This is a genomic window from Candidatus Nitrosocosmicus sp. R, assembly GCF_054408505.1.
Genome location: NZ_CP167090.1, coordinates 1,854,730 through 2,316,102 on the forward strand (window position 1 = coordinate 1,854,730; position 461,373 = coordinate 2,316,102).

General features: G+C 33.7%; 446 protein-coding genes, 7 tRNA genes and 6 pseudogenes (2 of these 459 cut by a window edge). 215 read left to right on the plus strand and 244 right to left on the minus strand.

Going from position 1 to position 461,373, the window contains the following annotated elements; all coding sequences use genetic code 11:
• Positions 1 to 805: the 3' end of a vWA domain-containing protein gene (locus AAGU22_RS09565; protein ID WP_458718887.1), read on the plus strand. It extends 950 nt beyond the left edge of the window; only the last 805 of its 1,755 coding nucleotides appear in the window; its start codon lies off the left edge, out of view; the stop codon is at positions 803 to 805.
• A 40-nt stretch (positions 806 to 845) separates the two neighbouring features.
• Here the strand turns inward: AAGU22_RS09565 and fsa are convergent, their stop codons facing one another.
• From fsa to AAGU22_RS09595, 6 genes and pseudogenes are all read right to left on the minus strand, one after another.
• On the minus strand, positions 846 to 1,511 hold the full coding sequence (gene fsa, locus AAGU22_RS09570; RefSeq protein ID WP_458718888.1) for a fructose-6-phosphate aldolase: 666 nt from the start codon (positions 1,509 to 1,511) through the stop codon (positions 846 to 848).
• A pseudogene (locus AAGU22_RS09575) lies at positions 1,508 to 2,501 on the minus strand (transketolase family protein). The gene fsa and the pseudogene AAGU22_RS09575 overlap by 4 nt, the downstream one beginning before the upstream one ends.
• A 61-nt stretch (positions 2,502 to 2,562) precedes the next feature.
• Complete coding sequence (locus AAGU22_RS09580) at positions 2,563 to 4,134, minus strand: ribulose-phosphate 3-epimerase (RefSeq protein WP_458721771.1); 1,572 nt, start codon at positions 4,132 to 4,134, stop codon at positions 2,563 to 2,565.
• A 161-nt stretch (positions 4,135 to 4,295) separates the two neighbouring features.
• On the minus strand, positions 4,296 to 4,631 hold the full coding sequence (locus tag AAGU22_RS09585; RefSeq protein ID WP_458718889.1) for a thioredoxin family protein: 336 nt from the start codon (positions 4,629 to 4,631) through the stop codon (positions 4,296 to 4,298).
• A 309-nt stretch (positions 4,632 to 4,940) separates the two neighbouring features.
• On the minus strand, positions 4,941 to 5,180 hold the full coding sequence (locus AAGU22_RS09590) for a hypothetical protein (protein ID WP_458718890.1): 240 nt from the start codon (positions 5,178 to 5,180) through the stop codon (positions 4,941 to 4,943).
• Between the two features lie 6 nt (positions 5,181 to 5,186).
• Positions 5,187 to 5,522: a hypothetical protein gene (locus AAGU22_RS09595; protein ID WP_458718891.1), complete on the minus strand. Its 336-nt coding sequence runs from the start codon at positions 5,520 to 5,522 to the stop codon at positions 5,187 to 5,189.
• Positions 5,523 to 6,157: 635 nt separating this feature from the next.
• Here AAGU22_RS09595 and AAGU22_RS09600 point away from each other — a divergent pair.
• The 3 genes from AAGU22_RS09600 (at position 6,158) to AAGU22_RS09610 (ending at position 9,433) form a co-directional block, all read left to right on the plus strand.
• Positions 6,158 to 7,411 (plus strand): S1C family serine protease, encoded by a 1,254-nt coding sequence (locus AAGU22_RS09600; RefSeq protein ID WP_458718892.1) that lies wholly within the window; start codon positions 6,158 to 6,160, stop codon positions 7,409 to 7,411.
• Between the two features lie 188 nt (positions 7,412 to 7,599).
• Positions 7,600 to 8,358 (plus strand): metal ABC transporter ATP-binding protein, encoded by a 759-nt coding sequence (locus tag AAGU22_RS09605; protein ID WP_458718893.1) that lies wholly within the window; start codon positions 7,600 to 7,602, stop codon positions 8,356 to 8,358.
• Between the two features lie 475 nt (positions 8,359 to 8,833).
• Entirely contained in the window at positions 8,834 to 9,433 is a 600-nt protein-coding gene (locus AAGU22_RS09610; RefSeq protein ID WP_458718894.1) for a hypothetical protein, read from the plus strand.
• A gap of 299 nt (positions 9,434 to 9,732) precedes the next feature.
• Here the strand turns inward: AAGU22_RS09610 and AAGU22_RS09615 are convergent, their stop codons facing one another.
• Positions 9,733 to 10,029 (minus strand): hypothetical protein, encoded by a 297-nt coding sequence (locus AAGU22_RS09615; protein WP_458718895.1) that lies wholly within the window; start codon positions 10,027 to 10,029, stop codon positions 9,733 to 9,735.
• A gap of 19 nt (positions 10,030 to 10,048) precedes the next feature.
• Positions 10,049 to 10,354 carry a hypothetical protein gene (locus AAGU22_RS09620; RefSeq protein ID WP_458718896.1) on the minus strand — a complete coding sequence of 102 codons (306 nt, stop codon included), beginning with the start codon at positions 10,352 to 10,354 and terminating at the stop codon, positions 10,049 to 10,051.
• Between the two features lie 102 nt (positions 10,355 to 10,456).
• Between AAGU22_RS09620 and AAGU22_RS09625 the strand changes: the two genes are divergently transcribed.
• The 3 genes from AAGU22_RS09625 (at position 10,457) to AAGU22_RS09635 (ending at position 14,467) form a co-directional block, all read left to right on the plus strand.
• Positions 10,457 to 10,903 carry a hypothetical protein gene (locus AAGU22_RS09625; protein ID WP_458718897.1) on the plus strand — a complete coding sequence of 149 codons (447 nt, stop codon included), beginning with the start codon at positions 10,457 to 10,459 and terminating at the stop codon, positions 10,901 to 10,903.
• A 73-nt stretch (positions 10,904 to 10,976) separates the two neighbouring features.
• Entirely contained in the window at positions 10,977 to 12,716 is a 1,740-nt protein-coding gene (locus tag AAGU22_RS09630; protein ID WP_458718898.1) for an AAA family ATPase, read from the plus strand.
• A gap of 5 nt (positions 12,717 to 12,721) precedes the next feature.
• Positions 12,722 to 14,467, plus strand: coding sequence for a vWA domain-containing protein (locus AAGU22_RS09635; RefSeq protein WP_458718899.1), 1,746 nt, complete (start codon positions 12,722 to 12,724; stop codon positions 14,465 to 14,467).
• Between the two features lie 91 nt (positions 14,468 to 14,558).
• Here the strand turns inward: AAGU22_RS09635 and AAGU22_RS09640 are convergent, their stop codons facing one another.
• The gene (locus tag AAGU22_RS09640) at positions 14,559 to 16,094 is read right to left on the minus strand and encodes a hypothetical protein (RefSeq protein WP_458718900.1); all 1,536 of its coding nucleotides are present in this window, start codon (positions 16,092 to 16,094) and stop codon (positions 14,559 to 14,561) included.
• 133 nt (positions 16,095 to 16,227) lie between these two features.
• Between AAGU22_RS09640 and AAGU22_RS09645 the strand changes: the two genes are divergently transcribed.
• The 4 genes from AAGU22_RS09645 (at position 16,228) to AAGU22_RS09660 (ending at position 18,720) form a co-directional block, all read left to right on the plus strand.
• Positions 16,228 to 16,866 carry a PH domain-containing protein gene (locus tag AAGU22_RS09645; RefSeq protein WP_458718901.1) on the plus strand — a complete coding sequence of 213 codons (639 nt, stop codon included), beginning with the start codon at positions 16,228 to 16,230 and terminating at the stop codon, positions 16,864 to 16,866.
• A gap of 279 nt (positions 16,867 to 17,145) precedes the next feature.
• Complete coding sequence (locus tag AAGU22_RS09650; protein WP_458718902.1) at positions 17,146 to 17,568, plus strand: hypothetical protein; 423 nt, start codon at positions 17,146 to 17,148, stop codon at positions 17,566 to 17,568.
• Positions 17,565 to 18,113, plus strand: coding sequence for a winged helix-turn-helix transcriptional regulator (locus AAGU22_RS09655; RefSeq protein ID WP_458718903.1), 549 nt, complete (start codon positions 17,565 to 17,567; stop codon positions 18,111 to 18,113). Before AAGU22_RS09650 ends, AAGU22_RS09655 begins: the two co-directional genes overlap by 4 nt.
• A 163-nt stretch (positions 18,114 to 18,276) precedes the next feature.
• Complete coding sequence (locus AAGU22_RS09660; protein WP_458718904.1) at positions 18,277 to 18,720, plus strand: dUTPase; 444 nt, start codon at positions 18,277 to 18,279, stop codon at positions 18,718 to 18,720.
• A 57-nt stretch (positions 18,721 to 18,777) separates the two neighbouring features.
• Here AAGU22_RS09660 and AAGU22_RS09665 read toward each other — a convergent pair whose 3' ends face one another.
• Complete coding sequence (locus AAGU22_RS09665) at positions 18,778 to 19,176, minus strand: hypothetical protein (RefSeq protein ID WP_458718905.1); 399 nt, start codon at positions 19,174 to 19,176, stop codon at positions 18,778 to 18,780.
• A gap of 215 nt (positions 19,177 to 19,391) precedes the next feature.
• Here AAGU22_RS09665 and AAGU22_RS09670 point away from each other — a divergent pair, with 215 nt between their 5' ends.
• The gene (locus tag AAGU22_RS09670) at positions 19,392 to 20,042 is read left to right on the plus strand and encodes a GNAT family N-acetyltransferase (protein ID WP_458718906.1); all 651 of its coding nucleotides are present in this window, start codon (positions 19,392 to 19,394) and stop codon (positions 20,040 to 20,042) included.
• On the plus strand, positions 20,039 to 20,842 hold the full coding sequence (locus AAGU22_RS09675) for an amidohydrolase family protein (protein WP_458718907.1): 804 nt from the start codon (positions 20,039 to 20,041) through the stop codon (positions 20,840 to 20,842). Before AAGU22_RS09670 ends, AAGU22_RS09675 begins: the two co-directional genes overlap by 4 nt.
• A gap of 375 nt (positions 20,843 to 21,217) precedes the next feature.
• On the opposite strand, the gene AAGU22_RS09680 is transcribed toward AAGU22_RS09675, so the two are convergent.
• Positions 21,218 to 21,544 (minus strand): hypothetical protein, encoded by a 327-nt coding sequence (locus tag AAGU22_RS09680; protein ID WP_458718908.1) that lies wholly within the window; start codon positions 21,542 to 21,544, stop codon positions 21,218 to 21,220.
• Positions 21,545 to 21,871: 327 nt separating this feature from the next.
• The gene (locus AAGU22_RS09685) at positions 21,872 to 22,303 is read right to left on the minus strand and encodes a hypothetical protein (RefSeq protein WP_458718909.1); all 432 of its coding nucleotides are present in this window, start codon (positions 22,301 to 22,303) and stop codon (positions 21,872 to 21,874) included.
• A 296-nt stretch (positions 22,304 to 22,599) separates the two neighbouring features.
• On the opposite strand from AAGU22_RS09685, the gene AAGU22_RS09690 reads away from it, so the two are divergent.
• The 5 genes from AAGU22_RS09690 to AAGU22_RS09710 all read left to right on the plus strand — a co-directional run bounded on the left by AAGU22_RS09690 (position 22,600) and on the right by AAGU22_RS09710 (position 25,686).
• The gene (locus tag AAGU22_RS09690) at positions 22,600 to 23,496 is read left to right on the plus strand and encodes an ion transporter (protein ID WP_458718910.1); all 897 of its coding nucleotides are present in this window, start codon (positions 22,600 to 22,602) and stop codon (positions 23,494 to 23,496) included.
• Positions 23,497 to 23,507: 11 nt separating this feature from the next.
• Positions 23,508 to 23,582: transfer RNA gene (locus AAGU22_RS09695), tRNA-Ala, on the plus strand.
• A 408-nt stretch (positions 23,583 to 23,990) separates the two neighbouring features.
• Positions 23,991 to 25,046, plus strand: coding sequence for a patatin-like phospholipase family protein (locus AAGU22_RS09700; protein ID WP_458718911.1), 1,056 nt, complete (start codon positions 23,991 to 23,993; stop codon positions 25,044 to 25,046).
• Positions 25,025 to 25,378, plus strand: coding sequence for a hypothetical protein (locus AAGU22_RS09705; RefSeq protein ID WP_458718912.1), 354 nt, complete (start codon positions 25,025 to 25,027; stop codon positions 25,376 to 25,378). The genes AAGU22_RS09700 and AAGU22_RS09705 overlap by 22 nt, the downstream gene beginning before the upstream one ends.
• Positions 25,379 to 25,482: 104 nt before the next feature.
• Positions 25,483 to 25,686: a hypothetical protein gene (locus tag AAGU22_RS09710; protein WP_458718913.1), complete on the plus strand. Its 204-nt coding sequence runs from the start codon at positions 25,483 to 25,485 to the stop codon at positions 25,684 to 25,686.
• Positions 25,687 to 26,113: 427 nt separating this feature from the next.
• Here the strand turns inward: AAGU22_RS09710 and AAGU22_RS09715 are convergent, their stop codons facing one another.
• The 4 genes from AAGU22_RS09715 to AAGU22_RS09730 form a co-directional block, all read right to left on the minus strand.
• Entirely contained in the window at positions 26,114 to 26,551 is a 438-nt protein-coding gene (locus AAGU22_RS09715; RefSeq protein WP_458718914.1) for a hypothetical protein, read from the minus strand.
• Between the two features lie 48 nt (positions 26,552 to 26,599).
• Entirely contained in the window at positions 26,600 to 26,938 is a 339-nt protein-coding gene (locus AAGU22_RS09720; protein WP_458718915.1) for a hypothetical protein, read from the minus strand.
• 153 nt (positions 26,939 to 27,091) lie between these two features.
• Positions 27,092 to 27,439 (minus strand): ArsR family transcriptional regulator, encoded by a 348-nt coding sequence (locus tag AAGU22_RS09725; protein WP_458718916.1) that lies wholly within the window; start codon positions 27,437 to 27,439, stop codon positions 27,092 to 27,094.
• Positions 27,436 to 27,684, minus strand: a complete 249-nt coding sequence (locus AAGU22_RS09730) for a DUF7521 family protein (protein WP_458718917.1) — start codon at positions 27,682 to 27,684, stop codon at positions 27,436 to 27,438. The genes AAGU22_RS09725 and AAGU22_RS09730 overlap by 4 nt, the downstream gene beginning before the upstream one ends.
• A 646-nt stretch (positions 27,685 to 28,330) precedes the next feature.
• Between AAGU22_RS09730 and AAGU22_RS09735 the strand changes: the two genes are divergently transcribed.
• The 4 genes from AAGU22_RS09735 (at position 28,331) to AAGU22_RS09750 (ending at position 32,933) form a co-directional block, all read left to right on the plus strand.
• Positions 28,331 to 28,798: a hypothetical protein gene (locus tag AAGU22_RS09735; protein ID WP_458718918.1), complete on the plus strand. Its 468-nt coding sequence runs from the start codon at positions 28,331 to 28,333 to the stop codon at positions 28,796 to 28,798.
• A gap of 2 nt (positions 28,799 to 28,800) precedes the next feature.
• The gene (locus AAGU22_RS09740) at positions 28,801 to 29,118 is read left to right on the plus strand and encodes a hypothetical protein (protein ID WP_458718919.1); all 318 of its coding nucleotides are present in this window, start codon (positions 28,801 to 28,803) and stop codon (positions 29,116 to 29,118) included.
• A 206-nt stretch (positions 29,119 to 29,324) separates the two neighbouring features.
• Complete coding sequence (locus tag AAGU22_RS09745) at positions 29,325 to 29,744, plus strand: cupredoxin domain-containing protein (RefSeq protein ID WP_458718920.1); 420 nt, start codon at positions 29,325 to 29,327, stop codon at positions 29,742 to 29,744.
• Between the two features lie 1,503 nt (positions 29,745 to 31,247).
• On the plus strand, positions 31,248 to 32,933 hold the full coding sequence (locus AAGU22_RS09750; protein ID WP_458718921.1) for an acyl CoA:acetate/3-ketoacid CoA transferase: 1,686 nt from the start codon (positions 31,248 to 31,250) through the stop codon (positions 32,931 to 32,933).
• 43 nt (positions 32,934 to 32,976) lie between these two features.
• Here AAGU22_RS09750 and AAGU22_RS09755 read toward each other — a convergent pair whose 3' ends face one another.
• Positions 32,977 to 33,495 (minus strand): universal stress protein, encoded by a 519-nt coding sequence (locus AAGU22_RS09755; RefSeq protein WP_458718922.1) that lies wholly within the window; start codon positions 33,493 to 33,495, stop codon positions 32,977 to 32,979.
• A 251-nt stretch (positions 33,496 to 33,746) separates the two neighbouring features.
• On the opposite strand from AAGU22_RS09755, the gene AAGU22_RS09760 reads away from it, so the two are divergent.
• On the plus strand, positions 33,747 to 34,439 hold the full coding sequence (locus AAGU22_RS09760; protein ID WP_458718923.1) for a VIT1/CCC1 transporter family protein: 693 nt from the start codon (positions 33,747 to 33,749) through the stop codon (positions 34,437 to 34,439).
• Between the two features lie 210 nt (positions 34,440 to 34,649).
• Here AAGU22_RS09760 and AAGU22_RS09765 read toward each other — a convergent pair whose 3' ends face one another.
• A complete protein-coding gene (locus AAGU22_RS09765) occupies positions 34,650 to 35,168 on the minus strand; it encodes a universal stress protein (RefSeq protein ID WP_458718924.1) in 519 nt (172 codons plus the stop codon).
• Between the two features lie 124 nt (positions 35,169 to 35,292).
• A complete protein-coding gene (locus AAGU22_RS09770; RefSeq protein ID WP_458718925.1) occupies positions 35,293 to 36,357 on the minus strand; it encodes an NAD(P)-dependent alcohol dehydrogenase in 1,065 nt (354 codons plus the stop codon).
• 162 nt (positions 36,358 to 36,519) lie between these two features.
• Here AAGU22_RS09770 and AAGU22_RS09775 point away from each other — a divergent pair, with 162 nt between their 5' ends.
• Together AAGU22_RS09775 and AAGU22_RS09780 are read left to right on the plus strand one after the other, a co-directional pair.
• Positions 36,520 to 37,020 (plus strand): CBS domain-containing protein, encoded by a 501-nt coding sequence (locus AAGU22_RS09775; RefSeq protein ID WP_458718926.1) that lies wholly within the window; start codon positions 36,520 to 36,522, stop codon positions 37,018 to 37,020.
• Positions 37,021 to 37,135: 115 nt separating this feature from the next.
• Positions 37,136 to 38,665, plus strand: a complete 1,530-nt coding sequence (locus AAGU22_RS09780; protein ID WP_458718927.1) for an alpha/beta fold hydrolase — start codon at positions 37,136 to 37,138, stop codon at positions 38,663 to 38,665.
• Here the strand turns inward: AAGU22_RS09780 and AAGU22_RS09785 are convergent.
• Both AAGU22_RS09785 and AAGU22_RS09790 read right to left on the minus strand, forming a co-directional pair.
• On the minus strand, positions 38,623 to 38,877 hold the full coding sequence (locus tag AAGU22_RS09785; protein ID WP_458718928.1) for a pyridoxamine 5'-phosphate oxidase family protein: 255 nt from the start codon (positions 38,875 to 38,877) through the stop codon (positions 38,623 to 38,625). The genes AAGU22_RS09780 and AAGU22_RS09785 overlap by 43 nt on opposite strands.
• A gap of 1,150 nt (positions 38,878 to 40,027) precedes the next feature.
• Positions 40,028 to 40,261 (minus strand): hypothetical protein, encoded by a 234-nt coding sequence (locus AAGU22_RS09790; RefSeq protein ID WP_458718929.1) that lies wholly within the window; start codon positions 40,259 to 40,261, stop codon positions 40,028 to 40,030.
• 1,098 nt (positions 40,262 to 41,359) lie between these two features.
• Between AAGU22_RS09790 and AAGU22_RS09795 the strand changes: the two genes are divergently transcribed.
• The 3 genes from AAGU22_RS09795 to AAGU22_RS09805 all read left to right on the plus strand — a co-directional run bounded on the left by AAGU22_RS09795 (position 41,360) and on the right by AAGU22_RS09805 (position 43,855).
• Entirely contained in the window at positions 41,360 to 41,515 is a 156-nt protein-coding gene (locus AAGU22_RS09795; protein WP_458718930.1) for a hypothetical protein, read from the plus strand.
• A 111-nt stretch (positions 41,516 to 41,626) separates the two neighbouring features.
• Positions 41,627 to 42,556, plus strand: coding sequence for an NmrA family NAD(P)-binding protein (locus AAGU22_RS09800; RefSeq protein WP_458718931.1), 930 nt, complete (start codon positions 41,627 to 41,629; stop codon positions 42,554 to 42,556).
• A gap of 777 nt (positions 42,557 to 43,333) precedes the next feature.
• Positions 43,334 to 43,855 (plus strand): pyridoxamine 5'-phosphate oxidase family protein, encoded by a 522-nt coding sequence (locus tag AAGU22_RS09805; protein WP_458718932.1) that lies wholly within the window; start codon positions 43,334 to 43,336, stop codon positions 43,853 to 43,855.
• A 13-nt stretch (positions 43,856 to 43,868) separates the two neighbouring features.
• Here AAGU22_RS09805 and AAGU22_RS09810 read toward each other — a convergent pair whose 3' ends face one another.
• The 5 genes from AAGU22_RS09810 to AAGU22_RS09830 form a co-directional block, all read right to left on the minus strand.
• Positions 43,869 to 44,618, minus strand: a complete 750-nt coding sequence (locus tag AAGU22_RS09810) for a hypothetical protein (RefSeq protein ID WP_458718933.1) — start codon at positions 44,616 to 44,618, stop codon at positions 43,869 to 43,871.
• 373 nt (positions 44,619 to 44,991) lie between these two features.
• Positions 44,992 to 45,237 carry a hypothetical protein gene (locus tag AAGU22_RS09815; protein ID WP_458718934.1) on the minus strand — a complete coding sequence of 82 codons (246 nt, stop codon included), beginning with the start codon at positions 45,235 to 45,237 and terminating at the stop codon, positions 44,992 to 44,994.
• A 431-nt stretch (positions 45,238 to 45,668) separates the two neighbouring features.
• Positions 45,669 to 46,124, minus strand: coding sequence for an acyl-CoA carboxylase biotin carboxyl carrier protein subunit (locus AAGU22_RS09820; RefSeq protein WP_458718935.1), 456 nt, complete (start codon positions 46,122 to 46,124; stop codon positions 45,669 to 45,671).
• Entirely contained in the window at positions 46,121 to 47,644 is a 1,524-nt protein-coding gene (locus AAGU22_RS09825; protein ID WP_458718936.1) for an acetyl-CoA carboxylase biotin carboxylase subunit, read from the minus strand. Before AAGU22_RS09825 ends, AAGU22_RS09820 begins: the two co-directional genes overlap by 4 nt.
• Positions 47,645 to 47,781: 137 nt before the next feature.
• On the minus strand, positions 47,782 to 49,317 hold the full coding sequence (locus tag AAGU22_RS09830; protein ID WP_458718937.1) for an acyl-CoA carboxylase subunit beta: 1,536 nt from the start codon (positions 49,315 to 49,317) through the stop codon (positions 47,782 to 47,784).
• 843 nt (positions 49,318 to 50,160) lie between these two features.
• Between AAGU22_RS09830 and AAGU22_RS09835 the strand changes: the two genes are divergently transcribed.
• The 3 genes from AAGU22_RS09835 to AAGU22_RS09845 all read left to right on the plus strand — a co-directional run bounded on the left by AAGU22_RS09835 (position 50,161) and on the right by AAGU22_RS09845 (position 52,268).
• Entirely contained in the window at positions 50,161 to 50,310 is a 150-nt protein-coding gene (locus tag AAGU22_RS09835; protein ID WP_458718938.1) for a hypothetical protein, read from the plus strand.
• 12 nt (positions 50,311 to 50,322) lie between these two features.
• Positions 50,323 to 50,484 carry a hypothetical protein gene (locus AAGU22_RS09840; protein WP_458718939.1) on the plus strand — a complete coding sequence of 54 codons (162 nt, stop codon included), beginning with the start codon at positions 50,323 to 50,325 and terminating at the stop codon, positions 50,482 to 50,484.
• 1,325 nt (positions 50,485 to 51,809) lie between these two features.
• Positions 51,810 to 52,268 carry a hypothetical protein gene (locus AAGU22_RS09845; RefSeq protein WP_458718940.1) on the plus strand — a complete coding sequence of 153 codons (459 nt, stop codon included), beginning with the start codon at positions 51,810 to 51,812 and terminating at the stop codon, positions 52,266 to 52,268.
• A gap of 160 nt (positions 52,269 to 52,428) precedes the next feature.
• Here the strand turns inward: AAGU22_RS09845 and AAGU22_RS09850 are convergent, their stop codons facing one another.
• Together AAGU22_RS09850 and AAGU22_RS09855 are read right to left on the minus strand one after the other, a co-directional pair.
• Entirely contained in the window at positions 52,429 to 53,298 is an 870-nt protein-coding gene (locus tag AAGU22_RS09850; protein WP_458718941.1) for a cupredoxin domain-containing protein, read from the minus strand.
• A 250-nt stretch (positions 53,299 to 53,548) separates the two neighbouring features.
• On the minus strand, positions 53,549 to 55,132 hold the full coding sequence (locus AAGU22_RS09855; protein ID WP_458718942.1) for a multicopper oxidase domain-containing protein: 1,584 nt from the start codon (positions 55,130 to 55,132) through the stop codon (positions 53,549 to 53,551).
• A gap of 335 nt (positions 55,133 to 55,467) precedes the next feature.
• Here AAGU22_RS09855 and AAGU22_RS09860 point away from each other — a divergent pair, with 335 nt between their 5' ends.
• The gene (locus AAGU22_RS09860) at positions 55,468 to 55,734 is read left to right on the plus strand and encodes a hypothetical protein (protein WP_458718943.1); all 267 of its coding nucleotides are present in this window, start codon (positions 55,468 to 55,470) and stop codon (positions 55,732 to 55,734) included.
• 365 nt (positions 55,735 to 56,099) lie between these two features.
• On the opposite strand, the gene AAGU22_RS09865 is transcribed toward AAGU22_RS09860, so the two are convergent.
• On the minus strand, positions 56,100 to 56,666 hold the full coding sequence (locus AAGU22_RS09865; protein ID WP_458718944.1) for a hypothetical protein: 567 nt from the start codon (positions 56,664 to 56,666) through the stop codon (positions 56,100 to 56,102).
• Positions 56,667 to 58,294: 1,628 nt separating this feature from the next.
• On the opposite strand from AAGU22_RS09865, the gene AAGU22_RS09870 reads away from it, so the two are divergent.
• A complete protein-coding gene (locus tag AAGU22_RS09870; RefSeq protein WP_458718945.1) occupies positions 58,295 to 58,450 on the plus strand; it encodes a hypothetical protein in 156 nt (51 codons plus the stop codon).
• Positions 58,451 to 59,247: 797 nt separating this feature from the next.
• On the opposite strand, the gene AAGU22_RS09875 is transcribed toward AAGU22_RS09870, so the two are convergent.
• Complete coding sequence (locus AAGU22_RS09875; RefSeq protein ID WP_458718946.1) at positions 59,248 to 60,162, minus strand: C1 family peptidase; 915 nt, start codon at positions 60,160 to 60,162, stop codon at positions 59,248 to 59,250.
• 562 nt (positions 60,163 to 60,724) lie between these two features.
• Between AAGU22_RS09875 and AAGU22_RS09880 the strand changes: the two genes are divergently transcribed.
• Entirely contained in the window at positions 60,725 to 60,889 is a 165-nt protein-coding gene (locus AAGU22_RS09880) for a hypothetical protein (RefSeq protein WP_458718947.1), read from the plus strand.
• A gap of 900 nt (positions 60,890 to 61,789) precedes the next feature.
• On the opposite strand, the gene AAGU22_RS09885 is transcribed toward AAGU22_RS09880, so the two are convergent.
• The 4 genes from AAGU22_RS09885 to AAGU22_RS09900 all read right to left on the minus strand — a co-directional run bounded on the left by AAGU22_RS09885 (position 61,790) and on the right by AAGU22_RS09900 (position 66,811).
• Positions 61,790 to 63,454: a S8 family serine peptidase gene (locus AAGU22_RS09885; RefSeq protein WP_458718948.1), complete on the minus strand. Its 1,665-nt coding sequence runs from the start codon at positions 63,452 to 63,454 to the stop codon at positions 61,790 to 61,792.
• A gap of 534 nt (positions 63,455 to 63,988) precedes the next feature.
• Entirely contained in the window at positions 63,989 to 64,825 is an 837-nt protein-coding gene (locus AAGU22_RS09890; protein WP_458718949.1) for a caspase family protein, read from the minus strand.
• A 24-nt stretch (positions 64,826 to 64,849) separates the two neighbouring features.
• The gene (locus tag AAGU22_RS09895; protein WP_458718950.1) at positions 64,850 to 65,209 is read right to left on the minus strand and encodes a hypothetical protein; all 360 of its coding nucleotides are present in this window, start codon (positions 65,207 to 65,209) and stop codon (positions 64,850 to 64,852) included.
• Between the two features lie 933 nt (positions 65,210 to 66,142).
• Positions 66,143 to 66,811 carry a hypothetical protein gene (locus AAGU22_RS09900; protein WP_458718951.1) on the minus strand — a complete coding sequence of 223 codons (669 nt, stop codon included), beginning with the start codon at positions 66,809 to 66,811 and terminating at the stop codon, positions 66,143 to 66,145.
• 569 nt (positions 66,812 to 67,380) lie between these two features.
• On the opposite strand from AAGU22_RS09900, the gene AAGU22_RS09905 reads away from it, so the two are divergent.
• Both AAGU22_RS09905 and AAGU22_RS09910 read left to right on the plus strand, forming a co-directional pair.
• On the plus strand, positions 67,381 to 67,563 hold the full coding sequence (locus tag AAGU22_RS09905; protein WP_458718952.1) for a hypothetical protein: 183 nt from the start codon (positions 67,381 to 67,383) through the stop codon (positions 67,561 to 67,563).
• Between the two features lie 434 nt (positions 67,564 to 67,997).
• Complete coding sequence (locus tag AAGU22_RS09910; protein WP_458718953.1) at positions 67,998 to 69,140, plus strand: peptidoglycan-binding protein; 1,143 nt, start codon at positions 67,998 to 68,000, stop codon at positions 69,138 to 69,140.
• A gap of 602 nt (positions 69,141 to 69,742) precedes the next feature.
• Here the strand turns inward: AAGU22_RS09910 and AAGU22_RS09915 are convergent.
• From AAGU22_RS09915 to pncB, 4 genes are all read right to left on the minus strand, one after another.
• Positions 69,743 to 70,312 carry a sensor histidine kinase gene (locus AAGU22_RS09915; protein WP_458721772.1) on the minus strand — a complete coding sequence of 190 codons (570 nt, stop codon included), beginning with the start codon at positions 70,310 to 70,312 and terminating at the stop codon, positions 69,743 to 69,745.
• Positions 70,293 to 70,535 carry a histidine kinase dimerization/phospho-acceptor domain-containing protein gene (locus AAGU22_RS09920; protein ID WP_458718954.1) on the minus strand — a complete coding sequence of 81 codons (243 nt, stop codon included), beginning with the start codon at positions 70,533 to 70,535 and terminating at the stop codon, positions 70,293 to 70,295. Before AAGU22_RS09920 ends, AAGU22_RS09915 begins: the two co-directional genes overlap by 20 nt.
• A gap of 530 nt (positions 70,536 to 71,065) precedes the next feature.
• Positions 71,066 to 71,635, minus strand: coding sequence for an isochorismatase family protein (locus AAGU22_RS09925; RefSeq protein ID WP_458721773.1), 570 nt, complete (start codon positions 71,633 to 71,635; stop codon positions 71,066 to 71,068).
• Positions 71,636 to 72,038: 403 nt separating this feature from the next.
• Positions 72,039 to 73,496, minus strand: a complete 1,458-nt coding sequence (pncB, locus tag AAGU22_RS09930; protein ID WP_458718955.1) for a nicotinate phosphoribosyltransferase — start codon at positions 73,494 to 73,496, stop codon at positions 72,039 to 72,041.
• 195 nt (positions 73,497 to 73,691) lie between these two features.
• Between pncB and AAGU22_RS09935 the strand changes: the two genes are divergently transcribed.
• The 3 genes from AAGU22_RS09935 to AAGU22_RS09945 all read left to right on the plus strand — a co-directional run bounded on the left by AAGU22_RS09935 (position 73,692) and on the right by AAGU22_RS09945 (position 78,540).
• Entirely contained in the window at positions 73,692 to 74,984 is a 1,293-nt protein-coding gene (locus AAGU22_RS09935) for a hypothetical protein (RefSeq protein ID WP_458718956.1), read from the plus strand.
• Positions 74,985 to 76,177: 1,193 nt separating this feature from the next.
• Positions 76,178 to 76,825, plus strand: coding sequence for a hypothetical protein (locus tag AAGU22_RS09940; protein WP_458718957.1), 648 nt, complete (start codon positions 76,178 to 76,180; stop codon positions 76,823 to 76,825).
• Positions 76,826 to 76,893: 68 nt separating this feature from the next.
• Positions 76,894 to 78,540 carry a hypothetical protein gene (locus AAGU22_RS09945; RefSeq protein ID WP_458718958.1) on the plus strand — a complete coding sequence of 549 codons (1,647 nt, stop codon included), beginning with the start codon at positions 76,894 to 76,896 and terminating at the stop codon, positions 78,538 to 78,540.
• Positions 78,541 to 78,847: 307 nt separating this feature from the next.
• On the opposite strand, the gene AAGU22_RS09950 is transcribed toward AAGU22_RS09945, so the two are convergent.
• From AAGU22_RS09950 to AAGU22_RS09960, 3 genes are all read right to left on the minus strand, one after another.
• Positions 78,848 to 79,696, minus strand: a complete 849-nt coding sequence (locus tag AAGU22_RS09950; protein ID WP_458718959.1) for a hypothetical protein — start codon at positions 79,694 to 79,696, stop codon at positions 78,848 to 78,850.
• A 752-nt stretch (positions 79,697 to 80,448) separates the two neighbouring features.
• Complete coding sequence (locus AAGU22_RS09955) at positions 80,449 to 81,222, minus strand: class I SAM-dependent methyltransferase (RefSeq protein ID WP_458718960.1); 774 nt, start codon at positions 81,220 to 81,222, stop codon at positions 80,449 to 80,451.
• Between the two features lie 397 nt (positions 81,223 to 81,619).
• Positions 81,620 to 82,750 (minus strand): polysaccharide deacetylase family protein, encoded by a 1,131-nt coding sequence (locus AAGU22_RS09960; protein ID WP_458718961.1) that lies wholly within the window; start codon positions 82,748 to 82,750, stop codon positions 81,620 to 81,622.
• Between the two features lie 459 nt (positions 82,751 to 83,209).
• Between AAGU22_RS09960 and AAGU22_RS09965 the strand changes: the two genes are divergently transcribed.
• Positions 83,210 to 83,647, plus strand: coding sequence for an Lrp/AsnC family transcriptional regulator (locus AAGU22_RS09965; protein WP_458718962.1), 438 nt, complete (start codon positions 83,210 to 83,212; stop codon positions 83,645 to 83,647).
• Here the strand turns inward: AAGU22_RS09965 and AAGU22_RS09970 are convergent.
• The 10 genes and pseudogenes from AAGU22_RS09970 to AAGU22_RS10015 form a co-directional block, all read right to left on the minus strand.
• The gene (locus AAGU22_RS09970) at positions 83,639 to 84,553 is read right to left on the minus strand and encodes a GltB/FmdC/FwdC-like GXGXG domain-containing protein (protein WP_458718963.1); all 915 of its coding nucleotides are present in this window, start codon (positions 84,551 to 84,553) and stop codon (positions 83,639 to 83,641) included. The genes AAGU22_RS09965 and AAGU22_RS09970 overlap by 9 nt on opposite strands.
• A 46-nt stretch (positions 84,554 to 84,599) precedes the next feature.
• Positions 84,600 to 85,478: a class II glutamine amidotransferase gene (locus AAGU22_RS09975; RefSeq protein WP_458718964.1), complete on the minus strand. Its 879-nt coding sequence runs from the start codon at positions 85,476 to 85,478 to the stop codon at positions 84,600 to 84,602.
• Between the two features lie 18 nt (positions 85,479 to 85,496).
• Positions 85,497 to 86,666, minus strand: a complete 1,170-nt coding sequence (locus AAGU22_RS09980) for a hypothetical protein (RefSeq protein WP_458718965.1) — start codon at positions 86,664 to 86,666, stop codon at positions 85,497 to 85,499.
• A 5-nt stretch (positions 86,667 to 86,671) separates the two neighbouring features.
• Complete coding sequence (locus AAGU22_RS09985) at positions 86,672 to 88,138, minus strand: FMN-binding glutamate synthase family protein (RefSeq protein WP_458718966.1); 1,467 nt, start codon at positions 88,136 to 88,138, stop codon at positions 86,672 to 86,674.
• Positions 88,139 to 88,145: 7 nt separating this feature from the next.
• Positions 88,146 to 89,655, minus strand: a pseudogene (gene glnA / locus AAGU22_RS09990) (type I glutamate--ammonia ligase).
• Positions 89,656 to 90,049: 394 nt separating this feature from the next.
• The gene (locus AAGU22_RS09995) at positions 90,050 to 91,930 is read right to left on the minus strand and encodes an FAD-dependent oxidoreductase (protein WP_458718967.1); all 1,881 of its coding nucleotides are present in this window, start codon (positions 91,928 to 91,930) and stop codon (positions 90,050 to 90,052) included.
• Positions 91,917 to 93,236, minus strand: coding sequence for an electron transfer flavoprotein subunit alpha/FixB family protein (locus tag AAGU22_RS10000; RefSeq protein WP_458718968.1), 1,320 nt, complete (start codon positions 93,234 to 93,236; stop codon positions 91,917 to 91,919). The genes AAGU22_RS09995 and AAGU22_RS10000 overlap by 14 nt, the downstream gene beginning before the upstream one ends.
• Before the next feature lie 40 nt (positions 93,237 to 93,276).
• Positions 93,277 to 94,140 (minus strand): electron transfer flavoprotein subunit beta/FixA family protein, encoded by an 864-nt coding sequence (locus AAGU22_RS10005; RefSeq protein ID WP_458718969.1) that lies wholly within the window; start codon positions 94,138 to 94,140, stop codon positions 93,277 to 93,279.
• Between the two features lie 625 nt (positions 94,141 to 94,765).
• Positions 94,766 to 95,020, minus strand: coding sequence for a hypothetical protein (locus tag AAGU22_RS10010; RefSeq protein WP_458718970.1), 255 nt, complete (start codon positions 95,018 to 95,020; stop codon positions 94,766 to 94,768).
• A 502-nt stretch (positions 95,021 to 95,522) separates the two neighbouring features.
• Positions 95,523 to 96,029, minus strand: coding sequence for a ferritin (locus tag AAGU22_RS10015; RefSeq protein ID WP_458718971.1), 507 nt, complete (start codon positions 96,027 to 96,029; stop codon positions 95,523 to 95,525).
• A 459-nt stretch (positions 96,030 to 96,488) separates the two neighbouring features.
• Between AAGU22_RS10015 and AAGU22_RS10020 the strand changes: the two genes are divergently transcribed.
• Together AAGU22_RS10020 and AAGU22_RS10025 are read left to right on the plus strand one after the other, a co-directional pair.
• Positions 96,489 to 97,307: a PPK2 family polyphosphate kinase gene (locus tag AAGU22_RS10020; protein WP_458718972.1), complete on the plus strand. Its 819-nt coding sequence runs from the start codon at positions 96,489 to 96,491 to the stop codon at positions 97,305 to 97,307.
• Between the two features lie 295 nt (positions 97,308 to 97,602).
• Positions 97,603 to 98,826, plus strand: a complete 1,224-nt coding sequence (locus AAGU22_RS10025) for a patatin-like phospholipase family protein (RefSeq protein WP_458718973.1) — start codon at positions 97,603 to 97,605, stop codon at positions 98,824 to 98,826.
• Between the two features lie 267 nt (positions 98,827 to 99,093).
• On the opposite strand, the gene AAGU22_RS10030 is transcribed toward AAGU22_RS10025, so the two are convergent.
• Positions 99,094 to 101,508, minus strand: a complete 2,415-nt coding sequence (locus tag AAGU22_RS10030) for a hypothetical protein (protein ID WP_458718974.1) — start codon at positions 101,506 to 101,508, stop codon at positions 99,094 to 99,096.
• A 138-nt stretch (positions 101,509 to 101,646) separates the two neighbouring features.
• A complete protein-coding gene (locus AAGU22_RS10035; RefSeq protein ID WP_458718975.1) occupies positions 101,647 to 102,327 on the minus strand; it encodes a phosphoribosyltransferase in 681 nt (226 codons plus the stop codon).
• A gap of 298 nt (positions 102,328 to 102,625) precedes the next feature.
• On the opposite strand from AAGU22_RS10035, the gene AAGU22_RS10040 reads away from it, so the two are divergent.
• Positions 102,626 to 102,952 carry a cupin domain-containing protein gene (locus tag AAGU22_RS10040; protein WP_458718976.1) on the plus strand — a complete coding sequence of 109 codons (327 nt, stop codon included), beginning with the start codon at positions 102,626 to 102,628 and terminating at the stop codon, positions 102,950 to 102,952.
• A gap of 217 nt (positions 102,953 to 103,169) precedes the next feature.
• On the opposite strand, the gene AAGU22_RS10045 is transcribed toward AAGU22_RS10040, so the two are convergent.
• The 3 genes from AAGU22_RS10045 to AAGU22_RS10055 all read right to left on the minus strand — a co-directional run bounded on the left by AAGU22_RS10045 (position 103,170) and on the right by AAGU22_RS10055 (position 106,002).
• The gene (locus AAGU22_RS10045; protein ID WP_458718977.1) at positions 103,170 to 104,048 is read right to left on the minus strand and encodes a metallophosphoesterase family protein; all 879 of its coding nucleotides are present in this window, start codon (positions 104,046 to 104,048) and stop codon (positions 103,170 to 103,172) included.
• A 147-nt stretch (positions 104,049 to 104,195) separates the two neighbouring features.
• Positions 104,196 to 105,239: an ATP-binding protein gene (locus AAGU22_RS10050; RefSeq protein WP_458718978.1), complete on the minus strand. Its 1,044-nt coding sequence runs from the start codon at positions 105,237 to 105,239 to the stop codon at positions 104,196 to 104,198.
• Positions 105,240 to 105,294: 55 nt separating this feature from the next.
• Positions 105,295 to 106,002, minus strand: coding sequence for a hypothetical protein (locus tag AAGU22_RS10055; RefSeq protein WP_458718979.1), 708 nt, complete (start codon positions 106,000 to 106,002; stop codon positions 105,295 to 105,297).
• A gap of 434 nt (positions 106,003 to 106,436) precedes the next feature.
• Here AAGU22_RS10055 and AAGU22_RS10060 point away from each other — a divergent pair, with 434 nt between their 5' ends.
• From AAGU22_RS10060 to AAGU22_RS10070, 3 genes are all read left to right on the plus strand, one after another.
• Complete coding sequence (locus AAGU22_RS10060) at positions 106,437 to 107,279, plus strand: DUF421 domain-containing protein (protein ID WP_458718980.1); 843 nt, start codon at positions 106,437 to 106,439, stop codon at positions 107,277 to 107,279.
• A 390-nt stretch (positions 107,280 to 107,669) separates the two neighbouring features.
• Positions 107,670 to 108,026, plus strand: coding sequence for an aminoacyl-tRNA hydrolase (gene pth2 / locus AAGU22_RS10065; protein ID WP_458718981.1), 357 nt, complete (start codon positions 107,670 to 107,672; stop codon positions 108,024 to 108,026).
• 270 nt (positions 108,027 to 108,296) lie between these two features.
• Positions 108,297 to 109,229 carry a bile acid:sodium symporter family protein gene (locus AAGU22_RS10070; protein ID WP_458718982.1) on the plus strand — a complete coding sequence of 311 codons (933 nt, stop codon included), beginning with the start codon at positions 108,297 to 108,299 and terminating at the stop codon, positions 109,227 to 109,229.
• Between the two features lie 219 nt (positions 109,230 to 109,448).
• Here the strand turns inward: AAGU22_RS10070 and AAGU22_RS10075 are convergent, their stop codons facing one another.
• Both AAGU22_RS10075 and AAGU22_RS10080 read right to left on the minus strand, forming a co-directional pair.
• A complete protein-coding gene (locus tag AAGU22_RS10075) occupies positions 109,449 to 110,039 on the minus strand; it encodes an NADPH-dependent FMN reductase (RefSeq protein WP_458718983.1) in 591 nt (196 codons plus the stop codon).
• 146 nt (positions 110,040 to 110,185) lie between these two features.
• Positions 110,186 to 110,836, minus strand: a complete 651-nt coding sequence (locus AAGU22_RS10080) for a helix-turn-helix transcriptional regulator (RefSeq protein ID WP_458718984.1) — start codon at positions 110,834 to 110,836, stop codon at positions 110,186 to 110,188.
• A 269-nt stretch (positions 110,837 to 111,105) separates the two neighbouring features.
• Here AAGU22_RS10080 and AAGU22_RS10085 point away from each other — a divergent pair, with 269 nt between their 5' ends.
• The 4 genes and pseudogenes from AAGU22_RS10085 to AAGU22_RS10100 all read left to right on the plus strand — a co-directional run bounded on the left by AAGU22_RS10085 (position 111,106) and on the right by AAGU22_RS10100 (position 115,930).
• Positions 111,106 to 112,029 (plus strand): hypothetical protein, encoded by a 924-nt coding sequence (locus tag AAGU22_RS10085; RefSeq protein WP_458718985.1) that lies wholly within the window; start codon positions 111,106 to 111,108, stop codon positions 112,027 to 112,029.
• 415 nt (positions 112,030 to 112,444) lie between these two features.
• Positions 112,445 to 113,446: pseudogene (locus AAGU22_RS10090) on the plus strand (multicopper oxidase domain-containing protein); the annotation flags it as partial.
• Positions 113,447 to 114,344: 898 nt separating this feature from the next.
• Complete coding sequence (locus AAGU22_RS10095) at positions 114,345 to 115,409, plus strand: ZIP family metal transporter (RefSeq protein ID WP_458721774.1); 1,065 nt, start codon at positions 114,345 to 114,347, stop codon at positions 115,407 to 115,409.
• Between the two features lie 65 nt (positions 115,410 to 115,474).
• Complete coding sequence (locus tag AAGU22_RS10100; RefSeq protein ID WP_458718986.1) at positions 115,475 to 115,930, plus strand: metal-dependent transcriptional regulator; 456 nt, start codon at positions 115,475 to 115,477, stop codon at positions 115,928 to 115,930.
• A gap of 508 nt (positions 115,931 to 116,438) precedes the next feature.
• Here the strand turns inward: AAGU22_RS10100 and AAGU22_RS10105 are convergent.
• Positions 116,439 to 117,197: a transglutaminase domain-containing protein gene (locus AAGU22_RS10105; RefSeq protein WP_458718987.1), complete on the minus strand. Its 759-nt coding sequence runs from the start codon at positions 117,195 to 117,197 to the stop codon at positions 116,439 to 116,441.
• 264 nt (positions 117,198 to 117,461) lie between these two features.
• On the opposite strand from AAGU22_RS10105, the gene AAGU22_RS10110 reads away from it, so the two are divergent.
• The 3 genes from AAGU22_RS10110 to topA all read left to right on the plus strand — a co-directional run bounded on the left by AAGU22_RS10110 (position 117,462) and on the right by topA (position 123,613).
• Positions 117,462 to 120,230: a M1 family aminopeptidase gene (locus AAGU22_RS10110; RefSeq protein WP_458718988.1), complete on the plus strand. Its 2,769-nt coding sequence runs from the start codon at positions 117,462 to 117,464 to the stop codon at positions 120,228 to 120,230.
• A 148-nt stretch (positions 120,231 to 120,378) separates the two neighbouring features.
• Positions 120,379 to 121,029 (plus strand): hypothetical protein, encoded by a 651-nt coding sequence (locus AAGU22_RS10115; RefSeq protein ID WP_458718989.1) that lies wholly within the window; start codon positions 120,379 to 120,381, stop codon positions 121,027 to 121,029.
• Positions 121,030 to 121,192: 163 nt separating this feature from the next.
• Positions 121,193 to 123,613 (plus strand): DNA topoisomerase I, encoded by a 2,421-nt coding sequence (gene topA, locus AAGU22_RS10120; protein WP_458721775.1) that lies wholly within the window; start codon positions 121,193 to 121,195, stop codon positions 123,611 to 123,613.
• 156 nt (positions 123,614 to 123,769) lie between these two features.
• On the opposite strand, the gene AAGU22_RS10125 is transcribed toward topA, so the two are convergent.
• The gene (locus AAGU22_RS10125; protein WP_458718990.1) at positions 123,770 to 124,321 is read right to left on the minus strand and encodes a universal stress protein; all 552 of its coding nucleotides are present in this window, start codon (positions 124,319 to 124,321) and stop codon (positions 123,770 to 123,772) included.
• A gap of 290 nt (positions 124,322 to 124,611) precedes the next feature.
• On the opposite strand from AAGU22_RS10125, the gene AAGU22_RS10130 reads away from it, so the two are divergent.
• Positions 124,612 to 126,939: an aconitate hydratase gene (locus AAGU22_RS10130; protein ID WP_458718991.1), complete on the plus strand. Its 2,328-nt coding sequence runs from the start codon at positions 124,612 to 124,614 to the stop codon at positions 126,937 to 126,939.
• 284 nt (positions 126,940 to 127,223) lie between these two features.
• On the opposite strand, the gene AAGU22_RS10135 is transcribed toward AAGU22_RS10130, so the two are convergent.
• The 3 genes from AAGU22_RS10135 to msrA all read right to left on the minus strand — a co-directional run bounded on the left by AAGU22_RS10135 (position 127,224) and on the right by msrA (position 129,510).
• Positions 127,224 to 127,625, minus strand: a complete 402-nt coding sequence (locus AAGU22_RS10135; RefSeq protein ID WP_458718992.1) for an ASCH domain-containing protein — start codon at positions 127,623 to 127,625, stop codon at positions 127,224 to 127,226.
• A gap of 219 nt (positions 127,626 to 127,844) precedes the next feature.
• A complete protein-coding gene (locus tag AAGU22_RS10140; protein ID WP_458718993.1) occupies positions 127,845 to 128,615 on the minus strand; it encodes an SIR2 family NAD-dependent protein deacylase in 771 nt (256 codons plus the stop codon).
• A gap of 316 nt (positions 128,616 to 128,931) precedes the next feature.
• Positions 128,932 to 129,510 carry a peptide-methionine (S)-S-oxide reductase MsrA gene (gene msrA / locus AAGU22_RS10145; protein ID WP_458718994.1) on the minus strand — a complete coding sequence of 193 codons (579 nt, stop codon included), beginning with the start codon at positions 129,508 to 129,510 and terminating at the stop codon, positions 128,932 to 128,934.
• 720 nt (positions 129,511 to 130,230) lie between these two features.
• On the opposite strand from msrA, the gene AAGU22_RS10150 reads away from it, so the two are divergent.
• Positions 130,231 to 131,448 (plus strand): hypothetical protein, encoded by a 1,218-nt coding sequence (locus AAGU22_RS10150; protein WP_458718995.1) that lies wholly within the window; start codon positions 130,231 to 130,233, stop codon positions 131,446 to 131,448.
• A 525-nt stretch (positions 131,449 to 131,973) separates the two neighbouring features.
• On the opposite strand, the gene AAGU22_RS10155 is transcribed toward AAGU22_RS10150, so the two are convergent.
• The 3 genes from AAGU22_RS10155 to AAGU22_RS10165 form a co-directional block, all read right to left on the minus strand.
• A complete protein-coding gene (locus AAGU22_RS10155; protein ID WP_458718996.1) occupies positions 131,974 to 132,759 on the minus strand; it encodes a hypothetical protein in 786 nt (261 codons plus the stop codon).
• Positions 132,760 to 132,988: 229 nt separating this feature from the next.
• The gene (locus tag AAGU22_RS10160) at positions 132,989 to 133,948 is read right to left on the minus strand and encodes an LLM class flavin-dependent oxidoreductase (RefSeq protein ID WP_458718997.1); all 960 of its coding nucleotides are present in this window, start codon (positions 133,946 to 133,948) and stop codon (positions 132,989 to 132,991) included.
• 320 nt (positions 133,949 to 134,268) lie between these two features.
• Positions 134,269 to 135,741: an NAD-dependent succinate-semialdehyde dehydrogenase gene (locus tag AAGU22_RS10165; RefSeq protein ID WP_458718998.1), complete on the minus strand. Its 1,473-nt coding sequence runs from the start codon at positions 135,739 to 135,741 to the stop codon at positions 134,269 to 134,271.
• Between the two features lie 120 nt (positions 135,742 to 135,861).
• On the opposite strand from AAGU22_RS10165, the gene AAGU22_RS10170 reads away from it, so the two are divergent.
• A complete protein-coding gene (locus AAGU22_RS10170; RefSeq protein WP_458718999.1) occupies positions 135,862 to 135,999 on the plus strand; it encodes a hypothetical protein in 138 nt (45 codons plus the stop codon).
• 3 nt (positions 136,000 to 136,002) lie between these two features.
• Here the strand turns inward: AAGU22_RS10170 and AAGU22_RS10175 are convergent, their stop codons facing one another.
• Positions 136,003 to 136,641, minus strand: a complete 639-nt coding sequence (locus tag AAGU22_RS10175) for a trimeric intracellular cation channel family protein (RefSeq protein ID WP_458719000.1) — start codon at positions 136,639 to 136,641, stop codon at positions 136,003 to 136,005.
• A gap of 336 nt (positions 136,642 to 136,977) precedes the next feature.
• Positions 136,978 to 137,226 (minus strand): hypothetical protein, encoded by a 249-nt coding sequence (locus tag AAGU22_RS10180; RefSeq protein WP_458719001.1) that lies wholly within the window; start codon positions 137,224 to 137,226, stop codon positions 136,978 to 136,980.
• 293 nt (positions 137,227 to 137,519) lie between these two features.
• Between AAGU22_RS10180 and wrbA the strand changes: the two genes are divergently transcribed.
• Positions 137,520 to 138,146: an NAD(P)H:quinone oxidoreductase gene (wrbA, locus tag AAGU22_RS10185; RefSeq protein ID WP_458719002.1), complete on the plus strand. Its 627-nt coding sequence runs from the start codon at positions 137,520 to 137,522 to the stop codon at positions 138,144 to 138,146.
• A 181-nt stretch (positions 138,147 to 138,327) separates the two neighbouring features.
• On the opposite strand, the gene AAGU22_RS10190 is transcribed toward wrbA, so the two are convergent.
• Both AAGU22_RS10190 and AAGU22_RS10195 read right to left on the minus strand, forming a co-directional pair.
• Positions 138,328 to 139,128, minus strand: a complete 801-nt coding sequence (locus AAGU22_RS10190) for a creatininase family protein (protein ID WP_458719003.1) — start codon at positions 139,126 to 139,128, stop codon at positions 138,328 to 138,330.
• A 207-nt stretch (positions 139,129 to 139,335) separates the two neighbouring features.
• Positions 139,336 to 140,778: an amidase gene (locus tag AAGU22_RS10195; RefSeq protein ID WP_458719004.1), complete on the minus strand. Its 1,443-nt coding sequence runs from the start codon at positions 140,776 to 140,778 to the stop codon at positions 139,336 to 139,338.
• 862 nt (positions 140,779 to 141,640) lie between these two features.
• Between AAGU22_RS10195 and AAGU22_RS10200 the strand changes: the two genes are divergently transcribed.
• The 3 genes from AAGU22_RS10200 to AAGU22_RS10210 all read left to right on the plus strand — a co-directional run bounded on the left by AAGU22_RS10200 (position 141,641) and on the right by AAGU22_RS10210 (position 143,260).
• Positions 141,641 to 142,003: a hypothetical protein gene (locus tag AAGU22_RS10200; RefSeq protein ID WP_458719005.1), complete on the plus strand. Its 363-nt coding sequence runs from the start codon at positions 141,641 to 141,643 to the stop codon at positions 142,001 to 142,003.
• 145 nt (positions 142,004 to 142,148) lie between these two features.
• Complete coding sequence (locus tag AAGU22_RS10205; RefSeq protein ID WP_458719006.1) at positions 142,149 to 142,568, plus strand: secondary thiamine-phosphate synthase enzyme YjbQ; 420 nt, start codon at positions 142,149 to 142,151, stop codon at positions 142,566 to 142,568.
• A 386-nt stretch (positions 142,569 to 142,954) separates the two neighbouring features.
• Positions 142,955 to 143,260, plus strand: coding sequence for a hypothetical protein (locus AAGU22_RS10210; protein WP_458719007.1), 306 nt, complete (start codon positions 142,955 to 142,957; stop codon positions 143,258 to 143,260).
• Positions 143,261 to 143,849: 589 nt separating this feature from the next.
• On the opposite strand, the gene AAGU22_RS10215 is transcribed toward AAGU22_RS10210, so the two are convergent.
• A complete protein-coding gene (locus AAGU22_RS10215) occupies positions 143,850 to 144,242 on the minus strand; it encodes a hypothetical protein (RefSeq protein ID WP_458719008.1) in 393 nt (130 codons plus the stop codon).
• 346 nt (positions 144,243 to 144,588) lie between these two features.
• Positions 144,589 to 146,772 carry a tetratricopeptide repeat protein gene (locus tag AAGU22_RS10220; RefSeq protein ID WP_458719009.1) on the minus strand — a complete coding sequence of 728 codons (2,184 nt, stop codon included), beginning with the start codon at positions 146,770 to 146,772 and terminating at the stop codon, positions 144,589 to 144,591.
• Between the two features lie 938 nt (positions 146,773 to 147,710).
• On the opposite strand from AAGU22_RS10220, the gene AAGU22_RS10225 reads away from it, so the two are divergent.
• The 4 genes from AAGU22_RS10225 (at position 147,711) to AAGU22_RS10240 (ending at position 151,285) form a co-directional block, all read left to right on the plus strand.
• A complete protein-coding gene (locus tag AAGU22_RS10225) occupies positions 147,711 to 147,878 on the plus strand; it encodes a hypothetical protein (protein WP_458719010.1) in 168 nt (55 codons plus the stop codon).
• A 764-nt stretch (positions 147,879 to 148,642) separates the two neighbouring features.
• Complete coding sequence (locus AAGU22_RS10230; protein ID WP_458719011.1) at positions 148,643 to 148,948, plus strand: hypothetical protein; 306 nt, start codon at positions 148,643 to 148,645, stop codon at positions 148,946 to 148,948.
• A gap of 19 nt (positions 148,949 to 148,967) precedes the next feature.
• Positions 148,968 to 149,264 carry a hypothetical protein gene (locus AAGU22_RS10235; RefSeq protein WP_458718895.1) on the plus strand — a complete coding sequence of 99 codons (297 nt, stop codon included), beginning with the start codon at positions 148,968 to 148,970 and terminating at the stop codon, positions 149,262 to 149,264.
• A gap of 1,157 nt (positions 149,265 to 150,421) precedes the next feature.
• On the plus strand, positions 150,422 to 151,285 hold the full coding sequence (locus AAGU22_RS10240) for a hypothetical protein (protein ID WP_458719012.1): 864 nt from the start codon (positions 150,422 to 150,424) through the stop codon (positions 151,283 to 151,285).
• Here AAGU22_RS10240 and AAGU22_RS10245 read toward each other — a convergent pair.
• Together AAGU22_RS10245 and AAGU22_RS10250 are read right to left on the minus strand one after the other, a co-directional pair.
• Entirely contained in the window at positions 151,282 to 152,151 is an 870-nt protein-coding gene (locus AAGU22_RS10245; RefSeq protein ID WP_458719013.1) for a ParA family protein, read from the minus strand. The two genes, AAGU22_RS10240 and AAGU22_RS10245, sit on opposite strands and share 4 nt — an antisense overlap.
• A 271-nt stretch (positions 152,152 to 152,422) precedes the next feature.
• Entirely contained in the window at positions 152,423 to 153,904 is a 1,482-nt protein-coding gene (locus AAGU22_RS10250) for a sensor histidine kinase (RefSeq protein ID WP_458719014.1), read from the minus strand.
• Between the two features lie 83 nt (positions 153,905 to 153,987).
• On the opposite strand from AAGU22_RS10250, the gene AAGU22_RS10255 reads away from it, so the two are divergent.
• Positions 153,988 to 155,103, plus strand: a complete 1,116-nt coding sequence (locus tag AAGU22_RS10255; RefSeq protein ID WP_458719015.1) for a hypothetical protein — start codon at positions 153,988 to 153,990, stop codon at positions 155,101 to 155,103.
• 139 nt (positions 155,104 to 155,242) lie between these two features.
• Positions 155,243 to 155,617, plus strand: coding sequence for a response regulator (locus AAGU22_RS10260; protein ID WP_458719016.1), 375 nt, complete (start codon positions 155,243 to 155,245; stop codon positions 155,615 to 155,617).
• Positions 155,618 to 155,670: 53 nt separating this feature from the next.
• Here AAGU22_RS10260 and AAGU22_RS10265 read toward each other — a convergent pair whose 3' ends face one another.
• Both AAGU22_RS10265 and AAGU22_RS10270 read right to left on the minus strand, forming a co-directional pair.
• Positions 155,671 to 155,877 (minus strand): dodecin family protein, encoded by a 207-nt coding sequence (locus tag AAGU22_RS10265; RefSeq protein WP_458719017.1) that lies wholly within the window; start codon positions 155,875 to 155,877, stop codon positions 155,671 to 155,673.
• 154 nt (positions 155,878 to 156,031) lie between these two features.
• Complete coding sequence (locus tag AAGU22_RS10270; RefSeq protein ID WP_458719018.1) at positions 156,032 to 156,382, minus strand: DUF488 family protein, N3 subclade; 351 nt, start codon at positions 156,380 to 156,382, stop codon at positions 156,032 to 156,034.
• Positions 156,383 to 156,506: 124 nt separating this feature from the next.
• On the opposite strand from AAGU22_RS10270, the gene AAGU22_RS10275 reads away from it, so the two are divergent.
• On the plus strand, positions 156,507 to 157,355 hold the full coding sequence (locus AAGU22_RS10275; RefSeq protein ID WP_458719019.1) for a sulfurtransferase: 849 nt from the start codon (positions 156,507 to 156,509) through the stop codon (positions 157,353 to 157,355).
• A gap of 9 nt (positions 157,356 to 157,364) precedes the next feature.
• On the opposite strand, the gene AAGU22_RS10280 is transcribed toward AAGU22_RS10275, so the two are convergent.
• The gene (locus AAGU22_RS10280) at positions 157,365 to 158,120 is read right to left on the minus strand and encodes a hypothetical protein (protein WP_458719020.1); all 756 of its coding nucleotides are present in this window, start codon (positions 158,118 to 158,120) and stop codon (positions 157,365 to 157,367) included.
• A gap of 48 nt (positions 158,121 to 158,168) precedes the next feature.
• Positions 158,169 to 159,944: a glutamine--fructose-6-phosphate transaminase (isomerizing) gene (gene glmS / locus AAGU22_RS10285; protein ID WP_458719021.1), complete on the minus strand. Its 1,776-nt coding sequence runs from the start codon at positions 159,942 to 159,944 to the stop codon at positions 158,169 to 158,171.
• Between the two features lie 168 nt (positions 159,945 to 160,112).
• Between glmS and AAGU22_RS10290 the strand changes: the two genes are divergently transcribed.
• Positions 160,113 to 161,096, plus strand: coding sequence for a hypothetical protein (locus AAGU22_RS10290; protein ID WP_458719022.1), 984 nt, complete (start codon positions 160,113 to 160,115; stop codon positions 161,094 to 161,096).
• A 13-nt stretch (positions 161,097 to 161,109) separates the two neighbouring features.
• Here the strand turns inward: AAGU22_RS10290 and AAGU22_RS10295 are convergent, their stop codons facing one another.
• Complete coding sequence (locus AAGU22_RS10295) at positions 161,110 to 161,619, minus strand: 30S ribosomal protein S4 (RefSeq protein ID WP_458719023.1); 510 nt, start codon at positions 161,617 to 161,619, stop codon at positions 161,110 to 161,112.
• A 15-nt stretch (positions 161,620 to 161,634) separates the two neighbouring features.
• On the minus strand, positions 161,635 to 162,117 hold the full coding sequence (locus AAGU22_RS10300; RefSeq protein ID WP_458719024.1) for a 30S ribosomal protein S13: 483 nt from the start codon (positions 162,115 to 162,117) through the stop codon (positions 161,635 to 161,637).
• A 462-nt stretch (positions 162,118 to 162,579) separates the two neighbouring features.
• On the opposite strand from AAGU22_RS10300, the gene AAGU22_RS10305 reads away from it, so the two are divergent.
• From AAGU22_RS10305 to AAGU22_RS10320, 4 genes are all read left to right on the plus strand, one after another.
• A complete protein-coding gene (locus tag AAGU22_RS10305) occupies positions 162,580 to 163,101 on the plus strand; it encodes a PadR family transcriptional regulator (protein WP_196816516.1) in 522 nt (173 codons plus the stop codon).
• A 5-nt stretch (positions 163,102 to 163,106) separates the two neighbouring features.
• Positions 163,107 to 163,529 carry an Sjogren's syndrome/scleroderma autoantigen 1 family protein gene (locus tag AAGU22_RS10310; protein WP_458721776.1) on the plus strand — a complete coding sequence of 141 codons (423 nt, stop codon included), beginning with the start codon at positions 163,107 to 163,109 and terminating at the stop codon, positions 163,527 to 163,529.
• A 287-nt stretch (positions 163,530 to 163,816) separates the two neighbouring features.
• Positions 163,817 to 164,560: a PAC2 family protein gene (locus AAGU22_RS10315; RefSeq protein WP_458719025.1), complete on the plus strand. Its 744-nt coding sequence runs from the start codon at positions 163,817 to 163,819 to the stop codon at positions 164,558 to 164,560.
• Between the two features lie 451 nt (positions 164,561 to 165,011).
• Positions 165,012 to 165,428 carry a type II toxin-antitoxin system RatA family toxin gene (locus AAGU22_RS10320; protein WP_458719026.1) on the plus strand — a complete coding sequence of 139 codons (417 nt, stop codon included), beginning with the start codon at positions 165,012 to 165,014 and terminating at the stop codon, positions 165,426 to 165,428.
• A 178-nt stretch (positions 165,429 to 165,606) separates the two neighbouring features.
• On the opposite strand, the gene AAGU22_RS10325 is transcribed toward AAGU22_RS10320, so the two are convergent.
• On the minus strand, positions 165,607 to 167,787 hold the full coding sequence (locus AAGU22_RS10325) for a CDC48 family AAA ATPase (RefSeq protein WP_458721777.1): 2,181 nt from the start codon (positions 167,785 to 167,787) through the stop codon (positions 165,607 to 165,609).
• Positions 167,788 to 168,014: 227 nt separating this feature from the next.
• Here AAGU22_RS10325 and AAGU22_RS10330 point away from each other — a divergent pair, with 227 nt between their 5' ends.
• Complete coding sequence (locus tag AAGU22_RS10330) at positions 168,015 to 168,707, plus strand: hypothetical protein (RefSeq protein WP_458719027.1); 693 nt, start codon at positions 168,015 to 168,017, stop codon at positions 168,705 to 168,707.
• A 103-nt stretch (positions 168,708 to 168,810) separates the two neighbouring features.
• Positions 168,811 to 170,613 carry a M3 family oligoendopeptidase gene (locus tag AAGU22_RS10335; RefSeq protein ID WP_458719028.1) on the plus strand — a complete coding sequence of 601 codons (1,803 nt, stop codon included), beginning with the start codon at positions 168,811 to 168,813 and terminating at the stop codon, positions 170,611 to 170,613.
• 515 nt (positions 170,614 to 171,128) lie between these two features.
• Here the strand turns inward: AAGU22_RS10335 and AAGU22_RS10340 are convergent.
• The 3 genes from AAGU22_RS10340 to AAGU22_RS10350 form a co-directional block, all read right to left on the minus strand.
• Complete coding sequence (locus tag AAGU22_RS10340) at positions 171,129 to 172,148, minus strand: CAP domain-containing protein (protein WP_458719029.1); 1,020 nt, start codon at positions 172,146 to 172,148, stop codon at positions 171,129 to 171,131.
• A 423-nt stretch (positions 172,149 to 172,571) separates the two neighbouring features.
• On the minus strand, positions 172,572 to 172,985 hold the full coding sequence (locus AAGU22_RS10345) for a CBS domain-containing protein (protein ID WP_458719030.1): 414 nt from the start codon (positions 172,983 to 172,985) through the stop codon (positions 172,572 to 172,574).
• A gap of 403 nt (positions 172,986 to 173,388) precedes the next feature.
• Positions 173,389 to 173,967: a methane monooxygenase/ammonia monooxygenase subunit B gene (locus AAGU22_RS10350; RefSeq protein WP_458719031.1), complete on the minus strand. Its 579-nt coding sequence runs from the start codon at positions 173,965 to 173,967 to the stop codon at positions 173,389 to 173,391.
• A gap of 700 nt (positions 173,968 to 174,667) precedes the next feature.
• Between AAGU22_RS10350 and AAGU22_RS10355 the strand changes: the two genes are divergently transcribed.
• The 3 genes from AAGU22_RS10355 to AAGU22_RS10365 all read left to right on the plus strand — a co-directional run bounded on the left by AAGU22_RS10355 (position 174,668) and on the right by AAGU22_RS10365 (position 177,880).
• Positions 174,668 to 174,826: a hypothetical protein gene (locus AAGU22_RS10355; RefSeq protein WP_458719032.1), complete on the plus strand. Its 159-nt coding sequence runs from the start codon at positions 174,668 to 174,670 to the stop codon at positions 174,824 to 174,826.
• A 65-nt stretch (positions 174,827 to 174,891) separates the two neighbouring features.
• On the plus strand, positions 174,892 to 176,925 hold the full coding sequence (locus AAGU22_RS10360; RefSeq protein ID WP_458719033.1) for a 2-oxoacid:acceptor oxidoreductase subunit alpha: 2,034 nt from the start codon (positions 174,892 to 174,894) through the stop codon (positions 176,923 to 176,925).
• Positions 176,915 to 177,880, plus strand: a complete 966-nt coding sequence (locus AAGU22_RS10365) for a 2-oxoacid:ferredoxin oxidoreductase subunit beta (protein WP_458719034.1) — start codon at positions 176,915 to 176,917, stop codon at positions 177,878 to 177,880. Before AAGU22_RS10360 ends, AAGU22_RS10365 begins: the two co-directional genes overlap by 11 nt.
• Before the next feature lie 1,143 nt (positions 177,881 to 179,023).
• On the opposite strand, the gene AAGU22_RS10370 is transcribed toward AAGU22_RS10365, so the two are convergent.
• Positions 179,024 to 179,674 (minus strand): ammonia monooxygenase family protein, encoded by a 651-nt coding sequence (locus AAGU22_RS10370; RefSeq protein WP_458719035.1) that lies wholly within the window; start codon positions 179,672 to 179,674, stop codon positions 179,024 to 179,026.
• Positions 179,675 to 179,825: 151 nt separating this feature from the next.
• Complete coding sequence (locus AAGU22_RS10375; protein ID WP_458719036.1) at positions 179,826 to 180,173, minus strand: hypothetical protein; 348 nt, start codon at positions 180,171 to 180,173, stop codon at positions 179,826 to 179,828.
• Positions 180,174 to 180,483: 310 nt separating this feature from the next.
• Between AAGU22_RS10375 and pdxS the strand changes: the two are divergent.
• Both pdxS and pdxT read left to right on the plus strand, forming a co-directional pair.
• A pseudogene (gene pdxS / locus AAGU22_RS10380) lies at positions 180,484 to 181,365 on the plus strand (pyridoxal 5'-phosphate synthase lyase subunit PdxS); the annotation flags it as partial.
• Positions 181,362 to 182,003: a pyridoxal 5'-phosphate synthase glutaminase subunit PdxT gene (gene pdxT, locus AAGU22_RS10385; protein ID WP_458719037.1), complete on the plus strand. Its 642-nt coding sequence runs from the start codon at positions 181,362 to 181,364 to the stop codon at positions 182,001 to 182,003. The pseudogene pdxS and the gene pdxT, both read left to right, overlap by 4 nt.
• Before the next feature lie 328 nt (positions 182,004 to 182,331).
• Here the strand turns inward: pdxT and AAGU22_RS10390 are convergent.
• Both AAGU22_RS10390 and AAGU22_RS10395 read right to left on the minus strand, forming a co-directional pair.
• Positions 182,332 to 182,448, minus strand: a tRNA-Leu gene (locus AAGU22_RS10390).
• Positions 182,449 to 182,969: 521 nt separating this feature from the next.
• On the minus strand, positions 182,970 to 183,518 hold the full coding sequence (locus AAGU22_RS10395) for a hypothetical protein (RefSeq protein ID WP_458719038.1): 549 nt from the start codon (positions 183,516 to 183,518) through the stop codon (positions 182,970 to 182,972).
• A gap of 2,153 nt (positions 183,519 to 185,671) precedes the next feature.
• Here AAGU22_RS10395 and AAGU22_RS10400 point away from each other — a divergent pair.
• From AAGU22_RS10400 to AAGU22_RS10415, 4 genes are all read left to right on the plus strand, one after another.
• Positions 185,672 to 185,890, plus strand: a complete 219-nt coding sequence (locus tag AAGU22_RS10400; protein ID WP_458719039.1) for a hypothetical protein — start codon at positions 185,672 to 185,674, stop codon at positions 185,888 to 185,890.
• Positions 185,891 to 186,267: 377 nt separating this feature from the next.
• On the plus strand, positions 186,268 to 186,495 hold the full coding sequence (locus AAGU22_RS10405; protein WP_458719040.1) for a hypothetical protein: 228 nt from the start codon (positions 186,268 to 186,270) through the stop codon (positions 186,493 to 186,495).
• Between the two features lie 623 nt (positions 186,496 to 187,118).
• Positions 187,119 to 187,637 carry a hypothetical protein gene (locus tag AAGU22_RS10410; RefSeq protein ID WP_458719041.1) on the plus strand — a complete coding sequence of 173 codons (519 nt, stop codon included), beginning with the start codon at positions 187,119 to 187,121 and terminating at the stop codon, positions 187,635 to 187,637.
• Positions 187,638 to 187,881: 244 nt separating this feature from the next.
• Positions 187,882 to 189,306: a hypothetical protein gene (locus AAGU22_RS10415; RefSeq protein WP_458719042.1), complete on the plus strand. Its 1,425-nt coding sequence runs from the start codon at positions 187,882 to 187,884 to the stop codon at positions 189,304 to 189,306.
• Between the two features lie 489 nt (positions 189,307 to 189,795).
• On the opposite strand, the gene AAGU22_RS10420 is transcribed toward AAGU22_RS10415, so the two are convergent.
• Both AAGU22_RS10420 and AAGU22_RS10425 read right to left on the minus strand, forming a co-directional pair.
• Complete coding sequence (locus tag AAGU22_RS10420) at positions 189,796 to 190,740, minus strand: hypothetical protein (RefSeq protein ID WP_458719043.1); 945 nt, start codon at positions 190,738 to 190,740, stop codon at positions 189,796 to 189,798.
• 273 nt (positions 190,741 to 191,013) lie between these two features.
• Positions 191,014 to 191,646, minus strand: a complete 633-nt coding sequence (locus AAGU22_RS10425) for a hypothetical protein (RefSeq protein ID WP_458719044.1) — start codon at positions 191,644 to 191,646, stop codon at positions 191,014 to 191,016.
• Positions 191,647 to 191,795: 149 nt separating this feature from the next.
• Here AAGU22_RS10425 and AAGU22_RS10430 point away from each other — a divergent pair, with 149 nt between their 5' ends.
• Positions 191,796 to 191,939, plus strand: coding sequence for a hypothetical protein (locus AAGU22_RS10430; protein ID WP_458719045.1), 144 nt, complete (start codon positions 191,796 to 191,798; stop codon positions 191,937 to 191,939).
• A gap of 137 nt (positions 191,940 to 192,076) precedes the next feature.
• Positions 192,077 to 192,517: an SRPBCC family protein gene (locus AAGU22_RS10435; RefSeq protein ID WP_458719046.1), complete on the plus strand. Its 441-nt coding sequence runs from the start codon at positions 192,077 to 192,079 to the stop codon at positions 192,515 to 192,517.
• 1,010 nt (positions 192,518 to 193,527) lie between these two features.
• On the opposite strand, the gene AAGU22_RS10440 is transcribed toward AAGU22_RS10435, so the two are convergent.
• The 3 genes from AAGU22_RS10440 to AAGU22_RS10450 all read right to left on the minus strand — a co-directional run bounded on the left by AAGU22_RS10440 (position 193,528) and on the right by AAGU22_RS10450 (position 194,509).
• Positions 193,528 to 193,602: transfer RNA gene (locus AAGU22_RS10440), tRNA-Thr, on the minus strand.
• Between the two features lie 43 nt (positions 193,603 to 193,645).
• The gene (locus tag AAGU22_RS10445; RefSeq protein WP_458719047.1) at positions 193,646 to 193,909 is read right to left on the minus strand and encodes a hypothetical protein; all 264 of its coding nucleotides are present in this window, start codon (positions 193,907 to 193,909) and stop codon (positions 193,646 to 193,648) included.
• Positions 193,910 to 194,050: 141 nt separating this feature from the next.
• Entirely contained in the window at positions 194,051 to 194,509 is a 459-nt protein-coding gene (locus AAGU22_RS10450; RefSeq protein WP_458719048.1) for a CBS domain-containing protein, read from the minus strand.
• A gap of 171 nt (positions 194,510 to 194,680) precedes the next feature.
• Between AAGU22_RS10450 and AAGU22_RS10455 the strand changes: the two genes are divergently transcribed.
• Positions 194,681 to 196,432, plus strand: coding sequence for an ATP-dependent DNA ligase (locus AAGU22_RS10455; RefSeq protein ID WP_458719049.1), 1,752 nt, complete (start codon positions 194,681 to 194,683; stop codon positions 196,430 to 196,432).
• Positions 196,433 to 196,719: 287 nt separating this feature from the next.
• Positions 196,720 to 197,523 (plus strand): DNA-methyltransferase, encoded by an 804-nt coding sequence (locus AAGU22_RS10460; RefSeq protein ID WP_458719050.1) that lies wholly within the window; start codon positions 196,720 to 196,722, stop codon positions 197,521 to 197,523.
• Between the two features lie 611 nt (positions 197,524 to 198,134).
• Here the strand turns inward: AAGU22_RS10460 and AAGU22_RS10465 are convergent.
• Entirely contained in the window at positions 198,135 to 198,563 is a 429-nt protein-coding gene (locus AAGU22_RS10465) for a hypothetical protein (RefSeq protein WP_458719051.1), read from the minus strand.
• 687 nt (positions 198,564 to 199,250) lie between these two features.
• On the opposite strand from AAGU22_RS10465, the gene AAGU22_RS10470 reads away from it, so the two are divergent.
• On the plus strand, positions 199,251 to 200,150 hold the full coding sequence (locus tag AAGU22_RS10470; protein WP_458719052.1) for a Clp1/GlmU family protein: 900 nt from the start codon (positions 199,251 to 199,253) through the stop codon (positions 200,148 to 200,150).
• Between the two features lie 596 nt (positions 200,151 to 200,746).
• The gene (locus AAGU22_RS10475; protein WP_458719053.1) at positions 200,747 to 201,976 is read left to right on the plus strand and encodes a tetratricopeptide repeat protein; all 1,230 of its coding nucleotides are present in this window, start codon (positions 200,747 to 200,749) and stop codon (positions 201,974 to 201,976) included.
• 68 nt (positions 201,977 to 202,044) lie between these two features.
• On the opposite strand, the gene AAGU22_RS10480 is transcribed toward AAGU22_RS10475, so the two are convergent.
• The 7 genes from AAGU22_RS10480 to AAGU22_RS10510 form a co-directional block, all read right to left on the minus strand.
• Complete coding sequence (locus AAGU22_RS10480; RefSeq protein WP_458719054.1) at positions 202,045 to 202,968, minus strand: PP2C family serine/threonine-protein phosphatase; 924 nt, start codon at positions 202,966 to 202,968, stop codon at positions 202,045 to 202,047.
• A 15-nt stretch (positions 202,969 to 202,983) separates the two neighbouring features.
• On the minus strand, positions 202,984 to 204,402 hold the full coding sequence (locus AAGU22_RS10485) for a protein kinase domain-containing protein (RefSeq protein ID WP_458719055.1): 1,419 nt from the start codon (positions 204,400 to 204,402) through the stop codon (positions 202,984 to 202,986).
• 27 nt (positions 204,403 to 204,429) lie between these two features.
• Positions 204,430 to 205,050 carry a vWA domain-containing protein gene (locus AAGU22_RS10490; protein ID WP_458719056.1) on the minus strand — a complete coding sequence of 207 codons (621 nt, stop codon included), beginning with the start codon at positions 205,048 to 205,050 and terminating at the stop codon, positions 204,430 to 204,432.
• 521 nt (positions 205,051 to 205,571) lie between these two features.
• A complete protein-coding gene (locus AAGU22_RS10495) occupies positions 205,572 to 205,934 on the minus strand; it encodes a hypothetical protein (RefSeq protein WP_458719057.1) in 363 nt (120 codons plus the stop codon).
• Between the two features lie 543 nt (positions 205,935 to 206,477).
• A complete protein-coding gene (thsB, locus tag AAGU22_RS10500) occupies positions 206,478 to 208,139 on the minus strand; it encodes a thermosome subunit beta (protein ID WP_458719058.1) in 1,662 nt (553 codons plus the stop codon).
• A 104-nt stretch (positions 208,140 to 208,243) separates the two neighbouring features.
• Positions 208,244 to 208,726: a 50S ribosomal protein L11 gene (locus AAGU22_RS10505; protein ID WP_458719059.1), complete on the minus strand. Its 483-nt coding sequence runs from the start codon at positions 208,724 to 208,726 to the stop codon at positions 208,244 to 208,246.
• Between the two features lie 41 nt (positions 208,727 to 208,767).
• Entirely contained in the window at positions 208,768 to 209,484 is a 717-nt protein-coding gene (locus tag AAGU22_RS10510) for a transcription elongation factor Spt5 (RefSeq protein ID WP_458719060.1), read from the minus strand.
• A 128-nt stretch (positions 209,485 to 209,612) separates the two neighbouring features.
• On the opposite strand from AAGU22_RS10510, the gene AAGU22_RS10515 reads away from it, so the two are divergent.
• Both AAGU22_RS10515 and AAGU22_RS10520 read left to right on the plus strand, forming a co-directional pair.
• Entirely contained in the window at positions 209,613 to 210,506 is an 894-nt protein-coding gene (locus AAGU22_RS10515) for a D-aminoacyl-tRNA deacylase (protein ID WP_458719061.1), read from the plus strand.
• A gap of 190 nt (positions 210,507 to 210,696) precedes the next feature.
• Positions 210,697 to 210,981: an NUDIX domain-containing protein gene (locus AAGU22_RS10520; RefSeq protein WP_458719062.1), complete on the plus strand. Its 285-nt coding sequence runs from the start codon at positions 210,697 to 210,699 to the stop codon at positions 210,979 to 210,981.
• 226 nt (positions 210,982 to 211,207) lie between these two features.
• On the opposite strand, the gene AAGU22_RS10525 is transcribed toward AAGU22_RS10520, so the two are convergent.
• Both AAGU22_RS10525 and AAGU22_RS10530 read right to left on the minus strand, forming a co-directional pair.
• Positions 211,208 to 211,654, minus strand: coding sequence for a 50S ribosomal protein L19e (locus tag AAGU22_RS10525; protein WP_458719063.1), 447 nt, complete (start codon positions 211,652 to 211,654; stop codon positions 211,208 to 211,210).
• An 8-nt stretch (positions 211,655 to 211,662) separates the two neighbouring features.
• Positions 211,663 to 212,181 (minus strand): 50S ribosomal protein L32e, encoded by a 519-nt coding sequence (locus AAGU22_RS10530; RefSeq protein WP_458719064.1) that lies wholly within the window; start codon positions 212,179 to 212,181, stop codon positions 211,663 to 211,665.
• 169 nt (positions 212,182 to 212,350) lie between these two features.
• Here AAGU22_RS10530 and AAGU22_RS10535 point away from each other — a divergent pair, with 169 nt between their 5' ends.
• Positions 212,351 to 212,971, plus strand: coding sequence for a superoxide dismutase (locus tag AAGU22_RS10535; protein ID WP_458719065.1), 621 nt, complete (start codon positions 212,351 to 212,353; stop codon positions 212,969 to 212,971).
• A 33-nt stretch (positions 212,972 to 213,004) separates the two neighbouring features.
• On the opposite strand, the gene AAGU22_RS10540 is transcribed toward AAGU22_RS10535, so the two are convergent.
• Positions 213,005 to 213,748 (minus strand): YkgJ family cysteine cluster protein, encoded by a 744-nt coding sequence (locus tag AAGU22_RS10540; protein WP_458719066.1) that lies wholly within the window; start codon positions 213,746 to 213,748, stop codon positions 213,005 to 213,007.
• A gap of 22 nt (positions 213,749 to 213,770) precedes the next feature.
• Between AAGU22_RS10540 and AAGU22_RS10545 the strand changes: the two genes are divergently transcribed.
• Together AAGU22_RS10545 and AAGU22_RS10550 are read left to right on the plus strand one after the other, a co-directional pair.
• Positions 213,771 to 214,175: a hypothetical protein gene (locus AAGU22_RS10545; RefSeq protein WP_458719067.1), complete on the plus strand. Its 405-nt coding sequence runs from the start codon at positions 213,771 to 213,773 to the stop codon at positions 214,173 to 214,175.
• A 90-nt stretch (positions 214,176 to 214,265) separates the two neighbouring features.
• Positions 214,266 to 214,393, plus strand: a tRNA-Gln gene (locus AAGU22_RS10550).
• A 52-nt stretch (positions 214,394 to 214,445) separates the two neighbouring features.
• Here the strand turns inward: AAGU22_RS10550 and pckA are convergent.
• From pckA to pfdA, 6 genes are all read right to left on the minus strand, one after another.
• A complete protein-coding gene (gene pckA, locus AAGU22_RS10555; protein ID WP_458719068.1) occupies positions 214,446 to 216,008 on the minus strand; it encodes a phosphoenolpyruvate carboxykinase (ATP) in 1,563 nt (520 codons plus the stop codon).
• Between the two features lie 204 nt (positions 216,009 to 216,212).
• Complete coding sequence (locus tag AAGU22_RS10560) at positions 216,213 to 216,971, minus strand: class I SAM-dependent methyltransferase (RefSeq protein WP_458719069.1); 759 nt, start codon at positions 216,969 to 216,971, stop codon at positions 216,213 to 216,215.
• A gap of 41 nt (positions 216,972 to 217,012) precedes the next feature.
• The gene (locus AAGU22_RS10565; RefSeq protein WP_458719070.1) at positions 217,013 to 217,321 is read right to left on the minus strand and encodes a Rieske (2Fe-2S) protein; all 309 of its coding nucleotides are present in this window, start codon (positions 217,319 to 217,321) and stop codon (positions 217,013 to 217,015) included.
• Between the two features lie 52 nt (positions 217,322 to 217,373).
• On the minus strand, positions 217,374 to 218,330 hold the full coding sequence (gene argF / locus AAGU22_RS10570) for an ornithine carbamoyltransferase (protein ID WP_458719071.1): 957 nt from the start codon (positions 218,328 to 218,330) through the stop codon (positions 217,374 to 217,376).
• Between the two features lie 43 nt (positions 218,331 to 218,373).
• A complete protein-coding gene (gene ftsY, locus AAGU22_RS10575; protein ID WP_458719072.1) occupies positions 218,374 to 219,729 on the minus strand; it encodes a signal recognition particle-docking protein FtsY in 1,356 nt (451 codons plus the stop codon).
• Positions 219,730 to 219,785: 56 nt separating this feature from the next.
• Complete coding sequence (pfdA, locus tag AAGU22_RS10580; RefSeq protein WP_458719073.1) at positions 219,786 to 220,316, minus strand: prefoldin subunit alpha; 531 nt, start codon at positions 220,314 to 220,316, stop codon at positions 219,786 to 219,788.
• Between the two features lie 461 nt (positions 220,317 to 220,777).
• Here pfdA and AAGU22_RS10585 point away from each other — a divergent pair, with 461 nt between their 5' ends.
• A complete protein-coding gene (locus AAGU22_RS10585) occupies positions 220,778 to 221,824 on the plus strand; it encodes a type II glyceraldehyde-3-phosphate dehydrogenase (RefSeq protein WP_458719074.1) in 1,047 nt (348 codons plus the stop codon).
• A gap of 114 nt (positions 221,825 to 221,938) precedes the next feature.
• Here the strand turns inward: AAGU22_RS10585 and AAGU22_RS10590 are convergent, their stop codons facing one another.
• Positions 221,939 to 223,456, minus strand: a complete 1,518-nt coding sequence (locus tag AAGU22_RS10590; RefSeq protein ID WP_458719075.1) for a 4-hydroxyphenylacetate 3-hydroxylase family protein — start codon at positions 223,454 to 223,456, stop codon at positions 221,939 to 221,941.
• 146 nt (positions 223,457 to 223,602) lie between these two features.
• Between AAGU22_RS10590 and AAGU22_RS10595 the strand changes: the two genes are divergently transcribed.
• The 3 genes from AAGU22_RS10595 to AAGU22_RS10605 all read left to right on the plus strand — a co-directional run bounded on the left by AAGU22_RS10595 (position 223,603) and on the right by AAGU22_RS10605 (position 224,742).
• Entirely contained in the window at positions 223,603 to 223,950 is a 348-nt protein-coding gene (locus AAGU22_RS10595; protein ID WP_458719076.1) for a hypothetical protein, read from the plus strand.
• Between the two features lie 77 nt (positions 223,951 to 224,027).
• Positions 224,028 to 224,444, plus strand: a complete 417-nt coding sequence (locus AAGU22_RS10600; protein WP_458719077.1) for a hypothetical protein — start codon at positions 224,028 to 224,030, stop codon at positions 224,442 to 224,444.
• 1 nt (position 224,445) lies between these two features.
• Positions 224,446 to 224,742: a hypothetical protein gene (locus AAGU22_RS10605; protein ID WP_458719078.1), complete on the plus strand. Its 297-nt coding sequence runs from the start codon at positions 224,446 to 224,448 to the stop codon at positions 224,740 to 224,742.
• Positions 224,743 to 224,763: 21 nt separating this feature from the next.
• Here AAGU22_RS10605 and AAGU22_RS10610 read toward each other — a convergent pair whose 3' ends face one another.
• Both AAGU22_RS10610 and AAGU22_RS10615 read right to left on the minus strand, forming a co-directional pair.
• A complete protein-coding gene (locus tag AAGU22_RS10610; RefSeq protein WP_458719079.1) occupies positions 224,764 to 225,570 on the minus strand; it encodes an S-methyl-5'-thioadenosine phosphorylase in 807 nt (268 codons plus the stop codon).
• Positions 225,571 to 226,104, minus strand: a complete 534-nt coding sequence (locus AAGU22_RS10615) for an adenine phosphoribosyltransferase (RefSeq protein ID WP_458719080.1) — start codon at positions 226,102 to 226,104, stop codon at positions 225,571 to 225,573. It lies immediately after the preceding gene.
• A 99-nt stretch (positions 226,105 to 226,203) separates the two neighbouring features.
• Here AAGU22_RS10615 and AAGU22_RS10620 point away from each other — a divergent pair, with 99 nt between their 5' ends.
• Positions 226,204 to 226,806, plus strand: coding sequence for an RlmE family RNA methyltransferase (locus AAGU22_RS10620; RefSeq protein ID WP_458719081.1), 603 nt, complete (start codon positions 226,204 to 226,206; stop codon positions 226,804 to 226,806).
• Between the two features lie 12 nt (positions 226,807 to 226,818).
• Here AAGU22_RS10620 and trpD read toward each other — a convergent pair whose 3' ends face one another.
• From trpD to AAGU22_RS10635, 3 genes are read right to left on the minus strand one after another with little or no spacing between them, the layout of a single operon-like run.
• Complete coding sequence (gene trpD, locus AAGU22_RS10625; protein WP_458719082.1) at positions 226,819 to 227,997, minus strand: anthranilate phosphoribosyltransferase; 1,179 nt, start codon at positions 227,995 to 227,997, stop codon at positions 226,819 to 226,821.
• Positions 227,994 to 228,584: an anthranilate synthase component II gene (locus tag AAGU22_RS10630; RefSeq protein ID WP_458719083.1), complete on the minus strand. Its 591-nt coding sequence runs from the start codon at positions 228,582 to 228,584 to the stop codon at positions 227,994 to 227,996. Before AAGU22_RS10630 ends, trpD begins: the two co-directional genes overlap by 4 nt.
• 57 nt (positions 228,585 to 228,641) lie before the next feature.
• Positions 228,642 to 229,550 (minus strand): PfkB family carbohydrate kinase, encoded by a 909-nt coding sequence (locus tag AAGU22_RS10635; RefSeq protein ID WP_458719084.1) that lies wholly within the window; start codon positions 229,548 to 229,550, stop codon positions 228,642 to 228,644.
• Between the two features lie 57 nt (positions 229,551 to 229,607).
• On the opposite strand from AAGU22_RS10635, the gene AAGU22_RS10640 reads away from it, so the two are divergent.
• Entirely contained in the window at positions 229,608 to 230,177 is a 570-nt protein-coding gene (locus tag AAGU22_RS10640; protein WP_458719085.1) for a UbiX family flavin prenyltransferase, read from the plus strand.
• Positions 230,178 to 230,317: 140 nt separating this feature from the next.
• On the opposite strand, the gene AAGU22_RS10645 is transcribed toward AAGU22_RS10640, so the two are convergent.
• From AAGU22_RS10645 to AAGU22_RS10660, 4 genes are all read right to left on the minus strand, one after another.
• Positions 230,318 to 230,896, minus strand: a complete 579-nt coding sequence (locus AAGU22_RS10645; RefSeq protein WP_458719086.1) for a KH domain-containing protein — start codon at positions 230,894 to 230,896, stop codon at positions 230,318 to 230,320.
• Between the two features lie 49 nt (positions 230,897 to 230,945).
• The gene (locus tag AAGU22_RS10650) at positions 230,946 to 231,200 is read right to left on the minus strand and encodes a MoaD/ThiS family protein (protein WP_458719087.1); all 255 of its coding nucleotides are present in this window, start codon (positions 231,198 to 231,200) and stop codon (positions 230,946 to 230,948) included.
• A gap of 2 nt (positions 231,201 to 231,202) precedes the next feature.
• Entirely contained in the window at positions 231,203 to 231,424 is a 222-nt protein-coding gene (locus AAGU22_RS10655; protein WP_458719088.1) for a 30S ribosomal protein S17e, read from the minus strand.
• 100 nt (positions 231,425 to 231,524) lie between these two features.
• A complete protein-coding gene (locus AAGU22_RS10660; protein WP_458719089.1) occupies positions 231,525 to 232,298 on the minus strand; it encodes a TatD family hydrolase in 774 nt (257 codons plus the stop codon).
• Positions 232,299 to 232,552: 254 nt separating this feature from the next.
• Here AAGU22_RS10660 and AAGU22_RS10665 point away from each other — a divergent pair, with 254 nt between their 5' ends.
• Both AAGU22_RS10665 and AAGU22_RS10670 read left to right on the plus strand, forming a co-directional pair.
• Positions 232,553 to 232,780: a histone family protein gene (locus AAGU22_RS10665; protein WP_458719090.1), complete on the plus strand. Its 228-nt coding sequence runs from the start codon at positions 232,553 to 232,555 to the stop codon at positions 232,778 to 232,780.
• A 123-nt stretch (positions 232,781 to 232,903) separates the two neighbouring features.
• Positions 232,904 to 232,991: transfer RNA gene (locus tag AAGU22_RS10670), tRNA-Cys, on the plus strand.
• Positions 232,992 to 233,001: 10 nt separating this feature from the next.
• Here the strand turns inward: AAGU22_RS10670 and AAGU22_RS10675 are convergent.
• The 4 genes from AAGU22_RS10675 to AAGU22_RS10690 form a co-directional block, all read right to left on the minus strand.
• Positions 233,002 to 233,601 (minus strand): DUF309 domain-containing protein, encoded by a 600-nt coding sequence (locus AAGU22_RS10675; RefSeq protein ID WP_458719091.1) that lies wholly within the window; start codon positions 233,599 to 233,601, stop codon positions 233,002 to 233,004.
• Positions 233,602 to 233,917: 316 nt separating this feature from the next.
• Positions 233,918 to 234,835 (minus strand): succinate--CoA ligase subunit alpha, encoded by a 918-nt coding sequence (gene sucD, locus AAGU22_RS10680; protein WP_458719092.1) that lies wholly within the window; start codon positions 234,833 to 234,835, stop codon positions 233,918 to 233,920.
• A gap of 15 nt (positions 234,836 to 234,850) precedes the next feature.
• The gene (locus AAGU22_RS10685; protein ID WP_458719093.1) at positions 234,851 to 235,960 is read right to left on the minus strand and encodes an ATP-grasp domain-containing protein; all 1,110 of its coding nucleotides are present in this window, start codon (positions 235,958 to 235,960) and stop codon (positions 234,851 to 234,853) included.
• A 48-nt stretch (positions 235,961 to 236,008) separates the two neighbouring features.
• Positions 236,009 to 236,521, minus strand: a complete 513-nt coding sequence (locus AAGU22_RS10690) for a hypothetical protein (protein ID WP_458719094.1) — start codon at positions 236,519 to 236,521, stop codon at positions 236,009 to 236,011.
• A gap of 103 nt (positions 236,522 to 236,624) precedes the next feature.
• On the opposite strand from AAGU22_RS10690, the gene AAGU22_RS10695 reads away from it, so the two are divergent.
• On the plus strand, positions 236,625 to 236,945 hold the full coding sequence (locus AAGU22_RS10695; protein ID WP_458719095.1) for a DUF424 family protein: 321 nt from the start codon (positions 236,625 to 236,627) through the stop codon (positions 236,943 to 236,945).
• A 28-nt stretch (positions 236,946 to 236,973) separates the two neighbouring features.
• Here AAGU22_RS10695 and AAGU22_RS10700 read toward each other — a convergent pair whose 3' ends face one another.
• On the minus strand, positions 236,974 to 237,759 hold the full coding sequence (locus tag AAGU22_RS10700; RefSeq protein WP_458719096.1) for an orotidine 5'-phosphate decarboxylase / HUMPS family protein: 786 nt from the start codon (positions 237,757 to 237,759) through the stop codon (positions 236,974 to 236,976).
• Positions 237,756 to 238,400, minus strand: a complete 645-nt coding sequence (locus tag AAGU22_RS10705; RefSeq protein ID WP_458719097.1) for a hypothetical protein — start codon at positions 238,398 to 238,400, stop codon at positions 237,756 to 237,758. The genes AAGU22_RS10700 and AAGU22_RS10705 overlap by 4 nt, the downstream gene beginning before the upstream one ends.
• Positions 238,401 to 238,793: 393 nt before the next feature.
• On the opposite strand from AAGU22_RS10705, the gene AAGU22_RS10710 reads away from it, so the two are divergent.
• Positions 238,794 to 239,453 (plus strand): hypothetical protein, encoded by a 660-nt coding sequence (locus tag AAGU22_RS10710; RefSeq protein ID WP_458719098.1) that lies wholly within the window; start codon positions 238,794 to 238,796, stop codon positions 239,451 to 239,453.
• Positions 239,453 to 240,989, plus strand: a pseudogene (guaA, locus tag AAGU22_RS10715) (glutamine-hydrolyzing GMP synthase). The gene AAGU22_RS10710 and the pseudogene guaA overlap by 1 nt, the downstream one beginning before the upstream one ends.
• A 141-nt stretch (positions 240,990 to 241,130) precedes the next feature.
• Here the strand turns inward: guaA and AAGU22_RS10720 are convergent.
• Both AAGU22_RS10720 and AAGU22_RS10725 read right to left on the minus strand, forming a co-directional pair.
• Complete coding sequence (locus AAGU22_RS10720; protein WP_458719099.1) at positions 241,131 to 241,349, minus strand: hypothetical protein; 219 nt, start codon at positions 241,347 to 241,349, stop codon at positions 241,131 to 241,133.
• On the minus strand, positions 241,346 to 242,041 hold the full coding sequence (locus tag AAGU22_RS10725; RefSeq protein ID WP_458719100.1) for a 6-hydroxymethylpterin diphosphokinase MptE-like protein: 696 nt from the start codon (positions 242,039 to 242,041) through the stop codon (positions 241,346 to 241,348). The genes AAGU22_RS10720 and AAGU22_RS10725 overlap by 4 nt, the downstream gene beginning before the upstream one ends.
• 227 nt (positions 242,042 to 242,268) lie before the next feature.
• On the opposite strand from AAGU22_RS10725, the gene AAGU22_RS10730 reads away from it, so the two are divergent.
• From AAGU22_RS10730 to AAGU22_RS10745, 4 genes are all read left to right on the plus strand, one after another.
• Positions 242,269 to 242,691 (plus strand): CoA-binding protein, encoded by a 423-nt coding sequence (locus tag AAGU22_RS10730; RefSeq protein ID WP_458719101.1) that lies wholly within the window; start codon positions 242,269 to 242,271, stop codon positions 242,689 to 242,691.
• 91 nt (positions 242,692 to 242,782) lie between these two features.
• Positions 242,783 to 243,970, plus strand: coding sequence for a DUF373 family protein (locus AAGU22_RS10735; RefSeq protein WP_458719102.1), 1,188 nt, complete (start codon positions 242,783 to 242,785; stop codon positions 243,968 to 243,970).
• A 42-nt stretch (positions 243,971 to 244,012) separates the two neighbouring features.
• The gene (uppS, locus tag AAGU22_RS10740; protein ID WP_458719103.1) at positions 244,013 to 244,822 is read left to right on the plus strand and encodes a polyprenyl diphosphate synthase; all 810 of its coding nucleotides are present in this window, start codon (positions 244,013 to 244,015) and stop codon (positions 244,820 to 244,822) included.
• A gap of 42 nt (positions 244,823 to 244,864) precedes the next feature.
• Positions 244,865 to 245,017: a hypothetical protein gene (locus tag AAGU22_RS10745; protein ID WP_458719104.1), complete on the plus strand. Its 153-nt coding sequence runs from the start codon at positions 244,865 to 244,867 to the stop codon at positions 245,015 to 245,017.
• 241 nt (positions 245,018 to 245,258) lie between these two features.
• On the opposite strand, the gene AAGU22_RS10750 is transcribed toward AAGU22_RS10745, so the two are convergent.
• Positions 245,259 to 245,393: a hypothetical protein gene (locus AAGU22_RS10750; RefSeq protein ID WP_458719105.1), complete on the minus strand. Its 135-nt coding sequence runs from the start codon at positions 245,391 to 245,393 to the stop codon at positions 245,259 to 245,261.
• A 359-nt stretch (positions 245,394 to 245,752) separates the two neighbouring features.
• On the opposite strand from AAGU22_RS10750, the gene AAGU22_RS10755 reads away from it, so the two are divergent.
• Positions 245,753 to 246,202, plus strand: coding sequence for a bis(5'-nucleosyl)-tetraphosphatase (locus AAGU22_RS10755; protein ID WP_458719106.1), 450 nt, complete (start codon positions 245,753 to 245,755; stop codon positions 246,200 to 246,202).
• Here AAGU22_RS10755 and AAGU22_RS10760 read toward each other — a convergent pair.
• Both AAGU22_RS10760 and AAGU22_RS10765 read right to left on the minus strand, forming a co-directional pair.
• Complete coding sequence (locus AAGU22_RS10760) at positions 246,192 to 246,809, minus strand: NERD domain-containing protein (protein WP_458719107.1); 618 nt, start codon at positions 246,807 to 246,809, stop codon at positions 246,192 to 246,194. The genes AAGU22_RS10755 and AAGU22_RS10760 overlap by 11 nt on opposite strands.
• A gap of 37 nt (positions 246,810 to 246,846) precedes the next feature.
• Positions 246,847 to 247,254 carry a cupredoxin domain-containing protein gene (locus AAGU22_RS10765; protein WP_458719108.1) on the minus strand — a complete coding sequence of 136 codons (408 nt, stop codon included), beginning with the start codon at positions 247,252 to 247,254 and terminating at the stop codon, positions 246,847 to 246,849.
• Positions 247,255 to 247,534: 280 nt separating this feature from the next.
• Here AAGU22_RS10765 and AAGU22_RS10770 point away from each other — a divergent pair, with 280 nt between their 5' ends.
• The 3 genes from AAGU22_RS10770 to AAGU22_RS10780 all read left to right on the plus strand — a co-directional run bounded on the left by AAGU22_RS10770 (position 247,535) and on the right by AAGU22_RS10780 (position 248,554).
• Positions 247,535 to 247,969, plus strand: coding sequence for a hypothetical protein (locus tag AAGU22_RS10770; RefSeq protein ID WP_458719109.1), 435 nt, complete (start codon positions 247,535 to 247,537; stop codon positions 247,967 to 247,969).
• Positions 247,970 to 248,061: 92 nt separating this feature from the next.
• On the plus strand, positions 248,062 to 248,187 hold the full coding sequence (locus tag AAGU22_RS10775) for a hypothetical protein (RefSeq protein ID WP_458719110.1): 126 nt from the start codon (positions 248,062 to 248,064) through the stop codon (positions 248,185 to 248,187).
• A 121-nt stretch (positions 248,188 to 248,308) separates the two neighbouring features.
• Positions 248,309 to 248,554 (plus strand): Fe(2+)-trafficking protein, encoded by a 246-nt coding sequence (locus tag AAGU22_RS10780; RefSeq protein ID WP_458719111.1) that lies wholly within the window; start codon positions 248,309 to 248,311, stop codon positions 248,552 to 248,554.
• 17 nt (positions 248,555 to 248,571) lie between these two features.
• Here the strand turns inward: AAGU22_RS10780 and AAGU22_RS10785 are convergent, their stop codons facing one another.
• Entirely contained in the window at positions 248,572 to 249,048 is a 477-nt protein-coding gene (locus AAGU22_RS10785) for a hypothetical protein (protein ID WP_458719112.1), read from the minus strand.
• A 203-nt stretch (positions 249,049 to 249,251) separates the two neighbouring features.
• On the opposite strand from AAGU22_RS10785, the gene AAGU22_RS10790 reads away from it, so the two are divergent.
• Positions 249,252 to 250,262, plus strand: a complete 1,011-nt coding sequence (locus AAGU22_RS10790) for an adenylosuccinate synthetase (protein WP_458719113.1) — start codon at positions 249,252 to 249,254, stop codon at positions 250,260 to 250,262.
• A 3-nt stretch (positions 250,263 to 250,265) separates the two neighbouring features.
• Here the strand turns inward: AAGU22_RS10790 and AAGU22_RS10795 are convergent, their stop codons facing one another.
• From AAGU22_RS10795 to AAGU22_RS10810, 4 genes are all read right to left on the minus strand, one after another.
• Positions 250,266 to 250,391, minus strand: a complete 126-nt coding sequence (locus tag AAGU22_RS10795; protein WP_458719114.1) for a hypothetical protein — start codon at positions 250,389 to 250,391, stop codon at positions 250,266 to 250,268.
• Between the two features lie 487 nt (positions 250,392 to 250,878).
• The gene (gene guaB / locus AAGU22_RS10800) at positions 250,879 to 252,315 is read right to left on the minus strand and encodes an IMP dehydrogenase (protein ID WP_458721778.1); all 1,437 of its coding nucleotides are present in this window, start codon (positions 252,313 to 252,315) and stop codon (positions 250,879 to 250,881) included.
• Between the two features lie 162 nt (positions 252,316 to 252,477).
• Positions 252,478 to 253,512, minus strand: a complete 1,035-nt coding sequence (locus AAGU22_RS10805) for a prohibitin family protein (RefSeq protein ID WP_458719115.1) — start codon at positions 253,510 to 253,512, stop codon at positions 252,478 to 252,480.
• Between the two features lie 59 nt (positions 253,513 to 253,571).
• A complete protein-coding gene (locus tag AAGU22_RS10810; RefSeq protein ID WP_458719116.1) occupies positions 253,572 to 253,862 on the minus strand; it encodes a hypothetical protein in 291 nt (96 codons plus the stop codon).
• A gap of 325 nt (positions 253,863 to 254,187) precedes the next feature.
• Between AAGU22_RS10810 and AAGU22_RS10815 the strand changes: the two genes are divergently transcribed.
• Complete coding sequence (locus tag AAGU22_RS10815) at positions 254,188 to 254,325, plus strand: hypothetical protein (RefSeq protein ID WP_458719117.1); 138 nt, start codon at positions 254,188 to 254,190, stop codon at positions 254,323 to 254,325.
• 237 nt (positions 254,326 to 254,562) lie between these two features.
• On the opposite strand, the gene AAGU22_RS10820 is transcribed toward AAGU22_RS10815, so the two are convergent.
• A complete protein-coding gene (locus tag AAGU22_RS10820) occupies positions 254,563 to 254,853 on the minus strand; it encodes a hypothetical protein (protein ID WP_458719118.1) in 291 nt (96 codons plus the stop codon).
• 680 nt (positions 254,854 to 255,533) lie between these two features.
• On the opposite strand from AAGU22_RS10820, the gene AAGU22_RS10825 reads away from it, so the two are divergent.
• The 3 genes from AAGU22_RS10825 (at position 255,534) to AAGU22_RS10835 (ending at position 257,919) form a co-directional block, all read left to right on the plus strand.
• Positions 255,534 to 256,295: a hypothetical protein gene (locus AAGU22_RS10825; RefSeq protein WP_458719119.1), complete on the plus strand. Its 762-nt coding sequence runs from the start codon at positions 255,534 to 255,536 to the stop codon at positions 256,293 to 256,295.
• A 79-nt stretch (positions 256,296 to 256,374) separates the two neighbouring features.
• Positions 256,375 to 256,923, plus strand: coding sequence for a hypothetical protein (locus tag AAGU22_RS10830; protein WP_458719120.1), 549 nt, complete (start codon positions 256,375 to 256,377; stop codon positions 256,921 to 256,923).
• A gap of 6 nt (positions 256,924 to 256,929) precedes the next feature.
• Positions 256,930 to 257,919, plus strand: coding sequence for an alpha/beta hydrolase (locus tag AAGU22_RS10835; protein ID WP_458719121.1), 990 nt, complete (start codon positions 256,930 to 256,932; stop codon positions 257,917 to 257,919).
• Positions 257,920 to 258,219: 300 nt separating this feature from the next.
• On the opposite strand, the gene AAGU22_RS10840 is transcribed toward AAGU22_RS10835, so the two are convergent.
• From AAGU22_RS10840 to AAGU22_RS10855, 4 genes are all read right to left on the minus strand, one after another.
• Entirely contained in the window at positions 258,220 to 259,137 is a 918-nt protein-coding gene (locus AAGU22_RS10840; RefSeq protein ID WP_458719122.1) for a branched-chain amino acid transaminase, read from the minus strand.
• 24 nt (positions 259,138 to 259,161) lie between these two features.
• Positions 259,162 to 260,577, minus strand: a complete 1,416-nt coding sequence (locus AAGU22_RS10845) for an amino acid kinase family protein (RefSeq protein WP_458719123.1) — start codon at positions 260,575 to 260,577, stop codon at positions 259,162 to 259,164.
• 27 nt (positions 260,578 to 260,604) lie between these two features.
• Complete coding sequence (locus tag AAGU22_RS10850) at positions 260,605 to 261,693, minus strand: glycosyltransferase (RefSeq protein ID WP_458719124.1); 1,089 nt, start codon at positions 261,691 to 261,693, stop codon at positions 260,605 to 260,607.
• A gap of 258 nt (positions 261,694 to 261,951) precedes the next feature.
• Positions 261,952 to 262,212, minus strand: a complete 261-nt coding sequence (locus AAGU22_RS10855; protein WP_458719125.1) for a DUF2024 family protein — start codon at positions 262,210 to 262,212, stop codon at positions 261,952 to 261,954.
• Between the two features lie 200 nt (positions 262,213 to 262,412).
• Between AAGU22_RS10855 and AAGU22_RS10860 the strand changes: the two genes are divergently transcribed.
• Both AAGU22_RS10860 and AAGU22_RS10865 read left to right on the plus strand, forming a co-directional pair.
• Positions 262,413 to 262,592: a hypothetical protein gene (locus AAGU22_RS10860; RefSeq protein ID WP_458719126.1), complete on the plus strand. Its 180-nt coding sequence runs from the start codon at positions 262,413 to 262,415 to the stop codon at positions 262,590 to 262,592.
• Positions 262,593 to 263,005: 413 nt separating this feature from the next.
• Complete coding sequence (locus tag AAGU22_RS10865; RefSeq protein ID WP_458719127.1) at positions 263,006 to 263,521, plus strand: hypothetical protein; 516 nt, start codon at positions 263,006 to 263,008, stop codon at positions 263,519 to 263,521.
• A 269-nt stretch (positions 263,522 to 263,790) separates the two neighbouring features.
• Here AAGU22_RS10865 and AAGU22_RS10870 read toward each other — a convergent pair whose 3' ends face one another.
• Both AAGU22_RS10870 and AAGU22_RS10875 read right to left on the minus strand, forming a co-directional pair.
• Entirely contained in the window at positions 263,791 to 267,009 is a 3,219-nt protein-coding gene (locus AAGU22_RS10870; RefSeq protein ID WP_458719128.1) for a S8 family peptidase, read from the minus strand.
• 53 nt (positions 267,010 to 267,062) lie between these two features.
• Positions 267,063 to 267,338 carry a hypothetical protein gene (locus AAGU22_RS10875; RefSeq protein WP_458719129.1) on the minus strand — a complete coding sequence of 92 codons (276 nt, stop codon included), beginning with the start codon at positions 267,336 to 267,338 and terminating at the stop codon, positions 267,063 to 267,065.
• Between the two features lie 106 nt (positions 267,339 to 267,444).
• Between AAGU22_RS10875 and AAGU22_RS10880 the strand changes: the two genes are divergently transcribed.
• The gene (locus AAGU22_RS10880; protein WP_458719130.1) at positions 267,445 to 268,143 is read left to right on the plus strand and encodes a hypothetical protein; all 699 of its coding nucleotides are present in this window, start codon (positions 267,445 to 267,447) and stop codon (positions 268,141 to 268,143) included.
• Between the two features lie 422 nt (positions 268,144 to 268,565).
• Here the strand turns inward: AAGU22_RS10880 and AAGU22_RS10885 are convergent, their stop codons facing one another.
• A complete protein-coding gene (locus tag AAGU22_RS10885) occupies positions 268,566 to 268,805 on the minus strand; it encodes an Lrp/AsnC ligand binding domain-containing protein (protein ID WP_458719131.1) in 240 nt (79 codons plus the stop codon).
• Positions 268,806 to 268,858: 53 nt separating this feature from the next.
• The gene (locus AAGU22_RS10890) at positions 268,859 to 269,134 is read right to left on the minus strand and encodes a DUF3303 family protein (RefSeq protein WP_458719132.1); all 276 of its coding nucleotides are present in this window, start codon (positions 269,132 to 269,134) and stop codon (positions 268,859 to 268,861) included.
• Between the two features lie 355 nt (positions 269,135 to 269,489).
• On the opposite strand from AAGU22_RS10890, the gene AAGU22_RS10895 reads away from it, so the two are divergent.
• The 3 genes from AAGU22_RS10895 (at position 269,490) to AAGU22_RS10905 (ending at position 273,233) form a co-directional block, all read left to right on the plus strand.
• Positions 269,490 to 271,631 (plus strand): PQQ-dependent sugar dehydrogenase, encoded by a 2,142-nt coding sequence (locus AAGU22_RS10895; protein ID WP_458719133.1) that lies wholly within the window; start codon positions 269,490 to 269,492, stop codon positions 271,629 to 271,631.
• Positions 271,632 to 271,833: 202 nt separating this feature from the next.
• Entirely contained in the window at positions 271,834 to 272,067 is a 234-nt protein-coding gene (locus AAGU22_RS10900) for a hypothetical protein (RefSeq protein ID WP_458719134.1), read from the plus strand.
• Between the two features lie 584 nt (positions 272,068 to 272,651).
• A complete protein-coding gene (locus tag AAGU22_RS10905) occupies positions 272,652 to 273,233 on the plus strand; it encodes a hypothetical protein (RefSeq protein WP_458719135.1) in 582 nt (193 codons plus the stop codon).
• A gap of 436 nt (positions 273,234 to 273,669) precedes the next feature.
• Here AAGU22_RS10905 and AAGU22_RS10910 read toward each other — a convergent pair whose 3' ends face one another.
• Positions 273,670 to 273,822: a hypothetical protein gene (locus AAGU22_RS10910; RefSeq protein WP_458719136.1), complete on the minus strand. Its 153-nt coding sequence runs from the start codon at positions 273,820 to 273,822 to the stop codon at positions 273,670 to 273,672.
• A 103-nt stretch (positions 273,823 to 273,925) separates the two neighbouring features.
• Here AAGU22_RS10910 and AAGU22_RS10915 point away from each other — a divergent pair, with 103 nt between their 5' ends.
• Complete coding sequence (locus AAGU22_RS10915) at positions 273,926 to 274,051, plus strand: hypothetical protein (RefSeq protein WP_458719137.1); 126 nt, start codon at positions 273,926 to 273,928, stop codon at positions 274,049 to 274,051.
• A gap of 174 nt (positions 274,052 to 274,225) precedes the next feature.
• On the opposite strand, the gene AAGU22_RS10920 is transcribed toward AAGU22_RS10915, so the two are convergent.
• Entirely contained in the window at positions 274,226 to 274,366 is a 141-nt protein-coding gene (locus tag AAGU22_RS10920; RefSeq protein WP_458719138.1) for a hypothetical protein, read from the minus strand.
• Positions 274,367 to 275,016: 650 nt separating this feature from the next.
• Here AAGU22_RS10920 and AAGU22_RS10925 point away from each other — a divergent pair.
• Positions 275,017 to 275,388, plus strand: coding sequence for a hypothetical protein (locus AAGU22_RS10925; protein WP_458719139.1), 372 nt, complete (start codon positions 275,017 to 275,019; stop codon positions 275,386 to 275,388).
• On the opposite strand, the gene AAGU22_RS10930 is transcribed toward AAGU22_RS10925, so the two are convergent.
• Together AAGU22_RS10930 and AAGU22_RS10935 are read right to left on the minus strand one after the other, a co-directional pair.
• Complete coding sequence (locus AAGU22_RS10930) at positions 275,356 to 276,324, minus strand: glycosyltransferase (protein WP_458719140.1); 969 nt, start codon at positions 276,322 to 276,324, stop codon at positions 275,356 to 275,358. The two genes, AAGU22_RS10925 and AAGU22_RS10930, sit on opposite strands and share 33 nt — an antisense overlap.
• A 110-nt stretch (positions 276,325 to 276,434) precedes the next feature.
• Positions 276,435 to 276,584 (minus strand): hypothetical protein, encoded by a 150-nt coding sequence (locus AAGU22_RS10935; RefSeq protein WP_458719141.1) that lies wholly within the window; start codon positions 276,582 to 276,584, stop codon positions 276,435 to 276,437.
• A 510-nt stretch (positions 276,585 to 277,094) separates the two neighbouring features.
• Here AAGU22_RS10935 and AAGU22_RS10940 point away from each other — a divergent pair.
• The 3 genes from AAGU22_RS10940 to AAGU22_RS10950 all read left to right on the plus strand — a co-directional run bounded on the left by AAGU22_RS10940 (position 277,095) and on the right by AAGU22_RS10950 (position 281,172).
• Entirely contained in the window at positions 277,095 to 277,241 is a 147-nt protein-coding gene (locus tag AAGU22_RS10940) for a hypothetical protein (RefSeq protein ID WP_458719142.1), read from the plus strand.
• 109 nt (positions 277,242 to 277,350) lie between these two features.
• Positions 277,351 to 277,554, plus strand: a complete 204-nt coding sequence (locus AAGU22_RS10945; protein WP_458719143.1) for a hypothetical protein — start codon at positions 277,351 to 277,353, stop codon at positions 277,552 to 277,554.
• A 1,398-nt stretch (positions 277,555 to 278,952) separates the two neighbouring features.
• Positions 278,953 to 281,172 carry a hypothetical protein gene (locus AAGU22_RS10950; RefSeq protein ID WP_458719144.1) on the plus strand — a complete coding sequence of 740 codons (2,220 nt, stop codon included), beginning with the start codon at positions 278,953 to 278,955 and terminating at the stop codon, positions 281,170 to 281,172.
• A 17-nt stretch (positions 281,173 to 281,189) separates the two neighbouring features.
• On the opposite strand, the gene AAGU22_RS10955 is transcribed toward AAGU22_RS10950, so the two are convergent.
• From AAGU22_RS10955 to AAGU22_RS10965, 3 genes are all read right to left on the minus strand, one after another.
• A complete protein-coding gene (locus tag AAGU22_RS10955; RefSeq protein ID WP_458719145.1) occupies positions 281,190 to 282,662 on the minus strand; it encodes an MATE family efflux transporter in 1,473 nt (490 codons plus the stop codon).
• Positions 282,663 to 282,692: 30 nt separating this feature from the next.
• Positions 282,693 to 283,748, minus strand: a complete 1,056-nt coding sequence (locus AAGU22_RS10960) for an NAD-dependent epimerase/dehydratase family protein (RefSeq protein ID WP_458719146.1) — start codon at positions 283,746 to 283,748, stop codon at positions 282,693 to 282,695.
• A 334-nt stretch (positions 283,749 to 284,082) separates the two neighbouring features.
• Entirely contained in the window at positions 284,083 to 285,222 is a 1,140-nt protein-coding gene (locus AAGU22_RS10965) for a CgeB family protein (RefSeq protein ID WP_458719147.1), read from the minus strand.
• 551 nt (positions 285,223 to 285,773) lie between these two features.
• On the opposite strand from AAGU22_RS10965, the gene AAGU22_RS10970 reads away from it, so the two are divergent.
• On the plus strand, positions 285,774 to 286,100 hold the full coding sequence (locus AAGU22_RS10970; RefSeq protein WP_458721779.1) for a site-2 protease family protein: 327 nt from the start codon (positions 285,774 to 285,776) through the stop codon (positions 286,098 to 286,100).
• Positions 286,101 to 286,108: 8 nt separating this feature from the next.
• Here AAGU22_RS10970 and AAGU22_RS10975 read toward each other — a convergent pair whose 3' ends face one another.
• Together AAGU22_RS10975 and AAGU22_RS10980 are read right to left on the minus strand one after the other, a co-directional pair.
• Positions 286,109 to 287,086, minus strand: coding sequence for an SMP-30/gluconolactonase/LRE family protein (locus tag AAGU22_RS10975; protein ID WP_458719148.1), 978 nt, complete (start codon positions 287,084 to 287,086; stop codon positions 286,109 to 286,111).
• A 440-nt stretch (positions 287,087 to 287,526) separates the two neighbouring features.
• Positions 287,527 to 287,871 (minus strand): glycosyltransferase, encoded by a 345-nt coding sequence (locus tag AAGU22_RS10980; RefSeq protein WP_458719149.1) that lies wholly within the window; start codon positions 287,869 to 287,871, stop codon positions 287,527 to 287,529.
• Positions 287,872 to 288,075: 204 nt separating this feature from the next.
• On the opposite strand from AAGU22_RS10980, the gene AAGU22_RS10985 reads away from it, so the two are divergent.
• Complete coding sequence (locus AAGU22_RS10985; RefSeq protein ID WP_458719150.1) at positions 288,076 to 288,801, plus strand: hypothetical protein; 726 nt, start codon at positions 288,076 to 288,078, stop codon at positions 288,799 to 288,801.
• Between the two features lie 1,139 nt (positions 288,802 to 289,940).
• On the opposite strand, the gene AAGU22_RS10990 is transcribed toward AAGU22_RS10985, so the two are convergent.
• Positions 289,941 to 290,165, minus strand: coding sequence for a hypothetical protein (locus AAGU22_RS10990; protein ID WP_458719151.1), 225 nt, complete (start codon positions 290,163 to 290,165; stop codon positions 289,941 to 289,943).
• Positions 290,166 to 290,211: 46 nt separating this feature from the next.
• Between AAGU22_RS10990 and AAGU22_RS10995 the strand changes: the two genes are divergently transcribed.
• Entirely contained in the window at positions 290,212 to 291,660 is a 1,449-nt protein-coding gene (locus AAGU22_RS10995) for a hypothetical protein (protein ID WP_458719152.1), read from the plus strand.
• A gap of 438 nt (positions 291,661 to 292,098) precedes the next feature.
• On the plus strand, positions 292,099 to 292,431 hold the full coding sequence (locus AAGU22_RS11000; RefSeq protein ID WP_458719153.1) for a hypothetical protein: 333 nt from the start codon (positions 292,099 to 292,101) through the stop codon (positions 292,429 to 292,431).
• A 14-nt stretch (positions 292,432 to 292,445) separates the two neighbouring features.
• Here the strand turns inward: AAGU22_RS11000 and AAGU22_RS11005 are convergent.
• The 4 genes and pseudogenes from AAGU22_RS11005 to AAGU22_RS11020 all read right to left on the minus strand — a co-directional run.
• Positions 292,446 to 292,580: pseudogene (locus tag AAGU22_RS11005) on the minus strand (transposase); the annotation flags it as partial.
• A 32-nt stretch (positions 292,581 to 292,612) separates the two neighbouring features.
• On the minus strand, positions 292,613 to 293,146 hold the full coding sequence (locus AAGU22_RS11010) for a transposase (protein WP_458719154.1): 534 nt from the start codon (positions 293,144 to 293,146) through the stop codon (positions 292,613 to 292,615).
• Entirely contained in the window at positions 293,110 to 293,622 is a 513-nt protein-coding gene (locus tag AAGU22_RS11015; protein ID WP_458719155.1) for a helix-turn-helix domain-containing protein, read from the minus strand. Before AAGU22_RS11015 ends, AAGU22_RS11010 begins: the two co-directional genes overlap by 37 nt.
• 77 nt (positions 293,623 to 293,699) lie before the next feature.
• Positions 293,700 to 293,861 carry a hypothetical protein gene (locus tag AAGU22_RS11020; protein ID WP_458719156.1) on the minus strand — a complete coding sequence of 54 codons (162 nt, stop codon included), beginning with the start codon at positions 293,859 to 293,861 and terminating at the stop codon, positions 293,700 to 293,702.
• 1,494 nt (positions 293,862 to 295,355) lie between these two features.
• Here AAGU22_RS11020 and AAGU22_RS11025 point away from each other — a divergent pair.
• Together AAGU22_RS11025 and AAGU22_RS11030 are read left to right on the plus strand one after the other, a co-directional pair.
• Complete coding sequence (locus AAGU22_RS11025) at positions 295,356 to 295,823, plus strand: hypothetical protein (protein WP_458719157.1); 468 nt, start codon at positions 295,356 to 295,358, stop codon at positions 295,821 to 295,823.
• Positions 295,824 to 295,922: 99 nt separating this feature from the next.
• The gene (locus tag AAGU22_RS11030) at positions 295,923 to 296,105 is read left to right on the plus strand and encodes a hypothetical protein (protein ID WP_458719158.1); all 183 of its coding nucleotides are present in this window, start codon (positions 295,923 to 295,925) and stop codon (positions 296,103 to 296,105) included.
• Positions 296,106 to 296,730: 625 nt separating this feature from the next.
• Here the strand turns inward: AAGU22_RS11030 and AAGU22_RS11035 are convergent.
• Entirely contained in the window at positions 296,731 to 296,973 is a 243-nt protein-coding gene (locus tag AAGU22_RS11035) for a hypothetical protein (RefSeq protein ID WP_458719159.1), read from the minus strand.
• A 221-nt stretch (positions 296,974 to 297,194) separates the two neighbouring features.
• Here AAGU22_RS11035 and AAGU22_RS11040 point away from each other — a divergent pair, with 221 nt between their 5' ends.
• Positions 297,195 to 297,734, plus strand: a complete 540-nt coding sequence (locus AAGU22_RS11040) for a hypothetical protein (RefSeq protein ID WP_458719160.1) — start codon at positions 297,195 to 297,197, stop codon at positions 297,732 to 297,734.
• Between the two features lie 54 nt (positions 297,735 to 297,788).
• Here the strand turns inward: AAGU22_RS11040 and AAGU22_RS11045 are convergent, their stop codons facing one another.
• From AAGU22_RS11045 to AAGU22_RS11055, 3 genes are all read right to left on the minus strand, one after another.
• On the minus strand, positions 297,789 to 298,334 hold the full coding sequence (locus AAGU22_RS11045) for an RDD family protein (RefSeq protein WP_458719161.1): 546 nt from the start codon (positions 298,332 to 298,334) through the stop codon (positions 297,789 to 297,791).
• A gap of 345 nt (positions 298,335 to 298,679) precedes the next feature.
• Entirely contained in the window at positions 298,680 to 298,994 is a 315-nt protein-coding gene (locus AAGU22_RS11050) for a P-II family nitrogen regulator (protein WP_458719162.1), read from the minus strand.
• Between the two features lie 283 nt (positions 298,995 to 299,277).
• Positions 299,278 to 300,159, minus strand: a complete 882-nt coding sequence (locus tag AAGU22_RS11055) for a hypothetical protein (protein ID WP_458719163.1) — start codon at positions 300,157 to 300,159, stop codon at positions 299,278 to 299,280.
• Positions 300,160 to 300,346: 187 nt separating this feature from the next.
• Here AAGU22_RS11055 and AAGU22_RS11060 point away from each other — a divergent pair, with 187 nt between their 5' ends.
• Positions 300,347 to 300,598: a hypothetical protein gene (locus AAGU22_RS11060; RefSeq protein ID WP_458719164.1), complete on the plus strand. Its 252-nt coding sequence runs from the start codon at positions 300,347 to 300,349 to the stop codon at positions 300,596 to 300,598.
• A gap of 286 nt (positions 300,599 to 300,884) precedes the next feature.
• Positions 300,885 to 302,105 (plus strand): CBS domain-containing protein, encoded by a 1,221-nt coding sequence (locus AAGU22_RS11065; protein ID WP_458719165.1) that lies wholly within the window; start codon positions 300,885 to 300,887, stop codon positions 302,103 to 302,105.
• 365 nt (positions 302,106 to 302,470) lie between these two features.
• On the opposite strand, the gene trxA is transcribed toward AAGU22_RS11065, so the two are convergent.
• From trxA to AAGU22_RS11095, 6 genes are all read right to left on the minus strand, one after another.
• Positions 302,471 to 302,899, minus strand: coding sequence for a thioredoxin (trxA, locus tag AAGU22_RS11070; protein WP_458719166.1), 429 nt, complete (start codon positions 302,897 to 302,899; stop codon positions 302,471 to 302,473).
• Positions 302,900 to 303,146: 247 nt separating this feature from the next.
• Positions 303,147 to 304,322, minus strand: coding sequence for an endonuclease/exonuclease/phosphatase family protein (locus AAGU22_RS11075; protein WP_458719167.1), 1,176 nt, complete (start codon positions 304,320 to 304,322; stop codon positions 303,147 to 303,149).
• A gap of 405 nt (positions 304,323 to 304,727) precedes the next feature.
• Positions 304,728 to 306,353, minus strand: coding sequence for a cation diffusion facilitator family transporter (locus AAGU22_RS11080; protein ID WP_458719168.1), 1,626 nt, complete (start codon positions 306,351 to 306,353; stop codon positions 304,728 to 304,730).
• A gap of 264 nt (positions 306,354 to 306,617) precedes the next feature.
• A complete protein-coding gene (locus AAGU22_RS11085; protein ID WP_458719169.1) occupies positions 306,618 to 307,607 on the minus strand; it encodes an NAD(P)-dependent oxidoreductase in 990 nt (329 codons plus the stop codon).
• A 106-nt stretch (positions 307,608 to 307,713) separates the two neighbouring features.
• Positions 307,714 to 308,304 (minus strand): hypothetical protein, encoded by a 591-nt coding sequence (locus AAGU22_RS11090; RefSeq protein ID WP_458719170.1) that lies wholly within the window; start codon positions 308,302 to 308,304, stop codon positions 307,714 to 307,716.
• A gap of 147 nt (positions 308,305 to 308,451) precedes the next feature.
• Entirely contained in the window at positions 308,452 to 308,712 is a 261-nt protein-coding gene (locus tag AAGU22_RS11095) for a hypothetical protein (RefSeq protein ID WP_458719171.1), read from the minus strand.
• Positions 308,713 to 308,964: 252 nt separating this feature from the next.
• On the opposite strand from AAGU22_RS11095, the gene AAGU22_RS11100 reads away from it, so the two are divergent.
• The 3 genes from AAGU22_RS11100 (at position 308,965) to AAGU22_RS11110 (ending at position 311,064) form a co-directional block, all read left to right on the plus strand.
• Entirely contained in the window at positions 308,965 to 309,777 is an 813-nt protein-coding gene (locus AAGU22_RS11100) for an alpha/beta fold hydrolase (protein ID WP_458719172.1), read from the plus strand.
• A gap of 168 nt (positions 309,778 to 309,945) precedes the next feature.
• The gene (locus tag AAGU22_RS11105; RefSeq protein ID WP_458719173.1) at positions 309,946 to 310,605 is read left to right on the plus strand and encodes a matrixin family metalloprotease; all 660 of its coding nucleotides are present in this window, start codon (positions 309,946 to 309,948) and stop codon (positions 310,603 to 310,605) included.
• 264 nt (positions 310,606 to 310,869) lie between these two features.
• Positions 310,870 to 311,064, plus strand: coding sequence for a hypothetical protein (locus tag AAGU22_RS11110; protein ID WP_458719174.1), 195 nt, complete (start codon positions 310,870 to 310,872; stop codon positions 311,062 to 311,064).
• 185 nt (positions 311,065 to 311,249) lie between these two features.
• Here the strand turns inward: AAGU22_RS11110 and AAGU22_RS11115 are convergent, their stop codons facing one another.
• Entirely contained in the window at positions 311,250 to 312,860 is a 1,611-nt protein-coding gene (locus AAGU22_RS11115; RefSeq protein ID WP_458719175.1) for a hypothetical protein, read from the minus strand.
• Between the two features lie 468 nt (positions 312,861 to 313,328).
• Here AAGU22_RS11115 and AAGU22_RS11120 point away from each other — a divergent pair, with 468 nt between their 5' ends.
• Positions 313,329 to 313,700 (plus strand): hypothetical protein, encoded by a 372-nt coding sequence (locus AAGU22_RS11120; protein WP_458719176.1) that lies wholly within the window; start codon positions 313,329 to 313,331, stop codon positions 313,698 to 313,700.
• 577 nt (positions 313,701 to 314,277) lie between these two features.
• On the opposite strand, the gene AAGU22_RS11125 is transcribed toward AAGU22_RS11120, so the two are convergent.
• Both AAGU22_RS11125 and AAGU22_RS11130 read right to left on the minus strand, forming a co-directional pair.
• Positions 314,278 to 314,841, minus strand: coding sequence for an ester cyclase (locus AAGU22_RS11125; protein WP_458719177.1), 564 nt, complete (start codon positions 314,839 to 314,841; stop codon positions 314,278 to 314,280).
• A 1,037-nt stretch (positions 314,842 to 315,878) separates the two neighbouring features.
• Positions 315,879 to 316,220 (minus strand): hypothetical protein, encoded by a 342-nt coding sequence (locus AAGU22_RS11130; protein ID WP_458719178.1) that lies wholly within the window; start codon positions 316,218 to 316,220, stop codon positions 315,879 to 315,881.
• An 832-nt stretch (positions 316,221 to 317,052) separates the two neighbouring features.
• Here AAGU22_RS11130 and AAGU22_RS11135 point away from each other — a divergent pair.
• Positions 317,053 to 317,637 (plus strand): hypothetical protein, encoded by a 585-nt coding sequence (locus tag AAGU22_RS11135; RefSeq protein WP_458719179.1) that lies wholly within the window; start codon positions 317,053 to 317,055, stop codon positions 317,635 to 317,637.
• A gap of 451 nt (positions 317,638 to 318,088) precedes the next feature.
• Positions 318,089 to 318,679 (plus strand): HNH endonuclease, encoded by a 591-nt coding sequence (locus AAGU22_RS11140; protein WP_458719180.1) that lies wholly within the window; start codon positions 318,089 to 318,091, stop codon positions 318,677 to 318,679.
• A gap of 215 nt (positions 318,680 to 318,894) precedes the next feature.
• On the opposite strand, the gene AAGU22_RS11145 is transcribed toward AAGU22_RS11140, so the two are convergent.
• The 4 genes from AAGU22_RS11145 to AAGU22_RS11160 form a co-directional block, all read right to left on the minus strand.
• Positions 318,895 to 319,365, minus strand: a complete 471-nt coding sequence (locus tag AAGU22_RS11145) for a hypothetical protein (protein ID WP_458719181.1) — start codon at positions 319,363 to 319,365, stop codon at positions 318,895 to 318,897.
• A gap of 159 nt (positions 319,366 to 319,524) precedes the next feature.
• Positions 319,525 to 319,698, minus strand: coding sequence for a hypothetical protein (locus tag AAGU22_RS11150; RefSeq protein ID WP_458719182.1), 174 nt, complete (start codon positions 319,696 to 319,698; stop codon positions 319,525 to 319,527).
• Positions 319,699 to 320,013: 315 nt separating this feature from the next.
• Entirely contained in the window at positions 320,014 to 321,000 is a 987-nt protein-coding gene (locus AAGU22_RS11155; protein ID WP_458719183.1) for an LpxD N-terminal domain-containing protein, read from the minus strand.
• A 337-nt stretch (positions 321,001 to 321,337) separates the two neighbouring features.
• Positions 321,338 to 321,559 carry a hypothetical protein gene (locus tag AAGU22_RS11160; RefSeq protein ID WP_458719184.1) on the minus strand — a complete coding sequence of 74 codons (222 nt, stop codon included), beginning with the start codon at positions 321,557 to 321,559 and terminating at the stop codon, positions 321,338 to 321,340.
• A gap of 455 nt (positions 321,560 to 322,014) precedes the next feature.
• Here AAGU22_RS11160 and AAGU22_RS11165 point away from each other — a divergent pair, with 455 nt between their 5' ends.
• The 4 genes from AAGU22_RS11165 to AAGU22_RS11180 all read left to right on the plus strand — a co-directional run bounded on the left by AAGU22_RS11165 (position 322,015) and on the right by AAGU22_RS11180 (position 325,813).
• A complete protein-coding gene (locus AAGU22_RS11165) occupies positions 322,015 to 322,605 on the plus strand; it encodes a hypothetical protein (protein ID WP_458719185.1) in 591 nt (196 codons plus the stop codon).
• Between the two features lie 1,465 nt (positions 322,606 to 324,070).
• A complete protein-coding gene (locus tag AAGU22_RS11170) occupies positions 324,071 to 324,340 on the plus strand; it encodes a hypothetical protein (protein WP_458719186.1) in 270 nt (89 codons plus the stop codon).
• A gap of 507 nt (positions 324,341 to 324,847) precedes the next feature.
• Positions 324,848 to 325,372 (plus strand): hypothetical protein, encoded by a 525-nt coding sequence (locus tag AAGU22_RS11175; RefSeq protein WP_458719187.1) that lies wholly within the window; start codon positions 324,848 to 324,850, stop codon positions 325,370 to 325,372.
• 120 nt (positions 325,373 to 325,492) lie between these two features.
• Positions 325,493 to 325,813, plus strand: a complete 321-nt coding sequence (locus AAGU22_RS11180; RefSeq protein ID WP_458719188.1) for a hypothetical protein — start codon at positions 325,493 to 325,495, stop codon at positions 325,811 to 325,813.
• A gap of 251 nt (positions 325,814 to 326,064) precedes the next feature.
• On the opposite strand, the gene AAGU22_RS11185 is transcribed toward AAGU22_RS11180, so the two are convergent.
• Entirely contained in the window at positions 326,065 to 326,337 is a 273-nt protein-coding gene (locus AAGU22_RS11185) for a winged helix-turn-helix domain-containing protein (RefSeq protein WP_196816661.1), read from the minus strand.
• A gap of 376 nt (positions 326,338 to 326,713) precedes the next feature.
• On the opposite strand from AAGU22_RS11185, the gene AAGU22_RS11190 reads away from it, so the two are divergent.
• Positions 326,714 to 327,190, plus strand: coding sequence for a winged helix-turn-helix transcriptional regulator (locus tag AAGU22_RS11190; protein ID WP_458719189.1), 477 nt, complete (start codon positions 326,714 to 326,716; stop codon positions 327,188 to 327,190).
• A 165-nt stretch (positions 327,191 to 327,355) separates the two neighbouring features.
• Positions 327,356 to 327,619, plus strand: a complete 264-nt coding sequence (locus AAGU22_RS11195) for a hypothetical protein (protein ID WP_458719190.1) — start codon at positions 327,356 to 327,358, stop codon at positions 327,617 to 327,619.
• Positions 327,620 to 328,072: 453 nt separating this feature from the next.
• Here AAGU22_RS11195 and AAGU22_RS11200 read toward each other — a convergent pair whose 3' ends face one another.
• The 5 genes from AAGU22_RS11200 to AAGU22_RS11220 all read right to left on the minus strand — a co-directional run bounded on the left by AAGU22_RS11200 (position 328,073) and on the right by AAGU22_RS11220 (position 331,549).
• Entirely contained in the window at positions 328,073 to 328,255 is a 183-nt protein-coding gene (locus AAGU22_RS11200; RefSeq protein ID WP_458719191.1) for a hypothetical protein, read from the minus strand.
• 647 nt (positions 328,256 to 328,902) lie between these two features.
• Positions 328,903 to 329,679 carry an oxygen-binding di-iron domain-containing protein gene (locus AAGU22_RS11205; protein ID WP_458719192.1) on the minus strand — a complete coding sequence of 259 codons (777 nt, stop codon included), beginning with the start codon at positions 329,677 to 329,679 and terminating at the stop codon, positions 328,903 to 328,905.
• A 493-nt stretch (positions 329,680 to 330,172) separates the two neighbouring features.
• Positions 330,173 to 330,358 carry a DoxX family membrane protein gene (locus AAGU22_RS11210; RefSeq protein WP_458721780.1) on the minus strand — a complete coding sequence of 62 codons (186 nt, stop codon included), beginning with the start codon at positions 330,356 to 330,358 and terminating at the stop codon, positions 330,173 to 330,175.
• 330 nt (positions 330,359 to 330,688) lie between these two features.
• Positions 330,689 to 331,057 carry a VOC family protein gene (locus AAGU22_RS11215; protein WP_458721781.1) on the minus strand — a complete coding sequence of 123 codons (369 nt, stop codon included), beginning with the start codon at positions 331,055 to 331,057 and terminating at the stop codon, positions 330,689 to 330,691.
• Positions 331,058 to 331,276: 219 nt separating this feature from the next.
• Positions 331,277 to 331,549, minus strand: coding sequence for a hypothetical protein (locus AAGU22_RS11220; protein WP_458719193.1), 273 nt, complete (start codon positions 331,547 to 331,549; stop codon positions 331,277 to 331,279).
• 424 nt (positions 331,550 to 331,973) lie between these two features.
• On the opposite strand from AAGU22_RS11220, the gene AAGU22_RS11225 reads away from it, so the two are divergent.
• From AAGU22_RS11225 to AAGU22_RS11235, 3 genes are all read left to right on the plus strand, one after another.
• Positions 331,974 to 332,048, plus strand: a tRNA-Val gene (locus tag AAGU22_RS11225).
• Between the two features lie 103 nt (positions 332,049 to 332,151).
• Positions 332,152 to 332,358, plus strand: coding sequence for a hypothetical protein (locus AAGU22_RS11230; RefSeq protein ID WP_458719194.1), 207 nt, complete (start codon positions 332,152 to 332,154; stop codon positions 332,356 to 332,358).
• A 383-nt stretch (positions 332,359 to 332,741) separates the two neighbouring features.
• Entirely contained in the window at positions 332,742 to 333,026 is a 285-nt protein-coding gene (locus tag AAGU22_RS11235) for a hypothetical protein (protein WP_458719195.1), read from the plus strand.
• Positions 333,027 to 333,587: 561 nt separating this feature from the next.
• Here the strand turns inward: AAGU22_RS11235 and AAGU22_RS11240 are convergent.
• Positions 333,588 to 335,765 (minus strand): hypothetical protein, encoded by a 2,178-nt coding sequence (locus tag AAGU22_RS11240; RefSeq protein WP_458719196.1) that lies wholly within the window; start codon positions 335,763 to 335,765, stop codon positions 333,588 to 333,590.
• 94 nt (positions 335,766 to 335,859) lie between these two features.
• Between AAGU22_RS11240 and AAGU22_RS11245 the strand changes: the two genes are divergently transcribed.
• The 3 genes from AAGU22_RS11245 (at position 335,860) to AAGU22_RS11255 (ending at position 337,298) form a co-directional block, all read left to right on the plus strand.
• Positions 335,860 to 336,468, plus strand: a complete 609-nt coding sequence (locus AAGU22_RS11245; RefSeq protein ID WP_458719197.1) for a hypothetical protein — start codon at positions 335,860 to 335,862, stop codon at positions 336,466 to 336,468.
• Between the two features lie 237 nt (positions 336,469 to 336,705).
• Positions 336,706 to 336,840 carry a hypothetical protein gene (locus AAGU22_RS11250; RefSeq protein WP_458719198.1) on the plus strand — a complete coding sequence of 45 codons (135 nt, stop codon included), beginning with the start codon at positions 336,706 to 336,708 and terminating at the stop codon, positions 336,838 to 336,840.
• 182 nt (positions 336,841 to 337,022) lie between these two features.
• Positions 337,023 to 337,298, plus strand: coding sequence for a hypothetical protein (locus AAGU22_RS11255; protein WP_458719199.1), 276 nt, complete (start codon positions 337,023 to 337,025; stop codon positions 337,296 to 337,298).
• A 205-nt stretch (positions 337,299 to 337,503) separates the two neighbouring features.
• Here the strand turns inward: AAGU22_RS11255 and AAGU22_RS11260 are convergent, their stop codons facing one another.
• Positions 337,504 to 338,508 carry a hypothetical protein gene (locus AAGU22_RS11260; RefSeq protein ID WP_458719200.1) on the minus strand — a complete coding sequence of 335 codons (1,005 nt, stop codon included), beginning with the start codon at positions 338,506 to 338,508 and terminating at the stop codon, positions 337,504 to 337,506.
• A gap of 5 nt (positions 338,509 to 338,513) precedes the next feature.
• Between AAGU22_RS11260 and AAGU22_RS11265 the strand changes: the two genes are divergently transcribed.
• The 11 genes from AAGU22_RS11265 (at position 338,514) to AAGU22_RS11315 (ending at position 344,990) form a co-directional block, all read left to right on the plus strand.
• The gene (locus AAGU22_RS11265) at positions 338,514 to 339,035 is read left to right on the plus strand and encodes an AbrB/MazE/SpoVT family DNA-binding domain-containing protein (RefSeq protein ID WP_458719201.1); all 522 of its coding nucleotides are present in this window, start codon (positions 338,514 to 338,516) and stop codon (positions 339,033 to 339,035) included.
• Complete coding sequence (locus AAGU22_RS11270) at positions 339,036 to 339,788, plus strand: bifunctional DNA primase/polymerase (protein ID WP_458719202.1); 753 nt, start codon at positions 339,036 to 339,038, stop codon at positions 339,786 to 339,788.
• 17 nt (positions 339,789 to 339,805) lie between these two features.
• Positions 339,806 to 340,627, plus strand: coding sequence for a hypothetical protein (locus AAGU22_RS11275; protein WP_458719203.1), 822 nt, complete (start codon positions 339,806 to 339,808; stop codon positions 340,625 to 340,627).
• 47 nt (positions 340,628 to 340,674) lie between these two features.
• Positions 340,675 to 340,848: a hypothetical protein gene (locus tag AAGU22_RS11280; RefSeq protein WP_458719204.1), complete on the plus strand. Its 174-nt coding sequence runs from the start codon at positions 340,675 to 340,677 to the stop codon at positions 340,846 to 340,848.
• A gap of 4 nt (positions 340,849 to 340,852) precedes the next feature.
• Positions 340,853 to 341,485 (plus strand): hypothetical protein, encoded by a 633-nt coding sequence (locus tag AAGU22_RS11285; protein WP_458719205.1) that lies wholly within the window; start codon positions 340,853 to 340,855, stop codon positions 341,483 to 341,485.
• Between the two features lie 38 nt (positions 341,486 to 341,523).
• The gene (locus AAGU22_RS11290; protein ID WP_458719206.1) at positions 341,524 to 341,745 is read left to right on the plus strand and encodes a hypothetical protein; all 222 of its coding nucleotides are present in this window, start codon (positions 341,524 to 341,526) and stop codon (positions 341,743 to 341,745) included.
• Positions 341,746 to 341,802: 57 nt separating this feature from the next.
• Entirely contained in the window at positions 341,803 to 342,903 is a 1,101-nt protein-coding gene (gene priX, locus AAGU22_RS11295; protein ID WP_458719207.1) for a DNA primase noncatalytic subunit PriX, read from the plus strand.
• A 544-nt stretch (positions 342,904 to 343,447) separates the two neighbouring features.
• Positions 343,448 to 343,588, plus strand: a complete 141-nt coding sequence (locus tag AAGU22_RS11300; RefSeq protein WP_458719208.1) for an SWIM zinc finger family protein — start codon at positions 343,448 to 343,450, stop codon at positions 343,586 to 343,588.
• Positions 343,589 to 343,819 (plus strand): hypothetical protein, encoded by a 231-nt coding sequence (locus AAGU22_RS11305; protein WP_458719209.1) that lies wholly within the window; start codon positions 343,589 to 343,591, stop codon positions 343,817 to 343,819.
• A 799-nt stretch (positions 343,820 to 344,618) separates the two neighbouring features.
• Entirely contained in the window at positions 344,619 to 344,753 is a 135-nt protein-coding gene (locus tag AAGU22_RS11310; RefSeq protein WP_458719210.1) for a hypothetical protein, read from the plus strand.
• Between the two features lie 6 nt (positions 344,754 to 344,759).
• A complete protein-coding gene (locus AAGU22_RS11315) occupies positions 344,760 to 344,990 on the plus strand; it encodes a hypothetical protein (protein ID WP_458719211.1) in 231 nt (76 codons plus the stop codon).
• 626 nt (positions 344,991 to 345,616) lie between these two features.
• On the opposite strand, the gene AAGU22_RS11320 is transcribed toward AAGU22_RS11315, so the two are convergent.
• The gene (locus AAGU22_RS11320) at positions 345,617 to 346,033 is read right to left on the minus strand and encodes a hypothetical protein (RefSeq protein WP_458719212.1); all 417 of its coding nucleotides are present in this window, start codon (positions 346,031 to 346,033) and stop codon (positions 345,617 to 345,619) included.
• A 227-nt stretch (positions 346,034 to 346,260) separates the two neighbouring features.
• Between AAGU22_RS11320 and AAGU22_RS11325 the strand changes: the two genes are divergently transcribed.
• The 3 genes from AAGU22_RS11325 (at position 346,261) to AAGU22_RS11335 (ending at position 348,176) form a co-directional block, all read left to right on the plus strand.
• On the plus strand, positions 346,261 to 346,767 hold the full coding sequence (locus tag AAGU22_RS11325; RefSeq protein WP_458719213.1) for a hypothetical protein: 507 nt from the start codon (positions 346,261 to 346,263) through the stop codon (positions 346,765 to 346,767).
• A gap of 558 nt (positions 346,768 to 347,325) precedes the next feature.
• On the plus strand, positions 347,326 to 347,712 hold the full coding sequence (locus AAGU22_RS11330; protein ID WP_458719214.1) for a hypothetical protein: 387 nt from the start codon (positions 347,326 to 347,328) through the stop codon (positions 347,710 to 347,712).
• 299 nt (positions 347,713 to 348,011) lie between these two features.
• Positions 348,012 to 348,176: a hypothetical protein gene (locus AAGU22_RS11335; protein ID WP_458719215.1), complete on the plus strand. Its 165-nt coding sequence runs from the start codon at positions 348,012 to 348,014 to the stop codon at positions 348,174 to 348,176.
• 123 nt (positions 348,177 to 348,299) lie between these two features.
• Here AAGU22_RS11335 and AAGU22_RS11340 read toward each other — a convergent pair whose 3' ends face one another.
• Positions 348,300 to 349,163 (minus strand): integrase, encoded by an 864-nt coding sequence (locus AAGU22_RS11340; protein ID WP_458719216.1) that lies wholly within the window; start codon positions 349,161 to 349,163, stop codon positions 348,300 to 348,302.
• A 530-nt stretch (positions 349,164 to 349,693) separates the two neighbouring features.
• Between AAGU22_RS11340 and AAGU22_RS11345 the strand changes: the two genes are divergently transcribed.
• Positions 349,694 to 350,065, plus strand: coding sequence for a hypothetical protein (locus AAGU22_RS11345; RefSeq protein ID WP_458719217.1), 372 nt, complete (start codon positions 349,694 to 349,696; stop codon positions 350,063 to 350,065).
• Positions 350,066 to 350,441: 376 nt separating this feature from the next.
• On the opposite strand, the gene AAGU22_RS11350 is transcribed toward AAGU22_RS11345, so the two are convergent.
• Entirely contained in the window at positions 350,442 to 350,576 is a 135-nt protein-coding gene (locus AAGU22_RS11350; RefSeq protein ID WP_458719218.1) for a hypothetical protein, read from the minus strand.
• Between the two features lie 465 nt (positions 350,577 to 351,041).
• A complete protein-coding gene (locus AAGU22_RS11355; protein WP_458719219.1) occupies positions 351,042 to 351,233 on the minus strand; it encodes a hypothetical protein in 192 nt (63 codons plus the stop codon).
• A gap of 219 nt (positions 351,234 to 351,452) precedes the next feature.
• Between AAGU22_RS11355 and AAGU22_RS11360 the strand changes: the two genes are divergently transcribed.
• A complete protein-coding gene (locus AAGU22_RS11360) occupies positions 351,453 to 351,719 on the plus strand; it encodes a response regulator (RefSeq protein ID WP_458719220.1) in 267 nt (88 codons plus the stop codon).
• Between the two features lie 77 nt (positions 351,720 to 351,796).
• On the opposite strand, the gene AAGU22_RS11365 is transcribed toward AAGU22_RS11360, so the two are convergent.
• A complete protein-coding gene (locus AAGU22_RS11365; protein WP_458719221.1) occupies positions 351,797 to 352,354 on the minus strand; it encodes an MEDS domain-containing protein in 558 nt (185 codons plus the stop codon).
• Between the two features lie 320 nt (positions 352,355 to 352,674).
• On the opposite strand from AAGU22_RS11365, the gene AAGU22_RS11370 reads away from it, so the two are divergent.
• Positions 352,675 to 355,071: a cache domain-containing sensor histidine kinase gene (locus tag AAGU22_RS11370; protein ID WP_458719222.1), complete on the plus strand. Its 2,397-nt coding sequence runs from the start codon at positions 352,675 to 352,677 to the stop codon at positions 355,069 to 355,071.
• 927 nt (positions 355,072 to 355,998) lie between these two features.
• Here AAGU22_RS11370 and AAGU22_RS11375 read toward each other — a convergent pair.
• On the minus strand, positions 355,999 to 356,214 hold the full coding sequence (locus tag AAGU22_RS11375; protein ID WP_458719223.1) for a hypothetical protein: 216 nt from the start codon (positions 356,212 to 356,214) through the stop codon (positions 355,999 to 356,001).
• A gap of 455 nt (positions 356,215 to 356,669) precedes the next feature.
• Here AAGU22_RS11375 and AAGU22_RS11380 point away from each other — a divergent pair, with 455 nt between their 5' ends.
• Together AAGU22_RS11380 and AAGU22_RS11385 are read left to right on the plus strand one after the other, a co-directional pair.
• Positions 356,670 to 357,899 carry an alpha/beta hydrolase family protein gene (locus AAGU22_RS11380; protein ID WP_458719224.1) on the plus strand — a complete coding sequence of 410 codons (1,230 nt, stop codon included), beginning with the start codon at positions 356,670 to 356,672 and terminating at the stop codon, positions 357,897 to 357,899.
• 461 nt (positions 357,900 to 358,360) lie between these two features.
• On the plus strand, positions 358,361 to 358,615 hold the full coding sequence (locus AAGU22_RS11385; RefSeq protein WP_458719225.1) for a hypothetical protein: 255 nt from the start codon (positions 358,361 to 358,363) through the stop codon (positions 358,613 to 358,615).
• 344 nt (positions 358,616 to 358,959) lie between these two features.
• On the opposite strand, the gene AAGU22_RS11390 is transcribed toward AAGU22_RS11385, so the two are convergent.
• Positions 358,960 to 359,139 carry a hypothetical protein gene (locus tag AAGU22_RS11390; RefSeq protein ID WP_458719226.1) on the minus strand — a complete coding sequence of 60 codons (180 nt, stop codon included), beginning with the start codon at positions 359,137 to 359,139 and terminating at the stop codon, positions 358,960 to 358,962.
• Positions 359,140 to 359,348: 209 nt separating this feature from the next.
• Here AAGU22_RS11390 and AAGU22_RS11395 point away from each other — a divergent pair, with 209 nt between their 5' ends.
• Positions 359,349 to 359,912, plus strand: coding sequence for a hypothetical protein (locus tag AAGU22_RS11395; RefSeq protein WP_458719227.1), 564 nt, complete (start codon positions 359,349 to 359,351; stop codon positions 359,910 to 359,912).
• An 83-nt stretch (positions 359,913 to 359,995) separates the two neighbouring features.
• On the opposite strand, the gene AAGU22_RS11400 is transcribed toward AAGU22_RS11395, so the two are convergent.
• From AAGU22_RS11400 to AAGU22_RS11415, 4 genes are all read right to left on the minus strand, one after another.
• The gene (locus AAGU22_RS11400; RefSeq protein WP_458719228.1) at positions 359,996 to 360,157 is read right to left on the minus strand and encodes a hypothetical protein; all 162 of its coding nucleotides are present in this window, start codon (positions 360,155 to 360,157) and stop codon (positions 359,996 to 359,998) included.
• Between the two features lie 39 nt (positions 360,158 to 360,196).
• Complete coding sequence (locus AAGU22_RS11405) at positions 360,197 to 360,985, minus strand: DUF2182 domain-containing protein (protein WP_458719229.1); 789 nt, start codon at positions 360,983 to 360,985, stop codon at positions 360,197 to 360,199.
• A complete protein-coding gene (locus AAGU22_RS11410) occupies positions 360,966 to 361,589 on the minus strand; it encodes a trypsin-like peptidase domain-containing protein (protein ID WP_458719230.1) in 624 nt (207 codons plus the stop codon). Before AAGU22_RS11410 ends, AAGU22_RS11405 begins: the two co-directional genes overlap by 20 nt.
• Positions 361,590 to 362,658: 1,069 nt before the next feature.
• Complete coding sequence (locus AAGU22_RS11415; protein ID WP_458719231.1) at positions 362,659 to 363,435, minus strand: CAP domain-containing protein; 777 nt, start codon at positions 363,433 to 363,435, stop codon at positions 362,659 to 362,661.
• A 1,041-nt stretch (positions 363,436 to 364,476) separates the two neighbouring features.
• On the opposite strand from AAGU22_RS11415, the gene AAGU22_RS11420 reads away from it, so the two are divergent.
• Positions 364,477 to 364,800 (plus strand): hypothetical protein, encoded by a 324-nt coding sequence (locus AAGU22_RS11420; RefSeq protein ID WP_458719232.1) that lies wholly within the window; start codon positions 364,477 to 364,479, stop codon positions 364,798 to 364,800.
• 779 nt (positions 364,801 to 365,579) lie between these two features.
• On the opposite strand, the gene AAGU22_RS11425 is transcribed toward AAGU22_RS11420, so the two are convergent.
• Both AAGU22_RS11425 and AAGU22_RS11430 read right to left on the minus strand, forming a co-directional pair.
• Positions 365,580 to 365,939, minus strand: a complete 360-nt coding sequence (locus AAGU22_RS11425; protein WP_458719233.1) for a hypothetical protein — start codon at positions 365,937 to 365,939, stop codon at positions 365,580 to 365,582.
• Positions 365,940 to 366,525: 586 nt separating this feature from the next.
• The gene (locus tag AAGU22_RS11430) at positions 366,526 to 366,981 is read right to left on the minus strand and encodes a CAP domain-containing protein (protein WP_458719234.1); all 456 of its coding nucleotides are present in this window, start codon (positions 366,979 to 366,981) and stop codon (positions 366,526 to 366,528) included.
• 903 nt (positions 366,982 to 367,884) lie between these two features.
• Between AAGU22_RS11430 and AAGU22_RS11435 the strand changes: the two genes are divergently transcribed.
• Entirely contained in the window at positions 367,885 to 368,583 is a 699-nt protein-coding gene (locus AAGU22_RS11435) for a hypothetical protein (RefSeq protein WP_458719235.1), read from the plus strand.
• Between the two features lie 447 nt (positions 368,584 to 369,030).
• On the plus strand, positions 369,031 to 369,192 hold the full coding sequence (locus AAGU22_RS11440) for a hypothetical protein (RefSeq protein ID WP_458719236.1): 162 nt from the start codon (positions 369,031 to 369,033) through the stop codon (positions 369,190 to 369,192).
• Between the two features lie 317 nt (positions 369,193 to 369,509).
• Here AAGU22_RS11440 and AAGU22_RS11445 read toward each other — a convergent pair whose 3' ends face one another.
• Positions 369,510 to 369,800: a hypothetical protein gene (locus AAGU22_RS11445; RefSeq protein WP_458719237.1), complete on the minus strand. Its 291-nt coding sequence runs from the start codon at positions 369,798 to 369,800 to the stop codon at positions 369,510 to 369,512.
• A gap of 998 nt (positions 369,801 to 370,798) precedes the next feature.
• On the opposite strand from AAGU22_RS11445, the gene AAGU22_RS11450 reads away from it, so the two are divergent.
• The 3 genes from AAGU22_RS11450 to AAGU22_RS11460 all read left to right on the plus strand — a co-directional run bounded on the left by AAGU22_RS11450 (position 370,799) and on the right by AAGU22_RS11460 (position 372,010).
• Positions 370,799 to 371,077, plus strand: coding sequence for a hypothetical protein (locus AAGU22_RS11450; RefSeq protein WP_458719238.1), 279 nt, complete (start codon positions 370,799 to 370,801; stop codon positions 371,075 to 371,077).
• 24 nt (positions 371,078 to 371,101) lie between these two features.
• Positions 371,102 to 371,329 carry a hypothetical protein gene (locus AAGU22_RS11455; RefSeq protein WP_458719239.1) on the plus strand — a complete coding sequence of 76 codons (228 nt, stop codon included), beginning with the start codon at positions 371,102 to 371,104 and terminating at the stop codon, positions 371,327 to 371,329.
• 426 nt (positions 371,330 to 371,755) lie between these two features.
• The gene (locus AAGU22_RS11460; RefSeq protein WP_458719240.1) at positions 371,756 to 372,010 is read left to right on the plus strand and encodes a hypothetical protein; all 255 of its coding nucleotides are present in this window, start codon (positions 371,756 to 371,758) and stop codon (positions 372,008 to 372,010) included.
• A gap of 387 nt (positions 372,011 to 372,397) precedes the next feature.
• Here the strand turns inward: AAGU22_RS11460 and AAGU22_RS11465 are convergent, their stop codons facing one another.
• From AAGU22_RS11465 to AAGU22_RS11485, 5 genes are all read right to left on the minus strand, one after another.
• Positions 372,398 to 372,757: a hypothetical protein gene (locus AAGU22_RS11465; RefSeq protein ID WP_458719241.1), complete on the minus strand. Its 360-nt coding sequence runs from the start codon at positions 372,755 to 372,757 to the stop codon at positions 372,398 to 372,400.
• Positions 372,758 to 373,444: 687 nt separating this feature from the next.
• Positions 373,445 to 373,690, minus strand: coding sequence for a hypothetical protein (locus tag AAGU22_RS11470; protein WP_458719242.1), 246 nt, complete (start codon positions 373,688 to 373,690; stop codon positions 373,445 to 373,447).
• Between the two features lie 1,164 nt (positions 373,691 to 374,854).
• A complete protein-coding gene (locus AAGU22_RS11475; RefSeq protein ID WP_458719243.1) occupies positions 374,855 to 375,058 on the minus strand; it encodes a hypothetical protein in 204 nt (67 codons plus the stop codon).
• 1,578 nt (positions 375,059 to 376,636) lie between these two features.
• The gene (locus AAGU22_RS11480; RefSeq protein WP_458721782.1) at positions 376,637 to 376,918 is read right to left on the minus strand and encodes a response regulator; all 282 of its coding nucleotides are present in this window, start codon (positions 376,916 to 376,918) and stop codon (positions 376,637 to 376,639) included.
• A gap of 1,567 nt (positions 376,919 to 378,485) precedes the next feature.
• Positions 378,486 to 378,746 carry a hypothetical protein gene (locus AAGU22_RS11485; protein WP_458719244.1) on the minus strand — a complete coding sequence of 87 codons (261 nt, stop codon included), beginning with the start codon at positions 378,744 to 378,746 and terminating at the stop codon, positions 378,486 to 378,488.
• 979 nt (positions 378,747 to 379,725) lie between these two features.
• Between AAGU22_RS11485 and AAGU22_RS11490 the strand changes: the two genes are divergently transcribed.
• The gene (locus AAGU22_RS11490; protein ID WP_458719245.1) at positions 379,726 to 380,088 is read left to right on the plus strand and encodes a hypothetical protein; all 363 of its coding nucleotides are present in this window, start codon (positions 379,726 to 379,728) and stop codon (positions 380,086 to 380,088) included.
• Positions 380,089 to 380,400: 312 nt separating this feature from the next.
• On the opposite strand, the gene AAGU22_RS11495 is transcribed toward AAGU22_RS11490, so the two are convergent.
• Positions 380,401 to 381,006, minus strand: a complete 606-nt coding sequence (locus tag AAGU22_RS11495) for a DDE-type integrase/transposase/recombinase (RefSeq protein WP_458719246.1) — start codon at positions 381,004 to 381,006, stop codon at positions 380,401 to 380,403.
• A 100-nt stretch (positions 381,007 to 381,106) separates the two neighbouring features.
• Between AAGU22_RS11495 and AAGU22_RS11500 the strand changes: the two genes are divergently transcribed.
• The gene (locus AAGU22_RS11500) at positions 381,107 to 381,427 is read left to right on the plus strand and encodes a hypothetical protein (protein ID WP_458719247.1); all 321 of its coding nucleotides are present in this window, start codon (positions 381,107 to 381,109) and stop codon (positions 381,425 to 381,427) included.
• A gap of 604 nt (positions 381,428 to 382,031) precedes the next feature.
• Here the strand turns inward: AAGU22_RS11500 and AAGU22_RS11505 are convergent.
• Both AAGU22_RS11505 and AAGU22_RS11510 read right to left on the minus strand, forming a co-directional pair.
• Positions 382,032 to 383,216 carry an MEDS domain-containing protein gene (locus AAGU22_RS11505; protein WP_458719248.1) on the minus strand — a complete coding sequence of 395 codons (1,185 nt, stop codon included), beginning with the start codon at positions 383,214 to 383,216 and terminating at the stop codon, positions 382,032 to 382,034.
• A 28-nt stretch (positions 383,217 to 383,244) separates the two neighbouring features.
• Positions 383,245 to 383,538, minus strand: a complete 294-nt coding sequence (locus AAGU22_RS11510; RefSeq protein ID WP_458719249.1) for a hypothetical protein — start codon at positions 383,536 to 383,538, stop codon at positions 383,245 to 383,247.
• A 161-nt stretch (positions 383,539 to 383,699) separates the two neighbouring features.
• On the opposite strand from AAGU22_RS11510, the gene AAGU22_RS11515 reads away from it, so the two are divergent.
• On the plus strand, positions 383,700 to 384,275 hold the full coding sequence (locus AAGU22_RS11515; RefSeq protein ID WP_458719250.1) for a hypothetical protein: 576 nt from the start codon (positions 383,700 to 383,702) through the stop codon (positions 384,273 to 384,275).
• 377 nt (positions 384,276 to 384,652) lie between these two features.
• On the opposite strand, the gene AAGU22_RS11520 is transcribed toward AAGU22_RS11515, so the two are convergent.
• Entirely contained in the window at positions 384,653 to 384,889 is a 237-nt protein-coding gene (locus AAGU22_RS11520; protein WP_458719251.1) for a hypothetical protein, read from the minus strand.
• A 628-nt stretch (positions 384,890 to 385,517) separates the two neighbouring features.
• Between AAGU22_RS11520 and AAGU22_RS11525 the strand changes: the two genes are divergently transcribed.
• Entirely contained in the window at positions 385,518 to 386,282 is a 765-nt protein-coding gene (locus AAGU22_RS11525; RefSeq protein WP_458719252.1) for an MBL fold metallo-hydrolase, read from the plus strand.
• A 671-nt stretch (positions 386,283 to 386,953) separates the two neighbouring features.
• Here the strand turns inward: AAGU22_RS11525 and AAGU22_RS11530 are convergent.
• Positions 386,954 to 387,421 carry a hypothetical protein gene (locus AAGU22_RS11530; RefSeq protein ID WP_458719253.1) on the minus strand — a complete coding sequence of 156 codons (468 nt, stop codon included), beginning with the start codon at positions 387,419 to 387,421 and terminating at the stop codon, positions 386,954 to 386,956.
• 364 nt (positions 387,422 to 387,785) lie between these two features.
• Between AAGU22_RS11530 and AAGU22_RS11535 the strand changes: the two genes are divergently transcribed.
• The 3 genes from AAGU22_RS11535 to AAGU22_RS11545 all read left to right on the plus strand — a co-directional run bounded on the left by AAGU22_RS11535 (position 387,786) and on the right by AAGU22_RS11545 (position 391,387).
• Positions 387,786 to 388,517 carry a hypothetical protein gene (locus AAGU22_RS11535; RefSeq protein WP_458719254.1) on the plus strand — a complete coding sequence of 244 codons (732 nt, stop codon included), beginning with the start codon at positions 387,786 to 387,788 and terminating at the stop codon, positions 388,515 to 388,517.
• Positions 388,518 to 390,006: 1,489 nt separating this feature from the next.
• On the plus strand, positions 390,007 to 390,576 hold the full coding sequence (locus tag AAGU22_RS11540) for a universal stress protein (RefSeq protein WP_458719255.1): 570 nt from the start codon (positions 390,007 to 390,009) through the stop codon (positions 390,574 to 390,576).
• 526 nt (positions 390,577 to 391,102) lie between these two features.
• A complete protein-coding gene (locus tag AAGU22_RS11545) occupies positions 391,103 to 391,387 on the plus strand; it encodes a hypothetical protein (protein WP_458719256.1) in 285 nt (94 codons plus the stop codon).
• A 577-nt stretch (positions 391,388 to 391,964) separates the two neighbouring features.
• On the opposite strand, the gene AAGU22_RS11550 is transcribed toward AAGU22_RS11545, so the two are convergent.
• A complete protein-coding gene (locus tag AAGU22_RS11550) occupies positions 391,965 to 393,107 on the minus strand; it encodes a hypothetical protein (protein WP_458719257.1) in 1,143 nt (380 codons plus the stop codon).
• 357 nt (positions 393,108 to 393,464) lie between these two features.
• Here AAGU22_RS11550 and AAGU22_RS11555 point away from each other — a divergent pair, with 357 nt between their 5' ends.
• A complete protein-coding gene (locus AAGU22_RS11555; RefSeq protein ID WP_458719258.1) occupies positions 393,465 to 393,896 on the plus strand; it encodes a hypothetical protein in 432 nt (143 codons plus the stop codon).
• Between the two features lie 2,229 nt (positions 393,897 to 396,125).
• Here the strand turns inward: AAGU22_RS11555 and AAGU22_RS11560 are convergent.
• Complete coding sequence (locus AAGU22_RS11560; protein ID WP_458719259.1) at positions 396,126 to 397,217, minus strand: NAD(P)-dependent alcohol dehydrogenase; 1,092 nt, start codon at positions 397,215 to 397,217, stop codon at positions 396,126 to 396,128.
• 426 nt (positions 397,218 to 397,643) lie between these two features.
• Positions 397,644 to 398,537 (minus strand): class I SAM-dependent methyltransferase, encoded by an 894-nt coding sequence (locus tag AAGU22_RS11565; RefSeq protein ID WP_458719260.1) that lies wholly within the window; start codon positions 398,535 to 398,537, stop codon positions 397,644 to 397,646.
• Between the two features lie 289 nt (positions 398,538 to 398,826).
• On the opposite strand from AAGU22_RS11565, the gene AAGU22_RS11570 reads away from it, so the two are divergent.
• The 6 genes from AAGU22_RS11570 to AAGU22_RS11595 all read left to right on the plus strand — a co-directional run bounded on the left by AAGU22_RS11570 (position 398,827) and on the right by AAGU22_RS11595 (position 404,390).
• Complete coding sequence (locus AAGU22_RS11570) at positions 398,827 to 399,204, plus strand: DUF4760 domain-containing protein (RefSeq protein WP_458719261.1); 378 nt, start codon at positions 398,827 to 398,829, stop codon at positions 399,202 to 399,204.
• 282 nt (positions 399,205 to 399,486) lie between these two features.
• Entirely contained in the window at positions 399,487 to 400,665 is a 1,179-nt protein-coding gene (locus tag AAGU22_RS11575; RefSeq protein WP_458719262.1) for a lactonase family protein, read from the plus strand.
• A gap of 450 nt (positions 400,666 to 401,115) precedes the next feature.
• Complete coding sequence (locus AAGU22_RS11580; RefSeq protein ID WP_458719263.1) at positions 401,116 to 401,745, plus strand: response regulator; 630 nt, start codon at positions 401,116 to 401,118, stop codon at positions 401,743 to 401,745.
• Between the two features lie 293 nt (positions 401,746 to 402,038).
• A complete protein-coding gene (locus AAGU22_RS11585) occupies positions 402,039 to 402,752 on the plus strand; it encodes a winged helix-turn-helix transcriptional regulator (protein ID WP_458719264.1) in 714 nt (237 codons plus the stop codon).
• 207 nt (positions 402,753 to 402,959) lie between these two features.
• Positions 402,960 to 403,598: a winged helix-turn-helix transcriptional regulator gene (locus AAGU22_RS11590; RefSeq protein ID WP_458719265.1), complete on the plus strand. Its 639-nt coding sequence runs from the start codon at positions 402,960 to 402,962 to the stop codon at positions 403,596 to 403,598.
• Positions 403,599 to 403,862: 264 nt separating this feature from the next.
• Positions 403,863 to 404,390: a hypothetical protein gene (locus tag AAGU22_RS11595; protein WP_458719266.1), complete on the plus strand. Its 528-nt coding sequence runs from the start codon at positions 403,863 to 403,865 to the stop codon at positions 404,388 to 404,390.
• Between the two features lie 685 nt (positions 404,391 to 405,075).
• Here AAGU22_RS11595 and AAGU22_RS11600 read toward each other — a convergent pair.
• The 4 genes from AAGU22_RS11600 to AAGU22_RS11615 all read right to left on the minus strand — a co-directional run bounded on the left by AAGU22_RS11600 (position 405,076) and on the right by AAGU22_RS11615 (position 409,176).
• Positions 405,076 to 405,744, minus strand: coding sequence for a hypothetical protein (locus AAGU22_RS11600; RefSeq protein ID WP_458719267.1), 669 nt, complete (start codon positions 405,742 to 405,744; stop codon positions 405,076 to 405,078).
• A 290-nt stretch (positions 405,745 to 406,034) separates the two neighbouring features.
• Positions 406,035 to 406,880, minus strand: coding sequence for a sialidase family protein (locus tag AAGU22_RS11605; RefSeq protein WP_458719268.1), 846 nt, complete (start codon positions 406,878 to 406,880; stop codon positions 406,035 to 406,037).
• A gap of 652 nt (positions 406,881 to 407,532) precedes the next feature.
• Positions 407,533 to 408,558, minus strand: coding sequence for an alpha/beta fold hydrolase (locus AAGU22_RS11610; protein WP_458719269.1), 1,026 nt, complete (start codon positions 408,556 to 408,558; stop codon positions 407,533 to 407,535).
• 429 nt (positions 408,559 to 408,987) lie between these two features.
• Positions 408,988 to 409,176, minus strand: coding sequence for a hypothetical protein (locus tag AAGU22_RS11615; protein ID WP_458719270.1), 189 nt, complete (start codon positions 409,174 to 409,176; stop codon positions 408,988 to 408,990).
• Positions 409,177 to 409,597: 421 nt separating this feature from the next.
• On the opposite strand from AAGU22_RS11615, the gene AAGU22_RS11620 reads away from it, so the two are divergent.
• The 3 genes from AAGU22_RS11620 to AAGU22_RS11630 all read left to right on the plus strand — a co-directional run bounded on the left by AAGU22_RS11620 (position 409,598) and on the right by AAGU22_RS11630 (position 412,668).
• The gene (locus tag AAGU22_RS11620; RefSeq protein WP_458719271.1) at positions 409,598 to 410,536 is read left to right on the plus strand and encodes a cache domain-containing protein; all 939 of its coding nucleotides are present in this window, start codon (positions 409,598 to 409,600) and stop codon (positions 410,534 to 410,536) included.
• 22 nt (positions 410,537 to 410,558) lie between these two features.
• Positions 410,559 to 411,704 (plus strand): hypothetical protein, encoded by a 1,146-nt coding sequence (locus AAGU22_RS11625; protein WP_458719272.1) that lies wholly within the window; start codon positions 410,559 to 410,561, stop codon positions 411,702 to 411,704.
• Between the two features lie 556 nt (positions 411,705 to 412,260).
• On the plus strand, positions 412,261 to 412,668 hold the full coding sequence (locus AAGU22_RS11630) for a DUF1428 family protein (RefSeq protein WP_458719273.1): 408 nt from the start codon (positions 412,261 to 412,263) through the stop codon (positions 412,666 to 412,668).
• Positions 412,669 to 412,733: 65 nt separating this feature from the next.
• Here the strand turns inward: AAGU22_RS11630 and AAGU22_RS11635 are convergent, their stop codons facing one another.
• Both AAGU22_RS11635 and AAGU22_RS11640 read right to left on the minus strand, forming a co-directional pair.
• Complete coding sequence (locus AAGU22_RS11635) at positions 412,734 to 413,192, minus strand: M23 family metallopeptidase (protein ID WP_458719274.1); 459 nt, start codon at positions 413,190 to 413,192, stop codon at positions 412,734 to 412,736.
• A 1,651-nt stretch (positions 413,193 to 414,843) separates the two neighbouring features.
• Entirely contained in the window at positions 414,844 to 416,799 is a 1,956-nt protein-coding gene (locus tag AAGU22_RS11640; protein ID WP_458719275.1) for a DEAD/DEAH box helicase family protein, read from the minus strand.
• Positions 416,800 to 416,986: 187 nt separating this feature from the next.
• Here AAGU22_RS11640 and AAGU22_RS11645 point away from each other — a divergent pair, with 187 nt between their 5' ends.
• Positions 416,987 to 417,118: a hypothetical protein gene (locus AAGU22_RS11645; RefSeq protein ID WP_458719276.1), complete on the plus strand. Its 132-nt coding sequence runs from the start codon at positions 416,987 to 416,989 to the stop codon at positions 417,116 to 417,118.
• Positions 417,119 to 417,365: 247 nt separating this feature from the next.
• On the opposite strand, the gene AAGU22_RS11650 is transcribed toward AAGU22_RS11645, so the two are convergent.
• Together AAGU22_RS11650 and AAGU22_RS11655 are read right to left on the minus strand one after the other, a co-directional pair.
• Positions 417,366 to 418,004, minus strand: a complete 639-nt coding sequence (locus AAGU22_RS11650; RefSeq protein ID WP_458719277.1) for a hypothetical protein — start codon at positions 418,002 to 418,004, stop codon at positions 417,366 to 417,368.
• A 1,237-nt stretch (positions 418,005 to 419,241) separates the two neighbouring features.
• Positions 419,242 to 419,691: a hypothetical protein gene (locus AAGU22_RS11655; protein ID WP_458719278.1), complete on the minus strand. Its 450-nt coding sequence runs from the start codon at positions 419,689 to 419,691 to the stop codon at positions 419,242 to 419,244.
• 660 nt (positions 419,692 to 420,351) lie between these two features.
• On the opposite strand from AAGU22_RS11655, the gene AAGU22_RS11660 reads away from it, so the two are divergent.
• The 3 genes from AAGU22_RS11660 (at position 420,352) to AAGU22_RS11670 (ending at position 426,258) form a co-directional block, all read left to right on the plus strand.
• Positions 420,352 to 421,332 carry a GNAT family N-acetyltransferase gene (locus AAGU22_RS11660; RefSeq protein ID WP_458719279.1) on the plus strand — a complete coding sequence of 327 codons (981 nt, stop codon included), beginning with the start codon at positions 420,352 to 420,354 and terminating at the stop codon, positions 421,330 to 421,332.
• A gap of 542 nt (positions 421,333 to 421,874) precedes the next feature.
• The gene (locus AAGU22_RS11665) at positions 421,875 to 424,625 is read left to right on the plus strand and encodes a glycoside hydrolase family 38 N-terminal domain-containing protein (protein WP_458719280.1); all 2,751 of its coding nucleotides are present in this window, start codon (positions 421,875 to 421,877) and stop codon (positions 424,623 to 424,625) included.
• A gap of 343 nt (positions 424,626 to 424,968) precedes the next feature.
• Positions 424,969 to 426,258, plus strand: coding sequence for a hypothetical protein (locus AAGU22_RS11670; RefSeq protein ID WP_458719281.1), 1,290 nt, complete (start codon positions 424,969 to 424,971; stop codon positions 426,256 to 426,258).
• Between the two features lie 1,424 nt (positions 426,259 to 427,682).
• Here the strand turns inward: AAGU22_RS11670 and AAGU22_RS11675 are convergent.
• From AAGU22_RS11675 to AAGU22_RS11690, 4 genes are all read right to left on the minus strand, one after another.
• A complete protein-coding gene (locus AAGU22_RS11675) occupies positions 427,683 to 428,090 on the minus strand; it encodes a hypothetical protein (RefSeq protein ID WP_458719282.1) in 408 nt (135 codons plus the stop codon).
• A 267-nt stretch (positions 428,091 to 428,357) separates the two neighbouring features.
• Positions 428,358 to 429,230, minus strand: coding sequence for a DNA double-strand break repair nuclease NurA (locus tag AAGU22_RS11680; RefSeq protein WP_458719283.1), 873 nt, complete (start codon positions 429,228 to 429,230; stop codon positions 428,358 to 428,360).
• Between the two features lie 96 nt (positions 429,231 to 429,326).
• Positions 429,327 to 431,309 carry an AMP-binding protein gene (locus tag AAGU22_RS11685; RefSeq protein WP_458719284.1) on the minus strand — a complete coding sequence of 661 codons (1,983 nt, stop codon included), beginning with the start codon at positions 431,307 to 431,309 and terminating at the stop codon, positions 429,327 to 429,329.
• A gap of 85 nt (positions 431,310 to 431,394) precedes the next feature.
• On the minus strand, positions 431,395 to 432,057 hold the full coding sequence (locus tag AAGU22_RS11690) for a hypothetical protein (protein WP_458719285.1): 663 nt from the start codon (positions 432,055 to 432,057) through the stop codon (positions 431,395 to 431,397).
• Positions 432,058 to 432,144: 87 nt separating this feature from the next.
• Here AAGU22_RS11690 and AAGU22_RS11695 point away from each other — a divergent pair, with 87 nt between their 5' ends.
• Complete coding sequence (locus tag AAGU22_RS11695) at positions 432,145 to 432,957, plus strand: class I SAM-dependent methyltransferase (protein WP_458719286.1); 813 nt, start codon at positions 432,145 to 432,147, stop codon at positions 432,955 to 432,957.
• Positions 432,958 to 433,113: 156 nt separating this feature from the next.
• Here the strand turns inward: AAGU22_RS11695 and AAGU22_RS11700 are convergent, their stop codons facing one another.
• The 4 genes from AAGU22_RS11700 to AAGU22_RS11715 all read right to left on the minus strand — a co-directional run bounded on the left by AAGU22_RS11700 (position 433,114) and on the right by AAGU22_RS11715 (position 438,821).
• Positions 433,114 to 434,190, minus strand: coding sequence for a tyrosine--tRNA ligase (locus AAGU22_RS11700; RefSeq protein ID WP_458719287.1), 1,077 nt, complete (start codon positions 434,188 to 434,190; stop codon positions 433,114 to 433,116).
• 93 nt (positions 434,191 to 434,283) lie between these two features.
• Complete coding sequence (locus AAGU22_RS11705) at positions 434,284 to 435,450, minus strand: Ppx/GppA phosphatase family protein (RefSeq protein ID WP_458719288.1); 1,167 nt, start codon at positions 435,448 to 435,450, stop codon at positions 434,284 to 434,286.
• Between the two features lie 126 nt (positions 435,451 to 435,576).
• On the minus strand, positions 435,577 to 437,754 hold the full coding sequence (locus AAGU22_RS11710) for a CDC48 family AAA ATPase (RefSeq protein ID WP_458719289.1): 2,178 nt from the start codon (positions 437,752 to 437,754) through the stop codon (positions 435,577 to 435,579).
• Positions 437,755 to 437,936: 182 nt separating this feature from the next.
• On the minus strand, positions 437,937 to 438,821 hold the full coding sequence (locus AAGU22_RS11715; protein WP_458719290.1) for a hypothetical protein: 885 nt from the start codon (positions 438,819 to 438,821) through the stop codon (positions 437,937 to 437,939).
• Positions 438,822 to 438,970: 149 nt separating this feature from the next.
• On the opposite strand from AAGU22_RS11715, the gene truD reads away from it, so the two are divergent.
• The 3 genes from truD to AAGU22_RS11730 all read left to right on the plus strand — a co-directional run bounded on the left by truD (position 438,971) and on the right by AAGU22_RS11730 (position 441,526).
• Positions 438,971 to 440,266, plus strand: coding sequence for a tRNA pseudouridine(13) synthase TruD (truD, locus tag AAGU22_RS11720; protein WP_458719291.1), 1,296 nt, complete (start codon positions 438,971 to 438,973; stop codon positions 440,264 to 440,266).
• Positions 440,267 to 440,360: 94 nt separating this feature from the next.
• Positions 440,361 to 440,648, plus strand: coding sequence for a hypothetical protein (locus AAGU22_RS11725; protein ID WP_458719292.1), 288 nt, complete (start codon positions 440,361 to 440,363; stop codon positions 440,646 to 440,648).
• A gap of 137 nt (positions 440,649 to 440,785) precedes the next feature.
• On the plus strand, positions 440,786 to 441,526 hold the full coding sequence (locus AAGU22_RS11730; protein ID WP_458719293.1) for a hypothetical protein: 741 nt from the start codon (positions 440,786 to 440,788) through the stop codon (positions 441,524 to 441,526).
• Positions 441,527 to 441,550: 24 nt separating this feature from the next.
• Here the strand turns inward: AAGU22_RS11730 and AAGU22_RS11735 are convergent, their stop codons facing one another.
• Positions 441,551 to 442,057: a DUF4149 domain-containing protein gene (locus tag AAGU22_RS11735; protein ID WP_458719294.1), complete on the minus strand. Its 507-nt coding sequence runs from the start codon at positions 442,055 to 442,057 to the stop codon at positions 441,551 to 441,553.
• A 115-nt stretch (positions 442,058 to 442,172) separates the two neighbouring features.
• Here AAGU22_RS11735 and AAGU22_RS11740 point away from each other — a divergent pair, with 115 nt between their 5' ends.
• Complete coding sequence (locus tag AAGU22_RS11740) at positions 442,173 to 442,646, plus strand: hypothetical protein (RefSeq protein ID WP_458719295.1); 474 nt, start codon at positions 442,173 to 442,175, stop codon at positions 442,644 to 442,646.
• 102 nt (positions 442,647 to 442,748) lie between these two features.
• Here AAGU22_RS11740 and AAGU22_RS11745 read toward each other — a convergent pair whose 3' ends face one another.
• Positions 442,749 to 443,216, minus strand: a complete 468-nt coding sequence (locus tag AAGU22_RS11745) for a MarR family transcriptional regulator (protein WP_458719296.1) — start codon at positions 443,214 to 443,216, stop codon at positions 442,749 to 442,751.
• 540 nt (positions 443,217 to 443,756) lie between these two features.
• Here AAGU22_RS11745 and AAGU22_RS11750 point away from each other — a divergent pair.
• Positions 443,757 to 443,891, plus strand: coding sequence for a hypothetical protein (locus AAGU22_RS11750; protein ID WP_458719297.1), 135 nt, complete (start codon positions 443,757 to 443,759; stop codon positions 443,889 to 443,891).
• A gap of 193 nt (positions 443,892 to 444,084) precedes the next feature.
• Here the strand turns inward: AAGU22_RS11750 and AAGU22_RS11755 are convergent, their stop codons facing one another.
• Together AAGU22_RS11755 and AAGU22_RS11760 are read right to left on the minus strand one after the other, a co-directional pair.
• Positions 444,085 to 444,363 carry a hypothetical protein gene (locus tag AAGU22_RS11755; RefSeq protein ID WP_458719298.1) on the minus strand — a complete coding sequence of 93 codons (279 nt, stop codon included), beginning with the start codon at positions 444,361 to 444,363 and terminating at the stop codon, positions 444,085 to 444,087.
• A 400-nt stretch (positions 444,364 to 444,763) separates the two neighbouring features.
• Positions 444,764 to 446,107 carry an adenylate/guanylate cyclase domain-containing protein gene (locus AAGU22_RS11760; protein ID WP_458719299.1) on the minus strand — a complete coding sequence of 448 codons (1,344 nt, stop codon included), beginning with the start codon at positions 446,105 to 446,107 and terminating at the stop codon, positions 444,764 to 444,766.
• 771 nt (positions 446,108 to 446,878) lie between these two features.
• Here AAGU22_RS11760 and AAGU22_RS11765 point away from each other — a divergent pair.
• Positions 446,879 to 447,871 carry an ATP-binding cassette domain-containing protein gene (locus AAGU22_RS11765; RefSeq protein WP_458721783.1) on the plus strand — a complete coding sequence of 331 codons (993 nt, stop codon included), beginning with the start codon at positions 446,879 to 446,881 and terminating at the stop codon, positions 447,869 to 447,871.
• Between the two features lie 36 nt (positions 447,872 to 447,907).
• The gene (locus tag AAGU22_RS11770) at positions 447,908 to 448,690 is read left to right on the plus strand and encodes an ABC transporter permease (RefSeq protein WP_458719300.1); all 783 of its coding nucleotides are present in this window, start codon (positions 447,908 to 447,910) and stop codon (positions 448,688 to 448,690) included.
• Between the two features lie 327 nt (positions 448,691 to 449,017).
• Here AAGU22_RS11770 and AAGU22_RS11775 read toward each other — a convergent pair whose 3' ends face one another.
• From AAGU22_RS11775 to AAGU22_RS11820, 10 genes are all read right to left on the minus strand, one after another.
• Positions 449,018 to 449,599 (minus strand): hypothetical protein, encoded by a 582-nt coding sequence (locus AAGU22_RS11775; RefSeq protein ID WP_458719301.1) that lies wholly within the window; start codon positions 449,597 to 449,599, stop codon positions 449,018 to 449,020.
• A 12-nt stretch (positions 449,600 to 449,611) separates the two neighbouring features.
• Entirely contained in the window at positions 449,612 to 450,022 is a 411-nt protein-coding gene (locus AAGU22_RS11780; RefSeq protein WP_458719302.1) for a hypothetical protein, read from the minus strand.
• 26 nt (positions 450,023 to 450,048) lie between these two features.
• Positions 450,049 to 450,396, minus strand: coding sequence for a hypothetical protein (locus tag AAGU22_RS11785; protein ID WP_458719303.1), 348 nt, complete (start codon positions 450,394 to 450,396; stop codon positions 450,049 to 450,051).
• Between the two features lie 960 nt (positions 450,397 to 451,356).
• Positions 451,357 to 451,482 (minus strand) — tRNA-Gly (locus tag AAGU22_RS11790).
• Between the two features lie 85 nt (positions 451,483 to 451,567).
• Entirely contained in the window at positions 451,568 to 452,179 is a 612-nt protein-coding gene (locus AAGU22_RS11795; RefSeq protein WP_458719304.1) for a hypothetical protein, read from the minus strand.
• Between the two features lie 70 nt (positions 452,180 to 452,249).
• Positions 452,250 to 453,023, minus strand: a complete 774-nt coding sequence (gene cobJ, locus AAGU22_RS11800; RefSeq protein WP_458719305.1) for a precorrin-3B C(17)-methyltransferase — start codon at positions 453,021 to 453,023, stop codon at positions 452,250 to 452,252.
• Between the two features lie 179 nt (positions 453,024 to 453,202).
• Positions 453,203 to 454,603, minus strand: a complete 1,401-nt coding sequence (locus tag AAGU22_RS11805) for an aspartate kinase (protein WP_458719306.1) — start codon at positions 454,601 to 454,603, stop codon at positions 453,203 to 453,205.
• 154 nt (positions 454,604 to 454,757) lie between these two features.
• Positions 454,758 to 455,507: a proliferating cell nuclear antigen (pcna) gene (gene pcn / locus AAGU22_RS11810; protein WP_458719307.1), complete on the minus strand. Its 750-nt coding sequence runs from the start codon at positions 455,505 to 455,507 to the stop codon at positions 454,758 to 454,760.
• 61 nt (positions 455,508 to 455,568) lie between these two features.
• Complete coding sequence (locus AAGU22_RS11815; protein ID WP_458719308.1) at positions 455,569 to 455,913, minus strand: transcription factor S; 345 nt, start codon at positions 455,911 to 455,913, stop codon at positions 455,569 to 455,571.
• A gap of 19 nt (positions 455,914 to 455,932) precedes the next feature.
• Complete coding sequence (locus AAGU22_RS11820; RefSeq protein WP_458719309.1) at positions 455,933 to 456,211, minus strand: RpoL/Rpb11 RNA polymerase subunit family protein; 279 nt, start codon at positions 456,209 to 456,211, stop codon at positions 455,933 to 455,935.
• Between the two features lie 115 nt (positions 456,212 to 456,326).
• On the opposite strand from AAGU22_RS11820, the gene AAGU22_RS11825 reads away from it, so the two are divergent.
• Both AAGU22_RS11825 and AAGU22_RS11830 read left to right on the plus strand, forming a co-directional pair.
• Positions 456,327 to 456,782 carry a hypothetical protein gene (locus AAGU22_RS11825; protein WP_458719310.1) on the plus strand — a complete coding sequence of 152 codons (456 nt, stop codon included), beginning with the start codon at positions 456,327 to 456,329 and terminating at the stop codon, positions 456,780 to 456,782.
• Between the two features lie 53 nt (positions 456,783 to 456,835).
• Positions 456,836 to 456,982: a hypothetical protein gene (locus tag AAGU22_RS11830; protein ID WP_196816740.1), complete on the plus strand. Its 147-nt coding sequence runs from the start codon at positions 456,836 to 456,838 to the stop codon at positions 456,980 to 456,982.
• A gap of 48 nt (positions 456,983 to 457,030) precedes the next feature.
• On the opposite strand, the gene AAGU22_RS11835 is transcribed toward AAGU22_RS11830, so the two are convergent.
• Together AAGU22_RS11835 and AAGU22_RS11840 are read right to left on the minus strand one after the other, a co-directional pair.
• Positions 457,031 to 457,387, minus strand: a complete 357-nt coding sequence (locus tag AAGU22_RS11835) for a Rieske (2Fe-2S) protein (RefSeq protein WP_458719311.1) — start codon at positions 457,385 to 457,387, stop codon at positions 457,031 to 457,033.
• Between the two features lie 66 nt (positions 457,388 to 457,453).
• Positions 457,454 to 457,717, minus strand: coding sequence for a winged helix-turn-helix domain-containing protein (locus AAGU22_RS11840; RefSeq protein WP_196816742.1), 264 nt, complete (start codon positions 457,715 to 457,717; stop codon positions 457,454 to 457,456).
• 480 nt (positions 457,718 to 458,197) lie between these two features.
• On the opposite strand from AAGU22_RS11840, the gene asnS reads away from it, so the two are divergent.
• Complete coding sequence (gene asnS, locus AAGU22_RS11845) at positions 458,198 to 459,508, plus strand: asparagine--tRNA ligase (protein WP_458719312.1); 1,311 nt, start codon at positions 458,198 to 458,200, stop codon at positions 459,506 to 459,508.
• A 38-nt stretch (positions 459,509 to 459,546) separates the two neighbouring features.
• Here asnS and AAGU22_RS11850 read toward each other — a convergent pair whose 3' ends face one another.
• A complete protein-coding gene (locus AAGU22_RS11850) occupies positions 459,547 to 459,978 on the minus strand; it encodes a hypothetical protein (RefSeq protein ID WP_458719313.1) in 432 nt (143 codons plus the stop codon).
• A 359-nt stretch (positions 459,979 to 460,337) separates the two neighbouring features.
• Here AAGU22_RS11850 and AAGU22_RS11855 point away from each other — a divergent pair, with 359 nt between their 5' ends.
• Positions 460,338 to 461,373: the 5' portion of an aconitase X gene (locus AAGU22_RS11855; protein ID WP_458719314.1), read on the plus strand. The gene runs 125 nt beyond the window's last position; only the first 1,036 of its 1,161 coding nucleotides appear in the window; the start codon lies at positions 460,338 to 460,340; its stop codon lies beyond the right edge, outside the window.

Genomic DNA, 461,373 nt, shown 5'->3' on the forward strand with positions numbered 1-461,373 from the left:
GTTTAGAATAATAGTTAATGAGAGCAAAAAAAATGATAATAAAGGTTTTGAATCAACTGAAAACCTTTCCATTGCAATACCAGACAACTTGGGGGTTGATGAAACCGCCATTTACGATTTTGATCTAATTAATAAGGTGAAAACGGCTCTCAAGGAATGGAGAAGCGGATGGAAAGAAAAATATGATTTTAGTGGAGACGAAATAGAAATTGAAAATTACATTGAAAAGCAGTCAAAAATTTTTATCAGTGATAAGAAAATTGCAATAAATGTAAAGATATCAGTGCTTTTGGATCTTTCAAGCAGTATCGAGGACAATGAAATAGAGTACAAAAAAGCCACAGTAGCGTTGTGTGAAGGATTAGAATATCTAGGAATTAAGTTTTCCATATATGCTTTTAATACTGAATCTAGAATGGTTAAATGTTGGGTCATTAAACCCCCAACGGCAAGATGGGGATCCATATATGCAAGAAGACTAATGCAAGTAAAACCAATAGGAGGAACACCTTTGGCAGAAATCTACAAGATACTTGAGCCAAGCATCAGCGCCTTCAAACCAGATATTTTCGTAACCCTTACAGACGGCGAACCCGCTGATATGGATGCGGTACGTTCGATAGTTTTGTCATACAAAAGAAGCGGTGTGGAAATGATTGCCATCGGTCTGGGCTCGGATTTAGGAGATGCGATAGGAATTGGACATAATTTGAAATACCTTAACTATCAAAGAATTCTAACTTTATCAAAAAAGAGGTTGCAGGATTTACCAAAAAAAGTATTAGGACTTTTAACTACAGAATGATGCAATCCCACGTTAGTGCACCAAAATAACAGTTAACAAATTAGAATGCAAGATCAGGGTTTTCTTTTTCTAGTTTTTTCCAATCCGACAGGAATGAATCTAGACCTTTATCTGTCAATGGATGACGTATCATCTTGTCTAAGATGTCTGGCGGAAGTGTAACGACGTCTGCCCCCATTTTTGCCGCTTCGATCACGTGTAATGGATGACGGACGCTAGCCACCAATAGCTGGGTCGAGATATCGTAGCTGGCAAATATTTGAACAATTTCACTTATCAGATTCAGACCCTCGGATCCAATGTCATCTAATCGACCAATAAATGGACTTACATAAGTAGCTCCGGCTTTTGCAGCCAATAACGCTTGATTTGCAGAAAAAATTAGCGTCACATTAGTTTTTATGCCTTTTTTGGTGAGCGCATGCACAACTTTTAGACCATCCATGGTCATAGGAATTTTTACGACTACATTTTCCCCATACTTTGCTAATTTCAACGACTCTTCCATCATCTTAACAAAGTCAATAGCAACTACCTCAAGACTAACGGGCCCCTTCATAATTTCTACGATTTTTTTCATGGTCTTAATCGGGTTGCCTTTTTCTTTTGAAAGCAATGTTGGGTTAGTAGTGATACCATCTACTACCCCTAATTCATTGTATTTTTCTATAGATTCAACATTGGCAGTGTCAAGGAAGATTTTCATTTTGTTTCACCCTTTTTTAGAGCAACCACATTCTTTACTATTTCCCTTGGAGATAAGCCATATTTATCTAAAAGTGAATCGATTTCCTCATCTCTTGCGGATTCACCATACCTGTCTCTAATGCCAATTTTTCTTACAAAAGTAGGGCATATTTCAGAGGTCACTTCTGAAATTGCAGAACCCAGTCCCCCTACTATATTATGTTCTTCTATGGAAGCCAATGAGCCCGTTTCCTTCGTACATTTATAAATCAATTCAGAGTCTATCGGCTTGATAGAGTAACATATCTACAACCCTACAAGAAATATTATGATCCTTTTTCAAGATTTCGCTTGCCCTCAGTGATGCTGAGACCATAGTTCCACAGGAAAATAAACTGATATCATTGCCATCTTTTATTATGGTTCCCTTTCCAATTTCAAAGTTGGATTCTTCAGAATAAATTTCCTCAGTTGAAGGCCTAGCTAACCTTACATAAAATGGACCCGGTATATTCACTATTTTTTCCAAAAGTTTTTTGACTGAAATCGCATCGGCAGGTACCAAGACCCGCATATTTGGTAAAGATCTCATAATAGAGATATCCTCTATTTGTTGGTGAGACGCGCCATCAGGTCCCACAGATAATCCTGCATGAGATACTACGATTTTCACATCCAGGTTGGGATAGCAAATCGCATTTCTAATTTGATCTAAACACCTGCCTGGAATAAAAGCAGCATAAGTACTCGCGAAAGATACTTTACCCGCTATAGAAAGGCCAGCTGCGATAGAAACTAAATTAGCTTCGGCTATTCCAACATTGAAGAGTCTATCAGGAAATTTTTCACCGAATTTTTTTGTTTTAAGTGAATCAGTAGTATCACCCCCTATGCATACTATGTTAGGATACTTTTTACCTAAATTTACAAGGCTATCTCCGTATGCGGATCGCATATCAGAAAATTTAATATCACTAGTAGTCAAATGGGTCAATTCATAGTTCACCATTATACATTATATCTTTTCTTTCAATATCAAACATTTTTGAACCCTCGTCATTAGTGTTCAATTATTTCGATAAATTAAATTGTTCTATTATGTTCCTACGACCCTTAATCCAATCTTCTTCAAGATTTAATGCCCGGGAATGATCGAGCAAATTCTTTTCCAGGTAGGAATCGAGTAAAAACCTAGTTTCCCTAATTCTCTTGTCAACATCGCTGTAACCAAATATTGCATTTCCCATTACAAATATTCTACAACCAGCATCAAAGCACTCAGTTATCGTCGACAAATCTATTCCACCATCGGCCTCAAAATAGCCCTTAAATCCCCGCTCCCTTAGTAAAGGGATAGCCTTTTTCATTTTAGGTAAAACTTCCGGAATGAATTTTTGACCAGCAAAACCAGGATTTACAGACATTATTATAATTACATCAAGATTATCAAGGTAGGAGAAAATCCATTCGGGAATTTCGGTGCCAGGATTTATGGCTAGGCCAGGGCTAACACCACTTGATACTAGTTTAGAAATGATCCTCTCAAATTCTTGTTCGTTACTACAAGCCTCTGCATGAACAGTTATAACATCACATCCGGCATCGATATACCGATCCAAGACTAAATCAGGTTTTTCGATCATCAGATGAGCATCAAATGGCAATCTGGTCCCATCACGTAATTTCTTGATAGTATCAAAGAAGAAGGTCGAGTTTGGCACAAATATTCCATCCATCACATCTAAATGTATCATATCTGCACCATATCGCTCGGCTGTTGCAATTTTCTGTTTCAAACTTTCCTCACTGGTTCCGTCAGCTCCTGCTATAATAGAAGGAGAAATCATATAATCCCCTTCCAGTTCCCTTATTAACAACGGTAAGTGTTTCTTTGAAGGGGCCTTCCCATGCCACTGAGGATTGTTAGCCATATGTTTTATCCCGTTCCCTTTCACCGTATTTGCTATTATTATTTTGGGCTTATCGACAGGCCTTTTTAAAAGCTCAGGAATCAGCTGTTCAATCTTATGACCATTAATTTCAACCACTTCCCAGTTAAAGGAAAGCCATTTTTCTTTGATAGGGTCAATTGGCATAATCTCTTCGGTAAATCCATCTTGCTGAATCTTATTTCTATCCAATATGGCAATAAGGTTATTAAGTTTGAATTTAGCAGCAGCCATTGACGCTTCCCATATCTGACCTTCGTTAGTCTCGCCATCACCCAGGAGACAGTACACCATATTGTCTCGCTTGTCAAGCTTATTAGATAGGCATATACCAATTGAGACAGAAAGACCTATACCTTCAGACCCCCCAGAATATTCAATTCCCGGCACACTGTGATGCTTTTGCATTTCGCTATATCTTACAGGATGGCCTTGTAAACGTGAATTCAATTTTCGTAAAGTCTTGATTTCTTCCTTTGGGAAAGATCCAGCTAGGGATAAAGTAGCATAATATCCAGGTGCCGAATGAGCCTTTGAATTGATGAAATAGTCTCGATTAGGATTAGAGGGATGTTTAATATCATTATTCATTATCTGAAAATAAAGACAGCCCATAATCTCTGCAGCTGAAAAAGATGCTCCAGGATGTCCAGATCCTGCTTCTGCGATGCCAGTTAAGGCTATATACGTAATTCTTTAAGTTTTTCCTTTAATTTCAAATACCTATTTATCTTGTACATATTATCATCAAACTCTTCATCCTTGGCATGCCCACCACTCCATTTCAAACATCTCCGTATAATAGTTTTCAAATGTCAAATAAATAAAAAGGTAGCTTCGTATAGAAAACGATTTTACATTTGTGTTCCAATACTAGACAAAATCGATTCCATATCTCTCTTCGTAAGCCCTATTCCCATTTTGGCATCTCTACGATCCTTTATTGTATTTTTAGAGAAAGCGATTAAGGTCGGTACTGCGTTGATACCATATTTATCCCACAATGGGTTTTCATCCTCGTTTATTTTTACAGTACCAAAAAGAATATTATTATCGCTCAAGGTTTTAACTGAATTTTCAAATATAGGTATGAAACTTTTACAATAATAGCACCAATCAGCATAAAACAAAATTAAGGAATTTTCACCACTCGTGGCAGAGTCAAGTTCGGCCTGGTTAAAGTCTTTCATATTGTAATTTTGTAGATGTATGGTAAAAAATATTTGCAAAAATGACCTGGGTAGTTGTCTTTCTAATTACGGTTGGTTGTTTGGCTGATTCAGAGTAGCTGATTATCTTTTGATATACTAAAAAATTTTGCACCAGAAAATCACAATCATCTACTAAAAAAGAGAAATGTTTACGCCATTATTGCAATATTTGCCATTCTCATTTTATGCCAATTGATTAAAGTAAAAGATTGGAAATGTACTGGATTAGATGGATAGCTTAAAAAACGCAACATATCATCCAAATACCTTTTATCTTTTTCTTGTTTGCTATCTTATTGGTTTACCGAAATCATCGTTATCTAGTGCGCCTTTGAAAACTTTATTATAACATGCTTCTGCATTATCGACCGAGAAAGATCCATTATGGTTGGCAGCTCTTGTAACACAATTAAAATACCTAGTTAAAGCGTCAGCTGGTTCAACGACCATTAATTGTGCCAATATCAATACCGAGAAAACAATACATGATATTTTTAATGCAGTTTTTAAATTTTGGTTCATGATCATTGCAGATTATTCGCCTCCGAATTTGATATCTTCATCACTATTATCATCCAGTGGTGCGCTTCCCAAAAGAATTTCATCATAACAACTTTTTACTTCATGTTTGGTTGGTTCCTTTTCAAAGTATGAATCTTCGTCATCCCCTTTGCTTGAATCTATTTTTTCATCAATGCAGTCATAAAATTGTGGTAATCCGCTATCTAAGGTTTGGTTTCCACTATTAATTTCTATCAAGTCCACGGCCTGAGAGTACGCCTTCTCTGTATGCAGCGGGGTTCCTAGGATACTTGAAATGGTAATCATAAGAGCTGAAAATACTAACGAATTTATCCAGAGATATTTCATCCTACAAAAAGTTAGAAATAAATTATTTAACCCATTCTACAAAATACTCCAAATGAATCCTCAAGAACAAAGTATGTTCAGTAATTCAAATGCCACTCAAACTTTAACCAAGAGACTCAAATACCATTAGTTGTGTTGATTTTATGACTGGTTTACTCGAATATCAAAATATAACAACTATTTTCAGTTTTTTCAAGTCACACTGTAATAAGTAAACCGGAGAAATATCTTCACAATTTGAGAATCAGAAATATTTGACTATGGAAATAAGGTAATTGTTTTCATCATCATAAAGAATTTTTGAAAAGATAGGAGACCTTTTGTGTGAAAACCTTTTACAAATTAATAAATCCTTTAATATTAAATTTCGACTGATCAATGCAGGTCTTGTACTTCGTTATTTGTCATGATTAAGATAAGGTGAGATCATCAAGTTATCGCACGAGATCCCTTTTGGTTGATAGAATATTTTAAAATCAAATAGATATTGTGAATTCATAATATAACGAATTAAATCAAATTTTCAACCTAATCTTCTAGAAATGAAACACGCATGAGGTATAGAATATAAATATAATCATGATTATAGTCTCATATTGATTTTTTTGTCCAAAATGAAATATTTCTGGTTGATTATGATAGTTTTTACAAGTTTGGCAGTTATTCATTCTCCTCAAGCATTTGGTCAAAGTCAAAGCTTAGAACAACATCTAGGTTTGTTTGGCAATGGGAATAACTCATTGTTAAATGATATATTCAATAAAGTAAAAGATTCTGTGGTTCAAATAAGTACAGAATATCAACCTATAGATCCTTCTAATAGATCTTACGATTCGACGGGTAATAGTCCATACGCAATGAAGTTTGGTTCCGGATTTGTTTACGACAAATCGGGCACCATAATAACAAACTATCATGTTGTAAGCTCGGCAACTAACATAATTGTTACTTTCAACGATGGTAACAGCTATACTGCTAAAGTGGTTGGTGTAGATCCTTATGGAGATATATCTATATTGAAACTGGATAATCCGGTGGACGAAAAATTGATTCCAGTAACGTTATCAAACTCTTCTTCCTTAAAAGTTGGCGATCCGGTGTTGGCTATTGGTAACCCATATGGGCTCGATAATACTCTAACATTTGGTATTGTTAGTCAAATCGGTAGATTATTGCCAAACTCAGACTTGGGTTACTCAATTCCCAATGTAATTCAGACAGATGCTGCTATTAATCCCGGCAATTCAGGAGGACCCCTGATAGACCTTGATGGTAAAGTTGTAGGCATGAATACTGCGATATTTTCAAATACAGGAACTTACACGGGAGTGGGATTTGCAATTCCTTCAAACGATATCATTAGAATAATACCTCCTTTAATAAAAACAGGTACTTACCAGCATCCCTGGTTAGGCATATCAGGATCAAAGTTATCACCCACTTTAGCTGAAATGTTTGGATTACCTCTTAATTACAAAGGTGTATTAATTGAGGATGTTGTGCAAGATGGACCTGCGGACAAAGCAGGTTTGAAAGGAATGTTAATTCAAGGAAACAGATTTGGTGAACAACAAATACTAGATAAGGATATTATAATTGCAATAGACAGTAATCCTGTTTCAAGAATTGACGATATAATTTCCTATTTAGACATTAACAAGAAGGTAGGAGACAAAGTGGATTTGACCGTTAACCGTAATGGACAAACAATAAACCTTGTCGCGACTTTAGAGGCCAGACCGAATTTGCCTTTGCAAGAGATTCAATCACAATCGGAACCCAATTATGACAACCCCCAACCCTATACCCCGTTCCCAAATTTCAAACTACCACCACTTCCAGAATTTAAACTCCCAGATTTACCTAATTTTAACATCCCTGGATTATGATATAATAGATAAATAACTACTTTAACTTTGAGCTTACATACTAATCATCTTGTTTGGGAACGACCTGATCAAAATTAAATAATTTAAGGATGGATTTTCTGTATGTGAAGTGCATACGTTAGATGGAAGGTAGTTTAGGTTTAGATTTAGATTTATAAACCTTCATTTCTTTCATTTACAATGGATATATGTCTGTGCAAAAAGTGGCTTCAACCCCTCTTGTCAAAATAAACAATGTCAGTTACAGAAACGGCTCCGAAGTTATTTTAGATAATATATCCTTTGAAATAGATAGAGGAGATTTCTTAGGTATTATTGGACCAAATGGAGCAGGTAAAACTACTCTATTTAAATGTCTGTTAGGGTTGAACAAAGAGTATACTGGCAATATAAGATTATTTGATAAAGATATAAGAAATCATGCAAAAGAGATTTATAAAAAGATTGGATACATCCCTCAGTCAAACAGTTTTGATCCCAGGTTTCCTGCTACAGTAAACGAAATAATACAATTAGGTTCTGTCGGGGGGAATTCTTTTGATGAAAAAAAAGTTAAAGAATTGATAGAATTGACAGGTATAACGGAATATCTTAATAAAAGAATAGGCGATCTGTCGGGGGGACAACAACAAAGGGTCATGATAACTAAAGCACTTATCCACGATCCAGAATTACTAATATTAGACGAACCCGATACAGCTATAGATGCAGCTGTATTGAAATTATTTTACAAACTTTTGACAAAACTGAACAAGGAAAGAAAAATTACCATTATTTGGTCTTCACATGATCTAGATGCGGTGAGTTTGCTTTCTAATAAAGTGGCTTGTCTTTATCGGAAACTTTTTTTTCATGGGATTTCAGAAGACTTTTTTAGTAATGAAAGCAACCTCAAGACATTTGCAGAATCATCAATGCACATCCACATAAAAAGCCATTCTCACTAATCATTTCATTCTTAGCTTTACTTTTTTTGGAATGACATTTTGAGGACAAAGGAAGAAGGAAAAAGGGACAAGACGTAACTTGTCTGCATAGTGGCTTTCACGCAAGTAGTTTTTTAAAACTTTTATTTACTTTATTTGAAAGTAACATAGAATTTAATCAGATTCATAACCATGATAAAGAAAAAGTACATCGTTAGTTTTTGCGATCAGGAATTACCGATTTGCATTGAAAAGCTTTATAATAATCAAGGAATTCAATAAATTGATATTTTAAGACGAGCTGAAACAATTAAGTCAATAATCAGAATTTTTCATAATTAATAGAAGAATAATTAGTCTTTTTAATTGATGCTCATAAAACGGTATTTGTTCGTCAGGCTGAAGATGATAACACCGCTGGCTAATTCTGTCTAGGGACCATGATAAAAGACATAATAACAATTTTACATTTATCATATAAGGATTTACAATAGAATTGAAAGAGAACGAAGCGTATGAGAATAAACCAAGCAAGACGAGAAGCATCACATTTAGGCTCGAAAGCTCAGTTATAGAAGAATTACAATTTGAAGCTGATTACAGGGAAACATCTTTGAATGTACTTATTAATCAGATTCTACGGAGATACTCCAACTGGGAGAGATACGAGAATAAAATTGGAATGATTCCAATACCCAAGATAATACTGTCAAGTGTGATGGATCATGTAATCAGAACAGGTTCTGAAAATGGAATTGAAGATATCTTAAAATTTAAGGAGTCATTAGTAAAAGAACTTTCACAAATAGCCTTCAACTTTTTAAAGGATTCTGTGCTCCTCATAAAGAAAAATTATAATCTCTTTTCGGTCTTAGAGGTACTCGAACAGTATATGAAGGTAATAGGAATAAATTCAGATCACAGAATCGAAGAAGATGGAAAACACGTTTACGTTATACAGCATAAATTAGGAGAAATGTGGTCTCTTTTTATCAAGGAATTCCTCATACTTATATTCGAAAATTTGGGTAAAGTTAAGGTGGATATATCAAGTACGCCTAACACAACCGTGGCGAAGGTATTCCTTAATTCCTGATACATTGTTGTAGAAATAATGATATTATTTACATTCCTCCAATCAATGCAAAGACATCATACCAGTAAAAATTTCTATTAATAGCAATTTATGGACTCGCACTGCAGCCATATTCCTCCCTCCCCCTCATTGACATATGACTGTTTCAAATCATTAGAAAGACAATTCAAAACCATATAGTAGGAGGTCAACTGAGATTATTATCCTTTCATGACCATTGCTGATCTTTTATCAAAGATATTAGGAGCAAAAAATTTTGGATTATTAGATACTCGTTAGTTATGTTAGGCGCTGTTAACTTAGGCGTTTGGCACCTCCTTGTTGTGTATTTTTACAAATAGATTCAACCAGTTTTTGACATGGTCTAGTTTACACTTCTCTTTACTACATGGAAAGTAATCGTCAAATCCTTCAGTTCGATCCTTGATGTACTGCATAGTTCTTTCAATCAGACTTTTCTCAAACGAAGAATTGATATGGTGTTTTAGTTTTAGGAATCTACAAGCCATTGGGTACCAGGTTCCACCGTCTGTTGATACGACATGTTTTCCGTGAATCTTGATCAGACCTGAAATAAATCTCTCTGCGATAAGCATGTTCCTCTCCTTGGATTTATTAGCTAAGAAAGAGTGCGAGAATTTGCCTATTTTCTGGTTCGATTGCTGCCCATAACCAGGAGTATTCTGAGCCGACTTTTATTAATGTCTCATCAATGAGGTATTCTGATATTTTTGTTCTTCTTGTTGAAACCTTTCGAGGTTTATACCTTTGAATCCAATTCCAAATTGCAACGTGACTTCTATTGATAATATGTAAAAAGGACAATGCCTTGGCAGTATTTCTAAGCGATAAGCCTAGAAAGTACAAATACAGACCATAGTAAATATGCTCTGAAGATGTTCTCTTTCTTTTACTTAACATAACAGAAATAGAGCGTCTTTAAGCTAAAGATTTATCGTTAAGTTAACAGGGCCTTATGTTATGACATTTTGATTTTTATAGGATAAGATTTTAAAAAAATCATTGGTTTGGAGGGCGTACTACCTTATCAAGAAAGACAACTATCTAAAAATTTCTACACTATTAATTTGTATATTTTCAGTTTTTGCAATAATACTAAACATTGAAGGAAGTAATTGTATTGTTCAAATCAATTCTTCACCCATATTTAGCAATAGTTCTAACGAAAATAAAGAAGTTGGTAATAATAGTAATTTCATAAATCAAGGAGCAGAGGTGAAGCAGCAACAGCAACGAGGAGATGAGCAGCTGCAGCAAAAGGATGCCAATAGCCAGTCTCAAGAGGCGTTGATGCAGCAGTCCTATGAACTCCGAAAATATTGCTTTTTAGTGACAAATTTGTACGTATACTCCCTATTTGGAATCATAATAGGTTTCATAATACTTGTACTTTGGTATATAAGATACAAAAAAATTTGGTCTTGGAAGAAAAATGGCCCCATTAACTAACCGATTTGAAATTTAAGAATTTCAGCTATTTGCATAGATTTTTAAATAAATGGGAACTAATTTCACACAAAGATTGTCTCGCGCAGATTCTATTCTAAAATTGGTTAAAACCTCTTATGCTACATCACCCACGTTTAAGCAGGCCACTTTTTTCGGAGTGCCACATAACTACAAGGATATAAAGACGCTAAGAGATTTTTTAGAAATCAATTACAAGTATCAACCAGTTAAGAATCAATTAAGACAGAACCTCATTGCTAAAATCAAGAATAATGAAAATCCATTCGTAGGGATTATTGGGTTTGATAATACAGTTATCCCAGCCATAAAGAGAGCACTCTTGGCGGGACATGACATTTTGCTTGTAGGCCACATTGGCCAAGGAAAAACCAAACTTGCTGAACTAATTTCAGAGAACCTTTTGTCACCTATTCCCATAGTGGAAGGAACTTTAACAAATGATATTCCAACCGAAATGCCCTATACCCATCTTGTCGATTTGTTAAACGGAAATGCAGTTGATAAGATGCTTCCAGAATTTTATGTTTCAAAGGACTGCGAGGAAATAATCAAGAATAATGGTTTAGACACCAAAATAAAATGGTTAGACGGTAAACAAAGGTACAGATACATACTGGCAACCCCAGACATCTCTGTTAAGGATCTAGTGGGTCAGATTGATGTTGTTAAAATCATAAAAAAAGGTATTGAAGTTTTTGATATAGATTCATATTCTCCTGGATATTTACTTCAAGCCAGATATGGGATTTTATGTCTTGACGAGTTACCAGTTCTAGATCCCCGGAAACAAGTAACGTTGCTTAGCGTGCTACAGGAGGGAAGATTTACCACAGGCGCTTACCCAGTATTTTTCAAGCCGGATGTAAAAATCATTGCTACTGCAAATCCCATAGATTATACGCATTCTGGAAAGATAATAGAACCATTAGCAGATCGTTTAAAGAGCCATATCGAGACACACTATCCCAATTCAATTGATGATGAAACCTTAATTTTGGTACAGGAAATGGACATGTTAAATAGAGATCAAACATTTTTGCCAATCTTCATGCTAAAAACAATCACCAGGATTTTCCAAAAGATTAGAAACCATCCCGATATCAATAGCGACAGAGGAGTGAGTGTACGGTCAACCATTCATTCCCTTGAAGCAGTCATCGGTGAGGTAGAGAGGGCTAGGTCTCTGGTAAATAACGTCAAAACAATACCAAGATTCTCAGATCTGCAATGTATATTCCAATCTTCAAAGTTTGAACTAGATGAAATAGAAGATACGACAGAAAATAAGACACTATTTCTAAATAATGTAATCAATGAAGTCATTCAAGAGATATGTTTGCATTTTTTTAATGAATTTTTCAACCCCCAAGAACTAGTATCCATTAAGAATGAGTTTAGAAACAAATCATTTATTGTAGTTCAAAATCAATATCAACACGCAACAGCAGCCCAATTTGTATATGGGGAAAAAGGAACGAATTTGGAAAAAGAAAAAATGACTACTTCGTACTTATATAGGGATCAGTTGAGACATCTTCCAGTGATATTTAAGACATTAAAAGGCGTAATTGCTAAAATAAGACAAGAACAAGATCACTTTGTTCAAAAGGCCCGTCAAAACGAGATTAGCAAGAATCTTCAATATATCCAGTTTGGAGATGCATGGAATGACACGGAAAACAATAACGAAGAACTTTTAGCAGCATCATCGGAGTTACTCTTTGAATATTTAAGGTTTAGTTCCCCACCAATTCTGGATAAGAGGGAAGATAAGTTCGAGACTAGAGAATAAACAAATTGAAAGGATCAGAAGACAAGCTCAATAGTAACAGAATTCGTACTGATAATAGTAACAACAATACAAAGGTTAGTGACCAAAGTAATAGATACAAAGATCAAATGGGTCAAAACAATGCAGTCGTGCATGAGAAAAGAATTATCTATTTTTCAAGGCCCTTTGTAAATTATGACGACGGGGATGATGAGGACAATAACAGAGCAAAAAAAAATTTAGGAAACCGCCAGAATCATAATTCCCAACAAGAACAACAGCAATCCTCTTCTGACCAGGAAAGAATTCGAGCCAGAAACAACTTGTTGAGGCAGTTTTTTCCAGATATATTAAAAGCGATAGGCAACAAAGCCATTAAAGATAGTCCTCCCTCTCTTCAAGAACTGGAATCATATCTTCAAGATTATTTTGTTGAACTACAAAAGAGAAAGATTGCTGATGAAAATGCAAAGGTTCAAGACCATTTATCTAGGTCTAATAACCCCAATTCAACAAGTCAAGAATACGATAGCAGGGAGCGGGATAGAGCACATTATTTAAGAAAACAGGATGAATCAACTGGATCAGTCACCACCATCAGTCAGAGAAACTATAGATTAAATTTTAATTTTAATGAGCATACATTTTCAGATAACAATCTTCCAATTGTTACTGAATTGATTAAGAAAGGTTATCTAGTTGATTCAGATAAATGGTTAAACAAGAAAGGGTTTCTAAAAATAGGTCAACAGATACTTACGGAGATCATAAAGTCTTTAAAGACAGACAAAATAGGGATGCACGAAACAAAATTTGCAGGTTATGGAAGCATGGTCCAGGAAACATCCAAAAAGTATGAGTACGGAAATGATATATCCAACATCAATATCAACTCGACAATAAGGAATTTTGTAGAAAGATACTACGAGGATCATCGCCAGATTAATGATGACCTTCATAACAGAATTGAGTTTCCATTGGACATCTCATATGAAGATATAGAGATTTATGATAATCTAGAAGAAATTCAAGTAGCTACTGTTTATTGTATTGACTTGAGCTCAACAATGAAATATTCATCGATGTACAATGATCTTAGTAGGATAGAAGCTTCAAAGCGTGCATTGTGGAGTTTGTTTATATTAAACAAGAAATTTTTCCCTCTAGATTCTATCCATACGATCGGTTTTGGGTCCATAGCCTCACGAATTGATCCGATGGATATTCCTTTTTTAAAAACATTTGAACCTAATGCAGATTTTCTACACTATACCAACTATCAAGCAGCATATAGATATGCAAAAAGGATTTTGAAGAAAGATGGCGCTAAAAACAAAAGGATTGTAATGATAACAGACGGCCATCCCAGTGCATGTTTTATAGATAGCAAGAACGAGAAGGATAAGATAATGAAACAAAGACCATATTCACATTTTTATATTCCTGATAAGGATAGAATAGGCTCTCAGAATTCAGAGAATAATAGAATAAAATTTGATATTCATGATAAACAAACAGTCTACCTGTGCTATAGGTATAGGCAGATTGACCAGTATATCGGAGAACAGACAATTAAAGAAGCAAAGAAACTAAAAAAAGATGGTATAGATCTTGATACAATAATGGTTAGCGAGGAGGATACCCTACTTGACTTTGTAAACGAATTGGCTAAATCAGTTGACGGTAAATCGATATATATTAATCCTAAAGAAATTGACAGAGTTCTTATTAATGACTATTTATCAAACAAAAAGAAAATGATAAGAAAATAGATAGGATTGTTTACTTAGTTCTCTACAACCAGAGTAGTAAAGCAAAATCAAAAAAATAATCCCCTATATGGTATTTTTTAACTGTCTTTTGTTAATTACCGCCACCCTGCAAAAGTTCCAACATTTTTAAAATATCAACTGTTTCGTTCTTTTGTAAATCAGGCATCATAAAAGAGCTTGAGGAGTCATTTCCAAATGAACCGTTATTATAAAAACCAAAATCGGTGTCATTTTCCTCACCGCTACTATTACTACTACTAACAACACCACCAAATAAGGCTTCAAAAGGGTTAAAAATTGTGGTATCGTTAGATGCGGTGCCATTGTTACTTTCGTTTAAAAACACTTGGTTTAAAAAGGAGGTACCAGATTCATTGGATGGAAAAAAAGAGGATAATGGCAAGTTGCTAAATGAGGAAGAGAGGGAGGATGGTGACTCTAGAGAAGAGAACGGCGAATTTGACTGAGAAGGAGAAAGAGAGGATAGCATCGCAAATGGACCCAACAACTCCTTAAATTTTGAGAGGTTAAATTCACTATTTGAATTCTTTGAGAAATTAAGCATTTTGGCAAGGTCAGAAATTGAACTCTCATTATTTGGTAGAGAATTACCCATGTCAAAAGAGGGATGAGAAAAAGATCCTCCACTACAGAGATCTGATAGAAGTTGGATGCTGCAAATGGTTTGTAGATTAATAGGCGGGATTGATTTCATTATGGAAGACATGTTTAAAATATTTCCAGAAGAGGAATTTAAGAGATTTTCTAGCATATTTTCAGGTGAGTTATTTAGCTCTGACTTATTAAACAACCCTGAAGAATTATCTGTAAAATTGCTTAAATTCAAAGTAGACAATAACCCTTGCAACACAGGTACTTTATCTTTGAGCATTGCTAGTCCTGTCGAATTGGTAAGTACTTTTAGAGAGTCTATAAGATTGTCTGCATCAATCTTGAAAGAATAAATCATTTTGTTAGTTATTGGGAGAGAATTCTCATAGTCAGAAGTATTTACCTCGTAGCTTATTGAATATAGTTTATTGTCAACTATCATCCCATATTCAACATTGTCAATTGTTTCATTACCAGAATAACTTCTTGTTACCAATTTATAAGCTGGATGACCTGCTAACAATGAATCAGTTGAAGCTTCGACTATAGTAATATCTTGATCTTCTCCTTGTACAGCATCGGTACAATCTTCCAAATAGGCACTTATATTATCAGGAGAATAAAAAATAGGAGGATAAAAGGTTTGAACGTAAACATTAAACCATGAAATAAATGTCTCTGGAGATAATCCTGAATCATCAACATAAGCTGGGAAAAAGCTTATCTGTTTTACGGTATCATTAGAATTACTTTCGTCAATTAAGAAGCTAGAAGGGTATTTTAAAGAAACGCCAACCTCACTATTTTCATAGTTATTGAAAATTATGCTATTGTTGTTGTCAGAAACGGAATTTGCTAATGCTGCTATAGATTCTTGTGCAAAAACCAAATTCGAGTTATTACCATTATTACCGTTCAGCATATTCGTATTGAACATAGTGCCAAATAATGAAATCGCAAATGTCAAAACTAAAAGAGATGATGAAAAAATAATTACATTTTTACTCTTGTTCATCAAAGGGTATTGAATTAACACATATAAAATATTTTTCCGTAGGAAACAATAATAAGAAATTACAACTATTTAAAATATGCAGATAAATAAAAAGAAGGATGAAGATTGGAAATCAGGAGGATGAGAGATAACTGTGTCAGTTAAGAAAAATCATTTTAATACAGATATAACTGATGAAGATGAGATAGATGAAATAAAAAAAATTGCAGAGATGTTAAATCCGGATGAAAAGGTATTGGTAGTTGCCAGACAATCAAGATTTAAGCCTGGTGGGTCTCAACTTTCACCCAATGTGGTTTATGCAACTGATAGAAGAATCATTTTGAGAGATCCAAGTATGCTTGGACTAAAACAAGACATAATTGATATTCCTTACAATGTTATTACAAACGCCAAAATAGAAAAAGGCCTGCTTTCGGCTTCGGTAATCTTTAATGCTCCAGGATTGTTTAACCCCAATATTCCTGGGAGGATGCCATGGATAAAGAGATTAGAAACAGATGAACATGGAGAAAATGGGGTTATCGATGCTATTCCCAAGAAAAAGGCAGAAGATTTGATAGAGGTGATACGTAACGGAATTACACAAATAAGGTCCCCCACTTACCCCTCAACTCGTACTAACAATGTAAGCCAAATTCCCCAACACCAGAGTCAGAGTCAAATATCTCACGCTGATGAACTAAAGAAGATTGCGGACTTGAAGGATAGGGGTGTAATCTCAGAGGAAGAATTCAAAAGGATGAAGGAAAAGATCATCGGAAAGGAGTAGATTCATGCAACTAAAGTAAAACATAGTTAGATAGATATGATAAGGTAAAACATAAGGAACCTTGTCTTTGTTTTAACTTCTATCAATTTTACAGAGAAAATGCAATAAATTAAGAAGCCAAGGCATGACCAAAAAACAATTACAAAAACTTTTTTGCTTAATATCTATTTTGCTTGGTAAGAAATTCGCAAATCAATAGATAGGAAAGAACCTTTGGTTTTGTTGTTTTATCTTTGTACCAATGGCCTTTTAAGGCACATTTGAGTATAATCTTATAAATTGCTTAAAAGAGACAAAGATTTTAAAGAAACTCTTGCACATTTTTTAAGCAACAAGATTAGTTTATTTTTATTTTTGTCAATAGTGGTTGCAAGTGTAGCCATATACCCCTTTGTTATTCCGCACCTTTATCACCCTTCCATGATTTATCACATCCTCATTCACATAATTAGTTTTGACGTGGCCCTTTTCCTAACTACGATTTCGTTTGTCTCCTTCAAGAAGACAAAAAGTAAAAAAATACTCTTGACAGGCCTTAGTTTTGGATTTTTGTTAATTATAGAATTTCTGTATTTATTACAGTCAAGTCGTGTTTTGGGAACATTCTACATACCTTTAATAGAGGTAGAATTTCAACATGTATTGTTATTATTGATGTTAGTATTGTTTGCTGCAGGGGTATTGAGGTTGGAAAGAAAATGAATCCGAGCACGATAATTAATGAGAACCAAACAGAGTCAATTGGAAATAACAGAAGTACAATACTCAAAATTATCAACTCCTTTCCAGGGATTAGGTACAGAGATATTCTTAGAATAACAAATCTTAATAATGGCACCTTATCTCATCACCTATCAATACTTGAAAAAAGGTCAATAATCAAAATCGGCCGAACAGAAAATAGCAATATTACCAGATACTTTCCGGCCTCGACACCGTCGGATGAAACTCTCATACTAAATTACCTGAAAATAAAAACCACTAAAGGTATAATCATGATGTTAAATGATACCGAAGACGTACCCTTTAATGAGATTGTAAAGCATATCAATAAAGCACCGTCTACTACTTCATGGAATCTTAAAAGGTTAGTTGATTCAAATATAGTTGGAAGAAAAAGAGGTAAAGAGGTTTCATTATTTTATCTTCTTAATAAAGGACTGGTTAAGGAACTTGTTGGTCAATATAACAAAACTTTACTTGATAGAAGCATTGATAACTACATATCAATTATAGACGAGTTATAAAAAACATTATTATTATCTAGCGCTAAAACCATTCCTAACCTCTTTTCCAGGAAGGATACGATACAAAAAGATACTAAGCAAAAATCATTGACTACAACTTGTGGACATTAAGAAAAAAAACAACAGTAATATCTTTACTTCACTTTGCTTTATACTTACCAATATGAACCACTTAGATGATGGACCAGATAAGAACCGTGAAATCAAAGACAAATTAGAGTATCTTTTTGAGATGCAAAACTCCTTGATAACTCAAGATTATAACAGTACAAAAATTAAAAGTTCTGAAAATATTCCTTTAGATAATAACCCTGAAAATAAAATGAAGAAATTGTACGAGATGAAAGAACCATTTTCAGGATACAAAATATTTATGATTTCGTCTGCCTTGGTGCACGAAGCCATAGAACTTCAGAGGGAAACTAATTGGAAATGGTGGAAGGAAGATAAAACAGTAGATAAAGAAAAACTTCAAGAGGAAATCATAGATTTGTGGCATTTTTTAATACAACTATCAATTGAGGCCGGCTTTGAACCACAAACACTGATATCAAAATACATGGAAAAAAACAAAGAGAATACTGGAAGACAGTTAAGAGGTTACTAAGAACAATAACTACCCCACTACTCAAATCATATCAAATTTGCCAATCTTTCTTAGGGATTATCCTAGAATTTCTATTTCGTCATATTGATCCTTGACTGCCAAAACAAAAAGATCCTCCTCAAATATTAATAGCCAATCGCTTGTTCCTATAATAGGTAATTTCCTCACCAAGGTTTTCCCTTCTTTTAGTATGGTTCGGACATAAGCATGGGTGGGTAGCTTTGCATCCTTGTTTTTGACTCTGATAAGGTCACCTTGCAGTTTAATACCCCGAATACCGGGTTGGATATTTAGTTTTCTAATATTGCCATCCCTGTCTTCTATTTTTGAAGTTACATAACTTTGGCCGATGTCAAAATCCAAACAAAAAGATATTTTGATCACGCACGAATTACTTTGAGGAATTTCATTTTGCATGAGTTCAGATTCTTCATCAAAATAGAGACCATCTTTCAATAATTCATAATTACAGATTATTATTTAATAAAACTTTTCATAATTTATTAGGGTTTAAAGATTTCTCTATTTACTATAGCCAGTCGCTAGAAAATAATTCAGATTTAATCCTCAATTCTACGAAGATATTAATTTACTTATTTTTTTTCTCTATCGCAATAGCTTTTACCAATCTTAATATGACATGAGATACGAGTATATATTGTATAGAGGGCATGCAATATTCCAATATACCGGACCAAGATATCGTTATAAAGAATGTGACTTTTCAAGATATTCCCAAAATAATTGAATTGCAAAAGGAATCTTTTCCATCCATGTTAGAAGAAGGTAGTGTTTGGGGAAAAAGGCATCTTCAAAGTCACGTGGAAATATTTCCAGAAGGTCAATTTTGTGTTGAAATTAAGAACAAAATTATAGGTTCATCTAGTAGTTTAATAGTAAAGTTACCATCCGATTACGAAGTTCATACATTTAGTCAGGTGACAGGCAATAGTCTATTTACCACTCATGACCCAAGTGGCGATTCATTGTATGGTGCAGACATTTCTGTTCATCCGGATTTTCGTCGATTGGGAATAGCAACTTTACTGTACAATGCAAGAAAGGATCTGGTCATAAAATACAATTTAAGGCGAATCATAGCAGGCGGTAGGTTGATAAACTATTGTAATTATGCGGAAAAATTCTCCCCAGAAGAATATGTTCAACATGTTATAAATGGACAGATTTCCGATCAGGTGTTGACCTTTCAATTGAAAAATGATTTTAAATTCATAAAAATACTTTCAAATTATATCAAGGATTCTAGATCCCTAAACTATGCAACATTTATTGAATGGATAAATCCTTATTATAAAAAGTGACTCAAACCATCATAGATTGCCATGTACACGTAAATGGCTACGAAAGTTTAAAAAATTTACCACTCAAAGAGAGAATAGAATCACTCTCAAACACAATGCAGTCAAACAAGGTAGACCAGGCTATAATTATTTCATCGTATACAATCAATGAAGAAAGACCCTCTACAGGAGAAATATTATCTTCCGTCGAAAAACATGAAAAAATAAAAGTGGTAGCGGGATACTCAATTAGCAATCATGATGAAAGTAGTATTAAAGAATATGAAGAGTATCTTAAAAATGGTAAAATAAAAGGTTTGAAAATTTATCCAGGATACGAACATTACTATCCGTACGATCCAAAGTATCAGAAAGTTATTGATTTATGCATAGAGTATGATGTACCTTTAATGATACATACCGGAGATACATATACACCCAAAGGGAAAGTCAGATTTGCTCATCCGATAAATGTTGATGATGTTGCAGTTGATAACCCGGAATTAAAGATCATTATTTGTCACTTGGGAAATCCGTGGTTTTTAGACTGTCAAGAAATAATTTATAAAAACAAAAATGTTTATGCGGATATATCTGGATTGGTTTTGGGGGACTTTACGGAGTTTTATGAGAAATACCTAGTAGGCAAGATTACTGATTTTCTCAACTATGCTGGAGAGCCAAAATATCTGCTATATGGAACTGATTGGCCCATCTCTAGTATGAAATCTTATTTAAATTTTGTATCAAAATTAGACCTTAATCAACAGGAACGAGATTTGATCATGTTCAAAAATTCACAAAGGTTGTTTAAACTATGATCTGGGATGCTGTCCATTGAGGACGGCGATACCACCACTAATAAAAGTACAGTCAATGATTAGTTATTTGTAATATTAGAAATATTGTTAAAAGATATCTGGATATTTTGTTTTTGTTGTTGAGATTTACCACTTTAAATTTGAATCAGTGCGCAGTCGAAATCCCACGATAGATATCAATCAAAATTTTTATTGATTTTATTTCCATTTTTACAATAAAGTCGCTAGTCTCTCGAATAAATTTTTTTGAAATATGTTAAGAAAACTTCTTGAAATTAAGAAAAGATGTACTTCCTTTGTTATTTTGCAATTAAACAATGAATATTTATGGGTTGGTAACCAGCACAATAAAGATCTATGAGGTCTTAATACAACTCAAAGGTTGCTACTGCTGTTTGTTTGAGACTCTACAGTAGTACCATTTATCAGATTTCTGATTGATTGGTTAACGGTTTCGCCTGAGCCTGTTGTTCCGGAGCCAGTGATGTCAGAGGAATCACCACCTGATTCGGTCCCTTGACCTGCTGTAATACTTCCACTATCATCCTGGTATTGTAATGCTATGTTGTTACCTGACCCAGGGTCATTAATTCCACCTTCTATACTCTTCTGCTCGTCTGAAGAATCACTATCAGAACCTACTTGTTCAGGACCGCTAGACTCCGCCATTTTGCATCGGAGATTCGGTATCTGTTTGCTCAATTGACTCAACTTTAGAAGTATTGGAATTGAGATTGATGGATCACTTCCATGACATAGACCATTAGGTTGTGAAATGCTACTATTATTGTCTTTATATTTAATATTCTTTATATTTGTAAGTAACCCATGGGCAAAATTCTTTAACCACCCAATTTAGTAATATATTACAATCAATTAGTTGAATATATCATAAATAGCGCCATAATAAATTTATGGTATAAATATCTAAAATGTTTCCATTTTTAGAAAATTTCTAAAATTCTACTGATATAATGTGATGATAATAATGCCAAGTTACAGAATTCAATTGGGGTACTGGATATATCATCATTGAGTTGGTCTTTTAACTTTGGACAATACCCTAATCTTTACATTGTAGCTTGGATCTCCATTTTGTAAATAGATGTCCGACTTGGAAATGCCGGCAATAGTATTTTTCAATCTTACTCGGGTATTATCATCGAGCAGATATTCATTCCATTTTTCAGAGGTTGTAGAAAAGGTTATCTCCTTTTTATAGGAAGACTCCATCTCCTCCTTTGTATACATTTTCTTATGTGTGGGCCCTGTTGATTTATCTGAAAAAATGAAGGATTGGATTGACTGAAAATTAAATTCATATTCTTTTGATTTATCCATCTTTGATTTTTTTACCCCGGTTAACACTACCCTACTTTTGAGCTTTGTATCATCGCTTAATAGGTATGAATCCCAAAATTCCTTTATTACCTTAAAATCCAGTGTAACGAAATCACTCATCTAGGTTTAATCTTTTCAAAGGATATTTTAATCAATCCGGCCAGCAAGCTAGCTATCATCCTACCTAATCTTAATAGAGTCAAGAAGTAAGGTCGAAGGTCTTCTTGCGTATTTTGTTTTAGACACTCCCCTTATTAGTATAAACAGTGAGATGAAGACTTGAAAAGCGATATCAAAAATTGAAATATTTTATATATGAATAAACAAATGTCAATAACACATAAAATTTACTACCATAAATTGTTCATACCATAGTATCTAAAAACTGAAATGAATTTGTATTCCATAATCTAAAGATGAAAAGAAATACTAATTATGAGTTTTTTATTATTTCTTTAACTGGTTTTTCTGTATTCTTGATTTTGTTTCAATATTATTATGATCCTTTAGGTAAAGCATTAACTGCTTTATTTGTATTTGATTTCATTGTATCCATAATTTTGTCAATTGACTTCGCTATAAGAATAAAAAAGTCTAAACATCCATCCAAATATTTTTTAACTCATTTGTATGAAATTCCTGCCTTAATACCCTTGTACGCTCTAACCTTGTTGCAAGATAACACTGTATATGGAGCTGGTTTAAAGAGCTTGAGGCTTATACAGCTTTTCAGGTTCTTGCATGTCTTATCTAGAACTTTGATCATGATGGATGAAATCAAAAATAGGCTTCTATATGTTGTTTTTCTATCCGTGATTACGGTTACGGCTGGTGCATTTACCATGTATGTTGTAGAGCATAACGTCCCAGATTCAAGGATAACAACCCTTGAAGATGCTTTTTGGTGGGCGGTGGTTACAGTTACTACAGTTGGATATGGTGATGTATACCCGATCACAGTTGAAGGGAGAATAATTGCCTCAATAATAATGGTAATTGGTATTGCAATTTTAGGCATATTAATTTCAACTATAGGAGCACAATTTTTAGAGTCAAAATTAAGAAATCAACGCAGAAGAGAAGAAAATAACATTAAAGTACTGATCAAAGACAAAATTGACAGACTGGAAGTCTTACAAAGTGAGGAAATTGTGACACTTTTAAACCTCATATCGAATCTTCATGGGGAACTCAAAAACAGTAATAGCGGTCAAATGCATGGATCTCCTTGTTTTAAATGCAATAATATAAATTCTCAAACGGCAATCTACTGTAATAGGTGCGGAAGTAAAATAACCACTGGTAACCCATAAAAGGTATTAAAGGGCTGGTGGTTCAGCGTGGTACGAACGTTCGATTCGCAATCGAGAGATCGCGGGTTCAAATCCCGCCCAGTCCACTTTTGAGTCACTTATGCGAATTCCCGTGTATTATTCTCAGGTTTGTTAGGCATCTGAAGCAAAGCTTATTCTTTTTTATAGTAACTATGGTACCATAATTTTATATATAATAGGAAGACGTAATCTCTCTGCAGGACAGACAGCACACGGGAAATTGTATATAGTAGACGATAATTACATTGAAGTAAGGAATAAAAAATAATAATTTTATTTTGTTTAAGTAATTTTTTGTCTTGAAGCCACATCAATACTCAAACATCTCATTTAACTTGTGTCACAAAAAAAGATCCTAATTAATGATTCACCTCTGCAATTAAAATTCTATTGCGTATTCTATGCGGTTTATTTACAAAATCTAGCAAAACCTTATATTTACTGATATTGTATGTAGTCGAGTAAATTGAAAGATGGATTCTAAAAAAAACAGTACGACTCAAAGGCCTTTAGTATTACAAGGTGGTGGATCTATAGGCGCATATGAGGCAGGAGTTTTTAATGTGTTATACCATTGGATACAAAAAGATATCAAAGACAAGAAGAATGAAAACATATTTGATGTTATTGCAGGAACATCTATAGGCGCAATCAATGGGGCCATACTGGTGAGTTTCGTTCAACAAAATAATACCTGGGATGGTGCATCATCAAATCTTTTGAAATTCTGGGACGATCTGGCATATACCCCTGACCTTTACTACTATTGGCCATTCTGGAACTACTGGGCATTACCATGGAGCGAGAGCTCTTGGATTAACACATGGGATAACCAAAATAATAATGACCCAAAATCCGCAACAGGAGAAGCTGCTCGCAGATATTACTCATCAAAAGATTTTATACTGCATGGTGCCCCCGGCATGTTTTCGAAACCACAAAAAATCTATGACGATCGTTTTCTTGATAGTTTCGGCGCTCCAAGTAATGTGTGGTATGTATATGACAATAAACCACTAAGGGAGAGCATAATGAAAAGTGCTACTTTTCCAATAGCTACCAATTATTATGATGCAAATAAGCAGGAGTTAAAACAGCCCCGACTGCTATCAGTAAGTGTTGATGTAGAGGAAGGAGAAACGGTAGTTTTTGATAGTTACTCCAAGGAAGATGGTTCTAGATCAACTGAATACACACAGGATGACAACAGCCAGGAACAGCAACCACAATCAAAAGAAGGAAAAATAAAAATCCTCTACGATGAAGGGCTAATGGTCGAACATATTATGGCTAGTGCGTCCGTCCCAATACACTATGATTATACATATGTGCCAAAAACATATGACTATGATAAAAATTTTAGTGATAGAGATAGAGACACAAAACTGGAGGAGTTAAAACAACAAGGAACTGTTGACAATAACTATAAAAGATTTTGGGAGGGTGGAATATCAAGCAACACCCCTCTAAGGGAGCTTATACAGTCACACCAGGAATATTGGAGTTATTGGGTCAAAGAAAAAAAGTAGAAAAAATTCCTGATCTGGAAGTATATGTTGTGGACGTGTGGCCTTCCATGGAAAACAAGAACTATCCAATAACACCAGACTATGATTCTACAGTCAATAGGAGGAATGGATTAACATACCAGGACAAAACCCCTTATGACGAAAAGGTTGCCAATATGGTGTCAGATTACTATAACTTAGTAAATGAGTTGTTGAAATTGGCAAAAGAGAACAGCATATCAGACGATAAAATAAATGCTATTTTAGATAAAAAAGAAAAAGTGCACATCGTCGTGGAGAACCAAGAAAATACAGAAGTTTACTGGAGGACCGGTTTGATATTACAAAACTAATACGCATTGAAAGAAGTGGAGATCCTGATGATATTTCAAATAAATGGTGCGATTCCTCTAAAAAAACAATAGATGGATTGATAAAACAAGGAGTAAAAGATGCATTGAAAACCTTGGTTGATGATGATATTATTACGACCATAAGGATAGACAAGTCCGAAGGAATAGACAATGTCATCAATCATATTAAGAGTTTTATTTTAGCTGTTAAAGACACGAATCTACCATATGATAAAATGATGATAGAGATTGCGGAGGCTATTAAAACAAAACTACAAACAGGCGATAATATCGCTATTTCTCTGTGAAATATAGCTTTATTTTCAAATCTTATCATCAGGTGTAAGACTAAAAATAGTATATAGTTTAACTTCCATGCCTATAGAAGTGGTATGGTATTGTCTGTACTATTTTTGGTATCTCAATGAGTTAGTCATAATAAATTTACACATAGCAATAAGATATCATTTTGTAATCTTGTGTGTATTATGTCACTGATATTGCAATAAATTTATTGTTAATACCTTTAGTATAAGTTACTATGTAATAAGAGAACCCTCTTACCACAGAGATTTTCTTAAAAATTTGGAATCTAAAAATTACCAAGGTCCTGGAATTCTTGTACTGTAATCTTAATTAAATTCATTTTAGTAATCTCAATAAATTGTAATGGTGTTTAGTTTGTGAGTAATTTTCTTATGTTTCTAAATCAATAGAGATTTAGATTCTTAATGCTTATTTGGTAAAACTATACACCAAGCGATTAATCCTATACATTGCCACAATCGATAATGCAATCACTGATATTTGCATAATTTTTGAAATTAAGTCTAGTTTTCCTACGTATAATTCTACACCCACAATTGGGACTCCTACGGTCCTTGAAGCGATATATGTAGAGATTAGAGCTATTGAAACTAGGATGATCACAATATAAGGGAGTCTTTTGATAAACCTTGTTTTTAACAACCATAATACAAGGCCGAAATAAATTAAACCGGATACAATAAATAGTGTAATTTCAACCTGCTTTTCCGTTGTTTCATCATGAATACCAAAGTTTAGTAATTCCATCCAATCAGTGTATTCCGCATATGCAACTAAGAAGTAGAGTATTCCTGTAATTGCCATAATACCACATAAAGCGTAAATTATCAATAATTTTTCAGTCATTTATATCACCATTTGTATAATGTTTTTAGTATGACGCAAAAAATAAGATTATGCTAGGCCTTTCTTTGCCTCTTCAGCGTGTGTCAACGCTCCGTTAGTGTCCCCATCTTTTAGTGCCTTTAGTGAAGCTTCAATATGTTTTTCAGCACCGCTTTGATTTGGCTGGTCCTCTAAGCTTGCTTCAGATTGGTATAGCGATTTCTTTGCACCATCATTGTCCCCGGTTTTTATCATTAAAATACCTGTATCAATCGATTTTATGATTTCATTATTTGGGTTGTCAGCAGAAGTGGTATTTGTTTGATTCGAAGACGTTATGGCAATGCTATTAGTAGCATTACTTTGTCCAAATGATAAGACGCTATTTGAAATTAAGAGCAGGGGCACTAAACTTAGAAGGGAAAATAAGATAACTTTCCCATAGCTTTGTGATATGATAGTCATTTAGAGACAATCTGATTATTAGGAATAATAAACTAATTATCATTCCCATCTATTTAGAATGGTCAGGAAGAATAATTAGAAGTAAATGAACAAGTATTAATTGTGTTTGAATCCCTGCCATAATCGAACTATTTTATCTTGGTGCTCTTTATTTTTGATCTTGCAAGTAATTCTATTGTTTTTGAAGGTTATTTGAATCTCGTCAATCCAAGATGTATAGAAGGATTCATCAGTTCCATCCATTTTACGAATAATTTTTGTTTTTTTTATAATCTTTAATTGCTCTAATTTGCTAACTTTTCTATATGTCGAAGATATAGGTATATCTAAATTGGATGCTATTTGTTGAGTACTGTATTCTTTTCCGTCAAGTAGTTTCAAAATAATTAAACTAGTGTTATCAGTCAAAAAGGTTAGGATATCTTCTGGTGTTGGAGCGCTCAACTCTTCAACACGGCAATTATTACTAATACGAACCCAAATATTTCTACTACTTCTTCAATCAGCTCCTTACTTTTCTCATCCGACAAAGCTAATGAGTCACCAATTATTGTATCTCCTATTGTTATTAGTAAGAAACCTGCTGCAAGGTAGATCATCGGGACATATCTGCTCCTTCTATAAGCTCGAATGGCAAAATAAACGAGTATGAACCCTAGTATTACATGAATCAATATAACTAGATTCATTATTTCCATGGCTTTACTTGATAAATGGAAATGCGATTATGATTTAAATGTTATATTAAAAAAATGTTATACGGTTTATTCTTCATCTCTAAATTATATGGATTTTGATACTGTATATTAGTAATACTTTAATGATTACAAACCTGCCATATAGTAAAATTAGTGGATGTTTTTCCTATCGGTTTCGTAGAAAAATCTCGATTGTTCGATTAGTAACAGCCGTAATGAATTCTAATTCTTCTTTACATAAATATTTGGACCATATATGTACTGAGCCAGTGATAGGATAATAAAAAATATGATTTTTACATCCAGAGAAACTGGTTGAGCTTTTCTGGATGCAAACATCAAGCCTAAATGATGCGTATAATTGATCATCTCATTAAACTTAAGGATTGTGCCAGATACTTATGCTTACTCTATAATCTCCCCATTGCAATTGAAATGGTAGGTTCAACGAATCATCTTTCTTGTAATGTAGGGACAGCTATCCTGACATCTCATTAATTTCTCGCGATAAAATGATATTTTATAAATTTATCTATAGTTCCTACCGATTAATAATAGTCAAAGATTTTATTATAGGTCGGCTTCTCCTTAGCTTTAGCGGGTTATCAAAAATATGAAAATAAATATTCATGTATTTTTGAGTGTTCTAAGTGCTTTAGCATTATTAACTTCCATTACTTTCATTGCACCTAATAATGCATTTGCACAACAAGGTTCTTTAAATATTAGTAGTTCCGGTATTGCTAATTTGCAGCCAAATATCAATGCAGAAAGCATTTTTGACACTAAAACAATGACGTTAGGTAACAATATTCAAAATTTCGTTATACTTATTCCAAATGAAGGTCATCACGGCGAAGGTGAAGAAAATGAAGCCCGTTTCTTAGACCAACACTTTGTGCCTGAGAATGCTGCAGTCAACGTAGGTACTACCCTACTTTGGTTTAATGGAGATGTTGGTCACGAGCGTACTATAGATGTAAAGGGTAGTGATGGCAATTCAGTGTTTAATACAGGGCTATTACAGATAGTCAACCATCAGGGTCATATACTTTCAGCAATCCAGGAGCATTCAATTATGAAGCAGAAGGTGACCCAGGTGTAACCATGACTGGTTCTATTAGGGTAGGGAATATCCAATCTCCAGTAACACCTTCTAGCTCTTTCACAAACTCAAACTCTACTAATATTGACACGGTAGGAGTCTTAATGGTACCAACACAAGATATAGACAGTTATATTCAGCGGATTACTGATTCTGGAATTACCGTAGATAATACATACGACTTTAAAGATTTGAGAGGGGGACAAAAAGGTACTGGAGATACGCAAACTTTGATCGTATGGACCACCGCAAATGGAAAAGACCTAAATGAAACACTTTCATCATTAAGTGTAATCTCAGCAGGTTTGCCTTATAGTTAGATTCCTCCAGATATTTATTTTGATAGAACACTGCTGTGAAATTTTATTAAAGATATTAACATTTCAAAAAGATTTTATTTTTTTAACATGTAATTGAAACTAAATTATTTAGAGTTAAACGATTTTGCTAACAATTATTACGTAAATTCAACCCGTTCATTCAACTTTCTTGTAGATTTTTATACAAGAATTAATATATTATTTTTATGGAACAAAAACCAAGACCGATATTGTTTTCAATTATTATCTTATCATCCATCATAGCTGTTACATCATATGCCACTGTTCAGGTTTATGCTCAAGGCAGCCATTCAGAATCAGATTCAACACCCATATCTGCAGTAATAATGATAACTGCAGATGACCAAGGGAATCCAGTATTTAACCCCATAAAAACTACCATAAGACAAGGTGAAGAATTATTAGTTTTGAATAATTTGTCAAAAACACATACTTTCACCAATGGAAATGGCACTGGAGATTCTATGGATGGAAAAATATTTACAGTAGATATAACTCCAGGAAGTTTTTCAGAATATCTGGCTACAAACATTTCTCCTGGTAATTATTCTTTCTATTCAAAAAATGACCCTAACCTCAAAGGAGAATTAGTCATTACGCCGTAAATGTTTGATCCTTCTCGGGTACTGAATATGGATTTTAATTGATATGTGTTACTCCTCATCCAATAAAATTTCTTTTTTCTACAAGATTTAAACAAAGTCTGCAGGTTTTTCCATTGACTAGACTAAGTGGAACCTATTCCTAGCAACTTATTCTTTAGTTATCAATCTCTTTACAGAAAACAAATCAGATATATGAGAACATTTATCGTAATATGGCTGATTATGTGCAATATGAATCCAACATGAACTAAAAAATTGAAACTTGTATTTTTTTGAATAAAATATTTTCTAAGTAATTACAATCTTAAATAATACTTCAGTTATTCGTATTTTTTGGTCTGTAGAACACTTTGGACGATCAAAGATATCCCATAGTTTTATGGTTTGTTCATTCATACTCATTTTTAATAAAGGAAAATCCTTGTCAAGGCTCAACAGTTAAATCAACTTTGTTGACTTGTTTGTTTCTTATGATAAATATATCTCTTGAAATGGTTGACCAACTTATCTATAGATTAATAGATGTCATCCATTGAGTATGACCTCTGGCCAAAAGCATCCTAACTATCTCTCTACTCCAAGAAACTTGTTTGTGGAATTTGTTGGGTGAATTACCCTTTCTCGATAACTTGTAAAAATGTTCTCTGCCATTCGGAACGTTTAGACAAGGGATCATGTCTTCTGTCCTTAGTGGGATACATATAGGATTAAAATAAAAACAGCCAAAATAAAAAGGGAAATCACATTTTCATAAAGATAAAGTGATAAAGTGATTATCCTCTAAAGATTTCCGCCATAATAATAATTTAATAGAGTATCTAGAAAATTATTTTTATATCTAGATTTAATGGATTTGTAGTTGTATTAATTCGCATTCTGGTTGGATAAGTTTAATTGCTCGCTATAAATGACAAAAAATTACGATATCCAAATGAAGAAACTGTCTAATAATCCGGATACTAATTATGCTGTTAAAAGTTATGAATCGAGGTAACAACTAATTGACTGGATTTATTACTTCTTTGACAAATATCTATTTTCTATTGATTGTTGGAAGACAACTCTAATCCAATTTCCATAGCTTCAGGATTATCAGATCTGGAAAGTAAGATATTTTATGATCCTTCTTAGATTCAAATAATTTTGGGAACCGAAGCAACATAGATTAATAAAGACAACCATATCCCTCACACAGTAACATCTGTTAGCATCAAGATTAGTCCCAGAAGAGAATTTGATTCTAGAATAATTAATGGAGATAACAGCTACTTAAATACAAATTTAAACAGAAAAGAGGCGTGAATTTCATTTTACTTTATATCCATGGATGACTGAAAAGGTAATAACTGCATATCATCTCAAGTTATGTAAAAATCAAGTGAATTAAATATTTGAAATAAGAATTTTATCCAAATAGAATTATTTTGTAGATATTATTATATCACTAGTAATTAATTTTTATTCGACAACAAAATAAACTAATATTTGGTTTCATTTTAGAAGTTGGATATTCATGATAATATTTATGAAATACCATATACCACTGGTAGGTACATGTTTCCAAAAGCTGACGATGTTTCGATTTTAGAATGTGTGAAGGACAATGACACGGTAGCAATTTCAGGCTTTAACATGGCAACTACCCCCGAATTTTTGATCAATGGACTATACAATAGATATCAAAAAGAGGGTCATCCCAAAAATATATTTATAATATCGGACGCTTTGCCAGCAGTTCCAGGCAAAGCTTTAGACTATGTTGCAGAAAATTTGTACAAAAATCCTAAACAGGATTTCCTAAGGGGTTCTTTGATGCCTTTTTTAGGATTTTCTCCTTGGCTGCAGAAGATAGTTATAGACAACAGGATTGAGTGTTATGGTTGGCCAATTGGAATCACGGCCTATTGGTTTAGAGAGATAGCCTCTGGAAGACCAGGACTATTAACTAAAATAGGTTTGAATACATTTTTAGATCCAAGAAATGATGATGCCGCCCTTAACGAATTGGGCAAATGTAATCTATCATGCAAGATTGAATTATTAAGTATTGACGACGAAGACTATCTTTTATATAAAGCACCAAAACCCAATTGTGCTTTAATAAGAACTTCCCTTGCTGATGAAATGGGTAATTTGTCAACTCAAGAGGAAGGGATCAGGGGAACAGTTCTCAGTATTGCTCAGGCTACCAAAGCAAGACCCAATCAAGGAAAAGTAATCTCACAAGTACGCTGGATAACAAAAGCAGGGACGATAAATCCAAGACATGTGGATGTACCTTTTCCACTTGTTGATCACATTATAATTTCTCCAATAGAATACCACTGGCAAACAGGATCTATTCCATACGATCCAAGACTATCCAATCAAATTATTTCTCCTATGTATAATAATTTAACTGCTAGTATTCCTCTAGAGGAACCCAAGGAATATGAAAGGGTAATCGCTAGAAGAGTGGCGCTCGAATTCATAAATCTCTTCACGAAAAAACAGGCTCCTGTATTGGTGAATTTAGGAATTGGGATCCCTGCATTAATTTCATCAGTTGCTGCCGAAGAAAACATTATGAATTATATAATAACGGTTATTGAATCTGGACCATGGGGTGGAGTAGCCTTATCAGGAAATGACTTTGGATTAGCCATGGGGGCATTTGCCCTCTCCACCATGCCCGACATGTTTTCTAACTTTGAGGGTGGAATCATTGATGCAGCATCTCTAGGCTTTTTACAAATTGATAGATTTGGAAACGTAAATCCCTCGATGCTTCCTAACCGATTATTTGGAACCGGTGGATTCCCTGTTATTGCAGGAGGAGTATCCAAAATTTACTTTGCAGGATCTTTTAGAGGAGGAAAAAACAATATTGATATAAAAGAGAACGGAATTAAAATACTACAAGACGGACCAATTACAAAGTTTGTTCAAGATGTTTATAAAATTTCGTTTAGTTCCTATCAAGCATCTAAATATGGACAAGAGATTATATATGTTACAGAAAGAGCAGTATTCAAGCTCAATGGAACTGAATTAGTTTTGGTGGAGACTGCACCGGGTATTGACATTGACAAAGATATTTTAAAAAAAATGGATTTTAAACCACAAATGGCTCCAGAACTAAAAGAAATGGATAAAAGACTTTTCAATAATTCAGCAATGAACATAAAAAAAGATTTAGAAATTTTGTAAAAATATGTAAGATTCTTAAAAACCAGAGTGATTATTATTTATATCAAGGCACGATTAAAACTGGACAGGTAGAGATTTCAGCAATATTTCTAGTAACGCTACCAAGTGCTTTATTTTTTGAGATCCCTCCTAAACCGACACTTCCTAGAACAATAAGCTCTACCTTTTGGTCCTTTACAAATCTGATAATACTGTATGCAACATAACGATTGGAATGGCTTCCTTTGAGAATTTTCGTACTTATACGCACTCCAAATTTCTCATACTTTGTTTTGAGCTCTTCAAGATTCTTAATCCATTCTGATTCTATTACTGTATTAATTTGCTTAGTATATTGATCCAATGACTCACTTTTAACATCTTTAGTTGGTTTGCTCGGGGTCGTGATTCCAGCTGATGTATGTATAGTTGGTAACACATTCAGAATTATTAACTCATGATTATTTTTAACGTTATTCTTAGATGTATTTTTACTCACATCAAATCCGCTCAATAGGTTTATCGAATAATCTAATGCTTTGAGTGAATGTTCAGAACCGTCAACCAATGCTAAGAGTCTCATATATTATGAATTAATATGCATGTTTATATCCTTGTTCTTAGAAGCTTGCTTCGATACTAGCTATCCAGATGATATTGGATTAAGAATATCTTAACTCGTGGTGAATTTAGTATGCACTTGTTTCGATGGTCGTTAACCCTTTAATAGAAATTTTATTATCGAAAATTATTCTGAAAGTAACATAATGAAAATTTTTGTATGCACAATCCAAATTATGTTATATATAACCTAGAGAAGATATATGCATAATCTTGAAGTGGACGATAGAAGATTTTGTTTATGGTGCAACGGATGGAGCTGTTACCACATTTGCAATAGTTGCAGGTGTAGTGGGAGCATCATTGTCTCCTTCCATTGTTATAATTTTAGGATTTGCAAACCTTTTTGCTGATGGGTTTGCAATGGCAGTGGGTAATTATTTATCCACAAGATCAAGAATAGAGTATATAGAAAGAGAGCGAAATAGACAAAATAAAGAAGTTCAAGACCAACCCGAATACAAAATATCTGAAATAAAAAATATTTATACAGAAAAGGGTTTTAAAGATGAATTATTAGAAAACCTGACCAAGATTATAGTTTCTAATAGAAAGATTTGGGTGGATGTTCTGATGAAAGAGAAAATCGGGATGTCGAATGTAGGCGACGAGAATCCAATATTCAAAGCAATTACGACATTTATTGCTTTCAATATGGTTGGTGTAATCCCGCTTCTTCCCTTTATCTTTCTCTTTGTCATAAACAACCCTGCAGGTTTTACCACCAATGATACTTTTATTTATTCGATTATTTTTACAGCATTAGCTTTTTTTTGTATTGGCTTTATCACGGGAAGAGTTGTTAACAAATCGGCTGTAAGGTCGGGCTTTATTACATTAGTAATAGGTGGTATAGCCGCACTCGTTTCTTATATGGTAGGAACCTTGTTAAGCTTGTATATATAATAAACAGCAAATATTTGTACAAAAATAGCAATTAAGATACATTCAAGTGGTTTCTCATCGAATAAACAGGATAACACGCTTATTTCAGGTAATTATTTTTATCTTTTTATTTGTCTATCGCTCAAAAACAATCAGTAACTTTTGTTTGTTAAGTAAAAAGGGATCTACGAACCGACTGGTAGATTTTTCAGTATATAATTATCCTCTTCTTTAATGTACTACTAATACAGGACGATTTGATATTTCTATCAGGTTTCTTGATACACTACCAAGGGTCTTTATTTTTGAAATACCTCCTAATCCAACATTCCCTACAACTATAAGATCTATTTGTTCTTCTGTTGAGAATTTTATGATGCTCTCAGCAATTGCCCTACCAGAATGACTGCCTTTAAGCACCGTAGTTCTTATTGAAATATCTGATTCTGATTCTGCATATCTAGCCTTGATCTTTGATAATTTATTTATCCATTCAGTCTCCATCATCTGATTCATTTCTTCGATGAATTGAGACAAAGAAACAACCTGATTAGTTTTAATAGATTTCATAGGTTTTTCAAATACTAGCGGCATATGAAAATGAGGAAGTACGTTTATCAGTATCAGTTCACCACTACGCTTATTTTTTGATTGATCGGCATTAGGATTTGTAAGTTTGAGTAGATAAATTGCATATTCCAAAGCCTTTAAGGAAGGATCCGATCCATCGATAGGAACTAAGACTTTCATCAAGTCAAATTACCTATCATATGGTATATCCTTGTTGATAGATATTGATGTTTAGTCTATAATCTCCAATTAGTTGCGTCAAATTAATTGGCTCAATAACCATCTCATATGATAAATATTTGATTCAGGGAATTAATACCCCTCTTCCAATTATCTGGCCCTCTTTCAATAATTCTATCGCTTCATTAACATCATCCAGTTTAAATTTGGTTATATTATTCATAATTCTACCCTCAGTTAATAATTCGATTACCTCTCTTAGTTCATTATAATTGCCCCACAAGGATCCAGATATTTTAAATTCATTTAATACAGTCATTGCTATTGGAATTTTAGCTGCTGTTCCAAACAGACCCACTATTACTACCGAACCTCCTTTTGCTAATACACTGATAGAGTCATAAAACGTCTTGTCGGTCCCTACGCAATCAATGATGACGTCTAGCATCTTGCTTCTTGTTTCGGCCTTAATTCTGTCAACCAAATTATCAGTGGAATGTAGATTGACTAAATGATCCGCGCCGCATTTGCTTGCTAATTCTAACTTACTGTCAGATCTATCCATGGCAAATACTTTAGACCCACCTCCCAAGATTTTTGCATATTGTACGGCATATGAGCCTAAACCACCTATTCCAACTATCCCAATGTTTTTTCCTGGTCCAAGCATGTTCTTCACCTTTTTGATTGCTCTGTAGGGTGTCAGACCTGCATCAGTCAATGGTGCTAAATTCTCAGGTTTAGTTCCCGAAGCACGAACATTCACTAAAAATCTGTATGAAGGAACTAGGACATATTCAGAAAATCCCCCGTCAAAAGACGATAACCCGGGCCATTTAGCAAAAGCACAAAGTTGTTCATCTCCTGACTTACAATGTATACACCAACCACAACCCCAGCCGCCAAAAACTGCAACTAAGTCACCAGGTTTCATGATATTTTCCGGTACTGATTTACCAACATCTTCAATCCATCCCGCTATCTCGTGTCCTGGTGTCTTTGGTAGATTTAATGGGATAATATCTTTCCATTCGCCACTAATAAGATGAAGGTCGCTATGACATAATCCTGAAGCTCCTACCTTTACGAGCACTTCCTCGTCACCTCTTATGACGGGTTTGGAAATATTATCCAATTCTAAATGTTTCTTATACTCGTGAATTCTAGCTGATCTAATATATCCATCCATTCATATCCTTTTATATTCAGTATAGAAAAATCTTGTTAAAATAAAAGTCAGTATTATCAAGTTGACTCGTTGCTAACGAACCCATTATGATGGTGTCAAATAATAATTAAATAAGTCAAGTTAGGCCAGCAATTTTATATAGACCAATCTTTTCAGGATTGTATGAGTCTCGACTCTATCGGAATCACAAATTTAATGAATAGAAATATTATAGTTGCTGAACAGAATATGAATTTAATCGGCGTATCGAGAATAATGTCTAATAACAATATTGGCTGTGTGGTCATTGTAGACAATCTAGAAACCCGAAAGCCTCTAGGAATTATTACCGAAAGAGATATCATTAGAACAATTGGTATGTTACAACCACATCAGATGGTAGTCCCTGTAAGAGAACATATGAGCCATCCCTTAATTACGCTTTCATCGAAGGCGACCGTTTCAGATGCTATGAAATTGATGTATGAAAGAAAAATAAGGAGAGTTATCATTTTAGAGAAGGATAAATTGGCCGGAATTTTAACTGATAAAGATATCTTTAGAGCTTTAGTTGAAAACAAAGACTTGCTCTCTACTGTCATAGCAAGCAACCTTCCAATCCCAGAGAAGCAAATGAAAGATGAAATTTCACATTTTTGGTTTTTTAATACTTTCATTGAATAAATAGTGATTAATTGAAGAGAATTAATGAAATAACTCTATTGAAATGATTTATAAAAAGTCAACCCCTATAATTCATTAATCTTTAAATGGTTTTCAATGCAATGTAATTTAGGTAATGAATCCTTTTTTTACATACTTTGATACACTAACAAACGCCTTTGATGCATATACATCAGGTACCAAAATACTGTCAAAATATAATCAAGCATACATCGAGAGTTATTTCAATGTTTTAGCAGATTACCAGAAACAGGCTACCGAATACAAAAATTTTAGAGTTTTTAATAATCTAAGATATTTGTTACCAACAGAAGAATCATACTGTGAATGGTTGAAAAACACCGATACAAAGTTAAATGATTTGTTAAAATCAGAAGAATTTTCATCTTCATTATCAAAGTATGTAAACTCCCATCTGGAATTACATCGGTTATGGAAAGCTCAGGGATATCCTATCCAGCAGTTTGAAGATATTTATGAATCCATTACAAACAATTGGAACTCATATTATACTAGTAGAAAAGAAAAGGCAATCTCAGAGTTTAAAATATTATATAAAAAAGACAATGTAAGACTAATCCGCTTTATAACCGATGATAAGTCTACTGCTAACAATGGCAAAAATCCGCTTTTAATAATTTATGCTCCAATAAATCAATTTCACATTATGGATATTAATCCTAATAGAAGTGTTGCTAAATCGCTTTTATCCAAAGGAATAGACGTCTACCTGCTTGATTGGGGATATCCCACCTCAATATATGATAGGCTTTCATTATATGATTACGTAACGTATGTAAGAGACGCGGTACAATTCATTCAAAAACAATCCTCTACATTCATCTCTGTAGATATGCAAGAAGAAATAAAGGACAAGAATACGGATCAAATGAACTTAGAAATAAAAAATACGAAAAAAAATGATTTGATCGATAAGTCTGGTTCAGATACTAGCAGTAACAGTAACAGAGTTAATCAAAATTCTACCTATCCTGAGCAGAAAATATCAATCCTGGGATATTGTTGGGGAGGAATCATATCATTATGTTATGCTTCTTTGTATAATAATAATATAAGAAATTTAACTCTTCTAGCGGTCCCTGTTGATTCGAGCAAAGATCAAACTATTCTCTCAACATGGGCCAAGAACCTTAATGCGGACAAAATAATTGATGAGTTTGGTGATCTAAATGGGCAAGTTCTAGATATAGGATTCATGATGCGTAATCCTATGAGATATACGATAGATAAATATCTTACAATGGCTAAAAAATACAACGATAAAGAATTCATGGATATATTCAGATCCGTTGAAGAATGGCTTTATAACACGCCAAACATTCCAGGAAAACTCTTTAAGGATATCATAAATGAGTGCTACAAGAATAACTCACTTGTGAAAAATAACATGCGAGTAAATAATGAAATTATTAACCTCAAGAAAATAAATGTCCCAATCCAAACAATTGTAGCTGAAAATGATGATCTTGTGTCTCCAGAGTCAACAATGGAAGTCGAGAATTGTGTCTCCAGTAACACAAAAAAAATGATTAAATTTAAGGGTGGTCATGTTGGATTATGTGTAAGCGGATCTGCTCATAGTCAATTGTGGCCAGAGGTTGCCGATTGGATTTTAATAAACTGATCATATCGATTAACCGAAGCCGATATATTAATTAAGAACATCAATCCGACACTTAGTAAAGTTAGTATAGTATGCCCATAAATGTATCCATTATCATAAGCATAAGTGATAGGAACAACATAGACTTTGTTACCATCGAAACATCCTACTCTGCCTATTAATTCTGACTTTAAAAGATCATCAATTTGACTCTTATCCAAATCGCCCCACATGATTAGAGTATTACATATTCTATGATTAAAAACATATACTAATAATAGATTTTGACAGCTCTGCGAAGTTAAGATATCATGTGCCGCTCACGGTGTCATTTATATAAGTAACTTTCTTTATCATTTTCTCAGATAATCCCTTCCTTCTTTTGTCAACAAAAGTCATCTAACCAATTACAATTATAGTTTCTTATTAACCATTCAAGAAAATTTAAGCGCCCCGTGTCCTTACTATGTTTATCAACACTAGGCAAATTTCATGGCTGGCGTATAGTTTAGTCAATCTGATGTATTCATGACATCTCGTTGGTTGGACCTTTTACTTAAGGTAGGCATGGAACTTGTCGTCTTTGTATTTCGATATCTATTTCAGTAGATACTGTAATCCAAAGTTAAAACAGTCAGATTGTTCACATGGTAAAGTGTATCATCCAACAGTGGGGAATAATAAAGTACTTTTTTACAAACTGACCAGATATATAATACGTCATTAGCATGAAAAAGTATTGTTGTAGAGAATTACACGAATTGGAGGATGATTCTTGGCAGAGAGGATTTGGGCTTAATGTAGTGGAAAAAAACAAAGTTGAGATATTTTGTATGGATGAAGCAGGTTACCCAAAACGCATTGATGATTATACCTTCAATTTCTGTCCCTTCTGTGGTAATAGACTACTTACTTAAGCATGTTTTTTACATTCTCAATTTATTATGATTTATTCAATTATTGCAAGTCGTCATCTGAGGAAAATAAGTTCTTTGTGGCAATAGAATGCTAATGATCATTAATATTTATTATGATCAATTATAATTATATAGATTGTAATTTGATCATCTATGAATAATATTATTGGTGGAGTAATTGAATAATTTTGTATCTAACTCAAGTTTGTAACACATCTTGTAAATCATCATCATTGTCGTAATAGCGTGGCAAAAAAGTTGATTTACAAGACAATAAGCCAATCATTCTTGATCATTTGTGTTTTCAAATATCGGTCTTGCTATATTGTACTTTAATACGAATACAGGACAATTGCTGTTCAAAGAATCAAATCAGATGGATTTGTAGAGGATCCCTGAGTGCAGTCATCTCTGAACATAAACAAATTAATTCTAAATATAGATGCAAAATTATCAAGATAGGGATTTAGTAAAGCCCATCATTATTATCATTACTCTTTGTATAAAAGTCCATTTTATCTTCTAATCCCTTATGTTCATTGTCATTATTGTGAAGTGACGTAGGATCTTGTCTATTGCGTTTACGAACTCCTATAACAGGTCCATTACAATAATCACATATGTCTAAAATTAAATCATAGTAAACCTCCTTCTGTTTATCAAGTGTAACTGTCTTTAAGGGTACAACTACAATTGGCATATTACAAATATGACACTTCATACTTACTGAATAGATATCAATGCTAATAAACTACTATGTGAAATTAAAACCTTTTATTCTTTCTCTTTTCATATGGTGGCTAAAAATAGACTTCATATTATGCTTGAATCTCGTTGTATGATCAATTTCGTAGCAACATTAATCCAATTATATATTCTACCATGAAATAAAGGTGATACTACGATTATCTGAAATACTGTAACATGGACAAATCATTACTTACTTAGGGAATTTATAAAGAGGTAAATAAAAATACATTTTACAAAATACAAAGTAAAAAGAGATCTTAGATGTGATATTGTTGAACCACTACTGATGATATGCGCTACTGGTGCTACTTTAAGCCCAATAGTACCTCATTTGGGGCACAAAATATCCAGATTTCTGTTAAAATATTATTTGTTTTGTCTGATAGAGTTAGGTAGTATATCATACAGTAAAATAAAAAATAAATATATTACAGAGCAAATGGTGGTTTGAATAAGTATCGCTGAGCTGATATATTTCGAATTAAACAAATTATAAGCAATTAATTATTTTGATCGGCTTTGTAATTTTAAGCTCTGAAGTTTTTGTTATAATGACACGCATACGCCTTAATCCATTGTTTGATATGGTCGAGATTGTAGTTCCGTTTTCGACATGAAAAATTGTCTTCAAAACTTTTCGTCTTATCCCGTGTGTACTACATGGTTCATTCGATAACATTTTTCTCTAGACGACTGATCAATGTCTGTATTATTCTTAAATATATTCTCATTCATTCTGGTTTGATTTGATTCTTGTGCTAATACTACTATAGGATATAAAGCTGCATCAAGATACAGAAAACAAATCACCATAGCAAAAACACAAATGGAAAATATGATAAATGACGAGGTGACAAAAAGCTCCTTTGACTTTTTTATAGTGAAGCCTATTTTTTTATTTAGGTGAAAACAAAGGTTTGGATTACTTGATAATGTCAGTTAATACTTTCTAGGTGACCCTATGCTTATTGATCTGATCATTACACGCTGATCCAACAGAACTACTAACCTGTCGCCATTATATAATTTTGTCTACTGCTGTTATGCAGTGTATAACAAAAATATATATAAAGAACAAGGCATTGCAATATATATGATTGTACAGTTTAGAGGCGACCTAATTTTCTATTGTAATATTCCTGAAGTGATAGACAAAATTAGGTTTGTGTATGTCAAAATAGCATATGATGCAATTGAAATGTAAATTGAAACTAAAGTGACAAACTTGACTTGAAATGGCACCTAATCTCATCCTCTCCTGGAGTCTTGAACGTCGCAATATAAGCCGATTTCTTAATTTGTAAATCTTATCAAAATGACTTCCATTTTAGTTACCAACCCGAATGGAAGAGTAGGAAAAAAAGTTGTTAAAATTCTATCTTTGTATGGTAAAAAATTCTATATATCCCTCAGATCAACTAATTGTTTTTTCCCTTCAGCAAGTCAAAAAGTTGAGACTTTCACTAATCAAGGTTTAATCAATTTTGTTGACATGGATTACAATAATCTGGAATCCATTACCCAACATAAACTGGAGGGTATCGAAAAAATTTTCTTGATATTACCATATTTTAACGCCCTAGATGCAACTAAAAAAATTGTAGCAGAAGCACAAAAAACAAAGTCAGTAAAACACATTTTAAAATTATCAGATATGGGAATAGAATTAAATCCGTCTACCTATCGAGGAATGATACACAAAAAAGTTGAAAAGATAATCAAAGACTCTGGTTTTCACTATACATTTTTGCGATCTAATTATTTTATGCAGAATTTCATAGAATTACCTTATAAATATACGGTAAATGAAAAAATTTTTTATCTTCCTTTAGAAAATGCAAGAGCCAGCTTTGTGGACCTGAGGGATGTAGCGGAGGTTGCGGCTACAATCCTTCATGATAAATCTAACAAACACTATGGGATAGTTTATAACATAACGGGTGGACAACGGTTAAATTGTAGCGAAGTATCTGATATTCTCAAAACAATACTGAGCGAACCAATAAAGTATGTCAATATTTCAGAACAAACAGCAAAGGCAGAACTAATAAAGGCGGGGTTACAATTAGAATTGGCAGCTTATTTACTTGATTTTTACAAAGTTATAAGAGAGGGACGAATGAGACAGATCTCAAAAGTAGTCGAATCGATTTTAGGTCGAAAACCAATCTCATTTGAGATCTTCGTGCGAGATCATGTAGAGTTATTCAAGAATGAAATTGAACTGAAAGCCAATAGTCAATAATTAATTTTTCATGTATTTCGATGGCTTAGCTATTCCTCTTTTAACATGAGGTTTGAATCATCCGACCATTTCTAATCTTCGTATCTCTTCGGATCATAGGTAATTTTTCTGCCCTACTAGACGCATTTTTAGATTTGACATCTAAAAGAAATATATCTATTTCATAATTTCTGAAGATATAAATTTCATAAAGGATAAGAATAAGCGAAGAAATATTGAACCCATAAAGAAATTATTTAAAGATTTGCCCTATATTGTATTCTTAAATGAAAACAAAGAAGAATAAAAAACCGAAGTAAATGGTAATGAGTTAGTTTGCTTAGGAGTTTTTTCTTAGAAAAAATACAATAAGTTTCAATTTTTTAGTTCCATTTGGACGCATATTGCACAATTCTAAATATGTTCAAAACGGGTATGGTATCTGATTTATTGAGGCTTACGGTATTAATAATACTAGGACCTTTCCTGATAAGCATCATCTATGGATGATGAATTGTCGGATTAGCATAATTAGACTTTATTATTTAATATTTTATTGCCGATTGAGTAGGAGGATAGTTGAAAATTCAAATCTGAGTTGCACCTCTAACCATCCTAAGATATCCACAAATTCCTATTTCAAAGAATTTGAAAATACTATGAAAATATGACAATAAATCAAAATTACTTAGAGATGCGACACCATAAGATGTTGGTGTTGATATCTTAACTTCGCAGAGCTGTCAAAATCTATTATTAGTATATGTTTTTAATCATAGAATATGTAATACTCTAATCATGTGGGGCGATTTGGATAAGAGTCAAATTGATGATCTTTTAAAGTCAGAATTAATAGGCAGAGTAGGATGTTTCGATGGTAACAAAGTCTATGTTGTTCCTATCACTTATGCTTATGATAATGGATACATTTATGGGCATACAAAGGATGGATTGAAAATTCAAATGATACGAAATAATCCAAATGTCTGTTTTGAAATTGATTGGATGAAAGACATGAATAATTGGAAAAGTGTGATTGCGTATGGAACATTTGAGGAACTGAAAGGGGATGAAGCTAATAAAGGATTGGAAATTCTGATGAAATCAATTATGTCTAATTTAGATAGAAAATCCTCTCCGACTGAAACCTATGGTCCTGATAATCTAGGTATCAAAAATTTTGCTTTTCAGCACTCATTTTTATCGCCATTTTTACATAGTAATAATAAGGAAATTTTTGATATTGTGGTGTATCGAATTAAAGTAAATGAGGCTACAGGAAAATATGGGGATAATAAAGAACCTATTTCAGACAATTAGCACAGGATTTTTATTAGTTCCATAATTTAGTGTACGGAGTAGTTGGTAACGCTATAGATTTGAATTGTAATCGATTTGCTTTGATTTCATCATATCCAACCTCGCGCCCGCTGTTTTTTTCATGATAATCATTTATTGCCTGTCGATACTTCTTTAGCAATAGCCCATAGAGCTCATTTCTTATTACTAAATGTGAAGTATATACAACCTTTGACATATGAAGATTTTCCATTAACGATAAATAGAACAGCAGACGTTCCGAGGGAATAAGATAATTATATCTTTCAATTGAAAGTGTTACAATTCTAATATCTCGCAAAGTGTTATCAAATCTTTCTGCTATACTCTTTTCTAGATCTTTTATTTTTTCAAGAGTTTGAGAACTGAGCATTATTTCCTCCAATTGATTCTTTTTTATAATCAAAAAATATCCTTTAAAAATGTCTATTTTTTGAATCAAGCTTTCAAGCGACATAGTATTTTCTATGAGTTGCATTTCATTTTTTATTATCATGTCATATAAATTTTCAAATTCTCTTTCTGATAGTCTTTGTAAGTCATCCAAAAGTAGTATAACTTGTTTGGATTTTTCATTTGGTGGAATTATAGAATTGTCATAAATTACGGATAAGAAAAGTCCTATCCCAGGAATAGACGATAAGGACGTTTTAACTAAATTATCAATTAATGGATCCGTTTTAATAGTTAATAAGACAGACTCTATTTTTTCTTTGGCGTTTTGCCAATTTCTGGGCGTATCCACAATATCGTGAAAACAACCCAATATATAATTATATACTATCCGATTAGATGGTAAAAGATATTAAAGATTTTCGATGACATAATCTACTGCTAAACAACACTGAACAGTTGTTTTTTTTACCTTATGAAGTGCAACTAGACTTTAATTCGTCTAAACAAAAAATTACTAAGTTAACAGATCCACTATCCCTCATGGATACAAACCTCACGGGGCTCACCTAATAATTTATTAGCAATTTATTAAAAAGTAAACTCTCGTACCTTTGAAAAAATATTAAATTGAGATATCTTATATCTTCTGTATTTTATTAAGAAAACATAAATCATGAAACGACATTGCTGTTCTGTTGGTTGATTGACTTTGGAATAGGTATTCACAAGAGTACGAAATGTCTGATTACAATTAGCAACCCCTCCAACATCTTGCTGAATCTGTTTTTCATACTAATTACGGAGATTATGATCCCTTGTAATGGTAGGGTTGTTTCACCAATCCCGTAGACAGTCCTTGAATTAATATATGTAACATACACAGGTCCATTATAATAGTTGTATGTAGTTTCCATCGGAACAGTAACAACTATGACGGTATCTGTTACATCATCATCTCCATCAATCATAGATACGTTATCTGAAATATCTGATATGCCGATTGAAGAAATATAGGATAAGGAATGGTAACTTCAGAAACAGATCAAGTATGATGGGGTTTCAGATATGGTATTACGACTGGTAAACTATCATAAGATAATGAATATTGGATAATTACAAAATCAGGTGATGTTAGAAGATATGATTATCGCGTGCTATTACCTGAGATTTTTCATTATTATTGATTAAGAAAAATCAGAAATCCCAATAAACGCCATCAGATTATAGCTCTAATCATAAAATCAAATAACAACTAATTTGTTGAATTATATTCTTGTAAAGTTAGGATGACCGAATTATAAAACAGACATAACTTTTTTGTTTTTATTTGAAATTCACATATGAAGAAACTTTATAGTATATTAGGGTCATCTAAATATTACATTTCCGATAGCAAGTACTAATCAAATATTAGTATTATTTCTCCCGCTTTTACAGGTTGCTGTTTGTTGAACAATATGTCTATTATCTTTCCATCTCTTGGAGATTTGATTTCATTGTGCATTTTCATTGCTTCAAGAACTAAAAGAGATTCACCCGTTTTAACATATGATCCAAGTTGCACATAAATATCAATTATATATCCACTCATGGGTGCACGCAATTCCTGAATGGTTTCTTGGTCAATATTTATTTTAGATAACGTGTATGTCATGCCATTTATGATTAAGAAAGATTGTTGTTTACCCTCATTTCCTATTCCTGTTCTTTCATAAAAATCAAGATAAAACTTCTTTGAATCTATAACAAATTCATTTTCTTTTATTTTGGTCAAATCTATAGTTTTTTCATTTATAAGAATTTTATCCCCCTGCATTTTTACTTCATAAGTTGTTCCGTTAACCTCTAACTTCATTTGACCCACCTCATAGAATTTTCTAAATTATAATTCCCTTGTAACTTAAGAAATTCTTCATATCTGCTTAAAATCCAGGGTTGTCTCTGCTCATTTTCTTGTTTTGTTTCGTCTTCTTTAAAGGACTCGCCTGATGATCCTCGTCTTTTCAACATATTTTCAAATACTATTGCTGCAATTTCCCCATCCTTTTCTGAATATGATTCCATTTTTTCAACAAAAGCAGTATCGTAATTTCCGGATAGAAATCGATCATCATTTAAAGCAGATAAATGAAAAGGTATAGTTGATGGAATACCAGAAATTCTTAAAGATAAGAGAGCATTTTTCATTTTTTCAATTGCCTCTTTTCTATTTTCTGCCCTGACTATTACTTTGGCAATTAACGAGTCATAAAATGGAGGGATGCTATATCCTGTATACAATGAACTATCTATCCTAATATTTTGTGAATCAATAGGAGGGGTATAATTCTTTACCAAACCAGGATATGGTGTAAAGGCAATAGGATGTTCAGCATTTATTCTGCACTCAATGGCATGTCCACTGGCTTTTATATCATTTTGTTCAAGTGTCATCCCACCCCTACATGATATGTTAAGTTGTTGTTCTACTATATCAATTCCAGTAACGGCTTCTGTTATAGGATGTTCTACTTGTATCCTTGAATTTATCTCCATAAAATAAAATGAACCATTCTTTAATAGAAATTCGACCGTCCCGGCGTTATCATATCGAATTTTTTCCATAATTTCAACCGCAGTTTTTACCAAACTCTCCCTAGAAACGTCATCTAATGATGGCGAGGGTGTTTCTTCGATCAATTTTTGATGCCTCCTCTGAATAGTACATTCTCTTTCTCCTAGATGGATTACTCTCGAATGATCACCAATTATCTGTACTTCTATATGTCTTGGATTTTGTACATATTTTTCAAGATATACTCTACCTGAACCAAAGCTTAATAACGCTTCCCTTATAGAGAACTTTAATAATTTTGTCAATTGTTGAGGAGAATCTATAATTTGAAGTCCCCTCCCACCTCCTCCTCTTGCAGCTTTTATAATTACCGGATATCCTAATTTTTCTGCAAATTCCAATGCCTCATCTATATCAGATACTTCTTTACCCTTTATAGTAGTAGCAACGTTTGATAATATCTCTTTAGCTAGCACTTTATCTCCCGAAATTTTTAATACATCAGAAGAAGGTCCAATAAAGACCAATCCTTCTTTGTTACACAAATTAGCAAATTCTGATTTTTCAGCAAGAAAACCATATCCTGGATGTACGAATGTACAATCCATTTTTCTTGCTGCATCAATTACCTTTATCATATTCAAATAACTCTCATTGGGTAAATTTCCCCCGATATTTTCTACACTGTCACAATGTTTTATATGCAAGCTATCCTTGTCAGCATCAGAATATATTCCACATGGAGAATAGCCTAGTTTACGACATGTCTTGGCCACTCTTATCACAATTTCTCCTCTATTAGCTAAAAGTATTCTCTCCATTTTGAAACTAAGTCACAAAGTAAAATTAATATTATTCTATACCAAAAAATTTTGGTATTCACCAGCATATTACATAATGGCTTAGTTACAAAACCATTTTGTACTAATAAATTGATCAAGCATATTAAATTATGGTTTTATATAGGCATGTTTCCATGCTTTCTTTTTGGTAAATCTTCTCTTTTCCTATTGATGGCATTTAGAGCAGAAATCAGTTTCTGCCGAGTCTCTCTTGGCATTATTACATTGTCAATATAACCTTTAGAAGCTGCAATATATGGATTTGAAAATTTTTTTTCATAATCTGATACTAACTCAGATCTCCTTTTTCCTTTATTTTCAGAAATAGATAATTCTTTTCTAAATATAATATTACATGCACTTTCAGCACCCATAACAGCGATCTCAGCTTTTGGCCAGGCGAAATTATAATCTCCTCCTATATGTTTACTATTCATTACATCATATGCTCCACCATAAGCCTTTCTTGTGATTACTGAAAGTCTAGGTACAGTAGCTTCCGAGAATGCGAATAAAAGCTTTGCACCATGTCTTATTATTCCCCTCCATTCCTGATCTGTACCAGGAAGAAATCCAGGAACATCAACGAAAGTTATTATAGGAATGTTGAAGCAGTCACAAAATCTTACAAATCTTGCTGCCTTGTTGCAAGAATCTATATCTAAAACTCCGGCTAAAATTTCCGGGTTATTGGCAACTATACCGACAGCGTTACCATCCAACCTAGCAAAACCAATTATGATATTTCTAGCCCAGAATTTTTGGACTTCGAAAAAGTCTCCTTTATCAACTACTTTTCTAATTACATTTTCCATACTATATGACATATATGAGTCGGAAGGAAGAATTGAATCAAGGCCTTCATCCAGAAGATTGGAACTATCCATTGATTTGACCCTTGGTGATGATTCCAGATTGTTGGACGGAATAAATGAAAGCAATTTTTTCAATATTTCAAAGCAATCATATTCATCATCTGCCACAAAATGAGCCACACCACTTTTTTCATTATGTATGTATGCACCCCCTAGATCTGTAGATGTAACATTTTCATTGGAGACTTGTCTCACAACATCTGGACCAGTAACAAACATGTATGCTGATTTTGTCATTATTATAAAATCAGTCAAAGCGGGAGAATAAACTGCACCTCCTGCACAAGGGCCCATTATCAAAGATATTTGAGGAATTATGCCAGAGACTCTAACATTTCTGTGGAATATATCTGCGTAACCACCTAGGCTTTCGACCCCTTCTTGGATCCTTGCACCTCCAGAATCGTTTATACCTATTATTGGAACCCCTTGTTTTAATGCATGATCCATTACCTTACATATCTTTGATGCAAAACTGAGACCGAGTGAACCCCCTAAGACTGTAAAGTCATGACAAAATGAATAGACTAAACGAGAATCTATTCTTCCATAACCTGTTATGACACCGTCACCTAGAATTTTTTTATTTTCCATTCCAAAATCATGACAATTGTGAATTACAAAAGGATCTATTTCCTCAAAACTGCCTGTATCAAATAAGGCATTGATTCTTTCAGTCGCTGTCAATTGACCCTTTTTTCTCTGTTCTTCTAGTTTCTCTTTTCCACCACCTAGAAGATGAGTTATCCTCTTGGCTTCTAAATCAGAAAAATTCATAATCCAAATTATACAATTTAATAAAAAGAGTTTTCGTTATCGTTCTAGTATTATTCTAATTGTTATTGCAAAAGCATCATAGGGAGAGCAAAATCAGATGAAATATGATAATTTAACAATTATTTAAAAACAAAGGATTCTGATATTGTTTACATAGGCTTTCTTGTTGATTAGTTTGAGTCTTGTATTCGGATTATATATAGAATTTGAAACCCTGGCGATTCCAATTTCTTGTACTATCCCACAGTATTGGATATCGACTATTAGGTTCAAAGCTAAAATGCTCCGTATGATAGTAAAAAAATAGGCTGGGGCATCTATTTATTGCAGTAATTGTCTTCCTTTCACCAGCCAGTAGGATTTTATTGACTGAGTTAACCCTTCTGCAAAACCTTTCCTTTTGAAAGTACTAATATCCCTCAAAATCACTATGGTCAATTAAGGTTAATTTAGATTCACATCCAGAGTATCTGGATCTAGTCTAGATCCTATTATAAAGATCACTGCACCTATTGAAATATTCAAGAGGAGTACGAGTGGAATACAAATAATCCAAATATTTATTTTGAAATTGATTGAATGAAAGATATGATCAATTCGTAAAGTGTGATTGTTTATGGCACCTCAATGTCTTTTTTTCATTAGCTTTTATATGAAATTAATTGTATAAGTATTGAATATTTTCGTAGCTTTACTTTGGTTACTAGTTTAATTTCGTATATGGGAAGCAAATCAAGTTCTTGGAAGCAATAACCAAGGTTGCCGTGTTGTTTGAAGCCATTTTGGATTTTAAATATTATGTTTATTTATTAAATCATTATACTAAAAATTCAGATCGAAGCAATGATAAAGAAGATCTTAATACCAGACCATGGTACAGAGGTTTCAAATATGGTACTTGTAACAGCCTATGTAATCGCTGGACCATGTAATGCTCAAATCATATCGATTCATGTTATTGAGGTTAGTGAAGATCCATACTTTGATATTTAGAAACAATACAGAATGATTGAAAAAACAAAATTGATAACAACAGTGGAAAATGTATGTCCTAAAAGGGCACAAAAACACATTGAGAGGTTAAGTGCTCAAATCATAGTATCTGAAAACATGTGCTCAACTGGAATAGCTACGGTAAAAATTCGAGTGCAAATTACAAGAAAGTAGACAGGATTGTAATGAGTAGCAATAACAGGTTAAGAGGTATTTCAAAATTAAAAGCATTGGACAGTGTTACTAGAAAAGTTTCCGAAATGGCGAATTGCCCAGTACTTATAGTTCATAAAATGATTTGTCTTAGTCAAACAAGTATACATCATAATTTTGAAATATTGGATTTATAGCAGAATGTTTTTGGACCACTACAAAATTTAGGGAATCTTGATTCTAAAAATATTGACCTATTATAGTCATATAGTAAGAAACATCTGAGTGAGAAGGACCCTATATCGTGTTAAGTCCAATGAAATAGATAGACGACCTTTCCTAACCTTCATAGTTAGATTTTTTAAGACAGATTTAAAAAAACAACTTTTGAATTTATTAACAAATCTCCACATTGAAATAGCAATATAACAATGACATGTCTTGCTTGAAAAATGACCCTCTATTCAAGAATCCATAATCTCTAAGACAAGGATAACCACTATTCATCACATGGTCCCGATTCTTGTTTAATTTGACACTTTGTTCAAAAATATAATCATCTAAATTGTTAATTAAGTAGCAGTCATCACCTCCATCATACCCCGAAGAGTAAGTCATTTAACTTCAACCTTCTGGCTGGGATGATTTGGAATCCTGTGCTTATAAGAAATAAATTTGCTTTTTGAATCTATTCCTATCATTTTGTTTTTTTACTTTTCTCTATCAATTTCTTTCATGAGATAGATAGGTTATATTAAATTATGAAAATACTCTGATCTGATAAGAATTACACTCAAAGTTAATAAATGATAGATAATGAATAGAAAAAGAATGACAAAATCCGACTATAATTGAATTTTCAATAAAAGAGTACTATCAATAATTCCATCATAAATCATTCCAATCAAAATGACGATTTAGATGAAAATTGTATTGACGAGTACGCAACAGCTATTGAACAGATACCTATTCCCCTGAGCTATTAGAATTGCAAACCTAAACAGAGAATGAAGAACTCAGAAAATAGAGATTTGAAATTATATGATGTGATTGCTGAGAAGAGTGGCAAAACAATAAAAAAATGATCATCACTTTATTTCTTGCTCTTAGATGCCACACAATCACCCGTGATAACCCGATCTATGAGTCAAAACCCAACACATAATACTAGAGTCACGGTCCTACAAAAAACATGTCACATTTCCGTAATATGGTTTAAAATGGGTCCGATAAAGGTATCTTGAATTCATTAATTATTCCATGTACTTTTATATTATTTTACATATTCTTGATAATAAGTGGAATGGAGAGTTTATAAAATTTACAAGTTCCTCAAAAATGTTTATTTGAAATATTATAATACCCTTTCCTTAAATAAGAACTTAATAATTTCAGGGATTTTGGGCTTCCTAGTTAGTTTAGTCGTTGCACAAATTTCAGCCGAATATTCCGTCGATATTGTGCTAAACTCAGCATTGACAGTAATAATGGGTTATCTAACATACAAGACAATTTTTGCGGTTCTCTTTCACCTTGATAACAAACAAAGATATACAGAAAGATTAACTGGAAAATTAAATTTTCAAAAATTAAAGCAGATTCTGATCAAAATGCTATTCGCTAGTTCTGTGTTTGATATCGTAAATAACTTGACGAGTTTCATTCTCATGGTTCAGCTCCTAGAATTAGAATATTCACCAGTAGAATCGACAACCATCTCTTCTATAATTGCTTCAGTATTGTCATATGCCGTCATAAATTTCATTATTAGATATCTTCATGTTTTTGGCTCAGAGAAACGATAGGTTTTTGGCATTAAATTTCAAGATAATGATTGAAATGTACTCGCGATAGTTAAGAGGAAACTAACTTGCGTACCAGTTCATAATTTTCTGTGGTTTAACTCTATGGCTTTATACCAATTTAAAGAAAAAGAGAGAGGATGCCGCCTTACACTATCTTCTCTTATACAACCGTATGCAATACAAACTCTTCCACTATGGGGTTTTGAGGAGGCACAGAATTAATGGAGGTTACTTCAGCTCTTATTGTGTAGTTTTTATTGCCGTCTAAGAATGGTACATCGATATGATATGCTCCAGTGCTGCTAAAATCCGGGCCATATACGTTTGTTTCGTTACCATTGTTCTTTATTAACTCCAAAGGTAATGATTCACCAGAAGTAACAAAGGTTTCTGTAAATAGGGTATTATTGTTGTTCTCTAATAATGTAATATTGAATACTATAGGCGTAGTCCTATCGAGTGTCACTGTCAACGGTTTGAAGTCAAGAAGGGCTCTGTAGTCTTTTGTAAGGTTAAATACCGAACCAACTCCGGAAGACATTTGGAGGTTTTGACCTTTTTCAAAAGAATCACTTACTGATACTATTGCTTGTCTCCAGGGATGAATAATGCAATGATAAACATAATTTCCGGACTTGTCAAAGGTGTATTGAAAGAATGCATTTGCAGTTGCTGGCATTATTCCTGAATTAAAAACATCACCAGTATGAGAAGAATTTGGCACACCGCTAGTCACTGTATGGGGTTGACCAAAATCATTGTTAAACCATACTACAGTTGTTCCAACAGGAACATTAATTGCGGGTGGGTAGTAATGGTATGGACTGTCTCGCTGGGCAGCTCCGGGAACTATGCTCACAGCGTACGTACCTGGAGTATTTTGTAGGGTAGCCATACTTCCCATTTGGCCATAAGAATTAGGTATTATTGTCACTGTTGAACTTGATGATATCGAAGTAATAATAATGAGTGCAGACGCAACTAATATTGTGCCAATGAATCGAATTTTTAAATATTTATTAAAATTCATTGATTTCTGTTGAGTTTTGATATTTATAACCTTTTTAATAATTCATTTACCCAGCAAGGTTAAATCATTGTAAATTGTCACGCATTATGAAATTTATAATCTTTCCATGATTAGGATATACAGAATACGATTAGTTTTCTTCAATAGTGAATGCTAAATAAAAAAGAATAGATTGGTTATTTCCAAACCGAAGATGTTTAAATGACTATTTGGTAAACTATTCATCCTATATTCATTATATTTTAAAAGACTAAGGAATAACATTTATTGTTCCTACCATCATTGGATGCAATCTACAAAAGTACGAAAATTCACCTGCATTAATGAATTTGTGTGAAAAAGTTTTAGATGGTGAAATAAGAGATGTTAACCCAGAGTCAAATATTTGACCTACAGTTGGAGTGTTTGGTATTCCAGATGTAACTGTGTGTATAGTATTATCGTTATTAGTCCATGTTATTGTGTCTCCTACGTTGATTGTAATTGGATTTGGTACATATGATTTATCGCCAAGGGTAGTTGCCCCTTTTACTATTGAAACTTGGATTGAATTGTTATCATTGGATGAAGATATGTTAGATAAAGATGATTCTTGTTCCCGTTCCTGCGTGGTAGGTTTTTTCATTTCTTTTTCTTTCGTTTCATTATGATTATTGCCATGCATACTGGGAGGAGATGACTCGACCATTTCTGTAGAAGTTATATTTCCATTTGGATCAGCTTTTTGTAAGGTCTTTGTCAAGTTCATCTGCCAGTCATTCATGTTTACCGATTTAGTAATAGCTATGCTCTTTCCATCAATAGCGTTGGCAGGAGGGTCAGTCACATTAAAGTATCCCATCGCTCCGCGCTCTTCCGGTATTCCATGGAAATGAAATGTGAATTTACCAGGCCACGGCCATTTTGCTTCTAAAATGGCTGTATTTCCTGAGGCTAATTCCCAAGATTGAACCTTTAGGGGTGAATTTTCTAGAATACCTGAAGGCCATGCTTTAAACAGAGTTCCGTGAATATGCATACCATAGGCTGGAGACATTCCCATATTAGCAAGGTAAATTCGTACTGTCTCATTAGTCATTGCTGGAAGAGGATTCAATTCATATTGTTCTGCATAACCATTGTAAAAGTAGTACTCGGGTAACGGAATAAGTTGATTTTGAGTATCATATTCTCCTGCAACAAAAACATATTCTCTAGCAGGTGGTAATGGATCCTTTGGGTAAACTATGAATGCACCATACAAACCCATTCTCACATGTTGCATTACTGGAGGAACATGGCAGTGGTATGCTAGGGCACCAGCCGGTTGCGCAATAAAATCATAAGTGTATGTTCCATTTGTTCCTATTATTTCAAAAACACCATCTTGTTCACTAGGATGGTCTCCATGTAAATGAACTGTATGTGGTAATGGCGTCTTATTAATAAAATGAACTATTACTCTATCTCCCTCTGTAGCTGTTAAAGTAGGGCCCGGAATAGTGCCATTGTAAGTCCATGCATCCACACGGAGTCCCGGCGCTATTTCTAAGGTAGTATTTTCTGCAATTAGGGTATACTCGTGGATTTTTGGCGGTGAAGGTTGTTGTTGTAATTCTTTTTGGGTCTGATTCACTGAATAAGAAATGCTATCTGTCATATTGTCATTCTCTATAATAGGTTTAGATGATGATGTGTCTGGTGAAATAGATTGAGACTGGGCTTGGGCTAATGCAATATTACCGTTATTAGTAATAAAAAAGATATTAGTAGTAGTACCAGCTATTAGTAAGATTGAGACTATAAAAGAAATTGTTTTCCTTGATTTCCATCTATGGTCTTTTCTTAAAGACATTTTATTTGTAATCTAAACTACTAGATCCCGTGTTTATGTCTTTTGTATTATGATCTCGCGGGCGTAATTTACATTATATTTATTAAAAAAATTGGATTTCTAAAAGATATTTAATTATAATTTTGTATATTATATTGTTCATCACATGTCATGTTATCATCCACTAAGCTTGTGCATAATTTCTCCAACCCGAAGTAATAGTATTGCTTTCTGCCAGGTTATCAACTTCCCATACTCCCTTTATATTATATTGATCAACCTAATTGCAATGCAATGCAATGTGATACATGCATAACAATAATATAAAGGATTATCGTTGATACATCTGATCAAAATTGTCTCCAACTTTTATAGCACTTATGCTCATTCCGATAGGAGTGTTAGCGGTAATGTTCATTTCAGGGTTTCAAATATTCCAAGTATTATCTCCCGGTACAGAAGAAGAAGTTACGGTATTACTAAAACAAAATGGAGTGTGTATAGTAGAGGCATCTGATAAAGTCCCACGGCAAATAAACAATTGTCAATATGAAGCAGGAGATCAGATTGTTATTACATTTAAGAATGAGCAACCTGCAATAGAATCTCATAGACCGGTTTGAGTTTTTGAAATAATTATCAAACCCATTTTACGCTAGGAGTATTTTTTCACTATCTAACGTTTTTGGTAGACCTAGATTTCCATTCCTTTGAATGATCATCAAATAACATCCATAGATATTTTTGCTCCTTGTAGAAAATAAAAATTTTCATATACACAATTACTATCATTCTCTTCCGATTAGAGAGAACCAGGTATTTAGATAGACTCTCAAAATCATATAATAAAACACTATTTAGATACAATATCGCCTTTATTCTACTATGCAAGTTTGATTAGCGAAATAAGACTTTATAGGTCTTATGTTTAATTATATATGTTATTCAATTAAAATAATTAGGAATGCCTCATGTTATATAAGATAGTCTATTTTCTTGATGATGGTATTTTAAAAGTCAAAATTAAAGAATGATCTTTTAGCAATGATTTTTCAGGTTTCATGTTCAAATCTGCAAATAGCATAGAAATTAGAGTACCCATATATAAAGAACATTTTTGGCTTAAATTATGCTGTATTCTTAGTTCGACAGTATTTTCAGATTTGATTACTGTGTTTGTAAATTTAGAGGCAGAAAGCCAAAGTTTTATTACATCTATAATAGTATCAACATCATTTTTTCCGTGAATAAATGAAATAGCATCCCGCATACCAGTATAACATACGGTTCTGGCCGCTTTTACTAAATCTTCTTCTGAAATATTTTCAAAAATACGTTGTACAAATGGTTTCTGTAAAAAGACAAATCCCACATCGCTTACAAACTGATCCCAACTAACATATTTTTTTAATACATGATTTATTATACTTGAAATAGTTTTATCCTCTTGAATTGCCTGATTATTGATCTTTTCGTATACATCAGTAGGAATGCGTATAGCTGTATTAATAGTATTAGGAGTAGATGAGTTCTGATTCGAATTGAGTTTTGTCATATAATATAGTTTTTGTTTGACGTTATTATTCATTGTGATGCATTAGATTACTGATGGAATAATCGTAAAACCACAAATCATAAACCAGTATAATTTATTTTAGTAAAATAAAAAAGTTATTGTTCTTAGCGTCATAATATAGTTTGATTGAAAACTTTCTTTTAAAGCGGATTCTGGTATTTGTTTATTTATAAAAACTAGTTCCACGACAATAGTAATTTTTGCCATTCCCTTGAAAGAAATTGGGATATGTTATAAGATTATACATGAAGATCATATTTGATTTATCAATAATTGGTGGAAGAATGAGTGTCTACAAGATTCTGTTGACCCCAGCATACAAAACATTTTTGTTAATGCAAATACTTTCCTGTCCAACATACTTGAGGCATTTTGTAAGTAAACCTGAAAGTATGCAGCACGCCTATTTATTGTATTGATAGCTTAAAAATATAAGCCCGCATATTTAATTATCCCAGTTATTCCTCTCCTCTTCTCCTCCAGCAGGGCTATATTGACTGAGTTAACCCTTCTGCAAAACCTTTCCTTTTGAAAGTAATAATAGTCTCAAACTCACTATGGTCAATTAAGGTTAATTTAGATTCACATCCCGAGTATCTGGATTCAATCTAGAACCTATCATAAGGATTATTGCACCTATTGAAATATTCAAGGCAAGTACCAATGGAATAAGGTTTGGTGAAACAGATTTTTTGTTAGACAAAGGACTTCGCAATAATCGGAGACCATGAACCAATTATCAAGCATTCATTGTAAACAAGACCCGAGGTAGTATTTCTTATTTCTGTCGGAAATCTTTCTGATAAGAACACAGGCATAGGACCAAATGCTGTTACGGACAAGAATATCAATGTGAATGCAAAAAATATTTTTTTGTGGGATATTTGTAGAAATAAACAAACCTCAAAGTAATGGTACGGATAGTATTATAGATGCAATCGCAAAATTGTTATTATTTTCATCCTTCCTATAAGTTGACTAACGGGTCCTGTAAATATGGTGCCTAATAGTGCTGCAACCGTTACTCAATCATTATTATTGCGACATCATTTTTGTTAATTTCCACAGTATTCTAAAAATACAGGCATGAAACCTATGGATGTATAATAAGAACACATGAGACAGGTCTTAATTATTAATGCGAAAAAAATCCATTTTCGTTGGACCACATCAGATAAAATATTTTTCAATGGTGTTTTGTGTATCTCCTTTCTTTGTTCCTTGGATTCTAACTATACTTTTGATTCAACTATATTTAATCTATTTATTAATGCCGCTAATCCAAGAATTAATCATGTGAAAAACAGAATTTGCCATCCTATTTCAACAAATTTGTCGTTTGGAAAGAAATTAAGCACTAAAAGGTACATGACGGAGGCAAGCACAAATCCAAATGAATATCCACTTTGAACAAAGCCTGAAAGCAATCCTCACGACTTGTTTGGTAACATTTCCATACAATTGAATTAGTCTAATGAATTGATTACTATCAGTCCTTCTATCCTAAGACTTGCAGTTGGAAATGATTCAAAAAATACTCAAAGCTTAAAAAATATCTGATAATTAGTGAATTTCATACATTGTTAAAAGTTGATCAATTAAAATAGATGAAAGCAATCTTACTAAAAAAGATGCTAAATCCGCTGCATAGACTACACCGCCTAGCCTCAGATATCATGGTTCCAGATTTAATTTTCAACGGCAATAATAGACACGCTGATAACGATGGTCTGTATATATGTTTGTCATTGACAGAAAGCTGAGCATAAGCAAAGCGCTGATACCAAATGAAACAAACGAAAGTTTCAATTGCATTGTGGCTTTTGAAGCACATGCTAACTATATGTGAGTGATTAATCTTTTCACTTTAGAATGCTTCATACATTATTATAAGGTATCTTGCAATATTCTTTTTTATCCGCTATAACAAATGAAAAAATAATAACTTAACAATCCTCCAATGAATTTTATATGATCTTATTCATTGTCCAATAACGAATCATGAAACATGTTATTCCACTCTTTGCAATAATTCAAAAGCTGCTGATTCTTCTCCATTACGTGGGGCCGATTATTTGGAATATAAGATAATATTTGAAACAAATGATAACAAAAAACATTCCATCAAAACTACAAATTTGACAATTCCACCCAATATTGGTCCTCTAATCAAATATTTTAGAGGAAAAGCTGTAAAAAAAAGTGTGAGACAATAAGATAAAAGGTTGGGCCTTGATTCCACGATGTTGTTGTAGTTGGTTTCAGACAAGAGATATAACACTACTAGCTAATTCTTCTTTTTCACTTATTTGTGGGGTCCAACTACCAATAGCTGTGTATACTTTGTACTTTCTTATCCATTCATAAAAATAGAACTATAAGCGCCCATAATAGCCTACAAAAAGGCTTGGGAGAAAAAAGCAGCTAAATTAAACGAATTTCTTGTTAATGTTATATGAGCCATATCTCTTCTTCTTTTTCTCTTTTAGGCCGCTAAATACTATCTATTGCAAAATAAAAGAAGATGAGTAATAATGCAACTGCCTTCTAGCACCTGTCACTAACAACCAAAGTTACCGGTATCCACCCAATCGGTTTTGATTATTATCCACCAATCTACTGCAAGATCCCGTAGCACATACTTGTAGGGCAAATAGCCATAGCCTTGATTGCCCCAGTTTGTACCCCAAGAATTACGTATAAGAATAGCTCCTGTAGTCTCTTCACCGCAACCATTGTTTTCTATTTTTAGGTCATCATCGTATCCTACCGCCATTACTGCATGTCCTCCAAGAACTCTTTCTGTGATGCAGGGAAATGGAATATTGCCTTTTGCTAAAGAATTAGCAGCAGAAGCCTGCTCAACTGATTCATGAACAGTGAAACCAAACATAGAAGGAATTCCTTTTGACAGATTGTCCTTTATTGTATATAGAAGATTTTCCTTGGTGATATTTGGTATGTCAAGGCGGACATAATTGATCGCCTGATAGTTTCTAGCAAAAGCATAGCAAAATGCAGGTGGTTCTCTATCAAATTTAGATATATCGTATTTCCAATACTCCTCTGGCGGGACGCCAAATAATCTCATAGCCCCCATTGTACTTCTTAAGTATGCTCCTGTGTCTCCTCGAAGCCGCAAAAGATTCCTCGTTACTTTATAAAGAAATAAACTAGAAGCATCTATGTGCTTTCCAAATGCCTTTCTTTCAAAATACTCTACCATTCCTACTCCCGCTTGTGCAGTACATGAACCCAGGATCCCTTGATCCTCAACTTGAGAACAATACTGTCTTATTTGGTCTACTCTTGTAGGGAGAGAAAGCTTTTTGCTCTTTGCTGTTGATTGGGTAGTATCTACGCCTACCTCTGAAAATAGTGGCTTGACCTCTTCAGCACTTAACGTATAATCTCTTATGCTGGGATAATCAGGAATCCATCCTGTTCCCTTCCCATTAATAGTAGTCTGACTCATTTTTCTCATTTTTGTGCCAGTGATGTTTTATATAAGTAATTTGTTGAAGTATGTGCGTCAGTACTTTTTTGTTTACACAATTGGTAGACATAACAGAGCTAATGCCAATATCTGCCAATGTATTGAGCTAGCATATTTTTTAGTAAATAGCATCTACAAAACAACCTATGCAAGGTTTCTAAAACAGGAGATTGGGATCCACCTGAAGCCTATTTCATAACAAAACAGTTTGACACATGTAGGGGGCCCTTCTCCTCAACTATTTTCAAAAAACCGGTGACAGCCCAAGGAATTAGAGGCTATATTGTTAATCGATTAAAGAAAATGAATTTGAGAAGCCCTTGGAAATCGTCTCAAAACTCTTGAATACATTGTATCTCATAAAAATGAATTATATCCATGTCATTCTTTCCGAATTTTTGCAATCACTCAACTTCAGAGGGCTAAAGTAGACAAGACTATCAAAAAAATGATTGTCGGACACAAAACTGACTTATACTCGGTATATTACAAAGCATATAAAGATGAAAGGTTACTAGTATATATTACAGATATAAAACTATTGAGTATTAGTAAGGAAACTAAGTTAAAGAGTATGATTGAAGAATTAGAAGAAAAGAATAACAACGAAAATTCAGTTGACCGGAGATTAATAGCAAAAGATAAGGAAGTCGAAGGATTAAATTTATTTCTTTGCAAAATTTTGTCATCAACAATCATGATATGAGATCAGTTTTGTCTCATTATTCATATGGTTTCATAGTATATCTCTGAGCTTATTGCTACTGAATGTAAGCCTAATAATTTTACATATACAAAATCAATTACAGAAGTATGATTTTATGAATCCTGATATTGTTCCTTGGAACATGCAGTAACAGTACTAATATTAATGCACATTTTTCAGATAATTTATTGTTATACACAGATGTCGAAGTTGTTTAGTTTTCTTTGATGTCAATAGCCTCAGAAGAAAATTTAGTTTAAAGCTATAGATGTCTCCATATAATTTTGACTTTTTATCACTGTTATGATATTCTTACCCACTAGTTTATACTTTACTTGGTAGTCATATCATTTATTTTTAATCATCTAATGTTGAACTTTAATCACTTATATTTTACTAGGGTGATGATGGACCTGATTTTATCGATACTGCATCTGGAAACGACAACGTAACATGCCCCCGATACATTGGCTGGCATGGAAGGAAATGACTGAATATAGGGTGGAGATAACCGGGATATTATATATATCAAGGCGGGAGGGGATGATCTATATGACTACAATGGAAATAATATTATTCACGATTCCGGCGGTTGCGAGTCTGACTGCTCACGTGACGAGACATACTGTGATGGAGGAAAGGATGATAAAGTACGGCTAAACGACACTAACAAAGTTGTTTCCAAGGCTGCAAGATTGAGAATAATATTAGGTTACGCTTACCTAGTTTTGGTATCTGGCGTTCACCATTTGGAAGAAAAAAGCAATGAATCAACGAGAAGAAAAAAGAGAATCAAAAGAAGACAGTAAATGACTAAAGTACATACGAATATTTTTACTATTAAGCAAAACCGCAGATAAAATTAAATTATGTAGGGCAATAGTGAAAGGCCCTTTAGCCTTAGATACGTACTGACTTATTTAGAGCTTCAGCTGTAAGCTTTCCGACTTTACCATCAGCTTGAAGTTTATTACCATGTATGTCATTATGTGTCGCTTGAAATTCTAAAACTGCAGTATGTGTTTTATTACCATATTTCCCATCTATCCCATCATGATTAGGGCCAGAATTTCCAAGCTCATGTCCAAGTTTTTTTAGAATGATTTGAAGATTTTTAACCAACATAGATCTAGGATCATTTAAAACTAATGGACCATTTCCACCCTCAGAACGATTCCTCATCTCATCTGGAGGTAAGGGAGTAATAACAGCGGTCTGTCTCGATAACTTATCATATGCTGCTTTTGCCTGAATTATACCCGCACCCAAAAAAATCTTCAAATCAGATCCACCTTTATTTTTAGCAGTAGTCATCAGAACATTCTTGACTTCATCCTGAGTAACTGATTGGGATTTCTGTTTCAGTAATGCAATAACACCTGCAGCAATTGGAGTTGCCGCGGAGGTTCCACTATCACTATTGAAAAAACCTGTGAAATGGGTGATAGAAGCAAAGTCTGGTTTATTTGGATCCAGCGCAGCTGGTCCACAACTGCTGTAACCAACATATTGTTCATTCTTGTTAACCGCCGCGACAGTAATCACTTGTTTATGTCCGTTTGCACCCCAAATGCTCCTTCCTTGACCAGTATCAGATCCGCATCTGTCATCTGCACACGGATTACCCCCACAATTTCCAGCAGCAAAAAGAACAATTATTCCTTCATTAATAGCTTCTATCACTTTCCTAGTTAGAAAATGATCAGGGTTTATAGTATAGTTTGGATCCCATTCTCTCTGGTAATAGCCCCAACTATTGGTAATGATGTGTGGTGTTCCATCTACCTTATGTCTATTTATGGCCCAATCGAAATTTCTATATGCACTTGTTAATGTGTCTCCGGTTATCCTAAGGTCATAAAGCTTTGCGTCAGGAGCAATTCCCAGAACATCAGTCGCGCACATATTCCCGTGCCAGTCCCAATCCACACCAGTAGTACCCCAATCAGACACGGATCCATCGATTACATTCGGTATAAGCTTTCCGGGCCAACTTGTATGAATCGTATCTTGGGATCTTATAGATTTACCTTCCGCAGTAGTCCCCCCATCATGAATGGCAACGACAATATTTTGTCCTTTAATTCCATCTGCATGAATTGCATGTATACCAAGATAGTTCGCTACGTCGTTAATAGTTCCCTTCGGAGTGCCGGGATCACAATCACATGGCGGTATAGGACAAGAACCCCTAGCAACTGAACTCATTTGAATGAAATGGTCATCTTTATTCTTAAAGGGCCTGATTCCAGCAGTGTCCTCCCAAACCTTGACCACATTGGGTTGAGCTTCAAGATCCTTTATCTTATTTCTATCGATCTTTCCCCTCACAATTACAACATCCATCCCCCTTGAATCTAAGCTACGGGCCAGTTCTGGAATTGGAGTTATAGGAATAGCTCCATATTCAGTATCTAATTCAAAGCCTTGTTGCATTAGGTCTCTTGTTAGTGTCAGATCACGCGAGTCCGTAGTTTTCGGTTTAGTAAATTCGACAGCTACTTGGACACGATTTTCTTCATCTATTATTAATTTCTTTTTATCAGAGTTATCTGAGTTATTCATTATATGATTCTTAGTGCAGAACTATTTTAAAAATATATATTGTTTTTGTGTATCTTATTAAGATATTTCCACTATTATTCAAGAATACTCTTAAACATCACAATATAATATTTAGAGATCAAATATTCTCACAGTGTTAATAGTGGGCACCTATTGCAATATTATAGCACATACTAAAGTTAGATAAAATTTACTGTCTTGTTCTACTTTTCAAGTGGCAGAGGCAATTTATTCAAATAATATATGGGTATTTCCGGAAGACACACAAAGCAACAGATGAAATGAAGCAAAGATATCTAACTCAAACATCTAAAATTTTCTTTGTTACACAACTCTGATTCTTTACTAATAAAGCTCAAAATTTAGAAAAAAAGTCTCCTCAAGTACTACTTGAATAAGGTAAATGATACCTTGTTTAAGAAATATCTTTTTTACTGTGTTGAAGATATACAATTCTATTCTATAATTGGGACCGGAAAAAAATATGCGGTCTTGTTACTATCTTCAGGTTTTCGATATATAAAATAAATAAATTTATTTTAGTTGACCTAAAGGCGCGTCCTTAATACCTGATACTCCTTCCAGTTGAGGTAGTTGACGAAATCTCTCTCTCATTGCATTTCTAATATTCTTCATTAATTCATATCTAGATAGTCGGTTACTTGATTTGCGTAATTCATTACATAGATTCCATGTAAATGCGCCATGATAATCATTTTCAATTTTGGCATCAGCACTTGTTTGATCAGATTGACATCCTGTCATTAATACTACGTTAGGGGGCATTCCCTCTTCTTTTAAAGTGTCTGCTAATCCGTGATTTTCAACTTGGCGAGTAGATAGTTCCCTATTGATTTCGGTTGGAGGAGGTATATATCTAGGAATTTGATCTAGACTTAAGAACCTCAGCCCAGTACCACTATGACAGGTGTCTAAGTATACCTCACACAGGCATTTCTCCGGTATGGCCGAAAGTTTTTTACCGAAGTCATCGTCATCTATTACAGTACCCAATGACCAATTTCCTTCCTCTACATTTAGATTATATGTTGTAAAAACCTCATCTTTTAGGTCTTCAGTTTCATCCTGTGTTATATCAGGTATCTGTGTACCGTGAGCAGCTAAATGTATGACAATATAATCGCATTCACCATCTTGTGATTTTTTAATTAGCGAATCTATGTTTTTATAAATATTTTCCTTGGTTGCCTCTGAATCCTGCAGTACTGTTATATCAGAATCTTTGAAATTCAAGTACTCTTTTAATACCGAAGACATATTTTTTGCATCATTAACACACCCACGTAAAGCGTAGTGGGGAAAAAATTGGTATTGGTTAATTCCTATAGTCAGGGCCTTTCTATTATTCATATTATTATTTCATCTGATCTATTTTTAGAACCAACTCGAAACCTCATTCCAAACTTTTTTGACTGTCTTTTTGACTGTGGGATTCTGATAAACTTTATAGGCTGTATGCGCACCTGCAATGATGGCGGCGGCGGCGACGCGTTCTTGATCTTCAGAAGAAACATTTGCTGACGTTAGGTCCCTAGATCCTTGCGTGGCGTCGTTCTTAACCTGTTCTAAGATAGCACGAACTTCTTGGTCTTGCTCCGGTGAAATCTCGCGTGAATCCGAACCCTTGAAACAAGCCACGAGCTTATCAATCAGGTCTGAATGTTGTTTTACGTATTCCCATCCCTCTTTCAGTAAACGTTCTTGATCTGGTGAAACATCTGTTCCTTTTGACATGTGATCTTCTCATCGTTATCCATCTATTTAAGTTTATATCCAATATCCCAAAATATTGTATCATTAATACAATCCTTTAATATTACTAAATTAGGATTTACCCTAGTCAATTATTGTCTAAGGATTCAATTATATTATTATTTTAATTGTCAAATACTTTTTGAAAAGTTAAATCTATTTTAATAAATCATTGTATGTTTCATATGTTATATTTTAATTTGAATCGAGTTGCATCACTGCCAGTAATATGTCTCGTACCTGTATAAAGAGGATAAACAAAGAAACTATCTTTCCAAGCATCATGACGTTCATTCTATATCTAAAGCGCCATTTTAAAAGTCACCAATGTGGGCACCAGCACTGGGTTGATCGTTCCTACATCCTGCGAAAAGAACGTGATTTTCATGTACTCTTTCAGTAATGCCTCCCGTAGTCCATGGATATTAGGAACGATCCTAAAAAACTGTTGACTACAGTACTAAATGTTGGGACTAAATGGTGGAACAATTATAATGTTGAATCCAAATCAACGCTTACTAAAGTTGGAAACGCAGATTTAGGAGTTTGTGGGAGAAATTATTTATCCATTTATTTTTTTATCAAGTATTTGACATACGTTATCTAAAAAAGAGTTTGGGCAAAGAACAAGACATAACTATATAAGTATCTAAAGAATTCTTCTGCATCTATCATTAATACTCAATCAAAATTAAATTTGTAATACCATAGTGAATTGTTTGGCGCCGTAAAATTATACTGAAAACATCGATCGAATCAACTATTGGCTTCCCCTAAACCCTTTTACAACAGCTATTATAGGAAAAATTAATTTTATGTTAAGATAATGAATTAGCCAAAACGGTTTTAGAACTACCTTCCCGTACGAGAACGATAATTGACATTTGTTACTTCAGCTTTAGACGCGTTGTTTCCTTAACTGCCCTTTTGGGAATCCGTGTCCTGTGAATTGGTTGCTTCTATTAATTGTACTTGTTGAATCAGTTCAACGTGTGCCCTTGTGTTTTTTTCTAGTAACTCCAGCATCTCTTTTAGATCTCCAATTTCCCTATGAGGTAATGAGTTATCAGCCTTATAGTCATAATCGGTTATAGACTCAAAAGCGCGATAGTGAGATTTGAATACCATGTCAACTACCGATAAATTTGCAACTGCCTTACTGATGGCATCCTGGGATTTATAGAAGAACATTGAAATCAGAACGCCCATACCAATCCCACCACTGAATAAACTCCAACCGTCTGATGTTCCCTTTATCCAAGCATAGGTAATTGCGTTCGCAATTAGGATCGCACCTATAATTACCAGCATTATATTTATAATTGTCTTCATCTTGAAGGCTTTCTTGGAATCATTCAAGATATCTTCAAAGTGTTTATCCATCTTTTTCCAATAACCTTCCGTGTCTTTTGACGGTCGCGGGGCAATCGATCGCCTGTCATCATTCAGTAATTCTTCGTTCAATGTACGGTTCTTTACTGGAGTATCAAAGCCTTTTTTCGTTCCTGTGGTAGTTTTATCCTTCTCTACTGATGGAATGCCCATCCTACTATTGGGCACATTAGGGTCTTCATTACTTGACATATATTTGCATCAATGAAACTTCGTATTATAAAAATACGAGGGTCTCGAACAGGTTCTGTTAACTTACGACAAGAACCATAGCTAGGCGTATCCTAGCATTTAATTGTAGTATGAAACGCAATAGGACCTACCCATCCACCATCCGCTATGGATTGTACCTATATTTTAGTTCTAGAAGCTTGAGGTTGGAAGCGAGATGTTTGTCTACTGTAATTACAAGGACTCATTAAGCTATCTGGAAATGGGTTCAGAAATATTCAGATTGTGCAGACAGGGTGTTCAAGATGGACAAGCGTTTAGTCAAGGAGATATTTGTTGATGAAATGCTTCTTCAGATAGATGGTCATGGCTATCGGTTGTGGATAGCCTATGAGCCCAACCTAGACGTATGTCTGATGATGCATCTTTCTCGCGAGAAAACGATATTTGTCTGTTACCAGTTCTTTAAACAACTTCATAATAGGTACGGTAGGAAATCCATATTTACAGACGGTGCCTTGTGATAGAATGATACTTGCAAATGGTTGAGACGGTCTCATCATGTATATGATACTGAACTTAAGAATCTGATGGAGAGGTTCATCCAGCACATTAAGGATAGAACAGAATACTTTGATGACCGATTTCCTTGCAGGAAATCAGGTTGTGACAGACAACATGTTTGGAACTGGCTGAAGTTATTTGTAATATGCTTGCCTATGGAAATGGACAGGACACGGTTTACTTCCTTTTTGATAGCAGATGGTGGTTAAGTTAACAGAGCCGCTATTTTGCTGAGTGGGTTTATTAAGTCAAATCTGTCTTGAATTCCACCGAACCCAATACTAGTTTTAGTAACGTTAATATAAAACAATACCGACATTTATATTCATTTGTTTGTATTTTAATAATTTATGAAGTAGAATCCTTCTTTACCAGGATAAGTGATTTTTTTGTCTCATATTGTTCGCGTTATTTGATTAAAACTCTCGAGGTAACTTTACTTTCCTAACTCTATAATGACTTTAAATGGATGCGGCATTAATCAAATCACCGAGATTGTATCTGAATCATCGTTTAAGAAATACATCAATTCATTACTTGGGTTTATGCAATAACCAATATCCAAATATCTAGTGATGATGTTATATTTCTTCTATATCATATCGAGTAAGCCTTAATTACTTTTCGAGTATAAAAAGCCTATATGCGCACCACAGATGAAAAAGATCAGTCAGAGCGTGAATCTCCTTCTCCTGATCTATTAGAACGATTTAAAAAAGAGGTGGGTGATGACAAGAATCAAACATGCAATCAACTTGATGCTAAATTGATGCAAAAAATTATTGATTTTAACACCGAACTTAAGAAAAATAATCTTTACATAAAAGTAACTAGGTGCCATCGTTGTCAGGATATACAAAAGGAATGGCACTATGCTAGGATGATCACATGGAGTAATAGTCAGATACAGACAAATGTAAGGGCTGCTGCAAACACACAGGAAAAAGCTTCAGAGATTCAGAGAAATGCACTGGATCTCTTCAAGGAATTGAAAAAAATAACTGATGATCGTGAAGGTATAAGAGAGGCGCAACAAGTAGTAATTGATAATGACTTAAAACAAAATCCTGTAGCCGCAGTAGAAGATGATTGTCCATGTGGATGTAGGTGGCCTCATAGTGCACATACGTTTGATCCTTCTCTAGCAATAGATATGAACATATTTCGTGATCTGTTGGGACCCGACAAAGCATATTCTGACGCGAGAAGAGTAGCCGTTAATTCAGACAGTCGACCCAAACAATTTCCTGAATATCAGACCATAAAGAATATTGCACAAAAATTAGGCTTAGCTTGGGGAATTGACTGGAGCGTTGGCTCTTCACCTTATTTACCTGTTGACGCAATACATTTTGAAATATCTGGTTCCACTAAAGCTGCTCTGCCACCATATCCACAAAATCCTGGACCACTTGATGCGTGGAGTCTAAGAAATGTTGGACAAGGTGGAAGTGGCCCACTAACCAAGGGCGATAGCAGAAAAGATCTCGTTAAACATATGCAACAAATGTTAGTTGATAGAGGCTTTTCCGTAGGTCCAAAAGGCACAGATGGTTTTTTTGGTGATGATACCAAAAATGCCGTAGTAGCATTTCAGAAACACCCACAGTATGGAAAGGACTTGACAACTAAACCTCTGTCTCATGATGGAATAATGGGAGCATTAACAGCAGATGCATTAAATTCATCGATGAAAGCGAAATGGTATTCTAGATACGTGACACCGCAAAAACTCAATGACAATTACGATGCTCTAAGTAGAGGAACTACCGGTATTTTAAATTGAATACTCGTGGTCTGTAAATCGTAAACAGGATAAATCTCCTTTTGAGTTAGGATTGATGACCGTTTGTAAATGATTACTCTTTTTATGATACTGTATGTATGGACAAAATCCAGAAATAATTTTTGTTGCAAGGTCCAATAAGCTAACTTGATTTATTTTGCGTGGGAGCTGTGCAAAAACTTGTATTCAGACTTTAAATGAACAAGATACAAAGACTCATTCTTTTACAATTCTATTTGCAATAACATCTTTTTACGAACTACAACCTAAAACAAATGTTTTAGGTAAATGAAATGAGTAAAGAGCTGGTCTATTTCTGATGTTTATATTTTTTAAATATCTTTTTCCCTGTAGAATCCTATTTAAACCCTAAACTAGATTAGACTAGTTTCTGTAATAAAAGATCATACAACCTATGACTACTGAAGTTTTTCTATGCTAAAACATGTGGATACCCTCATGGTTTCAATCGAATAGGATCTCTACGTTAGCAATGTTGAGTAATAAAAATGGACCAAATTTGTTTCACATACCACCGAACCCGCATAGTATACGGGTCTATAATTGTCTAACCACTTTAAGCACCTTTTTTAATGTATATTTTATTTTAAGAGTAATGGAAGATTAAAGGAAAAGGTTGAACCTTTTCCATCCTTATTGTTTTTAGTCCATATTTTTCCACCATGAGCTTCAATAATATTCTTTGAAATATACAATCCCAAGCCTGTTCCTCCTTTTGATTTGGTGATGAATTTTGAAAATAAGTGATTGGCAATAGATGAGTCTATGCCACTACCAGTATCCTTAATACTAATTACTACTTTTTGTTCATCAGATTTTTTTTCAATAAGGATCTTTATGATACCTTCTTCAGTAAATCTAATAGCATTATTTAATAAATTGGAAATTACTTGAGTTATGCGGGTTTTGTCAGCAGGTATGTATAGCGGCCTTATTTTGTTTTTGCATTCTAGTTGTTTTTCTTCAATTTCTTTTTTCTTATCCTGCTCCTCACCATTATTACTTTTATCAAAATAAAAAAATTCGTGTTTTAATTTTATATGTTTAATTTTAATTTGATCTTTATAATCTTCAACTATGTCGGATATTAAATCATTTAAGTTAAACGATTCTTTATCTAAAGTTAACTTATTAGTTTCTATTTTTGTAATCTAAAATATCATTTGTTAATTGAATTAACTTCTTTGTATTTCTATCGATGATTTTTAATATGTTTTGAAATTCATTTTCGTCTGGCTTCTTCTGTGCTAAAATCTCTGTTAATGCGAGTATTGGCTGTATTGGATTTTTTAGCGCGTGGGCTGCAATATGTACAAAATCTTTCTCAAGTTCTTCTGCTCTTTTAATTTCTTTACTAGTTCTGATCGCTTCCAAAAGCTCTCAAATATGGATACATAAGATAATACAGTAGCCCTGCTGTTAGAGTATGTTGCAAAGACTACAGAATCAACAAATTTGTTGATTGGAAAGATATTGAGCACTAAAAGGTACATGACGGGGGGAAGCACAAATCCAAATGAATATCCACTTCGAACAAAGCCTGAAAGCAATCCTCGCGACTTCTTTGGTACCATTTCCACAGTATTGAATTAGTCTAATGAATCAATCACTATCAGATCTTCTATCCTAAGACTTGCAGTTGGAAATGATTCAAAAAATACTCAAAGCTTAAAAAATATCTGATAAATAGTGAATTTCACACATTGTTAAAAATTGATTAATTAAAATATATGAAAGCAATCTTAGATTGGATAATGTATTTCAAAAATTTTTTGATGTAATATTAAACACTTAAACATATTTTTTGATTGACGTCTTTATGTAATAGCAGAGGTTTGAATAATTGTAATCTGATACTAATTGAAAACTTGGTATAGGTATTCTCTTTTTTAGACTGGTTTTAGTCATCGTGTATTAACAAGAAGAAGGTCAATAATTTTGTCTATTTTCTCTATATCTGCACCATAAATTTTTCTAATATATTCAAGGCCAGATAGGTGTTCTTCTTCTGAAAAGGCTTGCACTCCATCCTCTGCTATTACTATTTTCAATCCCCTTGTAAAAGCATCGTATGATGTATGTTTTCCGCAAATATGTGTATGTACTCCAGTAATAATTATTGTGTCGACGCCTTTTCCATCATACGCCCTGGTTAAAGCACTGTCTAACTTAGTTCTATCAAACGCGCTATAGGTTCTTTTCGTAATAACGCTATCACCCTTTAGAGGTTTCAACTCATCAATAATTTGCTGTCCAATGGTACCTTTCATTGCATGCGGTCCCCATAGGTCTAATTCATATCTATCAGTGGGAAGATGTTCATCTACACAATAAAAGATAGGAATTTGAGCACCCCTAGCGAAATCCAATAAAGTGCGGATATTTGGAATAATCTCTAACGCCCGCTCGCATTTTAAACTACCTTTAATAAAATCATTTAACATGTCCAATACTAAAATTGCATATCTTGCCAGGTTTTTCTCACACTAAGCTAATACTTTAGTACTTGATATTTTCCTTTCTAATATTATACCGTATGGTATTTTGATGCTTTTAGTTAGACCTGATTCCAAAAGATCTTAATGATAACTTACAATTTGATTATTGCATCAATGAATTATATAAATCGGAGATAGTAACATTCTATGGATTTATCTATCTGAAAAATTAACGATAGAGGGAAGTATGATCTTTACTTTAACATCTAAAAGATTTTACATTAACCTTTTCAGAAAGCGGCCCAAACCTTCCCTTATCGGACCAGCAGGTACAAAATATAAATTAAAAAATTATAAATGATTAAAGAACCATATGGGAGATATGGAACATAGTCATAATTAGAACAATATGCAATCGTTGATGATTCTTACATTAACTTTATACTCCTAATTCATCTGTCAGCTTTAACAATTTTTTACTGTAACTTACAGGAAAACTCTGAACTTGATCCACATTCGTTAGAAACGGAATCATTTGAACTTGTTGGGTATGATATAGTTGTGTTGCATCTAGTGAAGGTAACGACTTTACAATAGAGCCATTTTCAATAATCTTTTCCAAAAGCGGTAGAGAGCCTTCAATGAGCTCGTCGGCAAGTGAAATTATGTCCTGAATCAATATCCTTTTATCATCAAGTATTCGGTGAATTTGTTTGGGACCTGGGTATGTATGTTTACCAGGACTTGTTTTTACTTTATATATAATTGATTTTTGTGTACTTGCTTTTCCGTCAGTATTCTCAATATTATTGAAAAGTTTAGTTTCTTTATTACTTCGATCTGATTTGTCCTCTCTTTGTATTATTGTAGCTACCATTTTATATACGCCATTTAGTACCGGATCGTCTCGTGATGTACTAAGCTCCGTACCAACAGCGAAACTATCTATTGGAGCCTTATTTTTGAGTAATTCTTTTATAATATTTTCATCCAAGTCACCGCTTACCATTATTTTTGTACTAAAATAATCACGATCACGGTTGCCAGCTTCGTCAAACATTTCCCTTATCTTTTTACTTAAATACAACAAGTCTCCGCTATCCAGCCTGACTCCTTTTGGTAATATTCCTTCTTTGATCATCATTTTTATAGCGTTTAATGTATCGTAAGTGTCCACTAGAAGGTAACCATCAGGAAATAATTTTTGGAACTCTTTAAACGCAATTATTTCACTATCAAAACTCATTATAAATGAATGTGCCATAGTTCCATAAACAGGGATACCGAATTGCATGCCGGCCAAAGTATTTGATGTACCTGCACATCCTCCTACATAAGCAGCCCTGGCCGCTAAAAAAGCAGCTTCTGGTCCATGTGCCCTTCTTGAACCAAATTCAATTATCGGTTTGTTATTAGCAATATTACAAATTCTAGAAGCTTTTGTAGCGATGAGAGTTTGAAAATTGATTGTTGATAAAAGGTAAGTTTCCAATAACTGAGCTTCAATGATTGGAGCTTCGATTCTAAGTATTGGTTCAGTAGGAAATAAAACAGTCCCTTCTGGCACTGCCCATAGGTCTCCAGTAAACCTCATTTTCAGCAGATAATCAAAGAAATCTTGTCTTATTCCTCTAAATACATCTAGTGACCTTAAATATTCTATTTCATGTTTGTTAAACCTGAAATTCAAAATATATTCTACTGATTGTTGTAACCCTGCAGTTACTAAATATGACCTATTTTTAGGTAATCTCCTCACAAATAATTCAAAGATACCCTTTGTTTCCCAATCTTTGTGATATTGACTGAAATAATACCCAGCAGCCATAGTTATTTCATAAAAGTCCGTCAAAAGCGCTGTATTTCCCTCGAAATTATTACCATCAGTATATTTCAATTTAGTATATTTTAACAGAGTAGATAATAAGCCCATACGTCAAATTACCGCATTTTGAGATTCGAAGATGGTAAATTCAAGAGAAAATGATAAGTCATACTGTTTGTTTATACTATTCAAATAATGCTGAACATATTCAAAAGGCCTCATTTTCAAAATAAAAAAACAATATACATTATGTTAATAGTTTTCTATATGGCTTTAGTTGCAGATACCTCTATACACGTTCTTTCTGATATAATATTCAGTTTTTCCATTTCTATATATGGAATAGCACTCTTTATTGCTATTGGAATAGCTTTTATCATATGTCCATTCTTTATACTTAACCACAAGTACCTTCCAAAGGATCTCGGTCCCATGAAACTCGGAAGATTTTCAATTCATAATTTAGTTCAGTTCGAACAAATTATTTTGGCAGCAGTAATGTTTGTAATCATCTTTCAGATCCTGCTCACACTAAGTTATCACAAATATGAGCTTATGATCTCGATCGCAATTAGTTACGGAACTGCTACTGTTCTTATGGGTATTCTGGCTAGCAAATTGCTTAAATGGTTTACGGTTAGTAGAAGTATAGTCACTCTTCTATTTGGAATAGCAGTTTCATTGATAGGAATTAACGCTGCAGTTTCATTGATATACTTTGAATACGTTATAGTGTACGAAAGAGAAATCAGCATTATAACCCCTGACATCGTAGTCCTTTTTGAGACTCATTTTCCAGATGGTTCACCCATGTATTTTATTTCACTTATACAACTATATTCGATGGCAGGATATTTCATAATGACTTGGGCGGCTACGGTCCTTTTGCTAATACATCATTCAAAGAGAATTGGAAGAACAAGGTTTTGGATATTAGTAATCTTGCCTATATTTTTGTTTACGTACTTTTATGCAATATTATTCGATTCAGCTATTCCAAATAACCCCGTAACTCAAGCAACCCCACTTGGAGATTTATCATTTTGGTTATCGTATGATTATTCGGCTGCAGTTATTGGCATCTTTATTGGGATAGGATTTTATTCAGTGGCGCGCTCGATAAAGGATAACAAAATTGCCAGGTCCTCCCTAATTATTGCTGGATATGGTTTTATTTTTTATTTTATTGCGGCATTTGCAACAGTGATTCAGACAGGTTATCCCCCGTTTGGGTTGGCGAATGTCTCATTTGTTGGTATGGCGGCATTTATGATCTTTACAGGGCTTTATAATTCTGCGGTGTCTATTTCTAGAGACGTTCATCTAAGAAATATGATAAGAAAATCAGTCCTACATGAAGCCAGATTCTTATCTAGTATTAGCATGGCACAAAATCGTGAAGAAATGGAGACAAATATCTTTAACATCACTAAGAAGAAATCAGATGAAATGTCTAAATTAGATAATATTTACCCATCTATTTCAGAAAATGAAATCAAGGACTATATGAATGAAATTATGGAGGAAATCCTTATATCAAAGCAAAAATCAGAGAAATAGATTAATCTCTTTATTTAATGCATTGTATTGGTTCAAAAACCTTGCAGGTTGGTTCAAATCCTTAAGGTCTCAAATGGTTCGCTCGGGTCATTTAACGAAATCTTATAGCTTGAAGAATAGGTCTTATTCTATATGCATTATAGTAATAAGACATCTAAGGAATACGTCTATGTGGGTTTGTATTTGTACTTTTTAAGCCTATATCTTAGGAGAACATTTGAAAGACTTGTCTGTTTTTTCAAGAGAAATCAAGTCACAATCTGGAATAGGATTCAAAAATATCATCCCGAGATGAGGTCATCTAAGAAAATAAGTACTTTGGAATACATAGCTGATTGGAATTGTATTAAGTAGGGTCAATGTGGCTGTGGTTTGCATTTGAACGAGAAAAGAGAGATCCTTGCACTATATATAATAATCAACATTAATTCGCGGATCGGATCTGTTAACTTAAAGAAAATCCTATAGCTTGAAGATGATCTATCTCTCTTTGTTATACATGTTAAAAGAAAAAGAACACTTTTAAAGTACATTGGCTATGGTTTTTACTTGTACTTTCTATGTTTATTTTTAGGAACACATCGAATGCGCCAGCTTGATTTGTCAAGAAAAGTCATCAAGATCTCGAAAACATATAGGATCTACAGAGGGGAGTACGTGGATATCCGCAGATTTATCACTTCCTAAAGCTAATGCATCATTTGCATTCTCCATATGAATAGAGTTTTATTGAAAGGAAAATGCGATACATCAAAGACAAAACCGAAAGTTTTGATGACTACTTTCCTTTTCGAAAGTAAAATTGAAGTAAATCATATGATAAATTGGATGAATCTATTTGTTAACTATCATATTAAGAAGTTGATTTGGCCATAACGTAACAGAACTTCCCAAAGAGAATTAGATATCTAAATATGCAGAGATCGATATTTCAATTTGTAGATCTTTTTCCATTGGTTACTTCGCCCTTAGTAGTTTGGATCCAAATCATTAGGTAGCAGAGAATGCTACTATGCATGAAGTGAAAATCAGTTTCACTTTTTATTATGTTCATTTTTTGTTTAATAAGAAATGGTATACAACAGAATACTAATTCTAAAAAGTGGTTCTAAATGCTAATAAATGGACAATATTGCCATATATTGTATACATCATCCATTAAATATTAATATCATAAAGTCTTATATATTTGTATGGATTTATCAGATACCATGAGAACATTTTACTCTTATACCCTCCTAATACTCATATTAGGTATAATCGGTCTCTATGGAACAAATAGTTTCCCATTAAGTGGAGCGCAAATGTCGATGTCAAATAATATGACAAACTGTGTTAGTGATTCAATCAATCAGAGCAATTATTTGACAAACCATTGTACAAATACTCTTATCAAAACAAATGATACTATCACAGATTTAGATTGTACCACTAGCACTGGATGGTATTTGAATTGTGCATGGTTACAACATGATAGTTTGTCCAATAGCTCTTCTTCACAGTTGGGGGTTGCTGCTAGCTTGGATGGAGGCCAATCCTTTGGTAAGGCACTAGAAGATATTACTAATTCGACTTCGCTTATCCGCAGTTTAGAAATCGACTCAAGTCATGAAAATACATACCTAAAATATGAAAAGGAAGTAAGCCCGAATGTATTTGGGGTATTTCTCCAAGAAAGTTCTGACGGTGGTCAAACATATGATCCAGCTATTCAAATAAGCAATAGTAATACCACTATCAACTCATCAAGTTTGTTGGTAGATGAATTAACAGGCAAATATATCGTATATTATGTTATCCCAGGTGATGATGCGGTCAAGATTTATTGTGGCAAATGTTAATCCAAATACTCTTTTTTTGAAATATAATGATGAACATATTAGTTGTACTGTTATTTCTATTGATAACTATGTTTGGAATCTTTTTAGAATTTAATTATTCAAATGCTTCCACTGATAATCAAAAAGATAATCGTTTCATTTACACCGTTTCCTCCAATTTATCTGACTCTAATCTGCAACCTTATTCAATTATTTTGGGTCCAATTAATTCAACTATGAATAATATTTCGTCATTTACAGGAGAAAGCCCTGATAAAGAGAAGTTTAATGAGTTGGAAGAGAACATTACAGAAGAATCCATTCAAACGTCAACCAATTCAAATATTCCTGTAGAATTGTATTCCACAACACCGTTGACCAAGATTGGTCCCAATAATAGCAATTTATCTGCGCTACAAAATAATTCAAATCTAGCGGAAGTAACATCAACAGTAGAACTGGGATTAAACAATAATCTCTCTATTGTCAATAAAATAGGTCTAAACAATATAATACCCCCTGATCAGCTTTATTATCGAAATGAGCCATCATTGGCTAAAAGTAGTAACACTACTCTATTAGTTGGAACATGTTATATGGTTAGGGCAACCAACGATATTCAAAACTGGCAATATATAGATCTAAGACAAAAATGTAATTCCATAGGAGGAGATATGGACCTTCTTTATGACAGTCGTAACGGGAATTTTATATGGAGTATGATGAATCTACCGACTGAAACTGAGAACGGACGTTATGCAAATAATATTTCAATCGGCATTTCTAGAGATTCCAATAACTGGTTAATGTATGATCTTTCTGCTGAAATGTTGAATTCAAATTGGACAGAAAATTTGTTTGATTATCCTCAAATATCATTTAGTGACAAATTCCTGTATATTAGTGTAAATAGATTCAGTAACTTTACCGCAGAAGGAGCTACCTTTGATGGTCCTTTAATTATACGTATTGACAGAGACTTATTAAGCTCTGCCTCTTCGTCGATTCCAATGCACTATTTATCCTCAGATTCTCAAAATAGAGTATTTACTTTTGTGAATGGAGCCAAAAATGCTATGTATTGGGGTACCCACTATACTGATCCACTGAGCGATAAGATAAGGATCTATGAATGGAATGATAACTCGAATATTATTAGTTGGGTGGATAGACTTGTACAGGATTGGAATAATTCAGACGAATTCCAATGTTCTGTGGATATACGTCATGATTGGTGTAAATCCTCTGACAGTCGTATCACTACAGGTTGGATAAATAATGCTACTATTGGTTTTCTTTGGAACGTTCCTCAGGGAAATGGGTTTAAGACATCTCACATTGAAGGTGCAGTTTTTGATATTAGTAATTTGAATTATCTCGGACCCGTGTATATTACAAATCCAAATCTACATATATTATATGGTAACGTTTATCCCAAAAATAATACGATCGGAATAGTAGGTGCTTACAGTTACGTTGAAAACAACGAAACATCATATCCTAATAATCTCGTTGGAATCGGATATATGTCCAATAATGGCAGTGTTACCTGGAGTTTGAAGTCAGCTGTGAATGGTACAAACTTTCCATATGTTAACGAATGGGGTGATTTTTACCGAGTGATACCTCAATCAGAAAGCAGTGATGTTTGGTCTGGGACAGGTTTTGTGCTAGAAGGCGGAGTGGACACTCATCACATAATACCATATTATATAGAGTTTGGAGTGGTTCCTTGACTAGTTTGAATTGATATAGGCTTTAATAAACCACAATTACTCCTTTTCTGTGGATACGACGGAAGTACGGGTGGAAATCTAAAGAAAATATTTTCGAGCATCGATAGCGGAACATTATCTTTTTAATGTGTCAAAGATGAAGTTCAATAAGGGGACTCCGAAGGCCTAAAGACAGAAGTATATTTCGAAAAAACATAGGAAGGCATATTATTAAACAAACAAAGTGATGATTAAATTATTAACATAGACAATTATTGTAGTTGAATCATACATCATAGTTATCGTCATAACAAAAATAAGGAATTTTTTATCTTGTTACCAAACCCACTAAAGGAATGTCTGTAAATTCATTGAATAAATTGCTTTGTTTATCAAAGTTGATCACCAAAATCCGACCATCCAAAATAGATATAGATACTTTGGCATCTTCAAACGTGTTAGTTGTGGTTGAGCCACTGACACCAGAAGCGAGATTCTTCTCGATTGTATTTATAGTACCCTTGTATGTTATATCAGAGTCTTGTTGATTTACAGTAGTAACTCTAAAATTTGAAAGATTGTACTCTGTTTCATCAGACTGCTTAGAAGCTGATGATGATTCTGTTTGGCTAGGAGATAAATTGACAGGTTGTTTTGTGAATGTGGTTTTAAAGTCAATTTGGTTTTCACTATTAGTTTTTAGTGACCAGTTTCCAAAAATGCTGCTAATTATATTTCCAGTTTGTAGGTCATACTCGGTGCTTACTATTGCACCTGACAGGTTCTTATTGATAAAGGGATTCATGGATGAGGAAGAGATAATTGATTTGTTATTACAGTCGTTTTTAGTAGTACTACTAGTCTGACCATTATTATTCGTTTGAGTTTGGATTGAAATACTATTGCTGCAATTAATATTATTGGTATTATTAGCGATTGTTTGTATCTCTTTGGTAATTGACGATTGTAAGTTTTTTTGAAACTGTTGGATCGATTGGTCTAAGGTAGAGGTTGCGTCTGCAGTACTAATGCTATGCAAAAAGCCGAAGAAAAAAACTGATGAAATAAATAATAAAATTGGGACCAGAATTCGTATATTTTTTTGATCAGGTATTAATGACCTACCGGTAAAAAGTCTTAAAGAATTTGTAAAAAACGATATTTTATCTTTTGTCATTTACTATACAATAATAGTAGTATAATGTTTTATATAGGCTTGACGGGAACAATGTTAATTGATAATATAACTACATTGGATTATTACAATAAATACTGTACTGCCTAATATGACAAGAGATTAAATAGAAAACGAGTATATTTTAGATATGGCTAACTTCAGATTAAGTACAAGGAAATAAAAAAAACAAATTACAATTATAGTGATTGAATTTTATTATTTTTAAGATAAACTTGCCGTGATGCTATTAGACGGTTATACTGAGACAGCAACTTTGATACCAATAGTTTTTAGAATGGCTATGGACATCATCACAATAAGGAGATTATTCATAAAAGGTCAATAAATATTAGATTTACAGAAAAATGCCATATATCCTTGTTCACATCTTAATTATATCCTACTTGGTCATCAAAAAATTTTGAGCAAGAAAAATTTGTTAAATATACCACCACCTAGTATTTTTAGGGTACCACTAACCTGAGATCCCGTTTTATACGTTTTTTCATTTAATTGTATTCTAAATACATTTATATTTAATATTTAACTTATTCCTAATTATTTTTTTTATTCAAAGATGACTGCATAATTTTAGAGACTAATTTTCTAAATTGAACTTTTTTAATCCTCGTAGCAAACCAAAATTAAAAAACAAATGACGTGGGACAACAAACAAGATAATAATGTACAGTTATTAACAACAGAATTTAGATTAGAGATTTAATAATGCAATCATACTCTCTGTTATCCCATTATTCATCCCGATTTAGTACTAACATCTTATTGACTCCATTGCGAAAATCATACTTTACTTTTTCGATTCTAAATGAAATTTTTTTATTCATATGTTTATTTAAGCTCTCCATCAATGTTTCAAAATATTCAGGAATTTTCGCGTCTGGTTTTTGAATAGGAAAAATTCTTACTTCCTTTGAAGTAACTCGCAGCATTTCTAAAATTGAATCATGATGAAAAGTATAATCAAACATATTGTGATAGTAAAAAAGGAAATTAGAGCTTAGTACTGAATCAAAACTTTTATCATTAAAAGGTAGATTTGGTAGTATCGCTTTTACATATCTTTCATATTTTTTAGGCGGATTATTTACCATCCCCTTTGTTGAATAATCTGAAATGAATTTCTTCAGTGATGAGGCTCTTGCCTTTCGAAGCTCTTCAATATTTGAATAAATTTTCCAGTCGTAAAAGTCGGGAACTTTAGATAGACTATCAATCATATATTCAAGATCGTCTTTTCCTCTTTTTTCTATGATTGATGGATCATTATCATACATTAAATCGCATCCAATAACCTTTTTAACATTATATTCACCTGAAGCTTCTGCAACAAACGATGATGCACCAGAGGGACAATCAAGTATTTTAAGATCTTTAAAATTGGTCAAATCAAGATTAAACATCCACATGTATTCTGATAAAGATCTTCCTATGAATACTACTCTATCTAGATTAAGTACACTGCGCTCATCGGCAATGCTCTTGTTATTTAAGGATCGATCTGACATTCTCAGAGAGTGTAGTGTTATTATCAGAATAAATTAATTATGATTTCATATTGGTGTAAATGAATTCATGCTATTTTCAGAACCATTCGACAATCAAAAGGTTTTAGTACAACAGAAAAAGCTGCAACCTGATCGCTATTCAAACCCCCATTACACATTTCTTGATTAACAAAATATTTTGAACAAAAAGAGATGTTTAAAAAATATCAGCCCAGCACTTTAGCTACTGAACACGGTATTAATTCTCGATTTTTTCCATGCTTAAATTGATCAATTGTTTATCTTTTTCTTCCAAACTGCTGATCCAATGTGTCACTTTGATACCCTTGTTATCTTTCTCATACTTGAAAGAATGACAGCAAGAAAAATTAATTTCATTCTTCTATTATCAAATGCTTCATCCAAATACTTCATTCATTGTAACTGTTTTGAAACCACTATCGTAAAGATATCTCATTTCAGACCTAAATAAATCAATACTCGTGCTATACTCGCCTCTATCATCATCAATATTATGATAAATTATTATGGGTATGTTATCAACACTGTGACTTTTTTCACTATATTGATCTACATATGCTTTGAACGCATCTAGCATTTGTAAATCAGAATAATTATTCTCTTTTCTTTCGGCGTCATGGCTCCAACCCACGATAGTATATTTTTCATAGCCCTTAAGACTTCTAACACGGTCGCTACCTGTTTGACTATCGCCACCTGCAGTCCTAGCAAAATCATAAGTATTTGATACCAAGTCCAAAGATTCCTGGTCATCATCACCTGAATTGAAAGGATACGAAAAACTGTTAATATTAAGGCCTCGATCTTCAAGGCATTTCTTTGACTCAACGATTTCATTATATTTAGAATCCCGTGTAATTTGGTCTAAATTTACATGATTCATACTGTGAGACCCTATCTCGTTTCCTTCTTCTTGTAAAGTTTGTATTTGCTTCCAAGTCAATCTATTTTTTCCATCTATGTAATCACATACAACGTAAAACGTAGACTTGAACTGATATTCATCAAGTATAGCTTTTGCATTTTCATATTGGCTTTTCCAACTATCATCGAAATTGATTACTGCAATTTTTCCATCACTAATTGGTATGTTAGATTTTTTTTCTATGTTTTCACTTTTGAATTCATCATTTTTTTCCTGATACTTATTTTTGTAGAAATCTAATTGTGAATTTGATTCATTTTTAGCATTATTTGATTCAGGTTCTCTCAACTTGCTCATAACATTATCAATCTTCAAATCTTTATCATAATTGTAATCAATATGATCATTGTTTTTAAGATGCTCTTTCTCACTTTGAAGAAAAATATCAGAGTTGACTCTGCCTGGAAAATTTGCATCATCCATTTTTGGACTAGTACTATTATCATCATTGAGTGAATTAGGGGCTAAACTATCACCCTCGGCAGAGGAAAGAAAATCAAATGGAACGGAATAATCCATCTCCTCAGGAATGGAAAAGCTAAAAGCATTATTATTTATAATTGTACAAATAGCAAAAGACATAACAATTATTTGAACCAGAATTAAAATTATTCCCAATATTGATCATCATAGTCAGTAGACAATTCTATTTATGACTGCAGAAATAATTTATAGATGCTATTAGTTAGTTAAATAATTTCTAAATTTCAATGTAACTTTGTTACCAAGCTTTTATCTAATACTTTGTTGACTATTCCAATAAATTACCAGAGTAGAAAATGCCCTATTAATCACGAGTTGTATAAATTTTAAACTAATATTTAGCCATTAAAGATAAAAGAAAGACAATCTATAATTTATTTTCTGGATAGGAAAATAAGCATAATTGAACTGGACATACATGCCCACCTTTTTACAATCTGAAATATTAGGCTAGAAAATCTTTTACAATAAAAGTATTATGATAATACTATTTTAAATCTATCAAAAATAAGTTAAATTCATTTTATATTTATAAAGTCAATAATAGAGAAATTATCAATGGATGAAATAGATTCAAAAATATTAAGAAGACTGTTAACAGATGCTAGGAGTTCGTATAGAAAAATAGCATTTGAATTGGGAATTTCTCCACCTACCGTACTTAATCGAATATCAAGACTCGAAAGAGATGAGGTAATAAAGTCATATTCGGCAATGGTAGATTATGCAAAAATTGGGTTTGATTTGACAGCAGTAATTGAAGTTACTGCCATTAAGAATAAAATAATTGAGGTACAAAGACATATTTCAAAATTTTCTAATGTTTGTGCAGTTTATGATATTACAGGCTTGACTGATTTAATAATCATTGCAAAGTTTAAGAATCGTTCGGAGTTAAGTAATTTTGTCAAGCATGATTTATCACTTCCATATATCGATAGAACTAATACCCACATTGTCTTAATTACTGCGAAAGAAGATTTCAGGTTATTGTGATCTTAAATCAGGCACTATTTTGATAAAGTCACGCATATCGTATTTTTGATTATCATCCATTGATTTATTCGTTAGGGATATTATGGGGTTTTCTATTGAAAAATCATTTAATTGTTCAATACACAGTTCTTTTTCAAATACCAGCAGTGTTTCTCTTATTATTGAGTAATCTTCTGTTGACAATCTATCAATTTGTGCACCTTCGGCTGCAGTAGTTCCGTTTGGAGAATAAATTACGCCTCCAACCATCCCTGGACCAAATAATTCACCTGGCAATCCCAAATTAAGCAATATACCACCTGACATATACAACCCCGAATTATATCCTGCGCCAAAAGTTACCAGTCTTCCACCCCTTGCCTGTCCCATCGCCCTTTCCATACATCCTTTTTTGATCAAGACGTCCACACCGGTACTAAATTCAGTTGCTTGATTATTTTGACATGCCAATTCCGTGGCAAAACCCTCTACAATTATTTTGCCTTTATAACCTTTATCTGCCAACCCATTCTCGCTGTTCCCTTTTACTGTCCATGTGCCATCAAAATTGCAAAATGCTCCAAAAAAATTACCTACGTTACCATCTACCACTAGATCGAGTTTTATTGTCTTGTCAAAACTGAGTATTCCTATTCTGTATAGGGACCGTGGGTTTTTTATTATGAGCTTAGTTTCGCCCTCGATCACCTTTTTACTTATGATTAAATTTATTGCTCGTTCCATTATCAGTGGGGAGCTTACAATATCTCCAAATTTTTCAATCGATGCACGTTTTATACCATCTGGGAGGTTTATCCCATAATGTTGCTCAAATATAGTGTTAACCCTTTCAAATTGCGTATCCGGATTAGATATTTTTGAACCTATTTCTTTTACTATTAACCCAAGTTCATCTATATCTAACATGTAACACATTAATCTTTGGTCGTTGATTCATGCCTTATTAATTTATTTATTCTATGGCAAAAATCAGCGACTTGCCTGGTGACGCTGCTTTCACATCTTTATTCGCCCCGATGATATCCAATGCAGATAGATCCGTCGCCATTGCCCAAAATGCAGGAATCCCATCTGACCCAGGATTATACCCCACAATACCCTTTCTTGTTCCAAATCTATCCCTTACTAATGACAATGTACGATTAGTAGAAGCAATATATGTAAAAGGTCCATCAGCTTTTTGGATAAATTCATCATGTGCCCTTTTTAGGTCGCCATGCTGTAATAGCTGATCAACAAGAAATATTGCTATTACCTCTGAATCACAGCTAGAATAGAAGGGGTACCCTTTAATTTCTAGCATATTTCTTAATTTGGAATAATTTGCTATTTCTCCGTTATGTACTACTGCAATATCTGGCATAACAGTAGTACTAAATGGATGAGCATTGCTTGGATCGACGTTACTGCTTGTCGCTATTCTCAAATGTCCAATCCCGTGAGTCCCTTTCATTGATCTTATATTGTATTTTTTATCAAGGTCTCTCACTAGACCCACATTCTTTATCAACTTCATTTCTTTAGTGTAACCCATAATTGAAACGTTTTCGTCTTTCCTTAACCTGGAAACTAGTTGGTCGGATTCTTTTGAATATTTAAATCCTGTAGTAGTCCTTTCTTCCCTTAGTTCGTAATCATTTTCACACTTCATAAGATAGGCAAGATTAGAAAACGAATTGCTTTGACAATTCTCGTCATTATTATAAATGGCTATTCCGGCACTATCTTGTGCTCTTACTTGCTGGCTTTCCATCATCTTGTAAAGCAATGCGCCTACTAAGAAATTTGAATCGGTATGTTCTTTTAAAATGATCCCACAAATTCCACACATGTTTCTTCCACCCCTCCATTACCTATTTATCAACAGATATTCAACTAGTTCCTGTTTTTGAGATTTATTCAGATCTAGTTGTTCTTCTGTCGTATACTTATATATAAAATCCTCAATTATTTGACGATAAGTTTTGTTTGTTCCTTCTATTGCAATATCTGCCTGTATACTTGCCTCAATACTTGATGTACGCAAATCTGAGGATGAAAGATTATAGAAATTACTATAACCTAATGCGGCAGGTACTCCTTTAAGTTCTCCCTTAGTAGCCAACACGTGTTTGTATATCCTATCGGATACTGTATCCAGGTTGGATTGAACCTCATAGTGATGAGCAGCATTAGCAATTAATAAGCTTGTGGAGTATCCAATGATATCTGCACCTAATGCAGCAGCTCTTACAATCCTTCCAGTATTATTAACGTCTCCAGCAACTATTAGTACTGTCCCATCATTTTCCTTTCCGGCATAGTACTGGTCTATCGCGCATCTTATATCGTGTATAACTTTTATTGCATGCATTTCTTTGTATTTTGATTTATTTGTTATTTTGATAGTATTTGCAATAATCCCATCAGCTCCTGCGTCTAACAATGGTCCAAGAAATTTTTCAAAAGAATTATCCACCTCAACAAGGATTGGTCCATTAAATTTTTTTCTTATATCAGTCAGAAATTGTAGGGACTTTTCATCGTTGCATTGTAATACAAGGCCATCGGTGCCATAATCGTCTTCTTCTTCTTCCTCTAATACTGCAGTTCTTTCATTTAATCTTCTAAAATGTGGGTAATTTCTATTTTTTATTCTATTTTCTGAAATAAGCCCCAAGTTTGTGTTAAAGTTCTTTAGTTTATTTAACGCAACGTGGAGTGACTCTAACGTCGTTTCATCCATTTGCATGTCATTATCATAAATTATCAAAGGCATTGATAGAATAACTTTGTTGGGACATTGTCTTCGACCTATGGATATATCAAGATTGATTATTTCTCGATATGGATCGTATGGGGGTCGCGATAGTTGTGCACCTAATGCAGTAATACAATTCCACAAGTCTTCAGTTTTTGGCTCATCACCATTTTTTTGTTCAAGTCTTATTTTATCATCTATGGAAACATTGCGAGGAAGGCCTGTTTCTGCTAATTCCAAGATAGAAGATCGTATTATAAATTTTTCTTTGATATTCATTTTTATTAATCTCCGATACATCCTAGTGTCTGTACATTCTTACTCTTTATCTTGTTATGGTAATTCGTATCGTTTGTAGACAATCCTGATACCAAGTTGGATATCTCATCTGTGGCAAAAAGATCCTCTTTGTTGAGATCCCGTATTCTATTCTTTCCTAAAGAACCTACGATATTTTGCAATTCGATCCTTGTTCCCTTAATATAATTGACTATTCTCTTTACACTGGATTGTATGTTTAATTTTTCATACGACCCAGTTAATCCTGCAGGGCAAGAATTGGTATAACAATCCTGAACCAATGTACATCCCATCGATATGAGAAACCCTGTACCTATACCTACACCATTTGACCCAAGAGCGATACATTTTGCGATTCGTTTTGAATCCCAAATGCCACCATGAGCAATTAGTTTAAACTCTCCCATATCCCTCTCTGAATAATAATTGTCTATTGCATCTTTAGCCAACCTTATTGCGGGTATTGTGTTTACACCTATACTTTCTCGAATCTCCCAAGGAGCAGCCCCAGTACCTCCTACGTAACCATCAATAGCAGCTGCATCAGAACAAGATTTGAGTATTATGGCAATATCGTCATGAACCCTTGATGCCCCCACTTTTACAATAATAGGAACATTCCAGTTAGTAAGCTCTCTTAACTCAAGAATTTTTGCAACCAGATCTTCAGGTCCCAAGATATCAAGGTGTCTTGATGGGGAATGAGCCGACTTATAGGCAGGTATACCACGGTTTTCTGCCACTAATTCTGTCACTTTCGAGCCTGGTAACAATCCACCATGTCCTATTTTTGCACCTTGTCCTATCTTGATCTCTATTGCATCTGCATTGAGCAAGTAGTCAGGATCTTTCCAAAATCTTCCTGATGCATATTGAACCACTAATGGATACTTTCTGCGAAAAAGCTGTTCTCTATCTATACTGTCTAAATTGTGTTCCTTAAGTAGCCTAGATACATATTCCGTTATATTGGGATCACCATTGTTAAAATCATGAACTTCCCAAGGTAGTGCTCCTCCTTCCCCAGTATTCATTATAACTCTTATTCCGTCATCAGCAAGCTGATTTAATGCTAGGTGCAATGCTATTTTTGCAGGAAGTTTTAATGACCCATAGCTCATACCAGAGACAAAAAACGGAATGTCCGTGGTTATTTTTCTGTTTGAATAAAGGCCTCCAATAGTTAAGGATAGATCGACATTACTATAATCAACGTCTGTTTTAATAGATCCACCAATGAGATCGATGGAAGAAAAATAGTCATTTGTGGAATTAGCACCTAGCCCTGAATAAGGAATAAGACCGTCAAATGCTTTTCTTGCATCTAGAATAATTCTTGATTGATCGTAATATAAGAAATTTAAATTATCATTCTTAGCAACTACGGAGGTAGAAGTAACCTCTTTTAGAAGATTTCTTTTGATTTCTAATATATCTTTAGGATACGACATATTTTACCTAAACATTCCCATACATATAGAATTCTCTAGGCGAAGGTATTGCGGCTACTGCTGCATGTTCATCCTTTTTAATCTGACAATACATCTCAATAAAGTCGGCTGCAAATACAGGGTTCAAAAAATCAGCATCAGATTCTAGGGACTCTATAGCTTCTAACAAAGAGGTAGGCAATTTTCTAATCCCATATTCTCTCTTTTCTTGCTCTGTAAGTTTGTAGATATCTTTATCCACGTGGTCTGGAGGAGATATTTTTTTGTTGATACCGTCAAGTCCTGCTAGTAATAAAGCCGACTCCACAAGATAAATGTTTGAACTCGGATCAGGTGTCCTATATTCTATTCTTTTTTGCTTCTCCATATTTTTATAATGAGACGGTATTCTGATGCTAGCTGACCTATTCATTTTACTCCACGCTACGTTAATTGGAGCCTCAAAGCCAGGGACTAATCTTCGATATGAGTTAGTAGTTGGATTTGTTAAAGCACATAGTGCTTTAGCGTGATCTATTATGCCTCCAATATAGTAATGTGCTGTTTGACTTAGTTCCGCGTAATCGTCAGAAGGATCAAAGAACATGTTTGCGTCATGCCCGTATTTCTTTTTTGTCCATAAACTCTGGCTTACGTGCATACCTGAACCATTGTCAAGGGCGACTGGTTTGGGCATAAAGTTTGCAATCATTTCACGTTTAGCAGCGACTTCTTTTACGGTCTTCTTATAGGTAACTACATTATCTGCCATTCTAGTAAGATCGTCATACACCATTTGAATTTCACACTGTCCGGCGGTTGCAACCTCATGATGATGTGCATCAACTTGTATTCCAAAAAATTCTTGCAGTGTTTCTGATACTTCGTCTCTTAAATCCGTTAAACTGTCGGCTGGAGGTGCTGGAAAATATCCTCCTTTAAATGGAATCGTATAATCATTACCGCCTGAAGAATTCCATGGTGCCTCTCCAGACTCTATTGAATATCCTGATCCACCAGAACAATTTACCGAAGACATAGGACTTGGAAGAAGTGATATTTTATTGAATACAAAAAATTCTAATTCAGGTCCCCAATAACTTTTTTCAAAACCTTTGTTCTTTAAGAATTCTTCTGATTTTTGTGCTATGTATCTACAATCTCTGGAATACCTTCTCCCTCCATATCCGTCATAAATATCAACAAACATACGCGCAGCCATGGAAGGATAGGCATAATTTTTCCTATTATGATTATTCTTGTCAAAATATTCTGGCAAGATTGCAAAAGTGGAAGGGTCTGGTTTGAGTAGCATGTCTGATTCATATATCTCTTTGAATCCTTTTATGGAACTACCATCCAGTCTAGGCAATCCCTGCTTAAATGCATCCTCTGTAATTTCAGGTACTGTTTACAGATATTTGATGAAGAAATCCAAAAGGGTCGCAAAAATTTAGTCGTACCCATTTTATCCCAGATCTTTTTAATTCATTTATCACATCCATTTCAGAATTTCTAAAGGTTTTTTCTACTTGCATTGATATATGACAACATTAAAAAAGATAAACTTGTCTGCCATTTTTGTTTACAATTGATATATAGCTAACAGATTTATTTATCATTTGTTAAATAATAAGTCAAAATATGTCTTAAAATATTACACATGATAGACCTCATTTTCCCAGCAAAAAATAGCTTTTCTTTCCTTGTTAACCTTTATGCTCGATTCTCTTTGTTGATTAATTCCTTCACGGTCAAATCATTTCAAAGTTACTAAAATAAATATCATATTTACAAAGCTACAAAAACATAGGAAAATAGAAAAATGTTAACCTTCTTTAATAGTGGAATTAGAGTTTTAAAAGTTAAAATAAAATATACCAGGTCAGAAGATGAAATTAGTTTAAGGCGTAATAAGGCCGAGAGATGAATTTATCCATACCTGTATTGTATTCCTTTTTCACCTCTGGGATGTCTCCATTCTGTTTCTGGGGAACATGTTCCGCATTCTATGCAACCCTCATGTTGCAAAACTACATCCTCTCCTTCAAGACTGTAACATTTAGTTGGACAAAGTGTAACCATTTTTTTCATAAATTCGCTTTTTGAGTTTGTTATTTTGATATGACTTTGTGGATCATCATTGTAACTTAAACTTGATATCCGTTGAGATAATTCTGGAATAGATATTGAATATTCAGAGATGGTTTTGGTACCGAGTTTTTCTGCGAGATTTATTGGAGTATTTATGTATGTCTCCTTTGATTCTATCAATGATAACATATTATTGTACCCTATTTTGTTGACAACGTCAATAGACACGTTTCTTAATTTATCATTTAGAAACAACTTAAAAAGAAATCCATACTTGCCTATCTGTTGGTGTGGAATTTGCTTGCCTGCAGCATCGATTATTGTTTTAATATAATATTTGTCTATCCTTTCCATATCCCTTGTATAAGGACTTTGTTGGACTGACTGTGAATAAAGCTCACCCAAATAGTTTGATGAAATATCAAGATTATTTTTTTCTAACGCTTGTTTTATCGCGTTAGATGCTCTTGCTGCATCATCAATTCCTACATTTAATCCCTCGATTCGTGGTCCAATGAATAATCCTCTTCCTGCAGCATCACCTATGAATAATATGTTTTTGAAAAAGGGCTTTTTCATTCTACAGCGTTTTCCGTCTGGAATCAATTTCGTACTATACTCTAATTCTACATAATCTGTTTCAAATCTAGTATTATATTTTTCAAGTAATTCCTTGTGAATAGCATCCATTTTTGACTTTGCCTCCTCGATAGAATTGAATTCTTTATCTTCAAGAAATCTCTTTTTGCCCTCATGCGAATAATAATCAAATCTCAATTTCTCCCATTTTTTTATCTGTTTATTGACTGCAAATTTAATGCGTAATTGTTCCATCTTAGACAAGGTTTTGTCTGGATAGGGTTCTAAGGCTACTTCATCTTTGATATACTCTTTGACAAATGGATTATTTAACAACGCGTTTACAAGATTGTTTGGTCCTGTTGGATTTGAAATCAAAGAGTCATAATGATATACAACTCCCGCAGATAGAGAATCAAGATTGGTATATAAAAAACCTCCCCCAATGTGGTCGAGAGTTACGTCGCCAGCAAAAATATGGGCTGTTCCTTCCCCAGGATTTAGATTAAATCTTTCTTCTATTATTTCTTCTGGTAATTTGATAACAACCTTTACCCCTTGATATAACTCTGGGGGTGAAAATTTTTGTCGTGCTCCTGTAATTTCTGCAATCTCTGAATTTACTCCGTCAGAAGCAATAACAGCTTTGGCTTCAAAATCATCTAACTCGTCTGTTTCGATAATTGTTTTGCCTTTTTCATCATCCCATCTGATATTTCTAACATGAACTCCACTTACGATGCCTCCGCCATTTATTTCTGCAGACTCTAAAGATTGTTTGGCAAACCAAGAGTTTAATTTATTTAATAACACAGAACAACCAAAATTAGATTGATAATCATGGGAATCTGTCAAATCGATTGACAGGACTTTGTCTTTAGATACACAATTTAGGATATATTTTGTAATTTGTCTTTCCCATGGTTTTTCCTGTAGGAAATTTTCAAATATATCATCAACATTATATACCTTACCAGTTTGAGGATTTTTTGAATACAGTATGCCACCTGAGACGTTCTTTGAACCTACAGGAGATCCTGCTTCTATCAATACTGCCTGAATTCCCTGAGAGGATAATTGCTTTAATGCAGCTAGACCTGCAGAACCGCCGCCAATTATTACAACATCAAACTGTTCCAACTACGGCACTACCTTCTTCTTCTTTTGTTTGTGTCATTTTTTCTCGCTCAAGCTCTTCTATCATTATTGGTAAAACATCCTCTATTCTTCCCTTAATGAAAACATCGCATTCATTTTTTATTGGAGCATTTTCATCAGGGTTTACTGCTATAATAAATCCTGAATTTTTCATTCCTGCTAGATGTTGAGTGGCCCCGCTAATACCCAATGCGATATAAATAGTGGGTTCGACTTTTTGACCACTTGTTCCTATTACTCTTTCTGGAGTAATATAGAGCGAATTCATTTTGTCACTTAATTTGAATGGCTTCTTTGAAATGGGAAGTGATATACCAATTTCAGCGTTTAAAAGTTTTGCAAGTTTTTCTATTAACTTTATGTTCTCTTCTGGAGCCTCTTTTATACCCCTACCAAAACTGATTATTGTTTTATAGCTGCCAAAATCGATTGTGTCTTTAAGAATATTTCTACTTAGAACTTTAATCTCAAGATTTTTTGTATCAAACTCTGGAATACATTCTTCAATTATCCCAGTCCTAGACACATCTCTTTCTAATGGTTCAAATACACCAGGAATAATACTACATGCTTGAGGATGATAATCCCTCTTTATTTCGGGATTTTTGTTATCTAGACAAAGAATAGTAGTCCAAAGAAATCCGGAGAAATCGGGTCTATACATCATTAAGGTTTTTTCAAATGTTAACATTTGTCCCTTTGTTTTATGTTCATGTCTAAAGTCGATATCTTCTATCACCAGTTTATTAATATCAGAGGCCAATCCAGATTCTAGTTCTGCCAAAACTGTGGATGACAAGTGTCGTCCTGTACTATCGGCAGCAAAGAACATGTATCTAGGTCGTTTAAACGCTTTAGAATATTCTGGTGATATCTTTTCAATATACTTTGCATTGGTTGCTATTTGAACAATTATTTTCGTATAGATTTTATTTATATGATAATTTAGTTTTGGATCGTCTGCAAAAATTACAGCGTCTGCACCAAAATAAATCAGTTCTTTGCATAAATGTTTAATATTATTGCCTAGAATTACTGCAATTACCTTTTCATTTAGTGAATATTTTTTATTAAAATCATCGATAAGCCTCCTTGCTTCTGATAACATTTCAAGACCAACAGGAATAATTTTACCATCAACTTGTTCTATAATAACATACAAGTTTCTGTATTTACTTGTCTCATTAATTTTATAGATGTTGTAAACCTCTTTAATCTCAACCTCCTTCTCTTTCTCTTTCGTCAAAGCAGTAGTTTGATCTATCGTCTTGTTCATATTTTCATTCATTTCTTTCACGCTCATTCACTCATTCACACACTCACATTGTTTACGTAATTGTTTCATGGATTTTCTCAAGAATGTTAGAGATTTCACCAGTATCAATATTCTCAATGGTCTGTGCACTCCTATTTGATTTTATTTTTGGAATTTTTTCCACTTTATATACAATTGTAGGTGAACCAGGCAATCCTACTAATTTTGGATCAACTCCCAGTTCTTTAGCATTAAATACTTTCAAAATTGATTTATAATTACTCGATCTTATCGTGGCTTCCTTTTGATATTTCGATGCGCTCAATCTTTGAGAAACTGTCATAAATGGAGATTTGTAAGATGGATCTATAGCAATAAAAACAGGCAGAGGTGCCTGCACCTGTTCTATTAGGTTATAATTTCCGTATGAAACAAGGCGGACAGCAGTTACGATTCGTTTCTCAATATCTATTTCGTATCTAATAACATTACCTAAGAAAGTAAAACCCAATTTCCAGGCGGTTTGAGGACCAGTCTGACCTGTTTCACCATCTGATGCCCTAAAGCCAGAAAATACAATATCCATTGATTTTCCATCATTCATCTCAGATATCCCTGTTTTTAGAACCTCTGCAGTAGACAGAGTATCTGCACCTGCAAACGATCTGTCGCTGTATAGATGCAATTCTTCAGCGTCAGATAATAACAGTGATTGATCAAGAGCCAATTCGGCCATTGGCGGACCCATAGTCCCAACAGATATACGCGCACCATACTTTACTTTAGCATAAAAGGCAGCTTGCGATGCAATTGCACTATGATGTCCCAATATGGTTTTAGTTTCTGCTCGGTTTAATGTCCCATCCGGATTATAACTTACATTTCCGTCAGAAAAATCCGGCTCTAATTTAATAATTACCGCAATGTTGAGACTCATGATATTTGCACAGATGCATATCGTTTAAGAGCTTCTAGTGTATGTTACATATTTTTAACTATCTAACTTTAAATTATTATTCAGATATTGACAAAGGGTAAAAATCCTTCCAAATTTTTTGCAACATCAACCATTAACTTGTATCGAAAACCATAAAAACTGGGACTCGTAATGCCCAGCATCAAATACATAACTTTATCGAAGTAAGAGCACGGGAGGAGTATAACAAATTAACCAGATTTAATGATTTCCTGTTTCTAGTTATCTAGGATGCTTTAAAGTAAGAATCAGAATATATTTTACAAAAAAACTCTTTAACGGAGTATCTCCCATCCTTGTCCAAAATACAGTGGTTGGTATAATAGAGAAAGTAGAAGATTAACCGGGTATTGATAACCGTTCTTCTGGAGAAATCTGAGTGCAAAGACCTATACTCATAAAGTTGATTATTCTCCAGCAGGTAATGGGTTTTGTCTAAATTTGGTTTCTTTTTTTAATCCAGTGGTTGTTTTTTACTAAATTTTTTAACGAAGACGCGGCCATAATTGGAGGAATTTTCATGTTTTTTGAAACATAATTAACAAAATTAGATTTGGCTCTCAGTGAGCAATCAAAAGTTAGTGTGTCATTCAGAGATTGGACTGGATTGCGTGTTACGGACTGCAAATAGCAAATCAGACAAAAATCTATTTTTTTCGTTCTCAGTTTTATACGATAATACATTTTCAAGTTCTTCAAAATTTTTTAATATTTTCCCAAAAAGATCCATAATAATTTGCTCATCTAGATCATCCTGATCAACCCCATCTATTTCATAATTTGAATGAAGTTTCTTGTTATCCGCTACCATTGCAGTTTCATTATTGAATACATTGGACATTCCAGAATGAACTGTATTATTATGCCGATTCGCATTCCATTTTCTACCAAATTTTTTCTTACAGATGACACAAATGTAATTTCGAGGCATAAATTTTTAATAACAATCTGTGACCTAAATGAGTCACTCCGAGTCACTCATTTCATAGGTCAATTATAATTGGATGATTCATTGTCCAAGTATTATTCAAGGTTGGTTGAGCAGATTCATTTGGATGCTATCGGAGTAGGTCTAATGTATCAAATCTAAAAAAAGTAATCAATGGTAATCGCAACGAATTCACTACTCATTGTCTAAAATGGTTTATTGTACCCTTGAAATCTATCTGTTTATTGAGTTAGTGAAGAGCAATTAAAATACACACCATTCATAAATTACGTAAGACAAGATTACTAGAAAAGAGGCTAAAATAAAGATCTAGAGTTCAAAATTTTTTGTTAATGAAATACTTCCAGCTGAGAATTACTAAAAAAGATGAATTGGAATTTTTGTATCTATAAGGTTATCCCTGCTTTGCTTGCTTGCTCACGATCTGGGATCTGATAGAAGAAAGAGACTGATCGATCTGATAAATAGCCAATTTGTCGCCACCGAGTAAATCAAATTTTTGGAGAATTGTTTGAAATAATGTTTCTTCCTCTATTTGTTCGGTTACAAACCACTGCAAAAAGGAGTAGGTAGAATAATCTTTTTCCTTTCCAGCCATATCCACCAACTCATAAATGGATTTGGATACGGTTTGCTCACCTTGTAGACCAAATTGAAATGCAGATTTAAGTGATTCAAAGCTATTTTGAGGCTTATCTATAGCAGGAACAATCGCTTCTGCACCAGCACCGTTAAGATAATGAATGAACCTCAGCATATGTTGGTTTTCTTCGCTAGCTTGTTCAAAGAAGAAAGCTGCACTACCGTCATATCCAGTTCTCTCGCACCATGATCCGATTGCAATGTATGCATTCGCGGACGAGGCTTCATAAGAAATTTGTTCATTAATTGCTTTTGTCATTTCTTGTGAAATTCGCATCAATAATAATCAATATTTTATATTATCTAAATTTTTGCTTTCATTTACTAGTTTAATCATTGCTTTAGGCATTGTTTTGTCATAAATGATACGGTTGTAGATTTCGTTGCAAATTCGCTAAGTATTCAACACCTTCATGACCTTAAGATTAGACCTCTAATACTTTAAAAAAATATTAATGGACTAGTTCAGTAGGAGAACAATTAACAAAACTATTTTCATTGGGAATATTTTTTAGATTTACAATATTCGTTAGTGGTAGTTAATTATATATTTTTTTTAATAGAGATCAAGTTCAAATTTTAAAAAGATAAAAGATAACATTATCTTTTTCTGCACTTTTTAGCAAGATACTTTCCAAGTAGCCAATTCTTCTGAATGCTTTATAAAATGCATGGCAGATACAGATTTAAATCCAGTATCAGTTTATCAGGATCAGTCATGGATCCTCTTAGAAAATTTTTAGTAAAGCCAACCAAATCCGCTGCAAATCAGATAAAATTAAAGGATTGGGATCCACAATATAGCGGTAGTAAAACTAAAATCGAGATGTTGACAGAAATGGAACAATTTTCTAAAAGGATATCAGAATTACAATACAGGCTATTCGCAGCCAATATTAAATCCTTATTAATTATCCTACAGGGAGCTGACGCCTCAGGAAAAGATGGAACAATTCGTCAAGTCATGGAAGCATTAAATCCCCAAAACTGTTATGTAAAGTCATTTAAGGTTCCTAATGAAACAGAATTATCTCATGACTATCTTTGGCGAATTCATATTGAAGTCCCTTCAAAAGGTCAAATAGCAATTTTTAATCGTTCTCATTATGAGGACATTATAGAACCTACCGTAAACAATCTAATTTCTAAGGATCAATTGAATCTTAGGTACAACCAAATCAATGATTTTGAGAGATATTTGTCAGAAAACAATGTTACCATAATAAAGTTCTTCTTAAATATTAGCAAAGATGAACAGAAAAAGAGACTCCAAGAACGAATACAGGACCCTACAAAACGGTGGAAAATAAAAGAAAGTGATTTAGTAAGTCATCGTAATTGGGCTAAATACGTGGATGCCTACGAAAAAGTAATAAGTTTATGCAACAGGAAATGGGCACCCTGGTATATCATACCTGCAAACGTAAAACATTTTCGAAATTGGGCAATATCTTATATTATTTTAAAAAAATTGGAAAGTATGAAACCAGAATTTCCAAGAGTAAAAATAGATTCTTCAGAATTCATAATTGGTTAAGTATGGTGCAGTATGCTGCTGCCCCTATAATCACGCTCTACTAGGCAGTTAATCACCAAATTAATTTGAATAGGTCTAACAGAAATTAGTTTACAATGTGAGATCATCAGATGATTTTTCCTTCAGTTGTCTAAAGAAATAAGAATCAATTGTCAAGGTTTGAATTTTTGATGCCCATATCTGAGAAATATAAGTCCGAATTAGAGAAGCATAAGGCCTCTGGTCAATTTTTCTGATAAATTTAAATCTTTTATGGCTCATCTAAATAAGCTTTCTTGTAAATTAGGTTACATAGATGAGTTATACCATAAAAGAGGCCAGTACTACAAGACACAAGAAATCTAGAAATATAGAGAATGTTCTTGTCATGCAAGGGGGTGGCTCACTAGGTGCTTTCGCTTGTGGTGTATTCAAAGCATTAGTAAAACAAAAGGTGCATATAGATATAGTTGCAGGCACTTCCATAGGTGCAGTAAATGCAGCCATAATAGTTGGAAGTAAATCCGGGCACCCAGAAAAAGACCTTGAAGACTTTTGGTTGGAAATTGGTGAGAGCAGCCTTGAAATTATACCAGATTTATGGGCTTATGGATGGGACAGTAGAACAAGAACATATGTTCCTAAGACCATTTCATCCGCTTCTGTAAATGCAGCTTTTTTTGGAGTTCCCAAAATGTTTATACCAAGATGGCAGTGGTGGAATACCAGTAAGAACTTTCATGGTATCATGGGTAGACTCGAAGAGCAGTATTTTGATCCTAGAAATTGGACATTTATTTATGACCACTCCCCTTTAGTAGGAACTCTAGAAAAATACATAGACTATGATAAATTAAATCTTGCTGCAACCAAAGAAGAGTTGCCTTCCGTTTTGAGGTTAATTATGACAGCAGTGGATGTTATGACGGCCAAGCCACTCATTTTTGACAATACACTGATGAAAATAAGACCAGAACATATTCTAGCAAGTTCGGGATATCCAATATATGGATTTCCTTGGGTCGATTTGGGAGACGACACTAAAGCATGGGATGGAAGCTTGCTTAGCAATACTCCAATAAGAGAAGTACTGTATGTGTCACCACGTAATGATAAAAACATTTTCATAGTTGAAAACTATCCCCAAAGAATCGACAGACTTCCTTCCAATTTTGTAGAAGTTGTAAACAGATATAAGGACATTTTATTTTGTGATAAAGATATTGAAAGTATTAAAAATGCAAGATTAGTTACTAGGCACATAAAATTAATAGAGAGACTATACGAAATATTTGAGAAACAAGTAGATAGGACCATGTTGAGCATGCAGGAAAGAAATGATATCCAAAATGAATATAAAGACTTGATTGAAAATTATGGGGCAGAAATTAAATCTGTTACGAGAATAATTAGAAGTGAAATCGAATCTCCATCAATCTTGAAGAATAGTGATTTTTCTAACAGAACAATTAGGGAATTAATAGATCAAGGCGAAAGGAAAACGGAAGAAAAGTTAGAAAAAAGGAGTGAATATCAGTAAAATCTCTGACGAATATTTATTCAATATCTAAATCAGGTTCGTAAGAGTGGTAACAAGAGATTTTCCTATCTTTTTGCTAGCATGAGCAAAGTCTCCAGGTAATCTTCAAGTAATTCTTTTTAAAAATATTGTCATAGTAATGGATTATCGCATCATAATTACACGTCATTTAATAACAATTAGTTTAATTATCCCTTCATTTACCTTCTTAATCTTTTAAATATTTTTAGATTTTAGAAAGAAGAAGAAGGTCAGTCCAGTGTCTTTTTATCTATCTTCAAATTCAATTATGGCCTTGCTAGATTGTACCTTATTACTTTCAAGAAAAAATAGGGTGTGCTCTACAGTACGTGATTTTAAATTTAATGAAACCGAACCTATGTTATTATTTGCTAACACGGGAGCAGTACCATGACCTGTTGGTGTCACAAGCATTCTAGACTCCCTCCAATTTGGAAATCGCTCAGCAGCCCTCGCCTCCTTATCAATAAAATAACGATTAATCAAACTTTTATAGATAGTCTTAATCTTAATAGGAAATGACACATCTTTTCCATGTTTTGAATAATCTGGATTTTCTTTATTGGATCTGTTATCTTCCTTTAATTCTTTTGATATTCTATGACTATTGTAACCAGGGTCATAAGATGCGTCAAGAAAGCCTATGCGTGATGACACTTTTCTAGTTATGATGATTTTATGTACCAAATTTAGAATCATTATTGCTAACTTTCTCTTTTTCAAGCTGTTACTTCGCAAAGGACTAGCAGTCAATTGAGCAAATGATAAAGAAGACAATATCGGGACATTATTTCCCAAATCAAAAGCAAATTGATTTGTATGATTTCCTGCCGTGGATAGATCAAATCTTGCTTTCATCGTAAAAGCATAATGAACATCTCCTGATAAAATAACGCAATAATCAGGGCTAAACGTAGTAGACACAAAAGCCAAGAATTTTATGAATCCCGCTTCATTAGCTCTCCATGTTTCAAGGTCCCACTTATAAGTTCCTGAAATGGAGGTCAGAAATCGCTGTACGCTTTCGGCATGTTCAAAACCAAAAACTGGTGTCGGGGATACAATCACTAGGGGGTCACCTCGTTTATATCCAGAGTTATAAACTTCAGATTTGATGTATTCTAAGACCTCATCATTTAATAATATTGGAGGACCATCGGGATTTACAAATTCTCTCTGTGTTCTGCAATCTAGAAATATGGAAAGCGGGTATGTAGGAGCAACGTATGTCCACTTTTTAATATCCCAAATCCTATCTTCCACTATTCGTGTTTTATTGATTTCATTGGCTACACGATCGCCATACAAAATAGAATTTTTTGAAGCCGTGTCATAAGGGAACAAACTTTTTTGTTTTTTTAGATCAAGGTACATTTTGATTGTATCAACAAAGTCATCATCAAACGAATTTGGATCGTTCCCCCAAGCTTGAAAAGCCCAATAAGCTACAAGACCATTGGCAATTATTTGAGATCCGCTCCTACTGTTTCTCACAGAGTCGCTCCATTTCCGATCTATGTTCCAATCGTCAGTTATTTCATGATCATCACAGATCATATAAGTAGGCACGTTAGCAAGAAGTCTTCTAATTTTTCTAAGATCTTTGCGACTTTCTTCAAGATCCTTCAATTCTGTTTCATACTTTTGTTTAGATTCGGTAGTATGATGTAATTTTCCTAGATTGGAATTAAATTCTTTGGGCCATATTAATGGATTCCATGAAACTAAATACATTGCAGCGAATTCACCAAATCCTAGTAAGTGATTCTCAGATACTTCCGAAGTAAATTGGGCTTTGGAACTTACGATTTCCTTGCGGCCACCAATTGGTATGTCTTCTGGACTTTTGTCTACTCCATCAATTATTTCTCGCCATCCAAGAAGCTCGTTTGATAATCTTCCTAGATATCCTATTAGAGGTCCAGCTACGTCATCTGCGTAAATTTGATCGCCTATTAGAAAGAGTGAGCTCGGTCTTTTTTTTAGATCAGAGATGGAAGAGGCAAGAAGTTTATCACCTATAATCAAACTATCCCCATCATCACCGTGCAGTTTTCTACATGAACCATAGAGAATATTTAGGTGAGAACTATTTTTCCCATCAGGGATATAGAGTGTTGGTAAGGAGAACAAAGAAGGTAATAGTAAGTCTTGATTTACGTCGTGATTGTTCAGTTCTTCTGGATTAGGACTATCATAAAGTATAGTACTTTCCCCCGATAACAATCCCAGATCCTTTAGGCGCAGTCCTTGTTCTTTACTCTCGCTAGATAAAAAAAGCTCAACATCATATGCTAGGATCTCGTCTGTGGGAAAAGTGCACAATATGTTTGTTTTATTATCTATATTATATTCATTATAAGGAAATGGTCTAGCAATTATAAGGCTCACATATAGGTTATCTCCCAGTTTCAGTGAAGTACATTTACCACTACCTATAATATGCATATTAGCTCGAGAGAAGAGTGGTACGAGTTCTTTATCAGTATGTTCATTAACTGTTTTGCTTAGAAAAAAGTTACTTTTTGACCTATAGAAATTGAATATTTCTACTTTTGCATTTACGGCTTTGCTCGTTGCTATCCAGATACACACTTGTGTTTTGTCAACTCGACGTATAATGGGTCCCGCCAGTAGTAAAGGCAAAGCAGATTTAATCATCCGAATTCGATCCGGTTATTTATTTTTTAATAGCCCAAATATGGTCTCAATAGTATTTATTAAGATTGATAATGAAGTCATATACATTTTACAATATTAACTGTTAATTCTTTATAAAAAGTTATTATCCAAAATAAACTAATGATATTTCATCAGGATTTTCTTTACAGTTTCGTCACTTACTTGATCAAAGTCTCTGTAAAATTGACCGACGGCAGAAAAAGTCTCTTCCATATGCAGAATTACAACATGGTCAGCTATTTTAGCAAGCTTATTCACAGTTTCATCTCTGGCGGGTGCTACAGGTACTGCAACAACAAGTTGTTTGCAATGACAATTATTCTTTACCCATTCTGCTGAGGCGATTATGGTAGATCCTGTAGCTATTCCATCATCAACAAGGACAATAACTTTCCCCTCAAATTTATCATGATAGGAAATATCGCCTCTAAATTCTATCAGCCTTCTCCTGATTTCCATTTTTTGGAAATCTATTTCCTTTCTTAAATAAGCTTGGGAAATATTGAAAAGGCGTGTAATTCCCTCATTCAAAAAGTAGCTTCCGTCTGGCATCATTGCGCCCATTGCGAATTCTTCATTGAATTCAGCCCTTATCTTTCTAGAAACGATTACATCCAAATTACAATGGAAATTGTTTGCTATTATATTACCTAATATGATACCGCCTCGTGGTATCGCTAAAACAATTAACTCATTTACAGCATTAGATAAATCTATTTGATTTTTTTTCAGAATGACTGCCAATTCTTTTGCTAGCTCATGTCCTGCCTGCTCGCGATCCTGAAACAAGACGCTCATAATAGTACATATACAGTTCCAGTATTAAACTGAAACAAAATGATTTGGAACATTTCGCGGCCGTTGTCTTAACACATGTATTTTTTAATATTTCAGGTAATTCAAATCATAATCTAGATGCTATAATGTAGTTAAAATCATTGTTATGTTTCGAATAAATTTCATGTAGGGAATGAACCAAATCGTACATTCTCCAAGTCTTATTTACGAATTAAGTTGTACATTCATCAAACGTACATCATTAGGTCCAACATAGCACCAAGAGAACATACTAATTTATGATATATTGTAAGAAGACATGAGTAATATTTATGACCTTGAGTCTGTATTGTTAAATCTGGATAAGAAAGACAATTCAACTTATTTCTTAGATTTCTTGTACAATAATAGTTTTGAAGTCGGGGTGCTTAGGCTCAATCCAGGCCAAAAGGACACACAGGGACCTCATCCCGAAGATGAACTCTATATTGTTATGGAAGGAAAAGGATATATCAACATGGTAGAAAACAATCATGAAATAAGAAAAGGTTCTTGTATTTTTGTTCCATCAAAAACAAAGCATTATTTCCATGGAAACAAGGAACAACTAGTAGTCTTGTACATTTTTAATGTTTCAAAAAAATGAAAATTCCGTCAACATTTTGGTAAAAAAAATAATTCTTAATAATTCACTCAAACAGATATCTGGAGAATAATATATTGAGACTTAAAGCCAACAATAGGTTTTACAAACTTTGAATTTTCATTATTTGTATGCCCTATTTTAGGATCATAACACCTCATATAATGTAATAACAAGTCTGTATGTTGCTAGGAAATCTCGATAGTAATTTAACTGTTATTTAATCTGGTGACATCATATCGGCAATCCGTGTCACCCTATCCTCCGGATTATATTGATTAACTACCTCAGACAATGGCATTCTTTTTCCCCCAACTATCTTGATATCTATATCGATTTTGCCATCCTCCCCTACATCTATAATGTTATATGTATCCTCAAAAATCCCTCTATATCTCCATGAGCAGGCTGTACCGGCATAGGCTATCTTCATTGTACCTAGATTCCAAATCCAAGGTCTGTGTTTGTGACCGCAGATAACAATATCAACATCATTAGCTAGACAGGTCCTTAAAACATCGCCTGCATCGGATATTCCTACTACGTTTGTATAGCCGGTATCTGGTATGGAAATCAAGTGATGGTGCATAGCAACAATCTTTATTATTGTCTTATACTTATCTTGAGGTTTTTGTGTTTGTTGTTTCGGATTAGTAGAAGGTCTCGGAATATGATATTTTTTTAGAATCTTGTTTAACCATAGATTTTGTCTATATCCAACTTCACCCTCATCTCTATCTGCTCTTGCAGTTCCAACTGTAGTAACTATTACTGTTTGGTTCTTGTTCTTTGGATTATTATACTTGTAAACCCTCGAACCACTTGGCGCAGAAACTGGAAAGAATTGTCTAAATAAAAGATAGCCAGTGTGCCTATAATCATGGTTTCCTGGAAAAATTATTAGATTCTTGCATGAGAATTTTTTTATTTCGTGCTGTGCCTGTTCGAACTGAAAAAATAGTCCGTCATCAGTTAAATCTCCTGAAATAATAATGACATCAGGTCTTAATTCATTATTTACCTCATTTACTAAAGTATCAAAAACATTTTTTTTAAATAAACCACCAATATGTAAGTCAGATATTTGAACAAATCTCATATAGTATTATCTTAATTAATAATTTAAAAGCAAACATTAAATACTTTCACAATGAAAGCGATCTGAATTAAATTCTTCAAATTGATTGACTCATCCCCATACACATAATACTACAAATTCAGCCGATGCATTCTAGTCAAGTCAATGTCATGGTTTTTTGAATGTAGGTTTTGGTATAGCAATTTTGATAGGATGTCTAAAGGCAGGATGTACCAAAATAAACTCACCTTTGTGTAATTTGCTAATAACTGATTTGGTAGCATCGTCTACCATTGAATAAGAATTTGAAGCAAGTTCGGACAAACCCAACTTGGTGATAACATGTAAACCAGTATTTTCGTTAATGCTCTGATCAATTTGACTCTTGAATTGTTGAGCGGAGAAAAGTATGCAATGTCTGGACTTGCCTGTGATTAAGGTTTTTAATAATTCTTCGGCAACAGCCGAAGAATTAGACATTGATATTCCGAGACCCGTATTACCCGATTCCCCCCGTGGTAAAAATCTATTAATTTCGTCGATAAAGATTACAATGTATTTTGGTTTTTTGGTCAACTCTGTTTTTGTCCTCTGTTTTTCATCATCAGTTTCAACAACACCATCATCACTTTTACCCTCATAATCGTCAGCAGGAGTATTTACATGGCCAAGGGAGTACATCTCGTTTATCGTTTTCATTACATCTCCAACTACAAATGCTTGTTCGTCTAATGTAGGCAGCATAGCTATATCTATCACAAACACTTCATTTTTCTTCATTTTTTTAATTTCATTACCAAGATATCTGCTTGTTACCTTTTTATCTACAAATAGAGTTGATGGTTTTCTATATTTTTGCATCATCCCCTGAAACTTTAACAATGTGTTTTTATGAGTAACGATTTCTCCAGGAAATTCACTAAAATTAATCAGGTCCGTCCAGGTTGCAAGCTTGTGAGGACTTGCCTTATCATCACCCTCTTGGCTCAAGTTGGGCCATAATTCATAAATGTAATTTAGGATTGAGGAAATATTGTGTTGAGGATCTAGAGTTGTTTCAGAGGAAAATAACAATTCCAAGCAATCATAAACATCTGATAATTCAAAAGAATATGTGAAATAGTTTTTCTCAGGAATATATGCAGAATTTGGTTTACCATCTTTTCCCCTTGGGAGAAAATATTTTACATTGTTAAACGGTGTTAAATTCAAACCCAGTATATCCAGTTCATTTTTATCCTCAATAGTATAGGCTCCATCTCTTTCTTTATCTATGTATAAAAGATTCTTTTTCTTTGGTATTAAATAAAATTATAGAAATACCTTCTTCCGATAGTTTTTGGTGAAGGACCTGTAACAAAAATAGGAGGTAGCCAGTCTTCATGTTCCCTGAGATTCCTGTGGCGTTAACATGAGTAGTATCAGGCCCAAAAATGTACGTTACATCTAGATCTATGGGTATTTTAGCATTGTTAGTCATCGAAATTACTCCTGCAGGAATAGGATGTTCCATATCTGGAATTCCAAGAGATGAAATGACTTCTTCGGCAGTTGCAAAAGTAACAAGTTTTCCTTCTTGAACGGGCATGTTAATGCTCCAATTTTTTGGTTTTAGTGATATTTTATTGAGACTTGAAGTATTTGAAGAAAAGTCCTCTTGAATCGTGTGAAATTGACGATTGGCAATCACATCAACCTTTGCCACTGTCATGCCATCACCCACCTTCTCCTCAGTATTTAAAAGTGGATCAAACTGAGATGAATATTGATTTTTAGAAATAGTTTCCCTATCTATATAGATCCTCTTGAGTTCTTTAACCATTCCAATAGTTTTGGTGCTTTGAACATTATCCACACTAATAAAGTCAAAAGGATTTATCAGGATTTCGGGTTTGACTATGATCCAAAAGGAATCTATGGAATTTGAAAAATTTTCAGATACGAAGGTAATTCCGATGGGTTTGGTATCTTGCATCTATGATATCTTAATCTACAAAGGTTATAAGAAACCAAGTATCAATTTGTATCCCTATCCAGTTGTCTTTACAAATAATATATCTTAATTATCCTCTTTTTGCAAATATCGAAAATGTCATGAAAATAAACTAACTTGCAAGATTTTTCTGACTTTACATCGATAAAGGTTCACAATAAAAGACAATTAGACGATGACACCCAACCAAATTGTATATTAGTAAAATATCTAAAGACATGTATTTTATGTTAACAAATGAAATTGATTACACATATACGGACACCCGACTAATTCGATTGTACCAGTTTTGCATGTAAAAGAATTTACCAAAGCAGAAACGTTGAAATTTCGCTGTCAGATTTTTTTAAAGATATAATTAAATTTTAGCACCTGGAAATTTTCCTATTTGATTGTAGTTACTAACATTAACATATATGATAGCATACCCACATGATAGATTGACAAATAATTCAAGAATATGGATAGTAATAACAGTCATACCGCTAGCAATAATGATAGTAATTTTTGGAATTCTTGTTTATCAGATTAATAGTATTTCAGTCACACTAAACACAGTATTAGAACAAGATTCTCCCTCCTATAAGACAAAAACTCTAGACAGTTCAAGCTTCCTGCATGTGGAAGAAAACAGTAGTAACATTAGTACAAACGATAATAGTATTTCAGAACAACTAATGCTAAATAACGTGTCATCCGCAACGTCATCTGAGTCACAGGAATCTGGGACTGACGGTAGTGGACAGAGTGCGGACTCTAGTACCTCACCTTACAAAGTAATATATGACGCTTTAATTCCAGACCCATCTTCTATTTTATCTGTAATCATAAGAACTGCAATAATCGCCACTTTGGTTTTTGTTATAGTAAAATGGCTTGGCGGAAAAGGGATCGGCCAGTTATCTCCTTTTGGATTATTAATCGTAGTTGGATTGGGATCAGCGATTGGCGATCCTATGATTTATAAAGAAATATCTATCCCACAGGCTATGGCTGCCGTCATAATTGCAGTTATATTCTTTAAAGTAATTGACTATATGACTTTAAAGAGTAGGCGATTTAGAGAATCCATAGAACCTAAACCAATCTTGTTAGTAGAACATGGATCAATTGTCAATGCCGGTCTAAAGAAAGCCAAAATGGATAAAGCAGAATTTGAGGCCGAAATGAGATTAAACGGTTTAGAGGATGCAAGTGAAATTAAGTACGCCCGATTGGAATCGAACGGTAAGATAAGCTTCATAATGAAAAAGAAATAGACATCAGATGGAAATAAAGACGACTAATTAAGATATGAATTGGTTTTTTTTCTACAGCTAAATATATCACCATAGTTGATATATAACAGAGGTAACAATAGTGAATCTTTATGGCAGTACCACTTTTAGGAAGATGGTATCAATCCATAAAATTGTAGCTATTCTTCAAAGCTTATGCTCTTGTTAATAAAATTGTCAATTGCAACCTGATGCATTGTTTTATAGGTATCATGGTAGCTAAACAGGAGAGCAGCAAATGCATCAATTTATTAGAAATATTGCAGAGAAACGTAGATTTTTTGGATAAGATTGATAGAATTAGCAAATTTTCAAGAATATCCAATTTACCATCTTGCTTAATTTATATAATTCATTCTCATTTTTAGATTATTGAACAGCAGTGACGACATAAAATACGTAGTAGTAGTAAGAAAAGATCTTGGAATGGGTGTCGGAAAAATTGCTGGCCAAGTAGGACATGCATGTAGTTCTGTAGTGTGGCAAAACCCAGACCATGTAGCTAATTGGTTTAATTACGGGGGTCAAAAAAAAGCAGTATTAAAGATCCAATCGGAAAGAGAACTAATTGACATAATAAAAAAGGCTCAAGCATATGGTATCATTACTACAGTGATCAGAGATGCTGGAAAAACTCAGATAGAACCTAACACCTTGACATGTTGCGGGTTTGGTCCAGATTATTCAACAAAATTGGATAAATTGACTGGGCATTTAAAGTTACTATAGTGGTAACATAGGGTTATTAGAAAATGAATTTGGTTCTCTATTTAAAAGGAATCTTTTTGGGACAAATTCCATGAACCAGCAAAAATATTTTATTGTCAAGATACAAAAATTGATGTTTATTTCAAAAATTGAAATCTTAGAAAGGAAAGAAGACGAATATAACAAAAATACTCTTGAAAGGGATGTAGAATTACTCCAGGGTGTTACAATGTCTAACTTTTTTATTCAATAAACCTATTTGATGATAATGGCGTGATATGACAAATGCACATGACGAATTCTAGTCGCACTTTTTATTACCTAGGTTTATCTGTGCTATTTTCGACAATATTAGGTTTATTATTCCCAAATATAGGAATCCTGGTGGAACCTTACTTGTTATTGTGGCTTGGACTCTTACTTTTGTTTAATCTAATCAATATAAATCTGTCAGAACTTTATACAGTGTTTTCCCATCCGAAGAATCTGATAATACTCACAATAGTGAAACTAGTGTTATTGCCGGTCGGTTTATACGCAATAATGAACCTGTTTTCACTTACCATTGTTCCAATAAATTCAAACTTAATGTTGTCAGTGTTTTTATTATCGGGCATATCAACAGGACTAGGATCACCCTTTGTTGTAAACTTTGTTGGAGGCAGATTACCAATAGTGGTAGGATTAATAATAGCGACTTCATTAACTGTTCCATTTTTGTTACCTATTTTAATATTTCTATTTTTTAGTAGCAACTTTGCAATTCCTATTTTCGACATGATAGTACTTCTATTAGTAGCTTTAATGCTGCCTTTGATAGCTAGTCAGCTTTTAAAAAAGATTTCCCCTAAACTCACGGACCTAATCAATAAACAATCACTAAACCTCTCACTTGTTTTCATTTTTCTAATCAATCTAGGGGTTTTTGCCAAATATTCTTATTTCTTTTTTTCCAATTCCCTCGTAACTGTAGAAAATATCATCTTAGCGTTTATATTATTTGGTTATTACGGATTGACAGGTTATAGCATCTCGAGGCTGATGCGCCTATCAAAGGATGATAGAATATCAACAATGATTTCAATGATATACATTAACAATATTTTGATAGTGGTGTTTGCTCAACAATTCTTTGGAACTGAGGTCGCTGCGTTAGCTGCATTTTTCAATATTCCTTACTATGTGGGGATCCTACTATTAAAAAAAACTTTCAAGGCAAAATAAATTCTTGCTATTACCTTTTTTTTAAAATATCTTAGGAAAGGGTTACAAGTGTTGTTCGAGTTTTAACGGAGTTAAATCCCATGTACCAAAACTACTCACATTGTGTCCTTTTTGTAAAATGGATTTCAAGAAATTTGGTTATTGATCATCTTAGCCTGTTATTAGGATGTAAATTCAAAATATCTTTGTTCTTGATTGTGTGGGACCAAAAATCTGTTTTTACTTTCTGTAATGTACTGCATAAGAATTTTGTATTGTTGAATTCAAATCCTTGTTAAATTGATTGCTAATCAAACCACCATATACCACCAAGTCTCTTGCAAAACTTTCAAGTCTACTGAGCAATTGAGCGTTTATGATCTCGCGGTCCGCATTAAAATCCTGATTTGAGTTTATAGATATCCCATATGGTAAACTCCAACCGTAGCATTGCCTTATAGCAGTTCTCATCTGATCCATTACAGTCAATCCTTTTTCATGCGAGGAGCAAAGGTACCCAAATGTCTTTCCGGCAAACTCTGCCCAAAAGTAATCCAAAAAGTTTTTCAATGATCCTGCCATTGAACCATGGTAGTCTGGTGTTGCAAGAACAATAGCATCAGCCCAGTTAACCAATTCAACGGCTTGTTTAATGCCACCTAATTTTTCATTGTATTCTGCAGTATACATGGGCAAAGGATTTGAATAGAGATTCAATAATCTAGAATCTGCGCCATTTTTGTTAACTTTGTTTAATATAATCTTCAAAGTTTCAGTGCTAAAAGAATCTCGCCTCATACTAGATCCGACACCTAGAACCCTTAAGCTCATCTCTAGTAACTACCACCTATATTTATCAAAAAAGGATTATTTATTTTATTCACACATAATATTCGTTATGGTAATTTATAAATATAATAGTTTACAAATTATATATATTAAATTCACAGATGTTATATGGGTAACTAAAACAAAAACTAGAGATACTGGCTCTTTTCTTTAATCAAGAACTTACAAATTGAATCTCCTTTGGCTGCTCTATGAGTGACTTCTACTTTAGCATCCAGTACATGTTCGAATAATTCCGTTTCAATGGAGCAAGCCTCCCAATGCTTTTCTGCTATCATTATTATTGGACAATTGTACTCCAGTAGAGTATGAGAATTGCGTTTTCTGTCTTTTTTGGATTCGGCGATATAACCTTCTTCATCCCTAATCCTTGCTAATTCTTTAACTTTTTCATTGAATTTCATATCTTTCATACGAATACTATATTTTTCTAATAACTCCTTTTGACGCTCCCGCAATACCGACTCTACTGCATCCTTACCCATTTTTTTTTCTACATAGTCCAAAGCATGTGTTGCTATTTCACCGTAAGATTTTGGAAATGCAGTTTTACCAGTACTTGTTAATGAATATTGCATTGTAGGTCTCCCCACGCCTTTTCGAATTTCCACGCTTTCAACCAACCCTCTATCTTGTAAGTCACTCAAATGCTTGTGTACAGCCATTCTAGAAATCTTCATAACTTTTGACAAGTCCTTTAATCCTGCTTGCTTCATGACTTTAAGATAATACAGTATTTTTCTTTTTGGATCAGATTGTGAAAAGGTTTCAGATTTCATTTCATTATAATTCCTCATTAGATTTCATAGGATAATTGAATAGAGCATTCCTAATTAATATACAATTTGGTTTAATAATTAAATTAGGTTCTTAATGTATTTACTTTACCTACTAGGTTAAGAATTAATAGATAACCAAAGGTTTTTTATCTAGAGCCAAGAGAAAAAAGATGAGAACCATTCAAACTTTGGCTCCAAATTAGACCTTTACTGCCAAATAAATATAAAGTACCAAAGTTTAAAAATGGTTCAAAATAACAAATTATAGGTTGATTATAAAAAAACCTCACCTAGCTATAGTAGGTTTGACAATCATTACGATTATTCTAATATATTACTATTACTATGAGATAGTTGTATTGAGAGAGAAGCAACCAGAGCCTCAAAAAGTAATCACTCCTGAGGGCAAAGATATTTTTGGAGTTGAGGAGATCTATCCCACAGCAAAAGAAGGAAGAGAGTGGTTTATTGACATGCAAGATCCACTTAGTGACGAGTCCTTCTCAATTACATCTGATGTTCCCATAGTTAAGAATTCAGAAGACGGCTTATCCTGGTCAATCAATGATACTCAGATAAGAATGAATGTAAATACTCCAGCTAATGCACAACCATGGAAAAATATTGAGATGACGGGTTATGTCAAGATAAAGTCAGTTTATGACACCAATCAAGAAAATGAAGGAGGAACCGATAATGGGGACTCGGAGTCTTTGTCTCCCGACTTTACATGGCGTGCACGGGGGGGCTCACATAATAATGAAAATCCTTGTGAGGGAACCGCATTAAACGGAGGAATTGACGTTGTAAACATGGAGGCAGCTTGGAAGAAAGAAATCTGGCATACCGGCGGATACACCGATTCTAGAGGTTCCGCTAAGGCAACTGAGAATCCTCTGTTAGATAGATGGATCGGATGGAAGATAATAATTTACAACCAGGATAATGATAGTAGTGTCAAAATGGAATCTTTTATTGATGATAATAATGATAATGTATGGAAGAAGGTTAACGAGATTACTGATGATGGTGGCTGGTTTGCCAATAGTTCAGATAAAGAATTTAGCAGTGCAAATTGCAATAAACCCAAGGACTACATCCTAACTAATTCAGGACCAATAGCAAGTTTCAGAGCAGACAACGTTGCTTTTGATTTTAAGAATCTTAGTATCAGAGAAATTCAACCTGTCTGAATTAATCTAAAACTAACAATTTTTTTGTCTTATGGGAAAACATGACACTCGTTTTCAGTAATTAGTGGTCCTGCAGACAAACATATTGATTGAGTATTAGATACTTTTCATGTATTGTTTTGTATCAGCCTTCAGATCCCTCTCCAACTTTCGGGGTAAAAAGATTAGACTTGTTAGATCAAGGTAGAATATGCCGATTTCCAGCAACTGACGACTGAAATTTTCATTTGATTTTTAAACGGACGTAGAATAACCTATCGACGGTATGGTTCGCAGAGCATAGAACCCAAATATGAAAAACTTAACCAAGGTTAACATTTATTAACCTGGTTAAGTAATATAGATTATGCAAAATTTTAGGCGACTGGCATTGCCCCTTTTTTCAATTGTATTTGTAATTACGGTAGCTTTGATTATGTCTACCTACCTGCTTAACCCATTAAATCCATCTTTTGATACCCATGCTCAAAACTCGGCCGACGACAGGAAAATGATCGGAACTCATACTCCAGGCTATCCTGTGTTCAGATCAACTGGAGACATACTAGATCCAATTTCTATTCCTGGCAACTCAAAAAATGCAGTAGTAGATCCGAATCAATATTTACGTGATTTCAATTATGGACACGTATCGAAATATCCAAATGGAACCACACTAAGGGAATACACACTAATTGCTTCGGATTCGGAAATAAAAGAAGTGTCACCAGGGGTTTTTTACAATGTATGGACGTACAATGGCACAATACCTGGCCCGACAATTCGAGCTACGGAAGGTGATCACTTAAAGATCAATTTCATAAATAACGGTTCAAAACCTCATTCACTGCACACCCACGGAATTCATCCAGCAGAGATGGACGGGGTTTTTGACATGATTGGCCCAAAGGGCAAGTTCACGTATGAATTTACGGCTGAACCATTTGGCGTTTATCCATACCATTGTCACATGACACCTCTGGAAGAACATATAACACACGGACTATATGGTGTGATGATTATTGATCCAAAGACTCCAAGACCTCAGGCAGATGAAATGGTCATGGTTATGAATGGGTATGATACCGACTTTGACACGGAAAATAACTTTTACACTGTAAATGGAATTCCATATTTCTATATGCACGATCCAATAGAGATCAAAAAGGATGAGCTAACAAGAATTTATCTAGTCAATATGCTAGAGTTTGATCAAATAAACAACTTTCATTTGCACGCTAACATGTTTAACTATTATCCAAGTGGAACCAGTCAAACTCCTACGGAGCTAAATGACATCGTAACTATGAGTCAAGGAGAAAGAGGTATCTTAGAATTCAAGTATAAATACCCAGGAAATTACATGTTCCACGCTCATAAAACAGAATTTGCAGAAAAGGGTTGGATGGGTCTGTTCAAAGTGATAGATAACAGCCAAGACGATAAAAATGACACTGATCTGAGGAGCTATATTGCAGATAACCCCAATAATGCATCTATTCCCAACAATAAGTCCTATCTCGTATCAGATTCTAGTCAGAATGGTGTAAAGAATACGGATTTAGAAAATAACAATATGGTATATAACCACACTTCCTATGAGCTTAATAACAACTCACTCCATAGCAACCAACAACATACTAACAATCCAGATGATGTAATTTCATTCTATCAGTACGGTGCAAACTCCAGCCAGGCCAAGGAGCAACTAGATAATGAAAGATAAGAAATTAGAAAAAGCAGCAAAGGATGAAGAATTAGGGATGAACGAGGAAAATAAAACATCCACCAACACTATTGACAGTATCAAAGGACAAAGTCAAGGTAAACCAGATATTATAGATGCAGAAGAGCCAACCACTATTGGTATCAACATAGATAATGCAAACACAAAAGCATCCAAAGGAAAAAGAAGAAAAATTGGTTCATTAGTTCTGGCCGTTACACCGCTGATCATCCTAGCAGGTATGATTTATTTTCTTTCTAGTCCATATGGTCAAAACTTGATAAACACTGGTGTTCCCCTACCAGAAGTAACTATAGAAAAAGTAGAATTTCATCAGAATCAAGTGGTGGCTTTTATCCGCAATACGGGTCCCGAGCAAGTTACGATTTCTCAAGCAGACATTAATGATAGGATACAATCTGCTGCGATTGAACCCTCTCAGGTATTGCCAAGGCTTTCAGAAGCTAAAGTCATAATACCTTTTTTTTGGAACACAGCAGAACCTTATGAAGTAGGCATAACTACTTCGGACGGGACAAGATTCAGCAAGCTCATCGAGGCTGCTGCTCCTGCTCCAATTCCAAACATCAATCAGTTCTCAGTATTTGCGATGTTGGGAATATTCGTAGGTGTGATACCAGTACTAATTGGACTTGCATGGTATCCGTTTCTGAGGAAAATAACAAGAAATCAATATAATTTCTTTCTGAGTTTGACCGCAGGTTTGCTGGTATTCTTGGGTATTGATGCATTTTTAGAAAGTAACGAAATAGCTGCGAATAATTTAGCTGCAACATTTAATGGCCAACTTTTAATACCAGTCATAATCATAGCGACTTTCCTCGGACTATTTTATCTCTCAGAATATTTCGGCAAGAGAGCAGAGTCAAAGTTATCTTATGAATATGAAAAAGAGGAGAAAGTGCAAAATGAAACAAATCATTTGAGCGCTCAAAATAATTCTCTAAAATCCCCAGTCAAACCTCTGTCTAAAACAACAGTTTCTTCAATATCCCTGACAAATCGGCTTTCAAATGATACAGTAGGTCTAGCACAAAAAGAACAAGAGGATAAGGAGAAGAAGAAGAAAAGAGAAGAAGAAGAAAAACTGACCCGATTGATTGATAAGCGTGAAATCATCAAGCCACTTACTCTATCTCTAATGGTTGCAATAGGAATTGGTCTACATAATTTCGGAGAGGGCTTGGCAATAGGGGCAGCAGTTTTACTGGGTGAAATTGCACTTAGCACCTTTTTGATCATCGGCTTTACAATACATAATACAACAGAAGGACTGGCTATCGTTGCACCCCTTGCAAAAACAGGGAAGTTAATGATAAGACGATTAATTGCAATGGGACTTATTGCAGGAGTTCCTACTATTTTAGGTACATGGATTGGCGGATTTGTATATTCCCCATTAGCTTCAATCATATTTTTGTCGGTTGGAGCAGGTGCAATATTTCAGGTTGTTTATGCCCTCGCAGTCTGGATGAGTAAATCATTAAGGCAGAGTAGTAAGACTGACAACGCCAAAAGTGGGGATTTTGGAGAAAAAACTGCTAGATCCGGAATGAAAATACTAGCTTCCCAGGAGAAAAGTCCTAGCGCGGCAATAATAGCAGGCTTTATCATAGGATTGCTAATAATGTACATAACAGGATTGTTGGTGTAGTGTGATGGCCTTGCAAAGTTTTTTATCAAACCTTGGTTTCTATATAAATAACTAGGTGAACTAGAGTGTCAAATAATACTTCATCTTTTGGGGAAAACACAATAATCGACTCCATTAAAAAGGTCAATAGTTCACAGAGAAAGGAACGTACAGATAGGATGGAAGACTATCTTGAGATTATTTACGAACTAGTCCAACAAAAAGGATATGCTACCAGTGTTGATATTACCGAATGTTTGAATGTCTCGGCCCCTAGTGTTACCAAGATGATGAGAAGACTAGATACCACAGGATATTTAGAATATGAAAAATACAGAGGTGTTCGATTAACCCAACAAGGGACAAATGTCGCTCAAAATATTAGAAGAAAGCATGAATTATTGACAGAGTTTTTTACTTTCATAGGTGTGAGAGAGGATATTGCAAACTCAGATGCCGAGGGCATAGAGCATCACCTACATTCCGAAACGCTAGAAAGACTAGAAGAATTTCTTAATGCAAATAGAAAAAAGCAAAAATAAGGGAAAAGAACCTTATAAAATTTGTGAATTGTAATAATCTCAGAATCCCCATACTACCTATTTTAGTAGATTAATTGAAAATACAACAAAATTGAAAAATTAATTATCTTCTACGTGTCATCAATTCTTAATTGATCAGTTATGTAGCTATGACCAATGAAGATGAGTTAATCCGAAATTTGGTAAATAGATTCAATGGTTTGGAGGTATCGACTATAAAAATAAACAGATTTTACAACTTAGGAAAAAGATTGCTTTTGAATGGTGAGTGAAACCCTCAAGTAGGTCCAGAGATAAGTCTTTGATGATAATTTTAGAAAAAATGATTAAATGATTTTGAGAATCAATCCGATGAACCGAACATAATGTTGATGTGCTTGAGAGCATAAAATCAGAATAATTTCTCAGACTTTGAAAAATATAAAAATGAAGGATCATCATTAAGAAAGACTATCCCTATGAATTTGAACCATGTTCCATGATAAAAGAATGGATAAGTAATTAAAAATCATATTTTTTTATAACAATTCAAGATTCTAGACATATCACTATTCTTTCGCTTTTTTCTTTGTTCAAAGATAGTTTTCCAATTAAAAGAATAATTTTTTGTAACGTCTGTTATCTCAGCATTTGAAAACGCTAGCACGTATTGATATTTTTTATTCCAATTTTTTTCATAATAATTAGGATGGTTTATTGAAATGGGATATTCAAGAGTTGAATCCACATGAATCCATTTACCTTCAATAAAAGCTTCGTTCCAACAGTGATCGAGAAAATCATGAACTATTCTAGATTGTACCGACAAAGAACTAAGTATAGCCCCAAATAGAAACGTCCATTCACTGCATCTACCGACTCGATTAAAAGCTATATTTTCTATTTCGCCATATCGAGGGAATACCACTGTAAATGAACATTTAGGGCATTCATGATATTCTACACCTCTTACTATCCAGGAATTGTTTTTTACATATCTGAGATTCAATGATAAGTTGCATGATGGACATAGTGGACTCTTGTCCATCCATTTCATAAAATCCTGTTTAAACCAATTAAGCAGCAATGCCATAGGTATCATCAAGTTTACGTTTCCATCGACTGCCATATCAAATTCGGTTCTAATCTTGACTGGCACTAACATCCTGATGGATTCAAGTAGAGCCTTATCCAAATATTGCTTGCTCACTTGCTTATACAAAATAAGAATGTCCTTTGTGAGTGGATAAGGAAGGCCATTATTTGCTAAATCAAAAATGTTTAGCACTAGTTAATCACCAAACAATCATTTAAAAATCAAGTGCTCCTATGCAAAGCCTTTCCATTATGAATCATCTAAGAGTTGTTGATATGTGCAAGGGTTTAGATGAATGGAGGTCACCGACAAGCAAAGGGTTGAAAAGTAAACTAGAAAGGTCAGCCCCCCAAACAAACACTAAACGACCACATTTTCAAAATCTTAGTTCGTTCTAATTTCAATAGACTTATGTTTGAATAAGCGCTTACTGGTAAATGACAAAAGAAATAAGATATGATACAATTTAATAAAAATTCTGTTGAAAGGGAAAAAAAAGAGTCAGAAAAAAAAAGGTTTGCATTTCCTGGGAGTAAAATCCACGCTATTCCCTTCCTGTCCTACACCATTGAGCATATGTCATTAAAGATAAAGCCAGATCTTGTGAACAATGTTATTATTGATTGCGAACAGCAAATAACGATAAGAGCTTTTAATGATTTATCAGAAATCGTGTTAGATATTTCTGATTTAAAAGTTACAAAGGTAAATTCACAGTCTATCAATATTTCAAAATTTAGATGTGTTGATAACAAACAAGTTGTTATAGAATTTTTAGAACAATTTAGAGCCGGAAGTATCATCATTATAGATATTTCATATTCTGCCGGCTATACCACTATTGAAGGCAAAGAAGAATTTGGTCCTCCAAAAACTGGGTTTCACTTTATTACGAAGGGTAATCAAGATAAACAAGCTCCATCGTACCAAGCTTGGACACAAGGCGAAGCAGTTGAATCACGCTACTGGTTTCCGTCTATTGATACACCTCAAGTCAAATTTACTTTGGAGATCGAAATTTCCGCACCACAAGGGTATATGGTAATTTCAAATGGACAATTAGAATCAAAAGTTATGAAAGATGAATATGTAATTTGGAAGTATGTTGAAAAGAAACCCCTTCCTTCTTATCTTGTTTCGGTTGTGGTAGGCACGTTTTCACAATATGAATCAAAATATAGAGACGTTTCCCTCTACTATTACTGGCCAGAGGAAATCAAGGAAGAAGATGCCATGTTAACTTTTTCTGAGACTCCGCAAATGTTAAAATTCTTTGAAGAATATTTCGAAACTAATTACCCTTTTCAAAAATACTCACAGACAGCGGTTGATAATTTTGAGTTTGGAGGTATGGAAAATGCCACCTGCACTACCTTGACTAGAAGAGTTTTGCATGATAAGACAGCTTCTAGAGACTATAGAAATGATATCTTCTTGGTGGTTCACGAGCTTGCACATCAATGGTTTGGAGATATGGTTACTTGCAAGGATTGGCCTCATATCTGGTTAAATGAAGGATTTGCTACTTATTGTGAATCTTTGTATTGGGAAAATTCTCGGGGAATAGATGAATTCCACTATAACTTGATAGAAGCTACAGATATTTATTTTGATGAATCAAATAAACTCTATGACAGACCAATTGTTACTAATATATATAAACATGTAGACGATTTGTTTGATGCCCATTCATATGAAAAATCAGGTTTTATCCTCCATATGATTCGAAATCATATAGGAGAGCAGAATTTTAGAAAATCACTTAAAGTCTATTTGGAAAAATACAAGAATAGATCGGCTGATTCACTTGACCTACTCAAAGTACTTGAGGAAGTCTCAGGTAGAGAAATGGCATCATTTTTTGATCAATGGATTTACAGAGAAGGTCATCCTAAATTGGAAATTGAGTACACCCTGACGCGTAATAATTTAATAGAGAAAGATAGTATAAATTCTCAAAAGTTAAAAATCAAAACTCTACAGAAAAACAATTATGAAAGCGATGAAGGTATCTCTAGATATTATCAATTTCAATTGGAATTTAAAATAAATATCGTAGATAAATCGGGACAAAAAAGCCACCTGGCGCATATAATGAATGTGGATAATAATGATTCAGAGTTGTTTGTTGAGTTAGACAATAATTCAAATATCGAATCCATATCCATTGATCCAGAGTTTAAGATTCTAAAAGAAATAAGTTCCATTAAAGTAGTAAATGAAACCAGAGACTTTCAATTAAAAAAACTGCTTTATAATCAGATAAAATATGGAGAAACCATTATAGAAAGAATTAACGCCATAAGATTACTTAAGAATCAATATTCAGAAGATGGAATTAGAGCATTATACGATACTATTATTCAGGACAAATTTTACGGAGTAGCCATTGAGGCTACTAATACAATTGGTTCTTTTTATGATAAAAATGATTATGAAAAGTCTGATAATTCATATCAGTGTTTAGTTTCAATATTAAATAATAAATCAACCTTTGATGCTTTACGATCAGAGACCAAAAAAGCAATTATAAGAAATATTGGGACATTTGAAAGAGTTGAATCAATTAGTCTGCTTAAAGATCTAATTCACAAATCCGATGACGAAAGTAATTTTGTAAAATCCTCCGCCGCAACGGCACTAGGAAAAAGCAGCAAGGACTTAGAGTCGATAGAGAATAAAGTCCAAGTAATTTCCCTTTTAAAAAACCTGGTTGAAGGAACAGATACCTTTCAAAGCGTTTTAGCCACTGGGGCTCTGGAAGGACTAAGAGAGTTAGCAACGGATAGAGATTACAAGATAAACATTGAGGTAGCACATTTTTTTCTAGAGAATACACTCGAATCAAAGGACTACTTTATTAGAGCAAAAGCGACATCAAATTTGGCCAAGTTTTTAATCAACAATAAAGACACAGCAAACGCCGACACCAGTGCTATGAACCAGGCGGTCTTTAACAGACTTAAGGATTTGTTAAGAGATGACAGACGAAAGATAAAGATAAATGCATGTTCTGCACTGGCAAATAAAGACGGTAAATTTCACACTATACCGGATAAGAGAACGTATGAAACTATTGAAGTACTTATAGATGTCGCAAAAAATGATTTAGATGGATTTGTCAGAAGAAAGGCTGAACACAGTGCAAATATCGTGAGAGAATGGATACATACATGGGCAAGCAAACCCTTGTTAATTAATTCTGAATCAAAATCCATTTCATGAACATGTCAACGTCTGGTAAGGATTCGTAATATATTTACTTAAAATAGGACCTAGGTCAATAATTAGGGCAAGCAATGTGGTATAGACGTGATTATGTAAAAAAGAAGTTCCTTAAATCTTTATATTTTCCTAATATTATTTTCCTATAATGATTGAATCAGAAGCTAAATGTACAATGTTAAGTGATTCATTAAGAAGAATAGCTTTGTTTCTTGTTATTAGTAGTATTTCTTTGGCTTCTTTTATGATAATAGAGTCAGTTTCAGCCGTATCATCCACCTTTGGTCAAACTGGTTCCTTAGAAGCAAACAGTTCTAGCTCAAATCTATCAACCATGGATGACTACGATGTACATGGTAGTCCATTTTATACTGAAAATACTAAATCAACAAACATTAAAGTATCAAGTATTGATCCCATTCCAACCGTTGAAGTTACTTATACTGGTAACAGTACTATTGGTGGAGCACCAACCCAAACTATAGGTACAATAATAGATAAGATGAATAATGATGGGACGGTTTCCTCTAAAGGTCAAGCGATAATATTGACAGCATCAGGTCAAGTCATAACTTACAGATCAGAATCAATAGGTAACTACAATCCTGATGGCAGTTTCTCAGATAGTGGTATAATGGTCTTCCAATTGCCTTTCAAAACTAATTCCGCAAATTCTACAAGCTTATCCTCGAATTCAACAGACTCACTCAATGGACAATTTGATAATCTATTTGGCATTTACAAGAAAACAGTAGACCCAGAGGGAAATGGTCTTACCAAATTCTGGAAATGGAGATAGAAAACTTTCTTGATGAGTTAAGGAAGGGTTATCACCTATCTTTATTAATAAATTAGTAATTTTATTCATCAATAAACTAATAACCGGTATTTATAAAAGAAATGAAACCTAATAATTTACACAGGTTGGTGCTTTTCCTATCGCAAATAAATCCATAGTTGTAATATGTGAAAAACCTTCTGTTGCAAAACGAATTGCACAAGCACTCAGTACAGATTATCATCATCACAATAATTATTCAGACAAATCTTTAGACCAAGAACAAAAAAATAGATTACCACCTTCACCTTCACCTACGTCTTCACCTACATCTTCCACATTATTTACCACTATTAGGGGGATGAATGGTCAAAACTATACTATCTGTCATGCATTAGGACATCTATACGGGCTGTCGGATTCTAATAAGGGACCTGGAAAAGTATTCCCAGTTCTTGATCCAACATGGTTACCATTATCCACGCTAAAAAGTAAAGGGTCAGGTTCAAAATTTTTGGCTTTCAAGATTGACAAAATATTAAGGGAAATTTCTCAAATATCTAAAAATGCTGCAGGCTTTATCCATGCCTGCGATTATGACCAAGAAGGAGAAGTCATTGGGTACAACATACTAGAGCACGCGTGTAACAACAAATACTCTATTTCAAAGCGAGCCAAATTTTCATCACTTACAGATGAAGAAATAATACAATCATTTAACAATTTGTTACCTCCCAATGAAAAGCTAAAGGATGCAGGGACATCCCGACATATGATAGATTTCATTTATGGAATAAATCTTTCAAGAGCCCTTACCAATTCCGTTAGTAAGAAAGATTCATCAGAAGAAAAGAAGGATGGTTATGTACAATTATCGATAGGCAGAGTCCAGGGTCCCACACTCGCATTTGTTGTCGAAAGGGAAAAGGAAATTGAAAATCACATATTTGAACCCTATTGGAATGTTACAGCGGATTTTGTAAAGAGTAATCAGATCATCAAAACATATTATTATCCTCAAAAAATCGATTCAAAGTCAACTGCCGAAAACATTATCAACTCTTGCAAGAATCAACTCGGTAAAGTAACAGACATTAATATTCAAAAAACATCAATAAAGCCTCCAATTCCTTTTAACCTTGGAGACCTTCAAAAAGAAGCCTATAGACTTTTTAGGTTTACCCCAAGCTTCACACTTTCAATCGCTGAAAAATTATACCTGGCTGCCCTTATTTCATATCCAAGAACATCAAGCCAAAAGTTGCCTCCTTCAATTAATTATGAAAAAATCATCAAAGCAGTTTCAAAACAAGATAATAATTTGCATCAAAATAATTCATATGGTAACAAAACTAAATCAATTCTTTCTTATTCTGAGATCTCTTTTAAATTGTTAGCCAACAAGGCCCTTAAACCAAATGAAGGAAAAGAGACTGATCCTGCACACCCCGCTATATATCCAACAGGCCAAAAACCAAAACAAAATCTTCAAGATACAGAATTAAAGCTGTTAGATCTGATAATCAGGAGATTTTTCTCTTCATTTGGAAAGGAGGCCTCTTCTAGTCAAACTACTATCACAATAACAGTCAAAGAAAAATATACTTTTAAGGCAGAGGAGAAAAAAATTGTATTTGAAGGATGGATTCAATACTATAGACCCTATTTTGATTTATCAAGCTTTGTAAATTTGGACTCACTATCGTTTCTGAAAACAAACGATATTTTGAAAAATGTAAAAATAGATCTGTTAGAAAAATTTACCCAACCTCCTCCCAGATACAATCAATCAACATTGTTACAAAAAATGGAAAGGGAAAAAATAGGTACCAAAGCCACCAGATCTGAAATAATCAGTACGTTGTTTAAGAGAAACTATATTACGAATTTTGTACCCTCTGCTGCTGCCGCTACTGCTACCAAGCAATCCGTTACCTATGCTTCAAAAGTATCGAAAGGCGTTCCTATTTCCAATAATAAAAAGGAAGAAACAAACAAACTTGAATATGCAGGTATCCAAAAATCAGGATTAAGACCTACAGAAATTGGAATAGCAATAATAAGTTCTATGAAGAAATACATACCTAACATTGTTTCAACGAGTCTAACACGAGACATGGAAACACAGTTAGAACAAATTGAATCAGGCAATACTACAAGTGTACAAGTGGTCGAAAAGGCAAGAAATCAAATTAAAGATGCAATACAATCTTTTAATTTCAATGAAAGTAAAATTGGCCAAGAAATATCTTTAGCCTTTGAATCAAATAGAACAACAAGCCCATCGCGAAAACCTACTGCCCTAGCTACGTTAGGCACTTGCCCTGTTTGCAAGAGTGGAAATTTAATGATCAAAAAGGCGTTAAAATCAAAAAAAAGATTTGCAGGCTGTACAAACTATTCATCAACAAAATGCTTGGCTACATCCCCATTACCTCAAAAAGGTACAATAAAAAGTACTGGCAAAAAATGTGAAAAATGTAGTTGGCCTATCATCACCGCTAGTGGTTATAATCAAGGAAAAAGATACCAATGGGAGTTTTGTATTAATTCACAATGTCTTTTGAAAATCCCAAGCAATAGCAACAAGAAAAATACTACTTGAAAACAAATCTGATTGGCCCCATATGAATACAGGATACCCATTCAGCTTGGACATAGGGCAGTTTTGTCGGTGTCGACTAAGGGCGTTTCAATAGTAAATTAACTCGCAAAATAGCGGATTCGTTCTACTCTTTTTAATATTTTTTCCGGCTCGAATCTATCTTACCACAAGGACAGGGCAGTGTGCATATTTCACCACTTCTGAAGCAGTACTTCCTACTAGCATTTTTTTCAAACCAGTACGGCCCTTACTTCCGATTACTAGCAAGTCGACATTTTTGGATTCGGCGTAATCAACTATTGTTGAGGCAGCTGAAGTTTCAGCTTCAATAATTGCAGTTTCAAAGGTTGAACAAGTTGGATCAGTAGAAGTAGAACCAGCTGTGCCGGTATCATTAGTAAAAGTACTGGTTCCTTCTGAAATCACTTTATCATTTCCTGTGGTCAGTGTCTTCCTCTTTCCTGCATTGTACTTTTCTTTAAGTGAATTCATCAAATCCTCAAATTTCTGACGTTCTTTTTCTAACTTGTCAGAACCATATGTCGGGGCTAATACAACACTTGAAAGTAAGTAAGGATATTTGTAACCGCCTAAAATGTGCAAAATGATTAATGAAGAATTATATATATTGCCGATTTCAATAGCACTTTCTACGGCATCCAATGAAGGTTTTGACCCATCAAATGCAACCAAGATCTTTGAGAACATCAGGCTTTTTGTTTAAACTATAACTTATTTTAATTATTTGCTTATTTTTTTACTGTCACCCCATCTGAACTGAAATAAAAGACATGATTAGGAAATAATCATCTGTGATTATCTTCATACCGATGAGCGAAATAGAAAATAGACAATAAGATAAGGAGATACTACATCCCAAAAAAAACCCTGATGCCTCTGCTCCGAATTCGAGCATTCAATTTTGACCTCTTAAAATTACAGACTAATGCATTAGTGATAAATATTGGCAAGTTCACTTTAAAGTACGTGTCTTCTGTATGTCAAGTCAAAATTCTTTGAAATTGAAAGGAAAAACAACCAAGACAGACTTGGTTTCCAAAGTATATGAAAAGTTACAAAAAAATATTCTAAAATTTAAACAAGTTTCAAATAAACCCCTTACCCTTGAAGAAAAAATTCTAATAGGCCACCTTGATGAATCAACTGATTTTATGACCTTTAATGGTTTAACCCCAGGAAATGGATATATCTTGTTAAACCCAGACAGAGTTGCCCTTCAAGACGTTACAGGACAAACAACTATTCTTCAATTTATGCAGGCAGGTATAAAACAGGTTTTGGCTCCAACCACAGTTCATTGCGACCATTTGATCCAAGCAAGAGTGGGCAGCGATTCAGACACCAAAGCTGCAATTTACGAAAATAATGAAGTGTATCAATTTCTAGAATCTTCTTCCCGAAAGTATGGAATAGGATTTTGGAAACCTGGTGCTGGAATAATACATCAAGTTGTCCTAGAAAACTATGCATTTCCAGGTGGATTGATGATTGGAACAGATTCTCATACCCCAAATGCAGGAGGACTCGGAATGCTAGCAATAGGTGTAGGCGGACTAGACGCAGCTGAAGTCATGGCAGGGCTGCCCTGGGAAGTTTTGTATCCAAAAAGGATCGGCGTATATTTAACAGGAAAACTAAGCGGTTGGGCATCTCCTAAAGATATCATCCTATTTGTTGCCTCAAAGCTAACCGTTTCTGGCGGGACTAATGCAATAATAGAATACTTTGGACCAGGGGCAAGAAATGTTAGCTGTACAGGAAAAGCCACCATTACAAATATGGGAGCAGAGATAGGTGCTACCTGCTCTGTTTTTTCATACGATGCCAAAATGGAATCCTATTTGATTTCTACTGGTCGAAATGACCTAGCAGATATTGCTAATAAGAACAAAGAATTGCTGACCCTAGACCCAGTCATTGAAAAAGAAATAAGCCACAATCGAGAAAACGCTTCCAAGTATTTCGATCAGCTCATTGAAATAAACCTAGATGAACTAGAACCTTACATTGTTGGTCCACATACCCCGGATCTGGCCAGACCCATTTCAAGAATGGCTGAAGACATTCAAAAAAACAACTACCTAGATACTATTTCTGTTTCCTTGATAGGAAGCTGTACGAATTCATCTTACGAGGATATGTCCCGTGCAGCTGATATAGCAAAGCAGGCAATAGAAAAAGGAATTAGGACAAAAACACCTCTTCAAGTTACACCGGGCTCAGAAATGATAAGAGAAACGATAGAAAGAGACGGTCAGATCCAATTATTAAGAGATATTGGAGCAAACGTATTAGCAAATGCATGCGGACCCTGCATTGGGCAATGGAGCAGGCCTGAAATAAAAAAAGGAGAACCAAATACAATAGTCACATCCTATAACAGGAACTTTCCTGGGAGAAACGATGGTAGAAGGGAAACCATGAACTTTATCGGTAGTCCAGAACTTGTAATCGCCCTCGCCCTGGGCGGTCGACTCTCCTTTAACCCATTAAAGGACGAATTAGAAGCAAGCGACGGAACAAAATTCAAACTAAACCCCCCTAAAGTAGCCCCAGAAGTCCCAAAAGATGGCTTTAAAGACACGGTCGATATCTATGTCCCTCCTGCTATAGACCCTGAAAGTGTGGCAGTGGTAATAGACAAAAATAGTCAAAGACTCCAAGCATTAGAGCCCTTTTTAGAATGGAATGGAACCGATTTTATCAAATTACCGGTATTGAGCAAGGTAAAGGGAAAATGTACAACAGATCATATTTCTCCTGCTGGTCCCTGGTTGATGTATAGAGGCCACCTAGATAGATTAAGCGACAATTTGTTACTGGGCGCAGTAAATGCATTTAGAGGCGGAGAAGTAGGTAAAGGACTCAATCTTTTAAATAAGAACATTGAAACCTTTTCCCATATTGCAAGAGAGTACAAGCAGAATGGGTTAAAATGGATAATCATTGGGGATAAGAATTATGGCGAAGGTAGCAGCCGTGAACATGCGGCAATGACTCCAAGGTATTTAGGATGTGCTGCAGTAATTGCAAAAAGTTTTGCCAGAATACATGAAACAAATCTAAAGAAACAAGGGATTCTTGCATTAACATTTGTAGAATCATCTGACTATGAGAAAATAAGAGAGGACGATAGAATAAGCATAATTAATTTGCGAGATCTTAGACCTAAAGGAGTGGTAACTTCTATCTTGTACCATAATGATGGTACTGAAGAACAAATACCGTTAATACACTCATACAATGATGCTCAACTAAAGTGGTTTCGTGCTGGTTCTGCCCTTAACATCCTAAGATCAAGGTAAAGAAAGAGTTTGATCAATCCTCCTCTCCCCCTCTCCTCCTCTCCTTGTCCTCTTCCTTTTATTCTATCTTTGCCATCACCGTCCCTTTAGCCATCACCATTACAGTTACTAATCTTTCAGATAACAACCTCTCTTAAAAAAGATCATTAAACTCTTCCTCATTTTACTTTACCTTTTCTTGCTCTTTTTTTTCTCTATTATTATTCATATCCCACAGAAGGTAATGTAACAATTAGGTTTACTGGCTCATACAAAATAATCATATATCGAGTAAAAACACTTTTCTATCTCATCCTCAAATCAGATACATCAAAAAAGCCTAATTTCCCTAAATAAGGAATTTCTTCCTTAAATTTTGAAGTATCCTTTACTAAGAATCCATATCTCTTAAACGAATGATTTGATTTTATATCCTCAATTGAGAAATGCTTTTGGCGATCGTCTAAAAAAACATCAATAGTTGTATACTTTATAACATCATACACAGATGCCTTTCCTATAATCGCACCCTTAACTATCTTGCTTTCATCATATCCTAAAGTCAAGCAAGCATCTTTGTTAACATTTTTTGAGGTGTGTATCAAGAATGGACCTCGAAAGTTGGTATTCCATTTTCTGATTTCTATAGTCTTTCTTCCAGTTGCTAGCAAATCAGCATAAGGCTGTTTTAAAGAAAGACATTTCAAATATTATAAATTTTTAAATTAATAATATTTAAACCATAATAAATATTTGCAAAGCTGCTTATGCCAATTTTATTTTTAATTTCTGAATTTAGACAGGTAAAAAAAGATTCTAACTTGCATCCAAGAAAAAGATGGTCGCTTCTTCTCCAGTAGAGGAACTAGTAAAGAAATTTCAAATCATCAAACTCAACCTGCTCTCCTCTTGATGTTGATTAAATGCTAATCGACATCTAGTATTCTTGGTAAGACCTTTGATGCACTTTCTCTTATTGAAAAATCCATCAGTGAAGTCATTTCAGTAACATGGGGATTTATTTCTACCAACACTGCGTGGTTTTTAACAGCATGATATGGTAAAGTATTAGCCGGAGAAACGTTTAATGATGTTCCAACAACAAACATTATGTCACATTCAGATGATAATTGAACAGCTTGATTCCAAGCATCTTGAGGTAATTGCTCCTCAAAAAGTACCACATCTGGCTTTAATATATTATTACAAACTAGACAAATTGGGATTTTTTCTTCATTAAAGTTATCAAAAAAATTAAAATAATCATACTGTTCTCTTTTCCCACAGACTATACAAAACATTCCAAATATGTTTCCATGCAGCTCTATAACATTTTGGGAACCGCCTCGTTGATGTAGTCTATCAATATTTTGGGTAATAACATGACTCCTTTTGGGCCTTGTGTTTTCAAATCTTCCGATGGCTGTATGAGCATCATTACATTCAGCTTGGCATACAAGTCTTTGTCGTGAGTAAAAGAAATCCCAAACCAATTTTGGATTTGAAATAAAAGCAGAGTGTGAAGCAAGTTTTGCTGGGTCATACTTTTTCCACAGCCCATCCTTATCCCTAAATGTAGGAATTCCACTTTCTCTTGAAATCCCAGCTCCTGTAAAAAATACGAAATTTTCGGATTTTTCAATTATTTTCTGAATTTGAGTCGCATCATCATGGTATTCTCCGTGAACGCCTTCCATGCTTATTGTTTATTCCTATGGAATTTAAATTCATAAATGTATTTAGATAATAAATGTGCTTGTACTTCCCTGGAGACTTGCAGTAAGATATATAGTTTGGCCAAAAATAGACAATATAATCATCATATTTCTTCAGGTGAAACTATTAGACATATTAGCCCTAGGGAACATCTATTATGGAGAGTTTTATCTAGATAAGAAAATCTAAATTGATAAATTGCTGATGCTATTGATTTTAAGGTTACGTTCTCAAAAAAGCATAGTTAGTTCAAAAGATTTCAATAACATGTATTAATAACATGAGTAACTTGTATAACTACAAGTATTCATCCTTTACACGGTCCTGAAATTTTGATAATAATTTTCCTACTTTTGGATCAATCACATAACTACAATAGGGTACATCCTTGTTGTTATCGTAGTAATTCACGTGATATTTCTCAGCAGGATAAAAATTTTTAAAAGGAGTGATTTCAGTGACTATAGGATTAGAGTATACTTTCTTTTTCTCAATATCTTCTTTTACTTTAGTTGCTGTATCCTTTTGTTTTGGTGTTTGATAAAAAATGGCAGATCGATATTGCGTTCCTACATCATTGCCCTGTCTATTAAGTGTAGTTGGATCGTGGGTATACCAAAATATTTCAAAAAGTTTTTCTAGTGGAATGATTTTTGGATCAAATCGGATTTGGATAGCTTCAGCGTGACCAGTTTCGCCTGTACAAACTTGGTCATATGACGGATCAGCTAGAAACCCGCCTGAATAGCCAGGTAAGACTGAGAGAATTCCTCGAACTCGCTTAAAAATGGCCTCTGTGCACCAAAAGCACCCATTTGCCAGAGTTATCTCTTCAAAATTATCAGATTTGTTCGAATTTTCGGCTTGGTCATTCATATGAATAGTCTAGTGGACCACCACCTATTAGATTTATTCACTTGCTTTGGATGCTTTTTATAGTCCCAGGGAGACGAAATAATGACAAATTTGAATTGATCTGATTTCATAAAGGCTTAAATTCTCTAAAAAACAAAAGGCATTTAACTATGACTTTGAATTTAAGTTATTTTATTAATTAAACTAAAATTTTTCATAATTTATAGAAAAGATACAACATAATATCATTAAAGTCAGTTACTATGGTTTTGCAAGATTGGTCGTATATAAGTATCAGTAATCTTGTCTAGACTTTAGAATAATAAAAATTATCAAGAATATTTTTAATTTTGATTGGGAGTATCAGTATTTAACTCGGGTATAAAAAATATGAGTGCAAAAGATCGTAGTAACAATGTGTCTAATTAGAACGTATCAAACTTGTTAGCTTATTAAGACTTTACAAATTGTACTAATATGATCTATTAGTAAAATTATCAAATTATTAATAATAAAATATGATATTTAACAAAAAAAGATCAATTCAATCAATAATCAAACCATTGTAAACGTTATTAAATATAAAGCTTATCGCAAACGGCTTTTATTCGTTTATATAATACAAGATTTATAGTATCTAAAAAATTGGTAACTAGACATACTTTTTCCAACGGTTTTTTTATCTTGTTTTTCACATTTATTGTCTTTTCTTTTATCATCTTTTATGCGAATATCAATATTTTGATTGCAGGTCCCGATTCTAACATTGAAATTATTGCCATGGCTCAAACAATAGGTCATGTTCAAGGGAAAAACTATGTTTTACTCAATACAACCGATACCAAGAATTGTCCAGAATTTTACAATAATCCTGTACAAGATAATACCTTTGAATCTTCTATAAATGCCACAATATCCGTCCCCCATAATGAAAGTGGGATAGGAAATATCACCGAACCTGAACCTATCGAGGATTCTAAGACGATCACCAATATTTGTCCATTTCTAAAAATAATGTATCCATATGATTGCTCCACAGAAGCAAACAGTTCATCGGAAATAATGTGCTACACAAAAGAAGATTTAAAACAAACTAACGTTAAGGAGGATGAGGACAATAATAAAGAGGACGAAGAGCAAGTAGAAGAAGAAATACCAGATAATGAAATTTTTGACAAAAAAGGCTTATTGATAGCGGATACAAAATTCAACAAACAATATTCGTACGAATTAGTTGATCCGCTTAATTCTGACAAGAAAATAAAAGTTAATTTGGATCTTGGAAAGCACACTCAAGGACACAACAAACACATAAATTCACCCAGGATTGAAATTGAAAGAGAAAACATCAACGGAAGTTTAGATATGAATGCTGCAAAGAATCAAATGATAGTTTGGAAGGGAAATATATTGGGTTATTTTAAGGAACCAAAGGATAAATTTGATAATGAAACTTATATTGAGATCATGTTTAATACCGGTTTTCATGCATCTGATGCACCCGATATCGAACGGAGAGGAATAGGAGTAGTATTTGACGTTTCAAATAGCAGTAATCCATATATTATGGATTATCGGGATGATGGTAGATACTTAAAACTTACAATGAATGATGTAAAAAATCTAGCAGGAGATGATTTTATTTTTCACTCAAACGACAATAAGAGCAAAGACTATTTCCTAAACGATCTCACAAATACTAACAATGTTACTCTTAAAGTGAAAACTTTCTTGACAGAAGATAACAAACGTGTTATAGAAGCATATATCGATCCCGGTGCGGGAAAAGAGGTATGGTATTGGACTTTAAAAGACGCCTCTAAACTGCAAGATCATGAGGAAATTAGGGATAGATCGGGATTCATAGAAACAGTTTATCAAGGTTCGGGATTTACCTATGTCCGAACTGATAATATAGATACTCGTCTTGCATCTCTACAATCATTCATTTTGAACTAATTAAGATGGTTGGTGCTTTTTTTGAGACTTACTTTTTAATCCTGATTTAGATATATTAAACACAAATCAATATTTCTTTTTTTGTCTATCACTGCCTTATTACCAAATCAAAGTCTCCATAAATTTATTGTATTTATCATAATCAGATAGTAGACTGTTCTTATGTTCTATGAAGTCTGATTAATGGATATATCTAGTTTGCAGTTATTAATAGATAATACGTTATACGGCTGGGATATTTGAGATCAAGCATGCTTAATCTTAGAGTAGTCTAGTTAGACCCTTCTTTTCATTATGAATTATATACAATTTGCAATTATCCTACGAGGAACCAATATGACTTTTAATCCACCCATCTCAAAAAGAAAATCCGGAGCAAATGACGAAAAAGACCTCTAGGCCTGTATTTAACCAACAAAAAAAATTGTCTCAACCCCCGGCCCCGCCCCCACCTACTCAATTAATTTGGGATCTTGAACTAAGGAACTAATCATTAGTATCTAGTTGACAAGATCAGAGGTATTATTATCTATTTCTAAGTTTAGTTAATTCCTTTGCAATAGCATCAATGGTATAGGTTACTGTGAATGGCTCCCCGCTGGTCTTGTGAAATACCAATGCGTTACCTGCAAAATTTAGTGTCCCTGAGCTTATTCCAGTTCCATTGATTTCAATCGGCACATCAACCAAATGTCGAAGATGAGTTATTGCAATGCTCTTATTTCCAGGCAAGACTGCATGATATGGCTCACCATGAGTTGAATAGGGGTTTTCCATTGGTGCGTAAGTATGAAGGACCTCGACTTCTATCGGTTTGCTTGCTGTGAATGTTACTGTGCCTGACCAAATATAGCTATCATTTCTTAATGGGAGAGCAAAAACTACTTCGTGTGATGGCTGTCCTGGATGTCTTACCGGTGCAGGTACCGACATTGAAGTGTTTTGAATTGTTATTTCTTCCAAAGCTAGTAAGTTTAATGATGGTGTATCAGTCTGGGGATTTGAGGTACCATTTGAAATAGATTTTGAGGAATTAGACGCTAAAATGCTATTAATGTCATTAACAAAGCTCGAAAAGGATCCAATTGATACGTTTCCATTCTCCATTAAAGAAGGAGTAATTGTTTTATTACTACTGCTGCCACTGTCACCACTGCTGGTGCTACTGCTGAAGTTATCAGACAAGTCCAGCTGAGCGTACGAAACTTGATAAGAAAAAAATATCATCGCGGCCATAAAAACAATTGATGCTTTGCATGTTTTTCCAAACAAAAAATGATGTCTTTTTTTATTTGCAATTTCTAAATTCATTGTATACCTCATAAACGATGTACAAGAAGTAAAAAATCTTTGCTAATCTAAAATATCATCATTAGTGATTATCTGTGGGGATTTTGTCATATTTATTTCTCAATGTTCTTAAAACTCTAAAAATGTCAAAAAAATGAGTTAATAAACATCGATAGATTCAAAAAAAGTTAGAAGAATTAAGACATTTTAATTCTATGGTATCCTCAGAAGGATAGAAAAATTAAGAATTTCAACTTTTGACCGCATCCATTAATAATTCTATGGATTTTAGATCAAACGGATCTTGAAATGCAAGAAAAAACTGGTTGATACCTAGATCAACGTATTCTTGTACCCTGGCACTCACCTCAGGAGAATTTCCCACAAGGCCCTTCTTTAGTATTTGATTGTAAACACCCGGCCCCCTCTCCGTAGCAAAAACTTTTTTCTTGTACTCGAGTTCTTGTTCGGTACTAGCAATAAGAACATCCAATTCAATCGACCTCTTGACCACTTTATTCTGTAGATCTTTAGATTCTTGGTTATTTTGTGTTTTTAATAATCTTTCAAATCTTTTGTTTAATGAAAAATATTCATGTGGAGTCAAATAGGAACATTCCCATACATCTGCATAATTTGCAGCAATTTTCATCATTTTATCTTTTTTGGCTGCTATCGTTATAGGAATTCTAATTTTAGGTTTGACAAATGAAGCACCCCGTATTTTATAAAATTGTCCATCAAAATTTGTCAAAGTGCTCGCTGACTGGCTATATTTTAAATCATGGTTTCCCAGCAATTTTGATAGTAATTGAACTCCTTCGTTAAACAAAGCCACACGATAAATTGCATCTGCGTAGTCAATTCCATAAGGATACCACCACTGAAGAGAATATTTTAGACTTGCACCAGCTCCGGTTCTAAATTCAAGGCGTCCTTTTGAAACATCTTGAAAAGTAATTGATTGTTTTACAAGTAAGACCAAGCTTCTATAATCTGGAAGCATATACGTGATAACGGGACCAAGTTTAATTTTATTAGTAATTGGGATAAGTGTGGATAGAACTGTCCAACAGTCAAGGTCAATTTCAGTTAATGACTCACCATAATAAAATCCGTAATATCCAAGCTCTTCAGCTAACATACATGTTTGCTTAATTTTTTCATAATCTGTTCCCCAAATTTCCAGGCAAAAGCGAACATCATTCAATAAAACAAAATGGGATACAATATATTAAAACATCACTTAACCAATTTTAAAAATCCCCAGGCTTTGGACATCTAGGAAATTTATCAAAGAATGTTACTAAATTTTAATTACTAACATTACTATTTCAGGCTGCAAATCTAAAATAAGACGAAATCACAAGGCTGGCTGGATGATTGATAGGTTGGTTATTTTTCGACTACAAAAGTGATTTTTCATGTATTACTTTCTTTTTATGGCAATCAGACTAACCAACTTTACGTTACTTCGATCAATATAACAAAAAAATAGAATCGTTTTAAGATTGATTCTTATTCTTTTTTTTATTCAACATAGTGGTGGTGAATCAGCTGATCATAGAACCTTATAGACTTGATGTTTACGAACTCAAACATTCCATGCTTTGATAATTCTCTCCCAAATCCACTATTTTTGATTCCACCGAATGGAACTCTAGGATCTGATACAACAACATTATTGACCGTAACAATTCCAGCCTGTAGTAATTTTGAGTATTTTTCCGCTTTCCCCAAATTTTGAGTCCAAATGCTTGCTCCGAGGCCAAATTTTGTATCGTTTGCTATTTCCAATGCTTCTTGTTCATCTTCTACCACTATTACCGGAGCAATCGGACCAAATGTTTCTTCTCGAGCTACTTCCATATTAGGAGTAACATTTTTCAAAATAGTTGGTTTGTAGAAATATCCTTTTTCATTACCCTCATTTTTTCTACCCAATCGCTGCCCGCCTGTTACCAATTCTGCGCCCTCTTTCAAAGATCTCTTTACCATTTCGTCAATATTTTCTAATGCAGAAGAGTTTACCAAGGGTCCGATATCAGTTTCTTCTGAAAGTGGATCTCCAATTTTTAATTTTTCTGTCTTTTCAACAAATTTTTCAATAAATTGAGAAGCTACGTTTTTGACAACAATAAAGCGTTTAGATGCTATACAACTTTGTCCACAGTTTATGAAACGTCCTTTTACAGCACCACTTGACGCTTTATCAATATCTGCATCTTCGCATACGATGAATGGATCGCTACCCCCTAACTCTAATACTATTTTTTTTAATTGTGCGGTTGCATGCTTGGCCACCTTTGCACCCACGGGTACACTACCAGTAAAAGTAACTGCACTAACATCATCAGAGTCGATTAAATATTCCGCTTCAACGGAGGAAGCAATAACTGTCTTAAAAACATTGTCGGGTAAGCCAATCTTTTCAAAAATCCGCTCGATTTCCAGTCCACATTGCATAGTAACACTGGAAGGTTTTAAGATAATAGTATTACCTGCTATCAGTGACGGTGCAGCGAATCTAAGTGCCTGCCAATAGGGAAAATTCCATGGCATCAGACTTGCGATTACCCCTAACGGTTCAAATGTGACTATAGATTTCCGGGCGTCTGTATTAATAACTTCATCATGTAAAAAGACTCCGCCGTTGTCTGCAAAATATTCTACAGCCCAAATACACTTGTCTATTTCAGATCTGGCTTCTTTAACGGTTTTTCCCATCTCTGAGGTGGCTATTCGAGCTAGTCTTTCCTTTTCCTTCTTAAATTCATTAGCAAAGGCATATAGAAAGCCCGTTCTCTTACGATAGTCCTTTTTCCATTCTTTGAAAGCTTTTTTAGATTTATTAGCTAAAGTTGTAATTTCATCCTTTGATATTAGTCTATATTCTTTAATAATTTCTTCAGTTGCAGGATTAACAGTCACTATAGTATTAGAGGGTCTTTCATTACTTTTTGTTATATTGTTTTTTTTTAAAGGAACATTATTAGAAATCAATTGATATCCAAGCATCTCCTATTCATGTACAGCAATTTATATCGTACTTTTAACGATTATTGGAATTAAACTTTGCTAATGCCCTGGTTAATAAAATTTTGGTTTTCGGTGCAACTCGTCATGGTAGAGGGACGGACATCAAATATGGGCCAAGTATCAAAACGTGGAGTCAATGCTGAATCCAATTACTCTCCTGCTTACAAGATCAAATTGTTGCAAACCGGAAATAGTAAATACGAAAAAAGTCGTTGTTTTTGAATATCAAGTTTTTACCTTAGGTAAATTCCATGCATATTTTATGGCTAATAACCTAATACCAGTAGCAGAAATAATTCCAACGATTGCTGCAGTAACTGGATCGGACAAAATTATCAATACAAAGAAAATAATTACTCCTACGAAACTAGCTGTTGCATAAAGTTCTCTAACAAATACCAAAGGAACTTCATTTACTAGAACGTCTCTTAGAATTCCTCCTCCCGTAGCTGTAATCAGACCTCCAATGGAAACTAAGAGGAAGTTTGGACCAAAGATAGAATATGCAATGCCTGCTCCAATCACCGTAAATACCCCTAACCCTATCGCATCACATTTTAGAAAAATATTCCAATGTTTTTTCAATCGAGGATATAGGAAAAATATCGAAAAGCCTGTAATGAAGCATAGGATCAGATACATAGGGTTTGATAAGGCAGTGGGAGGATACTGTCCAAAAATGACATCTCGTATCAATCCGCCTGAAAGCCCCGTAACACTAGCAAGGATAATTACTCCTACGATGTCGGCTTTTTGTTCTATTGCTTTGAATGCTCCTGTAATTGCAAATGCTACTGTACCAAAATAATCAAGAAAAAGTGTTATTTGTGGATAATAAATAAAGACAAATTGCAGGTCAATCATCCATAGCTAGTAACTAAAATAAGATATATTTGAGATTGCATTCATTTGTTGAAGTAATTAGACAGTACCAATAACTAAAGATCAATTAGTCGATTCTCAAGTCAAACTTAGGATTATGGAGTATGGTGGTTATATAAAACAGTTGATTACCCTTTTTTAGGCTTAGAACATGCTTAAAGATAGAAAAACAAGTTATAGAATATAACAGATGGAAACATGATGACAAGTTTCTTGGTTCTAATGTCTCCACTAAAATTTCAATGATCCCAGCTGAAATTGAATAAAGTTATAGAAATAAAAATCTCTATGTTTGAGAATCGAAAACATTTGGAAAAGCTAAAATGGATTTGGAAATGTTGGCAAAAAGATGCCAACTATTGATACTACGATCCAAATAACCACGGCAATCAATATAGCCTTGAGCCATCCTGTGCTATAAAGCCACTTGAGTGATATCAACCATATAATACCCCCTATTGCGGCTGCAAGAAAGCCATATCCAAATACATAACTAACAATTCCAAACATAATTGAACCTAAAAGAGCAGCAAAGAAGGCTGTTTTAAATCCCTCTTTTTCACCCATCAACTTTGTAACTACATAAATCAGAAAAGTAGATATCACTAAACCTATCAAGAAACTTAGAATTCCCAATTATTAGTCGGTATTAGGAATTACGATTATTAAGTTTTATCCAGCCTTGACATGGTCTACGTCCCTGCAATGAACTTCCTTAAAGCTATCAAATGAAGCTGAGCGTAGGCATGGATCAGTGTAGGCACTGCCCTTTTTTCACAAATCGTTAAAGTCGAGGATATGACAAATTGTAACTTTATGTATATATGTAATTTATATAATTTAAAAAAAACTAATTAATCATGTCTGAAAAATTCTCAAAAATTCTCATCCTTTTTTATTCAAGATATGGAAACACTGCTGAAATGGCCGAGGAAATTGCATATGGAGCAAAGGAAGTTCCAAATACTAGTGTAACACTTCGAAGAATTGCAGATGACGTTCCGGCTGAAGTAATTTCACAAAACCCCGAGTGGTCAAAAACTGTAGAAGACTTGACTAATAGATATCCAACTAGTGAAGTCGAAGATTTGGTAAAGGAAATGCCCAATTATGATGCAATTATTTTTGGGTCACCTACTAGATTTGGAAATATGGCTGCACCTATGAAGGCTCTCTGGGATCGAACTAGCGAATTGTGGATGAAGGGATCGCTTATTGACAAGCTAGGGGCAGTCTTTACTGGAGCGGCTTCAGTCCATGGAGGTCAAGAGACGACTGCTATTTCGATGATGTTTCCTATGCTTCATCATGGAATGATAATTGTGGGCGTCCCTTATGCGGTTCCCGAATTAACTCAGAGTGGAAGTCCCTATGGCCCCAGTAGAATTGTAGGACCTATGTCAAATAAAGAAATTACAGAGGCAGATACCAAAGTAGCACGAGCACTAGGAAAAAGAGTATCCGAATTGGCACAGAGACTATCATAGAAAGTTTCAAGATTGGGAAAACAATACAAATACATTCATACTTTTACTATCGGATCAAAATACAAATTGGGTACTCCTTTGATTAAATGATGTATATTCCTCATGAAATGATGGTCAGCAAACAGACATCAGGGTAACAATTAATGATGATGGCGATAAAGTCCTGAAATTGATAAAAAATCTACTCGAAATTACTTGTAGATACCCCATATTTCCAATTACGGGCATTCATCTTGTTTATGAAATCTAAAACAACTCTTTCGAGAATTTCTATAATTTCTTGTCCCTTTTGAACCGATGCCTCTCTGGGAGCACCAGTTGCCCCGGTCCCGGTCAACTCACTAAATCTCCAGTAAAGTCGAATATCATCGCCAGGTAGGTTCGGAATAATCTGATCTGGTGCCGACTGTAGGTCAACTAAATCAGGTCTTGTAACCATCATAGCGGATGTTTCTGCTTCCCCACCGTGACCTAGCCCCTTCCACACATTGAAGATATCTGTGTTTTTTTGTCCAACTAATACCCACCATGATTCAAGACAAGCAATAACCATATCAGGATACTTGTCTTTTAAATTTCGAGAAGCTACTTCAATCGGTGCAATATTACCGTCATGACCATTTATTACAAGTACTTTTTTGATCTCATTTTTTGCCAAACTATCTAGCAAGTCCTCTATTACAGAAATCATTGTTGAAAATTTTAGACTAATGGTCATTTGAAAATCATTGTGATGTATACTAACTCCGTAGGGCACGACAGGCAAGATGAAATACTTATGATCTGATGAGGGATTGTCGATGTCAATTTTTTCTAATATGATTTTCGCAAGATTCATTGGGAATATAGAGTCAGAACCAAAAGGTAAATGGTTCCCGTGATTTTCGCATGAACCGAGAATAATGAAAGCAATTGAATTGTCGTTGACGACATTCTTAACCTGATTCGCATTCATTTCTTCTAATAGAAGTTTTTTATCCATTAAATCAATCACATTCTAAAAGAATTTACTATACTTTAAATTTTCATCTTAAATTATCTTCAACATAAATTCAAACAACTGTATACATTTGTTGAATGAGCTTGAGGCGTCATTTAACATAATCAATATCTAGATCTATTTAATCATCACATGCAAAAATAACTAACAAATCAGACTTTGTTCTTTTTCTTGATAATCAATTGAGAATTAAAATTGAACCTCTTTCCTAGTTACTGAATCCAAATTGCTATTTGATCCAACGAGTTCCTCTATCTTTTTTGCCACAAACAAAACTAAACGATCTTCATACTGGGGACCAATTATTTGTATGCCCACGGGAAGTATATTTGATTTTTCAGTAACAAATCCCAGTGGAATTGAAATTGCTGGAAGTCCGATACTATTAAATAAAACTGTATTCCTCAGTAAGGCCTTTCGAACATTCAGTTGGAGACCGTCAATTTTTATATTGACTTTTCGTAACTTTGGTGCCAGTATAACAGTAGTTGGTATTAGAATAGCTTGAATTCCACTACTAAAAAGGTTCATAAATTCATGCTTAATATTTCTTATTTGTTTGTTGGCACGAATGTAATCATCAATGCTAATACGAGTTCCCTCGACGAGCATTTTCATCACATCAGACCCAAATTGGCCAGCATCTGATTCAAGCTTATCTGCATGAATCATTGAAGCCTCATACAATCTCACCGTCTTCCAACTTGAGAAAATATTATTTGTATACTTTATATCAAAATTTTTTACGAGAATTGGAGTTTGTGAAACATTCTGAATGAAATCAATAAACATTTTCTTAATCCGAGAATCCATTACTTTTAGAAAATATCTCTTTGGAATTCCTACTACTAATTCTGATGTTCTCAAAGGTTTGTGGGTTAACAATGTATTTTTTTTTACCTTTTTGAAGTTTTTAGAATCGTAGAGACTTTTAAAAATTAAATTCGCATCCCACACACTCCTTGTCAACCACCCAATATGATCTAAGGATGGTGAAAGTGGGAATATGCCAGAAGTACTTATCAAGTCAAAGGTTGGCTTCATACCCACTAAACCACAAAGAGAAGCTGGAACTCTGACAGAACCACCTGTATCTGTTCCTAAAGAAAATATAACCATACCAGAGGCAACGGCAACAGTAGAACCGCCACTAGAACCTCCAGATATTCTCGATAAATCGAAAGGATTTTTTGAGTCTCCGAAGGTATAATTTTTGCCAGTAATTCCTGATGCAAATTCGTTTTGATTATTTGTCCCTATAAGAATTGCCCCTTTTTTATTCAAGATTTTTACAACTGACGCTGTAGTACTAGAAACGTAATCAGAATAAAATTTTGACCCTGCAGTAAATTTGAGGTGCTTTGCGTGAATCATATCTTTAATTGAGTATGGAATTCCATCCAAAGGATCCAAAAGGTCATTTAGTTTTGCCCGTTTATCACATTTTTCGGCAATTTCAAAAATTTCTTCTTCACTCCGAAGAGTTATGAATGAATTTAGTATATGATTGAATTTTTCAATTCGATCTAGGCATAATCCTGTCAATTCCGAAGGAAGTAACTCGCCAGTCCTGATAGATTTAGATAGATTTTCTATGGTAAAAGGAAAAATTGGAGGTTTGAAATCAATCATAATTCCAATCCTACCAACCACTTTTCAGGTAATAAATTATATGGTCTTATTTAAGAGAGTGGTTTACTTTAATATGTAAATTCAAATCATTTTCCCGTCACACGTAAGTAATTATTCTTGCCAAAATGTATCAAGTTTATCATCAAGAACAAGTAGTAAAAAGGAATATTTTAAAGGATATCAACTGTTGTAAGATATTTTACGAAATATAGGAAATTATTTTAAGATTCTAATATTGGCCGATTTTTATAACAATCACATCTGGATTTGTTTTCATGATGATTATCTAAGCGCAGTTGGTGCAAGAGTCGCTATCAAAAAAGTGTCAATTTACAGGGTAGTTATATAGTAGTACAAGTAATTTATGAGGGTTATGTACTTAGACATCAAAGTGATAAATACTTGGTGTATAATACTTTGGTAAAATTACTCATTTAGGAATAGTATAAAAAAGTCTAAATTATTCTAAAATTCGTTAAACTAAGAATCCAATTATATTATGCATTTAGATTCAAACTAGTCTATAAATTCAATGATGTTTTATTCTTGTGATTTTAATCCAACTCTAATTATTCAAATGAGTGAATTATTCTTCTTTAGAGGATATGATTTGTGTCTATAATAATAACGGTAACATTTTTAAGTATTCCAATATCAATAATAGGATCTTTAGAGCGAGGATGAAAATCTAATCTAAAACAAAAAAGCAATGTAAAAGATTAATTAAATATATTCCTAATAAGTTTTAAAGAACAAAATAAAATAGATTGCCATACTAATATTATCATCTATGATAGGTTAAGATAATTCATCCAAACATTGTTAAAAAATGGGTAAATATGATATAAGAGTTTTCAACCTGATGAACAAAATATTAACAGGAATAGTTTCAGCCTTACTCGTAGCAGGAATTGTTGGAATGTATATTCCAAATGTATCAGCAACTGTTGTTCAAGAAGAATTCTGTTCTGGTAATAGTGCACTCGGACAAGAAGCAACTAGTTCAGCAGAACAGGGCCCATCACAAGACCAAGCAAGTGGTTCTGACGCACAATCTATAGCACCAGAATTTAATGCTTTAACTGGTAACAATCTTAATCTCAATGCACAACAAAATGGTGATTGTTTATCCCCATTGCAACGAGGAGATAGTGCTCCATTAGGCGCATCTGAAAGCGAAAATCCATTAGCATCTACAACTGCTCTCCAAAACAGCACTGACTAAAATAATATAGACCCCACAGGGGTTTTACTTTTTTTTCAATACTTTTTTTGGGTTTTCTGGATTTAAGCGCATGATTTCTTTTTGTATATTGAGAACAGAATTCAAAATGATTAGATTATTATATTGAGAAATTGTTTCTAATTAAATGAAATCGACTACTGAATATCTAACATTCAATACCAAATCAAGGTTCCAGCTGATCAATATAACCCCCGAAGTGAAAAAGATTTTGGATCTAAGCGGAATCAAAGAAGGTTTGTGTTTAATTAATTCAATGCATATATCAGCTAGCATATTTATCAACGATGATGAAGCAGGATTACATCGTGATTTCCATGAATGGTTAGAAAAACTAGCACCGCATGAACCTACTAATCATTATAGACATAATGATACTGGTGAAGAAAATGCTGATGCCCACCTAAAACGGCAAATCATGGGTAGGGAAGTGGTTGTCGCAATTACAAAAGGCAAATTAGACTTTGGTCCTTGGGAACAAATCTTTTATGGAGAATTTGATGGAAATAGAAAGAAAAGGGTCCTTGTTAAGATTATTGGTGAGTAGCAGTTACCAATTTATTATATGTTGATTATTAGTTTAGTAACCCAAATGAAATCGCATGTAAAGGGATCACTACAAGTAAATCCTAATGTTTTTTCCTTCAACATTGTAATTAGGCCACTCTAGTAGACCAGAATGAAAAGGTGAATTTAGAAATACCATTTACCTGACGTAAATATATTTTGATGATTAGGATTTATTGATAAAATGAATTTGTTTCACATAGAACCTCCTCGTGCTCGATAGAGAAATCTTGTCTTCATGTTGAAGATGAAATTATGCCAAAAATTCACATAAACCAGTAAATGGTGACCAAATTTATTGACGAGAAACGGAAATAATTTGTCAACATTATATACCTCTTTATATATAGTATAATGGATGATTTTTTGACCCAAAATAATTTTCCCCTAAAAAGCTGGCATATTGAAAATATGGAAAAAACCGTTATAAAATATGTTAAAGGACTCCCTGAGGATGCATCGAAATGGGAGATAAGGAAACACAAAAAATATGGCAAATTATCAAATATAATTAGAAATATCCATTATGACATCAAACATGGCGTTACTAATGATCAAGTTATTGAAGTGTTTGTAAAAATTCGAAATGAGCCAGTATTCTGCGATTTACAGAATAATCTCGATGCAATGAATAGACTCGGTGATTTAGAAAAGCATTGGAAAGAAATATGAATGGTCAAATAACATCAGCCTAATACTTAACTAACCAAAACCTTCCAAAAAGAACTTCCTGAGCACAACGTATCAAACCAGGCATCTGCTCATCTAAAAGTTATTGGTGTAATGGTTCAGACTGAGTATCAGGTTAATAAAAACAGAGAGCTTTTATAAAAGTTTCTTAATTGATTCCTCGATCCATAAATTAAATTAACTGATTATCTTGAAAAGACACTCAATTATATAAAACGGATATCTATAAGTCATCAGGTTTACAAGTTTTCAAGTAGTCATCTTCTCAAAAGAATATAGCTACCTTCTGGGTCTTTGATTTGTATTCATTCGACGATGTGAAGAAGAACAATAACCACAATATTCTGTAATGCCCTCTTTCCCATGGCAAAAACACTCACATTTACTTCCCGCTGAAAATTTTTGTCTCATGCTTATAATAACTACACCAACCCTTATAACAATTGGTAATTTTACGTATATAAGAATCGAATAATTGCAACTTAAGTTAGATTTATTTGATTATTGAAGGATAAACCGCTTTTAAAATCAGTCAACCTTATTGCCCGGTTTACTGCATATTAAATTACATCTAAGTAAGTAGTTTAATGTACTGTAGAACTTTGTTTTCAATAATGAATATTGAATTGGCTTCGACATCCAATGAGATCAAGATATAATATTTGTTTTCACTAACACTCTTTAATGGAATTGTAGCACGTATTAGTTTGTCATACTTGCCCACTGAATAATTTAGATCTCCTAAATTTTTCTGAAAATCTTCACGAATTTCAGCTCGAAATACTGCCTGCATGGCGTAGAGCTTTGTCTCATCGTCATTCATAAGTACATTCAAATGTTCTCGATAGGAAGTTCCCACCAATGTACCCATCCTGTTTGCTATGCCTACAAACCGGATTAGTGGATCCAACTCCCTTATGTGTTTGCAGTGATTATTTGCGAAATCTTCATTATTAAAATCCAATAATACTCAATTAATATCAAATACGTTTCATGTTATTAATTTTTGTTCTTTTCTCTCGAATATGAAACATGGAACCTGGTATCATACCAACATGTCACAAAATACCCATCATTCAAGACTAGATAAATTAGCTTAATGTATTAGCAAATATTTTTCATGGAAACAATTTATTTTATTTATTGAATAAATTCATCGATAGTAATGAAAAATATATCTTAAAATTTGAATAAGAAATAATTCGCTTTTAGAATGCATAATCAAACAAAATTCTTGTCTATTTAAAGACATGAATATAATTAGTTTCTAGTGAAAATCACCATGCTGATCTAGATCCTTCGCTAAATTATTACATGATAGGAATAGAATAGTGTGCCTCATTCCCTGACATTTTTTTTTGTCCTTCGATCTTTGACATAACTGCGTATTCGGGGTTTAGATCAATTGCTTGATTCAAGTAAAACACAGAGTCAGGTAAGTCGTCATCTTTTGATTTTGTTTTAGATACAAAGCATCTATACCAAACTTCTGGTATCAAGGGATCTTGTTTTAAAATGTGGTTGTAAATTGAGACGGATTCTTTATAAGATCCCAAGTGCTCCATAATGAATCCATATGTATATAGGATATCTATATCCGTTGGATCGATTCCTAATGCTCGCTTTATTGTTTCCAATGCTTCGTTAATGCGAGTAGGAAATTGATTTGCGAGTATCCACGACTTTCCATTTAGTGCTTTTACGTTATCAGAATCAATTTCTAGAGTTTTTTCGTATGAGAAGATGGCTTCTGCAAATTTAGATGTGGCCGAAAGGGCCATTCCTTTATTGTAGAATGCATCTGCGTAGTAGGGGTTTATTTCGATTGCCTTATCAAAAGATGTGATGGCTTCTGCAAATTTAGATGTGGCCGAAAGGGCCATTCCTTTATTGTAGAATGCATCTGCGTAGTAGGGGTTTATTTCGATTGCCTTATCAAAAGATGTGATGGCTTCTGCAAATTTAGATGTGGCCGAAAGGGCCATTCCTTTATTGTAGAATGCATCTGCGTAGTAGGGGTTTATTTCGATTGCCTTATCAAAAGATGTGATGGCTTCTGCAAATTTAGATGTGGCCGAAAGGGCCATTCCTTTATTGTAGAATGCATCTGCGTAGTAGGGGTTTATTTCGATGGCTTTGTCGTAGCAGGCTATGGCTTCTTGGTTATCCCCTAAATAATACAAAGACAAGCCTTTGTTGTTGTAGGCATCTGCATATTGTGGGTTTATTTCGATGGCTTTGTCGTAGCAGGCTATGGCTTCTTGGTTATTTCCTGTAACTGCCAACACTAAACCTTTGTTGCAAAATGCAAGATCATACTTGGGGTTTATTTCGATGGCTTTGTCGTAGCAGGCTATGGCATCCTGACTTCCAATATAGTACAAAGACAAGCCTTTGTTGTTGTAGGCATCTGCGTAGTAGGGGTTTATTTCGATGGCTTTGTCGTAGCAGGCTATGGCTTCTTGGTTATCCCCTAAATAATACAAAGACAAGCCTTTGTTGTTGTAGGCATCTGCATATTGTGGGTTTATTTCGATGGCTTTGTCGTAGCAGGCTATGGCTTCTTGGTTATTTCCTGTAACGGACAAGGCTATGCCCTTGTTGTAAAATGCAAGATCATACTCTGGGTTTATTTCGATGGCTTTGTCGTAGCAGGCTATGGCTTCTTGGTTATCCCCTAAATAATACAAAGACAAGCCTTTGTTGTTGTAGGCATCTGCATATTGTGGGTTTATTTCGATGGCTTTGTCGTAGCAGGCTATGGCTTCTTGGTTATTTCCTGTAACGGACAAGGCTATGCCCTTGTTGTAAAATGCAAGATCATACTCTGGGTTTATTTCGATGGCTTTGTCGTAGCAGGCTATGGCTTCTTGGTTATCCCCTAAATAATACAAAGACAAGCCTTTGTTGTTGTAGGCATCTGCATATTGTGGGTTCATCTCGGTGTTCTGATCAAAAGAAGTGACGGTTTTTTGGTCATCATGGTTAGAAAGAATAGAACCATCTGCATATTGTGGGTTCATCTCGGTGTTCTGATCAAAAGAAGTGACGGTTTTTTGGTCATCATGGTTAGAAAGAATAGAACCATCTGCATATTGTGGGTTCATCTCGGTGTTCTGATCAAAAGAAGTGACGGTTTTTTGGTCATCATGGTTAGAAAGAATAGAACCATCTTTGGTAGAAGTACTGTTATTCTTGGACGGTAATGATTTAATTAAATTTGCCAATACCTCTAATTGAGTTTCTATCGACTCCTTGTGTTTTGTAGAGATATCAGAGTTTCTGATCTTGGCGTTTATAATAGTAGTTATGTCATCGATAGAATTATGTAAAGAAGGATCTGAATTTTCAATAGAGTCGTCCTTTATAGAAATTTCGCCACCGTCATCGGCAGTATTATCGATATCGGCGTCGTTATTATCGGTATTCGAATTAGCTGTATTATCCCTTTTCTTATCTCTAGGGATATTGTTAATTTTATAATTTCCATCCAAATAATGTCAATTCATATTACCTCTATCATTTATTTAACCATTATAGTTATTTGTGAGACAATATAGAATTAATATCGCGATATTAAAAATCTTATATCAATTCATAATAAACCTTATAATTCATTTACCAAGAAATCAATGGGCCAATAGAAGTTTATAGACTGAAAGAATGTCTAAACCCCCTCTTAATGAGTAGTAGTATACTCACTCCTCAACATCGGATTTGAATTATTGCTAGATAGCCATATGATCATTCCAATAAGTAAAAATAGAAAAATATACAAATATTAATTATGATTTTCTAACAATATTTAAACATTTTAATAGAAATAGAAGGTTTTAAATTATTGGATTAACATATTAAACTAATATATAGATTCTGTTACCTAGTACAGATCATCCTAATTACATTCAGCGGAATGTCGTAACATTTTAGAAATAAAATATGATACCTCCTTCGAAATAATTTGATCTAATGATAGATCTTTTGTCTCTCAAATGACGATCCAACAATGGAGAACTCAAAAAATTTGTTTAACGGTAATGTCGGTAAATTAACATTTCCGATAAATTAATGATACCCTAATTCATAGAGTAGACAATAGAGACCAAATTGGCATTACCAAATATTTCGTTTTAAATTCTTAGATAATAGGAACGAATCTATGTAGTTGAGAATTGTTGGCAATAATCACTGTCTATTCATAAATATAACTTCATCTTTTCAACATTTTTTTATCAATTATACAGTTAATCTTTAAATTTTCAAATTCCAGAATTAAAGTCACAGTTAACTTACAATAACATCCTGTGTTGCAACATATTTGAAATATTAAAGTAGAACTTTAATAATTAAATAACTTTTATACAATCGAAAGGATATTGAATCCTGTTCCTTATGACATAACTCATAAGGGTTATGCAAGTTATTACATAGTATGAATAGTATCATTAGGGAAATAGCAACTGCATTAGATAATCAGATCAGAGGAGATTATACAATAAACGAAAATCTCACAGCGGATCAAATAAAGATGATTAATGATTTTGTAGGTTCTTTTAACGAGACTATGGGTGTTTTCCCATTTCCTCTAAAGAGGAGATAATAATATTTGGAAAAATGGAATGATAACGTTAGATCGATTTTAGCGAAGTTAGACAGTTTATAGTTGAATGGTAACAATCTGATGAACGACGAAATGGTGCATCATAACAAGTGTTTGATCTGCAATAAGGCAATTAGTAATATTAATATGTACTTAGTTGTAGATGAAACCAAGTGCTTATACTTTGATAATCAAGATTGTTTCGTCTTCTACAAGAGATTTTCTAGGATCTATGGCGATATATTTTCTGCCTTTCTCCAATTGTAAGCTAAATTTTGTTTGTCCATCGTCTCCGAAGTTTTTTTGTGTGATAGTAGCCTTGAGAATGGAGTAAAATACATATGATTGTCGGTTACATTCGCTGCTAATGAATAAAATTAGTTGATCCCATATGTTTGATAATGATAACGGAACTTATCTTAAGATGTTCCCGAATGTTCTTAGAAGTGCGTCCATTGTGCATTAGTATTCCTAGCAAAAAAATGGATTCGCCCTTACTATTTATATTTGAGAAAGGTAAGACGAATTCAGTTCATCAAGTTGAGTAAGAAGTAAGAGTCATTGATTACAACCCAATATTATACGTCACTTGCTACTGTGAAATATAATATTATAGTGGTATTAAAGATATATACTTTCATTATTAATTGATTTGGTATTCGAATAAAGATATTTTTCCCGCAAGGTAATAAATATTGAAGTATGCAGTATGGCCCTGTTAACTTAACGATAAATCTTTAGCTTAAAGACGCTCTATTTCTGTTATGTTAAGTAAAAGAACTAAAACATCTTCAGAGCATATTTACTATGGTCTGTATTTGTACTTTCTAGGCTTATCGCTTAGAAATACTGCCAAGGCATTGTCCTTTTTACATATTATCAATAGAAGTCACGTTGCAATTTGGAATTGGATTCAAAGGTATAAACCTCGAAAGGTTTCAACAAGAAGAACAAAAATATCAGAATACCTCATTGATGAGACATTAATAAAAGTCGGCTCAGAATACTCCTGGTTATGGGCAGCAATCGAACCAGAAAATAGGCAAATTCTCGCACTCTTTCTTAGCTAATAAATCCAAGGAGAGGAACATGCTTATCGCAGAGAGATTTATTTCAGGTCTGATCAAGATTCACGGAAAACATGTCGTATCAACAGACGGTGGAACCTGGTACCCAATGGCTTGTAGATTCCTAAAACTAAAACACCATATCAATTCTTCGTTTGAGAAAAGTCTGATTGAAAGAACTATGCAGTACATCAAGGATCGAACTGAAGGATTTGACGATTACTTTCCATGTAGTAAAGAGAAGTGTAAACTAGACCATGTCAAAAACTGGTTGAATCTATTTGTAAAAATACACAACAAGGAGGTGCCAAACGCCTAAGTTAACAGCGCCTGCAGTATATTCATCCAAGATAAATAATGCATTTTACATCCAGGTATTTTTTTCAAAGGACCTGTTATTTGTGTCGAAATGGTTCCTTAATATCCTTAATATATTAATTTAAAGATGCTTAGTGTTGTTTATTTATTAAAGACCAAAATTAATGAAGCCTTCCAGTACTGATATATTTCAGTATTAGAATGTTAACTAAAACAAATAATTATACCAATGATTAATCTTGTGATATCATTAGATACTCCTGATTTAATCGTATCCAGGATGGTTGTTTCATTATAGGAGACAAAGATAATAATTCAACTTTAGAACTGCCAATTCACGGTAATCCTGTTCAAAAAAAATAATAGAACTCGTTTTATAAAGGAAGATTGGTTATTTGTTGAAAACTGATTGTCAATCCAAATGGCTGTATCAATATAGGAATTTGATAAATGGTCCTTCAGTTGGTACTTATTATATCAGCGGAATTTGTACTACAATTTTTCATGATTTTTAGCCTTACTTAACGCATCTTATAAAATAAATCCTACAATGGATAATTTTATGATTATATAGGTACGTCATTTCCTTGAGTTAACATAACATCTGAAAGATTAATTAAGGTTAAAATATTAGTCATTAATTCCTAATATTGATTGAAATCTGTTATAGTCAAAGATTTATTTGAAAAAAAGCCAAACTTTGTGACTATTTCAATAATATCTTTCATTTTTTTGCTATTCTGTGACAATTATCTGAGCTCTTCTTTAGATGTAATGAGCGATATAGTAAAAAATCAGGCAGGTTTAGTTTTATTTGCTGTTATTTTAATAGTTAGTATAATTTTTAGTTATTTTGTTTTGGAAAATATCTTTAAATTGCTGGAAAAGAAAAAATCAATTTTCTCAAAACATAAGAAAGTATTCAGAATAATGCAAATTTCTCTGTACGGTCTATCATTAATATTGTTGGTAGACTTGCTCAGTGATCAAAAATATTATACGGTCAATTTAAACCTGATAGTTATGATAAGCTATGGTTTTAGTTTATTGATCAGTTTGTTGGCCAGTCTGAAATTGTTCTCGTGGTATAGAGTAAATAGAAGTAGATTTGTAATATTGTTCGGTTTAACTTTATTCTTCATTTTTATAAACAGTTTATTGTCTTTATTCCTATTTGAAGTGCTATTAATAGAGAAACCTTCTGAATTTGACATGTCTACTCCAAATATATTTGATTTTGAGTGCGAAGAAAACACTATAAGTTGTATCCTTAAGGAAAACTTACTTTTACTGCAAAACTACTCTCTAGTAATTTATTTTGTGTTATTTTGGATATGTACAATCTTGTTACTACATCATCATATTAATAAAGTGGGAAAGATAAAATTCTTTGCTCTAGTTGCTTTGCCACTAATCTTATTTTATTTTCAATTTGTTTATACTTACGATGATTTCTTTACAATAAGTAATGAACTCAGATTTGATGAAAATATAGCATTTGCAATACAACTTTTCATCGCAACTCTCCTAACAGCCTCTTGTGGAATTTTATTTGGATGGGGTTTACTATCAGTCGCTAATTTGCTGAAGATATCCATACAGGTTGAAAGATTTCTTAAAATTGCCGCTTTAGGTGTAATAACATTCTTTATATCAGCCAATGCGACTGTCGCTTCTGGGGGGATGCCACCGTTTGGTGTACCCAATCTAGTCTTCCTCCCATTTTCAACGATCTTGATTTATGTAGGTATATTCTATTCTATTACTTCAATAGCAAATGACATAAGCATAAAGAAATTCATAAAGAATTCTACATTTAATGAATTAAAAATCATGGGGAATTTGGCCGAGTCTCAGATGCTGGATGACATGAAATTAAGAGTCTTAAGCATGACCAAGAAGTTCTCAAATGAATTACAGGAGAAGAGTAATACGGAGGAAGCCAGTTCTGAAGATAAAATGAAGGACTACTTGAACGATGTCGTTGAGATTTTTACTAAACAGAAAAAAAATCAAAGCTAAGCATAATCTTTGATTTTTTCAACGAGCTCATCTATTTTAATGGAAAAAGGATGATTGGGCAATTCACTTACTGTCAAGTATTCTCTTTCTTTGAACTGTATGTCACAATAGCAAGGAATCTCAGCCAAGGTGCCGACTTTTATAGATTCTGGAACCGTATTGCTGATCATATTTTTAACTTTTTGTAAATACTGAGATTCCACATTAGCCTCAAATTCATGAACATCATTATTATGTGAAGGAATGCAATATCCTGATACTCGATTCAGCAATAATTTGCAAATGGATCCACTTTCAATCAGGGAAGAATAAATTTCATTTATCATTTTAATGGTTCCTTTCAAATCTAAATCGCCCATTTTTAGTGTTAGTAATACTATGTCGGATACTACAATGGAATTTATAGACCAATATCTGATACCAGGGCTGGTATCCATTATAATAAAATCAGCTTCTCTCCCTATGAGTATCTCCTCTCTCATTGAGATGAAGTTCCTAAATTGCTTCAATTTTTGTTCCTTGTCACTGTTTAGATTTCCTTCTAATTGATATATATCATCCTTTCCGCCCTTTGAAAAACCCAAATATAATTCTCCCTTAAACTCGGGTTTCAAATACGCCTTGGCATCAATCATGATATCATCTATACTAGCATTATCAATCAAATAATCATTAATCCATAAATTAGGTTCGATATCAAAGTAGGTATACAGACTAGGGGCGTAAAAATCTAGGTCTAACAAGTAAACAGAATAACCCTTAGAAGCCAATAAAAACGAAAAATTGGTGGCTATTGTTGTTTTTCCTGTACCACCCTTATAGGAATGGAATGAGATACACTTCCCCAATTTACTTAAATTAACCACTTCAAGTATTAAGAGTTTTAAATCTTTCAGATGTTATGTTAACTCAAGGAAATGACGTACCTATATAATCATAAAATTATCCATTGTAGGATTTATTTTATAAGATGCGTTAAGTAAGGCTAAAAATCATGAAAAATTGTAGTACAAATTCCGCTGATATAATAAGTACCAACTGAAGGACCATTTATCAAATTCCTATATTGATACAGCCATTTGGATTGACAATCAGTTTTCAACAAATAACCAATCTTCCTTTATAAAACGAGTTCTATTATTTTTTTTGAACAGGATTACCGTGAATTGGCAGTTCTATGAAAAATGTTGATCCCTTTTCGATATTATTATATGCACCAATTTTCCCAGAATGTTTTTCAATAATTATTTTAGATATATAAAGACCAAGTCCTGTCCCAAGTTTATCTGTGGTAAAGAACTTTGTAAATAAATTTTCTAGGTTTGTCCCCTGGATTCCCACCCCACTATCTTTAACTTCTATGTGTAGCAGGTTTTGATTTCTTTCTAATGATATTTGTACCTCCCCTTTCACGGTAAATTTAAAAGAATTACTCAATAAATTGTCTAAAACTTCCGTTATCCGAATTTTATCCGCATTTATAACCAAAGGCTCATTAGGAGAACTGAAAGTAAATTTAATATTCTTTCTGGCAGCTTGTATCTGATAATCAGATATCAACTCGGTAACAACTTTGGTAATATCAAAATCATCCCTTCTTAAAGTAAAAATATCGTTTTCCATTCTGGCATAATCTAGAATATTATTGGTAAGAAGATCCAGTTTCCTTGCATTCCTTGCAATTATTTTAAGAAGATCGTTTTTCTGATCTGTGTTCAATCGCGAGTTTGATTGGACCATTTCAGAAAATCCAAGTATTGGTTGTATCGGGGTTTTCAATTCATGTGCCATTATTCTCATAAAATTATTATTTGATGTATTCTTGATAGCCAATTTTGTTGAGAGTGACTTAACCTTTTTCTCCAATATCGACTGTTTCCACAATGACTCAAAAATAGCTGCATTATACCAAACCAATGATTCCTTTTTTGTGAGCACATTGAAATAGATTGGTCGATTCTTTTGCTTATCAAATTTTATCTCTGAAAATGCGGATATGTACTTATCCATTACGGAAAAGAAATAATGATCCTCACTTTCTGGTAGATAGTTTATATCCGACGATAAATCCAGTTTGCTTCTAAATTGCTTAAGGAGACGAATACTCTTCCTCTTATTTGGTATAATGATTCGCATCGAATACTCTGATGAGCGTTTCCAATCCCTAGAAGAAAATAGAGCCTCTATATTTTCGTGAAATAAATCGAAGATTCTTGAGGATGAGAAAAATAGCAAGAGGTCTTTATGACAATTTTTCAGCTCAACTGAAAGGATTTCCTTGAATATAGTCTCATCTGCCTTAATCTCTGTTGGATCAAATTTATTTTTTCTTATCTCATAAATTGAACGTTGGAGTAAATCGCTCGAATGAATACTCCATTTAATCCGTTCTAGCCCCATTTCGTCAATATTATTGCCATAAACTTTTTTTAGTCGACAATGAAATATGAAACAATTCTTATGATGAAAGTGCGTTCCCGATGAGTCCTTTTCGATATGCAAGTCATTAGGACGCTTGATTAATTTTCCACACAAGTAACATGTGTATGGAAGATTTTCAAATTTACCTACTGGTGGATCATAATTGGGAAGCGTTGATATAAATAACGATTTACGCAAATTAATAAATAAACTTATCTCGTTGACTTTATTACCAGAAAAAAAGAAGATAAAATTTTTAAATTATTAATATTAACGTAAATGTGTCCAATCGCCCCTTTGTTTTTAATTTTATAGAGAAAATAAACTATAAAAGAATTCTCAGAAATAACACTAATCCTCTAGACCTGATTGAACGACTAAATATTTCCAAAAAGGGAAACTCAAGAACTAGTCCAAAAGTATTGATATTGACTAAGAAAATAGACATAGAATCGGATCTGCTTGGCATCCAATTCCTCAAAAATGGAATCGATTATGTAAAAATAACAGAAGAGGATATACCTTTAAATTTTCAAATTGAATTCAAAATTGGAAAATTCAATGACTCCGTGCTACATTTGGGAAATAAAAAATTCAATCCTGATGAAATTGAGATAATATTATTTAGATATTTTGATCCAAAATTTTTGAATTATTATTCAGTGGGAGTATGTCAAATGTATTTCGCCCAACAATGGTATCAAGCCTTTAACTGTCTACCAATAGCTCTAGACACTTTATGGATAAATAACCCACAAAGGACTTTTGAATCTGAAAATAGGTTGAATCAGCTGCTGTCGGCACAACGGCTCGGTTTTAACATTCCAGAGACATTAATAACCAATGAAATGGAGGCAGCTAAAAAGTTTTTTAAGAGGTTTCCTAAATCTGCAATCGTTAAGGTACTTCATCATCACGAGATTTATCTTTACCAAAAATCATATAGGTTCCTAACCAACAATATTGAAATCAGTCATTTACCAAAATTCAATGAGCTAACTTATGCACCAGTAATTTTTCAAGAGAAAATAGAGAATGACTCAGAAATCCGGGTAACTGTGGTAAATGACAAGACATTTTCATGTAGAATTTCAACAATTAGGGATAAGCGCCATTTTTCTGATTTACATAAAATAAAGGAAAAAGAGTTGACATTTTCTGAAATTAATCTCGGTAAAAAAATGGAAAAGCTATGTGTTAAACTAAATAGAAAATTAGGATTAATAGTTTCAAGCATAGATTTTGTACAAAGTAAAAATGGAGAATTACTTTTTCTTGAAATTAATCCTATAGGTGACTGGAATTGGATTGAAAAACATACTAAATTACCAATAACAAAATCAATGTTTGATTTTGTGAATGATCGATTGAAAGGAAATGGATCGCATGGTTCATAAAGGTATTATTTTTCTAGGCTTCGAAGAATTTCCTTGATCCATTTTTGAAAATGAGAATATAACCATGGATTTGATAATATTGAGGTTTAGAATTGTAAAAATATTTTAGTTGGTATGACATTCAATAAAATATTCTATAATGGGAAATAATATCATAGTAATAGATGATGATGTAGGAACAGCATTATTCTTCAAAATTTGTTTAGAAGATAAGGGATACCAAGTTAGTATTTACAATGATCCGAACTCCCTATTAGAGGAATTTGAGCCTGGAATTTATGATCTCCTTATTACTGACATACGAATGCCTAGAATAAACGGTTTTGAACTGGCTAGTAGAATTAGAATAATGGATAGTAAGATTAGGATTTGTTTAGCTACCGCATTTGAGGAATATTACCAATCTATTATAAAGTCATATTCAGATTTGAGTTTTAACTGCATTATCAGAAAACCTATTAATAAAGATAATTTTTTGGAGATCATTGAAAGCAGGCTGAGTGAACCTAGGTAGGTTCAGTGATTTTGTTACGACCTGTCTTCCTGATAAAAAAATTTTAAATTATTCTAGTCCACCCTTTCTATTTTAAATCCTATTCTAACTTCTACTTGATATTCAATTTGCTGATTTTCATCTAACCTAAAGGTAACTCTCCCCATCTCTCCCCATTGAATATTCTTTACAGTTTTAGACGCTTCCTTAAATGCGTTGTTGACAGCTTCATTTATTCCAGCTGGCGATGTTCCCACTATTTCAATATATTTGTAAACCATTATTGATTTTAATTATCGTTACATAAAAATATAATCAAAAATCTACAAATAACAGATTCATGATAGACATTGTTGAAATTTTTTCAACAATGATGATTATTGATTAACAAAAGTCATATTAGCCATTATTCGCGATTACATTAGTTTAATCAACCTAAGCTCGTTCAATGATCTGTTTCAAAATATGACGGTGACATTTGTTTATATTTTCTGGTTCATAACAAAGTAACACAACATCATTCTTTCTTGAATAATCTTTTATCCATTTTATATTAGAAATAGCTGGAATAGCATTCATTTCTTTTTGATACGAATCCGTATACTCATTAATATCGAGTTCCTCACGTTCAAACTTATCAGCCAAACTCTTAGACGGGGATAAATCATAAAACCAAGCATCCATTTTATGTTGCAGTTCAAAGGGCAGTGATGAAGAAACAGCAATCCTGTAGAAATCATTCTTATATCTTGAAAGATTGGTTAATGAATCTGTATATATTGTCACAAAACTCATTATAGCGACATCATTAAAAATCGTTTTTGATATCGAAAAAAATACGGATAACCTGTAAGAAATAGGATTTTTTTACTATTTAAATACCCGTTTATGGTTTAATTTTATTTGATAAATGTCAAATAGATATGCTCACCCCGAAGTCTTAGTTGACACAAATTGGACTGAAGCTCACCTAAAAGATCCGAATGTAAGAATTGCAGAAGTAGACTATGATCCAAAAGCAAACTACCATTTAGGACATATTCCCGGGTCAGTGTTATTTGACTGGAAGAAAGATATCAATGACCCATTGAAAAGGAATATCATTTCAAAAGAATCGTGTGAAGAATTACTCAACAAATCAGGAATAAATCAGGATTCGACTCTCATACTTTACGGAGATTTCAATAATTGGTTCGCGGCATTTGCTTTTTGGGTATTCAAGTATTATGGCTATAAGGATGTGCGGATAATGAATGGGGGCAGAAAAAAATGGCTTGAAGAGGACAGATCTATCGATAAAACAATTCCAACATACCAAACGGGCAATTTCAAAGCATCTAACCCCGACGAGAAAATAAGAACATATCTAAATCATGTGTCAGAATCACTCAAAAGCAACCAAAGCATATTAGTTGATGTCAGGTCTCCACCCGAGTTTACTGGAGAAGTGACTGCGCCTGCCGAATACCCAACTGAACACGCCCAAAGGGGAGGCCACATTCCTGCAGCCATTAATGTACCGTGGGGAAAAGCAGTTAATGAGGATGGAACGTTCAAATCGCCCGAAGATTTGATGAAACTTTACAAGGAAAATGGCATCATTCCAGAAAAGGAAGTAATTTCATACTGCAGAATTGGAGAAAGATCATCACATACATGGTTTGTGCTAAAATATCTTTTAGGGTACCCAGATGTTAAGAACTATGACGGTTCATGGACAGAATGGGGTAATATGATAGGAAACCCGATTGAAAAATAGATTATTCCTTTATTCTTGATTTTTTATTTTTTTAATAATTATATTGTATAAGTAATTATTACTAGAGTTTGGTAAGGAGGACTGCACGGGGTTTTTCTCTTGTACAATTTCAACGATTTCTTGTTTGTTTTGATCAGCCCAACGCAATAATTCAAGATCAGCAGTAGGATCATCGGACACAAGTCTTATGACATGTCCAATACGCATATTTTTCTCCATGAATTCATCTAATTTTGCTAAAGTGGCGGAGCATTCAGTTCCTAATTCAAACATGTGAAAATCAGGGAATGATTTAAAACATTTCACATTGAATTTCTTAATTTGAACCCCTATCTCATTCTTACACTCTTCGATGGTTTTTATCGATTCAAGACTATCTAGATTATCATTAGTCCTGATCTTTGCAATCCATCCACGTTCAAATGGGGAGTCGTTAACAATCTTAGGATCATTAATGATTTCTTGATTTATTTCCACAATACTCCCAGATACTGGAGAACGAATTATTCCAAAGTGGTTTAAACTCTCAATGGTACCCAAGCTCCTATTTCTAATAATGTCTGTGCCGACAGGTTTTGTTTTAAATTTGAGTACCCTGCCGGTTATATAGGAATATACTGGAGTTATGCCTACAAGGACATGCCTAACGTCAGTCCTTTTATCGTCCGGCTCATCAGTTGATTTTATCCATGTAAAGTTATCAAGATCATAAAAGTAATCGACTGGAAATACACAATTTTCAATCCTGTTGCCTAGCGTAGTCATTATTTCAAATAAATTAAGGGAAATTATTTCAATATAATAGTAAGCATTTTATTTTACGGTCACGGATTTGGCCAAATTTCTAGGATAATCTGGATCAACTTGTTTCTGTAAAGCCAAATAGTATGACATCAGTTGTAATGGAATAATTTCAAGAATTGGATAAAGATAGCTATCAACTTCAGGTAATTCTACAAACTGATCATATACCTCATTTTTTTTATTTGAAATTCCAATTATATAGGCTCCGCGTGATTTTATTTCATTAGAACTTGAAATAACGTCTTGATAGGTTTCATCGGTAGGGTTTAATACAACTACCACAGACTCTTTGTCAATCAATGCCAGTGGTCCATGTTTTAACTCACCTGCAGCGATACCTTCTGCATGTATATAGGCCAACTCTTTAATTTTTAACGACCCCTCTAAGGCAATAGGATAATGAATGGACCTGCCCAAAATGTATATATCTTTAATATTTGTGTCCAATGATGAGACAAGCTTTTGAATAACATCATCTAAGTTCAATACTTTTCTTACCATCATTAGTAAATCCTTTTGATTAATTTCATCAAAAGGCATTTGACCCCGTGATAAGATATTGACGATTTTATATATTATCATCAACTGGCCCATGAAACTCTTGGTGGCAGCAACTCCTATTTCGGGGCCACAATTTAGGGTAAGAATTGAATCACTCATTCTTGCCAGAGACGAAGTAGGTACGTTCACTATTGAAAGGATTTTTGCACCATTTTCCTTAGCTTTTTTTACTGAATGTAATACATCAGCAGTTTCACCACTTTGGGAAATGGCTATTACAGCCGAATTGGCCTCCAAGGAGTCCGAAGAATATTGAAATTCGCTTGACATAATTACCTCGGTTTTTATCTTGGCAAATTTTGAAAGGAGTTGCTTTCCCAACAAACCAGAGTTGTAGCTAGTTCCGCTACCAGTAATATATACATTGGAAGAATTTTTCAAGAATTCACAAAAATTTTTAAAATTATTGAAATCTTGAAATGGTTTCAACAGAGTTAATGATTGTTCATGAATTTCTTTTATGGTGTGATGTGCATACTTTCCCTTTTCAGTAGACCCTAGTTCCCATGCAACCTGGGTTATAGGTCGGTTTACAATTCGTTCATTAATATCAAATATACGATAAGAATTATTATCAATGACTACAATATCACCATTATCTAAGAAAACAGATTTATCAGTGTATTTCAGAAAACCTAATACATCGCTAGACAGAAACAAAGCACTCTCAGAAATTCCTATTATCAAAGGTTCATCAAATCTTGCACCAGTAATAATACCGTTATCGAAAATAGCGACAAAGGCAAAAGAGCCTTTAAGAACCCGACAAGTTTTCATCATAGTTTCTTTTACATTAGAGGCAGATTCTTTGTAGTATTTTTCTAACAGGTGAGCAATGACCTCACTGTCAGTCTGACTTTTAAAAACATGACCATCTCTTGTTAGCTCCGATTTCAATTCTTGGTAATTTTCAATTATTCCGTTATGAACTACAGCAATATTGGATGAACATGAATAATGTGGATGAGCATTCTTATCGTTTACACCACCATGAGTTGCCCAACGGGTATGCCCTATTCCTATTTGTCCAGGAAGTTTATTGAGATTTATTTCTTTATCAACTTCTGCTACTTTTCCTACGCCCTTACTCACCAAAATATTTCCGTCATTTAGGGTTGCAATTCCTACGCTGTCGTAGCCTCTATACTCCATCTTTTTCAGGCTCTCAACTAGTAACGGAGCCGCGGAGACTAACTTCCCACTGTACCCAATAATTGAACACACAACTATTCTTAAAAAAAATTATTTAAAACCTTTATCAAAAATAAGATCTTTCCGTTATAAAAAAAAATATAATCAACAGAAATAATTTGTTCATCGCTGTTCATAATTATTTTTTTAATAAAACAAAAAATATATACCAGCAAAAAAAAAATTATAACATCATATATTATGGCGATTGAAAAAAAAATAATCTATGAAAAGGAAGGAAGACTCTATGAGAAAAAAATCATAGTGTTTGAAAAACAAAAAGAAATCCAAGTTTTATCAAATCCGATCGCCTGGAAGATACTGAGGCTGATTTCCGATAGACCCAGGTATACAGCTCAGATAGCTAAAGAATTAGAGATCTACGAACAAAGCGCTTATTACTATATTAGAAAATTAGTTTCAATTGGAGCAATTGGAGAATCAGGAACATATTTTGTAAAGGGCGGTACTGCAAAACTATACACAGCTACCAGCCCCGCTTTCGGTATTGAAATGGAATGGGGCGAAAAATTATCAATTGATTACAACCTAAATGATTGGAAAAAAACTATCGAATTCGTGGCTGCTAGAAAGTTTTTAAAGGAATTCATCGATGAAAATAACAAATTCGACGGCTTAGTCATCGTGGGATCGCCTAATCCTCACGGAATCTTTAAGACATCAGCAAGAGACGGGCATTATGCAATTCAATTGGCTTTTTTTTTAGGAAATATATGCAATTTGCCTCAAGGGTTTGTTGTAAAGTTAGACGAAGACGCAAAGGCTGAAAAAGAGCTAGAAGATAATAACTTGATCATAATCGGTGGTCCTGGAACAAACATAGTTTCTTCTGAATTTAACAGATATTTACCGATCAAGTTTAATGAAGAAAACTTTTGGTCAGGCCTCGTGGACAAACCTGGGAGAATTTACCATCAAGACAATTTGGGGATTATTGCAAAATTTAGAAATCCATTCAACCACAAAAAATCAATAATTTTGATCGCTGGGGTGAGATCAATTGGAACTAAATCTGCCGTAATTGCATTTACTAACTTTAGTAAAAAAACATTTTCAGATTATTCAGGAGCTGAGCAAGAATGGGAAGCTTTGGTTCAAGGCTATGACATGGATAGTGATGGCAAGATAGACTATGTCGATATAGAAAAAGTTGTAAGAACATGAGTCTCTAAAAATTTCAACTGTTTTTTATAGGCTCAGAAGTTTCAATCGTAGGAGTAAAATGCACAAGTATCTGAGGTTCTTCCTCTTTCCTTACCAAATAGCCTGGTAGATTTATTTTTCTATTTCCTAAGCTGACATGACCATGTACAACTAGCTGGCGAGCTTGATATGGTGATTTTAGATTAGATTTTTTCATAATGATCGTTTGTAATCGCCTCTCCAAAATATCCTCTATTTTTAAGTTCAAAACGTCATCCAGAGACGAACCGGTAGAAACAAGACCAAGCCTGGAAAGATAGTTTAATAGCTGTGTTTCCTTTTCGTGTCTGACATCAATCGATAAAGATAAAAGGGCACGTGCTTGATTCCTTATCCGGGCAATTTCTGTTTGTGCTTTCCATAACTCACGCTTATTTCTTAAACCATAAGAACCGACTACATATAACTCTGAACTTATTTGATCGCTTGTCCAAATGCTACGAGGTCGATTATAATTCTTTTTTGATTTTCTAGGATCTCCCATTCAAATCACCTCAATTTATTTAGATCCTGTTGTCCCAGCTGGTGCCTTTCCTGAAGCCTTCTTTACCCCCACTGCACTGGCCTTCCTGCCTGTAGTTCTGGTACACTGACCTCTAACTCTCAAACCAAACATATGTCTGTACCCTCTCCAACTCATTACAGACTTTTCTCTGTCAATATCATTTGATTTGGTAAAATCCAAATCTGATGTAATTAAATGAATATCGGCTCCTGAATCCATATCTTTTCTTCTATTAAGATACCAGCTCGGCACACCGATAGTTCCTATATTTCTGATAGAATTCTCAATATCAGAAAGTTCTTTATCAGTCAAAAATCCCACCCTTAAGTATGGATTAATGTTCAAAGACTGTAATATTACCTGAGACAAATTATAACCAACACCCTTAACTTCACTTAACGCAACTACTGACTTTTTGCTGCCTTCGATATCTTTCCCGGCAATTCTTAGAATATGTTTAAACTCTTCGACTGACAACTTGCTTATAAATGAGCATTCCATTTTCCTAAATAAAAACTATGCTAGCCGGGTCAAGACAAGAGTATAATTTTTCTGATAATAATTACAAGGACGACTCTTAACGGGATCCCTAAATTGTAAAATTTATATAAAAAGGATCGAATAAGTGTAATAATAGGACAGAATATAACGAAAACAGCAGAAATAAGTCTTATATCTATCTTCATACATTATATAGGTTAAAATGGTTGAAAACATCATCCAGAAAAGAAAGATAATTCAGCAATCGGATGAAAAAGAATGGGAAAGCTATCAAGCTGATGTAGAACTAGCTATAGAGAACCACTAAAAAATAGATTATTAATATTTGCATTATCAAAGAAAGAAAACAGATCCATGTGTTTTAAGTAATTAACATATTTGTCTAAATTATTCAAAAGGAAAATTTTAATAAGTCGCTAGTGATATATTTATTATAAAATGATATCTGACTGGTTGTCCCGGGTAGGAAGTGCTATTCCTAGAGGGTTCTCGCGCCATTATATCTTGGAGCTGTTAGCTGAACAACCAATGACGGGTAAGGAAATCATCGACAAAGCAATAGTTCAGACAGGTGGAAAATGGAAACCATCACCGGGCCTTATCTACCCATTGCTTGGAAGGTTACTGGAGGAAGGACTAATTGAAGAGCACGAAAATGGTAGATATAGGATAACTAAGAAAGGCATTTCGATAGCCTCAGATATCAAATCAGCGCATAACATAATGCAAAAACAACTGGAAGTAATGTTCAGAATTGGTAATATGGGAAAATTCATGACCATGGATTTGATTGACAGAATTTCAGCAATAGGATCCACACTTAGTTCAAATCTGGACAGGATGACAGAAGAAGAAAAGAATAAGTATAAAGACTTTTTAGTGAATGAATTAAAGAAGCTAAATAATCAGGAAAAAATTCAAGTTGATGATAGAAAAGTTGATGATAGAACCATTACTTGACTAAAATGAACAATGATTTGATTAAACAAGGGGCTTATTATCTGTTAAGGGGAGGTACTCTACTATCAGAGCCTTGTAAAAAATGTGGAAATCTTCAGATAAAGTATAAGGATGAAGTAATTTGTATCAATTGCCAACATTTAGAACAGGATAAAACTGAACAACTAGAAACCCTTCCTAATGATATCGAAACTAAAAAAGAGTTCAGCCACGTGAGGAGCGACGATAATAATAAAAGGACTCTGAATACTTTTGATGATATCCAAGAAGTGTTGAATCAAGTAGAACATCAGGTTCTTCAAACTTTGGTTGAACTCAACAGAGAACAAAATACCACGACCAGCCCAAAAAAATACAAAAGATATTTGAAAATTGTTCAAAATAGTTTGAAAACTATTGAAATGATTAAACGAATCAAACAGCTTTAGATATAATCGCCTGCCTTTTACAAAAGTCCAAAAAGATATAAATCTATATCTAAACATTTTTTTGACCTAGATTTGCTATGCTCAAGTTAGATAGAGTAAAAGGTCAACTCCTACAAAATGACAAGCACCATCTTGATCTTGAATTCATAAAACAAAGGCTGATAAAATTTTCTAAATATTTAGATTGATCACTCTATTTTGATCGCTAGATCCTTTAGGATATTACATGATTTTTGCAAAGGTTATCAATAATTTTAATATAAAAGAAAGAAGTATAATCGACAAAAATGATGAATATTTCGATCAAGATGCTCAAAGAAATAAAGTTAGACAATTTTATTTTTTTTGCCTCCCTGCCAGATATGGGTAAAGTTGGTGGGCTTGTATCAGAACATTTGATTAAAGAACTTCAAGTGGAAAGATTTGCAGAGATCGGAATCTTTGAAAAACCTTGGGTAAAAAATGAAAATGGGTTAGTCAAGCCTGTAATAGATACATACGACCTTTTCGTTAATTACGAAAATAAAGTTATAATCATGACAGGTAAAGAACAACCCCAAGATCCTACTAACCTCTTTAACTTGTGTTTAACCGCTTTTAACATAATAAAAAATATTGGTGTTCCAAGAATTATTTATACGTCGGGAGGATATCACCAGCCTCAATTAGCTCAAGCACCAAAGGTATACGCAGTCTCAACAGATAACGAGATGGTTATCAAGTTAAAAACCCTAGGAATTAATATCTTTGATAAAGAAATTGAAGTTATTACCTGGTTTAATGGAGTAGTTCTTGGAATTGCAAGCGAAATGAAGTTTAATGCGATAGGCCTTTTTGGGGAGATAGTGGAAACCAATGAAAAACAACCTTTAGCTGCAAAATCTGTTTTAAAAGTTTTTTCCATTCTAGAGAATATTGCAATTAATACCGATGGATTTGATTTGGAATATGAGAATCAAATGCTCGATAAAAACAAAAGAAATGATAACTATGGAGAAACATCAAAAAAGTCAGGGCCTGGAATAGGTTAAAATACATTATATCGATTACAGAAACAAGAACGGACTTTACACCGATCCTACAAAGGGAATGATCGAATTGTTTCTGATTAAAAAGGGGTTCAAATCATTGTAGGCAAAAAGCAAACTAAACCCCAAGTAGAAAAATATTTTCATTTCAAGTGATCGATGTTTCTTTAATATGAGAAAACAATAGAATCGCAATGAAAATCATGTTACTAGATCTGAAGATGATCCTTGCTAGAAAAGCATCGACTTAATCTAAAAGTTAATGATAATTGGTCAGATATGGTTATTTTGTACCGAAAATGAACTGGACTATTCACTAGTAAAATTATACACTTTTTAAAGAATCTAGTTTTATGATTTGATAGTACTCCATTTGTTGACGAAAATACCAAAATAGAATTTAATTACACTAATTTCAATACAAATTAAAATACCAAAGATATGATTAGTAATAATGACACTAATATCAACTACCAGAAAAATTAATTCATCGGGTGAATTGATATGGAGCATTATCTCGGATATTGATAAGGATCCCGATTTTTGGCACGGTATAAAAGCTGTGAAAAATATAAAAAGAGAAGGAAACACGACTGAGCGAGAAACTATTATTGCATTCAGAAATTCAAAATGTCTAGAATTGGTAACGTTAATACCTCCAAAACAAATAACAATAGTAATCAGAGAAGGACCAATAGTAGGAACAAAGATAATAAATGTAACAAAAATGGACACTGAAAAATGCCAAATCAGAGTGGACTGGGATATTCATATGAAAGGATTAATGAGTTTGTTCACATTCTTTATCAAAAAACATATTTTAAAGGGAACAGATGAAGCCCTAGAAAGGATTGCCAAAAAGGTCGAATGATAATATCTTATTGATTGGATTAAAGAATAAAAATATTACCACTACTAATTCTAGTATTCGCCGGATCAATTCTAAGCATTTATACCATCAGTGCAATGGTCATTTGAATTAAAATCCTTCATATTGTCAATTCATGGCTAATTTTTAATGAAATCAGGATACGACATGAAATAATGATTTAGCGCATTATGTTGCGGCCCTTAGTTTTTGTCATAACCTTTTCTTTTGCCAATTTAAAAAATTCAAAAGTAATCCTAAAATTCTTTAATTCCTGTTTTGTTATTTTACTATTTGTAGTATTAACATTAACTGCCTCGAACTTTCTATGTTTTCTTAGAAAGTCCCTTAGAGCCAAAATTGATGCATGATTAATCATGCCTTCAATTTGAGCCCCAGTAAAGCCATCAGTTAATTTCAATATTCTATCAATAGTCACGGTTTTTTCATCCAAAGGCTTTTTTTTAAGATGTATTTTAACTATTTGTCTTCTGGATTCGACTGTAGGAACAGGAATTTCTATAATCCTATCAAAGCGGCCAGGTCTCAAAAGTGCTTCATCTATCAAATCAATCCTATTGGTGGCACCAATGACAAATACACCATCTAAATTTTCGATTCCGTCCATCTCGGTTAGAATCTGACTCATCATTTTAGCAGTTGAATCTGTCCCCTCTTTCTCCGTTTTCCTTTGAATTGCAATAGAATCAAATTCATCAAAGAATACAATACAAGGGGCTATCTGTCTGGCTTTTCTGAAAACTTCCTGGATTGCCTTCTCAGATTCTCCGACCCATTTAGATAACAATTCGGCACCCTTTATACTGATAAAATTTGCGTTAGAATTTGAAGCGACAGCTTTTGCGATCAAAGTCTTTCCAGTTCCGGGGATTCCGTATAATAGTAATCCCTTTGGAGGTCGTATACCGGCTATTTCATATATTTCAGAGTGATTTAATAGCCAGTCGATCAAATCTGCTAACTCTTCTTTCAAAGAATCTAACCCACCTATTTCACTCCACTTGACATCAGGCTTTTGGATAGAGAACTCTCTAATTGCTGACGGAGTGACATCTTTCAGAGCATTATTAAAATCTGAATCAATGATCGTTATTTTATCGAGTAAATCTTGTGGTAAGGGTGTTTGATCAATATTAACTTGGGGGATCAACCGTCTTAGTGAGCGCATTGCGGCTTCTTTTGTTAAAACTTCCAAATCTGCACCTACAAATCCATGGGTTAGTCTTGATACCCGTTTTAGGTCAACATCCCGACCAAGGGGCATCCCCTTTGTATGAATATTTAATATATCCAATCTCCCATCATCATCAGGAATACCTATTTCAATTTCTCTATCAAACCTACCAGGTCTTCTAAGGGCTTGGTCTATAGCATTTGGTCTATTTGAAGCACCTATTACAATGATCTTACCTCTAGAATTTATCCCATCCATCAACGTTAAAAGCTGAGATACTATACGCCTTTCGACCTCGCCTGATACATCCTCGCGTTTTGGTGCGATAGAATCTAGTTCATCAATAAAAAGTATTGATGGAGATTTCTCTTTTGCTTGTTGAAAGGTCTCCCGCAGTCTTTTCTCACTCTCACCATAAAACTTGCTCATTATCTCAGGCCCACTTATGGAAAAGAAGGAAGCGTTTGTTTCATTTGCAACTGCTTTTGCAAGCAGCGTTTTCCCTGTGCCTGGTGGACCGTATAACAATACACCTTTGGGTGCATCGATTCCCAATTTTTCGAATAATTCTGGATGTCTAATTGGCAATTCAATCATTTCCCTTATTTTAAGAATCGAATCTCTAATTCCACCAATATCCTCATAATTAATTCTCTCAAAGGCATAGGAACTATTCTTCTTAAAAGTACCAATCGAGAATTTTGTGAAATTCGTTACTAGTAAAGGACTTGAATTTGGATTCATGAAATTTACCAAAAAAATGATCTTCTTCCCTACCAGATTAATAGGGATAGTATCCGATTTGGAGATCACCCGTCCATTTAACAAGTTCCCTAGGGAATTCTTGAACCCTGAATATTCTAGCTCTTCCAATGGGATTAACTGAACTTCCTTAGCCTCATTGACAATTTTAACAGGGCTAACCATAATATGATCATCAATTCCAGATTCCAGAACACCTCTGGTATAACCATCAACTCGAATTATCTTCCTGCCGTAATCGGAATTTAACCCTTCAGACAGTTTGACATATGTAAAACCTTTCTTTCCCCTTAATTTCAATACATCACCGACATTTAGTTGGAGCTCACCAAGTATTTTCGGATCCACTAGGGCCAAGCCTTTGCCCACAAATTTGATTTCAGTTTCTGCTATTTTTAAAGGAATCTCATCGGTACTCTTCGTAGCAATTTACCCCGCAGATAGACAGATAGAATTTTCGACAAGATAAACAATCAAAATAACCATGTCACAAACCTATTACATTATGAAATAATTTGTACATTATATAAATTATTTGAAAATATAGTAAAGTTTATCTTATTCTGGAACTATTTATTACATGTATGTATGTCCGAGACATCTCGGTCCCACAGGCTGTAAAAGAGATTATCTTGTCAAATGATTTATACTTAAAAGCAGTGAAATCCGGAATTGCTAATTACACAGCAATAGCCAACAAGATACAATCCGATGTAGAATCAGTTACTGGAACACGAGTTAACATAGGCACAATTGTAGTGGCTATTAAGAGGTTCGCGGACTTGATAAATAAATCAAGATATTTGGAAAACCAAAGATCAGAAGATAAGACAATTGGAAACCATTTAAATGGAAACGAATTTCAAGAGCAAAAATCACATATATCTTCACAAGACGCTAGGATGAAACTCACTGGAAGCATCATCGATATTGACCTTGGTAATCAAGACTCGTTCAAGAATGTAAATGACTTGTTAGATGAATTTACGCAAGAAACCCTGATGGATTACAATTTGATACGAACTACCGAAAAAATAAGGATAGTAACTGAAGATATGTTTAGTTCAAGAAAAATAATTACATCCTTAACAGAAAAATGCAATGGCAAGATAACTGAAGGGTTATCAAGAATTACAATAACCCTATTCTCCGATAATATAACGGGAATAAGACAATTGTTATTTAATATATTTGATGTTTTGAACAATTATAAAATTACTCTAAATAACGTTTTTTTTGGTAGTAATGAAATAGTTCTGATATTAGAAAGGGAGCAAGCAATACGCGCCTATGATTTACTACAAAAGAAAATTTTTGGAAATTAGATAGTCAATAAATATTATATCCGTTGCAGGCACGATCAGATATCCCTGATTCTTTATTTATATTCTTAAAGACAAATAAACCCGACGAATACAAGGTAAAGCCATGTCAAAGGGTTTGAAAGTGAAAACAGGTGTATGGGATTTGTCAGAACTCTTGAAGGATCCTATTAAAAATGAGTTCGACAAATCACTGAGCGATATCAACGCTAAAGTAGCAAACTTTGAGGAGAAAAAATCATCTTTAGGACATGATATTACTACAACTGATTTTATGAAATTAATCAAAGAATCCGAAGAAATTGCAGAATCTTTAAGTTATGTTGCTGGGTATGCTCATTTGAAGTATGCTGAAGATACATCTTCGAATGATATAGGCGCATTAGTTACAAAAGTAAATATTTTTTCCTCAGAAATATCTAACAAACTTCTATTCTTTGATTTATGGTTCAAGAAAGCGTTAGACAAGGAAAATGCCGATCGTTTAATAAAAGGATCTCCAGATGTTTACAAAGATTATTTACTTCATGAACGTTCCATGTCAAAATATACTCTGAATGAATCAGAAGAGAAGATAATAAACATACTTGATGTTACGGGGATGAGCGCGTTAATCAAGATTTATGATAGGATGACAAATGGTTTTGAGTTTGAGTATATCGAAGAAAGAGGAACTAGAAAGATAAGAAAAACTATTACTAACAAGGAAAAGCTGGTCTCTTTGGTGAGAAGTTCCAGATCTTCTGAAAGAGTTGCTGCCTATAGATCGTTGTTGTCAATGTATAAGAAAAATAGCGGAGTCTTGGGCGAGATTTATATCAACCGGATTTTAAACTGGAATAATGAATACGTCTTACTTCGAGGCTTTTCGACACCTATTTCTGTAAGAAACCTATCAAATAATATTAGCGATGAGACAATCAGGGCGCTTCTTAATGTATGCAGATCTAACTCTAAAGTCTTCCACCAGTATTTCAGGGAAAAGGCAAAAATATTGAAGGTTAAGAAACTAGAGAGATATCATCTTTATGCTCCTTTGAAAACGCAAAATCAGAAGAAAATTACTTTCGGAGAGGCTCTTAAGATGGTCTTGGATGCTTTTGATGATTTTCATCCAGAGTTTAAGACTATAGTACAAGATTTGGTTACTAAAAAACATATCCACTCAAAACTTCAGGACAATAAACAAGGGGGAGCTTTCTGTTCAACAATAAGTCCTAATGTCGACCCTTTTGTACTCTTGAATTTTGACGGCACTTTAAGGGACATTTCAACTATGGCACATGAATTTGGGCATGCAATTCACAGTGTTCTTGCAGCGGATAAGCCAATTAGCGTACAGCACCCTTCATTACCACTAGCAGAAACTGCATCAGTATTTGGGGAGATGATACTTAACGATCGGCTTTTGGATCAGGTTAAGAAAAAAGATAGGAAAATAATGCTAGCAGAACAAATAGATGACTTTTATGCGACGATTATGAGACAAGCATATTTTACAATTTTTGAAATTTCAGCTCATGAAACGATCGGGAAAAACAGTGCTACAAATATAGACGAATTATCAGAAATTTACATAGATAATTTAAAAGAGCAATTTGGAAATTCAATTAAGATATCTGATGATTTTAAATACGAATGGTTGTACATTCCTCATTTTTATCATTCACCTTTCTATTGTTACGCATATTCATTTGGAAATTTGTTAGTAATGTCGTTATATCAACAATTCAAGAACGAGGGTAAAGGATTCATACCCAAATACATTAGGATTTTGTCATCTGGAGGCTCGAAAAAACCAGAAGATTTACTATTAGATGAAGGTATTGACATTTCTAAAGAAGATTTCTGGCAGAGAGGGTTTAATCTTGTTAACGATAAAATAAATGAGCTAAACAAAATTAAATAATATCCCTGTTCATTCTTTTATTTTATTTCATAATACAGCATGATTACCTAATTGTGCAAATATGATCAATTTTATCTTCACTAGTATATTGTAATTAAATAACCGCTCAAATCAATTTTAAATGATATCATGGAAATATAGACATAATATGATTACAAGTAAGACAGATAATTAGTTTGGTTTACCATGCATGAGATAATCATCATTCTCAAAGAGAAGAACATATTCGGTAGCAAAGTGAAAATGCCAAAACTAGATCAGTAAGTGTTCATGACTAGGCAGCCAAAGAGTGTCAAAGTAAGAGAAAAAGAGAAATGATACTATTTTGGAATGACTGAAGTCTTTGAGCCAACATTTTCCTTTGCCAACCACTTTTTCTAATTATTTCCTAGAATTGGATGCGGAATAACATATATGGACAGACAAGTATGGGCTCAAAACTTGGAGTACCTGTGTAACAATAATAAAATAGAGAAGTTTGTAAAAATGTCGCGTATCCGGCCAGAAAATTACACTTATTCAAACCCTGGAACAGTTTTGTTAGGGATGATGTATGAAGCCAGGGGGATTATTTCCCTTTGAAGATCCCCATCATCATCAGTGTCAGGAATTGTAGGGTATTCAGTCTTGTTATTGGCGTAAATTACCATGGTGATTATTCTATCATTTATTTTTAAATCATCAGGAAATTTAAATGAGACATTTAGGCTTTCATTGCGAATATCCCAATTTTCTGCTTCAATTATATGATAAGATTCGGGTTGAACATATTGTTCATAAAATTCTAATGGTTTACTTACGATTAGTCCTAAATTACCCATGCTATAGTTTAATTTATTTTTGTTCGCCTCGTACTCCCCATGGTTAGGTGGGTTGTCAAAATAGAATGAAATATGACTTAATTGCAGGTTTTTTTTCGGATCAAGCAATTTTGCTTCGAATAAAAACTCATTGTCTCCATTTGAGAGATTGTAATTCAGATAATTGTTTTCAAAATTCTGAACAAGAACAAAATAATATTCATTAAATGCTATCCCGATACTTACATTTGTATGAAGTTTATCCAAAATATTGTTTTTATGACCATTGTGACAGCACAAAAAATCATTGAAGATCATAGAATTTTCTAGCTTATCAATTGCATCAAAAGGATCTAGCGGCTCACAATATAATCTGAAATCACTGGTACAAAAAGAATGAGCGGTTATTCCTTTCATGACATCATCGGTATTAATATAGCTTATTTGACCTATGTTTTGTTGTACGTAACCAGTACCATTATGTAAAGAATATAACATATAGGGTTTTAACCCATTCTTGCTCCAATGAGATAAAAGCTCTGATTGTAGTATTTCAGCTGCATGATATTGAGCAGCCTTATTATCACTTAGAGAAACAGGGCTGAGTCCAACACTCAATCGATCTGCATTTATCTTGGATAATGCATAGTCCTGCAATATTTTCAAACTCGAAGTTCCATTTATGGAAAAAGCTTGATCAAAGTCGGTAGTATAGGCCAAGTGAATGAGAATCATCAAAATGTTAGACAGTACAACAATAAGGAGCATTTCAAATAGTTAGCAACAGGAGTCCTGCTGCTTTCCCATAATGATGCGACAGCCAGTCCGTATATGAAAAACCCCTACAATCATTTTGATAATCCCATTTTGTCATTCTGGTTGTCAAAACGATTTCGACCCACCATTTGAAACAAGAATGCAGAAGTTATTAAAATTAAAGATACAACAACAGCTGAGAGAATCTGAGATCCAGGGATCCCCAATAATAATCCTAGTAATGAGGATACTGCAAAGATAATTACAATGATCGGTATCCATTTTTTAAGTAATATCTTTTTATCAAAATTAATCATACAACATACAAAGGAGTTACATAACAAATTAAGGGTTACGGGTAACAAGAGGTGATAGCATTATACTTATAATAAATAACAGAATTTAATCAATAAGTTCGATTATCCCTTGAGTTAGCATGATCCTACGCAATTCTTTAGCTAAATCAGTGACAGTAATGATCCCTATTACTTTTCCATTGGCTATAACAGGCAATCGCCTTATTCGATTATTGATCATTCGTTGAACCGCAACATCCACAGGAGTATCTGGTGCTGCATAGGTCTGGATCTTGGACATTAATTCAGATATCTTCACTTCTGATGACACTCTATCATTAGCACAAACTCTTTTAACAAAATCTCGCTCCGTAATGATTCCGAGAAGTTCATCATTATCCTGAACTATCAGAGAGCTAATCCTTTTTTCTTTCATCAGCAAAGCGGCATCTAATGCGGATTTATCAGAATTAATTGTAACAACATGACTAGACATGATTTCACTTACCACTTCTTGCATAACAGTTTCTTAACCATTAAATAAAAAAAGATTTCTCTTAGTGATCGCATGTCAACCCTTGGTATAAATTTTTGAACAAGGATATAGCTAGTGGTTGATGATATAGATTTCACAAAAGATTTAAAAATAATTGTGTTAAATTAAATACATAGAAATGGAAAGTAAGAACTTTTTCACTACAATTTTGAATAAAATCCGTCTCATAAGAGCATCAAGAAAGCATAAGGTAACAGCATAACTTATGCAAAATCTAATGTTTTGACAAAAATTGTATTATAATTTTTTCTGAAAAATAAAATATTGTTTAAATAAGCTACGAGCTTTAAATTCTTACTAGTAGTTTTCAACCAAGACTATTACGATAAAATTACAATTTATGATGGAATTATGGGGGAAAAAAAGGTTAAATTACTTGCCACGGTCTTGTAGCAAATGTTACTCCAAGCCCAGCAGCAATTATTATGCTCTGATATATTATGTTGTTCCACGGAATTGGTTTAAGTATTGGTTCACCAACTACCTGAACAGTTTGACCTGGACCCAAACCTGGACCTACGTTTGCGAGATTGAGTTGGGTGTGAACGTGATAAATCCCTGGTTCTAATGCCTTTGCTTCAATTTGGTATGGAACGGTTTCTTGTGGTTGAATTTCAAGGATGTTTCCTGGTGGGTCTCGACTAATGAATTCCCATCTATTTCCAGCATTAGTAGATTCACTGAAAAGTGATATCCAACCTCTCATTGGTCTATTTACCAAACTTTGAAGCTCGCCTGTAACTACCAATGTGTCACCAGTGTTTAGAGATTGCGCTGAAAAAGCTTCATCGTTGATTCTAACGAATCTACTTTGAAGCTGAGCTTGAACTCCGTGACCATCAGCCATTGGAAGTAGTGCAATAATACTAGCTAATATGGATGCTCCTGCGATAAAGGTTACAATTAGAAACACCATAGCGGGTTTGTTGCCGCTCTTATTATTCATCTAGGGATTCAACTTCTTACATAGATAAAAAGTTTGCTGTATCATCTGTTCGTTAAACATCAATTTTTTACAACAATAATCAAACATTGTCGAAATTCTATAACATACAAAGGCTTATCACCGAATTCGTATTAGAAGATGAAAAATTATGTAAATGAAAGATCCATCTTAGTGAATGGATACTAAAAGAATCATAAAAAAGATTGATTTCCAAATACAAATATAGAATATCATGAACATAGGTTTTGTGAATCATGCCATGAACCCCCTTAATGGCTTTTAGGACCTGATTTAATGGTAATAAATGACTGAAGGAAGAACAATATTTGGATATTTCATTTAAAGTAGTTTTATCTTTATTATGATACTGTCAACCATTGTTTAGGATTTTGTCTGGGTATAGTAAGCTAGTTAATTTTTGAGACTTTGCAAAATTTATGTTTGAAAAAGCATAATAAATGGAAAGTATATGGTTTTACAATCTATTTGATTGAATCGATCTGAGTTTTATTGTGTTCAAGGTTATAACAAAGAGAATCGATTTCTTCATCCTAGACATGGATCTTTTCACTCGAATCAATTAGTGTGAATAATCTAACATAATCATATTCCCCTGGTAAATTTAACTACAAGTTCTCGAGCAAATTCCATTCCAACTAAGGTATAAGTATTAATACGATGATCTGATTAAAATAGGTTATTGAATCAAGGAACTGATTTCCAGTTAAATGAAAGCGAAGATACAGTTTTGTGTGATCTTTGTGGAAATGTTCTTGAGGCTTGCATGTGCGTATGCCCCTACTGTGGAAGAGGAGATAAATGCGAGTGTTGTCTTCATGACTCGATGACTGGCGGTTGAGTGAGATTCCCAATCATGATTGATTGAAACTATAATAAGAACAGGCGCTGATATTAATGTAATTAATGGTTATTTCTAGAGAGTCCATTTCTTGGGTTATAGGTGGGCCTCAAGGAAGTGGAGTAGATTCCGCGTCCCACATATTTTTAAAATCGATAGCGATGTCGGGTTTAAATGTATTTGGTAAGAGAGAGTACCACTCGAATATAAAAGGAGAACATAGCTACTTCTCTGTGAGATTTTCAAATCAAATTGTAAGGTCTCCTGTTGATGATATTGACATTCTTGTAACTTTTGATGCCGAAACAATAGTAAGACACTCCCCATTCTTATTAGAAGGCGGAATATTGATTTATGATCCAGATGTTGTAGGAAAGAAAATTGAGGATATCCATACCCTAGACAAATCATCCGAAAAGAGAATATCACATATCTTAAAGAGCAAGAGCAAAGAATATAGTCTTGCAGGAATAGTAGAGGAGCTCAAAGAGAGGAAAGTCATACTGGTAAAATTACCATATACTAAATTAATAAACAAGTTTTCGGAGTCGATTCAAGATCATTCCCTAAGCAAATTAGCAAGAATTACCAACGTAATGTCACTTGCAGCTTCACTGGCAGTTTTAGATTTTGATATTCCCCTTATGGAACAAGGGATACTAGATACATTTGCTAACAAACCAAAGATAGCAGAACTCAACGTGAAAGCGGCAAATTTCACTTATTCTTATGTTAAGGAGAACTTCGGTGCGATACCAGAAAAATTTTCATTTGTATCAAAAATTCAGGACGACGCGAATAGTAATTCCATTATTGCACAAGGGAATCAAACTTCACCTCTAGGAAAAATGGTGGCCGGCTGTAGATTTCAAACATACTATCCTATTACGCCAGCTACCGATGACAGTGAATATCTAGAATCAAACCAGATTCTAGATCAAAACGATAATAATAATGGATCAGTAGTAGTAATTCAAACGGAAGATGAAATAGCCGCTATAACTATGGCTATCGGAGCGGCTTTAACCGGTGTACGAGCCTGTACTACTACTTCAGGTCCTGGATTTTCTTTGATGGCAGAAGCATTAGGATGGGCAGGAATAAATGAAGTTCCTTTATTGGTTAGTTTGTATCAGCGAGCAGGACCGTCGACTGGACTACCCACAAGACAAGAACAAGGAGATCTATTATTCGCAATTAGTGCAGGACATGGTGAATTTCCAAGGATCGTATATTCCTCTGGAGATATCGAAGAAAGCTTTTACGATACAATTAGAGTATTCAATTACGCAGATATTTTCCAGACACCAGTTATCCACATGTTAGACAAGTATCTTTCTAATAGCATCATAACATGTAGCCCATTTGAATATAAAAATCTGAAGATTGAAAGGGGGAAAATATTAGAGGGTAATTCAATAGAGACTAAGCAACAAGGCTTTTCAGATCACTTTAAAAGATTCGAATTGAGCGATGATCCGATTACCATGCGCGTACCGTTAGGCACAGAAAATGGTATATTCTGGAATACAGGCGATGAACATGACGAAATGGGTCATATAACCGAAGACCCAGAGACTAGGATTAGCATGATGGAAAAGAGATTGTCTAAATTAGAATTAATACAGAATAGAATACCTAAAGAAGAACAAATTACGATCGAATTTGAAAATAATAAAAGTAGTAATGTGAAAAGATTAATGGTAATAGTTAGTTGGGGATCTACGAAAGGAGCAATTCTAGATTCATTAGAAAAAATAACTGAATCAGATGATACAACTCAATTCTTGTACCTTCAAATCAAATTATTAAATCCTTTTCCAGGAAAACTTTTGGAAGACATGATAAATAATAAAATGGAAAAATTTAAAACTCTTGACAATGCATCCTCCAACATTGAAACAATTATAACAATTATTGAGATGAACTATTTGTCGCAGTTAGACATTCTAATAAAACAAAATACAAACTTGCATTCGGATCATAATATACTAAAATATAATGGTAGGCCAATGTCTCATACGGAAATTTACAATTCTTTAATAAACATAATGAATAACCAATCTGAACGGAGAGTTGTATTAAAAGATGGAGTATAAATTAGCCGATTTTAAGACACCGGTTCATAATGACTGGTGTGCAGGTTGTGGAGACTTTGGTATACTTAATGCAATACAAATGTCTCTTTATGAATTAGAAATACCTCCACATCAAGCTGCAATTTTTTCTGGAATTGGATGTTCTGGAAAAACCCCACATTTTATCAATACATTTGGAATACACACCTTACATGGCAGAGTATTACCCTTCGCTCAAGGAGCCAAACTGGCCAACCCGAATTTGAAAATTCTGGCTGTAGGTGGTGATGGAGATGGATTAGGAATAGGTTCCGGACATTTTGTAAATTCAGGAAGACGAAACATCGATATCACATATATCATTTACAATAACGGAGTTTACGGATTAACCAAGGGTCAAGCATCTCCCACGCTAAAATTAGGAATGAAGACAAAATCTTTACCTCAGCCCAATGTGAATGATAGTATTAATCCTATAGCATTGGCTTGTATCAGTGGTTTCACCTATATAGCAAGAGGATATTCGTATGACATAAAACATCTAAAGGAGGTAATTAAGAAGGGAATAGAGCATGGTGGTTTATCCTTTATTGACGTATTACAGCCTTGTCCTACATACAATGATATAAACACAAAGGAATGGTATCAAAGTTTTACTTTAGATGAGAATAATCCTTCAATAAGAATTCCCAAGATATACAAGCTAGAGGAAGAAGGGTATAACGGGGTAGTGGATAATGATGATGAGTCATGTGGCAAGATAATCAAAGCGATAGAAAAATCAAAAGAATGGGAAAATAGAATTCCTGTTGGGGTATTTTATGAAAATAAGAATATACCCACATATGAAGAAAGATTACAAAGCAGAATTGACAATTACAAGGAATATCCACCAGCACTGCAAACAATAAAAGATGAAAACGGGAATCCTAATATCAATATAGATAAATTGATTGATGAGCTTAAAACAAAATAACTTTTTACCTAATTCGAGCTTATCTTCAAAAATTTATATTATACTATTTGAGTAAAGTTTGCTTCTGGTGAAAGGATCATTCTGTCCTCGATGCAATAATCTGGAAAAACTGGGTATTCATCAAAGATAGAAATATTTTTCCAAATGAATAGTAGTCAACCGCTGTGAAATTCATTACGACTTAAATCTACCAGCGGTTGAGATAACCTCTGGTTATTTGACACCATTATAGGTAATCCTCTTCGACTTCACGATATGTAATCAAAAACCTGAAATAATTGTTTGATTTTTATTTCAATTTGAATACTGGTTTTGTGATGTGAAATATGTCAATACTTTTGTACTTTGTTAGTAATTTTTTGTCATATTTGACTATTATGTAAATTTCTGTCACTAGTCAGTGTTTTTATAATTTTCTTCACGGATTCTAACATTCTAGAGATTAAGACAAACTAATTAATGGTTCAATGTTTTTTTGCTCCTTGCAATCATATTTCAGGACCATGGATACTAATGTTATATAAATAGAATTCATTATTTACAGATATACTTTTGGTTAATTATGACGGTACTGGTATCTCTTGGTGTCGCTTTTGATTAATTGGTCGAGAAAGGGGATGGACTCCACACTTAACATATCAATGAACCCTTAAAAGGAAGTTTGTTTTTCGTCCCTTCAGGTGTTTGGACGAATGTATGCTAATCCATGGATGCTCTAATAGAGTCCTAAGTTATGAGGTGTCGGGTCCAAGATACCCGTCTTCTTTCATTATAATGAAATTCTGGTTTGTACGTGCTTCTAGAATATTAAAAATGATGATCTGTTCTTTCATTTTTTTATGATTACAAGCAATTATCTTTTAATTGCAAGTTCCTTTGTGATAGATCCAAAATTATTAGCCAAAGAATAATATTCCAACATCCACTCTTAGGAATGAGAATATAACTCTGGATACCCTTCATGGAAAACAAAATTTGGTCAATTTAAAGGTAGACTTTATCAAACTCTATCAATACCCTAACAAAATCAATACATTGATAATCCCCACAAATTCGGCTTAAAGTTTTGAGATTTTTAATTTTTATGTAAATAGTCTTAATTTCTTAATTAAACTCTATGATTTGTAAAATAAAAAAAGGGATCTAGTCCCACTTACTCCATGCAGCCATCCATCTATAAGTCCAAGTGTTGAGTTTTGCACCCAAAGCTGCTATAGGTACACAAAGTACCGCTCCAGCTCCTGCTCCCAACGCGACAGGACTGTTATAGAACTTTCCTACCTGTGGTTCAATTGGAGTCATGTATGGTGGTAATGTGGGTCTAGGATATTTGAATGCCATTTCTAATGGGTCAGCAACCAGCAACAAGTTGATCATATTAAACAGTGGGAGTGACATTCCTACCAATACACCACCAATTAATATTGCCGCGTGTTTGTTTCTTCTTGTTGCCCAGTACGCCAAATCCAATAACATAGCAGAGGGTATCCAAACAGGAACCGCGACAAAATCGTACGGGTATCCCAATGCGAACCATGCTCCTTTGGCAACCCATGTATAAATTGTCATAATAGTTGCATAATACGTAGCCGTGCCAGGGACACCGGTAAACAACATATAGTATATAGCTCCTACCACAAGCATTGTGGATTGAGAAATCGAGAATACGACGAATGATGTCCATGCCCAGTCAGTATAGAAGATGTAATCTCCTGCGTTGATTGTAAGCAACGTACTATTTACTGCAACAACAACTATGAACAAATAGTGAGTTGTACGTCTTAACCAGACCATTATTATGCTGTTCTTATAGGTAGTATATAAGATTTTGTGTATATTTTTTCAAAAATCTACAATTACTATATCAAATAATTTGATAATGACTAATTCAAACCTATTAAAAACGTCTAAAATTTTTGAACTTAAAAAGATAAAATGGAGGATATTACATCCTTACTGGTTTTTCACCAGCTATTTTCAGCATCCAAATCATCCCCAAAACTTCAATAACGGTCAAAACAGATAGAGCATATATGCCACTTGGTAACGGATATGCCCATGGATACACAGTAACACCAACATAGACACCACCAGCTGTAGCCACCCAACATAATATAAAGCCTAAAACAATAATACCTCTCATATTTTCGACTCTACGGCCGATCATACGCTCGATTTCGTCTCTGCTTGCTCCTGAAGAACCACTACTGCCACCACCACTATTACTACTACCACTACTACTACTACCAGATCCAGTTTGTGCACTAGGTTTATACCCTTTTGGTAAAGTCATTATTTGTAATAAAGACGGTTCCTTTTTAAATTTTGCTATTGAATTTGACGAACTAAGACTAGTAATTTGCAATTATGATTTTCTGCATAATTTAGATTAGTCATAAAAGTCTTATTTGATAGTAGAGGATAAGACGGCGAAAATCAAAATTTTTTTAAGCTGAAATGTTTATCATTATTGAAAAAATATACCTATATATCGTTTTATTTAATAAAAAAATGTGGCTATTTCATTAATACCCGCTAATAGAGAAATGAAGGGTCAAAAGGTCTCAACAGAAGGAGACAACAAAGTTGTAAGAGGGAGTATTCTAGTAAAAAGAGGCTTTGCCCACATGCAAAAACACGGAGTTATTATGGATGTAACAAATGTTGAACAAGCTCAAATAGCAGAAGATGCTGGCGCGGTGGCTGTGATGGTTTTAGATAAATTACCTTATGATGTTAGGAAGGCTGGAGGGGTAGCAAGAACAGCTGGAGTAAAAACGATTGAAGAGATAATGAATGCCGTTTCAATACCTATTATGGCAAAGTGTAGAATTGGTCATTACTCCGAAGCCAAAATGCTCGAAACTTGTGGAGTGGACATGATTGATGAGAGTGAAGTATTAACTCCTGCAGACGAAGAAAATCACATTTGGAAGTGGGAGTTTACCACACCTTTTGTAAATGGTGCAAAGAATTTGGGAGAGGCATTACGAAGAATAGAAGAAGGTGCCTCGATGATACGAACAAAAGGTGAACCTGGAACTGGAAATGTTGCTGAAGCGGTAAATCATATTAGAAAATTGAATAAGGAAATAAGGATACTAAGAGCGGCCTATTTGGATAACGATTATCAAGAAATAATAAAACTCTCACGGGATTACAGGGTCTCAATGGAGATAGCATTGGAAGTAGGCAGGTTGGGGAGGCTTCCCATAGTAAACTTTGCAGCTGGTGGTATTACTACTCCCGCTGATGCCTCTTTCCTGATGAAATTAGGTTGTGATGGTGTTTTTGTCGGTTCGGGGATATTCAAATCAGATGATCCCTCGTCAAGGGCAAAAGCAGTAGTATTGGCCACTACATTTTTTGATAATGAAAAAGAGGTTTTGGACGCTCAAAAGATGGTAGATGAAAAAAAATCACTTATCGGATTAGACACGAAAAATTTAGATCTTAGAATGCAGGAGAGAGGACCTTCGGTTTGAACGCTATCCTAAAAGTGGGTATTCTAAGCATTCAAGGTGATATTGAAGAAAATTCAAACGCAATTAAAGAATCATTTGAGGAACTTGAAATTGAAGGTACTGTAATCTATATGAAAAATTTCCATGATTTAGACAAAATTGATGGTCTAATTATTCCAGGAGGCGAAAGCACTGTTATAGGTATGCTATTATTCTTGCAAGGGGGTCAACTAGAGTTGATCAGAAAAAAGATCCAAGAGGGCCTACCAATTTTAGGAACATGTGCGGGACTCATCATGCTATCAAATAAAGCATATGATAAAACTATAGGCGAAACAAAACAGGCATTACTAAAGGTTCTGGACGTTACGATAGAACGTAACGCCTTTGGACGCCAGCATGAATCCTTTGAGTCGGAATTAGATATACCTTATCTGGGTGAAAGAAGATTCAATGGAGTTTTTATAAGAGGTCCGGCAATCACTGAGATCGGTAATAACGTAGAAATTATTGCAGAATATGATAAAAGGATAGTAGCCGTTAGACAAAATAACATCTTGGGAACATCGTTTCATCCTGAACTTGCCAACGATAACAGGTTCCATATCAATTTAGTAAAGTTAATGGCAGAATACAATAGATCCAAAAAAAGAAAATGACAAATGTACCACATACATTACAGTACAAGGGTCCCGGTTTAGGATCTGAATTAAGTCATCAAATTAGTAGTCAGATCAAATGGACAAACAAAACAATCTATATCGTTAATTTATTTTCGTAACCTCACCTTTAATGATGCCAAAGTTTCATCTCAAAGGTTTTGTTTCAAATACAAGAACACAGTACCAGCCAAGAAATTTGCCTTATCTTTTCATAGTCTGCGAATTGATTAATAAATTTAAACAAATCCCTTAATTTCAATAAGCCAAAACAAATTTGGTAGACAGAACCGAGCCTAGATTTTGGAATAAAGATAATCAAGAAAGGTGCGGGGGGTGGGATTTGAACCCACGGACCCCTAAGAGACGGGATCCCTTATATAGATCTTAAGTCCCGCGTCTCCAAAATATTATTATTTATTTGGCCAGGCTCTACAACCCCCGCCCAACTAAAGTTAATTTTGAAACACTAATATATATATCATGAATTGTGAAAGTATTTTAATTGGCAGGAATACCGCTGAAATTTGATTTGATAGGGTTTAGCTCATTAAAATGTTTTAGCAATTTGTTTACTTTCCAAAATCAAGCCAAAGTCAAATTATCCTATAAGTATACATTCTAAAAATTAAATACCAGAAAAGAATAAGAAAATGCCGCTGAAAGATGATAAATTATTTATTTGCTTAGTACTAGAATAAAAAAGCAAAATCCGTTTCCAGGTATATTTAGTATTCTTCAAATATCCATATTTCATGACTGGTTCCAATATAAATAGTTCTAGAAACTCAACCAAATCATAGATAAGAACCCTAAAGGAAAGTTTTTTACCCAAAAAACCTAATCAGATGGGGATATATTGCATGAACCGATATCTATTCAGAGAGGCATATTTCAAAAAAAGATAATGATTATAAATTAAGAATGAGATCGGATTTTGAATTAAGTTTTTTAGTAAATTCAAAATTAGGTGGGTAGACTATACACCTCACAATTCCAATCCTGGATCTTGTTTCCAAAGGTGCACTCTATATCTACTTCAAAATTATCAATATCCATAGCAGAGTTTATTGCCTCAGACAGTTGTTGTTGGATCGTAGCGCTGATGGTTTCTTGGTTAACAAAAGGGTATGGTAGAGCAGGCAATACATTTGTAGCATTTGTGGTTGGATTAGAAGAATTATTTTGCTGCATTATATAACCTGCAGTAGGGGAAGAAAGAAAGTCATTAATAATTGTCGAGTTAATAATGTTCTCCGAGTTATTCAACAGGTTACTACTTCCACTAATTATATACGAGGTATCAAAAAATGGTTTTATGTATGCGGTTTCATTTACGATTTGATAAGAATTAGTGGATGATTTTGATATCTGCACTGAGGATTGAATATTTTCCTCAGAGTTTTGGGCATTTGAGGTAGGGACACCCATACTAATTAAAAGTAATACCAACGCACCACCCAAACAATGAGCAAACGTTAGACTTTGTTTTGGAAAAGAGTTAATCTTATTCAAATTATCAATAAATATTTAAATGGCAATATAAACATTTTCGGTTTTTTGATTCATTGATTACCAATACAAGGAAGAGGCAGGATGTAAATCAAATCCCAGATATCCCTCTTCAAGAATATCAACAAGGTTCAAGACTTTATAAAAATTAGTTAGGCCTTGCCGCTTGATTAGTTAAATTATAGAAAATGTTCGATCATGAGGAAGGTTTCAGACTGATAGTCGTCAAAGGCACAATCTTACTAATATCTATTTGAAATCTATTTATGATTAATACTTTAACAAGGATAGGAATGGCATAACCCAAGTATCTCGACCAATCATCAACAATCCAATCAAATTTCTCGACAATACTCTAAAAGGTTTCAATATTGCATCATTTAAGACCGTAATCAACTACTATATTTGAAATATGCCACTTTCTCCAGTTCCATCGAATTTAGAGGGGTTGTTATTTCATGGATCCATAAAAACATTGGATTAATAGTAAGTGGGATCTTGAAAAGATGGAATTTAGCTTAAAACCATCATTGGATAATATGGAAAATGTAAATACAGTTTCCCTAGAATCTGTTCAATAACTTCATATCTACTAGTACCAAGTTAACCAAATTGATAAGTTTTCTATTACAGACTTTTGACGCAAAGGAAATAAACAGATTCGAGATCACGGGCACGATATTGCATGTAATTATTCAAATTGGCGAATCAAAAATCAACATACCAAATTCCTGTCAAAAATTCCCTATCAAAAAATGAAACCGATTCGCAATTTTCTAAATCTGTATTGAAACAGCTTTAACTAAACTACCAAAAAACGCCAAGAACCGGAAATACGTCCAGAAGAGAAATGACTGATGAATTTTGCAATGATGTGGTTACAAGAATGTAGTAAGTGTTCTAGATATTGTTTGTAACCACGAGTATAGTTACTCATAAAAAGGACTTCAATGGTGGAATCAAAAAGACTAGAAGAGGGACAATCTGATAAAATGAAATCAAAATGCAAAGATCATATTTTTCTTTTGTCCATTCCTGAAAAGACCAAACCACAAATACAATAGTATTTAGACAAGTGACTACAGAAATTCCCTCTTTGAAGTTTGCAAATCGGACATAATGCCTATGAAGAGACATACAAGTGAAACGAATGTGAATCAAATTAGGTTTAAAGGAGATTTGGGAGATATCATGAATAATTTAGATATATTCAATGATGTTTGATCCTATGCTTTCTTGTAAGGATAATGTTTTCGATTAATTTAAATCGGATGTCTGATCAAAATGTTAAACCAAAATCAACGTTTAGATTAGTTCTGTGTAACCTAGTTTGACTGAATGGTCTTGAAATACAGGTAGTAATATTTTGATATTACAGTGGAGAAATATTCCTATCCTCAGATAGTAAAACTTCCACAATGTCAGTTAGCCTTTTTCCCTAACCCAAGTAATAGTCCATATTATTGGTTTAGTAGAGATCCAGAATTAAGCTTTTTCATTTGTAGTCATGGATTCTAGCTACTGAATACGTTATTGACATTCTCATACAAGTAATCAGTAAACACTTGTGTGGACCTCATCAAAGAAATTTAGTAATGTTCTAGTAATTATTGGCAAAAATGATATTTGTTAGGACACAATGCAAAACCTTTACCAATTGTTAAATGCACTAGAAACGTAGTCATAATACGAAAACAGAGAAAGAGATTCAGGATATGTTAAATGAACTAGAAAGGTTTTGTGCTAATTTAGGTCATACAACAGAAGAAATGCAGGGAGAGATTCAAGGTTTAAAGTTTGCGTTGGGCCAACTTGGACAGGAATTGTAACTTTACATTTATACATTTCTAAAGCAAAGATTCATTGTGAGGACTTTTTTGCTAGTTTGGATTTTAAGACTGTTAGTCATTCTAATTTGATACACAGATTTACTTTGCGTAAATAATATATCATACAACTACATTCGCTTATCAATGGGCTGAAGCATTCCTTCATTTAGACAGTTAATTGATATAGAGCGGTTGAATTAGTCTAAATTTAGGAAAGGACTACCCTCCAAGGATGAGAGCGAAGCGTTTGATACTATATTTGAAAACCCCACTCTGTATACTCGATATCTATCTAATGCCAACAGACCCATTTCAATAGAGCTTATTATGATGGGTGCTTTATTTCATAACTATAGAGCACTTTTGAAGTTAAACAAAGAGAGCAAGTTAAACGAAGGTTCAACAAAGCAGAAAGTAGCCACCTTGGAAAGAGAGAAACCCGTAGCCAAAGCGTTGTTTAATAAAACCTGCGAAAGGTGGCGCGGTCTACTATACGCCCTTCATAAAGATGATAGAAAACAGTTGCTTAAGATGTTAGTTGATTGATGTAATATCTTGAATGGGGGGCGACAAAGGTTGAGCCGGGTAGTGAAATCTTTAGTGTTCTTTTGGATATAGATGTCCTTGATAACAATCATGATATTACAAGATATATCTAAGATACCATAACTACAGGAAAAAGGAAGTATGAAACTATTCGAACTAGACAAACTATATAACTTTAACCTGTAAGATGGTGATTGTATAGTATTAGAACAGGAACATCATCTAAACAAAATCAGGTATCTGCCTAAAGACTCGGTCCTCCTAACAAACCACCCAGAATAACAATTCAATGAAATTATGTGTCCTGATCTCTACATGGAATTAATAAACGGAAATGTTATAGAAGCGAAAATCAGTATATAATGTTGGATGACTTCATGTCCCAAGGCAACTGGTGGTGTACTAAGATGAATATAGGTAGTGGATTATATGGTCCTGCCACAAATGTAACTCCTAATGGAGAGAAACACTGGCCTCCTCTCAATGAGAGAACAAGGACAGAATATAGGGATAAATTGTGGCTAGATGAATGTAGAGAAGAACATATGTTTCTTTTTTGGATAACTAAATGTAAACATTATAGTGTAGAATACTATGAAGATTGATTATCCATCTAGAGGAATATTGAGTTTGATTCGGTGTTCGACGCCGCTAAAAGTTTTAGAATGTCGGAGAAAAAAGTATGAGGCAGCGAGAACCATAGGATTGACAAAAGGATCTCATTAGTAGCTAAAATTATTGTGTCAATCAAATACGGAGACTAAGGGTGTTTTCTCTTATGGCATTTATTTGCTACCTTTTTAAGGAACGAGGGAGTTGAGACAGAAATAATTGATTTATTACAAGGAAGGATTAGCAGCTCTATCTTCGCAAGGCATTATTACAGGCCACCGATGGAGAAGTTTGATGAGATTGGAATTAAATTAAATAAATTATATCACCAGGTTGTTTAAAATTAAAATAATTGGATAAACGACGAATTGATCTTAATCAAATGATTTGTTAACATAAGATAAAGATTTGTAGATCTTATAGAAAGGATTTACTTCAAGGAAGGATAAGTAGCTCAGTGTTTGTCAATCATTACTATAGACCAGATATTAACTAGATTATTACAAGAAGGTAAGGCCGGTATTGGATGAGTTGATGATGGAATTGCAAAATTAAGTTCGATTAATGGTAATACTTTTAATTAAATCTTTAATAACATCTTTGCAGGATATTTGTCATGAAAAGCAATAATCGGATGGTTTTGCTTAGTATAATCATGGGAATAGTAGTAGGATTGATATATGGTCCAATTTCTATACATCTTATATTAGCAGCACCGCCACATCCTTGTTTTGGTGGTGCTCAAGACTATATTTGTATTTGTGAAAATAATCCAGCTAAGCTAACTGCGAAATGTTGCTGGAATGATCCAATTACTGGAAGTTACTCTTGTCAGACCTGTGAGGTCAATACAGATACAGGGGATTTTGAGAATTGTACAAGTAAAGGAAAGCCTGACTCTAGTGTAGTAGCACCACCACCTTCAGGAAAGGCACCACCACCTTCAACAGAAAAGTGTCCTGATAACTCCGCAGTAGACCAGAATGGTAATTGTACTCCTACTACTCAATTGCCCGATGATACTAGTGACAATAACAAACCAAATCTCAGAGGCAACATACTAAATGACATGATGTCCACTCAAAGTCAAGATTCTTCCATATCTGAGGACGAAGAAAACCAAACTAATGGTTGAATAATGTAGATGATGAATCGATAACCCTTCTCTTATCTACCGCATAGTTTCTCTTTCTCTTATTTTGAATCTGAGCCCTTTGTCCATATCAATTTGCTTTATTTAGAATAACCTTTGAACAAGATAGTAACCAGAGCAAAGAGAATTATCTAGATGTATGATATGTTTAGAACGAATTCTTTGACTCCTAAAGTTTCTTCCACTCGAACAAATTCTTTATAAACACCTTTGTATGGTATTTGTTATGAAATACATTAACTACATACTTTTGTTAATGTCTTTATCATTTCTTTATGCTCTATTAATAACTACTAATTCGCCATTGGTATTACAAACGCAAAGTTGGATATATGCTACTTCCTCAGAACAAAAAGACAACAACCAGGAAAAAGCTCAAACTTCATCTGTAAACGAAGATAGTCCCGATGAAGTAAGTGATGAATCTGAATTATCACAAGGAGATATAAATTCTGACGGATCCGAGAGTAATTCAAATAGAAATGATGATAATGATGTTTCCTCAACTAACCAAAACTCCAATTGTCCCAACATTACTGAAATCTCTAATCTTCCACTATACCTCGGCCAAGATGGATGTCAATATCCATGTCCATCTTTTGATAGCAACGACGAGAATAATATTCCAGAAGGATGTCCCATAGAACCATTAACATCACAAACTAACACCGGTTTCTCAGTTAAGGAGGAGAACCCAACGCTATCACCATCTCAAGAACAGCAACAGGTTGAACAACAGCAACAACAGCAAAATAGTCAGGACAGTCCAAACCAAAATGCCTTTGTTAGTCCATCAATTAATAGTGATACTAGTACTACAGTTTCTAATAGTGAAAGCCCTACTACTCAGAAATCCTTTACTCCTGGTGGTAAACTTAGAAGTGGGTCCACACAAACAGAATCAAGTATTCCTTTGCTTTCAAATGATGTATCCAAGCCCAGGCCTTCAGATTCTGGGAATAAGGAAGTTGAAGGCACCTCACTTGTCCAACCTAGTCAAACAGAATCAAGTATTCCTTCATTAGAATTAGGATACAACCCTGCAAAATCATTGAATTTTACTCCCACTCAGAGGATGGGTGCTCCGCTTGATTCAAAAAGTCAAACAGAGCTGAGCATCCCCGGAAAAGCGAATGATCTTTCTGGACCTCTGAACCCCGGCTTAGGTCAAATTCAATCTGGTATTACTTTACTTCCAAAAGACGGCTCCAAATCATTGACACCTGGCGCTGGTAATACTCCGGTAGAGGGAATTCCAGATCAACCAAACATTAACCCTCAAACTCCAGTTGATCCGGGAAATATACCAACAACAATTCCTGAAAAGGCCTATCTCACTGTAATCACAAAAATGATAGGATTTTACACCGGGTATCTCAAAGTATCTGATTTTGAGATATGTGTCAAGTCAACAGTTCAGTCCAATGGAATCTATAGAGATGTAGACGCCATCCCGAGGTGTGCTGACGGTTCAGCTTCAGGATCCAAATATACTGTTCAAGCTCCTGGGTCAGTCATAATATGGGTAAATAATTTAGACAAGCTCGGCACTACATCATTAATGATAGAAACACCAAATCTTAACAACCATATCTCTGCTTCTGAATCTAAAACCAGTACCATCTACATATCACCAAATTCACCACAATGATTATTATATAGAAGCACTACGTTATTGAATGAAGAACCCTGTACCTATTTCAATTTAAGCATCCTGATTAAAGAAAATATAATATGCTAAAACAAAATATCGACTCATTTTCTAGCTTCTGAAAATACAAACTGAGATCTAAGTATCGATGATATGAGTGAAGCTTATTATATATAATGTATCATTAATTGATAACGGTCTACTTCGTTTACCCCTTAGTGTCGTCATCTTGTTCAAATTCCATTGATGGATAGACCGTTACCATAATTTGCGTATTGGAGTAGGTATTTCTGCCCTTGTATAGATGGAGTACTTTAATTTTATTGTCAATTGACATAAAGCTAGTGTATTCATTTGCAAATAAATGCAATTATCGATTATATGTTTCACCATCGTTGAGATATTGCATAGACCTATCCATTCAATTCCGATATGTAGTTCACAGGATATGCTTACGCAGTTGATATATTATTAGAAAGACTTTTTACTTCATTCCAATATTTTTCGAACATTAACTCGAATCAATACCTTGTGTTCCTCATTTGAGTATGTTGCAACTAGTTTGTTGTTTGGATCATAGTTGACATGAAGCACGTGTTTACTATCAAATATTATGACCATTTCATTTATTTCTGCAATCTTATTCGTGTATCCGATTTGGATTGGATTGACTTGTGTTGACGCATTAATGGAAGCAATTTGTCTTGTCAAATATTCGTCTACATCCTCCATGAGAATTTTGATTGATGCTTCTTTTTGGAGTATCTTTGGTAAATAATCAATAAATTTACCTTTATTTAGGAGATAGCAAAGAATTTTGTTGGATGAAAATGTAGTCAGGTCCTTCTTACATGTTATGAGCAACGATTCTACCTCTCCTTGAATATTTTCAAAACCTGACATGGTTTTCTGAGTGTCTCTTTTAACTTCATACTCTAATTCTTTTATTCTTGTAGAAAATGGTATGGCCATACTCCACAATTCTTCAAACAATTGCATTTGTTTTTCTGCTAGTAGTTTAGAATTACTAAAGTATGTCTGTAGAGACTCGTCATCCTCTTTATGAAGAACAAACGCCATGTATCCCTTCTCGTCACGGATCCCAAAATTTCCCCTCAATCCATCTAAATGTCTAATTTCTACGAAAGGTAAGGTATTAAGAAATCCTTCATTTTCTGTATTCACTTCAGTAATTAGTCTACATTTTATGCCCTTTCCTTTGATTCTCTGTTTTACTAATTCTAATCCTTCTACAAAATATTTGGAAGCCCATTTACACATTTCAGCATCCCAAACTGTGTTATATCCTAATTCGGTCGAATTCAATCCATCTGCGACCATTTCAAGCACTATCTTATAATCATGGATAACGTCAGTAATTACAGGATGATAATAATTGGACTCTTTTAACTGCTTGAGAGTTATTTCATCCACTATATTGTATTACTAGTCCATTTTATTAAAAAGTTGTTATATTTATTTGAGTTCTATTTTTAGAACATTGGGTCTTGCATGAGCGGCGTGGAAAACTAGAGATGCGAGACCCTTATGGAATTATTTTGGAGATTAGACATTACTAATATGATGAGTTTAAAAACGCCTTGTATTGAGAGTCTTTATTCACTCTAGTTACTACGCACTATAGCAAAAAGACAATATGGTAGAATAAATTGTGAGAGGATTGATTACGTGGATTGGTTTATTCTATTATCTTATCTCCCAAACACTATCTGATGTATTGCCCTCACTATCTACTTCATAATCAAAGAATCCCACTTTATTATTTAAGTTGGATAATTCTCCTTCAGATGATGTATTAAAGAATAATGAGCCTTCAAATCTGACATCGCCTTCTGGGTTTGCATTGCCTATTCCTTCTGCTGTCCAAGTTACCATTTCTCCATCTGTTGTAGTAGATATTCCGTGTCCTTCTCCATGCACCGTCCCGTTAGTGTAGAGTGTTGCCCAATATGTGCCAAGGTTACGTGCCAGTATATCACCAAATATAGTTTGGTTTGCAACAAAAGTTGTTTCAATTACTGGATGAGGATGAACTTCAAGAACTCTTTGATTTGTGATTTTACCTTCTTCTTCTATGATTAATACCACTTGAGGATGAAGACTTGATGAGTCTTGCTGTTGATCCGTTGCTAAGGTAGTGTTAGAATTGTTGTTGGAGGCGGAGGTTAAGTTAGTACTATCTATCTGAGCAAACACCGGAGCTACAATATTCTCAAATAGATTAATTCCAACAAATGTCAACACAGATACACTTAAGCCAATATAGAATTGTGTCTTTGAAATAGCTATTTTACTTGTTTTTGATAAATTGCGTTTCATTGCAAATTAATCACATTCCTTGTATTTAAGTTGTGCTTAAAGTGGTTGGTTTGATTGTATCAGATTCGATTTGTTTGGATTGCATGGTCTTTTCTTAGGCTTAATCTCTTGTTTAATTGAAGATACTTAAAAGAGGGGTCCTGCATAAGGTGCGTGGAAATCTAGAGATGCAAGGCCCGACTGGAACATTGCTGGGAGTTAATGTTAACCCCGACTATCTTGATGGGTTTAAACACCATGTATTGATACACATGTTTAACCATAGTCACAATACAGTTTTGAACAAGGATTAATTAAGATAGCAAATACTCGAGATATTGTGAACTTTTAAATAATGAGTTTTGAACAAACTCTATTTCAATATTTTTAAAGGAATCTCATCTGGGTAAATCAAAATTGTTTAATTCCAGTACTAATTGATATTCCTATTATGGTTTTTATACAAGATAACGAAGGGATTCTTAATGTACCTTTAGAGAAGGTTTGGAAATTGGTTAAAGCTCATTTTACTGATGCCTCAAAAATTCATCCAAATGCAAAAGATGTTAAAACAGAACAACTAAGTGAAACCACATTCATAAATACCTGGCTGCAAGAAATCGAAGGTCAGTTAATTGAATTTGAAATGAAAGCAACGCTGTTCTATCCTTTAGGAGTTGCATTTGAAGTATTAGAGGGACCGTTTATTGGATCCAAGTATTTTGTGTATTACGTTCCTATACCAAATGAATATAACACAACAAAAGTAGTTGCTGTTGGAGACTTTAAGTCTGCATATGCTAACAATGATGAAAAACTAAAAGAATTGGTTCTCAACAACTTTGAATCTGTTTTCGCAGAAGATGTCACTTATTTACAAAATATACAATAACCTTGTACTGACAGAGTGGTGTACTAAATACCGTTTAAAATAACTAAACTCTTAATGCAATCTTGCAACATGGTGAAGAATTGGCCTTAACTTTAAACTAATCATGGTTATGTATTTCTCATACTCTTCAAAGGATTAATGATTTCTATCTCATTTGAGTGAAGCTGAAGACATAACTGTACATGTGTATAACAATAATATTTTGAACAAAGAATACATCGTGCTATAGGTATAGCCAAACAACCATTAATGATACAATCAATCTTATTTCTTAGGCCTCTATTCGATTCTTTTAAAAATCGTTTTTCAGTGGGAATATTATTAATTGAATCATTGAGATGATTATTCATTCCATTCAAAGTAATAGCAGAGAATATCTATATAATATTTTTGCTATATTATTGTTATAGTATTTAATGCTGCAAGAAACATACTAACAGTGATTTATATTACTTTTAATATTTTTAATCAAAAATCTAATTACCAATTACGATTTCTCTCAGTCATCATTTTAATGAAGATGAATGTACTTTGTCCTCACTCATTTTTCTAGAAAACCTCGAGTCCTAAATTTTGTCCTATATCTCTTCTACCGTATGCCCCGTATACTAACAAAACTTTTCTACTTCATTCATTTTATCCAGAATCTCTTTCTCTGGCTTCATAAATACAAGGTATTTTAGAATTATTTCAGAGATAAAGCACTACAAAAGGAAGAACTGCGTCGTGAATCAATCAAAGACATACAAAATAGCATTATCAGAAATAAAGATCAAATAGAAGCCTTTCTTTAGTAATTTATTGACTAAATGCCAAGTCTGCAATAAAGGACTTAATTCTATCTATATAAGGGTCGGTGCAAAATAATCCCTCAAGTTGGATTGTATTGTATCGCTTGCGATATCTATTATTCACTTAATCTAGAAAAACAGTATACTGTAATGCAAAAACAGTATACTGGTCAACGAAGTCCAAATCATCCTTCTTTTCATATACAAAGCTTCAAATAAAGCCTTGGGCGGGAATTGAACCCGCGACCTTTGCCTTACCAAGGCAACGCTCTGGCCAGGCTGAGCTACCAAGGCATTTTATTAATAAAAAATATCAACATAATTTAACCATTTCCATTCAACAATATTTTCCTACAAGTTCGATGGTACTATAGTCTCTATGTTGATTATCTAGTATTGCATCCTCATGGGCTAACCATGAGTGAACCATAAATGAATCATTGGTAAACCATGTGTTAACAGCAAGTATTTGAAATACCTCTCTGACACCCACTACTCCTATTTTGGATTTAATTAAATTTTTGGATAATAAATCAATGGCAAGAAGGGATAGAACATCCCCATAATTACCCCTATTAGAAATTTGAGTTTGCAACGACAATTGTCTAGCCCTTCACCACTAAATATGGGTGATCGAAATTTGTAAAAAATACCTTCCTTCTATTTTATAGTATTTTTGAAGATATTACCAGAGCGAATTTTCTTTTACTTCTGTTAGAGAAACCAGTTCAAACATTTATCTCTAATTTGATACATCGTTCATTTCCAGGATTTTCTTCAAAGATCTATGCCTATTATAATCATCTAGTAGTATTTTGGCAAGGTGGTGTGTAATATCAGTAACACTTATTATCCCAATAATGCGATTATCGGCCTCTAAAACAGGTAATCGCTTGATCTTATTTGAAAGCATGATTCTAGACGCGGTATCAACTGAGTCATAAGTCATAATAGTAATTAATGGAGAAGACATGATCTCTTCGACAAGAACTTTATCGGCATAATAATTCTCCAAACAAACCCGTTTGACTAAGTCGCTTTCAGTAATAATTCCAATTGGTGTATTGTCCTTATCTATCACAATTAAGGATCCTATACGATTTTTAGTTAGAATAGCAGCCACATCGCGCGCAGTTTTATTGGAATATGCAGCAATTGTCCATGGCTCCCTAAAGGACATTATCTCACTTACGCTACTCATATTAATACAATAGCGTGTATCAACTTCGTATAAAAACTATCATCTTGTCAAATGATTTTACTTCTGGTGATGCGAGTCTCCTTAATGTAAATAAAACTTCAATACCAGGTTCACTTTTCAACAATAATAGCTTCACAAAAATTAATAATCTAATTTTATAAGGATTCTCTAGTGAATTTTCTAGAATTAGCTGAAACCTTTGCAATGATGGAGAAAACTACTAGCAGGTTAGAACTTACTGATCATCTAGTATCAATATTAAAAAAAACACCTACTGATATAATCGATAAAATAGTTTATTTAATTCAGGGAAAAATAGGACCAGATTATGAATCGAGCGAATTGGGAATCGCCGATAAACTGATAATTAAGTCACTGTCACTTGTAAGTGGTCATTCACCTACCGAAATCCAAAAGAAATATTCTGATGTCGGAGATTTGGGAGACGTCGCTTATAATATCTTGAAGAACAAGATACAAACCACATTAATTCAACAACTACTAACTATCGAAAACGTATTCGAAACATTATTAAAGATTACCAATGTATCTGGGACAGGATCGTTAGACGTTAAACTCAGATTTATTGTGAGTTTATTGAACAACTCCTCCGATATTGAAGCAAAATTCATAGTCAAACTAATTCTAGGAAATTTAAGATTAGGTATTGCAAACTTTACTCTTCTTGATGCAATAGCTCTAACGTTTACAGGAGATAAAAAAAACAGACAAATACTAGAAAGAGCCTATAATGTTTCTAGTGATTTAGGAAAAATTGCGTTAATACTGTCTAAAGGATCACTTGAGGATATCCGGTCGATCTCCATTTCTTTATTTATCCCCATTCGACCAATGCTCGCAGAAAGAGTGTCAAATCCATTAGAGGCCCTGGAAAAAATTAATGGCGATGCATTAGCAGAATTCAAGATCGATGGCGAAAGAATTCAAATCCATAAAAAGGGAAAAAAGATTGAACTATTTACTAGAAGCTTGGAAAATGTGACTTCAAATTTTCCTGATATTGTAAAGGAGTTAGATAAAATAGAGACCAAGGATTTGATAGCAGAGGGTGAAGTTGTTGCAATTAATCCTGCTAACAATAAATATCTTCCATTCCAAACTTTAATGCGGAGAAGAAGGAAGTACAATATTCAAGAAATTACTGCGGCTTATCCTGTAATATTGAACTTATTTGATTTGCTATACTTTAATGGTCTTGACAAGACACATCTACCCCTACTCGAACGCAGAAAGTTACTTGTAAAAATATTTGGTACACAGCAAATGAGTGGTAAAATTAAATTAATAGATCAAATCAAAGTTTCAAGATTTGAAGAAATTGAAAACTACACGGAAAAGGCTCTCAAGAATGGTTGCGAAGGAATTATGGTAAAGAACCCCAGTAGCCAGTATAGGGCCGGAGCCAGAGAATGGGCTTGGATGAAATATAAGAAAGAGTATTCTGGAGAAGTTACTGATTCAGTTGATCTAGTAGTTGTAGGGGCTTTACATGGGAAGGGAAGAAGGGTTGGAAAATACGGGGCGTTGTTGTTAGCTACCTATGATCCAGATAGGGATATCTTCTGTACTATATGTAAAGTGGGTACTGGATTTACTGATAATGTTCTCCTAGACATAACTGACAAGCTCAACAGGTACATTATCAAACATAAACATTCTAGAGTGGAATCCGGAATTACAAAAATGGATACTTGGTTCGAACCCAAAATAGTTTTAGAGATCATTTCCCCTGAAATAACCTTGAGTCCTGTTTACACAACTGCAATTAATAAAATGAAGCCCGGATATGGTCTAGCACTTAGATTTCCAAAATTTACTGGGAAAATTAGAGAAGATAAGTCTGCGGAGGATGCTACAACAGTCAAAGACATTTTTGAAATATACAAGGGTCAACTAAAGTAGTAGTAATAATAGAAGATGATTTAATTACACAAATTTACTTATCGAAAATTGATTTGTCAATCGAATTAATTAAATTATTTTCTATGATGAGTAAAAAGATCAAAGTGTCTCTTAGATGCCCTTCCACTTAATTCCTAGTCTTATTGGCCCGTGGCCACTTTGAGATTAGTATCACTCCCGTATAACAAAAATATCTAAGATTAGTAAAAAATTTTAAAAGCGCTATAGCATATTAGAGCTGATTGATTTCAATTAATCAGATTTATTGCGAAGATTGTAACTTGTTTATGGAAAAAATTAGAAAAGAGGACAGATTCAAGATAGATATAATTATTACTTCACCCCCGTATAATATTGGAAAAAACTATAGTTCCTATTACGATAGCAAAAAGACTGATGATTACTTAGATTGGCTGTTTGTGGTAGCTCAAAAGAGTTTTAATATTCTAAAACCTAATGGATCCTTTTTTCTCAATATCGGTGGAACCTCTGCTGAACCTCTAATTCCCTATCTTGTTCTAAACAAGTTTATTTCTGCAGGTTATAAATTGCAAAATACCATTCACTGGATAAAGTCTATATCCATTGAAAAAGAAGACATAGGAAATAATAACCAGATTTGCAAAACTGGTTTTTCGATAGGTCATTTTAAACCGATCAGAAGTAGCAGGTATTTAACTAATACACATGAATATATTTTTCACTTTACTAAAACTGGAAATCTAAATTTAGAGAAATTGTCAATAGGTGTTCCCTATCAGGATAAATCAAACATCAAAAGATGGAAATCAGTAGAGCAGGACAAGAGAGACAGAGGGAATGTATGGTTCATATCTTATCCAACCATCCAATCCAGCAGATCCCATCCTGCCATTTTTCCTGAGAAACTAGCTAGTCTTTGTATTAAACTTCATGGATATTCTAATAATGACTTTATAGTATATGATCCTTTTATAGGTATTGGTCATACTGCATTGGCATGCATCGAACTTGGTATCAACTATATTGGTACTGAGATTGATAAAAACTACATCAACATCGCTAATAACATGATCTTAGAAAAGAAAAAAAACCTCCCGAAATCAAAGTAACCATTATATGCCATATACTAATCACTCGAGATTAATGGTTGGAAAGATCATAGCAGAGCAAGCTGATGTATAGACACAATAATTTGAATAACTGACCTTATTTCCACTATACAAATACCAGTTATTGTTATCAAATATAGGTACACAATAACAAACGAAATTATGTACAGGTTGAGTTTTATTTATTTAACGACCTGATGATTTTTGAAAAACATACTTGCAATTTACTAGGGTTCGTATGTACCTAATGATCAGATTGTAACCGCATACAGATTATGGATAATTCTAATAGGGAATCAAAATATTGGGTATATTATGCGATCCATACAAAGTAGTAAAACATGAAAAGTGGATATATCGTTCTGTCTTTTTCAATGACGAATAGTAAACAACCAGGGTGGGAAAACAAGATATAGGTTCAAAGGAATCTAAAGATAGTGATGTACAGCACGAGTAGTCCAAGATTAAACGGAATTATGACATGTTAAGGTAAATAGAGTCAGTCTGAATAGCACATTATTATCATTATATATCAAATTTTAGAAAATCATGGTGTCTCTTTTAATTTAGGAATAGACAAAACAATAGGAGGAATAGTAGGCTTCCACATTCTATTTTTTTCTTAATGCCCTAAGGATTCCCATCCCCATAATAATATACCCTATTACGATTATCCCAATGAATTGGGGTGCCAAAATTTGCGACTGTCCGCTATCGGACGATGAATTCGTCTCATTACTATCTTGTGTTGGGACAACAAATGACGATATCAGCACGGAAGTACCCATGATAGCACCGCCAATGATTAATAAAACAGTTAGAAGTCTAGATGCCACATTTATGCCAATCCCGAACGAAATTACAAATAATAAAATCGATCCACCGCCAAAAATCATCCCTCTTTCTTTGGCTGAGAGAGGCAAAAAGCCATCTTCTGAATGACTTAACATCGAAACACCGACATCAAGAATATATATTATTAATAGCGCAAGTGCCACAGATACTAGGACCTCCGATGCTATTTTTCTTGTTCCTTGCATGCTATTTATTTTCACACTGGTTATTTAATTATTAATTAGTAAATACCGGTTTCTGGTAGTCTACCATCATCTATGGTTGGCCAAATAATGATAATCGGTTGATCAAAAAGTCATTATGGTGGAAAACAAATATTTTAGCCACGGCCAAATTAGGCAAAATATATCGTCAAAGGTAATATACAATACTGGATTTTAGTTTGGGATATAACAATATGACCATGATTAGAGATTTGATGCTTCCATCACAAGTGCCTAATCATTAAATCAGTCTAATCTGTCTTTACCAAAACTTGTTGATTTAGAATTAAATTAAATTTTTGTGTTATTTTTGATTCCTGACCATTGAAACCCCCCTACCAAGCGAAAACAGTGATATAGAGCAAAATTAGGAAAAAACCCGAATGAAAAAATTCCTTATAAATAGTGTAGCATGTAAATAACAAAAGGAGATATTGAAAACAGTACCTGATAAAGGGTCCAGTACTACTTGAGATAAAAGGAGAATGTAACATATTAGGTGTCAAATGCAAGAATGAATGCATCGGATGGGAAAGTAGTAGAGTCATTCCAGTTGAAAAAAATAACAATTCCACCTTATCGATAATTAGGGGAAGGAATTGGAATCATCATAACCCTGAGACCAATGAGCACCACAAAAATTTTGGAATCTCAATTTGGAAAGACCTTGTGAGAAACGTATTGAAACAAGAAAAAAAGAGAATCATAATAATTGGACCCTCCAATTCAGGTAAATCCACCCTTTCATTGTATATGGCAAATGTGTTTATCAACCATGGTTTAAGACCTTTATTAATAGATGCAGACGTGGGTCAGGGCGATTTGGCGCCACCGACTTGCTTGGGAGCGGCAGTAATGAATTTCCCGGAAGTAGACCTATGGAAGGTAAAAACAAATTGGACGAATTTTATTGGCGGCATTCAACCCGTCGGGTACGAGTCTAAAATTATTTCAAATATTCGCTGGCAATTAGATACCTCATTAAAGCATGATTTGTCGATCATAAATACTGATGGCTATATAAAAGGGAACGGATTGATACACAAGATCGATCTGCTGAAAAAAATACAGCCTGATTGCATAATATATCTTGGTGGCCCAAATATGGACAGAAATCTACTGGAATTATTTAGCCATCTTCCAACAAACCTGAAAATGAATTTCATGTATGGAGAAAGGCAAGGAGTTGTAAATAACAGATCCCTCACGGAAAGATATGCGAAAAGAATCAAAACTTTTTATAAATTTTTGACAAAGGATAAAGTAGTAAATATGAAATTAGATCTTTCTAGAATCAATTATATTTACTATAGGAATAGATTTTTTTCAGAAATAAAATGCCTAAAGGGATATGAGTTTTCAAATGCAATGAATGAAAAAATATTATATGTTCCCGATAACGAATTTCTAAAAAACCGCTTTGTGGGATTTGGAAATAAAATTGATAATGGCCTGATTTTTGGATTTGGATCGATTGATGATTTTGTGAAAGGAGTTCTGGTGGTTAAGGCAAATGTCAAAGAATTTGATACGATCTTCTTAAGTGACACCAAATTAGATATAATATAAAAGAGTCAACGTGAGTCATATGTGATTGGCAAGGCTTTATTTAACTTAAATATCACTATTGTAATATCATATAATGAATTATGCCATGGTATTACAAAGTAGAACATCAAAGTCATGTATTGTTTGTAAAGTGGACCTTACAGTGATTAACACTAAGGTAAACAAGAATCAAAAATACTCTAAATACAGAGAGATAGTGTGTAATGACTGTTTTAATCTGTACTATCCTAAAGAGTGATCGAGTCTGGGATTTAGAATCCTTTATCCCTTTGCAAACTTATCCACGATTTCCCCAACCAAGAGAAGATATTGATTGATAACAATATTTGACAAAACTATTTCAAGAAATAATTACTGCACTATATTCTTTACAATTCCATCATGACAATAACCACTGAATAATTTTTTTTAAAAATTGATTTAAATCGATATTAGTAAATAGATAGAACTTTACTTATGTTAAGTTTTGCTTTCATGAATTCAAAGAAATTAACAGATCTCATTAAAATCTTAGAAAAGGGTGTTAGCACATTATTTTACAAATACCAAAAGAGTATTTAGCAGTCATCTGGGAGCAGGGGTTAGAACTGAAGAATATGTTTGAGGGGTATGCTTCTATCACAGTTACTGGCAAGTTGTTAAAAAAGATCGTCGTGGATTACTCGGTTCTTTTAAGCGAGCCTAGCAGGTTTGAAGGCCTACTTAAAGATATATACGGTTCTGAAAACAAGAAGGAAATATTTTTGCTCACAACTGCCCTTAGGGCTAGAATAACCGATATTCGGGAATGCAATATCTTTGATAATGATACTGAAAATAAGATTTACAACATGATGACAAGATTATCCTCAGATTATGGATTGGATGATAAATCTGCTGCCTGGGTGACTATTGCTTGGTCTATTGGATTTGACCTGATGACCGAATTGGATTATAATAATTTAACTAATGGTATTAGAACAGAAAGATATTTAATGCTCGGTAATTATGTTGCGAATTTGGATGAGGGCATCCAACAAGGGGAAATATCCCAATGTAATCCAATCTCAAATCTAATAATGGTGAACGCAACTGATCTAAACCAGTTATATGAAAACGGAATAATGTTACACAACCAGGGAAAATTTGTAGAAGCATTAGAATGCTACGACAAAGCACTAGCAATAGATCCCCAGAATTCAAATGTTTTATCAAATAAAGGGTTGTCTCTTCATAACCAGGGAAAATTTGTAGAAGCATTAGAATGCTACGACAAAGCACTAGCAATAGATCCCCATGATGAATTCATAATTAAGAGAAGGAATAATACTAGAGAGATACTACTTTATTCTAGCAGCAATGCGAGATCTAATCAAGTTATCGGTCAAGTATCAAATTTGAATAGTGGTTTTAAAAAGCCTATGAAATTGTACTTTTTAGGGGTAGTAATAGCTGCGGTATTCGTGACAACATGTATTGCTGCGTATATGATTTTCGGAACAGATGGCAATCTTCAAGTAAATCCTCTAGGGAACAATTCCCAGTTGATTAATGATGTATCCACTAATAATATCGATCCAACAAATGATGGATCTGAATCATCGAGTATTACTTCTCACAAAGAATCAATTTCAGACTTCACAAATAATATAGAAAAAGAATTGAATCTTCAGATAAATAGCGATAACCAGTCCCTATTGCAAAATGTTAATGAATCAGGACTGCACTCTAATTCTGGAAGCTCACAGAAGAATGACATAGAGTTTCACAGTTTGAATGGAGTGAATCAAAAGGTAGACAATTTTAAAACAGAGCTGGGTAAGGCGATGATTAGTAACTTCAACTAATAATGAAACTATCTGTAAAAGAAACAGATCTTTAATGGTTTTTATCCCAACATTAAGCGGCTAATGGTCTATATTTGATATATCAAACCAAGAGTTATATCATCACCACTACCTTCTCGAGAGGTTTGTCTTAATATGTCGTAAAGATTCTCGCTCAAGTATGAATAGCCGTATTCCTCCAATAGGACTAAGTAATCCAGTCCAATTTTAAGAAAGCCAGATTCATTGTTAAAGGAATTGCAATATCCATCGGTAGATAACAGAATCAACTTCGGTTTTAGTGCGTGAAAGTCAAATATTCCAGTTTTGAATTCTAACCAGCTATCATCCATGCAAAGTGATTCGGTGTGAACAATAGACTCTACTGATGATTTGTCACCAGAGTCACCGTTCTTATTGGAAAACATATTCCGTACGTTCTTGTCATTATCGACTATCAATATGTTACCATCACCAAGTTGAAAAAATATGAAATAGTTTTTTGTAATAACTGCAGTTAATAGCGTGGATCCATAAGCGATCTTTGGATTGTCAATTATTTTTTTTAATATGAGTGGGCCTTTCTTTTTCAATATGTGGTCAATCTCGTTATTTGAAAAAGGATGTTTCTGCATATGATATTGGACTCGATCCATCCAGTTATGAACTAATATGCGCGGTACAGAATATCTAATAATATCCTTTACCTGAGAAACATTATTAATTTCAATTGGTTGATTATGAAATAGTTCAAATAAAGTTTCAACTGCAATTTTGACTGCAATTTGTGAACCGATTTTGCTCCTAAAATGTATATCGCTCCCATGTCCATCGCCAACCGACATGACTATGGTATTGGAGGTGTGAGATTGTTTCCATCGAATTGAATCTTGATTCGAATTACCAGTTCGTGAATGTAATGCTCCCTTTACACTTTTGCTACACACCAACCACCTTTTTGGATTTGATGTTATACATTTATCAACGACTTGTGCATTATTAATTTCAGTCATAGATCCATTATGTCCTTAGTAGCAAACCATACCCTTAGAGGTGCCAAAGTCTATTTGAGTACCTGGCACTAACGAGAAACTTTGTTTTGAATTAACTTCAATTATGTCACCATTAGCCTTGCCAACTTTCCAAGGATATGTAGAAAGATTCCTCAATCCCCAAACCCCGGGTTCAGTTGGATGTCTAGAGACTTCTGCTACAGGATTTGAGAAATCATATTTGCGGTCCGGATCTATGTGATGAAGGAATAATTTGGTGTCGTGATTTAAGGCAATAAACAATCGATCATCAATTAGAATATTCAAAATGTGAGTATTCATAGTTTTACATTTTGGATTCCAACAAGCAGAATTGCTTTGTACCCCCTCAACAATGCTGCTTTGTTTCGAAACTTTAATGTCAGAATTAATGACCCCAAATTCTACTGGTATCTTTAATTTTTCAAAAACCGAATAATCAGTAACAAGAAAATTCTCAGATCCACAATGTTTGCAATAATATATAGAATCCCGTAACGCGAGTAGAGCAATTTGCCATTCAGTTTCTCTGACTCTTCCATGCATTGGATCCTTAATACCATCGGTAAAGGCTTTTACGAAAATTCTTTTGATAAAATCGGGATAAATACTCCAAAATATTAATGCATTCGCATGAAAAGCAGGATCGGGATAATTGGAATTATTGTTTGGATCAAATATGAAAAGCGGTTCGAATCCGTATAGTTTAGACATCGAAGGCAAGTCAAGACTTTTGATGGAACTTTCAATTTTACCTTCTAATGGATGGTTTAGAAATAAAATATAAAACAGTATTATTGCTAACGAATATAAATCTGTTTGAGTATTTGGTAACGCTTTTCCAATTATTATTTCTGGGGCCATGAATTTAGGAGTACCAATCACGTTACCCTTATCTTCTCCATTTATTACAATATTATCTGTATCTCCTATGCGTATTTCTCCATTTTCAGGATCAAAATAAATATTATTTAGAGATAAATCCTGATAGCAAAGGCCTTTTGAATGCAATAGATGAAAACTTTGTACCAATTCAAAACAGGCGGTCAGCAATGTCTTAAAGGAAGGATTAATTTTCCTAGACAACCACAAACTAAAACTTTTAAATCTCGAATCTTTCATGGACATTACGTATCCAAATCCTTCTTTTTTTGGAATTTTGACTAGTGCCAAGGGCCAAAGGAACCCATTACTCGGAGACTCTTTTTGAATTAGAGATTTGAGTATATCATATTGCTCATTAGTAGCCATGGAAGGAAAATACCACTTTAAAACAAGTGGGGAATTATCTGGACTGATTAGTGAATATACCTTACCTTGAGTGCCTGAACCCAATTCCTTTTCAACATTGCAAACTATGTTTAACCCGTTTATGTGGACTGGCTCACCCGCTTGAAACTCGCTCGTAGTGTTCACTTGATTGGTCTTCGAAATCAAAATTATTTACCACACATCAGTAGCTCCAGATATCATTTGAGGGGGTTTTGGTATATCGACATTAGAAATAGAGCCGTCATAGTATTTTTGTTGGCTTTTGGGTCTAGCTGAAGCTGTCTGCACGACCGTTGAAACCCATTTTATATATTTTGTAAGTGATTCTGGGTTCCGCGCCAACAACGGTTGTCTTTCATTGTCTCCAATAAACCTTTGAAGTACATCCATGTTTGCGTCCTCACCGATTGCGATAGATACTCGAATTGCCTTTCGACCCCATGGTTCTGACAACAATTTTTCTAGACCATCTTTAAAATTATCAGTAGGTTGTCCATCAGAGAGCAATACTAATACTGGTGGTAATCCCCTTTCAGTCATCGGAGGTATACGCAAGATTTCAGAGAGTAAAATGAAAGCTTGTCCCAAATCAGTTTCACCTTTCGCTTCAATATCAGTCCATTTGAAGTCATTTACTCTTGTAGGGGCAATAATCCATTGTGCACCTGTAGAAAACTTTAATGCACTTATTAACAAATTCGCTTGGATGTTATTTTCAGATTCCCTTTGCATATGAGGGATTGCCTCTTTGATAGCATAATTCAAGGCTTGGATCTTTCCATCATCTCTCATAGATCCCGAGCAATCTACAATCCATATAAAATGTAGTTCTCTTTTTGAAATTTCACCCCCTGGAAGAGTCATAAAAATCAAAAAAAATAGAGGGATAATATTTATAACGATTTCACCTAATAGTATATTAGATTTCTTATGATGAATTATATTTAAAAAATAACTATGTACCTAGACAGGACAAACTGAGTAAAAAATAAATATTTCATAACAAACATAAGTTCAGCACAAAAAATCAGAAAGGCCTCACACGAGCCGTTTGAATAAAGAAATCCGTGGGGATTAAGATATTATTCTGATAATAGACCAAATAAGCAAGTTTACAAAGTATATTCAAAAAACCTCTGCGAGTTAATGACAATATTCCTGATATTTAACTAAAAATTGATCCAAAGTTATAGAAAGAACGATACTGCAAAACAAACCTAATATGAAATAATCAGATCACACTGTCATAGTTATAAATAATGTTCCGACTACAAGGACATTTTCAATTTTTTGGATATGGACTAGTGATATTTTTATTCTGACCTATCTTTACTAGAGTAACTCATGCTATTTTTAAAATTATTTATGGATTCGATGCCTTCTTTCCCCTTCACTATCATTTTGTTAATAGTCTTACCGGTCACGTTTATCATCGTTGGCAACTCATTAACGACGTTCATTGCCAAATCAAGGACTTGTTTGAATGATGTTTCAGATTCTTTAATGTTACCACGAGAATTCCTTTCAATCGAATCCCTTATCGCTCTTGTGACGTCACTCTCTGATTCATCTAAATTGTAACTATTGGATCTGGTGGTGTCTTTAGCAACATTACTTTTATTGATTCCATCGGTATTATTTTCATCTTTGTAGCGGTCGAAAACATCTTGGACCATATTTTAGGAATATGGTACAAAATATTTAACCTGTTTCCAACTTAGTTAAATAATAAAGCTTTATAAAAAACACAATCAAAAGTGAGTAGGGTAGCCCGTTAGTACCAACATGAACAAAAGGTCCCATTTCAAATCCTCCCAAATCCACCACGTAGACGTAACAGCACGGCTGCGATGCCTTAGGGTTGCTCCCTCCCGGACCTCACCCATTTCAACAATCCACAGTCAATTTTACACCTTCATGTAAGTTGCTGCTCATAGCCATCCGATACGGCATGATTTCATCCTAGTCGAATGAGCGGGTATCCTCCCATTCACGAATTTACCTAACGGTTACTGATCCCGACATAAAGCCGATTTTCGGTACGGGGCACGGCTAGCACCCCGATCCTACCTACCCCGACATTTGATACCTCCAATTCAAATATAATTTTATTGGATGATGTTATTCTAAAATCAAAATAATATTTTTTTTGGACTGGATCCTATCATGAACAAAAGCTAAAGTAATTTTTCTAGAAAAAATATGATATACGGATTCTTCTACATCATACCGTCCATGCCTGGAGGCATTCCGCCCATTCCGCCTGGTGGCATTCCCCCTCCACCTGCAGATTTACTTGAAGCAATTACATCATCGATTCTTAATAACATTGATGCTACTTCAGTAGCAGATTTGATAATCTGTTCTTTCACTGCTAAAGGTTCAAATATATCAAGTTTAGACATATCTGCAATTCGTGAGTTTCGTGCATCGATTCCAGCCCATTTTGCTCCCTTATTTTGCTTAGACCGCAATTCAGCCAATGTATCAATTTGGTTCATGCCCGCATTTTCAGCAAGGGTTAAGGGGATAATTTCCAATGCTTCAGCGAATTTTTCAGCTGCCAATTGTTCTCTGCCGGTCAATGTATTAGTCCATTCTCTTAATTTGCCAGAAACGTATGCCTCAGGTGATCCGCCTCCAGCTACTATCAAGGGTTTTTCCAAAACATCTTTGGTCACCATAAGTGCATCATGCACCGAACGATCTGCCTCATCAACCACTCTTTGGGATCCGCCGCGTATCAAGATGGTTACGGCTTTTGGATTCTTGCATCCTTCTATGAATACCCACTTGTCTGTTTCTACTTTTCTTTCTTCCACGAGATCAGCAGCTCCCAAATCCTTGCTGGTCAATTCATCTAGATTGTTGATAACTCTTGCGCCTGTAGCTCTGGATAACTTGGTCATATCACTCTCTTTCACACGTCTAACCGTCAGAACATTAGCTTTTGCGAGATAGTGTTGTGCGATATCATCTAATCCCTTTTGACAAATTACTACATTAGCCCCAGATCCAGTTATTTTTTCCACCATAGTCTTTAGCATGGTATTTTCCTCGTCAAGGAATCTCTTCATTTGTTCTGGTGATGTAATATTTAATTTTGCGTCGAATTCGGTCTTTTCTATTTCCAAGGCAGAATTAATCAATGCTATCTTAGCTTTCTCTACCCTTTTGGGCATTCCACCATGAACTACCTCTTTATCCAAAACGATTCCCTTTATCAATTTTGTATCTTTAATGGACCCACCAGATTTCTTTTCAACCTTGATGTCATCCAAATCGACCTTTGTAGATCCATTTCGAGACTCAGATACTTGTTGTGCAGCTGTGACAACAATATTAGCCAGGTCATCTGATTCCTTTGAAACCAGTTTAGTTTGCATTGATGTCTTTGCTATTTTTATTAATTGGTCTTTTTCGTTATTTGTTACTTTAATAGCGATACTATTTAAAAGTTCTATTGACTTGACAGCACATTTTCTATACCCGTCTACAATCACCGTCGGATGAACATTCTTCGTAATCAACTCCTCTGCTTTTTCAATTAACGAACCTGCTAGAACAACGACTGAGGTGGTGCCATCCCCTACCTCATTATCTGTTGCCTTGCTTATTTCCACCATCATTTTTGCAGCAGGATGTTGAACATCAATTTCTTTCAATATAGTTGCACCATCGTTAGTAATAGTGACATCACCTAACGAATCTACAAGCATTTTATCCATGCCTCTAGGACCTAAACTAGTTCGTACTATTTCTGCGACTGTTTTTGCTGCGTTTATGTTATTTTTCTGTGCTTCTCTTCCTTTAGTCTCACTTGCGCCTTCTTTTAATATTAAAACTGGCATCCCGCCTGCTGATCCTTGTTGAATTGACATATTTCCATCATTCACCTTAAAATTATAGTTTACACTGCAGTCATTGGTATATTTTAAACTTACTTAAATAAAATTAATTTATTTGTTGAAAAAATAAAAAAAAACTAAGATAGCAAAGAATCGTATTTGCCAGAGGAAATATCTTGATATATCTCACTTGCCACCTTATCCTCCACTTTTATGCCCAAGCTCAGACAGGTGCCTATGATTTCCTTTGAAGATGATTTTATCGTTTGTGCATAGGAAACATCTAGTTTCATTTTTGATATTTTTACTATACCTTCCATCGAGATATTCCCTACAAAATCAGTACCAGCAGTTCCAGACCCTTTGGTAACTCCAGATTCCTTAAAAATAAGGGCAGCCGTAGGAGGTATACCTACTTCTACTGTGAATTGTTTGGTCTCGGTGTCAACTTCCACCTTGACTGGAACTTTCATTCCCGGAAAATCTTTGGTTTTTTCGTTTATAGTATTAACAACCTGTAAAATGTTAATTCCAAGTGGTCCCAGAGCAGGTCCCAAAGGTGGCCCCGCGCTGGCTTCGCCCCCACTTACTAATGCATTCACAACTTTTTTTTCACTCATAAGATATTACAAACTGTCTAATGTAAAAACCACTTATAATTCTATAAAGACTTTTTCAAATAATTAGCATCAACAGTTACAGGTATCTGATATGGAGAATCAAGTAATACTACTGTTGCTTCCTGTTTTTCATAATCAACTCTCATTATTTTGGCTTTCATGGATTTGAATGGTCCAGCAATAATCTCCACGGTGTCATCGATAATTAGTTCGGTAACTACTGGTTTCTTGATGAGATAACCCTCCAGATCCTTAAATGGTAGTTCACCTCTTATTTGTCCCCGTATATGTCGGATTCCATGCAAAGCCTCATATGCGATATTTGAGTCTACTGCTTCAACGATTACGTAACCCTTAAAATTTTCTAAAAATAAAACCGAATAAATACCCTCTATTTTCTTTGAATGTAATCTAGTCTGAAGCATGGATGCTATCATGCTTTCTTGACCACCAGCCACCCTAACAACAAAAAATTTTGAATCCCCTTCCTCTTCATTTGACAACAGAGTGGTATCCTCAGTTTGACTATCAGAATCTTTTGATCCTTTCTCTCGGGTATTTTTAGATTCCTTAGCCCCTAAATTATCATCTTTTGACCTCTTTGTATTATCTTTATTGGTAGACTTGATCTTGATCGATTTTTTTTCGTGCTGACCCTTATCAAGATCATTGAAAGTGTTAATTTTTTCGTTTTCATTATTATCATTCAAGTCTATCAAATCCAAATCATCATCGACTTTGTGGAGGTTTTTTGGCATACTTATAGAATCATTAAACGTATTTGTTTTGGAATTTATAAGTTTATAACATTTGCTTCAAATATCAATTTTTAATGTTTATCCTACAGAAATAAGAAATAAATCTAAATCAAGATCTCTAGTTCTTCTTGATAGGTAAGTTTACAATCATAACCTCTTCCAAAGATATTGCTAGTTTTACCATGCTAGACTATTTGAAAAGTGAGGCAGACTTTGAAGACTCTTTTTATCTCAATGATTATGCCAAACTCGATATTGACATGAATCAAGAAACAAGAACTTTTGATCCAAAAATTGAATTTCTTAAATCCAAAAGATATCACAACCTGAATTTAGTTGTAACAGACGAAGAATTAATTTATTTAAGAAATATCGACAAATTTGAAATTCCAAATAATGTATTAATCTTCTTATCTAAACATGCATCAAAGAGTAAAATACCTGCATTGACATCCCACTTTACAGGAAATTTTTCAACAGATAAGTCACTAGGTGGGGCAGCATTTGAGATGGGTATCGCATACCCCAGTTTTCAAAAGGAGTATATGAAAAATTTATTTTCCATGAAAAACAGCCTACTCAAATATGATCTCACGATTGAATCTTCTCATCACGGGCCAACATCATCTTCAAATCCAATCTTGTTCATTGAGATAGGGTCCTCCGAAGAAGAATGGAACAACAAGGAAACAGCAAAGATAGTTTGTGAATGCTTAATACAAACGATACAAAATGCAAATAAAAAAGCGAATGTTGAAGAATTAGAAATCGCGATAGGACTAGGCGGAAATCATTATCCACAAAAATTTAACAATCTAATTCTAACTTCGAATGTCGCCTTCGCATCTATTGCCAGTAAACATAATTTGAGATTCATTGATAATGAAATGTTAAAACAGATGTGGGAAAAAAGCATTGAAAAGGTAACTAGTATTTATATTGACAAGAAAGGGATGGGTAGCGAAAAAGATAGAATATTATCCCTCCTAAGAACGCAAGAATTAGAGCCAAAGTACATATAATTTCAGCATAGTATTTTTTATTCCTAGCTCACTGAATTAAAATACCCTTAATTAAATCAAAAATAAATCATCATAAGAAATCTAAAAATATGTAATTGAAATGTAGATTATTAAAATCTAATCCCAAGATCCCATCTAATCTCCTAAACTTAGATTAATTAACCATGCAAATAATAAATCAAGAAGCAAAATGAAGAAGGACGAGACTCTTATTGATTCAAGTCATAAAAAACCGTCAATGGTTGTAACCTCTGTCTTAAAAAACCAAAATGAAGTATTGGTTTTACGTAGGAGTAAGAAAGTCAAAACCATGCAAGAAAAATGGGCGGGGGTGAGCGGTTATCTTGAAAAAAATGAAGATTTACTCTCTAGAGCGTTGATAGAAATTTATGAAGAAACACGAATAAACAAAGATGAATTAGTTTTAAGAAAAATATTCGATCGATCAAATGTACAAGAATTGACAACGAATTGATGATAATCATCCAACCCTTCTGTTTTGTTTCGAGCACAAGGAAAGTGGTACTAGATTGGGAACATTCAGATTACTGTTGGATCAATCAGAAGGAAATGGACAATTTTGATTTCGTTCCCAGATTTAAAGAAATCATCTCCAGATGTCTTAAAGAACTATGATAATGCAAACTATCAAAAAGTTAGAATTGTCGTATTTGAAAAAAATAGAATAATGAAATCCTATTTTAGTGAGTTTTTGCTATTTTAACCAGTTCTCTAAGATGAGACAAGGAACGCACTTGAGCACCATTTACTTTCTTATACAGTGCCCAAAATTGTTCATTCGTTATATCTTTTCTTTCTTTTAATATCTTTAAATGCCTTCTCATCGATCGTACCTTAATAACATATACTTCCTTTTTACCAACTCTAGCTGTCTTTTTACCTTTTTTGGACCCTGGGCCAGTTCCATGTTTTTTCTTGGTTACAAGTTTTGCCCTGGTTCGACCCCTGGAAGTGCCTTTAACTTTTGCGGTCCAAATGGATCCATTGCTTATCAAAGATCTTATATTTTCTCGTGTGATTGAATCGGCTACATCATCTAATTTGTCAGGTTCAAATCTTACCCTATTAACCCCAACTCCAAGAATTCGGGATGCTAGTTCTCTTTTTTTATGTATATTTACTACCATTTATATCACTACTTTTGATTTTTCTTCACGGTTGAAGATTTGGATGAATCTTTCTTCACGGTTGAAGATTTGGATGAATCTTTCTTCACGGTTGAAGATTTGGATGAATCTTTCTTCACGGTTGAAGATTTGGATGAATCGGATTTAGATTTTTTTCCATTTATTAGCTTGATGCCCATTGACTCTGCTTTTGAAATTATCTCAAGTCTTTTCTTGTTTCCAACAGTACGGGCAATCCGGGCTGCATCCTTAGAATTATCCAGCAGCATTAAATCCTTAACATTGTGAACCAAACTATCAACATAACCAGAAGGATGTAATCCACGTGATATTCTAGGGCCACGGTAACCAATCTTTACCAATGGAGGCACTCCTGAGACTTGCTTTCTCATCTTATTGTCAACTCCTTTGGGTTTTCTCCAGGTGACAGCTAACCTTTTATATCTCCAGCTTTCTTGTCTCTTAAATTTGGGACGGTGCTCTGAAATCTTTTTACGTTGTTCAAGGAGATCATTATTGATTACCATAATATCGTTTTATTCTACTTAGAATAAATAAATATGTTTCCGATTGATGTCAAATAACCCACGATAGTGATTGTGTTAGTCCAAGAGTAATTATTTGGCAGAATGTAAAGCTAAAGCAGCGTATACGGAAATGGAAAAGGATAAAAGGTTTCGTATACACAATTGTTTAATGAATAAATACGAATTACCTCCTCTTCCATACAGCTATGATGCATTAGAACCAAATATAGATGCAAAAACTATGGAAATCCATTATACGAAACATCATCAAACATATACCAACAATCTTAACGCAGCTCTTGAAAAATGTCCTCAAGATGTTCAGAATAAGGATATAATAGAAATACTTAGTGATTTAGGGAATGTACCCAATGATTTAAGATCAGCAATAAACTTTAATGGTGGTGGATTTGATAATCATCGAATTTTCTGGAATAATTTAACCCCGAATGGTGGAGGGGAACCACAAGGATCTATTGCAGAGGCAATAACTAATTCATTTGGAAGTTTTTCAGCTTTTAAGGAAAAGTTTACTGCCAGTACGATAGGGATTCAAGGAAGTGGTTGGGGATGGCTAGTATTTGACCCAAAGAGCAACAAAGTAGACTATAAATCCATGCCAAATCAAACTAGTCCCAGGACAGAAAATCTCATACCATTGTTAGGATGTGATGTTTGGGAACATGCGTATTATCTCAAATATCAGAATAAAAGACCCGACTATGTCAATGCTTGGTGGAATCTGATAAATTGGGAAGATGTTAACAATAGATATTCCAAATCAAAATAACCTATTTTTTGTTGTGAAAAATATTTATTTTTTTTAATTGATAACGTCGATTTTTCCAAACCCTTCTCTAATTGTTGTGTTAACATTCATGGTATAATCATAAATAATTTCAGAATATTTGACTAGAACTGGCATAATATCGTCCAAGTTCTTACTCAAGTAGAAACCTGGACAATCCCCTGTAAGTTGAAAAGATGTATGCACAGATACCAGATTCTTTTCATTTTGACTCCATGAAAAAAAAGGATATAACCAGCAAACCCCAGGCTTATTTGGATGGAGCTGACATGCTCCACATTCATTTAGGAATCTGCAGGTAATAGGGTGTCCATTGTCGGTCTCATTTTCTGACGGCTTTCTCTTTAAATTAAGCATGGTTAAGGTGGTTATTACCTGAGAGTTTGAATCTGAATTGGAATTATTATCCCACGTTGCTACGTAGGTTTCATTTCGTAGAAAAGATGATTGTGAATCATATCCTAAATGTTTTGAAATATTGGCTAAATCTCTGGATGTTAAGGGCAACCGTCCCTGCTTATCACAACAGTTATGACAATCTGGCCATAGACAATCCCACAATAAAAAAAGAGATGATTCAGATAAAAAAGGGATATGATAAGTAACCTTGTTTATCTTAATCGTATAATCGTGAATGTCCTTACGTTTTCCCAGATGTACATCTCTAACAATTGGATCTATCTTCCATTTTTTTGAGAGATCATCTAATGCGGAGGAGACCTCATTAACTTTTTCTTCTACCCCACTAGAAATTGCCATGTATGTAGAATTATAAAACCGGATGTTTAAATGTGACTATGATATCAAGTCTAATAATAAAGATCAAAACACAGAGAAAATGACATTAGAGAATTACAAAGGAAAGGAAAGGAAAAAGGGAAAACACGCATCGTCGACCGAAAATCGTCGGTTGGTATGGGAATACGTAATCTGGCCGCTAATATTGGATGTTAACAGAAACTATTTTACTTTACAAGAATATCATATAAAGCGAGATTGCGTTTGTGAAAACAAAGAAATTTTGCCTTCCAAGGTTGCAGGAGGATTTGTGTCACTTTTGGTTAAAGGCATTTTGGTGCGCGAAAAGAACATTTATTCAATCCATTATAAATTAATCCCGTACATGAGAAAAAAAGTTCATCTCGATTATGGAACTGTAATTAGAGAAATAAATACCAAGAAATAGACAAAATTATTCATTCGTTAAAAAGTATTTCCATTGGATTAGAGATAAAATAAAATAATGGAAACAAATATCAGAAAGTGTAGCTCGTGAAGCCCGGTCGAACCATGATAAAATGGTGCCGAATCTAGCGGTCAAACCTCAAAAGGACTAAGGATCTCAGGCTCTGGATCTGGTAGAGAAGAAACCTGGGGACAGCAGTTCGAATCTGCTCCGGGCTACTTCAGATTGATGTAAGAAAACTCTTTTAAATCAATTGCAAGATAAAGGATTCTAGTTCAAATGAGGACCCGCCTTGATGATTTCCTCAGAAATGGGTTCAAATTTCCTGAAGTTATTTATAAATAATTTAGCCAATCTTTTGGCAGAGAAGTCATATTGATTCTTATCATGCCAAGTATTTCGAGGATTTAATATAGAAGCAGGGATGTCATAGCAATGCGTGGGATAATCAAGATTAAACGTTTCGTGTGTTTCGTATGGAACGTCATCTAGTGTACCTTTGAGCGTTGCAGAAACCATCTGCCTGGTATATTTTAATTCTATTCGTTTACCTATTCCGTATGGACCGCCCGACCAGCCGGTATTGATTAAATAAACTTTTGAATTATATTTAGTAATCCTCTCTCCTAGTAACTTTGCGTATTCTGCAGCTTTTAATGGCATGAAAGGGGCTCCAAAACATTGAGAAAATGTCTCTTTTGGTTCGGTGATTCCTCGTTCAGTCCCTGCCAATTTGCTAGTATATCCAGACATGAAATGATACATGGCGCCCTCTTTTGATAATTTAGATATAGGAGGAAGGACCCCAAAGGCATCTGCAGTAAGAAAAATTATGACGGACGGATGACCGCAGACACTTGGGATAACTGCTCCTGGTATAAAATTTAAAGGATAGACAACACGGGTATTTTCTGTCAAACTACCATCTGTAAAATCAGGTTCTCTTGAAAAAGGATCAATTACAACATTCTCCATTACGGAACCAAATTTAATTGCGTTCCATATCTGTGGTTCTTTATCTTTGTTTAGATTGATACATTTAGCATAACAACCTCCTTCAAAATTAAATACACCATTATCAGACCAACCGTGTTCATCGTCTCCCACTAATCGTCGATTTTCATCGGCCGAAAGAGTTGTTTTTCCTGTTCCTGACAAACCAAAAAATAAGGCTGACCTATGATCTTTACCCAAATTTGCAGAACAATGCATAGGAAATATGCCCTTTTTAGGTAAAAGAAAATTCATGACTGAGAACATGGATTTCTTTATTTCGCCAGCATAAGTAGTTGATCCCATCAGGATTAAATTTCGCTTGAAACTAATAATAATAAAAGTTTCAGATTTTGTTCCTTCTAACTCTGGAATAGATGCAAAATCATTAATTGACAACAGAGTAAAATCAGGTTTAAAATTAGACAATTCTTCTGGTGATGCGTTAATGAAAATTTGAGTTGCGAATAAACTATGCCATGCTCTGTCTGTAATGACTCTTATCGATAGCCTAGAGGAGACATCAGCCCCAACAAAACCATCGAAAGTATATAGATTCTCCTCTAATTTATTATCGTGGATAAATTTTGTCATACGACTAAATATTTTTTCAAAGTTTTCTTCAGAAATAGGATGATTAACTTTGCCCCAATCTACCGAGTTGGCAGTAATTTCATCCCTGACAATAAATTTGTCCTCAGGTGAACGACCAGTAAATTTTCCGGTCTTTACCGATAACGAACCGGTAGATGATAGCTTACCCTCATCATTTAGAGTAGCTGATTCAACTAATAGGGGAACTGTTAAATTTCTCCGCCCCTCATTAATTGTAAAGTCCATCTTCTAATTTTGCTTCATAATACCAATAGTTATAATCTTTGGGGTAGATTGTTATTAAAGATATGGACAATAAATTATTAAAATTTTTCTAACAAAAAAATTTTTTATAATTTATTTTATTACATCGTTATGAAAATTAAAAAAATAATATCATTCAAATCCAATAAAATTATTTTCAAAATTTAATTAATAATGTAACCTTCCTTAATAAAAATCAGTTAGATCTATACTAAAAAAATATTTTAATATTTCTACATAACTTTTCACTGGAGGCGGAATTTCATTTTCACATGCTATTCCTAAATCTCTTGCATTAAACCATATTATTAAACTTTGTAAGATATTCAAGAATCTGTGATGCCTAGCGTCAACCGTACCAAAAGATTTGATATACCTGTCAGCTAAATTCCAAGAGGCCGTAAAGTCGATACAATCGCTTTTGTAGATGGCTCTAAGTTGATCTTTAATATCAACTCCAATTTTGAATGGTTTTTCACAGACTATTATTGGAAAATCAATTTTGTCTGGTAAAAAAAGAGCCGGGGGAGACCATATAGAAATAATCCTAGTACCATTATCCAACTCTGATTCAAATTTTTTAGATAATAATTCGTTTATTTTTTCATCTGTAAACCAAGAAAAAATCACGGTCGCCTCGGATAAGGAACAATTAGAAACGTTTTCGTTAAGGGCACAAACATTTTTGATGATTTTGGTTTTCGATTTGATTTCATCAATAACTGTAGCGTTAATATCTATCCCCACGGCCTTCTTAACTTTGAATTCTTCTCTGGCAATCTGTAATGTTGAAGGATTGTTACCAATACCGAGATGATAAAATATATCGTCTCTGCCTAAATTTGATATTGAGAACATCTTCCTAATAAAATCATCAGGAATAACAACGCTGTCTCCGGTTAATACCGAATTGGGCAGTGTGGATATAAATTCATTAATTTTCACATATATTTACCTTGTTTGTTGCTGTTATCCTATTACTAACATTAGATTTCGACAAATACGTTTTCGCCCTCAATCACCACATTGTATGACTGCTGGTTTTTTAGTTTTTGGGGAAACCAGATAAGATCACCAGTTTGAACATTCCACTTAGCACCATGCCATGGACAGACAAGTTCACTACCTTCTAATATCCCCTCATGTAATTCAGCTCCTGCGTGAGTGCATATATTATTAATTGCATAGTATTCACCTTTGACATTAGCTATTACAATTTCTTTACCCCCGGCAGTAATATTTTTTAATTTACCTTCAGGTATGTTTACGGCCTTATCCACCAAAAACTTTGTCATATATAACTATTTCAAAATTTAGAATATTTTAAAGTATTTGATGCTTTATTATTCAAGAATGGCTCTTATTCTGTGCGGATGAATCTCCCAATATCTTGATCAATAAGGCTTTTTGCACATGTAAACGATTTTCTGCCTCGGTCCAAATGGCAGAATGAGGGCCATCGATGATCTGAGATATAACCTCTTTTCCTCGCTTTGCGGGCAAACAATGCATGAAGATGAAATCTTTTCTTGCATATTTGATCAAGTCATTATTGATCTGATATTTAGGGAAAAATATTTTTTCACGGCTGTCGAACTCACTTTCTTTTCCGATTGAAATATGAGTATCGGTAACTATTACATCGGCATCAATAACTGCTTCGGTAGGATCCGATGTGATCAATAAAGCAGATTCATTTTCTTTAGCTGATGTTCTAGCTATTCCCACCACCCAATCTAATGGCTCAAAGCCTATAGGAGTAGAAACTCGAATATTTACCCCCAATTTTGAACATCCTAGGAGTAAATCATTACAAATATTATTGCCATCTCCAATAAACGCCAGATTAATCCCTTTTAATTTTTTTTTATATTCGAGGATAGTGAGTAAATCCGCCAGAATTTGACATGGATGAAATAGATCTGATAATCCATTTATTACCGGAATGGTAGAATGTTCTGATAATTGTTCCACATCTTTATGTTCATAAACTCTAGCCATCAAGATATCTACATACAATGAAACAGTCTTAGCTGTGTCTTGTACCGATTCGCCACGAGATAACTGTAAATCACTAAAAGAAAGATTTATCGCATGCCCACCTAATTGAAGCATTGCTGTTTCAAAACTTATCCTCGTTCTTGTTGAGGGTTTTTGAAAAATCATTCCCAGGATTTTTCCATTTAGGGATTTAAGATTAGAACCTTCCGCCTTGAATTGGTTTTTCAAGGATGAGGCGTGATCCAGTAGAGCTAAAATTTGATCAGACCTCAAATCTTGAAGACTTAAGATATCCTCTTTCAATATTAGTTCTGAAAAAAATCTTTAATTTAATGCTTTCAAATAGCTATTTCTTTTTCTTAAACCATCCAAATCGACTTTTTTTCTCACCTTGATCATTCTTTTCTTCTTTTTCTTTTACTTCCTCTTTTGCTTGCATAGGTTCGGAAATTTTTTCAATTTCCCCTGTTGAAATTTCATCAGAGTGCGATTCTTGTTGTTCAAAAGGAGTATTGAAAGAAGACGATGAATCTATTTTCAAATCATCCTTTATTGATTTTTTAGAAAGACCTGGTAACGCTTCAGCGCTATTTTCGGCTAAGAGTACTTCTGAATCCCGACCATCTTCTGAAACAAAATCCTGATTAAAAACTCTGCTACTTCCTTCTAAAACATCACTCTTTAATTGATTACGCGTCTCCTTACCTGAATTAGTATCTTCGATATCAGGAACCAGGTAATTCTCGTTGGGCATTGATGTTCGAGTACCACGAGAAGAATCAAGAAGAGATTCATTATTGAAAATAGTCTCAACAAATCTTTCTCTATTGAACCCGATGATATCGTCGTATCCTTGGCCAACACCTAAATAAATAATAGGTTTGGAGGTAATATAGGATATTGATATTGCTGATCCGCCTTTTGCATCAGCATCTGTCTTGGTCAGGATTGCGCCATCAAATTCTGTATATGAAAAGAACTCTCGGGCTTGATTAATAGTGTCATTACCTGATAACGAATCACCAACGAATATTTTGATATCAGGTTTGATGACCTTTACAATTTTTCCAATTTCATCCATAAGATTCTTTGCAGTTTGCATCCTGCCCGCAGTATCAATTAATACGACGTCAATGTAGTGCTTGCTCGCGTACTCTAGCGCATCCCTGGAAACAGCAGATGGATCGGCACCATATCTTTGAGATATAACTTTTATGGATAGTTTTTCTGCGTGTGAAGTAATTTGCTCTATTGCTCCGGCCCTGTGAGTATCAGCGGCAGCAATCACTATTGAAAATCCAGATTTTTTTAGTAAATTAGCTACTTTGGCTACAGTAGTAGTTTTTCCTGTTCCGTTTATTCCCAAAAAAACAATTTTAAATGGTCCTCCTTTGCGTTGCTTCTTTGAATTAATCGCAGAAATCAAATCAACTGATCCTGCCTTGGCTAGAATCTTTGAAAAATTATCTTTTAACGTAGATGCAATAATTTGTTCAGTAGTTTCATTCTTTTGTAATTTCATACCCACTAAATTGTCTTTTATTTGCTGGGATAAATCATCTATAACTTCTTGAGAAACATCACTCTCTAAAAGTGCAATATTTAGATCAAAAAGACTTTCATCCAAATCTTTTTCAGACAGTTCCCTCTGACTGATGCTCTTCGCAGCATTAGAGAATGCTCGCTTTAATTTATCAAACATATTGGCATCCCAAATACATAATCTAGAACTTTAGCTTTGATAGATTTTGAGAGCCGCTAGTGTGAATGTGAGTGAGAACGTGCTGATTCATCATGGCTTCGCATCTGCCCAACATAAGAATTTACGGTATTCTGTATTTCCATCATGCGATGAGAAATCTGTTGTTTTTGCGTTGATAATTGCTTTGTAGCCAATTCAAATTCCTTTATGCGTTGTTCTATGAAATTGACAGCATCATCCTTCTTCTTTTCAACTACTACCCCAGCGCCGATGTTTACCAGAACTTTTTCAAGTGGATAAATAAGACTTTTAACATATACACCTATTCCTAGAGGAACTAATGATAATGTTTCGGCTTCTGAAGACAAAGACTTTAAAGCCTCAAAGGAGTTGTGAGACTCTTCATATAAACGATGTAATACAGACTCCTTTGATACTACATCATTATAATAAGCTTCAAGTAACTTTGATTCCTGTACTAAATCATTTACAGTTTGTTCCATGTCAACACCTCTTCTATTACCGCCATCCATTGTCATAATATGCTGTTTTATATCTGACTTTATTATAACTTTGGCATTATTCAACCTGGATCCCGTTCTAGCTCTTTATTGACCATCATTTTCTAATGCACTTAAATAAGATTTATCAATACCAATTAGGTTAAGTTATGAGAAGCAGATTTGAGTTTGGTTTTTTCAAATTAAAATTATTTCCGTTGAATATTCCATCTTTGTTCTTCCCTGAAACAACCATCAGCGATCTATAGCTTCTAAATAGGTGGAACTAATTAACACATTCGCGGATTTGGCACGTCCTGTAGTAATTTATGACCAGACCCTGTATCACCCAAAGTTCCTGCATCCGATGATCAGCAATCAAACGAGTGTATGGGAAGATTGTCGATAATATTTTGATTTTATAACTCTGATTTAAAGACAACAAGATTGTATAATTTGTAGTAAGTTCGTTAGGTATAACCCGAAATTTAGGTTATGATCCAGACCATTAAAAATATATTAAATATTGTAAAAATTACAAACCAAGAGTGTATCAAGTTTTTATTAATGGTTATGGCATAATTGGAAGCCGATTGGCAACTGCCATAACAAAGGATAAATCTATTAGCCTTATAGGTATTGCAAAATATTCTATCGATGAAAAAACTCAAGAAGCAATAGACAAGGGATACAAGGTTTTTGTCCCTCGCAAATTAATTAAGGAATTTAGAAACAAAAATTATGACATTTCAGGTAGTATAGAGGATGCAATAAACCAGTCCGATTTAGTAATCGATGCTTCTACAGAAGGAAATGGAATTAAAAATAAGAGGAAATATTATCAGCCTCTTAAGAAGAAGGCAATTTTTCAAGGAGGTGAAGACAGATATGGCAGAAATTCCGTGGCAGACATTATCCACAATTCAAGAGTAAATTATGAAAAGACTTTAGACAAAGATTCCGTAATCCAGGGTAGCTGTAATGTTACAGGAATGGGTAAAATCATCCAGCCATTGATTGAAAGTTATGGCAAATTAATTAAAAGATTTGATGTGGTATTAGTGAGGAGATGGGCCGATCTAGAAGATAAGAAAGAGGTAAGAGATTCGATAGAGTGGGATAAAAATCCACACCACCAGGACGATTTGAAAGATTTCATACCCTCTGCCAATTTGTATGTCGATGCATTAAAGGTCCCATCAAAAATGATGCATCTTCATCAAATGACAATCAGGTTCAATGGGAGACCACCATCTAAGGATGATATCCTAGATAATTTCAAAAATGAATTTGGAGTTGCTATTTTGCAAAATGCAAAGGGCACAGGAGACATAAGAAAGAAGGCTGCAGAACTCAAATTCGATCATGGAGATACATCAATGGTCCACATCCATAGCGAGTTGATAAAAATCCAAGAGGATACGTTGAAGATTTCATATTCAGATGATCAAACCGGAATGGTTATTCCTGAAAACTACATGTTAATACAATCAATGTTGTTGAAACGACCCCGAGCATATGCAATAAGGCAAACAGATAAAATATTTGGTATGAAAAAGAAAAAGAAATTACTGGAATCGGAATTTCAGGACTAAACCATAGAGACAACCAAATCTGAATAGGAAACAAGAATCACAATATTGGTTCGGAAAAAAATTTCCAATAACTTAAACACAAAAAAAACAGAGGATTTAACCCAGTATCAGGTCCTATTTTTTTATTCCAAATATTCTATCAAAATAATCTGACGATTCTGCTATGGAGGGGTTTGATATGGTGTCTTCTCCTTCTGCTACTTTGGCTAATTTTCTTGCCAACTTTTTCTTGTATTCAAGCTGCATCTGTCTAGCTATTTGAATACGTTGAGCTTGTGGCGATCCTGCACCATGCATGGATTCGGTCAGGTACCCTACAGCATTTCTACCAAGCGTCATATTCTCTATTAACCGAAGTATACGAACCCTGTCTTCTGTTGATACACCTTTTCGTCCTTTCAAGTATTTATCAAGTAATGGACCGGTAACGGGTCCTCTAAAGTCCTTTTCAGAGGGCATAGTGACCATAAGGCCTCCAGCAATGTCCTGAGCTAGTCGACCAATTTCGTATGGAAAACGGGTAACGTTGTGCTTGCACACATTAGCAAGCATATCATCATTAATAAAATTCCCAGACGGAGTCTTGTATGCTTGATGTGAAGAAGCTATACCGGCTGCAAATATTGTTTCATTCAAATGAGTCATCTCAATTAATTTATCTTTAATATGGGAAGCGTTTGAAACCCCATTATATTCAGCGATTGCTGCAGAAGCACCAATCAATACATCTCCTAATCCGGTTTTACAAACATAACTTCGCCTATGATAACAGGTAAATCTTTCAACCAGCATTGAAGCAAACTCCACCTCCCCCTCCATGAAGATCAATTCATTCGGAATAAACACGTTATCAAATATTATTAGTGCTTCTTGTCCGGAAAATTGAGAATTGCCTGAATCCAAGTCCCCCTCCTCCATACTTCTGGTATCGCACGATTGTCTTCCATAGATATAGGTAATACCTTTTGCGTCTACCGGTATGGCACCGACGATTGCATAGTCTTTGTCTTCAGGTCTCATTCGCATGGTTGGCATCACGATTAACCAGTGTGAATTAATACAGCCTGTCTGATGAGCTTTAGCTCCTTTGATATAAACACCCTTTTCGTCCTTTTTGACAACATGAACAAACATATCTGGATCTTCTTGTTGAGATGGTGACAAACTCCTGTCCCCTTTAGCATCCGTCATAGTCCCTCCAATCACATGGTTTTCATATTGAATTTTTTTGATAAATTCAATTAGTCTTGCATGATAAGGTGTTTGATATTTTTTATCAATTTCAAATGTTGTAGAATACAATGAGTTTAGGGCATCCATGCCTACACAGCGTTGAAAACAAGTTCCAGTTTGTTGTCCGAGCTTTCTTTGCATGCGGTTTTGATTCACCAAGTCTTGGGAACTTTCTGCTATATGCAAGAATCTGTTAACCTTTAGTCCTGTCAACGAGGAAGTTGCAGAACCTATCTCAGGATCTTCTACTGCGATATCATACGTAGCTGCCAAAGCATTAATAGAAGGTCTAATCATAGGATGATCAACCGGCTCTTTAACTAGTTCTCCAAAAAGATAAACCTGCAAATTTCTATTTCTCAAACTTTCAATGTACTCAGACCCATTTTTAATAGGCATGTATTAAGTTGAACGAGATATTATTTGAATATTTGTATATGTCCTGATAAACATTCTTAGTATTAATGGACCAAGGCATTAATGGCCCGATCGACAAGGATCCATCTAAGGACAACTTATTTTTAATATCGACTAATAATATATTTATGAATCAAATAAGCCAAATCAAGACTCTACTAAAAGAGCAGCTTCAAATGAATGAGTTAGAAACCGACATTTTTTTGGCATTGATGAAATCAGAAAAAACAACTTCCCTGGGATTCCATGAGAATACCAACCTAACGGTGGATCAAATTATTGAAATTTCTAAAAGCTTAGAAAAAAAAGGAATGGTTATTGAAGTTAGCAAAAATGAATTTCGAGCTTTGCATCCAAGGTTTGCAATAGTAAACAGATATAGAAGAATTTGTCAAGCAAATAACATACTTTTCAAAAAGAACACATTAATAGATAACATCGGAATTATGCTAGAAAACTATCAAAATCAGACATAAAGAGAGATAAATATTTTGTAAGGCTGTATTTGATGTAAGGCCTAAATAAGGGAAAACAGTTAAATTAATAATTTAGAATGCAATCTTCAACTTCAAACAATAAGGACAAAATTGCCTATTTTGGTGTAATAAATATAAATGAAAATGGGAGAAATATAGGAGCGGTGGATATATGGAGAAGCTTAATTACTAAGAACCTATTTTGTGAAGAAAAAAGATTAGGAATTCTGGATATTACAGATAAGATAGGTATGCCCGAAATTAAGAATGACGAAATTTGGGCTGTGGCCATAAATAAATTTAGAAAAGGAAAAGATCGATGGAAATTAATAAGTATTTCTAAAGAGGGTAAAACAGAGTTTTTGGATACCGATGATGAAACTAAAATAATTGTAGATACGTCAAATTTTAAGATCATTGATAAAGAATGGTGGAGTTTTTTGGTTTCAGAAAATGTAAACAAGAGCATAGAAATCACTAAAGAATTGATATAGCATGATAAATGAATTTCCAGAAGAATATGACAAACTAAACATCGACATTAGTGTAAAGCATGTAGTAGAAGGGGCTCTGGCTAGCAAATTATCGGGCTATTTTTTGATTTATGACAACAAGTTCAGTTTTAGTGCAGTAGCTTTTGGTCGTATAGGTGGACATAATATAAACGTCAAAATTTCTAAAACCACTAGCGACAAGATTAGAAAATTAAATTTGGATCCTGAAATAGTGATATTAATAGTTCAGAGGAAAATTATTGAGGGAGATATTACCATTCAAATGAAGAAACAGTAATACTTTCGCAGGGTTAAAATTTTATAAGACTGCATCCTTTAAAGAGTTTCCACAAGAACAATTGTTTTGTTCTTCAGGGATCATAGGTATTACCTTCTCAAGGATCCTCCTAGTAGTTTCAACGTTCTTGTTTAAGGTCTCTATAATTTCTCTTGATGAAACAGGTTGATCAGCCCAAACATCATAATCGGTAATAGTAGAAACAGAAAGATAACAAATCTCACTTTCTCTAGCTAAAATGCATTCAGGAACTAGGGTCATGCCTATGATATCAGCCCGAAATATATCCCTATATATCTTAGATTCTGCGCGTGTAGAAAATCTTGGACCCTCTATACATACGTATGTTCCCTTATTATGAACACGGACACCTAACTCATTAATACAATTGACAACAATATTTCGCATATCCTCACAGAAAGGATCCGCTACAGAAATATGGCATACTTTTGGTCCATCATAAAAAGTATAGGCCCGTTTTTTTGTAAAATCAAAAAACTGATCAGGAAGCATAACATCCCCTGGTTTTATTTCATAATCCAAACTTCCCACTGCCGAAGGTGCAATGATTCTCTTAACTCCCAATTCTTTTAGCGCCCAAATGTTAGCCTGATAATTTATCATGTGAGGGGGAATTCTATGACCTTTTCCGTGTCTAGGAAGAAATGCTATTCTCTGATTCCCAAATTTTCCAATAATAATTGCGTCTGAAGTAGGACCGTATGGAGTATGAGGATTAATTGATTGTTCTATCTTAAATAAATTAGGGTCATAAATTCCCGTACCACCAATTATGGCCATTCCTACAGATTTATCACTAAATACCATTTAGTAAACCACCATTGAATGAACACGATATCCTCTTTCTCTTAATAGTTTCCCCCCATCTAAGGAGGACAACTCTATGATGAATGCAAAACCCGCGACGTTGCCTCCCAGGTCTTCAACTAGGCTGGCTGCGGCTAGTGCAGTGCCACCAGTAGCAAGTAAATCATCGGCGATCAAAATTCTGTCACCTTTTCTTAATGAATCAGACTGCAACTCCATTACGGCTGTACCATATTCAATCCCGTAAGTTTGTTTTATCGTACTTCCAGGGAGTTTTCCAGCTTTTCTTATCATGATTACTCCTTTATTAAATTTCAAACTCAACAATGTAGATAAAATAAACCCTCGCGCTTCTATTCCCGCGACATAATCAACCTCAACTTTTTGGAATTGGTCATAAAAATGATTTCCAAGGATGTCTAAGGATTTACCATCTCTAAATACAGGATTGATATCCTTGAACAATATTCCTTGTTTAGGAAAATCAGGATAATTTCTTATTAGATTTTGAATGTGGCTAATATCCGGATGCACAAAATTTTTTTAGATTTATGCCTATAAAAAACATTACTAGAAGTATTCAAGAAACAAATAATATGAATGCTTACCAATTTATTAATGAGAATGATATAATTGAAACTTGCCGATGCAAGAAGAGATCCCTATAGGAAGCTAGCAAAAGAAAATAGCTATAGGAGTCGTGCTGTTTACAAGCTTTCACAATTAAATAAATCACATCACCTTTTGAAACAAGGGATGAAAATAGTAGACATAGGAGCAGCTCCCGGAGGTTGGTTACAATTTGCATCTAAAATATCGGGAAGTAAAGGAAAGGTCATTGGGATCGATATAAAAGAGATCGAACCGATCTCAAACGTTGTTATAATTAAGGGAAATGTGGAAGATGAACAAACGGTAACATTATTATCAAAGTATTTGATAGGCAAAGCCGATATAGTCTTATCAGATCTAGCGCCCAACGTATCCGGATTGTGGGAAATGGATCATTTAAAGCAAATTGACTTAACAATGAAGGCGGTGGAGATAACTAAGAAAATCCTTAAAGTAAATGGGAATGCACTGTACAAAGTATTTCAAGGAGAGGCAACACCGGAATTTATCACCTATGTAAAAAGCATATTTTCTGGAGTCCACATAACAAAGCCCGATGCAAGTAGGAAACAGAGTAGTGAGATATACTTATTGTGTAAGCAATTTAACCCAACAAAGGGTTGAGAAACAAGATAATTAATTCTTGCGGCTAATATTTAGCATTTTTTCAGCCTGTTCCAACTTTGAAACATCTCCACTGTGCTTTATAATAGCCTCTAATAATTTTTGTGGGCGTCCTTCGTTTAAAGAGTCTCTCGCAATCGATATTGCATCGCTAAAAGATTCTATATCTCCTCCAACCATTAAGGCAGCAGCACTGTTGAGTAAAACAATGTCTTCCTTTGATCTATTGGATTGTATTCCATATATTATGCGTAAACTTTCATTTATTGATTCCATCCTATCCCTTACAGTTATTTGTTGGATTGAGGATCTGGGCAAACCCAATGAAACAGGATCTAATAATTCATTTTTGACAATATACTTTCCGTCCTGAAAAGTGATATGTATTATAGTGTTTCTGCTCGTGGTAGACAGTTCATCCATCCCATCCTGAGATCGAACAATCATCGCACGCTGCAAACCAAGAATAGGTATTATTTCTGGAATAATGGTTAACAAATACGGATCGGCTACACCAATTACTTGACCATATAAATTTCTGCATGGATTACATAAGGGTCCAACTTTGTTAAATATTGTATGAATTCCTAATTCCTTCCTTACCTTAGAAACATACCGTAATCCCGGATGAAATTTAGGAGCATAAAGGAAACCAAGGCCATATTTCTCAATCGATTTTACAATAGACAAGATATCGTCGTTATCCAATCGATAGCCTACATATTCGAACAAATCTGCGCTACCACTCAAACTTGATGACGATTTGTTACCATGTTTTGCTATAGCTATTTTTTTGGAGGAGCTAGCAATCACTGCTGAAGTGGTGCTTATATTGAAGGTATTTAAAAAATCCCCCCCGGTTCCACAATTATCTATAATAGGGAGATCAGACACAGGATTGATAGGGATTGAAGTTCCCCTGATAATTTCAATGGCAGTCTTTAATTCTTCAAGGTCTTCTCCATTCAATATTAAAGCCATCAAGAAAGCTGAAACAAAAACATCAGAACAACGTCCATTAATGATACTATTCATTACCGACCTCATTTCATCATTATTTAATCTCTGCCCACTGGAGAGTTTCTTTAGATAGATTTGGTTTTGTGAGTTTAATTCATCTGTATTATAGTTATTGTGATCACAATTAGTTGTCTCTAAACCTTTATCCATATTTTTAGTATTTGAACTCATTTCTTTACCATTCGAATAAAATTTGAGAGAATTTTCTTACCTTCAATAGTTAATATCGATTCAGGATGAAATTGTATCCCCTCTATCAGATATTTTTCGTGACATGCGCCCATTATTTCTTGGTCATCTAGTGAAATAGAAGTAATTTTCAAACATTTAGGGAAATTATCTTTATCAGCAATTAATGAATGATAACGTGTTGCTACAAATGGGTTTTTAACACCTTCAAATAACTCAGTATTGCCGTTGAATTGGATATTACTGGTTTTACCGTGCTTTATTTCTCTTGCCCTTTTTATCGTTCCTCCAAAGGCGTTCACAATGCCTTGATGTCCCAAGCAAATACCCAAAATTGGAACAGATGGTCCAAGTTTGGTTATCACATCTGTACAAATTCCAAAATCCTTTTTGTATTTGGGATGTCCTGGACCAGGTGATATAATAATTGCATCAGGATTCATTTTAGATATACCTTTAATGGTAATCTGATTATTCCGTTTCACTACAGGATCAATGTTCAATAAACCCATGATCTGGGCAATATTATAAACAAAAGAATCGTAATTATCGATGATAAGGACTTTCATTTAACTAGTGGTCACAATTTATTATCCAAAAGTTGATAATAATACTTTCTAAAAAGGCTAAATATGTAACATCTTTTTGTATTTGTCAAATCTATCCAATATATTTTCAATAGTTATCCGCATTAATCCATCAGTTCCAAACTCTTCTATAGCAAAAGTCCCCATAATACTTCCCATAAGAATTGATTCCTTAATTAGAGTCAAATCAAAACCCAAATGATTTTTAGATTTTGAGATTAAATATCCCATGAATCCGCCAGCAAATGAATCTCCAGCTCCTGTAGGATCAGTAACGCTTTCTAATGGGTATCCGGGTATTGGTACAACCTCGTCACCAATAAAGAGTAATACACCATGCTCTCCCTTTTTAATAATTGCAAAATTTGGACCATAGGATAAAAGTTGTTTTCCACATTTAACGAGGTTAGGATTATTGCAAAGCAATCTTGCCTCTTGGTCATTTATTACTACCCCGTTAGTTTTCTCAATCATAGATATAACAGAGTTCTTTTTATTATGAATCCAATATTCTATGGTATCGCAAATAATTAATTCAGGAGTGTTAAAACTATTAATTATTTTTATGTTTTGTTCAGGATCATTATTTGCGAGATAAATAAATTTCGAGTTTTTATATTCTATTGGAACAGTCGGTTCAAAATTTTCAATGACATTAAGTTCAGTTATGTTTGTCGTCCTATGAGACAGGTCAAAATCAAATGTAGAATCATAAAAGAATGATTTTTTGTCATCGAATCGCTTTAAGCCCTTAATATCCATTCTCTTGCCCAACTGAATGTAATAATTATCTGGAAAATCATTCCCAATCGCACCTATTAATGAGACAGGTACAAAAAAGGATGCAGCCATGGATGCATAAGTAGCAGCCCCTCCCAAGATACGCTCTTTGGTCTCAAAAGGAGTTCTTGTAGTGTCTAAAGCAATCGAACCAAAAACTGTAAGCATTAGAAAGAGTATTAGGGTATTAAATATAAAACATTGGAAACACAATAAATAAAGAATATGGGAGAAAATCCAAGAATAGTTGTAGGGATTACAGGAAGTTCCGGTGTAATTTATGGCATAATGCTTTTGAAGGCACTAGAGAAGTTTGAGATTGAGACCCATCTAGTACTTAGCAAGTGGGGAGAGAAAAATATCGAGATTGAGACAGAGGAAAATGTCAACGAGATTAAAAAGATTGCGAATTTTGTCTATGACGAAAATAATATGGCGGCTTCCATATCAAGTGGGTCGTTTAGAACCGACGGGATGGCAATTATTCCCTGTAGTATGAAAACCCTTTCTAGCATTGCCAATGGTTACGACGATAACCTCATTTCTCGAGCAGCGTCGGTTACCATTAAGGAAAATCGTAGACTGGTCCTGGTCCCCAGAGAGACTCCACTTTCAAAAATTCATATATCAAATATGTTAAAGTTAGCAGAAATTGGGGTGGTGATATTACCAGCGATGCCAGGATTTTACCATAAACCAAAATCAATTGACGATTTGATTTCACACATAATTGGAAAAACACTTGATCAATTTGGAATAACCAATGATATGTTCACTAGATGGGATAAAAAATAGAACTGAGCAGTATCAACATTTGTTACAAGAGATGTATTATCATGAGATAGATCCATTAGAATAGAAATCATTAACCTGAGATTCATGGACCTAGTAAAATTCCATTGTCTAACCTGCTACTCTGCAGCCAGATAGTGTAATCACTTTACTTTTTCCCATAGATCCATTTTTGCTAATTTTTTCTTCCTATTATGTTCTTCAAGCATATGGTACACTGATTTGTGGGAGCTCCCTTTACAAATCATTAAAATCGCATTTAAAGCTAGAGACGTTTCGTCATAGGTACCAATGAAACCTACAAAATGTCCGTAGATTGATATATCAGCACCAGAGAAATCCTCCAAATTCTTTCTAAATTTACCGCTTTGTCCAATAAGTCTAGATTTGATCCTGTCTAAAGAATTCATTGATTTTCCCGAATATTCACGTAGATCTACAAGCTGTAGTAGAGAATCATCAGATAGCAACCTGTAGGCCCTTTCAGGAGAAAAGCCTTTTGAAATGGCCATTATTATTTCGGAAGCTTTGAATATTCCACTATTCATTAATGATGCTTCGTTTCTTAGTCGGATCGTTACATCTCCATTATCTCCGTCTACTTCTAGGATAATATTACATTTTGATTCTATTTCAGATTTGACAGAACCTTTCTTCCCAACTATTACTCCTATACGATCTTTGGATACTTTGATTACTTTAAAGACATTGTCAAAAGTCACTATATGATAGTGAACCCCAAACTATAATATATTTTAAAAAAAGCGACCTTCATCCACCATGTACAACTGACAAAATAGTAACGGTATCTCCGGATGAAATTTTAGCTTCTCTTCCACCCAATACAGAGGACTCGACGCCATTTATGGCGATCATTATTTCATCCTTCTTTATCTTATTTTCCAAATCATACTCCTTCTCCAATAATGTCAGTACCTCATTGATGTTCGAATTAGTTACATTGACATTTACCGTTGAAAATCCAGCTGTCTTTCTTATACCACCAACTAAATCAACAGTTATCAATCTTATTCTGCAATTTCTTCTCGAGATTCAGTATTTTCCTCAGAATATGAGAGTGAAGCATTCTGTTGAGCAAGATTTCTATTTACATTCTTGGTAATGTAGCCTGCAATTTTGTTTCGTAATTCCTTTGAGCGAACAATAGCAAAATTCTTTATAGTTTCTTTATTTTCATTAAAATCACTAGTAAATTTATCAGGATAACGTTCCAACAATTCGTTGGCCATTTTTTTGACTCTATCCACATGATAAGAAAAAAAACAAGGGTATTTTATCTTTTATCTTAATTTGATCTCACCAAAGGACGAACCGAGTATAGATGGAAGGCTAATTAACAAATCGTGTAGAATTCTCATAGAGAATTTCAGATAATTCATCAAAGGATTTTTTTAACAAAATGGAAGCAAAATAAACTATTGTCACTACCAAAGAAGGAGAAGTAAGTGTACCGTCAAAACAATTCTTGTATTTGACTGGCCCATCAGTTTCTATCAATATCAGGTTAACATCAGATTCTTTTAACAGTGTATGTTTGTCATTTGAGTACAGAAGATAAGGACCAAAAGAAACGAAATACCCCTTATCGTTTATTCTTTTAAGATTACTTTTATTGCCATCATACCAATGGAATACTGCATTCCTAATTTTATATGATGGCAATATCTCTAGAATTTCATTGACAGATCTTCTAGAATGAAGAGACACTGGCATGTCATTTGTTTCTGCTAAATCTAGCATTTTTTCAAAAACAATTTTTTGTCTTTTTTGTGTATTGTCTGGATCCAAATTGGCATATGTTGGATCGAGTCCAATTTCACCTATTCCATCAATATAATCATGTTTGGATTGGACAAGACTTTCAAACAATTGCAGGTCAGAAGAAACGGCTGCAAACTGTGGATGTATACCAACAAAAATCCTCAGGAGGTCAGAGTCCTTAAAAAATTTTTCTTTTAATGATAATGCCTCTACAGAGGAATTGAAATCTTCGGACACACAAATTGATTGAACATTAGCTTGGCGCATGTAATCGAATATTATCCTATGATATTTCTGATAATATTTATCTGACAAATGAATATGCGAATCAACGTAGTACAAATTACTTGATCATATTGGATTCACCTAATTAATTATTAGTTTCTCTTTATGATTTTGTTAACAAGCGATTAATCTATCCACTAGTTATTGAACCCCAATGTTGTCTTCAATCTGAGCTAATGTAAATTGCATTACGAGCCTATTCATCCGACCGACTGATAAAGAATGTGTATGTAGTAATAAGAATGAACTCTTTAATTGAATCAATTTTACATAGGAGTTTAATAAACGAAGTAACAAGTCAAATGGAATAAATGGCAATAAACTCAGAATCGGAAATAGCTTTGGCTTCCATTCACAGGATCATAAAAAAATACGGTGCCGAGAGGGTGAGTGACAGTGCAGCAGATGAATTGAGAAGCATTTTAGAAGCCTTAGGCGAAAATATTGCTAAACAGGCCGTACAGTTGGCCAATCATGCTCACCGGAAAACCATAAAATCTGAAGATATAATACTCGCATCAAAAAATTTTATCAAGTAACAATATAATGTCAAGAACGTAATCATTTTTGATGTTGTTGAAATGTTTGAGCCATAATCTAAAAAAGATAGAAAATCATTACCAAAGAAATATAAGTTTTCAATCAATGTAAAATAAACAGCTGGTGGGGTGGCAGAGCGGCCATGCGTTCGCCTGCAGATTCAAAGATACAGATAGCGAATATATAAGGGTTCGAATCCCTTCCCCACCTCATGTAAATATTATTTCAGATGTATTTTGATAGTAGATAGGCTTTTGGCAAGTATTATATTGTTGATATCCTTTAACAATAATTCCATATTTATATCGTAAAAATATTCTGAATAATCTCTGAACTTTTCCAAAGAGCGATTTAGGATGGAGAAAAAAATTGTATTTTCTCCTTTTTGGAGGTGTACATATGCCGCATCTACTAGAATCAAACCGTTTAAAAGATTTTTTGCTTGTCCCTTTGAATCTTTCCAAACACTCTCGAGAACTTCATGAGACTTCCAGTACCTTTCCATGTTGAATAGGAATACTGATAGTATCACAGCATCTTCTCTGGATATATAATCGGTTACTTCATTCAATTCTTCTAAGCGGATCAAGGATCCTAAAATGTTAATTGGTCCAAAAAAATTTTGATCTTCCGGGCTCAGGGGTGTATTGTCGTGCGTACTAACGTCTATTTCGATAAAATAACTCGAAATCCTGATATCTCTGATTACTGCATGGTTGTAGTTTTTTAGCAGCGTACGCAGTGAATGTAAAACGCTCCTAGAGTTTGTGGGCAAATAATTATTTTTGTTGTCTAGATAAATAAGATATCTTTTTTTCATGTAAATAGTTTGATATTAACCAATTATGGTAAATGAGCCTTCTGATTTTGGTAGCTGAGGTTGTTAAAATAGATATCCTGCCATTAATATCAATAAACCGATTCAGACGAGGGTCTTAGGCCCCTTTTTCTTGATATGAAACCACAATTACCACATTTATACACCCTTTTTCTTTTATAAGTGTAAATAACATCTATTTCCTCTATCCAATCATGGGTGGTTTTTAACATACAGTTTGTGCAAAATCTTTTTTCCAAATGGATTTCCCAGTACATATGTTGTTGGACAAATAAAAATATAGATTTTCTCTATTTGGTTATTTTCTTAGTTTTGTCCTTAACAACAGCGGAACTTCTCTTGGGCTTTTTGCAACTGGAACATTCGCCTTAGCATAGTTATTTATTTTTGAATCAGCAGACCCGTAGTTTCCGTAAACAATTGCTCCAGCATGACCCATTCGTTTTTCTTTGGGCGCAGACCTTCCTGCTATGTAGGCAACTACAGGTTTTGAGAAATTACTCCTTATAATATAGTCAGCGAGTTGTTCTTCTGAATCACCACCTATTTCACCAACCACAACAACAGAATCAACATCTTCTCTGTTCCTAATTAACTCAAAAGAATCAATTAGATTAGTTCCATTAATCGGATCGCCTCCTATTCCCAGTCCTAAACGTTGTCCAAAACCAGAGTTGGAAAGATGAAATGAAACTTCATACATCAAGGTCCCGCTTCTTGAAAATATAACCGTCTTCCCTTTAGTAAAAGGTTGAGCAGGCATGATTCCAACTTTCATTATCTCTGGAATAATCACCCCTGGAGTGTTTGGTCCAATCATTCTTGCTCCTTTTTTCTGAGCATACTCGTAGACTTTTATTGAATCAATAATTGGTACGTGTTCTGGTATCGCTACTACTAGTTTAATCCCATTATCTAGAGCCTCTTTAGCTGCTTTATAAAAGAAAGGAGCAGGTACAAATATTCCAGATATAACTGATCCCGATGCTTTTACTGCCTCCTCCACAGTGTTGAAAACAGGAACATCCTCGAATTTAGATCCTCCTTTGCCTGGTGTGACACCTGCGGCAATATTCGTTCCATAAGATCTCATTAGTCTGGTGTGTGTTGACCCAAAGCTGCCTGTAATTCCTTGGATAATTACAGGTTTCTTTTCATAATCTGCGTCAGACTCATTCCCTGATAAAATTCTAAAAATATCAAATTGTGTGCTCAAATTGTTCCACTTTGTTTAGTTGTTATTTACCTTTAAGACTATAGCATTTATTGCTTCCTCTACTGTATCAAATAAGCGTGCTTTGCTTCCATTGAGCAATTCCTTTGCCTTTTCGGATTGCGCTCCAGTAATTCTAGCGTATACAGGCACTGTCAATATATTATTCTTATAAGCCTCCAGAATACCTAATGCTACAAGATCTGTTCGCACAATTCCCCCATATAGATTCACAAGGATTGCTTTTATTTTCGGAAGTTTACTTATGACTTTAAGAGCTTCGTAAATAGTTTCACTTGTGGCTCTTCCTCCAAAATCAAGGAAAGCTCCGGCTTTTCCATTTGCATCTGTAACCATATCTAAAGTGGACATTACTAATCCAGCACCATTACCTATAATAGCAATGTCTCCTTCCAATTCAACAAAAGAAAATCCATTTTTAGCGGCTTGTTTTTCCAAATCGCTTAGATAAAGATACTTTTGCAAATCCTCGTGCCTAAAGAGAGCGTTATCATCTATGATCACCTTAGCGTCCAAGGCAAGTAAAGAGTCATCAGAGATGATAGCAAGAGGATTAATTTCGGCAAGTTCAGCCTCTTTCTCTACAACTACGTTGAAGAGATTCAACAGCATATTGACAAAACTTTCTTTGGATTTACTAGGGATATTCAAATTTGATGCGATAGTGTTTGCTAACTCAACCGATATGTCGTCAATAGAGATATCTTGGATTATTTTATTATCAGTTTGTTCAATATCAATCCCCCCTTCTGATGAAGCTATTATCGAGAAACAGCGCTTGCTCCGATTTAAGAAGATAGACAAATAGATTTCTTTTACAATATCCACCATTTTCTCTAAGAGGATACCTCTTGGCAATTCGCCCTTTACTTCTTTCTTCAATAATTCATTAAACTTTGTTTCTAATTCGGAGGAATCTTTGCATTTTTGAATTGCTCCGGCTTTGCCTCGCCCACCAACTGTTAATTGAGATTTCAGGACAAACGGAAAACCTAGTTTCTGAGCTCCAATTCGAGCATCTTCCACACTTTCAGCTAGAATAGACTCTGGTGTTTTTATGCCAAATTGATTAAATTGCTCTTTTCCTTGATATTCGAGAAGTCGCATCTTTGTAAAGGTTTGAAAATACTCTTTATAAACAATCCTTTTTTATTTTTATTTAAGGATTACTGAACTATTCCCTAAATTTTTCAAGTCCTGGCTCATATTGTGTGAATTTGATGTAATATTCTTTACGTTTAGCAAATACAAAGAGTAGTCTTTTAGATTATTCATTAATTCAACGTAGTTTGGCATTAACGTTTGATTCGGTTGTCCATTTAGCAGAGTCTGCATTAATTCATTGTTTTGAATTATCGAGACACTAATGACATCGTTTATGTATGTCTTATTGACAGTATTTGTTTTAGCATCATTAATTTGATCTTGAACTTCGTTTTGTAATAACAAAAATTGACTATTGACCGAGGTTAAAGTATCATTCGGATCCAAATATGTGAGGGTCATGTTACTCATTCCACTATTTTGTACATTTTCGGAAGGTAGAAGCCAAACAGCAAAGCTAGCGCCTATAATGCTTATTACTAGAATACCGGTTAAAATGATTCCTTTTTTATTAATTTTCTTAATATTATTACTATTATCATTTTCCTTCTTGTCAGTAGTCATTAATTTTTTTTGATTAAACTATAATTATTACTTTATGTTTAGATAAATTTTTGGGTAGAAATATAATCAATGACATATTATTTCAATATGAGACAGATTTTTCGTGAATCAGGACAACAAATATGCGCTAAGAAGGATAAAGTATCAAGGAACGTATATGATCAATATTTGTGATCTTGATTTGGTGGGTAAAGTGATCAACAAGGACGATTTTACTATAAACATATCAAAAGAATATTTTCATGAGGAAGAGATTAATGAGGAAGAAGCTGCAAGTTTATTAAGATCGTCGTCAATGTTGAATTTAGCTGGGAAGAATGTTGTTGCCCTGGCCCTGAGACTAAAGCTCGCAAAGGAGAATAGTGTAAAGGTCATAGAAGATGTTCCCTTCTTGATGGTGTTTAGTTTCTTAGGAAGTTACTAAATTACAAAGCAATTGTATATCAGTGATACTAATACTCAAGATCTTTTATCAAATCATGAATGTCCTTTATCTTATTCAATGGTGAATCAGAATTGACTATCGCTCTACCTATAATTAGATAGGTAGAACCGGCTTCAAGTGCGCTTTTGATGTCTCCTCCCTGTGTAATAATACCCGGGGAGTAGATCGGGAGGCCTTTATTATCTTTAGATCGCAATTCTTTTAATATATCCAATCTATTTCCTCCAACTACTATACCATCTACACCCACAGACTTGGAGTTATCGTAGAATATGCGATAAACAGGTTTTGAATTCTCCCTTTTGTCAAAACTGTTTGGAATCGTTAAAGAAGCTCCATACCCTTCTACTGCATCAGAATGACTCATGTATACCAAAGATATTACCCCAAAATTCAATGAATGAGCATATTCAACAGTAGATTTAAGACTTATTTTACCTATAAAAGGATTTACAATAACAGAATCGAATCCCAAGGACGCAAGATATCTTATTGTAACTTGATTGGTATCAAAAATATCATTTAGTTTTAGATCTGCTATAATCTGCAGGTTGAAGTCATGAGCAATTTGTGTGATTTTCTTTAGCTCAATTTTAGAGAATGGCAATATTACATGGAAATTTAGCTTGATAGCGCAAACATAATCATGTAGTTGACTAATAATATGACTTACATAGTCGAATAGGTTTTCTACCTCGCATGTTGGATCTACCGCCAAAACAATACTGCTGCTTTTCTCTCTTTTGGTTGCATCAATTCTATCAGCGAAAGAATCATAATTTTGCATTTTCATAATTTGACTAACGGGTGTATATCATGTAATTTTATGATCTTTAGATAAATGAAACCGTGTTCGTCGATATGATTTGAAAAAGAAGGGGGAGTTGATTTTTGCATGTTAAATTTCATGAAATACTTTTCAATTTCTTGCTCTAATATGACATAATAAAAGAAATTCGTATCTGAAGAGTCTGTGAGGTTTAAATGAGATCCCAAAATGTATTTCATATTGAATTTTTTGTCTGAAAGATCCAGATCACTTGACTCTGTTTTTGGGAAAAGAAACAACGGCAATGTGGATTCCTCATATATGGTATGAAATGCAACTAATTTCGACAAACTAAATAGATCCCTTAAACCAATCCCAGTGTATTTGGTTGTTGTGCCTATCTTCGCGGGTTTGAGAAACTGTTGCGGTGGTACAGATAACTTTATGATAGGAGAGTATAGTGCTGATGTATCCTTTATAGAATCAACCATCACAGCTTCCTCATTATTATTGTTGATCTTATATGAAAGGTATTGATTTTCCCCTGACTTTATGTTATCGACATAGTAAGTAATTGAGTGTCCATTTAGAGTATCTAATTGGGCAGCGAAGATATCTGAATTTTGATAATTGTATTCATAAATAGGAATTGGAATTCTCTCCAACGAGCAAACTAATCTAGCAAAATCATTTAGGGATTTTAATTTTATATAAATTGGGGATTTTAGCAATTTGAAACGAACTTAACAAAAGGTAAAAATTATCCATATATAATTTTAATACAATAAAGTATATTAAACAGAAAAACAAGGGAAAGAATTTAAGGGTAGTATAATGATCAATCTTTTAGTATTTGTTTAGAATAACCTGGGATAAATTTCCAAATATCTTTAGCAAATGTTTGTTACGATGAATAGCGATATTAATAAAGATAATTTATTTGCTACAATTTGTATTTGTATAACTCTAAAAAAATAGATAAGGTAGATAGTAGGCGAATATTTCAGACAGAAATGACAATAAATAACATTTAATATCGAAAAAAATCAAATCAAATTATGCTAGGTTACTCTGATGACGATATCAAAAATGCAGCAGAGATAAGAGAATGGTTAACTAAACAAATTTTAGAAAAACAGGATGAAATAGAGAAAATAAAGATAACCCTCTCCTTAATTGATTCGGTATTAAAACAAGGAAGTTTCAAAACTGCAGCCAATCTTAATTTCTCAAAAAAATTCTCACCCAATGAACAAAAAAGTGAGATGAATTCGCTAAAGAAAATTCCTAATCAATATTATGAAAAACGCAGAGATGACGAAGAGCAAACTGAGCCAAGAAAACAAGCCTTCGATGAAACAAGACTAATAAAAAGATTAAAAGATAATACCCCCATTGCTCGATTTCATGTGACTTCACAGGAAGTACGAATTATTCCCGAAGATCAAATTAGAATTAGCATAGAAACTCCACCCTTTAGGTCATTTTTTTTAAACAGAATATTACAAGGTATGATAAACAAGGACGTTGATAAAATCAATCAAGGACAATTGTCGGAATCGGAATTAATCAGTTATGATATCATTACCGAGAATGAAAACAAGGATCTCCTTAAGAAAATACAGATCAAGAATTATAGAGATAAGGAAAGGATCAATGAAATTTTCAATACCGCCGCATGGGTATTGACAAGAATGCTAGACAAAGTGGATAAATAATGGACAAAATAGTTGTACTGGATTTTGGGTCTCAGTATAGCCACCTAATATGTAGGAGAATACGGGAATTAAATGTCTACTGTGAATTAGTTCCTTACAATATTCCAGTCGAGAAAATTAAAGATCTAGAACCAAAGGGAATAATTTTTTCAGGTGGTCCTGCTAGTGTTTATAGTAAGAATTCTCCTAAACCTGACGATGAAATATTTGAATTAGGTGTTCCTATTTTGGGTATTTGTTATGGACATCAGATCATTGTTGACCACTTCAACGGCAAGATAAAGAGAGTCACGAATAGAGAATACGGCAATGCATTGTTAACAATAACGGACAAGACTAATTTATTCAAAAACATAGATTCAGAAAGTCTGAAATGTTGGATGAGCCACAGTGATGCCGCAGAGATAATTCCTAAAGGATTTGAAGTTATAGGAAAAACTAGTAGTTCTTTTTCAGCAGCAATAGGTAACAATGACAAAAAGATTTTTGGATTACAGTTTCATCCAGAAGTAGCTCATACTGAGAAGGGAGATAAAGTATTATTCAATTTCGCTAAGGTGATTAGCAAAGCAAACCCTGAATGGAGTATGTCGAACTTTATTGAAACAAGCATTAATGATGTACAAATGAAGGTTAAAAATGAAAAGGTCCTGTGCGCAGTTAGCGGAGGTATTGATTCTACTACTTGTGCAATTTTGATACATAGGGCTATCAAAGATAATCTGACTTGCGTTTTTGTAGATAATGGATTATTGAGAGAGAATGAAAGAGAAATTGTTGCAGATATTTTCCAAGAAAAATTAAGAATACCTCTTAGAATCATAGACGCAAAGGAGAGATTCTTGAAAAGTCTTGTAGGATTGACAGATCCGGAAGAAAAAAGAAAAAAGGTAGGCGAGGAATTTGCAAGAGTATTTACAGAATTTGCAGAAAATGAAGGACCCTTCCAGTGGTTAGCTCAAGGAACGTTATACCCGGATGTCATTGAGAGCGGAGTATCAGGCGGTCCCGCTACGGTAATAAAAACGCATCACAACGTGGGCGGACTCCCCGAGTGGCTCCATTTAAGAATTTTAGAACCTTTGAGATATTTGTATAAGGACGAAGTGCGAAATGTAGCAAAAATAATGAGCGTACCTCAGGACTTGCTTACAAGGCACCCATTTCCTGGACCAGGGCTAGCAGTAAGAATTGTCGGTGAAACTACTCGAGAGAAGATAGACGTGGTTAGAAAGGCCAGCCAGATAGTAGAAAAAAGTACTCGTTGAAGATAATTTATATAATAAAGTATGGCAAGCATTCGCTATAGTGGGAGATGATAAGGCAGTCGGAATTTTGGGGGATGAAAGGATTTTTGGTCATATTGTTTCCATAAGAGTTGTTGAATCGGTTGATGCGATGACAGCTGATTGGTCAAGGTTACCACACAGCACTTTAGAAAAAATTAGTTCCAAGATAACCAATGAAATTGAAAATGTAACTTGGGTAACATATGTTATATCAAGCAAGCCACCTTCCACTATTGAACCTCAATAACTAGAATGGTTGCGAGAAATTTGACAAATCGATTATTTGTATAAGAAAATACTATGGATAAAATATACCTACAGAAATAAAGAAATAGATATTTTAGATTAGTTAGTAATAAGGGAGTGGCCCATTCTCAACGAGATATTATCAGACATCATCATCTTTAGGATTAATCTGTTTATGTTTGTTATTAAATTTGTTCTTGTTTTTTAATCTATTTTTGTTTATACGATTAATTCGAAATATGATCAAAAAAGTCAAACCCCAAAGGATTATGGCAATAGAAATCTGACCTATCATCCACAAGTAACCTCCAAGCAATGCGAGTCCAAAACCTGCAAAAACAAGAATATTCTTAGTTTTCATATTACTTTATATTTATTCACCCCATAAAAAGATGAATCGTGATTTGAAGTCGTAATTTGGGTTACCAAAGCACTAGATTTTTCCAATAACACCCCAGTCAGATATTTTCCAATTTGCAATTTTTTTTTCTTTAAATCAAGATTTGAAATCTTTCTTTTTGAAAAAAACCCTATTTTGGAGTCAAAATCCATGCCTACAAGCACGATTTCTCTTGCTAAAAACTCAACAGCAAGAGATATACTTCTATCACCATCTGTAAATCCTCCAAAATTGTAGACATTCTTCAATGGTAAATTTTGAGTTGTTCCGATAACATTACTAAAATATGGAACCTGTGAAGAGATCTTATCAAAGTTGTCACCATGAGCATGTACTACCATAATTGATCCGCCAGAATCAGCCCTATTTAGGGATTCACGATCTCCATCAAGATCCGTTACAACAAAATCCGGAATTATTCCTAAATCTAGACACATTTCAGTAGCACCGTCGGCGGCAATCACCACCATATTCCCTGACATGGCAGTATTAAATTTACCTCTGCCGCAGTTGCAGATTTCAAGTAAGTAATTTTGTACCGTGCTTTCTTCAATGCTTGGTCCTGCTCCTATGACTATTGCGTTGTTGTTTTGTATTTTTCTGAAACATTTCGGATCCAAGAGTTCATTTGGTTTCAGAGTCGATAAGTTCAAGGAATTTAGAAAATCCTTTTGAATATGAATGTTCAATAATCTAGCAATTATTAGATAATAAGGATACCAGTCATTGAAATACAATCAATTAATCAATAACCAATCAGTAGTATATCTTGATTTCATTAAACTTGATAATTATTTGGAAAATCGTGTCCAGTTTATTCCATCCTCCAAATGTAAATTCACATTTAACTGTTAAATAATAAGATATGTCAAAACATGGTATGGATATGAACGATATAGATAAAAATTCAGATGATATGTTAAAAAGGATATATGGTTTTAAGAATATTGCAGTGGTTGGAATGTCTCCAACTGAAGGAAAACCATCTAACTATGTTCCTAAATACCTAATTGAAAAGGGGTACAACGTCATTCCTGTAAATCCTATTTATCAGGAGATCCTAGGGAATAAATCATATCCAAAAGTGTCGGACATCCCACATCAAGTAGATATAGTAGATATTTTTAGGAAATCCGACGATGTATTACCAGTAGTTCGAGATGCAACACTCAAGAATGGGATCAAAGTAATATGGATGCAATTGGGTATATACAATAGAGAAGCAAGAGAAATTGCGGAAAATAAAGACATTAGTGTTGTTTATAACAGGTGTATCCTAAAAGAACATCAACGATTGTTTTAGGCATATAGGTCTAATATGAATATTAACTCTTAATTTGAAAAGATCGAGTAACTTAATTAAATAGTAAATCATTTTATCTATTGTATCATTAATGCCGAAATGGGGCCAACTTGACAATAAAATAGATCTAAAAAAAAATGAGAATTATGACAAAAGGGGGTCCCTGCAAGATTTTACAAAGGTCATTGTATTTTGTATCGACAGAGATGATGATATTGGTATTAAGGGAGGACTGGAAACTCCAATTATCGGAAAGGAATTATGCATTAATGCAGGAACAAGATTAGCGATTGAAGATCCAGAAGATTCAGATTGTAATGCGATTTTTGGAGCCATAAAATCGTATGAAGAATTCAAAATGAAGGGCTATGATGTAGAAATAGCCTTGGTTGCAGGCAAGTATAATAGAGGCATTGAGGGAGATTTAAAAATTACTCAAGAGATCGACAGAGTTTTAAGTGTATTCGGAGCAGATGGGGCTGTAGTAATATCAGATGGAGAAGACGATGAAACGGCAATACCATTGATTCAGGGTCGGATCCCAATCATATCTATCCAAAGAATCATTGTAAGACAAAGTAGAAGTGTTGAATATTCCTATGCTATTTTAGCTCGTTATATAAAAATCCTATTTTACGATCCTAGATATTCAAAATTTTTTCTGGGCCTTCCAGGTGCACTTTTAGTTATCAGTGGCTTGTCAATAATTTTTGGATTCTCTCGCGAGGCATTTGCACTAGGAGTAAGTATATTGGGTGCGGCTTTTATTCTCAGGGCATTTGATATAGATAAATCAATAGCGAGTTTTTCAAAGCCTACTCCTTCTGGATTTATCAGGTTATTTTCTTATTTTGCTGGCACAATGATAATTTTAGCATCAATTTTAAGCGGAATTTCTCACATTCCTCAGGAATTATTGGATTCAAGTCAAGGAATAACGTCAATTTTGACTGACAAAGTTGTGCTAAGTACTTTTGCAACTGGAACTATAACCCTACTGTGGATAGGAATTGCAACGATATTTGCAGGCATATTGTTGAGTAATTGGTTCAAAGGTAGTATCAATATAATATATGATATTCTGCGATTAGTTGTTTTGGGTTTATTATACATACCCATGTTGCAATTAACTTCTTTAATTACTGAGCGTGGAAATCCTTTCAATTTAATTTCTTCATTGTTAATCGGTTTGGCAGTAACTTTGATAGTGGCAACTTTTCTATTCCAATACTTTAGAAACCGAAAGGGTGGTGAAGCTCTAAAACATGATGACCAATAAGATATATTAGAGCATAGATGAGGGTATAAAATATCTCTCCAAATGTCTATAATAGACAAGATTTTAAAACTACTGTATTTAACATCTAGACATAATCTTATTTACAAAATATATGAAAAACACTTGACAAGTCAAATAAATCAATTCCCTTTTCCTCAGCACATTGGAATTATTCTAGATGGTAACAGGCGATGGTCAAAAATAATGGATATCGATAAAGCGAAAGGCCATCAAATGGGTGCAGACATTGCCGAAGATTTATTGAATTGGATTTACGACCTTGGGATAAAAATAACTACAGTGTATGTATTATCAAATGAAAATCTTAATAGGGAAACAGATGAGCTCGAAAATATTTACTCCTTACTCGAGGATAAATTGATTGGTTTGTATAATGATAAGAGGATACACGATAAGCAGATCCGAGTAAAATCGATCGGAGAATTCAATATACTTCCACAGAGATTGCAAGATATTTTGAGAAAGTTGGAAACGAGAACAGAAAACTATGAAAATATGTATTTAAATATCGCCATTGCATACGGTGGACAGAAGGAACTAATAGACGCGATTAGAAAAATAGCGACGCTGGTAAAAGAAAATAAATTTGAAATAGATGATATTGATGAAAAGGTTATTGAAGCAAATTTATATACTGCCCATCTCCCCCAAGCTGAACCGGATTTGATTTTGAGAACATCAGGGGAAAAACGATTGAGTGGCTTTTTGTTGTGGCAGAGTGCATATAGTGAACTTATTTTTGTCGATATTTTTTGGCCCGAATTTAGAAAAATTGATTTGATGCGAGCAATTCGAACTTTCCAAAAGAGAGCTCGAAGATATGGCAAATGATTTCAGGATTTAAATTAGACTAGCACCCTTTATATATGATCAATGCCTAAGCACGGAGAAATCGATAATGAAAAAAAATTAATCTATTGTGGATATTGGATGACATTTGATGATTGGGAAGATATTCACAAATATAGCCCCATTGTAGATGGTTCAGACGACGATGCAAAAGAGGCGATTAAAGACTTCGTATAAAGGGCCTCTTTTTTAAAGTGCGAGAAGCGATTCTAGGCTGTAAAGGTAAGTCGTGAGTTTGCTATTATGCTTGTTTGCAAATAAGTCGAGTTATTGTATACAATTCTTTTTTCTGTTGGGAAAATACATATCAAATCCAAATTCTGTCCTTGATATATTGCATCGTTCTCTCGCTCATACTTCTTTCCAAAGAGTAATGGATGTGGTGATCAAGATTTAAGAACCTGCATTCTTGATGGTATCAGGTAACTCCGTCTGTAGAAACCAAATGTTTTCCATGTATCTTGACCATGCATGAAATGAATTTCTCTACTGCAAGCATGGTACTTTCAATCGATAGAGTTAGTGCGAGAATTTGCTTGTTTTTAGGCTCCAATGCAAATCAGAACCAAAAGTAATCGGACCAAACTTGATCAATGTCTCATCAGTAATATACTCTGATATCATTCTATTCGAGGATATCTTTTGAGATTAGATACTTTTGTATCCAGTTCCTGATTGTAGTATGGCTTCTCTTGACAATTCTGGATAATGTTTTAGAAAGTTTTCTCAAAGAAAAACCGTTAAAATACAGAGAGATGTATCGCAAAGATCATATCTCCGGTCTCATTTCATTTTCTATTTGACGAATCACGTTTCATGGAAGCAATGGATTACTAAAGCTTTTTCGTTAACTTTACAAAGCCTCATTTAAGTATGAACACGCTTTTATAATTGTTAAATTCATTCAAGGCAATGTATGATGAAATTTCGGCCGGGGCTGTATTATATTTGGTTGACGAAAATTCTGAAATAATGTATTTGATCCTCAATTATAATTATGGACATTGGGATTTTCCCAAAGGTAATATGGAAATAGGGGAGACAGAAATAGATACCGTTTTTAGAGAAGTGTCAGAAGAAACTGGAATTAAAGATCTTCAAATAATCAACGGGTTCAGACAACAAATTTCTTATAAATATAGGAAAAAATCTAAATTAGTAAATAAAGCAGTAATTTACTATTTGGCAGAAACTAAATCAAAGAAAGTTGTCCTATCATTTGAGCACATTAATTTTGAATGGCAAACTTTCGATCAGGCAATGCTAAAACTATCATTTGAAAACAGTAAAAGAGTATTAAGAATGGCAAATGAATTTCTTTTAACTACAGAAAACGTGAAAAGAAGTTCTATTAAATCCTAAAAAAGTTTTGCTTATAGCTATCAAAGTCAATTAGGAATGAGTTAAAAGAACTTATTGGGACTATAGGTACTTGATTTACGTACCGAAATTCATTAGGGTAAAAAGTAATAATTATAGGATAAGAATATTCAATTGCAAATGATTTATTCTTTTTCATAAAGAGAGTACCTCGCTCTTTCTGTTTCTCTGCTGCACCCACCATTTCGGAATAAGAATTTCTTTTCCAGTGCTTACAGTCTACAACTAAAGCATTTTGTAATCTTATGCCTACTACATCAATTTGTCGGGTGGGATTCTTGAGACGATAGTTCTTGTATACAGCATAGTTGTGAAATTTCATTGCTTCGGAAGCAAATAATTCAAAATCCCTCCAGTCAATTAACTTACAGACAGTCAAAATATCTGCCCCACATTCAACTGCGGCTAACGCAATTATGACCTTATTATAGGAAGAGGGGTTTATCTGCCGGTCTTTTATTGCTACCCCTCTAGTGGATAGAAAATCTAAAAAATTTAGAGTCGAAAAACTATTTTTGATTTTAATTTTTTCTACGTTTGAGTTAAATTCATTTAGAAGACTAAGAAGCGTATTAGGATTGATTTTCAAATATAAGAGTAAAAAAAAGAGTTGTGATTGTACGTGATTACGTTACAATTACTTTACCTGTCATTGCAGGATGCAATGTGCAGTGGTAATCAAATTCGCCTGCAGTGTCGAATGTATGCTCAAAGGTTTTTCCCTTAGCGGTGAGTGCTGTTGGACCTTGTAAACCTGAATCAAACATTTTTCCAGCATCGGCGGCGCCAATTTTTCCAGAAGTTACAGTATGAAATGCAGAATCATTATTTGTCCATTTTACTTCCTGACCAACTTTGGCTTGAATAGGATTTGGACTCACAGCTGTATCGGTCAAAGTAGATGCTCCTGGAACTATGGATGCCTGTACTTCATCTGATTGAGCAAAAACATTATTGTTTGCGCTTGCTCCAATAGCGATTACGCTAAGGATTGCAAGTAAACTTGCTGCAAGATAAATTGGTTTATTTACCATTTTTATCAATCTTAAAGTAAAATTTACCGTAATAAATATTATAAGGTAAAGATTATCAAAATTTTAGCATAGAAAGGTTGATAAATATTTTATACAAACTGGACATAGTAAATTATAAGATGCAAAGTGAATGAATTCATCACTCTATTGCAGAGTGTTAGACATTTTCCAATTTCAGAGGCCGAAAAAAGAGTCCTGTATAATATAATTAATAATACACAAAGAGATTCGAGCAATAAAATAGAGACTAAAAAAATTCCTTGGTTTTACTAGTAATAAGATGGATGAAAAATTTTCAACTGCATCGGTTGAAACAAACAGTTTGATTGAAAAAGGCTTGATCCATTCAATTAATGCTACTAAAGACCCAAATCCCATGGTTGTCATGGACCAGAGGCCAAATAATGAAAAATTCAGCTTAACTAGTATTGGTCTAATTCACATCTTCAACAATAAATACATTTATTCGCCTGAATTTCTGCTTAAATATCACAAAGATATTTTTTTGCAAAAAGTATTATTTAGCCACATTCAAACCGATACAATAAAGGTTGCTACAGCCAAGTTTTTTAACATAATCACAGAGCATTTGACAACAGCATCTAACTATGTCATAAATTTATCACTTGAGATGGACAATCCCCCGAATGAAAATACAAAAAACGAAATTGAGCATAAAATAAAGATTTTTTCTTTAATTTTAGGTTTAAGATAGCTATTCTATTTAATGAACATAATATCATATCATCAAATCTTGACACAAATAATGATAAAGTAATTTTTGCTATCCACCAGGTAGAAACCCTCATGAAAAAGAATTTATCTAAGGATTCAAAATTTCTAAATTTATTATCCGCTGTATTCAACGAATTCAGTTCGGGCTATGATGATTTCACCAGCTTCCTAGGTCAAAATAATAAACAAGAGTACTAATAATATTTTTCATTCATTCTATGTATTTACATCTATGAGACGATTTGAAAATCATATAATGAGCACTTTATAACAAAAAACAAAATATAATAAGCATCTTATGCGTCAAATTACTATCGTAATGTCAAAAACATGTCTAAGATGCAATAAATCATTTAATGAAAGTGATGTTGAAGATGAAATATCACAAAAATACCCATCTTGTCCTGAATGTTGGAAAGAATGGACAACCTATGCAGTCATGGTCATGAATGAGATGAGACTAGATATGTCCCTGCCCGAACATAGAAAAGCTTTAAGAAAATACGAGAAAGGATTTTTTGATAAAACAATAGGGGAAATAGAAAAAAAGCCGGAGACTAAATAATTAAACCAACTTCGTATTTATTTATACATCATCTCTAGTAATGTAGTAGGGACTACTCTCAGGATCAATTTTGGATTGGGAGTATTAAGGATTGATTCAAAAAAACAGTCAAGTATTTTTATTCTTTTGTAGGCTGGAAACTGGGTCAGTACATTTGTCATAGATATCACAAGATCCTGATTAAAGATATTGATTAGGGATGGTTTTAAAGTAATTTCAATCATGTAAGAATAGAATATAGTAATAATTTCATCACTTTTCATTTCCGTCAATGAATTCAACCAAGAATCGAATATATTCAATAAAGCCTGATTTTCAATTTTCCCATAATTAGCAAAAACATTTTGAATAATTTCCTTTTTTTCTGCTGTATCGAAAGATAAGAACTCGTTCAGCCGACTTCTAATGATAGGAGATCGGAGACCAGGTGGTAAATTTGATAAAATTATCAAAATGTTTTCTACAAATGATGATGCAGGATTGTCATTGTCCACATGAGTATGAAAAAATCAACAATATTTTTTTCTTTCCAATTCCCATTACTTCAAATCAACAAGACAAACAAAATCACATTAACAAGCATTATTAATCAGAAAAATTTGCTCCCGTTTAGATAGATCTTTGTTATCCATCTCACACATAGCGAATACTAAAACTACTAGGATTAAATATTCTATGTTTTTTAATAATATATCGTATGCCTTGTATTGTCACTGTAGGTGGATTTTATGGAGATGAAGGGAAGGGAAAGATAGTTGCCTATCTTTCTATCAAAGATAATTATGACATTGCCGCTAGAGGAGGTGCGGGCCCTAATGCAGGTCATACTTTTGTTCAAAACAACAAAGAGTTTAAAGTTAGAATGTTACCTAGTGCAGTATTAAACAAAGGTACCAGGCTATTAATTGGTGCAGGGGTCCTCATAGAACCAAATATATTATTGAAAGAAATAGAGACATTCAGTACTACCGATAGGACTTTTGTAGATTTTCAATGTGGTGTTATAGAAAAGATTCATCAGGATAAGGATAAGAATAGTGATCATCTCAAGAAACTGATCGGTACTACGGGGACAGGCACTGGTCCCGCAAATGCAGACCGAGCATTGAGAAGTCTAAAACTTGCAAAGGATTTTCCAGAAATTGCTTTATTTTTGGAAGACGTTAGTAACTCCATTAACCATTCAATAGATAATAAGGAAAAGGTACTAATTGAAGGGACTCAAGGCACCTTTTTGTCACTCTTTCATGGGACGTACCCTTTTGTAACATCAAAGGATGTTTCAGCTTCAGCCATTTGTTCTGATGTCGGTGTAGGACCAAAAAAAATAGATGAAGTTTTGATTGTTTTTAAATCATATGTTACCAGGGTTGGAGAAGGACCATTAAATTCTGAAATAAGTACCGAGCAAGCAAAGGAGAGAAATTGGTTAGAATACGGAAGCGTAACGGGCAGACAAAGAAGGTCCGCTCCATTTGATTACGACTTGGCAAAAAAGGCTATTCGAATAAATAGCGCAACACAGGTGGCTTTGACAAAATTAGATATCGTTTTCCCAGAATCCAAAGGTATTACAGATTTTTCAAAATTACCTACAAAAGCTAAAGAATTTGTTAGTAATATTGAATCAGAGACTGGATTACCGGTGACCATTATTGGGACTGGAGCAGAAATAATGGATACAATAGATAGAAGAAATAACAAATAATCCTCATGGACCAAAGGCATCAGTTTTCTTGTTATAAACTTTACAAGCCAAGAAAAATAAAGTGTTCTCGGTTTCAGCCCATGTATAATCGTACGGAGTTTGGTCCTTGGCAGAAATGGAAAGTACCATGTTATATCACCTTAATTGAAATGACTCCCTATGAAGAACATTCCTTTCCATAGAGAGTCGTCCTTGAGCAGACAAATACGATTTGAATAATGTAACCAAAATTAAAAGTTCGAGTTCATTACTAATACGCCAATAAAACCATCCTAGATCTTGACCCACCATTTTGATAATAAACTAATATCGAAGTAATGAGTATGGTTATGACCACGATCCTAGCATATCCCAAAATTAGTTCTATGAGGCCATCAGTAATGCTACGCCATGGGAAGTCCCATGGTAATAGGAAAATTCCCGAATTGGTAGTCCTTGAAATACTGCAAATCCTTGAAAGATTAGCCCTAGAGCTACCGCCCTAGAGCTACCAAGATTCTACGTGACAAAAGAGCAAATAAGAAAGATACCTTTCTTCTAGTTAGATTAGTTAGTCTATAATCTATACAAAATATGCTAGTTAGAATAATTACGAATAAAAAAGAGGTTGAAAATTTTAAATTACGTCTACATCGTGTGGATGGCTCTCCTTATAACCTGCGAGAGTAATTTTTATGAATTCTGCATTTTCCTGCATTTCGCCGATTGTATTGGCACCACAATAACTTAGCCCCGATCTAACTCCGCCGACAAGTTGTCTTATAATTTCAATTACGCTGCCTTTATAAGGCACCATAGCTTCCACTCCTTCTGGAACATAGTCATTTAAATCCTCATTATCGGAACTTGATTCTGGATTTTCTCTATACCTTCGACCCAAAGCAGCATAAAATGATGCCATGCCTCGATACATTTTATACTTTTTACCATTTTTCACCAGGGTCTTGCCAGGGCTTTCATCAGTTCCTCCAAACATACTTCCTATCATGACGGATGACGAACCAGCAGCCAAGGCCTTGGTCATATCACCCGAAGTTCTAGTTCCACCATCAGAAATAATCGGGATATCATATTTCTTCCCCATCTTAACACTATCAATAATGGCTGTTAATTGAGGAACCCCAGAACCAGTAACAATCCTGGTGATACAGATTGAACCTGACCCAACGCCTACTTTTACTGCATCAACTCCTGCTTTTATCAAATCTTCAGTTCCCTTTCCAGTTGCAATATTTCCAGCTATAAGCTCGCAAGTCGGAAATGCTTTCTTAATCATTTTTACAGTATTTATCGCGTTGTCACTATGCCCATGTGCTATATCCACAACAATTACGTCTGCTCCATTGTTTAATAATGACTCAGTTCTTTCAAGGTAATCGCCCTTTACTCCTACGGCGGCCCCAACCAGCAGTCGTCCTTTCTTGTCTTTTGAAGCACTTGGATATTCCTCCATTTTCAATATATCTTTACCAGTAATAAGTCCGCTAATCTCACCTTTTTCGTTTATAACGGGCAATTTCTCAATCTTATTCCTATGAAGGATTTCTTTGGCTTGTTCTATAGTAGTCCCAACTTTAGCAGAAACAACATCTTTAGTCATCAGATCGGATACCAGTACACTTAGGTTTCTTTCAAAAACAGTATCTCTGCGTGTCAGTATTCCGCATAGCTTATTACTGGAATCTTTTACTAACAATCCCGATATCCCATTTTCTGACATTAAAGAGTTTGCTTCTTTAATAGTACTATTAGGATCAATGGTATAGGGTTGTTCAATAACTACAGATTCGCTCCGTTTTACCTTTAAAACTTGTTCTACTTGATCTTGAATTGTCATGAATCTATGTATTATTCCAATTCCCCCCTCTCTGGCTAGTGCGATTGCCATTCTTGATTCGGTGACCGAATCCATGTTGGCACTTATGATCGGGACATTAAGACTAACATTTGAAGAAAGTCTTGTTTTTAGACTAGTTTGTGATCGAGACACGATAGGTGATTTCTTAGGCACCAAGAGAACGTCATCAAAGGTGAGGCCTTCTTTGAAGTACAATATTACCTTAATCCATATCATGTCCTAGGATTATAAGCGTTTTCTTTTTTGGTTGAAAGGGTAAAATCATAGATTATTAGAAAAAATCATGACTCATGAATAATGTACTTTATGTAGAGCATAAAATTGTAAATAGGTAGAATGGTACCTATTTGGGAAAAATTATCGGGTCGAATTCAATGTAGAGTTATGTGCTGTTTCAGCTGTTGATTCAGCTGTAGAACCCAATGGGATTTCTATAAATGGAATAGCACCAACGTCACTACCGCCACCTGCACCACCGCTGCTTCCCGTTACTAATGGAAGTTTTCCATCCCATCTTTGAGTCTTCAACCAATCTAAGTATGTACTGCTATTTTGAAGCTGAACGTCTATAATCTTTATGGCTTCAGATTCACCTTGTGCTTTTAATATATTTGCTTGTCGGAGACCTTCTGCATTCGCTATATTTGCTTTCTGTTCACCTAATGCCCTAGCTTCAGTTTGTTGGGCTTCGATTTGTATTCTTCGTAGTTCATTTTGAGCCTGGAGAGCACGTTGTTCGGCCTGGACCTTAGCTTCCACTGCTTGAACGAATTGATCTGAAAATTGGAAGTCAGTGATAGATATTGTATCCATAATTATATTGTAAGGAGTCAATCTAGCCTCAATTTGTTCCTCTATTTCAGATTTCACCTGATCTCGTTTAGTAATCAATTCTTCTGCGTTATATCTAGCAGTTACTTGTTTAACAGACTCCTGAATAGTTGGCACTATAACCCTATTAGAATAATCAAGACCTATCTCCTTATACAAAATTGGAACAGTGTCGGGATTGATTCGATAATTCAACGCGACTTCAGTCGCCACATTTTGAAGATCTTTTGAAGCTGAAGTGGTGCTTTCAACAATCTTTTGGGTTCGGACTTCCATTGGCACTATGGAATCCCTGAACGGTAATACGAAATGTAATCCTTCGCTTAAAGATACCGAGGTATCAACTGCACCGAATTTTAGTAATACACCACGGTTACCAGCCTCAACAATCTTCAAACTAGAGGTCAAGACAACAAAAATAATAATAATAGCAATTATTGCAGGTATAGCTATTTTTAATGGACTAGAGAAACCAAATCCTCCTCCACCGCCTACATCTTCCAGTGGTTCCCCATCTGGTGTAATTCGCCTATTTCGTTTAGATTTAAAAAAATCTACCATGTTTGTATTAATTTACGAATATACGTGATTTAAATATTTATAAATATTAATTCTATGATCTATAATTTGCCAAATTGTTCTAGGAATTCTTTGGAAAAATTTGCAGTTTCCGACAGATTTGAAGCCTCTTTCACATTACTATTTTTTATCCAAACAATATTTCCATCCAAATCTACTAATATCTGCTTAGATCGTTCAAGATATTTTAGAATTGCGTTAATTTTGTCCAATGATAGCGTAGGAGACAGTAGCTTCCTCAAATTTCTTAACTTGGGAAATGGCTTTACATCCTTTATCGTGTCAATAAAATAATCAACTTCTGCATCTGTATACACATTTAGGGCATCCAATCTTTTTTTCTTGTTGACTTTTTTCTTATTAATATTTGAATTTTAGGTCCACAGTTTATAAAACTTTTTTGTTGACATCCTAGAAATATAGCATATAGCATATAGGAGCTGGATATAGGAGACAGGATAATTCAATTGATTAACAGGACAAGTTGAATTCAAGAATAATTCTATACGTACATCAATTCAAGATATCTATCTGATGATGATTGCACTTTCAAAGAGGATAAGAAAAATAGAGAAGATAGACTCGACCTTATTAGTAAAGAGCATCACAAAAAAATGATGATGAAAATCAGAACAAATAGAATGGAAGATTATTTAGGTGATCTACGAATTAATCCAGCAGAGAGGATATGTAACAACAGCTGATATTTTGAAGTATCTAAATAAAAGTTCACCAAGCGTGACCAAGATGACTAACAAATTGGATGAAAATTATTATCTTATTTATGAAAAGTAGAAGTTTAAAGCTTTGTGGGTAGGAATCAACATCGTACAAAACATCCAATAAAAACACTGGTTGCTTGCCTAATTCTTAATGATGATGTTGTTCATTTAGATGTGGAAGGCATAGAGCGTCATTTTCATACACAGGGATAAAAAGTCTAGAACAGATCCCAGTTCTCAAAAAAAATCAAACAAACTTCATTAATGAACATGTAATTTACATATATAGCGAAACTAATGCTATGATTTATTATGGAAATGGAAGATCTATATCAATTTTTAAGTATGAAATATCTACTATCCCTTTATTAACAGGAGACGAAATTTCGCTAGATTTTTTTGCACCATCACCATTACACAGGTTTAAGAAATCACAATTATTATGAATAGTTTGGTTAAGGTCATACTTTTTAATATAATAATCAGATGCCACTGGAGATTCAGAGTAGGTAAAGTTTAAGAAAGACCCGTTTAAGGTTAAGACTAACAGTAAAGATGATGCACATATGGCCAAAATTGTAACTTTCTTAAATAAGATCATCTTAACTTGTAATTTATTTTGAAATAAATTATAATTGCATTTCCCCATATAGTGCTGTTATTTTGATTCTAAGGGATATACTAGAAAAAATGATATGCAAATTAACAAAGTAATATGAATTAAACTATTATCAGAATATATTTATTCGTAGAAAAAAACCTGATTTCATTTACTAGTATTTGGCATGATAAGAAGTATAAATCGTGAAATTTGATTCATTATGAATTTTAATAGATTAAAAATATGCACTTAGTGACCCATTACCACTTCTTTTATTTATTTCTCAATGATCGGTAAAATATTTTTTCGGATTCTCCACTATTTCTACTAACCAAATCCCCCCATCCCGAATCATTGAACTACTTAGAGTTACTTTTGATAACCCGTCTAACAATAATTTTATCTAAATATCAACTCGATCTAAATATTTTAAGTCCGTTTGTTTATATGCATTACAACATAACATCAAAGACGTGTTATATAAATAAAATAGATTAAAAAACCACCTACAAAGAACTTTATTTAACAATAATGATTACATATAGGATTTTAAACTTACATATTTTAAGTTTAGAATCAAAAGCAAATAAGGCGACAAAGTAACATCAGTATTACTATAATTAGGAAAGATTAAATGTTCGTAACAAAACAATAGTACTGGTAAGGATAAGGAGTACAGAGTGGTCTCTATCTCAGATTGGAAAAAATGGATCATATACAATTTAATTGGTGAAGGAGTACATAACGTTCTCTTTGAAGAACAGATTAGAAAGCTTTCTGGTAGACATTTTGATGAGAATTTGATTTTTGCATTAAATAATCTTGTGGATAATGGGTTGCTACTTAAGTTGGAAACAAATAAAAAAAGAAAATTCATTGTTAATTATGAAAAACTGATTGACGCACAAAAGATTTTAAACGATAATCGAAATTGGAAATTAAGTAAAATTTCTGGAATTGAAGACGAAAAATGGCAATATGGCTCAAATAATATTAATCAATTTTACGCCGAGCCAGAAGGGTATAGTTTCTGGTTCAATTTGGAAGAAAGTCCTCGAAAAAAAAGGAGTATTTATAATATTTATCATCGGAAAACAGATGATCTTGAATTTGCAGCTCAAATAATAACCCAAAAATACTCCAAAATATTATATTTGGGATCACTTCGACAAAATCGATCCATCATATCACGGCTTTGGAAGGCATGTCTTGATTTATCAGATGAGAAGATAAGAAGCAATGGGGAGTTTATTTTGCAGGATTTACAAGATAAGGAAAGAAAAGCTTGTGGTAATAATAGGCAGCGTGGAAAAATAGCCTTGGTAATATTTAGAAAATTAGAATATGTGGAAGAGCATGGCAAAAAAGGTAATTCGACAATATTTAGAATCACAGGGAGGCTTCCACCTTTTTCCACATTGGACGATCTAACAACAACCTGATGCCAAATAATTTAAAAAGTCTCATTAGAATGATGAAAGAAGCGTAAGCCTATTATTAAATACCTAACTATTTTTAGTTATGGAAATTCTAGAGGAGAAGATACTTGCCAAGCAGATATTTAGAAAATATTCAGAAAACCCTAGAAATTGGAATTTCATCATATCTACGAATTCGATCCGCGATGGTTTTTTTGATGCAACAGTGACAAATTCTGACGAATCGTGGCAATTAAAAATTGATTCCATCTATAAACCCTCCCCGATCATAACGGGTACAAAATTGGATATTGATCCTACCAAGATGAAGAAAACCGTTGATCAAGATATCATTCCGTTTGGATATAGGAAAATAGATCCTCCAGTCTTTATGAATATGTTTAGGAAAATTTCTGAAGAACATGAAATGTTGTCCAAGAAAAATACAGATTACATTAACAGGGAATTGAATTTGATGTTGAATTCCTTGGAACCAACTGTGCCGACAAGAGGTACGGATTATCTTTACGGTCCTTTCCTATATACTAGTAAAAACTTAATTGGAAAGAGCCCGTATCACGACATAGTATCAGAAAAATTGACTTCAAATATCAAAAAGAAAATAAAAGAGAGATATCCCGGATATGGATAAAAAGAATTGAACGGCAAGACGGACTTCTTAAAACTTGAAAGTAAAATATTGAAAAATAACCCTTTAGAGGATCCGTATGAAAGGGACGTAATAATTTACACTCCAGATAAATACTCTGCAAGTTTATCGGCGGGGTATCCAGTTATTTTTTTATTACCCTCTTTCGGAAATGATAATTATTCCGCCATTAGTTGGAATCCTTTTTCGATTCCCATTCATGAGAGATTGGAGAAATTGGTCCTAGATCAAAAATGTGGGGAAATGATCATTGTAGTTATAAATTGTTTTAACAGACTAGGAGGTAGTCAATATATCAATTCCGTGGCTGTAGGCAGGTATGAAGACTACATTATAGATGAAATTATTCCATTCATAGATTCAAATTATAACGTTTCAAAAAGAGCTGTTCTTGGGAAATCGTCTGGCGGGTTTGGAGCTCTTTCCTTAGGGATGCGAAATCCAAAAATTTTTAGTGCCGTAGCGGCACATTCATTTGATTCAGCGTTTGAATATTGTTATCTACCAGATCTTCCGATCGCAATTGACGTGTTAAGAAAGTACAAGAGTCCTAAAAGATGGCTTATTGACTTTTGGAATAAGGCGAACAAACACGATAAAAAAGACTTTACTACACTAAGTATTATTTCAATGGCTGCACACTATTCACCGAATTTAAATAACCCAGAATTAAACACAGACTTACCCTTTGATATAGAATCAGGAGAATTCAAAGAGAATGTATGGAAATTATGGAAAGAATTCGACCCAATTAATAAAGTAAATGAATTTTCAGATAATCTGAAAAAAATGAAACTTTTGTATTTTGATTGTGGAAGTAATGATGAATTTAACCTGTCCATAGGAGCAAGAATATTCAGTAAAAGGTGCAGAGATCAAAATATTAATCACGAATATATTGAATTTGAAGGAGGTCATTTTAATACAGGCTATAGATATAATACGTCTTTACAAAGAATATGGAATGCTATTGGATGAATATTGGGATCGAAATGATTAGAAGAACACAAGCTTTATACTGGTACATAAGATTTGACTTTAGAATCGTGGGCAACTAAACTAAAAGTAGTAACACGAATCCCGATCCACTCACAGGATGAAAACACAAATGTATCATCATATCAAGACACAGTTAAACTCTACAGTATCAACGTCTCGATCCATTTACAACTGAAAAGGATATGAAATTAAGTTTTTCCAATGTCTGATTAACCAACAATTAATAAGACATTTTGTAAGGTGTAAGTAAACAAGAAATTTCAATAAGGGATTTCAACTTTATTTTATAATTGTAAGCCAATTACGTTTATCCGGGTTATTTCCTCTCACTATGTTTTCAAAATTTTGTTGGATTTTTCTTGTAATGGGTCCAATACCCCCATCGCCTATGACCCTGTGATCAATGAATCCAACTGGAACGATTTCTGATGCAGTTCCTGTCAAAAATATTTCATCAAAGTAATACAGTTCGTCCCTAGAAATGTTATCATAACAAAGGTGGATATCATTCTGCCTGGCGATTTCAATAACTGTATCTCGGGTTATTCCTTCAAGGGCTCCTGTAGAAATTGGTGGAGTGTACAAGATTCCTCCCTTTACAAAGAAGATATTTTCCGCGCTTGCTTCCACTACAAAACCGCTAGAATTTAGCATTATTGCTTCATCGAACCCAGATTTCAAAGCTTCCATTCTTGCTAACGCAGAATTAGCATAATTTGCCACTCCTTTTGCATGAGTAGGCATTGACTTTATTCCCACCTTTTCCCAAGAAGATACCATAATGTGAATACCTTGCTCCATGTCTTCTTTTTTAATATGTTCAGTCCATTTCCATGCAGATATCGCTATGGATACCCTATTGGGTAAAGGGTTAACCCCCAATTTTCCATAACCATAAAACGCAATGATTCTGATATAACATTCGTCTAACCTATTTGCCTTAACTACTTTTACTGTAGCCCTTTTGAGTTCATCAAATGTATATTCAAACTTCATAAAATAGGCTTTTCCGCTATTAAACAATCTTCTTATATGATCGTCCAGTCGAAATATATTAATACCTTCTGCAGTTTTATATGAACGAATTCCCTCAAATACACCGGTCCCATAATGTAATCCATGAGTCAACACGTGTACCTTGGCTTCATCATAATCAATCAAATTTCCATTAATCCAAATTTTATCACTTTCGATCATAAACAGTACACCAGAATAATGTAATTAATTTATAATCGAGCCTTTTGAGTGTATTGATCTAATTACCTCTTCAACATTTTGGTCTTCTACTAGGATAAGAATTCTGGAAGTCTCTTCTTGTGCATCTATGTTCAATATATTAATGTCTTGCTGGCTAACGATACTACTAGTGTCAGAAACTATTTTAGGGATTTTCCACATAGAATCTCCAATAAGAGTAACCACACCTCTTCCATATACCATTTCGACCTTAGGATAAAATGAACGAAATATCTTTTCGTGTCTTCTTACATAGTCGCCATCCAAAAATAGGAACCTTGTCATTTCCAAATTGTCTTTTTTATATGGAGATAATTTAATAAAATCATGATATTGTCTTTGCTTCTCAAATAATGCTTCAATGTGAGATGCAGCTATGGATTCCATTCTAACGATAGCACAGTTTTTTTTACCAGTTACAATCTTAATTTTGGCTTCGATTTCGAGTTCATTGTCTGACAATTGTTTTAGTATTTGTGTATAATTAGAAGGGTTAGAAATATTAGTAACTAAAATGATCAAATTTAGGTCATGATCGTCTATGTCTTTAATAGCAATTGGATCCAAAATCTTCATACCAAACATGCCTGCGAGTTTAGCTTCATTATAAGAAAGGGTCTTCACGTTGTGAAGATTTTTAGAAACTATTTTAGGGTCCGCACTTAATACGGAATTATCTTTTTCAAAATCAAGAATGACGTTAAACTGTGATGACAATAAAATCCCCAAATCCGCAGCTGATCTATCAGATCCTCCCCGTTCATAAGTGGTTTCCAGGCCGTCTACTGTTTTTCCAATAAAACCACCAATGCATAAAACATCATTCTCCTTAACTAATCTGATTAGTGAATCTACCTGATTTTTAGATTCGTCTAGCAAGAAACTAGCTGCTTCGAAATTATCATCTGTAACTATCGGCCATTCATTTACGTTCACACTAGATGATTTAATACCGTTACTTTTTAAAATATAATCCATTAAAAGAGAAATCACTATTTCTCCACTATAAGCAAGAATCCGTGAACGACTTACGTCAACAAATCGGCGATTTTCTGCCACTTGCTTGAGGGATATTAAAACAGTCTTGTTAAATTTCTCTAACTCAGATTCAAAATTTAGTCTATCTGCATTAGATAAATATTTATTTGAAATTTCCAAATAGACGGTTTTTAGCACATCGATGTCTACCGGATTTGATGAAGCATAATTTTTCGAAATCCGGATGGCAACATCCGTCATTGACATATTCTTTCCTTCATAATTTGTAAGAGGAGCAGAAAACACGCAAATGATTTTAGATTTTTTCCTTAGTTCTTTTATTCTATCGATTATGATTGGGATCTTTGCGCCATTTACTCCTAACGCTGATCCGCCGAATTTTGCAATTACTAATGGCTCCAATACAAAAATTAATACAATGGCCTGTTATTATTTATTCAGATATTCATTAATCAGCTTCGCAGCCTTGGCAACCCCATTTGACATCATTTTTTCTTTTTTTAAACGAAGGGCTAAAAGATTTTCTTCAATAATTGAATCTAGCCTATTAATGTCCTCGTATGAAAACCCCATTTCTCTGGCCCTGTCCTCTTGCTCAAAATGATTCTTAATTGGAATAAAAATACCAGGAGTACCGTAAACTAAGCTTTCATCAATTGTAGATTTTCCGGCTAATGATATAACCAAGTCGGCTGCGTATACATATTCATGGATATTGTTTACAAAGCCGATATTCCTACAGGATTTGTCTCTTTTATCATTATGTGAAATAGCAGATGAAAAAGATATTACCAAATCGCAATCAAATCGTTTCTGTAGTCTCCTAAAAGATTCGATAGTCCTTTTTGTTAAATAGTCTCCAGATGAAGTTCCTCCTGTAGTTATCAAAATTGTAATTTTATCAAACGAAAATCTCTTTCGCAACTCATTTCGGCTTGTTCTTATGTCTCTAACTATCGGACCCACATAAAATAAATTATCGCGATTATCTCCAGATTCTGGGATAACAACACAATCACTAGACTTTATCAAATTGCACATAGATTTGTTGAGGTATTTTTCAATACTAGACAATACCCCATTTCTTATAAAATGAGTCCCAAGTATATCAGTAATAAGGATTCTAGGGATATTGAGATCCTTGCCAACAGATAGAGAAGCAAAATCCTCATCAGTTATAATTAAAGGATAGAGATCTAAATCTATGCGACTGGTAGAAATTAATTTCTTTGCTTCTATTTTGGATTTTCGGAAGTAGGATAAATATTTTAGTAACCATACAAAACTGTTTTTTAATCTCCCCTCATAAATTGAAAATTCTGGAGGAAAATACAGATTATGGGCGCGGAACTTTGATTCTCCCGAAGCATCATTCTCATTACATATAAAATCAAAAGCTTTTGAACCCGTAACGAATTCGAAGTCATAATAATTAAATGACTTGGCAATTTCCTTCACAATTGCAATGTCTCGTGTTATATGTCCAAGTCCAATCGGACTTGAAAAAAATAATGTCATGTAGATTATTCCGTCAGGATATAAGGTAGAAATAATAAAAACAATGAGGATAGTTTCAAATCTAAGTTATTTTACGAGCAAATGTTAAGTTTTTCAATTGACTTTATCTTAGACATTTGAAGTAGCTGTAGTAGTCAAATCAAAGGAATTATGAGTGATTTTTTATTAAACAATTGATAAATTTGGTAAAATTCACCAACTGGCATGGATTTGATAAACAAGTTGTTTGAGGCAATTCAAATACTAGAATTAGCAGTTCTAAGGACAACCTTCCATTTTTTGAATGTAGAAACCAGAGTCTTTAATGTCTTTTGCTACAACTGGCGGAGCCTCTTGAATATGACAGAACTGACATTCCTCTTGAGTCATTTTCTGCCCTCCTTGATCAACACTGTTAAGATACTCCTTACCGTATTCGATTGCTTTTTCGTGAGGAGTATTTGCTTCTACAATCACATCAAAATGCATTATTCTTCCATCTTTTTTTGTAACATATGTATCATATACTGCACATTCCATACCTTTTTTTGGACAGACATCATATTTATTTTATTACATCGTTATCTAATACGAAACTGAGATTTTGATAAAAGAACAACAAAATTCACTATGATCACAGTTTCATAAACGATAGGTTATAGCCATCTGTAAACTGATACTCTGCTTCTTTAGACGTATATCACAACACCTTTAGCTTACCCTTTTAAACTACCATCATTATGAGAGATACTTTCCTCGAATCGATTACTGATCTTAAAAGAAATACGTTGTATGATATGATCGAGTGGAATGATAAAGAATCCAACTACCGTGCAAAGATTATCCTGCTTAGAGAAATGGATACAGTTCGTGAGATAAAGATGGCTTGGCTACCAACAACCATCATGATATCAACATGAAAATGGATACATCGATTCAACGAGAAAGGTATTGAAGGAATCATATCCAAAATACAGGATAGGTAAAGTTGTATGTATGTATCTGACTGACATGCTACTATAACAAAAAGCATGGATTCAAAGCAAGCATTCAATCAGTTTACAGGAAGAAAGCACACATTTGTTTACATGACCCAAACCCAATCAGAATCCTGTCCATCTCTATTCTACTAGTCCAAATCCCATCCAAACCTTGTCCATCTCTATTCTACTAGTCCAAATCCAATCAGAATCCCCTCAAACCACAATTTATCTCTCATCCAAACCTGTCAAAATTTCATCCCTTTACAGTTTACGCGTGTTTAACCGACAAACTTTATGGAAGTGTTTATTTCATTTATAAGTAAAAGTTTATATAATAGGAATGTACAATTATGGGAAAAAGAATACCAAATGAAATTAAAAGCAAGGTTCTTTACCAGTTGCTTTTTGGCTTACCGATTAATACGATCGCTATCTGTAATGGAATAGGTTATGGTAGTGTATTTAGAATCATGCAGTTATTTAAATCCAAAATTCCTGACTTGGATGTGTTAAGAGCAGTTGCTGTAAAGATAAAACAAGAAGGCTTGATTCTAAATGACGTGGCATCTGGTATCAGGATAAAAAATTTTTTAGAACAAATGGGATCTTCAGAGAGAGAGATGGAAAGATTACTCACGGAAATAGATATTCATTGCTTCAAAACAAACCAAACTTTTTCAAGTTTTGTTAAAGAAATACATGAAATTCATAGATTCGCAAGGGGACTTGGAATTTCTATTCACCAAGTCTATGATTATGTTGAAGATAAGAAAAAAGAATTACGAACTTTGCAAATTGAACTAGACAATATAAAATCATTAATCCTAGAGAAAAAGATCGAGTATCATGGTTATAATAAAGGCTAACTCATTTGGGAGTTCTGATAGAATAGAGTGTATCTCTCATAGTAATGATAATTCGAAATGTAGCTAAATGTGTTGCGGTGCGGCGTCATACCAAAAAAGCATAATCATTTTACAGATGGATATATCTTATTATTTACACAACTTTTATGGAACCAAGGTAATTGTCTCTACGTACCAGCAGCCTAGATCTAACCATGATAAGAAAGCAATTGAAAATACCAGAAAATCACTATTACTAGCAATGAAGGAGAAGGAGCGAGAGATCCTACTTAGGGAATTCTTACTGTATAGATCAATGGTTCCTTATGATGGTTTTGAGCATCTTGAAAATGACCATAGTTAACTCCTTCACAAGGAGTTGTATATGGAACACTAGAATTAAGCAAGGCAGAAATTATTTCCTCAGATGTAGCATTAGGTTTAATGCTTTTATATAAAGCGGCCTGTCCTGCAACAACAGGGGCTGCCATACTTGTACCACTATCAAAAGCATACCCTTGGTCCCTATATGTCGAAAATACATTCACACCCGGTGCTGCAAAATCAACACTACTCCCATAATTACTGAAACTAGCAGCATAATCATCAGGACCACCGATGGTACTATTGCCCCTACCGCCACATTCTCCGTCACTATCAGATATTGCAGAAACTGCTATTACTCCAGGAATTCTTGCTGGAGAAGTTAATGACGTGTTAATATTGCTGTTTCCTGCCGCTACCACATATATCAACCCCTTTGAGAGAGATTCATTAATAGCTTTATCCAATTTGTTTGATGGCGGATTCTCAATACTTAAATTAACTATATCTATCTCATCTGAATGTTCATCAACGTACTGTATGCCCTTTATTTGAGACGATAGAGGGCAATTGCCGTTAACATCACATACTTTGATGGCCCAAAGTTTAGCCCCAGGTGCAACTCCTAATATCCCGATTGAATTATCTTTTGCTGCAGCTATTCCAGCAATATGTGATCCATGACCCAAGTCATCATTGCCGGTTAGGGCCCCCTCTACAAAAGAAACATTCCTGTAGACATTCAGATCGGGATGGTCAAGGTTTATTCCCGTATCCAAAATTGCAATATCAACATTTGAAAAATCCAATTCTCCTGATTGTTTGAGAATAGTATCATCCAATAACTCACTTGTGATATTAATCACATTTGCATTGATTCTTTCAAGACTATCGGGGATGGTTTGATTGTTGTATCTAACGGAGGCAATCTTTCCGTTTAAATCTTGATTAATTGCAAAAATCCTTGGATCACTACTGAGTTTTTTCATAAAATCCATTTCATTAAGATGTCCACTATTATTCATATTAATAACAAAACCAGGTGGATTTTCAAAAACAAATTTTATTTCACCATTTTGGACGTAATCTTGCGACACTAGTGCTGCATTTGTGGTAACATTTTCATCTAACCATATAATAAATTGTGAGGGTATGGGTTCATATTTCAGATTTGGAACAAATGTCCTATCAAAAACATATATCGTAGGAAAGGAAAAGTTTTCATTTATGGAAATATCAAATGACTTGATGTTATTAACGTTGTTTTGATCAAGGATTTCTACTGTATACCAAGAATAATCTAGCCCATTTAGGGATATCACTGAGTTATTAGAATCACAATCGAAAAAATCATTATTCACAAAATATAGTGAATCATCATTTGTATAAGGATTAGGAGACATTTTGTATACTTGAGAAAAATCTTGATCGGTAATGATTGTTAATGATCCTCCTGGAAAAGCATCAGTTGGATTAGTTCCACAATCCTTCACTGCTGCTTGGAATTCTTGTTGATCAGGAGTTTCAGGTGGGGTATCAGGAGTTTCAGGTGGGGTATCAGGAGTTTCAGGTGGGGTATCAGGAGTTTCAGGTGGGGTATCAGGAGTTTCAGGTGGGGTATCAGGAGTTTCAGGTGGGGTATCAGGAGTTTCAGGTGGGGTATCAGGAGTTTCAGGTGGGGTATCAGGAGTTTCAGGTGGGGTATCAGGAGTTTCAGGTGGGGTATCAGGAGTTTCAGGTGGGGTATCAGGAGTTTCAGGTGGGGTATCAGGAGTTTCAGGTGGGGTATCAGGAGTTTCAGGTGGGGTATCAGGAGTTTCAGGTGGGGTATCAGGAGTTTCAGGTGGGGTATCAGGAGTTTCAGGTGGGGTATCAGGAGTTTCAGGTGGGGTATCAGGAGTTTCAGGTGGGGTATCAGGAGTTTCAGGTGGGGTATCAGGAGTTTCAGGTGGGGTATCAGGAGTTTCAGGTGGGGTATCAGGAGTTTCAGGTGGGGTATCAGGAGAAGGAATAAGCACAGTTACAGTATCAGGATCACTGCTTGCAGTGTCACTACTTACCACTAATTGGAAGGTAAGTCTAGTTTCTTCTTCTACTTGAGGGGATGTAAATGTTGGATTTGCAGATGTCGGGTTATTCAGGATCACCTCTGGACCACCAGTCTGTGTCCAATCGAAGCTTAGAGATGGACGAACATCATCACCAGAATTATTAGGGTCATAGCTTTTGCTACCATCCAATTGGGTCGACTCATTGCTTTGTACAGTTGTATCGGTACCAGCATTAGCAACAGGTTTTAGGATTGTAGTAGGTGGAGTAACAGACACAGTTACAGTATCAGGATCACTGCTTGCAGTGTCACTACTTACCACTAATTGGAAGGTAAGTCTAGTTTCTTCTTCTACTTGAGGGGATGTAAATGTTGGATTTGCAGATGTCGGGTTATTCAGGATCACCTCTGGACCACCAGTCTGTATCCAATCGAAGCTTAGAGATGGACGAACATCATCACCAGAATTATTAGGGTCATAGCTTTTGCTACCATCCAATTGGGTCAATTCATTGCTTTGTACAGTTGTATCGGTACCAGCATTAGCAACAGGTTTTAGGATTGTAGTAGGTGGAGTAACAGACACAGTTACAGTATCAGGATCACTGCTTGCAGTGTCACTACTTACCACTAATTGGAAGGTAAGTCTAGTTTCTTCTTCTACTTGAGGGGATGTAAATGTTGGATTTGCAGATGTCGGGTTATTCAGGATCACCTCTGGACCACCAGTCTGTATCCAATCGAAGCTTAGAGATGGACGAACATCATCACCAGAATTATTAGGGTCATAGCTTTTGCTACCATCCAATTGGGTCAATTCATTGCTTTGTACAGTTGTATCGGTACCAGCATTAGCAACTGGAGAAGCATTTTCAGAAGAGTCCGTGGGAGAACTGGAGTTGTCGCCTTCGTCAAATTCTGTTTCAGGTGTAACTTTTGGAGAGGAGCCTGTGGGAGAACTGGAGTTGTCGCCTTCGTCAAATTCTGTTTCAGAATTTCTTGTTGTTCCAAATGCTATTGAAACATCTGGATCCCCTATTGTCTTAAATGGAATAAAAAAATGAAAATTAAAGACATTAGTTCCAGAGAACAAAAAAATGAAAAATAAAACAAGAATTAATGCTCTATTGGTCATCTAGTTTTCACGATTGATCATATTTTGTATCAAAAAAGTCATTCTCGATCTAATTATAAGACAGGCATATGACGTCTATCGCTATCTAACGAACCGGGAAATGAAGTTATTGTGCCATTTAGGTTATTCTCGGTAGAGTTGGAATTTGTCAGTGTAGAGTTGGAATTTGTCAGTGTGGAGTTGGAATTTGTCAGTGTGGAGTTGGAATCCAAATTAGCAATAACATTCGACATGGTCAATGAAAATAGCGAGAGGATCAAGAGAAAGCTGATCGAAAGGAGAGCAAAGTAATTATATTTATCGTATTTGGTGTAGTTTTTTATTGTCATACTATCCATTCATATCATAAATAGATAAATTTTGTACTGAATTTATTAAACTCTCATAGTCTAAAATTCTAAAAGTATAAGAATAATAGAAATCATTTAAGAGATTATGAAAAATTATTTTGAAGGATATTATTGCAGAGATGACCTTCATTTACAAGTAATTAATAAGGACAGTAATCGGAAAATTCTAAATGCACTGAGGGAGGCATATCCTATAGGTCTATCAGTCGAGGAATTAAGCGAAGTTACTAAATTACCAATAAAAACTGTGTACGCTCAGAAGGCCGAACTCTATAGAGAATATTACATAAATCACGTTGAAGAAGAAAAGAAAAATCAAAGAGGTAGACCATCTAAGAGGCAAGATCCTTTTATTTTTCGTAAAAGAGCTCGACTAGTAATTGAGGAGTTATTTGGAGTGCACGATATCTATGAAGGCAATAAACCGGTTCCATTACCTCCTGGACATACCATTTATTCTGAAGGGTTTGCAGAAACGTTAAGTAAGCTGACTCTAAAGGAGGAGAAGAATGAATTATTCATCACTCTCTTAGATTACGCGAGAAAAGTATTATCTAGGGCGTATAATAACGAGGAGATCAAAGAGAAATGGGCGCCTAGTAATGATGGAAATTACTGTTGTACCCAATGTGGTTTGAACCATGAAGCGCGTGATTTTTTTCGGGCAATATTTCTAAACTTGATTGATGAATTTGAGCAGAGCAAGTATTTTATGGATTTTCTCAAGAACCAAAACATGGTAACCCAACATTCCTATGAAAAGATAGGGGCTATGATAGAATAAAGAGCAAAATTGCCTCAAAATGATATCAAGTTATTCATTATTTCATGACTGATTTGATGACATTTCGAATTAGCAAGGAGGAGTGCCCTAATCCCGTCAATATTGATTTAGGTCCAGGAATACTTTTTCCATCTTAGTTAGATAATTGAAGTATACTTTTCAAAATCTTTGTATCATTATTAATCTTATTGTAATTAGTATTTTATAGTAATGTCCCCAATTTTAATCATGGGTAAGCCTTGAATCTTTGTATTTAAACCGGATAAAGGACCAAGATCTTTCGTTATGAATAATAAAAGAAATGGCTCAAGTTGTTTTTCGAAAATTTCAGTGCGTATGAAAAAATTATCGACTAAAAATTCACATATTAGTGGAGATTTGATGAAAATAAATTAAAGGAGAAATGATTATTAGGATAATAATTAATTTATGCTATTGATTTGGAGAAGAGTCAATGTAGACTTTATATCATCAAGTCGCCTTATCAGAAGGACTTTTCTTTGTAAATCCTCCTTGTCATTGGCGTTAACCTTAACTATAATATCATATACACCATAAACACGATAGGCCTTATCCACATATTCAAGATCTTTAATTAGTTCCATTACCTTTGCTTCACTTCCAAGAGTACAATTGATCAAAACAAAGGCGTTATGCTTCATAGATTATTCACCTTGGGTATTAAATAAAATTGTTGTCCTTTTGACAAAATAATTTATTTTCTCCGTGCAGTTATAGTATGTGTATGATCTACATACCACCTAATACTATCCTTAAAACTAGACCACCAATCCATAAAGCCGTCACTGGTTTCTGATTCAAAGAGTAAAAATCCATTATATTCTGTACCCCATGCATGACTATATTCACCTATCAATTCAATTCCTTGTGGTAAACTCCGCTTCATCTCTCTCCACTGTTCATTAGCTTTTTTTGCTTCTTCAGGAGTCATAGTTTTAAATCTGTAGAAAACTAGGAAGGTAGCACTCATATTTTTTTATTATAGCAATTAGATTTTAAGTTTTACTAATGCAATATTGCAGGTAGCAATTGAGATTTATTAATTCTATACCAAGATTTAACGATTACAACGACTTGATTAGAAAAAATACTAAAGGAAAATCAAAGGAATGAAATTTAACAAGTACAATGTCAGGCATTTACACAAAATATTAATACATAAAGGATCATACATATTTTAAATGTCCGTTTTTGTAAATTATAACTATTCTTTTAATTCGATTTTGTTAGAATGGGAAATTTGCAGTCATTGTTGCCTACTCTTTTATCGGTTTTCCGAGATTAATTAAATTGGTTCATACTATCAGTTAAATCTTTGACAAAAAATGCACATAAACACTCATGGTATCAGTTTGATCTTTATTGTAATAACATCAGCAATAACTTTGTCATATACGTTGTCCAGTGAGGGTTTGACATATGGTTTGGATTTTCCCAAGAACTATCAGAATGTGATTTGTTCTGCAAATTCTTCGTCTTACATTGGATTTATGATGGAAAATAAGATTAGTCAATACAAAGCTATACTTGGCGAGCCAACGTCTTTCTACACATATATAGAAGATTCCAATACTTATTATCAAAACTTTACAAACGGTGCGATTTACTGGACAATGGCTTTACCTAGTGATACAGGTGATATCCCATTAAAGACTGTTCCTTATGAGATTGATGGTGGTATATATAATAAATGGAAAGAGATGGGGCTTGAGAGCAGTTTCCTAGGATATCCAATAACAGACGAACAGTATACACCGTATAAAGATGGAAGGTTCTCTGCGTTTCAAAAGGGAGCTATTTACTGGTCCCCATCATCTGGTGCGCATGAGATTCATGGCGATATATTTAATAAATGGAAAGAGATGGGGCTTGAGAGCAGTTTCCTAGGATATCCAATAACAGATGTGCAACCATTAATGAATGGAGATGCGGTGAGCTATTTTGAAGGAGGTTTAATACGCTGGTCCGAAAAGGAGAAGGAACTACATGTCCTAGACGACAGTCAAGTTAACTTCGCCACTGATGTCCTAGCTAAATCACCTACTAATTACACTCAGGAAAGAATAATTGATGATTTACGTCTTAGCAAGGTTTCAGGGGGTATTGAATTTCCTACTTCAATGGCCTTTTTGGGAACGAATGATCTACTAGTGCTTGAAAAAAACAAAGGCACAGTAATTAGAGTAGTAAATGGTACCCCCCTCTCAGAACCACTTGTTGATCAGAATGTTTCAACGCGTGGGGAAAGGGGAATGCTAGGTATTGCTGTTGCAAAGAGTGATAAGAATTTATCAGCTTCCAAATATGATAATTTAAAATTGTTAAACGGCATCCATAATGACAACGAACCTAACAAAGGTATATTGATGACTACAGATTCTGATTCTATTGGTTCCAACACATTTGAAAACTCTAGTGATATTAAGCTGACATCCATCATTCCCAGAAATGGAACTACATTTGCAAGCCTCGATAATAATGCTACAAAAACATATGTTTTCCTTTATTTCACCCAAGCTAAGACAAAGGACACATCAGACCTATGCGAAGAGAATATAGAAAAGGAGCTGGTGGGCAACAGGCTATACAGATATGAATTAACAGATAATGATACAAAGTTATCAAATCCAAAGCTTTTGCTGGCGCTTCCTCCCTTGCAATCACCAGTGCATAATGGGGGAAAGATGCTAATTGGGCCAGATGATTATATATACTTGATTGTAGGGGACCTTCAGTCACACAATTCTACGACTCAAAACCTGAAGAAGGCGAATAAAACTGACGGTACAAGTGTTGTGTATCGACTTACTTTTGATGGACACCCTGCTCCGGGAAATCCTTTTAGAAACGACAGTAACACTGTTGGATCATTCGACAAATTCTTTGCATATGGTATAAGAAACAGTTTTGGAATAGATATTGATCCTTTGACAGGAAAGTTATGGGATACAGAAAACAACGAGAATAACTATGATGAGATAAACCTAGTTGAACCTGGATTTAACAGTGGATGGTTGCAAATACAGGGACTTTCAAAACATCATCGGAATTTTGACCCTGACTTATTTCTTGTCAACAGTCTTGTAAATGGGAGTATGAAGGGAAAATATATGGATCCAAAGTTTGTGTGGAACGCCACAGCGGGCCTTACTGCACTGAAGTTTTATAGTGGAGATAAGCTTGGCAAGCACTATTATGGAAATATGTTTGTGGCTGACATTAACAACGAAAATCTTTATCGTTTTGAGTTAGCTGACAAAAGGGATGATCTGATGCTCACCAGGCCATACTCAGACCGCGTTGCTGATAACAGGACTGAAGTAGAACAACTCGCTATAGCTCAAGGCTTTGGCAGTATAACGGAGATTCAACAAAGTCCTGATGGATATATGTATCTTGCCACAATCAAGGAATATTATCCAATGATAAACGGCGATGGAACAATCTATAAGGTGGAGCAAAAGTAGCCTATTCAACGAACTGTGGCGAATATTTTGATAGATATCTATATGTGTTATATCAAATAGCCTTATAAACTTGATATGGAAAATCAATATTTATCGATATTTAAAGTTTATCAAAAAATTGTAATCATGTCATTAATATGATTGTAATTGAAAATGTAATCGCAGAACAATGTACGAGGATGTCTGATGGCTGTTTGTTGAGGTGATAAAATACGGCGCTCTTATTGTATGGAGCAGTTACTCACTTAATGTGATTCTAGGCATAGTGGGGAGATTTACTTATAAAGTAAATAGAAGCTACATAAGAACAGAGAATGTTGAGCTAGTTTTGGTGAGTGTTGCAAGCAGAAAGGTCAGTAATTCACTATTTGAAACGGTGAAGCATACGATCGTGAATACCTCCGATCTTCCATTAATGTGGTCATTGAAAGAGTAGATTTGTTACTAGAACTTCAATCTTTCATTAGTTCTTTACAAGAAGACAGAAAACGGTTAGCGGAAGTTAATTTAACTGTGGTACCTAGAGGATACAGAAAAGACCTAATCGCAAAAGGCAGGACGATGAACTATTTTATTGAGAATCTAGTCAGACGCAATAAATGGTACTTATTCTTTGATAACGACAATCTTTTACTTGACGATAATTTAATAAATGTGGAATCATCTAATTACAGTAGTATTAATAGTTTTGTGCATTTGCCTAGTAGCCGCATATGAGTTTGTTCTATTTTGATTCCTTTTTGATGGCAGCTATAGCAGAGAATGCAGTCTGTTTTTTACATATGCGTGTTTATTACCTGATGCAATTCCTATAGCTCTTCCAGTGACATTTGGTAGAAAGGGTGAGGCTCATAGATGGGGAGATGTATAGCAAGATTCAAAAATCTCCTTTCGTTCCTTTGCTCCCAGCTAATCTATTCATTTTTCTTAACATAAACTATAAGTCAAATTTGTTTGAATTACAAAACAACATCTTAACCATTGTATGATTTTAAATAGTTTGTGATTTCACCTAATATGATGAATAATCACATTCGTTTGAACAGCGAAATTTTCTTTTTTGCAGTCATTGTGATAACATTATCAATATTGCCAGTAGCTGGACTTGTAGTCCCCAATTTCGTCTTTGCACAGAGTTCTCCCACTCCGGCAGCTAGCGGCGGTACTGAGAGCATAAGTGTATCTCAGGACAAATTTGGTAACATTTACTTGGCCGATGGCTCTAGCCAAACCATAAAAAAGTATGACAGCGCAGGAAGGTTCTTACAGACAATAGGCTCTCAAGGTACTAGTGGTAACGGAACATACAGTGGTGCACTTTCACTTACCACAGATGTATTTGGAAATGTGATCGTTGCAGACAGTGGAAATAAACTTATTCAGATCTTTGATGGCTCCGGAAAATTGCTAACTAGTTTTAGCTTCGAAGATACATTTGTCTCTAATACTGGAAGTGCACAGAATTCTACAAATACTAACAGCTCAGCACCAAATACTAACAGCTCAGCACCAAATACTAACAGCTCAGCACCAAATACTAACAGCTCAGCACCAAATAGTAGTGGTTCAGCACCAAATAGTAGTGGTTCAGTCTCTTTATAAGGTAGTAGTATAATAACATCTACCGGGCCATTCCAATGATCTTTACATTCCTTTTTTACTACATAAATACACTATTATAAATTTAAACTGTTGAGTATCAATCAAAAAATTTCTCGTATTTCTTCTACCTATCTTGGATAATAACCTGAATTTCTCAAAAAGAATAAATGATCCATTCCTTGTGTTTCGCAGTAAATTATGAATACGTCTCAGCGTATTGGTCATTACTTCCTCTATTACCGTGGGCAACAAAGACTACAACAACTTGGTATTTCATATATTATTATTATGACTGTCCTCCAGTCGACCATCGCATCTTGTGTTTTCTTTCACAGTTGAATAAAGGCAAGGTATGTGAATATCTATGCTATTGGCTTGTCCTCATTGATTGGAAAAATATTTCTCTGTTGCCAAGCGATGTATCCTGCCGGATCATCTATACGTTTTCATCCGAAGCGATGAGAACCTGATTCATTGACGGACCTGTATTGCTGCTAAGGTTAATGGGTGCTTCAAATGTGAATCCGTTGTCGAAACTTCTGACAATCATTATCTCAGAGCTACCGGTCGAAGTATACTCCAACCCCACATATACATTGCCACCTGAAGCTGCAATTTGTGGATGAATAGAACATCCACCGGTGTTACTAATGTTAAATACACTATCGAATATACTTTCACTATGATTACTTATGGCAAGCAGAATTTCGTCGTTTCCAGGAGTGTTGTCTTCTCACCCCACAAATACCTTGGTGCCTGAAGATGAAACGGAGGGACTAAATGAAGGACCAATCACAGAAAATGGCATACTCCTTTGATATGTAAATGTCAAAAATGTCTTGGTCATGCCTAAAGGCGAGGAAAAAGTCAGACCTTTGTCTAAGCTTTTAGTATAAAAAATGTCAGTACCCTCCCGCGTTCTATCTTCCCCGACGACATAGACCCCATTTTGTGAAGCAGTAATTCTGGGAGAGGATGGAAAGATTGTATTATTACTGAGGACCTAGGGCTACTGTTGATGAGAGTAATGTCATATCAACCTTGAAAGGTATAGGAGTAAGCTCTGCGAATGCAATGGAAATAGTGGAATGTCTTAAATCTCTTGGATTCAATGTCGTTCCATAACATTTCATTGTTCATAGGAAAATTAATATATTACATCATAAAAAACTCCTAAATTATTCCTAGCCATTCAACAGAAAAGGCAGACCTTTTTTATTATTGACAATAGTAATTATTCTCTGAACGAAAATATAATTGAAAAATTGGATAAACTGCAAAAGTTTTTGAGCTTTTCGGGCAGGTCTGCTATTGTAAGGGCCAGTGTAAGAAATTTACTTTTTACTAAATTCTACACTATGTAGCAAAACTTTCTTTTGCTCGTTTTATTATGATCTTTAACATAGCACAGAGAGAAAAGAATGGTCTCTTGATTCATATAGAAAAATAGTACCTTTTCCCCTCATTCAAATAAAGAATTATCTGAATTTGAAATCAACGTTAGAACGTGTCTAAATGAAAGAGTAATAGGTTATAATCATGATACTTTATCTAAACAAAGGGCAAACGAAGATAGTGCTACGGTTAATAGATCTAATGAATTATCTTTGCTATATTTTTCTCTATGCTTTATTTCTCTCAGAAAACTCATACAGTATTTTAATTTCAGGATAGGGGAAATTTTGAACAGGATCTGATTAATCATATTAGAAATTCATTCTATTCACTCACATTCGGGTTAGATAAACGAAACAAACTCAGTTTCGACACTTTGTTTAATATTATGAAGGATAATAATAAACTTGGGATTAAATATGCGATTAACAAAAGCCTACAAGGATTCCATCCTGTAATATGTCGACCGTGTAAAAAGACATATTTAGAAGGTGCTAAAATTAAGAAATGTACCAAATGCGGAGAACGAGTAGACAAAGTAAGAACCTCCGTGAGGTATTTACAAAACAGGCTAGAAGATGTTGAAATAAAGGTATTAGAGTTTCCTACTAGTATTTACTATTTTCTTGCATTTACAATTGTTGTCAGAGATGATTTGTTTAGAGAAAAAATCCATATCACGTTCATATTAAGAGTTGATAAAGAAATCAAGAATCAGATTTATAATTTACTCCTTAATTCTATTGACCAGAAATTCTAATCTCCTTCTTGATCTTACCACAAGTTCGGCCAACATGCCTATAACCAGTGATAGTATTCCAGTTACTATTAAAAGAGCCGAAAGAACTACTGCCGGAATAGAAACGATCTCATCAAAAACTATCTTTTCATACAACACTTGAGTAGTAGGCCACAGCGCCACAGCAAAAAAAACTAAAGAAACAATTCCAAAAAATTTTAAGGGATTCACATTCATTAAAATAAATAAAAGTGTGCTGCCAATTTTAATGCCATCACCTAAGGGTTGTAATTTTGTCTTTGATCCCTTTCTCATCCCATAATTAATTGGAACTTCTACCACTCTGTATCCTTTAGCCAACGCCTCTACTGTCATTTCTACCTCAATTTCAAATGCATCACTAAAAAGGACAAGGTCTATGAACTCTTTTTTATATAGAGCTCGATATCCAGAAAGAGAATCAGTAATTGTCGAGTCCATTGCAAAATTAATTGTACGGTTAAAGATTCTATTACCAAAACGGTTGAAAAATGAGATAGAACCTTTTTCTCTTTTGCTCTTAACCCTTGATCCTACAACCATATCAGCTCTACCGTTTAACAATGGTTCTAGTAGTAATACTAGATCACAGGGAGAATATGTGCCGTCACCATCTATGAATACAATTATATCTGCTTCTGACTGAAGGACGGCTTCTCGCATTCCATTTCCTTTTCCTTTTCCTTTTTGAATTATGAATCTTACGTTTTCTTTTCTACATATATCTAGTGTACGATTTGTTGATCCACCATCTATTACCACTATGGACGATACCATAGTCAGAGCAGGAGCACGTATATCACGGATCAAGTCACCTATTGTATGTTCTTCATTCAATGTTGGAATAATAACTTCTATCTTTGTATCTATATTCAAATCCTTTAAATTCAATTTATCAGTAGATAGTTTATCTTGCAATTAACTATACATATGAAATGGTATACTATTTATAAACAATCTTATGACCATTATCATATTGAAAGTATTTGTATATTAATCGTAAGAATAGATAAACTGGCTCTGTAAAGTTAAGCTCTAAGGCTATTGATATAATGATATGCGAACAATTTCATCCATTCTTTGACATGATTTAACTTGCAGTTTTGTTTTCTCCATGGAAAGCAGTCATCAAAGCTTCCTGTCCTGTACTTGATATACTCAATCGTTCTTTCTATCAAACTTTTCTCCAAAGAGGAATGAATGTGAGCTTTATTTTAAAAAACGCACAGTATTGTGGATATCATGTACCACCATCTGTGGAAACTGGATGTTTTCCATAATCTTTGAAAGTCTGATAAGAATCGTTCTGCTACAAACATGTTTCATTCTTTAGATATAGTTAGTGCGAGAATTTGACTATTTTCGGTCTCCATCTTTACCAAGCCAAATAAATTCTGAACCAACCTTTATCAAGGTTTCTTCAATGATATATTCGTCAATTTTCTTTGTCTTTGATGATAACCTCTGATGTTTATACTTATGAATCCAATCTCTGATTGCGGTATTGACTTTTTTTGACAAATCTGGTAAGGCTTTAGAAGTTTTACTTAAGGAAAGACCATCAAAATATAGATTAGCAGCATGATAATATCCTCAAGCCTCGTTCTATTCCTTATTATCTGATAAATCATGAATAATAAGTGCGAATTAAAGCTATATATTTTTCGTTACATTTACAGAGCCTGATAATGGTTAAAGCAGATAAAAATGCTTCTTTGTTTGATTTAGGTTGTAATGGATCTCTGTTCATGTCATGGTTAAAAAAATTGGCTTTGGAAATTTGTATCTTAAAAAAGAAATACCATCCAAAGTTAATGAAAGCAATATGTTTTTAGATAAAAAAAGAACATTTACCAATATTACAAATGTATGAGGATCCTTCAATTAATTTATCTATTCAAAATACAGAGAAACTGATTTGCATGACAGCAATTTTAACTAATAATGTTTCAAAATTTTGAAACCGTCATACTAAAAAAAGGTTTACCTTTGATTTCAACCGGTTATTGGCCAATGAAAATAATTAACGAGACTTTTACTAATTTCAATAACAAGAAAAGATCTCCTCATAGAATTTTTAGTCTGGAAGAAAAAGGAAATGAAATCAGCCTTACGGCTCAATTATATGGTATTAACCTTATTGAATAAATAGATTTTAACGATCAAGACAAAGTTGCATCGGAAAGACACTGGATTAAATTATACGTTCATATTTATTATTTTAAAGAAAATTGTAGGATATAAATTGAATCGTTGGAAGCTCCGCTGATATTTCTATACATATCAAAGTCTAATTATTATAAAGTTTATTTCAATCGAAAGCCTACCAAATGGTAATACAGAAAAAGCACATTCAAAAAATATAGGTTAGCAATTAGTAAAAAATGATTTATATAATCTTTTTTTCTAATTAAAATTACGAAAAAGACTATTTACGGAAAGTGCCCGAATTGTAGGACAAAAGGCCAACTTGATGTAATATCCAATAGTCCTGGAAGGGAAAAATTCAAATGCAATTCATGTTTCCATAAATTTGGTATGGATGAATTATAGATTCTGTGTCATGTAATAATCGGTTCATTTTATTATTACTTAGTTTAGTTTTATTGTAAATTAAAAAGTCATACTTTTGTATAGTATTAGGAATTACCTACCAATGCTAATCCTAATACCTTCTAATAGCATTTATTTGAAAAAAAAGGTAAATATACCTGGAAAAATGTAGAATCAATATACTATTAAATTGCACTATTTTCATAATGATTACACCAAAAACATCAGTATTTCTTCTAAATAGATTGATTATATCAAAGTGTTTTTGGCGTGTTTCGTTATTCTGAAAAGTTTTATTTTTCTATTACAAGTACATAACAGCCTACTCATTCTCATTTATAAAAATTATATCTTAACAGTTAACTGTTCATGGTAAATTGAGACATGCCCATTAAGGAAATTGTACATATCAATCGACAAAATTGAGTTTACTATTATAAATAGATTAGAATATGATATAATTACTATAGATAAAATAGATTTAGTTCATCAAACAAATAATCCAAGGCTATCATGCTTCTCATGTACAATTCTTTGAAACGCTTCATACATTAGCATCGAAACACATTAGATCTTTGAATTGAGGGTTTATCACATGATAGACGGATAAAAAATTGGGTCTAAAAATTGGGGGCTATATATCATCATGTATTTAGCATTTGGTAGAAAAGTGTAATTTGAAATCTTCAAAATATTCATGTCAAGTAATGCTAGTTGTGTCTCTGTTCATTTAACGATAAGCCTATAGCTTGAAGATGTTCTATCTCTTCTATGAACATCAGAAACAGAATACCTTCTTTAGAATATGTTTGCTATGGTTTGTATTGGTATTTTTCAGGCCTGTCTCTTAGGAGAGCATCTGAAAGACTGTCTCGTTTGATCAAACGGAATCATGTATCGATTTGGAATTAGATTCAGGCATACTATCCTCTAAAGATATCAGAACCCTAGTTGTATTAAGAAAATTTTTAAGATCCCTTCTGATAACCAAGTGTGTGGATTCTTTTTTCTTTCCATAATGTATTATTTGCAATTGTTAGTCAATTGCTCATTTATTTTCCATTAGGATATTTAACAATAGGAGAAAGAATCAAGAATCAGCCTTTCTCTATCAGAATGTTAATATCTATTATTTTTGGATTACCTATATTAACCATAATTTTAACAATTATAGGTTTCTTTTATATTGGAGCCATCAATCTGATTCTAATTACCATTATTTCATATGTAATCCTAATAATTTCATCTTTCAATAAAAAAAGAAATAGAATGCGAGTGAAAAGGATTCGCACCATCAATTTAACTAATCCCGACTTTATAGTGAAAAGGATTCGCACCATCAATTTAACTAATCCCGACTTTATAGTGAAAAGGATTCGCACCATCAATTTAACTAATCCCGACTTTATAGTGAAAAGGATTCGCACCATCAATTTAACTAATCCCGACTTTATAGTGAAAAGGATTCGCACCATCAATTTAACTAATCCCGACTTTATAATTACATTTTTGATGGTCTTGATAATCATTATCTTTTCTAATATTACGAGTCATATGGGTTGGGCTCCAGGAGTAGATAGTATTAATCACGGAATGTTGACGAATTTGCTGATATATAACCAGAAGATTACATCGACCTTAGAACCTATTGCTCCTAGTCAACCTTGGTTCGAGCCTTTTGGATTTCATATTAATTCTGCAAATATTTCCCTTTTAATGGATCTTTATCCGGGCCAATCGATCCTCTTATTTAGTGCTGTTATTACTATTCTTATCATAATAAGTTGTTTTGTAATTGTTTACTATATCAATAAATCTATTACATTATCTTTAATTGCAATGGTTTCATGTTCTATTATCTTTTCTCATGTCCATGACATTAGGTTCTTAGAAAAATGGTTTTTGGGTTTTTTCTATAATACACCTTATGCAAACTTGTTAGGGTATTTCTTTCTTATTCAATTCTTTTTTGTTTACTTTGTTATAAATGACTTTAGAAGAGATCATAAAAAAAATTATTTTGTTGTATTAATAGTTTCAATAATTGGAATTCTGTTAAGTTATACACCATTTGTAATAATTCCATTAAGCTATTTGGTTATTAAGAGAATTTACTACTTGTTCGAACGGTTTACTATATCAAAAAGAATAATCAAAAGATTGTTTTCTCAGTCATCTCAAACAATAGACAACCAGAGAATATTAAAGATAGTAAATATAATAATTATTTCTTTATCGATATTCTTTTTACTATCTTTATCTAATGTTATAATTGAACAGTTTCAAAATTCAAATAATAATTTCTTTACACTGCTAAATCGTATCAAAAACAATTCTTATTTCTATACATCGGTTGTACTAAATCCTACGTCCTTTTCAGATCTGTCAGGCTATTGGTCTATTTCACTTTTAATTTTCTCTGCGCTTTCTATTTTGAGAAAGAACAGAATACAAATAAGTTGTTTCTATTTAATCACTTCGTTAATACTCACTTTATCATCTTTTACATTCCAATTCTTAAATGACTTATTGTGGTTTATCCTTGGTGGGAGGCTATTCGTTTTTATGATACTATTGAATGGCATAGTAACACCGTTATATATTTATGATTTTATCAAATGGATTGTAAATCTTAAGAAGTTGCAGATCGGAAATCATGAGAGGGGGAAATTAATGTTTTATTTACATTTAATAATTTTGTTCATAGCTATCACAGGAACATTCATTCCATCACTAATATCTAATGCTTCTCTAGAACAAGCTACGTTTTGGGGCTGGCAGGTTGTTAATACGAATTTTCATAATGATTATAAATTGTTTGACTGGATCAGTAACAATATAAATAAAACAGATTTGATCATGACTGATTATACGTACGCAAGTAAAAAGCTTATGTCATTCTCGCTCAATAACGTAACTGCTATTCCGATTCCAATCCTTCCTGAAGAAGTGCAAATGGGCAAAGATACTGTAATCGTATGGGATAAACCATCACTCTTAAAATCATTTGTTGAAAGGTATAATATAAAATATATTCTTCTTGATTCAGATTTTAATCATAGAGTTCCTGCAGAATTAGCTGGAGTGGAGGAAAATGTTCCAAGAAATTACAATCCCTCCGAATATAAAATCATTTTCTCAAATATGCCATTTTTGTTAAAAATAAAAGAGTATGGAGAATCGACCCTCTACAAAGTTATCAGTTTGAATTAATTGTTTATTGTATTGTATTATTTCTTTATTAGTAAAATTACTTTCTCAAATAACTCTGACAGCTGTCTTGCTTTTCTACTTGGCATCATGGCATACAATATCTTGGACACATCAGTTTTATCAAAGAAATCTAAGCGAATGTACAAAATTACTGATCCTAATAATATGATTACTGTTGACAAAATAAAATTTAAATTCAATAACCATAATGGAATCGCAAAAATCATTGGTATGAATATAATAAAGATGTTTTTTTTAATTTCCAATACTTGAATTTTGATATTGCCTAATCGAAATGAAAATAATGATTGTGTAACAGATCCTACAAAGTAACTTAACGCAGCAAATGTCGAATCAAACAGAAAAGTTATAAGGAAATAAATTATAACACGAGGTATATTTCCAATCAATCCAAGCATCAAAACTTCTTTATTATGTCCTAATCCATATAGATAATAGTACACCAATTCAGAAATGATAACAAAGGGCATTCCAAGCATAAGTATTGACAAGTTAAGTTGCGACGCTTCAAATTCTTCGCCAAGAATCCCCAAATAACTGGATGAAAAAAATAAAAGAGATGTAGAAACAGGAATAGTTAAAACTAAGGCTATTTTTATAGAGTACGATAAATAACCTAGCTGGCTATTCTCTTCAATGGTTTGAATGATCCCATGGGTAACTTTACTAATACCAGAAACAATAAACAGTACCACTGAAAAAATACCTACTGCTATATAGAATTGTCCTCCGGCTTGTGATCCGTCTAAAGAATATACAATTATAACACCCATCCAGAATCCACATACATTGATTATATTTGGAATCCAACTAGCTGTACTAATCGATATTAAAGAGCGTATTGTTGGAACCCAAACTGATCTAGGTATCTTGAATTTAATCTTTCTTATGTAAAATAATATAGAGAAAGTGACGACTGTAAAATACAATATATAATAAGATATTATGGTACTCAAATCTTTATAGCCTAAACTATATAGAATCGCGAGAACCGGAAATCGAAGTAGAGAACCCACAAATACATATGTAAAAAAATCCTTTGACCGCATAGAAGAAATAAAAGATTCTATAAAAAGATTATGATATGAAAGTAAGAAAACAGCTACAATAATAATCCAATAGTAATTATTATCTATTCCTATTATCTCTAACATGTTAATAGGATAAAATATTAATACAGAAGCAACCGAAGAAGAAATAGTAAAGAATAATAATACTGACGTAAAGATATTAGCATATTCATTTTCATTTCGTTCTACATTGTACTTAGCTAAGAGTCTTTTCATTCCAATATGAAGATCAAAACTAAAAATAGTAGTAAGAATTATTACAAATGAAACAATAGTGGAGGCAATCCCTACAGATTCAGGCCCATTTATTTTAGCTACTATGAACCAGAATAAAAATGTAAAAATAGATGGTAAAAAAAGACCCATTGAGGTAAAAAATACATTCTTTTTCGGATCCATTAGTATGATACCCCTTAAATTTTGTGAGCATTAATGATTAAATAATTTCTCAGCTCCGATTCTACCTTCAATTTTATGGCTGGAAACATACCAATCAATTGTTTTTTTTAACCCCTCCTCTAATGTAAATTCAGGTGTCCAATGTAGCATGTTATTGGCCCGAGAATTATCCAATGCCCTGGACAAAGCCCCTACAGGTTTTGAGTCATCAAATATTATATTTTTTGGATGCCACTTTAGAATTTTAAATATCATTTCTACCACATCGATTATTTTGTACCTTTTTCCAGTTCCTAAGTTAATTGGAGTACCATCAGTTACCATCTCGGCTGCTTTGATAGTGCCGTTAACTATATCCTCAACATATGTAAAATCCCGTTCTTGCTGTCCACTGCCCCAGATTTCAAATGGATTCATTTTTTCAACAGCCTTATATATTAGCGCAATAATGGCATGTGTCTCATTCTCTCTTGGACCATATGCAGTAACAAATCTTACTGGACAACATTTTAAACCATATTGCTTCTTAAAAGAATTCAATTGGATTTCACTCATCAATTTACCCCAGCCATATTCAATATCCGCACTTAAAGGAGTTTCCAAATCAAAAGGATTAGAATCAGATTCTCTCAGTTTGTAATCAGATCCGATATCCTTCTGTAAATTAGTAGGATAGACGCAAGCTGTGCTAGCAAAGACTAAATTCTCTACATTAGAATTCATACTTGCTTCAAATACATGATGATCAATAGATAAATTAGAGCAAACATCAGCAGGATGAGAAGATATAAATCCTCTTCCTCCGTGAATAGCGGCCAAATGAAATACGTAGTGTTGATCCCTAAACATTTGGAATAATTCATCTTTCGATCCATATTCTAGATCTATTTTGACAAACTTGATTTTATTTTTAGATTGAGAAAGGTTCACTAACTTTCCACTGCTAAGGTCATCTATTACAGTAACATTAGCGCCAAAGTTTACCAATCTATCTACTAAATGACTGCCAATAAAACTTGCTCCTCCAGTGACAACGACATTTTTTTCCTTCCAGTTTTGTTGCTGTCTGTGCGCTGTAGATTTCAACAGATAATGAATTGATAAGTACCTATTTAATTATTATTAAACACATTTTAAAGTTCCTTATTTGGATCATCTCTCATTATTAAATTAAAGTAGATGGTGAAAAGATTTTTGAATTCAAAGTATTTTCAGATACTAAATGATAAGAATATCAATTCTATAGAGTTTATTAATCAATAGTAAAACTAACATGTGAGTAGTTTATCAGGTAGTCGTATAATAAGTCATATAGAATTTGAATGATACTTATTTCTAAGATTTTAGTGTTGTGGGTATAAAAAAATCAATTGTATTATTTGTCAATAATCAATTTGAATAAAAACTAAAGATAAAACATCTATCTATATTTTTCTATTATTTTTAACATCTCCATTGCCCTATGCTTGGAAGTATGTTCTTTTATTACTCGATTATATGATAATCGGCCCATTTTATCTCTTTGATCAGGATCATCTAATAAATTTTGATATATTCCTATAGCATCATTAGGAGAATTTGCAACAATTATTTCTTTCCCTATGTCAAACCATCGTTCTAAGCCCGAATAAGGAGAAGAGACAATGCAACAATTCATGGCAGCGAGTTCAAATGGTCGAGAAGTCGATGTCGCATAAACGCTAGCATGTAAATCTCTCACCACATTCAAATTGATTTTTGATCTTCCACAATGATTTTTCCATCGATTAAAAGATAATAATGGAATAAGAGTAGAATTTCCAAGGTCAAAATTATAGTCATTCCCACTAATCAAAAATTTTGCAGAGACTTTTTTTGACGGTTCAGTAATCATCGACCTGATATTTTTTTCTCTAGATTTTCCACCCGTCCCATAAAAAAAAAGATCAAACTCTTTTGGACCGGGATCATCCAATTTATATACCTCAGGATCAACTCCAAAATGCAGAATATCCACATTATTGGCACCCATTTCCTTTAAGATATTAATAGATCCTTCAGACGGGATGATAAAGGAATCAAATTCAGTTAAATTTGCTCCTAGATAATGATTGAAGGTAAATCCCCCGCCTGAGGGTAATGAAGTAGGCACATCTATATCATAAAGCATTACGGGAATACCGTAACGAGATTTTATTTTTCTAGCCAATCCCTTAATTTGGTTAAGTGGTATATTTACCATTATTACTGCGTCAACGTTTTTTTGAATGTTAAGGTACTTTAGCAAAGTATTTTCTATTTTTGGTGTGGTGATGGCTCTAGCAAAGAAAGGTATAATACGAGATTTATTTCTCTTTGAAGCTTTAAAAAGATTCATCAGTCTTTGCAAAATTTCTCCTTCCAGATAGTTTGGATTAGGAATACTTTTCCACCATAATGAATCGATAGCATGACCATGATATGGCATTATGAATAACTCATTACCACTTTCAGATAGTCCTTTAAAGAGTTGCCATAAAGCTGGTGTTGAACCATATGGTTTGGTTAGATCTAAAGCAGAGCATAGTATAATTAATTTCATCGATTCTTATATTACCATTAGATATTCATGCAGATATATTTATAAACTTAAATATAATAAATTTAAATGTATGATTAAAAATGATTGAAATAAAAAATGATTTGTGTGATTGAAATTGATTGAAATCATAACTTTATTAGATTAGCAGATTAGCCTTGATTTTATTTAATAACACAGTATTGATGTTGAACAAATCTTTTTTGGTAAATATTGGAATTCTTCTCTGTATAAATTTTATCTATTTTAGTACCTTTAGTGACTTTAGTTTAACAAATACAGAAATCTTGATTGTAAGTATTACTAACCTATTCTTATTGATTGCCAGTTTAGCCATTCATGATGTTGGTCATCTAATTGGAGCATTAATAGGAAGAATAAAAATTAACAAAATAATATTCTCATGTTTTGGGGGATTAATTATATTTGATAATAACAATCATATTAATTTAAAAAGTATGATAATTTTATTTTTATCAGGTCCATTGACTAATATTATTATTGGTATATGTTTCCTTATACTTTGGTACTACCATAATCAGTTCGCTGGAGACATGTTTCCAATCAAAGAAACTTTAGAAAAATCTTTATATCTTTTATTTGTATATAATTTTTCTTTAGGATTTATTAATTTAATTCCTATACTCCCATTTGATGGAGGCGATTTAGTATATCTAAATCTGTGTAGGAAATTTCAAGATAGAAATAAACCGCCAATTAAATTATTTTTTTATTTAAATGAAGTATTCTATGTAATGAGTATAATTCTTGTATTTTATATAATTATGAGCAGTTCACAGTATAGCGTACTTATCTTAATCATCTATTTAATATTTTTGTATAACGACTTTAAATCAATGTCAAAAATATCAAATTCCTAATAACAGGTTTAATTTACTAAAGACAATATTTCAATTGAATCAGTTCTCGAGTCCGAAACAATGATAGTATGGTTAAAAAGTTTTAGATCAAATATTCCTTCAAAAGACCTTGTATTGTCATCCCATTCCATCGATCCTACTTGGGTTATGAAGGTACCATCGGAGGTAAACTTTTGAATTCTGTTATTCCAAGAGTCTGCTACATATACATTTCCGTCCTTATCGATTGCAATACCGGTAGGAAATCTGAATTCTCCGTCGTCAGACCCGCTTGTGCCCCATTTAGTTATGAAGGTACCATCGGAGGTAAACTTTTGAATTCTGTCATTACTAAAGTCTGCTACATATACATTTCCGTCCTTATCGATTGCAATACCGGTAGGGCCAGTAAAAAAAGTACCGTCGCCAGTACCGAATTCTCCATCGTCAGATCCCCTTGTGCCCCATTTAGTTATGAAGGTACCATCGGAGGTAAACTTTTGAATTCTACTATTACTAAAATCGGATATATATACAGAGTTAGTTGATCCATCAACTCCAATATAATAAGGACGTAAGAATTCTCCGTCGTCAGACCCGCTTGTGCCCCATTTAGTTATGAAGGTACCATCGGAGGTAAACTTTTGAATTCTGTCATTACTAAAGTCTGCTACATATACATTTCCGTCCTTATCGATTGCAATACCGGTAGGAAATCTGAATTCTCCGTCGTCAGACCCGCTTGTGCCCCATTTAGTTATGAAGGTACCATCGGAGGTAAACTTTTGAATTCTGTTATTCCAAGAGTCTGCTACATATACATTTCCGTCCTTATCGATTGCAATACCGGTAGGAAATCGAAAGGAGCCGTCAGCATTCAATATCTTAGAGTCACAAGCCCAGTTTCCCTCTATAACATCACAACTTGTATGCCATCTTTTATCGAAAATGTATTCTTCAGAACCGTAGGAATTATCGAAAAAATATAATGTTGAAAGTAAAGTCAACAAACATAAGTTACAGTAAAAAAAATAAGATCTGGTTGAAATGAAATTCATTAACTTTTAATGACTGGCAGCGGCTTTAATAATATGTCTTTTGTACAATAAGGCAACTGGTTTCTAAATGTAAATAAGTTTTTAAGATCAGAAAATCTATCATTTATTAAGCTAATCTTCACTTTTCCAAGTTGCTTAAAATAAGAACCCTTAACTTCATGGAATTTAAAGTATTTGAATGCAACGATTTTAATATCACGGGAAAATGACATACCGTCAGAAAAGATTAATAGTATCTACAAAACTTTTTTTCATTATCCACATACCTGATTGGGAGTCCTTGATATTTATTGAATATATTAATCGCAAGGTTTCGGAGAGTAAATTATTACCCATTTTATGCAAAGTATTCATTGAATCTTTCTCCATTGAACTAAATCTATTCACAATTAAGAAATTAAGATTATTTTTTTCGCAAAAAACAAATACTCGGATATCTTTTCGGCTGGATAGATAAAGTTACCATCCATAGTAATGGTTGTCTCACCAGAAGCTTGTAAAAAACCCGTTTTATAAGCTCTTTCATAATCCCTATTTTCTTTAACAATTACTTTTGCTCTGCTTTCTTTTGCTACATATACAATTTTATCGAATGAATTTCCATGTACAACTAATTTATTAACATTATAAACTTTATTTAAATAGCCAAGTGGAATAGAATCGATTGTTTTCTTTATAGATTGTTCTTTATTTAATATGGGTGCAATAATTGTAACTGTCTTTGATCTATTCAATTTGATTAGAACTAAGTTTATATCGATCTTTAATTTAAGCTATATTATTTTATTATAGTATTGGAATCTAATGGTCTTTATACACAATTGCATTTGTGTTTGAATAATAGGTTGTTATTTGTTTAAGCGACATGTTAAAGTTATTAAAACGAATAGTACTATTTTATGTAAAGGTTATATAGTCTAATGTCACTAGAAATTATAATGATTAACAAAATCCTACTAATAGGCATGATTGCCGTACTATCTGCAGCTTTAATTAGCGGCTCAACAATGCTAACACAAGCAACTACTAATTCCGCTAATCAAGGAATAGGCCAATCACAATCAAGTAGCCAAAACAGTCAAGTATCATCCGGCGGTAATTCCGAAGGATCTGGCAATAATGTGAATGTACAGGAGCAAAGAAATAGTGGAAGTAATGCCGCTGCACAAAGTAACGATAATGACAATGACAATGGCAGAGATAATGACAATGACAATGGCAGAGATAATGACAATGACAATGGCAGAGATAATGATAATGACAATGACAATGGCAGAGATAATGACAATGACAATGGCAGAGATAATGACAATGACAATGGCAGAGATAACGATAATAATGGTGGCAATTCAGCTAATCAAGGAATATTCCAATCACAATCAAATAGACAAAATAGTCAAGTATCTTCTGGCGGTAATTCCGAAGGATCTGGCAATAATCTGAATTTCCAGGCACAAAGTAATACAGGAAGTAATGCCGCAGCACAACAAGGTGGAAGTGGTAGTGGTGGCAATTCAGCTAATCAAGGAATTGGCCAATCACAATCAAGTAGCCAAAACAGTCAAGTAACTTCAGGAGGATATACATTCAGTTCTGGCAATAATCTGAATTTCCAGGCACAAAGTAATACAGGAAGTAATGCATTAGCACAATCAATCAGATAACCATTTTTTTCTTTTTTTTATTATAGTTAACACACTTTAAGACCTCTGGTATGGCCATTTTAATTGCTTCTATGATTTGATATTTATGTAATAATCCTAGGCTTAACAATTTTGAAATCTCCAGATTCATATTTTTAACTTCACCTAGCCATCCATTTCTCTACGCTGTAGGTCTAATAATTTTAAATTTAGCATCATTTATCATCATAGCTTTGCATATTTGATTAGCAATTGAAATTACATTGACAGGATCAACTATACCTATGTTCAAAATATTTTGCTTTATCTTCTAGAGAATTAAAAGTGTATATCAATCTCGATATAGTCTTTATATACTTCTTATACTGAGTATCCTTGCCTAAGATAGACAATTCTTGATTGTCTTGTTTCATTTTTTCTATAAAATCCCAAATCAACCAATCTGCTCCTTGAACCTACGACATTAACTAATCTAAAATTAAGCCATAAATTCCATAGGTATACAAATAGGAAGATGTTAATGACTCGCATACAAGTTCAAGGGAATCATAATGTGATATGGGAATTAATGGTCCAGAATGTTCTGGAGTAGGAATTTCACTAGGCGCACCTTAGCGAAAGCAGCAAAATGAAAGAGCATCTATATTGGCAATCAGGTTTTCTTTCGTATCAGAATCAGAAAGATTCACCTTACAGAAACTAATACGATCATTCTCTATATGATTTGATATATTAGTATAATCCGCTAATGCTAATTATCAATCACTTTGATCCTTTCAACTCTAGATTCTATCAGCTTTTCAACATTCTAGCTACCTATAAAGCCTGAACCACCAATTACTAATGTCCCTTCCTTTATTCATTTATCACTATTGAAAGATTGTCTAAATCCTAGGAATTAAATGGTTTGATCTCTAAATAATGAAATTTGAACTACGAGACTTTTTTCACTGAAAAGGTTATAAGGACTTTTAAACAATGTATATTTTACTAAATGTATTGGATGGAATTATTGATAATTTGATTAGTAGATTTAATAGATCCAATATAATTTTACATATTAACTGTATCTCCATTGTAATATTATCGATAACTTCCGTCTATCACATATTTGATTTATTTAACATAACATTATATTCTTTTTATCAAAGAATAACTCATCAATTTATAACTGATTTTTCATTTATCAATCCGCCTATAGATTTAACGTTGTTATTAATTGGGAATACAATAATCATCCTATCCTGGAACATCAAAATAGTTTTAAAATCGGCAATAGGATCTGCTTTTATCATTTTCTCGGTTATAGGATATATACTTTCTTTGGATTTATTCATAGATTTCTTAATCCTCATTTTTTTTATCAATGTTACTATTATGTACATATGTTCGAAGAAAAACATTCGGTTATTAACGCTGGATAAAGGTTTATTGACAATTTATTTTAGCCTTACACTCATAGTCCTTTCCTCTTTAGCTTTATTAATCAATTTCTCGATTTTACTTGATTTTGAAAAAGAATTTTCCACATTAAGAAACTACTTGTATGAAATTTTTTTAATGTTCACAAGTTTTTCACCTTTTTTTGTTCTTGTTTTACTATTTGCAGTACCGTTCAGATGGATAGCAGATTTCTCTTCAAAATTAATAAACCTAAAAGATAGGCAGTCTATGGAAAACTCTTGTCAAGATCGCACAAATTTAAGAGTTTCATATAGCATCCCTATTTTGACATTAATATTATTTTTTTCAATATTGATTGCACTTTTGCCACATCTACCGTTTCTTAACTTGGAAAATAAAAGCATTTCGGTAGATACAGGGAACTATGGTTATACAGTAAAAGTTTTGACTACGAATAAAGATCTATACCATTCATTCTTAGAATCATTTCAAATACAATTTGGGACCCATCCAAATGCGGCTTCTGGGGATAGACCTCTGACATTATTTATCATGGTAGTTTTATCCATTCTAGTTCCAGTAGATTTTGATACTCTAGTTGATACGATCGTTCCTATCATACTATCACCCTTATTGGTATTATCAGTTTATTATTTGGTCAGGGAATTCACAAATAACCAGATAGTTTCTCTAATTGCAGCTTTTTTGACAACGATATCACCCCAAATATTAGTTGGAATTTATGGTGGTTTACTTGCGAACTGGTTTGCATTGACATTATTCTATTTCTCAGTTTACGGAATATTGAAGTATCTGAAATCATCTGAAAATAAATACCTTATAATTTTGATAATTTTGATAATACTGCTAAGGTTTACACATGTTTATAGTTGGATAATGATGACCCCAATATTGATTGTTTTCTCAATTATCTACATAATAAAAGACAATACAATTGATTTAAAGTTCAGAATTAGAAAGGCTATAATTTTTTCACTAGTACTATTTACTCCATATTTGCTAGGAAATATTTTACTACCGTTATTGGTTGAAGTGAATCAACCCAATAATTTGACCGATCTTAATAACATTTTTGACAGTTTAACTTTTAAGAATTTATCTACTAGTTTGGAAAGCTTAACATATTCAGTCATGTTACAAAACGGTGGAATAACAGCAAATGGTGTTATTCTTGCGCTTTGCATAGGCTGGATAGCTTATTTTTATAAATTTAATACTTTAACCCTATTTATTTCAGTGATTTTAATTTTATCGATTGTACCTGTTTTTTTGGGCAATAACATTTTTCAAAGTCGAATTTTATATAACATACCGTTTCAAATACCTGCGGCTGTAACCTTGTATTATATTTTTAGAGTCAAATCAGCAGGGAAGATAGCATTTATATCAATAGTATTATGTTTAGTTACAATCACATTAAGAACTGTGTCAAATTTGATTTTTACATATAATTAGTAAGTTACAAAATGTAGGTGTAATAGCATTATACTTGTATAAAATAAAAAAAAGAGATTTACTTTGAATATAACTTTAGCTCAACACAGTATTGTATTAATGATTAATTACCAGAAAATATGATCTAAAAAGGAAAAATGTGATTCTATACAAATATAGAAATTATTTAATAGGATTTGAATAATAAAAGGATTTTAGCTCTTTACTTCAGTACAGATCTAATAACAATTATTAGTATACTACCCTAAAATTTGGGTAATCCCAAATTAATCGTACAGACCAAATTAACATATTACCCTATTTAATAATAATTTTGGTTTTAATTTGACTACAAACACAAAATGACCTATAGGCGTTACAATTATAGCAATTCTAATAATAATAGGTGGGATAACCCTCATTGGACTTGGCGCACTGTTATCAGTTTCTTTAACAGAAATGGGACAAACTAGCGCTAATTCTCCTGAGGCCTCTGAGCTTGCATCCCTAGGAGCGATTCCAATAGCTATAGGCATGGTAATGTTGATTCTTGGGATTGCATATTTAATAGTGTCATATGGCCTGTTAAAAGGAAAGGGTTGGGCATGGGCAATAACAATCATAGTAACCATAATTGGTCTCATTATTCAAATTATTTCAGCTATAATAGCTGGATCCATTACTTCTTCAGCCTTATATGGACTAGCCAGCCACATAGTAGGTATGATCATAAGTGGAGCTATAATTTATTACATGTTTAGACCACATGTGAAAGCATTTTATAAACATTAATCCTCCATTTTTTTGAAAACATTCAGTCCATTCCATTCTTGAAATCGTCGGTGACAGGTAGAGCCAGAACCGTATTCTCCAGGTAACATTTTCCACTGACATCCTGTTCTAAGTACGTAGAGGATTCCATCAAGTACTTTTCTGTATGGTGTGATTGGTCTATACCATTTCACATATGTTCTTAAACCATCCTTAGCAAATAGTTTCTCATGTTAAGACCAAATTTTTTAGTTCTGAAATAGCAAGATATCTTTTGTTTAAAATCCTCAAACGATGGATAGTATTTCAGTAAAAGCAGGTCGTGTTTGGCTATATTCCAGACCTCTTCTAACATCATGAACTCAGGTGATGCTGTTGGTAGATATACTGGGATGAGTGTGTCCTTGTTTTGTTCGAGGTAATCTTTTACCTTCTTTGACCTGTAATGTGGTGACGCTTTATCCATAAACAGATAACATCGTGGAAATTTATGATGAATTGTCTTTAGGAAATCAAGGAAGGTATCGCTGTTGAATTTATCATACTGTCTGAAGAGCTGTTTTCCTTCTATGTCTATGGCACCAAACAAACATGAATGCTTGTGTGAACCTGTTATTCTGACAACAGGTCTTTTGCCCTCTTCAATCCAGACCCTTCTAACAAGAGAATCATAGAATAGAAAAGATTCATCTAAAGATACTAGCGTAAACTCTTTCTTTTTGTATCTGATACCCACAAGTATCCGAGTGGTCTTTTTTTGAATTCCTCTTTTTCCTCTTTTGAAGCGGTGTTTACATGTACCTTCCTTGGCACCTTCTGTTTAAAACCCCACCTTTTAACAATGCAATAAATGTAATTATGGTGATATCTTATCCCACTTTCATGTATTATTAACTCTTCAACCTGTTTTGTGCTCCAGTCAGTGTTACTCTCTTTTAGGGTTTTCCTTATCCTGTATTCTACCTGTTTAGATATTTGAGAATGTCTACCGCCTTTCGGTCTGTCTTTCAACCCTTCTAGACCTTCTTCTCTGTATCTTTTTAACCACTGGGACGCCCAGCCCTTGCTTTTGTGAAGTGTTCTGGCTACTTGAGATGCAATCCTATCGTAGTATACAACATTAAGAATAAGCAACATTCTTTCCTTCACCTTTACATCCTTTTCAGTTCTACAAACCCTCTCAAACGATGTCTTCTTGTCGACAATAGTCAATTGATGTGCAAAATGGGGATATGATCATCTCAGCTATAAACATTTGGAGAAAGTATGGAGGGACTCTGAATGAGGGTTCAGGTAATTATCTTAATTGGTATACCTACAGTCTTGGACGGCTTTTCTTTAGGCAGCACCTTTTTAATTTCATCCCATAATTTATCTGGAATCCTTATGATGGGAGGAAGATGATGGTCTTTATCATATCTTACTTCCACTTCCTTCTGGATACAGGTCACAGTTTAGCAAGAGAGATAAGGATCTATAATCCTATCGAATTTTGGGATAGGCTCTAAAATAAAATGTTTTAATCATGAAAATTCTCAAACGCCGTATTAAATCAGATGATTTCATTTTATTATCTCACTTTAGCCTTTTACGTATAATTGTAATAAAGTTAATCAATGGAACAGATATACCTCTAGGTAACAATCTTAAAGAGAATAAAATATCAAATTTAGATCATAAGAAGCATTATTCTGTAACGCCTTTATACAATATGTTACTTTATAATAGTTAAAAATAATAAAACATTTTTGAGAAAATTAAGATTAGGTCATACTAATTTGCTTGAGTTAACTTTATTTCTCCTAATCTAAATTAAGATTCACAAATGTATTTTATCAATACGCGCTTTTGTAAACTATCATAGATTAATTTGGAGAACCTATGGGATACAATATGGGGGAAACGATACCTGTTGGAGAAGGTCCTATTGCACTCGAATTCAATCCAAGTAATGACAACTTCTATGTAGCCAATGAAAGTTCAGGCAATGTATCAGTTATAGAAAGCTAATGAGCATAAGTTCACTCTTGATAATAATCTTGGAAGGAATCATCTAGCCTCGATTATGACGACACCATACATTTGGGGAATATTGGAACTTTAGCGAATGCTCAATAAATTATAAATGCTACAAATAGTTGGGGAAGATAAGGTATCCATTTAACGTATATGCTATATTTTACAATGTATTAAGTCGATTAGAAAACTCCTCATTTCATCACTATCGATAATGGGATTCAATAAAGCTTTATATCAGTTGAAGTCTTTATTTCGTAATTTATATCTAGTTTACCTAGTATTTTCCAAAATTACGAATTGTTCTGCAAATTATTTATCTAGATTGTGTATTTAATATTTTCTCCATAACGTAGTAAATTAATAAGGCACTAAAAAAATGGTTCCCTTACAAGTATGTAAAAGTGTTAATTCCTCGATTATACTTTTCAACCAAAGAATCCAGACGTATCAGATAAGGGATTCCTATAAGACCATCTTTGTTACAACCTTTAATCTATAAAAAGGAACCCATTTGATCTTTGTTTTAATTTTAAAATATGGAAACAGAAACAAGTTGTCAATCTGATGATAAAATATCGAGATCTACCGCTGAAATATTTTTCTTTACTGAGAATTTTAGACGAATAATTCAAAGGTCTGGATTTGGGGATGCCATTATATAAGTGTGCATAAATACGAAAAAGATTTATCAAACCTTACAAATGGTCAACAGCTAATACTTGACGGCTTCGGAATCATGAATAATCGCACAAAAAAAATATTTAATTATTTATGCAAATAGTGTTCAAATTAGGTCGAACACGAATAAATCTCAAACCAATTAAGACAAAATTATAATAACTCTTCCTCACTACAAGAATAAATTTCCGGAATATTGGTACCCATACCGATATATAATAGCACCAAATAATAATTTTGGGATACAATTGACTACAAATAAAGAGAGACCTGCGGGCATTACATTAATAGCAATTTTAATAATAATAGGTGGAATTTTCCTTATCATCGGCGGAACATCCTTCTTGGGACTTGGCGCACTTTTATCTACGGCTTCAGAAGATATTATTCAAAGTAATGGCAGTTCTACTGACCTGACACAACTTGCATCCCTAGGAGCGATTCCAATAGCTATAGGCGTGGTAATGTTGATTCTTGGGATTGCATATTTAATAGTGTCATATGGCCTGCTGAAGGGTAAAGCCTGGGCTTGGATAATTACAATAATAGTAACCATAATTGGTCTCATTATTCAAATTATTTCAGCTATAATAGCTGGATCCATTACTTCTTCAGCCTTATATGGACTAGCCAGCCACATAGTAGGTATGATCATAAGTGGAGCTATAATTTATTACATGTTTAGACCACATGTGAAAGCATTTTATAAACATTGATCCTCCATTTTTTTGAAAACTGACCAGATCTTTAATTTTTAATTCGGCTCAAAAAAAACTAATCAAATACTTATTATTAAACAGAATTTCATTTCAGATATGAGAAAATTCTTAGAACCATATAAAGACAGAAATAAGGAAGGTAATCCAGAAAATGGCGCCACCAGAATTCAAAAGACTTCAGATAGCTCAATGCATTTACAAATTTTTTATAACGGAAGCTGGAGACATGATAACAATTGCAAAATAAAGACAAATAAAGAATGCAATATTACAGTATAGATCACTAAATTTGTAATTTTTTCAAAATTTTTTCTGTTGAGTTTTCCAATATAGATTAAATATTTGATAGTAACCTTTGCTAAAGAAATTTTACTTTTTTCCCAAATCAAGATAGTCCAAATTGAACTTTCCTGAATTCAAGCAAATATACTCTTGCACAGCTTTTTTTGCTCCTAAACATCTTGCTCTCAATAATAATGGTTTATTAGAACTAACCAAAAAAAATTAGGTATTTTACAATCGACCAACTCTAACATTTTACCTCAATTAAACTAGCAGAAAGAGTTCACTTTTTCAATATCTAAAATATTGTCATTTTAATAAATATTATTTGTATATTTAAATTAATTTTATATATTTGAAGATACATCTAATATACAACTATATTTGAATTTATTCAACTATAGTTAGTAGGGTATTTCAAGCCCAGCGGGGAGGTCTCTAGAACTGACTTCTCGTGGATATGTTATTTCAACTATATTAAGAAGCCAAACCATACTAATTAACCACATGGCTAGAATGAAAATAGAATCAAGATTTGTGCCCGTCTTTAAATGAATAGAATTAGTGATCAGATAGACACTTCAACTACCTCATTATATAACACAACCTCACATTGTCGATACTATTCTACAGAATGTCCGACAACAGAATTATCTTTCATATCTATGCAGCAAGGGCATTTTTGTTTAACACAGACATTTGTAACTTCATGTTTACAAATAGGACACAGGCATTTTTGAGGTTCGATTTCGCCCATTTTCTTTTTCCTATCAGTTTTTAAAATCAAGTATACCCAAATTATAAATAGGAACAGTGCAACAGCAAAGAAAACAAATGAGACTCGCACATTTGCCCTCAGTGCCACTAGCAATATCCCAAATAGCGCAAAGCCTATCCCACTCCAAAAAGGCCAGATTGGATAATTTTTGTTCAGATTGTAATATTTGAAATCTCACTCTTATTTATTCCCTTTTAGTTAAATGATTATGGACATCAGACAGACGTGTAAATGACATAATTCTGCTTTTGATTGGTAATTCAATTAAGAATTAGTAATTTAAATATGAGAAGGTCAATTTTACTTCATTGTACAAAACCAACTGGAAGATTATTCCCTCAACCTTGCTCTTTTTTTTAATAATTTCTATGATTACGAGTCAGAATAACGCAGTTTTTGGTCAGGACGACCAATTAAATAATAGTAATAATTCTAAAACAATCCCTACCGACATTTCTGGAATTACATGTGATAAGGTTGAGCATTTAGTTTATCACAACCATACAAAATTAATTCTAAAATTTCAAAATGAAACTCACAATATCCCTGCTGGAATAGGCATCATCCCAAATGATTGCATATTTTGGTTGCATACCCATGATGATTCAGGCATAATTCATGTTGAATCGCCAATTAAAACTGCATTCTCACTTGATCAGTTTTTGAAAGTATGGGATATCTTTGACAACTCTTCTTTCATTGAAAATATTTCAAAAAATGATATCGCAGCAAATGTTTCGATGATATCAGAAAACGGTTCCCAAATTAAGTCAGATAATTACAAGAATATAATTTTGGAAAATAATGCCATCATTGCCGTAGACTTTACTAACAAATCAAAAGATTGATTCTCAATAATGGGAATTGATCCCTACTTTAGTTTAATTATAAAGATAATTTTCTTAATAGTCTTTGATATATTTTATGCTGTCATTCTCATCTTCATCTGTCTTTTTCAGCTTGATCACAATAGTTCCACCAGCTTTATTGAAAATTCTTTGCCTTCTCTTACTTGAGAAAATAAGTCCCAATATGATATCAACTGGTAATAGGAATGATTTTCCGAAGACCTCAATAGCTATATTTATGATATTTGGTCTTTCGCCGTACAAATTTGTAGTCTTAATGTAAACAACTCTTTTTCCAATAGTTTGTCCAGTTAAAAATTCCAGGGCTACCCAATAAAGAAAAAAAATGGAGCTAGCAACAATGTACTCATATGGTTGTTTAATACCCACTCCATCATCTCCGTCGATAGAAATTCCCCAAAATGGAAAAGAATAGTCAGCTGAAAAGATGAAAAACAGGATTCCTATTATTATCGATATTATAACAAAGTCAATGAGCCAAGCTACGAACCTATCCTCCCATTTTGCCAAAACGATTTCCCTCGAATATTTCTTTTCAGACTTGTTTGAGATGGAATCCCCGCTCTTGTTATTACTCATATACATATGAAGAACTAAAAGTAAATTATAAAAAGATATATTTAAATTAATTTCGTGAGCGTTTCAGACTTTTTCACATCACCAAGCAAGAATGAATTGAATTTAACCTTCCTTGTATCCGACTGATTATATGATTGTATAACAATATCTCCTTACGAGTTCAAATAAGACTGACTAGTAGGTAATCATGATCGAACCGAAGTGTTCAAAAAAACAAAGATAAAATTCTAAAAAGATTCAATTTGTCGACATCGACTAACTAACAAGATTTCAATCGCCATGAAACTTTATTTATTGAGCTAAACCAATAAATTAAAAATAATTAAGTAATGCAACGATTTTGACCTACAAGTTATGTGATTCAGGCATATCAGAAATAAAGACTCTACCATGTATATTTGCATCACTTTTTAATGCCTCGACAATTAAGCTTGCTTTTGAATCAGGTACTATTGTTTCAATTCGTGTACGACGAGCAAATTCAGGTGTATATTTTTCTCCAGTTTTATAACCTTGTACAATCCTCTCGGTAGCCTCTCTTTCAAGATGGCCCTGTCCCATAACATCAAAGTATGTAATAGCTTCTACTTCGTTGTCAAATAGGACTTTTTTAACCGCATTAAAACTATTTTCCTTAACATAAATTATCAACCATTTCATGAGTATGTTTTGAGTCTGATTTATATAAATATAAATAATGTTAAGTTAAAGGCATCTTTTTCATATTTAAAGAGACTAGAGTTAAAATAGTTAATATAGTATAAGTCATTTACACTCACAATTTGAGATTCTAAATGTTAGTTATTACTATGATTATTGTAATGTAATTATTATAGATCTCTGATCCTGCTAGTAGGATTTATTATGATATTTTGAGCTAACAATCGAAACAAGCCGAATAAAATGATGCAAAAAATTGGAATCTATAGATTCCAATTTTGGACTATTTTGAAAATAGATTGGAGAACTCATTAATTAAATTCCCAACGTCTCCTTCTAATAGATTCAGTAGTTTACTTGAATTAGTATCGTTCTTAAAAAGGCTTTTAGCTTGGTTAAAAGCACTCTTTAATTCATCAGGAGCTTGGTTTACAAGTCCTAGGGAAGTATTTTTAGCTTGGTTTACAAGTCCTAGGGAAGTATTTTTAGCTTGGTTAAAAGCACTCTTTAATTCATCAGGAGCTTGGTTTACAAGTCCGAGGGAAGTATTTTTAGCTTGGTTTAAAGCACTTTTTAATTCACTAGGAGCTTGGTTTACAAGTCCGAGGGAAGTATTTTTAGCTTGGTTTAAAGCACTCTTTAATTCACTAGGAGCTTGGTTTACAAGTCCGAGGGAAGTATTTTTAGCTTGGTTTAAAGCACTTTTTAATTCACTAGGAGCTTGGTTTACAAGTCCGAGGGAAGTATTTTTAGCTTGGTTTAAAGCACTCTTTAATTCATCAGGAGCTTGGTTTACAAGTCCGAGGGAAGTATTTTTAGCTTGGTTTAAAGCACTTTTTAATTCACTAGGAGCTTGGTTTACAAGTCCGAGGGAAGTATTTTTAGCTTGGTTTAAAGCACTTTTTAATTCACTAGGAGCTTGGTTTACAAGTCCGAGGGAAGTATTTTTAGCTTGGTTTAAAGCACTTTTTAATTCACTAGGAGCTTGGTTTACAAGTCCTAGGGAAGTATTTTTAGCTTGGTTTAAAGCACTTTTTAATTCACTAGGAGCTTGGTTTACAAGTCCTAGGGAAGTATTTTTAGCTTGGTTAAAAGCCTCGTTGTTTATATAATTGGTTCCCATATTTTGGGCATAGACTACTGGCGCCAAAGCCAATAAGGGCACTAAAATTCCCACCAAGAATAAATTATTCATCGATATTTTGACAATAAATCTCTGATTCAAATGTAATTATTATTGAATATACAAATCATTAAAGTTATTGATACAATCAAAATTCTTAACCTATTCTGAAATGATCTTAACCTAGGAAAATTAAATGTTGATATATTAAGACCACCTATATAAGTATGTGGAACTAGGGAATAACAATGTTATTATTGATTCCGAAGAAGAATTCTTTAGAAAATCCTATGCTGTGGAGCTTCAAAAGAAAAAGCAACAAATAAATGATTACCAAAGAGGATTTAATGAATTAGAAGAAGAAAGGCGACAAGTGAACCAACAAGCGATCAGAACCCCAGGTAGACGAGGTGAAGTTATAAAGAAAGAAGAAATTGAAAAAGAGTTCACAAGAAGATACAAAGAACGAAGTATTAATTGAGAATAAATCGTCATTTCTTTCTTTTATTAGTTTCTACAACATGAAAAGTGGAAAAATACTTTAAGATTAAGAATTGCAAAATTAGCAATTTCGTTAAAATCACAGCTTTTAAAATATATATAATAGTAACTTGGGCAACCAATAGATTCTTGAAGTGAACCTTTAAAGTAGTTATGCAGCGATCTAGAGTAAAGGTACAAACTGTATACTTAGAAATCGCGATTGGCACATGCCAGAGCCATTTTAATTACGCAAATATAAAATAATATAGGATATATATGATAACATGATTTCACAAGAGGTCAGTAGACAATTATACAGTCATCTAAAAGACATTCGAAGTAAGGAATTAAGAGATCTTATTGAGAAGCCGGTGTTAGTAAAGGAAGATGTCCCTGTATCTAAAATTATTGGGATTATGACTAAAGAAAAATCCCACGAGGTATTTGTTCAATTATCAGATAAATCACTATTCTGCCTGAATACTAGAGATATTCTAGTTGCTAGGGACATTAACACCATGAAATCTTCTACATTAGGGAAGAGAATTCCAAGTCTCACACAAACTGACTCTGTTGGTAATGCTGCAAGGATAATGAGCCTTCATAGATTACGAGCGTTACCTATTATTGATGAAAGCAGTCATGAAATAATGGGACAGGTATCGTCAAAAAGAATACTGCAATACATCCTTGAAACCTTTGATAAGAAGAAAATAAATTTTGACAAACGAATTATCGCTTCTGACTTAATGACTCCTGAGCTTATCACAATTGAGCCAAAGGATAAAGTAGCGACCGCAAGGAACATAATGACAAAAGACATGATAGATCATCTACCAATCGTAGAACAGATGCATGAGGGAACAAATTTGGTGAAGGGTATTGTTACCTCAAGTGACATTATGCACACGCTGATTCCATCAGAAAGAATTGCAAGGGATGCAATTGTGTCAGAACATGATAAACACAGGTTAGAACTTGAAGTAATTGGTATTGCAGACAGAAACATAGTAACGATTAGTCCAAATGAAGCTATTAATTCTGTAATAAATTTATTGTTAAATTCCAATTCATCCTATGCATTAGTAAAATCGTTAGATACAGTGTTAGGCATAATTACTTTCAGAGATATTATTTCACTATTAGGCGAACAGGTTGAGAACGAAATTCCCTCCTACATAATAGGCTTACCCGAGGATCCATTTGAGTCAGAGTTAGTAAAATCAAAATTTATTAATATAATAAAATTAATGCATAAAATATCTCCCGGGATTATAGAATCTAGATGTAAGATTAAGATTAAGGATATAACAGGGGAACGAAAAAGATATGAGATATCTGCAAACATTATATACCCTCATAGAAGATACACATATACTTCTACAAATGAATATGATCTTGCAAAGATTTTTGATGAAATGAGCGACAGCTTTAAGAACCAGATTTCTCGACAAAAATCCGGAGAAAAACATAAAGAATCAGTAAGATACTCGCCAAGGGAGTAAGGATCGTATTATTTATCATAGGATAAATTTATCTGAAGAGAACATCTATAGAGGATAAAAATGTTGTACTCTAAATAATACTCCTTCCCCTTCCCCCAATAAAATTTAGCAAATTTAAATACTTTGATGATAGAAGATAGGATTACTTTCCTATTCAGATATATGAAACGAATTGTATTTGCTAAACCAATCTTGATGAAACGATGCAAAATAATACCCGCGAACTATCACGACGTATGAATCGTTCTGAACTAGAGATCAAAAAAATAGTCAAATGTACTCACTAGCAACCAAAAGTAATAGCCGCAAAAAAGCAAAATATGTAGAGAATGATTATGGAAGAGTAACTACTCTTCAAATCGCATCTAAAAATACCGTGATATTGTAGATATCAGTTGCTGTTTTGGCACGGCTCCCATAAGGCCATCTATTGCTTCTCCATTCTTAAAAATGATCAAAGTGGGAATACTTTGAATCCCGTAAATGTTTGCTATTGTAGGATTTTCATCAATATTTAGTTTACCAAACACTGCTTTTCCTCTTAATTCGATGGCCAATTGGTCGATTACAGGCGATACCAATTTACAAGGGCCACACCAAGGAGCCCAGAAATCGACTACTAAAAGCGAATATTTTTTGGTAACTTCATCAAAATTATAGTCAGTTAACGTAATTGGGCTAGTGATATTATTTTCATGATTATTGTTTGTTGTAAGATTATTGTCGATTTGTTCTTTGTACATTTTCATTTTTTTCTCCATTATTTTCGCAAGATCCTCGTCCCAATTTTTCATATTTTAGTTTATTTTGCGAGAGTCATAATAATAAAGGTTCATTAATTACTGGAATTTGTATTTGTTCTTCTTCTTCTTCTTCTTGTGTTGACTTAGTTATTTTCATTACAGATATCCTTTTGAATCAACTAATTGTAGTAAAAAAAATGCAACAGATAATTCATCATAACATTAACAAATTCATCAAAGATATTGGTCTGATCTCTTATCTTTTGAAATCCAAAACAGTATGTGAAGCTATATTGTACTAAAGGAGGTTAATTGTTGATTCTATTGGAAAGTGATCGCTATATCCTGTAAGAATTGTTCTTCCTGGAGATAATTCTTCAAGGTCTCCGTTTGGCTTAATTCGTTGATATTCAAATCTCATAGGACTTTGTCCATATGAAGGATGTATTTTGTTTCGATTCCAGGTATCGAAAAATTCGTAAGAAAGATTGCGATCTAATTGAATTTTTTTATTTATATGAATTTTATTTAGATCTATTTTCAGATCTTGTTCACCATTCAGCAATCCACGAGAGACAATAAATTGATCAAATAAATCGTATCCACCATCATAGAAAATAGTCCCATCTGGTATGAGTGACCACATGCAATTAAAAAGATATCCTTGATAAAAGAGATAATTGTGTTTATCAGTTTGTTTATTGTAGGGCCATCTTTTTTGTAGTGGGTGTTCGAATATTTCATCCCATTTCATTAACTTCCGTTTATCAGGTGTAGCATGTAAATAGCTCAAAATACTTCTATCGTACGGATTGTCATTAAAATCACCCATAATTAAAATATTCTTATTCCATTTTTGATTCAGAATGGAGAGCGATTTTTCATCATACTTTAGGTCCCCAGGAAGGTTCTGCAATTCATTCGGGCTTATTTTCAAAATGTCTTCAACAGCACGTGCACAATTTTCAGCAACTGCAATCCTAAGAGGTTCAGTTTCGAATCGCCCTCCAGCCCGGGATGGCCAGTGATTAACAATTATATTTAAATCGGCATTATTTGATAAAACCGTTAAATTTACCACCAAAATATCTCTTGTTGGATATCTTAGCTGTGTGCTATAGCCTCTAACTGTATTAAGTCTAAATAATTTTTTTGAATATAACAAGCATGTATCAATTCCACGAATGTCTGGGCTATTAAGATATTGTGCAATTGAATATTCTTTTTCCGCTCGAAGTTTATCTATCAAATTAAGGGCCAATTTTTCACTCTCAATTTCACACAGCCCGATTATGTCTGGTCCCTGGTTATCATGCAGAGAATTTATTACATGAGCCAGATTTTCAATTTTTTTGTTCTTTACTACATTATTCCAACCCCTGTCGGGAGTAAATTCAATAGTAGATCCTATTGATGTGGGAAGAGTATCAAATAAGTTGTTAACATTCCAAAAACTCACGTAAAATTCATTCATATTAGGCAGATCAAATTATAGGAGTTAATAGTTTTTTCATTTTTATGAATTAATCAACCTTAAATATAGTAATCGGTTTTTTAGAAAAGAAAAAATTGAATCGTATTGACTCCTTTAAAAACAATCGATTTTAAACACATTACTATTTTTCCAATCAAAGTAGTTTTAATTACTAACTTAATCATTCTAAAATATAATGTTAGTAACAAGAAAGATACCGGTGCTTGAAGATAAATAAAGTAATCGCTTTTTGAAAGACATTTCAGAATATATTATGACAATAAATACTTTAGACCTGTCTTTCTAATTTGAGAGGTTTCTAAATAGCCTAAAAAGTAAAAACCATGGACTAAGATAGAGGATCGTAATATGGTAGATTTTCAAATACATCATAAGTTTTTATTCCTAGACAGGCTCTGCATGGACGATTACTCGTGAAGCATTCGTATTCTCCAAAAGAAGATTTTGAACCTGAGTAGAAATATCATGGGCTTTTTCCACCGAAAGACTATCATCGGGGCTAGAGGGAGTGGGAGAGGAAGGTATCAAATCAAAAGATCTATTGTCAGATTTAATTGGCAAAGGATTTATTTTAATGGTCAAAGTAATGTGAAGTTCATTTTTTACATAAACAAGAGAAATTTCATCACAATCAGAAACCCCTTCTATGGAGAGCGCCATTTTCTTTATTCGTTCCAAGAAAGTCTGATCAGCCAACTCCTCACGTCCCACAGATGATTCTATATCCAAATCTGTTTCAATATGGGTGGTAATCCGTTTTATATTTTGAACTTCTTCTTTTATTTTCTTTTCAAAATCATCAACAACCCCGTGAGCTATTTTGAAACTTAATTTATCATCCATCTGAACATCCAGATATAGATGCAAAAGCTGTAAAGAATTTTCACTAATTTCGTTGTTCTTTGATCCATTACTTGGTTCATTAACTACAATATTTGAAAGATAAATTGAATGAACATTTTTTATCGAGGGAAAATCCTCGGAAATAAGTCTTATTTTATCTTTTATAGTTTCTGTCAGGTAATCTTCTACCGCATCTACATGTACAACAACGTCAGAATTTGGTATGATTTCATTCTTAATTTTGTACTCTACATTAGTAGCTATTCTATGTGCCTTATCGTGGGTGAATATTCTTGGAACTTCAATGTGTAAATCTACAAAAGTATCTTTTCCCACTTTCCTTACCCTGATGCTATGAGCCTTTTTTATTCCTTCAAAACCTGTTATAGATTCATGTATTTGTCCCTGAATACCTTTCGGGGCCTTATCCAATAGAACATCTAGTGTTCGCCTGCCAAGTCCTAATGAAGTATATACGATAAGACCAGCAACCGTGATTGCAGCATATGCATCAGCATTAGGAATACCAAGAAAATATACAATTGCCAGACCAACAAGTACAACAAAAGAAGTAAGCATATCAACTCGGAAGTGTAATGCATCTGCTTCTATAGCCTGACTACCATATTTATCAGCAACCTTGTATAGAGCCCTAGATCGACCATAATCTACTACTATCGATGCAATCAAAACACCAAATGAATAAACAGTAATTTCAGGAACTACTTGTTTGAAGAAGATCCGTTCCAACCCTTCGTAAAAAATCCAGCCAGCTACGATGAACAGAAGCAAAACAGCCCCTAAACTTGTAAGGCTTTCAAATTTCGCATATCCATAATTATGTTCAGGATCAGGTGGTTTCCTCGATATTCTAATTGCATATAATGTCATCAAAGCAGCCAGAACATCCAAACCAGAATGCATTCCCTCAGATAGCAGTCCAAGACTATTAGTATAAATTGCAATTATGAACTTTGAAATGGTAAGTGAAGCCGAAGCAATAATAGAAGTTATAGCAATCCGAATTTTTTCGTTATATGCTAATTGATTGAGTAACTCTGGATCTATGGTTTCAGATGATTTTTTTTCAGGTACATTATTAATCTTAAACCTTTTGAATTTATCAAAGAATGAATCCTCACTATCTTCCTCCTTTCTATCTACCACAAATACAAATGAATAAAATATTGAGGTATATAATGGATATGAAAAATTTGTCTTACTTGCAGGTTACAAATGCGTTTTCGTGGACTTTAGACTTGAAGAAAATGTACATATGATGATTGATGAAAATATTGATAAGAAGAGGACCGCGATATATGGTTCAATTCTCAACATGATTGTTATTTCATCAATAATGTTGCTAAGACACAACTTTAGAAGTAGGTTGAAATGGGCAGTCTTTTTTTAAGAATCCAACCATGGCTAATACTAGAGGTTATCAGCTACCTTGTTAACCAATGTTAGTGGAAGTTGTCCTCGCATTACTCTTTCAATATTGATGAATATGATATCCGATATAGAATCAATTGCCTCATGGGTCCATCCTGCAATGTGTGGTGTTAAGAGGAAATTATCTAGCTGTAATAATTCATCCTTTGAGTCTACTGGCTCCTTCCAAAATACATCAAATGCGGCTCCTGCAATTTTCCCTTCCTTTAAAGATTTTAACAATGCATCTTTGTTGACCACTTGGGCTCTGGCCACATTAATTAAATAAGCAAATTGTTTCATCAAATTCAATTCGTTACTTCCTATCATGTTTTCAGTTTCTCTATTTAATGGAACATGAATAGAAGTTATGTCTGCTCGTTGAATGACTTCAGAGAGTTTATCTACACCATACAAATTATCTACAAAATATTTCTTATCCCCACCTTCAGTCTTTGTGAAAGGATGTTTCGTTACAGCAATAACCTTCATTCCGAATGCTTTGGCCCGTTTAGCTACTTCTATTCCTGTAACCCCCAATCCTATTATTAATAATGTCTTTCCTAGTAATTCTGATCCCATTCTATCTTGTTGTCTTCTAACGAACGAACCTGTATTTGCTTGAGGGTTGAATAGGCTTATTTTTATGTTCTTAACCAAATAAAGCATTAACAAGAAGGTATGTTCTGCAACAGATATTGCATTAGCCATAGGAACATTTGCTACGTAAATACCCTTACTAGAACAATAGTCGATATCGATACTGTCCACTCCGATACCAGATTGCTGAACTAATTTAAGATTTGGACATGAATCAATGAAGGACTTGTCTATTTTATCAAAACTGTTAATCAGTATATCAGCATTTTGAACTTGCGATATGAGTGATTCATCATAATTAATAAATTCTATACTTATGTGGGACTTTTCTGCCTTTCTTGCTATTTGCTGTTTAAACTCCAGGTTTTGGATCATTGCTTTAATTTTCAAGGTACATCATTATCTATTTTCCATGTTTTTATTTATCTTTAATATGTTTGGGATAAATGTAAATTCGGTCAAAAATACATGAATAGAAAAGAAAAAGACGGAATAGTTATCTACAGGTTATAAGAACTTTGAAGTGATTAGTATTGCCAGTAGATAATTCCGTGTATTTGACTGTCTTAAGTGTACCACAAGTTAGAGAACCCAAATCAAATGAGGTACCACTTAACTGCAAACCTGGAAAATGACACAAGGTATTCTTTGTATCCAAATTCCCATTAAATGTATATGAGATACCATTTGCTTTCCCGCTAACAATATGACCACTTTTTTCTCCAGTGGATCCTTTAATAGAAATAGTTCCAGACCATTTACCATTCTTCTTGTCAGCATTAACTTTGAAATAGCCAGGGGAAATAATAACTCCCTTTTGCCCGGTTGCACAATTATAAATGGATTGCTGAGTATTTTTTGCCTGTACGTGAGTTATTGATCCTTTGTTACTAGATGAAGACTTCATCATAGAAGATGAAGTGTCAGACACCGTATTCGTATCAGCATCAACTTCAGCGTTATCACTAAAGTCAGTTATCGATTCAGTAGCTAGTACAGATCCAGAAAACATCAAACTCGGTGCCACAAATACTCCTGCAATAAGAGTTAAAACTATAAACAAACCTTTTGATATTGGTTTTGACATTCATAATATTCAATTTATTATTATACTTAAGTCATGCGCTAATTCTCCCCAATGCATGAAAACAATTATAGATCACATTAATAATTTAAAACTTTAATGAACAATGAATCTCAAATTTTTTCGTAAAGTCCTTGTTTCTAATATATGTTATCCGGTGTGCTTTACTACTCTGGGTTTTGTATAATTGCCTATATCATATCCCATTTCTCTAAAATACTTTAGGGTTAACTTATAAACTATTTCATCATGATCTGCAATTTCTAAAATGTGCTTCCATGAAATTTCTTCATTATCATGAATTTCGCCGGACAGTTTTGTGACAAGACCACGAGCTTCCACTTTACAATCCTCAAACGTCTTTCCGTTCTTATAAGCTCTATTTCTTGGATCGCAATTAGCATTATTCAAATGATAATATCTTAATCAATTTGCAAATATATAACATTATTTCAGCTTTCAAGAGAAGAGGATTTCTTTGAAAAATATTATGTGGCGAAGAGACAAATTAACGAAAGATCAGTTTAGTGTGAATTAATACACTAATCTTTTAGAAAAACAACATTTTAAGTTGGAATTTATGAAATTAATGGAGGAGTAGATAAATTTAAAGAATACGTACTGATATTCTTATTTATTGTTAATGCTTTCTATTTCTTATAATTGTATATCAATGTTGAAGGAATTAACGTAAAGTATGACGAATTTGGAAAAGGCAATGAGAAAATTGTTCTATTCCTGCACGGTTTAGGATCTTCATCCTTAACATGGCGGGATATTCCCGAAGCACTATCAAAGTATTTTCATACCATAGCGTTGGATCTAGTCGGGTTTGGAGGGACCGATAAACCTCACGAAAATTATACTTTAAATTATTTCTGTAAATTTCTAGATAAATTTTTGAGTGAAATAGGAATAGAATGTACCGAGAAGATAAGTATTATAGCACACTCATTGGGGGGATACATAGCTTTAGAATACTCAATCAGAAACAAAACTAAAATCAATAAATTGATATTATTTAATTCATCTGGTCTTTTGGGCAAGCCCACGCCTTTACTTTATGACTATTTGAATGCTGTACAGACCATGGATCCTGTTTTGAGGTACAATAAACTTAAAAATGTGTTTGAAAAGTTGGTAGCAGATAGAATCAGACTTCTTCCGATCGTTGTAGACATTTTTGTTTCAATAATCAATATGCCTGGTGCAAAGCATGCATTTGAGTCCGCATTTGAAAATAGTACCTCAACAACCTTGGATTTGAACACGATTAATGTGATTAAAGAGATTCCTTGTCTTATTGTTTGGGGAGAAAAAGACAAACTTATTCCAGTAACATTTGCAGAAAAATTTAAGGAAATATTTGACAACGCAACAATACAGATAATTAAGGATGCTGGACATTCACCGTTTATCGAAAAGCCAGCGATCGTATATCAAATATTATTAGATTTTCTTGTTACTGAACAATAGTATTATACATTCCAAATTTAGAGAATTATTCAAGATAATGAAGAATAAAATTGAGCGAGAATATATACTGTAAATTTATTATGCTAAAATGTAATAGAAGATAAAACTGTTATTAGAATTTGACTAAAACATATGTTAAATACCTCAAATACAAAGATATAGTACAATATGAACAGTTCTACCAGATTATTGCTACTATCTTTTGTGATTGTAGTTCTGTTTACTACCATAAGTATTAATCATTCATCGTTTGTGAGGGGTGATGATGATGATGATGATGATGATGATAACGATTTCTCTGACAAGGATGTAATTCAAATCTGTTGTGCATGGGGTTACGAATTAGCCGATGGTCTCTTAACGTATTCGATAGAAACTGATGATGATGATGATGTTCTGAAGGATGCAGTAAGAAATGCAGTTGACTCTTGGAACGAGGGTTTGACTGGAATTACGTTGATTGAATCAGATGACAATGAAGATATCAAGATTTCTTTCAAAAATGATGGGAAAAGAATAGCTGGGAAAACTGTAAACTATTTTGACCAGTTTGGATTCATCAGACAATCTCATATAACAGTATCAGAAGAATCTTACGATCGTGATTTTAGTTCATCACAAATTGAGCAAATCACATTGCATGAGCTGGGTCACGTACTTGGTCTTGATCACGCCAACTTTAGAGGAAATCTTATGACTGAAAGAGTAGATATTGGAAGTCCGACTATCTCATCGTGTGAAATAGAAGCAGTACATATCGCCAACGCCTGGAAGGTCAACGGCGGAGACACGATGTATACACCAACAGAAAACTATTTGGAATGTTAGAAACAATAAAAAAACTATTAGCTTAAAATAGTCATTACAATTTTTTGGTCCAAATCAACTATTCAATTCAGTTGGAAACGAAAAAAGCGGAGGTAGTTTCCTTTAAAAGTTATATCAGAAGGTTCTCAAAGATAAATGCAGTTATTGCAAATATGAATAAATTATCCTATAAAAACTTTAAACAAATTTGCAAATATATCAAAAAGGAACAACTTTATTCTCTAGAATCAATGTATTTAATAATATCTTAAACTCAAGGTATTTGTGAATATTCTTCAAAAAAAATACAAGTGTGAAAAGGATGGAGAAAAATTTGATAATTATGAGAAATTCATTGAGCATGGTAGAAAAGTGCATCATAAAGTAGTTTTAAAATGTAATAAATGTGGTAAACAGTTTATTAGTTCAAAGGACAGGCTGCATCACGTTCAAGCACATTGTAAAGACAAAAAAGATTAATACTTAGTAGATTTAACAGATTTTATTCTTTAATCCAATATTTTTTATTGTCAAAGATCACATTCTGACATGAGGATTATTCGATAATAGATTTTAAAGGTTTAACCTCATAACTAAATAAAAATTAGGTATTTTTATATACATCAGGTTCAAAATTATCTAAAAACCAAAAAAAGGGTTAATGACTAGTTATCATCTTCATCGTCGTTTTGATGTCTGTCAGTCTCGTCGTTTTGATGTCTGTCAGTCTCGTCGTTTTGATGTCTGTCAGTCTCGTCGTTTTGATGTCTGTCAGTCTCGTCGTTTTGATGTCTGTCAGTCTCGTCGTTTTGATGTCTGTCAGTCTCGTCGTTTTGATGTCTGTCAGTCTCGTCGTTTTGATGTCTGTCAGTCTCGTCGTTTTGATGTCTGTCAGTCTCGTCGTTTTGATGTCTGTCAGTCTTATGGGTCTGTTTCTTGTCATCCTCATGGGTTAGATCATCTTTTTCACTGTAGCCACCTTGTTGAGCTGCGGCGTTACTTCCACTGTTTTGTTGGGTTTGAGTATTTAAATTGTTGCCAGAATCTTCTATATTACTTCCTGCGACTACTAAGCTACTTTGACCGGAGGATTGGGATTGTCCTATGCCTTGATCTATAGAGTCGCCACTGCCACCTTTGCCACTGCCACCTTGTTGAGCTGCGGCGTTACTTCCACTGTTTTGTTGGGTTTGGGTACTTGTGTTGTTACAACTTCCGACATAAGCATCGGCACCAGAAACACACAATGAATCCTGATTAGAGGATTGGGATTGTTGTATTTTTCCTTGATTAATATAGTAGCCGCCACCTTTGCCACTGCCACCTTGTTGAGCTGCGGCGTTACTTCCACTGTTTTGTTGGGTTTGAGTACTTGTGTTGTTACAAGAGTTACCTATACTACCTCCTGCGACACACATTGTATTTTGGTTAGAGGATTGGGATTGTCCTATGCCTTGATCTATAGAGTTACCGCCACCTTTGCCACTGCCACCTTGTTGAGCTGCGGCGTTACTTCCACTGTTTTGTTGGGTTTGAGTACTTGTGTTGTTACAAGAGTTACCTATACTACCTCCTGCGACACACATTGCATTTTGGTTAGAGGATTGGGATTGTCCTATGCCTTGATCTATAGAGTTACCGCCACCTTTGCCACTGCCACCTTGTTGAGCTGCGGCGTTACTTCCACTGTTTTGTTGGGTTTGAGTACTTGTGTTGTTACAAGAGTTACCTATACTACCTCCTGCGACACACATTGCATTTTGGTTAGAGGATTGGGATTGTCCTATGCCTTGATCTATAGAGTTACCGCCACCTTTGCCACTGCCACCACTACCACTGCCACCTTGTTGAGCTGCGGCGTTACTTCCACTGTTTTGTTGGGTTTGAGTATTTAAATTGTTGCCAGAATCTTCTATATTACTTCCTGCGACTACTAAGCTACTTTGACCGGAGGATTGGGATTGTCCTATGCCTTGATCTATAGAGTTACCGCCACCTTTGCCACTGCCACCTTTGCCACTGCCACCACTACCGCTTCCACCTTGTTGAGCTGCGGCGTTACTTCCACTGTTTTGTTGGGTCTGGAAGTTTGCATTGAGACATGATATAAAAGTGTCAATTCCAGCCAAACAAATTCCAAGCTGACTGACACTCTGAATTTGTCTTATAGATTGGGTAATTTCATTTTGCGCATATACATTACTTGGAGCAGCAATTAAAGCCGGAGCCAAAATTAACATAATGAATATTGGTAATATAATCAAATGGTATTTCATTATAGTGGTTTTTTATTTTTATTTTTGTTATTTAAACTTTATTCAAATTAACCACAATAATGTTCAATAACAATCATTAGTAAAATTTTTCTAAAATTATCTTACCTAACATGAATACTAATTTGCTATTGATTTCTGCTGATTTGGTAATAGTTATTGTTAGTATGCAAAAATTAGGTAGTTAAAAGGCCTATATCACCGCGGCAAGATTGCATTATTACTGGAAATAACCATTTCAATTATCAAAAGATTAACTCACCAGGCAGTACAAATTAGTGTATTTAAAATATTCCAGCCGGTATGTAAGATTATCTAAATATTCAAAATTTTGAATATAGTGTAAAGTCATAAAATTTATACCTAATTCATAGTAAGCACATTGAATTTAGTTACAAGTTACTTAAGACAACTCTATCAATAAATCATGAAAAAATTTAAAAGATCTCTAGATCAAGTATACAGAATAATATGAAATACGTCATGAATTCAAAATTGCCTTTTATATTTTTGTTAGTGGCAGTTGCAATGGGGACATCATTTATTCTAGGTAATAATCATAACCCAGCGATAGCTCAAACATTTTCGGTGCCCAACACTCAAACATATTCGGTGGGTAACATTGGAAATGTTACAAGTGAGGAAAGTGATACTTTTTTCCAGTTAGATGATGCAGTACAAACTACACAGGTATTGATCAATGAAACGCAGTCGGCGATTAGCAATAACAATATTACAGAAGCAGTGAATTTACTAAACCAAGCATATAATGAAACGGTTCAAATACAAAATAATGCTAATAATTTAATATGGGACTCACCTTCATCAAATGAAGGTGCCTAGATAATCCTAGGATCAAAAGCAATCTTTTTTTTGTCTAGTTAATCCCAGATTTTACTATTATTAATTTATAAGCAAAACGGTTTGGCTTTTTTGAATTAGAATTATCATGTTTTTTAGTTTTATACCCAAGTAGAGACAACAAACCTATATGTATTCATAATATTATCGGTAAATAGTAACCACTTTTGAATAGTCCCACAAAAATTCAGAAATTATTTTTTATTAATCACCTAACTATGGATACACAGGTTTTCTAGATGTTAACATATAATTATCCAATGGATGCAAGGATTAATAATATGAAGCGGTAGAATGAAAACAAATTCTTGCTTTGAATTCCATTGATAATGCATTGTACGGGGATATCAAAGCTTGTCTTTTCTCATCCACATATCTTGTGTAATAGAATATAACAAGATTAGTATCATAAATAAGAATTTTAAAGTAGGACCAGTATCTCATTCATTATTACAGCAAAATAAAATTCGCCAAATTGTCCGACAATTAGGTCTAAACGACTTGCAAGACTAAAGTTATCAAGAATTATGGACTCAAATAATAGGTTATTACAAATAAATTAATTATCGCATAACTCCAGCATTCGTCTTGCTTGTTGAATCCCAGTAACAGGTATATTTTTTTCTTCAATGAGTCCTATTTGAACCAAAACTGAAGCCTGATCCCAGTATATATGTTCATGAGCAATTTTAGGTCCGGCAAATTTCATAATAACTACATGAGGTATCTCCACATATTTGCCTGTAGGTTCTACCCCCGGTAACATATATTCAATCTCTCTACCATGAGTAAAACTAATTATGATTTCATCTACTACCTGATCTTTACCTACCGTACGTGATATAGGTTTTATTTTTATATCTTTTGGCATTTTTCCTATAAACCTATTTTTGTAAAAGCTATATACTGCATCATATCCAAATCCACCAGTCAAAGTCGGTACATGATGAACGTATGGTTCATCAGTCATTGTAGTCATAGTTGCTTCAACATCCTCTTTTTTGAATTCATATTCTATATGTTTATCAAATATTTTACCTAGTTTTTCAGGCTCTTCAGCCATACTAGTCAGAGGATTTTGTCGCTTAAGGATTTGTCTATTTGATGCGGATATCAAGACCAAGTTAAAGATTCTGTTATTTGAGATTAGTATATTTTATGATAGGTATACTCCCTTCCTGAAAACAGTAAAAATCCTCATGAATTTGATAAATCTGATTTCATCGGCTACCTGATCTAAAATGCTAAAATGGAATTTATTTTTAGCTATCTATCCTGGATCTTTTGGGAAATTGAAATAATTGGTTTCCGGGAGGATAAATTTGAGAAAAATACGTGTTTGGAGAAAAATTTGATAATGCTAATCAAGCTTTAGTATTAAATCAATGTTAAAACATCCTGACTTAATGTTTACATATGATAGATGATAACCAATACCATGACAATGTTTGCGTGTCCAAAATGTGGAGAATCATACATTGCTACACCCCCTGACTCGGATCACAAGAAGTCAACAAAATACCCTGACAGAGATACAATTCCAACGAGTATTGAATGTAAAATGTGTGGAAATTTAAATACGATTTATTGGAAATCAGTTCAATAATTTTTATTTATTCATGGTTCACTGATTTACTTTACGGGTAACGCTATGAATACGTTAAATATCATACTGGACAAACAATTGGATATTATATACATCCAAAATTTATTGAAAATAACAATTATTCGAAATTGAATTATTAACCCTTTACAATTGAACCAATCTTTGGAGCAACAATTGGTCAAGTAAATGCGAATGTCGCGCCTTTGTTCTCATCATTGTTTTTGGTCCATATATTTCCTCCATGAGCTCTACGATATTTTTGCAAATATAGAGTCCAAGACCAGTCCCTGAGGGAGAACTCCCATAGAGAATACCATGTTTGTCATTCTATTTATTAGCCAGAACTGAATCGTTTCAAATAATGATAGTTATATAGCTATTGGGCTTGAGATAAATCAACCTAGTAACGTTTTCTTTGTGGTTCTTGAAGAATTCATTGACTGCTACGAAAAGTATCAAGATTTGGAGCAAAAATATATGGATCCTTTTTGCAATCAAACAGTATTTCTAGCAATAAACTTTTGCAGTCATGCAACGGAAATACAATAAATTACTCATTGGATTGACATATTATTCAAATGTACCTCGGTTATATTCATCAGTGCTTCTTCGACATCTTCATCCACCGGAAATCCCATTTCATCTTCTAAGTTATTTATAGCCTCATCCCAATTTTCTCCACCATTTTGATTACCATCTTCTTTGTCCTCTTGTAAGGCTTGAGAAAGGTTTGCTAGTGCGGAATCTTTGATACTGTCGGATAATCCAGTTGATTCTTGTTGCGGTGATGACGGTGATGTGGTTGCGTTTACAGTTGAAATAGCTGGGGACCCAATCAATAAACCTAAAACCCCAATGGCACAAAACATAATTATAGAAAATCTTAATTCTTGCATCGTGGTTCAATTTATTCTATTGATATATAAATATAGACAGTCACAAAATTGTTACAATTGGTAAAACAAATTAGATACTTGACTAACAAAAGAACAAACAATTAGATAGTTAGTTGAATCATATTTGATGTAGAACATAATCAGATAAATTTAATCGTTACTGAATTTTTGAATTCTGTTGTTTTCAAAACCTTCTATTCCCCCATTCCCATTGGAATCCACATAGAACTTATATTTTAAAACCGGTCTTCATCGCCTTCACCTCTAGAACCTCAACTTGCATAATAAGTAAAATTTAGATCATGAAGAAAAACAGGAGATTGTATATCATATCATAAAGCAATAAAAGAGGGCCAAAAATTGAAACACAAATAGCAGTGATTGTATTTACTTTCAACAAGTAATCGTAAACCTTAAATTATCTAAATATTGGATACACAAATAAATAAGAACACCTGTATTTGTGTAAAATTCAAACAAGGAAATTGAAATTTTAATATTTATATGAAATATAATATACTCACTAGATCCAAAGCTTTTAAATAAGATAGAAAAGGATCAGTTATCTTTAAAATATGATTTAGTACTCTCAAAACATAGGGAAATTTTATCAAAAATAAAATTTAAACAATTTTCCGTTTTGATCAACAATAATTACTTATCCTCATCTTGTATAGTTATAGAATCTAACTAGTACTCCGATCATATCATATAATATCCAGTAATACCATACCCTAGCCTTTTCATTATGATATTTCAAGGTGCTGGATGGGGGAATTATGAAGGTATTTCTTTTAAATATTAATTAATCCCCTCTGTACATACTAGATAATTGATTAAATTATTAGGCATATCAGCTGCAATCATTTTCATTTTGAATACGGTTTCAATAGGAGGGCATCATCAGGTTGGTTGGGAGATATATGCTCAAAGTAACTCAACGGTTGAGACTAAGAAGCAACCAGTAGTAGCAAACGCAACTCAAGGACAACAAGCCACTGTCATAGTAACCAAAATTGTTCATTGCGATTCCTCTTTAGGTATTCCAAATGATGATTCCGTCTGTCAATTTGTGCTTGAAAATGTTGATGCAAGTCAGTTCGATTTAGTAGTAACAGGCAATAATCCAAACATGACTAGTTTTCAAGGATCGGCTAATGGAACAAATATTTCTTTAGATCCAGGTGATTATACCATTTCAGAAACAGCATTTGATACCATGGATATTGAAAATCAGCTAGGAGAAACAGCGATTGTAACTATTTTAACAGACTCTAATGGGGATTGCTCATCTCAATTTAACCAAGTAGACGTGTTTCAAGAAGCAAATGGTACGATATCTGATAATTATTTACAAAACTGTGAAATTATTAATACAATCGACGTGAGTCAAGGAGCCTCCCCAGAAGCACCGTAAGTTCGGAATGAAAATAACAACATATGTAATATCTAAACGTGAAGGCTCGACTGCAAAAATTTAAAAATAGATTCAATCCTTTATCTTTTTTATCTTCAAATTACAAAAAGTTTTAAAAGCTAAACATATCATTGTATTTTCTATTTGACGAAAATTTGAACTTACCTAGAAAAATTTTTTTATTAAATTTATAAGGATTTAGATCCTAAACCCATGTTTTTAGCATAAACTAGTTAACCTGAAATAGACATGAACTAGAGCTAAAAGACCTACCACAAAAGCTTAGAAGATTCAACATTCATGAAAATCTTGTACCTTTGATTCAAATAGAGAAAAATTCAACAATCATTATTAATCATATTCTATATTTTTTCGCATATACCATTATAAGTGTCGGTCCAATTTGATTATGGTCATTTTGATCCTTGCCTTATCCGCAGTTTTAAATCCGATGCTTACCTTAGACGCAACATTTGTCCAAGACCATTCCGTGTACGCATATGATACCCATTGCTTAAGGGATAGTTCAAGTGTCTCATTAGACCAATATATGAATCACTTAGTAACAGAATTGATAGATTATTCATCGTCGTCATCCACTAGTAACGTAGATGGAGCAGAAGACTGTTCAAACCAGATCAGAAATACGAATATTGATTTAGACTTTTTTGTTAATGCTTTTTCTGGCAATGTTGAATTAAATGGTTTTATAGAGATATCTTTTTCAAAGATTTTCGACACGCTTTTCCGACCTTCATCGATTGTAATATTATTTTCAATCGCGGTTACTGGATTAGTTTTGAATTCTCTTAAAAAGTTAAAGAGAAGTATGAATAAGGCCAGAAAAGGGTTTTCTCAAGGGACACGAGAAAGAATTCTTAGAAAGCAAAATCATAGATGTGCTTACTGTAGAAAGGTCTTAAAGGTAATAGATTATGATCACAAGAATGGCAATAGATCCGATAATAGAGAAAATAACTGTCAGGCACTTTGTCCGAATTGTCATGCCATAAAAACTAGGAACAAGTTGATTAAAAATTAGGCGCGTTTGTACATCCAATCACCGTTATATTTGACAATGTTTAATGCCAGTTTATACCGGCAAAATGATTATTAGTTCAATAATGAAAAGATAAAGTACAACGATGTAGTCCGTACAGATTACTGGGATGTGACATATTGGTTCAAATCCCTTCAAGCTATTGTTATTTGTGATAATGACGAAACTACGCCAGTGTAAAAAGCACTACAGCAAAATTAATTAGTTTCTGACGATTCAGGTCTTTGGATAATTTTGTCCAATATTTCTTTTACTAAAGTTGATTTCTCCTTTATTGAGCCTTCTCCAACAGGGTACAAGTTGTATTGCTGGTTTAGTAAATCATTACAGCGGTCTAGATCCTTATCGTAAACAAATAGCACACTTCTAAGAATACCGATATTCGAATGTTTAATAGGATTCTCCGAGGATCCGATAATGTTACCAATATTTTGTAAATAATAATCTTTAGTTTTGTTTAATGTCTTTTCAAGTCGTTCAAAGAAATCAATGAGAGCAAAATTATTGTTGTTATCGTGCTCATTTTTGATTTCCCGCTTTAATCTTTCTCTATAGTATTCGAATGAGCAATGAATTATGTCAGTATACCTCAAATAATTGTTCTTGGGGGTATCAAAAACCACAATTCTTCCATATGTAAATAAATCATATAATGCTTTTCTTGACATGAACATCTATTTAATACCAAAATTTTGAAACCGAAATCATCAATTTGTACCAGAACCAAAAATATTTCTATTTTATGTTGGGGAAGAATGAAGCTAAATATTATATTGCATTATGTTCTCTGGTTTCAATGTTTCTAGGATTATTTTACATAAACGACCTTATTTTGCATTGTATACTGAGCTATCATTATGGGTTGATTTTTGGATTGGAGCAAAAAGAGAGAAAGTCAAAGGGGAAGGTAACATGGATCGGGACTTTGAATTGTGAGGAGGTTCAATGATATTTACATATTTTTCTGCACTAGTTGGTCCCAAGTCCACATCGAGGACCACTTCCCAGATCGTACCTAGAATAGCATTTCTAGTGATTAGAATAAAAATAAAGGCGAGTTATTTGACTATAATAATTCAGACAGGCCTGAAATAAGAAAGTATTAGATTTGAGGACAGCAGCAAGTTTATGTTTTTCCGCAGCAATAGAAATGGTAATACGTTTTAACTTTTACTTTGTAGCTATAAATTCAATAGCTATTGCAGTAATAGTACCTTAAATTCCAAAAATAGGAAAAAGACCTAAGAAGACTTGTGAATAATAAAGAGACAGATGTCGTGAGTAAGTACAAAATTAAAAGAAATCTTGATATATTTTTATTGCATCCAGTCAGATTTTAATTGTCCAGCCATTAAAAAGAGTTTCTCTTTATTTGCAGTCACCTTCTTTTTTATAGATTTTGCTGGTACGCCTGCAACAATGTCTTCATCTACAATATCATAAATAACAGAACTGCCTGAACCCACAATAACTTGTTCGCCTATTTTTATCTTATTTTTTATAGTACTATTTAGCCCTAACCAACAATTATTGCCAATGATAGTACTACCACCTACTATAGTTCCAGCTGTTAACTCGGTATTTTTTCCAATATTGACATTATGAGCTATATGGCATAAAGCATCAATTTTGGTTCCTTGTCCTATAATCGTGTCAGAGAGAGATCCTCGTGCGATAGAGCAATTTGCAAATACTTCTACATCGTTTTCTATCACCACTTTACCATAATGAGGGAATTTTTCTAGATCTAAAGTATCACATGCTCTTTCAAATGCAAATCCATCAGAACCAATGGTTGTATTTGGTTGGATAGAACAATTATCTCCTACTTTACAATTTTGCAAATTTGCTTTTGATTCTATTATAGTATTATTACCAATAGAACAATTATCACCGATAACTACGTAGTCACCAATATAACAATCCCTTCCTATCTTTGCTGAATCGGCTATAACAGAACTTTTGGAAATACCAACCTTAGGCAAAGCATGGGTAATACGCTTTGCAAGTCTTGTAAATTCAAGTCTAGGATTATCAACAAATATCAATAGTTGTCCGTCCTTGTGATTTGGATATACCAGCCCCTCCATACTTTTTTTACAAAGTATCACACCAGCGTTTGATTGTGAAATAGAGAGCATGCCTCTGTATTCCTCAGATGAACAAAATGAAACATCATCTCCTGTTCCAGTATGCAATGATGACACATTTCTTATTGATTTTGATGGAGATTTTTGTCCTTGAATTGTATAATCTGAATCGGTTATATGCTGTAATAGTGATTCAACGGTCCATTGAACCATACCGAGTTTATTTTTCTTTTTAATATAATTGTTTTCTATAATATCGTATTAGAGAAATGATAGTATAAATTCAGAAATGATAATTTTACTGATGGCTAAATTGCACAAAAGTCTGTGTTAATTAAATCCATCAAACAATCAGTGGGATTAAGGAAAGTTAAGCAATCAATTCAACGGCCGACCACTATTATCTTGCTAATGCAAAATTAGAATTCAGAAATTTAATAGGATTTTGAGATATTAATAGACAATTCTCTAAAAATTTCAACAAAAAGTTTAATGGGCGACTATATTTCTAGCACAACATGTATTTGTAATATATTCAAATATACATCTTTTAATCTAATAATTTAATCGTAACGGGTCCTCCGCTGAGAGATTTTTGTTCCAAACGGATAATTGATCGCTTTCCACGATACATAACATAGGTTTCAAACTCCTTTTCTCCATATTCAAATTTGACCTTTTTATTCAACCACTCTTTAGGTACCACGGCAGTGAGTCCCAGCCCCGGGACTTGTCTAAAATGGGTCTTGCAGGTCATATTATCTTGAAACACATTATATGATAAGGTTAAAAGATAAAAAACTTATTCAACGAATGTTATTATATTATATGTTTTAAGTTTTGTGTGTAAAATACCAGGTTAAACTTTGATTGGAAACATTTTCCATTTTTCATCAAAAATAATAAAACGCCAAGAGCTTTTCGTGCTTTATCATGTAAATACTAAGATCATTGATAGTTGTGAATTAGAAAATCAGAACAGAAGAGTGGAAGTTTGTTTCTACTAGACCTATCCAAGTCCAAGTCCAAGTCCAAAATCGTACATTCTTACTCTAATCGAGTTGGATAGTACTTACTATACCACGAATAAAAGCAACATTAATAATTCTGGGCTCTAATGGTTATTCAATCCAAAAAATGGTTCATTAATCTTTCGTATATGAAATCAATGGTAATAAAGACCATTTTATACCAATATTTATATAAGGCGATGGATAACTATGAATAATGTCAAAACAAGATAAAAAAGAAACATCTACCTCTACAACCAGTTCAACTACAAAAGATAATATAGATCAAGCAGTTCAAATCAATACTGAAATTTTCAATCGAGCTGTAGAAGAAAACACACAATCTCTAAATCAGGTATTTGAAGAGTCCAAAAAAAATATTGAAAGAAACATTACCGAAGCAAAAAATCAGATCCCTTTGTACACAAAATCAATAAATGAGGTTCAAGAGCAAGCAGTTCAAGCTACAAGAGATATGGCAGAAAACTACCTTGACTATCAAAAACAAACCATTGATTCCTTCCAATCCATTGTAACACCATATTTTGAAAATGCAAATAACCAGTTATGGAACAACCAAGATATATTTAGAAGATATCCAGAAATTTATTCAAAAATAGCCAATAATTGTGCAGAAAATACAGTAGCTATTACCCGAGTAATGAACAATATTGCATTTTCAAACGTTGAAATAGTAAAAACAGTAATCAACAACACAAAAGAACAATCAAAGCAATTTGCAGAAATAGGAAAGAGAAACGCAAGAGTTTACGAATCTTTTGAAAGAGATAACAGAAACAGCCTTTAAATAAAATCCAACTTTTGACTACAAGTTGAGTCAAGAGTTTTTCATTTACTTTTTTTAGCTAACTAATTTTCTATAGGATAAAGATAACATTTAGCAACAAGTGTCTAGCAGAATAATCTGATTTATCCAATTTCCAGTATTTCTATGAAACTGTATTAAAGGTCTCGTTGTATAGGGTTTAAAGGGTAAATCAACTTTTCTCGTATCTCACTTGCCTTGATTTTAATAAAACTATAGATTTAGATTTTGTTTGATATTTGGACAAACCCGGCTTTTTGTTAAGTCAAGTTCAGTTATGTTGTGTCGCTATTATGGATGCCATTGTATCTGGTTTACTGGTGATAGAATAATATAGATAGACGACAACTTAGATTAGATCTCCAATAAAACTAGTAAATGCTAGATATCAAAAGGGAAAAGACTACTCGTTCATTTATTAATTTGCAAGAAAATGATTTTAATTAAGAAAGTTTGGTAACATCTCAGATATTATGCAAAATAGTAGGATAAATGACCATCATCATCGTTTTCCTAATGTACCTATTTGGTTGATGTTTTAGCAATAATTATCAATGATCAGTCACCATTTTTTTCACTTATTTCTAAAGACATGGGTAAGCCGTTGGGAGGAACATCCATCTCATTTTTTTCACTTCATTCATAATAGGGATGAGCATAAAATAAATAATCACAACCATTGTTCTTATTACATAACGGTTCTTAATTGCATCTTCTGTAATAGTTTCGACTTTTGTAATCCCACACCTATCTATTTCATACATTAACATTAAGATAGTAACACCTTTTTTACTACAATTAATATTTATAATGATTATAAGTTTTGTTATAGTGAGTTTATAAATATCAAAAGAGGTAACCAAAAAATAAATTCTCTGATTTAATTCTTTAAAAAATAAACCCAATCAAGATAGAAAATGTGCACAGCCATGATACGTTATGCATTTAATAGAAATAATAAGTCCACACAATGATTAGACATCAAACATAATTTGTAGACAGTATCATACTACACTCCTGAAGAGTGGTCGAAAGGAAAAATCAATACGGTGTATGTGTTTAGTTTAGTGTTATCATCAAATAAACGCTTATTCTCAATCCAAGGTAATTTGTGATTTTCAGTGAATATCAATATGTAAAAATATTTGGTTTGATTAAGAACCTTTAGTCTTTTTTCATCGACTGTCGATTTTTAATGTTGCATGGCGATCATCATAGTAGGGCGACTAAATCAAGAATACTTGATTGAAAAGAATTTATATTCAGATTTTTGATTCTAGACTATAGTAATAAACAGCGTGGCCTCAGGTAAAGTATCAGACCAACGATAGAATCAGGATAAGATATCTAAAATATAATATTTTCAATCTTAAAGTACACAAGAATTTTATAGTTTTTAGCTTGAAAAGTCAGATATCAAAAGTTCATCGCAATTTTAATGATTTAAATGTCTACGATAACTAGAACACCAATAATTATTGCAGTGCTTGCTATTGCATCATTATTTGTTGCTGGCCAAGTATCAGTGAGCATGGATGAATTAAATGTTTACGCAAATAAGAAATCTGACGCCCCATCACAAGGTCTATCACAGGGTGAATTATCTGAACAATCCAGTGAAGTGTTTTCAGAGAATGGAACCAGTACTGCTTCAGGTAATAACGTTGATTTATCTTTTAACCTAAATGACGGTCAAAAAGCATTAGGTCAAAAATAAAAATTTTTTTCTAAATCCATGGTATATACGGTTTTCCTACAATACGATATCTAAATATCATCCTAAATGCTACAAAATACTTCTAAATACGATTGTGTCAATTTATCAATATACACAATAATAATATTTTAAGATAACAGTTCCTACATTTAAGGAAATGTAATAGTAACAAATCAGTTCCAGGGCTTAATTCACCGTTCCACTCATTTAATTAAGAGATCTGTAAATGGAATGATCGGTTTGAAATCTAAGTCAGAGACAAGAAACATGATTCTCCAATTGATTATAGTAATAAGAGGTAGTATGTTTCTGGATCTCGTCGCAGAACCTACATAACCGTTTGATGAACAACTAGGAATTCACTTAAATGATAAAGCCAAGTCTTTAGTCAGGTTATAAATAAATATTTTGTAAAATTATTCTAAATTTATCGGATAGAACTAAATATGCTAAAGATCTTAAAAAATTATTATATCTTATAATTTATGTATAGAAATTAATACTAAAATGTTTAGGTCAAATAATACAAAATCTACCACAGTATTAATTGTAGTAGCACTAGCAACAGTAATGATAATAGGTCCATCAATATCAAATGTTGGAGACGTCTTTGCCCAAAAATACAAAAGCTGGGATGATTGCAGAGACGATCACAGTAAAAACTGGTGTAAGAAATATTTTAAACATCATGACAATGACGATGATAATGACGGGAACAGAGCATCACAAGGTATTGGACAATCACAATCATCAGAACAAAACAGCCAAGTAGTTTCCGGTGGAGACACCACAAATTCAGGAAATAACTTTAGCTTCCAAAACCAATTCAACAAAGGTAATAACGCATTAGCTCAAAGCGGCGGTGATGATGACGACGATGATGGCAATAGAGCATCACAAGGTATTGGACAATCACAATCATCAGAACAAAACAGCCAAGTAGTTTCCGGGGGAGACACCACAAATTCAGGAAATAACTTTAGCTTCCAAAACCAAGAAAATTCTGGAAATAACGCTTTAGGTCAACAATAAAATTTTTTTTTGATAGATTTAAGCAGATCGAAGAAGGTCAAACACTTCAATCTAACATAGCTTTTAGGACTTTATCCCTATCAATCATGTTAAAATACAGTAGTTGTCATTAGAGTATAGTTGAAGATATCAGAATTATGTGAAATGATTGAAGAATCATTTCGTTCGGGAAAATATCCTTTAACACAAGAAACTGAAAAACGAATGTCAAAGCTAGTCAAAGTGATAAATAGATCATCTTCAGAAGACATGAAAGGAGATAATATAATCATTGAAACCAGGATCAGTGATTTTTTTGTTATGAATAATTATGTAGCAGAGATCACACATTTACCAGGAATGATAGAAATGGATACGCTAGATTCTTTTAAGATGCTTAGTAGACGCATTGACAGATCTAATAACGACGTAAATAACATCACCATTAAAAAACTTAAGTAATAACTTTACTACATATACCAGCCAAAATTTTTATTTCTATATATGAGAGAATCTTTGGATTAGACCAAAGTTACCATGTTAATTACAATACACGAAATTCCAATGAGCTATTAATGTATTTATAACCTGATTTTCAGACTGTCAGATATCAAAAAATGTTAATGAGTATTCATGGCATAAACCATAAAAAATTACGAATTTTGACTACAATTACTATACTCAGATTTAAGAAAAAGTAGTAAAAAAATTTTCTAATTAATTATAGTTTTATAATTTCTGGTTGGAGTCGCAAGTAATTCTTCGATTTCACTATTCATCTTTAAGAAAATCAGTCCCTTTTGGGTTGTTTTATATTCCGATCCTTCTATATATTCAATTAAATCATTTTCTATAAGAACAGAGAGATATTCTTTAAGTTGTGCGTAGCTCAGAAAAGCTTTGTACATTATTTTAGTTTTAGTAGCGCCACCATTGGCTGCTTCAAGAATCATAGCTACAATTTCAGTGCGGCTTCTGTATTTCATATTGATATATATAACATCACTAGTATATAACCGTCTACAAATTAGAGCCAGTATCGCTTACAACTTTACGAACCTCTATGCCATTTGCCAAAAAAAATGCGGCAATAAACAGAAGGTGGTTTAAACAATTCAACTCGTCTTAATATTTAGAAGCTAAGAAATTGATGACAAATTGGGAAATTTGAGACATAATTTCATATAATAAAAGATCTAATATTTCTATAAATATCGCGGTTATATTTTATCATAATTACATAAAATGACTTTGTCAACCAGCTATTCCTTTAAAAATCAGTCAGTTAGGACAGTCTACTATTCAAATACTTTAAGATATACAAAATATAGCATAAGATCTAAAAGTGGAGTGAAAGGATAGTTGAGATACTCAAACGAATATGAAAAAAATGGTGATGAGGAGGATTGTATAATAAGACCTCAAGTCAAAATAGTCAACTGCCCCATCAAAACAAGCCTCGGAGTCTTAGGCAAGAAGTGGACCATGCTAATAATAAGAGACATTGGTTTTCTAAAGATCAGGAGATTTAATAGAATATTAGAATCAATTCCAGGGCTTACACCAAGAGTATTGTCCATGCGCTTAAAAGAGTTGGAAAGGGAAGGTATCATAAAATGCAAGGAAGTGAGAAAAGACCAAGTAATGATATTATGGAGTTTGACCGAAAAGGGAGAAGACATCTTACCCATTCTACTTTTGTTAACGGCTTTTGGGTCGAAATGGTATCCTGAATTTGTTTTTGAGGACAAAAAGCCAAGGAGATTAGACGAAGTCTTTTTTCAACCTGAAACAAGACAGAGGATACTTGAATATAACAAAAGGTTCAGACTAAGGTAATACTGAAAGAAACTAACAAAAAACTAGAATCAACTTAATCTTGTTATAAAATAATTAAGATAAACTAATATAGTAACTTAATACCGTCATGATATTCTAAAAAAAAACTAGTAACAAGTATCCAAACTATGATATAATTAATTTCAGTTATACTTTATAATTATAATGAGTAACATAACAAAAAACTATAAAGTAGGAATTTTTGCAATGTTTATTGCAGCAGCCTTAATTGGTTCAGTTGTAGTACTTGGTGATAACATGGCCTTTGCAACAGGTAAACATAACGAAGCAGAGCAGGGAATCGAACAAGGACAATCAAACGAACAGAATGCACAATGTGTATCTGGTGAAATCACCTTCGCATCATGTAACAATGTAGGAATACAATTGCAAGAACAATTGGGCGATTTGGCATTAGGCCAACAATAATCTTTTTTTTAATATTATCAATTTTGAATTTCCATAATTAACAATTGATTTTAGATATACCGCAATAACAATTGCATTATTTCAATATTTACTTAAATTATAGTAAATACTGAGTAAAAGCAAAAATTTATAAAAATTACTTAAATAATTTTCGTAGTCTTCGATATTTATCTATGAACGGTTAAATTATAAAATTGTTTTCAATAATCCCACCGTTTTTTTTAAAAATCAATCGGATCTTGCTTCTGGACCTTGACAATTAAGTAGCACTCAAAAATAACGTTTGATTCGAGAACACTAAGAGGTAACCATGAATAAAGCAATCACAATAAATCTTAGAAAGCAGTAAGCCCACTATAAAGAAATGCATCATACAGACTACAATGATTCACGTCTTTGACGGCCTAAGTGCACTTCAAGACTTTATACAATAAAGTTTGATATAGAAAAAGATTATTGTTGGCCTAATGCCAAATTGCCTATATTGTCATTAAAGAATAAGTCCACCTTATTCCCTGATCCAATGGATTCGCCAACCCATACGACCTGACTGTTTTCTACTGATGACTGTTCTTGTGATGCCATGCTCTGCTTTTTTATTTGAAATGCCATTTCAGTCTTTATCTTTGTGATCATGATCAAGGTTGTGACTAGAATGAGGGAAAACCACTTCAATATCAGAAGTCATGACAGTCGGAGTAACGGCTAGAATCAAATACATCACTGCAATTGTTACCATTATTTACTTATTCCTTTTTCTTTGATAACATTTAATTCATTATAATGTGAAGAGATAAATTAGACTAGAATTCTTTAAGTTATGAATATAATATTTATTTGCACCATGATCTAGATAACAAGATTAAGAGAAAAGTAATTGAGAAAATAGTAACAGAATTTTTTATCCCATATATCCATCACAATAAATATTATTTACAAAACTTATGTATCTTCATTAGACACCTGAGGGTCTCTAAAAATCAAAGACTAACCTACAATTTGAAAGGGTTTTCATATTTTTAAAAAATGGATCATGATATTCTTAATACACTAAATAGAGCATGAAATAAAATATCATATACTCCAAGTAGTAACTGATATTTGATGCTCAGTTTACTTTGAATTACTTTAAGCATCTAAAGCCAGAGAACGTCAAGTCTAAACTTGGACTTCAATGTTTAAAAGATTATGTTAAATAAAAAATAACATCCAATGACTATATTTCTTGATACTTAGACCATATTCTATGGACATTATCTACTAAATTTCTTATGGAGGATCTTTTAAGTTGCCTCGTATTCCATGTTTTGTCCTAATAGTTTTCCAGAGTATGCAAAGTCGTTCCTCATGATTGAATCAACATAATTAGAAAATATGGAATCATCGATACATGACCCATGCATTGGATAAACCATCTTTGGACTTAATTTTTCTAGTCTTTTGCTGGTTATTCTTACAGGCTTTTCGCTCGCAAAGATTCCTACCGCCCGATATAGAGCAATCATAGAATCGGACAGATCCTCTGAGATCACAGGTTTGTTGAATCCTGGTTGGATAAATAAATCCGAAGTAAAAAGTGACTTTGAATTCTCTTCAAATATCATCATACTGTCCCAATGATGTACATGAGGAGTCATAATAAACTTCAGTGTTGCTTTTCCTATGTTCAATTTTTCATTATCCCAGAATGAAATGTGATCTAAAGGAACGTTATTCCAGCCAGTCAAGTTTAATTTGGAACTGAGATCACTACAAACCAATTTTGCCCCTGGGCTGTTTAGGAACTCCATACCGCCCCATTCATCACTCTCAAAGTGCAGAAAAGATACGTAAGTTAATTTTTCCAATCCGATTACTTCCTTAACTTTGGCCTCAATCTTCTCATACATGCCTACCGGACCAGTGTGTATTAAGATAGGTTTTTCATCATCAATCAAAAATTGATTAAAAGTAATTCCATAGGCATCGTCAAATCCACAGATCCTGTATATTCCATCACCAATCTCAGAAATGGAGACTTCAATTTTGCTTGGATTAATAATCTTACTTACTTCAGGCATATTTGCTAGTATCAAATCAAAGAAATAAATATTATCAAATTTTTATTTTCCCAACTAGATCATCTTCAACCTCCTATTTGGAAATATAGAGTCCTCATGCAATCTAAAAAAATGCTAATATGTATATCATCTAATTTTTTAATATTCCTGGGATTGTCCTCTGGTTCAGATCCCAATCCATTTGGATGACAGACCATATGACAATGCTCTCAATAAAAAGTTGGATCAGAAAAAAATCTTTGTCGGTAATTGTTGATTGAGGAAATCATAGAACTAAACTTAGAAAGATCATGATAAAGTTCTCTCTAATGATAATATGTCATTTTGGAATCATGGGAATCATGGGATTTTGATATCATTTTAAGGCTTCCAAAATCTGCTATCCTCCTGGAAAAAGTTCACGCTTTATAATATTCCATTCAACTGAAAATCGACCAGGTCCTGGTAACATTTAAGAAATAGAAATAGCCATAAATAATATCGGTATGGATAACTAACCTAATTCATAGCCCTCTGGAAGAATTACCACATCAGAGGTATTAACGATTATAAAGGCAGAAATCATTTCTATTGCAAATAAAAGTCCGGTTATTCTAGTCAATAGTCCAAGTATTAGAAATAAGCCGCCTACAACCTCGAGAAGACCAATTAATAGGGCCAACTCTGCAGGTAACCCAATTAAGTTGAAATAACCCTATGTTTGGGATAGATTGATAAGTTTTGACCATCCGTTCGTAATAAATAAAGTTCCGAGTACAATTCTTAATATTTGTGGTCCAAAAGTCATCAAAATACGGCTGTTACTCATGCTTTCACTTCCTACCATAGGATTTGCACCACGTTAGCAAAAAAAATCAAACAAATATGACGTTTTCTGAGAATAGGATGATGAATGTTCATAATCATAGAATGCCTTGACCACGGTCTGATCAATATTTTCGCTCATTATCATGTGAAAGAATAATTATAATTTCTATAAAAATTGGTAAGGGAACAAAAGTATAGTAGTCTATTTTTTTATGGCCTCATATAATCCAAACATGTTTTTCTCTGTATCAAGAAATACTATTATGAATCCCATGTCCGGAATTTCTGTTTTTGGCATTATCACTTTGCCACCTGCTTCTTCAATCTTGGAAGCATAATCATCAACAGACGGCACTGTAATGTAATTTGTGACAGAATGTTCTGGAGCTTGACGTTTCATTAGTCCGCCGCCAATACCTTTATTCCCATTTTCGTCTTTAGTGTCAAAAAACCAATAATCTTTAGAAGGGTCTTCAGGATTAGCCAATTTTTGTATGGTCCAATCAAATACCCCTTTGTAAAATTTTATCGCCCTTTCTACATCATCTGCAGGGATTTCGAAATGCTGCACAGTAGGCAATTCAAGCAACTCCATATTTCGAAACTATTGATTTACTCATTGTCATTAATACTTAATACTCTTTAAAAAGAAAATGGTAAAAAAAAACTTTTGTAATGTGTACTTTTAGACAAGAATGACAGCAATCATAGTTTCAAATTTACGAAAAGCTCAAGTTTGATTGTTATAATTTCTGATAATGTTAGAAACAACAGGAAAAAATGAAGTTATTTATTGTCCATATATATTATGACCAAGATTTTCACTGGCTGTTGCGTCTCCAGAGTTACATGAATCAATAATACTGGCATTTGGTGAATAGCACTGGGCTCCTTGTATGGACCTTTGTGAGTTTCCTAAGGATTGATCAGTACTGCTACTGCCACCCAGATCAAAGCCCAAAAAGGCGAAAGATAAATTATTGGTTGGAAGTGAAAGTGAAACCACCAGCAAGAGAGCAATAGAAGCTAGGACTAATGTATTCTTCAAAGGCTTTTTATGCATTAATATTACAATAACGTTATGCTATATCCCGATTGTTCTACTTAAAACTGAATTTATATTGCTATTATTTTCTATTGTAATTTGATAGAGATTTTTTGTCTATAAGAAACTTTCATATTCTGGCTTACCACAGGTTTTTAGACAGGTCTGTAAGGACTGTCTCTACTTTATCTACCATTTCGTAAATTCAATTTCCTAAATTCAGTAAGCAGAAACTTCAGGAATAAACCAATAGATCTTTCTAAAAGCAGTGAGATCGATATCAACCACTGCGCTGATGACTTTATAGGTGTTGATAAGAAAATAGATCTTAATCATCAAGAATCCATTAAAAACCATAATAAACCTGCCAAATCCACTTCATCAGAAAATAATGAACAATTATATATAAAGAGTAGAGAGAAAATCAATAATTGTAATATAAGGGCCGGTGGTCTAGCCTGGTTAAGATACCGCCTTGACATGGCGGGGGTCGTTGGTTCGAATCCGACCCGGCCCATTCGGAAATTAAGTCATTCTGAATAGATTTATTGAGATTTTCATGACTCATTGGCGTATTAGTTGAAGGTTTTGGAGAATACTTTGTAACATTTACAGGATTTTTGGAATTACTGTTTTTCGTAGCGGCATCATATTCCACATTACTAAATTCAGTAGCGGGGGTCGAAACATCACTAACTGACGAGGAACTTTTGTATAGATTTAGTGAGTTTACTTCTTCTCCAGAGACACTTTCCAAACGCTTGGACTGTGAATTACTATATTTAGTAGCGCGTTTGAATGAAGGGTCAGACTTTCCAATGTTATAATCATGATGCTTTTGGTCATTGCGGTTAGATATGGGCGCCGGCTCTCTAACTTGATCACAAGTATTAGATGACATAATCGAATTGCCAGCTAAAAGTCTGGACAATAGAGGAAGTTCTTTTTGTAAAACCTCCACCTTCTTTCCGATCAAGCATTTTAACTTTCTTTCATATGATTGAGAAACTTGTTTTTGACTCTGAAGATATAGAACCTCTGCTTTTGATAACATGGTAATATTATAGGTTTATGGGATCTAGAATTAAGCTTTTTCGAGAAGGGCCACTTTAGAATGAGATACATGTACATTTTTACTAATATCAACAACTACACATGGTTAGGTTTTGTTGGTAGTATCTTATAAAGAAATTTCTCTAATAGAATATAGATGGAACATACCTCTGAAGACATCAAGCGTCTAACCCACAGGTTTGTCAAGATTTTGATTGAAAGTACAAACAGTGAATTAAAAGTACCAGTAAAATTTGTTGATATCTTTAATGACGCTTGCAGAACTCAAGAAGGCATTAACGACAAATACGAGTCAAACATGGAAATGAGACAGTATGTTCGAGATAACTTGATGGAAAATGGTTACATTTATGTAGACTCAAAAGACGTTGACTCTATCTATCCAACACAAAAGGCCATAGACGAATATGCCGAGTATTAAAACATAAACCGAACTATCCATTCGTTTCTATCTTAAAAACTATGTTCACCTACGGTTATTACGAAGATAAAGAAAAAACTGCAAGCAAAACTCTACGAAGCTAAAATGTTTTGTAATACTGAGGAATATTGTACAGCAGAGTTACGGGTGGAGATCCAGAGTTTAGAGTTGCATTAGACAAATGAGATTCTGTCGTATAATGAGCTTTACAATTTTTCCTCTTTTAAGAAAACCACTAATTGTATTCTGTAATTGACTATATGAATATAGGAATTGTCTAATTCCTCAATACGCATATTTACACTGCGTAAAGGATAAATATATACAAACACAGTTTAAAATCAAATGGGTCGAAGCATTCCTTCGTTTAGTCATTTGATTGAACTCTAGCATATTTGATCCACAGAACATTATATTCTGGGTATAAAAATTTCTTGATTTTTTGAGAAACTATATCAACATTTCGTGGAGAGGGAACAAAGAACAAACAGTTTAAGGGTTTAGTGAAACCTGACAATGTATAAAAGAGGGCGGCCCTAACTTTGGATAAAAAACTAGACCCTATCCTGAGAAGTGATAGAAGAATGCAGGTTGCGATGTTGCAGCAGATACCACTATGGTTGGATAGGTTAATGGTAAAGCACCGTAGGTATGTGAGGCGTTTATACCCGTGTTAACAGCGGCCGACGAAGAAACACCGAATATAGATGATATGGCATCAGCATCTACAAATGATATAGTAGGAGTGTGTGAAAACACAGCTGTTAACCAATATATTCCTGGCTGTAATTTCTGCTTCAACCCTGTAACCTCTTTCAATCCTATGGGGTTTGTAATTCCCACAGTTCCCAAGTCAGCTAGTAAAGCATGAGGAACCCCATTAAGATCTTTGTATATACCCATTCTTACTTTGGAAGAAGACACCTGAGTTGTTAGATTTACACCTACAGAATCTATCGTTTGAACTCTATCGACTGTGAAAGGCATAGCATATAGAGTGTTGGCTGTAACGGCTGCAGCTGTTGCTAATGCTGCTTGGCTTACTACACCGGCCATATAGTAGCGGTTTGGGGCCAATGTTCCTGTTCTCCTGATTGAAAGCTGTTCTATTTTGTTAGTATCTATAACATTCCAGTTTGTTCCATCGGATATTATCTTGACCCAATCTCCAGGGTTTCTTAATTCCCAAGTTGATAGACCTTCTATGGTTTCTGAGCTAGCTCCGTCCAAAGTTACAATATTAGAAGTTGTATCAGTTTTCTTGAAGATGTAGATTTTACCTCCTTTAGATGCGGCGCTCAACAATGTTACGGAGAAGGCACCAGAAGCAGCAGAGCATGGGATGACCACATCGTTCTCAACAGTTGTATATGTTGTAGTTTGAGGATTTCTCTTATAGTAAAGATTTCCCATGACCGCATTTACAATTTGGTTGTTGTGCATGTCCACCCTGTCATGGTAAAAGAGATACTCATCGGTGTTGTAGTTTGAAACGCCAAACATTGGACGATTTGATAGAGTGAAAGGTGTGGATTGTAATCTTGCAGCCACTTTGATAGCGGGCACATTTCCCGTGTCTATGGCGTTTTTGATATACGCACCCAAGTGGAAGGCTTCAATTGTATGAGGCGAGTTAGCAGATACAGCCATAGCTCTCCAAATTGGATTGAATGAGCCTGATGCGTTCGTGCCGTTTTCAACGGTCAAAGCATCTGATGATTCATTTGTACTAAAACTAGCAACCATTTCAAATCCGCCATCTGTTACTCGGCTTACGTTAAGAGCTGGTTGCCAACCCTCTAGAGTGTCAGTATTCCCATAAAGCTTCAATTGGTCATAAACAGACACAGAGTTTTTAGTTGACAAGCCAGACCATTGATCATCTATATGAGTTTTTGTTCCAGAGTCTGAATAGTTCTGAATGGTAAGAATTCCGCCTATACCTTTGGTTGATTTCGCATTAGCCGATATCGTCATCGAAGGAGCGGAAGCATTTTTCCAGATGTCCCAAACATTACAATGTAAGAACATATTTCTGTCACCGTTTACATTTACAATTCCTCCCTGGGTCTGTGGATAGTGATTTGTTGGATCGGTGGTAGTGCTTTGAATCGAGCAGTCTTCAAAATAGTTGTTGTTGCATCCTGACTGATCAGCGGTAAACGTGCCAGTATGCTCAAAGTATACGTCATATTTGCAGGCTTCAGAATAGATGTCTATGAATCTCATCTGGTTTATCCATGATCTCCCTGTTGTGTGAAGATAGAGAGGTTTTCCACAACGCCAGACTCTAATATTGGATATTTGACTCGCATATACAGCACCTGGAAAATCCGGATCGGTTGCATCGGCAGGAGCGATACCTATGCAGTTCCAATTGTTATCTTGTGTCCCTTGTTCATCATAAACACCACCTCTCAGATACGCATTATATAAGACCGTGTTTTGAGCAGGATTAAAATTCCACACCGTACCAGTATAGCCTGCCGGAACATTGATCCTAGTATTTGTATGTATATGCGCGTTCATGTGGCTTGCAACAGACCAACCGACAAAGGAAGAGTGTAGATCATAGATTCCAGATTGAACTTCAAAGGATGGGTCTCCAGATGCTAAGATGGCAGTAATGAGTGGATCAAGGTTAGCCTTAGAGGTTACAGCACCAGTTTTGTTGTTACGGGATTTGACTGCTACTCCATCCTGGTAAATTGTGTATGTGTAAGCAGTTGGATATGGCATTAAGTTATCTGTTTGATCTAATGTTTTCTTAGTTAATGTATCTGTTGATGAAGTGAGAATATACCACCGCCAGTTTCTGGAGTGATGTCTGTTAATGCTAGAGATTCATCTTTTTGAAATAAGTATTCCTTCGTTTAGACACCTAATTGAAATCGAGAGGTTGAACTGGTCTGAATTTAAGAAAGTACTATCGACTAAGAATGACAAAGAAGCCTTTAACACCATGTTTGAAAACGCAAAATTGTATACACAATATCTCTCTAATTCTAACAGACCAATCCCAATTGAGCCTATTATGATGGGTGCTTTGTTCCATAACTATAAAACGCTTTTGAAGTTGTGTAAAGATGAGGACAATACTACTGAGGATTCCATAAATCAGAAATTGGTTGTATTGGATAGAGATAAACCGTTAGCCAAAGCATTGTTTGACAAAACTTGTGAAAGGTGGCGCGGGTTGCTATACGCCCTTCATAAAGATGATAGAGAACAGTTACTAAAGATGTTAGTTGACTGTTGTGTTAGTTTAGATGATGAGGCGGCCAAAGTGCTAATCGATAAAGTTTCAGAATCTAATATCTCTATTCTTTTCTTCTTCTGCCTTGTATTGCAGAATCAAAAGCTGATAGAGAGAATTAAGAATTCTGTTAAGAACGGAGAGAATATCAAAACGAATGGTACATTGTTTGACTATATAGATTGACGTGTTCGGAGTTTGAGTTAGGGTGGCCACATTATAGAAATTAGCGACTATATTGGTAATTGATGAAGAATTTACTAATGCGCCGTCGCCAAAACTTTTGAAATCAATATATGATGTATATGCTGCCTTCTTATTCTTAAGGAACTTCTAAATGAGGAACACACTATAAAAGCTAAATAGAGGAATAATGTAGTAGAACAACATAATATTATGATGTAGAATGTTGTTGGGTTAATAGTGATATTAGTAGTTGGTTGGGGGTTGGGGGGCGGCACAGTTATGATTAGTAATGGTTTTAGTGGTAATACTGCGGTGGCCCCCACCAAACACAATAGTGGAAAACATATTATCAGCCATCTCACTTTAGTATAGATTACCCAATATTTCCAGGAAAACCCGCTCATATAACTACGGATTCATCAGATTGGTTAGATAGTATAAAGAAAGACCCATTAAATATTAAAAATATAGATCCATCAGAAATTCTTAACAGTCATACAGATATCAAATCACAACCTATAATCATATCAATATCAAGTTCGTTTCATAATGACATGTATAATGTAGATGTACAAGAGGAAGCTGTAAATGTTAAGTTAAATCATTTGAAAAATGTGGATATAACCCAAGATATATTCACTGCTATATACGACGGTAGAATCGGGTACACCTTTGTAGTTTTAGATCCGACATCTCAAACAAAACAATCATTTACATTTGTAGGAACAAAAGATCATTTATATAATATTCATATTTCAGGTATGTCTTATAATCCAAATACTACAGACAATATGAACAAAATATTAAATTCTATAAAATTTTTTGATTAGATTTTTTTTGAATATTTTTTGATACAAAATAGAAAAAAATCATTTCTTTAGGGTTTGAGCCGACACAGATCCAAAGTTCTAGTTAATAGGAATTGATTGAATTGAGTTCGGCGGCGCTCTTCTTAATAGCAATATAACATAGTCAAAAAGTTCCAGCTTGTTAGATATCAATTGTGTCGAGCCACCAGGAGTTAGTTTTTTGATTTCATATACGCTCGTTGCAATTTGGGCATTTGTATTTTTCTTTTCCGTTACTTCTCTCCATTATCTCACTTAAACTAAATACCATAGATGAATAAGTATTACAGGATGGACATTCGATTTCTTTGACAAAGGATTCATAGTCATTTCTGTTTGAAAACGCTAACTTTTCATAATGATCGAAATTTCTGGCTATCTTGCGTTCTTGTGCTTCAAGGATAGATTTCAAGTTAAACAGGTAATATTTTTTCATTTCCGGCTCCAGTTTCTTATATGATTCAGCTAGTGCTTCTTTCCTAATTTCCCATAGATCATCCATAACTGTGGGATCCCGGGCCTTTTCCATAAGATCTCTTTCATTATAGAGAATGTCAGTAGTAAACAACGTGTTCGTTAGTCTACTAACGAAATATTCGAAGGAATTCCATTCCTTTAGAGTTCTAAAGAAATAGAAGTTGAAAAGTGCATTTGAATTTTTTAATTCTTTTACAGTAGTCAACAAATCATAAATTGATTCTACAAGTTTGGTTCTTTGAATGTCATTATCCCTGTAAGCATGATAATCTATTAAGAAGAACAATAGTTTTCCAAAATTAGTTAGACGATAATATTGTACATTCACTTTTTTTTGGTTTATTGACGTTCGATACTTTTCGACAATCTGCAATTGTACAAGATCATCGATCTTAAATTGAACACCGTCTTTTCTGTTGTTAATTGCGTCCCTAATTCGGTTAGCTTTTGTTAAATTCCTTTTGTCTAGAGATTTGTAATAGTTAATCAAATTGCTATTGTTATGGAGAAGCCAATCAGTTAACCCATACCGGTTAAATTCTATAACTTCACTAGAATATTTCAAGATATCTTGGTATAGTAAAGCAGCCTTTGTCAAATTTCCATCCTCATTCTTTTCAATCAAAATCGTAATTGATGATGGTTTTTTCCCACAAAATCTACCATGCATGGTAATTATAAAAACGCTATTTTCAATAATGTTTTGTTTGTTCATAACTTGTGGTCGAACCTATTTTTAGAAAGATTCAAAGCATCGATAGTGAACAGAGATTTTTAATAGATCTGCCAAAAGAATTCGCGAAAAAACTGCAATTGCGAAAAGGAGACTACGTAAGCGTTTACCAACTAGACGAAAAGATCATAATAGAGAGTGCTTCATATGGGACCAATGATAGATATGAATATACTAGATTTCTGAACACGAAGAATCCTAAGAAATTTAACAAACCAGACAAGAAATCAAACGATATCTATACTGAAAACGATGAAATTGATTACTGGACTAACGAGACCATCATCACATATTGCACTAATCAATTAAGAGAAATTCTCCAGAATTCATCGCAAAATCAAGAACTAGTTATACTTTTAAGGTTTCTTTCGATTTGCAATTGTGTAGACAAGATCGAGTTTTCGGAAAAGATCATCGACCCTATTTTGAACAAGATTTGCATTCAGTTTGACTTGGACTATGAAGAAGTGAAGAACAATGTCATGGTTGAGATCGAGGAGGAATTTTAATTGACTCACCTAATTGAAGACATTGATTACTGGTTTTATACCATAGGAGTAAATATAATCCCGGTTCCGTACCAGAGCAAGAAACCTATTGTAAAGTGGGAAATGTGGCAAGATCAACCTATTCCCTCTGAAGTTTATGAAAGATGGAAATCGTCGGGATACTTCAATGCTAATTGCGCTATCATCATGGGTAAAGTCTGGCGAGGTCAATACTTTGGAAAGTATTTAGCATGTATAGACATCGATAACTCCAAAGGAATCAAAGAATTTCTCTCCAAATCTGAAAAAGTAGATTCTCTAGATAAACTTGCTGAAAAGACCATTGTTGAACAGCATCTTGATGCTAAGGATAAGAAAGTACATATTTACTTCATAGTGGAAACGCCACTAACTAAGAGATCAGGAATTGGCGGCCCGAACAACAAGAATGAGGACATACCAGCAATAGAGGTAAAGTCAGAGGGAAAACACGGGTTAATGTGCTGTACCCCCTCTGTACATACTAACGGCCATCCATCTCAAATCATTGGAACTAGAATCCCACTAGTCCTCATTGAAAACAATTCCAAAATTCTAGAAGATCAAATAGACCGAATTTACAAGGTATATTCTCAGAATATCAATCACTCAAATTCTAATTTGACAACAGAACTAAGGCTAATTGCAACAACAAGAAGGATAGGATCAAATCCTCCAAAGATATCAAAAGGTTCAAGAAGTAATACCCTAATTTCACTTGTACGAGTATATTAAACCAGCATCATCGGACAATGGATCTTCAAGACATTCGATCATTCGTTGAAGAGGTAAATCAGAAACTATGCGACCCCACACTTTCTAAAGAGGAATTAGATGCTATATGGAAAACAGACTTTGGTTACTTGCTAGAGGATTTGGAATCAGGAAAGATGCGTCCCAGGCTAAATGATGAAAATGAGAATACCAAAACAAGCCCCAAAGTTAAACCCAAGACTGGCTTTTTAACTTACAAGTATACTCTCAAAGGACATATTTACGAAGCAGTAATAGTTGATGAGAAATCATTTTTCCTCACTATCCAGAACGATGTACTAATATTAGAATCATTCTTAGAAGAGGAAACTCGTATATTAAGGCCGCCCGCCTTAGAAGAATATCCTTCATATACTCCTTATACCTTCAAAGACATTGATGAAGTTAACAAATATATTGATCTAGTCAATTCTCAGAATTTTTCATTAGGTCAATTAGTTAAAAAGATTCGGGACCAAATTTCAAAGTATATTGTTCATCACCCTCAAATCTTAGACTATATTACAGCATTAATTCTTTTTTCGTATTTTCAAGACAAATTCCCTACCGTACCATATTCAATGTTTGTTTCTGACAATGGTAGCGGCAAATCAACAATTGGGAATGTCTTCGAAAGTTTTGGATATAGATGTATTAACATGACTGATCCTACTACTGCAAACATTTTTAGAATATTTGGGACTGTCGAACCCGGACAATGTACTTTGGTCTTAGACGAAGCAGAAAAGATAGATCAAGAAAAAGATATGATGAGTATACTAAAGACAGGATATGAGAATGTAAAAAAGTACAGAGGATAAATCCTTTAGGAAAACAAGAACACTTTCACACCTTTGGACTAAAGACAATGCTTGCTGAAAGATCCCCAACCCCATTTCATGCAAAAGGAGTGCTGGACAGGACTTTTATCATCTCCAACTATAAGGGACGACCGCAACTTGACATCAAGGAAACAAAGATTAGTGAGAAGGGAAAGATCGAATTCTCCTTTTACAAGAATTTGTTGCTCGGTTGGTTATAGGCTCATGCATTTTTCTGATAGTATACGAGATATTGACACAGGATTAGATGGAAGTGACAAGGAACTTTGCAAACCACTATTGCAGCTTTTCTTTAATACTAGATTTCTATCGAATGTGGAAAGAGTATTAGAAAAACTACTGGATGAGAAGAATACAAGAAAGGCCAACTCACTTGAAAGGGAGATCTTAGAAGTAGTCATAGATTTGATAGAAAAAGAACACGCTGACGGTATAATTCCTATTCCCAAGTTATGGGATGAGATCATCACAAGGACTAATTCTACAAAAAACCAATTTGATGAATCAAATGTTATTTCTGAGTCACATGGAACAATTTCTAAGAATTCACTACTTAAAATGATTAGTGATAGATTTGGCGCCAAAGAAAAAAGATATTCTAGTGTAAGATGTCTTTGTTTTGACTATGAAAAAATTGTAAAGAATTATGAAGATTATGTCAAAGAAGAAAAACCTACCAATATAGTTTGCAAGCCTATCAACAACGATGACGCAAATGACACAAATGACGCAAATATGGACTCCCTGTTCAGATCTTTTGTCCAAGCCGGCCCCTCATTCTCAACCATCAAGGGAAAACAAGAAGAATCTTCCAGAGATGCAGGAAAGATGAATTAGATAAAAAAACCGGCCGACTAGTTTCATCAAATCTTACTATGGGGTTAAAAAATAGCGTCATTCCTGTCATTCCGGTCACTGAAACTCAATCAAAGAACACAACTACTATTAAAAATGGAGAAAAAATCCTAGCTCTAAACAATGCTGAAAAGATATACCGTAAATGGGAGGGTGGAGATATTTGGGGATGTATTAATTGTAATGATAAAGGAGATAGATGGTATATGCTAAAACATCCTTGCAAAACCAACAAGAGGTAAATTCTTTTGAGCTTCAATATCATATGAATTATTATCAATTGGTGAGTGGACCGATATATGGAAGAAGAAAAAAAAGGACTAGGGGGTAAAAATTCTTTCAGCTATTCTGAAGAAGGCAATGATATAGATAGAGCTGAAAGAAAAAACACCCGCTACTACTACCCAGACTTCAAGGAAAACATCCAATTCATCCTAAGTCATTTTCAAGAGCGACTATTCCCAAGGACCATATCAACTCACTTATCCGGCGGCCGCCAAATACTAGTCCAAGATATTAGCCAAATTTATCAAGAATTTGAAAAGTCAAAATTTATAGATTGCAGAATCAATGCTTTTCCCTCGATTGAAAACCCTGTTCCAAATTTTATATTTATAGACTTGGACAATATTCACCAAGATATTTCCTTGGATAAAATGTTGCAAATCACTTTATCAAATATTAAGAAGAGATTAGGTGTGGTCCCTACTGTCTTACAAACTGGTAATGGTTACCACATTTACCAACCTATTGATAGTTCACAAAGATTTGAAGATATACAAGACTTTAAGGAATTTGATAATCCTGATAACAGGTTTTTGAGATTTGAAAAAGATTATCTATCAAGCGGATATGCTGACACGGCCAACTTTCCATCTCTAAAGTCGTGTTTATTGAGGGTCCCCGGTACTTTAAACTCAAGGTGTCTTGACAAGGGATTAAGTAATGGAGATTCGATGATTAAAATTCTTCAAAGATGGGATGGCAGAAGACCCCCTGTTGGATATCAAATTGGAACTTTTTACTCTTATCTTATTTCGGAAAGAGCAAAAGATAAAACAAGAAAAGTGGAATACGATAACCTTTTTCGTTGTTCAAAACCTAAAGAAATTCCTTGGATTGAAAAACTATTAAAAACCCCCTTAGGAGATCATAGGAAGACATGTTTATGGCATATTCTGGTCCCCTACTTAGTAAATGTCAAAAGGGTCCAAGAATCTGAAGTATATCAGATATTAGAAAAATGGCTAGATGATTGCAATAAAGAAAGGAAGGTAAATTTTAATACCAAGTATACAATCAAATCAAATCTAAAAAATGTTAAAGATTTCCTCCCAATTAGTAAAGACAATTTAAAAAAAGAATATCCTGATCTTTATGAAATGATTAGTAGATGCTGAGGGACCTCGGCCCCATTAAACTTTCACGGTCCATTAAACCCAAAAAAACACGCTAAAGAGCATGGATAAAAAAATACTATCAGGACTTGACTAAAAGTATTTTTGTTTTTAATCGGAATAAGATAGAATGGTATTTTGTCCTAATTGGGGTAATGAAATAGCAGATATTCTCAAGTTTTGTCCAAGCTGCGGCGCACCGGCTAACAGAGATTAAGCGAATCAAGATAGGGGATTTTAACTATCAACAATTAGAAGATCAAGATCATAAACAAGCAAGAAAAGAACGCTATCAAGTTTTGCGAAACAGAGTAGAAAGATACAAACCTATGTGGGATAAAGATGGAGTAATTCAATTCAAAAGTGATCATATAGCAATTCTACAAAGAAAGCTGGGCTTTAATCATGTCCTCATTAATCTTTGCAGTCTATTACAAGTTTAGGGGGTTCGAAAAAGAATGTTAAAGTCTAGCACTCTGGGCCCCAACATATAACCATAACAGAAACCATAAAACAAATAGACATAAACAAATATGAGGTTAAGAGCATGAGCAACAAAACCAAAGCTTATGAAGTAACACTTATCGATCAAGGATTAGGGGCGTGCTCATGTCCAGACTTTGAATTTAGATTAAGACAGTGTAAACATATAGCAGAGGTATTGATTAAAGTAGTGGGTAGATTATAGATGAGCAAACGATCACCGCCCAAATCAGAACCTGAGAAACTATTCATTGAAGACCTATCTAATATCTATAAGGAACATAATACAAGCGGGTTGTTTACTAACTCCTATCTTGTAGGCACAAGAATATACAAAGGTAAAGAGTTAATCAATGAGCAACAAATACACCTAGACAAAACACTACTCATAGAATTAAGGGATAAGCTGATCAGTATGGAGTTAGATCATAAATGACTATACCAAAACCCAACAAATAGATCTAACCAGAAAGATCTTTAAAATATTAGGTGGTGAGAAGAACGTATATAACTTTGCTTTGATTGGAACAAGGGCGACGGGTTAGAGTTTCATACTGGTAGTATATCAAAGGTTCAAAAGAAACAAATCAAAAAACTGTTTGATAAAGATCGATTCCATATATTGATAGAGAACTCAAAGCTTAGCCCATTAGAACCGTATCATCCTGTTAATGGTTTACACTATTGGATGTATGAAAAGCCCACATCATAAACCCCTTAACATTATGGACCGTAGACATTAAGGCCCCCCAACTTATAGACCCATCATTATATAGACCTGTAACCTTTTAGACCCTAAACATTATAGACCTACCTTTACATATACCCCCACATTAAACACCCCATCATTAAACCCACTCATTAAAACATCAAGTGATTAACAAGCTCAAGGGGGAACGGGGGTAGTATACCCTAGTAAGATACACACAACAATGTAACACCACATAGTAGTGGGGGAGTGGGCTGAGCCCCCTACTCTCACCCCTCAGGGCCCCCAACATATCACGACTATATTAACAGAAACAAAACGTATGGATATAATGACAGAATATGGACAACGACAGAAACCTCACAGAACTTTTCATTGAGATAGAAGATTACGGAAGTAACTGTATTTGCATTCTTAGATTAGATAACAAACAATGTCTAGATTCGAGTGTGTGTTGATTATGATAATTTGGTGTAGTTTTGGTGGAGGCTTTAAGTCATGAAGTCATTAGAGTAGTTGGAATTCTATGAATGAATATGAGTATTATGATGAAGAGACAGTATCTTGTGAAAAGTGTGGTTATAATGACAAGGCCCATTTATGGTTGGATAAAACTGAGCAGGTGTATTTGATTAGTTGTGATAATTGTGGTGTAAATTAGAAGAAGTTGATACAGACAGATGTCCAGGCCGCTGACAACAAACAGATTTATTGTTGCGAAAGTCTCAGAGATTTCTTAAATCAAGAATTGTATATTGATGAAAATCCAAGAGTGTTTGAGGTTATGGGAAAACTTTTCTACTATTTTGAAAGTGTTCCTAATCCAATTGTTGAACAGATAAAGTTTTGTCCTTTCTGTGGAATCAAATTGGATGTTCTTGTGGGAATAGCGCGATAGCCGGATGATAGGTTTTTGATTTAACCAAATACAAAAATTGTAGGAAGGGTTTTGGGTATGGAAAGGATAGCTCACATGTCTTGATATTTGACTCTGATTTTTTCTCTAATGCCTCAAGTATTTTTTTTGTTGTATTTAGATTGTAAGTTAGACTTTTAGTATTTCGAATCTTGATCGGTGAGTTTCCAGAATTGTATTATCCTCTATAGTTGTTCAGATTTATACAAACTGACCTACTCCCTATCTCCACTACAATGTATGCTAACGGTAAATCTTATAGTATTATTATTGCATTGGTTACATCATAGCTGTAAAAAACACCCCCTAGCACACTGTCACAAATCTTTTAGCTCATACCAGAATGTATGATGGGCGCCTCAATTAACAGAATACAATTACGATGGATCAATAACCATACTATTGAGACAATGATCGTGAGCGATTAGTAAAGAGACTCGTCCTCAAAAGCTATGATGAATCTATAGCAATAGAATTTGTATATAGTTGAGTTTTGACAGATCTCATACTTATGCACTACTCGTATAGGGAACACTTTGATCTGAACCTTTGTACGTTAGGACCGTAATATCTTTCATCATCAAAATCAGATAATAATCCTGAGTATATCAAGATGGCATAGATACTTGTTCTAGTTTGCTAAACCCACCGAAGGAAACTACAGATCCAGGGGTAATTAGTTCCATGAATTGTTTGTAGATTGGTTCAGCACTTTTGTCACCTTTCATACTCTCAATAAATTCTTTCACATGTTCAGCATCTCTATAGGATTGTATTTCAAGCCATACTTCTTCCTCTACAGTAGCTGAAATTGTTTTAGATAAATTTACAAACTCCATCATGTTTTCCCTATTATCAAGAGAAAATACTTCGAAGCTAGATGCACCATGTTTGGTGAAAAAATCTCGAGACTGTCTGTTAACTTCTAACATCCCATCATGGTTTTTCTTGGGGGCCCGATAGAGGAAAATTTCAATATGACCGCGTGAACCTTTTTGATTTGAGAAAGTGTTTGTATTACTCATGAATGTGAATACATATCGAAAATATAAAAATCATAAAGGGATCAAAAGTATACTTAAATATTCAAGATAACAAAGTCAAAAGTATTTGGATTGTAGCCGTCGCCAAAATATTTGATATCAACATATGATGTATGTACTGCCTTTTTATACCTAAAAAGTTCCTCAATTTGAGGAACACACTATAAAAGCTAAATAGCAGGAATATTTAATAGAACAACGTTACATTGATGAAGCTCTATGTTTTGGTAATGATGATTGTAGTTTTAGGTAGTTGGGTGCACCAAGCCCTAGCACAACAAGAACAATGGAAAACATACTACAACCCGGAAAAACAATTCAGTATTGATTATCTTCCAGATGCAAATATAACAGAGAAAGATAACCGAGTTGGAATCGACACAAATTCCACTTTGATTTCTGTTAATATTAATCCCGAAACAAAGAGTGCTAAAGAATCAGCAGTATTGGTTCAAAATGGATTTCAGAAAGATGGTGAAGGTATTTGGGAAACTACTCACCCTGTAGTCATTGATGATGTTGTAGGATATTCATTCACACTAAATAACACCGATCCAACTAATGAGATAGTGGGTAATGATTTGTTGTCTACATTCACATACTCCCCCCATAACGGTAAAATCTATCAATTCATGATAAATGAAAACATGATGAATGCCTACTATAATCCCGAACAGAAAAGTCATATAATTGACTCTATCAAGTTTTTTGATTAGCTTTTCTCTAAAAGCTGTGGAGGCACAGACCCAAAGTTCCAATTGTTTGAGTTAGGCTGCAATTCCCTTTGTTTTTCATATATTTGTTTTAACTTGTACATTTTTCTAGGAATGATTCAACCCTCAATGTAGATTTATCTTTTTCCAGTTTCAGTATCCTGTATCCCATGGCTTCATACCAAAATCAATATGATCCATGAATATTTCGATGGCCCTGAAAAGTTCCTGTCTATCGTACCAAAGGCATTCATCGTTTGAACTAAATTGTTTTTTGTTTATTATAGTATTGGGGTCCTGAAGATCATTAAGTATAACCATTGGACAAATCAATGAAATAGCAGAAACTAGCTTCTAACACCTTGAAACATTAAGAACCTTCAATGGTTATAATGGTATTTAAAACCATCTACAGGCTTTATGCAGACAGAATGGCCACTCAGGGGTAATTTTTCTTACAGCACTTTTCCATCATGTTTATTCTGTATACTTAGTATCCAATATTCTGAGTCTACTAATCATTGGCAGCCACTAAACATTCGTCCAAGATCTATAGAGGTATTGAATGTTGGATCCCATGGAATAATCGTTAATGATGAACAGAATTATAGCCAATGGAAATTGACAAAAAGTGATAGTCAAGTTAACGTTGATATTTTTAGCACCCAAAAGAATCACCATATCATGAAAGATTTCAAGGATATGACTCTCGAAGAAAAAGAGGAAATACTTGAACGGATAAAGAATCTCCCAGAGAATAAAAAAGAGGACGGTTGTGACTGTTTCGATCTATTCAGTCAATCATTTGATGAAATATCAAAGAATTGGTTTGATTCTTTAAAAGAGTTTGATACTCTTTACCCAGACTATCTGAAAGATGAGGATACCAATCCCCTAGAAAAATATGAATTTAGGTGGACCGCGAAGATTAGAAAAAAACTTTTTTGAATGCTCACTGCTCACATTTGAATAGTACGGCTTTATCTGACGAGACTATAATGCTCTATTTGTTATTATAAGGTACTTTTTTTACATCTACTGAACTACAATCGTTTTTGCCTAATGATACCAAACCAAATCTTTTATCATTAAATACTATTTTATACAGACAGTTTCGCAAACTCGTCTATCAAAGACAAGTTTCAGACAACTCCTAGAATGGGAAAGAGAGATAGAACATCTTTTTCTACCACCCTTTCTAGGTGTCTTCAAAAGTCTATTCTTATACAAAGCAGATGAACATATCCTTGGTGAACGTGTTTGAAAAGGGAGTCCTTTTGCTAACCTATCTAATTAGTGTGGCAGATGACGCTAGTGACGCAAATAACGCAATTCTAGAGTTCTTGTTAAATCCTTTTTCTAGAAAGGCGGCGACCCACCCAATACTACTGCTAATAATGGAACAAAGCTAGAAGTTCCTTTTTCAAAACTATACCAGGATGAAAGCTTAGACATTCAAAGTGAACAATCATCAGCATTATCAAATCTTCCCAAGGGAATAAAAATTAGCGTCATTTCTGTCATTAGAGTCATTGTCAATTAACTAGCAAATCATGCAGTCTAGTTAACTTCACCCTTATCTCCTCAAACTTTGAGGGGTCTGGTCGATAATAGTGTCTGACAAAAATGGAACTAGATATCCGTCCCTGCAACAGATCTATGATCTCGGATTCAACCCCTTCATTTCTCAAATATGTTGCAAAGACTTTTCTGCAGTAATACATATTCATATCCAACCCTTTTCTTTTTAACATGAGTTTTAATGCATTATAACTAACATTCACAGGACAGTTTTTTGACATCTCAATTAAAGATTTATCTACAATAGAAATGAAAACCTTCTTAGTTCTTCGAATGAATTCATTTGGGAACTTATAATGTTCAAGTATCCCTTTCTCTCTGTTCCAATAGTTTTCTAGGTTACTATGCACAAGACCAATACAGGCGGATACCTCTATAGGTCTTAATCCGGTAAGTGTATTAAAGATGAACAGATTGGCATGGGGTTCCGATATTTCTGAAATTACACCTTTTATCCACTTTAACATATCTGAGTAACTTGTTTCATTTACGATTTTGTTAAATATAGAAAGAGAATTGTCCCCCGTGGACCACAATAGATTATATTTCTTTATAGTTTGCTTCCAAAGGTCGTGGCGCCCGCTAAACTTTGACAAAGTAGACAGAGCCTTCATTATATGCAACCGTTTGTTAGGTGAAAATGTTAGGAGTTCATTAATAGCATTCTCATCAAACAAATACTTACAATATTTGATTGAATAGTTAAATCGATCATTAACAGTGGTTCTTGTTCCTATTCTTTGTAAATATTCTTTGTAGCCTTTCCAGAAACCTTGATCTAACAGAGTGTTGTTACTAGCATTACAAAACGTTACCAAAGAGCCTTGACATGGCGGGGGTCGTTGGTTCGAATCCGACCCGGCCCATATAAAATTTGCATATTTTTGTTGTGTTTATTGTAATTATATAATTAATTAATTCATAATTTAAAATATTTTGATCTATTCCAGTTTCTTATTAGTAATTAGTCCCATGTCATTTTTACCGCATATCCTGTCGACGCATCAGATTCGTATGATAATATCAATATTTTTAGTTGCATAATTTGATAGAATCTGTTTCAAATAACCTATATCGCTATAAAACCCCTTTCGCCCAAACTGGTAAACGGCCTCATTTATTACTGGATGCTATAAATATGGTCGATCCCAAGAAAGATGAATAATAAGTTATGCCAGGATGTATGTTTAAACTTGCTTAACTTTCATATATTGTTGGTCAAATAAATTATTATATATCAAGGCAATACTAAATAATTTCTTGATTTACCAGGTCATGAAGCAAAAAGTTCCTAGACAATAGTATCAGTGTTATAAGGTATGCTATATACATATTTATAGCGAAAATTATGGATTCTCTTCTTAAACATACACTAAAACGTCAGATGCCCTATCTTATCGGAGGTACAATAACTGGGACTCTGATGGCATATTATTATGGTTTCTTATTCTCTATTATAGTCAATAGTATTATTTGGTTTGCGATTTCTACAATTGTTAACAAATACTACTGGCATTACACAGGTTTTAAGGATGAAATGCGTCTCATTTCTAAATACCTTCTACATGAAAAAGTTATGTCTATCAAATCAAACCATCTAAATGACCCCAGCAAGATGAATACAAAGTTAAACTTGTCAACAAATGATAACGCCGGCAGATCTGTTTCTAAAGTATTAGAAGAAAATAATCCAGATAATACTGGAAGTCCTATCAAATAGAAAAATCGAGAAAAAACAAACTTCATCAGGTTTTAGAAAAACTATATTAATTTATTTTTTGAAGTTCGTTACAAACTAAAGAAATATGATATGGGTTCCTTTTAATCCTGGAGTTACTATATATTATTATAGTATATTATTGTCATCCGTACACAAACTATAATATTCAATATTGAATCAGTTCCCCACAGATTGAAACCAGATTTGATAAAATTTAGACTAATTTGGGAAATTTCATATCTCATTAGTTGACTTTTAAAGTGCGAGTTACAGGCAAATATGACTTGCATTCAACGCGGTCTATTGAATATGCTGTCTAATTCTAGTATGGGAATGTGGAGGAAAATCCCTGGCGTGAAGTTAACACTAATAAAATTTACTCAATAATCCTATTCTCTCGTATTCTTTTTTCCTCTTCGGCCATTCCCTCATCCGTAATGCTAAATTCGTTACCATTTGATATTTCTACCAACTTGGAGTCATTCCATAATTTAATCAAGTCTACTTTCAAATATGCTTGATCTAATGAAGATACTCGATCCTCTAATTCTTAGAGGGGAACTTTTTCTTGTCTCTCTCTTTTTTTTAGATGCAGATGTGCTAATATAATACTCCTAACTTTTCGCTCTGCCTCTTCATCGGATTCAAAACTCGATATATTATTCATACTATTGAAATACTAAAGTTGTTTAAATTCTTAACATGATTGACATCCCTTGATTGAAGGCATCGTTTTCAAAAATAATTCCAAATAATTTTGAATATTAGATAAATAATTTTTCTTCATCTTAAGGTCATTCGAACGATAATATGAATAATCATTTACAAAGACCCATTCATAAATTGGAACGTTATAGCATTCCGGGATTAAGGGATATTCCCTCTATGAATAGATTATCGCGCGTTTGTTGATTTGAATCCCAGTGCTTTTTGGACGATGTGTATATTTATCTGCAAGTAATACTTAGTCATTCAGTCAACCAAAAACTGTCCCGTTAATAATATAAATCCGACACAACTCATTGAATAATTTTTTGTATTTTAGCAACAATACCTTTTCTGCAGATTGCAAACCTTCGATAAATTTTCCAACTTTTTTGATAATTCTACTATAATCCTTGTCCTCTTGTGAAAAAGTCTTGTCTGTGGTGTCAAGATCCCTAAACATAAAACATTTAATCACCGCAATATGTAAAGAAATTACAATTTTAGCATTTTATCAGTATCTTGTAGATATAGTTAAATATTTTCAAAGGAAAGCAATATCTATTGCCATCGTTATCTGCACGTTCTATCATTATAGTAGATGACGAAATAGAACTTGCGTCTCTTTTCAAAACTTTATTGACAAATCAAGGATATAATGTAGTCTCTCACTGACCCGGTATTGACTTTAGAGTATTTTAAGGAAACTGCAGGCCAACATTCATTGATAATAACTGATTTGAGAATGCCAGTTATGTGTGGAATAAATCTTGCACATAAGATAAGAGAGAAGGACTCCAAAATAAAAATTTTCTTGATGAGGGCTTTTGAAATCAAAGATTTAGAAGATCGTCCTGATTTTAAATCAGCAAGAATTGATAGACTACTTCAAAAACCTATTCATTTTTCTGAATTGAGAGAAATAATGAATGATGCTTGGAAAAATTAATACACGTGTTAATACCCATACTTAAACCTATGATCATAAAATGAACATAGTTTGACAAAATCTTGTCTAAAAGTGTTTTATATTTTTATAACTACAGGATGATGATTCAATAACCTTTGTTTTTGCTCTTCTGATAATCTATTAAAATCTTTTTTATGGAACAAGCATAGTCTCTTTAAATCCATATCATATTTGGATGGTAGTGACAACTCGTAATTTACAAGTTCTTCTACACGATGTTTATAATGAAAGGCACCGGTATCTCCTATGAACGATACACCAGATTTTCCAATCGTCTTAGCATAGTCTACTAACTTTTTACTAGAATCGTAATCAGATTCTAAAGAATCACTAGCGAAATATTTTTTTAACGAATCGACTATTATTAATGATTTATTGTCCTTTTCCCACTTTTCTACATCTATAGAAAAATGCCCTTCCGACAGGGATTTTCTGACAGAATCTTCAGTTTCATAGAATGGTACCAGTTGAATAACTTCGTTTCTTTCCTCAATCCTTTTTTTTACATAATAAGAATAAAACTCCCTAAGTTTCTCCAAGTCCTCATAAACAATCAATGTATGAGTTCCATAATCTGATTCTGAAATAGTATTAGCAGCATTTTCTATATCCATTGATAGAATTTTATCTTTAACAGGAATATAGAAACACCATAATGTTATTTACATAATATACTTTAATAGTATGTTAATATTTCTAAGTCATTTCTTTGTGTTAATACATGCGTGTATTTCGAATCTAAATAATTGATCGTAATTATTTAGGATAAGTATTATTCTTCAAAAAATCAGTCATGAAGGTCAAATTTAGAGCAGCCTTCATTGCCATTGAGGTATAACCATATTAGAAATACATCGAAACATCTTCTAAAGTATTATAAGTAGAATTGAAAAAACTGTTCTAATAGTATTAATGGAGATACAATGACAATTTTATGAAGCAAATAAAGAAATTACAAGAAAAGATTGAATTAAAATCAATACAATCTTCTTCAATTCTGTTGATTATTCTGATCGTTATTTGCTTTACATCTTTGATATTGTCAATAATTCTATATTTATATCTGATAGAGTCCTCAAAACAAATAGAGAATATATCAATTGACTATGTCAAACTAAATTCGATAAGCACGATTACATATCTAAAAGAGATAATTCAAAATAAGGTTCAGGTAGTCTCTTCAAATCTAAATATACTGAGCAGCCTTGTCCTAACAAAACAGCAAGACTTGTTAGCAATTCCTAACTTTGAAGCGGCTCAGTCTACTACCGATGACCTCACAGAAGGATATGGTTGGATAGATGAAAACGGAATGGGTATATGGTCAACCGCATTTTCTGGAAACAAGACTACTTTTCAACAATATGCCAACTTGAATGTTTCAGAACGACCCTATTTTAAGGTTCCAAAAGAAACTTACAAACCATATGTATCAGAGGCTTTCACCACTACAAACTTTAATCAGGTCCCAAGGATTGTTATAGCATATCCTATTTTATCTCCAAAAGCTAGTGCAATAACGACAACGACAAATACTACAGATGTCAATCAAAGTACTGCTCAAAAACTTCTCGCTACCCGGGAAAACATAAGCAGTGTTACTAATATTACTAATATAAAAAATTTCACGGGCTTTGAAATTCCAATAATACTACGTAACCTTCCATCTGATTTTCTAAAGGATAATTACGAGTTCAGGGGAATAGTTACGGCATCTATCAACTCTGCTGCACTTGATGATTATATTGATAATGCTCTATATACTAGAAACAACTTTAATACGACAGGTACCGACAATGGTAGGATCACTGTTGCATTAGACAATAAAAGCATTAACTCTGAAACCAATCTTAATTTTGACGACACTCAATATATAGAATACTCAAACATTATACGATCTCCATCTTTCTTTTTTACACCCTCCTTATCCTCTTCTTCGGCTTATGAAAATTTGTCATCAACTCTAAAGCCAAATATCCTGCTTACAGACACTAACGGGGTAATACTATTTTCTAGTGATGAAAGGATTAAGGTAGGCTCAAACAATACATCCCCAGAAAATTTAGTTCTGATAGAAAAAGGATATGATCCAACTACGGCAGATTTTTTGACATCTGTCCTTCAGAACATCACGAATAATAAGGAAAAAAGTTATAATGGAAATCTAGAACTAATTAACAATCAAGGAAACAAAATTATTGTAAATCTCGAACCAATATTGTTTAATGGTAAACACATGTTTTATTTGATTACAAATACTAAATTTTTACTTGGTGAAACGGCAAATAACTTGATATCTAATCAAATAGTTTTCACGTTTCTTTTTATAGCGTGTTTATTATTTATGGTATTTAGTTTTATTGCTATAATTCTAGCAATTAATAAGAAACTCAAGCATGAAGTCAACAATAAAACAAATCAACTCCTTCAAAATGTCAAAGATCTAAAATTATCAAATGAAAAATTGATACAAAGCGAAAACATGGAAAGAGAATTTGTTAATACTGCAGCCCACGAACTAAGAACTCCCACTCAGGCTGTTTTAGGTTATTCAGAACTAGATGATGAATTATTTGATGATATTTTTAAGAATAGTAATATTAAAGCAGATCCAGAATTGGAAAGACAAATCAAGCAACTCCATCAACACCATGAAAGGATATCTAAAAATGCTTCTAGATTGGATAACCTAGTAAATAATTTACTAGATGTTGCCAGACTTGAGTCAAGTAGCGATAGTAGAAGTCTTCTTATAACACTACACAAAGAAAAAATAGATCTAGTCAAAGAAATAAATGAAATCGTAAACCAGCAATTAGATAAAAAAATCAATGATAAAAATCTTAAGATAAATTTCATAAATAACACATTAGGCGAACATTGTTGGGTATTCGTAGACAGGTCAAGATTAAATCAGATTCTAAATAATTTGATGGACAATGCTATAAAATTTTCTAAAAATGATGGCAACATAGACATTATAATAAGAGAAGACAGCACTGGTTTACCAGAACTAAACAATCAACAAAGTAATAATTTAAATGGAAATGATGCAGCGGGTGCATCAAAAGATTCTAAAATAAACGAAAGAAACGAAATTTATGTAGGAATCTCTGATACCGGTAAAGGCATTTCTTCGACTATATTACCCAGACTATTTGGTAAATTTGTGACAAATTCAGATTATGGAACTGGACTTGGACTCTATATCACCAAAAAATTAGTAGAGGCTCATGGTGGAAGAATTTGGGCATATAATAATAACGACGGATTGGGTTCTACCTTCGTATTTAGTATACCGATATTTGATGATACGACAGAAAATAATTAAGTTATGAATCAAGAATTATTTACCCCAATAATTCACTAATCAGTTGTAACCATCTTAGCGGTAAGTTAACAAGATTTTTCTTCGTAGAAATATAAAAAAAAGTCAAGATCACTTTCATCAAAATTCACGAAATAATTTGTGCGATATCCAATGAATATGATTATTTACTTATTTAGATTAAGGAGATTTATTATTCGCATGATTATATGACAGACAAGATTATACCCATTTTAGGGTAACACCCGACCCGGCCCATATAGATTTTGTAAGTTTTTGTTATATTTATCGATATTATTTGAATGTTGTAGGTTCATAGTTGTATTATTTCGATTTTCCAGGGATCGATGAGACTTAAGTAAATTAGTATACTCTTTTTGTGTTACAGTATACTGTTTTTCTAGACTAGGAGAATAATGAATATTGCAAGTCTTACAGTATAGTCCAATCTTCTTAAATCACTCCTTGCAACCGACTCTTATATAGGTCGAGTTAAGACATTTGTGACAGTTTAAGCACCTAGTCGATTAGATTAAAGATTATCAAATTAAGATAAAAGGATTATTGATTATCAAAAATGAAAAAAATGGAGTTTAGATACAGTTAGCAGTGTAGTTTCTCTCTGAGAACTTTTGTTTGCTCACTAACCAATTTGTTTAGAATGTCACAATAATTGTTACCATTCTCCTTGCCCTTGGGGGAAACCGTATACGTAGCATCTACAATACTTCCCCGAGGAGGTATATGACATGTAGCCTGTATTGGTCCGCTCGCTACGGCATAGCAATCATTTCGGCCTGAAGCTGGATTGTTAAATAAGAACTGTACCTTCCCATATTGACCAACATCAACAAAAACATACCCCTCTCTCAGTACCAGGGAAAGGCCAGCCTTTACCTCTCGTCACCCAAAAGAGGTTCCCATCGTCATCTAATTTAGGTTTAGCAGTCCATAATCCCTCTTCCAGGTACCCCAAACATTAGAAAAGGGGCCAGCAGTTGAAGTTGCTTTAGCACTAATGATTGTATCTGCTTCTTCAACTAGCGCAGGAACCAGAAATATCACCACTATTACAAATACAACTGAGATAACCGTGAATTGGGTAGTCCTTTTTTGTATAATTTCTAAAACATCAGTATTATTCATACAATTCTACTTCGAATTGTCAATATAACAATGACTATTAATTATACGGCTAGATAATCCTGCATATCAATCCTTGGCTATTTCATGTTTTCAAGATTAATCAAAGAGTCAGCTGGTTCAATCCATTATTTATTACAAAAAAGTACGAAGTGCTGGATTTGAACCCGCTCTTTGCTTTGAAATAAAGTTCAAATCCCGAAAATAGCGGAGAGAGAACCCGCAGTCCCTCTCATTTTAAAGACCTTTTTTGGTTACATTTGGATTTAGATAAGGAAGATACAGATCGGATATTGATATTCAAAAGACGGTAAGTTCTTTTTTATCAAAGTTGAATTCATAGTTATGATTGTCTCAAACCTTACCGAAGACAATCAAAAATCCGCGTTAAGAAATATGTAACTTTTATTCTAAGAATCATGGTCTCTTTATATATTACAGGTTTATTGCTATTGTTAATGCTTCTAATTAAATTTAAGCGAGAGCCTTTGATAGTTTTAGGTATATTTCTAGGTACATTCTTAATTTTATCAGCATATTTATCGTCGTTTGATTCATCTCTGTTTCATGATGCTTTGGCCCAATCTGATGTTCAAACTGTCAAATATAGAAATCTCACACTTGATCTTGATAATGGAGTAACGACAAACGCTCAGTTAGCTTATCCCGCAATAGGTAAAGGACCATTTCCGGCTGTTCTCCTTGTTCCTGGAGCAGGACCAGCTGATATGAACTACACCGCAGGCGAGAACGCTAAACTATTTTGGCAAATAGGACAATTTTTATCAGAAAGAGGGTTTGTCGTTCTTAAATATGACAAGAGGGCAATAGGTGAAAATAATACAATTATTAACCATAATTTATGGGGAAATATGACATACAATGATCTAAAACAAGATGCACAGAAAGCTGTAAATGTTCTAAAGCAACAACCCGAAGTAGATATCACAAAGATAAGCTTGATCGGGCATAGTGAGGGAGGTGAAATTGTTACAAGACTAGCGACAGATAATTCAACAACTAAATTTGACAATATTGTGCTTATGGCCCCAAGAATTGAGACTCCAAAAGATCAGGCATACTACGGATTCGTTGAATTTCCACTTGAATATGCTAAGATAGTATTAGATAAAAATCATAATGGATCCTTTTCATTGCAGGAAGCATTGCAAGACCAATTATTCCAAAGCATGGTAGGTGGTAATGCTAGTTTGATTCTTACTCCGAGTATTACTGATGATACTAGTACTAAACTTTTAAAATCAATATCTAATCCTAATAAAGACAGAAATATAAATATCGTTACTGAATTCAAACCTCTTCTTGAGAAGAAATTTGAAAAGGCATTTGAGGGATCAAAATGCGAAAATCCTATGGCAGGACCGTGTCCAATCTATCTACGTTCAATTAGTATTTTAGATTCTACTCTAAGTATCATAGGTAATGTACCCTCATCTACTGGCATTCTAATACTCCATGGACAAAATGATTCGGGTAGTAGAGTTCAACAAGCATTTCTCCTACAGCAAAAGTTATTTGAATTAAATCACCCTGATCATACGCTTATAACGTACCCAGACTTAGGACACCTTTTCTATCCGTCAACCCGGTGGACAACAGAAAGTGGACCCATACCCGAACATGTCCTAGCAGATTTATATTCATGGTTGGAATCTCATTCTAAATAACAAATAGAAAACAGGATTAGTCGAGAATAGTTTCTTCTTGAACCTTAGATTGTATTAAGAGGCAATTATTCACCTTTTTTGATTATTGTTGTTCAAATGTAAATTGTAACCAAAGTGAAACATGACTATTGATACATGGTGTTTTTAAACACATCAGGATAGTCAAGGTTAACATTAGCTCCCAGCAATGTTCCAGTCGGGTTTTGCATCTCTAGATTTCCACGGTCCTTTTGCAAGACCCGATGTTCTACCAAATCTCATCTAACAATTCAGGATTTCTCGAATATTTAATGAGTATCCATTTTGCGAATATAAAACGTGCACGTGTTTTGATCAATGCCCCGATTACCAACAGTCAAAATAACTCTAATCTCTTTTGCAGTATCTGAAATGAACTGTAGGAATCCCCAACGTCGTTTAGGTCAAAGAAATAATATTAGTCATCAAATTGATATACAGTCATGAATATAATTGAAAGTGAATCTTCGTTTTTGGTAGAAGCAAGAACTTGTGGATGTAAAGAAAGAGGAAAAAGTGTTTCATATCATTTTATTGAATCTGCACACAGTCTTTGTTTAGGGAAAGGCGAGCTGTTGTTAGCTCAAATTCAAGCTTGTGAAAGATTGCTGAAATATATAAAGGATGAAGAAGAGATTACAGCACTAAAAGATGAGACAGCCAAATTGAAGTTAGTATTAGACTTGATACGATACTAAATAACAAACATAATATAGTTAATTAACCGTTGGCTAATATTGACCTTATCTATAGGAAAGATTGGACAGTATAAATTCAGATAATCTATCTATGTTATATCAGATAGTTAAAGTACAATTAAGCTAGAACTACGAATTCATCCATAGGGTGTTTATGTAGATAGGCGTGTTTAAATGTGCAGGAGTAGAAATCAAAACAGATAGAGCATATGATAGTCGCTTTATTTTTACACCCATATGAAGAACAGTATGCTAGTTTGCTGCTCTTGTTACTCATGGTTCCTGCCAAAACAAATGTGAGATCTGCAATTTCACTTTTGATAACTGATGCTTCTGTGTCATCCTTAGTATCCTTTAATAGTATTCCACATGCCTGGATTTGTGCCAGGTACTATTTCCCTGTTATCAAGACATAGGCTATGAGATGATTCTATAAAATTATAAGAAATGCTTTTCGGTTTAGTATTACACCCGCAGATCTTGGCTTCTACCAGGATTTGAATTTCAGACTCGATCAAGTTCAAATAGTTAATTCTCCCTTTTTCTTCTTCTTTTAAGACTTCGAATCAAGCATAACTGTGTCGATGATTGTTTTGCGGTCATCAAATACATACATGAGTTTCAGTTATTCACTATATTTAAGAAGGAGGAATCATTGGCAATAAATAGATACAAAAGTAGAAAATAATTACAAAGTTATTATTCTAGCAAAATTGTACTTTAACTATTGAAAATGGCTAAAATCATCAAGAATGATGAAAAAGACCATCATATTAGGGCGAGCGAAAGTATTACGCTACGATTTGACAAGGCGATACTTAATGAATTACGTGATGAATCGGAACAGAAGATGGAAAGTGTCAATACCCTGCTAAACCAGATAGTAAAATCATATATTAAATGGCACAAGCCGGCCAAGATTGCGGGGTTAATTTATGTCAATAAGTTCCTTTATAGAGATATTGTGGAACAACTTCCTGATGCAACGGTAAACACGATTGCAGATAACTATGCTCGACATTACTTCATGGATACTATCGCGATGTTTGACGGTAATTCATCTGTTTTCTTTTATATAGACTATTTGCTAACGTGGCTCAAAATATCAGGCTTCAATTACCGACTGGATGATGAAAAAACGGATCATGTGACTATAAAGATTCAGCTTGACCTGGGTCTCAAGTTTAGTAAATATATCTCCACCAAGATAACGAACATACTCAAAACTTTAAAACAAACTGATGTAAAAGTGGAATGTACAGATCATATTGTGATAGTACAAATTTCTATATCTTAATTGTTATTTATTTTCGATATCTTATTTATAACCCACCGGGTATTCTCAAATCAGTAATTTTCTCAACTCCTCCAACACCGGCCCTATCTTTTTTGTAATCGTTTCATTAAAGTCAGGTCTGTAATAATGATTGACGAAATAGCTGAACTACTAATCCTTCCTTGAAGCAAATCAATAATTTCTGGTTTTATTCCTTTGTTTCTCAGGTAAGTAGCAAAGACTTTGCGACAGAAGTAAATGTTCATTTCAACATTCTCCCTTTTCAAAAGTCCTTTTTATTGTTGTTATTTCATACTCATATCCATATCCATATTTTTTGTAATACTATTACTACCAAAATTAGGAGCAGGAGTTGTCATTCTATTATCTGACAGATGATTTTTAGACATTAGGTTACTATTATTAAAATCATTAATCGATATAATTCCGAATGTGGTCGTCAATCCTATTACAATGAAAATGATTCCCGCTATCTTTGAAACATAGATTCCTTTGGACCATACTTTTTCTGCAAATATTATTCCAGCAAACAGCCCCATCCATAGAATATTCATCCACCCGATTGCAACCATCAATAGAAAGTATGGCCAGCAGCATCCAAGACAATATAGTCCATGATATATACCCATTTTAATAGCACCATCCGTCCCACTTTTCCACCGCCTCATAAAAAAGCTTAAAGGAGATTCACAATATCTAATACATGATCTCTTCAAAGGAGTAAATTGATAAGCGCCGGAAATAAGCAATAAAATTCCATAAACAATATCTGTTTGTTTTTTTTCAATTCCCATAACAGTCCATACGTGCATGGGTATTGAACAAACCAATAGAAGCAGTACTCCGATTGCTGTCCATACTATAATATAACATCCTGTAAATATTGATATTTTGATGACATATGGCGTGATGAAAAAGGTCCTTCTATTCCATATCGCGTTCATCTTAATGTAACATTTTGAAGCAAATGATGTTTGAACATCATTTTCTTTTTTGATTGTGTTTCTGCCACCATTAACATTACCATTATCGAGTTCGTTGTTTTTAATTAACCTACCATAGAATAGAATCATAGGAGAGATGGATGGTCTGCTCGCCTACCAAGACATCAGAAGAATTGGTTATGAATTTTACTGGTTTAAGCTTATCTATTGAAACATTCTCTACAAGTAGAACTGCAATGTCAGAATGAGGATCAGAGCCTATTATTTTTGCATCATATATAGTACCATCACTAAATTCAACCTGTTGCACATGTGTATTAGTAACGACACCAAGACTAGTCATTATGTGACCTTTTGTATCATATACAAATCCAGTTCCTGTAGCTCCTGTATTATTAGTAAAAATATCAGTAGAATTTCCTATACTAGTGGCGTTTGCATTGGAATTATTATTATCAGGTAATTCATCTGTAATTGAGACCACGGATTCTTTTAATTTAGTATATAAGGATGTAAGATCAAAATTAGGGACTGATGAGTTAGATGCAGTTATTCGATTCCCTGATAGTGTTGTCATGTTATCGGACTGAATAGTATTATTGTATGAATTTGGAGAAGAAATCAAGTCTTGTTGTTGTGCCATAACGGTGTTTGTTAATGATACTAATAACAATGAAAATACAATCATCATCGCATTAAAAACGAATATATTTATTCTTTTCCCAGTAAGCATGTTCGACAATTAAGTTGCAATTATTTAAGAGTTCTGAACAGAAAAAGTATGTCAAGATAATACTTCAAAAATGCTTTTGACCAGTACAAGTATTACTGGTCAAACTATGACAATATCATGCTAGACAGTCGTAAGAATATATCTTTAACTGGTTCTCTCCAAATACTCTTTTTTTTGATTGATTTAAGGTCATCTTCCAAGGCTAGAATTAAGTTTTAGCAAATGACAATTGTCTAGAAATCGAATCAAACTTTATGTCATATTTTTTTCCAAACGGCTGGCACCACAACAAACGTATCTGAAAGTAGCAAAATTTTCAATGTTAACTTAGGTATAAACCGTGAATACAAGAATCGGGTTCATATTTCAACCTATTATCGATCAAGTTTTGTTTGATAAGACCCACTATTGTGCGGTATGGGTTTTAATTTCCATTCAGTTGTTCGTTACAACCTTAGATTGAATTCAACCTTGAAACGCATTCTCTCGTGTGTATTCAACCACAGAAATAATTTTCAAAATTTTCTGAACTGAAAAGAAAATCATTAAAACATGATATCTTTGACACCAATTAACGATCAAATTTCAGGTTTTGGTCGTAATCTGTAAATGATTTTGTGAGTTTATTGTATATGTCGGAATTACATTGTAATATTGATTTGTAGGGTTATGAAAACAGTTTTTCTCAATCCAAAATATCCGATTTCGCTGATTTATCCGATTAGATTTGTTATTTCCAACCTTGTTAATTTCGAGCTTTTGTGACTTATTAGATATATATTCCAAAAGAGAATTTCAATTGATTATCTATGTATTAACTATTTATAGCTGCCAAATCAAAAATGAATCAAAACTTGTTTTGCTTCTATCAGTGAAAAGTACATTTAGTTAGTTACCAGTTATGAATATAGCAATTCATTTTATAGCATTAGATAACAATCCTTGGCCCCAGACTAAAATCGAACTCTTTTAAGTCATTTGTTATAAATGTAATCAAAATTTACTATTGACTAAAGGGTCAAGATAACTGTCCAAAAACTGAAATAAAAAAAAGATTATTTGTAGTTATTTAACTTCCACTACCTCCTTCACTACCAGAGTCTCCGCCGTCTTCACTACCAGAGTCTCCGCCGTCTTCACTACCAGAGTCTCCGCCGTCTTCACTACCAGAGTCTCCGCCGTCTTCACTACCAGAGTCTCCGCCGTCTTCACTACCAGAGTCTCCGCCGTTGTTTACACCAGTGTCTTCGCTTCCAGCCACTCCTTCGTTAGGAACAAATGTAGTTTCATCGTCAGTAACAGCTTGGTTAGCATTGCCATACGGCATTTCCCCAACAAAGTTACCTGGAGGGTTATAACGACAGACTAGAAAGTTCATTTGATCAGTACTAGTAAACCCACAACCAATCTCTTTGGTGTTCTGCCAGACCATTGCTGTGTAATGGCCAGCTGGATTATTACCTGACGGTATTGGCTGACCGTTGTAATCTGATTTTTCATCAGCCCAGCCCTGGACATGGGTGGCTATCGATGTACCTGGACTTCCCCCAGCCAAGTTCTCGTTGCTTGCTCCATGAGGTGTCTGATCGCATTGCTGGGCATTACAGACGAGCCCCATCGTGGACAGCTGGTTAGCATAATCTTGGGATTGAGTTGCGAGAATGTTACTCCAAGTAAGAGGCGGACTATTCACTTCTTTTCTTTCATCGTTGTGCATGCTCAAGATGGTGTTTTGGTCGCTTTGGCTGATCTGGGCTTGAGAGATCTGCAACATCGTAGACGGCACTGTCAAAATTACTGTCATGATTAGAATTATAGTAATTTTTACTGATATTTTCTTATTCATAATTCGTAAGTAGTTTTTTACTAGATTAGCTTATTAACTAATCGATTAGTATAAATAACAGTATTAAATAATGAATGCTTTTTTGGCCATCCCTTTTTAGAAACCAATTCCTTCCATAATTCCCACATTATCTCCTTTTTTATGACTATCGGAAACAGAACATGTTCAGAATCCATTTTCTTAAGAACAAAAACGTATTTTTCAGATCTATTTGGTATTATGACCAATTAAATATTGTCCTGATTTGTGAACGAATTGACTAAGCGATACCAATAGAAATAACGATGTTACTATAGTTGTCTTTTATTCATGTGGTAAGTCTAAATGAAATTGTTTTACAACAATGTGCAGACCTAATAAGAAACTAAAATGGGTTTAGATTTTTCATCTGTATTCAAGCTAAGTCGAATCAATAAGATTCCTTCAAGGATGTACAATAGGAACAGTAAGATTGTACAATCTCTTATGTTTAGATGCTTAGAAATGACATTGTAACTAAGGATGCAAAAAAAATTCAATTTGAATATTACTTGCTAGTTAAAGACAAAATCACTGGTAATTTGATAGGGATTATTGACGCAAAATACGATATCTGGGATATTGATATGAAAAAAAATAACTGTTTCATATCGCATATCTAGACCAAAGATAACTGTTTTTACATCAATACTGATTGCTTATAACCTGGCTCTATAGTCCTCATTGCTCCATTAATTTACCTAGATATAGTGTTTAAACTTCTATGTGCGCTTTTACATCTATTTGATTTGTTTGTTTGATGAGGAATCGTTTTTTAGGACAATTTACGTTCTGTTGTCTTTAAGGTATTATAGGAATAAAACAATGAATTTACGAGCTAATTAATGACCATATCCTTAGCAAAGGTAAAACAGAAACCCAAAAAATTTTGATTCTAAGGAATAAGTGTTATCTCATAATAGTATGTTAGAATAGGGATTGAAGGTATATATTACATAATGGTTTACGATTAAATTTAAAACAAATAGGAAATCTTATAAAATAGATTTAGATGAATAATGTATGTCTAATACAAGACTTAATCATTTATTATATTTGATGCCTTTATTTATGACTGCTGTTCTTCTAGTCATCCCATTTCAGGTTCAAGCACAACCTACTTCACCTGAGGATACATGCTTTCCTGTTGAACCCGGTGCAGGGACATTAATGTGTACAGAGGGCCCTGCAAGTGGTGATCCGGAGGCAAACTCAACATCTACTAAAAAGGGGGCCACTTCTAACACATCCGAAGATACATGCTTTCCTGTTGAACCCGGTGCAGGGACATTAATGTGTACAGAGGGCCCTGCAAGTGGTGATCCGGAGGCAAACTCAACATCCTAAATTTTGGTCCAATCAGAATATTAGGATATTTTTATAGGTATTTCAGATTTTATTTTGATTGTGACGTTTAAGCTTTCTGAGATACCAATAAATAAATTATGATAATCTAACTAGACCAATGATATAACACCGTATAGACCCACCACTATTCAAAGGAAGGTCTATGATACCTCTGACAAGGAGTACAGGATATAAACAAATTCCCTTCCTTTATCCTTTAATCCAGAGAAATTGCAAGGGAATGCTAAGTCCTGAATAAAATAGGAATAATGAAATCCTTGAAATGACTATACAATCTGAAAGAATAGGTTATAAGATAAGGTATGACGATTTGAAATCTATATTTAACATTTGACCAATACTGTAAGAGAATTATTAAATGAGAAGAAGCAGCCTTAGTCATTGTTCATTTTCAACATTCAAATAAATCCCTCCTGACGATAATTGTTACAAATTTCATTTCAACAGCTCTTTTGGCGTCTAAATTATTACATTATCATTTAGCTTATTACAATCAAATCATTCGAACTAAATGAATACTAAAATACTTTTTTATTAATCTCAGCTGGAATAATTCTTTCTTACTAACTCTACAAAAAATATTTACACCTTTTTACGACTTATTATTTTTGAAATTTTTTTAAGGTAGAACCCGAATGTTTTCTAAAGATAACGAAATTATCCATAGCATCTACGAACCATTCCAGAATTGGGTTAAAGGTAGAATCATATCATGCTTTCTGGTGCCTGATTATATACTTCAGGATTTATCCCATTCCTTATGATTCAGCTTCAGATTCCGAAAAATTTTGAATCGGTTTATCCAAATTTCGAGGTGCCTCTACTAGATCTGCGGGTTGAACATCATTTGACTTTGGAGATACTTCTCTGCAATTGTATTTTTGTTCTGTTTGAAGGTCTACATTACATTCCATGCATTTTAAAGCGTTATTTGAACTATCACAACATATCTCTTTATTTTTATCATTGTCATATGTGCAATCAAAAAGAGCTTTTTCACCCGGGAATGCAGCAAAAATCTCCATTTGAACTGAGGAACTTGACAAAAGTATGACCAAAAAAACTATTATACCCAATGTCACAAAAATTTTTGAATTAAAATCATTAAGTTTACTCATACAATGACTTCTAAAGCAAAAATATAAACATTTGTCAATTACCATGTCTAATGAATAGGATATAAACAGGTCGCAAGATATTTATCGCTCTCTAGGGACAAAGGTCAAGATTATTTAGTATTGATTTGCAAAACAACTCGATTTATGCCATAAAAGTAAATTTGGTAGAATTATCAAAATTGTTACTAACTTCATAGTCACATTTGATTTTAGTTATGTATACTTAATATTGAGATGAATTAGATTATTAGGGTAAGCATTCGAATTAGAATCCAGATTTCATAAATATGTTATCAGTTTGACCTTAACCATTTGTAAAGTAAATCCATACCACTTTTTAGATTGTTTTGACTATTCGTTGCACATCAGAACCCCGTTACTACCAGGACCTTAATCCCACAGAACAGACCTGTTACTAACTATTTAAAAGTATGATTTTTGTAGATTAAGCACAGGATTTTCACTAACAAAAAGAAAACAGATCTTCATATTTTGATGTATTTTCAGAATGATATATGATATTAAAAATATGAAATAAGTCATATTAATATTTACAAAAAATAGTGCAGTATTGTAAGCAATCCTCTCAAACTAACGGTCCTATATTATAGTAAGGTGTTTGTCCCGAGACGTTGCCCGGCGGGTTATAGCGACATACTAGAAAGTCCATTTGACCACTACTAACGAACCCGCAGTCAATCTCTTTGGTGTTCTTCCATACCATAGCAGTGTAATGGCCGATACCTGGACCGGATCGTTGTCCTGCATTATATTTCATATTTTCGTCAGCCCACAATTGGGCAAGTTCCTCTGGTGAATAGAGATCCGCGACCCCAGACGCAATGTTCTCGTTTTTAGCACCGTGGGGAGTAGTATCGCATACAGGCTTGGGTGGTACTAGCTCGGCTCGCGCGGGATCGCATAAGAGCCCGAGCGTCGTCAAAAGATGAACACAACTCTGGGAGTCAGATGCAAGACTGCTGCTCCACGTTAACGGCGTAACTCCAACGGCAGCACGCTCATCCTTATTTATATTAAGCATGGCGTTTTTGAGATCCGTATTTGACTATGCGTACGAAAGCTGCACCATCGACGATAACACTGTCAAGAGCGTTGTCATAACAAGAATCAATGTAATTCTTTAGATATTTTTTGATACATAACTCGTAATTGATTCATGATAATTTCTTATTTATTTTTCGATCAGCAAGTATTAAGAAGAAATTTGTATAGATCTGTATGACAAGATTGTCCGATCCTGAAACCAAAGAAAGACTTGGAAGTAACAAAATAGATAAATGTTTGATTCAAGATGTAATTTAACTTCCGAACTGGATATCTACAAATGGAACATAAAGATATATTTAAATAAATAAAAATGAAGCTTTGGTTTTGAGGTTCCTCTCTGACTCATTATGAGCATGGTAACCATTAATTCTACAATCAACAAAATTAGATTCTTTATAGTACTCTATCATTACCTCCTTAGAATCAACAAGAATCTGACCTGACCGTTGGCCTTGGCAGCCATGATCAATCCAGGAAAAATAATTTCCTGACCACAGAAATGAGGTAGAATAAAATAGATATTTCCAGTGTGTGTCGTAACCTCATCAGAAGACAATAATATGGGTAACTATATCTTAAAAAATAGGTATTTGGTTACAGGTATGGAGAGGCTCATTTTCTTTTCCTAGTTTCTTTAGAATGTTCGCTACTTAACATCCGATATCTACATCTATATCAGTTCGGTAGGTTTTTTGTGGTTTAGATGACTAATCTTATTGAATAAATATGAAACTTGGATGTCAGATAGGTGATTGTCAGGGCAACACCATGATATAGTCAACTAATTAGTAGAAAGTCTAAAATTGGGTTATACTTGTCTTAATTATGGTGTATTAGGATAGTAATAACTTGGTATGGATCCTATGTTAAAAATTGGATGTCCATACCCATATTAGCCATAGCAATTATTTTCATTATACTCTCCACAATACAATCCATACATGCTTTAACCGTTAACAATATTGATCCTACGAAACTCCAATTATCTAATGCACAGAAATCAATATCGCTAAATGAGATGAATATAAGTAAAATTATTCTATATAGTATAGTAATTATAATTTTGGTTGTTACCAGACTCAAATGGGCCAAACATGGAAGAAAAGTAACGAAGCCGAAAATTATAATTGAGTCTATTTTCTTTTTAGCAATAGGTTCTATTGTTATCTTCGATTCATTTTATAACGTTGGTATTCCAATTTTATACATTGTTCCTTATTTGGTTGTGTTTTTTGGTTTACAGCATTATTCATATTTTCATTCAAATAAGTTAATTTCGTTCTGGACAGACTCAAAGACTAGTGCTATTTATGTAAAGGGCGGAACACATATACATCTTGCGTATGTGATAGGAACAGCATCTCGTATTATTATATCTGTTTTGTTTATTGGCAGTTTGTTTACGCCAAGCCGACGAGGGATAATCTACATTGATAGTTCGACAACAGTACTTGCTACTATAGTATTTGATTTGCTATTAATGATTTCTCTTGGCTTGCTAATAGGAATAAATAGGAGAATACTTATTCGATATAATTTAATTAACACAGGGAAAGAAAAAATTTCTGAAAAGTAGAGATATGATTGTACAAAAACTTAGCAATTTAGGATTTTCAACCCATGGATTAAACATTTCAAAAACACCGATAACTTCCTCCTTTCTTCGTTCCTGTATATAGGTGGTAATACCATATTCTTCCCTCATGTAAATATTGTCTTGGTATCAATTACAAAGGACCGATAAAGAAGTTCGAGTGTAATGAACAAGTTCTGATATTTTACGATCCTGATGGTATGGAGATAGAAATAGTTGTCCATAAGGATGCAGAGTTAAGAAAGGATCATATCTGGGAAAAGGTGCCAATCCCTAAAGAATATACCCCTAGGGGATTTTTTCGGCTACACTTTCTTTAGAAGGATATGAACGAACTGTGGACTTTTAACTACAATCAATGGTTTCTCAAAAGGGAAACATAAAGGAAATAGATTATGATTTGAAATCGAAAATAAAGAAAAAAACTAGATGGTCCTTACAGTACCAAACAAAAAAAGAAAATTGGATCCTTTAGATTCTTTGTCCACTGTTGATTTTCCTACTCCAGGTATACCAGTCAAACTAATTATAAATCGGCTCGTTATGCCAAATATACCTATTTTTGAAGGTTATTTTGATATCATGTATTGACAAGTTTGATTTGGAACATTACAAGAAATTTTTGAAATGAAACTAAACCTCTACCCTTAACCTTTAACACCTTTTGCATCACAAAGGTTTTTGCCTTGTTACTACTCGTTATGTGGATGGATGGTGGATTGTATTCGATCTTGAATCGTGTTCCCACGGGTTCGAACCAGAGTATATAAAAAAATTAGAAATAGTATTGAGTTGTTGATTACAGGCAAATATGACTTGTATTCAACCCGGTCTATTGAATATGCTGTCTAATTCTAGTATGGGAATGTGGAGGAAAATCCCTGGCGTGAAGTTAACACTAATAAAATTTACTCAATAATCCTATTCTCTCGTATTCTTTTTTCCTCTTCGGCCATTCCCTCATCCGTAATGCTAAATTCGTTACCATTTGATATTTCTACCAACTTGGAGTCATTCCATAATTTAATCAAGTCTACTTTCAAATATGCTTGATCTAATGAAGATACTCTATCCTCTAATTCTTGTATAGGGACTTTTTCTTGTCGCTCTCTTTTTTTTAGATATAGATGTGCTAATATAATACTCCTAACTTTTCGCTCTGCCTCTTCATCGGATTCAAAACTCGATATATTATTCATACTATTGAAATACTAAAGTTGTTTAAATCCTTACATGATTGACTAGAATACATGATCGGGTTTGTTAATTTCAATTTCCAGTGCTTCTTGCATACTAGATGCGTATATTTATCTGCTAGTAATACTTAATCATTCAATCAACCAAAAACTATCCCGTTAATAATATGAATCCGACCCGGCCCATTGAAAATTTGTCTTTATTCTTGAATTCGTCGGATAGTCCACTGGATGAAATTAAGTTTGGAAAAGATTCTAGTGAAATGGTCAGACATGGATTTTAAAGTAGACTTTGAGTAAAATAGCAATGAATTTTATCAGTGTGAAAGTGAATCTCGATGTCCATTGTCTTTGAACTATTAATTCTAAATAAATAAGATGTAATTCCATTTTTTGAAATATATTATGATTCAACACAAGAGAAAGCATAAGATTTTGTGTAAATTATGGGCATATGCGGTCTTCATTAGTGGAGTACCATCTAGAAAACATAGATCTAGTACTCTCTGAAATGTAACTAGATGTATTAGTTTATCAGTGAATTAGACGTTTACTAATCAGATATTTCTCGAGTAAAATTAGAACTCTATTTATGTGAAAGGAACCTCTAAATTTTTTCTAGAAACTAAAGCATCATTTACCCAGGTATTCGATTTTATATTCTGATGCAAGCTATTAGCAACTTTAACATAAATAACAGGTAAATAAGGTGAAAACACTTCGATTATCAGGAGTAGCAATAGAAAACATATAAAAAACAAAAAGTAATATCCTTAAAAGCTTACTGCTACAACAATAAAGTATGTTTGAATATTATAAATAAAAAAGAACAGGAGATAAAAGTTATTGAACTCCATTAACAAGGTAAAACAGTAAGAGAAATAGCTAAAATAGTGCACATGTCATTTGGTACTATTGGTTCAATCATAAAAAAATTTAACCAATAAGAAAAGCACTAGAACGATATAAAGAATTCTACTATATCTGAAGAAACTAAAGCCATGCAACTTTTCCTTAGTGGAAAAACACCAATCGAAGTAAAGATAGAATTAGATATGACTACCGAAGAAGTGGAAAGACTTTATAAAGACTATCGGAAATTATTAGGACTCTATAAACTCTATAATTATTATATAAATGAAATAAAGGAGGATCTTCCATCATTTCTAAAACTGTTTAAAGAAGTAAAGGATTTGTGGATAACAAATGAAGATATAATATCATCATTAAGATACATACATCAGCTACCATGGTTAGCAATAATTTCTAAAAAAATGTAAAACGAAGTTAAGAATTTAACGAGTATGAAAGATGCCCATATCTGTGAGATAAACGAATTAAATAACAGTAAGAAGAAGTCGCAAATCCTTTTGAATAGACTTCATGATGATATCCAAAAACTATCGTCAGAAATTAATCTAAAACAGGCTCATTTGGGAATCTTAGATGAATCATTTGATGATCTACTATATAGTGCAGATTTCTCAAATGCTAAGGATCATAAAATAGACTGTAACTACCCTTTTAGATGACAAGAGGGATTTATTAATTGCTGCAATTGTTACTGTAATCCAAGGCATGCAAGTTGATCCACACAAAGGTTCTTAATTAGTAACCTTGACACTAACTTGGTTGGTAATGATGATCATAGTTTTATCACCTCAAATACTTTAGGTAATGATTTAGAGATCAAAAAGGTAGAAAATTATCTTATTACCTATGATTCACCGATCCTTGATTTGGCAAATATACTATATGATAAAATCTTAAAAATAGTTCAAAATCAGATCTTTTTTAAATCTAGATCATTCACAGATTAAGACGACGCTAATTACTTCCTAGGATTCTTATTACAAGCCGCCCGATATGAACAACATACTAAAGTCTGATTCGATGGGAATGCGTCTACTGGACCTAAATAATCATACCTTATTAATGCTGGTGTGGTACTATAGTTGATGAATATTATTGAAAATGAAATACCATATCTAGTAGAGGCAAGAACATGCGGTTGTCCTGAAAAGGGAAAAAGTGTTTCATATCATTTCATCGAGTCTTCTCATAACCTTTGTCTAAACAAAGGTGAATTGATGCTAGGTCAGATTCAAGCCTGTGAAAGATTATTGAAATATTCTAAAGATGATAATGAAGCCCTAGCATTAAAGGATGAAATGACCAAATTGAGATTGGCGTTGGATTTGATAAGATATTAGGTTGCAAGCACTTATTTTGAATTTAGGATGAGTATCGCTGTTCTCGACAGATATAGTAATATTCTTAAACTTGATTACCAAAACTAAAATCATACTTTGATAGCACGGCAATCAAATAGTACATATTTTCAAATCGACAATATGATTTCCTCTCATAATATAGGGCTAAATTGAGTCAAATTCTATAAAATATTCACATACTAATTATCTATGTAAAATGACACATGACGTAGAAAAACATATATACTAAATTTGGAATAATCCAAATTCAAATATCATGATACTGTTAATCTACTATATTTCTTAAATTTAGTTGTGAATTCCCGTTTGCGATACAGGATTCGGTAATAACTTTCATATCAATTTGGGTTGGACGAGGCTTTTTTCTCAATTACTGTGACTTGATGTAGAGTCATCTGACCTGTATGATTTAAACTCGGTCCATTCCATATCAAGGACTAGATTATTGTTAACTTCCCTGGCTTTTGATATCGGAACATCAAATCTTTGATCATAATCTCCAAATATCGTTATCTGGGTATCTGTTATCCCCATCATAAAGCCCACGAAGTCTTCATTCAATAAACTTACTTTTTTGTTAAACAGAGAGCTAGGAAACCTATCTATAGCAGATTCGCCTGTTTCATTGTTGAAATGCTCCTCTGCATTACTTAAATTTCTAGATACCAAAATATCATTTCTATCTAACAAGTACCTTTTTAATTCGTCATTGCCGGTTATCTGCATTATTTAGTTATCAATTACCTTATCGAATTTTTGAAATAAGACATCTGAGATTTTATTGTTTAATACAATATCCACTTGTTTATTTTTCATTTTTCTTGGCTGCAATAGCCTTATGGAGAGAATGTAAAGACATCATTATACGATTAGAATTTTTCTCGTTCGTCATATCATATATATACATTTCGTATCTATTAAGTATGTCATGATGAATATCGTTGATAGATTGCTTTAATCGTTTCTATAAATCGAAATATAGTAGATTTCAACCCGTTCTAAATGATAATGAACAAATATTATTCAGGTTATCAAAAATGGAAATTATATCATTTTTTGGACAATATTTGTAAATTAAAGGAATTAAGATTTATTAAAACTTCAAGCATCTTACTTGGCCGGCTCCCTTGGATGTGATTAACATTTGTATTAAATCCCTCTAAAAAGTTGAGCTTATAATATATTCTTTCAATTATTTTTCAGATATCAAAATTTTCGTATGCATCATTAATCATGACGAGTTTTGTTAAATTAGTTCTTCCGAATATATCTATTATTCGCAAATTCTCTTGCTTTTTCTATGATACTATGATAAGTTACTATTTGTTGAATTGCCATGCATATTATAAAAGGTACTGTAAATATTATAGCCATGAGAAAAGATAGATATCCCAGAAAATTCATTAGAGTTACCTATATCCCTTTATTTTTATCCAGACTATTTTGCTTTTTTTTATCATGTTCGGAGCCTATATCATTGTCAGTAACTTTTACTTTGTTAAAAACTGCTTTAGTTCCGGCTTTCACCTTAATTCCTGTTTCATCTAAAGTGCTCTCATATATATCACGAAGTCTTTCATATTCATAGTACTTGTTGATAATATCGACAATATATTCACCGTGGTATTCCATATCTTTATCATATTGATTCCCAGACATTGCAGATCAGATTGTATAACATCTTATAAATATTCAATACTACTGTTACCAATTATTTTTGCGAGAATAAATTATTATAAAAGTAATATTGAACTAATATCTAAGGTTGTAATTGATTGTTAATGTTTTATAGTGTCGTTTGGAGCGGTTTTCTTACTACCTTTATTATTCGAGGAGTAATACTTATTTACATTATCTTTTTCTTTTTACGATCATCTGCTTTGCTAGCAATATTATTTTTAGATCTATTTCTTCTTATAAGAACAATATATTTTGAAATAAGCTGAATCTCTTCTTTGAATCCAGTATATTTCCAACAGTATTAGTTAACAAGAGTTGATATAACAAACCAAATAATACTATTTACTATTACAGTAACTAAAAATCCATAAAAATAAGCCATAATTGTTCCAGTCATTGTACCTCCTATGAGATAAGGCATTTGACGTTTTAATACGGATTTTACTAAACTATCCAAAACGACTTCTACTCATTCCTAATTGTATAACATAGTTTATAGTCAGGTGTAAGGTGATTGATAGATTATTAGATTTAATACAATTATTCGAGGATAACGAGTTTAATCAATTCTTAGTTATAATAGATGACTTCCCCAATACTGTATTATAATTATAATTAATATACAATCATTACATTCAATATCTAAATTAAAGGGCCGATAATCTCTTGAAGACCACCAGGTAAACAAAATGATTATCCATTCCATATTATTACTATTAGGATCTCTATGTGGGTGAGAATGATTTGATTGATTAGCATCCTAAACTTTTTGTAACAAGACCTTAAAAGAGTTTTCAAAAATTTAATAGAATTAAAAAATTAGGGTAAATGATCTTTTATAATTTCTTTATCAAGTTCTTTAGATATGCATCCAAGCCAGGTGAAAATTCTTGTGAAGTTACAATAACTATTATTCCCCAGAACTACTGAAAACAAAACCATGAAAGGTTTCATTCACAATAAACTAGATGGTACCATTTATCACACTATAGAGACCCATTTTGAAACCTTATTCCTTTTAAAAAATGTGTTTATCTTAATATGAAAAAGAAAGGATTAAATTGAAATCAAAAAGATTAGAAGTCAAAAATAGAGATAAAAATATTGAATTGTATTCCTTAATTTACTCAGCGTGTCTTGGATCTAAATAGGTGCTGTTGAATTGTCAGTACCTGATGTCATATTTCCGCTTGTCATATTTGTGGAACCTGTATCCATCGTTGTTGAACCCATTTCACTCTCAGCAGTCGTTTGACCTCGAGCTATTGTTGCGGATGTAAAAGTGCCCGCCATCAAAGAAGCTGTTGCAAGAATACTAGCGATTGCAAATAAGTAGATCTTATTCATACGATTTTACGGTATAATTTATACCGTTTATTTTTTGTCTAAAATGATGCTATATTTTTAATATACTTATATTATATAGTATATTGGGTCGAAAGATCTCATCTATTCAATAAATAACATGATATTGCATTATTATGCCGCACCCGTACAACTATTGCATTGGGTCATCAGATGAAACATTATGAATAATTTAGAATCCTATCATGTGATCACAATGCATTCCTTCTCCCTTTACAAATTTTATCATGGAGGATGATCCTGTGATAATGTAAGTGTGAATCAATCTTATGGTCATCGATCAACATGACAAGACTAATTGCTAAATTTTTTAACAGGATTATGAATATAATAACCCGGATTGAAGAACTTGTCAAATGTGAATATCTCGACACTGTTTAATTTCATAATTATGATACTCTTAAAGGTATTCAATTAAACCTTGATTTTGCTGAGCTTTATAAACAAATTTGCCATAATGTTATTATGGATTGATATGAACAAGATTAAACGTAAAAATAAGAAAAAGAATCCATATAGAAGTAGCGTAAATAGAACTTATGAAATGGTTTCCCTAGGTCTTCAGAGTGAGTTATTATGGCTGATGACTTATCAACCCTTTAACAAATTTGCAATTAACAATTGCAAATCAAGAATAAGGAGTTTAAAGAGTATGAAAAAAGCTTATAATCTATATACAGATTTTGGAGAGGTATTCTCTAATTATCCATAATGGTCAATTCCTAACCCAAATGTCTCAGTAGGGAGTTTAAATAATTTTCTCGTGAATCTTTGAGCTACAATTTGATTTTGTACCCTGGTTTACTATGGTTCGACAAATTCTAATCCCTTTTTAATTGCTTTACTGTAATTGTATATCTGGGCCAATAATTATCAGTATTATTGATCGGAGAGAAACTATCTTGTTTTGTTAATAGTTGGAGTTATAGATGAATCAAATGTAACAAATTATCTAAAAGTTTTCAATAATCATATTATAGTATCGATATGCATATCCAATATCTAGGAGTTTTTGAAAAATATTTGCAAATGTATCTTGAAAATGATATATCTGAAGTTGTATGTCCAAAATGCAATAAAAACAATGATAATTTAGAGGTTTTGCGAATGCATGTTTTTACACAAAGTAACTTTGGTAAACATCCGTATTATGATATCATATGTAGTAGTTGTCATAAAGTATTCACCTCACAAGTGTATCTTTCCATCGACGAGGTATAAATTAGGTCGGTTTCGAAATATATCTCGCACACCGATTTGGATTTTAGAAAGATTAATGATCTTGATTTAGAATAGAAACTGACCTTCGCCAAAACGAGAAATTTGGATTTAGAACGTGATCCTCATATTATTAACAGATTTAGTTAAACTGAACAAACGCTTAATTGATTTGACTTTCTTCCGACCCATGAGATAATGATCTCCTTACAAGAAAGTCATAATAATTGATAAATAGAGTAAAGAATTCGTATAATTATCAGATCTTACTATTACCACCTACGGCTTTTTTTTGGAACATAGTCGAAGTATGCGAGGCCCCAATTTCTCCAAATTTACTGGCTATTGAATTACATCAGAGATTTTGATCTCCTTAAAGTCGATACTATGCGATATATCCCCTTTGCAATATCCTGTAATCAAAAGAATTTTTACTTGGGAATTGTATTTTCTTATCTCCTTAGATAATTCCACCTCATTCAATTCATCCATAGACAAATCCAAAAGTATCAAGCAGTATCTCCTTGAATATTTTTTGAAGTGATCAAGAAATAACAACGGTTGAGTAAAAGAGATCGTATCAAAACCAGATCTTGCAAGATACAAACTAAGAAGGCGTGCTATATCCCATTCGTCCTACACTATCATTACAGATAAGGGCACGGACATACTCTAGCTTGCTATAAAAAGTATTTAATCACTATAAAGTCATTTAGTCAATTATCTATAAAATTCTGTTTATTATCATGATTTTTAGCGTCATTATAGGAATAAAAATATAAGACCATTACAAAAACAAGTTTATTCAAGCAATTATAAACAGAAAGTACTCATAGTCATATTACGGTCATCAGTGATCCTTTATTAGTAATATCGATAACTTAACCAGGAACAAAATAGCATTATAATCTGATATTGAAATTAGAATTTAATACCCTGACAATTAAAGACACATTCAGAACATTCAATGGTGTATAAGGGCATCTATGATCATCTATAGGGATTTTAAATTTCTAATGTAATCTTCAAAAGAAATAGGAAATCTCCACCAAATATAGAACTTTATCACTATTTGTACTTTCTTAGTTTGTCGACTAGAAACGTTGCCAAAGCAATGTCATTTTTATGCAGTCAAAAGAAGGCCACGTTATGATTTCGAATTGGATTCAAAAGTAAAGACCTCAAAGGACTACATATATGTAAAAATAATGGTAACCATTACAATAGCAGTCATTATGATGAAATTGATATATCAGAAATATGAATGAGTAGTTTATCACTATTTCTCAAGGATGAATATATTCTATGATATTTGAACCATCGTAGGTGTCGAAGGTATCCGGGTTTAAACTATCTAAACTAACCAATTCCTTATGAAGGAGAGAAAGGCGAGAATACACCTATTTTATAATTTCAAAATTTACCATGGCCTGTAAATGTTTTAGAGCATGATCATAACATAAATATTCAGAACAAATGGTACATCTGCAGATAGAATTTGAAAGACAAGCAATGGAATCACAGTATTTGTTACCATTCTTCTTGTATACATCTTTTAGTATCGATATTGTTTTAGTCCTTCATATGTGTCGCGATGATGCATAATTATTTAATTTTAACATATCAATCACGAAAGTATCATAAAAGTTCTATAAAAGTATTGGTATGAGGCTCATTTGAATATTGTGATTATGTTAAGGGATGTTAAATCTATTTGAATTTTAGATTAATTAGACAGACATAAGAGTATATATTAAAGGTTAGGTAGGCATTAATAAGATTTATATTTACCAATAAATGGTAATTCATTCATTTAAGTCTACTCATCGTGAAATCTTAGTCATCGATAGCGAGAAATTATATTTTTTTACAATGTAAATAATAGATTACCTGTACTTAGGGACTGAAGTCATAAATTATTTTGCCAGAAATCTACATTGAGTAATAAATTTTTGAATTAAATCCTTTATAGCATGATTTTCTTGGATGTTTTTCTCTCCGGCTGTTACAGTTTCCCCTAGTTTGTCATCAACTAATTGCAAATTCAAATACCAATACTTAATCATGATAACATTGTATCAATAGAATAGTATCTTTTGGAGATGCTATATTTCCATCTCTTAGAGCATAGGACACATTTGCATTGCAATTAGATTATTATCTTAAAGTTTGTGTGTAAAATCACACATTATCAGTCTGATTTACTAGTCATATCGTCTAGTTGGTCTAATAAGCTACTCACTATATCTAACTCAGATTCTGCCTCAATGAGTTTTCCATCATTTAGTGCATCCCTAGCATCATTTACATGTTGTTGTACTTCATCTAGGCAAATGGGGGGACAATATGATACGCTAGCTGAGGTACTCGAAAAAGCATTTGTTACGACGCCAACACTTGATAATAAGGCAGTGGTTATTACAGCTAAAAAGACAAATGAATATTTATTCATTGAAATCATATTACTCTAGCAAATTTATGCCTTGATCACAATTCTATAATTATAAAGCTAGCGTCAATTGTTGAGTGAAATTTACCGAAAAGATTGACCAATATTTTGTGATTCAGATAAGAAAGTTATGTTATAGACATGACTTGTATGATTTGTATAATTTTGTATACGCATGTTTACATTGCGCAAAGCTCAAGCCAGTACATTTTCTCTAATAATATGAGTCGCGGTATTCCATCGTTTATCCAGCTCATAGATATTGAGCGATTAAACTGGTCCGAATTTAAGAAAGAACAACCGACCAAGAATTACAAACAGATATTAACATGATATTTGAAAACGCCAAATTATATACACAATATCTATCTAACACCAACAGACAAGTACATTTCTTTTTAAAAAGTCATTTTGTTTTTCAGTTACTCCAAACTTCAGTCGGTCATACAGATGATCCCTCTCACGCTATAAACACCGTCTAGTTTTTCCAACTTCTATGGGCTCTTGCTACTTCAAACACTGGATTGTAGTCAATCTTCACCATAGTAATCAACATCATAATGTTTGTAGAATTTTAATCATATCAGCAATTTATCAAACTCCTGCTGCTGTTTCTGAAATTTTAACTCTTTTATGTATACTCCACTCTTAGTCACATATGGTGTATGCCGATGGTCTATATTACTCCATATATTCAAATTTCTCAATAATGTCGGTACACCTCCAATTTCCATTGGAACATAAAGTCATCGATATTCATTGTTTAATATTATCGGAATAATTTGAATCGGATTATAAGTATCGTTGCAAAGACCTTTCGATTATGAACTAGTCACCGCATTTATCATTTAGATAAAAAAGTGTCCAATTTGGATGAAACGAATAAAAAATATGTCTAGACTCAATTGTGTTGATTATGATAATTTGGCAGGGTTTTAGTGAAGTCTATTAATCATGAAGTCATTAATGTAGTTGGGAATACATGAATGATTATGAGTTTTATTCTGACAGGTTTGTCACTTGTGACAAGTGTGGTAATAACATGGCCTATTTGTGGCTTGAAAAAAAAGAGCAAGTGTATTTGATTAGTTGTGGTAATTGTGGTGTAAATGAGAGAAAGATGGCAGCGGCGGAGCAGGTTGCTGAGAGCAAACAGATATTTTGCTGTGAAGGTTTTAAAGATTTCTTAAATCAAGAATTACATATTGATGAGAATCCAAGAGTGTTTGAGGTTATGGGAAAACTTTTCTACTATTTTGAAAACAGTCCTACCCCAATTGTTGAACAGATAAGGTTTTGTCCCTTCTGTGGAGTTAAATCAGATATTATTGAGTTGGCGGGATAACTGATTAATAAAGTTTTGTCTTGTTTCAAACAGTATCAAGAATTGAATGGAGTTTTGGGTATGAGATGATAGCCCACGTGTCTTGATATTTGAATTTGCATTTTTTCCATGGCCTTCACCACTTTTTTTGTTGTATTTAGATCACTTAGGTTAAACTTGTCGTATCTCGAATCTTGATGTGTTTCCAAAATCAAATTATCTTCTTTAGTAGTTCATACTAATGTAAATTGACTAACTATCCGTATATCCTAGAATGTACTGTCCTTGCCTTTATAGAAAATAGAGACGACGTAATAATTTTGTGGGCTCTGTTCATTTAGCAGGTTTTGTCTTTCTGTTATGATAAATTACAAATAAATTCAACCAATTTTTCACATGCTTTAACTTGCAATTCTTTGACCTACAAGGAAAATAATCATCGAAACATTCAGTTCTGTCCTTAATATATTGCATAGTCCTTTCAATCAAACTTTTCTCTATTGAGGAATGGATATGGTGTTTTAGTTTTAGGAATCTACAATCCATTGGGTACCATGTTCCACCATCCGTAGAAACCGGATGTTTTCCATGAACCTTGACTATGCCTGACAGAAAACGCTCAGCAACAAACATGTTTCTTTCCTTGGATATAGATAGTGCGAGAATTTGTCTGTTTTGAGGCTCTATTGCTACCCAAAGCCAAATGTATTCAGAGCCAACCTTGATCAATGTCTCATCAACTATGAATTCTGAGATTCTTTTTGTTTTAGTTGAAATCTTACTAGGATGATACTTTTGAATCCAGTTCCAGATCGTCACATGATTTCTTTTGTATATCTGAGATAATCTTTCTGAGGCTTTCCTTAAGGACAGACCTGAAAAATACAAATGCAACCCATAATATACATACTTTGAAGGCGTTCTGTTTCTAGTAAGCATGAAGGAAATGGAATGCTTTCAAGCTATAGACTTGTCGCTAACTGAACAGAGCCATTTTGTGAAAGTGATCTCATATAACCCATAAGCTATGTAAATAGGAATGAATGACCGAAAAGGCAAACACGTGTATCTTTATAATATCAATCAAGACCAAGATGGCGAAGACACTGAAGACGGTATAACTGGAACATGGTCTTTTACCAAGGATGATAAACTGTCTCAAGAATTAGCAGAGATTACATTTAGGATGTCAGAGGGTAAAGATACAGATAAGGACGGCAAAAGACTGAACGAGATAATCAAAATAGTTGAACAAGATATATCGGATGTCGTAGGCTATCGAGCTACAATAAGTGATAATGGCCTATTTTATTTAGATAATGACACAGAACTAGGCAAGTGGTTTAAGGTAATGACTTGAAATAATACATAGATCCCGAGGCAATAACGCTAGAGCCTATTACTCCATATATTCAAATTTCTCAATTAGTTAGATAAACCTCCAAATGCTTTGTGACATGAAGTGGTCCAAGTATACTAGTTTTAATTAATTTATTTTGATACTTTTGATGATGGTCCTTAATGATAGAGAACGAAGTCCTTATTCAGTCTGGCTTAATTGTTCTCTTCCATTGCTATATTGAAGTAATTTGGGTAGGATATTTCCCCTCGGCATTATATGGATTCAAACATAGTTTAAATATGATATTCAAATGCCTTCGTTACGAAAATGAACCATTGCTTCCTCTGAAGCTTAAATCTGCGTAATACTAGGATTTTGAACCCAGTAATGTAAAATTTACTCTACTAAATTAAGGCACTGCGCTACTGTCCAGTTTCAAAGACTGTCCCTGAAAGATATTTCCATGAGAGTAAGATTTTCCTGTTTAGGAAATTTCGAGCCAATGTGCCTTCTAACAGTGTAAATGTTTCACCGATCAAAGACACATGGTTTGAAAGTTGTTGTTTGAAACATACATGTTACCATTGTCATGGTTTTAATCCCATTTTTGGAGAGTAGAAGGCTAATTGGTAATCAAGTCCGAAATAATCAACGACGTTGAAGAATTAGATAGGATGGGTTTTACATTGAACTTATATGGAGTTTGACAAAATAGGAGTGCAGGATATATTGTTAAGCGTATTACATTTTTGGGAAGATTTCTTATCCACCAGTTTTCTAAAGCAATGCATTGTTCAAAATATTTATTCTTAAACAACGTACCTGCACAATCACATACAAATCTTATCTTTCCAGTTTCAGAGAGCATCGACTCTCTGCTTAAATATCTAATGAAATTTTCAAGTGGGACGATGTTATAAGACAGTGAATCAATATAGTATTTTGAAAAATCCATCAACTGAAAATTGTGCTTTTTAACATTTTTCTCATAGTCGATAATTTTACTCAGAAATACGGGTGATATGCTATCATTTCCAATTTTTGCCGTAGCGTAAATGCAGCGATCACCTTGCATCAAACCTTCATTTATAAAATCAGATAATGCCTCCATCGTGGTATCATTTAGGAAAAGTTCTTTATCATCCACGGTCATTAAATCCTTGGATAATTCCTTGGTTATCTTATCACCGTTAGCCAAGCAGATGTAGTGATTACGAAATGGGTTATGGAAAAGTTTATTGTTACCACTACTGCTACTGCTTAATCCATTGGTCCAAACCAATCCGTGGTTTAAGCTCAGTAATGCATGCTGTTGAGGATTCATTCTGTCAATATCATTTCTTTTATATGCATAGACAGTGGAGATAGGAAAAGACAAGTAGCTTTGAAGTAGTTCATCGAATTTGATTAAAGCGTTTTCGAACTTCTCTATGAGATATACATCAGCCTCGATAAAAACTCTCAACCCTTCCTTTTTCATCTTCTTTGCATTTGAAACAATTTTTTCCCATTCTGCAAGAAACCTTTCAGCGTTAAAATCGCTGTAGTGGTAGTGGTACCAATTTGATATTGGAGTGATTACAACACTGTTGCTATTATCGATTCCTCTAGCATTATCTTTTCCAAATTCACTGTAGATCTTGTGGTAAAGTTTATGTATTGATGGGTCTTCTAGTATTATTAAAACAAATACGTTGTTTTCCAAACCTTCCTTTAGAAATGAAAAGCAATCATCAATCTCCGTGTCTTTGTTTGGGTATACTATAAAAATATGGCTATCATTGCCCAACAAATTAGTCAGATTCACATTAGTTCATTTTTTGTATAAATAGACATCAGAAATGTATCACATCTAATGTTGACTTTAATTCTGTCAATTCTTTATCTATAGCACCTCTATCAGACACATCTGTTGCATACTTCAGTAACCTATTGCATGCCTGGATTTGTGCCAGCATTATTTCCCTGTTATCAAGACATAGGCTATAAGATGATTCTTTAAAATGATAAGTAATACTCTTTTTCTTATTAAAACCGCAGGTCTTTGCTTCTATCAAGAATGGTGTCTCAGATTCCAAGATGTTCAATTTTGTCATCTTTTGAATTGAGAGCTTAAGGCCAACATACATCGAGTCTTTGATCTTTTCATATACTTAATACGGTTTGAATTCATTGGTATTGGAGCTTATATCCTATAAATATATAAAAACTAGGATTCATTTGCAATAAAACGATCTAAAATCAAGACAATAATTACAAAACTATTATTCTAGTGCAACTATCGGTCACTATGACCAGGGTAAATAAGAACAACCAGCGTCAAAAGTCCGGGTCAGGTAGCGAAAGCATTACTTTGCGATTTGACAAAACCACATTAGACGAACTACGCAATGAGGCCGAACACAAATTGGAAAGCGTGAACACGCTCATAAATCAAATAGTCAAGGCCTATACACTATGGCATAAGCCGGCTGCGAGCACAGGACTGATTTACATAAACAAATACCTTTATAGAGATATTTTGGCAAATCTATCAGATGAACAGGTAATAGAAGTTGCTGACAAATTCGTCAGTCACTACTTTATTGATATGATTGAAATGTTTGATAACACCGTTTCAGCCGCTGTATACATTGACATCCTGCTAAAATGGATTGAAATCTCGGAATTCAAATACCGCATTTATGAAGACAGGCAATTAGATTATACAACATACAAATTTCAGTTTGACTTAGGATTAAAGTTTAGCAAATTTATGGCTAGCATAATAAGTAACACGATGGAATCGTTAGGTCAGACAGAAATAAAGGTCGAGGTTACAGAACACTTAGTTATACTCAGGCTCCCAAAATCTATCAAACGATAAAGGATTAGGAGAAAATTGTGATATTAATATAAAATTTAGGTAGTACAGAAAGTTTAGCAATATAGATATGGCTTACATATCATTAGCCCAGTCTAACATTTAATTGTAAAAAGTATCAATCTAATTTTGGTAACATAACGAAGAAAATAAACAGATATTAGAATAATTATTATGACCAGTGATCCTCTTGGTCCCTTGGTTTATACCCACATTTGAGAAACTTCCGACCAAGCCCATTGAATAACTATAAACATATTAAAACAATGGGATGTTATGTAAAATTGAAATTTTCATGATTTATGTGATCAAATTAAAATAAAAAGGTAACCACATCAAAGCAAATATAAAAAAAAGGAATGTATTGATTCTCTAAAAAACTAATTTTCTGTTTTTACGAATGGATCAATTTTTTGCTCGCTTGAATATATATTATCTGTATTGTTAGGATCTCTCTGTTTATGAGCATGTTTGATGTGATCATCTAGTTCAATCTTATTGCGCGCAACAAGTCCACATATACTGCATCTTTCTCCGCCAGGTTTTTTATGGTCTGAATTTTTTTTTTGTGAAAACTCTTGCACCGGTGGTAATTCTGATCCTGGATCTGAACCCATATTTAAAATATTGAGGTTTGAATATTAAACTCTTTCAATAAAATCAAAAACTTTTCAGTTTATCACCAGGTGTTTTACTCATCTTGGTTTCCCGTTAGTGAAGTAAAATGTAATTTGAAAAAGGTATGAGGAATTAGTCCCTCGAGATTGCTAATAGATACTTATAAGTTGTTGTGCTTTTTCTATGTTTTCGCAAATTATTTATCCAGCATAATTCTAATCGCAACAAAAGGGCCAAATGTGTTAGGAGGATCAATTCTAAGACAGGCAAGACAGGAGCATCGCTTCTTTTAGACAAATTTTATAATTAGAAACGATGACCCGGTAGGAATCTAATAGAAAACTGGGGAGTATGCAAGATAAAAAAGTTTTTAATGCCATATTTGAGAACACAAAATTCTGCAAAAGGACCCGGAATATCAATATTAACTATGTTGTAAATATGATATCTTATTTTGAAAGAATCGAATGTATTTTCGTCATCTTCCTCATGAATGTTAGACTTGATACCTTCTTCATTTAGATCTATATGTTATCGTTAATAATCAGATACCAAAACATAGAACGACATTACAAACATCAAAAACTATTTAAGTTTAGATCCATATGGGTAGTTATTCGAAATCGTATGACCCAGATAACTCCTAATGTCCACTCAATAGAAGGTATAACTCATCCTGATCCGCGTGGAAAGGTATTTCCTTATTTGTTTGTGGAAGATCAAGATGATTTGACATTGATCGATCCTTCTTTTCTATCACAGTTACCAATAATTGAAAACTATCTGCTTGATATAGGTTATGATATCAAGCATGTGAACCGCATAATCCTAACCCATGTCCATGTGGATCATGCACAAGCTGCCAATGAAGTAAAGAGGAAATCAGGTGCCAAGATTTTTTCCCACTGGATTGAGGCAAGTTATCTGAACCAGAACCCTCCATACCTGGGTCCTCCTTCTAAACAAGAAACGGTTGAAAAATTAGAGAAGATTGGAGTCTCAATGGGCGATTTAATAAAGGAATATGGAAGTTTCGATGTCGAACCTATTAATGTTGATCAGCAGGTGTCCGATGGGGATATGATTGGGAGTCTCAAGGTCATCCACACTCCTGGGCATACACCCGGACATATATCACTATATCATGAAAAGGATAAACTTCTTCTGGGAGCAGACAGTATATACAAACACGTATTTGGTGCAGAGGGTATGTACATATCTGCACCCCAAGTATCGATAGACCCAGTTACAGCAATAGTGTCTGCACAAAGGCTCTCTAAAGTTAATTTTGATAAGTTATTGATGGCCCATCAGGATTCGCCATTGTTGGAAGGAGCTAGAGAGGCTGTCGAAACCCTAGTGACTGAAAGCATAAAAAAACTAAAGGGATAGAAGTGTGAAGCCATCTAGGTTACATTTCTGATTAACCCTGTGATAACCTCCTACGCTTTTTAGTTATACAGCAAGGATCAGTCATAGTAGTCTGGGGGTCGGGCCATTGAACATCTTTCAGTGCGTTACTCTAGGCATCTTGCTACCTGGCAAAGCCTTGAACAAGATTATATGACCTGTTACTCCAATAGTATATTAATCGTTATTAAGCTCCTCAGATACCTTTTTGTCTTATTTGTCCTGAGAATTTCATTAAATCAAATTTATTGTAAACCTACTAATCGACTTGAAAATATAAAACCAAATGAATTCAAAGTAATATTATCTCTAAATCGTGCTCTCTTGTTGATTATCCTTAGAAAATAGGATTTAAGAAAACTTTCTCCCCAGTTATCTGCTTTTAAGATCATTTCCACGCTTGGAACTATGCCTATATGCAATAACAAAAATGAGCTTTCACATAAAGATAATTTGTAGCTTGATGATTATATTCTGAAGGGATTATTACCCGATATAAGAATTATTTAAGGTAGATCCATTAGATTTGAATTGGGAAAAGATATTTTAAGTAAAATTGGGATCTAGTTATTTCATCCAGGATAGATTAATTTGCGCAGCCACTATGAAAATGATTGAAACAAATAAATAGAAAATGATAAAAGATTTGTGTATTATTGTTGGGCTAATGCGTTATTTCCAGAATTTTCTTGGTTTTGGAAGTTGAAATTGTTGCCAGAATCCTTGGTATCACCTCCAGAAACGACTTGGCTGTTCTGTCTTGATGATTGAGATTGAACAATTGCCTGGGATGCACTATTACCACCATCATCATCGTTACTCTGGGCTAATGCATTGTTACCTTCATTCTCTTGGTTTTGGAAGTTGAAATTGTTGCCAGAATCCTTGGTATCACCTCCAGAAACTACTTGGCTGTTCTGGATAGAACGTTGAACTTGTGCTATAATTTGTGATGCACTATTACCATCATCATCATTGTCATTGTCATGGCCTTTTCCACCTGCAAATGCGATGTTATTGGAAAAAATCATTCCAACTGGAGATACAGTCATTACAACTGCCATTGCTGTTACTACAGCCAAAATGGAAATTTGTTTCTTGTTGATATTGATATTAGTCAATTTGATAAATACAACATAATAATATACGATATAACTTGTATCAAAAACCGTTATCGTAAAATTATTGATAAGAATCTAATATAACAGTTTACTAGATTCTTGAAAAAGATAAATTAAAAAATTGAAGACCATAAAATCTAACATTCATGACTATTACAGTATAGATTGATGAAGATCATGGTCACGGCATTTGATCCCAGATTACTAGATTTAGTAGCATAATTCGAAAGAAGAAATTTTTGATATAGCGTCTTAGAAATTCGCTTTGTCGAACTCTTGTATATGGTCCAATTCAACCATAATATGTCATCTAATGATTACATACAACATATTTAAAGAAGTGTGTCGCTCAAAATAAGTCATCGTGCAAAAGGCCCATGGAGTGACTTTCATCATAAAAGAGATGGTAAAGCACCTCGTTATCTTGCTATTTATTAATGGTATATTCCTATTCCTTATTCACAAAAGCACAAAATCAGCAACAAGATACAACATCAAGTTAATTGGACAGCCGACTAACTACTTTGAATTTAGCGCCGCCGTCATAGGAATATCGTCTGCAGTTATTGCAATTTTGATTGTATTGGTATTCGATCAAAACGTAATGATAATCATTGCTGCTGTATTCATTTCTCTTGGGGCGGGACGACAGATTTTTGCCTCGGCACTTGATGTCATAACAACAAATCTGAACGACTTTTTGTCATCTTGGGCATCAATTCTTCATTTGTTTGCAAAGAATAGGCATATGGGGACGACAACTACAACAACAGATTGGCATTCCATCGTAAATCATCTTGAACTGATACTCATTAGCACGGGTAGGTATGATTTGCCTGTTAAACTTGATGGGGTAAAACCGGAATCTCAGCAAATATTATTGGATTATCTGGACGAGCATAAATTGGAGTTACAATATCAACAGGCTATTACATACGATGATGCTAGCTGTCTTGCATTTACCAAATACGCAATTAAACAGATGAGAGAGAAGTTGCTGTTATATAATGAACTGCAAGAACTACAGGAAAGAAGTGGAGGCGTTAATGCAGTAATCCTGATCGCATTGGGAACGTTGATTTGGTTAATTTCATAGTTTTGTGTTACTACTATTATTGTATATGCAATAAGTGAACAATAAAATCCCTGATAAGATTTTGTAAACACAGAGATTTCATCTCAACAAACCAATATATGGCGTTACCCTAGCCAGACTGTGTATTGATGGTACCGGATGTCAGAACCCAAAGAATTATCACAATATTGTTATGCCACTGGTACTAAATAGCAATTTTTCTACAACTGAATATGTTTGATATTCCTGTTCCTTGCCACAAATAACCCAAGAATAATTAATACTGCAAAGAAATGTTATAGTAAGACAGAGGACAGGTGTCATTTATCCTAGATTCAACAAACTAATCAATGCCCTTCGTGCTGCCGTGAGAATGAGGAACTATGCTAGATAAAGAATCAACTGGATAAATCAAGAATCACACACACGGTGAGAACAAAGTAGACTTGTAATGACCTGCATTGTTAGAAGCTTTTTTCCGCTAGGTATTGTATAGATACATACAACAACCATGAGGACAAATCAGTCTTCAATCAATGCTTAGTTTACTCCTGAAGGAACAAATGGAATCTGAGACTCCTTACAAATTGTTGGCCCATCATCCCTGGCATCAAAACAATTAACATCAGTTATGTTAGAAGTAGACTTTTTACAGGAAGGATCCTCGTCTGTTGTTGAACTAAAAGGTGAATTTGGAAACGCGCATTCATCTTCTGGCAGCGGTTGTCCTTGAATTTGAATTGGTAAGGTAATTAAAGTAACAGTTGTCCATAAACAAGGATATCAAATATACAAAATGAAATAATCTTTTATTTGGCACACATTATTGATCCAAACCTATTTTATAAGATTTGCTATTACTTTTGAATATTTCCTCATCCTATGACATACATTAAATTAGTGGTTAAAACCAATATGGGTCTCGTTAGACATTCAATAATAATAATTCATTGTATTTGGTAACCAATATTGATAACAATTCATTATAATATAACCAGATCTTAGTTCATAATTTGAATAATCAGTGATTGAAAGTAGAATAGATCTATTCGTTTCTCATTATCGTAAAATTAAAAAAAATCAAGCGATTTGGAATCGTAATATATCTATTACTAAACCCACGGAAACCGATCCTTTGATGATCTTGATGAGACCCAAAGAAAATTCCTGCTAGATGATTGTCAATAGGATATGCGTTTGAAAAAGGTTACACCAGTGAATAACCCAACCCACAAATTGGACCGTTAACAATATAACTTCGACCCGGCCATATGGGATTTCGAAGTATTTGTTAGGTTCTTTATTATCATTTGAAAATTTCAGGCCCATAGATGCATCATCTTGATTTTCTAATGATATATTCGTATTGTAATTCGTTATGGTAACAATATAGCCAGAAGTCCTACTTACCTATTGATTTTTCTTCTACTCATAAACTGAAAATAACTGTATTAACAGATGTAAAATATTTCTTAGATATTATTAAATAATTCGTTTTGATAATATACTTATGTTTCCAGATCCGACAGTGTTTCCAGATCCGACAGAGTTTATTTCTGAATTTATTCTACCATCCTTTAGAAAAATTCTAGTAACCCATGATGGAGAAGATAAATCAAATAAGGCGATTAATTACGCTATTTATTTATCAAAATTGTCTGGTGCCGAGATAACAATTCTACAAATAATTACTGATACAAAACAATTAAGAGACACTTCAGGAAATATCTCTAACAATCGACCATATTCACCATCGTCATCACAATCTTCTCCAAAAATATCAAACCCCCAGTCAACTGCTGCAAGAAAACAAGATTACATGAAGTACATTGAGGGAGACTTGATAGATTCGATGGAAGAGAAAATAAAGAAAATTGAACATGCTGGTTGTAAGAATAAAGTTTCATATAAATTTAGGACGGGTAACATAATAGATGAAATAGTAGGCGAAATTAATGAAATGAATTATGACTTAGTTATATTAACATCTTCTCATTTAAGTTCCTGGATGGAATCATTGTTTAGTAACACAAGGAAGATAATAAGTAATATACACACCAGTGCTTTGATACCGCAATAAATATCATTATTACCGCACCCTTATGATTTCGAATTGAGCAGCGTAATTAATTTCATTGGATAGCTTTCTAAATATGCAGGTAGACAGACAATATAGCTGCACTACAATTTAGTAGAATCAGTTCATTTTTTAATTTAACATTTATTTTTATCTAATCAAATCATATATAACATACGATGCATCATCCTTTTCGCTACCTTAAATAATGATTATCAAAATAACAGAATCTCAACGCATATGATCATAACTCAACCAAACCATGGATTTTGGTCATACTTCATTTTGAATATGTTACTCAATTCTAGAAAATCAGGAATAACTCTTTATATTCAATGCTCAACCGATCATTTTCTCTCATTTTGAATCTCAGTTGGACTAGCTAAATAATTTGCTGAAGGCTAATTGTAAATATTAAAAAAATAAGGGCCATAGATTATTTATCGAAAATATCATTGTTGTGAAATCCAGTAAACCGATATTGATTTGCATGGTAATCTTTTATATTTGGATAGACCATGAATATTCAATGAATTTTAAGCCTAAAACATTTTGTACTTTTGTACTAATTACTTTTGGTCTTTTTAGTATCGTTGAAATCAACTTATATCAAATATCGTATGCAACAATCTGTTTCGATTGTCCTGATGCGAACTTTCATTTAGATGAAGCTAAGAAATCAATAGATAACGGCGACTATAACGGTGCAAAAAATCACATCGACCAGGCAAAGCAGTCGATTGGCCAACATGATTCCCCTAATCAGACTGATAGCCTGAAGACAACCAATAATACTAATGCTGCAGTTGAATAAAATAACCCTGCCTCAATAGCTGGATTATTAATATATCCATTATTTCTACAGATTTTACTAATTAAGAATCATGTAATTATTAATTAGTGCCCATAGCGACTGAGAAAAAACCATTGCTAGATTTATCAACTCTTTCTTAAGATCAACAATAATCTATTATCCGAAGGAACTTATTCCCCCCACTATTCCGGCCTAACCATCGTTTGAAAATTAGAATTTTGTCTATGCGATATAAATTCAAACATGAACTATAGATTTAAGTGAATATGACCTAAATTTCACGGTGTATATAGATCATTTAAGATTAGAAAAAGAGTGGGATCTCGTTTTCACATAAATAACTAATCCCACGTCCTATCGTAATTATTAGACAAAAACCTAGCAAAATTGTATCGTTAACAGTGTGGATTAGACCCAGCTCGTTGAATTTATAGATATATCTTAATCATAGTCATAATTTGGTTGACTAATAAAGTTTTTAAATCAATATATTTTCTGCGAGTACAGTGGTTTCCGATTTTGCTGGTATTATTTTTGGAGTAGTTCATACATTGATGTATCAAATAATTAACGCCGATTATTGACCCGAATTCTTATTCTTTCTTTCTTTTATATATTCAAAGAATAAGGTTGATAACCCACCGGCAAATCCTGCCATTATTAATGTTATCATCGAACCATAGGCTGACCAAAAGTTTTTTAGTTCTTCTTGAAAAGTTAATGGCTCGATTACATTAACTGTGAAATTCCCATTTTTGATTTCGTACCCTTTAGTATCAATAAATATTGGATATTTATTCTGGAAATCGATAAAATTCGTAGGAAAATTGGATCCAAATGAAATATTGGCCGTAATCGGAATAGCATGTATCCCTATTTTAGCATCTTCTGGAACACTAATTCCGATTTGGACAGGTTCGGTAGTTGAACCGCCGATTGTGGAATTAGTAAGATTATCGTTTTGATTTATTAATTCAATATCAAGAGATGTATAATTTTCTAAGCCAGATAAATCGGTAATGGCAGATATTTTGCCACTACTTGATAAGATTTGCAGTCCTATTGTTTTTGTTTCACCCTTTCTTAAAGTGATATCTTCAGGTGATGTAGATATTGTGAATGCATCATCAGGAATATTTATCCAATTAGTTAAATCGATTCCTATCGTCCCATCATTATATGATACTAAGTTATAAAACATCATTCTGTATGATGGGCTGACAGAAATTTTTCCCATATCGATAGAAAATACCACATAATTGTTATTCCCCTCAAAACTATTGTAACCACTATAGTTTTGTTGCAGATCTATCATTTTATATTGACCCAGAGAAGAATATTCCAGTAATAGTTTGTTCCAATTCTGCAAATTTACTGAACCAGTGTTGTTAATCCATTGGAGTTCTAACTGGTAGTCAACACCTTCTTTACCCGTTGAAGAATCCCTGTCACCATCAATTAATATCCCATATGCTACGGAAGAGATATTCTTGATATTGTCCGATCTCAACAGATTATCACCAATCCACATTGTAGAATTTAATTGGTTCATTTTTTCAAAAAATGCAACTCTTTGTACATCTAGTGCCGACGTTGAGAGGGCATTAAATGACTTGTTTTGAACTATCTCTCCGGATTCTAAACTTATTATTTTAACATCCTTCAATTCGTCCATTATTTCTTTTCTTGGAATATCAGAATAAAAGGAGACAACAAACATTGGAATAAAATATAATAAAAGGCAAGGAATTAGACAAGCTACAACAAGGATTAGTGACTGCATATTCTTAACAAAGCAAAGGTTGACGAAAAAGTTATTTGATTGTTGCTTGTAAATTACCATCTAAATACAACCTGGTAGTAATAACCAGCAGAAAAGATGTACTATTTCAACATCAATTAATCAGGTTCGGTTAGTCCGGGATTAAATCATCCACCCTTTGGCTAAAGATGGAAGACAATTTGAGTTCTAAATCATTATTGTAATATCGAACATAATAGTAAATAATCCATGTTGATGGATATCAAGTGGATCAAATAAATATTAAAATTGAACGGTTGTCTTAACATAACCATAATGCTTCTTCATTCCTTTGCTTTGTTGTCTTTGTTTGTATTGATCTCATTTTTTACATCAAACATAATCCTAAGTAATAATTCAATCCTAGGAATTTCATTCCAGAAGGATTGTTGTCAACCCCTGCTTCTATCCCCTATGGCCTCTTCAGGAAATAACCTCTATATTGTATGGCCAGATAATAAGACTGGAAATTGGGAATTATTTTTTACTAGAAGTATGGACGGAGGACATATTTTTGAGGTGCCAATCAACTTAAGTAATAATACGTCTTTTTCAGCCAATGCTACCATAATAGCTCATGAAAATCATGTATCCATCACATGGTGGGATAACAAGACTGGCGAAATACAACCGTTCGTAAGGTCAAGTCATGACAACGGCGAGAATTTTGAGAATGCTTTGCTGTTAAACACTTCTTTCATTGGTTAGAAGTTTCAGTGTATAGTCAAAATAACATCCAGAAATTAGTAATAGTAAATAGGAATTGAATTCATTATTCAATCAATCTGAGTATTTTCCATTATTTTTTTTACAATTTTCTAGGTTTGTTTTTTTATGTCAGTGATATATCTTACTCTTTTACCTTGTTTTCTTAAATTAATTATTCTGTCTTGGATCACAGATGATTCAAAAATTAATGGTAACCCATCTGTAGTTCCATAACCGCCTAATTGAATGACTGAATTAAAGTACTTTAATGAAACTATTTGTTATATCTGCGGGGTTTTCAAGAATCTTAAAAGACAAACCTATCCCCCCTGAGACTAGATGAATTAGGTGCATAATAAACAGATGGGAATGCGTGCTCTATTATCAAAAAATGATAAATTTCATATTATTTAATACTAAACATAAAATTTCTAAACTCTAAGGTCGATTATAACTTATCAATAGTTTTTAAATTAACAGGGTGTATGCCTTTTAAATTCTCAATACACTAGTTAACTGGCTGCATCTTACTTTTTATTTGGTCTAATATAGGCGTATTAAAATATTCTAGATTCATCTTATGGTCATTTTTTCCATGATTTATAACTTTTATAATTTCTGTTTCATCATCCCCCTTTACTACATAATCGTAATCAAACCTACAATTGAAATTGATAAGATCTTTAATTCAACTCCTGATTTATTTGGAGGCAAAAAAACCCAAACTAGGAGAATATGATCAGGCATTAAATACTAGTTTAATCGTTATCTATTGAAAAGAATACATCTTCATTTCGGTACGGATGATTTGAATAGAAGGCATGCACAATCGTCTAACTTGCTCCTACTTTAGTCAAGTCTAGATAAATAAATTTTATTGTAATTAAATACCATCCTAAACATATCTCACTACCGTATACACCATCTCGTAGACTCGAGATGAATCCTAAAATTGGATAAGGATGCCATAGCATACCAGAACACCCTTTTTCCCAGCCTCATTACTAGTGCTACTGTATCTTTTTAATACTTCAGGATTGACCTATACCGATAGGAACTAAATAGATAACAAAGTAGAAAGCATCTATATTACTATATTACTATATTACTATATTACTATATTACTATATTACTATATTACTATATTACTATATTACTATATTACTATATTACTTATTCCATCGTTCCAAGGCAAAGACTACGTTCAACTGCTATCCTATATCACCAGTCAAGTCTAGTGCTGATTCGGTTGCGATGATATCTTATATTGCTAAACTGGCTTGTCTTGTCCATAGTCTCTACCGCCGATGACCTTCCATATTCTCTATACGAACCTATTCTTCATCAGCGGAAACCTGAGTTAAAAAAAATCAATTACGACCAGGGATGAATGAGGAGACTATAAAGAAACTTGTAACCTAGAATTCCGACTCATTGTTCTGTCAAAACACCCACCATTGTATTCATATACTGTGGGAAATTGTTATTTATGTAAATTACAACCATCAAGTTAGAATATCTAACTATAGTAACTATTTACTCAATAGCCTCAACCAGTGCTATCTAGCTTTTTATTAACGGGTATTAGTTACTCATATAGCATACCAGTTATTCTACTATTAATTGTAGAATAGTCAATACATATGATCATTATTAATATAAAAGAATAATGGGTACAATAGAATCATATGTAAACTAAACTAAACAAGTAGAGATATAATGAGCGGTTCAGGGAAGATTCAATTTTTGATGTAAAGAGAGATATCATGGTGAAAATTAACCTCTGGGTTTGATATGAAGGTCAACAATAATGGCATTGGTTATAATATTTCAGATTGTATAAATAGCTAGGATCACATAGGTTTTTGAATCTTTCATTGTTATCCGTAGGACAACCTTCTAAAGAAGTTGTAGTATATCGATTTGGAGACTCGAGAACCCTTGTTAAATATGAATCAAAAATGTGCAGGTTCATATTCATCATATATTATCATTATGAAACAGACAAAGACACAGTCTATTGTAATCAATCGGTTTTATAATCACTTGACATTTAGAACCATATTTTTGACATGTTTGATGACATAATAGGACCATTATTGCTAGTACTTATTTAGATTTAGTTTTAATCAAAATGTTCAATTTTTAACGGCCAGAATTAGATTTTGATATTAAATAGGATTATCATTAAGAGATACATCCAGGTTAGAAGTAATAAGCCTAACCTAATTACTGAGATTTGAGAGATGTCATGTCAATGCAGAAGCGATACTTTACATCTGCGCGGGACAATCGCTCATAAGCCTCGTTGACCTTCTGAATTGGAATAATTTCTACGTCAGAGGTGATGTTATGCTTGCTACAAAATTCAAGCATTTCCTGAGTTTCGGCGATACCTCCAATAAGCGAGCCCGAGAGGCTGCGACGATTAAACAAAAGGCTTAAGGCAGATATAGCATGGGGCTTGTCCGGCGCGCCGACGAGTGTTAGGTTGCCATCGGGGCGGAGTAATTGGAGATATGCATTAATGTCGTGCTCTGCAGAGACTGTGTCAATAATAAAGTCGAAACTGCTTACGTGCTTGCTCATCTCATCGGTATTTCGCGAAACAACCACTTCGTCTGCGCCTAGGCGCACTGCATCTTCTTTCTTATTAAGGGAAGTAGTAAAAACTACGACATGTGCTCCAAGTGCATGAGCAAACTTTACGGCCATATGACCTAGGCCTCCTAAACCTACCACCCCAACCTTTTTTCCTGTTGTGACGCCCCAATGACGCATGGGGGAGTATGTCGTTATACCAGCGCATAAAAGAGGAGCAGTCCCGGCGAGATTCAAGTTCGAAGGAACGTGTAGAACAAAATGCTCCTTGACCACAATACTGTCAGAGTAGCCCCCATATGTGACACCTCCAAGGTGAGAGTCTGGAGAGTTATAGGTTAAGGTCATGTGTGGACAGAACTGCTCCAGACCAGACTGACAGTTGGGACAGTTACCATCGGAGTCGACCAAACAGCCGACTGCAGCGAGGTCACCGGGCTTGAACTTGGAGACAGCGGAACCGACTTTGATGACACGGCCGACGATCTCATGTCCAGGAACGCATGGATAGACAGTAGGCATTGCACTCCATTCATTACGTACTTGATGTAGGTCAGAGTGACAAATACCACAGAAAAGGATCTCGATCTGAACGTCGCCATCGCCGGGATCGCGTCTAGGGATCGAGGTTGGGACTAGTTGAGATTTTGGGTCAGCAGCAGAGTAAGCCCTTGATTCATACTGCCCACGTGACTGGGAACTAAATTGAGTGGTTGACATGACAGTATGAATGTGGAAAGGGTATAAATTGATTAGTCATGGGTGGCTCACACCCCTCATGAAGGTTACATGCATTTCTGTCTTTATCTTTTTGTTTTGAGAGCGGTTAATGATGATTCAAATGATGAGTATAGATTAAATAAAAAGATAGGAAATGTGGTCAAAATGTTGTTTTATCTTGTGAAAGAAGTCGTGGTATTCTATATGTTACTAATGTAAATAGAGGACAGCTATTAAGATAGAGAGTTGATTGTTGTAATAGTTTGAATGAGAGTATAGCGAATATGGTAAGGATATAGATTAATAATCTTCGGCGACATTAGCAGAAATCATTCCAACACTAATTCCATCGTTTGCTCTGTACAACTATAAGCAATGAAAAGTGAAAGAGACTTTCCATCATGCAATCAATAGAATACAAATAAATCAATTGTTGTGAGCCGTTGCAATTAATACATCCCACGGAAAACTAAGTATCCCAGTATTATCTGCAAATCGATTAGCGCTTACTTTCGATTCCTCTTTTATACTTGAAAATACATGCGTGCCTTTTGACTCAATCATTGAATGTATTGAATTGGCAGTAGATGACATATAGTCGGACCAGTACTCATCATAGGTACCAGCTTTATAAAGAAATGTGTATTTTCTAATTGATATATCATGAAAATTTGCATTTTCTAATGCATCGTATAAATCATCCGGATTACCAAAACTATGAACTGATGGAGCACCTTTGGGTCTTATATCAGGAATATATTTTAAGATAGAATTCGTTATACAGCTAAAATAAGGAACACCTTCAGAAGTTCCATGTACAGATATGATCAATTTTCCTCCTTTGATCAAGATATCGTTTAGTTGTTTAAGAACATGCACTGTATTTGGAAAAAACATCAAGCCAAACTGACACAAGATCTTATTAAAAGAGGCGTTACGAAAACCTAAATTCTCCGAATCCATTTCGATAAAAGAAGATTCTGGGAACCTATGATATATCGACGATTTAGCGATGGAAAGAGCGACCCTTGATATATCAATTCCCACCAGAGCAGATATATTATTAAAATGATCACCTTTGCGGTTATTATAGATCTGTTTAATTACTTCATTTGCAACTGCACCTGTTCCGCAAGCTAAATCCAAAACCATGTCCTTTTTATTTATTTCGGCTAGTTTAACCAATTCAATTGTAGATTTGAAAGGTCCTGTGTAAGTACTTGCCCAATCCTCATGGTATTTAAGAGCAACAGTATTCCAATTTAACCTTGTATTATCCTTATATTGAATGGAATCAAAATTATGAGGAGTAGAAGTCAAAGATTAATTACCCAATTCCCTTATTAGTATTCATGGATTAATAATTATTATCATGATTAATATTTTCTGTCTTGAAATTAATTTTTTCTCCCTCCAAATCACAAGAATGTATGAGAGAAGTATCTATTGTAAAGGACATTGAGTAATTCAATGATACTAGCTAACCAATTTCAACATCATCGCATAACAACGTAAGATTCGATCCATGGCGTTTATTAATAAAAAAATATTATTGATGTAGATATAGCAAATTCATATCTTTATCAGGTACAATAATATGTAGTATAACATGTCTTCTGATAACAAAGCAAGTCTAATTCTAGACTTGTACAAAATATATGATACTTATAGAGATTCCAGACTATGGTTTTTAGATGAACTAGATGCAATTAGTTACAAAGAGTATCATGAAAAATATTCTGGAACATCAAAAGAAAGGTCGCATTTTATTGCAGTGTGTGGGTTCTTTGAGTTATCTGGTACACTTATTAATCATGGTCTAATACCCGCAGACATATATTTTGATATTTTTAATCCTAGCCCATTTTGGCTCAAAGCAAGATCTATAATAGAAGGAATGAGAGAAACAAGACCCCATATATATGAAAATTTTGAGAATCTAACTAGAAAAAGAACCAATTGGAAAGAGAAAAATCAAAAAATTTAGAACAGGATAGAAAGGCATTTGATTAATGTTTGTAGATTATCTAATAAGGTCCAGATAATCTACAAAGAGATCCGATAATACAACAATTACATAATTACAAAATAATCAAAATTATTAGTTTCTTAACATTAGGCCTGAAATTTGTACCGCTAACGACTTAAATCAGATCCCAAATGTGTAACATGAAATCATTTGCAGATTTTGATATACCGCTTTGGAATTCTTGCTTGATTGTACAAGATATTTATTTATACTAGTTATAAATACCAATACGATCTGTTAATGATAGAGAAAAAAACCATATTTGCTTTTAGGATTCCCATCTTAATGGCTGCACTGATAATTCCAGTTTTATCTATTGGAATAAATCAATCCTATTCAGAGGAGACATTTGTGTATGTTTCTAATGGCGAAGATGGAGATATTGCAGTCATGAAGCTAGATCCTGAAACTGGTGACATGAAAACTGTGGAAAAGGTTCCTGCTGGACCCAATGTAATGCATATGGCATTGAGTCCCGATCATCGATTCCTTTATGCATCTATTCGTTCAGAACCTTTTTCAGTGGTTACTTATTCAATCAATCCTGATACAGGTAACCTGAATGAGCTATCTAAAGAATTACTTCCTTATAACATGGCTTACATCTCAGTGGATCAAACGGGACGTTTTCTTTTTTCAGTATCGTATAGTGATGCTAAAATTGCGGTAAATCCAATAGGGCTCGATGGGATTGTTAAATCAGAACCTATTCAGGTAATTTCCACAGGTCCTAATCCCCACTCGATTTTAGCTGATCGAACAAATCAATTTGTGTATGTACCTCATTTGGGAAATGCCCAGATAAAGCAATTTTTGCTTAATGCATCCACAGGAATTCTTACACCAAATGATCCAGAGGCGGTATTCACTAAAGATGGTTCTGGACCAAGGCATTTTGATCTCTCACCAGATAACAGATTTGTGTATGTATCGAATGAAATGGATGGCATGGTTTATTCATATAATATAAACAATAAGACTGGGATTTTAACTGAAATACAGAGAATTTCAGCAATTCCTCTTGACCTAGGTCTTGAACCCCCAACTCCTGCCGGCGGAGATGGAGATGGAGAGTCGGGAATGGAAGATGAGGAAGTTAGTACTTTTGGAGTTGCAGATATTCACATTACTCCTAATGGTAAATGGCTATACGTAAGTGTCAGAGCTACTAGCACAATTACTACATTTGGTGTGGACATTCACTCAGGGAATTTGACATACATTGGAAGTTATGATACTGAAAAGATACCACGTGGTATTAATATCGATCCTAGAGGTAATTTTGTTATTGCAGCGGGGCAGGAATCAGGCTTTGTATCCGTACATGCAATTAACCAAGAAACCGGTGCATTAAAACTCTTGAATAGATATGAGACGGGCAAAGACCCTAATTGGATCGAAACTGTTGAATTTAAGTAAGAATCCACTATAGACATTTTGAGTTTGGGAAAAGTCCCAGCGTAATAGGCAATTTATTTGGTAATTACAAACCTGGTCACTCAGAATAATATCGTAAAAGTTCCATCATGTTCAGTTCTAATTATCAAATACTATATCAAAACAATAGTTTGGGATATTGTTTTGTTCAGGTGATCAAAACCACATTTTTAATTCTAACATAAACTATTTCTCAATGGCAATCGACTATTTGACTACATACTATGTCTTAATTTGTTTTGCTTATTTATGTACTTGCTACACTGAAAAAAATGAGACCTTTAATCTCAAATACTTAAAAAGTGGAATTTAAAGCCGTGTTTATTGATGACTGCAGCCGGTGCAAATACAAACTTGATGCAGACAGTCATTTTAGATATAGAATTTGCTTCATGACTTCAGGTTTTTAATAAAAAATGAGGTTTATAAGCAATGTTGAATAATTATTATACAAGGTGGGTTTCCCTGTTTACCGAAGTCAATCAATATGAAATGGTTCAAAGACAAAACCAAGGGCATGAAGATAGTACCCTAAACTCATATTATGATGATCGAAGCGGGTATCGGATGAAAATTTCAGCCTTGAACGATAGTAGTATTGTGGCTTCTCCTCCTGACGGCGATAAGAAAAATGAATTGGTTGATATCAAATACAACACGTCATTTCCAAATTTAACAAGTCAAATACGGATTCTAATTATCGAATCTGAACCAGACATCCGTTTATTATTTAAAACCTATCTTGATTTGGTGGGTGCTGAATCAATAACTGCTGACGATGGAGATAAGGCTATTGGTATTTTCCAGGAAGATAGAAACCATGGTAGAAATTACGACTTCATTCTAATAGACACTCATTTGAAAGGTAGACTGGGTATTGATGTTGCAAAGAAAATATACTCTAGAAGTCCAAATCAAAGAATAGTTTTGCTAACAACCTATATGAGAGAAGAATTGTCTCAAGCGGCTTTAGACTCTGCGGCGATTAATGACAAAGACATACTCGTCATGCCATTTAAGCTAGCACAATTGCGTACAGTATTAAATCGGGAAAGTTGTTAACTCATAATTTAACTTGTATTCATGCAAATATGGTGTTAACTCTAACATGATAACTGTATTAACTGATAATTTTCTTCTAAATTCATATGATTTTGAATAATTAGATTGAGAATTTTAGTAATATGAAATCCAATTACTGTATGTTTATTTTTTTTTGAATAAATCGTAAATTCACAATTTATCATCTTCGGAACGATTTTGAGTCAAAAAATAATGAAGAGGACATGTGCGCTACTTAACTATTCAATTACTATATGTTTAAAAGCCTTCCAAACGATAAAAGAGTGAACCATGTGTCAAGAAAATCTGTAAAAAATAGTGTCATTAGTCCCAAAACTGGAAATATCAATAGCATTGAACAATATTCGAAGGCAAAAAGCAGTGGAAAACAAAAACTTTCAGGTGTGGGGAAAACAATTGTTTTATCAAATAATGTTCCCGGATATAGGGATGAAGATGATTTTAACATCAAAATAACTCAAGCTCATAATAATGAAAGAAACTTGATTTCTACCCTTGATAATATTAACTTAAAAATTATAGAAGAATTACTCAATAATGGAGACATAAAAAGTTCTGAGATTGCTACAAAGCTTGCGATCCCACTTTCAACTATTCAAAGGAGACGGACAAAAATTGAGAAAACCATTGTTCAAAAAACCTATGAAATGAGTTTAAATCAAATGGGATTTAGAACTGCTCTTATATTTGCAGATGTTCAAAAGGGTAAGGCAAAGGAAACTGGAGAAAAATTGCTCAAGAGATATGACCATTATATTCTTAGAGCATCTACAAGAATAAATAGTTCCAATAATCTATGTCTTGAAATTATTTATGATAATTCGGAGGAACTACATGCTCTATTAGAGGAGATAAAGGCCATGCCTCTGACGACCAGTGTCGATTGGTCTGAACAAGTTTATCCAATTGGTGACAATGTTTCTAGCGTTGTTAATTTTGCGTTAACTAGGAAAATAAAGGAACTAGAAACCAGTAAGAATAATTAAGTTAGCAATTTCTTTTTATTCATTTAAAAACAAATGATGCAAAAACCCGAATATCCGATATCTAATCTTAACCAAGTTATAGTAAATCATCTATAAATGAAGCACGGTGATTTATTTGTCATATATTCTATTTTTTTTGATTTAATGCATCACGAAACAGTTAAAAGATATATTTAAATCCCATAATGAACAAAAATTAGATGTATATTGCCAGAAAGAGTAAAACGGTTCAATATTGGTAAAGTAACCAACTCTAGACAGAAAGACTTGAACGGCGATTCTACTAAGGAAGAAAAATCCAAAAGTAGTGATTTATCTAATAAGAATGAGATAGATCAATTATCTAATCCAAATATCACTGATAATAATTATTCTCACATACATCTTGATAATATTAACTTAAAAATTATAGAAGAATTACTCAATAATGGAGACATAAAAAGTTCTGAGATTGCTACAAAGCTTGCGATCCCACTTTCAACTATTCAAAGGAGACGAAGTATGTTAGAAAAATATTCTGTATTGGAGAAAACTTATACTCTGGATCCCAAAAAACTAGGGCTTAGGATATCGGAAATCTCCATTAATACTAAGAAAGGAAACAGTCATGAGGTAATGAAAGAAATTTACAAAAGCCATAGAAGAAATATAGTTGATATGTCTTTAAGAATAGGAGATCCTGATACAAACATCTCTTTTAGAATCGTATACAAAAACTCGGTTTTTTTATTTAACCTTTTAGAAGAAATAAAGGAAAATGAAATGGTAAACGGAGTTAGCTGGTCTGAATATATCAGTGAGAAAAAAAATAATCAGTCTTCTTTTGTTGACCTATTTTCCTCTTAATTAATCTACTTTTCAAAAGTCAAAAAATCATCAATAGATTTAATCTCCGTTTATGCAAAAAATCAAGGAGGAATACATGGCAGAAGAGATATTACTTGGTTATTCTAATGTCGTAAGGGGCACTAGATCGCCCCTGTATCGCCTTGTTCGTAACTAAACTACTAGGTACGTAAATATTTTCCATCAGATTGACTTCAAATACTGGGTAGCGAAAATATTGATGAACCTAAATAATGTATCATTTTTGTTTATTGTATTAAAGATATGGTTAAAAAGCTTGTTAAAATATATAATAATGGCTTGCAAAATCAAGATCAAAGATACGATAGAAATAATGATTATTTCGATGAAATTGATGTCCGGATCATGGATTTGCTAATACTGGGAAAAAATAATAAAGAAATTGCAACTCAAATGAAAATACCTTTATCGACCATACAAAGAAGAGTCAGAAATCTTATCTTTAGTCAGTCAATTATTGTAAAATCAAATATTAATTATGAAAAATTTGGTTTTAAAACAGGCTTATTATATATTTATTTAGTGGATGGAGATATCAATGAAACGGCGGAGAAGATTAGCGAAATTGAAGGAATTGAATCTGTAGAAATTCACATAGGAAACTCTGATATTATTGCAAACGTATTATATAAGCATAGTAGAGAATTACTACATATAATATCACTTGTAAAAAAAACAGGAAAAGTTGAAAAAATAGTGTGGTCCGAAATGATATATAAAATCCCTTCTAAAAATAATCCATCTCAATTCACAAGAATGGTAACCAGATGAGTCAAATGTCAATTTATCAATTTTTCTCGTAGAAATCGAAATTATATTTCTAAACTTTTTCCGTTTTCCATCTGGCGATTAAAAGTAAGAAATACCTTCTATCCAGACACAATCTATTAATCAAAAAATACCAAGCAGATTAGGGATCAATCCAGCCTTATGCAGATAAATCTTAGTCAAAAAAGTATTTAGGGACGGTACTTTTCTCAATCCGATCATGTTGTGAAAGATATGAGGTCAAATAGTATATGTCTTAGATATCCGTCTAGAGAAAAATTAAATGAATCTTATCAAACTGAGTATCCTAAAACAAATATCAAAAGGAGGAGACATTTAATGATCTATACTGTTACAGAGAGAAAAAATTTTGAAATCAGCTTTAATCAAATTAAGTGAGATTCATGATTTCTTGACTTTTTAAATTTCTGACTAATTATTCTTCATTAGATTAGATTAGGACAACAATTGCTACATGATTGCTATCGCATCTTTGGGTAAAAGATTGCTATGAAATCAAATCAAAGATAAAGCACAGCAAATCATTAATGATGTTGATATTGCATACAACTATAGGCAAACAAAAGGATATGAAGTAGATTCTTCTCAATGAATTTGAGGATTATTCCCAGTGAAAATCAATCTTTGTCAGTAGAATTTGTAATCTGGAATGAGTCAATAATTTCGTTTACAACTGGCAAGTATAGATTATGTACTTATCTTGAGCCACAAACTCGATGATGTAAATTTTATCATCCTTTATAGTATAAATTTCTGTAGCACCTTTACTGTTTTTGTCGTAACTGTAATCTAAAAATATTTGATGAGCGGGGTTACGTGCTAATGTTGCATTCTGATTCCAACTTTTAAGGTCAAAATCATGACAATAAATCCCTATTGCACCTATTCTCTTGGTGGCCACAGTCAGAAGTTTATTTTCGTCGTCTGTTTCGGAGTCATTTTTTTTCAGATAATTAAAGATGTTGCTATTTGTAAAATCTCCAAAGGTATCATAATCTTCAACAACTAATCTAATACTATTATGAGATGCTCCTATTTTGGGATTATAGTAATCACTTTGGATAGGAGCTAAAATTTCAGCTACAACATTAAGTGTTTTACTTTGATTATGAAAAATTGTTGCCACACCTCCCTCCTTTATTGTCCAATCGGATGGATGATCTATTTTTATTCCATAAGTTGCATTAGAGTATGAGACTGAGGGTAAAGATGAAGAGAAATTATTCTCTTTTGTAATATTTCTGAGATTACTACTATTATCTTGAGTATTTATATCAAATTCAGGTGTTTCTGTTAAGGCAGAAATATTCCAAATTTTGTCCTCACTATTTGCCAATGATAAAACTGATATGAGGATAATAAAAAATGAAATTGAAACAGAAATAGACATTGATAATGTTGAATATTTAACGAACAAGTTATTCTGATTTAAATGGAATACTATTTAAGCTCTTTAATGATGGTCGTCCTTACAAAAATATTGATTTCAGACCAGAATAATGCGGATAATTAATAGACAATCCACTTTCTTACTTGATTTTAAAAATATTGAATACGAAAGTAAGTGTCGGTATCACATCTTACCATCTTTTCTCTATTCTATGTTAAGAATGAATTTCCTAAAAATTAGGATGATGGTGTATTTGTTGTACTGCCGGTTGTAGCATTTGCTGTAAGTACTATGATGTCACCAAATGTCTGCCCTCTGTCATCACTTATTCTCAATAATGGCGTGTCTGTCCCATCAGAGCCTTTATCCCACCAAGTAACGTATACCTTATCATCTAATGCAGCTATCTCTGTACGTTCTGACACAATTCCTTTTGATTCACTCAAATTGATATCTTTACCAAAGGTTTTTCCACTATCGTTAGATACTCTTATGAATACATCTGGTTGATAAGTAGTATCATTTTTATCGCCTCCTGTTGCAATTACATAGACATTGTCTCCCTGAGCATCAACCTTGAGTTCATATGGAGATGTTTTGACATTATCATACGACTTCATCCCTTGAGAAACAGATGAAGATGCAAGATTGGAATCAGAATTGTTAGTCAGTTTTAGTTCAGGCCCAAAAGTTTTTCCAGCATCATTGGAGGTCCTAATATAAGCATCGGCATCTCCTGTCTTGTTATCTGCGTAAGTAACGTATACATTATTACCAAAAGCAGCTACGTCTGCTTCCACTGAAGTTCCATTTGTAGAATTACTTAGGCTAATCTTATCGCCAAAAGTCTGACCACCATCATTAGAGGCCTTGAACATTACTTCATAATTTCCGCTTTGATTTCCCCACCAAGCAACATAGGCATTGTTATCAGAAACGGCTATAGGGGCCTTCCCGTCGCTTCTGTCAATACAAGGCCAAGAGAAGGCATGTGCGGATTGGAGGGGTACTGCGGTTACCGCAGTGATTATTGTTACAAAGCATAGCGATAAAATTATTTTTATCTCTAATTTATTTTTCATCAATAATTCTATATGGGGGTATTATAAAAACAAATATTGATAATAAAATTATATGAAAATCAATATTTTTGTTTAAAATAAAAAAATTAATGAGAACAGGTCTAGTAATTTTGAATTATGGAATTGCTTTGTCATATTCTAGTCAGTAGATAGTTTAAACCCTCAAATTAATAGAATGGAATTCAGATCCATGAATTTAGCTTAACCATGATGATCCCTCAAGTAATTTAATTAATTATAGTCTTAAGCGAAATTTAAGTCGTTGACGACTTGGAAATGTAGGGCGGATTTCCTCAAGAAAAGTGATGTTATTATTATGCTAAAGGATAAATTGACAACTTTATGGTCCAATCAATCAAATAGTTTTTCAGGACTCAATAATGATGAGAATTATCAGCCATGGTGATATCTATCGATACTAAGGACAAATGAAATGGAAATTATTTTCTATCATGAAAAAAGGTTGATATTGAATGATCCTATAATAGTTCCTAAAAGGCAAGACATCTAGCTGACTCTAAAATAAATTTTGTCAACATAATCAAATACGACAATCAAGAAATTTAATAACTACAACAAATACCTGTCGAGAATTCAAAGAGTCTAAGTTAGATGATGATGATGATGTAAGAAAAGGAGTCTTATCTCTTTCTTACCTTATTGTTACTGACGTATTCAAAAATGTTCCTACAATTTCAGTGAAGATTTCGGGATACTGATACATCAATCCATGTCCTGCGTCCTCGATTTGCACAAGCCATGATCCGGGAATTTTATCTACGAGAATCAGTGAGTTTCCGGAGGGAATCGCTTTATCTTCAGTGCCTGTTATGATTAAACTTGGTTTAGTAACATTTTGAAGTAAATCGCAAACTCCAGACCAATTAGTTGAAAGCCAACCTTCATTTATCTCAAACTGTTTTTTTACTGTAGAGGAAAGGATAGTTTCAGAGGTCTTTGGAATCAATTCTAAAAAGTTTGGATTTTCTTTAATCCATTTAGGTGGGAAGGTAACTTCAAGGAATGCAGAGGCATCTTTCGTGTGATTATTAACAAAATCTGATAATATACTAATTATTTTGGGATCTTGAGGGATCCCTTCTTGCCCTCCGCATGATGATCCATATAATATTAATCTGTTTACCTTTTCTGGGTACGTAATAACCAACTGTTGAGCAACAAAAGAACCCATGGAGAATCCAAGCACGTCAGCTTTTTGTATTCCTAAAACTTTCATTAGACCCAGAGTATCGTTTGCAAATTGTTTAACTGAGAAAGGTTTTGTTCCCTCTGTAGTATTTCCAACGCCTCGATTATCAAAAATAGTTACCTTATGATCTTTCGCCAATACTTTCAGAAAATATGGGGGCCAGCCGTCCATTACATTCCCGCTGCCACTAATGAGTAGGATTGGTTCTCCCCTTCCAAAAGTCTTATATGCAATTTCTATGTCTCCTACGATGACCTTTTTTAGGTCGGCTTGATTAACAGAAACGGACTCAAAATTAGTGTCAGGCGACGTTAATTCATTCTTATTAATAGATCCTACCTGACTAGTAGCTGATATCGAATTTGATAATTGTAATCTTTGATCAATGACAAAGCCGACCAATCCAACTACCATTATAACTGTGACTGCAAGCACGATTTGGTCAAAGAAGGATGATTTCCTTTTCACTAAACTTATTTGTTTTATCCTGCGTATAATAAGATTGATCGTTCAATTTTACGACGACAGAATGATATAGGTTTTTTTGATAAAACTAAACTAAAAGTTTCAAATCTTGAATTTGTTACAAGTCTTATCATTCTGTTCAGTCACAAAGTACAAGCGTGGTCAGATAGTCCTTGACAGATATTATACATATAAAAGGACGGTTTCCAGTTTGAAATAATGAAAAACCCACATTGATAGAAATATCTAATTCTTAAGCACTAATGTCTTCAATTTTTCTAAGGTTTAATTAGAAAACATACCAAACATGAAGGTAGAATACAAACATGCTTCTTATTCACATAATCTGTTACGTTGATAGATTTTTTTCATAAAATTAGACGTTTAGACTAGGCAATGAATTTTTCATTTTTTGATGCGTCGTTATATGATTTACAATTGTGGCATTGTAATATCATATTGCGATATTAGTAAATCCGCTGAAACAAATCCACAACAGCCACAGGCGTGGGTTTCCAGTTCAACCCCTTTGACTAATGCATCTTTATCATCAGTACTAAAAATCATTCTTTTCTCTACGTTAGATGGTGACATAACTTGAAGGTTAATTATTTTAGTCATATGACATTTATTTGCATTATTGGATTTAATGTATAGGATTTTTTACTATGAAAAATCGCTGAACAATTCTACTCTAATAATGAAGTTTCTATTAAACAGATATCTGTTTCATAAAGTCTACACAAGTGTACAGGATATTTCATTTGTTTGACAAAAAGACATTTTCAACATTTCATAATAAAGAGTTAGGAAATTCAATAATCTATTGAAAATATTCAATATGTTATCTCGTGTGTAATCTAAATGTGGATGCAATCTCTAAAAAGGTTTTAATTTCTTTCATTTGAAATACTCCAGTTCTTTCCGTTGCATATTGTCTTTTGACACAACTGATTAGTCAAAATCTAAGGCTCTTTTAACAATCCAGTAAAATGTAATAACAGTGACAATTCTTATTAAGAACAAGAATATTTCATAAATGATGATAAAAGGATTAGGTTTGATGATAATGCCTTTTTTGTTCCTGATGGTCGGAATTTCTGCTATAACGTTCATGTTTATTCCTATCATAAGCACATTTTCTCTGATGAACGGAAACCAAAATAGTAATAATACAAATCAATCACAATTATCCGTTACTACCAACTTTACATTATTGAAACAGCTGGATCTCTTTACTCTTACCCAACGTTTGAATAATACGATATCAGATCTGATGGCAGTTGGAGATGCCTCGATGAATGGATCTAATTCTTTTGGAAACTTACCTCTGGTAAATGTTACGAGTGAAATGAAACTGAAGTATCATGGGATACCAAGCAACCAAGACCTAGAGAAGAGAAATGAAGCTAAAAAACTATTGGCTACTAACAAGGCTTTATTATATGTGGGATTACTTTTACCAAATGGAGATCGCTATTTTGGTGAACCATATTCACCATATCAAACTAATAGTTCTACAACCAACTTTGCGTATAGGGACCATTTTATTGGCGCCGTGGAAACAAATCATCCATACTTAAGTGATGCAATAAATGCAGTCTCTACAGGCGAACCACTTTCAATACTCGCTAACCCAATTTATTCAGATGCGAAAAATAACAATTCATTGATAGGGGTACAAGTGTTAGGTTTAAACTTTACCTACTTCAATGATCTGATAAAATCAACAATGCCGCCAGAGGATAGTGATAAGAGGTTTGTGATAGTGGATAATAACGGTACAGAAATAGCTGATACGTCATCTGACAACAATAACATAGAATCATTTAAGGAACTTCAAAGCTTTCAAAATGCAAAAAATGGTGAATCAGGATCATTGATAGAGAAAGTAAATGGCAAAAATATGTACATCTCTTTTACTCCGATAAAATTTGCTCAAACGGACTGGGTTGTAATGTTATTGTCGTCGAATGGTTGACTCATAATTATGTGATACTAGTATGATGGGTAAAGACATAATTCTTAACCCTCCAATAGACTTCATATTATCCCACTTCGAAAGTTCTTTGGGCCAATTTCCACGCAAAATGATGACCTTTAGATCAAATGGACAGTTTACAGTTAATACAAAACAAGAAATCTTGAAACGATGTGAACAATCTGACTTTAAAGATTGTCGCCTTAACGCATATCCTGAAACTATAGTAAAGGATGATATACTAATTCAATCGCCAAACTTTGTTTTCGTTGACTTGGATCTTGGCAATTTTGATAATGACATTCACAAATTGAATAAAGTAAAGAATAGTACCTTGAGAAAAATGGAACAAATACAGGGTGCGCATCCAACAGTTTCTTGGACTGGGAATGGTTTTCATATTTATTTGCCTATAGACATCCCAGTCCTGGACAATGAGTATGTTTTTTCTAAAGATAAGTTTCCAAGTCTATTTTCTTTAAAGGGAAAATATTCACAGTATTTTGTATCTGAAGCCTTTATGCAATTTGCAGAAGCCTATTTCACAAGTGGAAGAGCTGATCCCAACCATCGACCTAAATACAAAACATGTTTAGTTAGAATTCCGGGTACTTTTAATTCCAGATGTCTGGGTAGAGGATTAAGCTTTGAGGAGTCCAAAATAAGAATCCTTCAAAAATGGAATGGGAAAAGAATTAACGGGGAGGCTATCACACACGAATTTATGACATGGTTGACAAAGCAGGAAATTAATTTTAACAAGTCATATTCTAATAGGCCCAATCCTCCTAAAAAAAATAAAACAAAATACCCTGGCAGTGGAGAGAGTCATCATCAAAATAAGTCCAGTTCCAGAATTGAATGGATTGAACGCCTTTTAAAAATGCCCATAGAAGATCAAAGAAAATACTGCTTGTGGCGAATTATTGGTCCATACCTACTAAATGTTAAACATATTTCAGAACCAGAGACTGCGAAAACGATGGAAAAATGGTTAGATCTATGTAGTAATCTAAAGAAATTAGACTTTGAACCCAAAATTAAGATATATAGCATAATTAAAGGCAATAAGGGATTCAAACCTATTTCTTACTCTAAACTTAAGGATGAAAATAGGGAACTTTGTTTATTCCTACAAAAAAAGAATTTCGAAAATATTTCCAAATAGATTTTTTACTTTATACTTTGTTAAAGTATTGATTGGAATTAATTAATTTATAGAATGATTCTAACCCGATTATGATACTTGTTGTAATAACATTCAAATCTCAGCTGGGTTTGGCAAGCTGTTCGGGAAAATTGAATGTAATTATGTGTCTACCGATCAGGATCCTGATATTCCATCATAAAAAATAAAGACTATACTCACAATTATGGTAAACATAATGATATGATGTTGTTTATTGGAAGGAATTGATTTATTCTTAATCGAATGTCATCTTGTGATTATAGATAATCATAACATAATTAGATCATAATTGAAACTGTATCTATTCGGTACTAAGACATATGCTGACAATAATATTTGAACGTTCTTGTCTAGGCCTTATGATTTAGACAGAATGATACAGGCGGTATAATGTCCATAATACTAGACCCTATCAAAATTATCAACACATGTTGGACTAAAAACATCATAATTGCAACGACAATTAAATAGTTTCCATTACCAATATACTTTTGATCCCTTAATTATTTTTATATTATCATTATTTAACGATCTTATGAGTAATTTGGATAATTCTACAAATCAAAAAGATTCTCGAGGTCAGGTAGCTGTTTTCTTATACCGCTCTCCAAAGAAAAACCATGATGCTTTAGTAAAGATTAACAAGCACTCCCATGATTTTTTTAAGAAACACGGAGTATTAAAATTTGAAGTCTTTAACCTCAATTCAAGAGAGAACATGATGGATTTTGTAAATTTATCAAAGACCATTTCTGCTAACGATGATGAGGATGTTTGGCTAGAAATCCAGTCTTATAAGGATGCAAAACATGTGCAGCAGTTTATGAAGGCAATGGAAGGTGATAGAAGTGGGGATGAAATGTATAAGGAATTTATGGAACTTATTACTCCAGGTTCAATAGTTACTTTTGGGGATTTTAGTAAGTTAGAACAAATATCTTAGATATCCAACCTATCGTCGATAATCACTGCTGAAAAGCCCGAAATATTCCTACATTAAGGACTGACTTATGGAGTATTTTTGAAATTCTTGATCTCTATTGTATCAAAATCGGTCCAAATATTGTAACCTGTAATAACAAATACTTGAAAGTGTAGATGTGGAATATAAGTATAACCGGTCATTCCAACTTTGGATATCTTGTCACCGGCTTGAACCTTCTGATTTAATTTGATTCTGGAACTCTTATAATCAAGGTGGTCATATCTAGAAAATTCTCCATTTGAATGACTGATTATGATAAAATTAGTATATAACCAATATGATGCATCGGGTCCTCCAACATTGGAGTCCTCATTGATATAAGTTACTATACCATCTGCTGCAGCAAGAACAGATGTACCTATAGGAGCAACAAAATCCACCGCATTTCGAAGCTTACCGACATGGGCAGGAGAAGATGATCTATCCATTCTTTGCAACATTTCTCTAGGAACAGGGATTGTGTAAATGTTTTTTGCCATCATCTATGAAAAAAACCCACTTCATAGTAATAATAATTCAAAGAAGTATATAAAACTCACTTTTTATTAAAATTTTGAAGTCAGAAATCACCATTTATTGCAAAATGATTATTTGTATCATGATTAAATTTGCACCGGCTGCAGTCATCAATAAACACGGCTTTAAATTCCACTTTTTAAGTATTTGAGATTAAAGGTCTCATTTTTTTCAGTGTAGCAAGTACATAAATAAGCAAAACAAATTAAGACATAGTATGTAGTCAAATAGTCGATTGCCATTGAGAAATAGTTTATGTTAGAATTAAAAATGTGGTTTTGATCACCTGAACAAAACAATATCCCAAACTATTGTTTTGATATAGTATTTGATAATTAGAACAGAAGATAATGAGACCTTTAACAAGTCGTCCAATCTTAACTTAATGAGTGAATAGCCTACTGATTTTAATTTCATGTTTGGGCGTAATCAATTAAACTAAATATGATTATTGTAGCCATGAAACTGTAGGTTATGAATACTAGCATCATTTTATTCACAATTCACAGAATGTTTCTGATTTGTTAGCAAATGTATTACCTGTAATATTCAATTTTGATGGTATTTAACAATAAACAAAAAAGCGAATTTTTGATAACTGACTTCCATGAATGACTATGAATGTTGAAATAATTCATCATTGCTTAGATAGTTATTAATTCAAAAAGGATATCTCAAACTTTTGAAATTCATCATCACATGTGTATTTCGGAATGGTTAATTATTTCGATACTTTCCAAGGGATGTAAATCTTCTTGCACATGTAGATAACAATAATATTTTGAACACATCTCACACCTAGCTATTGCTTCACCCAGACAATCATTTTTTGAACAATTGAATATAGTTTCTAAAGGTTTTGTCTTACTTTGTATTGGATTTTCTGAAATACTATGGAATGAATTTTTATCCCCCATGGACATTTCAATCATGACTTTGACGTAAAAGATAAATAAAACATTTTCCCTGTGTTAGGAAAGCAGATTTGTATCCCTTATGTTATAAAAAACCACATTTTAGGTTTTTCATAATAGGTGTATGATCTTGACTTCATGTTCCAAAAGGAAAAAAAGTTTAGTAACGGTTCAAACACTCTAGTTAACCCCATATAGGCATCCCGTTCTCATGCTTTACGCTAGTTATTGACCACCCCTTTGCAATATTTCGGTTCATTTGTCACAATACACATGCTGAATTTGAGGTAAATCATCTATAACTTAATCAATACATAGCCATCGCACAGGTAATTACGCGCCTCATTTACCATTATTGGACATATATCTTGACAATACCAATGAATATTTAGAAGAGAATCCACCATAATGTGGTTAAAAAAACATTCACAATTATTATACCTCAAAAAAGATGGAATATCCTAAAATTCTTGATCACTCTAGTTTTTTGAATGCATTAGCGGTTTACAAACTATGGAATAAGACACTTCTTTACGACGTTTTAAAATATTATTATATTTAATTCTCATATTTTGCACTCCGAATGTGTAATAGTTGCTTTGGTATTCACAAACTTGGCACATCAATTTTTCGAGAACAAATGGTATTTTCTGAGAATAGGCCGTTTATCGACAAGGGAAGCAGTTAATAACCAATATTAAATTTATGTGGAAATAAATTCAGCTGCTATAATGTGCTTACATTTTACATGCCTGTAAATAAAATCATTACAAGTACAACTCTGTTCTTCCAAGTTCACGAGATAATTTTTTTCTTTATCCATAGAACTCTTTACCTTGTAAATTTTCCTACTAGATTCTAAGGAATTATTATCGAGATTTGAGTCATCCTTATCTTTTTTGACTATTGTATTGAGATCCTCTTCAACTATTAGAGATGCTTCATTAAGAGTAGACTCTATAATATCATATGCTCTATGAATTCTATTCTCATGATTTTCTTTTTTAACGATCTCTCTCTTAGCTGTCTTCTTCGACCTTTTTATGGTCTTATTTGATAGTGGTGTATTTGATAGTTTTCTCTGGGGTAACAGAGAAGCAGTAGATGTTGTTATTATAGTTGGTGCTTCTGTTTTTACCTCCAACCCCTTTGATATGGCTTTAAGATCTTGTTTCTTGATTTTAATCTCTTCATTTTCAACTGTTACTGCTTTATTTACTACTCTAATCACATGGTCATCTTTTGTATCGGGAACGTATACGACATATATTAACGCAATATTCTTGCCCTCATATTTTCGAAGCACTCGGCCTATTCTTTGGACTATTTGGTTTATATTAGAGGTGGTAGCCAAGATAATTTCTATCCTGACTTGAGGAACATCATAACCGATTTCCAAAGTATGCACAGATAAAAGGACGTTAAAAGTAGTACCCCAGGAATTTAGAATCCTTTTCCGGTCTATTGCTCTTACCTTAGCGTCAATAATTTTCGATTCTATTCCTCCACCTTTCAAAATATCCCTCAACTTTTCAATGGATTCTATTGTCTCACTAAATACCATAATTTTTTCATCCGGAAATTTATTTTGAATTATATTCGCTGCCGCGGTTAATTTATTATCAGCATAGCTTAACAACAACTTTCTTTTTCGAATGTTTGCAAACCAAGCTTTCGCCATTCCACTTGCAAATCCACCTTTTTTCAAAAGATTGGTCATTGAACTGACATCATATCTTTTGAATTTATTTGAAATATTCTTTATCTTTGTAGAATATACATTGTATTCTTTTATTTCACTTTCTGTCAGAGAGACTTTTATGGGAATTACTATGGGTTTGGCTAGTCTTTTATCTTTAACTGCCTTTTTAATGGAATATCTTTTTACAGGTGGTAATACTGCAAGTATAGTACTGTTTTTAAAATCCTTCTCATCCAAGGTGGCTGTGAGACCTAAAATTGCCTTTTTTGGATCTTCAATTACAATATCAAAAATTTTAATGAACGATGTTGAAGTGTCTCTTATCAAATGCACTTCATCAAATATCACCATATTAGAACGTCGAACCAGTAATGGATTTCGTATTACACTATGGTAAGTGCATATCATTATCTCCCTTTTTTCTTTGCGTTCTCCAAAATAAACCCCAACTTTCTCTTTTGGTATGCCATATGAAACTAATCTATTTAGAGTTTGATCTATTAATGATATTCGCGGTACCAAAAATAAAATATTGAAAAATGAAAAAGAAAGTGTATTTTTTTCTATATTGGGCTTTACAGTAGTTTCAATCTGTTTATGAAAAGAAGTGGTATTTTTTTCGTCATTTAGTATCAAATCCGCAGAGAACATTTCATCCATTTTCGATGGAGATTTTATCCTTTTTGGTGAAAGAAGTTGACCCACTAGCCTCCTTGCACATTCGAATGCGATTTCAGTTTTTCCAGTTCCTGTACTGTAGAGGATAGTTCCCCTGTTGTTGTTTTCCATCCATGCATCTACTGCGGCTATCTGATCATCCTTTAAATCGAAAGGAAATTTTAACGACAAAATAGAAGGTGAAAGAGTTTGTGTAGATAGTGAGATTATCGTATTTATTTTCGATTTCTCTTCAATGATTTCTGAATCCTTTATAATGTGATTAGGTCTAGGCTTCATTGCTAAAAAAGCGTAGTATATCATGGTTTACTGAAGAGATCATTATCTTATTTTGCCACTTATTATTGCAATAAATTGATTAATATACTTTTACGACAATAAAAAAATCCTCATTAAAAAATAAGGATAGTTTAGGGGCGGGCAATGGCCCATTTTATGTGCCTGGAAAGGTAGGATAAGTCTAGAAATGGTAGGATCATTTAATACTATGTTTAAGAACATGGATGCTGGCCACCTGGGAACAGTGTATTACAATTTGAATAACGCGCCTAGTAGAACTAATAGAAGATTGGAGATGATACAAAGGTTTTATTCTTAGGATTCTTTGTTTGTTTGATAAATACTATAATGAACAGATTGTATTATAAAATTTATAGGATATTGGAGCTTCTCAAGAGCAACACTCTATTCAGGATTTATGTAGATTTGCCCGCGAAGCCGAAAAAGGTAGATTTACTGCTACCATAACAAGTGATCACTTTTATCCTTGGTATCATGATAACTTTTATTGGAAACTGTCATTAACTTTTTACTATGATTTCATTTCTTTTTAATTTCTTTTTATTTCATTGCTTGGTTAACCATACCTTAAACTCTTGTATTAGCGGGTTAATATCAATTATATTTCCATCCCATTCTTGGAGGATTTTAACTCGTGATTCTTCTAAACTCATTCCTTTACTTAAACAAACCATATTATAAGTATCAGGAATTCTGACCATACAGTTTGAATATCTGGGTTGTTGTGAAAGATCAGACTTTCCGTCCGTCAAATATTTCTCTGCAAATTGCAAAAATACTTCTGACACATAGTATTCATAGTATCGACCATTCAATGAAAATAGATTCTGAAATCTTCCTTTAGAAAATTCACATTCGGTATCCAGAATTGGAACCTGTACCGGTAAATAAATATGATATCCATTACCAGTCCACAACACGGTAGGTAGGCCCTGGATTTTTTCTTTTATTTGTATTAAAGTTTGTTTTAAGAGATAATCGAGTTTCCTGATTGGGTAAATGCATGTTTTGCAAAGGGAAAGATCCAAATCTATGAGAATAAAATTGGGTGATTGGATAAGCCTTCCGTTAATTTCTAAAATTTCAGGATAGGCATTTATCACACATTCTCTATAATCCGCTTCTCTACATCTTTGTAATATCTCCTCTTTTGAGTTTATTGAGATAAGATCTTTCGAAGTCAAAGTCATCATTTTGCGTGGAAATATACCAGTGGGACTTTTGAAATGGGATAAAATAAAATCAACGGAGTCTATCTTTATGGTTTGTCGCCTCCAACCCCTATATTTTAAAGAGTAATTACTAATAAAAATACATTGGTAGAGTAATATCCTATTCAACTATATTAGTTCTTATTCAAGCCAATAAATTATTTCATTCTCGAATTCTCGTCCCAATAACAGAACTTAATTGACAAAAAATTGTTAATTTCAGAATGGGGACTAAATGGAAAACAACTTTTAGAGTAATTCTATAACCAAGTCTACATCTTTAGTTTTAAACCTCAATCAAACGTAGTAGAAAATAATGAAGATCTTGATCAGAGAATAGAATTCGTTTTCTATTATTGTTTCTATCTTTCGCTCACAAGAGCATCAAACCCTCAAATCCATGAAAAATTGGCATGATTCATTTGCCAACTAGTAGGCTATAAAGGAACATAATTTATTGAACTCCTACAAGAGGATAGATTTCCGCAAGATCGAACAAATCTTTTTAATTGAAATGCGCCTGGCCTAGATTTTACATCTTTTATAGTTCATATTCATCTGAAAATTATCTACAGGATAACAGCTATGAAAATATCTAAATATTATCATATGCTATTATTCTGTCTAAAATAAGAATATGGTATAAATACTATTTTAGGTATACTAAATCTACATTAACTTTGATACGGATAAGATTTTCGTAGGAATTGGATGTAAAAGATGGAATGCAATGTGTTCTGCTACCTGCTCCCATCGCATCCCATTTCTATGTTTTAGGTTCTAAATATTTTATCAACCTGTAGCTTACAAATTTAAACACAAATATATCAAAACTAATCATTTTCTATCATACTTTCCACCCTATTTTCTTTTCATGGTCTGAAGCTCAAAAAAAGAATTTTGATTTTGCAAAGATAAAAGAGATGAATTTAGTGATTTTTATAGCTATTTCTGCCACTTCAATTTTATGACTTTTTTGAACATTTATATATTTATTCAGGGATCACAATTCACAGTTACTCTCCTTGAGATTGATTTATGAGATAACGATAACGATAGTCCGTTTGCTACTCCGTAAAAGTAAGCCAATTTTTTAGATCGATATCAAGAGATATTAAAATAACGCATTTAAAAACTACCATATATGACCTTGTTAGGTACAACTCAAATATCTTGCTCAACTAGAATAAATGTTTAGAAAATTGTTTTTTTATATTTTGTTACCATAAAAATATCTCTTTATGTAGGTTATTCCACCAGATATAACACCCACACTCAAGATTCCAATTGAAATTGCTATAGGCGTAATAAAAGAATTCATATTTCGATATTCTGTTGACCGATATTTCCTTCTGTAAATACTGACAAAATTCCAGAACCAGCCAGTCCTGCAAAAATCATGAGGATGGTTACTAGAGGACCTCTCAATATTCATTCCCAATAGGTGTATCCAAGCTAAAATATTCACAAAACCTGAGATCTTTTTTGCAAGATTGATCTCCAATTGAATATAAAACACCGCGGTAACTGCGATGGCAACGATAAATATTAGATAAAATATTATTTCAAGAAAGGACCATTTAGCAGGGCTATCAAAAGATAATGATAGAAATTGGATCATGTCTATTTTACTAGAAGTGGTGAATTGAGATCCCACCATCAAAAAGGCTATTAAAGTAAATAGACCACCCGGACAATGGCTGAGAGAATAAAACGATTGCCCATTTTGCTTTACTCACATCATTAATCATACTACATTACAGCATCTCTCACTTATTATGGGTTGATAGGAAATTCAACGATAAATCGGAATGAAAGGAACATGATTTAAGCAAAAACACAAATTCAAACCTTACAGCATGGTAATTGAAATTCATGCAAAAGACTTCCATTTGTTATGAACGTACATATCCTTACGCAAAAAGCAACTGGTTACTTTATTCTTATGTAAGTTCCTATGCACCATTCATTTACATTGGGCTAGTATCTCAATAGATATACACATGATTTTCAATGCTATAGATTTTTTTCTCAATTAAGGGAAACCATACAACTAGATATGATCATCAGATTTCATGATCAAATACTGCAAAAAATAGATTTTCCTACAAAATCACAACTAATTGGAAATATTAAGAACTCTAACGAAGGAATTGTTTTAGGACGATATATTATAAAGATGGGAGATCGCCGACCGGCCGATCGACATACTCATTCTCTAAACTAATTCTAAAATAAAATATTGTAATCAATTCCCAAGCAGTTTCTAACAGTGAAATAATATTAATAACATAAGTACGATTGTATTAGAGATTATTTGATGCATGTCAATGTGAGGAATTTGAGAGAAGATGACCTTGAAGAAGCAGACACCATACTCAGGCTCTCATTTGGTACCTTTATGGGTCTAAATGATCCCATGTCCTTTTTTGGCGACGCAGATTATATTAGATCAAGATATGCTACAGATCCAAACTCTGCATTTGCAATAGAAGTTGATGGGAACCTAGCCGGTTCAAATTTTGTTACAAACTGGGGTAGTGTTGGGTTCTTTGGTCCCCTATCAATCCATCCGAACTATTGGAACAAAGGAATAGCTAAACATTTGATTATCCCTGTGTTACAACGCTTATCAAAATTGGAAATCCAGTACGCTGGATTGTTTACGTTTGCTCAAAGTCCAAAACATATCTATTTATATCAAAAATATGATTTTTGGCCAAGATTCCTCACATCTATAATGACTAAATCAATTACTGATGAAAATAACGAGAAAAGATTGGAATTATCTCAGAATCATGAATCGCAGCATGCAGTCAGATATTCTGAAATACAAAATGACGTAAAGTCATTAATTTTAGACGACTGCAAATATCTTACCAACGGTATTTTTCCAGGACTAGATTTGCAAAAAGAAATATTGGCTGTAGACAGTCAAAAATTAGGTGACACAATATTGCTTTATGATCCTTCTGGAAGCAAGCTAATTGGAATTGCAATATGTCACTACGGCAAGGGTACGGAGGCAGGCAGCAATGTTTGTTATATCAAGTTTGCGGCTATATCAACAAATAGTAACTCGCACTCAAATTTTATTCGAATGTTGAATGCTGTAGAATTAATGGCATTAGAAAAAGGCGTATTTAAAATTACTGCGGGTAGTAACATGGAACGACACGTGGCATACAAAGCAATGATCAACTATGGCTTCAAATCAGAGTTCCAAGGAGTATCCATGCACAAAGGAAACAAACAAGGATACAACATTCCTTCCGCTTATATAATTGATGATTGGCGTTAAGGGTCGATACCAGGCCTAGGATGTGAATTGATGTATAAACATTTAGATTTCAATTTAGCACATCCATATCATCATATCATCCATCTGACTTGACTTAGATTTTTCTTTCAGTTTCATAAAGGGACAAAGATCAAGACTTAAACCTTTACCTTTAGGTAATTGTCTCAACCCTCGTTGTATTATAACGGGTTAATACTTGGTCTTGAATAATTCCAATCAATGATGACCATCTGGAAACGATCACCTTAATTTATCAATTATTATAATCAACCTGTTTATTACGAATCTACGCTGGTGAAAAACGGTAGATATAGTGCCATAATATTAAGGAAAAAATGGTCAAGTGTAAGCCCTTAAATTACGAAATTCTTTTTCTATAAATAGTTTTTATTCCTATATATTTTAGAACACTTATTGCGTCTTTCGTTCAAAAGAGTATATAATTTGCATAGAGTCCTGTAAGTATCACACAATCTTCTATTTCAATGGAATTTATCAATGGTAGGTAAAACTTACATATCTCCAAGTAACACATCATAGAATTGAATAAATCTATTGTACATGTTGTTCCTCACAGTCATTATGATGCTATTTGGATTTTCAGCAAGGAAGAAAATTTCGATATTAATTGTAACTTTATTATAAAAAAGGCTGTTGAAATTTTAAAAAACGAAAAAGATTTCAAATTTATTATTGAACAGACTTATCTCTTAGAAAATATTGAGACAAGTTATCCAGAACTATTTTCAGAAATTAAACAGTTTATCAAAGATGGGCGAATAGAAATTGCAGGAGGAGAATACCTTATGTCAGATGTAATGCTTCCATCAGGCGAAGTATTAATCAGAGAAATTCTAGAAGGTAAAAATTATGTAAAGGAGAAATTTGGGAAGAATATTTTAGTTGCATGGGGTGCAGATGAATTCGGTTACAATGCACAATGGCCACAAATTCTAAAAGGAACCGGTTATAAATACTTCGCCTTTAGAAGGGGAGTAACAGAGCCACTAATATCTGAATTTTATTGGAAAGGCATTGACGGTACATCTATACTATCCCACTGGATGCCCCTAGGTTATCGAGCAGGATTAGATCTGTCACTTTTACATGAAACGTTCGAACAACTTAGAAGACAATCATCTACGAGACATGTTCTTATGCCTTCAGGCAGTGGTTCCACACCCCCACAACCAGAGTTATGCGATACTATCAACAAGTATAATGAATCCGCCAAAAACATCATTGAAAATCCATTAATGAAGGTGTCAACTCCTTCAGAATTCTTTGAAGCGTTAGAAAAAGAAATTGAAGAGAAAAATATCCACATGTCTATCAAAAAAGGGGAGATGTACTCAGGAAAAGCTTCATTCGTATTCCCAGACAGTACTTCAACAAGATCATGGATCAAACAGGGATTTAAAGAATTTGAAACCTACTTACTTATGCTTGAAAGATGGAATACAATACTTCATTTGATATCAAAAGAAAATGATCATACAGATGATCTTAAAAAGTACTGGAAGCAAGCACTATTTTTTGCAATGCATGACTCTTTACCTGGTACCGGTATTGATGCAGTGTACGATGAGATGAGATCGGCATTTGATAAATTAGAGAATACATTAAAAAAATCACACTTTGAATGTATTAATAAAATATCTAAAATATTATTTAGACAGGACAATGAAGCACATCATATCTTAGTGTTCAATTCTGTGTCATGGGACACAAAGGAATGGGTAGAAGCAAAAATCAACTTTGATATTGACGAGGCGATTGAAATAATGGAACTTAGAACTGTAAATAGTAACGAAATAGTGGATGTAGAAATACTAGATTTAGAATTACATGAAAAAGATCGAGGAATTAAAAGTGTCCAATTAGGGTTCATTGCAAGAATACCATCTCTCGGTTTTTCTGCATATGAAATAATATTCAGGAAAAAAGAAAAAGGCAAGAATAACAATATGGATCAATCACCCCTACTAGCATATCCAAGATCCTATGAAACAAAATTCACCTTTGACGATTTCACATTAGAAATTGATGCTGAAACCGGTATATTTACACTAATGAAGGCTGATCGTCTATATTTCATTGGCAATGAAGTACGTATAGAAGAAGAACTAGGTGACTTGTATTACCATAAAGATGTAACCGGCATAATAAAGTCAGAAAGTGGTGAAGGTATACCATTTGGAGTATTCAAGAAAGAAAAATACAGTGTTTTGAATGGTAAGATCAGAACTAAAATAGTGTTTCAGAATAAATACTATGCTATCCGTTGGCCCTATCGACTTAATGAAAAATTACCGACAATTATTTACCAGCATAGTTTCTTGACAGTAAGGAAAGAGATATCCATTTACAAGGGGTTGTCTAGAATAGATTGCACAACATACATTGAAAATAATCATCCCCATGTGCGAATTAGGGTTAAGTTTGATGTACCATTTAAAGGATACACTTATTGGACCGGTACACAATTTGGTGCTATTCAAAGGCCAACTAATTTATTTTACTTAAACAAAGATCCCGATGTACTTAAGAAATGGAAAGAAATACCCAGTGGTACATTTCCTTCAGTAGAGTGGATAGACTTTTCCAACAAAGAACAAGATATGGGTGTTACACTAGCCCATTTTGGTATACCTTCCCATGAAATTAGAGACAATAGTATATACCTCACATTATTAAGAGGAGTTGAGACACTTTCTGGAGATGGGACCAAGGGTCCTTGTATCGCCACTCCGGATGCAGCAGAAAAGAGACCATATATCTTCAAATATTCGTTGCTCCCTCATGACGGAGATTGGCGCGATGCATCTAGCTATAAAGAAGGGATATCTTTTAACATGAAACCAATAGCAATTCACATTTCAAACAAAGAACATCAAAAATGGGATGACAATACAAGTGAGTCGAGTTCTGCTGGCACCACGGTTGATGTAATCAAATCTAATGGTTTTTCATTTTTGTCCATATCACCAAAGAATGTGATCTTAAGTACGCTCAAACTCCCACAAGATTTTAGTCATAATAGCAACTCTAAAGTAGTAATATTACGGTTATATGAAACTGAAGGTAAAACAGTCACTGCAGACATAAAATTCCATTACCCCATAAATTCTGTATCATATGTGAACTTGATTGAGGATGATAAGAGCAAGACAGATGATGACAGTCATGATGATGATAGTGCGATTACGATTTCGGGTCCAAGCAAAAACATTCTTAGCTTTCCTATTCAGGGTTTTAAGATAATAACTTTAAGAATAGAATTCGATTTTTAGAACCAATTACAAACATACGATGAATACACATGTTCCAAATTTTACCATGCAATGTGATCCTTCTCAATAAGCACTAAAACATAGAAACGAGTAAAAATAATCTCGATCATTTGATTATCGATCCTGTCAATCATATCACATTGAAAATATAAATCAATTTAAAGTTTATGACCTTGTAGTTGCCTTAATAAAATGACTTGGTAGAACCGAATCCACAACTCTAACCATTAGATATTGAGATTCGTGTTGAAACTTCATTAGAAATCGACATCGGTTGTTTAATAGCTATGGCAATTAGGATCATAGATATATATCTGTCTTTTTATCTAGAAAATAAACATATATGAAATTACTAACTTTGGCTCCAATCTTCCTTCTGATTGGCATTGCAGTCTTTGCTCAGTCAGAAGCAAACGCCCAAGGAGGAGAATTTACACTTACAATTAACCCAGGTGCGACTGATAGTAATAGTCTAAACCCGATAGAACCAGCTAACATTACAATACCAGTCGGGACTACTGTTGCCTGGCTCAACAAGGATTCCGCTTATCATCAAATAGTATCTGGAACCCCTGAGGCGGGTCCAACAAATGTCTTTTATGGAGATTTTTTTGCTACAAATGAGGCATATAATAGGACTTTTGACTCAGCAGGTGTAATCGACTATTACGATCCAATATGGACAAATATTAGGGGCCAGGTTACAATTGTGGATGAGAACAATACAGAGTCAGGATTTGGGACAACAGGAAATTTTACCAATAATAATTTCACAAGTAACGGTGCAAATACAGGAAATGGGACATCCCTGACTAACGACACTTTGCAATCATCGACAGGCGAGACATTCCAATCCAATAATGTCAACACTCCCGATGCAGGCAATTCGAATCAACCACAAACAGGAGTAGTGGGAGATAATACCCAGTTATTTACTACTGATCAACAGCAACAGCAACAGCCTTTGCAATCATCGACAGGCGAGACATTCCAATCCAATAATGTCAACACTCCCGATGCAGGCAATTCGAATCAACCACAAACAGGAGTAGTGGGAGATAATACCCAGTTATTTACTACTGATCAACAGCAACAGCAACCAGTTCAACAACAGCAACCAGTTCAGCAACAGCAACCAGTTCAACAATTCACACAAAACCAGCTTCAAATACCACAACATGGTCCGATCGATAGTTTTAAAGCAAATGGAAAAATCAATTCATACATTGTAACGGCATTAAGTCCCTGGAATGCAACTGGAGATTGGAATATGGTAGTTGAAGATGGTGAAATGAAGAATTTTGTCACCAACATGGCATGGTTTAATGGTACTTCTGGTCATACACATGATTTTTTGAATTTTGAATCAAGTGGCGATATAGAACTACCCGCTGATAACATATTGACAATAAATGGAGAAATGGATGTAGCTTCTAATGGAGTCATTACTTGGGATGGCGTTGATTCAACAATCAATATCGGAGGTGGAGGTAAAACTATAACTATATCAGTAGATCACGAAGATACCGATCACCATTTTGCTGGACAACCAATTGTCGGAACAGTAACTTCATTGACCCCCTGCTCAGATACGCCTGGAGCTAGTATGGAAATATTACCCACATGTGATTAGAACTCAAAATGACAGCACAAAAATAAAGGCAAAGATATAATACCATCTAAGAATATTTCTTCTTTTTTTGAAGAGTCTTTGAAAATAAATATCAAATTCGATTTGGCCGAAATAGGAATAAACTAACTAAATTGAGGAAATAAAAAGAAATGTATGGAGAAGCAAAAGGAGACAAAATCTTTCAAGGAAATATAATCAAAAGTTATTGATTACTTGACTCATGAGCTGAGAACACTTCCTCAACAAGTATTATAACACTCCAGAGTATCCAACCTAAAAATTTTGCATTCAGTTAACCAAGATAATAAGTATGATTGAATGATTGATGGATAATGCCGATGGTTGGACTATAAGTGGGGTAGGACATACACAGGATAAGAATGACGATAAAATCCAACTATCCTGGATTATCCAACTAAGGATCATAAAGAAGATACTCTTGTTATAGTTTGTCTGGTTTCTTATAATCGATATTCAAGGGGTTCACCGATTTTTGATAGAAGTATGATATTCTTTAAGATGTTCTTCTAGCCGTCCTGACAACAACCTCCGCAGTCACACAGTTGTTCCCCGTAATTTTCACATGTATCATTTAATTCCATATAGTTATTGTAAGCAACTTATATATATTACTTACTGATTTCGGCATTTATTGGTTAAAAATCGACTAATACGTATTAGTATAGCGAAAATCATATTTTCTACAAACAAAATGACGTTTTTATTCAAAATTATGAAATCAACTGTAATAAAAGATATCTATATTTGTGTGGATAATTATGAAAATAATCACCATTTACTTATATTTTATTGATTAAAATGCTTCAAACGACTAACAAATATCATTATAATCATTGTTTTTTTATATTACTTTATCACTTCAATAGTTGTGTATTAGAATGGAAGTGGCAAACCACGACTGGACAAATCAATTCAATTCTATGTCGGTATGTACTTTCCCTGATTGCAGGAACGAGTCAAGATGTTTATGTTCAAAATGTCTAACCCTTTATTGCAACTTGCACTTGCAAATTCATTTGGCAAAGTGTAATAGCATAGGAGAACCCTCTTGGAACAGCGAGAGAATTGAACACCATCAAATTAAAAACGGAATATCATGTGATCCAAGTAGTACATGCCTAATTGGATAATAAAAATAGAGATTTCTGGATACTAAATAAATTATTAATTTCTTTTGTTTTTTTTTTTGTTTGAACTTATTGCAGTAATTAGCTCGATGTGAGGATACGATGGATTATAGTAAGTTAGATTTGAAGATATTATGACAGCATTATTGACATACTCCTAGTAATTCCACGCATCCATCAATTTGATAAAAATATTGTATAGCAGATATTAAGAATAAATTGAAACAGTCAATTACAATAGGATTAAGGAATGGCAGAAAGTTGAATGTAGAATTACTATCTATTTTTTATTGCTTCTATCTGTCCATTATTAGCTTTTACAACTACTTTTTTAAATTCAGAATCGCCCCCATCAGGAGATACGAAGATTGATGCAAATGGCCCCATATTTCCTAAAGGTTGAATTTGATCGTCGTCAAACTGGACAGTAACGTTATTGATGGAATTGAAATTATTGTTGCTTAATTTTACGCTTATTGTCTCGACAGGACCACCCCTTTGAATTATTTCGATATTTAACCCTGCTGTTGAAAAATATACGAACAAGACAACTGCTGCAACCACAACAAAACCAACAAAGATTATTCTGCGAATTAATTTATAGAAATTTCGCTTTTTGCCTGATCTACCATTTTCAGGCGATCTACCATTTTCAGGCGATCCTTCATCATCCCAACGCCCCATATCTTATTGATAGATATTTTTCATGCAATTAAGTGTTATATACTAAAATGATCTAGATTCCAACAAACATCTTTTTGATTCGATAATAGGGTTTTGCCTTTCACATGTTGATATCACCTATTCGTTTATGAATCATGCGGACTAAAGTAAAGCAGTAAAACACTATTTCTAACTAACTAGACAATTAGTCTATTTGGGATACGTATGGTTAAACCATTCGTATAAATGTACAAGTTTTAAACTTTTATCTACATTGATTTTTTGATCTCATTCGTTTAGAGAATCTCTTGATCCAAACTCATTCTTAAATCCATATAGACTTGCCAGCCTTTTCACATCATTGTTAGTTATTTTACAAGACTGGTGGGCAAGCTTTAGACTATAAGGATATCCCTTGATGCTATGATAGCACAAGCCATCGATCAAATTTTGAATTTCGGGTTGTGTAATATTTGCCCTATTAATAATTTCAATCTTTATTAGGGGAACATAGGCCGTTAGCCTTGCATATATCTCAACTACATCTAAATTATTAGAGATAAAGTTATTCTTGTTTGCAAGACTAAATCCCGTCTTGTAACCCAATTTATTATAATAATAAATATCAGCTGCTCGTGATCCATATTCCTTGAACTGGTTCTTTGATGTAGAATTTTTTGAAATAAACAAAATATCACTCTCTTCATCAGTAGCAAAGAGGCCCTGAACGTTTTCCCTATAAGATACATTTTTGTTATGAACTAAATTAGATATTAAGGATCCATCGACACAAACATAATCGGGTTTTTGATCCAATACAGATTTAGTTAGATCGATTTCCATTTTCATAGCTTTAGAACTCAGAGCATCACCAGTAATGTTAGAAATCCCATAATCCCATTTTGATCCCAAAACGTGATTATGTGAGCTTACAGCAGCACTATCAATAACAAACAGATCAATTCCTTGAAAGGATTTCTTATTCCAGCTACTATCAATGCCCACACTAAAGGATGGTTTTTTTGTAGGCTCATATTCCACCCACTTTGTAGATGCAATCTTTAAGAGATCGTCAAATTCATCTCCATGTATAGATGAAAGCTTTTTCTCCTTATTTTTTATAGCATCCAAATAAAGTTCGGACAGCAATATTATAGCCAACTCAAGCACTAAATTTATTTATTATTCATCACAAACAAACCATAAATCAAAAGGTTAGTATTATTTACCTTTTAGTGCAAGGGAATGCAAGGTAAATCATAATTTAACTACGGAGAAGGATCTAAGGGATTCGGGGTTTTCGACTAACAAAAGGTCATCTTTTGCGATGTCAATATCTAAGAGTTTCTTACGCATCAATCTTCGTAATATCTTCCCCGACCGATTCTTCGGTAGTTCATTAACAAAATAAATGGCTTTAGGAAGTAGAAATTTACCAATCCTTTTTGTCAGGAGTTTTTCAAGATCTTTTTTTATTAAGGATCTTGTCTGGTTCGTCATATTAGCATTCCTCAAAACACAGAAAATACATACAGATTCACCGGTTAACTCGTCTGGAATGCCAACAGCAGCTGACTCAACGATTCCCGAATAGCTTGTTAATACCTCTTCAATTTCACTAGGATCAATCCTGTGTCCAGAAATTTTCATGACATCATCTATTCTGCCAGAGATATACCACATGTTTTGTGAGTCAGTCCGAACCTTATCACCATGATTCCAAATATTAGGAAATTTTGACCAATATGTATGTAGGTATCTTTCCTCATCATTTAGTATGCCTTTGGTCATCCCAGGCCACGGATTCCTAATTACGAGATATCCGTCATCAACGGATTTACCTTGGTCATCTAAGATATCAACATCCAATCCCGGTACAGGCACACCTACAGATGTAGGTACATTGTCCAAGAATGGAAGCATACTTAGAATCGCGCCACCTACCTCAGTGCCACCTGACAAATTTATAACAGGACAACGATTGTTCCCTATTTTTGAAAAATACCAATTCCACGCTTCCTTATTCAATCTCTCTCCGGTGGAAACCAGTAGCCTAAGAGAAGAAAAGTGAAACTTGGAAAAATCAATCTTATTTCGCATAAATTGTCTAATTGCCGTTGGAGCAGCCCCAAATATTGTAACATGCAGATCATCAACTTGCTTTGCCCAATAATCCATAGATGGAAAGTCCAATGTATCTTCTAATATGACAGCAGTTGACCCTATTATGGGAGATCCATAAACTATCCATGTTTGACCAGTAATCCACCCTATGTCAGCATACCAAAGAATAGTATCATCAGATTTGAGATCTATCAAATATGATGATTGATGAGCAGAAAAAATAGAAAATCCTCCGTGTGTTTGAATTGTACCCTTTGGTTTTCCAGTCGTTCCTGAAGTGTATAAAATGAACAAAGGATCACCAGATTCCATCAGCTCTACTTCGAATTTCTTGTTTGAATCATGTTTCCTAAATGCCTTATCATAAATTCGTTTAAAGGAAAAAACCCTATCATTAGGAGGATTATAAGACATAGATCCCTCAGTTTCTGACACAATTATTTTTTTTACAAATGTATTGGATAACACATCTTCCCAGTGTGTTCTTAAATTAATTACTCTGCCCCTCCGTTGAAAAAAATCACTAGTAATTAAATATGAAGAATTTGAATCAACGAGTCTCTGTTCAAGTGCTGCCTTACCAAAACCGGAAAAAATTGGTACATGAACCGCTCCTAATTTTGAGATCGCATATAGCGCTACAAATGATTCCATTCTCATAGGAAGATAAATTCCTACCACGTCACCCTTTTCAACTCCGAGATCTCTTAGTGCACTTGCAAATACATTTACCCTTATTTCCAGCTCCTTAAAACTGAGCTTCTTCTTTATCCCATCCTGGTTAACAAAGATAAATGCAGTCTTATTTGGGTGTTTATTGATATTACTTTGAATAACATTATCGATAATGTTACATTTTCCTCCGACAAACCACTCGCACCAAGGTAGTCCCTTTTGTACATCAACTACTTTATTGAACGGCTCTCGCCATTTAATTCCAAGATCCTCGTTTACGGCCTTCCAATACCATTCAACATTTTCTATAGATTTCAGCAACAAATCCTCCAACGTATCAATATTATTTTTCTCCATAAATCGAATTAAATTATTATCCTTTGTCAACTCCGATTTAGATGAATTAATTGAATAGTAAGGTACCTTTAGTTTTTTGACCATCTATATTTTAATCGTTTAGAATGCTTTTCAGATATATTAGTCTATTTTATAGTGAAATTAATCGCCTTTGATTTAAGTAATAAAATTAATTGAGGGGATATTGAAAGTTGAACTCATTTTCCCTCACTTGTGCCTCGCTACCCCTATTCAGTGTATAAAAATAGGTTCCATTTACGTCGTATTCGTGTAAGGCAGAAGAATTTGAATTATTTGCATTTGCACCTAGGATTTTTCCTTGAGAATCAAAAAGTGAATTAGCGTCTTCGGTCAATGATTCTCTGTCACGAAGAACGATACTTTGATTTCCTATTATTGTATACACTGATTCGAGAGAATCTACAAATCCCTCTGTTCTGGATCCTACATCTCCAGAGGCTATCCTCGCATTGTCAAGATAAACATTATAGGTAACAGTTTCAAGGATTGCGGACCCCTTATTTGGATTATATACTTTGAAAACAGTTTCCAACCTAGATTCGTTGTTTACTGGTACCACTTTAACCGAATCGACCGATAAAGATAAATTTTGGCTGTTGAGTTGCTGAGGGGTTAGTTCTGTTGTTTCTGGCGAATTAGATGACGAAGGTTGATTTGATTGGGCTGGTAAGTCATTCGTACCATTGACTACTGATTCAGGATTATTGTTTGATTGCGGATTCGGGGTTAAAAACCCTATGTTAAACAAATAGAAAACTACTCCAATAATTATTATACCTATCCCAACTGCATATAAAACCCTCGTTTTCATAAATATGAGAATTTATCATTTGAGCCTATAAAATGGTTTAGAAAAAATTTTAAGAATGAAACCAGATAATGTTATAAATTATACCAAATGAGGTCTTTAACAAATGAAAAAGGGAAATGGGATGCAGAAAGTTATCACAAAGTTTCTTCCATACAAGAAACATGGGCAATAGAACTATTATCTAAAAGGAAGTGGAATGGAAATGAGGTAATAATAGATGCAGGCTGCGGAAGTGGCAGGGTTACCAGAATCATCGCAAATATTTTGAAAAAAGGTAAAATCTACGCTATCGATCTGGATCAAAACATGATCGCAAAGGCAAAGATAAATCTAAAGGATCAAGAAAATGTGATTTTTGTCAATTCAGACTTATCTACAGTAGAATTACCAGAACCAGTAGACATTATTTTTTCTAATGCAGTAATACATTGGATCAAAAATCATTACAAACTATTCTGTAACTTTTGGAAACTACTAAAGCAATCCGGAGAAATCTTAATTCAATGTGGTGGTAATGGGAATCTAGGTACAATCATACCTTTGTTAGATTTGACAAGAGAAAGTAGTGAATTCAAGGGCTATTTTCTTGATTGGGAAGATCCATGGAATTTTGCCACTGCTGAAGAAACGTTTTCAATAATGGAAAGGACGGGGTTTAAGAAGATTGAAACAGGTCTAACAAGAAAAATAGCAAAGTTTTCCAGTTTTGAAGAATATAGACTGTTTATGAAAACAGTGGTAATGAAACCATATTTATCGTATTTGCCTTCTGATCAGATCATGGATTCTTTTATGGATTGTTTCTTTAAACATCAAAAGGGGAATATTAAAGGAATTTCTGACGTTATTACCGACTATGCTATAGACTACACAAGACTAAACATTAGTGCCATCAAGTGAACCCATGCGTAGGAATACAATCGATGGCTAGAACAATATTTTCTAGCCATCAGAGAATAAGATGAACATAGATTATTTGGAAGAAGAAATCAGATATCAAATGAAAATACGCCCAATGAGTCCGGTTCTAAAAATAGAAAGGTAAATGAAAAATAATCAAATGGTAACCGGATTGTCATTTTGCAAATGACTTCTAATAGGTGAAATTATTTTGTCTAGGTATCTGGAAGTTGCCGCCTTTAAATCCATGGGATGAATCTTGTCTTGTTCATAATCATTTTTAACCTCATTGTAAGAGAAGTATGACATGTTACCGCCATATTTTTGGGGCCGCTCCAATACAAATTCCTTGAACTGATGGAAAATTACATAGTTAATAATTTCTAAGACTGGGTTGTTCGCTGAAATCTTCGTTGGACAGTAAGCTTTTCTTATTTTTTTAGAAATCTCATCATGAGTATCATGAATTAGTATACTACTAGACGGATTACTCTTGCTCATCTTACTAAAGATCTTTTGATCTTCATCTAATGTTCCATCGCCAGATTCTGTGGTGGTGGCGTTAGAAGTAGCACTGGTAGAAACAGGCTCAGATAGACCAGGTAACAAGTGATGATGAACAGAAATGGGAACTTTCCAGTCTAGTTTTGGAAAAACTTCTCTCACCAACATATGGATCTTACGTTGATCGGTTCCTGCGTGAACAATATCCAAATCTAGGGCTTTGATATCCACAGATTGCATAGAAGGATAGAGAAGCTGGGAAAAATCAAGTGAATCTTTCTCTGTTCTTCCCATAATTGTTAACGATCTTAATGTTCTAGCAAGTGTAATCTGCTTTGAGAAAAGTACAAAATTTTTCCAATAATCATCAGTTTCCTCATAAAGCTTTGTACCATGAATAATATTAACGCCAGGGCAAAAAAATTTGAATGCTTTTTCATAATAATCTGAAATTTTTGAAATTAATTCCCAATCACTATTTAGTTTGTTATTGATATAAGTATGCCAATCAGCTAGAAACACATTCGCCTGGACGCCGGCTTTAAGAAAATCGTTGATCTTAAAACCTGTAACTATAAGGCTACCTAAATGTAATCTTCCGGAAATTTCCAATCCTATATAATGTCTAGGCGTTGTTTTGTTTTCAAATAATGCAGCGAGTTCATTTGATGTTATTATTTCTTCTGTTGGAGGCCTCTCAATTAATCGGATCTTCTCTTCAACGTCCATTACAAAATTTTAATATAGAGATTATTATAAATTGTTTAATTCAACATATTCTATTGAACAAGGCCGAATCAGGTTCTGAGTAAAGAGGTTCAGCTAATCTTTTAACTTGTTAACCTTTATGCTGTTGAGCTTTCTTGGAAAAACATAAGTATCAGGTTCGAGCGTAGATAAAGTTGAATCAGAGACTGTAGATAAAGGATTTTTTTTATTACTTTCAATTGCAAACAATGGCTCGCAATTTACCTTAATGAATTTCTTCCTGCTGCGATATTTCTTGTCCATTCTGAAATAAAGATAATATTCTAGCACTCCTTCACGAACCCCGGTAGGACATACCAATAAATTGTTAAAATTTTGCTTATTTATCAATATTTTTACGATGAAACTACCGGTTGTAATTGTTTTAGCTCTTTCAGGGTCAACGGATTTTAGTTTTGATAATTCTTCAATAGATAGTCCTCTGAAAATAGTGTTTGCAAGGGTTATCATTCTTTTATCAAGTGCCGCTCGACTATGATAAATAGATGGGGCTAAATCCATCATATGTGACATAAACTTGTAAATCGCTCTAATTGTTCCTCCTATTGCTACCATTTTTGTATCCGGAGATCTTTCCAAACTCAATTGATCATTTGAGGGGATATTTTCAATCAGAGATTTTTCCAATCTTTTGTAATTAATATCGGACCAGGGTTTGCTCTCCTCTATACCACTATTATAATTTACTAATTCTTCAGACAGTCTCAAAACACCCATATCCAAACAAATCGTTTTTAATATTCTAAAATTTTGAACATACATCAATTCTAAGCTACCGCCACCTAGATCAAAGAACAAGCCATTAGGGATATGCATGTAGGATTGAGCACCCAAATATGAAAAAAATCCTTCTTCCGGTCCTGATAAAATATTAAATAGAAACCCAGTATTGTCTTCTAGGGTATCCACTACGAATTTCTGGTTAACTGCGTCCCTTACTGCACTAGTAGCTATTGGAATAACTACATCTATGTTCTTTTCTTTCAAATCTTTTTTAAAATTATCAAGTGCTTTGATTGTTCGATCAACATTTCTATCAGATATCATGTTGTCATTGCTATTTAATTCTGAACCGATTTGAACATAATCCTGTTTCTGATACTGTTTTTTGTAATGCCCATTTTTGTAAATATCATAAGTAGAAATTTTTATGGAATTATAACCAAGATCTATTATAGCAAGACTTTCCTTTTTCCTAGACTCTATCGACTCGGCATACAAATATATTAAAAATTACAAAAAAGTAGTTTATTTAATTTTTTGTTTATAAGTTATACAAAAAAACTATGCATAAAAGCCCTAGAGGAAAACAAGAAAATATGGAGAAAAGGTAGATTGATTAGCTTATCATCGGTATTGTGAAAGCGTTAACTTTTCTCCTGGTTTCATATCTCTTTGAGTTTTTATCTTCTTTACAGCATCTTCGAAATGTTTCATTGTAACATGTGCCTCCGTTGCATGTTTTGCAGCGTCTTCAGGATTACTGTATTTTTGAAGATACTCGTGCAACACGAGTGAAATCGCCGTATTTGCAACTGCGGACATATCTGCGCCACTAAATCCATCAGTTAACTCGGCAATTCTCTGTAAATTGACATCACTTGTTAATGGCTTTTCCTTTGCATATATTTCCAAGATCTTTAGCCTTGTACTTATATCGGGTTTTGGAACAAAAACTATCTTGTCGAATCTACCAGGTCTTAGCAATGCGCTGTCAATCATATCTAGGCGGTTGGTTGCGGCTATTATAACTACGCCATTTAACTCCTGAATTCCATCCATTTCCGTTAGTAGTTGAGAAACCATTCGTTCGGTGCCCGCATTAACACCTTCCATTCCTCTGATAGGAGCAATGGAATCTATTTCATCAAAGAAAACAACACATGGTGCGGCTTGTCTTGCACGTCGGAAAATTTCTCTGACTCCTCTTTCGGATTCGCCTATCCATTTTGACAATAATTCCGGTCCTTTCACGCTAATGAAATTAGCTTCAGATTCTGTGGCAACTGCCTTGGCAAGCATCGTTTTTCCGGTACCGGATGGACCATGCATCAGAATTCCTTTGGGTACAGAATGACCTAGTTTTGTATAAAGATCTGGGTACCTTAATGGCCATTCCACTGCTTCCTGTAGCTCTCGTTTAACATCATCTAATCCACCTATATCATTCCATTCAACATCAGGAGATTCCAGATAAACTTCCCTCATGGCAGAGGGCATCACTTCTTTAAGAGCATTTTCAAAGTCAGACATTGATATAATCAATTTTTCAAGTGTCTCGGGCGGGATTTTCTCATCCTCCAAGTTAAGTTCAGGTAACAATCGTCTAAGACATTTCATTGCAGCCTCCTTACAGAGATATTCCAAATCTGCACCAACAAAACCATGACTTACAGATGCTATTTTTTCTTGATTTACATCTGATTCTAAAGGCATATTTCTTGTATGAATTTGTAAGATTTCCAATCTACCACGCTTATCAGGAACTTTGATTTCAATCTCTCGGTCAAATCGACCAGGTCTTCTTAGAGCTGGATCGATGGCATTTGGTCTATTTGTGGCAGCAATAACTATAACTTTACCTCTTGCTTCCAATCCATCCATCAAAGATAATAACTGAGATACAACTCTACGTTCAACTTCTCCTGTTACTTCTTCTCGCTTTGGAGTTATAGAGTCTATCTCGTCGATAAATATTATAGAAGGAGCCTTTTCCTTGGTTTCTTTAAATATTTCACGCAGTCTTGCTTCAGATTCACCATAGAATTTGCTCATTATTTCTGGACCAGAGATACTGATAAAGTGTGCATTACTTTCATTAGCCACTGCTTTTGCCAACAAGGTCTTACCGGTACCTGGAGGTCCATACAACAACACTCCCTTTGGTGCCTCTATACCCAGTTTTTCAAATATTTCTGGATGTCGTAATGGCAGTTCAATCATTTCACGAACTTTTTGAATTTCCTCTTTTAGGCCACCAATATCTTCGTATGTAACTTGTGGTACTCCACGGAGAGTTTCTCCCCGTTCAGCGATATGAAATACAGTTTTTTGAGTAACTAAAACGGCATCAACACCAGGACCTGGGGTGACACCTATGACTTGAAATGTAAGTCTACCACCAAAATATGGCACCATCACATTGTCGCCTTTGATTAATGGTACACTTTCAAGAGCATCAGCTAAATATCGTTCATCAATTGGAGGAATAGCTTCTAATGGTGCAACTATAACTTTTTCTGCAGGAACAGCTTTAATCTTTCTGACAATTACAGTGTCTCCTATAGCTACACCTGCATTATTTCTAACCAGACCATCAACTCGGATTATACCCTTACCTTCGTCCGAAGGATAAAGAGGTAAACATTTTGCAACTGTTCTACGTTTACCTTTAATTTCCACGACATCACCTGTAGATGCGCTCAAAGCATCCATAGAATCATAATCAATTCTAGCAACACCACGGCCTACATCTCGGGTATAAGCTTCAAGTACCTTTAAAGAAAGAGTATTACTCTGAGACATGATTACACTTAATATTTAATAACATACTACTTATACACTTTTGTAAAACAAACCCTAGCAAAATAGGTATTTTATGAACCATAGAACGACACATCAACAAGACGATAAAACTTGGTTGCAGAACCAAAAAAATATGGGCTATGAATTGATGAATAATTAAGATCGGTTAACCCGATCTCAGTCTATTGTTTTACGAGGCCAACAATAGGTATGTTTACAAACTCTTTAGATAAGGGCGTTTGACTGTCGAAATTAACAAACAACACGCTATTGTCGATAACCGATATCGACACACCTACACCCTTATAGTTATTTGTTTCATCAGAAATAGTTGCATTATTGGACTTTATTTCTTGAATAACATCAATCTTACCCGAGTATGTTACATCTTCATTCTGTTGCTGAACAGAATTCCCCACAAAATTTGATAGATGATATGATGTCGTATTGCCTATGTCGTTATGGTTATCAGTTAATTGGGTACTGAAGCTGGTGTTATTATTATCTGTCGCAGTATCATTTCCAGAGTCAATAGACGTAGCCAAGTTATAATAGACAGGTTCCTCTATAAAGCTAGCATTAAAGTCCTTTGAACCATTATCCTTAGTAATTAAAGACCAATTACCGAACATAGTGTTTATAATAACACCAGTATCTTGATTATATTCTGACCCTGCAACTGTCCCATTTAGATTAGCTTTGCCTGATCCGGAGTTAATGTTGTTAGTAGATGTAGTTGTAGTCGTCCCATCATCGCATGTATTTTTTGTTGTACTCGTCGTTTTACCATTATCGTTAGTTTGAGACTGAATTGAGATATTGTTATTACAATTATTGTTATTGTCATTATTGCTAGATTCAATGGTTGATTGAATGTTATCCTGAGTCTGTTTCATGAAATCATCTAAATTTAATTGCGCATTTACAGGAGCAATGTTAAAAGCAAGAGAGGTTGAAACCATTAGGATAGGAAGTACAAGGAAAATGAACTTATATTTACTTACATGGATGTCAAAATTACTATGATTTTGTAACATATTAAAACTATAGATTTTTTCACTAGACATTAATAATACATATTTCTTATATGCAAAATATGATTTATGCTTTACTGAATAAAAGATAGGGATTTATATTAGTTTATTTTCTTATATAAAATAATTATAAATGATTTTAGTGGTATTTGAATCCTTAGGTATTTTCCTTGCATATAAGAATGAATGATCGTTTAATGAAGCAATCATCACCAGATATTGATAAACTCGCGGGAATTGAATACTATACAACAGAGTTCAATGGAATAGGCGGCACTATAAAAAAAAATACGGAGGATTTTCATGTACAGGAAATAATAAGCAATATTTTCTTAAAACAGATCTCTCCTGAGCAGACTACAAGCAATATTTTCCCAGTTTATGAAATAAGAAAAAAAGGAATGGATTCAAGCCATGCAGTTCTGACTTTGAGAAAAAAAACCGGTCTTGATCTTAAAATAGTGGGCATAAAAGATGCAAAAGCCACTACAATTCAATACGCTAGCAGTTCTGCTAGAAAGTTCATAAAGAATATCGACCTTGGAAAAATAAAATTAACACTGATTGGCTTCTCAAGAAAACCAATTGAAAAGAACAATTTGGTTGGAAACACGTTTGGTATAAGAATTGTTGAACCAACGATGGACAAATTAAACAACATCACACAATTTTTGTCTGATATCAATAAATTGGGTAACTATTACGGATTACAAAGATTTGGAAGTGAACGGTTGGTGACTCATCTAGTTGGAAAAGCCATTCTCGAAAGAAAATTTGATAAGGCGACAGAGATTTTATTGACTTACACCACAAAATATGATTCAAAATTTAGTCGTGAAATCAGGGAAAAATTGAGAGACATCAAAAGTAATCCAAACTTACTACGCGAAATCCCTCCTGGAATGGATATAGAGAAAAATCTAGCTCAGGCAATATTAATGGGAAAAGACTCTATTTCGGCCTTGAGAACTATCCCCATTAATATTAGAAGGCTATTCGTCCAAGCGTTCCAGGCATATCTTTTTAATAAGACCTTAAGTATCGCTATTAGAGATGACTTTTCCCTCACCGTACCTGAAGAAAATGATATCTGTTTTGACGTTTTTGAAGATAGTTTGATCTTTGGAAAAATTCGCAAATATGAGAAGGAAAAATTTATGGACAATAAAATGCAGAGATTGCCAATTATTAGATTACCAGGATATTCTTTCCAACCTGGAAAAAATAGATTTGACAAGATATTAAAAGAATTCATGAAACATGAAAATATAACTGCCAAAGATTTTTTTATCAAGGAAATGCAGGAATTAAGTGAATCAGGCGGTTTCAGACAAGCATGTTATGTATGTAAAAACTTCAAATATAAAAGAGAAGATAACTCATTATTGGTTGAGTTCTCTGTACCAAAAGGATCATACGCAACCGTTTTGTTAAGAGAATTAATTAAACCTGCTAATCCTATTGAGTCAGGTTTTTAGAACAATTTGTAAATGGAGTTGCTGATGTTTTTGCAATGAACGAGGATAATAAATAGAAATAATTATGACCAGGTATAAATACATAAACTAGTGAGTGTGGGATAAGATTTCGGCCAAGAATGATTTACCACTATTCAAAGCATTCATAACAATAGGAATATTAGTCATTTTTTTCGGATTAGCATTTATAATTATTGATTTGGTTGTAAACGAATTTACAGAAGGTTTGAGACTAATAGGTAGCAGATTCATAATAGTAGGCATAGTAACGATAGCCATAGCTTTTGTCTATAAACATCATGTAGTAATAGGGTTCATACTCAGACAATTTAAAAATAGATTGACAGATCAGGACAGATTTTCAAAATGGTACAAGCCATAAGTAAAATATATACTCTAACTACTATCTGCTTGTAAATTATCCGCAAGTTAGTACTACGCATGATGGATGAATTCAAATTAAGATATAGGGCAAACCAAAAGTTAAAAAGAAAAATTCTAACAAGTTGATTTAGCTAGTTGACAATTGAAGAAATAAGATATGATTTTAGAGAACATCCTGAGCAATTTCACAGCTATTTTACGAAAATCATGAAGTTGATAATAATATCCAAACTAAATTGTCTTGAAAAGAACATCACATCTTTGAAATATTTCAATGAGGTAATAAGCAGGATTGAAGGATGTGATGTTCACAAGGTAAAATATGGAAAGCCTATGATATTTACTAAATTCTTTGGTTATGAATTCAATTATCATACAGTAAGAGTCAAGATAAAAATTACTGACAAGTATGCAATAGACATATCCTTAGAGTCAATTATCCCAGATTTTGTGAAAGCATTTGACAAACTAAGTACTGATACGAATGAAATCAACTGGAATACAAGTAAGCATTCAACAAATGGGATTAAATTTGGAGATGATCAAGAGAGAAATTCCCAAGATGAGTCAAATCTTCATTTGATTGAGAAGGAAGCCCAAATAACTTTCCATTTATTGGATTCATTCATCCAAACATTATATCTATTGATGTCTCAACCAGCAGTAAATACTAATAGTCTAAGTGGTCGAAATATTGAAATCAAAGATATTTCGGTCTCTAGAAAAATTCTAAATATTGAAATGCTCGTGGATGAAAAAACAGTAATTTTGGATCTTCTCCCAAAGTCTAAAAATGGTGTGGTGGTTTCAATAGACAATGATGAAAAGATTGGAGAAACTATCAGGACTGTGATGTTACAAAATACTTTTAACTGAGGTTTCAAATGTTTTGGTACATATTTAGATACTTCCTACTGCGCCCCTATCTAGTAATGCAGCCAGGAACAGTATTCCTATTGATAGACCAACAGTTAATCTACCTAATAAGATTATTTTATTTCTTAAATATGAAAAATATTCATCGGGGACATCTCTTTGCAGAATACGAGATTCAACATTCTTGTTTAGAAGTAAAATGTGAATAACGTATACAATTATCATCACTAATACTAATATGATTTTAGCTAAGAGAAAATATCCGTATGTAGATTCAAATAGGAAGGAAGGCTGATCCAAAAACGATCGAGCATTATACACTCCTGTAATGACTAGTAGGATCAAAGAGGCACCACCTAGGTAGTTGAATCGGCGTCCTACTACAACCATGAATGAAATTCTCTTATTGGCATCAGGCATAGTCTTCTTAAGAAGAGGGGCCAAAACAATCCCTAGAAAAATAGCTCCACCTACCCATATTGAAGAAAAAACTAGATGAATCCATGTAACTAATGGATCAAGAATAAACATTGGATAGTGTCATATCTATATCCCATAATATATTATTATAAACAAAGTTTTTTAATACCAATACTTTACAGATTAATTCGATAGAGTATTGTTTTTAAGTAGACGCAGATTAGTATTGATAGGAACAGCTACGGTTATCATAGGAGTCATTGTATTATTACCTTTAATATTAACAATAACCTTACCTGATTTAAGCGCCGTAGACATAATAGTAAAGAATATAGAATTAGAAGATATTTCTGAAGATAATATTGCTACCTTAAAGGTAGTATTCAATATAAAGAATCCAACAGAGCAAGCGTTAACTACCTCAAAAATTGATTATGAATTAAATGCTAACGGAGAATCAATTGGAGAGTATACAAAGTCATATATTGACATACCTCTAAATGGTAGACCGCAGCTCTTGTCAAATACAGATACTAACATTAGTGCAGTGATAGAAACACCGGTTCTTGATGAAAAAATTAGGTCGGATTTTAGGAATAATAATCAATCATTGCAAAATATCGAATGGACAATTAATGGAAATGCAATAATAGAGTCAGGATTTAGTTCAGCTCCAAAAATATTTAATGCAACATGGTAAATTTCCATTTTAATTTCTTATATGGTATTTTTTGAGTGCGCTTGAGTTTGTATTCGAGTTGGAGTTGGAGTTGGATAAAAATAAAATTAAAATGAGACTATTTTAAAGGAGATCTTGTTCTGGTGGTTGCTCCTCCTGAGTTAATATGAATTTATCAAAAGAAGTCACAATCCATTCTTCGATGATCTGACATCTAGCAGGACTATATTGATTTGATTCATCCTCATTTGAACAAAGATGTTGATAGGAACAACAAAGACAAGGTGCACCTTCGACCATACTTACATCAATAGGTTTTTGTTCTTCAGCATCAATGGAAATAGTCTTTTTTACGACCAGTTTATACGTCCATCTACCTCGATAAAGTGCTTTTTCTCGTGTAATTAATGACTGTTTTTCCAAATTTCCTACTAGTCTTGAACCATCTCTACTATCTAGCGAGAAAAGTTTGCATAATTCGGTTTGAAAAACACCCTCTTCACCGCTTACGGTGATAGCGTCGAACACTTTATCAATAAGATCACTTTTAGAACGAACAGATAATTTTGAACCAATAATTTCAGATGACAAAACATATTATAAACAACAAAATGATATAAATGTCTTTATCACAAAATGACACCACAGAGAAAATGGACAACTTATAATATACGACAGCAGATCTTCGAATAAGACCAACATCTACCTTGCAGCATAGGTTTATCCATTAGGGGGAGTATCTGGAATCATATATTTTACTGGTAAAATAGCTTCTTTTTAGGAAAAATTACAAAGAAAGTGTCGTTATGAAAACCCAATAAATAGAAACTCCTATTAAATGTGAAATAACAAACTAGATTCAAAATCAAATCTTAAATGAGTGAAAATAGGAACTTAAAATAAAAGAACGCGTTTGTTTTTAACTAATCTATTGATCCAACTATTCACTCTATCAATTTATGGATGCATACCTGAATTTTCTTCCGGATGTGTAGATAGGACAAACTCGTCAAGTACATATTTGGGTGTACTAATTGGTGCCTTAATTGGTGTAATTATATCTTGGTGGATTTACTATAGACAAAAGAAGATTACCGAAAAACAAGATGAGGTAATAAAAAAATTGCAGATTTGGAAGAATTACACCTGACATTACTCAAAAAAATAGAAAGATTAGACAAACAAAATGACAAGACCTTAAGATCTATCCTAAATATGGAAGAAGGATTTGAAAAAGAAAGAATGAAAGATGTGAAAGATCAATAAATCATTATGAATTAGCGTTGATATAAAAGAAAAAATTTGATTGTTTGGGATTTTTTAATAAGCTATATTCACAAAGTACATCAGATATAGCAGCGAAACTGTATTTGACAATACGTCATAAAAAAAACAAAATTAGGCTACTTGTTATGTACATATTACCCTTGGGGCGCCGAATAGCGTGTCTACATGCATTTCATTCATTTAGATTTTTTCTTGTCGTTTTTACGAAATCTTTAGTTAAATCTGAAACTGCAGAAATATCTTGTCCTCTCATCTGGTTTACCATTTTCTCAAAATTTTGATTACTCTGCTCGTTAGGTAGATTTTGCATGCGAAACTTTATTGATGAAATTAACTGATTGTGTATCTGTTCAAGCTCGGACGGATTCTTCTTTGGTAATTGGTATAAATCATGGGGACCAATAGGATATCTTGGACCAAGTCTCTTAATGTTATTATTTACAAAATCCATAAAATAGATAAATCTAATATCCAATAAAAGTATTTTTTTTTGAATTTTCATTGAAGACATAATTTAACTTTGAGGGTACATGCCCATCTCGGAAGAGCCCATAATGCGTTGAATGGCAAAAGCAGAAGAGATAACAGAGCAAAAGTGGGATTTTCATTTCTCCAATTGTCGGTCAATTGCGAAAAAGTAAAGTCAAAAAATGGCCCTATCAATCATCAACTCATGGAAACCCATCTAATTATGATCACTATTATTAAAGACGTTACTAAATCCTTAAACTTAAGAGGACAGCAAGAGTATTGCCTAATAGTATATTGATTAATGATTAATGATATAAAGAGTAGCTGGTCTGGATACCCTGATTTGAAAACTAAATAATAAAATTACTGGTTGGGTTTTTCTATTTGCCATTTATAATTTTATTGTAATAATTATGATCAATTTTTATCATCTTACCTGTCGCCGTCAAATCAGTTAGTTCATCAAAAAATTGATTACTTTGAGTAAAGGTTTCACTCCCAAAAGGATGCAACCAGAACCTTCGCCTAGTCAAGGGATGATTCTGATCCTTGGGATTAATATATTTCATGATTGGACCAAATTGAAGTACGTATTTTCCAAACCAAAGCCCAAGTCCTACATTATGTACTATTTTGGGATATTTTATTAATATATTATCTATCTCTGAAAGATCGACATAGAATAAATTTACATTATTTTCCGAATGCCATTTTATGAAAAGTAATGAACTATTTTGATTTGCTCGAATATCATCATCTAGCTTTTCTTTTTCCATGATCAGAAACCTATAATTTTTCTTGTTTGAAGTAAGATGCTTTAGTCGTCCTAACGATTTTTCCTGATGACTTAAGAGATTTAGAGGATCATTATTTTGTAATTCCCAGTATTGTCCTGGCGGTAAGTACGTTGCAGAAACATACTCCTGACCATTTTCAAATAATACCCTATATATCAGGCCCGTAGAAAGTAATCCAATTTCTAACCCCTTCGAAGGATTAGTTAATTCTTTGAATTTATTTAAAATAGTTACAAACCTTGCTTCGCAGAAATTTTGTATAGGGGCTACAAAGTTATCAGCAAATTTTTCATATTGAATAAAGGGTTTAAGATCCAAATTAAATTCGATATCAGAATTATCCCCATATTCATCTCTTTCATAAAACGAATATACATTCTCTAGTTCATTGTGATGTTTTAACATGATTTTACCTTTATCGTATAAAGTCAAACCGAATTTATTCTTGTCAAACAAATAATCGTTTTTTATTTTTTGATAAGCATAATCAGTTAATAATATTTGATTTGGTCTTGCTATATCCATTATTCTTCTCGCGAGAACTAACTCATGACCCCAGGGTGCAAATTCTGTATGTACACCGTCTTGGAAGGAAAGAAAAGATCCGAATCCTATTCCAATCCGTACAAAAATTTTCGCTCTATTTTCTACAGATGAGTTGAACTGTTTTATGTTTTTATGAATATGAATTGAAAGTTCCAACGGATGATCATATTTTAAGAAAACGATCAACATCCCATCTCCTGTGAATGACTTGTATATTTCAGGATGTTTTTGAGTATCGAGAAATCCTGAAATCAAGTCTTTAATTCGATTTATCTTTTCTAATTGACTCGATATGGATAAATTAGGATCAGAAGAGCCAACGATATCAATAAAAAAATACCATCCATCACCTATGCTCTGTTTAAGATCATTTCCATTCATATTCCCAATTATAGTTTATTTGTTGAATGATTCCAATTTATAACTGTTAGAGTGTGGTGGCTTAACAATCTATTAATTATTCCAAGAAATAGCGACGAAATAATGAACAAAAAATAAGAGTCACAAGAAAATATGTAAGATAGTCGATTTCTTAAAAATAGAATCGATAGATTATGATACGTCCACTATATCGCCAAAGTCAACCATTTCTCTTATGTTTCCAAAAGTTTTGGCAAAAGAATAGGCACTAGCCATTAGACACATATCCTCCCTTAATAGATCAAAAATAGAGAAAATGGTTTTTACAACAAGTAGTAGGATCAATGTTGATCAATCATGTTATTAAAATCAAGTGATGATTCGATAAGAAAAAATTGATACATTAAAAGTTTGTGAGTACGTATCACGATATTCGCTCCTCGATTTAGGAACTAGAATAGTCCGCTAAATAGTAAATACATTCCTCTAAAATAAGATATCTCATGATAAAATAAAATGCTCGATCTCAATTGAGCAACCAACCCACCTACATGTATGGACATATATCAAACACTGTTGAAAAATTTTTTTTAGAGAATTCTAAAAGGCGACAATTTATTATTTAATATTATAGAAAGAAATTTATCTAATTTTAGATTTTTTTCGTTGGTTTATAGTTAGCGGTTCACCAAAAAAATAATACAAGGATGAACATATTTATCACCTCAAATTGAACATAAAATGTGATTTTGACCTCTGGCTAATTATACCTCTAGTAGTCAAGAAAATGCGATATTATGTAACGGACTTTCTAAAGTATATGGAGAACAAACAGCAGTAGATCAAATAAATTTAAAAATCAAAAGTGGAAGCATATTTGGCTTATTAGGTCCGAATGGAGCTGGTAAGACCACAGTAATTAAGATGTTAACTGGCCTGTCTAAACCAACTCAAGGGAGAGCAGTAGTTGCAGGTTATGATATTACTACTCAAACCTTAAAAGTCAAAGAGAACATTGGCTGGATTTCATCGGAAGTCATATTAGATGACTCGCTTACAATAATGGAGAATATTTGGATTCAAGCAAAGTTACATAGTCTTAACAATACTTGGAAGAAAAAAGCAATAGACTTATTGAAATACATGGAATTGGATGAAAAAGACAACAAGAAGGTTGGAAAATTTTCGACTGGGATGAAAAAGAAGTTAGAAATAATCATGGCACTATTGCATGATCCCAAGGTACTGTTTATGGATGAACCAACCATCGGGCTAGACGCAAGTTCTAGAAGATTGCTTTGGAGACTGATAAGAAAAATAAATGAGCAATATGGAGTTACAATACTATTAACTACTCATTATATCGAAGAAGCTGATGCATTATGTGACGATATCGCGATAATTAATAATGGTAAAATTGTAGCTAGCGGCTCACCGCAAAAGCTAAAGTCTAGAGCCAACGGCGATATTATAGAAATTGATTTCTTCTCATATTTTGACTATAAGAACTTAGAAAAGGTCAATGGGATACTAGAAATAGTTCAAGTAGGCCTAGAAAATACTGATCCAATAAAAAGAACACGACCCGAGCGCGCTTTGAGGTTACGCATCAAAGTCAGAAATGCTGAAACTATTTTACCAGAGTTAATTTCTAAAATAACAGAATTTCAACCAGCCATTATTAATTCAATCAAGATAGAAAAGCCAAATTTGGAATCAGCCTTCCTAGAACTTACCGGGAAACGATTTGATGAAATAGAAGAAGCCACCATTGATCAAAAATAGAATCGCCTAAAATCAATAATAAAAGTCAAGACAAGAATGATCAAAATATTAAATCAGCTTAGTGGTTTGTATATAAGGGAAATAAAAACTACTTTTAGAAGCCCCGCCATAATCGTGCTAAGCATCGTCCAACCCTTATTATGGATAATTTTTTTTGGGAGCAGTTTTGCTTCGGCACCAAGAACCTTTCTTGAGGATTTTTTTCATACAGATAATTATATAGCATTTCTCTTGGCCGGACAGCTTTCTACTTCGATGCTGTTTATAGGAATGTTTAGTTCATTAAGCCTCATTCAAGATAAGAAATCCGGATATCTAAGAAGAATATTAGTCACACCTACCAGTAATCATACCATATTCTTATCAAAAGTATTGGGAGCTTCAACCCGTGGGATGCTACAAGTTCCAATTGTCTTTGCGGGTGTAATGTTATTTGGCGTACAAATTCCAGACATATTTGGAATAACGGCTTTTATTGTATCATTATTCCTACTAAGCTTAGGTCTTTCTTCGGTATATCTATTTTTGACTATGAAAAGTTCGGACTGGCAAATCCCTACTGTAGTAGCCAACTTCATAAATCTCCCCCTGATGTTTGCAAGTACTGCCCTATTTACGAGCGAAAACTTTCCAACTTGGATGCAAACAATTTCAAACTTAAATCCTGTTTCGTTTTCGTCGACTTTTGGAAGAGAAATAATTATTTCGGGTAGTATTGTTAATGTTAACTGGATGTATTTTTCTTATCTCTTTATCTTTGCTACTTCCATGTTACTAATAGGCGTAATAGTAGCGAACAAGACTTTGAAAATAGATTGATATAAAATGTAGATTAGGCTTTCATTCACACCTACATACATATCACTTCTGTTAGCCATAACACTCTAGCAATTGATTATTTATTGTGACTACAAGGTACAAGGTATAAAATTAGAGTGATGGGAACCACAAGGAGCACTTGATTATATTATATGATAGATTGTTAGGTAAAGCGCAAGACGATATAAAATCGATAAGATGAATCTTGACCCAACTTGAGATAAGGGATAACTTGAAAGTTCCTGTTATGAGAACCTTTAATTCCTGATCTCTGTTCTGAAATTACGTTATATAGTATCTATTACCAATTATACATTACATGGGTGTTCACTTATCTGTTTTTTGTCTTTTTTGTTTCTTTTCATCTAGTTTGGTATTAGAGGCAGAGGAACCGTATTTTATAAATACTGGCAAAACTAATGGTAGAGGTATTATTTTCTTCTTGTCAATACCTTCATTGATCTGTTTTGCAGCATCGACGGATTGATTTATTTTTGATAAGATAATATTTAGATTAGAAACTGTATCAATGTAGGCTTTTTCAAGTAGTTGTTTATTGTTGTTTAGAATGTAGATCTGTTTGTTCAGGCCATCTATGTTTGAAATCTGTTTGTTTATTTCTTGATTAATATTTTTTAAACGTTGTAATTTTGCTATAAATTGTTGCCAATAATTAATTTCATTAGTTTTGATATGACTGCTATTGTTTTCAGTATATTTATCAGCACTTTGATCTAATGGATCCGATAGGAAATCATAATTTCTAAAAATTGAAAAAAGCTGATTCATATTGATAATATCTGTATTGGTTAGTCCATTAGCATTGAGGAAGTTTAAACTAGAAACTGCCCCAATTTGCAATTCCAGATATTGTTTGTACCCGGGTATTTGATTTTCTAAATCTTTCATCTGGCTTTTCAATTATTCTACTTTTTTTTCAAACCCAAGTTTATTATCATACTGCTTATCTAAATCTACAAAAAATAATTTCACTGAATCTTTGACGCTTAAACGGTTTGCCAAGGCTGATTCCCTTACCGTATTACTTAATTGTTTGAGTTCTTTTAATCCAAATCCGTTATCATGTAACTCATTAAAAGTATTAATTGTTTGCCTATAATAGTCTCCCCGTCCTTTTAACGAGGAAATCTCTTTTATCAATGTTTCTCTAGCTGCTACATTATTATCAACTTGGTTTTGGGTTAGATCGATTTCGTTTCTTAATAAATTTAAATGCCTGTATTCAGTCAATATTTTTGTTACATCAAAACCGTATTGCTTAAAATCATCAACTGCGTTTACAAATGCTCTAAATTCCTGTTCGATCAGCAATCCATGTTCATAAAATAACTCTTGTTTTAGATTTTCATACCATTGAAAATACGAATAGACTTTTTTTCTATTCCGAGGGTTTTATCTAATTTAGAAGCGATGTCTTGACTTTGTTTAGTTAGATCATCTATCTCTTTAGAAACCGAAATCCTAATTTTTCTCAGGTGTCGTATTCTTTTACTCTCTTGTTTTATATAAAAAGAAACACTTGAAGCAAATGGTATTTCTTTTCTTATGTTTTGTTCATTTTCTTTTTTTCCAACGGTGTTATTTATGTCTGAATTATATGTATCATCATAACCATTATCTTTATCGCTTTCTGTAGCCAAATTATGGAAGGATGATAGTAAATCCTCAAATCCATCTTCATTCACACTGACATCATATTCGTCATTGATGTCGAATTTTTTTAATAGTTGAACAATCCTAAATCCTTGAGCACACTCTTCAATTGTTATACCAGACTTTCTTACTTCAGACGTAAATGCTCTAATTTCTTCTATGTTTGTCCCGGCTATATTAGACCCCCAATCTTGTATTGTTATTGACGGTTCCTTTGGATAATGGGGTTTCTCGGACTATTTCATTCATTCAGAATGCGTGGAGGTATTTTGTATTACCTGTGACTTGAGAAAAGGGTGATTTTACTCAACATTTAATATATTATTCTGTCATTTACAAATATGGTCATATTACTGGTCAATTCGGTCACTAGAATGGTTAATACGGTCATTTTCTCGGTCAACATTGGATTAAAATAGAAATACAGTTAGTTTTAATCAGTTATTTTTCGGATATTTCATAATATATTTAATAAATCTGTTAAGTAAGAATCAAAACATGTTAGAAATGAAAAAACTGAACCTATTATACAATTGATATCTTCAAAAAAATAAGCATTAGATATAATTTTCTGTTTTTAATTGATTCAGATTTAGCCGACAAATACTATTTATTTTATATTTAGGACTAGTAGCATCAAGTTTATTATCTACATCATATAATCTTGTTTCATTCAAGTAATTCACAAATTCAATGAGGATTTTCAAATTATTAATATATGATCTTCAAATAACCCTACTCCTTACATGCAATCATAAATATCATTAATAACAGAGGTATTATATTTACTCTTTAGAGAATCAATCGTTTTTAAAAGAGTTGTAATCTTAATTGACACGATACTTTTTAAAACCTCCAACATGTAGTCGCAGTATAACTAACAGACAGAACACAAGTAATTCTTGTATTAATAATAGTCGTATTAGAATACAATGATCTTCGTTCCTTCATTTTATATTTATAATACCAAGTATATGAATTCCCATACTTAATGCGGTCACCGGGATTTGAATTCCCGCCACGTCTTTATTAAAAGACATAGTCCCGGGTTACGGGCTTTCTCCATATGAAATTATATATGGAAGGCCAGTGTCCTAACCAAACTAGACGATGACCGCAACACAAATTCTTTATTTTATTCTGATATTAAACTTTTCCAATATCATCATGTCCAGCTAAAGAAAAGTTAATATTGATAATTTCTTACTTTCTTTTATTAGAAAAAATATAGTTTAGGAGGGTATCTATTGCTTTATTGGTTAATTTATGTTTATAATAGTTGGATCCTTTTTTTGGTTCCTCAGTTAGTTTGTCTTTTTGTATGACCTCATATGGTCTATGATCTAGTGCACCCTCAAAATGAACTTTGAATTTCTTGAGTTTTGAAACCACAATTGAATCAAAAACTTCCTTTTGCCAAACTGACCCTATAAAATAAATGGTTGGTGGGTTTGTAAGATTAGTTATTTTAAAGAGAACGTTATTGATAACAGCTTCAACAGTTTTAGAATTATTATCATTTTCAATATATTGCTCAGAAATACCGCCAGCTAGCAAGCGATCGGTAATAACTTGGGTATATTCATTTTTTGATATCAAAATTACTGAGGTGTTAAACTTGTCAGGTTTAGATTTCATTATAATATTGAATGTCTGGATGCATAATGCAATTCTTCCAATGACAAAATCAGGAAGTGATTCATAGACTATATTATTGGCAACTTCATCGCCTAATTCACTATTTGGGAGGCCATCCCGATTAAAATTACAATATAATAGTATCAGATTACCGTAAGTAAAAGCATTATCAGACAATTTGATAATATGGTACATACTTACAAATTTATAGATAACGAAAATCAAAAATATGAGATTAAGTTGATCTTTATTTTACTAATTGGTATTTAGATCGATACCCCCTCGGATTTATCATCATATCATCATAATTATACGAAGATGAATTTCCTATAATAATCGTAGTTATCATGCCCATCATATCAGGATATTCTAACATTTTGTCTAAATTAGTAAGAACAATTGACTGACTGTCCCTAAACGCACCCTTTACTATTGCAACTGGAGTTTCGGGGCTCCTGTGTTTTAGAAAAATATTTCGTGCATCCTTAAGTTGGTGAATTCGTTTTTTACTAGATGGATTATACACAACAGTAACGAAGTCTCCTAAAGCAGCAGCTTCAACTCGCTTAACGATAATTTCCCACGGTACCAGGAGGTCACTCATGCTCACAACTGCAAAATCGGTCATCAATGGGGATCCAATAAGTGCGCTGCATGAATTCAGAGACGAGACTCCAGGTACACATTCAACATCAATTCCTTTGCCTTTTTTCCATCCCTTTTCAGCAAGGATTTCATATATCAAACCTACCATTCCATATATTCCAGGATCTCCTGATGAAACTAGCGATACGATGCCCCCTTTTTCAGCGAAATCTATGGCTTGATTAGCCCGATCTACTTCCTGAGTCATAGGATATCTGTAGACTTCTTTACCGTTAATGAGATCTTCTACTAAGGATACATAGGTTTCATAACCCACGATGATTTGGCTTTCTTCAATTACTTGTTTAGCGCGAAAGGTCATATGATCATGATGGCCTGGTCCTACTCCTACAACATATAATTTTCCTGAACTCATTACAAGATATTAATCGTCTGCATTCATTTATTTACTTTCTTTTCTTCAAATTAATTGAGCATATCTTTGAATCATATGAAGATTAATGAGATAATTTAATTACATCTATTTGGAAGAATGAAATAATTAAATTTGAATACCCTAATCTGTCAAGTATGTTGCCAATACGATAAAATAAATCAAACTGCCTTACCTAAATTAAATTCCTTATATAATGATCTTACTGCTTTTTCACAATCATCATCCCTTACAATGAATGCCAGGTTCAATTCCGAAGACCCCTGAGCTATCATTATCACATTGACATCTTCTTTTGCTACGGAGGAAAAAACTCTACCTGCAATTCCCTTGATTCCACGCATACCGGAACCCACCACAGTAACTATCGAAACATCCTCTAATACATTTAGATGTTTTATTACCTTTCCCAATAATTTCAACTCCAGGGATGTTATGGCCTTGCCCAAATCATCCTTTCTCAATACCATGGAAATACTTGATTCAGACGGACCTTGAGATATCATCATTATGTTTACTTTATTCTTTGCCAATGTATCAAAAATGTTTGCAGCTGTTCCTGGTGATCCCACCATTCCACCACCGCTAACGTCTATCAATGCAGTGTTTCTTATTGCGATTATGGATTTAATGATATTATTAGATATTCTCAAATTTTGAGTTATTGTAGTCCCAGGGTGAGATAAATTAAATGCATTTCTTATTTTCAGTGGGATATTTGAATCCATTACTGGCTCCAAAGCTCTTGGATGAATATATTTTGCTCCGAATAGGACCATCTCAGCTGCCTCGCTATAAGATATCTCATCAAGTACCTGTGCATCTTTTACGATCAAAGGCTCTGCAGTTAATAATCCATCCACGTCACTCCATAAATATACCTCGTCCGCATTAATACAGGAAGCTATTATCGTGGCAGTATAATCAGAACCACTTCGACCCAAGGTGGTAATATATCCATGCTGGTCTGCTGCTATGTACCCAGTAATTACAGGAATTTTTCCTGCTAGAATCAATGGGATCAATTTAGCATTTACTCTGAACTTTGTGGTATTCATCAAAGGTCTTGCTTCACCAAAATTAGAATCCGTGACGATACCAATCTCTTTTCCAGTAAGAAAATCAGAATTCAAGTTGTTATTTCGTAACGAATAGCTTACAATTGGAGCTGCTAATCGTTCTCCAAATGATAACATATGGTCCAAAGACCTTGGTGTAATTTCAGAAATGAAAACCAATCCCTCCAAAATGGCTTGGAATTCTTTCAAAATATCCAAGATTACGTTTTTGGCTTCTGCTTGCAATTTCCGATCGGTTATAGTATTTTCAATTAAATCAATATGAAGAAGGGTCATTTCATCTATGAATGTCTTTATAGCACTCCTTTTTCCCTTTATTATCAGTTCAGAAAGCATGATAATTTTATCTGTTACTCCAGAGATAGCTGATATTACGCAAACAATTTCATTATCTTTTCCTTTCAAGTTTTTAAAAGAATGTACAATATTTACAAGAGTCTTTATTTTTGACGATGAGTCTAAGACCGACCCTCCGAACTTCATTATTATTCTCATATCAACGAATTACATGGTTTATTAACTAATGGGATTAATAGAGTATTCTAAACCCAAAATTTGTATATATTAGTCTCGGATAATAACCAATGAGAACATTTGAAATATAGTTACAGCCGAGACTTTTTCGTCCTAATCTAATCTAATCCTGTACTCGTGGTGCTAAATAAAAATGAATTCTACCGATGTTGGCAATCCTAAATTCAAGACGTATCGGCATCTTTGTAGAATATTCGATAGCAGCTGACACACCAACAGAGCTCACCGATTTTACAATTTTCAAAAGATAGTCAAGACTATAAGTTGCCTTTGATTCTTCCTTTACATTGATCTCTTCCAATCCTTCGCTGTTTGGTTCCATTGTAACAACAGCTTCTCCCGTATCACTTTTACCTACAAACTCAATCCTATCAGGATATGATTCAATTTCAACGTATTCTGATACGACCTCTATATCAGAAAGGATCTTATCAAACGAAGATAAAGAAAGCAGGAGTTTGGAATTAAATGACAGTTTTGGTAACGGTGTAGATACTGTTGTACTCTCTATGAGACGCATTTTGTACTCTCTTTTGTAACTACCCATCGTTTTTATCCTCAAGACATCTTCATCAATGATGGACACTTCCAATTCGTCTTTCTTGTCTGTTCGTTTTATCAATTTTGAAAATTCAGAAATCCGGACCCCAAATTTTAACTCAGAATCGCATTTATAGCTTTCAAACGCAGTATTGGGCCAAAAAATATCAATTAATGCTACATGAGATGGGTCCATTCCCCTGAAGGAAATCCCCTCCGAAGTGGCTTCAAATGTGGCTTCATCTACGAGAGTAGATATAGCTGAATTAACAACCTTCCATTCTTCTGGAGACTTTGTTTTCGCTTCAAACATCAAATTAATCAACTAAAACAACAATCATCTATAAATTCCAATGGGATATCTGTAATCGTTCTTAAGAATAATTTCTCCAAGTGTGACTGCATTTTGTACACCGATAGAATTGAGTTGTGGCTTCATCAGCAGACCTTGTCTGCAACATCCACCAAAAAGCCATATTATTAAGGCACTTTGGGCATTCCATATTGGTTGTAGGCAGTGCCTCGATGGGTTTTTCAGAGTCCATTATCTTTAGAGGATCATCAGAATAATCATAATTAGAAACAGTTTGGATCACACTTGCAGTGTTAGTCGTACCATTTGTATCACTCGCCACTATGTGTCCACATTTTAGGCATGTTAGGACTTTTTCCTCTTGTCTATTCCTTAAACGTGCATCGCATTTTGGACAAAACTTCATTAACTAGTTATCACCGCATTCAATTTCCTATCGTGAGCTTCAACATGCCGGCAAGATCATTTGTAAATTTAATAGCTAACTCTACGGATTCACCCAGTGCCTTGTATGGCTCGTTCTTATTGGTTAGTATCTTTAACATGTATTCTTTGATTAGAGGATGCTTTAATACAACACCCGCGAATCTGTTATCAGCATTCTTTTGTAGTTCATGTTGAATTATATACAAAATAGATATATCTATGTCATGTATTTTAAATTCTAATTCTTTGTCCCTAGCATGTGTAACCTCAGCATGCATATATAAAAGACAACTACATATTGAGGATATAAATGATACCTTCTCAGTATCTAAATTGGACGAAAATGAAAGTCGAATCAGTGCTTTAATCTTGAGAGGAGCACAGGAAAGGCCAATGAATGAGAAATTGTATATATTGACCTTAAGTTTTTCCCTTGAGGGGTTTATCCGACAAGTATTAACGCAGAAGAATTGGGAAAAAGCTTATAATAAACACGATAATTCATTGAGACTCACTATCAGACTAGACATCAAAAATAATGGAAAAATTATTGAATCTATGAAATTAATAAGAAAAGCTATTTTTTTCTGGACCAGAAATCCAAAAATTGATCATAGGATTTGGATTATGATAGTTAAAGATGACACCCCCTTTTATCCATTGGAGGAGGAAGAAGCTAGACAGTTGTTGTTTGATTTTAACAAGGATATAGAAATAAAACCTGATACTCTAAGAAAAGGTAAGAACAACCTTTCAGTATTGGTGGAATTGTCATGGGGTAAGCATGAATTCATAGAGAAGAACAGTTTGAAAGAAGAATCAAACATCCAACAAATAGACAATGACTAGACCTACTAAGCAAAATAATTTAATTTAAATATCACACATAATTGCCATCTACTATGGCTAAATTTGATGGTATCAAAGGACAAGAACTCTTAGATGTTGAAGAGAAAGACAACGAATTGACATTAATTTTCAAAGACAACAGGTTCTTATTTGTAAAAACAGAAAACGGAAAATTGATAATTGATTCGGTACCAGAGTGACCGGCAAGGTATCTTATCTCAGGCCCCATGGCTTGAATTGTAATAAAATCAATTTATTTCAACTAAAATTTTCTCTTCATTCAGATGAATTTTGTATATTTTAAGATCGTCAGAATGTCTCCATTGTTCATTTTGTTCAATCCAAGTTTCATCCTTTTTCCATGACTTCATGTTTTCCAGTTTGCCTGTAAAAATATTATATTCGTATCCGTGCATATAACAAACTACATTATCTCCAAGGAAGCTTCCCTTGGATAATGATGCACCTTTATGTGGGCATCTATTGTTAAAAGCATATACCCGATTGTTTCTTTTTCCAATCAAAATTTCTTCCCTTTCTATCGTGATTTTCTCAAAGGAATTTTCCTTTAATTCGTTCAATTTCAAACCGGTATCAAAAATCACGAATACAATTGAAAAAATCCTATTTATAAATTGATCAAAGTTTTGTATGTCGATAAAATAAAAAAATTAGAGTATTGGTTTTGTCATGGTTATTGATTCTGTCATTTGTTTATACAGTATCAGAAAGCGTCTTCCTTTTTCAGTCATCTTATAAATTTGAGCCCCATCATCATAAATGATCAAGTCGTTTTTCATAAGGTTAGATAAGTATTCTTTCATTTGGAGAAACGAAAGATATACTTTGTACATGATTTTAGCCTGTATCGCACCATTGTCACCTACTGTTTCAAGGATCATTGCTATAATTTCTAGGCGGCTTCTATTTTTCATTTTATCCAAATTATTAAGAAATTTAAAAAATAAAAACGGAGCAATACTAAGACCAATAGATATCTTTTAGTGATTTTTTAGCTTTGATGGTATTGATAATATAATATAGATGATACTAATCATTCAAACAAGCAGTTTAATATTAAAAAGATGGCAATTAGGAATTTAACTAGGAGAATGAACGTAAACCTACTGGAAAAAAATTAACGATTCCTATATTTAACCTAATCTTTCTTCCTTATTAACAAACAGAGAAAACAATTTGTTAAGCCTGGGAGGAAAGGTGTGTTGGTTAGTAAGTACGGAATAAACAAAGGCTCTGCATAAAAGACATATGCAACGCATATTTGTATTGTAGCATGGATATAGATTGCTACAATATTTCAAACCGACGTAGAGTCTGATACGCTGAAGACCCTCATTACTAACTCAATGCCACAGAGCAAAGATAAATAAAATATTTCAGTAACAAAACATGTATTGTTTAAGCGGATCGCAGATTTAAGAACAGAAGATAACATAGGAAAGACCATTTTATTAAGAGGCTGGATCCATAGACTACGAAAGCAGAAAGAAAAAACCTTCATAATATTAAGAGATGATAGAGGAGATATTATTCAAGCTATATGTCCTTCTAAATTATGCGAGGATTTGATGATTGAATCTTCCATAGAAATACAAGGAAAATTGGAAAAAGATCCAAGAGCAATTGAAGGTGGATACGAGGTAAAAGTGGACAAAATATTGATTTTCAATATAGCCAATGCAGACTATCCTATAGGAGAGTATCAGAGTGACGAAATCCTACTTGATTTTAGACATTTGTCACTAAGGACAAGAAAAATGATAAATGTTGGAAAACTACGAAATTCATTATTAAAATACTCCAGAGAATGGTTTGCTAAAGACGATTGGATGGAAGTAACTCCACCAATACTTGTTCAGAGCTCTGTAGAGGGAGGGTCCACACTATTTGAGGTGAAATATTTCGATGAAAAAGCATACTTGTCTCAAAGTTCTCAACTATACCTCGAGTCAATGATTTACTGCTTAGGCCCTGTATGGACCATTAGCCCCTCCTTTAGAGCAGAAAAGTCAAGGACCATAAGACACCTGGCAGAATTCACCCATTTAGAAGCAGAAGCACCGTGGATAAATATGACCAATCTTATCACCATTCAAGAGAAACTAATATTCAGTATTATAACTCAGATCAGGGAACATAATAAGAAGGAACTAGAATTTTTAAATACTGCTGCAATAAAAAAATTAAATGAAATTTCAATCCCATTTGAAAAAATAACTTATGACAGAGCAATAGATAATTTGAGATCCCTAGAATGCAGAATCCGAGATCATGATGGGAAAGATAGGCTGATTGAATGGGGAGACGATCTAAATCTTGAATCAGAAAGAGAACTAACAAAGGATAGATCTAATCCGATATTTGTAACAAATTATCCTTTAAGCATAAAACCCTTTTACGTTAAACAAGATCCGTTAAATGAGAAGACAGGATTGGCGGTAGACCTTTTGGCTCCCCAAGGATATGGCGAGATTTCAGGAGGGGGGATTAGAGAAGACAACCTTGAAAAATTAACAAACAGGATAAGAGAGACAAACCTAAATCCAAATGATTATTCATGGTATTTGGATCTTAGAAAATACGGGTCAGTACCGCATGGTGGATTCGGTCTAGGCTTGGAGAGACTACTGAGATGGATATTAGATTTTGACGATATCAAAAACGTGACATTATTTCCGAGAACGATGGCAAGGATCTTACCCTAAAGTCGAATTTACGATCATAAATTCTCTCCTTTTTTTGCTCATTGTATAGTAAATATTGGATTCATAGTCAGATAATTTTTTGATGGCGGCAACCCTTTCGATTTTGGAAATGTCATCCCCCCCGCGCGCGATCGAAGATTGTAAGAATTGGATAGAGTCATCATGACTTTTTCTATCAACAAAATAGTGGAAACCACCCTTTCCTCTTGAACAAAAAAATTCTTAGCTGGAACTTTCCATGAAAATTTCGTCCCAAAATTAACCCTGCTATTAACGCTAGTGCTCTGCTCTACGTGTAGCTGGACCACCGCCTTTGATAGAGATGAATTCCTAGTAATTTGATTGTGGTACAACATATAATTTACCATGCTCGCCCAGTCAACATTTTTTGGCATGATAGGGTGAACAGGATATTCATTACTTTTAGGATTAATCAAAACAAGGCAATTTGTAGTTGGATATAGGACCATTCGCACCACTTATCGATCGTATTATCCTTTTTGGGCCAATAGTTGATTAACAGATGAAAGGATCGATAGAATTTCGATCGTCATTTAGTATCAGCAACTGTTTTTTGACTTTCCATTGGATCTATAGCGGTCACTGCCAGTATAATATTACTATTAATAACATACCAATAATTCCTGAATGCGGTTAGGTCACAAAACTACCTTTCTGATGTTCTGAAAACCATTGATAACGTCTAGTAATGATGCCATAATTTACCAACATAGCAATTTAAGCTAATTGATATAATCATCTGGGCAACAAATATGATATCAAATAATGGGATAAAATAATATTATATTGTGATATTAATAAAACAAAGATGCATCTTACGCGAGATGAGGAGAAAGGATTGTCCGGAGAATACGGCGAGGCTACTTCGGCTGCTTACAGGATATTAGTAGCAATAGGAGAAGCAACAGATGCAGAAAAGCTTGTACCCATCACATGGGCACATGTTTCAGGAGTTAACTACAATACTATCGGAGATAGTGGATTAGAATTTTTAAGAGAGATTAGCAAAGATGGGAAAGTAAGGGTAAATACATCACTTAACCCGATGGGCTTTGATAGAGAAATCCTACCAGAATTATCGCCTGAATTTATCGAAAAACAGTTTGAAATAGCAAGGGCGTATGAAAAGATTGGAGTCATACCAACCTTTTCATGTATTCCATACGAAATTTTACCTATACCACAAGAAGGTGCCCAAGTGAGCTTTGCTGAAAGCAGTGCGGCGGTATTGGCTAATTCACACCTGAATATTATTACAAATAAAGAAAGCGCTTTAAGTGCATTAGCCAGCGCATTAACCGGAAAATCCCCTTATTCGGATTTGAGGATTGATAAAAACAGATCACCAATGGTTGAAATAGTTAACGAGATGGATTTAGAAAATGAACTTGATTATGGACTATTGGGATATTTTACAGGAAAGACAATTCAAAAGAGTTGTACCGGCATTTGCAATATCTCCGAAAATACCGATATATGGAGTTTGAAGTCACTCGCCGCGGGAATAGGAACCTCTGGTTCCTGCGGAATGTTTCAATCCAAAAAACCATCTAAATTCATCGAAAAAGTAAATTATGGAAAAAGAGAAATGAATGAGACTAGAGACGAATTGAATACCTCAGAGGATGGTCAATTAATCACTTTTGGGAGTCCTCAGCTTGGCATTGAAGAGATGAGTAAAATTCAAACATTAGTTGCTGGAAAGAAATTCACTAAACCCTGTAAGATTTTTTGTCCAAAATCAGTATTTTGCAAGGCCAAACAATATGGAATTATCGACTCATTACAGAAATCAAGAGTAGAATTTATTTCTGATGCGTGTACCTGCTTAACACCTCTCATAA

Excerpts from the sequence above, each read along its gene's own strand:
- AAGU22_RS10990 (WP_458719151.1), bottom strand. The coding sequence starts at position 290,165 with ATGTACATAATAGTAACATTGATAAAAAAAATGAGGATTAAGAAATCT.
- AAGU22_RS10310 (WP_458721776.1), top strand. The coding sequence starts at position 163,107 with ATGAACAATGATTTGATTAAACAAGGGGCTTATTATCTGTTAAGGGGA.
- AAGU22_RS09825 (WP_458718936.1), bottom strand. The coding sequence starts at position 47,644 with ATGGAGAGAATACTTTTAGCTAATAGAGGAGAAATTGTGATAAGAGTG.
- AAGU22_RS09910 (WP_458718953.1), top strand. The coding sequence starts at position 67,998 with ATGCGCACCACAGATGAAAAAGATCAGTCAGAGCGTGAATCTCCTTCT.
- AAGU22_RS10945 (WP_458719143.1), top strand. The coding sequence starts at position 277,351 with ATGTTTCAAAATTTTGAAACCGTCATACTAAAAAAAGGTTTACCTTTG.
- AAGU22_RS10155 (WP_458718996.1), bottom strand. The coding sequence starts at position 132,759 with ATGAATTTAGAAATTGCAAATAAAAAAAGACATCATTTTTTGTTTGGA.
- fsa (WP_458718888.1), bottom strand. The coding sequence starts at position 1,511 with ATGAAAATCTTCCTTGACACTGCCAATGTTGAATCTATAGAAAAATAC.
- AAGU22_RS11495 (WP_458719246.1), bottom strand. The coding sequence starts at position 381,006 with ATGCTTACTAGAAACAGAACGCCTTCAAAGTATGTATATTATGGGTTG.
- AAGU22_RS10765 (WP_458719108.1), bottom strand. The coding sequence starts at position 247,254 with ATGGTAAATAAACCAATTTATCTTGCAGCAAGTTTACTTGCAATCCTT.
- AAGU22_RS09960 (WP_458718961.1), bottom strand. The coding sequence starts at position 82,750 with ATGTCTTTTGCTATTTGTACAATTATAAATAATAATGCTTTTAGCTTT.
- AAGU22_RS11625 (WP_458719272.1), top strand. The coding sequence starts at position 410,559 with ATGATGGGTAAAGACATAATTCTTAACCCTCCAATAGACTTCATATTA.
- AAGU22_RS10860 (WP_458719126.1), top strand. The coding sequence starts at position 262,413 with ATGAGAGATACTTTCCTCGAATCGATTACTGATCTTAAAAGAAATACG.
- AAGU22_RS09655 (WP_458718903.1), top strand. The coding sequence starts at position 17,565 with ATGAATCCGAGCACGATAATTAATGAGAACCAAACAGAGTCAATTGGA.
- AAGU22_RS10060 (WP_458718980.1), top strand. The coding sequence starts at position 106,437 with ATGATAGCATACCCACATGATAGATTGACAAATAATTCAAGAATATGG.
- AAGU22_RS10640 (WP_458719085.1), top strand. The coding sequence starts at position 229,608 with ATGGGAGAAAATCCAAGAATAGTTGTAGGGATTACAGGAAGTTCCGGT.
- AAGU22_RS11375 (WP_458719223.1), bottom strand. The coding sequence starts at position 356,214 with ATGAATAATACTGATGTTTTAGAAATTATACAAAAAAGGACTACCCAA.
- AAGU22_RS09670 (WP_458718906.1), top strand. The coding sequence starts at position 19,392 with ATGCAATATTCCAATATACCGGACCAAGATATCGTTATAAAGAATGTG.
- AAGU22_RS10610 (WP_458719079.1), bottom strand. The coding sequence starts at position 225,570 with ATGGTATTTAGTGATAAATCTGTAGGAATGGCCATAATTGGTGGTACG.
- AAGU22_RS11695 (WP_458719286.1), top strand. The coding sequence starts at position 432,145 with ATGAGGTCTTTAACAAATGAAAAAGGGAAATGGGATGCAGAAAGTTAT.
- AAGU22_RS11285 (WP_458719205.1), top strand. The coding sequence starts at position 340,853 with ATGCATTTTTCTGATAGTATACGAGATATTGACACAGGATTAGATGGA.
- AAGU22_RS11155 (WP_458719183.1), bottom strand. The coding sequence starts at position 321,000 with ATGGTTCAATGGACCGTTGAATCACTATTACAGCATATAACCGATTCA.
- AAGU22_RS09640 (WP_458718900.1), bottom strand. The coding sequence starts at position 16,094 with ATGAACAAGAGTAAAAATGTAATTATTTTTTCATCATCTCTTTTAGTT.
- AAGU22_RS11440 (WP_458719236.1), top strand. The coding sequence starts at position 369,031 with ATGGTCCTTACAGTACCAAACAAAAAAAGAAAATTGGATCCTTTAGAT.
- AAGU22_RS11560 (WP_458719259.1), bottom strand. The coding sequence starts at position 397,217 with ATGTCAACCACTCAATTTAGTTCCCAGTCACGTGGGCAGTATGAATCA.
- AAGU22_RS10970 (WP_458721779.1), top strand. The coding sequence starts at position 285,774 with ATGTTTCCAATCAAAGAAACTTTAGAAAAATCTTTATATCTTTTATTT.
- AAGU22_RS10265 (WP_458719017.1), bottom strand. The coding sequence starts at position 155,877 with ATGGTTTACAAATATATTGAAATAGTGGGAACATCGCCAGCTGGAATA.
- AAGU22_RS11420 (WP_458719232.1), top strand. The coding sequence starts at position 364,477 with ATGTCTAATACAAGACTTAATCATTTATTATATTTGATGCCTTTATTT.
- AAGU22_RS11660 (WP_458719279.1), top strand. The coding sequence starts at position 420,352 with ATGCATGTCAATGTGAGGAATTTGAGAGAAGATGACCTTGAAGAAGCA.
- AAGU22_RS10340 (WP_458719029.1), bottom strand. The coding sequence starts at position 172,148 with ATGATTCTCATTCACTTGGCCTATACTACCGACTTTGATCAAGCTTTT.
- AAGU22_RS11415 (WP_458719231.1), bottom strand. The coding sequence starts at position 363,435 with ATGAATAAGAAAATATCAGTAAAAATTACTATAATTCTAATCATGACA.
- AAGU22_RS11235 (WP_458719195.1), top strand. The coding sequence starts at position 332,742 with ATGGAACATACCTCTGAAGACATCAAGCGTCTAACCCACAGGTTTGTC.
- AAGU22_RS09870 (WP_458718945.1), top strand. The coding sequence starts at position 58,295 with ATGAAAGCAATCTTACTAAAAAAGATGCTAAATCCGCTGCATAGACTA.
- AAGU22_RS09660 (WP_458718904.1), top strand. The coding sequence starts at position 18,277 with ATGAACCACTTAGATGATGGACCAGATAAGAACCGTGAAATCAAAGAC.
- AAGU22_RS10260 (WP_458719016.1), top strand. The coding sequence starts at position 155,243 with ATGGGAAATAATATCATAGTAATAGATGATGATGTAGGAACAGCATTA.
- AAGU22_RS10290 (WP_458719022.1), top strand. The coding sequence starts at position 160,113 with ATGGCGATTGAAAAAAAAATAATCTATGAAAAGGAAGGAAGACTCTAT.
- AAGU22_RS11045 (WP_458719161.1), bottom strand. The coding sequence starts at position 298,334 with ATGAGTAATAACAAGAGCGGGGATTCCATCTCAAACAAGTCTGAAAAG.
- AAGU22_RS09955 (WP_458718960.1), bottom strand. The coding sequence starts at position 81,222 with ATGTCAGATCGATCCTTAAATAACAAGAGCATTGCCGATGAGCGCAGT.
- AAGU22_RS10230 (WP_458719011.1), top strand. The coding sequence starts at position 148,643 with ATGTTAAGTAAAAGAACTAAAACATCTTCAGAGCATATTTACTATGGT.
- AAGU22_RS11050 (WP_458719162.1), bottom strand. The coding sequence starts at position 298,994 with ATGAAATGGTTGATAATTTATGTTAAGGAAAATAGTTTTAATGCGGTT.
- AAGU22_RS10345 (WP_458719030.1), bottom strand. The coding sequence starts at position 172,985 with ATGCAAGAAGTGGTAAGTGAAATCATGTCTAGTCATGTTGTTACAATT.
- AAGU22_RS11065 (WP_458719165.1), top strand. The coding sequence starts at position 300,885 with ATGATTTCACAAGAGGTCAGTAGACAATTATACAGTCATCTAAAAGAC.
- AAGU22_RS10080 (WP_458718984.1), bottom strand. The coding sequence starts at position 110,836 with ATGAAATCTGAAACCTTTTCACAATCTGATCCAAAAAGAAAAATACTG.
- AAGU22_RS09755 (WP_458718922.1), bottom strand. The coding sequence starts at position 33,495 with ATGAGACTCTTAGCATTGGTTGACGGTTCTGAACATTCACTCAAAGCA.
- AAGU22_RS11475 (WP_458719243.1), bottom strand. The coding sequence starts at position 375,058 with ATGAATAAGATCTACTTATTTGCAATCGCTAGTATTCTTGCAACAGCT.
- AAGU22_RS11850 (WP_458719313.1), bottom strand. The coding sequence starts at position 459,978 with ATGGTCCTATATCCAACTACAAATTGCCTTGTTTTGATTAATCCTAAA.
- AAGU22_RS10710 (WP_458719098.1), top strand. The coding sequence starts at position 238,794 with ATGCTAGGTTACTCTGATGACGATATCAAAAATGCAGCAGAGATAAGA.
- AAGU22_RS11000 (WP_458719153.1), top strand. The coding sequence starts at position 292,099 with ATGGGACAAACTAGCGCTAATTCTCCTGAGGCCTCTGAGCTTGCATCC.
- AAGU22_RS10590 (WP_458719075.1), bottom strand. The coding sequence starts at position 223,456 with ATGCCTATTAAAAATGGGTCTGAGTACATTGAAAGTTTGAGAAATAGA.
- AAGU22_RS10870 (WP_458719128.1), bottom strand. The coding sequence starts at position 267,009 with ATGACCAATAGAGCATTAATTCTTGTTTTATTTTTCATTTTTTTGTTC.
- AAGU22_RS09730 (WP_458718917.1), bottom strand. The coding sequence starts at position 27,684 with ATGAATCTAGTTATATTGATTCATGTAATACTAGGGTTCATACTCGTT.
- AAGU22_RS10020 (WP_458718972.1), top strand. The coding sequence starts at position 96,489 with ATGGATCCTCTTAGAAAATTTTTAGTAAAGCCAACCAAATCCGCTGCA.
- AAGU22_RS10070 (WP_458718982.1), top strand. The coding sequence starts at position 108,297 with ATGACGAATTCTAGTCGCACTTTTTATTACCTAGGTTTATCTGTGCTA.
- AAGU22_RS09615 (WP_458718895.1), bottom strand. The coding sequence starts at position 10,029 with ATGCTTATCGCAGAGAGATTTATTTCAGGTCTGATCAAGATTCACGGA.
- AAGU22_RS10875 (WP_458719129.1), bottom strand. The coding sequence starts at position 267,338 with ATGACAATAAAAAACTACACCAAATACGATAAATATAATTACTTTGCT.
- AAGU22_RS11485 (WP_458719244.1), bottom strand. The coding sequence starts at position 378,746 with ATGAATAAATATTCATTTGTCTTTTTAGCTGTAATAACCACTGCCTTA.
- AAGU22_RS11760 (WP_458719299.1), bottom strand. The coding sequence starts at position 446,107 with ATGAATGGAAATGATCTTAAACAGAGCATAGGTGATGGATGGTATTTT.
- AAGU22_RS11825 (WP_458719310.1), top strand. The coding sequence starts at position 456,327 with ATGAATGAGAAATTGTATATATTGACCTTAAGTTTTTCCCTTGAGGGG.
- AAGU22_RS11620 (WP_458719271.1), top strand. The coding sequence starts at position 409,598 with ATGATAAAAGGATTAGGTTTGATGATAATGCCTTTTTTGTTCCTGATG.
- AAGU22_RS10915 (WP_458719137.1), top strand. The coding sequence starts at position 273,926 with ATGGCAAGCAGAATTTCGTCGTTTCCAGGAGTGTTGTCTTCTCACCCC.
- AAGU22_RS10025 (WP_458718973.1), top strand. The coding sequence starts at position 97,603 with ATGAGTTATACCATAAAAGAGGCCAGTACTACAAGACACAAGAAATCT.
- AAGU22_RS10565 (WP_458719070.1), bottom strand. The coding sequence starts at position 217,321 with ATGACAAAGTTTTTGGTGGATAAGGCCGTAAACATACCTGAAGGTAAA.
- AAGU22_RS11655 (WP_458719278.1), bottom strand. The coding sequence starts at position 419,691 with ATGGTGGGATCTCAATTCACCACTTCTAGTAAAATAGACATGATCCAA.
- AAGU22_RS09855 (WP_458718942.1), bottom strand. The coding sequence starts at position 55,132 with ATGTCTTTAAGAAAAGACCATAGATGGAAATCAAGGAAAACAATTTCT.
- AAGU22_RS11675 (WP_458719282.1), bottom strand. The coding sequence starts at position 428,090 with ATGGGGCGTTGGGATGATGAAGGATCGCCTGAAAATGGTAGATCGCCT.
- AAGU22_RS10880 (WP_458719130.1), top strand. The coding sequence starts at position 267,445 with ATGAAAAATTATTTTGAAGGATATTATTGCAGAGATGACCTTCATTTA.
- AAGU22_RS11370 (WP_458719222.1), top strand. The coding sequence starts at position 352,675 with ATGAAGCAAATAAAGAAATTACAAGAAAAGATTGAATTAAAATCAATA.
- AAGU22_RS09790 (WP_458718929.1), bottom strand. The coding sequence starts at position 40,261 with ATGCCAATTGTAGTTGTACCCTTAAAGACAGTTACACTTGATAAACAG.
- AAGU22_RS11405 (WP_458719229.1), bottom strand. The coding sequence starts at position 360,985 with ATGATTCTATTCTATGGTAGGTTAATTAAAAACAACGAACTCGATAAT.
- AAGU22_RS10235 (WP_458718895.1), top strand. The coding sequence starts at position 148,968 with ATGCTTATCGCAGAGAGATTTATTTCAGGTCTGATCAAGATTCACGGA.
- AAGU22_RS11755 (WP_458719298.1), bottom strand. The coding sequence starts at position 444,363 with ATGGATTTTGTAAATAATAACATTAAGAGACTTGGTCCAAGATATCCT.
- AAGU22_RS09900 (WP_458718951.1), bottom strand. The coding sequence starts at position 66,811 with ATGTCAAGTAATGAAGACCCTAATGTGCCCAATAGTAGGATGGGCATT.
- AAGU22_RS09765 (WP_458718924.1), bottom strand. The coding sequence starts at position 35,168 with ATGAAAGTCTTAGTTCCTATCGATGGATCGGATCCTTCCTTAAAGGCT.
- AAGU22_RS10195 (WP_458719004.1), bottom strand. The coding sequence starts at position 140,778 with ATGATTGATTTCAAACCTCCAATTTTTCCTTTTACCATAGAAAATCTA.
- AAGU22_RS11260 (WP_458719200.1), bottom strand. The coding sequence starts at position 338,508 with ATGAACAAACAAAACATTATTGAAAATAGCGTTTTTATAATTACCATG.
- AAGU22_RS09780 (WP_458718927.1), top strand. The coding sequence starts at position 37,136 with ATGAATCCTTTTTTTACATACTTTGATACACTAACAAACGCCTTTGAT.
- AAGU22_RS10130 (WP_458718991.1), top strand. The coding sequence starts at position 124,612 with ATGTCAAGTCAAAATTCTTTGAAATTGAAAGGAAAAACAACCAAGACA.
- AAGU22_RS11580 (WP_458719263.1), top strand. The coding sequence starts at position 401,116 with ATGTTGAATAATTATTATACAAGGTGGGTTTCCCTGTTTACCGAAGTC.
- AAGU22_RS10175 (WP_458719000.1), bottom strand. The coding sequence starts at position 136,641 with ATGATTGACCTGCAATTTGTCTTTATTTATTATCCACAAATAACACTT.
- AAGU22_RS10965 (WP_458719147.1), bottom strand. The coding sequence starts at position 285,222 with ATGAAATTAATTATACTATGCTCTGCTTTAGATCTAACCAAACCATAT.
- AAGU22_RS11670 (WP_458719281.1), top strand. The coding sequence starts at position 424,969 with ATGAAATTACTAACTTTGGCTCCAATCTTCCTTCTGATTGGCATTGCA.
- AAGU22_RS09945 (WP_458718958.1), top strand. The coding sequence starts at position 76,894 with ATGTTTGGAATCTTTTTAGAATTTAATTATTCAAATGCTTCCACTGAT.
- AAGU22_RS11400 (WP_458719228.1), bottom strand. The coding sequence starts at position 360,157 with ATGAACATTTACTTCTGTCGCAAAGTCTTTGCTACTTACCTGAGAAAC.
- AAGU22_RS11090 (WP_458719170.1), bottom strand. The coding sequence starts at position 308,304 with ATGTCAAAACCAATATCAAAAGGTTTGTTTATAGTTTTAACTCTTATT.
- AAGU22_RS10480 (WP_458719054.1), bottom strand. The coding sequence starts at position 202,968 with ATGACTGAAATTAATAATGCACAAGTCGTTGATAAATGTATAACATCA.
- AAGU22_RS10735 (WP_458719102.1), top strand. The coding sequence starts at position 242,783 with ATGCCGAAATGGGGCCAACTTGACAATAAAATAGATCTAAAAAAAAAT.
- AAGU22_RS11550 (WP_458719257.1), bottom strand. The coding sequence starts at position 393,107 with ATGTTTGTTGTCTCCTTTTATTCTGATATTCCAAGAAAAGAAATAATG.
- AAGU22_RS10720 (WP_458719099.1), bottom strand. The coding sequence starts at position 241,349 with ATGAAAACTAAGAATATTCTTGTTTTTGCAGGTTTTGGACTCGCATTG.
- AAGU22_RS11455 (WP_458719239.1), top strand. The coding sequence starts at position 371,102 with ATGAAAGATGCCCATATCTGTGAGATAAACGAATTAAATAACAGTAAG.
- AAGU22_RS11305 (WP_458719209.1), top strand. The coding sequence starts at position 343,589 with ATGAGCAAACGATCACCGCCCAAATCAGAACCTGAGAAACTATTCATT.
- AAGU22_RS10925 (WP_458719139.1), top strand. The coding sequence starts at position 275,017 with ATGAAGGATAATAATAAACTTGGGATTAAATATGCGATTAACAAAAGC.
- priX (WP_458719207.1), top strand. The coding sequence starts at position 341,803 with ATGGAAGAAGAAAAAAAAGGACTAGGGGGTAAAAATTCTTTCAGCTAT.
- AAGU22_RS10125 (WP_458718990.1), bottom strand. The coding sequence starts at position 124,321 with ATGTTCTCAAAGATCTTGGTTGCATTTGATGGGTCAAAACCTTCATTG.
- AAGU22_RS10600 (WP_458719077.1), top strand. The coding sequence starts at position 224,028 with ATGCAATCTTCAACTTCAAACAATAAGGACAAAATTGCCTATTTTGGT.
- AAGU22_RS09970 (WP_458718963.1), bottom strand. The coding sequence starts at position 84,553 with ATGTTAGATATAGATGAACTTGGGTTAATAGTAAAAGAAATAGGTTCA.
- AAGU22_RS11820 (WP_458719309.1), bottom strand. The coding sequence starts at position 456,211 with ATGCATGCTGAGGTTACACATGCTAGGGACAAAGAATTAGAATTTAAA.
- AAGU22_RS09940 (WP_458718957.1), top strand. The coding sequence starts at position 76,178 with ATGGATTTATCAGATACCATGAGAACATTTTACTCTTATACCCTCCTA.
- AAGU22_RS10475 (WP_458719053.1), top strand. The coding sequence starts at position 200,747 with ATGTTTGAGGGGTATGCTTCTATCACAGTTACTGGCAAGTTGTTAAAA.
- AAGU22_RS10510 (WP_458719060.1), bottom strand. The coding sequence starts at position 209,484 with ATGCCAAAAAACCTCCACAAAGTCGATGATGATTTGGATTTGATAGAC.
- AAGU22_RS09975 (WP_458718964.1), bottom strand. The coding sequence starts at position 85,478 with ATGTGTGGAATTTGTGGGATCATTTTAAAAGAACATACCGATTCAAAT.
- AAGU22_RS11815 (WP_458719308.1), bottom strand. The coding sequence starts at position 455,913 with ATGAAGTTTTGTCCAAAATGCGATGCACGTTTAAGGAATAGACAAGAG.
- AAGU22_RS11710 (WP_458719289.1), bottom strand. The coding sequence starts at position 437,754 with ATGTCTCAGAGTAATACTCTTTCTTTAAAGGTACTTGAAGCTTATACC.
- AAGU22_RS11840 (WP_196816742.1), bottom strand. The coding sequence starts at position 457,717 with ATGAAAAATAGAAGCCGCCTAGAAATTATAGCAATGATCCTTGAAACA.
- AAGU22_RS10040 (WP_458718976.1), top strand. The coding sequence starts at position 102,626 with ATGAGTAATATTTATGACCTTGAGTCTGTATTGTTAAATCTGGATAAG.
- AAGU22_RS09815 (WP_458718934.1), bottom strand. The coding sequence starts at position 45,237 with ATGATTGATGGAGATGATGATGTAACAGATACCGTCATAGTTGTTACT.
- AAGU22_RS09875 (WP_458718946.1), bottom strand. The coding sequence starts at position 60,162 with ATGAGTCAGACTACTATTAATGGGAAGGGAACAGGATGGATTCCTGAT.
- AAGU22_RS11525 (WP_458719252.1), top strand. The coding sequence starts at position 385,518 with ATGACCCAGATAACTCCTAATGTCCACTCAATAGAAGGTATAACTCAT.
- AAGU22_RS10520 (WP_458719062.1), top strand. The coding sequence starts at position 210,697 with ATGAAGAAGGACGAGACTCTTATTGATTCAAGTCATAAAAAACCGTCA.
- truD (WP_458719291.1), top strand. The coding sequence starts at position 438,971 with ATGAATGATCGTTTAATGAAGCAATCATCACCAGATATTGATAAACTC.
- AAGU22_RS11570 (WP_458719261.1), top strand. The coding sequence starts at position 398,827 with ATGTCTTCTGATAACAAAGCAAGTCTAATTCTAGACTTGTACAAAATA.
- AAGU22_RS10000 (WP_458718968.1), bottom strand. The coding sequence starts at position 93,236 with ATGAATGAAAATATGAACAAGACGATAGATCAAACTACTGCTTTGACG.
- AAGU22_RS10955 (WP_458719145.1), bottom strand. The coding sequence starts at position 282,662 with ATGGATCCGAAAAAGAATGTATTTTTTACCTCAATGGGTCTTTTTTTA.
- AAGU22_RS11365 (WP_458719221.1), bottom strand. The coding sequence starts at position 352,354 with ATGGATATAGAAAATGCTGCTAATACTATTTCAGAATCAGATTATGGA.
- AAGU22_RS10920 (WP_458719138.1), bottom strand. The coding sequence starts at position 274,366 with ATGAAATGTTATGGAACGACATTGAATCCAAGAGATTTAAGACATTCC.
- AAGU22_RS11830 (WP_196816740.1), top strand. The coding sequence starts at position 456,836 with ATGGCTAAATTTGATGGTATCAAAGGACAAGAACTCTTAGATGTTGAA.
- AAGU22_RS09800 (WP_458718931.1), top strand. The coding sequence starts at position 41,627 with ATGACTTCCATTTTAGTTACCAACCCGAATGGAAGAGTAGGAAAAAAA.
- AAGU22_RS10490 (WP_458719056.1), bottom strand. The coding sequence starts at position 205,050 with ATGAGAGATGATGGAAAGATCCAAGCCTTGAATTATGCTATCAAAGAG.
- AAGU22_RS10010 (WP_458718970.1), bottom strand. The coding sequence starts at position 95,020 with ATGTCCAATGTATTCAATAATGAAACTGCAATGGTAGCGGATAACAAG.
- AAGU22_RS11715 (WP_458719290.1), bottom strand. The coding sequence starts at position 438,821 with ATGTCTAGTGAAAAAATCTATAGTTTTAATATGTTACAAAATCATAGT.
- AAGU22_RS09965 (WP_458718962.1), top strand. The coding sequence starts at position 83,210 with ATGGATGAAATAGATTCAAAAATATTAAGAAGACTGTTAACAGATGCT.
- AAGU22_RS11140 (WP_458719180.1), top strand. The coding sequence starts at position 318,089 with ATGCTTACCTTAGACGCAACATTTGTCCAAGACCATTCCGTGTACGCA.
- AAGU22_RS09595 (WP_458718891.1), bottom strand. The coding sequence starts at position 5,522 with ATGAAATATCTCTGGATAAATTCGTTAGTATTTTCAGCTCTTATGATT.
- AAGU22_RS11685 (WP_458719284.1), bottom strand. The coding sequence starts at position 431,309 with ATGGTCAAAAAACTAAAGGTACCTTACTATTCAATTAATTCATCTAAA.
- AAGU22_RS11245 (WP_458719197.1), top strand. The coding sequence starts at position 335,860 with ATGCTAGAGATTCATCTTTTTGAAATAAGTATTCCTTCGTTTAGACAC.
- AAGU22_RS10535 (WP_458719065.1), top strand. The coding sequence starts at position 212,351 with ATGAATAAATACGAATTACCTCCTCTTCCATACAGCTATGATGCATTA.
- AAGU22_RS10770 (WP_458719109.1), top strand. The coding sequence starts at position 247,535 with ATGGATGAAAAATTTTCAACTGCATCGGTTGAAACAAACAGTTTGATT.
- AAGU22_RS10410 (WP_458719041.1), top strand. The coding sequence starts at position 187,119 with ATGAAAAGCAATAATCGGATGGTTTTGCTTAGTATAATCATGGGAATA.
- AAGU22_RS11465 (WP_458719241.1), bottom strand. The coding sequence starts at position 372,757 with ATGCAGATAACCGGCAATGACGAATTAAAAAGGTACTTGTTAGATAGA.
- AAGU22_RS11280 (WP_458719204.1), top strand. The coding sequence starts at position 340,675 with ATGCTTGCTGAAAGATCCCCAACCCCATTTCATGCAAAAGGAGTGCTG.
- AAGU22_RS10075 (WP_458718983.1), bottom strand. The coding sequence starts at position 110,039 with ATGAGCTTAAGGGTTCTAGGTGTCGGATCTAGTATGAGGCGAGATTCT.
- AAGU22_RS10370 (WP_458719035.1), bottom strand. The coding sequence starts at position 179,674 with ATGGTCTGGTTAAGACGTACAACTCACTATTTGTTCATAGTTGTTGTT.
- AAGU22_RS10850 (WP_458719124.1), bottom strand. The coding sequence starts at position 261,693 with ATGACATTATTTTTTTCAAGTCCGATTGGACTTGGACATATAACACGA.
- AAGU22_RS10110 (WP_458718988.1), top strand. The coding sequence starts at position 117,462 with ATGATACAATTTAATAAAAATTCTGTTGAAAGGGAAAAAAAAGAGTCA.
- AAGU22_RS10655 (WP_458719088.1), bottom strand. The coding sequence starts at position 231,424 with ATGGCCAACGAATTGTTGGAACGTTATCCTGATAAATTTACTAGTGAT.
- AAGU22_RS11615 (WP_458719270.1), bottom strand. The coding sequence starts at position 409,176 with ATGACTAAAATAATTAACCTTCAAGTTATGTCACCATCTAACGTAGAG.
- AAGU22_RS11185 (WP_196816661.1), bottom strand. The coding sequence starts at position 326,337 with ATGAAATACAGAAGCCGCACTGAAATTGTAGCTATGATTCTTGAAGCA.
- AAGU22_RS11290 (WP_458719206.1), top strand. The coding sequence starts at position 341,524 with ATGGGGTTAAAAAATAGCGTCATTCCTGTCATTCCGGTCACTGAAACT.
- AAGU22_RS10295 (WP_458719023.1), bottom strand. The coding sequence starts at position 161,619 with ATGGGAGATCCTAGAAAATCAAAAAAGAATTATAATCGACCTCGTAGC.
- AAGU22_RS10525 (WP_458719063.1), bottom strand. The coding sequence starts at position 211,654 with ATGGTAGTAAATATACATAAAAAAAGAGAACTAGCATCCCGAATTCTT.
- AAGU22_RS09895 (WP_458718950.1), bottom strand. The coding sequence starts at position 65,209 with ATGTCAAAAGGAACAGATGTTTCACCAGATCAAGAACGTTTACTGAAA.
- pcn (WP_458719307.1), bottom strand. The coding sequence starts at position 455,507 with ATGTTTGAAGCGAAAACAAAGTCTCCAGAAGAATGGAAGGTTGTTAAT.
- AAGU22_RS11345 (WP_458719217.1), top strand. The coding sequence starts at position 349,694 with ATGGATTCTCTTCTTAAACATACACTAAAACGTCAGATGCCCTATCTT.
- AAGU22_RS11115 (WP_458719175.1), bottom strand. The coding sequence starts at position 312,860 with ATGAAATACCATTTGATTATATTACCAATATTCATTATGTTAATTTTG.
- AAGU22_RS10365 (WP_458719034.1), top strand. The coding sequence starts at position 176,915 with ATGGAGTATAAATTAGCCGATTTTAAGACACCGGTTCATAATGACTGG.
- AAGU22_RS09745 (WP_458718920.1), top strand. The coding sequence starts at position 29,325 with ATGGAACAAAAACCAAGACCGATATTGTTTTCAATTATTATCTTATCA.
- AAGU22_RS11325 (WP_458719213.1), top strand. The coding sequence starts at position 346,261 with ATGAAGCTCTATGTTTTGGTAATGATGATTGTAGTTTTAGGTAGTTGG.
- AAGU22_RS10035 (WP_458718975.1), bottom strand. The coding sequence starts at position 102,327 with ATGAGCGTCTTGTTTCAGGATCGCGAGCAGGCAGGACATGAGCTAGCA.
- AAGU22_RS10200 (WP_458719005.1), top strand. The coding sequence starts at position 141,641 with ATGAACAAAATATTAACAGGAATAGTTTCAGCCTTACTCGTAGCAGGA.
- AAGU22_RS10495 (WP_458719057.1), bottom strand. The coding sequence starts at position 205,934 with ATGGTCCAAGATGTTTTCGACCGCTACAAAGATGAAAATAATACCGAT.
- AAGU22_RS11735 (WP_458719294.1), bottom strand. The coding sequence starts at position 442,057 with ATGTTTATTCTTGATCCATTAGTTACATGGATTCATCTAGTTTTTTCT.
- AAGU22_RS10280 (WP_458719020.1), bottom strand. The coding sequence starts at position 158,120 with ATGACTACGCTAGGCAACAGGATTGAAAATTGTGTATTTCCAGTCGAT.
- AAGU22_RS09600 (WP_458718892.1), top strand. The coding sequence starts at position 6,158 with ATGATAGTTTTTACAAGTTTGGCAGTTATTCATTCTCCTCAAGCATTT.
- AAGU22_RS10015 (WP_458718971.1), bottom strand. The coding sequence starts at position 96,029 with ATGACAAAAGCAATTAATGAACAAATTTCTTATGAAGCCTCGTCCGCG.
- AAGU22_RS11635 (WP_458719274.1), bottom strand. The coding sequence starts at position 413,192 with ATGATGGCAAAAAACATTTACACAATCCCTGTTCCTAGAGAAATGTTG.
- AAGU22_RS11310 (WP_458719210.1), top strand. The coding sequence starts at position 344,619 with ATGAATGAATATGAGTATTATGATGAAGAGACAGTATCTTGTGAAAAG.
- AAGU22_RS10435 (WP_458719046.1), top strand. The coding sequence starts at position 192,077 with ATGGTTTTTATACAAGATAACGAAGGGATTCTTAATGTACCTTTAGAG.
- trpD (WP_458719082.1), bottom strand. The coding sequence starts at position 227,997 with ATGAGTTCAAATACTAAAAATATGGATAAAGGTTTAGAGACAACTAAT.
- AAGU22_RS11145 (WP_458719181.1), bottom strand. The coding sequence starts at position 319,365 with ATGTCAAGAAAAGCATTATATGATTTATTTACATATGGAAGAATTGTG.
- AAGU22_RS10225 (WP_458719010.1), top strand. The coding sequence starts at position 147,711 with ATGAATAGTATCATTAGGGAAATAGCAACTGCATTAGATAATCAGATC.
- thsB (WP_458719058.1), bottom strand. The coding sequence starts at position 208,139 with ATGTCAATTCAACAAGGATCAGCAGGCGGGATGCCAGTTTTAATATTA.
- AAGU22_RS11540 (WP_458719255.1), top strand. The coding sequence starts at position 390,007 with ATGTTTCCAGATCCGACAGTGTTTCCAGATCCGACAGAGTTTATTTCT.
- AAGU22_RS11430 (WP_458719234.1), bottom strand. The coding sequence starts at position 366,981 with ATGCTTAATATAAATAAGGATGAGCGTGCTGCCGTTGGAGTTACGCCG.
- AAGU22_RS09885 (WP_458718948.1), bottom strand. The coding sequence starts at position 63,454 with ATGAATAACTCAGATAACTCTGATAAAAAGAAATTAATAATAGATGAA.
- AAGU22_RS10115 (WP_458718989.1), top strand. The coding sequence starts at position 120,379 with ATGATTGAATCAGAAGCTAAATGTACAATGTTAAGTGATTCATTAAGA.
- AAGU22_RS10190 (WP_458719003.1), bottom strand. The coding sequence starts at position 139,128 with ATGGATAAAAAACTTCTATTAGAAGAAATGAATGCGAATCAGGTTAAG.
- AAGU22_RS10780 (WP_458719111.1), top strand. The coding sequence starts at position 248,309 with ATGTCAAAAACATGTCTAAGATGCAATAAATCATTTAATGAAAGTGAT.
- AAGU22_RS10425 (WP_458719044.1), bottom strand. The coding sequence starts at position 191,646 with ATGAAACGCAATTTATCAAAAACAAGTAAAATAGCTATTTCAAAGACA.
- AAGU22_RS09785 (WP_458718928.1), bottom strand. The coding sequence starts at position 38,877 with ATGTGGGGCGATTTGGATAAGAGTCAAATTGATGATCTTTTAAAGTCA.
- AAGU22_RS11640 (WP_458719275.1), bottom strand. The coding sequence starts at position 416,799 with ATGAAGCCTAGACCTAATCACATTATAAAGGATTCAGAAATCATTGAA.
- AAGU22_RS09850 (WP_458718941.1), bottom strand. The coding sequence starts at position 53,298 with ATGAATTTTAATAAATATTTAAAAATTCGATTCATTGGCACAATATTA.
- AAGU22_RS10205 (WP_458719006.1), top strand. The coding sequence starts at position 142,149 with ATGAAATCGACTACTGAATATCTAACATTCAATACCAAATCAAGGTTC.
- AAGU22_RS09830 (WP_458718937.1), bottom strand. The coding sequence starts at position 49,317 with ATGAATTTTTCTGATTTAGAAGCCAAGAGGATAACTCATCTTCTAGGT.
- AAGU22_RS09700 (WP_458718911.1), top strand. The coding sequence starts at position 23,991 with ATGGATTCTAAAAAAAACAGTACGACTCAAAGGCCTTTAGTATTACAA.
- AAGU22_RS11165 (WP_458719185.1), top strand. The coding sequence starts at position 322,015 with ATGTCAAAACAAGATAAAAAAGAAACATCTACCTCTACAACCAGTTCA.
- AAGU22_RS09620 (WP_458718896.1), bottom strand. The coding sequence starts at position 10,354 with ATGTTAAGTAAAAGAAAGAGAACATCTTCAGAGCATATTTACTATGGT.
- AAGU22_RS10985 (WP_458719150.1), top strand. The coding sequence starts at position 288,076 with ATGATTAACAAAATCCTACTAATAGGCATGATTGCCGTACTATCTGCA.
- AAGU22_RS10360 (WP_458719033.1), top strand. The coding sequence starts at position 174,892 with ATGGTTATTTCTAGAGAGTCCATTTCTTGGGTTATAGGTGGGCCTCAA.
- AAGU22_RS10855 (WP_458719125.1), bottom strand. The coding sequence starts at position 262,212 with ATGGAATGTGCAGTATATGATACATATGTTACAAAAAAAGATGGAAGA.
- AAGU22_RS09840 (WP_458718939.1), top strand. The coding sequence starts at position 50,323 with ATGATTGAAAAAACAAAATTGATAACAACAGTGGAAAATGTATGTCCT.
- AAGU22_RS10095 (WP_458721774.1), top strand. The coding sequence starts at position 114,345 with ATGTTGGGAATATTCGTAGGTGTGATACCAGTACTAATTGGACTTGCA.
- cobJ (WP_458719305.1), bottom strand. The coding sequence starts at position 453,023 with ATGAGTTCAGGAAAATTATATGTTGTAGGAGTAGGACCAGGCCATCAT.
- AAGU22_RS10840 (WP_458719122.1), bottom strand. The coding sequence starts at position 259,137 with ATGATCGAAAGTGATAAAATTTGGATTAATGGAAATTTGATTGATTAT.
- AAGU22_RS10890 (WP_458719132.1), bottom strand. The coding sequence starts at position 269,134 with ATGAGTGCTACCTTCCTAGTTTTCTACAGATTTAAAACTATGACTCCT.
- AAGU22_RS10700 (WP_458719096.1), bottom strand. The coding sequence starts at position 237,759 with ATGAAAATGCAAAATTATGATTCTTTCGCTGATAGAATTGATGCAACC.
- AAGU22_RS10450 (WP_458719048.1), bottom strand. The coding sequence starts at position 194,509 with ATGAGTAGCGTAAGTGAGATAATGTCCTTTAGGGAGCCATGGACAATT.
- AAGU22_RS11490 (WP_458719245.1), top strand. The coding sequence starts at position 379,726 with ATGAATGATTATGAGTTTTATTCTGACAGGTTTGTCACTTGTGACAAG.
- AAGU22_RS11195 (WP_458719190.1), top strand. The coding sequence starts at position 327,356 with ATGAGTAACATAACAAAAAACTATAAAGTAGGAATTTTTGCAATGTTT.
- AAGU22_RS11275 (WP_458719203.1), top strand. The coding sequence starts at position 339,806 with ATGGATCTTCAAGACATTCGATCATTCGTTGAAGAGGTAAATCAGAAA.
- AAGU22_RS10745 (WP_458719104.1), top strand. The coding sequence starts at position 244,865 with ATGCCTAAGCACGGAGAAATCGATAATGAAAAAAAATTAATCTATTGT.
- AAGU22_RS09980 (WP_458718965.1), bottom strand. The coding sequence starts at position 86,666 with ATGAATATCAAAGAAAAATTTATAATACGATCTTCTATCTTGGAATTA.
- trxA (WP_458719166.1), bottom strand. The coding sequence starts at position 302,899 with ATGAAAAATTGGGACGAGGATCTTGCGAAAATAATGGAGAAAAAAATG.
- wrbA (WP_458719002.1), top strand. The coding sequence starts at position 137,520 with ATGTCTGAAAAATTCTCAAAAATTCTCATCCTTTTTTATTCAAGATAT.
- AAGU22_RS11770 (WP_458719300.1), top strand. The coding sequence starts at position 447,908 with ATGATCAAAATATTAAATCAGCTTAGTGGTTTGTATATAAGGGAAATA.
- AAGU22_RS10405 (WP_458719040.1), top strand. The coding sequence starts at position 186,268 with ATGTCCCAAGGCAACTGGTGGTGTACTAAGATGAATATAGGTAGTGGA.
- AAGU22_RS10635 (WP_458719084.1), bottom strand. The coding sequence starts at position 229,550 with ATGCTTACAGTTTTTGGTTCGATTGCTTTAGACACTACAAGAACTCCT.
- AAGU22_RS09715 (WP_458718914.1), bottom strand. The coding sequence starts at position 26,551 with ATGACTGAAAAATTATTGATAATTTACGCTTTATGTGGTATTATGGCA.
- AAGU22_RS11200 (WP_458719191.1), bottom strand. The coding sequence starts at position 328,255 with ATGATCACAAAGATAAAGACTGAAATGGCATTTCAAATAAAAAAGCAG.
- AAGU22_RS11575 (WP_458719262.1), top strand. The coding sequence starts at position 399,487 with ATGATAGAGAAAAAAACCATATTTGCTTTTAGGATTCCCATCTTAATG.
- AAGU22_RS10335 (WP_458719028.1), top strand. The coding sequence starts at position 168,811 with ATGTCAAAGGGTTTGAAAGTGAAAACAGGTGTATGGGATTTGTCAGAA.
- AAGU22_RS11385 (WP_458719225.1), top strand. The coding sequence starts at position 358,361 with ATGAATATAATTGAAAGTGAATCTTCGTTTTTGGTAGAAGCAAGAACT.
- AAGU22_RS09685 (WP_458718909.1), bottom strand. The coding sequence starts at position 22,303 with ATGAGTGATTTCGTTACACTGGATTTTAAGGTAATAAAGGAATTTTGG.
- AAGU22_RS09820 (WP_458718935.1), bottom strand. The coding sequence starts at position 46,124 with ATGAAGTTAGAGGTTAACGGAACAACTTATGAAGTAAAAATGCAGGGG.
- AAGU22_RS09605 (WP_458718893.1), top strand. The coding sequence starts at position 7,600 with ATGTCTGTGCAAAAAGTGGCTTCAACCCCTCTTGTCAAAATAAACAAT.
- AAGU22_RS10805 (WP_458719115.1), bottom strand. The coding sequence starts at position 253,512 with ATGGTAGATTTTTTTAAATCTAAACGAAATAGGCGAATTACACCAGAT.
- AAGU22_RS10820 (WP_458719118.1), bottom strand. The coding sequence starts at position 254,853 with ATGATCTTATTTAAGAAAGTTACAATTTTGGCCATATGTGCATCATCT.
- AAGU22_RS11700 (WP_458719287.1), bottom strand. The coding sequence starts at position 434,190 with ATGGACGTTGAAGAGAAGATCCGATTAATTGAGAGGCCTCCAACAGAA.
- AAGU22_RS11255 (WP_458719199.1), top strand. The coding sequence starts at position 337,023 with ATGTATAATGTAGATGTACAAGAGGAAGCTGTAAATGTTAAGTTAAAT.
- AAGU22_RS10350 (WP_458719031.1), bottom strand. The coding sequence starts at position 173,967 with ATGAATAATAAGAGCGGCAACAAACCCGCTATGGTGTTTCTAATTGTA.
- AAGU22_RS11605 (WP_458719268.1), bottom strand. The coding sequence starts at position 406,880 with ATGAAAAATAAATTAGAGATAAAAATAATTTTATCGCTATGCTTTGTA.
- AAGU22_RS11545 (WP_458719256.1), top strand. The coding sequence starts at position 391,103 with ATGAATTTTAAGCCTAAAACATTTTGTACTTTTGTACTAATTACTTTT.
- AAGU22_RS10685 (WP_458719093.1), bottom strand. The coding sequence starts at position 235,960 with ATGCGACTTCTCGAATATCAAGGAAAAGAGCAATTTAATCAATTTGGC.
- AAGU22_RS10605 (WP_458719078.1), top strand. The coding sequence starts at position 224,446 with ATGATAAATGAATTTCCAGAAGAATATGACAAACTAAACATCGACATT.
- AAGU22_RS11775 (WP_458719301.1), bottom strand. The coding sequence starts at position 449,599 with ATGAAAGATTTAGAAAATCAAATACCCGGGTACAAACAATATCTGGAA.
- AAGU22_RS10830 (WP_458719120.1), top strand. The coding sequence starts at position 256,375 with ATGGAAATTCTAGAGGAGAAGATACTTGCCAAGCAGATATTTAGAAAA.
- AAGU22_RS10415 (WP_458719042.1), top strand. The coding sequence starts at position 187,882 with ATGAAATACATTAACTACATACTTTTGTTAATGTCTTTATCATTTCTT.
- AAGU22_RS10755 (WP_458719106.1), top strand. The coding sequence starts at position 245,753 with ATGTATGATGAAATTTCGGCCGGGGCTGTATTATATTTGGTTGACGAA.
- AAGU22_RS10375 (WP_458719036.1), bottom strand. The coding sequence starts at position 180,173 with ATGACTTTACCAAAAGGGTATAAACCTAGTGCACAAACTGGATCTGGT.
- AAGU22_RS10665 (WP_458719090.1), top strand. The coding sequence starts at position 232,553 with ATGGCAATAAACTCAGAATCGGAAATAGCTTTGGCTTCCATTCACAGG.
- AAGU22_RS11175 (WP_458719187.1), top strand. The coding sequence starts at position 324,848 with ATGTTTAGGTCAAATAATACAAAATCTACCACAGTATTAATTGTAGTA.
- AAGU22_RS10905 (WP_458719135.1), top strand. The coding sequence starts at position 272,652 with ATGAATAATCACATTCGTTTGAACAGCGAAATTTTCTTTTTTGCAGTC.
- AAGU22_RS11645 (WP_458719276.1), top strand. The coding sequence starts at position 416,987 with ATGGTAGGATCATTTAATACTATGTTTAAGAACATGGATGCTGGCCAC.
- AAGU22_RS11130 (WP_458719178.1), bottom strand. The coding sequence starts at position 316,220 with ATGCAAGAATTAAGATTTTCTATAATTATGTTTTGTGCCATTGGGGTT.
- AAGU22_RS10305 (WP_196816516.1), top strand. The coding sequence starts at position 162,580 with ATGATATCTGACTGGTTGTCCCGGGTAGGAAGTGCTATTCCTAGAGGG.
- AAGU22_RS10055 (WP_458718979.1), bottom strand. The coding sequence starts at position 106,002 with ATGCAAGATACCAAACCCATCGGAATTACCTTCGTATCTGAAAATTTT.
- AAGU22_RS11435 (WP_458719235.1), top strand. The coding sequence starts at position 367,885 with ATGTCCATACCCATATTAGCCATAGCAATTATTTTCATTATACTCTCC.
- AAGU22_RS11355 (WP_458719219.1), bottom strand. The coding sequence starts at position 351,233 with ATGTTTAGGGATCTTGACACCACAGACAAGACTTTTTCACAAGAGGAC.
- AAGU22_RS11805 (WP_458719306.1), bottom strand. The coding sequence starts at position 454,603 with ATGAAGTTCGGAGGGTCGGTCTTAGACTCATCGTCAAAAATAAAGACT.
- AAGU22_RS10790 (WP_458719113.1), top strand. The coding sequence starts at position 249,252 with ATGCCTTGTATTGTCACTGTAGGTGGATTTTATGGAGATGAAGGGAAG.
- AAGU22_RS10595 (WP_458719076.1), top strand. The coding sequence starts at position 223,603 with ATGAATCAAATAAGCCAAATCAAGACTCTACTAAAAGAGCAGCTTCAA.
- AAGU22_RS11595 (WP_458719266.1), top strand. The coding sequence starts at position 403,863 with ATGGTTAAAAAGCTTGTTAAAATATATAATAATGGCTTGCAAAATCAA.
- AAGU22_RS09770 (WP_458718925.1), bottom strand. The coding sequence starts at position 36,357 with ATGGATGGATATATTAGATCAGCTAGAATTCACGAGTATAAGAAACAT.
- AAGU22_RS09775 (WP_458718926.1), top strand. The coding sequence starts at position 36,520 with ATGAGTCTCGACTCTATCGGAATCACAAATTTAATGAATAGAAATATT.
- AAGU22_RS10170 (WP_458718999.1), top strand. The coding sequence starts at position 135,862 with ATGGTAGAGGGACGGACATCAAATATGGGCCAAGTATCAAAACGTGGA.
- ftsY (WP_458719072.1), bottom strand. The coding sequence starts at position 219,729 with ATGTTTGATAAATTAAAGCGAGCATTCTCTAATGCTGCGAAGAGCATC.
- AAGU22_RS10005 (WP_458718969.1), bottom strand. The coding sequence starts at position 94,140 with ATGAGTCTCAACATTGCGGTAATTATTAAATTAGAGCCGGATTTTTCT.
- AAGU22_RS10505 (WP_458719059.1), bottom strand. The coding sequence starts at position 208,726 with ATGAGTGAAAAAAAAGTTGTGAATGCATTAGTAAGTGGGGGCGAAGCC.
- AAGU22_RS09805 (WP_458718932.1), top strand. The coding sequence starts at position 43,334 with ATGTGGGGCGATTTGGATAAGAGTCAAATTGATGATCTTTTAAAGTCA.
- AAGU22_RS10275 (WP_458719019.1), top strand. The coding sequence starts at position 156,507 with ATGTCAAATAGATATGCTCACCCCGAAGTCTTAGTTGACACAAATTGG.
- msrA (WP_458718994.1), bottom strand. The coding sequence starts at position 129,510 with ATGAATGACCAAGCCGAAAATTCGAACAAATCTGATAATTTTGAAGAG.
- AAGU22_RS11690 (WP_458719285.1), bottom strand. The coding sequence starts at position 432,057 with ATGAAAACGAGGGTTTTATATGCAGTTGGGATAGGTATAATAATTATT.
- AAGU22_RS10775 (WP_458719110.1), top strand. The coding sequence starts at position 248,062 with ATGAAAAAGAATTTATCTAAGGATTCAAAATTTCTAAATTTATTATCC.
- AAGU22_RS10795 (WP_458719114.1), bottom strand. The coding sequence starts at position 250,391 with ATGGTACTTTCCATTTCTGCCAAGGACCAAACTCCGTACGATTATACA.
- AAGU22_RS10730 (WP_458719101.1), top strand. The coding sequence starts at position 242,269 with ATGGATATGAACGATATAGATAAAAATTCAGATGATATGTTAAAAAGG.
- AAGU22_RS11300 (WP_458719208.1), top strand. The coding sequence starts at position 343,448 with ATGAGCAACAAAACCAAAGCTTATGAAGTAACACTTATCGATCAAGGA.
- AAGU22_RS11205 (WP_458719192.1), bottom strand. The coding sequence starts at position 329,679 with ATGCCTGAAGTAAGTAAGATTATTAATCCAAGCAAAATTGAAGTCTCC.
- AAGU22_RS11520 (WP_458719251.1), bottom strand. The coding sequence starts at position 384,889 with ATGGGTTCAGATCCAGGATCAGAATTACCACCGGTGCAAGAGTTTTCA.
- AAGU22_RS10675 (WP_458719091.1), bottom strand. The coding sequence starts at position 233,601 with ATGAAAAAAAGATATCTTATTTATCTAGACAACAAAAATAATTATTTG.
- AAGU22_RS10630 (WP_458719083.1), bottom strand. The coding sequence starts at position 228,584 with ATGAAAGTCCTTATCATCGATAATTACGATTCTTTTGTTTATAATATT.
- AAGU22_RS09905 (WP_458718952.1), top strand. The coding sequence starts at position 67,381 with ATGGAGAGGTTCATCCAGCACATTAAGGATAGAACAGAATACTTTGAT.
- AAGU22_RS10540 (WP_458719066.1), bottom strand. The coding sequence starts at position 213,748 with ATGGCAATTTCTAGTGGGGTAGAAGAAAAAGTTAATGAGGTCTCCTCC.
- AAGU22_RS11500 (WP_458719247.1), top strand. The coding sequence starts at position 381,107 with ATGAATGACCGAAAAGGCAAACACGTGTATCTTTATAATATCAATCAA.
- AAGU22_RS10940 (WP_458719142.1), top strand. The coding sequence starts at position 277,095 with ATGGTTAAAGCAGATAAAAATGCTTCTTTGTTTGATTTAGGTTGTAAT.
- AAGU22_RS10885 (WP_458719131.1), bottom strand. The coding sequence starts at position 268,805 with ATGAAGCATAACGCCTTTGTTTTGATCAATTGTACTCTTGGAAGTGAA.
- AAGU22_RS10465 (WP_458719051.1), bottom strand. The coding sequence starts at position 198,563 with ATGCAAGGAACAAGAAAAATAGCATCGGAGGTCCTAGTATCTGTGGCA.
- AAGU22_RS10315 (WP_458719025.1), top strand. The coding sequence starts at position 163,817 with ATGATGAATATTTCGATCAAGATGCTCAAAGAAATAAAGTTAGACAAT.
- AAGU22_RS11510 (WP_458719249.1), bottom strand. The coding sequence starts at position 383,538 with ATGTATGTTGGCCTTAAGCTCTCAATTCAAAAGATGACAAAATTGAAC.
- AAGU22_RS10865 (WP_458719127.1), top strand. The coding sequence starts at position 263,006 with ATGGGAAAAAGAATACCAAATGAAATTAAAAGCAAGGTTCTTTACCAG.
- AAGU22_RS09590 (WP_458718890.1), bottom strand. The coding sequence starts at position 5,180 with ATGATCATGAACCAAAATTTAAAAACTGCATTAAAAATATCATGTATT.
- AAGU22_RS10460 (WP_458719050.1), top strand. The coding sequence starts at position 196,720 with ATGGAAAAAATTAGAAAAGAGGACAGATTCAAGATAGATATAATTATT.
- AAGU22_RS10320 (WP_458719026.1), top strand. The coding sequence starts at position 165,012 with ATGACACTAATATCAACTACCAGAAAAATTAATTCATCGGGTGAATTG.
- AAGU22_RS10180 (WP_458719001.1), bottom strand. The coding sequence starts at position 137,226 with ATGGGTGAAAAAGAGGGATTTAAAACAGCCTTCTTTGCTGCTCTTTTA.
- AAGU22_RS09835 (WP_458718938.1), top strand. The coding sequence starts at position 50,161 with ATGATAAAGAAGATCTTAATACCAGACCATGGTACAGAGGTTTCAAAT.
- AAGU22_RS09585 (WP_458718889.1), bottom strand. The coding sequence starts at position 4,631 with ATGAAAGACTTTAACCAGGCCGAACTTGACTCTGCCACGAGTGGTGAA.
- AAGU22_RS09935 (WP_458718956.1), top strand. The coding sequence starts at position 73,692 with ATGGCTTTAGTTGCAGATACCTCTATACACGTTCTTTCTGATATAATA.
- AAGU22_RS11515 (WP_458719250.1), top strand. The coding sequence starts at position 383,700 with ATGACCAGGGTAAATAAGAACAACCAGCGTCAAAAGTCCGGGTCAGGT.
- AAGU22_RS09865 (WP_458718944.1), bottom strand. The coding sequence starts at position 56,666 with ATGACAAAACTCAATTCGAATCAGAACTCATCTACTCCTAATACTATT.
- AAGU22_RS11320 (WP_458719212.1), bottom strand. The coding sequence starts at position 346,033 with ATGAGTAATACAAACACTTTCTCAAATCAAAAAGGTTCACGCGGTCAT.
- AAGU22_RS10530 (WP_458719064.1), bottom strand. The coding sequence starts at position 212,181 with ATGGTAATCAATAATGATCTCCTTGAACAACGTAAAAAGATTTCAGAG.
- AAGU22_RS10045 (WP_458718977.1), bottom strand. The coding sequence starts at position 104,048 with ATGAGATTTGTTCAAATATCTGACTTACATATTGGTGGTTTATTTAAA.
- AAGU22_RS10030 (WP_458718974.1), bottom strand. The coding sequence starts at position 101,508 with ATGATTAAATCTGCTTTGCCTTTACTACTGGCGGGACCCATTATACGT.
- AAGU22_RS10400 (WP_458719039.1), top strand. The coding sequence starts at position 185,672 with ATGATGGGTGCTTTATTTCATAACTATAGAGCACTTTTGAAGTTAAAC.
- AAGU22_RS11425 (WP_458719233.1), bottom strand. The coding sequence starts at position 365,939 with ATGAGTAAACTTAATGATTTTAATTCAAAAATTTTTGTGACATTGGGT.
- AAGU22_RS11445 (WP_458719237.1), bottom strand. The coding sequence starts at position 369,800 with ATGAATAATATATCGAGTTTTGAATCCGATGAAGAGGCAGAGCGAAAA.
- AAGU22_RS11395 (WP_458719227.1), top strand. The coding sequence starts at position 359,349 with ATGGCTAAAATCATCAAGAATGATGAAAAAGACCATCATATTAGGGCG.
- AAGU22_RS09740 (WP_458718919.1), top strand. The coding sequence starts at position 28,801 with ATGACTGGTTCTATTAGGGTAGGGAATATCCAATCTCCAGTAACACCT.
- AAGU22_RS10545 (WP_458719067.1), top strand. The coding sequence starts at position 213,771 with ATGTTTAAATGTGACTATGATATCAAGTCTAATAATAAAGATCAAAAC.
- AAGU22_RS11555 (WP_458719258.1), top strand. The coding sequence starts at position 393,465 with ATGCTTCTTCATTCCTTTGCTTTGTTGTCTTTGTTTGTATTGATCTCA.
- AAGU22_RS11120 (WP_458719176.1), top strand. The coding sequence starts at position 313,329 with ATGAAATACGTCATGAATTCAAAATTGCCTTTTATATTTTTGTTAGTG.
- AAGU22_RS11170 (WP_458719186.1), top strand. The coding sequence starts at position 324,071 with ATGTCTACGATAACTAGAACACCAATAATTATTGCAGTGCTTGCTATT.
- AAGU22_RS11410 (WP_458719230.1), bottom strand. The coding sequence starts at position 361,589 with ATGCTTACTGGGAAAAGAATAAATATATTCGTTTTTAATGCGATGATG.
- AAGU22_RS11030 (WP_458719158.1), top strand. The coding sequence starts at position 295,923 with ATGAGAAAATTCTTAGAACCATATAAAGACAGAAATAAGGAAGGTAAT.
- AAGU22_RS11220 (WP_458719193.1), bottom strand. The coding sequence starts at position 331,549 with ATGCATAAAAAGCCTTTGAAGAATACATTAGTCCTAGCTTCTATTGCT.
- AAGU22_RS10690 (WP_458719094.1), bottom strand. The coding sequence starts at position 236,521 with ATGACTACTGACAAGAAGGAAAATGATAATAGTAATAATATTAAGAAA.
- uppS (WP_458719103.1), top strand. The coding sequence starts at position 244,013 with ATGTCTATAATAGACAAGATTTTAAAACTACTGTATTTAACATCTAGA.
- AAGU22_RS11470 (WP_458719242.1), bottom strand. The coding sequence starts at position 373,690 with ATGTCTGGGAATCAATATGATAAAGATATGGAATACCACGGTGAATAT.
- AAGU22_RS09690 (WP_458718910.1), top strand. The coding sequence starts at position 22,600 with ATGAAAAGAAATACTAATTATGAGTTTTTTATTATTTCTTTAACTGGT.
- AAGU22_RS09890 (WP_458718949.1), bottom strand. The coding sequence starts at position 64,825 with ATGAATAATAGAAAGGCCCTGACTATAGGAATTAACCAATACCAATTT.
- AAGU22_RS11450 (WP_458719238.1), top strand. The coding sequence starts at position 370,799 with ATGCAACTTTTCCTTAGTGGAAAAACACCAATCGAAGTAAAGATAGAA.
- AAGU22_RS10895 (WP_458719133.1), top strand. The coding sequence starts at position 269,490 with ATGCACATAAACACTCATGGTATCAGTTTGATCTTTATTGTAATAACA.
- AAGU22_RS11105 (WP_458719173.1), top strand. The coding sequence starts at position 309,946 with ATGAACAGTTCTACCAGATTATTGCTACTATCTTTTGTGATTGTAGTT.
- AAGU22_RS10140 (WP_458718993.1), bottom strand. The coding sequence starts at position 128,615 with ATGGAAGGCGTTCACGGAGAATACCATGATGATGCGACTCAAATTCAG.
- AAGU22_RS11240 (WP_458719196.1), bottom strand. The coding sequence starts at position 335,765 with ATGCCATATCCAACTGCTTACACATACACAATTTACCAGGATGGAGTA.
- AAGU22_RS09985 (WP_458718966.1), bottom strand. The coding sequence starts at position 88,138 with ATGTCGTATCCTAAAGATATATTAGAAATCAAAAGAAATCTTCTAAAA.
- AAGU22_RS11380 (WP_458719224.1), top strand. The coding sequence starts at position 356,670 with ATGCTTCTAATTAAATTTAAGCGAGAGCCTTTGATAGTTTTAGGTATA.
- AAGU22_RS09950 (WP_458718959.1), bottom strand. The coding sequence starts at position 79,696 with ATGACAAAAGATAAAATATCGTTTTTTACAAATTCTTTAAGACTTTTT.
- AAGU22_RS11075 (WP_458719167.1), bottom strand. The coding sequence starts at position 304,322 with ATGAATGAATTTTACGTGAGTTTTTGGAATGTTAACAACTTATTTGAT.
- pckA (WP_458719068.1), bottom strand. The coding sequence starts at position 216,008 with ATGGACTTTACAATTAATGAGGGGCGGAGAAATTTAACAGTTCCCCTA.
- AAGU22_RS11460 (WP_458719240.1), top strand. The coding sequence starts at position 371,756 with ATGAATATTATTGAAAATGAAATACCATATCTAGTAGAGGCAAGAACA.
- AAGU22_RS11630 (WP_458719273.1), top strand. The coding sequence starts at position 412,261 with ATGAGTAATTTGGATAATTCTACAAATCAAAAAGATTCTCGAGGTCAG.